Raw genomic sequence first — 460,004 nt, forward strand, 5'->3', positions numbered from 1 at the left:
TGAGCACCGCGGCACGTGATGGTGCGCAGTTCTCCGGCAGCGCCCTCGACGACCGTGTGCGTTCCCTGCTGGCAACCGGACCGACGCAGAAAGCCGAGCCCAGGATCGAGAAGGCGCCTTCCCTGGAAAGCGGTCCTACGACTGTCTCCCCCAAGAGCAGCCCGGACGCATCCGTACCCGGCTGCATCCGGCAGGGGACAGGACGGACCGACACACCGATCGCCGTCGAGCAGGGGACGTACGAAGGCATGAGCGCTTATCTCGTGCTCATGGCACACCCCAAGGACAGCACTCGGGTCGAGGCGTACGTCATCGACGCGGCCTGCGTCGACCGCCCGGCCGTGCCCACGGGCGAACTCCTTCTCAAGCAGTCCTTCCCTCGTCCCTGAGATCCTCCGAGATGTCGCCGGTGCCGCTCCGGTTCCACGGGAATGCACGCCCCGTAGGATCCGTTGGGTGGGGTGAGAGTCCATGAACCCGCCCCGTAGGCAGTAGGCAGTCTGCAGAGACGAGGAAGAAACCCGTGAGCGACGTCCGTAATGTGATCATCATCGGCTCCGGGCCCGCGGGCTATACAGCCGCGCTCTACACCGCGCGAGCCTCGCTTCAGCCGCTGGTGTTCGAGGGCGCAGTCACCGCCGGCGGTGCGCTGATGAACACGACCGATGTGGAGAACTTCCCGGGTTTCCGCGACGGCATCATGGGGCCTGACCTCATGGACAACATGCGGGCCCAGGCAGAGCGTTTCGGCGCCGAACTCGTCCCCGACGACATCGTGTCGGTCGACCTCACGGGCGACATCAAGACCGTGACCGACACCGCCGGAACCGTGCACCGCGCCAAGGCCGTGATCGTCACCACCGGATCGCAGCACCGCAAGCTCGGACTGCCCAACGAGGATGCGCTGTCCGGCCGCGGGGTCTCCTGGTGCGCGACCTGTGACGGCTTCTTCTTCAAGGACCAGGACATCGCCGTCGTCGGCGGTGGCGACACCGCGATGGAGGAGGCCACCTTCCTCTCCCGCTTCGCCAAGTCCGTCACGATCATCCACCGCCGCGACACGCTGCGGGCCTCCAAGGCCATGCAGGAGCGTGCCTTCGCCGACCCGAAGATCTCCTTTGCCTGGAACAGCGAGGTCGCGGAGATCCATGGCGACCCGAAGCTCTCGGGTCTGACCCTGAACAACACGAAGACGGCCGAGAAGTCCCCGCTTGCGGTGACCGGCCTCTTCATCGCGGTGGGCCACGACCCCCGGACCGAGCTGTTCAAGGGCCAGCTCGAGCTGGACGGCGAGGGCTACCTCAAGGTCGATGCCCCTTCGACCCGCACCAACCTCACCGGTGTCTTCGCCGCCGGTGACGTCGTCGACCACACCTACCGTCAGGCGATCACTGCCGCGGGCACCGGCTGCGCTGCCGCTCTGGACGCCGAGCGCTTCCTCGCCGCGCTCTCGGACAGCGAGAAGGCTGCCGAGCCCGAGAAGACCCCCGTGGTCTGACCCCCGGATCCCACTCCCTCACACCCCGCAGAAAGTTAGGAGGCCGCCGTGGCCGGCGCCCTGAAGAACGTGACTGACGACTCCTTCGAGGAGGACGTCCTCAAGAGCGACAAGCCCGTACTGGTGGACTTCTGGGCCGCCTGGTGCGGTCCCTGCCGCCAGATCGCGCCGTCTCTCGAGGCCATCGCGGCCGAGCACGGCGACAAGATCCAGGTCGTGAAGCTCAACATCGACGAGAACCCGGCCACCGCAGCCAAGTACGGCGTCATGTCGATCCCGACGCTGAACGTCTACCAGAACGGTGAGGTCGCCAAGACCATCGTCGGTGCCAAGCCGAAGGCCGCGATCGTGCGCGACCTCGAGGGCTTCATCGGAGAGTAGGCACGGCTCCACCGTTTCACGTGAAACACGAATGGGCCCGTCCCCCGAGGGGGCGGGCCCATTCGTCTGCCTGGCCCTTCGTCGACCGGTGCCTCTGCGTCGTCCGGTCCCTTCCTCTGCCGGGTCAGAGCGGCCGCAGCGCCGGTTCCTTCTGCACAGCTCCCAGAAGTCGGTCCAGCGCGAGCTCCACATCCTCTTTCCAGGAGAGCGTCGTCCGCAGCTCCAACCGCAGACGCGGATACGTCGGGTGCGGTCGTACGGTCTTGAAGCCGACCGCGAGAAGATGGTCGGCCGGCAGCACGCAGGCCGGCTCCTTCCACCGGGCGTCGCCGAATGCCTCGATGGCACGGAACCCCCGGCGCAGCAGATCCTTGGCGACCGTCTGCACAATGACCCGGCCGAGCCCCTGCCCCTGATAGCCGGGCATGACCCACGCGGTCATCAACTGCACCGCGTCCGCTGACACGGGACTGGTGGGAAAGGCCATGGAACGGGGCACGTAGGCCGGCGGAGCGTAGAGGACGAAGCCGACAGGAACGTCGTCGACGTAGACCACCCGCCCGCAGGAGCCCCACTCGAGGAGCACGGCCGAGATCCATGCCTCCTTCTCGAGCTCGGGTGTTCCGGCCTTTACCGCGGCCTCACCGCTGACCGGGTCGAGTTCCCAGAAGACGCACGCCCGACAGCGCTTGGGAAGGTCCGAAAGGTTGTCCAGCGTGAGCGGTACGAGCCGACGCCCCATGGAGGCCGTTCCTCTCTTCCCTCGTCTGCCGCGCTGCGGGCGACCGCCAGCGCGCTCCTCTCGAGGAGCAGGCTGCTGACGAAGCCGCCCACCGCCCCGAGCCCGAGGCCTGCTGTCACCAGTTGGCCGCAGCTCACCGATCGCATGACCGTCGCCTTCTCTCCGAAGTGGCTCAAGGTGGATGCGTTCATACCAGAACGCATCGTATCCACCCAGCCCCGGCATGGATACCGCACCACGGCAAAGGGCGGGTGGTGTTCCGAAGTCCGGAACACCACCCGCCCTGTCGACAGCGACGAACGAAAACTCAGACGTCCTCGTCCTCTGCAGGGTCCTCGCCGAGGCCCTTCTCCAGAACACGCCCCTCACCGGGTGCCAGGGTGCCGAGAATGCGCTCGAGATCATCCATAGAGGCGAACTCGACGACGATCTTTCCCTTCTTCTGGCCCAGGTCGACCTTCACGCGCGTCTCGAAACGGTCGGAGAGCCGCGAGGCAAGATCCGAAAGCGCCGGGGACAGCCGGGTGCCGGCTCGGGGACCCTTCGGCTTGGGCGCGCTCTCGGGGTTCGAATTGAGCAGCGTCACGATCTCCTCGACCGCCCGGACCGACAGGCCTTCCGCGACGATCCGGTGCGCCAGCCGATCCTGCTCCTCCGAGTCGTCGACGGAGAGCAGAGCACGAGCATGACCGGCAGAGAGCACGCCCGCGGCAACCCGGCGCTGAACCGGAGGGGAAAGCCGCAGTAGCCGAAGCGTGTTGGACACCTGGGGACGAGAACGGCCGATCCGGTCGGCCAGTTGGTCGTGCGTGCAGTTGAAGTCCTTGAGCAGCTGGTCGTAGGCGGCCGCCTCTTCCAGCGGATTCAACTGGGCCCGGTGCAGATTCTCCAGGAGAGCGTCCAGCAGCAGCTTCTCGTCGTCGGTGTCCCGGACGATCGCGGGGATCCGCTCGAGTCCCGCCTCCCGGCACGCGCGCCAACGACGCTCGCCCATGATGAGTTCGTAGCGTTCCGGCGCCAGTTGACGGACGACGACCGGCTGGAGAAGTCCCACTTCCTTGATGGAGGTGACGAGTTCCGCCAGGGCGTCCTCGTCGAAGACCTCACGCGGCTGGCGCGGGTTCGGGCTGATCGCATCGAGTGGCACCTCGGCGAAGTGGGCGCCTGCCGGGGCGCTCACCTGTGCCGAAGCAGCCTCCCCCTCTGGTGAGGGGCTGGTTGCCTCGGGCGCGGCTGCTGCGGCCGGCAGCGTGGCGACCTTGGCCGCCGCCACCCCCCTCTCCGCAGTCAGCACGGGAGACACACCCGGAGAGGTCGACGCTCCCTGGGAGTTCGGCTGCTTCTCCTGCGGAGCGGCAGGAATCAGCGCACCGAGCCCACGCCCCAATCCTCTACGTCGCTCGCTCACTGGATCCCCTCCGACACGTTCTGCTGGCTGTTCCGACCCGTGTGGGCATGCTGCGGGTCGTAGCGGACACCGACCCCACGCAGAGCGATCTCACGGGCTGCTTCGAGATACGACAGGGAGCCACTGGACCCTGGATCATAGGTCAGTACCGTCTGCCCGTAGCTCGGCGCCTCCGAAATACGCACCGAGCGCGGGATGCTCGTGCGCAGGACCTCCTCGCCGAAGTGGCTGCGCACCTCCTCCGCCACCTGCGAGGCGAGCCTGGTCCTGCCGTCGTACATGGTGAGCAGGATGGTGGAGACATGCAGCGTGGGGTTGAGGTGGCCACGCACCAGGTCCACGTTACGCAGCAGCTGACCGAGCCCTTCCAGCGCGTAGTACTCGCACTGGATGGGGATCAGTACCTCCGCACCGGCCACGAGGGCATTGACCGTCAGCAGGCCCAGCGACGGGGGACAGTCGATGAGGATGTAGTCCAGCGGCTGCTCGTAGGCCTGGATGGCCCGCTGCAGTCTGCTCTCCCGCGCCACCAGCGACACCAGCTCGATCTCCGCACCGGCGAGATCGATGGTGGCGGGGGCGCAGAAGAGTCCTTCGACGTCCGGGACCGGCTGGACCACTTCGGAGAGAGGCTTGCTCTCCACCAGGACGTCGTAGATCGAGGGAACTTCGGCATGGTGATCGATCCCCAAAGCCGTGGACGCGTTGCCCTGCGGATCCAGATCAATCACCAGCACACGCGCGCCGTGCAACGCGAGCGAAGCGGCGAGGTTGACCGTGGTGGTGGTCTTTCCCACGCCGCCCTTCTGGTTGGCGACGACCATGACGCGTGTCTGCTCAGGTCGGGGCAGGCCCTCACCGGCACGCCCCAGCGCCTCCACGGCCAGCTGAGCAGCACGACCGATGGGAGTGTCGTCCATGGGGGGCGGTGTTTCACGTGAAACATCCTCCCCCGCGGACTCGGTACGGGGACCGGGGACCGGATCGGTCATCGGTCCCGCGATGTTGGCGTCGGACCGCAAGGATTCACTCTCCTCGACATCAGGCTCGCAATGAACAGAGCGTGCCATGCTTTCGGGGTCGTGAACCAGCGAGGCCCGTGGTTCTGTGGAGGAATCCACGCCTGTGGACAATTCCGTAGCCCGCAAGAGGGGCTTGCGGCCCTTCGACGGGGCGGCCGCACGGCCGCGGCTGATAATTCCCTGCAGCAGTGAGCGACGTTTCACGTGAAACACGATGCACAAGCCGCATGACCAGACCGGGACGACACTCCGAAATCAGGACGTATGGCTACGTGTATGGCTCAGCGGCGACGGCGGGTCCGACTCGTCCGAGCCGCCTTGGCGCGCTTTGCGGCGAACCTCACACCACCCGGGCTCTCCCCGACCTCGACCCGTACGACAGTGGTCAGCGGATCGACGAGCCCTTCTCCGACCTGAAGGACCGAGGTCTCCACCACACCCAACTTGCTGAGGGCGGCCCTGGCTCCTTGGATCTCCTCCTCTGCCGTGTCGCCCTTGAGCGCCAGCATCTCGCCGTAAGGCCGAAGCAGGGGGACACCCCAGCCGGCCAGCCGGTCCAGCGGGGCCACTGCTCGTGCGGTCACCACGTGCACCGGCGACAGCTTCCCGAGGACCTCCTCGGCCCGGCCCCGCACCACCGTCACATGGTCCAGACCCAGCAGCTCCACCACTTCCTGAAGAAAGTTCGTCCGGCGCAGCAGCGGTTCCAGCAGAGTGATCTTCAGGTCGGGCCGGACCAGGGCCAAGGGGATACCGGGAAGCCCGGCACCGGAGCCGACGTCGCAGACCGTGACACCCTCCGGCACCACTTCGGAGAGGACGGCACAGTTCAGCAGATGCCTCTCCCACAGTCTCGGTACTTCACGCGGCCCGATCAGACCGCGCTTGACCCCGGCGTCCGCGAGCAGCTCCGCGTACCGCACGGCCGCCGGAAAGTACTCACCGAATACCCTCCTCGCCGCCTCGGGCGCCTGGGGAAGCTGTGCTGCCTCCGTCACGAGGACCGTCCTTCCGTACCGCACTGCCGCAATGTGGACTGCGGTGGCTGACTAACAGGCTGACAAAGATCGGCCCCGCCTGCGAACAGACGGGGCCGACAGAACAAAGTGGTCAGGCAGGGAGCACGACGACGAAGCGCTGAGGCTCCTCGCCCTCGGACTCGCTGCGCAGACCCGCCGCCGCGACGGCGTCGTGGACGACCTTGCGCTCGAAGGGCGTCATCGGGTCGAGCTTCACCGGCTCACCGGTGCTCTTCACCTCGGCCGCCGCCTTGGCACCCAGCTCGGCGAGCTCGGTGCGCTTCTTCGCCCGGAACCCCGCGATGTCGAGCATCAGCCGGCAGCGGTCACCCGTTTCCCGGTGCACGGCGAGACGTGTCAGCTCCTGCAGCGCCTCGAGCACCTCACCGTCCCTGCCCACAAGCTTCTGCAGGTCCCGGCTGGCCGTGTCGCTGATGATGGAGACCGCGGCCCGGTCGGCCTCGACGTCCATGTCGATGTCACCGTCGAGGTCGGCGATGTCCAGCAGGCCCTCGAGGTAATCTGCCGCGATCTCCCCTTCCTGCTCGAGGCGGGTCAGGGTGTCGCCACCCTCTGCGGCAGCGGAGATGGTGCCTTCCGTCACGGATGGACTCCTTCTTACTTCTTGGACGACGGGTGCTTGGGCCGCTGCGGGCCCTTGCGCTGTCCCGGCTTGGGCTGGCGTGAGGAACCGGCGGCCTTGCCACCGCCCGTGTTCGGCTTGGCATCACCCTGCGTGGAGCCTGCCCTGGCACGCCCCGCGGCGGGCTTGTCCTTCTCCAGGGACGGCTTCGACGCGGAGCCGGTGCCGCCGGCGGGCTTGTCCGCACCGGTCTGGGTCGTTGCGGCCTGGCGCTTCGCCTTGGTCTGGCGCTTGGGCTGCTGGCGCTTCTGGGCGGCGCCGCCTTCGGCCTCCGCCACGGCGGTGTCGCTCTTGATCACGGTGCCGTCCGCCTGGGCGACGAGGCCGGCCTTGGCGAGACCGGTGATGAACCGGCGCTCGTTGTCGTTGCGGTCCGTGCCCTTGGCCACGATCGCCTGGACGACGGTGCGCTTGCGCCGCGAACGGACCTCACTGTGAGAGGTGACGCTCTTGAGCAGACGCTGCAGGTACTGGTCCTGAGCCTTGCTGCCCGGAGTCGGGTTCTGGTTGATCACGTACATCTGCTGGCCCATGGTCCACACGTTGGTGGTCAGCCAGTAGACGAGGACACCGACGGGGAAGTTGATGCCCATCACGGCGAAGATGACCGGGAAGATGTACATCAGCATCTTCTGCTGCTGCATGTACGGGGTCTTGACCGTGAGGTCGACGTTCTTCTGCATCAGCTGGCGCTGCGTGTAGAACTGCGACGCCGACATCAGGACGATCATGATCGCGGTGACGATGCGCACGTCGGTCAGCGAGGCGTAGAGCGCCTCCACCTTCGCCGGGTCGTCCATGAACTTGGCCGCGATGGGAGCACCGAAGATGTGCGCCTCGCGCGCACTGTTCACGAGGTTCTCGTTGAGCACCCCGATCTCGTCACCCGAGGCGATCTTGCTGAGCACGTGGTACAGCGCGAAGAAGAACGGCGACTGCGCAAGGATCGGAAGGCACGAGGAGAGCGGGTTGGTACCCGTCTCCTTGTACAGCTTCATCATCTCTTCGGACTGACGCTGTCGGTCGTTCTTGTAGCGCTCCTGGATCGCCTTCATCTTCGGCTGGAGCGCCTGCATGTTCCGGGTCGACTTGATCTGCTTCACGAAGAGCGGGATCAGACAGATCCGGATCAGCACCACCAGAGACACGATGGACAGTCCCCAGGCCCATCCCGTGTCAGGGCCGAAGATCGCCCCGTAGAGACTGTGGAACTGAACGATGATCCACGAGACAGGCGTGGTGATAAAACTGAACAGACTGGCAATCGTGTCCACTAATCAGGCTCCTTGAGCATTGGGCGAGGTCTCTGCGGCCGTGCCCTGGGATGCGGAGGCCGGTCCCGGGGCAGGCAGATCAACGGCGGAGTCCCCGCCCTTGCTGTCGCCGCGCAAGGCGTTGCGCAGCATTTCGTGCCACCGCGGGCGCTTGCGCTCGGGCACGTAGTCCACGCCGCCCGGCGACCACGGGTTGCACCGCAGGATGCGCCAGGCGGTCAGCACTGTGCCCTTGACCGCGCCGTGCCGGTCGATGGCCGTGTATCCGTAGTGGGAGCACGACGGGTAGTACCTGCAGACGGGCCCCAGCAGCGGGCTGATCGTCCACTGATAGATCTTGATCAGAGCCAGCAGCGGGTACTTCATCGCGCGCCCCCTCCCAGCAGCCGCTGGAGAGCGGCGTCCAGGTCTCGGGCCAGCTGAGCATGTTCGGCGTCGCCCGCGCCGGGCAGCGCCCGTACGACCACCAGGCTACCGGGGGGCAGCGCGGAGAGCCGATCGCGCATGAGATGGCGCAGTCTCCGCTTGACCTTGTTGCGGACGACGGCGCCGCCCACAGCCTTGCTCACGACGAAACCCGCACACGTCGGGGAGGCGCTCTCCCCAGGCGCGTGCGGGTCCGTTGTGCCGCTGCGAAGGTGGACGACAAGAAGCGGGCGGCCTGCCCTGCGTCCTCGTCGTACCGCAGTCGCGAAGTCCTCGCGCCGCCTCAGCCGGTTCTCGGTAGGCAGCACGTCATGCCCTGTACGCGATCAGGCGGACAGGTTGGCGCGACCCTTGCCACGACGGTTCGCCAGGATGGCGCGACCGGCACGGGTACGCATGCGCAGGCGGAAACCGTGGGTCTTCGCGCGACGACGGTTGTTCGGCTGGAAGGTGCGCTTGCTCACTCGGGGGCTCCAGAAATGATTCGTAGATGGCGGGACATCGCCTGGCTGTCACCGTGCGCCCACGAGTAGCTCGCGATTACGCCCGAGTGCACCGCTTCACAACCACAGATCGTGATCTTTGCCCATCGGAGGCAGGCGGCAGCAGCCATCGACAACTCGACCTGGTCACGGTACGCGGGGCCGCGCCATCCGGTCAAACCGGTCCTGGGCCGTGGTCCACTGTGCACAGGCTGTGGACAACAACTTGAACCACGCGGGTCGCCCTGACTACCGTGACTGAACTCGGATTCTTTTCCTGCCTGTCTTCCCATCCCGTCCCGAGAACCACACATTCGTGGGACCTGTGAGAGAGCGTGCCTTGTGGCTGACGTACCTGCCGATCTTGCCGCAGTGTGGCCACGAGTGCTCGAGCATCTCCTCGACGAGGGCCAGCAGGGCGTCGAGCCGAAGGACAAACAGTGGATCGAGCGCTGTCAGCCGCTCGCCCTGGTCGCCGACACCGCCCTGCTCGCCGTCCCCAACGAATGGGGCAAGAGGGTCCTCGAGGGCCGGCTGGCACCGCTCATCAGCGAGACGCTCAGCCGGGAGTGCGGCCGGCCGATCCGCATCGCGATCACCGTCGACGACTCCGTCGGCGACGGACCCGCCCCGCAGTCGCCGCCCCAGCAGCAGCCCAGGTACCCGGGACCGCAGCACGACGAGCACCGGCAGGGCGACCCCTATGACACGTACGGGCACCGCCCCGGCTCCGACGACGGCCTGCCGACGGCAAGGCCCGCCTATCCCGAGTACCAGCAGCGCCCCGAGCCCGGGGCCTGGCCGCGTACCCAGGAGGACCTGTCGTGGCAGCAGCCGCGCCTCGGCGGCTTCCAGGACCGGGACCCCTATGCCTCTCCCCCGCAGCAGCACGACTACCGGTCTCCGCAGCCGCCGGAACGCCGGCAGTACGAATCCCGCCCGGAGCGTCGCCCCCTGCCCGAGCCGCAGGCCCCGCACCGCGGCGGCCCCTCGGGAGCACCGGGCCCGCTGGGCGCTCAGCCCGCGCCGGCGCCGGGTCCCGGCGAGCCGCATGCCCGTCTCAATCCGAAGTACCTCTTCGACACCTTCGTGATCGGCGCCTCCAACCGCTTCGCACACGCCGCGGCCGTGGCGGTCGCGGAGGCCCCCGCCAAGGCGTACAACCCCCTTTTCATCTACGGGGAGTCGGGCCTCGGCAAGACCCACCTGCTGCACGCGATCGGGCACTACGCCCGCAGTCTCTATCCGGGGACCCGGGTGCGGTACGTGAGCTCGGAGGAGTTCACCAACGAGTTCATCAACTCGATCCGGGACGGCAAGGGCGACACCTTCCGCAAGCGCTACCGGGACGTGGACATCCTTCTCGTCGACGACATCCAGTTCCTGGCGAGCAAGGAGTCGACGCAGGAGGAGTTCTTCCACACCTTCAACACCCTCCACAACGCCAACAAGCAGATCGTCCTGTCCTCCGACCGGCCGCCCAAGCAGCTCATGACGCTGGAGGACCGGCTCCGCAACCGCTTCGAGTGGGGTCTGACGACGGACGTGCAGCCACCGGAGCTGGAGACGCGTATCGCGATCCTCCGGAAGAAGGCCGTCCAGGAGCAGCTCAACGCCCCTCCGGAGGTCCTGGAGTTCATCGCCTCCCGGATCTCGCGCAACATCCGGGAGCTCGAGGGCGCGCTGATCCGTGTGACGGCGTTCGCGTCCCTCAACCGGCAGCCCGTGGACCTCGGACTCACCGAGATCGTCCTGAAGGACCTGATCCCCGGTGGGGAGGACGCCGCGCCGGAGATCACGGCGAGCGCCATCATGGCGGCCACCGCCGACTACTTCGGTCTCACGGTGGAGGACCTCTGCGGCTCGTCCCGCAGCCGGGTCCTGGTGACGGCCAGGCAGATCGCCATGTATCTGTGCCGGGAGCTGACCGACCTGTCGCTGCCGAAGATCGGTGCGCAGTTCGGCGGCCGTGACCACACGACGGTGATGCACGCGGACCGGAAGATCCGTGCGCTGATGGCCGAGCGGCGCTCCATCTACAACCAGGTCACCGAGCTCACCAACCGCATCAAGAACGGCTGACGGGGCCGGCCGTCACAGCCTTCGAGGGCGCCCCGGGACACGTTCCGGGGCGCCCTCGGCCGTTTCCCCGCGCAGGCTGTGTTCGAATGCGAGTGGCCGTCGAGCGGTTCTCCACAGATGTGGGAAGGATCTTCCTTCCACAGCCTGGGGACCGTGAAGTTGTCCAGAATCGGTCCACAGGCGCACCGGTGGACAGGCGGTCGCCCCAGGTCAGTGCCTTGGGGAATTGTGGCCAACCGGACTCCACAGCCTGTGGACACGGAAACCGTCCACAGGCTGTGATCAACGTTGTCCACCGGCGGCCCACAGGCAGCGGCCCATTGCCCACAGCTTCTCCACACCCCTGTCCACTGTTCGGCAACGAAACACGCCCGCTCACCGCGTCGAGTGAAAGCCGTCACACCAAGGAGCTCGGTTGGCCTGTGGGGAACATGGGTAAAGCTGGGGACGGCACTGGGGAGAAGTGCCCCCTGGCTGTGCATCGGGTGTGCAGAACTTTCCGGCGTCCACAGAAACCTCGGGTTGTCCACGGGCACCACCCACAGGCGCGGTGGACAAAAAAGTGGGTCTGACCTGCGTGGACGACGTTATCCACGGTTTCCACAGGCCCTACTACTACTCCCACTCAGAGTTAGCCCGGAATTCGCCTCGAAGAGGGCCCTGTGCACAACTCGAGCCCGGACCGCCGGGTGCCGCTCGGAGCGACTTGACCCCGACCCGCACCGGCTGTCGGCGCGGTACGTCAGACTGGTCTCCGGCATCAAGCCGACGACGAAGTCCAGCAGGGCGGCAACAGCAGGAGGCGGTTCGGGTGAAGATCCGGGTGGAGCGCGATGTACTCGCGGAGGCGGTGGCCTGGGTGGCCCGCAGCCTCCCGGCCCGCCCGCCGGCGCCCGTTCTCGCGGGCCTTCTCCTGAAGGCGGAGGACGGCGCGGTCAGCTTCTCGAGCTTCGACTACGAGGTCTCGGCGCGAGTCTCGGTGGAGGCAGAGGTCGACGAGGACGGCACCGTCCTGGTCTCCGGCCGTCTGCTCGCCGACATCTGCCGCGCCCTGCCCAACCGGCCGGTCGAGATTTCCACAGACGGTGTACGGGCGACCGTGGTCTGCGGCTCCTCCCGGTTCACCCTCCACACCCTGCCTGTGGAGGAGTACCCGGCCCTGCCGCAGATGCCGACCGCCACCGGCACCGTGCCCGGCGAGGTCTTCGCCTCCGCTGCGGCGCAGGTCGCCATCGCCGCCGGCCGCGACGACACCCTCCCGGTGCTGACCGGTGTGCGGATCGAGATCGAGGGCGACACCGTCACCCTCGCCTCGACCGACCGCTACCGCTTCGCGGTCCGCGAGTTCCTCTGGAAGCCCGAGAACCCGGACGCCTCCGCTGTCGCCCTGGTGCCCGCCAAGACGCTGCTGGACACCGCCAAGGCGCTCACCAGCGGTGACACGGTCACCCTGGCCCTGTCCGGCTCCGGCGCCGGTGAGGGTCTGATCGGCTTCGAGGGCGCCGGCCGGCGGACCACGACGCGCCTGCTCGAGGGCGACCTGCCCAAATACCGCACCCTGTTCCCGACGGAGTTCAACTCGGTGGCCGTCATCGAGACCGCGCCGTTCGTCGAGGCCGTCAAGCGTGTGGCCCTCGTCGCCGAGCGGAACACCCCGGTGCGGCTCAGCTTCGAGCAGGGCGTGCTGATCCTCGAGGCCGGTTCCAGCGACGACGCACAGGCTGTGGAGCGGGTGGACGCGCAGCTGGAAGGTGACGACATCTCGATCGCCTTCAACCCGACGTTCCTGCTGGACGGCCTGAGTGCGATCGACTCGCCCGTCGCCCAGCTGTCGTTCACCACCTCCACCAAGCCGGCGCTGCTGAGCGGCAGGCCCGCCGTGGACGCGGAGGCGGACGAGGCCTACAAGTACCTGATCATGCCGGTGAGGCTGAGCGGCTGAGCAGCGGCTTGTGAGCGCGTGACCCCACAGGTGTGCACCCGTGCCCGGGCGTAGGCTCGGACACGGGTAGGTACTGCACACAACGATTGAGGAATCATCTGATGGAGCTCGGTCTCGTCGGTCTCGGCAAGATGGGCGGCAACATGCGCGAGCGCATCCGCCGCGCCGGCCACACCGTCGTCGGTTACGACCGCAACCCGGACCTCGCTGATGTCCACAGCCTTGAGGAGCTTGTGGGCAAGCTCAAGGGCCCGCGGGTCGTCTGGGTCATGGTCCCGGCCGGTGCCGCGACGCAGTCCACGATCGACGAGCTGGCCGAGCTGCTCTCCCCGGGCGACGTGGTCGTCGACGGCGGCAACTCCCGTTGGACCGACGACGAGAAGCACGCCGTCGAGCTGGGCCTCAAGGACATCGGCTTCGTCGACTGCGGCGTCTCCGGTGGCGTGTGGGGCCTGGAGAACGGCTACGCCCTGATGTACGGCGGCACCGCGGAGAACGTCGCCAAGGTCCAGCCGATCTTCGACGCTCTCAAGCCCGAGGGCGAGTTCGGGTCGGTCCACGCGGGCAAGGTGGGCGCCGGCCACTTCGCGAAGATGGTCCACAACGGCATCGAGTACGCGATGATGCAGGCCTACGCCGAGGGCTGGGAGCTCCTGGAGAAGGTCGACTCGGTCACCGATGTGCGCGAGGTCTTCCGGTCCTGGCAGGAGGGCACGGTCATCCGTTCCTGGCTGCTCGACCTCGCGGTCAACGCGCTGGACGAGGACGAGCACCTGGAGCAACTGCGCGGTTATGCACAGGACTCCGGTGAGGGCCGGTGGACCGTGGAGGCCGCCATCGACAACGCCGTCCCGCTGCCCGCGATCACCGCGTCGCTGTTCGCACGTTTCGCGTCCCGCCAGGACGACTCCCCGCAGATGAAGATGATCGCGGCGCTGCGCAACCAGTTCGGCGGGCACGCGGTGGAGAGCAAGAAGTAGTCAGAAGGCTGTGCACCGCGGTGCACAGCCATGCCGGGGGAAGGTCGGCGCACACCATGCACGTCACGCATCTGTCGCTGGCCGACTTCCGCTCGTACGCCCGGGTCGAGGTCCCTCTCGATCCGGGCGTCACCGCTTTCGTGGGGGCGAACGGGCAGGGCAAGACGAATCTCGTCGAGGCCGTGGGCTATCTCGCCACCCTGGCCAGCCATCGTGTCTCCTCGGACGCGCCGCTGGTGCGGATGGGGGCCGACCGGGCGGTGATCCGGGCCGCCGTCACCCAGGGCGAACGCTCGCAGCTGGTCGAGCTCGAGCTGAACCCGGGCAAGGCGAACCGGGCGCGGATCAACAGGTCCTCGCAGGTCAGACCCCGTGACGTGCTGGGCATAGTGCGCACCGTGCTCTTCGCCCCGGAGGACCTGGCGCTGGTGAAGGGCGACCCCGGCGAACGCAGGCGCTTTCTGGACGAGCTCGTCACGGCGCGCTCGCCGCGGATGGCGGGCGTGCGCTCGGACTACGAGCGGGTGCTCAAGCAGCGGAACACGCTGCTCAAGTCGGCGGCGATGGCCCGGCGGCACGGAGGCCGCGGCATGGACCTCTCGACGCTCGACGTCTGGGACCAGCACCTGGCGCGCGCGGGTGCCGAGGTGACCGCCCAGCGGCTGGACCTGATCGCCGCCCTGCAGCCCCTGGCCGACAAGGCGTACGAGGCGCTCGCGCCGGGAGGCGGGCCGGTTCAGCTGGAGTACCGTTCCTCCGCCGGACCGGCGGGGGAGACGCACAGCCGCGAGTCGCTGTTCGAGCAGCTGAAAGCGGCGCTGGCCGAGGTGCGCAAGCAGGAGATCGAACGAGGAGTGACCCTCGTCGGCCCGCACCGTGACGAGCTGGTCCTGAAGCTCGGGCAGCTGCCCGCCAAGGGATACGCGAGCCACGGCGAGTCCTGGTCGTACGCGCTGGCGCTTCGGCTGGCCTCCTACGATCTGCTGCGGGCCGAGGGCAACGAGCCCGTGCTCGTCCTCGACGACGTCTTCGCCGAGCTGGACGCCCGGCGACGGGAGCGGCTGGCCGAGCTGGTGGCCCCCGGGGAGCAGGTGCTGGTGACCGCGGCGGTCGACGACGACGTACCCGCCGTGCTGGCGGGGGCGCGGTACGAGGTCTCCGGCGGATCGGTGGAGCGGGTATGACCGGCGAGGGTGCGCAGCGGCCGGCCGGGCCGCAGGGCGAGGCAGCCTCCGAGGCGTCGGGTGTGGACCTGGCGCGCGTGGCGCTGCGTGCCGCGAAGGAGCAGGCCAAGGCCAGGGGCGCGGCGGCGCAGCAGAAGAAGCAGGCCAGACGCGGCGGCGGGCTGCGCTCCGGGGCGAGGGCGGACGGACGCGATCCGCTGCCCCTGGGGGCGGCGATCAACCGGTTGATCACCGAGCGGGGCTGGGAGACACCGGCCGCCGTCGGCGGGGTGATGGGCCGCTGGCCGCAGATCGTGGGCGAGGATCTGGCCAATCACTGCGTCCCGCTGCGGTACGACGAGGCCCCGGACGAGCGGCTGCTCACCGTGCAGTGCGACTCGACGGCGTGGGCGACGCAGCTGCGACTGCTGGCCCCACGGCTGGTGGCCCGGCTCAACGAGGACCTCGGGCACGGAACCGTCCGCGCGATCAAGGTGCTGGGCCCCGGGGGGCCGCAGCGCAGGTTCGGTCCCCTGCGGGCACCGGGCAGCACCGGTCCGGGCGACACCTACGGCTGAGGAGCGGACCGCTTTCTGCGATGTCCGTAACAGGAGGATCTGCGTTCCCCGTAACGGGAGGAACCGGACGGGACTGCTGAGGTGTCCCTCACCGTAGCGAGAGGTTGACAGGCCGAAGCGCTCAAAGCCGGTGTGAGCCTCTTGGAGCCCCTTCCCGGATATGGGGAGTCGGACGGTGTTGGTTCAGGGCGCCACAGGCGGACTCAGCTACCGGCAAACCCCCATGAGTGTCAGCGATACCGGTAGACTGGTGGACAGTCCCGCTTCTGTTGCGGGACACGTCGATTAGATGCCGAACGACGCAGCCGCTCCCCGCTTGGCCGGTGGACGGCTCGTGCTGTGCCAGAAAGGGCGCTTCGTGGCCGATTCCGGCAACCCCAACGAGAACACCCCGTCCACCCCTGCCGGTGGGAACGGCGAGGTCACGGCCTCGTACGATGCCAGCGCGATCACCGTCCTCGAGGGTCTGGACGCGGTCCGCAAGCGGCCCGGCATGTACATCGGCTCGACCGGTGAGCGCGGCCTGCACCACCTCGTACAAGAAGTCGTCGACAACTCCGTCGACGAGGCCATGGCCGGGCACGCCGACAGCATCGACGTCACGATCCTCGCCGACGGCGGCGTACGCGTCGTCGACAACGGCCGTGGCATCCCGGTGGGCATCCACCCCGTCGAGAAGAAGCCGGCCGTCGAGGTCGTGCTCACCGTCCTGCACGCGGGCGGCAAGTTCGGCGGCGGCGGCTATGCCGTCTCCGGCGGTCTGCACGGGGTCGGTGTCTCCGTGGTGAACGCGCTGTCCTACAAGCTCGCCGTAGAGATCAGGACGGACGGCTACCGCTGGACGCAGGAGTACAAGTCGGGCGTCCCCACCGCGCCGCTGGAGCGGCACGAGGCCACCATCGAGACCGGCACCTCTGTCACGTTCTGGGCGGACCCCGACGTCTTCGAGACCACGGACTACTCGTTCGAGACGCTCTCGCGCCGCTTCCAGGAGATGGCGTTCCTCAACAAGGGCCTGACCCTGACGCTGACCGACGAGCGCGAGTCGGCCAAGGCCACCGCCGGTGCGGACACGGGCGAGGAGCCGGAGGACATCGAGGAGCCGGCGCGTACGGTCAAGTACCACTACGAGGGCGGCATCGTCGACTTCGTGAAGTACCTGAACTCCCGCAAGGGCGAGCTCATCCACCCCACGGTCATCGACATCGAGTCCGAGGACAAGGAGCGGATGCTCTCCGTCGAGATCGCCATGCAGTGGAACTCGCAGTACACCGAGGGCGTGTACTCCTTCGCGAACACCATCCACACGCACGAGGGCGGTACGCACGAAGAGGGCTTCCGCTCCGCGCTGACGGGCCTGGTGAACCGGTACGCGCGCGAGAAGAAGCTGCTGCGCGAGAAGGACGACAACCTCTCGGGCGAGGACATCCGCGAGGGTCTCACCGCGATCATCTCGGTCAAGCTGGGCGAGCCGCAGTTCGAGGGCCAGACGAAGACCAAGCTGGGCAACACGGAGGCGAAGACCTTCGTGCAGAAGGTCGTCCACGAGACCCTCACGGACTGGTTCGACCGCAATCCGAACGAGGCCGCGGACATCATCCGCAAGGGCATCCAGGCGCAGACGGCGCGCGTCGCGGCCCGCAAGGCCCGTGACCTGACGCGGCGCAAGGGCCTGCTGGAGTCGGCCTCGCTGCCGGGCAAGCTGAGCGACTGTCAGTCGAACGACCCGACGAAGTGCGAGATCTTCATCGTCGAGGGTGACTCGGCCGGCGGCTCGGCCAAGTCCGGCCGCAACCCGATGTACCAGGCCATCCTGCCGATCCGCGGCAAGATCCTGAACGTCGAGAAGGCGCGGATCGACAAGATCCTCCAGAACACCGAGGTGCAGGCGCTGATCTCGGCCTTCGGCACCGGTGTCCACGAGGACTTCGACATCGAGAAGCTCCGCTATCACAAGATCATTCTGATGGCGGACGCCGACGTCGACGGTCAGCACATCAACACCCTGCTGCTCACGTTCCTGTTCCGCTTCATGCGGCCGCTGGTCGAGGCGGGCCACGTCTTCCTCTCTCGCCCGCCGCTGTACAAGATCAAGTGGGGTCGCGACGACTTCGAGTACGCCTACTCGGACCGCGAGCGCGACGCACTGGTGGACCTCGGCAAGCGGGGCGGCAAGCGGATCAGGGAAGACTCGATCCAGCGCTTCAAGGGCCTCGGCGAGATGAACGCCGAGGAGCTGCGCATCACCACCATGGACCAGGACCACCGAGTGCTCGGCCAGGTCACGCTGGACGACGCGGCCCAGGCCGACGACCTGTTCTCGGTGCTGATGGGTGAGGACGTGGAGGCGCGGCGCTCGTTCATCCAGCGCAACGCCAAGGACGTTCGTTTCCTCGACATCTGAGTCGGTCTCAGCTGACCGCACGAAAGGACTGAAGACCAGCAATGGCCGACGAGAACACGACAGTGACGCCCGAAGAGGAGCCCATCGTTCCGGGCGTGGGCATGCGTGTGGAGCCCGTGGGGCTCGAGACCGAGATGCAGCGTTCGTATCTCGACTACGCGATGTCCGTCATCGTCTCGCGTGCGCTGCCCGACGTGCGGGACGGCCTCAAGCCCGTCCACCGCCGCGTGCTGTACGCGATGTACGACGGCGGATACCGGCCCGAGAAGGGCTTCTACAAGTGCGCCCGCGTCGTCGGCGACGTCATGGGCACCTACCACCCGCACGGTGACACCTCGATCTACGACGCCCTGGTCCGCCTGGCCCAGCACTGGTCGATGCGCATGCCGCTGGTGGACTCCAACGGCAACTTCGGTTCTCCGGGCAACGACCCGGCCGCCGCCATGCGGTACACCGAGTGCAAGATGATGCCGCTGGCCATGGAGATGCTCCGGGACATCGACGAGGAGACCGTCGACTTCCAGGACAACTACGACGGCCGCAACCAGGAGCCGACGGTCCTGCCGGCGCGCTTCCCGAACCTGCTGATCAACGGCAGCGCCGGTATCGCCGTCGGTATGGCCACCAACATCCCGCCGCACAACCTCCGCGAGGTCGCGGCCGGCGCGCAGTGGGCGCTGGAGCACCCCGAGGCCTCGCACGAGGAGCTGCTCGAGGCGCTGATCGAGCGGATCAAGGGCCCGGACTTCCCGACCGGCGCGCTGGTGGTGGGCCGCAAGGGCATCGAGGAGGCGTACCGCACCGGTCGCGGCTCCATCACGATGCGGGCGGTCGTCGAGGTCGAGGAGATCCAGAACCGCCAGTGCCTGGTGGTCACGGAGCTGCCCTACCAGGTGAACCCGGACAACCTCGCGCAGAAGATCGCCGACCTGGTGAAGGACGGCAAGATCGGCGGCATCGCCGACGTCCGTGACGAGACGAGTTCGCGCACCGGCCAGCGTCTGGTGATCGTGCTGAAGCGCGACGCCGTCGCCAAGGTCGTGCTGAACAACCTGTACAAGCACACCGACCTGCAGACGAACTTCGGCGCCAACATGCTGGCGCTCGTCGACGGAGTGCCGCGCACCCTGTCGCTGGACGCGTTCATCCGCCACTGGGTGACGCACCAGATCGAGGTCATCGTCCGGCGCACCAGGTTCCGGCTGCGCAAGGCGGAGGAGCGGGCGCACATCCTGCGCGGTCTGCTCAAGGCGCTGGACGCGATCGACGAGGTCATCGCGCTGATCCGGCGCAGCGACACGGTCGACGTCGCCCGAGAGGGCCTGATGGGCCTGCTCGAGATCGACGAGATCCAGGCCAACGCCATCCTCGAGATGCAGCTGCGCCGGCTGGCCGCCCTGGAGCGCCAGAAGATCGTGCAGGAGCACGACGAACTCCAGGCGAAGATCAACGAGTACAACGCGATCCTCGCCTCGCCCGAGAAGCAGCGCGGGATCGTCAGCGAGGAACTGGCCGCGCTCGTCGAGAAGTACGGCGACGACCGGCGCTCCAAGCTGGTGCCCTTCGACGGTGACATGTCCATCGAGGACCTGATCGCCGAGGAGGACATCGTCGTCACGATCACGCGTGGCGGCTATGTGAAGCGCACGAAGACCGACGACTACCGCTCCCAGAAGCGCGGCGGCAAGGGTGTGCGCGGCACGAAGCTGAAGGAAGACGACATCGTCGACCACTTCTTCGTCTCCACCACCCACCACTGGCTGCTGTTCTTCACCAACAAGGGCCGGGTCTACCGGGCCAAGGCGTACGAGCTCCCCGACGCCGGCCGCGATGCGCGCGGTCAGCACGTCGCCAACCTGCTCGCCTTCCAGCCGGACGAGCAGATCGCCGAGATCCTGGCGATCCGCGACTACGAGGCAGTGCCGTACCTGGTCCTCGCCACCAAGGGCGGTCTGGTGAAGAAGACGCCCCTGAAGGACTACGACTCCCCCCGTTCCGGCGGCGTCATCGCGATCAACCTCCGGGAGACGGAGAGTGGCGAGGACGACGAACTGATCGGCGCGGAGCTCGTGTCCGCACAGGACGATCTGCTGCTCATCAGCAAGAAGGCACAGTCCATCCGCTTCACCGCGACGGACGACGCGCTGCGCCCGATGGGACGTGCGACATCCGGCGTCAAGGGGATGAGTTTCCGCGAGGGCGACGAACTGCTCTCGATGAATGTCGTCCGGCCCGGTACGTTCGTGTTCACTGCCACAGACGGCGGGTACGCGAAGCGGACCGCTGTCGACGAGTACCGCGTCCAGGGCCGCGGCGGTCTGGGTATCAAGGCCGCCAAGATCGTGGAGGACCGTGGGTCCCTCGTCGGGGCGCTGGTGGTCGAGGAGACCGACGAGATCCTCGCCATCACCCTTGGCGGCGGTGTGATTCGTACGCGAGTCAACGAAGTCAGGGAGACGGGCCGTGACACCATGGGCGTCCAACTGATCAACCTGGGCAAGCGCGATGCCGTCGTCGGCATCGCTCGTAACGCCGAGGCCGGTCGTGAGGCCGAAGAGGTCGAAGGGACCGAGGAGGCCGACGCAGTGCCGGCCGAGGCGGCAGCCGAGGGCACACAGTCCTCGGCCGGGGAGCACGAGGAGTAGAGCGTGAGTGGAGCCACGGGCGCCGGATCGACCGCAGCCGGAGCGAACGGTGCCCGTGGCCCTGCCACGGACTCCCAGGGGGCCACAGTGACGGACACCCGGGGGCAGCAGCCCCCGTACCAGATGTACGGCGGCGACCAGCCTGCCCCGCAGCAGGTCGGCCAGCCGTACCACCCTCCGCAGGCGTATCCCTCGCCTGGCGGGACTCAGGGCGGACAGCAGCGGACCGGCCAGGAAGCGGGCGCGGCGGTGCGCCGGCCCCGCACAGGGGCCCGTACGACGCCGCGTACGCGCAAGGCACGGCTTCGGGTGGCCAAGGCCGACCCGTGGTCCGTGATGAAGGTCAGCTTCCTGCTGTCCATCGCGCTGGGCGTGTGCACGGTGGTCGCCGCCGCCGTGCTGTGGATGGTCATGGACGCGATGGGCGTCTTCTCGACCGTCGGCGGAACGATCAGCGAGGCGACCGGCTCGAACGAGGGCAACGGCTTCGATCTCCAGTCGTTCCTCTCGCTGCCGCGGGTGCTCATCTTCACCTCGGTCATCGCGGTGATCGATGTGGTGCTGGCCACAGCGCTGGCAACGCTCGGAGCCTTCATCTACAACCTCTCCGCCGGTTTTGTGGGCGGTGTCGAGCTCACGCTCGCCGAGGACGAGTAGCGCCGCGGAGGGATCTCGAGGATTCCGATTTTGGCGCTGCACCGCGGGTGCGCTAATCTTCAGAGGTCAGCGCGCAGCGCGGAGGGGCTATAGCTCAGTTGGTTAGAGCGCATCCCTGATAAGGATGAGGCCACAGGTTCAAATCCTGTTAGCCCCACAGTGACGTCAGGCCCGGCCGGAGATTCTCCGGCCGGGCCTGACGCTTTTGTCGGCCACCGGAGTTGGCGCGTGGCACGAGGCGGGTGCCGCTGGATGTAGGTCACCGATCGGTATCGGTCGGTGTGTATAGTCGGGCGCCAGAAGTCCTCATACGTCAAGGAAAGACGAGGTCGCGCGGTGAAGAAGCTCCTCCTGGTCGCACTGGCCGCCATCGGCGGGCTCCTCGTGTACCGCCAGATCCAGGCGGATCGCGCCGAGCAGGATCTGTGGACGGAGGCGACCGACTCCGTGCCCGCAGGTTCGGGTGTGTGAGACGCAGCGTTTCTTGGACATGGGCCCCGGTCGCGGAAGCGGCCGGGGCTCTGTGCTGTCCAGGGGCAGGGCTGTGTTCGCTTCAGTGAATCATTTGCTTGCTGAAGCAAATATCCCAGGGGTTCGGTGCGCGCCGCTGAAGGGGGGCAGCGTCGCGTGGCGGACAAGGAGGGCGATTCGCCCGCGCGCGCAGACAGCGGTGGGGCGGCCGGGGCAGGATGGCACAGGGCCCTCCGGCTACCCGGCGGACTCGTCGACCACAAGGAGAAGCGCGTGAAGAGGCAGCGCGGCAGGGGCCGGGTGGCGCTGGCCGCAGTGGCGGCGGCGTGCGCGGTGGCCACGCTGCCGGGGCAGTCGTGGGCGGCCGGCGAGCCCAGTCCGTACGTCTTCGACAGTGAGGCGAAGCCGGTACAGGGCACCCCGGTCAACATCAACGGCCCGGAGCTGACAGCCGGTTCGGTGTACAGGGATGCCATCGAGCCGGGTGAGAAGCGCTACTACCGCATCGACCTGGACGACAAGTCCAACGCCTATGTGTCCGCCGTGGCCGTCCCCAAGCTGGGGACGACGGTCGGTTACCCGGACAAGCTCGAGGTGGGCATCGAGGACAACTCGGGGTCGGAGTGCAGTGGCGGCGAGGCCGAGTTCGGTTCCGCGTCCTATGCCCGGCCGGTGGCCGACTACGCGAGTCGGCGGATCGAGAAGGACGACAGCACGTGCCAGCAGGCGGGTGCGTACTACGTCGTGCTGGAGCGGTCCGGCGACGACAAGTCCACGCCCGAGCCCTGGGACGTGGAGCTCCGTTTCGCCGTCGAGCCGGGGCTGAAGACGGCCGGACCCACGGAGGCTCCCGAGGACTGGCCCTCAGCCTCGCCGCCGGCGCCCGCCGGGGGGTCGCAGAAGCGTCACGGCGGCACCAGCTTCCACGACTCCACGGGCCTCGGCCAGGGGGAGTGGCAGGACAGCATCAAGCCCGGCGAGACGCTCTTCTACCGGGTGCCGGTCGACTGGGGGCAGCAGCTCTTCGTCGGAGCCGACCTCGCCAACAGCCCGAACGCCGAGGGGGCGAAGAGCGTCAGCAACGCCGTGGTGCTCGCGCTCCACAACCCGGCGAGGGGCTTCGTCGCCGACGAGTCGAGCATGTACTACGACGGCAAGCAGAAGACGGTCTCGCTGGACCCGCTGCCGCCCGTGGTGTACGAGAACCGCTACGACTCCGACAACTCGACGTCCGCGATGAGGTTCGCCGGCTGGTACTACCTCTCCGTCACGCTGAACCCGGAGATCGCTGAGGAGTACGGCAAGAGCGCGGTACCGCTGACGCTGCGGGTGAACGTCAAGGGCGAGCCGCAGGCGGCCCCCGCCTACGCCGGCCCGGCCGGCGACTTCACGGTCACCGAGGACGACCGGGAAGCGGCGGAGAGCGGCGAGAAGGCCGAGGCGGCGGCGACGAGCGACACGATGATGGTCGTCGCCGTCGGGGGGATCGGCACGGGGACGATCCTCGTGCTCGGGCTCGGTGTCTGGACGCTGCTCGCCCGGCGCGGTACGCCGCAGAACGCGGAACCGGCATCCTTCTCCGTGCCGGGACAGGCCGGCCCGCAGGGCCCGTCGGGACAGGACGCTGCTCAGGTGTACGGGCAGGGATACGGCCAGGGTTACGGGTACGGGCAGCACCGGCCCCCGCAGGGGCAGTAACGGCCGAGCCGTAGGGATGTGGGCGGGCTCAGACCCGGGTCAGCGCCCAGATCCCCACCGCGAAGCACAGAACAGCGACGAGCAGTACCGGGACCGCGACCTTCGGGGGCGGTCCCGGCCGCTTTGCGGCGCCCGGCCGTGGAACCTGAGGGCTCTGAGCGGTGTACGTATGAGTGGAAGGCCCGCCGAACGGAGGCGGAGCCTGCTGGATCTGCTGGGTCTGCAGGGGGGAGACCACATGCGCGGCGACAGGAGCGGTGGCGGGAGCGGCAGGGGCGACCTGAGCCGGGCTCGGTGCGGAGTCGCCCACGACCGGCATGGCGGCCGGCGGCTGGGCCTGAGGCTGGGGCTGCGGATGAGGCTGGGCACTGTGCGGCGGCCGGGTGGGCGGCTGCTGAGGTGGTGGGGCCAGGTGGAAGCTGCCTGTCTCCGACGGGGGAGCGGTCTGCTGCACCGGTGCGGCGGCCTGGCCGGGAGTCGGCTGCGAGGCGGCTTCCGGCCCGTTCGGGCCGAAGCCCGCGGGAAGCGGACCGAGTTGGTCGAAGACCTCGACGGGCTCCTCGCCCGGCGCCGGCTCGGGAAGCAGCTCCAGGGCCGTCGTGAGGGTTTTACGCGCCCCTGTGGCGCTGCGGAACCGCGCCTGCGGGTCCGGCTGCAGCAGCCCCGCGATCACCTGCCAGAGCGGCTCCGGAATTCCCTGGGGGGCGCTCGGTGTGCCGTGCTCGGCGAAGTGCTCGACCAGGGCCTGCGAGTCCGGCTTCCTGCCCTGCAGCAGATACAGGGCGACCAGGCCCACCGCGAACAGGTCCGCGGTGAAGTCCGGCTCGGCGCCCAGCATCTGCTCCGGCGCGAAGTAACCGGGCGTACCCACCACATAGTTGGTCTCGGTCAGCCGGGGCTCACCCTTGCGCATGGAGATCCCGAAGTCGGAGACGCGCAGGTGTGGCCGCCCCTTCCCCGTCGCCTCCATCAGGATGTTGGCCGGCTTGATGTCGCGGTGCACGACCCCCTCCGCGTGCACCGCCGCGAGTCCGGACAGCAGCTGATCGAGCAAGGTGCACACGAACCGCACCGGCAGCGGCCCGTAGTCACCGATGACATGAGCCAGGGAGCCGCCGCTCACCAAGTCCATGGTGAACAGCACCTTGTCGTCGTCCGCGGCCCAACTGGCCGGAGCGAGGACATGGGGATGATCGATCCGGAGCGCCTGCTCCCGTACGAAACGGAGCAGGGTGTGCGCATCGCTCTGCTGCAGCACCTTCGCCGCCACGTACCGGCGACGGCGGTGGTCCCAGGCACGCCACACCGCGCCGACGCCACCGCGTCCGATCGGGTCGATCAGCTCGTACCGACCAGCGAAGACCTCACCCATTGTGCTGCGCCAGCTCCCCGGTTCCTCGTGGTGGCGACCAACCGCCTCGTTCAGCTCTGGTGCGACTCGAAGTGGGAGACCGCGTCGGCGGTACGCCCTGCGCCGTACACCCGGAGGAACTCTGCCAGCTCCGGATGGGTCGGGGCGAGGGAGTCCGCCGCGTCGATGATGTCTCCGGCCGCCGCGACCGAACGGAGGAGGGACTGGATCTCACGCACCACGCGGCGGACCGTCGGCCCTCCCGAGGTGCCGGACGACTGGTTGGTGGCGGTGAGGACGGAGCCTCCCTGGGACTTCTTGATCTCGTCCATCCGGGCAGTCGCCTCCACGGCGCTCACGCTGCCGTCTGCCACCTGGCCGGCCAATTCCTGCAGCGCCTGGACGCGTTGGACCACCGCGGGATTGCCGATCTTGGCGCGCTGACCGCTCATCAGCTGGGACAGCATGGGGGCGGAGAGCCCGAGGACACCTGCCAGCCGGGCCTGATTGAGCCCCAGGTCGTCGATGAGGCGACGGAAGAGAGCGCCGAGCGGCTCCCCGTACCAGCTGCGCTGCAGTTCTCTGGCTCTTGCGGTCGTCTCCTGCTGCGCTGCGTCCATGAGCGTCTCCCCATCGCTTCCCCAAGCGGCTTCGCTGTCGCGAACCTTGTGGTGCATCTTACGGAGCGTGGTCGGTGACGGGGAGTCCCGGCCGGAAGCCCAATGTTTTTGCAGGATCATGGGGGTGACCCGGTACTCTGGTCCACGGCGGTTGCCGGGGCGTTGCTCTCCTCGGGTGTTCCGCTGTTTCCGGGGCCTTAGCTCAGTTGGTAGAGCGCTGTCTTTGCATGGCAGATGTCAGGGGTTCGACTCCCCTAGGCTCCACATCAGAAGAGGTCCCCCACCGGGAAGCCGGTCGGGGGGCCTCTTCGTTTTGCACGGCCGGGCCCTCGTCGCCCCCTAGCGGCGTGCAGCGGATCTGTCGAATCGGCCACCGGCGCTGCCGCCTGTCTCCGGCGTTGCGCCATGGAGGCGCTTCGGTTCGCTGCCGAGCCGGCGACCAGGCCGGGCCGGGGTCCGTAAATGCCGGCCACCACGGGCCGCTTTCCTGCCCTGACCTGCGCGATCGCCGAAGTGTACGGAGAACGGTGAGGCCCTGGACGCGCTGCGGCAGGCCCGCAACTCGGGGCTCCGGCACGGCGGGCTGGACCATCCGGGTGGTGTTCATCAGAAGAACTGCGCAGCGGCGGCGTCGCTCCCCCACTTCTCGGGATGCGTACAGATCATGAGGAAGGTATGTAAAACGCTCAACCCGAAAGCGAGGGGTCATGGCCGCCTGCAAGGTCAGGAATCTGTGGGACGCGTTCATCACGGCGTTCTTTGCTCTGCTTGCCTCGGTGGGGCTCACCACCACCACCACCGGCGCCGCTGCCGCAGCGGCTCAGCCCGTCGCGCAGTCGGCGGACGAACCGGCCGACACCATCCGCCCCCAGGCGCGGCGCGCGACCGTGCCGGCCCAGAGCAGGCGAACGGCCACCCGGCCGGCGCCGACAGCACGGGAGCGGTCACTGCCACCGACGATGAAGCAGCGCATCAGCGCCGAGGCACACGGCTCGTCGCCCTCCGTGCGACACCTGCCCGCTGTCGACACGAGCGGCGCCGATCTGGCCAGGAGCCTCGCAGCGACTCTGGGCGCGGCCGCTTCCGCCGGTACGCCGTCGGCCTCCGCCGCTGATCCAGCCGTCACCGAGTCTGCTCGGACGGCCGAGCCTGCTGCGCCCGCCGCCTCGGCCGGATCTGCCGGATCTGCAGCGTCTGCCACTCCCGCCACCTCTGCGGCCCCTCCCGCGTCTGCCACCCCCTCCGCAGGAACGGTGGACGGCGGTTCCGGCGGGGGCTCGTCGGCCGGTGGTCCGGCTGCCGCGGCCGACGCGACCGGTTCACCGTCGGCCGTGCCCGCTGCCGAAGCTCCGGCAACCGACCCGGCCCACTCGCCGGCGGCGGGCGCCGCGGTCGTCACGGGTTCGGACGCGGCCCCGGCCGACGCTGCCGCCGAGGACTCGACGGCCGCGGGTTCCGGCGTCGTCGTTCCGGCCGACTTCCGGGCCGCGCAGGCCGCTCGCAGCGCGCACGACGCGCGCATCGCGGAGGAGATCCGCGCCGAGCAGGAGATCCGCGCCGCGCTCACCGCGCTCGTCGCAGCATGAGGCGCCGGGAGCCTTCTCCACTCCCGGCGCCCGAAGTCCGAAGGACCGCGGACCGTCAGCGACGGTCGTTCTGGTCTCCAGTCCCTGCCTCGTCCTGCTTCACCTGCACCTCGGGGTCCAGCCCGGCCTGCGTACTGCCGTCGACCGACGTCAGCGGGGCACGGTCGGCAACCTCCGTCGCGGCGGGCGGCTCCACCAGCCAGTCGGGGTTGGCCTGCTTGTCCCACCACTTCCATGCGGCGAAAGCACCGCCGGCCAGCACACCGAGGACCGCGAGGCCCTTGGTGAGACGTCCGGCCCGGGACCGCCGCTCGTGCTTCCTCACCAGCTTCTGGATCTCCTTGGCCGTCACCTGTCCGCGCAGCGCGGCCAGAGCGGCAGCCGAACGGGCCGCAGCCTCCTCCCGCACAGGCTGAGCAGCGGCCATCGCGTGCTCGACGCGCGGGACTGTGTAGTCGGCCGCCTGCCGGGCGGCCCTCCTGGCCTGCACCTTGGCGCGGCGCGCGGCCACATCGACTTTGGGCGGCACGTGTGGTGCGACACGGCTGCCGTACTGAACACGGGCCGCTGCAGCGGCTTGGGAAACCTTCGGCGCGAGCCGTACGCGGGCCTCGTGCGCATAATGCGCGGCCTGGTCCTTGGCCGTGCCGGCGTAGGGCGCCACCACGTCCGCGGCGTGCAGCACGCTGTCCTTCGCCGTACCGGTCGCGGCGCGCACGCTGTCCATGCGGGTCACGGGATCCTCCTCCTCGGTGGCGTACTGAGGGTGACTGGAGTTTGTCCCCGGTCGGGGCACTGTTTCCGCTTATCCACCCGGCTCGAAATCATGCCCGTTGAACGCCGCCCCGGCATGTGGGGCGGGCATCCGGGTCATGCCGGGAGCTTGTGGACGACGATGCCACTGTTCGGTACGGAACGCGCCGGTGCGACGACGACCTGGCTGCTTCTGTCCGTACGGAGGTCCTTCCGTGCGAGGATCGTGGGACGTCAGAGACGACTTACGGAAGGCAGACCGTGGCCGAGCAGCTTTACGCCACCCTGAAGACCAACCAAGGCGACATCGAGATCCGGCTTCTGCCGAACCACGCGCCCAAGACGGTCAAGAACTTCGTCGAACTCGCACAGGGTGAGCGCGAGTGGATCCACCCGGCAACCGGAAAGAAGTCCACGGACAGGCTGTACGACGGCACGGTCTTCCACCGTGTGATCAGCGGCTTCATGATCCAGGGCGGTGACCCGCTGGGCAACGGTACGGGCGGCCCCGGCTACGAGTTCGAGGACGAGTTCCACCCGGACCTGGCCTTCGACAAGCCGTATCTGCTGGCCATGGCCAACGCCGGCCCCGGTACGAACGGTTCGCAGTTCTTCATCACCGTGTCCCCGACCGCCTGGCTGACGCGCAAGCACACCATCTTCGGTGAGGTCAGCAGCGAGGCCGGCAAGAAGGTCGTGGACGCGATCGTGGGCACCCCGACCAACCCGCGCACCGACCGCCCGGTCAACGACGTCGTGATCGAGTCGGTCGTCGTCGAGACGCGCTGAGGCCGTCGCCGCGCCGCAGCCCGCGGGCGCCGGCTTTCCCACGGGAACCTTTTCGCCCCGCTCGTCCGTAAGGATGGGCGGGGCGAAGTTCGCGAGCCCGGATCGATGCCCAGATTGATGAGGTGAGCTCATGGAGCAGGCACCAGGCGGTCCGCAGGAGCCGCAGGACTCCCACAGCCTGCCCAGCTGCTACCGCCATCCAGGCCGGGAGACGGGCATCAGCTGCACCCGCTGCGAGCGCCCGATCTGTACCGACTGCATGGTCGAGGCGTCGGTCGGCTTCCACTGCCCGGAGTGTGTCCGCACGGGTTCCGGTACGGGGCACCGTCCGAACGCGAGCCGGCCCCGCACGATCGCGGGAGGCGCCGTCGCGGCCGACCCGCATCTGGTGACGAAGGTTTTGATCGGCATCAATCTGGCGGTTTTCCTGGCCGCCCGGATCGTTGGCGACCGGCTCCTGGACCCGCTCGTGCTCGTGGGGCAGTGGCCGCCGCCCCCGTACATCGCGACCGAAGGCGTTGCGGAGGGGGAGGCGTATCGGCTGCTGACCTCGATGTTCCTGCACTGGGAGATCTGGCACGTCTTCTTCAACCTGCTGCTGCTGTGGTGGCTCGGCGGGCCGCTGGAGCAGGCTCTGGGCCGGGTGCGCTATCTGGCGCTGTACCTGGTCTCCGGACTTGCCGGAAGCGCGCTGACCTATCTGATCGCTGCCCCCGAGCATGCCTCACTCGGTGCCTCCGGCGCGATCTACGGCCTGCTCGGTGCCACCGTGGTCCTGATGCGCCGGCTCAGCTACGATCTGCGGCCGATCATGGTGCTCATCGCCATCAACCTGGTGATCACGTTCTTCTGGGAGAACATCGCCTGGCAGGCGCACATCGGAGGGCTGATCGCGGGAGTCGTGATCGCCTACGGTCTGGTCCACGCCCCGTCCGGCAAGCGCCGCAACGCCGTCCAGTTCGCCACGTGTGGGCTGGTCCTGCTCGCGTCCGTCGTCGCTGTCGTCGCCAGGACCGCCTCGATCACCTGACCGTATGGCTATGAAGGCCGAGCTTTCCCCAGAGTTGTCCACAGTGTGTGGCGGATCTTGTGCGTCGCGTGGGGAACAAGCGTGCCCCTCGTCGCTGAGCTGGGGTTTCCCAGGAACGACAAGGGGCGGATCGCTTCACCGACATGGCCGACGCAGTCACATCGGCGTCAACGGCCCGAAGGTTATCCACAGATCGTCTGACCTTTTCCCCGGCCTGTGGAAAACGGTGTGGACAACCTGGGGCCCCGGGCTCAGAGAGCCGAATGCGCCGCAGCTGCCGCCACTACTTCCACTGGGTCGAGACGCCGAAGCCCGCGGCGATGAAGCCGAAGCCGGCGACGATGTTCCAGTTGCCGAAGCTCTTGATCGGCAGTTCGCCCTCCGTCACATAGAAGAGGACGATCCAGGCGAGCCCGATGAGGAACAGCGCGAGCATCACCGGCGCGACCCAGCTGCGGTTGGTGAGCTTTATGCTGGCCGCCTTCGCGGCCGGAGGCGGCGTGAAGTCGGCCTTCTTGCGGATACGTGACTTCGGCACGAGGGACTCTCCTGTCGATGCGCTGCGTTACCGCGCAGGGAACTGTGGCTGGCGCCGGGGCCGGAGCCAGGGGGGCCACTGCTGCCCCCGGGCGTCCGTTAGCGTAGTGCTTCCGCGGTGCCGAAGGAGATAAGGGTACGTTGAGCAATTCTGCCGACTCCCCGCAAGGCCCCGTTCGCCGCTTCTCATGGCGACCGGTCCGGCTGCTGACGGCTGCCGTTTTCGCCCTCGCGGGACTGATCTTCGTGACCAGCTTCAACACTGCCAAGGGTACAGATCTGCGCACGGACGACTCCCTGCTGAGGCTGTCCGACCTGATCCGACAGCGCAGCGACAAGAACGGTGAGCTCGAGGAGTCCACCTCGGCCGTGCGCAGCGACGTGGACACCCTGGCGCAGCGCGACGACGGCCTCACACGGGCCGAGGACGCGAAGCTGAAGGCGCTGCAGCAGTCCGCCGGCACCGACCCGCTGGCGGGCAGCGCCCTGACCGTGACGCTCGACGACGCCCCGCCGAACGCCCGGGCCGCGCCCGGCTACCCGGAGCCGCAGGCCAACGACCTGGTCATCCACCAGCAGGACCTCCAGGCCGTCGTCAACGCGCTGTGGCAGGGCGGCGCCGAGGGCATCCGGGTCATGGACCAGCGGCTGATCTCCACCAGCGCCGTACGGTGTGTCGGCAACACGCTGATCCTCCAGGGCCGTGTCTACTCACCGCCCTACAAGGTCACCGCCGTCGGCGACCAGGAGAAGCTCAAGAAGGCCCTCGCCGACTCCCCCGCCATCCAGAACTACCAGCTGTACGTCGAGGCGTACGGGCTCGGCTGGCAGGTGGACGAGAACGAGTCGGTGACTCTTCCCGGCTACTCGGGCACAGTGGATCTCCAGTACGCGCAACCCGTCGGGTAAGGCCTGTGGCGCTTGGGGGAGCCGGTGTCGTTCTCGGTACGTGTGCTCGTCAGGACCTTCAGTGAACTGTGCATCACCATCGGCACCCTGATCGTCCTCTTCGTCGTCCATCTGCTCTTCTGGACCGGGATCGAGGCCGACCGCGCCACCGGCCGCGAGATCGACCGCCTGGAGGCCGGCTGGGCGACGGACCCGGAAGCCGGTACGCCGGGCCCCGGCGGCGGGAGCCCGGAGCCCGTGCCGGTGACGTACGAACCCGGCGAGCCCTTAGCGGTCATGTACATCCCCCGGTTCGGTGCCGACTGGGACTGGCCCGTCCTCCAGGGCACCGGCACCGGCGTGCTCAAGAAGGGGCTGGGGCACTACGCCTCCACGGGCACTCTCGGGGCGAAGGGCAACTTCGCGGTCGCCGGGCACCGCCGCACCCACGGAGACCCCTTCAAGGACTTCCCGAGGCTGCGCCCCGGTGACGCGGTGGTGCTCACGGACGGGACGACCTGGTTCACCTACCGCATCGCGAACAAGCCGTACCGAACCGTCCCGAGCGATGTAGGCGTCATCGAGCCGGTGCCCCGGCCGTTGAGGGAGGAAGCAGCCGTTTTCGACGAGCCCGGGCGTTATCTGACGCTGACCACCTGCGAGCCGGAGTGGGGCAGCAGCCACCGTCTGATCGTCTGGGCACACCTCGACGCGACCCGGCCTGTGACCGACGGCAAACCACCAGCTTTGCGCAGCTGACCCACGGGCCCCTGCTGCCCTTTAGTCTGGTCCCGTACCGAACGGAAAGGGACGGCATGTACGGCTGGATCTGGCGGCATCTGCCGGGCAACGTATGGGTGCGGGCGGTCATCTCGCTCGTGCTCGTCCTCGCGGTCGTCTACGTGCTGTTCCAGTACGTCTTCCCCTGGGCGGAGCCACTGCTCCCGTTCGGCGACGTGACGGTCGACGGGGGAGAGGGAGGGACCCGGTGAGCGCACGCATTCTGGTCGTCGACAACTACGACAGCTTCGTCTTCAACCTCGTCCAGTACCTGTACCAGCTGGGCGCCGAGTGCGAGGTCGTGCGCAACGACGAGGTGGGCCTGGAGCACGCCCAGGACGGATTCGACGGCGTGCTGCTGTCGCCCGGCCCCGGCGCTCCCGAAGAGGCCGGTGTCTGCGTCGACATGGTGCGGCACTGCGCCGCCACCGGTGTGCCCGTCTTCGGGGTCTGCCTCGGCATGCAGTCGATGGCCGTCGCCTACGGCGGTGTGGTGGACCGGGCGCCCGAGCTGCTGCACGGCAAGACCTCGCCGGTCACCCACGAGGGCACGGGGGTCTTCGCCGGCCTGCCGTCGCCCTTCACCGCCACGCGCTACCACTCGCTGGCGGCCGAGCCGGCGCAGTTCCCGGCGGAGCTGGAGGTGACGGCGCGCACCGCGGACGGCATCATCATGGGGCTGCGCCACCGTGAACTGCCGGTCGAGGGAGTGCAGTTCCACCCCGAGTCGGTTCTGACGGAGCACGGCCATCGGATGCTCGCCAACTGGCTGGAGCAGTGCGGCGACGCCGGAGCGGTCGGGCGTTCGGCAGGGCTCGCACCGGTGGTGGGCAAGGCTCTGGCGTGAGCGCCGTGCGCCCGGGGCACGAGCACGGTCACGAGGACGAGCACGGCTACGGGTACGGGCCGCAGGGGCAGGGCGAGCTGGCGTACGACCCGTTGACGGATCCCGTTCCTCCCGGCGGGCACGGATCGCCGTGGTTCCGGGACACGGCCGTCCCGGCGTCCGACGCGCAGCAGTATCAGCCGCAGTCGCCGCAGCCGGCGCCATCGCCGCAGGCGTCGCAGCAGGAATGGCAGGGCGGCCGGTACCCCGTGAACGAGGCGGAGGGGTACGGGCGCGACTGGTATGCGGCCGGGCAGGGGGCCGTGCCCGCACAGGCCCCTGCACCGCAGCCGGAGCAGCTGCCCGACCCCGATCCCGAGCAGGTACGCGCCTCCCAGCCGGAGGGTCTGCGGACGCCCGTGTCCGATCCGATCCTCGTGTCCCACGACGAGACGGTGGCCCTGCGCACGTCCGACACCCGCCGTGCCGCGGAGACACCTCCGGGACCGGGCCGGGCGGAGCGGCGCAGGGCGGCCAAGGGACGGGGCCGTAAGCGTCCTGCCACGCGACCCGTGGAGCCGTCGGCGGAGTCGGCGGAATCGGCGGAGCCGGAAGGGAGACCGCTCAGCCGCGTCGAGGCCCGGCGGGCGGCACGTGCGGCCAAGGACAGCCCGACGGTCATCGCCAGCCGTGCCATCGGTGAACTGTTCATCACCTTCGGTGTCCTGATGCTGCTGTTCGTCACCTACCAGCTGTGGTGGACGAATGTGCTCGCGGGCCAGCAGGCCGACAGGGCGACCGACCAGATCCAGGAGAACTGGGCGAAGGGCCGCAAGCCTGACGCCTTCGAGCCCGGCCAGGGCTTCGCCATCATGTACATCCCCAAGCTGGACGTCGTGGTGCCGATCGCCGAGGGCATCGACAAGCACAAGGTGCTCGACCGGGGCATGGTCGGCCACTACGGCGAGGGACAGCTGAAGACGGCGATGCCCGAGGACAAGTCGGGCAACTTCGCGGTCGCGGGCCACCGCAACACCCACGGCGAACCGTTCCGGTACATCAACCGGTTGGAGCCGGGAGACCCGATCGTCGTCGAGACCCAGGACACGTACTACACGTACGAGATGGCGAGCATCCTTCCGCAGACCCCGCCGTCGAACGTGAGTGTGATCAGTCCCGTACCGGAGCAGTCCGGGTTCACCAAGCCCGGCAGATACATCACTTTGACGACGTGCACCCCCGAATTCAAGAGTACGTACCGCATGATCGTGTGGGGGAAGATGGTCGACGAACGGCCGCGCAGCAAGGGCAAACCGGACGCACTCGTCGGCTGAGACGCCGAGACACTTCAAGACAGGGAACAGGTGCAGTGGCACGTGCACGAGGCCGGATCGCCGGCGCCATCAGTGTCTTCGGGGAGCTGCTGATCACCGCGGGTGTGGTGCTCGGGCTCTTCGTCGTCTACTCGCTGTGGTGGACGAATGTCCTCGCCGACCGTGAAGCCTCCAGGCAGGGCGACCGCATCCGCGAGAACTGGGCGAACGGTGGTCCCGAGAGACCTGCGGAGAAGAAGGAACTGGACCTGGGGGACGGCATCGGCTTCCTCCACGTACCCGCGATGGGCGACGACGAGGTGCTGGTGAAGAAGGGCACCGACACCGAGGAGCTCAACGACGGGATCGCCGGCTACTACACCGAGCCGATCAAGTCGGCCCTCCCCTGGGACGACAAGGGCAACTTCACGCTGGCCGCGCACCGGGACGGGCACGGAGCCAAGTTCCACAACATCCACAAGCTCCAGAACGGCGATCCGATCGTCTTCGAGACGAAGGACACCTGGTACGTCTACAAGGTCTACAAGACGCTGCCGAAGACCTCGAAGTACAACGTGAACGTCCTGCAGCCGGTTCCCAAGGAGTCCGGGAAGACGAAGCCCGGCCGGTACATCACGCTGACGACCTGCACGCCGATCTACACCTCCAACTACCGGTACATCGTCTGGGGCGAGCTGGAGCGCACCGAGAAGGTCGACGACGCGCGCACGCCCCCGGCGGAGCTGCGCTAGCCGGCGTCCGGCTCCGGAACGGCCTGAGCCCCGGCACCTGGAAGGTGCCGGGGCTCAGTGCTGCGTGCTGCGTGGGGCGGAGCTCAGTCGCCCTCTCCGCCGCCGAAGAGGCCGCCGTTGTTGCCGCCACCGTTGCCGTTGCCGTTGCCGCCCCCACCGATGGTCGTGAGGACGATGGGGGTGGTGGCCGGGTCGACGGGCGTGCCCGGAGCCGGGTTGGACTTCGTCACAAAGGCGTTGTCGTCCGGGGAGCTGCCCGGCTCGAACTGGATGTTGGTGAAGCCGGCCTGCTGGAGCATCTGCTTGGCCTGGCCGACTGTCCTGCCCACGATTCCCGGAACCGGGACCTGGGTCTGGGCCGGGCCCTTGGAGACCTGGAGGGTGACCTTGGAGCCCTTGGGGTGCTTGCCGGCCGGCGGGTCCTGGCTGATGATCTCGCCCAGCGGCCTGTCCGAGTCGACGTCCACCCGGTTCACCTGGAAGCCGAGCAGCTGCAGCTGGCTCGTCACCGGGTCGATCTGCTGGCCGACGACGTTCGGCAGGTCCTGCTTGGCCTGCTTGGCGACGGTGAGGGTGACCGTGGTTCCGGCCTCTGCCATGGAGCGGCCCGGGGGATCCTGTTCGAGGACCGTGCCGGGGTCCTCCTCGGAGGACTCGATCTCCTTGATCTCGACCTTGAACTTCTCGTCCTTGAGGATCTCGGTCGCCTGCTCACGGTCCATGTCGAGAACAGTGGGGACCTTGACCTTCGGCGCGCCCTCGGAGACGACGACCTGAATGGTGTCGCCCTCGTTCATCTGGGCCGGGGGCTCCGGGTCCTGGGAGCAGATCTTGCCCTTCGGCTGGTCGCAGCGCTCCGTGCCGGACTGGGTGACCTGCACATTGGCGTTCCTGGCTGCGTCCTGCGCTTCCTTGAGCGTGGAGCCGACGAGCTGCGGAACGGCCACCTTGCCGCCGCCGTCGCTGGTGTCGAAGATCGACTTGCCGATCAGCACCGCGCCGACGAGCACCAGGATGCCCGCGAGCACCAGCAGGATGGTCGAGGTGTTGGACTTCTTCTGGCGTCTGCGGCCCTGACGGTCGTCGTAGCCGTCGTAGCCGCCGTCGTCCGGGTTCATGGGGGGCAGCATCGACGTCTGGCCGGCCGGGTCGGCCTGGCGCAGTGCCGTGGTCGGCTGGTCGTTCGGGCCGTAGCCGCCGCCGTAGCCGCCAACGCCCATCGCCGCCGTGGCGGCGACCGGCTGGCCGTCGAGGCACGCCTCGATGTCCGCGCGCATCTCGTCGGCGGACTGGTAGCGGTAGTCCGGGTCCTTCACCAGTGCCTTCAACACGATCGCGTCCATCTCGGGCGTGATCTCGGGGTCGAAGTTGCTGGGCGGCTGCGGCTCTTCCCGTACGTGCTGGTAGGCCACGGCCACCGGGGAGTCGCCCACGAAGGGGGGACGGACGGTGAGGAGCTCGTAGAGCAGGCAACCGGTCGAGTAAAGGTCCGAGCGGGCGTCGACCTGCTCTCCCTTCGCCTGCTCCGGCGAGAGGTACTGGGCGGTGCCGATGACGGCCGCGGTCTGCGTCATGGTCATGCCGGAGTCGCCCATGGCCCGGGCGATGCCGAAGTCCATGACCTTGACCTGACCGGTCCTGGTCAGCATGACGTTGGCCGGCTTGATGTCGCGGTGGACGATGCCGGCGCGGTGCGAGTACTCCAGCGCCTGCAGGATGCCCACGGTCATCTCGAGCGTGCGCTCCGGCAGCAGCTTGCGGCCGGAGTGAAGCAGCTCACGGAGTGTGGACCCGTCCACGTACTCCATGACGATGTACGGGATCGAGACCCCGTCGACATAGTCCTCACCGGTGTCGTAGACCGCGACGATCGCCGGGTGGTTGAGCGAGGCGGCGGACTGGGCCTCACGGCGGAACCGGGCCTGGAAGGACGGGTCGCGGGCGAGGTCGGCCCGCAGCGTCTTCACGGCGACAGTGCGGCCGAGCCGGGTGTCGTGGGCGAGGTAGACCTCGGCCATGCCACCACGGCCGAGCACCGAGCCCAGTTCATACCGGCCGCCGAGGCGACGCGGCTCTTCCATAACTGTTCCAGCCCTCTCCGTCAGTCCCGACCGCACCCGTGTGTGGTCCTCCGGTGTGCTGTTTCGCGCAAAGGCTACCGGGCACGCCGTACTTGATCCGCCCGCAATCGGCAGCTGATACCCGACCGGTATCGCAATGTGCAGGTATGAAGGTCGGGAGTGATCCTCGTCACTGGTTGTCGCCCAGTACTGCCTGCATCACAGCCCTGGCGATCGGCGCGGCGAGACCGCCGCCGGAGATGTCGTCACGGCGTGCGTTGCTGTCCTCGACCACGACCGCGACGGCGACCGGTGATCCGTTGTCGTCCTTGGCGTACGAGATGAACCAGGCGTAGGGGTTCTTGCTGTTGTTCTCGCCGTGCTGGGCGGTACCGGTCTTTCCGCCGACCTTGACGCCGTCGATGGCCGCGTTGCCGCCGGTGCCCCTCTCGACGACGTTCTCCATCATTTGCTGGAGCAGCTGGGCGTTCTCCGCGGAGATCGGCCGGCTCATCTCCTCCGGGTCGTTCTGCTGGATGACGTCCAGGTCCGGGGAGACAAGCTTGTCGACCATGTACGGCTTCATCAGCTTGCCGTCGTTGGCGATCGCCGCCGTGACCATCGCCATCTGGAGCGGGGTGGCGGCGGTGTTGAACTGGCCGATGGACGACTGCGCGTTGCCGTCGCGGCTCATCGTCTTGTCGTAGACCGAGGCGGCGGCGCGGACCGGAGTGTCGATCTCCGGGTCGTTGAAGCCGAACCTCTCCGACATCTCGACCATTTTGTCGCGGGTCACGTCATCGCCGAGCTTGGCGAAGACGGAGTTGCAGGAAACCTCCATGGCCCTGTTCAGGGTGGCGTTCTCGCAGCCGTCGGCGTGGTTGACCATCGGCGTACGGGTGCCGGGGAGGATGTACGGCTCGGGGGTGTCGGTCGGATCGTTGATGTCCTTGACCGCGCCGTACTCGAGCGCGGCGGCGGCGGTGACGACCTTGAATGTGGAGCCGGGCGGGTACGTCTCGCGCAGCGCGCGGTTCAGCATCGGCTTGTCGGGGTCCTTCGTCAGCGACGTCCACGCCTCGCCGTCCTTCTTCAGGCGGCCCGCGAAGGAGGAGGGGTCGTACGACGGGGTGGAGGCGAGGGCGAGGATCTTGCCCGTCTTCGGGTCGATCGCCGCGACGGCGCCCTTCTTCTCGCCGAGACCCTCGTAGGCGGCCTTCTGCGCCTTGCCGTTGAGGGTGGTGAGGACGTTGCCGCCCTTCTTCTCGTCGCCGGTGAACATCGCCATCGTGCGGTCGAAGAAGAGCTGGTCCGAGTTGCCGCTGAGGATGCCGTCCTCGAGCTTCTCAAGCTGGTTGGCGCCGAAGACCTGCGAGGCGTAACCGGTCACCGGGGCCCACATGGGCCCGTTGGTGTAGGTCCGCTTGTACTTGTAGTACGTGTCGTCCGTCACGGTGGAGCCGGTGATCGCCTTGCCGTCGACGATGATGTTGCCGCGCTCGTGGGCGTAACGCTCGATCTCGACGCGTTTGTTCTTCTTGTGCGTGTTCAGCTCGTCGGCCCGGACGTACTGGAGCCAGTTGTCCCTGATCATCAGGGCGAGGACCAGGATTCCGCAGAAGATCGCGATCCGGCGCAGGGGCTTGTTCACGGTCGGACCACCTGGGTCATCTCGGCGTCGGGGGACGGGGCGGGCGCGGGCGCGGGACGGCGCGCGGTGTCGCTGATACGGATCAGAATGCCGATCAGGGCCCAGTTGGCGATGACGGACGAACCACCGGCCGCGAGGAACGGCATCGTCATACCGGTCAGCGGGATGAGGCCCATCACACCGCCGGCCACGACGAACACCTGGAGGGCGAACGCGCCGGACAGGCCGATCGCCAGCAGCTTCCCGAACGGGTCGCGTGCCGCGAGGGCAGTGCGTACACCGCGCTCGATGATCAGGCCGTACAGCAGCAGGAAGGCCATCACGCCGGCCAGCCCGAGCTCCTCGCCGACGGTGGCGAAGATGAAGTCGGAGTTGGCGGCGAACTGAATGAGGTCGGAGTTGCCCTGGCCCCAGCCGGTGCCGAGTGTGCCGCCGGCGCCGAACGACATCAGCACCTGGGTCATCTGGTCGCAGGCGAAGGCCATGTTGGTGCCCGGCTCCGCAGTCTCCAGGCACTGGAACGGGTCGAGCCAGGCGGCCACACGGGACTGGACGTGGCTCGCGAACTGGGAGACGACGACCGCGCCGGCCATGGACATCAGCAGACCCATGACGATCCAGCTGGTCCGCTCGGTGGCCACGTAGAGCATGACCACGAACATGCCGAAGAAGAGCAGCGACGTACCGAGGTCGTTCTCGAAGATCAGGATGAGCAGGCTCATCGCCCAGATCATCAGGATCGGACCGAGGTCGCGGCCGCGCGGCAGGTACAGGCCCATGAACCGGCGGCTGGCGAGCGCGAGAGCGTCCCGCTTCACCATCAGGTAGCCGGAGAAGAAGACCGCGATCACGATCTTCGCGAACTCGCCGGGCTGGATGGAGAATCCGGCGACCCGGATCCAGATCTTGGCGCCGAAGATCGGCACGCCGAGTCCGGGGACCAGCGGCAGCAGCAGCAGGACGATGGACGCCGCCATCGAGATGTAGGTGAACCGCTGAAGGATGCGGTGGTCCTTCAGGACCAGCAGCACACCCACGAACAGCGCGATGCCGAGGGCCGAGTACATCAGCTGGTTCGTCGCCTGCGGGGAGAAGTCGCTGCGCGCCAGCAGCCGCGGCGACTGGTCGAGCCGCCAGATGAGCACCAGGCCGAGCCCGTTCAGCAGGGTCGCCAGCGGCAGCAGCAGCGGGTCCGCGTACTTGGCGAATCTGCGCACCACGAGGTGGGCCACGCCGGCGAGCAGGCCGAGACCGATGCCGTAGCCGAGAACGCCCGCGGGAAGTTCGCCGTCCAGGGCGAGGCCCACGTTGATGTAGGCGAACACCGGGATGGCCACGGCGAAAGCGAGGAGCATCAGCTCCGTGTTCCGCCGGCTCGGCGCGTCGATCGCGCCGATCGTGGTCGTGTTGGTGACAACGCTCATGGTGGAGAAGGCCCCCTACGGACGATTACTGCTTGCCGCAGTTCGAGGCCAGCTTCTGCTCCTCCTCCGAGAGGGTGGGACCCGGGGAGGGAGAGGCTGCGGTCGGCTTGGTCTTCGCGTCCTGGGTGGTGGGCGTCCCGACGGTGTCGCCGGACTGGCCCTCTCCCGGAGGCGGGCTGCTCGCGCGGTCGGCCGCATCGCGGCGCTGCTCGTCCTTCTTGCAGGCCGCTGCCTGCTTGGCGAGCTCCTCGACCTTCGCGCGGGCGGTGGTGAGGCTGTCCTCGGTGATCGTCGCCTCGACCTGCTTGCGCTGGTAGGGCGGTAGGTACTTGAGTTCGATCTCGGGGTGGTCCTTCTCGACCTCCGAGAGCGAGACCCAGGCGAGATCCTGGCTGATGCCGCGGTACAGGGCCACGTGCTCGCCCTTGGTGCCGACGTAGTACTGGGTCTGTGTCCAGCGGTAACCGCCGTACAGACCGCCGCCCACGACGGCCAGCGCGAGAACGATGTACAGCGAGCGCTTCAGCCATCTGCGGCCGCCGCCCCGCTTGGCGAAGTCGTCGTCGGTGTAGGCGCCGAAGCTGCCCTCGGGCGGCATCCCGCCGTACGCTCCGGCGTCGCCGGAACCGGGCGGGCCGAAGCTGCCGCCCGGCGCCTTCGGCGCGGAGGCGCGTCCCAGCCCGGCGGCACGGCCGGCCGGGGTCTGCATGGCGCCGCCGTCGTTCAGCTGGTGCTGGTTCTCGGCGACCGCGCCGACGACGACCGGGGTGTCGCTGAGCGAGGCGGCCAGGGTGTCGCCCGCATCGGTGTCGAGGACGTCGGCGACGATGCAGGTGATGTTGTCGGGGCCGCCGCCGCGCAGGGCGAGCTGGATCAGGTCCTGCACGGTCTCCTGCGGGCCCTGGTAGCTGGCGAGCGTCTCCTCCATCGTCTGGTGGGAGACGACGCCGGACAGGCCGTCGGAGCAGATCAGGTAGCGGTCACCGGCGCGGACCTCGCGGATGGAGAGGTCGGGCTCCACATGGTCGCCGCTGCCCAGCGCCCGCATCAGCAGCGAGCGCTGCGGGTGGGTGGTGGCCTCCTCCTCGGTGATCCGGCCCTCGTCGACGAGCCGCTGCACCCAGGTGTGGTCCTGCGTGATCTGGGTCAGCACGCCGTCGCGGAGCAGGTACGCACGGGAGTCGCCGACGTGCACCAGGCCGAGCCGCTGCCCCGTCCACAGGAGGGCCGTGAGCGTGGTGCCCATGCCCTCGAGCTGTGGGTCCTCCTCGACCATCATCCGGAGCTGGTCGTTGGCGCGCTGCACGGCGGTGCCGAGCGAGGTGAGGATGTCGGAGCCGGGCACGTCGTCGTCGAGCGTGACGAGCGTGGAGATGACCTCGGAGGAAGCGACCTCGCCGGCCGCCTGACCGCCCATGCCGTCGGCGATGGCCAGCAGACGGGGCCCGGCGTAACCGGAGTCCTCGTTGCCTTCGCGGATCATGCCCTTGTGCGATCCGGCGGCGAAACGCAGAGAAAGACTCATGCGGACCTCACCCGTCGGCTCGCCGGGCGACTGTCGCGCCAGCCGGTCTCGAGCCACACTGCCCACCCTCCGGTCGGGAGCAGCCCGTGCAGGTCACCGGTGGGGACCGCTGCGGCTCGCTCGCTCCGCTCGCTCATTGTCGTACTACTTCCGCAGCTCGATGACGGTCTTGCCGATGCGGATCGGCGCGCCCAGCGGAATCGGTGTCGGGGTGGTGAGCCGGGTCCGGTCGAGATATGTGCCGTTGGTGGACCCGAGATCCTCGACGATCCACTGGCCGTCACGGTCCGGGTAGATCCTGGCATGCCTGCTGGACGCGTAGTCGTCGTCCAGCACGATCGTGGAGTCGTGCGCCCGGCCCAGGGTGATGGTCTGCCCCTGGAGAGCGACGGTGGTACCCGTGAGTGTGCCCTCGGACACGACCAGCTTCGTCGGTGCCCCCCGCCGCTGGCGGCCGCCGGTCTGTTGCCGCTGCTGCGGCGGTGCGGCGTTCTGGCGCTGCTGCTGGGCACGCTGGTCGGCGCCGCGGCGCGAACCGCGCTGCGTCACCCGCGTACCGAACAGATCGCTGCGGATGACCTGGACGGCCACGATGACGAACAGCCACAGAACAGCCAGGAAACCTAGCCGCATGACCGTCAGGGTCAGCTCTGACATTGCCCCCGCTTCACCCTTCGGCTTGCCGGTAAACGATGGTGGTGCTGCCCACGACGATCCGCGAGCCGTCGCGGAGCGTAGCGCGGGTGGTGTGCTGCCCGTCTACCACGATGCCGTTGGTAGACCCGAGATCCTGGATCGTCGAGGGCGTTCCGGTCCGGATCTCACAGTGCCGGCGCGATACGCCGGGGTCGTCGATCCGCACATCGGCGTCGGTGCTGCGTCCCAGCACCAGCGTCGGGCGGGAGATCTGATGGCGTGTGCCGTTGATCTCGATCCAGCGTCGTACTTGTGCGTTCGGCACGGCACCCGGGCCGGGCGCTCGCTGGCCGGCCGCGGGACCGGGACGCGGGCCCGCGGGCATGCCGGGAGGCGGCGTGGCCGGCATCGGAGGTGCGCCGGGGGCACCCGCGCCATAGGCGGGCGGCGGGTAGCCGTAACCGCCCCGGGCGCCGGCCTGGGCGGCGTCGCCCCCGAAGGGCTGGCCTCCGGGGGACTGTGACGTACTTGACGCCAGCGTGCGGCTGCGCACCCGGTAGAGACCGGTGTCGAGGTCGTCGGCCTTCTCCAGGTGGACCTTGATCGGCCCCATGAACGTGTAGCGCTGCTGCTTGGCGTAGTCACGGACCAGGCCGGACAGTTCGTCGCCGAGCTGGCCCGAGTACGGGCTCAGACGCTCGAAGTCGGGCGTGCTGAGCTCCACGATGAAGTCGTTGGGGACGACGGTCCGCTCGCGGTTCCAGATCGTCGCGTTGTTGTCGCACTCCCGCTGGAGGGCGCCCGCGATCTCGACAGGCTGGACCTCGGACTTGAACACCTTGGCGAAGGTGCCGTTGACCAGGCCTTCGAGACGCTGCTCGAAACGCTTCAGGACTCCCATGGGGCACCTCCTCCGTCGTTGTCGCCCTGGTACTGCTCACTGATCGTATCCACGCGTCGGGAAATCGGCTGGTTCCCCTTGTCTGCCCCGTCGATGAGTGTCACCTCTCACACCGGATCGTAGAGGGGGCCTCCTGACAGTGTCCCGCACCCGGGATGCATACAGGAGGAGTGGGGGACGCCGCCCTGCGTTCCCCGGCCACTCGCTTCGTTCCTTGTTCCTCGGTCGCAGTGTCCAAACAAACGGATGTGAATCCACCCTGTGCAGCGTGCTAATCTTCTGCATGTCGCCAGGGGGTCGCACCGAACAGGTGAGGCACTCGACGACAACACCCAATGCGCGGGTGGCGGAATAGGCAGACGCGCTGGATTCAGGTTCCAGTGCCCGCAAGGGCGTGGGGGTTCAACTCCCCCCTCGCGCACAGAGGAGAAGGGTCTCCACCGGACGAAAGTCCTGGTGGGGGCCCTTTTCTCGTGTCCGTCTCACGTCGGGCGCGTCATGTCTGGCGCTTCGTCTCCGGGCTTCGCGTCCGACGGTTTGTTTCCGGGGCTCGTGTCCGGGCGCGGTGCGCCCTGCTCGTCATGTTTCACGTGGAACACAGCGGCCGCCGATGCCCGGCGGGTTCGGCGCTCGGAGTCCGGCGCTCAGGGCTCGGATCCGGCCTGGTCGCCGCGGCCTGCAGGGGTTTTCCACAGGGGGAGACGGCTGTCCGGGCCCGACGGTACGGTCATGGCTCGTGACGGTGACGGCGTACGTCGCCGGGGGAGGCGCGGGCATGAGTGAGATCAGGGCGTTGGTCCCGGAGCAGCGGCCGGATTCCGCCATGGACGGGCCGCCCCTCGGGGCAGCCGGAACCGGCTCCGTCGGCGGACTCAGCGCCGGCTCCGGGGATGGGCGGCGCATTCCTGTGGTGCACGGCTTCGCACGCCGTACGGCGGCCGCGGGCGGTGAGGAGTCGCCGAAGGGCTTGGGCAAGGCGCTGCGGGACCGGGTGCCCCGCTCGTCGCACGATGTGATGCTGCCGACGCCGGGGCGGCCCGACGCAGTGCAGGCGGTCGAGGAGTCCAGCCGCGGTCGTGTGCCGGAACTCACCCCGATACGGGTGGGGAGAATGGCGGCATCCCCGTTCGCCTTCCTGCGGGGCGCTGCCGGACTGATGGGTCACGATCTGGTGGGCACGCCTGTCACCGGTATCGGCGCACAGATCTGCGGCGACGCCCACGCGGCGAACTTCGGGCTGTACGGGGACGCCAGAGGCCGTCTGGTGATGGACCTCAACGACTTCGACGAAACCGTCGTCGGCCCGTGGGAGTGGGACCTCAAGCGCCTCGCGGTGTCCCTGGTGCTGGCGGGCCGGGTGGCAGGCGCCGACGAGGACGTCTGCCGAGCGGCGGCCTTCGACACCGTGGGCGCCTACCGCCGCACCATGCGGCTGCTGGCCAAGCTGCCGGCGCTCGACGCGTGGAACGCGATCGCGGACGAGGAACTCGTCTCGCACACGGACGCCCGGGATCTGCTGGGAACGCTGGAACGGGTCGCCGCGAAGGCCCGCAACAACACCAGCGCACGCTTCGCGGCCAAGGCCACGGAGGCCGTGGGCGGTGGCGAGAGCGGTACGGAGGGTGCCGCCGGGCGCCGATTCGTGGACGCCCCACCGGTGCTGCGACGAGTGCCGGACGCGGAGGCCGCGGCCGTCGCCGCCTCGCTCGGGGAGTACCTGACCACGGTCGGGGAGGACCGCCTTCCGCTGCTCGCCCGTTACGCGATACATGACGTCGCCTTCCGGGTGGTGGGTACCGGAAGCGTCGGCACCCGGTCGTACGTGGTGCTGCTGCTGGATCACCGCGGCGATCCGCTGGTGCTGCAGGTGAAGGAGGCACGTGCCTCGGCGCTTCTTCCGTATCTGGAGTCCGTCGGTTTCCCCGCGCCGGAGCCGGTGCACGAGGGGCGCCGGGTGGTACGGGGCCAGAAGCGGATGCAGGTCGTCAGCGACAGCCTGCTGGGCTGGACGACCGTGGAGGGCCGCCCGTTCCAGGTGCGGCAGTTCAGGAACCGCAAGGGCAGTGTCGATCCCGCGGCCCTCACGCCCGACCAGCTCGACGACTACGGCCGGATGACGGGTGCCCTGCTCGCCCGCGCCCACGCCCACAGCGCGGACCCGCGGCTGCTCGCCGGGTACTGCGGCAAGAACGAGGAGCTGGACGAGGCGGTGGCGGCGTTCGCGGTCCTGTACGCGGACCGTACGGAGGCCGACCACGCGGATCTGCTGACGGCCGTCAAGAGCGGCCGGACAGCCGCTGAGCTGGGGGTGTGACAGGGCCCCCGGGCGCGCCCGTAGGCTGGAGCGGTGACTCAGGATGCCGCCGGGGGGCCGACGACCCAGAACGACGAAGAGCAGGCTGCCCGACAGGCCGCGCTCCATGACGAGCAGGACCGGCCGGAGGCCCGGCTGGCCAAGGCGGTGGGGGCGGCCGAGCACGCGCTGATCGAGTTCGAGATCGCGGTCGAGACGTTCCGGGTGGAAGTGGAGAACTTCTCCAGGCTGCACCACCAGAAGCTCGGACCGATGTACGCGCGGCTGGACGAGCTCGACGCGCGGATCGCGGAAGCGCGGGCGGCGCGCAGCGGCGACCCGGAGGATCTGCGCAAGGCGCAGGAGGCGCGGGACCTGGTGCTTCCGATGCCCGGAGTGGACGAGCTGTTCCACGACTGGATCGACTCCGACGGTCTCTCCCCCGAGGCTGCCGCGATGCTCACCGACCAGCCCGTGCAGGCTCCGAAGCGGGTCCGGCCGAGCGACGAGGCACGCAAGCTCTACCGCGAACTGGTCCGCAAGTCCCACCCGGACCTGGCCCAGGACGAGATCGAGCGGGCCCGGCGTGACGAGTTCATCGCGCGGGTCAACGCCGCATACGGGCTCGGCGACGAGGCACAGCTGAGGAAGCTGGCCGAGGAGTGGGCCGCCGGGCCCGTGCCGGCCGCGCCCCGGCCCAGCGAGCGTGACGAGCTCTATGCCCGGCTGGAGTGGCTGGCGCAGCGCAAGGAGCTGCTGGCAGTGGTCGCCCGGGAGCTGGAGGAGAGCGCCATCGGGGCGATGCTGCGGATGGCGCCGGACGACCCGGACCGGCTGCTGGAGGAGATCGCCGAGCAACTGCTGGCGCAGGTGGCCGAGCGCGAGGCGGAACTGACCGCACTGGTGCAGTAGGTTTCCTGTGGCCCTCGGCGGGCTCGACCCGGGACCGGAACCGGCACCGGGACGGCTGTGGCACCGAGGCCCCTATATGTACGAGAGAAGGCATCACCCATGAACTTCGCCCCGTTGCCCTCCGTGAACGTCGCGGAGGTGCCGGCCGACGGCCTTGTGCTGGACGTTCGGGAGCCCGACGAGTGGGCGGCCGGGCATGTCGAGGGCGCGCTGCACGTCCCGATGAGCGACTTCGTTGCCCGCTTCGGCGAGGTGACCGAGGCGCTGGCCGACGGACGGCGCGCCTTTGTGATGTGCCGGGTCGGTGGGCGCTCCGCGCAGGTCACCCAGTACCTGGTGCAGCAGGGGATCGACGCGGTGAACATCGACGGCGGCATGCTCGCCTGGGAAGGGGCGGGACGCCCCATGGTCACCGAGAACGGCAGCCCCGCCTTCGTGCTCTGACCCTGCGTACGCCGACTCGGACGGGGCCGGCCCCGTGACGCGGGGCTAACCGAGCGGATGGGCGGCGAGCAGATCGCCCAGCGCCTCCTCGTGGGCGGCCGCGGGACCGAGCGAGAGCTCGAACTGCTTGGCCCAGGCGTGGTAGCGGTGGAGTGGGTAGTCGACGTCCGCGCCGAAACCGCCGTGCAGATGCTGAGCGGTCTGCACGACGCGCCGTACCCCCTCCGACGCCCAGATCTTGGCCACCGCGATGTCGCCCGCCGGTGGCAGCGCCCCGCCGGAGCCGGTGCCGATGCGCCAGGCGGCCTGCCAGAGAGTGGCCTCCATGGCCCGCAGGTCGATGTACCGGTCGGCGGCCTGGACGGCCACGGCCTGGAACGTGGCCACCGGGAAGCCGAACTGTTCCCGCTTGCCGGTGTACTCGCCGGTCATGGCCAGCACTCGCTCGCCCAGGCCCAGTGCCAGCGCACAGGTGCCCGTGGCAAGCAGCCCGCGCAGCCACTCCCAGGCCTGCGCGTCGTCGATCAGGTCCTGGTCCTCGATCCGTACCGCCTCGAGCCGGACCTCCGCCAGGCGCTCGCCGCTCGTGGAGACCTGCTCGGCGAGAGTGAGACCGTCGTGGGCCCGCGGTACGAGGGCGAGGACCGCCCTGCCGTCTGCCGTGTGGGCGGGCACGGCGATACGGTCCGCGCACTGTCCCCAGGGCACGGCCGTCTGGACTCCGTCGAGGACCCAGCCGACCGCTGAGGCGGCGGGGCGGTGCGCGGTGACGGCGATCTCGGCCGGACCGTGGCCGGTGCGGCCGTTGGCCGCTGCCGTGAGCACCACGTCGCCACGGCCGGCCCCAGGGATGATCTCGCTGCGGAGGCCGGCGCTGCCGTAGCGCGCCACTGTCATCGCGACCGCGCTGGTCTCCAGCAGTGGCACGCGTGCCAGCACCTTGGCCGACTCGCGCAGCACCAGGCAGAGGGCGATGGGGTCGAGTCCGGCTCCGCCGTGCTCCTCGGGCAGCACGAGACTCAGCAGGTCGGAGTCGGCGAGCCGGGCCCACAGGCTGCGGTCGAAGTCGTCCGCGACCGCACCCGCGGTCATCGCGGGACTCGGTACCGCGTCGGGCGCCACGGCAGAGAAGACCGCCTTGGCCGCCTCCACGGCTGCCAGGTGCTCCTCGGTGAAGGTGAAGTCCACTGCCCGCTCCCTCCGCGCCACGGCCGTACCTGACGGGTCGTCAAGATAGGTCAGGCCGGGCGGGAAGGGAATGCTCGTGGAGCATGGACCGTCCGGTCGGCGACCTTGAGGCCAGCGGCCAGTGGCCGGCATCAGCGGTCAGTGGTCAGCAGTCAGCGGTCGAAGTCCAACTCCACCTCGGTGGTGGCCGGGTGGGACTGACAGGCCAGGACGTAGCCGGCGTCCGTCTCCTCCGGCTCGAGTGCGAAGTTCCGGTCCATGCGGACCTCACCCGACACCAGGAACGCCCTGCATGTGCCGCACACCCCGCCCTTGCAGGCGTAGGGCGCGTCGGCCCGGCTGCGCAGCACCGTCTCCAGCAGTGATTCCCCTTCCTGGACCGGCCACGTGCCAGACCGGCCGTCGAGGGTCGCGGTGAGGGTGGCGTGAGCCTGCGCGGCGACGGCGGTGGCGAGGGGCGCCGAGCCGTCGTCGACGTGGAAGATCTCCTGGTGGATGCGGCCGCGGTCCACGCCGAGTCCGCGCAACGCACGCTCGGCGGCCTGGACGAGGCCGAACGGCCCGCAGAGGAACCAGCCGTCCACCTCCGGCACGGGAAGCAGCGCCGGCAAAAGGCCGGTGAGGCGCTCCTGGTCCAGACGGCCCGACGGGAGTCCCGCCTGCTGCTCCTCGCGGGAGAGCACGGTGACCAGCTGGAAGCGGTCGGGGTAGCGGTCCTTGAGGTCCGCCACCTCGTCGAGGAACATCGTGGAGGCAGCCGTGCGGTCGCTGCGGATCAGGCAGAACCGGGCCTCCGGCTCCCTCGCCAGCAGTGTCGCGGCCATGGACAGCACGGGCGTGATGCCGCTGCCGCCCACCACGGCGGCGAAGTGACCCGGCCTCGGCGGGAAGAGGAACCGGCCGGCCGGATGCATCACCTCGACGGTGTCTCCGACGGACAGCTCCTTGAGGGCGTACGTCGAGAAATCGCCGCCGTCGACCAGTCGGATACCGACACGCAGCACCGGAACGTCGCCGTCCTGAGCGGCCGGGGTGCAGATCGAGTACGTGCGGCGGGTCTCCACGCCGTCCACGAGCCGGCGCAGCGCGACATGCTGGCCGGGTGTGTGGCGGAAGGTCTCGCGCAGCTCGGCGGGCACGTCGAAGGTGACGGCCACCGAGTCGTCCGTGAGCCGTTCGACCGCGCTGACCCGGAGCGGATGGAACATCTACAACTCCTTGAAGTGGTCGAAAGGTTCGCGACAGGAGACACACCTGCGCAGGGCCTTGCAGGCCGTGGAGGAGAACCTGCTCAGCAGCTCCGTGTCGGTCGAGCCGCAGTTCGGGCAGCGCACGGAGAGCGTGAGCGGCACCGGCTCGTCGGCCGCGTGATGACGAGGCGGCGCTATGCCGAACTCGCTCAGCTTCCGGCGGCCTTCGGCGCTGATGTCGTCCGTCGACCAGGCCGGTGCGAGAACCTTGACGACCGAGACGGCCGCCATCCCGTGGTCGTGCAGCACCCGCTCGATGTCGGAGGTCATGGCCTCGATGGCCGGGCAGCCCGTGTACGTCGGCGTGAGCCGGACTTCGACGCTGGAGGGCCCGAGCAGACGCACGCCGCGGATGACGCCGAGCTCCTCGAGCGTCAGCACCGGCAGCTCAGGGTCGGGGACCGAGCCCGCCAGCCTGCGCAGCTCCGCCTCCAGGCCCGTATCGGCCGTGGCCGCGGGCGCAGCGTGGTCCTCAGGCCCGGTCCGGGGTGCAGCCTGGTCCTGTGGCCCGGTCCGGGGTGCAGCCTCGGCCTCGGCCCGGGTGTGGGACCGCCTCTTTCCTGCCGTTCCCGTCACCATGACGCTCCCGGGTGGCTTCGGTGCAGATGCTGCATCTCGGCGAGCATGCGTCCGAACGACTCGGTGTGGAGCCCTTGACGCCCCGCTCCCGCGGACCAGGCGCCCGTGCGCGCACCGGACGGGACGGTCAGCGTGGCGCGCTCCAGAACCGCCGTGACCCGCTCCAGCCAGAGTGCTTCCAGTGCCTCGAGATCCACCTCGAGCCCGTCCACCGGCTGGAACATCTCGCCCGTGAACCGCCACAGCGCGTCGCACGCACGCTGCATCCGCGCGTGGCTCTCCGCCGTGCCGTCGCCGAGCCTGGCGATCCAGTGCTCCGCGTGGTCCTGGTGGTACGCGACTTCCTTGACGGCCTTGGCGGCGAGCCCGGCGAACGGGCCGTCACCGGCGGCCAGCTGCCCGTACAGCAGGTGCTGGTGGACGGAGAAGTAGAACTGGCGCGCGATGGTGTGCGCGAAGTCGCCGTTCGGCTGCTCGACCAGCTGGAGGTTCCGGAACGAGCGCTCCTCGCGGAGGAAGGCCAGCTCGTCCTCGTCACCGACGAGGGAGAGGAGCACGCGCGCCTGTCCCAGCAGATCGAGCGCGATGTTGGCGAGGGCCACCTCCTCCTCCAGTACCGGTGCGTGCCCGGCCCACGCCCCCAGCCGGTGGGAGAGCACGAGTGCGTCGTCGCCGAGAGCCAGCGCCGCCGACTCGGGCACCGTGGGGGCGACAACCGTGCCCGAGGCCGCCGGCGAGGGCTGCTCTGTCGTCCGTGCCGTGCCTGCCGTGGCTGCCGGGGCGGCCGGGGCGGCCGGGGCTGCCGTGCCTGCCGGGGCGGCCGGGGCGGCCGTGGGCGTCGAGGACGACGTGGCGGGCGTGGTGGGCGTCGTGGTCACAGGTGCTTCACCCCTTCCGGGATCTCGTAGAACGTGGGGTGCCGGTAGGGCTTGTCGGCGGCCGGCTCGAAGAACGGGTCCTTCTCGTCCGGTGAGGAGGCGGTGATCGCGGTGGAGGGCACGACCCAGATCGAGACGCCCTCGCTGCGCCGGGTGTACAGGTCGCGGGCGTTGCGGAGGGCCATTTCCGCGTCAGGTGCGTGCAGGCTCCCTGCGTGCGTGTGGGACAGCCCGCGGCGCGAACGCACGAAGACCTCCCACAGCGGCCATTCGGTCGAGCTGCTCATGCCGTCGCCTCCACGGACTCGGTGTGCTGTGCTGCCTGGTGCTTGTCCGCGTACGCGGCGGCGGCTTCCCTGACCCAGGCTCCCTCTTCGTGAGCCCGTCGGCGCTGGTTGATCCGCTGTTCGTTGCAGGGGCCGTTGCCCTTGAGGACGTCCTGGAACTCGGCCCAGTCGATGGCGCCGAAGTCGTGGTGGCCGCGCTCCTCGTTCCACCGCAGATCCGGGTCCGGGAGGGTGAGACCCAGGGATTCGGCCTGGGGGACACAGATGTCGACGAAGCGCTGCCGCAACTCGTCGTTCGAGTGGCGCTTGATCTTCCAGGCCATGGACTGCGCGGAGTGTGCCGATGCGTCGTCCGGCGGGCCGAACATCATCAGCGAGGGCCACCACCAGCGGTCCACCGCGTCCTGGGCCATCGCATGCTGCTCGGGCGTCCCCTTGGCCAGGGTGAGCAGCAGCTCGTAACCCTGGCGCTGGTGGAAGGACTCCTCCTTGCAGACCCGGACCATCGCCCGGGCGTACGGCCCGTACGAGCAGCGGCAGAGCGGCACCTGGTTGGTGATCGCCGCCCCGTCGACGAGCCAGCCGATCGCGCCGACGTCGGCCCAGGTCAGCGTCGGGTAGTTGAAGATCGAGGAGTACTTCTGGCGGCCCGAGTGCAGCTTGTCGAGCAGCTCGTCGCGGCTGGTGCCGAGCGTCTCGGCGGCGCTGTACAGATACAGGCCGTGGCCGGCTTCGTCCTGGACCTTGGCCATCAGGATCGCCTTGCGGCGCAGCGACGGCGCGCGCGTGATCCAGTTCGCCTCCGGCTGCATGCCGATGATTTCCGAGTGCGCGTGCTGCGCCATCTGGCGGACCAACGACGCCCGGTACGCGTCCGGCATCCAGTCGCGCGGTTCGATGCGCTCGTCGGCGGCCACGGCAGCGTCGAACGCCGCCTGGTACCCATCCGCAGTCACTGCCGTCATCCGGACTCCCCTACCGACCGATCGTTCGGTTCATCGGCTTCAATGGTCGGTCGGCGGGCCGTAGGGTGTCAACCCTGTGGATAACCGAGGGGACCGGCGCGATCGGGGCGGGGGATGGATTTCTACGAGGACGAGGAAAGCAAGGGGGCAGGAAAAGTGAGCTCCGGGCTGCCTCTGCCCCGCCGTACCGGGCAGCAGCAGAGCGACTCGTCCGCCAGTCGTGAGGCCGGGGCACCGGGCCGGCTCGACGAGCCCCGTCCCGGCGACGGTGACGGGACCGGGACCGGCAGCGACAGCGTTCCCGGCCCCCGTCAGGCATCGGAGTCCACAGCTCCCGCCGGTCCTTCCGAGCCCTCCGTACGTCCCGGTCTCCCGGCCCTCGTCGCGGCCCCAGGACCCGAGGAGGCCCCTCCCGGGCCCCCTGAGCAACTCCCGCCTGCCGAGCCGCCCGCCCCCGACGAAGCCTCCGCCGCGCCTCCCGGCGGCATGGCGGGTCTGTCCCTCCCCTACCAGGCCGCGGCCGCCGTGTCGCTCGCGCTGATAGCCGCCCTCGCCTGCGTCCACCTGGCCATGGTGTTCCTCCACGTCGCCCCCTCCAACACGGTGACCAAGCAGCACGGCGAAGCGGTCGACGGCTGGGTCTACCCGGAGTTCGAGCAGAACTGGAAGCTCTTCGCCCCCAATCCGCTCCAGCAGAACATCGCGATACAGGCGCGGGCCCAGTACACCGCCCGGGACGGCAGCCGCCAGGTCAGCGACTGGGTCGACTTCTCCGCGGAGGACGGTGAACAGATCCGTCACAACCTTCTCCCGAGCCACCTCCAGCAGAACCAGCTCCGCCGGGCATGGGACTTCTACGTCGGCTCGCACGACACCGAGAACAAACCCGACGGCCTGCGCGGCCGGCTCTCGGAGAGCTACATGCGCCGCATCGTGATGCTCCGCCTCGACCCCCACGACCTCGGCGGCCCCGTCGAGCGCATCCAGCTCCGTGCGTCGACCCGTGCCATCGAGGCCCCGGACTGGAGCGACGAGAAGATCGACACGCGCACCGTCCACCGGGAGCTCCCGTGGTGGACCGTCACCGCGGCGGATCTGCCGGGCGGGGTCGGCAACGACAGGACAGAGGCGGCCCGGTGAAGCCCGACCAGGACCGCAGGGTCGCCCGCGCCGTCCAGCTCGTCACGTCCACGGCCCTCGGGCCGTACCAGAGCGCCATCGTCCGGATCGGCTTCGGGGCGACCTGGCTGCTGTTCCTGCTGCGCGAACTGCCCCACCGGCACGATCTCTACGGACCGGACGGTCCGTGGAGCTGGGAGATGGGCCAGCAGCTGATCGCCGGAAACAAGGCGTTCACCGTGCTCCTGTGGTCGGACGGCGCCCTGTGGTTCGAGTTCGTCTACGGCGTCTGCGTGCTCTCCAGCCTGCTGATGATGCTCGGCTGGCGTACCCGCGCCGTGTCGGTGCTCTTCATGGTCGGCGTCCTGTCGTTGCAGAACCGCTCGATCTTCGTCGGGGACGGCGGCGACAACGTCGTCCACCTCATGGCCATCTACCTGGTGCTGACGCGCTGCGCGCAGGTGTGGTCCCTCGACGCCCGGCGGGCGACACGCAAGCCGGGGCCCGACCGGACCGGCCCCGTGCTCTGGACGGTCCTCGGCACGGTGCTCCTCACGGGCACGTTCGTGGAGCGGGGCGGCGGGGACACGTGGATCCTCGTCCTGTTCTGGGGCCTGTGGGCGGCTCAAGGCCTGTGGTGGGTGGTGGACCGCTTCGCGCCCGGCAGCGAGCCGCGCACTCTGCTCGACGTCCTGGCGAACCTGACCCACAACGCCGCCCTCGTCGTGATCATGGCCGAGGTCTGCCTGATCTACGCGACCGCCGGCTGGTACAAGATCCAGGGGTCGCGCTGGCAGGACGGCACGGCGCTGTACTACCCGCTCAAGCTGGACTACTTCACCCCGTGGCCGGAGCTCTCCGGGATCCTGGCCTCCGGCGGTGTGATGGTCATGCTGCTGACCTACGGCACGGTCGCCGTGCAGGTGGCGTTCCCCTTCACGCTCTTCAACAGGCGGGTCAAGAACGTCCTGCTGGTGGTCATGATGCTCGAGCACGCGGCCATCGCGGTGCTCCTGGGGCTGCCGTTCTTCTCGATGGCGATGATCGCGGCCGACGCCGTGTTCCTGCCGACAGGGTTCCTGGTGGCCCTGGGCGCGCTGGTCGCCCGCGGACGGGACCGGCTGCTGCGGGGGAAGGGGCGCCCGCAGCCGGTGCCGCAGGGGAGTGACGAGCCGACCCGTACGCTCGTCGGGTGAGCACCACCGAAGAACCGCTTCGCGAGGAACCGATTCAGTACGACGAGGGATACGCCCCCGAGGTCGGCGTCGGCCCGCACCCGTTGCCCTGGCCCGAGGACGAGCGGTACGACCGGGAACTGCTGGCCATGGGCGACCGGCGGAACGTCGTGGACCGCTACCGGTACTGGACGCGCGAGGCGATCGTCGCCGACCTGGACACGCACAGGCACGGCTTCCACGTGGCCGTGGAGAACTGGGGCCACGATTTCAACATCGGTTCGGTGGTGCGCACGGCCAACGCGTTTCTGGCGAAGGAGATCCACATTGTCGGGCGCCGGCGCTGGAACCGGCGCGGCGCCATGGTCACCGACAGGTACCAGCATGTGCGGCACCACCCGGACACGGCCTCGCTGACCGAATGGGCGGCGGCGGAGGAGCTGCCGATCATCGGGATCGACAATCTGCCGGGGGCCGTGCCGCTCGAGCGGACGGAGCTGCCTCGCCACTGTGTGCTTCTCTTCGGGCAGGAGGGCCCCGGGCTCACCGATGAGGCTCGCAAGCACGCCGCCATGGTCTGCTCGATCGCTCAGTTCGGTTCGACGCGGTCGATCAACGCGGGCGCGGCGGCGGCCATCGCGATGCACGCGTGGGTGCAGCGGTACGCCGATGTGCCGGCTCCGGGAGTGTGACCCCGCCGAGGTGCTCCGCCGCGGCCGCTGAGCCGGTCCGCAGGGGCCCGTCCGCGCGACGCCGGTCCGCACGGGCCGGTCCGTGGGCCAGCCGTCGAGTCGTCGGCCGAGCCGGCCTGCGGGCCGGTCCGTAGTGGCCTGCGGGCCGGTCCGTGGCGGTCTGCGGGCAGAAACCGCCCCGGTGCCTGCCGGAGCGGACGGCAGGGGCGGGCGCGGGCCCTGTACGAAGCCCGGCCCCGCGCCCGCCCCCGCGCGTCATGCCTGGCGGCGGACCTCCACCACGCGGAAGCGGTTGGAGACGAAGGCGCCGTCGCACAGCGCCGCGTTCGCCGCGGGGTTGCCGCCGGAGCCGTGGAAGTCGGAGAACGCGGCGGTCTGGTTGACGTACACCCCGCCGGTCAGGTTCAGCGAGAGCTGCGCCGACTCCTCCAGGCAGACGTCCTCGATCGCGCGCTCCGTCTCCTCGGAGGTGGTGTAGGCGCCGACCGTCATCGCGCCCTTCTCCCTGACGGTGCGGCGCAGAAGCTCCAGCGCGTCGGCCGTCGAGTCGACGGCCACCACGAACGACACCGGTCCGAAGCACTCCGAGAGGTACGCGGGCTCGGAGTCCGTGGAGTCCCAGTACTTGCGGGCGCCGTCGAGCTTCACGATCACCGGGGTCCGTACCGTCGCGCCGGGGAAGTCCGGGTTGGTGACCTCACGGGACTCCAGCGCGACCTCGCCCAGCTCCGACGCGGCGTCCAGCCGTGCCTTCACATCGGGGTTGACCAGGGCTCCCAGCAGGGCGTTCGCCCGCGCGTCGTCGCCGAGCAGGCCGCCCACGGCCGCGGCCAGGTCGGCGGCCACCTCGTCATAGCTCTTGGGGCCGGACTCGGTGGTGATGCCGTCCCTGGGGATCAGCACGTTCTGCGGTGTGGTGCACATCTGGCCGCTGTACAGGGAGAGCGAGAAGGCCAGGTTGGAGAGCATTCCCTTGTAGTCGTCGGTGGAGTCGACCACGACCGTGTTGACGCCGGCCTTTTCCGTGTACACCTGTGCCTGGCGGGCGTTGGTCTCCAGCCAGTCGCCGAAGGCGGTGGAACCCGTGTAATCGATGATCTTGATCTCGGGCCGTGTCGCCAGGGTCTTCGCGATGCCCTCGCCCGGGTTCTCGGCGGCGAGGCAGACGAGGTTCGGGTCGAAGCCGGCCTCGGTGAGCACCTCGCGGGCCACCTTCACGGTGAGGGCCAGCGGGAGCACGGCGCGGGGGTGCGGCTTCACCAGGACCGGGTTGCCCGTGGCCAGGGAGGCGAAGAGGCCCGGGTAGCCGTTCCACGTCGGGAACGTGTTGCAGCCGATGACGAGCGCGATGCCGCGGCCCGCGGTGGTGAACGTCTTCCGCAGCTCCAGCGGGTCGCGCTTGCCCTGCGGCTTGGACCAGTCCACGGCGGCGGAGGGGGTGCGGGTCTGCTCCGCGTACGCGTACGCCACGGCCTCCAGGCCGCGGTCCTGGGCGTGCGGGCCGCCGGCCTGGAACGCCATCAGGAACGCCTGCCCGCTGGTGTGCATCACCGCGTGCGCGAACTCGTGGGTACGGGCGCTGATGCGGGCCAGGATCTCCAGGCAGACCAGCGCGCGCGTCTCGGGGCCGGCCTCGCGCCAGGCGCCCATGCCGGCACGCATGGCCGGCAGCAGGACGTCCAGGTCCGGGTGCGGGTACTCGATGCCCAGCTCCGGTCCGTACGGAGAAACCTCGCCGCCGGTCCACCCGTCGGTGCCCGGCTGGTCCAGGTCGAAGCGGGAGCCGCGGAGCGCCTCGAAGGCCGCGAGGCCGTCGGCGGGCGCGCTCTCGCCGTAGGCCTTGGGGTGCTCGGGGTGGGGAGACCAGTACGCGCGCGTGCGGATCGCCTCGAGGGCCTGGTCGAGCGTGGGCCGGTGGGTCTCGGTCAGCTGCATGCGGACCAACTCCTCGTCGAGCTGGGCAGGGGAGGATGACAGAGTTAGAGTAACCGAACGATCGGTCGGTACAAGGGGGCCTGTCGAAGCTGTGGACAACTCATCGGAGAGGATCGCCTCCATGACCGCCATCGACTCCACGACCGCGATCGACGTGAGCCGCACCGTCGGCGTCGTCGGCACCGGAACCATGGGCCAGGGGATCGCACAGGTCGCCCTCGTCGCAGGCCATCCCGTCCGGCTCCACGACGCCGTACCCGGAAGGGCCGGGGAGGCCGCGGCGGCGATCGGCGCACGCCTGGACCGGCTCGTCGAGAAGGGACGGATGGCTCCCGCGGACCGCGACGCCGCCCGCGGCAGGCTCCTTCCGGCCGCCGACCTCGCCGAGCTCGCCGACGCGGCGCTCGTCGTCGAGGCCGTCCTGGAACAGCTCCCGGTCAAGCAGGAACTGTTCACGGAGCTGGAGAAGATCGTCGCCGACGACTGCCTGCTCGCCACGAACACCTCCTCGCTGTCCGTGACGGCCGTCGCGGGGGCCCTGCGCAACCCCGGCCGCTTCGTCGGCCTGCACTTCTTCAACCCGGCCCCGCTCCTGCCCCTGGTGGAGGTCGTCAGCGGCCACGCCACGGACGACGCAGCGGCCGAGCGGGCCCACGCGACGGCTCTGGCCTGGGGGAAGACGCCGGTGCGCTGCGCCGACACCCCCGGATTCATCGTCAACCGCGTCGCGCGCCCCTTCTACGCGGAGGCGTTCGCCGTCCATGAGGAGCGCGGCGCCGACCCCGCCACGATCGACGCGGTCCTGCGGGAGTGCGGCGGGTTCCGGATGGGAGCCTTCGAACTGACCGATCTGATCGGCCAGGACGTCAACGAGGCGGTCACCCGGTCCGTCTGGGAGTCGTACTTCCACAGCCCGAAGTTCACACCGTCGCTCGCCCAGCGCCGCCTCGTCGAGTCGGGCCGGCACGGCCGGAAGACGGGCCACGGCTGGTTCTCTTACGAGGACGCCGTCGAGAGCCCGCGTCCGGGTACCCGGCCGGACGCCGCCGCGCCGGACAGGGTCGTGGTGCAGGGCGACCTCGGCCCCGCGGAGCCCCTGGTCGGGCTCATCAAGCGGGCCGGGATCACGGTGGTCCGTGAGGAGGGTGACGGTTCCATAGCCCTGCCCGGCGGCGCCGAACTGGGGCTGGTGGACGGCGAGACCGCGTTCGAGTTCGACGACGGGATCATCTACTTCGATCTCGCCCTCGACTACGAGAAGGCGACCCGCATCGCGCTGTCCACGTCGGACAGCACGCTCAGGACGATGCCCGGCGCAGTCGACGAAGCCGTCGGCCTCTTCCAGGCACTCGGCAAGGACGTGTCGCTGATCGGCGACGTACCCGGCATGATCGTCGCCCGTACGGTGGCGATGCTGGCCGACTTCGCGGCTGACGCGGTCGACCGCGGCGTCGCCTCGGGCGAGGACATCGACACCGCGATGAAGCTGGGCGTCAACTACCCGGCCGGACCGTTGGAGTGGGGCGGGAAACTGGGCTTCGGGTGGGTCTGCGCGCTCCTGGAGGCCCTTCACCAGCGCTACCCCACGGGCCGGTACGCGCCGTCACTGGCGACCGCCCGCCGTGCCCGTGCGTACGACGAGGCGGAGGGCCGATGACCACGGCCAGGCGGGACACCTACACCCCGGAGACCCTGCTGACCGTCGCCGTGCGGATCTTCAACGAGCGCGGCTACGACGGCACTTCCATGGAGCACCTGTCGAAGGCGGCCGGGATCTCCAAGTCCTCGATCTACCACCATGTGACCGGCAAGGAGGAGTTGCTGCGCCGGGCCGTCAGCCGGGCGCTGGACTCCTTGTTCGCCGTCCTCGACGAGAGCGGCGCACAGCGGGGCCGCGCCATCGAGCGGGTGGAGTACGTCACGCGGCGCACGGTCGAGGTCCTGATGGACGAACTGCCGTACGTCACGCTGCTGCTGAGGGTGCGGGGCAACACGAAGACCGAGCGGTGGGCGCTGGAGCGCCGCCGCGAGTTCGACCAGCGGGTCGCGGACCTGCTGAAGGCGGCCGCCGCGGACGGCGATCTGCGGGCCGACGTCGACATCCGGCTGGCGACGCGGCTGCTCTTCGGCATGGTGAACTCGCTGGTCGAGTGGTACCGCCCGCAGCCGGGCGGCAGCCACGACGGTGACCAGCTGGCGGAGACCGTGGTGCGGCTCGCCTTCGACGGGCTGCGTACGGATTCCTGACGCCGCCCGGGCACCGGGGGCGGACCAGGTGTTCGCCGGTGGGGGCCTTCTGGAGCGGGTCGCTTCCGGCCGTCGCGTGCCCGCGTCCGGCGGCCGTGGCCTGCCCGCGCTCGAAGACGGCCGGTCCGTGCCGGGTCCGGACGGTCGGAGACGGTGCGCGTGCCGGATCAGGGCAGGCGGGAACGGCTAAGGCGTGTCCGTGTCGTGCCCTGCGCCCGGGCTGCCGGCCTGGCCCGGTGCGGGGTCGAGGTCCGTCTCCTCGAACACCAGCAGCGTCCGCGTCGACAGCACCTCCGGGATGGACTGCAGCTTGGTCAGGACGAGTTCGCGCAGCGTGCGGTTGTCGGGCGTGTGCACCAGCAGCAGCACGTCGAAGTCACCGCTGACGAGCGCGATGTGAGCGGCGCCGGGGAGCGCCTGCAGTTGTTCCCGCACCGTGCGCCAGGAGTTCTGCACGATCTTGAGGGTGATGTAGGCGGAGGCGCCCTGGCCTGCCCGCTCGTGGTTCACCCGCGCGCTGAAGCCCCTGATCACCCCGTCGTCGATCAGCCGGTTGATCCGCGCGTACGCATTGGCACGGGAGACGTGCACCCGCTCGGCGACCGAGCGTATGGAGGCACGTCCGTCCGCCTGGAGCATGCGCAGTATGTCGCGGTCGATCGCGTCCAGCGGGCGCGGCACAGGCGTCTGTCCCGCGCGGTCCCCACCGTCGGCCATTTGTTCAGTTGCCATGTCCCCCCGCCTTCCTAGCATGGACGACCTGTCTCCATCTCATGCTGTGGAGAACCGTTTGTCCACAGGCTGCCCGTGCCTGTAGCCAAAATGCGCCCACGACCGAACAATCGGTAGGTGAGGCACGCCACACCCGCGCGCCTTCGACCCGTTTCTTCATCGCTTTCGTCGTCGCTCCCACGAGGAGGTGCTCGCGTTGAGAAAGAGCAGCATGACGGTCCAGGAGCTGCCCGGTTCCGCTGCCGCCGCCTACCGGCCCACACCGCCCCCGGCGTGGCAGCCCCGCACCGATCCCACGCCGCTGCTCCCCGACCCGGAGCCGTACCGGGTCCTCGGTACCGAGGCCGCTGCCTCGGCCGACCCCGAGCTGCTGCTCCGGCTCTACGCGGAGCTGGTGCGCGGACGGCGGTACAACGCGCAGGCCACCGCCCTCACCAAGCAGGGCCGGCTCGCGGTCTACCCGTCGAGCACCGGTCAGGAGGCGTGCGAGGTGGGCGCCGCCCTGGCGCTCGAGGAGCGGGACTGGCTCTTCCCGAGCTACCGCGACACCCTCGCCGCCGTCGCACGCGGCCTGGACCCCGTTCAGGCTCTGACCCTGCTGCGCGGCGACTGGCACACCGGTTACGACCCGCACGAGCACCGTGTCGCGCCGCTGTGCACCCCGCTGGCCACCCAGCTGCCCCACGCCGTGGGTCTGGCACACGCCGCCCGTCTCAAGGGCGACGACGTCGTGGCGCTCGCCATGATCGGCGACGGCGGCACCAGTGAGGGCGACTTCCACGAGGCGCTGAACTTCGCCGCCGTGTGGAACGCTCCGGTGGTCTTCCTCGTGCAGAACAACGGCTTCGCGATCTCCGTCCCGCTGGCCAAGCAGACCGCCGCGCCGTCCCTGGCCCACAAGGCCGTCGGATACGGCATGCCGGGCCGGCTCGTGGACGGCAACGACGCGGTCGCGGTCCACGAGGTGCTCGGCGAGGCCGTCGCCCGTGCCCGCCGCGGCGGTGGCCCCACCCTGATCGAGGCGGTCACGTACCGCATGGACGCCCATACGAACGCGGACGACGCCACCCGCTACCGCGCGGACAGCGAGGTCGAGACCTGGCGCGCACACGACCCGATCCAGCTCCTGGAACGGGAGCTGACGCAGCGCGGTCTGCTCGACGACGCAGGCAGGCAGGCCGCCGCCCAGACGGCGGAGACGATGGCGGCGGAGCTGCGCGAGCGGATGAACGCAGACCCCGTTCTCGACCCCATGGATCTGTTCGAGCACGTGTACGCCCAGCAGACCGCACAGCTGCGTGAGCAGGCGGCGCTGCTGCGGGCGGAGCTGGACGCTGAGGAAGAGGCACGATGACCACGGCCGCGGTGAAGCCCGCAACCATGGCCCAGGCCCTGCAGCGCGCGATGCGCGACGCCATGGCCGAGGACCCGACCGTCCACGTCATGGGCGAGGACGTCGGCACGCTCGGCGGCGTCTTCCGGGTCACGGACGGGCTCGCGAAGGAATTCGGCGAGGACCGCTGCACGGACACCCCGCTGGCCGAGGCAGGCATTCTCGGCACGGCCGTCGGCATGGCGATGTACGGTCTGCGGCCGGTCGTGGAGATGCAGTTCGACGCCTTCGCGTACCCGGCGTTCGAGCAGCTGATCAGCCACGTCGCCCGGATGCGCAACCGCACCAAGGGCGGCATGGCCATGCCGATCACCGTGCGGGTGCCCTACGGCGGCGGCATCGGCGGGGTCGAGCACCACAGCGACTCCTCCGAGGCGTACTACATGGCCACCCCGGGACTGCACGTCGTCACGCCAGCCACGGTCGAGGACGCGTACGGCCTGCTCCGCGCCTCCATCGCCTCCGACGACCCGGTCGTCTTCCTCGAACCCAAGCGGCTGTACTGGTCCAAGTCGGAGTGGTCCCCCGAGGCACCCGCCGCGGTGGAGCCGATCGGCCGGGCCGTGGTGCGCCGCTCCGGGCGCAGCGCCACGCTCATCACCTACGGCCCTTCCGTGCCGGTGTGCATGGAGGCGGCACAGGCCGCCGAGGCGGAGGGCTGGGACCTGGAGGTCGTCGACCTGCGCTCGCTGGTGCCGTTCGACGACGAGACGGTCTGCGCGTCGGTACGGCGCACCGGCCGCGCGGTCGTCGTGCACGAGTCCACCGGCTTCGGCGGCCCCGGAGGGGAGATCGCCGCGCGCGTGACCGAGCGCTGCTTCCACCACCTGGAGGCGCCGGTGCTCCGGGTGGCGGGCTTCGACATCCCGTACCCGCCGCCGATGCTCGAGCGGCATCATCTGCCGGGAGTGGACCGCGTGCTGGACGCGGTGGCGCGACTGCAGTGGGAGACGGAGGGCTGATGGCTCAGGTGCTGGAATTCAAGCTTCCCGACCTCGGCGAAGGTCTGACCGAGGCCGAGATCGTCCGCTGGCTGGTCTCCGTCGGCGACGTGGTGGCGATCGACCAGCCCGTCGTCGAGGTCGAGACGGCCAAGGCCATGGTGGAGGTCCCCTGCCCCTACGGCGGCGTGGTGACCGCACGCTTCGGCGAAGAGGGCACGGAACTGCCCGTCGGCGCACCGCTGATCACGGTCGCGGTCGGTGCCGCGGAGGCGGCCGGGGCGGACGCCTCCACGTCCTCCGGCGGTGGCGCGGCGTCACCCGCGAAGCCGGACGCCTCGGCGTCCTCCGGCGGCTCCGCCGAGTCCTCGGGCAACGTCCTGGTCGGTTACGGGACCGGCGCGCCCGCGGCGCGACGGCGACGTATCCGCCCGGCGCCGAGCGCCCCGGCGGCCACGCCGGCGCCGACCGCCGCGGCGGCCTCCGGCAGGGCCCGGGCCGGCCGGGCGGGCCGGTCCTCGGGAGGCCCGACCGCCCCGGTCACCGCTGCGAACGGCACTTCCCCCGCTGCGAACGGCACCTCCGCCGCCGCACAGACCCCCGCGACCGGCGCCGCGACCGCGGGGCACAGCGGTCCCGTGGCCGTCATCTCACCGCTCGTGCGCAAGCTGGCACGCGAGCACGGAGTGGATCTCCGGGCACTGACCGGCTCGGGCCCTGACGGCCTGATCCTCCGGGCCGACGTCGAGCGCGCCCTGCACGCTCCCGAGACGCCGATCACCGAGGCGCCCGCCACGGCGGCCCCGGCTCCGGCCGCGCCGCGGGCCGAGCGTGTCCCGCTGCGCGGGGTGCGTGGAGCGGTGGCCGACAAGCTGTCCCGCAGCCGCCGCGAGATCCCGGACGCGACCTGCTGGGTCGACGCCGACGCGACCGAACTGATGGCCGCCAGGGCGGCGATGAACGCCGCGGGCGGACCGAAGATCTCGCTGCTCGCGCTTCTCGCCCGCATCTGCACGGCCGCGCTCGAGCGCCACCCGGAGCTCAATTCCACGGTGGAGACGGAGGCCCGGGAGATCGTGCGGCTGCCGGCTGTGCATCTCGGGTTCGCCGCCCAGACCGACCGCGGCCTGGTCGTGCCGGTCGTGAAGGACGCCCACAACCGTTCGGCGGAGTCCCTGACCGCGGAGTTCGCGAGGCTCACGGAGGCCGCCCGCCAAGGGGCGCTCACTCCGGCCGAGCTGACGGGCGGCACCTTCACGCTCAACAACTACGGCGTGTTCGGCGTCGACGGCTCCACGCCGATCATCAACCACCCCGAGGCGGCGATGCTCGGGGTCGGCCGGATCATTCCGAAGCCATGGGTGCATCAGGGCGAACTGGCCGTCCGGCAGGTCGTCCAGCTCTCCCTCACCTTCGACCACCGGGTGTGCGACGGCGGCACCGCGGGAGGTTTCCTGAGGTACGTGGCCGACTGTGTGGAGCACCCCTCGGTGCTGCTCCGCACTCTGTAGGGACCGGGCCGGGATACGGCAGGCGCGAGGCCGAAAGGGGCCAGGAAGACCCCCGGCAACCGCCGAGCAGACGGCCCAGCAGGCTGAAGAGAAGACTGTAGAGAAGACTGAAGAAGGGCAACGGGAAGGCAACAGAAGGGCAGCGGAGAGGCAGAGGGAAGCCAGAAGCGGCAGAGAGATCGAACCGGGGCTCCCCGCCCACCCGTCCGCGGACCATACTTCAGGCATGACCGCGACTACCGCGTACGACGCCATCGTCCTCGCCGGGGGTGCCGCGAAACGGTTGGGCGGCGCCGACAAGCCGGCGCTCAGCGTGGGCGGGCGGCCCCTGCTCGACCGAGTGCTGGCCGCCTGCCGTGGCGCCGGGCGCACCGTGGTCGTCGGCGGGCGCCGGCCCACCGCGCGCCCCGTCGTGTGGGTGCGCGAGGAGCCCTCGGGCGGCGGCCCCCTGGCCGCCCTCGACGCGGGGGTCCGGCACACCGGCGCCGAGACCCTCCTCGTCCTGTCGGCCGATCTTCCGTTCCTGGGGGAGAGGACGGTGCGGCAGCTGGTCGGCTCCCTTGCCGAGCGGGACAGCGAAGCGGCCGTTCTGACCGATGCCGACGGCCGCGACCAGCCTCTGGTCGCGGCCTACCGTGCCGAACCCCTCCGCCGTGAACTCGCTCTTCTCGCGGCCGAGTACGGGAGCCTTTCCGGGCTCCCGCTGCGTCTGCTGACCGGGGAACTCGACCTGGCCCGGATCGAGACCGACCCGCTCGCCTCCTTCGACTGCGACACCTGGGAGGACATCTCCACGGCCCGGGCCCGTATCAGGGAGCATGGGAACGTGCTGGACGAATGGATCACCGCAGTAAAGGACGAACTCGGCATCGAGCTGGATGTCGACACTCATGTCCTGCTCGACCTCGCCCGCGATGCCGCGCACGGCGTCGCGCGCCCCGCCGCACCGCTCACCACCTTCCTGGTCGGGTACGCGGCGGCCAATGCCGAGGGCGGGCCCGACGCCGTAGCGGAGGCCGCCCGTAAGGCGGCCGCCCTGGCCGCCCGCTGGGCGGACGAGGCCGCCGAGGCGAAGGGCGAGGCAGGTACGGCGGATGCGGCCGGCCGCCCGGCCGACGCCGCGCCGGGCGCGGGTGCCGGGGACGCCGCAGGATGACCGGTCACGACCGGGAGGCCACGGCAGCCTCCGGCAGCGAACGGGACCAGGCGGCGCCTGCCGGACCGACACCGCCCGCCGGGGGTGAGCTGGACGGTGTCGACGAAGCGCTCGCCCTGGTCGGCCCGAGGCCCCAGGGTGCCGCGGCCTCGTACACGCCCGCTGAAGGCTCCGCCACACGCCGGCACCGTGCTGCCCCTTGGCCCGAGGCCCGGGCGGTGGCCGCCCGTGTCGGGCGTACCGCGCCGCCGCGTACCCGCCGCGTACCTCTGGGGGAGGCCGTCGGGCAGGTGCTCGCCGAGCCGCTCACCGCCCTGTGCGACCTCCCCTCGTTCGACACCTCCGCCATGGACGGCTGGGCCGTCGCGGGCCCCGGTCCGTGGGCTGTGGAGGACGAAGCCTCGATTCTCGCCGGACACGGCGACAGCGGGCCCCTGCCCGACGGCACGGCGGTACGGATCGCCACCGGCGCCCGTGTCCCGCCGGAGACCACCGCCGTGATCCGCAGCGAACACGGCCGCGTCGACACGGCCGGGCGCCAGCTCCATGCCGACCGTGAGGTCGTCCCCGGGCAGGACATCCGACCGCGCGGCCAGGAGTGCCGTTCCGGGGAGCGACTGCTGCCCGCCTCGACCCTGGTCACCCCACCGGTGCTCGGGCTCGCCGCTGCCGCCGGGTACGACGAGCTGGTCACCTTCACCCGGCCGCGGGTGGAAGTCCTGGTGCTGGGCGACGAACTGCTCACCTCGTCGCTCCCCCGCGACGGTCTGATCCGTGACGCCCTCGGTCCGATGATCGGCCCCTGGCTGCGGGCACTCGGGGCGGAGGTGCTGGCCACGCGCCGTCTGGGGGACGACGCCGAAGCGCTCCACCGAGCCGTCACCACCTCCGATGCGGATCTCGTGATCACCACGGGCGGTACCGCGGCCGGCCCCGTCGACCATGTCCATCCGGTCCTGCGGAAGGCGGGGGCGGAGCTGCTCGTGGACCAGGTCGCCGTACGGCCGGGCCACCCGATGCTGTTGGCCCGGCTCGCGTCCGGACGGCATCTGGTGGGGCTGCCGGGCAATCCCCTCGCCGCCGTCTCGGGTCTCCTCACACTGGCCGAGCCCCTGCTGCGCGGCCTCGCGGGCCGGCCGGCCCCGGACCCGTACCGCGCGCCGGTACGGGGCGAGGTGCACGGCCACCCGCACGACACCCGGCTGGTCCCGTTCGTGCATCGCGACGGGCGACTGGAGCCCTTGCACTACAACGGACCGGCGATGCTGCGCGGTACAGCGGCGGCCGACGGGCTCGCCGTCGTACCGCCGGGCGGTGCCCGTCCCGGCGACGAACTGGAGGTCCTCGACCTGCCCTGGGCGACCTGGTCGCCGTGGACGCCTTCCGATGAGGCAGGAGGGTGTTTCACATGAAACTTCCCGGTCACGACGCCATGGCCCGGCACGCCGACGAGCATCTCGTCTCCGGCCGGGTGAAGCTCCCCCGCCGGATCGTCGAGCAGCCGCTGCGCCAGGTGAGCAAGCGGCTGCTGATGGCGCTGACGGTGCTCTGCATCACCGTGATGATCGTCTATACCGACCGCGCGGGCTACTCCGACAACGCAGACGGGTCCGTCGACTTTCTCGACGCCTTCTACTACGCGACCGTCACGCTCTCCACCACCGGCTACGGCGACATCGTCCCTGCCACCGACGGCGCGCGGCTCACCAACGTGCTGCTGATCACGCCGTTGCGCGTGCTCTTCCTCATCATCCTGGTCGGCACCACTCTCGAGGTCCTCACCGAGCGCACCCGGGAGGAGTGGCGGCTGAACCGCTGGAGGTCCAACTTGCGCGACCACACCGTCATCGTCGGCTTCGGTACGAAGGGGCGATCGGCGATGCAGACACTCTGTGCGACAGGGCTGCGGAAGGACCAGATCGTCGTCGTCGATCCGAGCTCCAAGGTGATCGACACCGCCAACGCGGAGGGGTTCGTCGGCGTTGTCGGCGACGCGACCCGCAGCGACGTCCTGCTTCGGGCGGAGCTGCAGAAGGCCCGTCAGATCGTCGTCGCGCCGCAGCGGGACGACACGGCGGTGCTGGTGACACTGACCGCCCGTCAGCTCAACCGCGGCGCGAAGATCGTCGCCGCCGTCCGTGAGGAGGAGAACGCTCCCCTGCTGCGTCAGTCCGGTGCGGACGCCGTGATCACCAGCTCCGGCGCAGCGGGCCGGTTGCTCGGCCTGTCCGTGCTCAGCCCCAGTGCGGGCACGGTCATGGAGGACCTGATCCAGCAGGGCAGCGGTCTGGATCTGATCGAACGGCCGGTGATAAAGGCGGAGGTCGGCCGTAGCGTCCGGGAGACGGAGGACCTGGTGGTCTCCGTGTTGCGCGGCCACCGGTTGCTCGGATACGACGATCCGGCCGCCAGCCCGCTGCAGCTCACGGACCGGCTGATCACCATCGTGCGGGCGGAGAACGGCACGTCCCCCAGTTCCTCGGAGTAGCCTCGCGGCCATGCATGCGATCACGATTCCCGAGCCCGGTGGTCCGGAGGCACTGGTCTGGGCCGAGGTGCCCGATCCGGTGCCCGGCGAGGGCGAAGTCCTCGTCGACGTCGTCGCGAGCGCGGTGAACCGCGCCGATCTGCTCCAGCGTCAGGGCTTCTACGACCCCCCGCCCGGCTCGTCCCCCTATCCGGGCCTCGAGTGTTCGGGACGGATCTCGGCGCTCGGGCCCGGCGTGTCCGGCTGGGCCGTCGGTGACGAGGTGTGCGCGCTGCTGGGAGGCGGCGGGTATGCGGAGAAAGTGGCCGTTCCCGCAGGGCAGTTGCTGCCCGTTCCGGAGGGCCTCGATCTGACGGCGGCCGCCGCGCTGCCCGAGGTGACGGCGACGGTGTGGTCGAACGTGTTCATGATCGCCCATCTGCGTCCGGGCGAGACCCTGCTGATCCATGGCGGCGCGAGCGGGATCGGCACCATGGCCATCCAGCTGGCGAAGGCCGTGGGCGCCCGGGTGGCCGTGACCGCGGGCGGGCCCGGCAAGCTCGAGCGCTGCGCCGAACTGGGCGCGGACATCCTGATCGACTACCGCGAACAGGACTTCGTCGAGGAGATCGAGAAGGCCACCGGCGGCGCCGGCGCGGACGTGATCCTCGACATCGTCGGCGCCAAGTACCTGGACCGCAACGTGAAGGCGCTCGCGGTCAACGGCCGCCTCGCCGTCATCGGCCTCCAGGGCGGTGTGAAGGGCGAGTTGAACCTCGGGGCCCTCCTCCGCAAGCGGGCGGCCGTCACCGCCACCTCGCTCCGGGGCCGGCCGCTCGGCGAGAAGGCCGCGATCGTGGCCGCCGTGCGCGAGCATGTCTGGCCGCTGATCGGCGGCGGCCGGGTGCGAGCGGTCGTGGACCGTACGGTCCCGCTCGCGGACGCGGCAGAGGGGCATCGTGCCCTGGAGTCGGGCACACATGTGGGCAAGGTCGTGCTCCTCGCTCCTGACGCGGCCTGAACCGGGCCTCGCCGCCTGTCCGTACGCGTGAGGGCCCGGCCCACCGAGACGGTGAGCCGGGCCCTCACGCATGCCGCAGGCCGGTCACGCACGCTGTGGGCACTCACGCGTGCCACGGGCCTTCAGGGGGCGGCCGTACGGCTACAGGTACGGTCCGGAGCGGATCGCGCCGTGCTGGCCGCCTTCTTCCTCGTCGTGCGCGGCACCGGGCGGCAGAGCGCGCCGCATCTGTTCCAACTGCGCGCGCGCGGCCATCTGCTGGGCGAACAGCGCCGTCTGGATCCCGTGGAAGAGACCCTCGAGCCAGCCGACCAGCTGCGCCTGCGCGATGCGCAGTTCGGCCTCGGACGGGATGGCGTCGTCGGTGAAGGGCAGGGAGAGGCGCTCCAGTTCCTCGACGAGCTCAGGGGCGAGTCCGTCCTCGAGCTCCTTGACCGAGCCTGCGTGGATCTCCTTGAGCCGCACCCGGCTCGCCTCGTCCAGAGGTGCCGCCCTGACCTCCTCCAACAGCTGCTTGATCATGCTGCCGATGCGCATGACCTTCGCAGGCTGTTCGACCATTTCCGTCACCGGGACCTCGCGCGACTCGTCGTCACTGTCACCGCCGCTGAGGGCCATGCCGTCCTGTCCCACGACGAGGACGTGGGGGCTCTCCTGCGACCGTTCATTCCTCGGCATCTCCATGCCGCCCATTCTCTCGTACATGTGCGTCACCACACGGTGTGCCCCCGTAGGAAGGTGATCCACCCTCCTACGGGGGCACAAAACCGCTGGACATCGACCGGTCCGGCGATGTTTACCCGCCGGATCGCCGACTTCGCGCGGTCACGGCGGTCGGTGTCGCGCGGTCACGCCCCGGCGCGTGCGATCACGCCCCGCCATGCCCCGCCACGCCCGGTCACGTCGCCTCGCGCCGGGCGAGGGCTCCCCGGGAGCGGGTGACCAGGGCCGCGAGCAGTGCGGCGCCCACCGGAACGGCGACGAGCAGTGCGGCCAGCGTCGACCAGGGCACGACGATCGGCACGTACGGCACGGAGCCCATCCCGCCCCAGCCCTCGTCGAGCGCCTTCTCGTACCAGCCCAGCTGCTCACGCCTCTCCGTGAGCCGCAGCCCGATCGCCGGCAGCACGCCGGCCGCCGAACCGAGGACCACACCCATCGCGGCCACCACCCCGCACTGGAAGCCGCTCAGCGTCCTGCGGACCCGGGGCGGGGCTCCGACGGCGGCCAGGGTCTTCAGGTCGGCCTCCGCGTCCGCCTGGGCGAGGCCGGTGGCGATTCCCGCCGCCCCGATGGTGATCAGCCCGGCGAACACGGTCAGCGCCAGCAGGATGATGCTGCTCTCGCTGGTGTAGCCCTCCTCGATGTGCAGCTCGACCTCTGTGCCCGTCTTGTCCAGCTCGCCGTCGAGCCGCTGACGCTGCTCGGTGCTCGGCATCGTGTCGGTCGTGTAGTACGCGCCCATCGGTGCCGTGGTGAGGCCCGCCGCCTTGGCCGCGGACGGCGAGAGCAGCATGGGCATGCCGTACGACTCGGTCGCGTCGGGCATCCGGTGGGCGGTGAAGCTCTTGATCTCGCCCGGGATCTTCTTGCCCTTCTCCATGGCCCGGTCGGCGGCTTCCGGGTCGGTGACCAGACGGATGTCGATCTCGCCCTTGGTGTTGACGTTGCGCTTGTCGAAGGACACGACCTGCCCGGCGGCCAGGGCCTTCTCGGCGGCCGGGTCGTCGATACCGAGGACCTTGAGCAGTTTGGCGTCGCCGATCATCAGGCCGCCGTCGGCGTAGACGCCGCCGCCGTGGCCCTGCTCGCAACGCCAGTCGTCGGCCAGCTTGCGCCGTTCCGCCTTGGTGAACTTCTCCGCGGGATCCTGGTCCGGGTGTGCCGGGTCCCAGGCCCACAGAGGGCACTCGTTCGCCTTGGGCACGACGACGTCGTAGCGGCCGCAGCCCTTGCCGCTGTCGTAGGGCGAGCAGCTCGCCTTGCCGACGACCACGCGTTCCACGTCCGCCCGTACGTCCACGGGCAGCAGCTTCTGCACGGTCTCCCGGACAGCGGGCACGTCCCGGCCGCCGCCCTCGTGGATCACCATGGAGACCGCCCCGTGGGGCAGCTGGGCCCGGTACTCGGCCTCGGCCTGTGCGTCCATGCTCGCGGCGTAGGTGGCGACGGCCACCGTTCCCGCGACCGCGGCCAGCACTGCGGCCACCGCGGGCGCCGTGCGCCCCCGGTTGCGTACGGCGTCGCGCAGCGCGAGCCGGGGGGAGAGCGGCAGGATCCGTCCGATCCGGCCGAACAGGCCCACCAGGGCGGGAGTCAGCGCGACGACGCCCAGCTCCGCCAGGGCGCTGCCGCCGGCGACGACGGCGAACTGGTCCGTCATCGTCGACCCGTACAGTGCGATCGCCGCACCGAGGGTCACCGCGATCAGGCCGATGACGGGCAGGACCCGGCTGCTGCGGCGCACCCCGCGACGGCCGGTGAGCGAGGCCAGGACGGTCTGCCGCGACGAGGTGATGGCGGGCACGATCGCGGCCAGAAGACCCGTGAGAACGGCGACCAGCGCGATGCCGAACAGCTCCAGCGGCCGTACGTCGAAGTGGCCGAAGCGCTTGCCCATGTACTCCTCGAGCACGGGCTGCAGCAGATACGTGAGGGCCAGGCCGAGGACCGTGCCGACCACCGCGGCGGCGACGCCGATCACCAGACCGCCGCCGAGGACGATCGCCCGGATGTGCCGCCGGTCGCCGCCGTTGGCACCGACCAGACCCAGCTGGCGGCGCGAGCGACGGGCACCCACGGCGAAGGCGGGGCCGGCGAGCAGGCAGATCTCCAGCATCGCGAGGCCGACGACGGTACCGATCGCGGCGAGCGCGGCGGCCTTGGCGGCCGTGCTCTGCTCGTAGTTGCCCCAGCCTTCCTGCTGGTAGAGCGGCACCTCGGAGTCGGCCGGCGGATCGAGGGCCACGGCCCTCGAATTCACCTTCACACCCTTTGCGTTGATCTCCTTGACCATGTTCCACGTGAAACCACCGGGAACGGTCGCCAGGATCGTCTTCGAGGGCGACGTGCCGGAGAAGCCGGCCGCCTGCAGCGCCTTGTCGAGCGGCGCGAGCATCGCTCCGGGCAGAGCGTTGACCTGGTCCCGGTCCAGATCGTCCGGAAGCTCGTACGAGCCGACGATGCGGTACTCGCGGTCGAAGCCGCGCGCGGTGAGCGCGGAGCCCACCTTCAGGCCGCTGCTCTCGAGGAAGTGCGTGGTCGCGGCCACCTCGCCGGGCTTCTGCGGCAGCCGGCCGTCGACGACGTGCAGGATGCCCTCGGCCATCGGGTCGGAGGCCTTGAGCTCACGGATCTCGGTGTGCAGGAGCCCGTGCTTCGTGCGGAGCTTCGCGGAACCGGTGGCGTCCGTCAGCGTCTTGGCACCCGCGGGCAGGGCCTTGGTGACGTCGGTCTTTCCCTCCGGCCACGGTTCGTCGGAGAAGTCGCCGACCGGGCTGTAGTTCTGCCCGTCCGGCGACTGCATGATCGGCATACCGCCCATGCCGGGGTCGGAGAGGCTGCCGTCGGCGGCGCCGAGGGAACGCTCGAGGCTCTGCTCGGTCGAGAGCTCGGCACTGCGCACGGTGAGGTCCGCGGCGCTCACGCCGAGGATGGGCAGGGCGATCATGGCCAGGACGAGGAAGCTGCGTCCCTTGGAGCGCCAGGCGTCGCGGCGCGCGATGCGGATCGCGGCACGCCAGGAGTGGTACCAGGTCATCACAGTTCGGCCGCCTGGCCGGAGAGCAGTGAGTCCGCCTGGCTGCGGACGGTCTGGTCGACGACCGCGCCGTCGCGCAGGAACACCACGCGGTCGGCCCAGGCGGCGAAGCGCGGCTCGTGGGTGACGAGGATGCCCGCGGCACCGGCGTCGCAGCGCGACCGCAGCAGGGCGAGTACGGACTCGCCGGTCTCGGAGTCCAGGGCGCCGGTCGGTTCGTCGGCGAGGACGAGGCGGCGGTCGCCAACGAGGGCGCGGGCGATGGCCACCCGCTGCTGCTGACCGCCGGACATCTCGTCGGGGAAGCGGTCGGCGAGGTGGCCGAGGTCCATCTCCTCGAGGGCGGTGACGGCTTCGCCGCGGGCCTTGCGGGTGGAGACGCCGTCGAGTTCGCGCGGCAGGGCCACGTTCTCCGCCGCGGTGAGGGCGGGGATGAGGTTGTAGTCCTGGAAGACGTAGCCGATGCTGCGGCGGCGCAGCGCGGCGAGCGTCTTGCGGTCGGCGGTCGTGATGTCGGTGTTCTCGACGATCACCCGCCCCGAGGTCGGGGTGTCGAGACCGCCCGCGATGGTGAGCAGCGTGGACTTGCCCGACCCGGACGGGCCCATGACGGCGACGAGTTCACCGGGGAAGACGTCGAGGTTGATGCCGCGCAGGGCGTGCACCTCGGTCGCGCCGCTGCCATGGACACGGGTCAGTTGCTGGAGTTGCAGAACGGGTGGTTGTGACTTCTGGGGCTGCTGAGCCTTCTGTGAAACCTGTTCGGACACGGGTGGGTCCCCCCTTGGACGGACGCGTACACACGAGCGGGTGTACGGAGAGGTGAGCGGTCGGCCGTGCGGGCCGATGCGGATGGGGAGCTCGCCGCGCCGGCCCGGTGGCCGGTACGTGCGAGCGGTGAGTGCGGTGGAGCGGGCCGGTACGGCGCCGGGGCGCGACCGGTGGATCGGGGCCGCCGGGCTCGTGCGTGGGCGCGGCCGGCGGCTCGGGGCCGCCGGGCTCGTGCGTGGGCGCGGCCGGCGGCTCGGGGACGGTGGGATGGGTCTAGTCGGCGCCCGTGGTCCGCCTGCCTGCGGCGGCCGTGTGCGCCTGGGTGGCCGGGGGGTCCGGCACGGCCGCGCCGGTTCCGGTCCCGGCCGTGCCGGTCTCACGTCCGGCCGCGCCGGCGGCCGAGAGCCGGATGAGCCGGACCTCGCAGTGGTCGAGCCAGCGGGCCTCCGCCTCGGTCTGGAAGATCAGCTGTTCCAGCACGAGCAGCCATGCGACGTCGTCCCGCTCCTGAGAGCCCCCGCTCTCGATGGCGGCGAGAGCCTGGGCCTTGAGGCGGGTGTAGTCCTGCATCGCGTTCACCGTGTGGTGGCGCTGGGACTGGATGACGGCGCGGATGTCCACCCCGGGGGCGCCGACCGCCATCGCGAGCTTGATGGCCAGTTCGTCACGGGGCGGGCTGCTGCGGTCCACCGGGGTCTCGAACCAGCTCCGGAGTTCGGAGCGGCCCGCGTCCGTGATGACGTACAGCGCGTGTCCCGCCTCGTCCTCGCCGCTCTGCGCGACCATGCCGTCGCGCTCCAGGCGGTTCAGGGTCGTGTAGACCTGACCCACGTTCAGGGGCCACGTGGCGCCCGTGCGGGATTCGAACTCCGAGCGGAGCTGGGACCCGTAGCGGGGGCCGTGTTCGAGCAGGGCGAGGAGCCCGTGGCGAATGGACATACTCAGTATGTATACCGAGTATGCCGACGGCGGCAACCGTCGAGGGTGGGAGACGGGGCGTCCGTCCTGAGACGGACGCGGCGCTCAGCGGCGCCGCAGTCGCACGCCGAGGAAGCCGATGCCGAGGCCCATCAGGGCCATCCCGACACCCAGCGAGAGCGGCGAGACCGGCTCGGTGACGGGGGCGGGCGCCCCCTGCGGTGCCTGGTGGCGGGCGGCGGCGGGCTCGCTCCGGTGCGGCTCCGGTGTCGGTGTGATCCACGCGTCGGCGGGAGCCTCCGACTCGGGTGCCCCGTCCTCCTGAGGGAGGACGTCCGCCGAGGGCTCTTCCGTGCGGGTCGGGTCCCCCTGGGCGGGCCGGGACGGGGACACGGGCCGCGTGGACTTCGAAGGCGTGGCACTCGCCGACGCCGAGGTCGCTGCGGCCGGTGTGCGCGAGGGACTCGCCGACGGGCTCGCGCTGGTACTCGGCGACGGCGTCACCTGCCGCCCGGGACGCGGGCGTCCCGCACCGGCCTCCCGTCCCGCGAGCGAGGCCGAGGCCGTGGGCTTCGGTGACTGCTCGGGTGCCTTGGGCTCCTCGGCGCGGGCGACCGGCGCGGTCGCCAGCAGCACAAGCGCGGCAACAGTGATCGCGCAGCGAGTGTGCAGTCCTGGAGTCACCGGATGACCCCTCCCCGTGCCGAGTCGTCGTCGCCGACATATCGGACTCAGGTTCACATGACGGGGTGTCTCCGGCATCCCGGGCGGCCGTATCCGACCGCCGGACGCAGCACGACGGCCCGGCACGCGACGCGCGTACCGGGCCGTTCGCGGCGATGACCGCCGCCGAGGGTGCTCGGGCGGACTACTCCGGATAGCCGGTGGAGATCTCAAGGGTGAAGTTGGCTTCGTCCGGGTCGACCTCCGTGCCGGCGAGCGGGAACTGCGAGATCACGATGCCGTCGCCCCACTGGGCGTTCGGCGTCTCCTTCTCGTTGATCTTCCAGCCGGCGGCCTGGATGCAGGCCTTGACGGAGAGGATGTCCTTGTAGGCGAAGTTCGGCGCATCGACCTTCGACGGGTCGTTGTAGCTCTCGCGCGCGTCCGAGCACTCCGTGGTCTTCATGGTCCGGTTGCGCTCCGGCCCCTTGTAACCCGCCTTCTGCGACTCGCTCGTCGTCGGGTCGCCGCCGGCTTCCGTGCCCGGGTCCTTGTCGTCCCCGTTCAGCGCGATCGCCGTGACCAGACCGCCGATGGCCAGCAGCGCCACCGCGATCGCGCCCACGAGAACCGGCATGTTCCGCTTGCCGCCGCCACTGCCGCCCGAAGGCGCCTGCTGCGGCGAGAGGGTGTACGGCGGCGGGGTGGAGGCGACCGGAGCCGGCGACTGGTACGCGGGCGCCGGCGTCGGGTAGCCGTAGTGCGGCGCGGGGGTCGGTGCCGGGGCCGGCGTGGGCGGGCCGTACGGACCGGGCTGGTACGGCGTCTGGACGCCGCTCTGCGGCGCCGGGGCCGACTGGTCCAGCGGCGGGAAGACGGCGGAACCGACGCCGGCCCCGCTGCTCGCCGGCGCACCACCGATGATCACCGGAGCGCCCGTCTGCCCGGCGCCCGCGACACGCGCGCACTCGTCGCGCATCGCCGCCGCGCTGGGAAACCGCTCGTTCGGGTTCTTCTTCAGCGCCCGTGCCACGAGCGCGTCCATCGCAGGGGTGATGGAGCGGTTGACGGTGGACGGTGCGACCGGCTCCTCCTGCACATGCGCGTACGCGATCGCCAGCGGCGAGTCCGCGTCGAACGGCAGCCGCCCGGTCAGCAGCTGGAAGAGCATGATGCCGACCGAGTACAGGTCGGAACGGGCGTCCACACCGCGCCCCAGCGCCTGCTCGGGCGACAGGTACTGCGGGGTGCCGACCACCATGCCGGTCTGCGTCATCGAGGTGACGCCCGACTGCATGGCACGGGCGATGCCGAAGTCCATCACCTTGACGACGCCGCGCCTGGTCATCATCACGTTGCCGGGCTTGATGTCGCGGTGGACCAGACCCATCTCGTGGCTGGTCTCCAGCGCGGCGAGCACGTCGGCGGTGACCTTGAGCGCCTTGTCGGCCGGCATCGCGCCGTACTGCTGGATGTCCGCGGCCAGCACGGAGCCCAGCGGCTGCCCCTCCACGTACTCCATGACGATGTACGGCATCAGGGCGCCGTCCAGCTCGTCCTCACCCGTGTCGAAGACGGACACGATGTTGGTGTGGGAGAGCTTGGCCACGGCCTGCGCCTCGCGGCGGAACCGCTCACGGAAGGACTGCTCGCGCCCCAGCTCCGTATGGAGCGTCTTGATGGCGACCTGGCGGTCCAGCGCCGAGTCGTAAGCCAGATAGACGGAGGCCATACCGCCTTCGCCGAGCAGATCGCGAAGCTGATACCGGCCGCCCGCCACGGAACCACCCGCATAGCGGCCCTGCGCGCCGTCCTGGCTCATGACTGTGCATCCCCCTCGGCGCGGTGGCCCGACGGCCCGGCCCGCGATGGTTCGCGTTGCTGGCGATCCCTGTCTCGAAGGATCGAGAAACCTGGACCGTGATCCCGTATTTACGGGGCAAGTCTGCCGCAGGGGTCCGACACGTCAAGCCAGGTGCCCGTTCCGTGACCGTACGCACAACAAGCGTCTCGGAAGCGTTACAGGAACCGGATGGAATTTGCGCCGCCCCACGTGCGGCAGGTTTGATGGCCGGTCTCTCTCGGATCCGGCCTGCCGCGCCAAGGCTGTAGCGTGACGTGGCACAGCACCACGAGCAATGGCACCCCGCAAGCGCACCAGGCACGCGGACAGATACGACGGCGAGGACTGATGGCACCCGAACCCGGAGCAGACGGCAGCGGAGTGCCGGATTCTGCGGACGCCTGGGGTGTCGGCGGACTGGTCGGCGACGGCCGCTACCGCCTGACGCACCGTCTCGGCCGCGGCGGAATGGCGGAGGTGTTCGCGGCGGAGGACGTACGCCTCGGCCGCACGGTCGCCGTCAAACTGCTGCGCGCCGATCTCGCGGAGGACCCGGTCTCCAAGGCCCGCTTCACACGCGAGGCCCAGTCGGTTGCCGGCCTCAACCACCACTCGGTGGTGGCGGTCTACGACTCCGGCGAGGACGTCGTGGGCAGCCAGACCGTCCCCTACATCGTGATGGAGCTCGTCGAGGGCCGCACGATCCGCGATCTGCTCCTCAACGCCGAGGCGCCGCCGCCCGAGCAGGCCTTGATCATCGTCTCGGGCGTCCTCGAGGCGCTCGCGTACTCGCACCAGCACGGCATCGTGCACCGCGACATCAAGCCCGCCAATGTCATCATCACCGACTCCGGTGCGGTCAAGGTGATGGACTTCGGCATCGCGCGCGCCCTGCACGGCGCGCAGTCGACGATGACCCAGACCGGCATGGTCATGGGCACGCCGCAGTACCTCTCTCCCGAGCAGGCCCTCGGCAAGGCCGTCGACCACCGTTCCGACCTGTACGCGACGGGCTGCCTGTTGTACGAACTGCTCGCCCTGCGGCCGCCGTTCACCGGTGAGACGCCGCTGTCCGTCGTCTACCAGCACGTGCAGGACATCCCGGTGCCGCCGTCGGACGTCTCGGACACCGTGCCGCCCGAGCTCGACGGTCTGGTCATGCGCTCGCTCGCGAAGGACCCGGACGACCGGTTCCAGAGCGCCGAGGAGATGCGCGGACTGGTGCAGTACGCGCTGCAGATGCTGCAGCAGCAGGGCAGCCACAACGGCGGCTGGAACACCGGCCCGGTCCATCTGTACGAGGGCGGGACCGCCGCGACCAGGGGAATGAGCGGCCCGACTGTCGCCCACCCCGGGCACGGCGAGACCTCGCAGGGCCCGATCCTCCCGCCGGTGAACCCGAACGACGGGGGCTACGACGGCGGTTACGGAAGCGGACCCCACGGCAACGGCCGGGGTGGTCGGGGCAAGGTGTGGCTGCTCGCCGCCCTCGCCGTGGTCGCGGTCGTGGCCGGTATCGCCTTCGCGCTCAACAAGGCGAACGACCCCGGCGGCACCAGCCCGGGTGACGGCAAGACGGTCTCGGAGTCGCCGAGTACGACGCCGGAGGAGACCCCGACGCCGACGGACGAGGAGACCGAGCAGTCGGAGGAGCCGGACACGTCGACCGGTGGCAACCAGTGGCCGAGCTGGACCCCGTCGGACCAGCCGTCGTACACGCCGAGCACGCCGCAGACGCCGTCCGACGACCCGACGGCCTCCCAGTCGCCGGGGGACCCGACCGAGGACCCCACGGGCGACCCGACCGGGGACCCGACGGGCGACCCGAGCGGGGACCCGACAGGGCCCACCGGTGACCCGACGGGCAATACGGGCGGCGAACCCGACGACGAGTGACGCGCGGGGTACGTGGCGGCCGTCGGAGTCCGGCGCACGCCTCGCGTCGTCCGGACCCCGGCGCGTGCCCCGCGCCGCTGGAACCCGGGCGCACGCCTCACTCCGTGAACGCCTCGCACACCGCCTCGTACTCCTTCGTCCACCAGACCGCCAGGGCCGACACCGCGGGAAACTGCGGGTCGGCCCTTCGGTCGTGCAGCTGATAGCGCCAGCGCAGTATCCAGAAGTCGTTGAGCCGCTCCCACCACACCCGGTGCACGGCGGACCGCAGTTCGGCCGCGTCGGCGCCCGCCGCGCGCCGGTAGGCCCGCGCGTACGCACGCACCTTGGGGAGCTCCAGCCGCCCGCCCGGCGTGATGAAGAAGATCGCCGCCGCCCGCACCGCCTCCTCCGCCCGCGGCTGGACCCCCAGCCGGTCCCAGTCGACGATCGCGGCCGGCTCCGCCCCGCGGTAGAGCAGGTTCAGCGGATGGAAGTCGCCGTGCACCCAGCCGCCCGCACCGCCCGGCGGGGGCCTGCGGGCGGCCTGGCGTTCGAGCAGGGCGCGCCGTTGCAGGAGGCGGTGTTCCGCGAGGGTGTCGAAGGAGTCGCGCGGCCGGGCGGACCGGGTCAGTTGCAGCAGCTCCTCGATGAGGGTGAACGTCTCGTCGGGGTCGGCGCTGACGTGTTCGGTGGTCCCGTCCGCGCCGGTGTCCATGACCTGGGCCAGGCAGGTGTGGACGAGCCCCAGGAGTGATCCGAGCCGCCGGGACTGGTCCGTGCTGAGCTGGGCGCCGTTCCGGTGGCGGCCCTCGACCCACGGGTGCAGGGCGTAGCAGTGGCCGCCGATCACGGCGACCGTGGCGCCCTGGCCGTCCTCCAGCGGCGGGGCGACGGGCACATCGAGTGCCTGGAGCCGCCTGGTCGCCCGGTGCTGGCGGGTGATGGCCTCGTGGTCGCCGTCGAGATGGTGCTTGAGGAAGTACGCCCCGCGGGTGGTGGAGAGGCGGTAGCCGCGGTTGAGGAGCCCCTGGGTGACGGGCTTGCAGGAGAGGGGTTCGCCCGGGTTCTCGTAGCGGCGCAGCAGCGCGGTGAGGGGCGGAGCGGTATCAGATGAGCGCGGCACCCGCCAGATGTTAGATCACGGAATGTGCCGCTCCGACTGCTCCTGCTCGGGGGCCAGGAAGGGCATGGCGCGGAAACTGGCGGCCGGCCGGCCGTACGGGACGCGGTCCGGCAATCAGACGGCGTGGAGTTCCTCCGAGGACATGACGTCCACCCTGCGTGACCGACGACTCCGCTGTGTAGGTCACCGGCCCTCAACCAGCGGGACCAAGGTCCCGGAACCGGGTGTGACGCCGTTGGCCCGAACGAGTGATGGCAGGTGTCCCCGCCTGCTGACGCGGGCAGCGGTGACCGGCGCTGTACGACGACCTCCGCCGCCCCGGTCTCAGTTGTGCCGGCGCTCCGCCTGCATCCTCGCCGCGGAACGCGGCCGCCTGCGCACGGCGCTCCATGCCCAGCTTGGACAGCAGGCTGGAGACGTAGTTCTTGATCGTCTTCTCGGCCGGACGGAGCCGCTCACCGATGGCACGGTTGGTGAGCCCCTCGCCGATCAGGTCCAGGATCCTGCGCTCCTGGCCGGTGAGGTTTTCCAGCCGGGCATCTCCGCTCGGCCTGCCCCCGTCGCGCAGCCGCTCCAGGACCCCGGCCGTCGCCACCGGGTCGAGCAGTGAGTTTCCGGCCGCGACGTCCCGCACCGCCGCCAGGAGTTCGTTGCCGCGGATCGCCTTCAGTACATATCCGGAGGCCCCGGCCGTGATCGCGTCGAAGAGAGCTCGTCGTCGGCGAACGAGGTGAGCATCAGGCACTTGATGTTCTCGTTGCGCGAACGGACTTCGCGGCAGACCTCGACGCCGTTCCCGTCCGGCAGACGCACGTCGAGCACGGCGACATCGGGGTCCGTCGCAGGGATTCTGACCAGGGCGTCTTCCGCCGTACCCGCCTCGCCGACCACCTCGATGTCGGGCTCCGCCGCGAGAAGTTCATGAACGCCACGCCGGACGACTTCGTGGTCGTCGAGAAGGAATACCATGATTTTTCACGTTTCGCGCACAAACGCAGTCTCACATATTGAGTCTTCCCGTGCCGGGGGTGGCCGGGATAACGTGCCCGTGTTCCGGCGGCCTGCAGGGCTGTGACCAGTGGTTGTTCCCCTATTTCTCGATTTACTTGGAAATCCAAGCAAAATCGCAGGTCAAGTGGGGTTTCGCAGTAATGCTGCCCACTGGGTAACGTGCCTGTGACAGGACGTTCGCCGGGGCACCTGTCACGCCCGACCTCCGGCCTTGCCGCACACACCCCGTGCGCGGGCCGGGACGCGGGCGAGCCGCACTGGCTTTCCGGCGGACCCCGGGGGCCGGACCGACGGAGGAGCACGCACGTGACCGTGGAGAGCACTGCTGCCGCGCGTAAACCGCGACGCGCCAGTAAGCGCGCCAGCGCCGCCAAGAAGCCACAGAGTTCCGAGCCCCAGCTCGTACAACTGCTGACGCCCGAGGGCGAGCGCGTCCAGCACCCCGAGTACGACATCGACCTGAACGCCGACGAGCTGCGCGGGCTGTACCGGGACATGGTCCTGACCCGCCGCTTCGACGCGGAGGCCACCGCGCTGCAGCGTCAGGGCGAGCTGGGCCTGTGGGCGTCGCTGCTGGGCCAGGAGGCCGCACAGATCGGCTCGGGACGCGCCCTGCGCGACGACGACTACGTCTTCCCGACGTACCGCGAGCACGGCGTCGCCTGGTGCCGCGGGGTCGACCCGACGAATCTGCTGGGCATGTTCCGGGGCGTGAACCACGGTGGCTGGGACCCGACCACCAACAACTTCCACCTGTACACGATCGTCATCGGCTCGCAGACGCTGCACGCCACCGGCTACGCCATGGGCGTCGCCAAGGACGGTGCCGACTCGGCCGTGATCGCGTACTTCGGCGACGGTGCCTCGAGCCAGGGCGACGTGGCCGAATCGTTCACGTTCTCCGCGGTCTACAACGCGCCGGTCGTGTTCTTCTGCCAGAACAACCAGTGGGCGATCTCCGAGCCCACCGAGAAGCAGACCCGCGTCCCGCTGTACCAGCGGGCGCAGGGCTACGGCTTCCCCGGCGTCCGCGTCGACGGCAACGACGTGCTGGCCTGCCTGGCCGTGACCCGCTCCGCCCTGGAGCGGGCCCGCCGCGGCGAGGGCCCGACGCTCGTCGAGGCCTTCACGTACCGGATGGGCGCGCACACCACGTCCGACGACCCGAGCAAGTACCGGCACGACGACGAGCGGGCGGCCTGGGAGGCCAAGGACCCGATCCTGCGGCTGCGTACCCACCTCGAGGCCGAGGGCCACGCCGACGAGGCGTTCTTCACCGCCCTCGACGAGGAGAGCGACGTGCTCGCCAAGCGGGTGCGCGAGGCCGTTCGTGCCATGCCCGACCCGGACGACATGGCCATGTTCGACCACACCTACGCCGACGGTCACTCCCTCGTCGACGAGGAGCGGGCGCAGTTCGCCGCGTACCAGGCATCGTTCGCCGAGGAGGGCAAGTAAGCCATGGCTGTACAGAAGCTTCCCCTCGCGAAGGCGCTCAACGAGTCGCTCCGCAAGGCCCTCGAGACCGACCCCAAGGTCCTGATCATGGGTGAGGACGTCGGCAAGCTCGGCGGCGTCTTCCGAATCACCGACGGCCTGCAGAAGGACTTCGGCGAGGACCGGGTCATCGACACCCCGCTCGCCGAGTCCGGCATCGTCGGCACCGCGATCGGTCTCGCCCTGCGCGGCTACCGCCCCGTGGTCGAGATCCAGTTCGATGGCTTCGTCTTCCCCGCGTACGACCAGATCGTCACCCAGCTCGCCAAGATGCACGCCCGCGCGCTCGGCAAGATCAAGCTGCCGGTCGTCATCCGCATCCCCTACGGCGGCGGCATCGGCGCCGTCGAGCACCACTCGGAGTCCCCGGAGGCGCTCTTCGCGCACGTCGCCGGCCTCAAGGTGGTCTCTCCGTCGAACCCCTCCGACGGTTACTGGATGCTCCAGCAGGCGATCCAGAGCGACGACCCGGTGATCTTCTTCGAGCCGAAGCGCCGCTACTGGGACAAGGGCGAGGTCGACACCGAGGCCATCCCCGACCCGCTGCACGGCGCGCGCGTCGCCCTGGCCGGCTCCGACATCACGCTGGCCGCCTACGGTCCGATGGTGAAGGTCTGCCTCGAGGCGGCCGCCGCCGCGGCCGAGGAGGGCAAGTCGGTGGAGGTCGTCGACCTGCGCTCGATGTCCCCGATCGACTTCGACGCCGTCCAGGCGTCCGTCGAGAGGACCGGCCGGCTGGTCGTGGTCCACGAGGCCCCCGTCTTCTACGGCTCCGGCGCGGAGATCGCCGCTCGCATCACCGAGCGGTGCTTCTACCACCTGGAGGCCCCGGTGCTGAGGGTCGGCGGCTTCCACGCCCCGTACCCGCCGGCACGGCTCGAGGAGGAGTACCTTCCGGGTCTGGACCGGGTGCTGGACGCCGTCGACCGCTCGCTCGCGTACTGAGGAGTGCCGTGACCATGACGCAAGACACTTCGCTCCGCTTCCGCGAGTTCAAGATGCCCGACGTGGGCGAGGGACTCACCGAGGCCGAGATTCTCAAGTGGTACGTCCAGCCGGGCGACACCGTCACCGACGGCCAGGTCGTCTGTGAGGTCGAGACGGCGAAGGCGGCCGTCGAGCTGCCGATCCCGTACGACGGCGTGGTGCACGAGCTGCGCTTCGCCGAGGGCACCACCGTCGACGTCGGCACGTCGATCATCACGGTCGACGTGGCGCCGGGCAGCGGCGACGCGGCCCCGGCCGAGGCCGCTGCGGTGCCCGCCGCCCAGACCGAGGCGTCGCCCGTGGCGGAGGCCACCGCCGAGGCCGCGGAGGAGGCCAAGCCGCAGGGCCGCCAGCCCGTCCTCGTCGGCTACGGCGTCGCCGAGTCGTCCACGAAGCGCAGGCCCCGCAAGCAGACGGCGGCTCCCGAGCAGGCCGAGGCGGCCGCCGCGATCCAGGCGGAGATGAACGGCCACGGCGCGCCGACGGCGCCGCGTCCGCTCGCCAAGCCCCCGGTGCGCAAGCTCGCCAAGGACCTCGGCATCGACCTGGCGACGGTCACCCCGACCGGCCCCGACGGCGTCATCACCCGCGAGGACGTCCACGCGGCTGCCGCGCCGGCGCCCGCTCCGGCTGCCGTCACCCCCGAGCCGGCCCCGGCCCAGGCCGCCCCCGCGCCCGTCGCGGCGGGTGCGCGCGAGACCCGTGTGCCGATCAAGGGCGTACGGAAGGCGACCGCGGCCGCGATGGTCGGCAGCGCGTTCACCGCGCCGCACGTCACGGAGTTCGTGACCATCGACGTCACGCGCACCATGAAGCTCGTCGAGGAGCTCAAGACCGACAAGGACATGGCGGGGCTCCGGGTCAACCCGCTGCTGCTCATCGCCAAGGCCCTGCTGGTCGCGATCAAGCGGAACCCGGAGGTCAACGCGGCCTGGGACGAGGCCGCCCAGGAGATCGTGCAGAAGCACTACGTCAACCTGGGCATCGCGGCGGCCACGCCGCGGGGTCTGATCGTCCCCAACATCAAGGACGCGCACGACAAGACCCTGCCGCAACTGGCGGAGTCCCTGGGCGAGCTGGTCGCCACGGCGCGTGAGGGGAAGACCACCCCGGCGGCGATGCAGGGCGGCACGGTAACCATCACCAACGTCGGCGTTTTCGGCGTCGACACCGGCACGCCGATCCTGAACCCCGGCGAGTCGGCCATCCTCGCGGTCGGTGCGATCAAGCTCCAGCCGTGGGTCCACAAGGGCAAGGTCAAGCCCCGTCAGGTCACCACCCTGGCGCTCTCCTTCGACCACCGCCTGGTCGACGGCGAGCTCGGCTCCAAGGTCCTCGCGGACATCGCGGCGATCCTGGAGAACCCGAAGCGGCTCATCACCTGGGCCTGATGCTCTGTTCCACGTGAAACGCCCGACCGGGGTCGCCCCGGCCGGGCGTTTGCGTACCCGTCAGCCCCGCGCCGGCCCAGGCGGTTCGGTGACCGTGCGGACCGCCACGCAATGTGCGCAGTCGCGCAGTGCGTGAACCGCGGCGACCGCACAGAGCCGGGTGCGGCTGATGCCACCCATCTTGGCGCGCATCCTGGCGATGTGGAACTTGACCGTGCGTTCGGTGATGCGCAGTTCGCGCGCCGCAGCCCGGTCGTCGACCGCGTCGCGCAGCGCGAACAGCACGTCGTTTGCTCGCCGGCATCTGTCTGGTGATCGGTGCGGTGGGGATCGCCAACACCACCCCGGTCGCCGTCCTGGAGCGCACCGGGGAGATCGGGCTGCGCCGCTCGCTGGGCGCCAGGGGCCGCCACATCACCGCTCAGTCCCTCGCCGGGTCCGGTGCGCTCGGCCTGCTCGGCGGTCCGGTCGGCACATCGATCGGCACCATCACCGTGGTCCTCGTGTCCTACGTGAGGGAGTGGACTCCGGTCGTGCACCCGGGGACCGTGGCCGCCGCCCCGGCCGTCGGACTGGTGACAGGGCTGCTCGCGGGGCCGTACCCGGCCTGGCGGGCTTCCCGGATCCAGCCCGTGGAGGCGCTGCGGCGTTGAACCGGGGCGGAATGTGCGGCGGGGACGCATAAGCCCCGCCCGATTCCAGCAATGAATTCTGTCGGTTCGTCAAGTGTGTTTTCGGCGCCGCGACGCACATCGCACAGGTGCAGCACCTCATCGCGGGCGCGGCCGGTATCGCCGCCGAGGCGCAGAAGAACGCCGCCGAGGCGGCTCGTGTCGCGGCCCTCGCCCGCAAGGCGGCCGAGGAGGCCGCCGACTGGGCGGCGAAGGCCCAGGAGTCGGCCGAACAGGCCGCGCAGTACGCCGAGGACGCCGCCGCGTCGGCCACCGAGGCCGAGGCGTCGGCCGCGCGTGCCGCCGAGTCGGCGCGGGTCGCGCGCGAGGCCGAGGCGGACGCACACCGGGCGGCCCGTGCGGCCACCGCGTCCGCGGCGCGCGCCGAGGACTCCGTGGCGTGGGCGCGTGGTTCCGCCGACGCGGCGTGGATCGCGGCCGCACAGGCACGGGCGTCGGAGCTCGCGGCGGGCAAGAGCAGGGACGCGGCGGAGGCCGCGGCGCTGGACGCCGCCGAGATCGCCGCCAAGAAGCTGGAGGACGAGCTCAAGGCGTGGCGCGAGCAGAAGAAGAAGGAGGCAGCGGCGTCCGGTGACCCGGACGGCAGCGGCCCGATCCCTCCGCTCGACGACTCGAAGCCTTCGTGCGCCCTGTTCCCGGTGACCTGGAACACCTGCTCCACGCTGCCGCACTACTACGGGAAGATCGACTACCCCGCCGGTTACCGCCTGGACGACAAGAAGTTCCTCGAGGAGGTCGCCAAGCTGAGCCCGTACGACATCGGCGACATGTGGATGAGCGGCATCGGGCAGTTCTTCCCGCACCTCGTCTTCGGGCCGGGCTCCAAGATGGTCCGGATGATCGCTGCCTCTCCGCACAACAAGAACCTGGAGAGGGACATCGCCTACAAGGTCAGAGGAGACATGTACAGCTCCTACGGTCCCTCCTCCAAGTGGCACCCGGCGCACCGCAGTGCCGAGTCCGTGAAGGACATCCTCGGCCTGCTGTCCGGTGGACGCGTGGGCAGTGGTGAGTTCGAGACCGTCGTGGGATCGTGGACCGAGTCGTACCAGATCCTGAAGGTGAACGAAGAGGCCCGCACGGTCACGATCAACTTCAAGGCGACGAACAACACCGACTGGCGTTCGTTCTGCCACGACTACGCCTGCCCGGGCACGAACACGTCGCGAGGCGTGGGCGCGGGCATCAGGCAGGACTTCTACTGGACCAAGGTCATTTCCTGGGACCACCTTTCCTAGGCAGGCCGGAAGCGGGGTGCGGGCGCCCGGTGCGCCCGCCCCCGCGACCGCTGAGCAAGGGGTGACATGGAAACGCTCGGATCGCTCTTCGTGCTGCTGCTGGTCGGCGGCGTCCTCATGGCGCTGATGGCCGTGGTGCTCGTGTCGGTCTGCGTCGGGCGGTGGCGCAAGCGCGCCATCGCGGACATGGAACGGCAGGAGACGCACACGGCGTTCGGCGACGGTTCGAGGTGACCGGTTCGCCGCAGGCCTGAGCCGCACCTCTGGTCCGGTCCAAAGCCGCGTCCGCATCGCGGACGCGGCTTTCTGGTTGAACTCTGTTGTATCTATGCTGTGTGCATGCCCGCCGCCACCGTGAAGCAGCCCCCTGCCGCAGAACGCGTCTACACACACATCAAGCAGGCCGTCCTCGACCGCCGCTACGAGGGCGGAACGCTGCTCACCGAAGGCGAACTCGCCGAAGCCGTGGGCGTGTCCCGCACCCCCGTACGGGAAGCGCTGCTCAAGCTCGAGGTGGAAGGGCTCATCAAGCTCTACCCGAAGAAGGGCGCGCTGGTCCTCGCCGTCTCCGCGCAGGAGATCCGGGACGTGGTCGAGACCCGTCTGCTGGTCGAGGAGTTCGCGGTGCGCAAGGCGGTGCCGGCGCCCGCCGCGCTCGTCGCACGCCTTGAGGAACTGCTGGCCGAACAGCGGCGCCACGCCGACGCCGGCGACCTCGCCTCGTTCGCCGTCAGCGACCGCTGCTTCCACGCCGAGATCGTCAAGCACGCCGGCAACGAGATCCTCTCCCGGCTCTACGACCAACTCCGCGACCGCCAGCTCCGGATGGGCGTCGCGATGATGCAGGCCCTCCCCGACCGGGTCTCGCGCAACTACGAGGAGCACTCCGAGATCCTGGACCGGATCAAGGCGGGCGACGCGGAGGGCGCGGCCGGTTGCGTACGGGGACACCTCGGCCGGGTCGAGGTGCTCGTCCGGGGTGAGGGCCGGTGAGCGCGACCCCGGCGGTGTCCCTGCCCGGTGATCCACCCGGCGGCCGGCGTGCCGCCGCCGTGTGGGGCATCGGCGTGGCCGTCTACTTCGTCGCGGTCATCTTCCGCACCAGCCTCGGCGTCGCCGGACTCGACGCCGCCGACCGCTTCGGCGTCAACGCCTCCGCCCTGTCCACCTTCTCCATCCTCCAACTGCTGGTCTACGCGGGCATGCAGATACCCGTCGGCCTGATGGTCGACCGGATGGGCACCAAGAAGGTGCTCACCATCGGCGTGGTGCTCTTCACCGTCGGCCAGCTCGGCTTCGCCCTCTCGCCGACGTACGGAACGGCGCTCGCGTCCCGCGCGCTGCTCGGCTGCGGCGACGCGATGACCTTCATCAGCGTGCTGCGGCTCGGATCACGCTGGTTCCCCGCCCGGCGCGGACCGCTCATCGGGCAGGTCGCCGCGCTCTTCGGCATGGCCGGCAACCTCGTCTCCACCCTGGTCATCGCCCGCATGCTGCACGGCATGGGCTGGACGGCCACCTTCGCGGGCAGCGCGGCGGCCGGAGTGCTGGTGCTGGTGCTGCTCTCGCTCTTCCTCTCCGACCACCCCGAGGGTCACGAGCCTCCGCCCGCCCGGCACGCGGGCCCCGCCTTCGTACGGAAGCAGATCGCCGAATCGTGGCGGGAGCCCGGTACCCGGCTCGGCATGTGGGTCCATTTCACGACCCAGTTCCCCGGCATGGTGTTCCTGCTGCTGTGGGGCATGCCGTTCCTGGTGGAGTCCCAGGGCCTCTCCCGCGAGGCCGCCGGCGGCCTGCTGACACTGGTGGTGCTCTCCAACATGCTGGTGGGGCTCGTGTACGGGCAGGTCATCGCCCGGCACCATGCCGCACGGGTGCCGCTGGCGCTCGGTACGGTCGGCGCCACCGCGACCCTGTGGGCGGCCACCATCGCCTACCCGGGCGGCCCGGCTCCCCTGTGGCTGCTGATCACACTCTGCGCGGTGCTCGGCGCCTGCGGACCCGCGTCGATGATCGGGTTCGACTTCGCCCGCCCGGCCAACCCGCCGGAGCGGCAGGGAACGGCGTCCGGGATCGTCAACATGGGCGGGTTCGTCGCCTCGATGACAACGTTGCTCGCAGTGGGCGTCCTGCTGGACGCGACCGGCGACAACTACCGGATCGCCTTCTCATCGGTGTTCGTGCTGGAGGCGCTCGGAGTCGCCCAGATTCTGCGACTGCGCGGGCGCACCGCACGGCGCGAGCGCGAACGCCTGGTGGCGAGCCGGGTGGAGGCGGTGCACGTTCCGGCGTGACGGCGGGTCGTCACGGGGCGCGGCGCACGCGGCGGTCGTCACGGGGCGCACGGCGCGCACACGGTGACGGCCCGCCCGGGCTCACGGCTCCACGGGCTGGCCGCCCCTCGCGGCTACGGCGTGACGGCGAAGGCCCGCAGGATCGCCCCGGCCAGCTCCTGGTCCCCGTCCACCTTGATCCGGTCGGGGACCGCGGTGGCCCGCACACGTCCGCAGGCCAGCCGGTAGTAGGTCTCCCAGTCCATGCCGATGGTCGCCAGCGGACCGAGTGACGGGGAACCGTCGATCGTCCCACGGCCGTCGGGGTCCACCCGCACGGTCCGCAGGAACTCGATCGGCCCGTGCACATCGATGACCACGGCCGAATTCGCGGGAGCCCCCGCCTCCTTGGCGACGACCTTGGGCAGACCCTGCAGGAGGACGTCCCGCGCGACGTACGCGCCGGGAGAGTCGAGATGGCCCGGCTTGTTCAACGCGCACCGCAGGTCCTGCTCGTGCACCCAGGTGTCGAACGCGCGCATGCGGTAGGCGAGTTCGAGCGTCTGCTCGGCGCCGAGCGGTGCGCGGACCAGGGTGTCGGGACTGCGGTTCTCGTTGCGCAGCTGCCGCGCCCGGCGAATCATCGTGTACTCGAGTTCGGAGGTAATCTCCGGCGCCGTGTGGTGCCGGCGCACATCGACCTGCATCTCCATGTAGCGGGCGAAATCGCTTTGCACATGGTAGAGATCACGGGGCAGCGAGTGGATGGGGCGGGGGTCCCCGAGCATCTCGCACTCCAGGCCGATGACGTGCGAGACGATGTCCCGTACCGACCAGCCCGGGCACGGCGTGGCGCGGTTCCAGTCGCCCTCGGCGATCGGCCCGACCAACTCGGCTATCGCTTCGACGGCATGGGTCCAGGCATCGGCGTAGTTCTGCAGGCTGGGATGGACGGTCACGGGACCCCTCGGCGGTCGTACGCGGACAAACTGGACTGGCAGCGCTGCGGGGGTCCGGGGGTGGCCCCCGGATGAGCACAGTACGCTGCCGGAAGGCACCCCGGCAGTGCTTTCGTGTGACGATCGTAGGCCCGTGTTGACGGCTCGAATGCCAGGACGGTGGTAGTGTGCGCGCCTCGCTCATCCAGATTGCGGTAGACCCGGACGAATCGGTCGATTCCCGTAGACGGCGTGCGGCCTCACTGGTGCGGGAACAGGCAGACTCCGAACTGGTGATCCTCCCTGAACTGTGGCCCGTCGGAGCCTTCGCCTACCAGCGGTTCGAGCAGGAGGCCGAGTCTCCCTCCGGCCCCACGTACGAAGCCATGGCCAAGGCCGCGAGCGACGCGGGCGTGTGGCTCCACGCCGGCTCCGTCGTCGAGAAGGCCGCCGACGGCACCCTCTACAACACCGCCCTCGTCATCTCCCCCACGGGCGAGCTCGCCGCCTCCTACCGGAAGATCCACCGTTTCGGCTTCGACAAGGGCGAGGCCGTGATGATGGGCGCGGGCGAGGAGCTCGTGACGGTGCCCGTTCCGGGAGGTCTCACCCTCGGCCTCGCCACCTGCTACGACCTCCGCTTCCCCGAACTGTTCCGGGGCCTGACGGACGCCGGTGCCCAGGCGCTCGTGGTGCCGGCGGGCTGGCCCGCCCGCCGCCGGGACCACTGGACGCTGCTGGCCCGCGCCCGTGCCGTCGAGAACCAGGCGTACGTCCTCGCCTGCGGCACCGCCGGCACCCACGCCGGCGTCGAGCAGGCCGGCCACAGCATCGTGGTCGACCCCTGGGGCGAGGTGCTCGCGGAGGCCGGCCCGGACGAGGAAGTGCTCACCGTCGACCTCGACCCGGCCAAGGTCACGAGGACGCGCGAGGTCTTCCCGGCGCTCAAGGACCGCCGCCTGGGCCTGCCCACCCCGAACCCCCTGCACTGACCCGAGCCGGCGCGGCCGGTTCCGGCCGCTGGGTCCGGCCCCGCGCCGGGCCCGGGCCTCAGCCGTCCTCCCGTTCCTTCTCCGCCATCCGGATCACGCATACGGCCACCGCGATCAGCAGCGCCGCGTCCGCGTCCTCCCGTACGACGTCCACCCCGTAGGTGTCCCGCAGGGTCAGCCACCGCCGGGAGATGTGCGCCAGCAGCTCCCCCTCGTACTCGACCGCGAACTCCCGGTCCAGGATCCGGCCGCTGACATCCAGCTCCGTCCCCTCCATGAGCGTCACCCGGTAGTGGTTGCGCAGCAGCGACAGCCGCTTCCTGCGCACCGTGGCGAGCGCGTCCCCGTCGCGCTCGATCGTCATCGCGTCCCGGAGGCTGAACATTTTTTGGCGCAGCGTGATCAGCACCCGCCCGTCCGGATCCTTGAGCTCCAGCGTGTCCCGCAGCCGCAGCGCCTTCCCGTCGACGAGGAAGGCGTGGCGACCGTGCTCGTCGTCGATCCAGTAGTCGTCGCCGATCGCGAAGATCTTGTCCCGCACCAGGTATTTCATGGCGGAATGCGTACCCCGGCGGGTGCTGTTGGATGGGGGTATGGCTACACGTGCACGCGTTCGGGCCCCCGAGCTGATCGGCAAGGGCGGATGGATCAATACCGGCGGGAAGGATCTGAAGCTCGCGGACCTCCGAGGTCGAACATTGATCTTGGATTTTTGGACATTTTGCTGCATCAACTGTCTGCATGTGCTCGACGAGCTGCGCGAGCTCGAGGAGAAGCACCGCGACACCGTGGTGATCATCGGCGTCCATTCGCCGAAGTTCGTGCACGAGGCCGACCATCAGGCCGTCGTCGACGCCGTCGAGCGGTACCAGGTCCATCACCCCGTCCTCGACGATCCCGAGCTCGTCACCTGGAAGCAGTACGCGGTGCGGGCGTGGCCGACGCTCGTCGTCATCGACCCCGAGGGGTACGTCGTCGCCCAGCACGCGGGCGAGGGACATGCGCACGCCATCGAGAAGCTCGTCGAGGAGCTGGAGGCCGAGCACGCGGCGAAGGGGACGCTGCGGCGCGGTGACGGGCCGTACGTGGCGCCCGAGCCCGTCGCCACCGATCTGCGCTTCCCCGGCAAGGCGCTGCGGCTGCCCTCCGGGAACTTCCTCGTCTCGGACTCCACCCGGCACCAGCTCGTCGAGCTGGCGGCGGACGGCGAGAGCGTCGTCCGGCGCATCGGCGACGGCGAGTTCAACGAGCCGCAGGGGCTCGCCCTGCTGCCCGACGGCCGGGTCGCCGTCGCCGACACCGTCAACCACGCCGTGCGCGCGTACGACCCGCGTACGGGCGCGATCGAGCTGCTGGCCGGGACCGGGAAGCAGTGGTGGCAGGGATCGCCCACCGCCGGGCCCGCGCGGGAGGTGGCGCTCTCCTCACCGTGGGACGTGGCCTGGTGGGGCGACCGGCTGTGGATCGCGATGGCGGGCGTGCACCAGCTGTGGACGTACGACCCCGAGGCGGGGACGGTCCAGGTCGCGGCGGGCACCACCAACGAGGGGCTGGTCGACGGCCCCGCGGCCGAGGCGTGGTTCGCGCAGCCGTCCGGGCTGGCGGCGACGGAGGACCGGCTGTGGATCGCCGACTCCGAGACGTCCGCGCTGCGCTGGATCGACCGCGATCTGGTCGTCCACACCGCCGTCGGCACCGGACTCTTCGACTTCGGTCACCGTGACGGAGAGGCCGGGCAGGCGCTGCTCCAGCATCCGCTGGGCGTCACCGCGCTGCCCGACGGGTCCGTCGCGGTCTCGGACACGTACAACCACGCCCTGCGCCGCTTCGACCCGGCGACCGGCGAAGTGACGACCCTGGCCACGGATCTGCGGGAGCCGAGTGACGCGGTGCTCGACGGCGAGGAGATCGTCGTCGTGGAGTCGGCGCGGCACCGGCTGACCCGGCTGCGGCTGCCCGAGGAGGCGGTACGCGTCGAGGCCGTGGCCCACCGCACGCAGCGCGCCGCCACTGATGTGGCGGCCGGCGCGCTGCGGCTGGACGTGGTCTTCGAGGCCCCGGCGGGGCAGAAGCTGGACACCCGCTACGGCCCCTCGACCCGGCTGCTGGTGTCGTCGACGCCGCCGGAGCTGCTGCGCGGGGGCGCGGGCGCGGGCACGGATCTGTCGCGTGAGCTGGAGATCGACGGGGCGGTCGGGGAGGGCGTGCTGCACGTCTCCGCGATGGCGGCGTCCTGCGACGACGACCCGGACAACGAGTACCCGGCCTGCCATGTCCACCAGCAGGACTGGGGAGTTCCGGTACGGGTCGCCGAGGGCGGCGCGGCCCGGCTGCCGCTGGTGCTGGCGGGTATGGACCGGGACCGGTAGGCGGGCGCCGGGGCGGTCAGCGGGCGCCGGCCGCCTCGGTGAGGCCCTTCATCAGGTCTTCCTTGGTCATGCAGGGCTGGAGCTCGACGTGTGCGCCGAGCTCGTTGAAGAACGGTTCGAGGATGACCGGCAGCTGGGCGCTGTCCTGCATGTCGAAGACGATGACGCAGGCGCGGCCGCCGGCGTGCGGGCTGAAGTAGACGGCCTCCGGCTGCAGCCGCTCCAGGATCCGGCCCCAGAGTTGCTGGGCCTTTCCCGTGTCGGTCACCTGGTTGGCTTTGTTCGTGTCCATGACGGCCCGCAGCATCATGCTCATGGCGGTCGCTCCGTTCGTGTCGTGCCGGGTGGTCCCCCTTGACGTCCCCAGCGGCGACCGCGCCCGGGCGGCGGCAACATTTCCTGCGCCGCCCCGGTCGGACGGGCCCGCCGCGCTCAGCCCTCCAGGAAGGCGACGAGCGCGTTCGCGAGCAGATAGGGGTCGTCGGCGCCGCAGAGCTCGCGGGCGCTGTGCATCGACAGGATCGCGACGCCGATGTCGACGGTGTGGATGCCGTGGCGGGCGGCGGTGATCGGTCCGATGGTCGTGCCGCACGGCATCGCGTTGTTCGACACGAACGTCTGCCACGGCACGCCGGCCTTCTCGCAGGCCGCGGCGAAATGGGCCCGGCCCTGGCCGTCGGTGGCGTACCGCTGGTTGACGTTGACCTTGAGGATGGGGCCGCCGTTGGCGCGCGGGTGGTGCGTCGGGTCGTGCCGCTCGCCGTAGTTGGGGTGCACGGCGTGGCCGGTGTCGGAGGAGAGGCAGACGGTGCCGGCGAAGGCGCGGGCCCGGTCCTCGTAGCCGCCGCCGCGGGCGAACACCGAGCGCTCCAGCACTGAGCCGAGCAGCGGGCCGTCGGCGCCGGTGTCCGACTGGGAGCCGTTCTCCTCGTGGTCGAAGGCGGCGAGTACGGGGATGTACGCCAGGTCGGAGGAGGCGGAGACCGCCGCCAGCGCGGCCGTGCCGGCGTGGACGGAGATGAGGTTGTCCATCCGGGGACCGGCGACGAGCTCCCGGTCGCGTCCCAGGTAGGCGGGCGGCTCGATCGAGTGGGGCATCAGGTCCCAGCCGGTGACCTCGCCCTCCGCGAGACCGGTCTCCTGCTCGAGGAAGCGGATCAGGTCGCCTTCCTCGACGTCGCCGAGTCCCCAGATCGGCTGCATGTGGCGCTGCCGGTCGAGCTTGAGCCCGTCGGTGTTGACGGAGCGGTCGAGGTGGACGGCGAGCTGCGGTACGCGCAGCAGCGCCCGGTCGACGTTGACCAGCCGGTGGGTGCCGTCGCGCAGGGTGAGCCGGCCCGCGAGTCCGAGGTCGCGGTCGAGCCAGGTGTTGAGCAGGGTCCCGCCGTAGACCTCGACGGCGATCTGCCGCCAGCCGTGGGCGCCGGTGTCCGGCAGGGGCTTGACGCGCAGGTTCGGCGAGTCGGTGTGGGCCCCGACGATACGGAAGGGGGTGTGGGCCGAGACGCCCTCGGGCACGTACCAGGCGATGAGCGCGCCGCCGCGCTGTACGTACTTTCCGCCGGTGGTGCCGTCCCAGGCGTCCGTCTCCAGCACTTCCCGGAAGCCGGCCTTCTCGAGCCGCTCGGCTGCTGCGGCGACTGCGTGGTACGGCGTGGGTGCGGCCGTGAGGAAGGCCATGAGGTCATCGGTGTGGCCGCGATCGAAGCGGGCAGGTTCGCTGCTCATGAAGTTCACCTTAACGAGGCGCACCGCCGGGCCCCATGCCGGTTCACGGAGTCCGGGACGACGGCCCGACGCCGTTCTGCTACAGGTGGTCGAACTCGGTCAGGTCGATGTCGATGTCGTACGGAAGGGGGAGCTCGACCCGGTCGTGGTGCACCCCTGTGGACACGTACGCCTTTGTCACCGGGTCGTAGTCGTAGGTGCAGACGATGGGGCGGTCGTGGTCGCCGGCCATCTCGACCCGTCAGAAGTGCGGGATCCTGGCGGCGGCGTACTTGTGCGGCTTGGTGTCGCGGTCGCGTTCCTCGGAGTCCGGCGAGACGACCTCGACGGCGAGGAGGACGTCCGCGGCTTCGTAGCGGGTCTGGCGGCGACCGGTCTCTCCTTCGGCCTTGATGACGACCAGGTCCGGTTCCGGGGCGTTGCGCGGGCCGAGGACGACGGCCATTTCGCGGCGCACCCTGAGGTGCTCGGGAAGGCTGAGGCGCAGACCCTTTTCCAGCAGGAACATCACCAGCGAGTGAAAAGCGCGCTGCGGCCTCACGAAGACCAGGCTCCCGTCGATCAACTCTGTGTGCGGCGGGAGGTCGAGCGTGAAGTAGTCGTCCACGGTGTAGCCGTCCACGGGGGGCATCGGCCACTTGGGACCGTCCGGCTGCCGGTGCTCGGTCCAGCTGTCGGTGCCTTCCGGCTTCCGCTGCTGCGAATCGGGCGGTGCTTCGGCGGTCATGGTTCCTCCCACTGGGCGGGATTCTCGGCCTGTACGACAGGCTACCCAGCGCGAACGACGGTGCCGCCACCCGAACGAGTCGGGCGGCGGCACCGTCTTGATGGGCGGCGAAGGCTAGAACGCGGCCTCGTCCAGGTCCATCAGCGAACCGTCGACCGTCTCGGCGAGCGCGCGCTCGACGGAGACGCCCGGCAGGACGTTGGCGGCGAAGAACTTCGCGGCCGCGATCTTGCCCTGGTAGAAGGGCACGTCCTTGGCGGAGGCGGTCTCCAGCTTCTCGGCGGCGACGGCCGCGCCGCGGAGCAGCAGGTAGGCGACGACCACGTCTCCGGAGGCCATCAGCAGGCGGGTGGTGTTGAGGCCCACCTTGTAGATGTTCTTGACGTCCTCGCCGGTGGCGATGAGGTCGTTGGTCATGGTGCCGACGATGGCCTCGAGGTCCACGGCGGCCTTGGCGAGCGCGTCGCGGGCGCCGGACAGCTCCTCGCCGCCGGTGCCGACCGCGAGGAACTTCTTGATCTCCTCGGAGAGGGTGTTCAGCGCCTGGCCCTGGTCGCGGACGATCTTCCGGAAGAAGTAGTCCTGGCCCTGGATGGCGGTGGTGCCCTCGTAGAGGGTGTCGATCTTGGCGTCGCGGATGTACTGCTCGATCGGGTACTCCTGCAGGTAGCCCGAGCCGCCGAAGGTCTGCAGCGACTGGGCCAGCTGCTCGTACGACCTCTCGGAGCCGTAGCCCTTGACGATCGGCAGCAGCAGGTCGTTCAGCGCGACGAGTGCCTTGGCGTCCTCGCCCGCGGCCTCCTTGACGGCGATCTCGTCCTGGATGGACGCGGTGTACAGCACCAGGGCGCGCATGCCCTCGGCGTACGCCTTCTGCGTCATCAGGGAGCGGCGCACGTCGGGGTGGTGCGTGATGGTGACCTTGGGGGCGGTCTTGTCCGCGAAGTTCTTCAGGTCGGGGCCCTGGACGCGCTCCTTGGCGTACTCCAGCGCGTTCAGGTAGCCGGTGGAGAGGGTGGCGATGGCCTTCGTGCCGACCATCATCCGCGCGAACTCGATGATCATGAACATCTGGCGGATGCCGTCGTGCTTGTCGCCGATCAGCCAGCCCTTGGCGGGGTGCTGGTCGCCGAAGGTCATCTCGCAGGTGTTGGAGGCCTTGAGGCCCATCTTGTGCTCGACGTTCGTCGCGTAGACGCCGTTGCGCTCGCCCAGCTCGCCGGTCTCCCAGTCGAAGTGGTACTTGGGCACGAGGAAGAGGGAGAGGCCCTTGGTGCCGGGGCCGTGGCCCTCGGGGCGCGCCAGCACGTAGTGGAGGATGTTCTCCTCCATGTCGTGCTCACCGGAGGTGATGAAGCGCTTCACGCCCTCGATGTGCCAGGAGCCGTCGTCCTGCTGGACCGCCTTGGTGCGGCCGGCGCCGACGTCCGAGCCGGCGTCCGGCTCGGTGAGGACCATGGTGGAGCCCCAGCGCTTCTCGACGGCTATCTCGGCGACCTTCTTCTGCGCCTCGTTGCCCTCCTGGAAGAGGATGCCGGCGAAGGCGGGGCCGGAGGAGTACATCCACACGGCCGGGTTCGAGCCGAGCAGCAGCTCCGCGTAGGACCAGATCAGGGAGCGGGGCGAGGTGGTGCCGCCGATCTCCTCGGGCAGGCCCAGGCGCCAGTACTCGGAGTCCATGAAGGCCTTGTAGCTCTTCTTGAAGCTCTCGGGGACCGGCGCGGTGTTGGTCGCGGGGTCGAACACCGGCGGGTTGCGGTCGGCGTCGGCGAACGACTCGGCGAGCTCGTTCTCCGCGAGGCGGGCGATCTCCTCGAGGATGGACTTGGCGGTGTCGACGTCCATCTCCGCGAACGGGCCGGTGCCGTACAGCTTGTCGCGCCCGAGGACCTCGAAGAGGTTGAACTCGATGTCGCGGAGATTCGACTTGTAGTGCCCCATGGCGACGGCTCCGTAAAGATCGGAAATCGGATTTCTCATCCACTTACCAGCAAGTAGCTCCGATGATGCTACCCGTCGGTAATAAGATGCAACCCTGTCCGGCCGTCTGTGACAAGACTCGCGCGGAAACTGGTGCCGGCGGCCGCCCCCGGGACACCGGGGGACTCATGGGGAGCGTGTGGCGGCATCCGCCCGGACGTCCGCCCGTCGAACGTGCGGCCGGGATGCGGGCGGTGGCCCCGCCGGGTGCGCGCGTTCAGTACTCTTGCGGGCATGTACGGCTACGACCAGGCCCCGGGCGCCCAGCAGCAGTACGTGCCCCAGCAGCCCTCCTACGGAGAGCAGCCGCTGTACCCCGAGCCGTCGCCTCCGTCCCTGGCCGACGCGGTGCGGGCCTTCACGACGGGGTCGATGTCGGCCGAGGACTTCCAGCAGATCTTCGCGACGTCGAAGGTCTACTGCCCCCGCGGCGACAACCCGGGCTTCCTGGCGCTGCACAACACCCAGCAGCCGGTCATCCCGATGTTCACCACGCTCAAGGAACTGCGCAGGTACGCGGGCAAGGAGTCCAAGTACTTCGTCATCACCGGCGCCGAGGTGATCGACCTGCTGCCGACCGGGTACGGCTTCGTGCTCGACATGGAGGGGGACCACCGGATGGTCTTCGACGCGAAGGCGGTCGAGCAGATGGTCGACTTCGCGATGCGTCGGATGTACGGCTAGGCCACCGACGCCGCGCGGCCGCAGGCCGGCGCCGCGGTTCTGGAGCGCCCGGAAGGAATTCCTTCCGGGCGTTCGTCGTTCCGGGTGGTGAGAAGTTCATTGTTCAACTAAAGTCGTCGAACAAGGAGGTCCGCCATGCCCGCAGTGACTGTCGAGAACCCGATCACCCTGCCGCGCGTCGCCGCGCCCGCCGAGGCCGTTCCGCGGCCCGTGCTCGCCGTGACCACGGCGCCGAGCGGTTTCGAAGGGGAGGGATTCCCGGTGCGCCGGGCGTTCGCCGGCATCAACTATCAGTACCTCGACCCGTTCATCATGATGGACCAGATGGGCGAGGTGGAGTACGCCGCAGGAGAGCCGAAGGGCACGCCCTGGCACCCGCACCGGGGCTTCGAGACGGTCACCTACCTGATCGACGGCACCTTCGTGCACCAGGACAGCAACGGCGGCGGCGGGACCATCCAGAACGGCGACACCCAGTGGATGACAGCCGGCAGCGGGCTGTTGCACATCGAGGCTCCGCCGGAGTCCCTGGTCATGTCCGGCGGGCTGTTCCACGGGCTCCAGCTGTGGGTGAACCTCCCCGCGAGCGACAAGATGATGAACCCGCGCTACCAGGACATCCGCGGCGGCCATGTGCGGCTGCTGACCTCCCCGGACGGCGGCGCGCTGCTGCGGGTGATCGCCGGTGAGCTGGACGGCCACGAGGGCCCGGGTATCACGCACACGCCGATCACGATGATCCACGCCACCCTGGCGCCTGGCGCCGGGATCACCCTGCCGTGGCGCGAGGACTTCAACGGTCTGGCCTACGTCCTCGCGGGCCGCGGCACGGTCGGCCAGGAGCTGCGTCCGGTGCGGACCGGGCAGACGGCCGTCTTCGGCGACGGCGGTTCGCTGACCGTCAGGGCGGACGAGGAGCAGGACTCCAACACGCCCGATCTGGAGATCGTGCTCCTCGGCGGCCGTCCGATCCGTGAGCCGATGGCGCACTACGGACCGTTCGTGATGAACACCCAGGCGGAGCTGAAGCAGGCCTTCGAGGACTTCCAGAAGGGCCTGCTCGGTACCGTCCCCGCGGTCCACGGCATGTAGCAGGCACTCCTCGCCCGGCGCCCCGTCACCTCGTGACGGGGCGTCACCCGTGCGGACCGGGTGGGCGGGACGGGTACGGGCGGCCGTGGTCGGGTGGGGCTGTGCCCCCGTCGAAGCCGCTGCTGCCCGAACCCGTGAAGCGTCTCTGCGCCTGGTGCGTCGTCGCGCTGCTCGTCACGGCGGTCGTGGTCGTCGGCGCCTGGTTGGTCGTCAGGTTCCGTACCGCCGTGACGCCCGTACTCCTCGCGCTGCTCGGGGCGGCGCTGCTCGGGCCGCTGAACCGGCGGCTGCTGCTGATGAAGGTGCAGCGTTCCCTGGCCGCCGCGCTGACCTGCGCCGGCGTGGTCGCCGTCGTCGGCGGGGCGGTCTACATCATCGTCAGCGCGCTCGTCGAGACCGGCGACCAGATCATCGACTCCCTGCGGCGGGCCGCGACCGACCTGTCCCGGCACTTCGGAGCCGCCGGGACCTCCCTCGACGACCTCGCCTCCAACGCCAGGGAAATGCTGGGCAAGTTCGGCGGAACGGCCGCCTCCGGGGTGATCTCGGGGCTGGGTGTGGTGAGCGAGATGATCGCGACGGCCGTGCTGGCCCTGCTGCTGATCTTCTTCTTCCTGCGGGACTCCGACCGGGCAGTCGAAGCGCTGCGCTCCTTCGCGCCCGGTCACGGCGGCGAACTGGCGGAGGCGATCGCCCGCCGTGCCTTCTGCGGTGTCCAGGGCTTCATGCGCGGGACGACGTTCATCGCGCTGATCGACGCGGCCTGCATCACGATCGGGCTGCTGATCCTCCGGGTGCCCGGCGCGATCGGGCTCGGGGCGCTCGTCTTCGTCGGCGCGTACATCCCCTACCTGGGGGCGTTCGTCTCCGGCGCGGTCGCCGTCCTCGTCGCCCTCGCCGACCGGGGGTTCGTCATCGCGCTGTGGGCGCTCGCGGTGGTGCTGGCGGTACAGATGCTGGAGGGGCACGTGCTCCAGCCGATGATCCAGAGCCGTACGGTCCACATGCATCCGGCGGTGGTGCTGCTGGCGATCGCGGCGGGGGCGGGCCTCGCGGGCATCCTCGGGATGCTGCTCGCCGTGCCGGTCACCGCCGCCGCGTTCGGCGTCGTCCGCGAGCTGCGGGCCCGCTACGGCCCGGCCGGCACACCGGGAGCTTCCGGCTCGGCCGGCACGCCGGGCTCGTAGAGCTCGAACCAGATCGACTTGCCCTCGCCCCTCGGGTCCACGCCCCAGTTGTCCGCCAGCATCTCCGTCAGCAGCAGCCCGCGCCCCGAGGAGGCCATCTCACCCGGCCGGCGCCGGTGCGGCAGCTCGTCGCTGGCGTCGGTGACCTCCACCCGCAGATGCCGTCGTGCGTCGCCGTGCACCACCTCGGCCATGATCAGTGCGTCGCCGTCGGTGTGCACGAGCACATTGGTGACCATCTCCGAGACCATCAGGACCGCGGAGTCGATCTGCTCGGTGTCCCGCCAGTCGTGGAGCAGCTCACGCAGATGCTGCCGGGCGGCCGCGATCCGTTCCGGCTGCGCCTGGGCGACGGTCATCGCCGTACGACGCGGAGCCCGCCGGGAGGGCCGCCCTTCCCGGCACAGCAGCACCAGTGCGATGTCGTCCTCGCGCCGGTCGGCGAGCGGCCCGGTCGTGTAGTGCGAGGACGGGCCGTGCACTGCTTGGACGAGGCCGTCCGCGAGATCCTCCAGCGACTCGCCGATGTGCTCCTCCAGAACGCCGCGCAGTCTGGCCCAGCCGGTGTCGAGGTCGTGGCCACCGGTCTCCAGGAGACCGTCGGTGCAGATCATCAGCGTCTCGCCCGGCTCCAGGACGAATCTGGTCGTCGGATAGTCGGAGTCCGGGTCGATGCCCAGCGGCAGCCCGCCCTCGGTCGGGCGCAGCAGCACCGTGCCGTCGGAGGTCCGCACGGCGGGCTCGCAGTGCCCGGCGCGGGCGATCTCGACGAGGCCGGTGGCCGGGTCCACCTCCAGGTAGAGGCACGTCGCGAAACGGGGGCTGGAGTAGTCCCCCTCCGCGTAGGTGTCGGTGATGCCGTGCAGGAAGCGGGAGGCGCGCGAGAGGACCGCGTCCGGCCGGTGTCCCTCGGAGGCGTAGGCGCGCAGGGCGATACGCAGCTGCCCCATGAGTCCCGCGGCCCGTACGTCGTGCCCCTGGACGTCTCCGATGACCAGGGCCGTACGGCCGGACGGCAGGGGGATCACGTCGTACCAGTCGCCGCCGACCTGGAGCCCGCCACCGGTCGGCACGTACCGTGCGGCGACCGCCATGCCGGGGATCTCCGGGCCGAGCTGGGGCATCATCGAGCGCTGCAGGCCGAGGGAGAGTTCCCGTTCGGTCTCCGCGACGCCGGCGCGGGCCAGCGCCTGGGCGAGCATCCGGGCGACCGTGGTGAGCACCGAGCGTTCGTCGGGGGTGAAGGCCACCGGGTGGCGGAAGGCCGCCATCCAGGCGCCCATGGTCCGGCCTGCGACGATCAGGGGCAGGAACGCCCACGACTGGCGGCCGAAGCGCTGGGCGAGCGGCCAGGTGACGGGGTAGCGGCGGCGGTACTCGCCGGGGGTCGGCAGATAGACGGCCCGCCCGCTGCGCACCACGTCGGCGGCCGGGTAGCCGGTGTCCAGCGGCAGGTCCGTGAACGGCTGCTCGTCGTCCGCGCTGTGCCCGTGGTGGCCGACGATCGTCAGATGGTCACCGGCCACTCCGAAGACCGCCAGGCCGTCCGGGGAGAAACCGGGCATCGACAGGGACGAGGCGACCCGCAGCACCTCTGCCGTGGAGCGGGCCTCCGCGAGGGCCCGGCCCGCGTCCAGCAGGAACGCCTCACGGTGGCGTCGCCAGTCGCCGGTGATCGGCGTCTGCGCGGCCGTCGTGCCGGGCTGCGGCTCCGCGACCTCCTGGAGGGTGCCGAACAGCAGATAGCCGTCGCCCTCCGCCCGGGCCCTGGTGCGGCTGCGGACGGTGCGCAGCACCCGGCCGGTGTCGTCCACCACGCGGAGCCGCGCCTCGGCGAGCGTGCCTTCGGCGACGGCGAGGGAGATGACGCCGTTGATCTCGCTCCAGTCGACGGGGTGGAAGCGGGAGCGCACGACGGACGCGGTGATGTCGCCGGCTTCGGGAGCCAGCTCGATCAGCCGGGCGGCCTCGGCGTCGAGCGCGACCGACCCGGATCTGGTGTCCCATCGCCACACACCGGTCGCGATGGCGGCCAGGACGTCCTCCGTGCGCATTGCCTCACTTTATTCCGATCATCACGATTGAGACGCGGCAGGACGCCGCCGGGGGAGGGTGTCGCGTCTATGTCAATGGGCCGGACGGGGGCCGGGCGGTAACCTTGCAAAGGTTGTGCCCACCCAAACGCTAAGACTGGATGAACGACGATGCATCGGTACAGGTCCCACACCTGCGGCGAGCTCCGCGCCTCTGACGTCGGAGCCGACGTCCGGCTGAGCGGCTGGCTGCACAATCGGCGCGACCTGGGCGGCATCCTCTTCATCGATCTGCGCGACCACTACGGCATCACGCAGCTCGTCGCCCGGCCCGGCACCAAGGCCGCGGAGGTCCTCGACAAGCTGACGAAGGAGACCGTCGTCCGCGTCGACGGCAAGGTCGTCTCCCGCGGCGCGGAGAACGTCAACCCCGAGCTGCCCACCGGCGAGATCGAGGTCGAGGCCGCCGAGGTCGAGGTCCTGGGCGCCGCCAAGCAGATCCCGTTCACCATCAACGCCGACGACGGCGTGAACGAGGAGCGCCGCCTGGAGTACCGCTTCCTCGACCTGCGCCGCGAGCGCATGCACCGCAACATCATGCTGCGCACCGCCGTCATCTCCGCCATCCGGCAGAAGATGACCGCGCTCGGCTTCAACGAGATGGCGACCCCGATCCTCGCCGCGACCTCCCCCGAGGGCGCCCGCGACTTCGTCGTGCCGTCCCGTCTCAACCCGGGGAAGTTCTACGCGCTGCCGCAGGCCCCGCAGCAGTTCAAGCAGCTGCTGATGATCTCCGGCTTCGACCGCTACTTCCAGATCGCGCCGTGCTTCCGCGACGAGGACGCCCGTGCCGACCGCTCGCCCGGTGAGTTCTACCAGCTCGACGTCGAGATGAGCTTCGTCGAGCAGGAGGACGTCTTCCAGCCGATCGAGAAGCTGATGACCGAGCTCTTCGAGGAGTTCGGCGGCGGCCGCCACGTCACCTCCCCGTTCCCGCGGATCCCGTTCCGCGAGGCGATGCTGAAGTACGGCTCCGACAAGCCGGATCTGCGCGCCAAGCTGGAGCTCGTCGACATCTCCGACGTGTTCGAGGCCTCCGAGTTCAAGGCGTTCGCCGGCAAGCACGTCCGTGCGCTCGCCGTGCCGGACACCGCCGGCCAGACCCGCAAGTTCTTCGACGGCCTCGGCGACTACGCCGTCGAGCAGGGCGCCAAGGGCCTCGCCTGGGTGCGCGTCGGTGACGACGGCGCCCTGACCGGCCCCATTGCCAAGTTCCTCACCGAGGAGAACGTCAAGGTCCTCACCGAGCGCCTGGCCCTCGCGCCCGGCCACGCGGTCTTCTTCGGCGCGGGCGACTTCGACGAGGTCTCGAAGATCATGGGCGCGGTCCGCGTCGAGGCCGCCAAGCGCGCCGGCCACTTCGAGGAGAACGTCTTCCGCTTCTGCTGGATCGTCGACTTCCCGATGTACGAGAAGGACGAGGAGACCGGAAAGATCGACTTCTCGCACAACCCGTTCTCGATGCCGCAGGGCGGCCTGGAGGCCCTGGAGACCCAGGACCCGCTGGACATCCTCGGCTGGCAGTACGACATCGTCTGCAACGGCGTCGAGCTCTCCTCCGGTGCGATCCGGAACCACGAGCCCGAGATCATGTTCAAGGCGTTCGAGATCGCGGGCTACTCCCGCGAGACCGTCGAGCAGGAGTTCGCCGGCATGCTCCGCGCCTTCGAGTACGGCGCCCCGCCGCACGGCGGCATCGCCCCCGGCGTCGACCGCATCGTGATGCTCCTGGCCGACGAGCCGAACATCCGCGAGACGATCGCCTTCCCGCTCAACGGCAACGCCCAGGACCTGCTGATGGGCGCGCCCAGCGAACTGGACGAGGCCCGTCTGCGCGAGCTGAACCTCCAGCTGCGCAAGCCGGTCGCCAAGTCCGGCGAGTGACGCCGGCACGACGACGTACGACGACGGCCTGTACGACCCGGTGGGGTCGTACAGGCCGTCGTCGCAGGCGTACCGGGGCAGGCGCCGCGGGAACACCGCGTCGCGTGAACGCCGGGCCGCGACGCCCGGCCGCGGCCGGACCGCCGTGCGGTGCGCCGCACGGCGGACGCGAGCCCGCCGGTGGCGGCGCTCAGGCGCTCGCGCCGGGCGCCGGCGGGACGCGACCGGGCCGGCCGCCGGAACGGCGGAGGGCCGGGGAACGGCGAAGGGCCCGGAACCATTGGTTCCGGGCCCTTCGCCTCGCGCCTCGTGCGGTGCCGGGCGCGCTCGCTCGCGCTAGTCCTTCTTCGGCTCCTCCAGACGCGGGAACAGCACCGCGCCCTTCGTCACCGTCGACCCGGCGGGCAGCTTGCCCCACGCGCCGGCCTCCTGGACCTTCTGGTCCGCGAGGGCGCCCAGCGGGGCCTCGGCGCCGAGGGAGTCCCACAGCTTCTGGGACGTCTCCGGCATGACCGGGTTCAGCAGGACCGCCATCGCGCGCAGGGACTCCGCCGCCGTGTACAGGATCGTCGCCAGGCGGGCCTTGCCCTCCGGGGAGTCGTCCTTGGCGACCTTCCACGGCTCCTGCTCCGTGATGTAGCCGTTGACCTGCTTCACGAACTCGAAGACGCTCAGGATGCCGCCCTGGAAGTCCAGCTCCTCGCCGATCTTCCGGTCCGCCTCCGTGACGGCCTTCGCCAGACCGTCCTGGACCGCCTTCTCCGCCTCGCCCGCGGCCGTGGCCTCGGGCAGCGCACCGCCGAAGTACTTGCCGACCATCGCCGCGACGCGCGAGGCCAGGTTGCCGTAGTCGTTGGCGAGCTCGGACGTGTACCGGGCGGTGAAGTCCTCCCAGGAGAACGAGCCGTCCTGGCCGAACGCGATCGCGCGCAGGAAGTACCAGCGGTACGCGTCCACACCGAAGTGCGAGGTCAGGTCCTGCGGCTTGATGCCGGTCAGGTTGGACTTCGACATCTTCTCGCCGCCGACCATCAGCCAGCCGTTGGCGGCCACCTTGCCGGGCACCGGCAGGCCCTGCGCCATCAGCATCGCGGGCCAGATGATGGCGTGGAAACGCAGGATGTCCTTGCCGACGAGGTGCACGTTCGCCGGGAAGGTCTCGTCGAACTTGCTCTGGTTGGCGCCGTAGCCGACCGCCGTCGCGTAGTTGAGCAGCGCGTCGACCCACACGTAGATGACGTGCTTCTCGTCCCACGGCACCGGGACGCCCCAGTCGAAGGTCGACCGCGAGATGGACAGGTCCTGCAGGCCCTGCTTGACGAAGTTCACGACCTCGTTGCGGGCGGACTCGGGCTGGATGAAGCCCGGGTTCGCGGCGTAGAAGTCGAGCAGCTTCGGGCCGTACTCGGAGAGCTTGAAGAAGTAGTTCTCCTCCTTGAGGATCTCCACCGGCTTCTTGTGGATCGGGCACAGCTCGGTGCCGTCCTCGGCCTCGATGAGGTCGCCGGGGAGCTTGTACTCCTCGCAGCCCACGCAGTACGGGCCCTCGTACCCGCCCTTGTAGATCTCGCCCTTGTCGTACAGGTCCTGCACGAACTCCTGCACCCGGTCCGTGTGCCGCTTCTCCGTGGTGCGGATGAAGTCGTCGTTCCCGATGTTCAGGTGCTCCCAGAGGGGCTTCCAGGCCTCCTCCACGAGCTTGTCGCACCACTCCTGGGGCGTGACGCCGTTCGCCTCCGCGGTGCGCATGATCTTCTGACCGTGCTCGTCCGTGCCGGTGAGGTACCACACCTTCTCGCCACGCTGACGGTGCCAGCGCGTGAGCACGTCGCCTGCGACGGTCGTATAGGCGTGGCCCAGGTGAGGAGCGTCGTTGACGTAGTAAATGGGGGTCGAGACGTAATACGCCTTCGCCCCCTGCTTCTCGGATCCAGTGGCCGCCATGGTCGAAATCCTATCGGGCCCACGAAGATCGACTCACACGCGTTCGCCGGGCGTGCGTGGATGTGCCCGGATGCGCACAGGTGCCCGGGCGCTTGTGCGCGCCCGGGCAACTGCGGGGTCCTACGGGGACGGGCTACGGGCGCCAGGTCCCGAGGATGCCCTCGAACAGCTCCGTGTGCCCGAGCTCCAGAGGCGCGGGGCCGGCGTTGAAGTACGCGGCGTTGTCCACCTGGAGCTTGCGGAGGTAGTCGAAGGCCTTGGCGTCCTGCTCGCCGAACGCCACGAACTGCCAGAACACCGGCTTGCCGGCGGCCGCCGCGAGGGCGGCGTTGGCAGCGGTCCTCGACTCGGGGGCGCCGTCGGTCTGGAAGATCACGAACGCGGGGAGCCCGGTGCTCTTCTTGGCGTGCAGGGCGAGGACCTCCTCGATCGCGAGGTGGTAGTTCGTACGCCCCATACGTCCGAGCCCGGCGTGCAGCTCGTCGACGCGGCCCTCGTGGGCGTCGAGGGTGAGTGTGCCGGTGCCGTCGATCTCCGTCGAGAAGAACACGACGTCGACGGTCGCGTCCGCGTCGAGATGCGCGGCGAGCGCGAGCGCCTGCTCGCCGAGGCGCTGGGCGCTGCCGTCCTTGAAGTACGGGCGCATCGAACCGGACCGGTCGAGCACCAGGTACACATGGGCGCGCGCCCCGGTGAGCTGCGCCTTCTCGAGCGCGGCGCCGGCGGCCTCGTACGCCTCCACGATCCGCGGCGCCCGCGCCTTGACCGGCCCCGCCTCATTGACAGCCGCGCCGCCACCGACGACGGGTGCGTCGTCGGCGGGCGCGTCGGCGACGTCCGCGACAGGGGCGTCGGCCTGGGGTGCGGCGTCCGCAATCGGTGCGTCCGTTTCGGAGGCGGCGTCGGCGACGGCCGCGTCGGCCTCGGGGGCGTCGTCTGCGACGGGCGCCTCGGCCTCGGGGGCGTCGTCTGCGACGGGCGCCTCGGCCTCGGGAGCGGCGTCCGCGATCGGTGCGTCGGCTGCTGCGGCGTCGTCGGTGACAGGCTCTTCGGCCTTGGGGGCGGCGTCGGCGGCGGGCGCCTGGGCCTGGGGGGCGTCGTCCGCGTCAGGTTCGTCCGTTTCGGGGGCGTCTTCAGCGACGGGCGCGTCGGTCGCTGCCGCGTCGTCCGCGACGGGCGCCTCAGTCTCCGGGGCGGCGCTGTCTTCCGCAGCGGGGGCGTCCGCCGCGGGTTCGTTGTTCTGCGGCTCGGGGGCGTCGGCCTGCGGCTGCTCGGCGTCAGCCTCGACGGGCGCGTCGGCCTCGGGCGCGGCGTCCGCGATCGGTGCGTCCGTTTCGGGGGCGGCGTCGGCGGCGGGCGCGTCGTCCGCGAGAGGGGCGGCGTTCGCCTCCTCCTCCGCGGCGCTGTCTTCCGCAGCAGGGGCGTCCGCCGCGGGTTCGTTGTTCTGTGGCTCGGGGGCGTCGGCCTGCGGCTGTTCGGGGTCAGCCTCGGCCTCGGGGGCGTCGGCCGGGGCCGGGGCCGTGGTGGCGTCCGCCGCGGAAGAGCCGGACGTGAGGCGGTCGGCCTGGGCCGGGACCCGGCGCGGGGTCGGGTTGTCGAAGGCAGCGGTGACCAGGTCCGACACCCGCTCCGAGGGCGCCTGCGACGGGACCGTCGTGGACGACCCCGTAGAGGCCTTGGCCGACGCCGCGGCCCCCACAGACGCGGACGCGGACTCGGACGCGGACGTGGTGGACGACGTGTCCGTGGCCGGTTCCGTGCGCTCGGTCTGGGCGGGAACGGAGGCTGCCGCCGACTCGTTACGCTCAGCACGGTCGCGTCCGAACACCTTGCGCAGCAAGCTCCGAATACTCATGGGCGAGGCCTTTCGCATGAGTTGGGTGCGGTGAGTGTCCGCTCCTGCCCGGGCAACGCAGGCCAGGGCGGACACGTAAGGTTAGCGGCCGCCCCGCCCGCTCTCGGGGAGGGCACCCCAAAGCGTCGTACGCACACCCCGACCGCGCCCCGTCCGCGCCGCATTCATCCGTCGTTCATCTCGCGTCCGCCGCTGTGCACATGTCCGCGCTTAACGTCATGGCCGGAATCATTCCGACACCATGTCGGCGCAGGCTGCGCCGAAGGAGGACGAAGTGCGCAAACTGCTGCCGCTGTTGAACATGGCCCCGCACGCGGGCGGACGTTCTGCCCTCACCTGCCGCTACCGCTGTGGCGACGCCTGCTTCCACGAGGTGCCCAACACCACCGACAACGAGTACGTCGGTGACGTCATAGCGAGCGCTCTGTCGCGCCGTTCGATGATGCGTGCCGCCGCGGTCGTGACCGTGGCCGCCGCGGCCGGCGGCGCGGCCGTCGTACAGGGGGCGACCCCCGCCGCAGCCAAGGGCCACGGACACGGCCACGCGCCCGGCCGCCCCGGCAGGGCCGACGGCGCCCGTGGTCTGCGCTTCGCCCCCGTCGCGCCCAACACGGACGACAAGGTCACCGTCCCCGAGGGCTACGCCCAGAGCATCGTGATCCGCTGGGGTGAGCCCATCCTCCGCGGCGCGCCCGCCTTCGACCCGGACAGGCAGTCGGCGAAGGCGCAGGCCGGCCAGTTCGGCTACAACAACGACTTCCTCAGCCTGCTCCCGCTGCGCGGCGAGCACGGCCGCCAGGTGCTCGTGGCGAACCACGAGTACACGGACGAGGTCCTGATGTTCAAGGGCTACGACTCCGAGAACCCGACCCGCGAGCAGGTCGAGATCGCCTGGGCCGCTCACGGTCTGTCCGTCGTCGTGGTCCAGGAGGAGCACCGCTCCGGCAAGCTCTCCCCCGTGACCCGCCACCCGCTCAACCGCCGTCTCACGGCGACGAGCGAGTTCGAGCTCACCGGCCCGGCCGCGGGCTCCGAGCTGCTGCGTACCAGCGCCGACCGTTTTGGCCGGACCGTGCTCGGCACGCTCAACAACTGCGCCGGCGGCACCACCCCGTGGGGCACGATCCTGTCGGGCGAGGAGAACTTCAACCAGTACTTCGCGAACGGCTCGAGCGCCACGGACAAGCGCTACGGCGTCGGCTCGGGCGCCACCGAGCGCAAGTGGGAGCGTTTCGACAGGCGTTTCGACCTGAAGCAGGAGCCGAACGAGGTCCACCGCCACGGCTGGGTCGTCGAGCTCGACCCGTACGACCCCGACTCCATGCCCGCCAAGCGCACCGCGCTGGGCCGGTTCAAGCACGAGGCGGCGCAGCCCCGGCTCACCGACGACGGCCGCCCGGTCGTCTACATGGGCGACGACGAGCGCTTCGACTACTTCTACAAGTTCGTCTCCTCGAAGCGGATGAAGAAGGGCAGCAGCCGCGCCGCGCGCGAGCACAACCGCACGCTCCTCGACGAGGGCACCCTGTACGTCGCCAAGCTCACCGGTGACTCCCCGGGCGAGATCGACGGCACCGGCAAGCTTCCGAACGACGGCGAGTTCGACGGTTCCGGCGTGTGGATCCCGCTGGCGACGGGCGACGTGTCGCACGTGCCCGGCATGACCGCCGAGGAGGTGTACGTCTTCACCCGCCTGGCGGGCGACAAGGTCGGCGCGACGAAGATGGACCGCCCGGAGGACGTCGAGCCGAGCCCCCGCACCGGCCGGGTCTACGTCGCCCTCACCAACAACTCCAAGCGCGGCACGGACGGCAACCCCGGCGTGGACGAGGCCAACCCGCGCAACAGCAACAAGCACGGCCAGGTGCTGGAGCTGGCCGAGCACTGGGACGACCCGACGTCCGACGGTTTCGCGTGGCGCCTGTTCCTGGTCGCCGGTGACCCGGACGACCCGGCCACCTACTACGCGGGCTACCCGAAGGACAAGGTCAGCCCCATCTCCTGCCCCGACAACATCGCGTTCGACCCGTACGGCAACCTGTGGCTGTCCACGGACGGCAACGCCCTCGGCAACCACGACGGCCTGTTCGGCGTCGCGACCCACGGCGAGCGCCGCGGTGAGCTGAAGCAGTTCCTGACCGTGCCGACCGGCGCGGAGACCTGCGGTCCGATCATCCAGGACCGCCGTGTCCTGGTGGCCGTGCAGCACCCGGGCGAGGTCGACGGCGCGTCGGCCGAGAAGCCCGCGAGCGCCTGGCCCGACGGACCGGGCAAGCCGGTCCGCCCGTCGGTCGTCGCCGTCTACCGCAAGGACGGCCGCGACATCGGCGCGTGAGTCACCCGTTCACGGGGTGGCGCCCGTCTGCGCGCGCCACCTCGTGAACTGCTCGGCGGCGTCTCCCGTGTACGCCCACGGGAGATGCGCCGCACGGCGGCCCAGCAGCCGGAACAGTCCGCCGGCCTCCAGCCGCAGTCCCGCGTGACAGGCCGCGTGGACGAGGTAGTTGAGCTCGCCGACCTCCTGCGGTGCGACCGGCCCGTCCGTACGCCACAATATCCACCGCTCCCAGGTGCGGCGGATCTCCGTGACCGCCAGTTCGTGCTTCCAGTGCTGGTCGAAACCGCGCACCACCCGGCCCTGTGCCGCGTCGGAGACGTACCGGTACTCCTCGGCACGGGCGATCTGCACCAGTACCGGCAGCGGCGACCCGGGCGGTGAGGCCCCGGCCGCGTTCCGCGCGAAGTCGTACATCCTGCCGTGCGTGCCGTGCCAGCGAGCCGAGTGGTAGCGCAGCAGCTGCACATGCCCCTCGACGTTGTACGGGTCGCGCCGGCGCATCTCGTCCCACCATCCCCGCAGTTCCCGCCGGGGCACCCCGTCCTCGTACAGACGGGCCACCGTCAGCAGCGACACCCACGGCATCGGGTCGTCGGGACGGGCGTCGGCGGCGGCGAGGCAGGCCGTCACGGCGGCGTCGAGCCGCGCCCGGTCGGTGCCGGCGCCGCGGCCCGCGGCGATCGCCCGCTGGAAGACGCGCACCACCTCCGTCGCCGCGCTCAGGACTGCCGCGTCCGCGCCGGACGGCTCCGCCGCGCGCCAGCTCTCGGCAGCGGAGGAGCCGGCCGCGGCGTGGGCGAGCAGCCGGATCCGGTGGGTGCGCAGTGGCCAGTCGTCGGCTGTGTCGCGCAGCAGGTCGCGGACGCCCTGCCACCTGCCGATGACGATGTCGTGCAAGGCGTCGGCCAGCGGCCGGTCCCCGAAGGCGGGATCGAAGTCGGGTATGAAACGGCGGCGTACGGCCATGTGCGGCACTTCCCTCGACGGTGCAAGCGTGCGACTGGCGTTCGGAGGTGGCCGGCGTACGGGGCCGGTCGGCCGGCGGGGGGCGTGGATCGTGGGGGTGACGTTCAGAAATCCGTGGCCAGTGCCTTGTCCGTGTAGTCCCCGCCGTGCGGGTCGCGGTCCGGGGCGCCGCCGGGGGCGAGCGCCCGGGCCGCGTCCAGCCTGGCCGGCCGGTAGTACGTACTGCCGCGCCGCCAGTGGACGACCATCGGTACGACGCCGGCGGCGAGACCGCCGAGACCGATCGCGATCGACGCGCCGCTCAGCTCACCGAGCGACTCGAAGAAGATCCACAGCATGAACAGGGCGCCGGCCAGCGGCCACGCGCCGCCGAGCACGAAGTCCCGTACGGAGCGCAGCAGCGTCCTGCGGTACGCGACGACGGCGGCGATCCCGGCGAGCCCGTAGTAGAAGGCGATCTGGAGCCCTATGGCGGAGACCGCCGCGGCGACGACGTCCCCGACCGAACCGAACGCCGTGGACCCCACGAACAGGGCGAGCGCGACGCCACCGACCACCGTGACGGCCACCCACGGTGTCTTCCAGCGACGGTGGACCAGGCCCAGCGCGGCGGGCATCGTACGGTCGCGGCCCATCGCGAACAGCGAGCGGGTGACCTGGATCAGCGTGGTCTCCAACGTGGCGACGGTCGACAGCAGCACCGCCACGACGAGCAGTTTGCCGCCGACGCCGGGCCAGACGGCCGCCCCCAGCACGGCCAGCACGTCCGCTCCGGCCGCCTGGATCTCCCCGGACGTCAGGACGATGTTGACGGCGATCGTGAACGCCTCGAACAGCAGGAGGACGACAGCGACACCGATGAGCGCGCCGAGCCCGGCCGTGCGCCGGCTGTCGCGGGTCTCCTCACTGAGGTTGCTGGTGACGTCCCAGCCCCAGAAGTAGAAGGTGGCGATCAGCGCCCCGGAGGCGAAGCCGGCCGTCCCCTCGAAGTGGGAGAAGCCGAACCACGACCAGTCGAACGCGGCGGCGGCTCCCTCGTGCAGCAGAGCGGCTCCGACGAAGACCAGCAGGATCACCATCTCCACGCCCGACATCAGGAGTTGGGCATGCACCGTCAGCCGCGCCCCGCCCAGCACGACGAGAAGCATCGCGAGGAACCAGCCTGCCCCGACGGCCGTCGCGAGGGCCGTGTTCCCGGCGAGCGCCGGATCGAAGAGCGCCAGCGTCATCGCGCCCGCCGGCAGCGACCCCGCGACCATGAAGAGCGTCGTGGAGACCACCAGCGCCCACCCGGAGAGAAAACCGAGGAACGGGTGGAGGGTGCGCCCGACCCAGGAGTACGCGGCGCCCGCGTTGACGTCGATGCGGCCCAGCCTGCCGAAGGCCAGGACGATGCCGAGCATGGGGATCGCGCAGTACAGCAGCGCCGCGGGGCCCGCGAGTCCGACCGTGGCGACGAGCACGGCCGTGGTGGCCGCGATCGAATAGGCAGGGGCGCTGCCCGCCACGGCCATGACGGCGGTGTCGAAGGTCCCGAGGACACCTGGCCGAAGCCCTCTGCCGGAGCTGCTGCGCATGGAAGTCTCCGAATGCCCTTGCGCCCGGCGGGCGCTGACGGCACATCACGACATCAAAAAGGGGTTGCCTGACTGCGGAGGGAGCGCCTCCGTCGTAGGGGATCGTGCGCATCGTAGTCGGATGTGTGCGCTCCGGTGAGGGGAGGGTGCCGCCCCACCCGCGCCCGGCCGTGCGGGGCCGTTCGCGGGCGCCGGGTCGTAGAGTCGGAGGCATGGCTGCAGAGGGAGCGTCCGCGTCAGGCGAGCAGACCGTACGGGTCGACGTCTGGATCTGGTCCGCACGGCTCACCAAGACCCGCTCGCAGGCCTCCGCGGCCTGCCGCGCGGGCCACGTCCGTGTCAACGGTGACCGCGTCAAACCCGCCCAGTCGCTGCGCGTGGGTGACCAGGTGCGCATCTTCCACGCGGGGCGTGAGCGCATCGTGGTCGTCTCGAAGATCCTGCGGAAGCGGGTCGGCCCGCCGGTCGCGGTACAGGCGTACGTGGACAACAGCCCGCCGCCCCCGCCGAAGGAGTTCACGGCCCCCGCGGCGGTACGGGACCGGGGCGCCGGCCGCCCGACGAAGCGCGACCGACGCGAGCTGGAACGCCTTCACGGCGGACGTCCGAAGCCCTGATCCGGGCGTGCCCCGGCCGACGGCCGGGCTCAGCGGTCCGGGGAAGGGGACGCGATGGCTCGTGCCGCTCTGACCTCCTGGCGCAGGGGGGCCAGCACGCCCTCCTCGTCGCCCGGCAGGTCCGCCCGTACCTCGACGAGGACCTCGCTCGAGCGCAGCCCGTCCGCCAGTTCGCGCAACTGCCGCTCGATACCGGCGACCTCGGCCGGGCCGGGAGGCTCGGCTCCGTGGTCGACCCGGACCCGGGCCGCCGTCGTCGCGTCCACGATCCGCTCGACGGCCACGACCAGCGGCCACCAGGCCGCGGCCCGTCTGCCGGTCGGCGGCGGTTCCGTCAGGGCGCGCTGGAACTCCGAGCGCACCGAGGACAGGTCCCGGTAGATCCGCCGCCGGGCATGCGCCCGTTCCGCCTGCTCCGGGCCGCCGAACGCGCACGCCACATAGCGGGCCGTGTCCTCGACGCACTGCGCGAGCCGGTCCCCGATCCGCGTGTGCCAGCTCTCCGGCCACAGCAGGTAGCCGGCGACCAGGGCGATCGCGCACCCGAGGAGACTGTCCACCAGACGCGGGAGCACCAGATGGAAGCCCTGGTGGTTGAGGATGTCGGAGAGCGTCAGGATCACCGGGGTGATCGCCGCGGTCTGGAAGGCGTAGCCCTTCACGGAGAACGCCGGAATGAGCGCGGCGAGCACCATCATCACCGGCACGTCCCACCAGCCGCGTTCGACGGCCGCCAGCACGGCGGCCGCCACCAGCAGGCCCGCCGCCGTGCCGAACGCCCGCAGCACCGCGCGGGAGAACACCGAACCGAAGTCCGGCTTGAGGACGAACGTGACGGTGAGGGCCACCCAGTAGGAACGTGTCACCGGAACGAGGGAGACCAGTGTCTGCGCCAGCCCGATGCAGAGCGCGAGCCGCAGCCCGTAACGCCACGACGGCTCCGACAGCAGCATGGTGCGGACCGCGCGCCGTGCCCGGACGCCGAGCGAGGCGGGCCGGCCGAGCCGGTCGTCCATGACCGCGGGGTCGGGGCCCTTGCCATGGACGACCGCCGACGCGTGGCGAACAGCGCTGTTCACGGCGCGGTCGGCAGGGCCCTCGGGGATGGGGAGGTTGAGTTCGGGGGCACTGCCACGGCGCCGCTCCACCGACGTGGCCAGCTCGCGCACGGCGGAGGCGATCTCCGGCCGGCGCGAGGCACGCCCGTACAGATGGGCGGCGGCGGCCGCCTCGACCAGCGGGACGACCACGTTGAGCTGGGCGAGCAGCTGCACCAAGGGGCTGCGGCGCCCGTGGTCGCGGGCCCGCCGGGCGAGGATCAGGTCGTACGAGGTGTTGAGCGACCGGGTGACCTCCTGCCGGCGCGCGTCGTAGTCGGTGGTGCCCGCCGCGGCCAGCAGCTCGGCGACACTGCGGTACGTCTCGACGACCGCCGACTGCTCCGGTACCCGCGCCCGCCAGGGCCAGCCGAGCAGGGTGAGGAAGAGGACGAACAGTCCGCCCAGCGAGAGCAGCAGCGGGGCGTGCCACCAGGGGCCGGGCATCGGCAGCCCCGCTCCGACCACGGCGTTCAGCAGGAGCAGGAGCCCGGACACGGAGGCCACCGCACCGATCGAGGAGATCATGCCGGACACCAGCGCGACGAGGGTGAGCGCACCGACCGCGGCCCAGCCCTCGCCGTACACCAGTGTGCCCAGCGTGACGCCGATCGCGCCGAACAGCTGCGGCACGGCGATGTTCAGCAGACGCATCCGGTAGGCGTCGGCGGTGTCACCGATGACGCCGGACAGGGCGCCCATCGAGACGAGTGCCCCATACTCGGGGCGTCCGGCGGCGAGCCCCACGGCCAGCGGCGCGGCCAGGGCGACGGCCGCACGGCCGACGGCGGCCTTGGGGACGGGCGCCGGCGCGGGCCGCAGGCCGTGCGTCAGCCAGCCCGGCGGCGTCAGGCGTCCCGTGTGTCCCCCGGTTCGGCCCTCGCGTCGTCCCATGGCATCAAGAGACCCCGTACGGACCATGGGGCGCAAGCCCCCGCCGCGGCCGGCCCGGTGCGGGCCCCGTCCTGCTCAGCTGCGGTAGTTCTCCACCTCGTCCGCGGGCCGTTCCTTCACCGTGCCGGGGTCCTCGCCGAACTCGGCCTTGGCGCGGCGCCGCCGCAGCACGTCCCAGCACTGGTCGAGCTGGATCTCCAGCTCGCGCAGCCGGGCCTGCTCGTCGGGGTCGAGGCCCTGCCGGCCGGTGGAGCGGTCCCGCAGGGCGCGCTCCTCGGCGACGAGGTTGCCGATGTTGTCGATGATCTGTTCGTCGACCTTCGCGTTGCTCTGCTCATGGTCCATGGCGTCCGCTCCGTGACGGTAGGTCGTGCTCGGTGCCGCGTGCTCACCGGCGGTTCCTGCGGTTCCTGCTGTGCGTGCGCCGCGCGGTGCGGTGTGCGCGGTGCTCAGTGCTCTCGGCTCGACTCTCGCGCGCGCGGGCCGTCAGCGCACATCGTGCAGTTCCAGCTCCACGAGCAGCGACCGGTGGTCGGTGTTGGGAAGGTCCAGGAAGCGGGCCTCGCGTACCGAGAAGTCCTCGCTGACCAGCACATGGTCGATCTGGGTGCCCAGCGGCCCGCTCAGGCCGGCCGGCCAGGACGGCGTGCGGGCCGCCCCGGCGAGGGTGGCGCTGTCGCTCAGCCGTCCTGCCCGCAGGATGCGGCGGAAGGCCACGTGGTCCTGGCCCGCGTTGAAGTCGCCGGCGACGATGCTCGGACCGTCTTTCGCACCGGCCGCGTGGTCCCGCAGCAGGCCCAGCTCACGGCGCCAGTCGTCCACGGCGTCCGGTACGGGCGGGAGGGGGTGGGCGAGCTGGACGGTGACCCGGTGCCCGGCGACGTCGACGACGGCCCCCGGCATGGCCAGCGCGCCCTCGACCCCCGGGGCGGGTCGCAGCGGATGCCTGCTGAGGGTCGCGGAGCCGGACGCCGCGCTGCCGGCGACGACGTTGCGGTACGGGTAGTCGGTGCGCGGCACGTCCGACGCGAGCGTGCCGGCGCAGGCCCGGTCGCACTCCTGCACGAACACCAGGTCGGGCCGGTCCCGGCGGACCGTCTCCACCAGCGCGTCCGTCGCCTGCCCGAACTCGACGTTCGACGTCAGTACCGTGAGCCGGGCGACGACCGGGCCCGGCGGTTCGTCCGTCAGGCCGGTGTCGTACGGCCTGACGAACCACCCGATGAGGGCGAGCACCGCGACCGCCCAGCCGGCGAGCAAGCGCCGCCGCGCCAGGAGGCGACCAGCAGGGCGAGGGCCGCGGGCAGCAGCAGCCACGGCAGGAAGGCCAGCAGCTGCGGTACGGGCGTGACACCGTCCGTGTCCGCGGCGCGGCACGCGGCGACGGCGGTCGGCACCACGAGCAGCAGCACGGCGAGCGGGCCGCCGCCGCGCCGGGCCCGGTCCGTCGTCTCCGGGGTCGCCCCGCCCCCACCGGCCTCCACGTGTGCCCTCTCCGTCCGTCCGTACCCCGAGCCTGTCCTCCCTGTGAGGAGTGAGACGCGGACCGGGGCGGATCCGTTGCGAGCGGCGCGGACGGGGCCGACGGCGCCGTGGCGGTGGCGCGGCGGCCCGGCCGGGAGGGAACCGTCCCCAGGACTTGCCCGCGGCGGCGTGCTGGTGTGCCCTGAAGAGGGGGCGCGGGGGGACAGGGAAGGAGTTCTCTGCCATGGCCGCACACGCAGCGATGCCGCACCGGCGGCGCCGGGCCCACGAGCCCCGGCACCACACCCCTCTCGCCTGGGCACTTCCCGTCGCCTTCGGTCTGACCTTCGGCATCTGGGCCGCCGTCATCAAGCGCGTCGAGGAGGGCGGGGTCGCGACCGGCGGCCAGTGGGTCCTCGGCGTGGTCACCGCGGTGGTCCTCGCGGCGCTCGCCTTCGGGCTGGGCCGCATCCAGCAGCGGCTGCCGCGTGAACTGCGCGCGCTGGCGTACGGGGCGCTGACGGCCGTGACCATCGGCTTCCTGACCAGCCTGGGCGGAGGGAGCGTGCTGAGAGCCGCGGGGATCGGGGTCGCGGTGGGCGCGGGTGTGGGCGCCGCGCTCTTCTACTTCTACTACACGCGGGAGTGACGCCGGCGGCTGTCCGACCGATTACTTCGGGTTACTTCGGGCATCGGATCGCGTCTGCACCGAACGGACGGCGAGAAGGAACCGAGGGACGGACGAACGGACGATGAGTACAGATCTGGCAATGTACAACCGCAAGTGACGCCGCAGCCGCCCGAAACGGTGCCCCCGGAATTTCCGGGGGCACCGTCGCTTGACCTTCCCTCCGGGGGAAAGCCCAGCATCGACCGTGCCGGGCGAGCGCCCGGCCGAGGAAGAAGAGAAGCCGGGGGATCCATGGACCTGCTGACCATCGGGGCGTTCGCCCGTGTCTCCCGGCTGTCGGCGAAGGCACTGCGCCGCTACGACGAACTGGGCCTGCTGCGCCCCGCCCGCACCGACCCCTTCACCGGCTACCGGTACTACGACGAGGCGCAGTCCGAACGCGCCCGGCTGGTGGCATGGCTGCGGCGGATCGGCATGCCGCTGGCCCGCATCCGCGGGGTCTGCGACCTCGCCGAGGCGGACGCCCCGGCGGCGGCCCGGGAGATCCGGGCGTACTGGGCCCGGGTGGAGGCGGAGACCTCCGCGCGCAGGGACCTGGCGGACTTCCTCGTGGACCAGCTCTCCGGGAAGGACACCCGACCGATGCCCCAGCTCACCACTCCCCTGGCGATCCGCTACGCCGCCTGCTCGGACCGCGGACTCGTCAGGGACTCCAACCAGGACGTGGCCTACGCCGGATCACGGTTGCTCGCCGTCGCCGACGGGTTCGGCACCGACGGCGGACGGGCCGGCTCCGGTGCGGTCGACGCGCTCAGGGCCCTCGAGACCGAGGTGGCGGAGGTGGCGGAGGCACCCGGGAGCGCGGGCGCGGCCCCGCCTCGCGCCGGTGACCTGCTCAACGCCCTCGAGGACGCCGTCCAGCAGGCCAACGCCGCGGTCCGCGGCCTCGACGGCTCCGGTACGACGCTGACCGCGATGGTGTGGACCGGATCGCGGCTGGCGCTCGTCCACATCGGGGACAGCCGCGCGTACCTGCTGCGCGACGGGCGGTTCTTCCGGATCACGCACGACCACACGGTGGTCCAGTCGATGATCGACGAAGGCCGCCTCGACGCGGAGGAGGCGGCCTCCCACCCCCAGCGGTCCATGTTGCTGCGGGCCCTGGACGGCAGCGAGGAGCCCGTGCGGCCGGATCTGCGGCTGCACGAGGCGAGGCCGGGCGACCGGTACCTGCTCTGCTCAGACGGGCTGTCGGTGGCCGTGCCGCACGCGGACATCAGGCGGACCGTCGAGTCCGTCGCCGAGCCGGACGACGCGGTCGCCCGGCTGATCGGGCTCGCCCACGACGCCGGTGCCCCCGACAACGTCGCCTGTGTGGTGGCGGACGTGGTCGAGGGCGTGGTCGAGGGGCCCGCCTGACCGGGCCGACTGGGTCGCGCGGCGGGGACTGAGGTCAGGCGGGCCCGCCGCGCACCACGACGACCGGGCACGGAGCGTGCTGGGTCAGGTGCAGGCCGACGGAGCCGAGCAGGGTCGCCTTGAAGCCGCTGTAGCCGCGATCGCCCACCACCAGCAGCGACGCGCCCTCGGACCGGTCCATCAGGGCCTGCGCCGGGTTGCCGATGAGGACCGTGCGGGTCACGGCGGCGGCCTCGTCGCCGAGCGTCTGCTCCAGGGTCTCGTCGAGCACCTGGGCCGCCAGCTTCTGCGGGTCGAAGTCGGCCGGGGTGGCGGCGACCAGGGTGGTCCAGCCGGCGGCCGGGTACTCCCAGCTGATGACGGCCTCCAGGGAGTCCCCGGTCAGCCCGGCCTGCCGTACCGCCCAGCGCAGGGCTCTGATCGACGGCTCCGAGCCGTCCACGCCGACGACGATCCTGCCTGCGGCTGCCTTGTCCGCCATGCCCGCCACCTCCGTAGCAGTAGCTCACTGCAAGCCTACGTAAAACTACGCAAACAGGTCCGCGGTGGCCGTGTCCCGGCGAGGCTCGTCTGTGGTCCGCCGGGCCATCAGCGCCGCGAGCTCGCTGCCCGCGCGGGCGATGCGGTCGGGCAGGGCGGCCGTCATCGAGTCGCCCGTACCGCCCCAGTCCTCCGACGCCGCGTACACGGCAGTCGGCACGACGAGGGCCCGCAGGTGGGCGAAGAGCGGCCGCAGGGCGTGCTCCAGCACTGGGGGGCACCCCCAGGCCCCCAGGCCTGGGGGAGAGTGCCGGGCGGTTCCGCCGGTCGCCGCGATCAGCACCGGCTTGCCGGTGAGCGCGTCGGGCTCGATCAGGTCGAAGAACGACTTGAACAGTCCGCTGTACGAGGCGTGAACACGGGCGTCACGGCTATCAGCCTGTCGGCACCCGGTGGTGGGGGCGGGGGGCGGGGGCCAGAAGATGTTGTTTTGACATCCTCCCCCTCGAAAGACTCCGTTCGGGAATCTCATGCGAGGGGGATTCCAATTCCAGTGGATTGAGGTTCACGGGCGCTCGAGCGGCCGGTGGCCACTGTCACCCCTCCGGCACCGGCTGTACGCCGGGGGCGGGGGATGCCGCCCTGTCCTGCCGCGACGTTGCATGACGCGTTCTCATCGGCGTTGCAGGTGAAGCCGCAGGACACGCAGACGAACTCGGCTTGGCTCTTGCGCGAGTTCTTCTCGATCCATCCGCAGGCGCTGCACCGCAGAGATGTGTAGGGGGCGGGTACGGCCTCGACCCGGCCGGGAGCCTTCTCCTCGGTACGCCGACGGAGCAGGCCCCAGCCGTGGGCGAGGACCGCCCGGTTCAGTCCGGCCTTCTGCCTGACCTGCTTGCCGGGCTGCTCGACCGTTCCCTTGGCGGAGGCGGTCATGTTCTTGATGTTCAGTTTCTCGAACCGCACGAGGTCGCAGGTGCGGGCGAGGATCGTCGAGGTCTTCTCGCACCAGTCCTTGCGCCGGTCGGCCTCACGCGCCTTGAGCTTGGCAACCTTGGCGTACCCGGCCCTCTTGCGGTCGCTGCCCTTGGGGGCGCGGGCTGCGCGGCGCTGGTGCTTGCGGATCTGTGCCCACTCCTTGGTGGTGAGCTGCGGGCAGTTCAGTTTCCGTCCGTCGGAGAGGGCTGCGGTGATCTTCACACCGCGGTCGATGCCGATTACCTTGCCCGTGCCGGGGGCCTCGATGGCATCGGGGATCACCGCGAACGCGATGTGCCACTGGTTGTTGCGGAAGGTGACCCGGAAGGTCTTCGCTGCGGGGAGTTCGGCGCGACACAGCCGGAAACGGACCCAGCCGCAGCCGGGAACCTTCACCTGTGCCCACCGCCGGTTCAGCTTGCGAACCACAACGGAACGGCCGTGAACCTGCCTGCCGGTCTTCGCGTTCAGCTTCGGCGAACCGTCCGGCCGGAACTCCGGAACGCGGTCGGTGCCGATGACGCGGAAGCCCTCATGCCGGTACTTCTTCCGCCAGGTCGGCTCCCCGAACCCGGAGACGAACCTGGCCGTCTTGGCCTTTGCGAAGTCCTTCAAGGCCTGCTGCTGCACATCCGCGTTCCCAGCGGCGAGCCATGCGTTGTCACGGCGCGCCTCGGTGAGTTGCCTGCACTGCTCCGCGAACCCTGGGCCGGATTTCCGGCCCGGCCTCCAGTGCGCGTGCTGCTCGACGGCCAGGTTCCACACGTACCGGGCGTGCGCGCAGTGTTCGAGCATGACGCCCGCCTGCCCACCCGTCGGATACATACAGAAACGTGACATGCCGCCAACGTAGCCACAAAGTCCTATTGCCCTCCCCGCATCCAACCAGGCTCACCCGAACGAGTGGCCGACCATCCAGGCCGCGGTTTCCCCGGCTCCGGGGGAGAGTCGCGCTCAGCCCGACCCCGTGGCTCCCGGGAAGAGCTGGCGGAAGGCGTCCGCCGACTCGGAGCCGGAGCGGCCGAAGGGCGCGTCGAAGTCCCACACCAGGAAGAGCAGGAAGGCGATCAGCGCGCTGAAGAGCCCGGCGAGCAGCAGTTCACGGAACGAGCGGCCGATCTGCATGGTGAAGATCAGCCCGATCGTCACGACGGCCCCGCTGATCAGCCCGAACCACACGATGCCCGGCAGCGTCTCGCCGGCGCCCGCCGCCCGGGCGTTGCGCGCGTCCTCCGCCGCGGCCACCTGGTCGAGCATCGGTTGGTAGGCCTGCGCCTCCAACTCGTTCTTCGGCTCGCGCTCGGCGATGTCGGACCGCACCGCCGCGAGCAGCTCCGTCCCGCGCGACGACAGCTCCTGGTGCTCGACCATCCGCGGCCACTCCGCCTCGACGACCTCCGAGACGTAGGTGTCGATGTCCGCCCGGAGCCGGTCACGGAAGTCGGCCGGGTAGACCTGGACCCGCTGGGTGACCTCGTGCAGCGCCTGCGCCTCCGCGCGTACGGCGTCCTGTGCCGCCCCGCGCGCCTCCCACACGCCGGCGATCGCGAGGCCGAGCACGATCGCGTACACGACGCCGACCATCATCACCATGTACTCGAGCACGTCCGGTGTCTTCGGCGCCTCCCGGTCGTCGAGGCCGGCCGCAGCCGTGGCGCCCCGCGGGGCGCGCTGGCTGAGGACCGTGACGACGAGGACGACGGCGCAGGCGGCCGCCATCACGACGGCGAGGACCAGCCATTCGGACATGAGGGTCTCCGGTGGTGTGGGGAGTGGTCGGGCTGTTGCGTGGCGGGGCGTGTTCAGGCGCGGCCGCGCCGGCCGGCGGACTGCGAACGGGGGCGCAGCAGGGCCGCGGCGAGCACGGCCGGGATGGTGGTGACGAGCATCAGGACCGTGAGCGGCGTCCCCGTGTGCCCGGGCGCGCGGGTCGGGGGCCGGTACGTGCGGATGGCGACGGCCTCCGCACGCGTCGGCGGCGGAACCGCGGCGGGCGGCGCGGGGGCCGCCGGCTCGGGGGGTGCCGGCTCCGGGGCCGCCGGGGGCGGGGCCGGTGGGCCGGCCTGCGCGGCGGGCGGTGACGGCGGCGCGCCGGAGGGCGAGGGCGTGGGCGACGGCGAGGGCGGCGCCGGGGTGGTGGGGTCCGGGGGTGACGGCTCCGGTGGCGGTGGCTCCGGCGACGGCGGGGTGGGCGGCGCGGGAGGGGTCGGAGTGGGCGGGGGAGGCGTCGGCGTGGGCTTCGGCGTGCAGTGCCCGAGGCCGATCGTCACGGAGACCGTGCCGAAGACCAGGCCCGGCACCGTCGCCGACACCGACAGGACGAGCGCCGGCCGACTCCGCCCCGGCCCCGGCTCCTGTCCGGACGCGCCGACCGGCGCTGCCCCCGTCGCGGCGACCGCCACTTCGGCGGACGCGGCGACCGGCGTTCCCGCAGGCGCCACGACCGCTGCTTCCGCCCTCCCCGGTCCGTCTGCCTCCCCGGACGAGGGGGCCACGACGCCCGCCCCCTGTGCTCCGAGAACCGCCGCGACACCCAGTGCGCTCACGTGCTGCCATCCCGCCACGGCGCCAAGGTAGAGGTCGGGAACGCAGTCGTATGACCAGAATCACCCGTATGGCTGATCAGTCCATTTGTACGCCTGGCACCGGCTGTGGCGCGGATCATTTTGCACTTTGTTGCACAAGGGTCGTCCGGCCCGCTAGAACTTCAGTCGACACCCCGTGCGAGGAGGCACCGATGACGACGAGTACGAGCACCACCACGGCCGGGCCGGCGCCGTACCCGCATCTGCTGAGCCCGCTCGACCTCGGGTTCACCACGCTGCCGAACCGGGTACTGATGGGCTCCATGCACGTCGGCCTCGAAGAGGCCGAGCGCGGGTTCGAGCGGATGGCCGCCTTCTACGCGGAGCGCGCCCGCGGCGGCGTCGGCCTCATCGTCACCGGCGGCATCGCCCCCAACGACCGCGGCCGCCCCTACGAGGGCGGGGCCCGGCTCACGACCGAGGACGAGGCCGCGCAGCACCGGGTCGTCACCGACGCCGTGCACGCCGAGGGCGGCCGGATCGCCATGCAGATCCTCCACTTCGGCCGGTACGCGTACCACCAGGACCTCGTCGCCCCCAGCGCGATCCAGGCCCCCATCAGCCCCTTCGTCCCGCACGCCCTGACCGACGCCGAGATCGAGGAGACGATCGGGGACTTCGTCCGCGCGGCCGTCCTCGCCAGGTCGGCCGGATACGACGGCGTCGAGATCATGGGCTCCGAGGGCTACTTCATCAACGAGTTCATCGCGAGCGCCACCAATCACCGCACCGACCGCTGGGGCGGCAGCTACGAGAACCGCACCCGGCTGCCCCTGGAGATCGTCCGCCGCACCCGCGAGGCGGTCGGAGAAGACTTCATCCTGATCTACCGGCTCTCCATGCTGGACCTGGTGCCCGGCGGCTCCTCCCTCGAAGAGGTCGTCACGCTCGCCAAGGGGATCGAGGCGGCCGGGGCCACGATCATCAACACCGGCATCGGCTGGCACGAGGCCCGTATCCCCACCATCGCGACGTCCGTGCCGCGCGGCGCGTACACCTGGGTCACCAAGAAGCTGATGGGCGCCGTCTCGGTGCCGCTGGTGACCAGCAACCGCATCAACACGCCCGAGGTCGCCGAGCAGGTCCTCGCCGACGGCCGCGCCGACATGGTCTCGATGGCCCGCCCGTTCCTCGCCGACCCCGAGTTCGTGGCCAAGGCACGGGCCGGCCGCCCCGACACCATCAACACCTGCATCGGCTGCAACCAGGCCTGCCTGGACCACACCTTCAGCCTCAAGATCACCTCCTGCCTGGTCAACCCGCGTGCCTGCCACGAGACCGAGCTCGTCCTCGCGCCCACCCGGCTGAAAAAGCGCGTCGCGATCGTCGGCGCCGGGCCGGCCGGGCTCGCCTGCGCGGTCTCCGCTGCCGGACGCGGCCACGACGTGACGCTGTTCGACGCCGCCGACGAGGTCGGCGGCCAGCTGAACATCGCCAAGCGCATCCCGGGCAAGGAGGAGTTCGACGAGACGCTGCGCTACTACCGCACGCAGCTGAAGGAGCACGGCGTCCGGGTCCGCCTCGGCGTCCGCGTCACCGCCGACGACCTGCCGGCCGCCGACTTCGACGAGGTTGTCGTCGCCACCGGTGTCACGCCCCGGACCCCCGAGATCGACGGCGTCGACCACCCCAGCGTCGTCAGCTACCTCGACGTGCTGCGCGACGGCGCGCCCGTCGGCGAGCGGGTGGCCGTCATCGGCGCCGGCGGCATCGGCTTCGACGTCGCCGAGTTCCTCACCGACGGCGGCGAGGGCGCGAGCCTGGACCCGTCGACGTACTTCCGTCAGTGGGGCGTCGACATGGACTACGCGGGGCCCGGCGGGCTGACGAAGCCCGAGCGCCCGGCTCCGCCGCGCGCCGTGCACCTGCTCCAGCGCAAGACCAGCAAGGTCGGCGCCGGGCTCGGGAAGACGACGGGCTGGATCCACCGCACGGAGCTCAAGCACCGCGGGGTGACGATGACGGCGGGAGCCACGTACGACCGGATCGACGACGAGGGCCTGCACCTCACCGTCGACGGCACGGCGTCCGTCCTGCCCGTCGACACGGTGGTGCTCTGCACCGGCCAGGAGCCGCAGCGTTCGCTGTACGAGGAGTTGACCGAGGCGGGCCGTACGGTCCATCTGATCGGCGGCGCGGACGTGGCCGCGGAGCTGGACGCGAAGCGCGCCATCGACCAGGGCACCCGGCTGGCGGCTGCCTTGTGAGCACCCCGGGGCGCCTGTGATCGCGAGGCCGGGCCGGGAGGGCGACGCGACCGCGTCGCCCTCCCGGCCGTTTCCCGTCCGGTCATGACCCGGTCATACCCGTGGCATACCATGCGCACGACATTCATAAGAATTATGTAAGAGGACGTACCTGCCATGGCTCTGCGCACCCTGTCCCGTCCCCTGCGCGGCATGTCCGCCGTCGTCGCCCTGCTCGCGGTCGGCGCGGTGGGGTGCTCGGAAGCCATCGAGAGCGCCAAGGACGGCGTGAAGAAGGCGGCTCGCCAGCAATCGGTGTTCTCGCTCGCCATCGGTGACTGCTACAACCCGAACACCAAGGCGACCGAGGGCGAGACGTTCGCCATCGAGGTGGTGCCGTGCGCCGAGCCCCACCAGGGCCAGGTCGTCGGCGAGTTCAAGCTCGACGAGGGCAAGGCGTTCCCCGGCAACGAGGCGATCTGGGCGATCGCCGACGAGCGGTGCCCGGTCGAGGCGCAGAAGTTCGCCCCGGACACCTGGGCGCTCCCTGCGGGTGTCGACATCCTCCACTACACCCCGACCCAGGAGAGCTGGTCGACCGGCGACCGCGCCGTGAGCTGCACCTACACCAAGGAGAAAGGCACGTTCAGCGGCTCCCTGAAGGCCGGTGGCGATGTCTCGAAGCCCGGCCAGGCCGAGTACCTCAAGGGCGCCAACGCCGTGTACGACGCCCTGTGGACGACCCAGCCCGAGGCGGAGACCGTCGACGACGACCTCGACGGCTACAAGGCTCAGGCCAAGGCCGTCGCCGCCGCCCTCGACACGCACCTCGAGGGCCTCGAGGGCATCGACGGCACGGAGACGGGCAAGCTCCGCGCCCAGCTGGTGAAGACCGCCGACCAGTGGAAGAAGGCCGCGACGGCCGCCGACGTGGACGCGTTCTACGCCGCCTACGACCCGGCCTTCACCGGTCTCGACCCGAAGAAGACGGTCGCTGCCCGCAAGGAACTGGGCCTGGCGACCACCGTCCCGGCCGACGAGGCCGAGGTCTGGGCGAGCTGACGCCGCCGGGGGCGTCGGGGGGCCTGACGGCCCAGAGGCAGGCCGACCTCCCCCCCGGCGCGTGCGGGGCCGTGTCCGCCGGGGCACCGGCCCCGCCGCACGGCCCCGCGCGAGCCGGAGCCAGGGGCACTCCCCGCGTCGGACGGGTCCTACGATGCGGCCATGTCCCTGCCCCACGCGATCCTCACGGCCCTTCTCGAGAAACCCTCGTCGGGCCTGGAGCTGACCCGCCGTTTCGACAAGTCGATCGGCTACTTCTGGTCGGCCACCCACCAGCAGATCTACCGCGAACTGGGCAAGCTCGAGCAGGCCGGGCACATCCGGGCCCTGCCCTCCGAGCAGCCGACGCGAGGGCAGAAGAAGGACTACGAGGTACTGCCCGCGGGCCGGGAGGAACTGGCGGCCTGGGTCACCCGCCCCGAGGATCCCCGGCAGATCCGCGACCCGCTGCTGCTGCGGCTGCGCGCGGCAGCGGTGGTCGGCGGCGCGGACATGGAGGCGGAGCTCGTACGCCATCTGGAGCTGCACCGCACCCAGTTGGCCGGATACCTGGCGATCGAGGAACGCGACTTCCCGCCGGAGCGCCGGGTCAGCAGGGAGGACCGGCTGCGCCATGTGGTGCTGCGGGGCGGCATCGAGCTGGAGACGTTCTGGACGAAGTGGCTGACGGACACGCTCTTTGAGCTCACGGCCCCGGCCCTCGACCTCGCCGGCGAGCAGACCCCCGCCCCGGGGCCGCCCCCGGGCCCCGCCACGCACCCGGATGCGCCAGGTGAGCCGTCCCGGGATGCGTGATCTGACGACCCGTGAGACCGTCGCCGCGTGACGGACTTCTTGATCGCGGTCGTCTGCGTGGCCGCTCTCATCCTGTTGCTGAAATCCGCCGTGGGCTTCGCCCGGGCCGCCGGCGCCGACCCCTCCGCGGAGGCCCGCTCCGTGACGTCGGCCCTCTACGGCTGCGGAGTCGCCGTGCTGGCCCTCGGCCTCTTCATCACGCTCACCTGACCCCGGCCGGCCCCGCCCGCGGGCTCTACGCCCGGGGCACCTGAAGCAGCCCGCCGTACTCGTAGAGGCCCTTGCCGTCCTTCTTGCCCTTGGAGGCACCGAGGTAGGGCGCGAGGTCCGCGTGCACCGGGGCGAGCGGCGGCTGGTCGGGATCGGGCCGCCAGTGGGCCAGATCGACCAGTCCCGGTTCCACCGGCACCAGCCCCTCCACCAGCGCGTCGACCTCGGCCGGGGTCCGCGTCTGCCACGGGATGCCGCGCGACGCGATGTGCGCGGTCATCTCGGCCCCGCGGACCGGATCGTCGCAGACGACGTGCGAGAAGCCGACGCAGCTGCCCGGCGCCGCCCGGTCGACGACCGTACGCAGGATCCGGCGCGGTTCGTCGGCGTCGACGAGGTGGTGTCCCACGGAGAGGAACAGCACCGCCACCGGTTCGCGGAAGTCGATCAGACGGCGCACGTCGGGATGGTCCATCACCGACCGCTGGTCCCGCATGTCGGCGGTGATGACGGTGGTCGTCGCGTTGTCGGCGAGCAGCGCATGCCCGTGCGCGAGCACGATCGGGTCGATGTCCACGTACACGACACGGGCGTCCGGCGCGAAGCGCTGAGCCACCTGGTGGACGTTGTTGTCGGTGGGCAGCCCGCAGCCCATGTCGAGGAACTGACGGATCCCCATCTCCTGCGCCAGATGGCGCACCGCCCGGAAGAGGAACTGCCGGTTCTGTCGGGCGATGTCCACGCACTCCGGGAAGTCCGGCAGCGTGGCGAGACAGAAGGCCCGGTCGACCTCGTAGTTGTCCTTGCCGCCCAGCATCCATCCGTAGGCCCGGGCGGAAGTCGGCACGTCGTACGGTATCGAGACCTCGTCGGGCCGGTTCTCATCGCTCACAGCGTGCTCTCCGCCTCTTCCGGATGTCGGTGTGCCGGGCCACGTCGTGGCGACACTACTTCGCCCGGAAGGACGTCCGACCGTATCCGGCCAGCCGGCGGTGACCGGCGCACCGGGTCCCCTGCACCAGCAGGGGACCGACGGCGGTTTCGCGCTGCGGTTCGTCCGAGACGGATGTGCAGGGCCGCACAGAGAGGGAGGCTCAGTACCCGTCCAGCGCGGAGGGGATCCGCTTCGTCTCAGCACCTACCCTGATGTCCGTACCGCCGAGCAGCGTGTTCGTGGCACGGAGCGATGCCTTCTCGCCGCTCAGCCGGTTCAGCAGAGCCTTGACCTGTCCTTCCCAGGTCTTGTGCGCGGCTTTGAGCGCACCCGACGTCACCCAGCCCTCGCCGTCCTTGGGAGCGAAGGCTTTGACGACGGCGCCGGTTGACTCCTCTGCGACGTCTCCTGCCCTGCGCGTGTCGGGTTCGATGTACTTCTCGATGGAGTCCGCGGCCTTCTTCTTCTGCGCCGGAGAGGAAGCCAGGTAGGGGCCGTGAAAGTTGCCGTTGCCGCCCGGATCCGTCGGAACCTGGTTCAGTCGCATCTCCACCGGCACTCCTGGCATTCCGTGTGCGTCGGTTTCATTCATCGCGTACCGCCCCCTCAGTCGCAGTTCAGTGCCGTGCGTGCCGCTTCGCTGAATGCCTTGGCCAGCCCAGCGGTGTCCGGCAGGCCCGTCCCAGCGAGGTCATTCTTTTCGACGTACCGGTAGTCGAAGGCGAAGACGGTCTCCTTACCGCCGCAGACCGAACGGGAGAAGTCTCTGCTCCCGAGCGGCTTCACCAGTGGCGGATCGCTCACAATCGCCAGACGAGCGAAGGGCCCTTCCTCGTCTCCCTCAAAGGTGAGATCGCAGTACAGGCCGTCACGCAGAGAACCGGTCATCTGATTCATCACCCGCTCGCCCTTGGGGCCCTTTACCGCCTTGAGCCGGAAGCCGGGGACCCCGCAGAGGTTGGCGAGGTCCGCCGCCTCCTCCGCGGAGGGTGAGAGATGGCGCGTCGGCTCATTGTGGCCGGGTGCGGAGCAGTCGGCTGATCCGGAGGAGATCGCCTTCGAGGCGGAGATCAGCAGGCGACCCATGCCTTCGGAGTCTCCTCCCGAATCGCCGGTCGTGATCGCAGCACGCACCACGGGCTGTGGACCCTTCTCGCTTGCGGTGTCCACACAGGACGGTGGAAGCAGCGCCCAGCCGGAGTAGTCGTCGTACGCGCCGTGTGTCCCGCCGGTCATGACGTGCCGTGTCCCCGAGATGTCCCAGGCGCCCAGTTCGAAGGGGAAAGCGGCATCCTCGGACACGGTCCGAAGGCTGAGTTGTCTACTCCCGCCCGGCAGCCAGCTCTCCTGCCGGATCGTGCATGTGGTGTCGGAGTCCTCGGACGCCGATACGCGACCAGGACCGCCGCCCAGGGCCGCGGACGCCTCGTCCGGCGTCACCCAGCCGTGGCAGATCCGTTCCGGCGTCAGGATGTTCGTGTTGAAGAACGCGAACGTTCCGGCGAGTACGGCCATCACGGCCACCGTCCCCGCGATCAGGTACCGACGTCGCGACGGCCTCGGAGGAGGGGTCGCGCCATCCATAGGGTCGGTGCTTTCCACGTGTGTCACTCCCACCCGAGATAGACGGCAGCGTCCCCACGCGACGTTCCGTAGGAGACTTTCGCTTCGTCTCTCATGGCCTGCCAGGCCACCCAGTTCGGATCGTTCTTCTTGTTCTCCTCGTCGTGGATGTCCACGCCTCGGTCCTCCGCCCAGCGGTCGATCATGTCGTACGTACCGTTGATGCCGGCCGCGTAGTGATCCGAGTTCTTCTCCTGAGCCTGCGAACTGGCCGTGTCGGCCACATCCTTCGACCATTCGTATGTCGCCGCGTCCACAAGCCGCTGGGCTGTGTCGCCGAGTACGGGCAGTCCCGTGATGGGCGCGCCGATCCCGTGGTATGCGTATTTGGCCATGTCGTTGGCGGCGCCGATCTTGCCGTCGCGTTCGTCCAGAATCACATCGGTGCCGATCGAGTTCATCGCTCCCGTCACAGCGCCGAGGTCGTGCGCCGGGTTCTTCCAGGCGTCGTTGCCCGGCCCGCCTGATTCGGGTGCTTGCGTCAACTGGTCCAAGGCGTAGAGCCGCTGGGTGTCCTGGAGCAGGGCGTATGTCTGGTCGTCGGACGACACGCCACGCATCACCCGCATCAGGCTGTCCTTGCCGACGGTGATGCCGGCATCCTCGCCGTTCTGCCAGATCTTGTCCTTGCCCTCGGGGCTGCCGTACTTGGTGCCGTTCTCGGCGAGGATGCTGTGGTTGTCCTGGGCGTAGTCGGCAATCGCGTGGCCGAGCGGCTTGTGCAGGTTGGCGTGGATCGACTCTCCGCCCGCGCCGTCGTCGAGGATGCCGATCGTTCGCTGCATGACCCGGGCCTGCTCGGCCGTGTGCGGGCCCGGCTTGCCGCCCGACTCGCCCTCGCGCAGTGGCTCATGGCCGGTCGTCGCCGCTTCGAGGGCCAGACCGAGTCCCAACCGGCTGGTCGGATCGTCGAGGGTGGTGACGGAGATGCCGGTAATGGTGTTCTTCGGCCATTCGCGTGCGTCGTCTCCGCTGCCGAGCAGATAGTCGAGGTGGTTGTTGCCGACATGGTTCGGGGGCTTGCCATTGCCGTCCGGGTCGAAGAAGGCCGTAGCGGCGTCCGGGTTCCTGCTCATCAGACCGAGGACACCGTCCACCGCGTCCGTTTCGATGCCCTTGTGGCCCGGGCCCCACATGGTGAAAATCCCCGGGTGGTCCTTCTCGGCCTTGATGGTCTGATCGCCGAGGTCGTAGAGGAACTGGTCGTCGAAGTCGGTGTTCGCGTGCTGCATCAGGCTGACGTAGGCCTGGTAGCCGTACAGCGGGTTGGTGTTCGGACCGAAGTTCTTCGTCCCCTCCTTCTTCATCTCGTCCGTCCACTCCTTGTAGAACGCACCGTCCTTGCTCGCCAGCCAGGCGTTGAACTTGTCGGAACCGGGCGGCATGTCCTTCACACTGCCGGGCACGGCTGTCGCCGTTGCCACGCTGTTGGCCAGATGCTTCTGCATCTCCGCCAGTTGCAGTTTCTCCGAGCCCTCGGCGCCGGAGAACCGTTCATTGAGCTCATTGCCCAGCTTGATCGTGGACTCCGGCCCGAGATCGTCCAGCAGCAGCCGGCTGAACGCCTTGTCGTCGTGATTGTCGCGCAGCGCCCGCCGCAGTTCCTCGAGCTCCTTGGCCGAGACCTTCGCCATCGGCGACCCGCTTGGCGACGTCCTTGACCGCTTCTGCCTCGTATGCCTCGACGTCGCCCTTCGCGCCGGCGTTGAAGCCGCCCGGCATCCCGTGGAGGAGATCACTGTCCTTGACGACTGCGTCCAGGGCGATCTTGCACGTCGTCCTTGTAGCGCTGCTCCACATGGTCGAAGAATTCCTTCGCCATGTCGTCCCACTTCTTGGCCGCAGTCGTGAGCGTCGACAGGTCGGTGGTCATCACTTCGTGGTAGCTCGGCACGTCCGCTTCCCCCGGTGGCGTCGATCAGGACAACTGTCCGCGATGCTATCGCCGACGGTTTGACGCGCTCCAAGTCCCCTGTCCGTGCGGGCGCTGGGGCGGAACACAGGACGGCGACGGCCGGAGCGCCCGCGGTGGGCATTTCCCACTGCCGTCGCCCGATGTGAGCCGGAGGCCGCCGTGGCCGGAGGGTCAGGGGCCCGGGGCCGGGGGTGTGCGGCTCACCGTTCGGCCCAGTGCGCTCGCGGTCCGGGCGAACGCCGCCGCGTCCAGGACGGCGGCGCCGCCGTGGTCGTTGTTGAAGTAGACGTACACGTCGTCCTCGTCCGGCCAGGTGCCGGCGATGCGGCCGGTCCAGGAGCGCAGGGCCCTGCGGCCGTAGCGCGGTACCGGACGGGCGATGCCGGCGTGGAAGCGTACGTAGCCCCATGACGCCGTCCGCCACAGCGGTGTGACCGGTCGCGAGGCCCGGTCGGCCCAGCACAGGGCGGCGTCGTGCCGCTCCAGCACCGCGCGCAGCCGGGCCTGTCGAAGCTCGGCGACGCGATGGCCTCCATCAGGAGCATGGGCGAGATCCAGGTTCCGCCGCTGCCCGAGGGTGCGTTCGCCGTTCTCTCGCGCACTGTCACGCTCCCCGAGGGCACGCCGATCCCTGCGGGCGCGGTCGACCTCGGGGACGGCATGGTCCAGCTCCCGCGGCGCGGGGAGGTCCCGGCCGGCGCGGTGGCGGTGCCGGAAGGCACCGTCAAGATCCCGGCCGGCGCGACAGCACTGCCGCCAGGCACGGCGCCGCTGCCCGGGGGAGGCCAGGGACTTCTACTACAACGCCCAGGGCGACCTGTTCGGCCCCGACGGCACCCTCCTGCGGTGACCGGCTGGCGCGATCGGCGCGAGAGTGAGACCTGAAACGGCTAGGAGTACAGTCCTTAGGGCTGTACTCCTAAGGAGGTTGCATGCAACGTCGATCTCGGCCCGGTAAGCCTCCCCATGTCTTCGACCGCAGCCCCGAGTGGGACGGCCTTGCAGCCTTTGCGGAGCGCCCGCTGCCGCATGCCATGCTCGGGATCGTCAGTGGTAGGCGCCGCATGGGGAAGACCTATCTCCTGCGCGCGCTGGTCGAGCAGTACGGGGGCTTCTACTTCGGGGCCACGGCCGCGACGGAGACCGAGTCGCTGCGCCAGTTCGCTGCTGCGCTCGCAGAACACGTGGGGTCTCCGGTCGCTTTCTCCTTCGCCACGTGGGACGACGCGGTGTCCTACCTGTTCGGGCTTGCCGCGCCACGAGACGGGCAGATGCCGCTGCTTGTGGTCATCGACGAGTTCCCCTATCTGGCGAAGACCGCTCCCGAGCTGCCGTCCCTGATCCAGCGGGAGATCGACCGCTTCCAGGTCGAGGAGAGCCGTATGCGGCTGCTCCTGTGCGGTTCCGCGATGTCCGTCATGGGCGGTCTGCTGGCGAGCACCGCGCCCTTGCGTGGACGGGCGCAACTGGAGCTTGTCGTACGCCCCTTCGGGTACCGGGCGGCTGCCGAGTTCTGGGGTGTCGCGAGCAGTCCGGCTCTTGCGGCACAGCTCCACGCCGTGGTCGGCGGCACGCCGGCATACCGGCGGCAGTTCCTGGCGGACGATGTTCCCGGCAGTCCGGAGGAGTTCGACGACTGGCTCTGCCGTACGGTTCTGTCGCCCCGCAGCCCTCTCTTCCGCGAGGCCCGTTATCTGCTCGCCGAGGAGGCGGACATCCGGGACACCGCGCTGTACCACTCGGTCCTGGCCGCGGTTGCGCAGGGCAACAGCACCCGGGGCGGGATCGCCGGGTACATCGGCCGCAAGTCCGTGGACATCTCACACCCCCTGAATGTTCTGGACGACAGTCATCTGCTGGTGCGGGAAGCCGATGTGTTCAGGGCCGGGAAGTCGCAGTACCGCATCACCGAACCGCTGATCAACTTCTACGAGGCCGTGATGCGGCCGTCCTGGGCGCGGCTGGAGAGCGGGCAGGCAGTGGACGTCTGGGCGCAGTCGGCGGAGCGTTTCGCGGCGCAGGTGGCCGGGCCGCACTTCGAGGCGATGTGCCGGGAGTACGTGCTCGGGTCCGGGCGGGCTCTCGTCGGCTCGGCGCTCGGGCAGGTTGGCAGTGGGGTCGTGACCGACCAGGCGGCACGGCGGCAGATCGAGATCGACGTGGCGGTCGTCGAACCGGGGTCGGGCGGCAGCAGCTCGGCGGTGCACCTGCTCGGGGAAGCGAAGTGGGGCACGGTCATGGGCCTGAGCCACCTGGAGCGGCTCGCCCGTGCGCGGGAGCTTCTCGCCGGGCGTGGGCTGGACACCACCGGATGCGCGCTTGTCTGTTTCAGCGGCGTGGGGTTCAGCGAGGCTCTGCGCGTCGACGCGGCGCGGCGTGGTGACGTACGGCTCGTCGGCCTTGACGAGCTCTACGGCTGAACGGCACCTGGAAGCGTGGCGCAGGATCAGACGCCGGTCACGGCACGTGCGGGCGGCAGTGGTTCCGGAGCGTCCCGGCGCAGGCCTCAGTCGTGGGGGCGGGGCCGACCGGCCTGACGGTCCCCGTCGGTCCCGTCTGCTCGCCCGTGGCCGGTCAGGCGGATGCGGAGCCGGCGGGAGAGGGCTGTGGCCGCCGCGGTGAGGAAGACGAAGCTGTAGAGGATCTGCAGGATCGCCACCACGCGGGCGCTCTGGCCCTTCGGGGCGATGTCGCCGTAGCCGACCGTCGCCAGGGTGACGACGGTGAAGTACAGAGCGTCGATACGGGTGTTCAGGCCGGTGAACTGGCCGGGTTCCCTGCCCAGGGCGTGATAGGCGCCGGAGAAGACGAGCACCGAGAGGCACATCAGCAACGGGAGGGCGATACCGGGCCGGGTGCCGGGGCGTTCCGTGAGGACGTCCCTGACGTGGAAGAGCAGCAGCACGGCGATCGACACCAGGGCGAGGGCGAAGAGGGTCCAGCTGACGCCGGGACGGTCGGGACCCAGCTCCTCCAATGGCAGTAGGAAGTACGCGGCCGTCATGAGGACGCCCGCCCCCACAGCGACCAGCCGCAGCGGTGTCCGCCCCGGGGGCTGCGGCCCCTGCGGCCGGTGCGGTGTGCGGTCGTCCGCCATGCGTGTGCCTCCCGCCCGGTGCCGTGCGCCGCGGGCGTGGCCGCCGCCCGTCGTCGCTCACGATCGGCCGGGCCCCGGGCCGCTGCCACCGGAGGCGGCCGAACGGCGCACTCTCCGGGCGGGGTACGGCGGGAACGCGGGCCGGACCGAGGGGGTTCCGGGCCGTGGCCGGAGGGTCAGGGGCCCGGGGCCGGGGGTGTGCGGCTCACCGTTCGGCCCAGTGCGCTCGCGGTCCGGGCGAACGCCGCCGCGTCCAGGACGGCGGCGCCGCCGTGGTCGTTGTTGAAGTAGACGTACACGTCGTCCTCGTCCGGCCAGGTGCCGGCGATGCGGCCGGTCCAGGAGCGCAGGGCCCTGCGGCCGTAGCGCGGTACCGGACGGGCGATGCCGGCGTGGAAGCGTACGTAGCCCCATGACGCCGTCCGCCACAGCGGTGTGACCGGTCGCGAGGCCCGGTCGGCCCAGCACAGGGCGGCGTCGTGCCGCTCCAGCACCGCGCGCAGCCGGGCCTGTGCCTGCCACCAGGACGCGTGCCGCAGCTCGACGGCCACGCGGACCGTGCCGGGGAAGCAGGCCAGGGTGGCCTCCAGGGCGCCGACGTCCTCACGGAAGTTCGGCGGCAGCTGGAGCAGCACGGGCCCCATCCGGTCACCGAGCCCCGCCGTGCGGTCCATCAGACGGTGTACCGGCTCCTCCGGGTCGCGCAGTCGCTTGAGATGCGTCAGGAAGCGGCTGGCCTTGACCGCCATGACGAAGCCGTCCGGGGTGCGCTGCCGCCAGGAGGCGAAGATCTCCGTGGTGGGGAGCCGGTAGAAGGCGTTGTTGTTCTCCACGGTGGCGAACCGCCGGGCGTACTCCTCCAGCCACAGCCGCTGCGAGAGGCCGGGCGGATAGAGAATGCCGCGCCAGTCCTTGTACTGCCATCCGGACGTTCCGACCAACAGGGGCATGGACGGATCCCTGCCCGCACACGGCGTCGGCCTATCGCCTTCCGGCGCCCGGCACCCCGGACGCGGACCGGTCGCGGGCCTCTCCTGTTACCTGCGGACACATCTTTCCCCGCCGATCCCGCTGCTCCACTATGGGGCCTGTTTCCTGCCGGTAACACCGGATCTTCTCCGCTGGCCCGACGGGCGGTTCTGCCACGTCGCAACTGAATGGGGAGTCAACAGGGTGTCCAAGCTCCGACACGTCGCTCCGGATCACGCGGACGAGAACCCTGGCCTCGCCGCCCTGTCCGACGCCGATCTGACCGAACGCATCCGCGCCGGAGCCCCGTCCGCGCATCCCGCCACGCAGGAGCTCAGGCGCCGCCACATGCCGGCGCTCCGCACGTACGCCATGCTCTGCGCCCGCAGCACCCTCGCCGGCAACCAGCTGGCGGCGCAGGCGTTCGACCTCGCCACGCAGGAGGCGTGCCGGGGCATCGGCCCCCGGGGCAGCTGGGGCCACCACCTGCTGATGACGCTTCAGCGCATCGGACTCAGGTGGGCCACCGGCAGCCGCCGGGCCAGGCTCGAGCCCGGCTTCGCGGCGTGGCTCGACGACAACACCGACCGGGCCGCGCCGGGCCCGCCCGACCCGCCGGGGCCCCGGCTCGCGGCGGCGTCCCCGATGCTCACCGGCTTCTACGGGCTGCCGGAACAGACGAGGGGCGTCCTCTGGTACGCGACGGTGGACGAGGAGCCGGACACCACGGTCGGCACCTTCGTCGGCGTCCCCCCGGGGACGGTCCCGGACTTGCGGCTCAAGGGCCAGGACGCCCTGCGCAGGGCCTGGATCCAGGCATACCTCGAGCACGGGGGCGACAAGAGGTGCCAGGGATTCCGCCGCATCATCGACGCCGCGTCCCGGCCCGACGACGGGCGGCGCAGCAACGACCTGACGCTTCATCTGGGGGAGTGCACCCGCTGCGCCCGGCTCATGGGCGAGCTGAGGCGAATGTCCGACACCCCCCGCGCCGTGCTCGCCGAGGGCCTGCTCGGCTGGGGCGGAGCGGCCTACGCGGCCGGCGGTCCCGTACGGGCGCGGCACACGCCGGACTCCCCGATCGAGCGGTGGGAGAACCGGGCCGCCCTGCCCGCGCCCACCGGTTCCCCGCGCCGCCGCGACAGGGCGGTGCGCGGCGGCGCGAGGCGGCCCTCCCTGCTCACCGCCCTCGCCGCGGTGGCGGCCGTGGCCGTTGCCGCCGGCACCTGGGCCGCGACCGCGTCCGACGACTCCGACCGGGAGCGGGACCGTGGCCGGGCCCGTGCGGAGGAGCCCTCGCGCTGGGAGGCGCGCCCGCCCGCCGTGCTGCCGACCTCCGCGCCTTCGGCGACCGCCACCGCGAAACCCTCGAAGAAGCCCTCGGCCTCACCGAGCGCCGCCACCTCTGCCCCCAGGACGAGCGCACCCGCTCCCGAGCCCCCGCCGCCCGCTCCTTCGAAGAGCGGCCCGCCCCCGCCGGTGCCCATCGCCGTGGGCAGCGGCTGGGCCCAGGTGGTCAACGCGGACTCCGGGCTGTGCCTGGACGTCGAGGACGGTGTCATGGCGGACCGCACCGACGTCCTGACCGTTCCCTGCGACGGCACGCCCACCCAGCGGTGGAGACTCGAACCCGTCGGCCTGCTGCGCAACAGCGCCGATCCCGAGTACTGCCTGGACTCGCGCGGCGCCACGGACCGCGGCGTCGGCATCTGGTCCTGCGACTCCGTCGAGGGCGGGAACGGCATCAACCTCCTCTTCCTCGTCGACTCCGGGGGAGCGGTCCGCCCCCGGATCGCCCCGGACTTCGCCCTCGAACCTCTCGGCGGCTCCGGCGGCACCCTCGACTTCGACCCGGCGGACGCGGACCGCGACCAGCGCTGGATCGCGCGGTCCTGAACCGCGCGCCACCGGCCGGAGTGTTCCGCCGGGCTCCGCGCCGTCAGGTCGTGGAGCAGGGCGTGCCGTTCATCGTGGCCGCGCGGCAGGCGGTCAACCGCTGGATCCGCACGAGCGGCGTGTACGACCCGGTCGTCGACTTCGGCCGGGCCCTGCGCGACCCGGCCGACCCGCAGCGACTTCTCCCGCGCTACGACAGCGGCGACCACCTCCACCCGAACGACGCCGGAGCCGAGGCGATGGCCGCCGCCGTCCCCCTTCACGTGCTGCGCTGACCACCTGCCGCGCCGGCCGGCGGTCCGCCCGACACGTGGCTGTCCGGCCGTCAGCCGGGGAGTTCGGTGCGCTCCCACCATTCGTAGACGGGCAGCGTGCCGTCGGCGGTCTCCTGCTGCCGCGTCGTCACCTTGAAGTGCTCGTACCCGCCGCGGAACAGGATCTTGATGTCCGCTCCTGCCGCGGTGACCGGGACGATCCGCTCGGGGAGATCGCCGGGGCCGCCTTCCAGGACTGCTTTCGTCGCGTTGTCGCTCATGCTCGGAAAGTCTCACGGGAGGGCGGCCGGGCCCGTTCGTGACGCGCCGGAAGAGCCCCGGCCGAACCGGGCACGACCCCGAACCGGGCACGACCCCGGACCGGCCGTGCCGGGCGGCCCGGAAGCCCTCCCGGCAAGGTTGCCTCCCGCTACTCGGTCCCGGCGTCGGCGAGGGCCGCCAGGTAGCGCTCGGCGTCCAGCGCCGCGGCGCAGCCGGTGCCGGCGGCCGTGATCGCCTGGCGGTAGGTGTGGTCGACCACGTCGCCGGCGGCGAAGACGCCGGCGACGTTCGTGCGCGTGGAGGGGGCGTCGACGAGCAGGTAGCCGTCGTCGTCGAGGTCCAGCTGGCCCTTCACGAGGTCGGTGCGCGGGTCGTGCCCGATGGCGACGAACAGGCCGGTGGCGGGCAGCTCGGAGACGGCGCCGGTGACGGTGTCGCGCAGGCTCAGGCCGGCGAGCCTGCCGTCCTGTTCGCGGATGCCGGCGACCTCGCTGTTCCACGCGAAGGTGATCTTCGGGTCGGCGAAGGCACGCTCCTGCATCGCCTTCGAGGCGCGCAGTGTGTCGCGGCGGTGGACGATCGTGACGGACCTGGCGAAGCGGGAGAGGAACGTCGCCTCCTCCATCGCCGTGTCGCCTCCGCCGACCACGACGATGTCCTGGTCACGGAAGAAGAAGCCGTCGCAGGTCGCGCAGTACGAGACGCCGCGGCCGGAAAGTTCGTCCTCGTGCTCCAGACCGAGCCTGCGGTGCTGCGAACCGGTCGCCACGATCACGGCCCTGGCGCGGTGGACCGTGCCGGCGGTGTCGGTGACCGTCTTGACGTCCTCGCTGAAGTCGACGGCGACGATGTCGTCCGGGATCAGCTCGGCGCCGAAGCGCTCCGCCTGGGCCCGCATGTTGTCCATCAGGTCCGGGCCCATGATCCCGTCACGGAATCCCGGGAAGTTCTCGACCTCGGTGGTCTGGATCAGCGCGCCTCCGGCTGTCACCGACCCTTCGAAGACCAGCGGCTTCAGCGAGGCGCGCGCCGTGTACAGCGCGGCCGTGTAGCCGGCCGGGCCGGAGCCGATGACGATGACGTTGCGGATCTCGTTCTCGGCGGTGACTTCGGTCTCGGCGGTCACTTCGCAGCCTCCGGGGCGATCTCTTCGACGAGTCCTTCGACGAGCTTCCTGATCTCGTCGCGGATGGGGCGTACGGCCGCGACGCCCTGGCCGGCCGGGTCGTCCAGCTTCCAATCCAGGTAGCGCTTGCCGGGAAAGACGGGGCAGGTGTCGCCGCAGCCCATGGTGATGCAGACGTCCGAGGCCTTCACGGCGTCGACGGTCAGGATCTTCGGGGTCTCGGCGGACATGTCGATGCCCACCTCGCGCATCGCCTCGACGGCCGCCGGGTTCACGGAGTCGGCGGGGGCGGAGCCGGCCGAGCGGACCTCGACACGTTCCCCGGCCAGGTGGGTCAGCCACGCGGCGGCCATCTGGGAGCGGCCGGCGTTGTGGACACAGACGAACAGCACGGACGGCTTGTCGGACATCGAGATCTCTCTTGCTCCGCTTCGAGGTCGGACCCGATTGGCATCAGCATCCGGTGGTGTCAGCCACCACTGATGTGAGAGTATCAGTACATGATGACGTCAGTCGACACTGAACTGATCCGGGTTCTGGGCGACCCGCTCAGGCTCCGGATCGTGACCCTGCTCGCCCGCGAGACGCTGTGCACCAGTCACCTCGTCGAGGAGACGGGTGCGCGGCAGACCAACCTCTCCAACCACCTGAGAGTGCTGCGGGAGGCCGGGATCGTCGAGACCGAGCCGTGTGGCCGCTTCACCTACTACAAGCTGCGGCCCGACGTCATCGCGCAGCTTGCCGACCAGTTCGCCGCGCTGGCCGCCACCGCGCGCACCGCCGCAGAGAACAAGAGGGCCTGTCCGTGACCCGCACCGAAGCACCCGCGACCACCGCCGCAGAAGAATCGTCGGTCGTCGCGAAGCTCTCGACGCTCGACCGCTTCCTCGCCGTCTGGATCCTGATCGCCATGGGGCTCGGCCTCGGGCTCGGCCGGCTGATCCCCGGCCTGAACGACGCTCTCGCGCGCGTCGAGATCGGCGGCATCTCGCTGCCGATCGCCGTCGGTCTGCTGATCATGATGTACCCGGTGCTGGCCAAGGTCCGCTACGACAGACTCGACGCCGTCACCGGTGACCGCAGGCTCATGGTCTCCTCGCTGGTCGTCAACTGGGTCCTCGGGCCGGCGGTGATGTTCGCGCTGGCCTGGATCTTCCTGCCGGACCTGCCCGAGTACCGGACCGGCCTGATCATCGTCGGTCTCGCCCGCTGCATCGCCATGGTCATCATCTGGAACGACCTGGCCTGCGGCGACCGTGAGGCCGCCGCCGTCCTGGTCGCGCTCAACAGCGTCTTCCAGGTGATCATGTTCGGCGTCCTCGGCTGGTTCTACCTGGACCTGCTGCCCGGCTGGCTCGGCCTCGGAGAGGGCGAATCGCTGGACATCTCCATGTGGAAGATCGCCCTCAACGTCGTCATCTTCCTCGGCGTCCCGCTCCTCGCCGGCTTCCTCACCCGCCGCATCGGTGAGCGGAAGCTGGGCCGTGAGTCCTACGAGCGGCAGTTCCTGCCGAAGATCGGCCCCTGGGCGCTCTACGGACTGCTGTTCACGATCGTCATCCTCTTCGCGCTGCAAGGGAAGACGATCACCTCGCAGCCGCTCGACGTCGCCCGCATCGCCGTGCCGCTGCTGGTCTACTTCGCGGTCATGTGGTTCGGCACCTTCCTGCTCGGCAAGGTGATCGGCCTGAACTACGAGCGCACGACCACGCTGGCGTTCACCGCCGCGGGCAACAACTTCGAGCTCGCGATCGCCGTCGCCATCGCCACCTTCGGGGTGACCAGCGGCCAGGCCCTGTCCGGCGTCGTCGGCCCGCTTATCGAGGTCCCGGTGCTGGTCGCCCTCGTGTACGTCTCGCTCGCCTGGCGGCGGAAGTTCGCCACGTCGTGAGACCCGACACGGACGTGGTGGTGATCGGCGGCGGCCAGTCCGGGCTCGCCGCCGGTTACCACCTGCGCCGTCTCGGCGTGGACTTCGTCGTCCTCGACGCACAGTCCGCGCCGGGCGGCGCCTGGCAGCACACCTGGGACTCGCTGCGTCTGTTCTCCCCGGCCGCGTACTCGTCCCTGCCCGGCCGCCTGATGCCGCCCCAGCCGGGGGAGGCGTACCCGGACGCGCCGCACGTCGTGGACTACCTCGCCGACTACGAGAAGCGGTACGAACTCCCGGTCGTGCGTGGCGAGTCCGTCCGGGCCGTCCGCCCCGACGGGCGGTTCCTCCGTGTCGAGACCGACGCGGGCGCCTGGCGCGCGCGGGCGGTCGTCAGCGCCACCGGCAGCTGGTCACGCCCCTTCGTGCCCGCCCTGCCGGGCGCGCAAGCGTTCCGCGGCCGCCTGCTGCACACCGTGGACTACCGGGGCGCGTCCGCATTCGCGGGGCAGCGCGTGATCGTCGTCGGCGGCGGGAACTCCGGCGCCCAGATCGCCGCGGACCTGGCGTACGACACCGACCTCACCTGGGCCACCCGGCGCGAGCCCCGCTTCCTGGCGGACGACATCGACGGACGCGTCCTGTTCGACGTGGCCACCGCCCGCCGCCGTGCCCTGGACGAGGGCAGGACCGACAGCGGGGGTGTCGCCTCGCTCGGCGACATCGTCGCCGTACCGCCCGTGCGGGAGGCGCGCGACGCGGGGCTGCTGAAGGCGTCCCCGATGTTCGCGCGCCTCACCGCGACCGGTGTCGCGTGGGCGGACGGCACGACGGCCGAGGCCGACGCGGTGATCTGGTGCACGGGCTTCCGTCCCGCCCTGTCCCACCTCGCGCCTCTGGGGCTGCGCGGGCTCCGCGGGCACATCCCGACCACCGGCACCCGTGCCGTCGGCGAGCCCCGTCTCCACCTGTTCGGCTACGGCGACTGGACGGGTCCCGCGTCCGCGACCCTCATCGGAGTCGGGCGTCCCGCCCGCGACGCGGCCCGGGAGATCGCCGCCCTGCTTCAGGAGAGTTGACGGGGCCAGATCCCGCACCTGCCGCGCGGTGAAGGGCAAGAGCAGGGGCGTGAAGGGCGGAGGCAGGAGCGAGGCGCGGTCACGTCCGCGTGGTGAGCATCCGTCCCATGGCGGCGAGCACCGACGGCTCGACCCGGTAGAACACCCAGGTGCCGCGGCGTTCCGAGGTGAGGAGTCCCGCGTCCTTCAGCTTCTTCAGATGGTGGGAGACCGTCGGCTGGGAGACACCGACGTCGGAGATGTCGCAGACGCACGCCTCTCCGCCCTCGTGCGAGGCGACGGCGGAGAACAGGCGCAGCCGCACCGGGTCCCCCAGTGCCTTGAACATGGCCGCCGTGCGCTCGGCCTCCTCGGCGGTCAGCGGGCGCTCGGTCAGCGGCGGGCAGCACGGAACGACCTCGGGTTCCAGCAGCGGCAACACTTCGGCGTTCGACATGCTTCTATGTTGACATACGTCGAATCACTTCGGGCGGCTCAGGAGGCGGGCCACCCGCGCGGCATCGCGCCCGACTCCGCGGACGGAGGCCGAGGAGAGGCTGCGCTGCCATTCCAGGCCCACGAAGCCGAGCCCCGGCCGGTCTGCGGCCACTCCGTCGCGATGCCTGGGGTGACCGTCCGCGTCCAGCACGCCCAGAGGGTTCAGGTAGCCGAGGTCCGGGCGGTATCCGGTCGCCAGCAGGATGGCGTCGACGCGTTCGGACGTCCCGTCGGCCCAGGTGACGCGGTCGTCGCCGACGTCCGTGAACAGCGGCCTGCGGTCGGGGGCCCCGGCCGCCAGTGCCGACCGGTAGCGGCCGTCGTCGATCACCGGCTGGGCCGGCGGCGTCCGCAGAAAGCCTCCGACGGGGGCGGTGTCGAGCCCCGTCACCGTCAACCACCAGTGCAGGTCGCGCCCGAGTGGACGCCGGCGGGTCAGCTTCACCGGCCGCCGCGTGGCCAGTGTGACGTCGGCGTGCGCTGCCAGCTCGGCGCCTATCTGGACGGCCGAGTTGCCCGCGCCGACGACGACGACCCGCTGTCCCTTGAACGGCTCCGGATTCCGGTACTCACTCGCGTGCAGCAGGCGGCCGGTGAAGGAGGCGAGCCCGGGAAGGCCGGGCCGGTACGGATTGCCGTAGCCACCCGTGGCCGCGATCACCGTGGTCGCCGTGAGCGGGCGCCCGCCCTCCACCCGGATCGAGAACGCGCCGTCGTCGCTCGGGCGGACCGCCTCGACCCGCTGGCCCGTGCGGATGTCGGCATCCAGCCGCTTCGCGAACCGGCGCAGGTGCTCGACGACCTCGTCGCGGTGCGGGTAGCGGTCGCCGTCGCCGTCGAACGGCATGCCGGGCAGTCCGCTGTACCGGGCCGGCGAGAACAGAGTCAGGCTGTCGTAGTAGCGCGGCCACGAGCCGACCGGCTCGTCGGACGCCTCCAGTACGACCGGCCTGCGTCCCTCGCGTATGAAGGCGTGCGCGGCCGCCAGTCCGGACTGGCCGCCTCCGACGACGGCCACGTCCACGTGCTCAGCACTCATTCCGTACCCTCACGGTTCGATCGGTGTCTATGTTGACGCTTATCGAATCAGGTGCCATCCTGATTGTGCAAGCATCGACATACGTCGAACCAAGGAGTCGCAGTGAACGCGTCCGCAACCCCAGAGCCGCCTGTCGTAGTGATCGGAGCCGGTCCCGTCGGGCTCGCCGCCGCGGCCCACCTGATCGAACGCGGGATCGAGCCGCTGGTCCTCGAGGCCGGCCCGGTCGCCGGCCACGCCGTCCGCTCGTGGTCGCACGTCCGCCTCTTCTCGACGTGGGCCGAACTCGTCGACCCGGCGGCCGAGAAGCTGCTCGCCCCGACCGGCTGGACCGCCCCCGACGGCGGCACCTACCCCACCGGCGGCGACTGGGCCGAGCGGTACCTCCGGCCACTGGCCGGCGTCCTCGGCGACAAGGTCCGCACCGACGCCCGCGTCACCGGCGTCTCCCGCCTCGGCCGTGACCGCGTCGTCGACGCGGACCGCGAGCAGCAGCGCTTCACCGTGCATGTGACGTACGGCGACGGAACCGAGTCACGCCTCCTGGCGCGGGCCGTCGTCGACGCGTCCGGCACCTGGTCCACGCCCGCCCCGATCGGCGGCGACGGCCTGCCGGCCATCGGCGAACGCGCGGCCGCCGACCACGTCTCCTACCGCGTCCCCGACCTCAAGGACCCTGACGTACGGGCCCGTTACGCGGGCAGGCGCACCGCGGTCATCGGCTCCGGCGCCTCCGCCTTCACCGCCCTCGCGTACCTCGCGGACCTGGCCGAGGAGGCCCCCGGCACCCACGCCGTGTGGATCCTGCGCCGGGGCATCAGCGGCTCCACCTTCGGCGGGGGCGAGGCCGACCAGCTCCCCGCCCGCGGCGCACTCGGCCTCGCGGCCAAGGCGGCCGTCGACAACGGCCGCGCCGACGCCGTCACCGGCTTCCGCACCACGGCCGTCGAGGAGGCGGGGGAGCAGCTGGTGCTCGTGGCCGAGGACGGCCGGCGGCTCGACCCCGTCGACGAGGTCATCGCCCTCACCGGCTTCCGCCCCGACCTCACCTTCCTCGACGAACTGCGCCTCGGCCTCGACGAGCGCCTGCAGGCCCCCGTCGCGCTCGCCCCGCTCATCGACCCCAACCAGCACTCCTGCGGCACCGTCTACCCCCATGGGGTCAACGAGCTCTCCCACCCGGAGAAGGACGTCTACCTGGTCGGCATGAAGTCCTACGGCCGCGCCCCGACCTTCCTCGCGATGACCGGCTACGAGCAGGTCCGCTCGATCGCGGCGGCGATCGCCGGGGATCGCGAGGCGGCCGAACGCGTCGAACTCACCCTCCCCGAGACCGGGGTCTGCGGCGGCGCCGGCCTCTTCGACACCCCGGACACGCAGGACACCGCCCAGCCGGCCGACGGCGGCGGCTGCTGCTCGGCCCCCGTCACCGTCCAGATCGGCGCGCCGGCAGCGTCCGCATCCGGCGGCGGCTGCTGAGCGGCTCGAGCTGCCGAGTTGCCGAGTTGCCGAGCCGGGTTGCGGAAGAACCGCCGACTTGCCGGACTGCTGAACCACTGAACCACTGAACTGCTGACGTGAGCGGATGCCGCGACCGGCCCCAGGGGGCGGTCGCGGCGTCGCCGCGTGCGGTGGCAGGGCGTGCGGAAGAGCAACACGGCGCCGCCCAAGGCATGGGGCGGCGGCGTCAACCACCGGCCTCCTCCTCGGCCTCCATGAGCCGGATTCCCTGATGCGTCAGGGAGACCGTCGCGGGCGTGTGGTGCGTCGTCCATTCGACCAGGAGCATTCCCTCGTCAGCCAGGTAGGTGCACGCCGTGGCCAGGTCCGGCTCCGGGACGCCGACGCCGTCGCGGAGCTCGGCCCCGGTGACACCCGGGCGGTTGGCCTCCATGGCGGCGTAGAGAGTCCTCATGATCCGCATCCGGTATTCCTGTCGCTCGCGCAGTGTCGCCATGGAACCACTCCTCCTTCCGGCACCGCCGCGGTGTGAAGCGCACGGTTCACGGTGAGGGTGGGGGCGGGGCCGGTGAGCGCCCGGACGGCTGCCGGCCCTTCCGTCCCCGTCGGCGGATTCCCGGCACGGCGTCGCTGTAGTGGAACGTCGCGATGCGCTGCGCGTGCCGGACGTTGAGCGTATGGATCACCAGCATTCCCATGGCGATCATCACGACGATCACGGACACGGTGACGACGGTCTCCACGATCCTCACCCCACTCGGGCGGAACTGGGCAGTGCGGCCGGGCCCGGAGTCCCGGCGAGCCGGATCCACCGCGACCCGGCTGATCCGGCTGACCCGGCCCGTGTCCAGCACGGCGGCCGGGGCAGGGAGTTCACGGTCATGACTGGACCCGTCTCGGGTTTGTCCTGGACATCCCGGCGCAGCTCCTCGCCGGGAACGACGCCGACAGGAGAACCGGCGTGCGAAACGCCCCGGCCATTTCAGCCTACTCCGGTCGAAGACCGCGCAGAGCGTACGCAGGCGGACTCTCCGTCGGTGGTCCCGCCGGACGCCACGGGCCCCCGCCGCTCTCGCTCGGAACGTATTTCCTCGGTGCCGGTCGTGCCAAGCGTGCCGGTAGGGGTCACTGGGAGTTGTCGCGCCCTTCGGCTGCCGCGCGGCGGAACTCCGCGTTGATGCGCTGGGCTTCTTCGAGCTGGTCCTCGAGGATGACGATGCGGCAGGCGGCCTCGACCGGCATCCCTTGATCGACGAGCTCGCGGGCGCGGGCGGCGATCCGGAGCTGGTAGCGGGAGTACCGCCGGTGCCCGCCCTCGGAGCGGAGCGGGGTGATGAGGCGGGCCTCACCGATGGCGCGGAGGAATCCGGGGGTGGTGCCGAGCATCTCGGCGGCACGTCCCATGGTGTACGCGGGGTAGTCGTCGTCGTCCAGGCGACCGTTGAGCGGAGTGTCTGCTGTCATTCTCACCTCGTTGAGCAACGCGTCGAGGGGCCCCGTGCCGTACAGCACCAAGGCCCCGGGGGAAATTCAACACCATCCGCCGGCTCTGCCGCGGTGCCGTGCCGACCTGCTGTATCCGTCGCCCCGCCCGGAAGAGGACGGGAGTCAACCGCGTGACGGCCGGCGTCTGCCGTGACGGGCACGGATTTCGGGCCGCTGTGGCCGAGGCCGTCCGCGGGCAGCGACGACCGGAGACCGCGGTCACCCCGCTCCGGTGACGGGGCGGCCTCGAAGGAAGCGCCGCTGTGTCCGCCCCTGTGCCCGCTGTGCCCCGCGCGGGCGGCCCGTGGGCGAATAGAATCCGCTCTCATGTCGAATGCTGACGAACTCCTCGTTGACATCGCCGCCATGGTGGAGTCCGAGCAGAGCAATCAGATGTCCCTGACCGTGGTCATCGGCGGGGCCGTCATCACCGGACGGCTGGCACCCGAAGCCGTGTGGCGGCAGCGCGTGTCGGAGGTCCTGAGGGACTCGGACCGCCTTCGCCCGTTCTCAGGCGTCTTCTCCGCCGAGCAGGCCGAAGGCCGGCCCGACCGGGGCGAGCCGCCCACGCATCTGCACTTCCACGTCGCCCGGATCCTGCAGGGCAGCGTCGGTATCCCCGAGACGGGTGGCATGTACCGCGTCGCGATCAAGGACGTGAGCGGCTGGACCGCCGGCGACTTCAGCTACTCCGACCACTGAGGCACGTTCACCGGGCCGGACGGGCGGGGCCCGGCCGGCCCGGTCCGTGCCGTCGTACCGACCGGAGGCCGAACCCGACATGGGCACGGCCGACGTGCCGGCCGTGCCCATGTCGCTGTCGTGTGCCGCCGCCCGTGCCGGCCTGCGCCGTCGGTCAGACGACTGCGGACGTGCCGAGCAGGGCCGACGCTTCCTCGAACGGAGACAGGACGCGCGCGGGCGTCGCCGCGGGCCGGGCACGGCACGTGAAGCCCAGGCGTGCCATGGCCCTGGCGACTTCGCCGGCGGTGAAGTCACGACGGTCCTGCCGGGTGATGACTTCCCCCACCTGCATCACGGGGTAGTGGCGGCGGCCGATGATCACGGAGTCACCCGTGACGGGCTCGGGCTTGACGCCCTTCATCGAGGCCAGCACCCCGCTCTTGGTCAGGTCGAACGGGAAACGGGCGATGACGCAGCGCATGGTGCCTCACAGGGAGTGGGAGAAGGTTCCGACCGGCCATCGGGCCGGGCCCGAGTGATCGCGTACGTTCTAGGCCGCCGCGCCGAGGGCGGGCTGCTGCTGGGCCGTGCGTCGCGCCGCCTGGCCGGTGCGACCGGTCCTGGAGTTACGGCCGCGGCGACCGCGGGAGGCGGAGGCGCTGCGCTTGGGGCGCTCGGGCGCCGGTGCCGCGATGACGACCGGGACGCCCGACGGGGTCCGCGCGCCGGTGATGCGGCTCAGTTCGGTCTCGCCGGCGCGGACCTGCGTGGTGTGCGGGCGGATCCCGGCATCGGACATGAGACGGGTCATGTCCCGGCGCTGGTCGGGCGTCACCAGGGTGACGACGCGGCCGGACTCGCCGGCGCGCGCCGTGCGGCCCCCTCGGTGGATGTAGTCCTTGTGGTCACTGGGCGGATCCACGTTGACGACGAGGTCGAGGTTGTCGATGTGGATGCCGCGTGCCGCGACGTTCGTCGCCACCAGGACGGTCACATCGCCCGTCTTGAACTGGGCGAGGGTCCGGTTGCGCTGCGGCTGCGACTTTCCGCCGTGCAGGGCGGCGGCCCGTACGCCGTTGTTCAGCAGATGGCCGGTGAGCTTGTCGACGGCGTGCTTGGTGTCCAGGAACATGATCACCCGGCCCTCGCGCGCGGCGATCTCGGTCGTGGCCCGGTGCTTGTCCGCACCGTGCACATGGAGGACGTGGTGCTCCATCGTGGTGACCGCGCCCGCGGACGGGTCGACGGAGTGGACCACCGGGTCGGTCAGGTACCGGCGGACCAGCAGGTCGACGTTGCGGTCCAGGGTGGCCGAGAACAGCATCCGCTGCCCGCCGGTGCGTACCTGGTCCAGCAGGGCCGTGACCTGCGGCATGAAGCCCATGTCGGCCATCTGGTCGGCCTCGTCGAGGACCGTGATGTCGACCTGGTCGAGGCGGCAGTCGCCCCGTTCGATGAGGTCCTTCAGCCGGCCCGGCGTCGCGACGACGACCTCGGCCCCGCCCCGCAGCGCACCGGCCTGCTTGCCGATCGACATCCCGCCGACAACCGTGGTCAGCCGCAACCGCACGGAGCGGGCGTACGGAGTGAGCGCGTCGGTGACCTGCTGCGCCAGCTCCCGGGTGGGCACCAGTACCAGGGCCAGCGGCTGCCGCGGCTCGGCCCGCCGGCCTGCCGTACGGGCCAGCAGCGCCAGTCCGAAGGCGAGCGTCTTGCCCGATCCGGTGCGCCCGCGGCCGAGTACGTCACGTACGGCGAGGGAGTTCGGCAGCGTCGCCGCCTGGATCGGGAACGGTACGGTCACGCCTTCGGCGGCGAGCGCGGCCAGCAACGGCCGCGGCATGTCGAGATCGGCGAACGCCTCGACGGCGGGAAGCGCGGGTGTGATCGTCACCGGCAGGGCGAACTCGCCCTGTGGCGCGGCGGGACGGCGCCCGTGGCCGCCGGAACGGCCGCCCTTTCCGGAGTAGGAACCGGCAGCGCGGGTGCGCGTGCCGGTGCTGCTGCGGGTGAAACGGCTGTTCGTACGTGTGCGGTTCATGCAGAACCTTCCTCGAAGCGGCGCGATCAAGGAATTCCTGCAGAATGAACGGCACAGAGAATCGCAAGAACGGGCCAGAATGCGACAGCTGATCCGGCCGGCGGATGACGCCCAGGCCGAGGCGCTGAAAATGGGTGGCGCGGTCCGGTGCGGAGGCACCGGCGCGTCGTGCACGGGGAGCTCCGGTCGGACTCTTTCGGTCCGGAACTTCGAGTGGAGCGTCCCGCGTAGGGCCCAGAACTGGTTCGGTTCTCGGCGACATGCAGCCGGGGAAATCATCACGGCGTGACAAAGGGGCTGTGCCCCCAAGTGCAACGAGCTGGGGCCCGCACCCAAGGTGCGGGCCCCAGCTCGGACTGTGCGCTCAGCGTCAGGCGGGAACGATGTTCTCCGCCGTCGGGCCCTTCTGGCCCTGCGCGATGTCGAAGCTCACCTTCTGGCCTTCGAGCAGCTCGCGGAAGCCCTGGGCGGCGATGTTCGAGTAGTGGGCGAACACGTCGGCGCCGCCACCGTCCTGCTCGATGAAGCCGAATCCCTTTTCCGCGTTGAACCACTTCACGGTGCCAGTAGCCATATGTTGAATCTCCTTCGGGGCAGTGCATTCGGATTCCGCACTGTGCGGAATCCGCGTCGCCGCGATGATTGCCCTGCCCGGGAAACTACCGGAAATACAAAAGCACTCCCGCTGGCACCGAAGCCGGTGAGGGTGCTTGAAGTTCTGGGAACCACAACTGCAACTGGTGTCGACAGTAGCACGCTGAGTTCCGCCGTGCGCGCCGAATGATTACGCTCCGCCTGTTGCCTCAGAAAAGCTCATCAGGGGTCGTGTCGATTTCTCATTTCGCGGACACAGATATTGACCCCTCCGGAGTGGAGCGTCCGCGCCGGCAGGTTCGATGGCGGTCTATGTTGACGCATGTCGAATCAGGTGCCAGGCTGATCGGACAAGGACGTCGACGGAGCCGAGGCGCAAGTGACGCACGCCCCCGTGCACCAGGGTCCGGCGGAGGCGAAGCACCGGTCCCGGCCCAGGGGCGTCCTGCCCGCCCTGTGCGCCACCCAGATCACCGGTTGGGGCATCGTCTACTACGCGTTCCCGGTCCTGCTGCCACACATCACCGCCGACACAGGCTGGTCCGCCGGAACGACGACGGGTGCCTTCTCCCTCGCCCTGCTGGTCTCGGCGGCGGCCGGGATTCCGGTGGGCCGCATCCTGGACCGCCGCGGCCCGCACGCCGTCATGACGGGCGGCTCCCTTCTCGCGGTGCTCGCCCTGTCGGCGATCGCTGCCGCCCCGAACCTCGCCGTGTTCTTCGCCGCGTGGACGGCGGCGGGTGCGGCGATGGCCGCCACCTTCTACCAGCCGGCCTTCGCTGCCGTGCCCCTCCCCCAGACTCCGTCCGGGGTGCCCCCACGTGGGGCGCCGACCGCGTCCGCGCGCTCACCGTCATCACCTTGGCCGGCGGCCTGGCCAGCACTGTCTTCGCGCCGCTCACGGCAGCGCTTGCCGAGCACCTGACCTGGCGCGCCACCTACGCCGTACTGGCCGGCATCCTCGCCCTCGTCACCGTCCCGGCCCACGCCCTCGCTCTGCGCGCCCCATGGCCGGCGGCCCCCGCGGACGACCGCCGGCGAGCTGCCGCGCCGGCGTCGGGCGACGTCACCCGCACCCGCCCCTTCGTCCTCCTCGCCGCGGCCTTCACCCTCTCCGGTTTCGCGATGCACGCGGTCGTCTTCGGCCTCGTCCCTCTGCTGACCGAAACGCGGCGCGAGCGCGACAACCGCCGCCTGGGCCCTGGGACTCGGCGGCGCCGGACAGGCCCTCGGACGGACGCTCTACGCCACCCTGGCCCGCCGGACAGGCGTCACGACCCGCACCACGCTCCTCATCTCAGCGGGCGGCGCCACTACGGCCGCCTTCGCCCTGGTGCCCGGACCGCTCCCGCTGCTCGTCGTCATCGCCGTCCTCGCCGGCGTCGTCCGCGGCAACCTCACCCTCCTCCAGGCCACCGCCGTCTCCGACCGCTGGGGCACCCGCCACTACGCCCGGCTCTCCGCCCTCCTCGCGGCCCCGGCCACACTCGCCGCCGCCCTCGCACCCTGGGCCGGCGCCGCCCTGGCGTCCGCGCTGGGGATCCAGAGCGGACTGTTCGTCGTGCTCGCCCTGGTCTCGGCCCTCGCCGCGGCCCTCGGGGCCTGTACCCGGAACCGCGCGCCCACAGCAGGAGTTGAGCCCGGACAGGCGGCCGGGAGACCGCGGCCGCGGCGGGACTCGGCATCAGGCACGGGGCGCCACCCTGTCCGCGCAAGGCGTTCCTCACGACCAGGGCGAGGACGGCCCCCCGTTCGCCCAGTGGCTACGCGGCATCCGCCCGATGCGACGTCGTGCGCCGACCGCAGCGGCTACGGCCGGTCAGATCTTCTTGATCTCCCAGAAGCGGAAGACGGTCGACTCGTCCAGGGTCCACTCCAGGCCCGTGATGTCGCCGTAGGCCACCGCGTACTGCTTGCCCTGCCAGAGCGGCAGGATCGGCAGTTCCGCCGCGACCAGGTCCTGCAGTTCCCCGTACTGCTGCTCGGTGGCGGCCCGGTCGGCGACGGCGGCGGTCCGGGGGAGGATCGAGCCGGTGATCCGCTCGTTCCGGTAGTGGTTGCCGAGGACGTTGTCCTCGCCGAAGAAGGGCTGCGTGAAGTTGTCGGGGTCGGGGAAGTCGGGGACCCAGCCCTTCACGTAGACGCCGTACTTCCCGGCCGCGATGTCCTTCTCGTACTGCTCGAATCCGACCGACTTGACGGTCGCATCGAACAGACCGCTCTCGTTGAGCTGCTGGGCGATCGCCTTGAACTCCTGGTCGGTGGCGGGGCCGTAGCGGCTCGGCGTGGACCACAGAGTGAGCTTCACCTTGTCGTGGATGCCGGCGGTGCGCAGTGCCTCCTTCGCCCGCTGCGGCTGCGGAGTGCCTCCGTACAGGTCGAAATAGGCGGTGTTGTGGCCGGTGATGCCGGCCGGGATGATCGAGTACAGCGGGGTCGCCGTGGACTGGTACACGTCCCGGACCAGGGCGTCGCGGTCGATGAGATACGCGATGGCCTTGCGTACGCCGAGCTTGCCGACGACCGGGTCGTTGAGGTTGAAGACCAGGTGCTGCACCTCCGCACTGGTGCCCTCGACGACCTCGATCCCCTGGGCGTCGGCCGACGCCGAGCCCTGCAGATCGGATATGTCGTCCGCGGGCAGTCCTCGGTAGGCGATGTCGATCCGCCCCTCGCCGAGCGCCGTTGCCAGCGCCTTCTGGTCGCTGTGGAAGAGCTTGAGGGTGATGCCCGAGTTCTGCGCCTCGGCGGTGCCCCGGTAGCTGGGGTTGAGCGAGAAGACCGCCTCGTCCTCGCCGTACGAGTCGAGCTTGTACGGCCCCGAGCCGATTGCTTTGCCGTCGGTGCGCAGCGCGTCGGCCTCGTACTCGCGGTGGTCGACGATGGAGCCGGCGCCCGAGGCGATCTTGCTCGGGAAGGTGGCGTCGGGGACCTTGAGCCGGAAGACGACCGTCTCCTCGTCCGGCGTCTCGATCCTGTCGATGGTGGAGAGCAGAGGCATCGGCCCCGCGTCGCTGGCGATCTTCCGCACGCGCTCGAAGGAGAACTTCACATCCTTCGACGTCAGACTGTTGCCGTTGCTGAAGGTCAGACCGTCGCGCAGTGTGCAGCGGTAGACCGTGCTGCCACCCTCGTCGAAGGTGCAGCTCTCGGCCGCCTCCGGCTTCGGGGTGGAGCTGCCCTTGGGGAAGCTGAGCAGCGACTGGAAGACGTTGTTGAACAGCAGCCAGGAGCCGGGGTCGTAGCCTGCCGCCGGATCAGTGGCGAGGATCTCGTCCGACATTCCTATGACCAGCGAGTCGCTGTCGTCGGAACCGGCACCGCCCTCCTGGTTGCCGCAGCCGCTCAACAGGCCGGCCGCCAGTCCCGCCGCGAGTGGGATGGTCAGCCACTTGTTACGTGCCTTCACAGAACCGTGCCTCTGAATTCTCTTGTGCCATAGGGCGGCGATGTGCGACGTGCCCCGCCGAATGCTACAAGTCGGGCAGTTCCCCTGCCGAACCCCCATAGTCGTACGTCCGCGCCGGCGTCGAGCGCCCATTCGCCGCCGCTGGCGCCATCGCGGGAGGCGACGTACCACTCGTCCGCGACCAGGCGGATCGCGTCCGGCAGCGCGGTGTCCGCGACCTCGGCGAACCTGCGGCCCAGCGCTCACAGCTCCGGCTGCACTTTCCCGCGCACCGGCACGCCGCGTCGGCGCGGAGGTCGTCCACCCCGACGACACAGAGCCGACGCCGGGCTGCCGCTCCACCGGCAGGTCGGTTGTCGGCCGCCGGCCGGCCGTGCGATGACGACCTGGACCGGCTGCGGCGGTCGGACCGGCGAGGTACAGGCAGGCGCGGATCCTCAGTCGGTCCAGACGACCGGGCTGTCGCTGTACGCGTCGCCCTCGTCGAACGAGGCGGCGGTGACGGGCGAGCCCTTCGTGGCGCTGAGCGCGCAGGTCTCGTACGACGCGCCCTTGGTGGTGAACTCGCTGGGGGCGGTCTCGTTGTCGCACTTGCCCGGGATATCGCTGATCAGTACGACGCCCGTGCCGCTGCCGCCCTCCAGCACACCGTCCAGCTTCAGCGACGCGTACGGCAGGTCGGTGCCGCCGACGTTCTCCACCTTCATCTTGATGAAGTAGGGCGTCAGTCCCTTTGCCTTCTCGCCGAAGGCGGCCATGTCGGCTGCCGCGCCCTTCTCGATCGCCGTGACGGTCACGGCGACGGTGCCCTTCTTCTTCCTCGTGTACTCGAACGGCAGGACAGCCCTGTCGCCAACCTTGAGCTTCGTGCCCGGCGCAGTGACGTCACCCTCGACAGGAGCGGCACTGTCGCCGTCGCCGTCACCGCCGGCAGCCGCGTTCTCACTGCTCGGCTCGGACGTGGCCGGGGTCGACGCCACCGGCGAGTCCTGCGCCACCGGCCCTCTTCGCCGCTGCCGCAGGCCGAGAGCCCGAGCGTCATGCTGACCAGAGCAGCCGCGAACACGATACGTCCCTTGTGCACTATTACCCGGCCGCGCCCCCGCTCATCTGCCCCTGGAGTACGCCATGCCCTACGGCTCCCGCCCCAGCTATGTCTCTGACATGCTGCTCCCCCCGTTCGAGCGAGAGCCCGGAAACGTTTGAATTGCCGCTTCGAACGACGTGGGCTTCTCTTGTAATGGACCGCAATAGCGTTCGAGTGGGAGGTGGCCGATGTACAACATGTGCACCGGGCACGTAGCGTCGGAGGTCGGCACCGGCCTTCTGTGGCATGCGGACGAAGGCAGCGGCAACGCCTTGTGCGCTCGGATTTTCAACGCGGCCCAGACAGCGGACGGTATGTGCGACCGTGAGGACTACTGCCGCTGCTGCATGAACGCCGTGGCCGGGACAGTTCGCCCTTCTCGCATTTCTCCGGTTGGGGATCCACGTACTCCGGTCGTGGGAAGTGACCCCCATGGTTGATGACACCTCCCCGGAGTTGAACCGGCACCGGCCACGTCTGGTCGCCCGCTGGCGCGAATCGGCAAACCAGCACCTCACACCCACGAAGAGATCGCTGCTCGTGACATGGATCGCGTTCGGCGTCACCTGGGGAACCGTGCGGACCATCACCCACGGCATCCGCGGCGGATGGCTGCCCTTGGGGAACATCTCCGCCGGCGGCCAGCATCTGCACCACTACAACATCGGCATCGGCACCCTCGCCGGCATCGGGATCATCGCCGTGCGCGGCGACGAACGCGCCGTCGGCCACCCCGCTGTCGCCGCCGCCTACGGCGCAGGAACCGCACTTATCGCCGATGAATTCGCCCTGCTCCTCGACCTGCAGGACGTCTACTGGGCCAAGCAAGGACGCCTCAGCGTGGACGTCTCCCTCGGCATCCTCTCCGCACTCGGCGCCTACCTGACCGCCATACCGTTCTGGCACGAATGCGCCCGGGTGACCCGCCACCACATAGCCTCCACCGCCAATCGGCAGCTGACTCGGGGTCGCCCAACAGATTCCGGTTGGCGGAGGCATTGACGACGCATCCGAGCGTCCGGGGATGATTCTCGCCCTCTGCCCGGATCATGTCGGCGAAAGGCAGTTGGCCCGTGAGCGGACGATGTAGGGGCGCCGCTCGGGCAGCATCTTCTCGTACCGCGCGACGTCGGATTCACTGTTCTCGAGCGCCTGGTCGCTGTCACCATGCTCCCTGGCGAAGCAGCTCAGGCTGGGCCGCGGAGATCAGTGTCACGGGGTCTGCCTCGCCCAGTACACGCGCGCAGCGCTCCAGAACACGAGCGAACAGTTGCCCAGTCTCCGGTCGCCACTACGGAACTGACAAAGCGCGAGGTCGTGTTCGGCGCAGGGCCGACACCGCCTCGGGTTCGGCCCTGAAGGCCAGATCCCACGGCTTCATCGACATGCACTCTTGCAGAGTCGGCTTGCGAGAACAGCTTGTCTTGGTTCAAGTCCTCGCACAGCAACGGCGCGGGCGGCGAATGCCTGGAGGGCGCGCACGACGGCACTTCCGTACGAGATTTTAAGCGGTCCGAGGGGCTTCGCCTTGGCGATATCAGGTGCGGCATGGTCCTGGTTCGTGGCGAGTGCCCTTACGCGCGTGGCGCACCGCTCGGGCACGACTCAGGGAGCGTGACCGGAAGGCCGATCCTCTTCATGGCGCTCTGGTACTCGGCCACGCCCGGCAGTTGCTGGGTGGCGGCGGACCAGATCATCGTGGTGCAGGTGCGGGTGTCGCAGTTGCCGCCGAAGGTCAGGTAGTTCTCACTCTCCACCGACTTGCACTGGCAAAGGGCCCGTTGGGGGTTCTGCGGGTCGATCTGGCAGACCACGTCGAGACAGTTGCCCCATTGCCCTCGATCGGGACAAGTCATGGTGTGCGTACTGCTGCTGGTGTTCTGCACCGAGAACGTGGAGAACACTCTGTCGCCGACCGGCGCGCGCTCGGCGCACGAGGTGAGGCCGACGGAGTAGCCGTCCTGGACCTCGCAGCGGCAGATGACGATGCCCGGATCGGTGGACGACGGCTCGCAGGCGGCCGAGGTGCACAGCGCGTAGCGCTGGTCGCACAACCAGGCGTCGCCCTCCTTCACCTCTTTCGGCCGCCTGGATGCGGTGGGGCTGGCGCTGCCTCCGGACGGGGCCGCACCAGTGACGTTGCGGGTCGCCGCGCACGCCGAAGCGAAGGCGGGAACCAGCGTGGCCGAGGCGAAAAGCACGGCCCGCCGGGCGATGGTCGACCTGCCCCGCGGCTTCAGGGCCTTGGCGAGCAGATCGCCGATCCCGGTCGCGCCGAGCGCGGGCGCGGCCACGACGATCCCCTCGGCGTCGATCAGTACGGCGCTCGGTGTCGCCGTGACTCCGTAGGCCGCGAGCACTCGCCGGTCGGGGTCCGCCAGTTGCCGACTCGGGCCGGGCCCAAAGTCGCCTGCGGCGAGCGGGGCCTCCGAGGCCCCGCCCCCGTTCACGACGGCGATGGTCAGGTCATCGCTGTGACGGGCCTGCCACTGGGTCACCTGGGGAAGCAGTGCGGTGCAGGCACCGCATGCGCGGTCGCTGAAGATGAGCAAGAGCGGCCGGCCCGCGGCGAGCAAGTGCTCGGGCGTCCATGTCCGACCCGCCTCGTCCCGCAGCGAGAAGTCGGGGGCGGGCATGCCTGGCCGTACCTTCTGGCTTCGTTCCGTCCGCAGGCCGACCAGCGCGGCGGTTACACCGGTCCACGCCCGTCCAGCCGATACAGCCCAGGCTCCTGACGCGATGACCGCCGCGATCGCGAAGAACCAGGCGAAGTGACCGTCCGCGGCGACGAATCCCGCGAGGGTTGCGAGGAGACCGTTGCGGGCTACGGTCGACCACCCGACCGGGGCAGCGTTCAGCCCGCCGAAACAGTGGCAGGCGGGAGTCCGCCCGCGTGAGACGTTCAGAGCGACGGCGGCGCTGAAGACCATCAGCAGTCCTAGGGCCGCCAGGGCACCTCCGCGATCCCACCGGGGTACGGCCAAGGCCACGGCGACGGCCGCCTCGCACGCCACAACCAGCCATCCCAGAAGCGGCGCAACCCGGGTCGGCACACCGAAGTCGGTGATCGCCCTACGCAGCCCGCCGCGATCGGTCAGCTTGGCGACCGCGGCAACTCCGAAGACGGCGGCCAGCGCCATCGCTGCCATCCGGTCCATATCCAGACTCACTACCGCTCGCCCCGCATCGATCTCCGCACCTTCGACATGGGGACACTGGGCCGCCCAGCGGATCGCCACGTGACGCGACGCCCGCGACTCACTCCTACCGGCCCTCGTGCGGGAACAAGCCTCGAACCTTCCAACAGCACTCGGTTGGCCCCTCGACACCGGCCGGTAAGCTTTCAGCAGCCCGGGCCAGTGAGGCCTTCAACACCGGCCAGGAATTCCACACGGGACGCGCGGCCCAGGAGGAGCCGGCCAATTACGGCGCCTGGCCGTTCATCGCCCGCAACCTGATCGACCACTTGGACCTGGCGGTCGGCGAGGACGTCACGGCCCGCGAACGCCTGCGCCGCATCTCACGCCGCACTTGGCGTCCCCGGCGGTGGGCTCGGCGAAGCGGCACCAGGCCGAGCAGGAGCAATCGGTGCGGGAGGTCTTCGAGGCCTGAGCCTCGGAACCTTCCGGCGGTTCGGAGCGGTGAGGCAGTACCGCTCTGGCCGCTGGACGGCCTCCTACCTCGACCCTGCTGGGAGAGGCGTCGGGCACCGGACACCTTCGACACCAAGTCCGATGCCGAGGTGCCGCTCTCACAGGTTGAGGCTGATCTCACCCGCGGTGACTGGCGGGACCCGGATGCCGGCGCGGTCAACTTCAACGAGTACGCGTTGAAGTGGGTCACTGAGAGGGGCGTCCTGCCCACCACGGATGAGCTGTATCGGCGGCTGCTTCGGCTGCACATCCTCCCGACGTTGGGCACGTACGACCTGGACCAGATCACCCCGCCTCGCGTGCGCGAGGGCCGAACGGATCGCCGCTACCGGCGCTGCCACCACGGTCGCCAAGGCGTACCGACTGCTGAAGGCCATCCTCGAAACCGCGGCCGGTGGTCCTGCCGGCGCGTCCCACGATTTCGCCGACGCCTACGTCGTCAGAAGACCGCTGCGGCGCGCCCAGGGGCGCGACTGATCCGACGAGCAGTACCAGCGCAAGGAGCAGTCCGCCCACGGGCTCACGCCACCGAATGGGTCACCGTACCGCTGTAGAGCCCGCCGACGGCGTCCTGCGGGATCCTGATCTCGAGGGTGGGTTCCAGCTCGCGCTGTTGTTTCCGCTGCCAGAGGTCTTGGAGAACGCGGTGCGTGGCTGCTCCAGGCTGACCCGGTCGTCACGTGTGGGCTGGCCGGGCACGAAGGTGCCGTTGCCGATGGTGGCGGTCGCCGGCCCGGACCAGTAGTTCACCAGGTTGGGCACGATGACCTCGTTGGGCGCGTCGGTTCCGGTGTCGAACTGCGTCGCGACCAACCGACACGGCGTACAAGTGCTGTCCGCTCTCACGGACAGAGCCACTCAACAGGTGGGGGAACAACCCGGAGCTGTTCACACCAGACACGTGAGGTGTCAACGGTACGTTGAGGAAGGGCGTGTCACGCCTCTTCCAAAGCTTCCCCGAACTCGCGCAGCGCTTTGCCGTGGCGGCTGCGGGCCAATTCGTGCCCGACAGCTATGGCGAGCGCAAGCGGCCATTCGATGAGGTCGAGCGCCGTGAGGAAGCCGAGGCCCGCTAGGAATGCGAGCTGGTCCCTGGGTGGCAGTTCGAGTCGCAGGTCACCCATGCGGACGGTCACCGAATTACCCGAGACGACGTGTTCAGCTGCAGCGCGGGGCCCGCGGGGCCTCGTGATCGGAACCGGCGTACTGGAAGGCACGGTGTCGGGGTCTGTCCTGCTTGCTTGCGCGGTCATGTCTTATTCCGTTTCATCGGCCGGCGCCGGGCATCCGCTCGATGTCTCTCTACCACGCTAGCTCCATACGGTCTGGTGCCCCAGTTTGGAAGACGCCGTATGCGGATGGCTGCTGAGCTGCGGCGTCGCTGACCTGCGGATGAGTGGCACTGGTACTCCTGTTCCCCGTGGTTCGCCACCCTTCCCCGGCAGGTCGGGCACGTGACGGGCACGAGTCAGTGGCGGTACCTGGCCTGGTCTCCCTCGACGTGGAGGAGCCGACCGGGCCGAGCCATAGCGGGCTACCGTCCACGGCATCTGGTGTGCTCGCTCTAGCCGCGCGGCCGGCGGAGCCGGGGCCCGGAGCGCGGGGCGGAGACAGGAGCGTCGGGGCCCGGCGCTGGAGCCGGGGCCGCGCGCGGCGAGCGGAGCGAGCCGCCTTGATGAAGTAGAGAAAATCTCGCCTGGTACGCCGAGAAGCAGCCGGACGGCCTCCTGTTTGTGGGGGGAGCGGGGCAAGCCCTTCCGGCGCTCCACGTTCGGGCGGAAGTGGCGGAAAGCTCGCGCGGCGGTTGGACTCCCGGAGAACTTCCGCTTCTACGACCTTCGTCACACCGGTCACACGCTCTCGACGCAGTCGGGTGCCACGCTCAGGACACGATGGTCCGCGCCGGGCAGTCCTCCGAGCGGGCCGTGCTGATCTATCAGCACTCGAACCTGGAACGTCAGCGTGAGGTGGCCGACGGGATCGATGCCCGTGTCCGCGCCGAGCGTGAGAAGGCCGACAGCGTGCCCGATGATCAGGCATCGGGCACGGAACGGGCACGCGAAGCCTGATCCGGTCCAGACAACAAAGAAGCCCCGGGCCGCTGGCCTGGGGCTTTCTGCTGGAGCGGGTGACGGGAATCGAACCCGCGCTCTGAGCTTGGGAATCACCCGGCACTTCAGCGACAGCCTGTCGCCTGACCTGCGGAATTGTTGCGATGAGCGCGGTTCTCGGTCACGTGGCGGGCGACCGCGTATGACCGCTGTTCACCGCCTCGTACGGCACATAGTGGCACGCCGGTCGATGAAAGAGCGGAGTGGAGCCGGGCGAGGGCTTCTGCTGCCTCGGCGCCGTTGGCACGCCGGCTCCTGCCCGGCCCGGTTCGCAGATGCAGCTTGCTCTGCGAAGTCGTCAGTCCGGGGGCGGGTCCGGTGTTCGCCATGCCTCAGCTTCAGGCGGCGTCGGGGACTCTTGTCCGCGCCGCGTGCGGGTGCTGCTCGCGCCATCGGGCGTAGACCGGGACGGTGGCGCAGGTCTTCAGGTAGCCGGTGGCGACGGCGCGCAGGAGGGTGTCGCCGTGTGGGGCGAGAGGGCCGTCACGGCGCCAGGCAAGAATGTGGCGGTACCAGAGGGGGTTGCCGGCCAGGGGACGGACGACGACGCCGGGCGGTGGCAGGAAGGTGGCCTGGCAGAGGCTGACGGCCAGACCGGCGCGGACCAGTTCGATCAGTTGGCGCCCCTCGGCCTCGTATGGGGTCGAGGGGCGGCGTCCGGCGAGCGCGCAGACGGAGGTCCAGTACTCGCGGGTGCGGTCACCGTCTGGCCGGGGCACCGCCCAGTCGTGCTCGGCCAGTTCGGCGATGGATACGGGGTGATCAGCCCTCGTTCCCCCGACCAGTGTGTGGGCTGCCGGAAGCAGGGCGAAGACCGGTTCGGTGACCAGCGGGGCGAAGACCACCCCGTCACGTGGCGTGAGCTCCTGCTCCGGGTGGTCGCCGAGGACCGCTGCCTCCAGACGGCCTGCGGCCAGCTCGTCGAGGAGGGTGACGGGGGAGTACTGGCAGCGTGACGTCAGCTCGGCACCGGGCAGCGACTCCCTTACGGCCAGGATGAGATGGCCGAGCAGGGGGGCGCCGACGGAGCCCACGCGGATGCGACAGGGGGACGTCAGGTCGTGAGCCGCGCGGGCGGTGTCCGCGAGCAGTTCGTCAATGCCCGGCAGGATGGAGCGGGCCTTGGCCAGCACCAGCTCGCCGAAAGGTGTGGGTAGCGCCCCCGCCGGCCGCCGTTCGAACAGGACACCGCCGAGCATGGCCTCGATGCGGCGCAGTTGTGCGCTCAGCCCGGGCTGCGTCATGCGCAGCGAGGCGGCGGCCCGGGTGAGGCTGCCGGCCTCGGCGATCGCGCACACCAGACGCAGGTGCCGTACCTCCAGATCCATGGCGCGGATGTTATGGAGGAACGACAGCTTTCGGTCAGGGGCTGTCCTCCCTCAATCCTGTGTGAAATGTCACATGTTATTGGCCTGCGCTCATGACATCCACAGCATCGGTCACATTCCTGAGACGCCCGCAGACACGGCCGTGCCCCCGACTCCTCGTGCAGGAGCCGGGGGGCACGGCCGCTCAGGCCGCCTCGGGGAAGTGACAGGCGACCTCCCGTGCCTCGCCCGGTGCGGCGATTCGCAGGAGCGGTGCCTCGCTGCGGCACAGGTCCCGGGCCTTGGGGCAGCGCGGGTGGAAGGTGCAGCCGGGCGGGGGCGCGGCCGGGCTCGGCGGGTCGCCCAGGAGCGTGATGCGCTCGCGGGTCCGTTCGGCGGCGGGGTCGGGCAGGGGGACGGCGGAGAGCAGGGCGCGCGTGTAGGGGTGGGCGGGGGCCGCGTAGACCCGCTCCTTGTCGCCGATCTCGACGATGCGGCCCAGATACATGACGGCGACGCGGTCGCAGACCCGCTTGACCACGGACAGGTCGTGGGCGATGAAGAGGTAGGCCAGGCCGAGTTCCCGCTGGAGACGCTCCATCAGGTTGACGATCTGAGCCTGGACGGACACGTCGAGCGCGGAGACGGGTTCGTCGGCGATGACAAGCCGGGGCCCGGTGGCCAGCGCGCGGGCGATGCCGATGCGCTGGGCCTGGCCGCCGGAGAACTCGTGCGGATAGCGGTCGATGTGCTCCGGGATGAGACCGACCAGATCCATCAGCTCGACGGCGCGCTGCCGCGCCTCAGCCGCCGAACTGCCCTGCACCATCAGCGGATCGGAGATAATCCTCGCCACGGTCTGCCGCGGGTTGAGCGAGGAGTGCGGGTCCTGGAAGACCATCTGCAGCTCGCGTCGCAGGGGCTTGAGTTCGCGCTGCGAGAGGTGGCTGATGTCCAGGCCGTTGTACGAGATGGTGCCGGCGGTCGGTTCGAGGAGCCGCACGATCATGCGGCCGGTGGTGGACTTGCCGCAGCCGGACTCTCCGACCAGGCCGAGCGTCTCCCCGGCGGCCAGGTCGAAGCCGATGCCGTCGACGGCCCGCACGGGCGCGGTCCCGCGCCGCTTGGCCGGGAAGGCCATCGACACGTCCCGAAGGGACAGAAGCGGTCGCGACGTCGTGCTCGTCGTGCTCGTCATGGGGTCGCGCCTTCGTACGAGGGGAGGTGGCAGGCGGCCGGATGGCCGGCCGGTCCGCCGAGCAGGGGTTGTTCGGTCTCGCAGCGCAGCCGCTCGCCCGCCGAAGCGGCTGCAGCCCGGTCGCAGCGGGGTGCGAACGCGCAACCGGGGGCGGGGGTGAGCAGCGACGGGGGGCTGCCGAGGATCGCCCGGAGCGGGGCGTCGTCGGTGTCGTCGAGACGGGGCAGGGAGTCGAGCAGGCCCCGGGTGTACGGATGGGCGGGGGTAGCGAACAGAGCGTCCACGGATGCCTCTTCGACCGCACGGCCTCCGTACATCACCAGGACTTCGTGGGCCACCCGGGCCACCACCCCCAGATCGTGGGTGATCAGGACGACGGCGAGGCCGCGTTCTCGCTGGAGGCGGGCGATCAGCTCCAGTATCTGTGCCTGCACGGTGACGTCCAGTGCGGTGGTCGGTTCATCGGCGATGAGCAGCTCGGGTTCACAGGCCAGCGCCATCGCGATCATCACGCGCTGCCGCATTCCGCCGGAGAACTGGTGCGGGTACTCGTCCACCCGGCGCTCCGGCTCGGGGATGCCGACCTCGGCGAGCATCTCCACGGCCCGCCGCCGGGCCACGGCGCGCCGGGAGCCGAAGTGGACGCGGTGGTGCTCGGCGATCTGCTCGCCGACCGGGTAGTACGGGTGGAGGCTGGAGAGCGGATCCTGGAAGATCATGGCCATCCGGCGGCCGCGCAGCCGGCCGAGTTCGCGTTCCGTCAGGCCCGTCAGCTCCTGTCCGTCGAGACGGATGGAGCCGGTGACCTCGGCCGTGGTGTGCAGTCCCATGACGGCCATGGAGGTGACTGACTTGCCGGAGCCGGACTCCCCGACGATGCCGAGGGTGCGACCGCGGTGGACGTCGAAGCTGAGCGCGTCCACCGCCCGGACCGGCCCGTTCCTGGTGGCGAATCGGACAGTCAGGTCGCTCACGGACAGAAGGGGCTGGCGCCCCTGGGGCGGTATGGAGTGGCGGCTGGTCATCGAAGCCTCACCCTCGGGTCGACAACGGCGTACAGGAGATCGACGGCCAGGTTGGCGACGACGATGAAGGTGGCGGCGAGCAGGGTGACGCCGAGGATGACCGGCTGGTCGCCGGTGGACAGGGCGCCGTAGAAGAGCCGTCCGATGCCCGGCAGACCGAAGATGGACTCGGTGATGACGGCGCCCGCGAGCAGTCCGCCCAGGTCCATGCCGAAGATGGTCAGGATCGGGGTCATGCCCGCCCGCATCCCGTGCTTCACGACGACCGTGCGCCGTGGGAGTCCCTTGGCGCGGGCCGTGCGGATGAAGGGTTCCGCCATCGTCTCGATCATCGAGCTCCGGCTCTGGCGCGCGTACATGGCCGCGTACAGGATGGCGAGCGCCAGCCACGGCAGCAGCAGGTTCGCTGCCCAGCCGACGGGGTCGGAGCCGAACGCCACGTACTGGGGATACGGCAGCAGGCCCGCCACCCGGATGAGGCCGTAGATCAGCATCATCGAGGTGAAGTAGACCGGCACCGAGGCGGCGCCGACGGCGCCGACCATCAGGGCGCGGTCGACGAGGGTGTCCTTGTGCAGGGCGGCGGTCACTCCCGCGGTCAGCCCGAGGAGCAGCCAGAGCGCCGCGGCGCCGACGGCGAGTGAGGCGGAGACCGGCAGCCGGTCCATGAGCAGGTCCCACACGCCCTGGCTGTTCTCGTAGGAGTAGCCCAGACAAGGGAAGTCGCAGTGCAGGGCGTACGTGCCGCTGCCCATGGTGCGCCCGGTGAAGATGCCGGTGACGAAGTCCGCGAACTGCCGCCACAGCGGCTGATCCAGGCCCATGCGGGCGCGGATCGCCTCCAGCCGTTCGGCGCTGCACGCCTTGCCGCAGGCAGCCGCCGCCGGGTCGGAGGGCAGGACGTAGAAGATGGTGAAGGTGACGGCGCCGATGGCGATCAGCACGCCGATCACGCCGAGCAGTCGTCGGCCCAGGTAGAGGATCACGAGCGGCTGCCCCTCGGGTCGAGGACGTCCCGCAGCGCGTCTCCGAGCAGCGTGAACGCCAGCACAGTCAGGAAGAGGCAGGCGCTTGGGATGACGAAGTACATGGGGTCCGTGTCGTAGAAGGCGACGCTCTCGGCGATCATCTGGCCCCAGGAGGGGGTGGGCGGTCGCACCCCGACGCCGAGGTAGCTCAGCGCGGCCTCGGTGGCGATCATGCCGGGGATGATCAGAGTGGTGTACGCGATGACGGGCCCGGCGACGCCGGGCAGGATGTCGCGGGTGAGGATCCGCCAGGGTCCGGAGCCGCCGACGCGGGCGGCGTCGACGTACTCCCGGTGCTTGAGTGAGAGCGTCTGTCCGCGCACGACACGGGCGATGCCGGGCCAGCCGAAGAGGCCGATGACCGCGGTCATCAGAAGGATCCGGTTGACGTCACGGGCCACGGACATCATCGCGATCATGAAGATGAGGGAGGGGAAGGACATGGTCAGGTCCATGATCCGGCTGAGTACGGCGTCGGTGCGGCCGCCGAAGTAGCCGGCCGCGATCCCGGCGGCGGTGCCCGCGACCACGACGATGGCGGTCGCGGCGAAGGCGATGAGGAGGGAGACCTGGGCGCCGTGCACGACCCGGGCGAACAGGTCGCGGCCGGTGACGGGTTCGACGCCCAGCCAGTGGTCGGCGGAGATTCCGCCGAACGGCCCGATCGGCAGGCCGCCGAGGTAGGGGTCGACGGCCGTCTTGTCGAACTCGTCGGGGGACCAGCCGCCCAGGCTGCCGAGCAGGGGAGCGGCGGCCGCCATCACGGCGAAGAGGGTGACGATGACGAGGGAGACCCTGACGGAGGGGCGGCGGAGCAGCTCCGCGCGGGCCAGCTGCCAGGGGCCGCTGCCCGCCTGCGGAGCCACCGGTGTCTTCGCCGGCTTCTTCACCGGTGCCTTCGCCGGTGTCCTTGCCTGAGTGGTCATGACGCGACGGCCCCTCAGCCCTGGCTCTTCGAAGGGTTCTTGAGCCCGACCGTCGCGTAGTCGATCTGGCCCCCGAAGGAGGTGTGGCCGAAGGCGCCGGCGATGTTGGTGCCGACCAGCAGAGGCATGCGCTCGATGACGGCGGGCGCCGTCGGCGCCTTGGCGAGGATCTCCGCGTCCAGCTGCTGCCAGGCCGTGTTGGCCTGTGCGGCGTCGGTCATGGCGGCGATTTCGTCCATCCGCTTCATCGTGGCCTGGTCGCGGAAGAGCGAGTGGTTGCCGGAGTTGCCCTTCTTCTTGATGTAACGGCCGTCGAAGACGAAGGGCAGGAAGGTGGAGCCGGACGGGTAGTCCGGGCACCAGCCGGTGTAGACGAGGTCGGTGCGGTTCTCGGTGTCGCCGATGGTGTCGTAGAAGGCGGACGGGTCGACGGTCTCGATGGTGACCTTGATCCCGGCGCGGCCGAGGGAGTGCTGGACCGCCTCCGCGACTCCCTTGTCTCCGTTGGAGACGGTGATGCTGGTGGCGAAGCCGTCCGGCTTGCCCGCCTCCTTCAGGAGTTGCTTCGCCTTCTCCACGTCACCGGACACCGGGATCCTGAGGGTGTCGGGCTGCTTGCCGCCGAACAGCGGCCCCGGCATGTGGGCGGTGGCCACGTCGTTGAGGGCCGGCCCGCCCGAGGCGGTCATGACGGCCTCACGGTCCAGGGCGTACTGCACGGCCTGGCGGACCTTGACGTCGTCGAAGGGGGCACGCCCCGTGTGCATCTGCACCATCTCGGTGCAGTTGGTGGACTCGGCGAGCAGCCGGGTCCTGACGTCGGCCTTGGTGAGCACCTTGGGGGTGGACTCGGGGCGCAGCTTGCCCCAGGAGACGGCGGAGGCGTCCGTGCCCTGGGAGGCGATCAGCCGGTCGTCGATCTGGTTGGGCTTGAGCCCCATCGTCACGACCACCTTGTCCGGGTACGCCTTGCGCACCGTGTCGGTCGCCGGGTCCCAGTGGGTGTTGCGGACCAGTACGAGCTGCTTGTCGCGGGCGTACGACTCGATCTTGTACGGGCCCGAGGAGAAGGGCCGGTTGTCGTACTGGGGCCCCTTGTCCTGCTTCTGCGGCACCGGGGCGAAGGTCGGCAGGACGGTCGCGTAGGGGAACTCGGCGAAGGGCTTGCGCAGTTCGAAGACGATCGTGTGGTCGTCCGGGGTCGTGATGGAGTCGAGGTGCCTGCCCTGGGCCGGGCCCTGATAGCCCTCGGCGCCGGCGAGGTAGCGGGCCGCGTAGTCGGGGCCGCCGGGCAGGTCCGGGGAGAAGGACCGCTCCACGTTGTACTTGATGTCCCCGGCCGTGATCGGGGTCCCGTCCTCGTACTTCAACCCCTTCTTGAGCTTGAAGGTCCAGGTCTTGGCGCCGTTGGTGGCGGTGCCGAGGTCCTCGGCGAGGTCGGGGACCAGCTCGCCGCCCTTCGCGCCGGGCTTCGCCTCGTACGTCACGAGGGTGCGGTAGAGGAGGCGGGTGCCGAAGTCCATGTCGCCCATCACCCAGTTGCGGGCCGGGTCGAGGTGGGTGAAGTCCTGGTTGGACAGCACGGTCAGCGTGCCGCCCTGGACGGGGGTGCCTCCCACCACCGTGCCGATGTTGGCCGTCACGGGGTTCTTGCCGTCTCCGTCGCGGCTGCCGCCGGAATGCTTGCCGGTGGAACAGCCGGCCGCACCGAGGGCGAGGGTCGTCACCAGGGCGGTGGCGACAGCGAGAAGGGTGCGCTTGTTCATCAGTGTCACTCCATGAATGGCCGAACAGTCGTTCGAGGCGACTGGAATGTGACCCGTAACATAGTAATGTGAAATTGTACTGGGCAACCCCTCGGCGCCTCCGTTATCGAGCCGTGTCCGAGGCGGGGTCGTTGTCGGCCGGAGTGGTCGCCGAGGGGCTTGGCAAGCAGAGTGCAATGTGAAATGTTACTGCCGTGCTCAAGGGAAACACGTCGGACGTCATCGTCGTCGGGGCGGGTGTGGTCGGCGCTGCCTGCGCCTACTACACGGCTCAGGCCGGCCTCACTGTCACCGTGATCGACCGAGGTCCCGTCGCGGGTGGCACCACGGGTGCGGGTGAGGGAAACCTCCTGGTCTCGGACAAGGAGCCCGGGACCGAACTCGAACTCGCCCTGCTCTCGGTCCGGTTGTGGCGAGAGCTGCATGAGGGGATCGCTTCCGCGGTCGAATACGAGGCGAAGGGGGGACTCGTGGTCGCCTCCGCCGAGTCCGGCATGGCGGCGCTGCGCGCCTTCGCGGCCGGACAGCGCGCGGCGGGCGTCGCGGCCGAGGAGGTTCCGGCGGACGGGCTGGGCGAGTTGGAGCCCCACCTCGCCCCCGGTCTGGCGGGCGGCTTCCACTATCCGCAGGACGCCCAGGTGCAGCCCGCGCTGGCGGCCGCTCATCTGCTGCGGGCGGCGGGGGAGCGGGTGCGGCTGCGGCTGGGCGAGGAGGTCACCGGCCTGCTCACCGGGGCGGACGGCGAGGTCCGGGGCGTCCGGACCGCGAAGGGGGAGGTTCATGCCCCGTACGTGGTCAACGCCGCCGGGACCTGGGGCGGCGACCTCGCCCGGCTCGCCGGGGTGGAACTGCCCGTCCTGCCCCGGCGGGGCTTCGTCCTGGTCACCGAGCCGCTGCCGCGCGTGGTGCGGCACAAGGTGTACGCCGCCGACTACGTGGCGGACGTCGCCAGTGGCTCGGCGGCGTTGCAGACGTCCGCCGTGGTGGAGGGGACCCCGGCGGGCCCGGTCCTGGTCGGTGCCAGCCGGGAGCGGGTGGGATTCGACCGATCGCTGTCGACCGAGGTGCTCCGGCGCCTGGCGCTCGGGGCCGCGGCCCTGTTCCCGGTGCTGGCCGGAGTACGGGTGATGCGGACGTACGCGGGTTTCCGGCCGTACCTGCCGGACCACCTCCCCGCGATCGGCCCCGACCCGCGCGTGCCCGGGCTGCTGCACGCCTGCGGCCACGAGGGCGCGGGTATCGGGCTCGCCCCGGCCACCGGCCTCGTCGTCGCACGGTGCCTGACCGGTGGCGAACCACCCGTCGGCCTCGCCCCGCTCGACCCGGCCCGGTTCGGGCCGGCGCCGCCCCGAGCCGTCTGATGCCCCGGCACCCACCACTTGAGACCCGTACAAGACGAGACCCGCTGGGAGAAAGGAGGCCCGCCGTGGCCCGAACCCCCGCCGAACTGGTCGGCGCGCAGCCTGATCCGCCCTTCGAGATCACCCTGGACGGGCGGCCGGTACCCGCCCTGCCCGGGCAGTCCGTCGCCGCCGCGCTGTGGTCGGCGGGCATCCTCGCCTGGCGCACCACCCGCGTGGGCGGCCGGCCGCGCGGCGCCTTCTGCGGCATCGGGCAGTGCTACGACTGCCTCGCCACCGTCAACGGAACGCCCAACCGCAGGGCCTGCCTGGTCCCGGCCCGCCCCGGCGACGCGATCAGCACCCAGGAAGGACACGGTCGTGCCGAACTCAGTGTCTGAACCGTACGATCTCGTGGTCGTCGGCGCGGGGGCGGCCGGGCTGTCCGGGGCCGTCACCGCCTCGGAATCCGGCCTGTCGGTCGCTCTGCTGGACGCCTCCGAGCACCTCGGCGGACAGTTCTACCGGCACCCCGCCGCCGCCCTCGGAGCCGTACGCCCCGAGGCCCTGCACCACGACTGGTCGGTCTTCGCCGATCTGCGCCGCAGACTCGAATCGAGCGGCGTCAGTCGCCTTGCCGGGCACCACGTCTGGTCGGTGACCAGGGACGACGACTGCTGGGCGGTGCACGCCGTGACCGGGGCGGACGGCGACCAGGAGCGGCCCGTACGCGTACGGGCCCGGGCGCTGCTCCTCGCGACGGGAGCGTACGAACGTCAACTTCCCTTCCCCGGCTGGACCCTTCCTGGTGTGGTGGGGGCCGGAGGCGCGCAGGCGATGCTCAAGTCCGGGCTCGTGCTGCCCGGCAAGAAGGTCGTCGTCGCAGGGAGCGGCCCCCTGCTCCTCGCGGTCGCCGCCTCGCTCGCCGCCGCCGGGGCCCGCGTCCCAGCCGTGGTTGAGGCGTCCGGCTATCTGCGATACGCCCGCCATCCCCGGGCGCTCGCCGCCAACCCGCACAAGCTGGTCGAGGCGGTGGTGCACGGCGGAGCGATGCTGAGGCACCGGGTGCGGCCGCTGCTGCGCAGTGCCGTCACGCACGTGCACGGTGCCGAGCGCGTGGAGGCCGTGACCGTCGCCCGGCTCGACCGTGACTGGCGGGCCGTGCCCGGCTCGGAGCGGCGGATCGAGTGCGACGCCCTCGCTGTGGGACACGGCCTCGCCCCCCAGATCGAACTCGCCACGGCACTCGGATGCGCCACCCGCCGCACCGTGGACGCCACCGCCGCCCTCGTCCTGGACGGACTCCAGGAGACGACGGTGCCCGGCGTCTGGTCGGCGGGGGAGACCGGCGGCGTCGGCGGCTCCCGACTGGCCATCGCCGAAGGCGAATTGGCGGCGCTTTCGATCGCCGCCCGGCTGACCGGGCGGAGCGAGCTCCCCCGAGGGCGGCACGCGGGGAGGCTGCGCCGCCGGCGCGACCGTATGCGCGCCTTCGCCGACGCCCTGGCCGCCGCCCACGCGCCCGGACCGGGCTGGCCGCAGTGGCTTCCCGACGACACGGACGTGTGCCGCTGCGAGGAGGTCACCGCCGGGCGTGTCCGTGAGGCGGTCACCGATCTCGGCGCCGGCGACGCACGGACCGTCAAACTCCTGACCAGGGCGGGTATGGGGTGGTGCCAGGGCCGGATGTGCGGTGCGGCCGTGGCCTGCCTCGCGGCGGGCGGCGGCGAGGTGCCGCCACCCGCCGAACGGCGCCCGTTCGCCGTTCCCGTCCCGCTCGGAGCGCTCGCCGGGCTCGACCCGGCCACCGCTCCCTCCGACCCGACCGACGACTGACCGCGTACATGCGCCAGTCCGGGCGTACCACACCGCTAAGTAAAATGTCACACTTCGTGGAAGGTTCTGACATGAGCGCCACCACTTGGAACTCCGCCCGCCCCTGGCGAGGCATCATGGTCGCCACCGCACTTCCCCTGCGCGCGGACCTCTCCGTCGACTACGACGCATACGCCGAGCACGTCGCCTGGCTGATCGCGAACGGCTGCGACGGCGTGGTCCCCAACGGCTCGCTCGGCGAGTACCAGACGCTGACCGACGAGGAGCGCGCCCGCGTCGTCGAGGTCGCCGTGGCGGCCGCGGGCGACGGGGCCCGGGTCATGCCCGGCGTCGCCGCCTACGGCAGCGCCGAGTCACGCCGCTGGGCCGAGCAGGCCGCCGAGGCGGGATGCGGCTCCGTGCTGCTCCTGCCGCCCAACGCCTACCGGGCCGACGAGGAGGCCGTACGCGCCCACTACGCCGAGGTCGCCGAGGCGGGTGTCCCGGTCGTCGCGTACAACAACCCGATCGACACCAAGGTCGACCTCGCCCCGGCGCTGCTCGCCGGGCTCCACCAGGACGGGAACATCGTCGCGGTCAAGGAGTTCACCGGCGATGTGCGCAGGGCGTACGAGATCGCCGAACTCGCCCCGGAGCTCGACCTGCTGATCGGCGCGGACGACGTCCTGCTCGAACTCGCCGTCGCCGGCGCGGTCGGCTGGATCGCGGGATACCCCAACGCCTTCCCCGCCACCTGCGCCGCCCTCTACCACGCCGCGGTCGCCGGCGACCTGGGGACCGCCGTCCCACTCTACAAGTCGCTGCACTCGCTGCTGCGCTGGGACTCCAAGACCGAGTTCGTCCAGTCCATCAAGCTGTCCATGGACATCGCCGGACGCCACGGCGGCCCGGTCCGCCCGCCGCGCGCCGCGCTGACGGGTCCGGTCGAGGCCGGTGTACGAGAGGCTACCGAGAAGGCCATCGCCGACGGCCACCACTGACCCCACGCCCTGGAGCCGTTAGAGGAGCCGCTATGCGCACCCGCCATGTCTTCCACGCAGTCGACTCGCACACCGAGGGCATGCCCACCCGCGTGATCACTGGTGGCGTTGGAGTCATCCCCGGCGCCACCATGGCCGAGCGGCGGCTGCACTTCATCGAACACCTGGACCATCTCCGTACGCTGCTGATGTACGAGCCGCGTGGGCACGCCGCGATGAGCGGCGCGATCCTCCAGCCTCCCACCCGCCCCGACGCCGACTACGGCGTGCTGTTCATCGAGGTCTCCGGGCTCCTGCCGATGTGCGGGCACGGCACCATCGGGGTGGCCACCGTGCTGGTCGAGACCGGGATGGTCCCGGTCGCCGAACCGGTGACCACCGTGCGTCTGGACACGCCCGCGGGCCTGGTCAGTGTGGATGTACGCGTCGAGGACGGCGCGGCGAAGTCGGTCACCCTGACCAACGTGCCCGCGTTCTGCGCGGGGCTAGGACTCAAGGCCGAAGTCCCCGGGTACGGGACGGTCGGCTACGACCTGGCATTCGGCGGGAACTTCTACGCGTTCGTGGAACTCGACGTGCTGGGGCTGCCGTTCGAGCGCGCCCGCAAGGACGACCTGCTGGCCGCCGGGCTGGCGGTCATGGACGCGATCAACCGGTCGCCGAACCGGCCGGTCCACCCTGAGCGCCCGGAGATCGCCGGGGTCAAGCACGTCTACCTCGCCGCCCCCGGATCGGACGCCCGCCGCTCGCGGCACGCGATGGCCATCCACCCGGGCTGGTTCGACCGTTCGCCGTGCGGTACGGGCACCTCGGCCCGGATGGCCCAGCTGCACGCCCGCGGCGAACTCCCGCTGAACCGGGACTTCGTCAACGAGTCGTTCATCGGTACGGAGTTCACCGGCCGCCTCGTCGCGGAGACGGAGGTCGGCGGGGTGCCCGCCGTCGTCCCCGCCATCACCGGCCGCGCCTGGATCACGGGCACCGCCCAGTACTTCCTGGACCCCGACGACCCCTTCCCCGGAGGCTTCCTCCTGTGACCGCCCACGCAGCCACCCTCACCTCCCGCAGCCCGGCCGACCCTTCCGACATACTCGTACAGATCCCCGCTCCCAGCGCCTTCGCCGCGGTGGACGCCGTGGACCGGGCACGGGCCGCACAACCGGACTGGCAGGCCGGCGGGGGGGCCGCCCGGTCGGCGGCGCTCACGGCGGTCGCCGACGCCGTCGAGGCCGCGGCCGACGAACTGACCGCGCTCGCCGTACGCGAGGTGGGCAAGCCGCTCACCGAGGCCCGCGCCGAGGTCGCCCGTACCGCCGCGATCTGGCGGTACTACGCCCAGGCCCCCTACGAGCCGACCGGCGCCGTCCACGAAGCGGCCGCCGGAGCGGGGCTGCTGCTGAGCCGGCGCCTTCCGCACGGGGTGGCCGGGCTGATCACCCCGTGGAACTTCCCGCTCGCCATCCCCAGCTGGAAGGCCGCACCCGCCCTCGCGGTCGGCAACACGGTCGTCCTCAAGCCCGCACCCGAGGCGACCGCCTGTGCACAGCGCCTCGCGGAGATCGTCCAGCGGGCGCTGCCCGCCGGGGTGTTCGGCGTCGTACCGGGCGGCGCCGTCGAAGGCAACGCGATCGTCTCCGCCGCCGACGTCATCTCCTTCACCGGCTCGACCGCCGTCGGTCAGGCGGTCGCGCGCGCCGCCACCGGGCGGGGCGTCCCGGTCCAGGCCGAAATGGGCGGCCTCAACGCCGCCATCGTCCTTCCGGACGCCCACATCGAGCAGGCGGCGGCCCACATCGCCGCCGCGATCTCCGGATACGCGGGCCAGAAGTGCACCGCCACCAGCCGCGTCATCGCGGTCGGCACCGCCCTCGACCCGCTGCGCGAGGCGCTGGCCGAGGCGCTGCGGGCCGTGCCGGTAGGTGATCCGGCCGACGCCGCGACCGTGTGCGGGCCACTCATCAGCGAGCACGCCCGCGGCCAGGTCCTGGACGCCTCACACGGGCTGCGTGCGCTCGTCGGCGGGACCGCTCCGCACGCCCCGCACGGTCCCGGCTGGTACGCGGCCCCGACCCTGGTCGAGGAGGTGCCGCCGGGACACCGGCTGCTGCGCGAGGAGGTCTTCGGCCCTGTCGCCGCCCTGCTGCCGGCCGACGACCTCGCCCATGCTGTACGGATCGCCAACTCCGTTCCGTACGGCCTGGTCACCTCCGTCCACACCGCCGATCTGAACACGGCCCTGTCCGGGCTCGACCGGCTGGACACCGGCATGATCCGGATCAACGCCCCGTCCAGCGGGGTCGACTTCCACCTGCCGTTCGGTGGCACCAAGGCGTCCAGCCACGGCCCGCGCGAGCAGGGCCGCGCCGCCCTGGAGTTCTACACCTCCAGCCGCACCTACACCCTGTCACCAGCGGGAACAATGTGACATTGTATCTTAGAGGTCCTGTTCGGCACGAAGAGAACACCAGAGGACTCCATGGGCCATCTGATCCGCCGCGACCTCGGCGCCACTCGTGAGCGGCTGCGCGACCAGGTGGCCCATGCCTTGCGCGCTGCCCTGATCTCCGGCGAACTGCGGCCGAGGCAGGTGTATTCGGCACCGGTGCTTGCCGAGAACTTCGGGATCTCGGCGACGCCGGTGCGCGAGGCGATGCTCGACCTCGCCCGGGAGGGTCTGGTCGAGCCGGTCCGCAACAAGGGCTTCCGGGTCACCGAGGTCGACGAGCGCGACCTGGACCAGTGCGCCGAGATCCGGTCCCTGATCGAGGTGCCCACGGTCGGCCGGGTCACCCGCACCGCCGCCCGCGCCGACCTGGAGGCGCTGCGCCCGGTCGCCGAGGAGATCGTGCGCGCCGCTCGTGAACACGACCTGATCGGCTACCTCGAGGCGGATCGCCGCTTCCACCTCTCCCTGCTCGCCCTGGCGGGAAACGACCGGCTGGTCGAGGTTGTCGGCGACCTGCGCAAGCGCTCCCGCCTGTACGGCCTGACGGCCCTGGACGAGCGCGATCAGCTGCTGCCCTCTGCCGAGGAGCACCTGGAACTGCTGGACCTGATGCTCGCGGGTGACGCGAAGGGGGCGGAGGAGTGCATGGCCAAGCACCTCCGTCATGTCCGCTCGCTGTGGGCCGAGGCCGAACGGTGAGAAGGGGCGCTCCATAACGCGGAGTTATGGAGGTCCGAGGGCTCCTCGCGGGCCGCCGGCCGCAGCATGCTGTCTGTGAAATGTCACACAGCACAGAGCCGCTCGGCGTGAAGGGGATCCATGAACCCTGCGTACACGACCACCGACCACGTCTTCACCGTTCCCCTGGACCATGCGGCCCCGCACGGTCCGACCATCGAGGTCTTCGCTCGCGAGGTCGTCGAGCCCGGCCGGGCGAACGAGCGCCTGCCCTGGCTGCTCTACCTTCAGGGCGGCCCGGGCGGCAAGTCCCCCCGCCCGTCGGCCGGTTCGTCCGGCTGGCTCCCTCAGGCGCTCAAGACGCACCGGGTGCTCCTCCTCGACCAGCGCGGCACCGGCCGTTCCACCCCGGTGACCGCCCGAGTGGCCGCCCGCTGTACCTCCCCCGGCCGACTCGCCGACCACCTGGGCCACTTCCGCGCCGACGCCATCGTCGCGGACGCCGAGCTGATCCGCCGCGAGCTTTGCGGTGACCAACCCTGGGAGACGCTGGGCCAGAGCTACGGCGGCTTCATCACCCTCACCTACCTGTCCCAGGCACCCGAGGGGCTCAAGGCGTGCTACGTGACCGGAGGTCTGCCCGGCCTCACCGCGACTGCCGACGACGTGTACGCCCGCACCTACCCGAGGGTGCGGGACCGCGTCCTCGACTTCTACGGGCGCCATCCGGGCGACGAGCCCCTCGTTCGCAAGATCGCCGACCTCCTCACCGCCGGTGACGTGCGGCTGCCCGACGGGGACCGTCTCACCGTCCGCCGCCTGCGCACCCTCGGCCTCGCACTCGGCATGGGCGACGGCTTCGAGCGGATCCACTGGCTCCTCGACGAGGCCCTGGACGCGGAGGGCGAGCTGACCGACACGTTCTTGCAGCAGGTGATGGTCCTGACCGGCTTCACCGACAACCCGCTCTTCGCCGTCATGCAGGAGACGCTCTACGGCCAGGGCGCGGGGCCCACCGGCTGGGCGGCGTTCCGGGCGCTCGCCGGCCGGCCCGAGTTCGCCGAGGACGCGGACCCCCTCCTGCTGACCGGAGAGATGATCCACCCCTGGATGTTCCGCGAGATCAGGGGTCTGCGCCCCTTCGCGGACGCCGCCGACCTGCTGGCCGAACGCACCGACTGGCCACCGCTGTACGACCCCGCCCGCCTCGCCGCCAACGAGGTCCCGCTCGCGGCGGTCGTCTACCACGACGACATGTACGTGGACGCTGGTCTCTCCCTGCGTACTGCGCGCGAGGTCGGCGCCACCCGCGTCTGGGTCACCAACGAATGGGAGCACGACGGGGTCGCCGCCTCCGGCGGGCGTGTGCTCACCCGTCTGATGGACCTGGCCGCAGGCCGGGCATAGCCCGCGCCCTCCTTCCTCTCTTCTTCCTCTTCACCCTCAGGAGAGTCATGCCCGCTCTGCCGACCCGGCTGTCCCACCTCGCTCCGGCGCTCGTTCTCGTCCCGCAGCTTGCCCTCGCCGCTCCTGCCGCGGCGACCGCGGGCACGCCGTCCGGCTCGCCCGCCCGCCCCGCTTCCGCATCCGCCTGTGCGCTGGAAGGCAAGACCGGCTGGACCGACGAAGGCCATGACACGGACCGGAACCAGTTCCAGCCGTCCACCGGAACCCGACACGTCCTGACGCTGTTCGTGGACTTCCCGGACGCGCCGGCCACCGGTTCCACCGAGTCGTACGAGTCCCAACTCGCCCCGGCTGCCGCTTGGTTGAAGCGAGCCAGCTACGGGCGCCTCCAGATGGAGAACACCGCACTGCGCCGCTGGATCCGCATGCCCGCCGACTCCACCTCGTACGGTTTCGAGCGCGGCCTCACCTTCGAGACCCACGAGAAGTACGTACGCGACGCGATCCGCGCCGCCGACCCCTACGCCGACTTCGCCCGCTACGACATGATCTACGTCGTTCCCACCAAGACGGCCGCCGCCATTCCCTTCTCCCCGACCTACCTCTACGACCCGGCCACGCCCGGGATCACCGCCGACGGCAAGCGCCTGAAGTGGGCCGTCACCTTCGGCCAGGACATGTGGCGCTGGGGCCACAAGGTCGCCGCCCACGAGACCGGCCACACCTTCGGCCTCCCCGACCTGTACTCCTTCACCGGGGACACCCACCAGTACGTCGGCGGCTGGGACGTCATGGGCAACATCGCCGGACCCGCCCCGCAGTACCTCGGCTGGCACTCCTGGAAGCTCGGCTGGACCCGCGACCACCAGGTCGCCTGCCTGTCCGCGCCCGGACACCGCACGGTCCGCCTGACCCCGGTGGAGCGCCCCGGCGGCACCAAGATCGCCGTACTGCGCACCGGCGGGACGACGGCGTACGTCGTGGAGTCCCGCCGTGCCCAGGGCAACGACCGAGCCGCCTGCTCGACCGGCGTCCTCGTCTACAAGGTCGACTCCGCGACGCAGACCGGAGAGGGCCCGGTGAGGGTGGTGAACGCGAACCCGGCCTCCACACCGCCCGCTGGCTGCACCCAGCAGGACATGGCCGCATTCGCACCCGGCCAGAACTTCACCGACCCGGACACCGGCACGCGCATCGCCGTCCTCGCGGGCGGCCCGGCCGGGGACACCGTTCGGATCAACAAGCGATGACCAGGGGTCCGTCTCGGTCTCGCTCCCCGAGTGGAGGTCAGCCGTTCCTCTGCCCTTCGGTGGAGGGTGGTTATCCGCGAGTGGGAAGGGCCATGCACGGGTGGGGCCGACAGTCGGGGGTATGCCGTCCAGTGCTCCGCCAGCCTTCGCACACCGTCCGGCCGCTCGGGGCCCCTATGCAGAGCCCGGAGAGCCGAGGGCATCTTCCTGGTCTGGGCCGGAGGAAGTCCGACGGCATCGCCGATACCGACGTACGAGACGGCGTTGCCGTGGGGAGGGCGCGGGATTTTCCCGGCGCTGGCCCTGGTGACCGGCATTCGGCGAGATGGCCAACCCGCCGGGCCGCCCGCCTGAACATGCTTTAGGCGATCCAGGCGCAGTAGCCGAGAGAGGAGTTGCCGACCGCAGTCCGTCGCCGGCTGCTGGAGCGTACCGGCATCTCGGGCCCGGCTGCCCGCCGAATCTCGGCGGGCAGCCCCGGAGGCATCTCGGGCTATGCCGTCACCACTTGTAGGTCCAGACGGTGTCGTTGTACGCGTCGGAGCTGTTCACGTGGATCCGGATACGGGCGGTGTCGTCCTGGAACGTCTGGCCGGGTTTCCAGGTCTGCATGTCCAGCGTGGTGCAGTTCCCGGTGGGTGCGGCGGCTCTGGGGTTGCTCACCACGCGGATCGGCCCGTTGCCGCTGGCGACCGAGGTGTCGACCTTGTAGATCAGTACGCCGGTGGCGCAGGCGCCCGAGTCGTTGTCGGCGGCCTTGCGGGACTCGGCGACGTAGGCGGTGGTGGCGCTGGTCTTGATCACTGCCAGCTTGTAGCCGTTACCCCCGTACTCCACTCCGTTCAGGGTGGTGGAGTAGGTGTTGTTCGTGGACAGGCAGGAGACCTGGCTGTCGGTGATCCAGCCGAGCTTCCACGCGTGCCAGCCGAGGAACTGCGGGGCCGGGCCGCTGATCTTGCCCATGAGGTCCCAGCCGCCGACGTACCGGTGCTGTTCGCCGTCGAAGGCGTAGAGGTCGGGGAGGCCGAAGGTGTGGCCGGTCTCGTGGTTGGCGACCTTGTAGCCCCAGTGCCACATGTCCTGTCCGAAGGTCACCGCCCACTTGATCGCCACCCAGGCGTTCGTCGTCCTGTTCCAGACCCAGGTCGGGTTGGCGGGGTTCTGGACCCAGGTGGGGGTGTGAGTGATCGCGGCCGCGGTGCTGGTCGGCACGATGTAGAACGTGTCGTAGTTGGTGAGGTTGACGCCTGCGTTGGCGGCGCCGGCGAGCGCGTCCTTCACATACGTCCGGTGCGTGTCCCAGGAGAACCCGCGCTCCCAGTTGTAGTCGGTAGAGCTCTTCGGCATGCGCACCCAGTTGGCGTATGGGGCCCGCATGTTCAGCCAGACCTTGCCGTTGGACGCCTTCCACATCCAGTCGGCGGCGCCCGATATCTGGTTGTAGTAAGGCGTGAGAGGCAGGGACGTCCCGGCGGCGTCGGGGAAGTCCACGTAGATCACGCCCACGCGCTTGGTGCCCTCCGGCTTCTGGAACCGGTTGTAGTCGGTCTGCTGGCCCTCGTCGGTGTAGCCGGTCGTCCCCTGGAGCGCACACGTCGAGGTGCTCCCGTTGTACGCATGGGCGGGGCCGGCAGGGACGACGACCAGGGCGAGCAGAGCGAGCATGGCGGACAGGACGAGGAGGGGCGCTGCGCGGAAAGTACGCCACGCCCCAGGTGAAAAGCCCATGTTGTGCCTCCGGGGGGAAGTGATCCGGGCAGTGGGGCCCGGGTGGCTGCGACCGGGTCGGTCGGTGCTTCAACAGGGATGGCCGCCTGTTCGCAGCCCTCTATGGGTGATGTAGGCATGACAGACATGCCGGGCATGTCGTCGCGACCATGAGATCGCATCGGCTTCCGGAGCTTCACGCCGGATCACCCGCGATCGCGGACCGTGCCCGTCCGTCAGGGGTGGGCACCTCCCGAAACGGCCACTGAGCAGGACCCGCTGGTGGATACGTTGGGGACAGCATGCGGATGCGGTACTGACACCGGAAGCTCTTGATTGCCCATAACGTCGCGCTATGGGCTCGTCGTTCGGCTCGGCTCCTACGCCGCATCCGGCCGGTCTCCCCGGTCAGGGCGGCTCGTCTCGCCTTCGTACGCCCATGTCAGCGGATGTCGCGGATTCGATATCCGCTGACCAGTGCGGCATGCTCAAGGCTGAGACGGTCGGCAGGTAGGAGCTCGGTGAGACCTGGAGCCGGTCGGCGTCACCAGCATCGCGGCGATGACGGGAGTGAAGCGGCCGAAGACGGCCCCTTTCGTGCACCCCTGCCGATCGGCGTACGCGCCGATCAGCGGGACTCCGATCAACCGGCCGCGCACCGACCAGTACGGCGAGCGCGTACCGGCCGACAGGTCCCACGCGGACTTCGGCCCTTCGGAGGCGCGCCGTCCCGCAAGAGGACTAGACAACAAACAAGGCCCAGGTCATTGACCTGGGCCTTCGTCATGGAGCGGGTGACGGGAATCGAACCCGCGCTCTGAGCTTGGGAATCACTGGCTCGAACGACCTGACTTCTGCTCTGACCTGCGGAAAGAGCCGTTTGGCTCGCCAGGGAGGGACGGCAGACTCACCGGTGTTGACCGTGGCTCCCCGCTCGTTCTGGCACGCATCTGGCACGGCCTGCAGCGTGTGGCCGGATTGCGACGCTGGACCGTGCCGGTTCTGTACTGACGGGTGGGATGCCACTAAAGTGACACGACCTCATAGCTTCTACGGAGAAGGGGAGGAGGAATGCCGTGCTGAATTACATGAACAGCTGGAACACGGGGTGCCCCGCACCGGGCCGCGTGAGCCGTAAGTGGCGGGAAGCTGCTGGAAGGGCCGGATCCTTCGTCTTCTCCGCTCCAGGGAACATTTTCCAATCGTTGTGACTCATCCAGTGCGCGCCCGGCCCGCGTGCGGGGAGGCGAGCGCGATGTTCCTCGAATTCCTTCAAGCCCTCGGTACGTTTCTTGGCGGCCTCGGCGCCCTCATCGCGGGCACTGCCCAACTCCTTGCGTTCTTAAAGAAGAAGGGCGAGGAGAGGGAGGCTGCTGGTCACGGCGGCGACGAGCCGAGTGTCCGGATGATTCCCCCGGGGCTGGTCGCGTGCCCGGTCGCAGCAGCCTGACGCTGCTCTTCGAAGGATGCCGCCTCGAAGAACGCATCCTCTGCCGGTCGGCCGTCCCGTTTCGGGGTCCAATGATTGCGGTGGGATGTGAACAAACGGAGGGGACGCCAGGACCGCCCCTCCGTTTGTTCGTGGTGCCGACCATCAGCGGCATGCACATCCGAACACCCGCTGCAGGAGTTCGCTCCGGTTGCCGTTGCACCTGGACGCGCCACGGGTAGCGGAGCCGCTGACAGCCGCTCAACGCTATTGCTGTCCGACGTCGTTGATGTCAGCAGTAGATGTCAGGGTGCGCCCCTTGATGCGTACTACCGGCGTTGCGGTCGCTGAGGTCATCCGGCCGGTCAACCCGACTGTGAGGGTCAACTACGGTCGGTGACGGTTGGCGCCGGTGCTGTACCACAGTGTCCCCCTAACTGAACTGCGGTGGGCCGATGACTGTCTGGCCAACCTGCTTGGCCAGCCACGATGCATGCCGATCTTCGTACCCGTCACCGCCTCTGCGGCGGACGTGGACAAGGACGGTGTGCTCGTTGGACCACCCGTCCAGATACCGGGTGGCGGCGTTGAACAGCACAGTGACTTCGGCATGCTCGAAATCCGCATACAGACCATGCTCCGGAACTTCCGGCCACCCCAGGCCCTCCCAGCGGATCTCTGCCACGAACTTGCTGGCGACCGCTGCGAAGGTGTCCTCAATGCTTCCTACGGCCTGATCCAGCATCGAAGCCCACAGCGGCAGATGTGTGGACATGAAGGCGGCGTCCGTGGACAGCTGAGAAGCGTGAACCCCACTGTGCAGTCTAGTTGGGTCACTTTGATCCCGGACCCAGTCATCGACGTCTTCTTTCCTGAACCACGCGTCAGGCATGGCGCTCAGGACATCTAGGACGTCCTTGACTCTGGGGAGTTCGACATCCACGCATACGCTCGCGTGCTCCTGATCACCCACAGCGAGCAACTGACGCGCCACGAGCAGCGCGAGTGCGGGATCTGGAGTGTGGAAGACGGGATACGCGACGTCAACGGACATGCGTGCACCCTGCCACAACGATCAGCAGTCGAAGATCTATTTTTCTGTGGGTACGAGAGGACGCTTCCCACGAGGTCGGTGGAGTCTCAATGACTGAGTCAAGCATCGTCGGCCAGGCGTGGAGCACTTGTTTGGAAGACGCCGTATGCGGGTGGCCGCTGGACTGCGAAGTCGTTGACCTGGGGTGTAGTGCTTGCCTCGCCCTGGTTCCCCGTGGTTCCCCGCTCAGCACCGGCTGATCGGGCACGCATGAGGCACGCACGCTGTGGTCGGCCGGAGCGACCTACTCGTACATCGCGGCGGCCCGCAGAGCGTTGCCGATGAACTCCCAGTCCGGTCCGGGTGGCTCCTCGCCCTGAGAGCGGTGGTAACCCGCTGAATCGTTGATCCATGCGGCCATGGACTCGAGGTAGCGCTCCAGGCTCGGGTTCTCCCAGCCGTCGCCGTTGGCGAGCAGATCCTCGCGCAGCTGGTGGATGTGGTGGATCAGGGCCTCTCGGGAGGTGACTGGCGCGTCTGATCCATACGTGGGCTGAGGCATGGCCGCACCGTACAGCGAGGTCGGTGTAGCGGCTTTGGGCAGGAGCTGCCATGGGGCGAGAGATCGGGGCCCGTAAGCTTCCCGCGACTCGGGCAGTCTCTGGACCTGCCCGCAATAGCCCGATGCGGGCCCTGATCTTCGAGGCTCGCCCCATGGTGGCTGGCTAACTGGCTGTTTTCCTTCCGCTCGCGTGGTCGGTGGGGTTCGAACAGGGGCCTGGTACGGGTGAGTCTGCCGGTGCGGACGCATGGAAGAAGGGCCTCTTGGTAGCTCGCGGATGTCGAGTCCAGCGAGAGCCAAGAGGCCCTGTTGTCGAAGTGTCGCGTGGTCACCGTTGCCGCGTCCAGTCCGTCCACTCCTGGGTGTGACTGCCTCGCCCACAGGTTCGGGAACGCAGCCGACCAGCCGGAGCGCCGGACCCGGTACGGCTCGGACATGAGCGATGCCGAGTGGGCCGTGGTGCGTGACTTGCTACCGGTTCCGGGATGGCTGGCCGGCCGGGGCGGGCGGGCGGAAGGCTACTGCCACCGGCAGATGCTGGACCAATGCTGCGAAGTCAAGGCTCAGTTGATGTTGTCAACACCTCCGGAAGAGGGATCTTGTACGTACTCGGTGCCGTGCGGATGAGTCGGCCGTTGCGTGCCCAGTAGCAGAGCTGTGCGTTGAAGCCGCTGAGCACGCGTCCGGTGATGGTGAGGCCAAGGTTTCCTGCGATGTCGCGGGCGTGCATGGCCTGGTTGGAGTTCTCCGCCAGGATCCTGCAGACCTGCCCCCAGCGGCCGGTGGTGGCCCGGTCCGGGGCATGCGCGGTGGGGAGAGCCTGTGGATGCACGGTGATCACGACGGCTGTGATCGGCGTGCTGTTTCGAGGTCGCTCGTCGCGGTTCCAGATGGCATAGCGGGACGTTCCGCACTTGACGATGCGGGCGGACAGCCGCATCCGGCGCTGGGGCAGCAACGCCCGCAGGACACGGGTGCCGATATGTCTGACCAGGTCGGAGTGTCCGCTCGGAGCTGCGGCTGTGGTCGTCCCAGCGGCGCTGACGACCGTGTCGCGCGCGGCCTCCAGGGCGACGGTGAAGCCGGCCCGGTCGGGATCGCAGAGGGGCACTGTCTCCACCGCGGTCACCATCATCGACCGCAGGGCCTGGTAGATGGTCAGGAGTCCCCACATCTCCACTGGCAGCAAAGGCCGGATTTCTGCCCACTCTGCGCCCGTCATGTCCGACGGATACCGGCGCACCCGGTCCGGATGATCGGCCGCGTTGCCGTACACGTGCGCGAGGCAATCGCACGACACGGCGGGCGAGTTGAAGTGAACGGGCTCGGGCGCGTACAACAACGACAACAGGGCCGCCGGGAACCGCTCGGAATGGGGTCGCACCCCCGAGCTACCAGGAGGCCCTGCCTTCATGCGCGTAAGGGCGGAAGATCACCCGACCAGGAACTCCGTTCGACTCACATGTTCCAAGATCGGTTGAGATTCGGCTTCTGATCCTGGTCATTGGATTGAGGGCTTGTCAGTGCGGTTCTTGGGGCGCTTGTTCGGGCGGTAGCTGGGGCCGTTCATGATGACTCGATGGCTGGTGTTGATCAGCCGGTCCAAGAGCGACTCGGCGACGACGGGGTCAGGGAAGAGGGGATACCAGTCGCTGGGCGCCCGGTGACTGGTGATGATCAAAGACCTTCCCCTGCCGTGCAGAGGTTCGACGTGACCGTCCGCTTCCGTCCGGGCGGCCCGGCCGTCGCCGGCGAGTGGACCAGCGGTGAGACGGCGGACAGGAAGTTCCGCTCCTGGATCGGGATGTACGGCGATCACGCCACCGTGGTCATCGCCCTTACCGAGCATGAGCGGCAGCGCCGCGGGCGCCCCTCCGCGTCGCTCAGCGGGCGTGGAGCATGTAGGTGTTCTCCAGCTCGTCCTGGACGACGGTGGCCTTCTTGTCGACCGTCCGCACATGCATGTCCTGATCGGGGGTGTGGGTGCGGAACCGCCAGCCCTTCGGGAGCTGCAGCCGGTCGCCGAGGGAGGCCAGGGAGTCCATGCTCTGGCTGTCGTCCACGGTGTGCGAGTACGCCTGCAGGACGTACGTCCGGCCTTCGGCGTCGGTCAGCGCATACGCGGGCCTGCCGGCCTTCAGGACGTACTCGGTGTCCCGGTCCACCGTAGTGGCCACGTAGTGCTTCTTACCCGGCCCCGCGGTGACGTCGACGTCCGGCGGGATGCGGACCTCGGCCGCCCAGCGGGCCTCCAGGCCGTCGAACTTCTCGACGTCGCCCCAGGCGTACGTGGTGACCTCGTCGATCGTCCAGAACCGGGGCCCGTTCAGGAACACGGCGGGGACGCCGAACTCCGCCGCCAGAGCGCCCGCATCCAGCGCGTTCCACTTGTCGAGGGGGCAGTCGTTGAGGCCGTAGGTGGTGTAGACGGCCGCCTTGAGACCGCCGCGCTCATCCGGCGAGATGAGCAGGACCTCGCCGTAGCGCTCGTCACGCATACCGCTCTGGTGCCGGGACGGCTTCGCCGGGTCGGACATGGCTCCTCCTTGTCACGGCCCGTCGCCCACGGCTGCGGGAGCCGGGCTGCGGGCCGGGGCCCGCCCGCAGGCGGGCCAGGGTCGTGACGCGCGTCGTCCACTTCATCCAGGTCAGCACACCCGGGGCGTTGCCGCACGCCGTAGATGAACCACACTGTCTCGCCATGCTCACCCGCGGCGGCGTACGACACCTGCAAATCTGGCTTCGTTTCCCAGCCGGTGCTGCTCCTGTGTCATCTGCAGGACGTACTCAGCCGGGCGGGCTCAGGCGTACGACCCTGTCGCCGCGGGCGACGACGGCTTCGAGTTCTCGGATTCCTTGCCGGATCGGCGCGCTCTCCCCGATGCCGCGATCACGAGGCCTTCGGCAGCGATCCCGCTGCAGTTGCTGCTCGGTGACGCCAGCGGCCTGGGCGTCGAACAGGCGGGCCGCGTACTGGGCGATGCCGGTCGATGTCGCCCCTGCTTCCTGGCCCGATCGCGCACACGGGGCTGGCAAGTCCTTGCGGACGTCGGCTTCGAGGCGGGCGGCGAGCTCCTGGCGGGGCGGCGGATCTGGCCGGTGAGGTAGCGCTCCACGGTGCGCTGGGAAACGCCCAGGCGTGCTGCGACGACGCGGGTGGAGCCGCGCTCGTGCTTGACGAGGAACCGCATCTGGGCACCGTCGGATTTCGGGATCGGGCGGGTGGACACGCGCCCGGCGGCACGGTTGAGGCTGTCTGCGATGACCCCCACGAAAGAGCCTCCGTTCCTGGTGATCTTCTACCGGCGTCTGCGGGCCAACCTCTCCAGAGGGTGACCGCGGACATCAAGGGCAGGGCCCTGAAGCGCTGGGGGTCGCCGAACAGCCGATCACACCGTCAGTTGAGAACCTGCACCTCTCGGACGTCGACTGTGAAGGGCAAGGGCGCCAAGCGGACCGACTTCCGCAAGAACTGCCAGCTCGGTTTGAACGTGTACGCCCCGCAGGGCTTCACCTATGCCATCGCCAAGGCCGACTATCGCGGCTTCGCCAGCCCGCAGAACGGCGCGAGCGCCACGCAGCGGGCCAGCTACTACTTCCAGGGCATGTCCCGGACGCCGTACCGCAGCCACCGGTTCCACGGCCCGCTCCAGGACAACTGGCAGGTCTCCGACACATCTGCCATCCACGCCCTCGTCCTGCGGTGAGGAGCGGAACTTCGACATCAACACCGCGCTACTCGTGAACGGAGGACGCGCCGACACGACCAACACCACCAGGTTCATGGCGATGGACTCGACAGACGGCAGCCTCACGACCAAGTACCACTTCGCCTGGAAGAAGTGCCCGGTGCGCTGACGCCCGCGTAGCCGGCCCGGCGCCCGACGTGTCGGCCGCCGGGCCGCCGATCCGCGCCCCTTGGACGACCGTCGTCGTCCCGCTGGCGGCGCTTGTGGCAGGAGCCACCGTCCCAAAGGATCCTGCGAAGCCTCGCCAGGCGCCACCGTGACTGAATCAGCGCTCCCGGCAGGGCACGTCCCGGTACCGCCAGCACACCAAGTCCCTGCACTGACCCGGGCAACACCCAGGTCAGTGCACGAGATAGAGGGTGAGGGCTCCACCTGACTCGGAGATGCTGGCGACATGAGCATGACCACGGGCAGTGGCGTACGCGCCGGTGCCGCCGGTGATGGCGAGCTCGAAGTCGCTGGGCGGGCCGCCGACAGGGGTGGTCTGCAGGTGCTGCCACGTCACCTGCCCCCGGGGAAGGCTGAAAGTGCCTGTGCAGTGAGTGGTTTGCGCTGCCACTCGGGTGCACACTGCTCCCTCGGTGCCATAGCCGACACCTCCGCGAAAGAGGTTCGCGGTGATGATGATCTGATCACCGACCCCGCGTCCAGGTGTCCCGTTGTCGACCACCGTGGTTCCTGTACCCGTAGACGTCAGGCTGATGACTTCCTTGCGCTTGACGTCCATGCCCCAGTCCACGGGGTACGGCTTATGGGACGCAGAGGCGGAACCGGCGAGAGTCGCGAGCGACAACGCCGTTGCTGCCACCACGCTCCACTTCGAAATGGATTGCATTCTTCCTCGCCTGATGATCGCGGGCTCCTTGGGTGCGCCCGCCCAAGAATTCTCATTGTGCGATGGAGCGTCAATTCTCAAACTCATCAAAAGTGCCTGGTTCATCCGTCCGGCGGCATCTCCCCCAACACACCCAGACCGACCACGCCCAATGGCCCCGGCCGAGAAGGTCCGAGACCTTGCCGTGTGAGGTTCCCCCGTTGCGCGAGAAATGCTGATCAGCCTGTCAGTGAGGTTGACGGGGTTTCAGGTTCGTCGGTTCGGCCGTCACCTGCTCGGCGTAGTGTTTCTCCTCGAATTCGAAGGAAGCCGAGCCGTTCCTGGATGCGGCGGGACCAGCCCTGCCGGCCTGAACTTCAAGGAGTACGCGCTCCAGTGGGTCGAGAAACGCGGCCTGTCCGCGACAACCGATGAGCTGTACCGCCGACTCCTGCGGCTGCATCTGCTGCCCACCTTCGAGGGCCTGGACCTCGACGACATCACCGCGCCTCGCGTCCGTACCTGGCGGGCCGAGCGGCTGGCGTCCACCGGGGCCGCCACGACCGTGTCCAAGTCGTACCGGCTCCTCAAGGCCATCATGGAGACTGCCGTCGATGACGAGCTGATCCGCCGCAATCCCTGCCGCATCAAGGGTGCTGGTAAGGAGTCGTCCGCAGAACGGCAGATCGCCACCGTCGACCAGGTCGATGCGCTCGCCGACGCCCTCGGTCCTCGCTGGCGGCTGATGGTCTACCTCGGTGCGTACGGTCCGATGCGGCCGGAGGAGCAAGCCGAGCTGCGGCGCAAGGATGTCGACCTGGACGCGATGACCGTCCGCGTGCGCATGGCCGCGCCCGAGCTGACGACCGGCCACCGCGCCCTTGGCGACACCAAGTCGGAGGCGGGCAAGCGGCTCGTGGTTCTGCCGGCCTTTCTGCGGACTGACCTTCGTCGGCATCTCGACTGGTACGCGGAGAAGGGGCCGGACGGACTTCTGTTCGTGGGGGAGAAGGGCAAGCCGTTCCGGCGTTCCACCTTCGGGAGGAAGTGGCGTCGTGGCCGCGCCCTCGTCGGCATGCCGGACGGCTTCCGCTTCTACGATCTTCGTCACACCGGGCACACCCTCGCGACCCGGTCCGGAGCCTCGCTCAAGGACACGATGGTCCGCGCCGGGCAGTCCTCGGAGAAGGCCGCGCTGATCTATCAGCACTCCGACTTGGACCGGCAGCAGGAAGTTGCAAGCGGGCTGGATCAGCTGGTGCGGGCCGCCCGCCAGAAGGGCACGGAGAAGCCTTCTGGTGCGGATCTGGTGCAAGGCGCTTAGCGCGGTCTGGACAACAAAGAAGCCCCGGGCCGCTGGCCTGGGGCTTTCTGCTGGAGCGGGTGACGGGAATCGAACCCGCGCTCTGAGCTTGGGAAGCTCATGTTCTACCATTAAACTACACCCGCGCGGCGGACCGGTGATCGGTGCCGCATCGTCGCACACTCTACCCCATCGCTCGCCCCATGGTGTATTTCGCCGCGGGGCGTTCGTGGTTTCCGCGGTGCGGACGCCGCTGCGGGGCGCGGGAGTTGGGGCGTACGGTGGAGGGGCGGAGTGCCGCGTGCGGCGGTGTCCGAGGTATCCCCTAATGTGACCTTCGTCCGCATTCGCTGGGGAAGGGGCCCGATGGACTTGATGGAGCGCACCGTCGTCCGCTGTGCCGAGGGGCACGTGTTCAGTACCGCTTCGTTTCCGATGCAGCAGCTCGGCACCGACCGGATCGGTCCCGGGCGGCTCATCCGGTGTCCGCGGTGTGCGCGGCTGAGGAGCGCCGTGCCCGTGGCTCAGGGGCGGCAGCACAAGCAGTAAGGGTGGAGCGAGCGCGCGGGCAGGTGTCCGATTGGGGACGGCCCGCGCGCTCTGCGTATCCTCGGGACGTGCTTCTCTCAGACAAGGACATCCGGGCCGAGATCGCCGCCGGGCGCGTGCGTATCGACCCTTACGACGAATCCATGGTGCAGCCCTCGAGCATCGATGTGCGGCTGGACCGCTACTTCCGGGTGTTCGAGAATCACCGCTATCCGCACATCGACCCTGCCGTCGAGCAGAGCGATCTGACCCGGCTCGTCGAGCCGGAGGGCGACGAGGCGTTCATCCTCCACCCCGGCGAGTTCGTGCTGGCGTCGACCTATGAGGTCATCTCGCTGCCGGACGACCTCGCCTCGCGGCTGGAGGGCAAGTCCAGCCTCGGGCGGCTCGGGCTCGTGACGCACTCGACGGCCGGCTTCATCGACCCCGGGTTCTCCGGGCACGTCACGCTCGAGCTGTCGAATCTCGCCACGCTGCCGATCAAGCTCTGGCCGGGCATGAAGATCGGGCAGCTGTGCATGTTCCGGCTCAGCTCGCCCGCGGAGGAGCCGTACGGCAGCGAGCGCTACGGCTCCCGCTACCAGGGGCAGCGCGGGCCCACGGCCTCCCGGTCGTATCTCAATTTCCATCGGACGCAGGTGTGAGGACCGGAGCAGCGGCATGAGTGACGTACGCGAGAACCTGACCTACGAGAAGTTCGGCAGCGCGATCCGTGAGCTGGCGCAGACGATCGCCGACGACGGGTACGAGCCCGACGTCGTGCTGTCCATCGCGCGCGGCGGGGTGTTCGTGGCCGGCGGGCTGGCGTACGCGCTGGACTGCAAGAACATCCACCTGGTGAACGTGGAGTTCTACACCGGCGTCGGAACCACGCTGGAGATGCCGGTCATGCTGGCGCCCGTGCCCAACGTCATCGACTTCTCCAACAAGAAGGTCCTCATCGCGGACGACGTCGCCGACACCGGCAAGACGCTCAAGCTCGTCCACGACTTCTGCCTCGACCATGTGGCGGAGGTGCGGTCCGCGGTGATCTATGAGAAGTCGCACTCGCTCGTGAAGTGCGAGTACGTGTGGAAGCGCACCGACGACTGGATCAACTTCCCCTGGAGCGTGGAGAAGCCCGTCGTGCGGCGGAGCGGTCAGGTGCTGGACGCCTGACGCCGGGACACCCCGCACGCACGGCACAAGCGGCACACAGGTGATAAGCGAAGGCCCCGCCGGACCGGGTTCAGGTCGGCGGGGCCTTCGCGGGTGTACGGGGCTCAGATCGTGCCGAGCTTGATGATCGACAGGAGCGCGATCAGCTGGATCGCCGACGCGCCCAGCGCCTTCGGCCACGGCAGGTCGTGCGACTTGCTCACCATCGTCGTGAACAGCGCGCCCGCCGCCAGCCAGGTCACCCAACCGAGCAGCTGCACCAGGGAGTTCTCGCCGCCGAGGAACATGGCGAAGATGAGGCGCGGCGCGTCCGTGACGGACATGATCAGCATGGAGAGGCCCACGGTGGGCTGCCACGCGCCGTTGCCGCCGAGCTGGCGGGCCAGGGTGTGGGTCACGGCGCCGAGGACCAGGCCGCTGACGACGAACGCGGCGCCGGTGATCAGGACGTACGGAATCGCGTTCGCGAGCGTCGCGTTGATGACCTCGTCACGGGGCTCGTCGAAGCCGAAGATCGCGAGCATGCCGTAGAGCAGGGTGACGACCAGCGCCGGGATCCAGACCGCGTAGTCGCGCATCTGGAGGAACGTCGGCCCGGGCCGGAGCACTATGCCGCTCAGCAGCTGCTTCCAGTGCAGGCGCGGGCCCGTGGGGGCGGCAGGCGCGGCACCCGCGTGGTAGGTCGCGCCCTCGCCGTAGGGGTCGTCGTGCACGCTGAACATCTGCGTGTGGCCGGGGTTGTTGGCCGCGTACGGGTCCTGGGCCGCGCCGTACTGGGGGTGCGGGTCGCCGAAGTACTCCGGCTCGCCGTAGCCCCCGCCGCCCTGGGGCGCGCCGCCGGCCCGGGGCCACTGCTGCTGATGCGTGTACGGCGGCGCAGGGGCCTGACCGCCGCCCGTGTAGGGCGGCGGCGCCTGCTGCGCCTGCTGTCGTTGCGGGGTGCGGTTGTCCCGGCCGCGTCCGATCCTGAATCCAGCCACGTCATCGAACGTACCTGGTCCGGCGGGGCAGGGTGGCGGTGGACCGGAAACGCGAGGGGGTTTGCGGCCGACCTGTGACATCCCCTAAGGGGACCCTGAGGGCCCGCCCCCCGAGACCGGACCCCTGCCGAGAGGTGGGAAGTCCGGTCCGGCCGGAGCCCGCAGCCCCTGTCGCGGGTGTCCGCCGCCCGGGCGCCGAAACGCGAACGGCCGGTCCTGCCCCCGAGGCAGGTCCGGCCGTCGCTGTTCTCCCGTGGAGAGATCTCTCCCGTGGAGTCCTGCTCCTGTGGAGACGGTTACTTCACCGGCTCCGGTTCCGGTGCACCCTCCGGCTCCGCCTCCGAGGCGGGGTCGGCCGGCGGGGTCTTGACCGAGTCGAGCAGCAGCTGCGCGACGTCGACGACCTGGAGGGACTCCTTCGCCTTGCCGTCGTTCTTCTTGCCGTTGACCGAGTCGGTGAGCATGACCAGGCAGAACGGGCAGGCCGTGGAGACGATGTCCGGGTTGAGGGACAGCGCCTCGTCGACGCGCTCGGTGTTGATGCGCTTGCCGATCCGCTCCTCCATCCACATCCGCGCGCCGCCGGCGCCGCAGCAGAAGCCGCGTTCCTTGTGGCGGTGCATCTCCTGCTGGCGCAGGCCGGGGACGGCCGACATGATCTCGCGCGGGGGCGTGTAGACCTTGTTGTGGCGGCCCAGGTAGCACGGGTCGTGGTAGGTGATCAGTCCGTCGACCGGGGTGACGGGCAGGAGCTTGCCCTCGTCGATGAGGTGCTGCAGCAGCTGCGTGTGGTGGATGACCTCGAACTCGCCGCCCAGCTGCGGGTACTCGTTCGCGATCGTGTTGAAGCAGTGCGGGCAGGTGGCGACGATCTTCTTCGCCGACTTCGGCTTCTTCGTCTCCGGGTCGTCGTCGTCCTCGCCGAAGGCCATGTTCAGCATGGCCACGTTCTCCTGGCCGAGCTGCTGGAACAGCGGCTCGTTGCCCAGGCGCCGCGGCGAGTCACCGGTGCACTTCTCGTCGCCGCCCATGATCGCGAACTTGACGCCCGCGATGTGCAGCAGCTCGGCGAAGGCCTTGGTGGTCTTCTTGGCGCGGTCCTCGAGGGCGCCGGCGCAGCCGACCCAGTACAGGTAGTCGACCTCGCTGAGGTCCTCGACGTCCTTGCCGACGATCGGGACGTCGAAGTCGACCTCCTTGGTCCACTCGACGCGCTGCTTCTTCGCCAGGCCCCAGGGGTTGCCCTTCTTCTCCAGGTTCTTGAGCATCGTGCCCGCCTCCGACGGGAACGAGGACTCGATCATGACCTGGTAGCGGCGCATGTCGACGATGTGGTCGATGTGCTCGATGTCGACCGGGCACTGCTCGACGCAGGCGCCGCAGGTGGTGCAGGACCACAGGACGTCGGGGTCGATGACGCCGTTCTCCTCGAGCGTCCCGATCAGCGGGCGCTCGGCCTCCGCCAGCGCGGACGCGGGCACGTCCTTCAGCTGCTCGGCGGATGCCTTCTCCTCGCCCTCCATGGTCTTGCCGCCGCCGGCCAGCAGGTACGGGGCCTTGGCGTGCGCGTGGTCGCGCAGCGACATGATCAGCAGCTTGGGGGAGAGCGGCTTGCCGGTGTTCCAGGCGGGGCACTGCGACTGGCAGCGGCCGCACTCGGTGCAGGTGGAGAAGTCGAGAATGCCCTTCCAGGAGAACTGCTCGACCTGGGAGACACCGAAGGTGTCGTCCTCGCCCGGGTCCTCCCAGTCGATCTCCTTGCCGCCGGACGTCATCGGCTTCAGCTCGCCGAGGGCGGACTCGCCGGTCGCGTTGCGCTTGAACCAGATGTTCGGGAAGGCGAGGAAGCGGTGCCAGGCCACGCCCATGTTGGTGTTGAGGGCGACGGTGATCATCCAGATCAGCGAGGTGCCGATCTTGATCATCGCGACGAAGTAGATCAGCGTCTGCAGGGTCGGCACGCTCAGGCCGTCGAAGGCGAGCACCAGCGGGTACGAGACGAAGTACGCGGCCTCGTAGCCCTCGACGTGGTGGATCGCGCCCTCGAGCCCGCGCAGGGCGAGGATCGCGAGTCCGATGGTGAGGATGATGTACTCGACGAAGTACGCCTGCCACGCCTTGGAGCCGGCGAAGCGGGACTTGCGGCCGGCCCGCGAGGGCAGGTTCATCAGGCGGATCGCCATCAGGACGACGATGCCCACGACGGTCATCAGGCCGATGAACTCGATGTACATCTCGAACGGCAGGAAGCCGCCGAGGACCGGCAGCGTCCAGTCGGCCCGGAACAGCTGTCCGTACGCCTGAGCCAGCGTGGGCGGCAGCGTCAGGAAGCCGATCGCGACGAACCAGTGCGCGAAGCCGACGATGCCCCAGCGGTTCATCCGCGTGTGGCCGAGGAACTCCTTGGCCAGGGTGATCGTGCGCGCCTGCCAGTTGTCGGTGCGGCTGCCCGCAGGCACCGGCTGCCCGAGCTTGACGAACCGGTAGATCTGCGCGACCGCTCGGGAGATGAGCGCAACGCCGACCACGGTCAGGGTCAGCGACACAATGATCGCGGCGAGTTGCATTTCGGGGCTCCTCGGGCCTGCGAGGGTGGGTGATCCAGCACTACTACTAAGCGGTAACTTATTCAGTCCGAGCTGAGACTACCCACTTATTCCGCCGCACTGTAGCCGCGCACGCGGTGATCTGTGTCGCTCAGGCAACCCTGACCGGGGTCACCGGTGCGGCGTGGACCTCGGTGCGTCCGGCGACCGCCACGGGCACCGTGCGGGCCAGGATCGCCAGGTCGAGTCCCAGCCAGTGCTGCTCCACATAATGCAGGTCGAGCACGGTCATTTCCTCCCAGGGCAGCTCGGAGCGCCCGCTGACCTGCCAGAGACCGGTCATTCCGGGGCGTACCGCGAGCCGGACGCGCTCCGGCCCGACGCCCTCGCGCACGGCGTCGGGGGTCAGCGGATGCGGCCCGACCAGGGACATCTCCCCGCGTACGACGTTGAGGAGCTGGGGGAGGCGGTCCAGGAAGTGGCGGCGCAGCGCCCTGCCCACCGGTGTGACGGCCTTTGGGTGCCCGGTGCGGAACGTGAGCATCGTGAACGTGCGCCCGCCGAGGCCCGCCCGTTCGCGGCGCCGCAGCACGGGGCCGGGTGATGTCGCCGCCACGGCCGCTGCGGCGATCAGCAGGAGTGGCGAGAGTGCCAGGAGGAGGAGCAGGGCGCCCGTCAGGTCGACGGCTCTCTTCGCGGGCATGGGTGGCGTGACCTCCTTCGTCCGGGCGCATCACCAATGACAGATGTTGACCACTTTCTCCAGATGTGACTCTTCCAGAGGGCCTGCCCGGGGAGCCGCTGCGCCACGCGCACGAGGAAGAACTGCATGTAAGGGCGGGATAAAAGTTGAGTGGCCCCGACTCAGCTCTGTTGACGCCGGGAGACGGGTGAGGCATCCTTGAGCCAGTTCCACTCAAGTCAGTCGTTGGAGGAATCGAAAATGGCACGTGCGGTCGGCATCGACCTGGGCACGACTAACTCCGTCGTCAGCGTTCTGGAGGGCGGCGAGCCCACCGTCATCACCAACGCCGAGGGCGCCAGGACCACGCCGTCCGTCGTCGCCTTCGCGAAGAACGGTGAGGTGCTGGTCGGCGAGGTGGCCAAGCGTCAGGCGGTCACGAACGTCGATCGGACCATCCGGTCCGTCAAGCGTCACATGGGCACGGACTGGAAGATCGAGCTCGACGGGAAGAACTTCAACCCGCAGCAGATGAGCGCGTTCATCCTGCAGAAGCTGAAGCGCGACGCGGAGTCCTACCTGGGCGAGAAGGTCACCGACGCGGTGATCACCGTCCCGGCGTACTTCAACGACTCGGAGCGCCAGGCCACCAAGGAGGCCGGTGAGATCGCCGGTCTGAACGTACTGCGCATCGTCAACGAGCCCACCGCGGCCGCCCTGGCCTATGGCCTCGACAAGGACGACCAGACGATCCTCGTCTTCGACCTCGGTGGCGGCACCTTCGACGTCTCGCTGCTGGAGATCGGCGACGGCGTCGTTGAGGTGAAGGCCACCAACGGTGACAACCACCTCGGTGGTGACGACTGGGACCAGCGCGTCGTCGACTATCTGGTCAAGCAGTTCCAGTCCGGGCACGGCGTCGACCTGTCCAAGGACAAGATGGCTCTCCAGCGTCTGCGCGAGGCCGCGGAGAAGGCGAAGATCGAGCTGTCGTCGTCCACCGAGACGTCGATCAACCTGCCCTACATCACGGCCTCCGCCGAGGGCCCGCTGCACCTGGACGAGAAACTCACCCGCGCCCAGTTCCAGCAGCTGACGTCGGACCTGCTCGAGCGCTGCAAGACCCCGTTCCACAACGTCATCAAGGACGCCGGCATCCAGCTGTCCGAGATCGACCACGTGGTCCTGGTCGGCGGCTCGACCCGTATGCCCGCCGTAGCAGAGCTCGTCAAGGACCTCACCGGCGGCAAGGACGCCAACAAGGGTGTGAACCCGGACGAGGTCGTCGCCATCGGAGCCTCGCTGCAGGCCGGTGTCCTCAAGGGTGAGGTCAAGGACGTCCTGCTCCTCGACGTGACCCCGCTGTCCCTCGGTATCGAGACCAAGGGCGGCATTATGACCAAGCTCATCGAGCGCAACACCACGATCCCGACCAAGCGGTCCGAGATCTTCACCACGGCCGAGGACAACCAGCCGTCCGTGCAGATCCAGGTCTACCAGGGCGAGCGCGAGATCGCGGCGTACAACAAGAAGCTCGGGATGTTCGAGCTGACCGGTCTGCCGCCGGCGCCCCGCGGCGTCCCGCAGATCGAGGTCTCCTTCGACATCGACGCCAACGGCATCATGCACGTGACCGCGAAGGACCTGGGCACGGGCAAGGAGCAGAAGATGACCGTCACCGGCGGCTCCTCGCTGCCGAAGGACGAGGTCGACCGCATGCGCCAGGAGGCCGAGCAGTACGCGGACGAGGACCACCGCCGCCGCGAGGCCGCCGAGTCCCGAAACCAGGGCGAGCAGCTCGTCTACCAGACCGAGAAGTTCCTCAAGGACAACGAGGACAAGGTCCCCGGCGAGGTGAAGACGGAGGTGGAGACCGCCCTCACCGAGCTGAAGGAGAAGCTCAAGGGCGACGACACCGCCGAGATCCGCACGGCCACGGAGAAGGTCGCCGCGGTCAGCCAGAAGCTCGGCCAGGCGATGTACGCCAACGCCGCGCCCGAGGGTGCCGCCGCCGAGGACCAGGCCGGCGCCGCCGCGGACGACGACGTCGTCGACGCCGAGATCGTGGACGAGGACAAGTCGAAGAAGGACGGTGCCGCGTGACGGAGGAGACCCCGGGCTTCGAGGAGAAGCCTGACGTCCCCTCCGGCGCCACCCCTGACGACGCCGCCGAGACCGCCGAGACCTCCGAGCAGGAGGCCCCGGCGGCCCCGGAAGGGGACGCAGCACAGACCGTCGGCCTGACGGCACAGCTGGACCAGGTCCGTACCGCCCTGAACGAGCGGACGGCCGACCTCCAGCGGCTCCAGGCCGAGTACCAGAACTACCGCCGGCGCGTGGAGCGCGACAGGATCACGGTCAAGGAGATCGCCACGGCGTCGCTCCTGTCCGAGCTGCTGCCCGTGCTCGACGACATCGGCCGCGCCCGGGAACACGGGGAGCTCGTGGGCGGGTTCAAGTCGGTGGCCGAGTCTCTCGAGACGGCCGCCGCCAAGATGGGCCTGCAGCAGTTCGGTAAGGAGGGCGAGCCCTTCGACCCGACGATCCACGAAGCCCTGATGCACTCGTACGCGCCTGACGTCACAGAGACGACATGCGTTGCGATCCTGCAGCCTGGGTACCGCATCGGCGAGCGCACGATCCGCCCGGCGCGGGTCGCGGTCGCCGAGCCCCAGCCGGGAGCGGCGCCCGCGGCGCAGAAGGAAGAGAAGCCGGCCGACGAGGAGAGCGGTGGGCCCGAGGAGGGCACGCAGCCTGCGGGCTGACGCAGGAAACGTCCGGAAGGAGGGACGTCGATGAGCACGAAGGACTTCGTCGAGAAGGACTACTACAAGGTTCTCGGCGTCCCCAAGGACGCCACAGAGGCCGAGATCAAGAAGGCGTACCGGAAGCTCGCCCGCGAGTTCCACCCGGACGCCAACAAGGGCGACGCCAAGGCCGAGGAGCGCTTCAAGGAGATCTCCGAGGCCAACGACATCCTCGGCGACCCCAAGCGGCGCAAGGACTACGACGACGCCCGCGCCCTGTTCGGGAACGGCGGCTTCAGATCACCTGGCGCCGGCGGTCCCGGCGGCACCTTCAACTTCGACCTGGGTGACCTCTTCGGAGGTCCCCAGGGCGGGGGCCAGGGTGGCGCGGGCGGCTTCGGCGGCGGCCTCGGGGACGTGTTCGGCGGCCTGTTCAACCGGGGCGCCGGCGCGGGCACGCGGACCCAGCCGCGCCGCGGCCAGGACATCGAGTCCGAGGTGACGCTCAGCTTCACCGAGGCGGTCGACGGGGCGACGGTCCCGCTGCGGATGTCCAGCTCCGCCGCGTGCAAGGCGTGTTCGGGCACCGGCGACAAGAACGGCACGCCCCGGGTGTGCCCCACCTGCGTCGGTACCGGCCAGGTCTCGCGCGGGGGCAGCGGCTCCTTCTCGCTGACCGACCCCTGTGTGGACTGCAAGGGCCGGGGCCTGATCGCCGAGACCCCCTGCGACGTCTGCAAGGGCAGCGGCCGGGCCCGCAGCTCCCGCACCATGCAGGTGCGCATCCCGGCGGGCGTCTCCGACGGGCAGCGCATCCGGCTGCGCGGCAAGGGCGCCCCGGGCGAGCGCGGCGGCCCGGCCGGTGATCTGTACGTGGTCGTGCATGTCGACGCCCACCCGGTGTTCGGCCGCAGGGACGACAACCTCACCGTGACGGTGCCCGTCACCTACGCGGAGGCGACGCTCGGCGGCGAGGTCAAGGTGCCCACGCTGGGCGGTCCGCCGGTGACGCTGAAACTGCCGCCAGGCACTCCCAACGGCCGCACCATGCGCGCCCGCGGCAAGGGCGCGGTCCGCAAGGACGGCACCCGCGGGGACCTGCTGGTCACCGTCGAGGTCGCCGTACCCCGGGAGCTCAGCGACAAGGCGAAGGAAGCGCTGGAGGCCTACCGCGAAGCCACCGCGGACCAGGATCCGCGGGCGGAGTTGTTCCAGGCCGCGAAGGGAGCTTGATATGGACCGGTCGGGGCGCAGCCGTAACCCCTACGAACTGACCGACGAGTCGCCGGTGTACGTCATCTCGGTCGCCGCACAGCTGTCGGGACTGCATCCGCAGACCCTGCGGCAGTACGACCGGCTGGGACTCGTCTCCCCCGACCGCACGGCCGGCCGGGGCCGGCGCTACTCGGCCCGCGACATCGAGCTGCTGCGCACCGTGCAGCAGCTGTCGCAGGACGAGGGGATCAACCTCGCCGGCATCAAGCGGATCATCGAACTGGAGAACCAGGTCGCGGCTCTCCAGCAGCGGGTCGCCGAACTGTCGGCGGCCGTGGACGGCGCCGCGGCCGCGATGCGGCAGCGCGAGGCCCAGGTGCACGCCTCGTACCGGCGCGACCTCGTGCCGTACCAGGACGTGCAGCAGGCGAGCGCGCTGGTCGTGTGGCGGCCCAAGCGCGCCGACTGACCACCGGAACGTTACGGCGGCGGGCCGGGGGAGCAGGTGCTCTCCCGGCCCGCCGCCGTACGTCCGTGGCCCCCGGGCCGGCTGTCTACGGGACGGCCGCGGCGACCGCGTCGACGGCCGTCGTCCACAGCGGCTGCGCACCGGTCCCGAAGGCCGCGGCCGGCGCGTAGGCCACGGCGGCGTCCGCCGGCTCCGCCCCGGTCCCCTCACGCCACTCGGCGATCACCAGGCCGTCGCCGTCGCTCGAGAAGTCCCCGGGGCGAGCGCGGTCCCTGGTGAACCGGCTGCCCGGGATCGAGTCCGGCTGGCGACGGTAGAACCTCCCCGCGTACGTCACGTCCATCCGGTACGAGCTGCGGCTCAGCCGGCCCTTGCCCGGCTTCAGTTCCACCGGTTCGCCGCCGACAGTCGTCGTCAGGTGCCGCGGGGCGCGGGTGCCGAGGCCGAGGGCGATGTGGTCGTCCTTCAGTGTGCCCGCAGCCTGCTCCGGGCCGGCTCGCGCCGCCCACGGCGCCCGCCGGCCGCGCGCGGCCGGGAGGAGCCGGAACAGGCGCGGCACGGCCGCCGGCGGCGTCACAGGGTGCCGGCGTCGTCCCCCAGGATGCCGGACTGGGCGATGAGATAGCCGAGTTGGGCGCGGCTCCCGCTGCCCAGGGTGGCGTTCAGCTTCGCGATGTGGGCGCGGCAGGTGCGTACGTTCATGCCCAGGCGGCGGGCGATGGAGTCGTCGACGTGGCCCTCGACGAGGAGCTTGGCGATGGAGCGCTGGACGCTGGTGATGCCGTCCAGCTCGGGCGCGTAGGACAGTTGCTCCTCCCACGGCGTGGCGTGGAGCCAGAACTGCTCGAAGACGCCCACGAGATAGCGCACCAGCCCTTCGTGGCGCAGTTCCAGCGCGACCTGCCGGTCGCTGCGGGCGGGCACGAACGCCACCTTGCGGTCGACGATGATGAGGCGGTCGATGATCTCCTCGAGGGTGCGCACCTCGACGCCGTAGGGGCTGACACGTTCGACGTACGCAAGCGTGGACGGGTGGTGGCGCGCGGTGTGCTGGTACAGCGTGCGCATCTTTACGCCGTTCTTGAGCAGCGGTTCCGCGCGGCGCAGACCGTGCTCCAGGGTGTCCGGACGGCGTCCGCTGCCGGGCTGGACCGTGAGCAGTTCCTCGGAGCACTCCGCGGTGACACGGTCGAGAGCTGCGTTGATGATGCCGAGACCCTCGAGCACGGTGATCGCGTGTCTGGTCGACAGGTCCTGCGCCGTCATGGTCATGAACGGCTCGAATGTGCCGGCGATCGACATGGCGAGCTGGCGGCGTTCCTGGATCTCCCGCTCGATGGGGTATATCAGCTGGTTGAGTGCGAGCGACGGTGGAACGGGGCGGAGCCACTGGGCGTCGTCGGGATCGGGACGCAGCAGGGACAGATCGACGAGGCAGGGTGCGTCCGCCGCCTCCGCCCGGGAGACCTGGCCGCTGCGCAGAGCCGTTGCGTAGAGATTCTTCCCTGCTTCGCACAGTTCGGCACCACTGTGCTTATGCCCGACATTGTCCTGGTTCGAAGACATTTGACACCCCCTCAGGGTCCTGAATTACAGGAACATGATGCCTGTGGTCGCTGGTGGAAGCATTCGGCGTGAGACATGGTCTTAGACGCGGGGGGAGGGTATTGAACAGAATGGGGTGGAGATCCTCCATGAACAGGACGGTTCGCATACTTTGCGCACTTGCTGCCGGGGCAGCCGCGTTCAGCGTGGCTGTGATCAGCGGCGAGCCGACTTGGGAGTCCGAGCCGGCGCACGCGGTCGTCGCGGGTGAGCCGACATGGGAGTCCGAGCCGGCCCACGCGGTCGTCGCGGGTGAGCCCACGTGGGAGTCCGGGCAGGGGGGCGTGGTGATCGCGGGCACGGACGAACTCACATGGGAGATCGCTCCCGTGGACGCGGATCCGGGCGCATGACCATCCCTCCGGACGATCGTGTCTTCCGGCGCGAGATGGCGACGGCCTATCGGTCCGGGTGGCATTTCATCGACCTCGTCACGGCGATTCCGCATCGTGGCGACTCGTTGATGGTCACCCTGTTCGGTGAGCCGATCGTCGTCGCCCGCGAGGAGGACGAGGATGTCCGCGCCTACCGCTGTCTGCGCCGGCCGCGAGGGGCTCCGCAGCCCGTCCGCTGTGCCATCCGGTACGGCATGATTTTTGTCAATCTCGACCAGCGTGACCACCAGCTGGCCGAGCCGGACACCACCGCCACCCCCCGCAGTGCCTGAGCGATTCCCCCGTCGTTTCAGATCGCTCAGGTGCTTCCCCCACACAGCGGCGCCATCGTGGACCTGAAACACGATGGCGCCGTTGTGCTGCCCGGAACGTGTTTCCCGGGCCCGGCCGGCTATGCCCGGCCCATCGCGCGGGTCAGCGCGATCTCGATGACCACCCGGTCCGGATTGGGCGCCGGGGTGCGTCCGTACCGCTCCGCGTAGCGCGCCACCGCGTCCTCCACGACCTCCGCCTCCGTGCGGATCGTCGCGACGCCCTCCAGGGTCGCCCAGCGGCCCTTGTCCACCTGGCAGACCGCCACCCGCGCCCCCTGGGGGTCCGCGGCCAGGATGTTGGCGACCTTGCGGCTGTGCTTGTTGGTGATCACCCGGGCCGTGCCGCGCTCCCCGTCCTCGGGTGCGTAGGTGACCCCGACCGCGACCACGTGCGGAGTGCCGTCCGGACGGGGCGTCGTCAGGGTGCACATGTGACGGTCGCGCCAGAAGCTGAGGTAGGACGCGTCGGGGTTGCGTGGATCGATGGCCATGGGGCGGAACCTACCTGGGCGGCCTCCTGCCCTGTTCCGCAGCACCCTGAGTGGAATAGACTCAACTTTGTGCACGTTGACTGGGTCAGCATTGAGGATTCGGTACGGACGGGCACGAAGAAGTCCCTCAGCAAGGAGGAGAGAGCGAACGTGGACGCGGAGCTGACCAACAAGAGCCGGGACGCGATCAACGCCGCCACCAGCCGGGCCGTCTCCGACGGACACCCGGACCTGACGGCGGCGCATCTGCTGCTCGCCCTGCTCGAGGGGCAGGACAACGAGAACATCATCGACCTGCTGGCGGCCGTCGAGGCCGACCAGGCCGCCGTGCGCTCCGGGGCCGAGCGCGTCCTCGCGTCGCTGCCCAGCGTCACCGGCTCCACCGTGGCCCCGCCGCAGCCAGGCCGTGAGCTGCTCGCCGTGATCGCGGACGCCTCGCAGCGGGCGAAGGAGCTCGGGGACGACTATCTGTCCACGGAGCACCTGCTCATCGGGATCGCCGCCAAGGGCGGCGCCGCCGGTGAGGTGCTGGACAAGCAGGGCGCGAGTGCCAAGAAGCTGCTGGACGCGTTCGAGAAGGCAAGGGGAGGGCGCCGGGTGACCACACCCGACCCGGAGGGTCAGTACAAGGCGCTGGAGAAGTTCGGTACGGACTTCACGGCCGCCGCCCGCGAGGGCAAGCTCGACCCGGTCATCGGCCGGGACCAGGAGATCCGCCGCGTCGTGCAGGTGCTGTCGCGGCGCACGAAGAACAACCCGGTGCTCATCGGTGAGCCGGGCGTCGGCAAGACCGCCGTCGTCGAGGGCCTTGCCCAGCGCATCGTGAAGGGCGACGTCCCGGAGTCGCTGCGCAACAAGCGGCTGGTCGCGCTCGACCTCGGCGCGATGGTCGCGGGCGCCAAGTACCGCGGTGAGTTCGAGGAGCGCCTCAAGACCGTCCTGTCCGAGATCAAGGCCAGCGACGGCCAGATCATCACCTTCATCGACGAGCTGCACACCGTCGTCGGCGCGGGCGCCGGCGGCGACTCGTCCATGGACGCCGGCAACATGCTCAAGCCGATGCTCGCCCGCGGCGAGCTGCGGATGGTCGGTGCGACGACCCTCGACGAGTACCGGGAGCGCATCGAGAAGGACGCCGCCCTCGAGCGGCGCTTCCAGCAGGTGCTGGTGGCGGAACCGACCGTCGAGGACACGATCGCGATCCTGCGCGGACTCAAGGGCCGCTACGAGGCCCACCACAAGGTCCAGATCAACGACAGCGCGCTCGTCGCCGCCGCCACCCTCTCCGACCGGTACATCACCTCCCGCTTCCTGCCCGACAAGGCCATCGACCTCGTCGACGAGTCCGCGTCCCGGCTGCGCATGGAGATCGACTCCTCGCCCGTCGAGATCGACGAGCTGCAGCGCGCCGTCGACCGGCTGCGGATGGAGGAGCTGGCGCTGGGGAACGAGTCCGACCCCGCTTCCCAGGAGCGACTGCAGAAGCTGCGCCGCGACCTCGCCGACAAGGAGGAGGAGCTGCGCGGTCTCACCGCCCGCTGGGAGAAGGAGAAGCAGGGCCTCAACCGCGTCGGTGAGCTGAAGGAACGCCTCGACGACCTGCGCGGCCAGGCCGAACGGGCCCAGCGCGACGGTGACTTCGACACCGCGTCCAAGCTGCTGTACGGGGAGATCCCCGGCCTGGAGCGGGAGCTGGAGGAGGCCGCGCAGGCCGAGGCCGAGCAGGAGGCGGCCAAGGACACGATGGTCAAGGAGGAGGTCGGCCCCGACGACATCGCCGATGTGGTGGGCTCCTGGACCGGCATTCCGGCCGGGCGTCTCCTCGAGGGCGAGACGCAGAAGCTGCTGCGCATGGAGCAGGAGCTGGGCCGGCGGCTGATCGGCCAGACCGAGGCCGTGCAGGCCGTCTCCGACGCCGTGCGCAGGACCCGGGCCGGGATCGCCGACCCGGACCGGCCCACCGGCTCGTTCCTCTTCCTCGGCCCGACCGGTGTCGGCAAGACCGAGCTGGCGAAGGCGCTGGCGGACTTCCTCTTCGACGACGAGCGGGCGATGGTCCGCATCGACATGTCGGAGTACGGCGAGAAGCACAGCGTCGCCCGCCTCGTCGGTGCGCCCCCCGGCTACGTCGGCTACGAGGAGGGCGGCCAGCTCACGGAGGCCGTGCGGCGACGCCCGTACAGCGTGGTGCTGCTGGACGAGGTGGAGAAGGCCCACCCCGAGGTCTTCGACATCCTGCTCCAGGTCCTCGACGACGGGCGGCTGACCGACGGACAGGGCCGGACGGTGGACTTCCGCAACACCATCCTGATCCTGACGTCCAACCTGGGCTCCCAGTTCCTGATGGATCCGCTGACCGGCGAGGAGGAGAAGAAGCAGAAGGTCCTGGAGACCGTACGGGCGTCCTTCAAGCCGGAGTTCCTCAACCGGCTCGACGACCTGGTGGTCTTCTCCGCCCTGTCCAAAAACGAGCTGGCGCACATCGCGGAGCTGCAGATCGGCCGGCTGGCGCGGCGTCTGGCGGACCGCAGGCTGACGCTCGACGTCACGCCGGAGGCACTCGCCTGGCTCGCCGACGAGGGCAACGACCCGGCGTACGGCGCGCGTCCGCTGCGCCGGCTCATCCAGACGGCGATCGGCGACCGCCTCGCCAAGGAGATCCTGGCGGGCGAGGTGAAGGACGGCGACACCGTACGGGTCGACCGTTTCGAGGACGGCCTGATCGTCGGCGCGGCGCAGTAGCGCCAGGCACGCCGCCCCGGGACCGGTGCCGGGCCCGGGGCGGCCGCTGGGACCGTGGGCGCGAAGACGGACGGTGGCGCTGCCGGCGTTCTCGTCCGTCGCAGTCAGGCCGACCGTGGCCGCCTCCGCCCGCGCGGTCGCGGTGGGCCCGCAGGCCGGGGCTCACCGCCGTCACGCGGCGGAGCCGGCCGGGCCGCCCGGGGCGCCGTACGGGACGTCCGGGTACTCCGTCGCGGGATCTTGTCAGCCCGCAGCGGATCGCGGGCGGCGGGGCTTGCCACCCCCCGCCGGGCATGGGGGAGGATGGCGGCATCCGTACGAAGGGAAACACCCGGTGACCATCGACCCGTCCTCGATTCCGAATTTCGGGGGACAGCCCAAGCCCCAGCAGGCCGCAGGACCGGCGGGCCCCGTCGTTCCCGACCAGGATCTCGTCAAGCAGCTCCTCGACCAGATGGAGCTGAAGTACGTCGTCGACGACGAGGGTGACCTCGCGGCGCCGTGGGAGGACTTCCGCACGTACTTCATGTTCCGCGGCGAGAACGAGCAGCAGGTGTTCTCGGTGCGGACGTTCTACGACCGTCCGCACGCGGTCACGGAGAAGGCCAAGATCCTCGACGCGATCGACGACTGGAACCGCCGCACGCTGTGGCCGAAGGTCTACACGCACCTGCACGAGGAGGAGGGTGCCGACCTGCCGACGATCCGCCTCATCGGTGAGGCCCAGATGCTCATCGGCACGGGCGTGAGCCTCGAGCACTTCGTGTCCTCCACCGTCAGCTGGGTGCGCGCCTCGATCGAGTTCGACAAGTGGCTCGCGGAGCAGTTCGGCCTGGCCGTCAAGGAGGAGGAGAAGCCCGCCGACGAGGCCTGACGCGTCGGCTCGGCGACACGGCCCGGCCGGCCCACGATCCTGGTGATCGCGAGCCGGCCGGGCCGCCTGGTTGCCGGGGCCCGCTCAGAGGGCCAGGGACTTCAGGCGGGCCACCGCCTCCTCGAGGACGTCGGTCCTCTTGCAGAACGCAAAGCGCACGAAGGGCGCGCCCGCCTCGCGGTGGTCGTAGAAGACCGCGTTCGGGACGGCGACCACACCGCAGCGCTCGGGCAGCGCGCGGCAGAACGCGAAGCCGTCCGACTCGCCCAGGGGCCGGATGTCGGTGGTGACGAAGTACGTGCCCGCCGGGCGGTGCACCGCGAAACCGGCGGCGCCCAGCCCCTCGCTCAGCAGGTCGCGCTTGGCCCGCAGACCGTCGCGGAGGCCCTCGAAGTACGTGTCCGGCAGCCGCAGCGCCTCGGCCACCGCGTACTGGAACGGGCCCGCGGAGACATACGTCAGGAACTGCTTCGCCGAGCGGACCGCCGTGATCAGCTCCGGTGCCGCGGTCACCCACCCGACCTTCCAGCCGGTGAAGGAGAACGTCTTTCCGGCGCTCGAAATCGTCACCGTGCGTTCGTGCATCCCCGGGAACGACGCCAGCGGCACATGCTCGCCGTCGAAGACCAGATGCTCGTACACCTCGTCGGTGACCACCAGGAGGTCGCGTTCGACGGCGAGCGCCGCGATCTGGGAGAGCTCCTCGCGGGACAGGACCGTGCCGGTGGGGTTGTGCGGGGTGTTGATCAGCAGCAGCCGGGTGCGCCCCGTGACGGCGTCGCGCAGCTCGTCGAGGTCGAGACGGAAACCCTCCTCGTGCGGCCGCAGCGTCACCGGCACCCGCACCCCGCCCGCCATCGCGACGCACGCCGCGTACGAGTCGTAGTACGGCTCCAGGGCGATGACCTCGTCGCCCGGCTCCACGAGCGCCAGCAGGGCGGCCGCGATCGCCTCAGTGGCGCCCGCCGTGACCAGGACCTCGGTGTCGGGGTCGTGGACGAGGCCGTGGAAACGCCGCTGGTGCTCCGCGATCGCTTGACGCAGCTCCGGGACGCCCGGACCGGGCGGGTACTGGTTGCCGCGCCCGTCCCGCAGGGCCCGTACGGCCGCTTCTCTGACCTCCTCGGGGCCGTCGGTGTCGGGGAAGCCCTGGCCGAGGTTGATCGCGCCGGTGCGCAGGGCCAGCGCCGACATCTCGGCGAAGATCGTGGTGCCGAACTCCGCCAGCCTGCGGTTGAGCAGCGGTCGTGGTCCCTCGTCGCGTGCCGTCCAGTCCGTCGTCATGGCGGCCATCCTGCGCGGAACCTCTGGAGTTGCTCAAGTCTGCTTTGGCTCCGCGCGGCGGAGGGCATCCCTGAGCCACGCAGACATGCGTCACGTGGTCACCGGAAGCGGTCGCGCCGCGTCGCGGGGGTCTCTCCCCAGAGCCTTCGGCCTGGGATGTGCCCCCACCGGGGGAACGAGAAGGACGGTGGGAAAGATGGCGGTTTTCGGGTTCGTACTGATCGGACTGCTGGTCGTCGTGGTCTTCGCGGTGGCGAGGACGGGCGGGGGCGGCAGGAGCCGACGGCGCGGCGGGGCGGCCGGGTCGGGCGGGTCGGGCGGCGGCTGGTGGGCCGCGGGTGACGCGAGCGGGTCGTCGTGCGGGGGGTCGTCGTCCAGCAGCAGCAGCTCCTCCTGCGGTGGCGGCGGCGGATGCGGCGGAGGCAGCTGACACGGGGCAGCCGGTCCGTGAATGTGCCCGGCGGGTGTGACGGCAGAAAGCCCAACACCCGCCGGGCACCTTTCAGTTGTGAGAATGTCCGGCCGGTGTGTTGACTTCGGCCTACTGTTTCCGTTGAACAGTTGAACCGCACAGCCCCCGAGGGGATGGAAACCACGTCAAGTTGGGTAAAAACGCTGTGGACGTCACCCGCTTCGTGATTTTCTCGCAGTCGGAACCTGTTGGATTCATCAAAGCCATCGGACCTCACGTGGACCGGAGCAGGCCACCCCCCGCACGCCCGGCGTTCCCTGCCGGGAGCACCCAGGTCCACGCGTCCACCCCGCCGAAGCGCGCTTGCGGAGCCGACCCATGCTCACGACCATCGATACCCCCTACACCGACACCCGCGCCGACGACCTCGCCTGGGCCCTCGGCCGGGAACGGCTGCCCGCCCTGGCCGTGCTCGACCTCGAACTGACCGGAGCACACGTGCAGTTGCGGCTCCTGGGCGCGTCTCACCAGGTGCTGCTCGAGGAGGATCGGGTCACTTGTTCGGAGACCGTCGCCTGCATCCCCGGCAGCAGCACCCCACTGCCGCTGGGTGTGGCGAAGCGGCTCGGCGACTGGGAGTACGAGTTCGCCGCGCGTGTCGAGACGCTCTCGCAGCGCTCGTTCGCGGGCCGGGCCCAGGAACTCCTGGCCCTGGTGGCCGATCATCCGCACGGGCTCGCCGGCACGTTCCCCGGCTCCCCGCACGCGTTCACCGCGATGGTGGCGCAGAGCGAAGAGGGCCAGGTCCGGTGGCGGACCTGGCACGCGTACCCCCAGGAGGGCCGGCTCGTCGTCACCCGTACGCGTGTCGGTGCCATGCTCCACGCGTCCCAGGGCGTGCCCTCCCGACGCCGTGTGGAGTGCGATCCCGGGCGGGACAGTGAGCGCCACCCGGCCCCGTCCGCCCCGTAGTTGACGCGTGGTGGCAATCGGTGCGCGGCCTGTGACGTACCGTGTCCGACGTGATGGACCGGCAGCAGACCTCGCCGCCCCAGGGCATGGTGCTGCTGCCCGTGCGCCCCGAGGCCGGCCGCCGTCTCGTGCTGGTCACCGTCTTCGTCTGCGCCGCCTGCGGCCTGGTCTACGAGCTCGAACTCGTCGCCCTCGCCACGTATCTGCTCGGGGACTCGGTCACCCAGGCGTCCGTCGTCCTGTCGTTGATGGTCTTCGCGATGGGTGTCGGATCGCTCCTCGCCAAGCGGCTGCGCTGCCGTGCGGCCGTCGGCTTCGGGCTGCTCGAAGCGGCGCTGGCGCTGGTCGGTGGCCTGTCGGCCATGGCGCTGTACGCGTCGTTCGCCTGGTTCGGCGACTCCGTGGTCGCCCTGGTGGTCTTCAGTTTGACCATCGGGGTGCTGATCGGAGCGGAGATACCGCTGCTGATGTCGCTGATCCAGCGCATCTCACGACGGGACGCGGACGGCACGGTCGCCGACCTGTTCGCCGCGGACTACGTGGGGGCGCTCGTCGGCGGGCTGGCGTTCCCCTTCCTGCTGCTGCCGTGGCTCGGCGAGCTCACGGGCGCGCTGGGGACCGGCGCGGTCAACGCAGTGGCCGGCGGGACGCTGGTGCTGTGGCTGTTCCGGGCTGACCTGACACCCCGCTGGCGGGCCCGGCTGCTCATGGTCAACGCGCTGGTACTGGCGCTGCTCGCGGGCGCCACCGTCATGGTCGACGACTTCGAGGAGGCCGCACGCCGGGCGGTGTACGGGCCCGAGGTGCGGGTCGCCGTGCGCACCGGCGTCCAGGAGGTCGTGCTCACCGGAGCACCCTCCACGCCGCCGGACCTCTTCCTGAACGGGCGGCTCAAGGTCCGGGGACACGACGAACACCGCTACCACGAAGCACTCGTCCATCCCGCCATGCACGGGCCCCACGAACGTGTCCTGATCCTGGGCGGCGGCGACGGTCTGGCGGCACGCGAGGTGCTGCGCCACCCGGACGTCCGTGCCCTGACGGTCGTGGAACTCGATCCCGAGGTGATCCGGCTGGCGCGCAGCGACCCGGGCCTCACCGCGCTGAACGACCATGCGTACCACGACCCGCGGGTCCGGGTCGTCACGGCGGACGCCTTCGCGTGGCTGCGTCAGCACCACGAGAAGTACGACGTGATCGTCTCCGACCTGCCCGACCCGGGCATCACCGCGAGCACCAAGCTCTACTCCCTGGAGTTCTACGGCCTCGCCCGGCGCGCGCTGGCGGACGGCGGGCGGCTCGTGGTCCACGCCGGGCCGACGGCACGGCCGCGTACGTACTGGACGGTCGACGCGACACTGCGCGCCGCCGGGTTCGGTACGGCCGCGTACCGCGTGCGGTGCGCCGAGCCGGGGGCGGCGAGCGGACCCGAGCGGTTCCGGGCCACCGACCGCGGGACCACCGACTGGGGGTTGCTGCTCGCCGCCGAGGGCCGCACACCGCGGCTCGGCATCGGCCCGGACGCGCCGCCACTGCGCTCGGAGACGCAGGACACGCTCGCCCAGGAAGCGTCCGCCGCCGAACGCACCCGGCTCCCGGACCTGCCACCGTCGACACTGGTCCACCCCCGTTACACGCCCTGACGGGCCGCGCGCGCGACGGGCACGCGTCGAAAGGCAGACGCGGCGGGCCGTGCTGAGTAGGCTCGGCTCCCATGGAGCATGAGGTGTTCGTTCCGGTACCGGCTGAGACCCTCCGACAGGCGCTGAGGGACCCCGCCCGGGTCGCCCGCTGCGTTCCTGGGCTCCAACAGGACGCGGACGAGTCGGCCGGCCCCCTCGCCGGACGGCTCAAGGTCAGAGTCGCCGGCCACACCATCACCTACCGCGGTGCCCTGCGTGTCACGGAGCAGGGTGACGAGCGCGGAGGCGCCTTCGCGGTGGAGGGCGAGGGGACGGAGGCCCGCGGCGGCGGCTCCGTGAAGCTGACGCTGACGATCCGTCCGGCGCCGACCGACGGCGGAACGACGGTGACGTTCTCCGGTTCGTCGCACGCGGAGGGCCGGCTGGCAGAGCTCGCAGCCGGCGCGAAGATTTCGGCCGCCCACCGGCTGCTCGATCGTTTCGCGGAGGCCCTGGCCGCGGCCGCCTTCGAGGAGCCCCGGCCCGCGCGGCACGCCGAAGGCGCGGGGGAGGCGGGTCCGGCCGCGGCCGCGCAGGCGAGTGCCGCCGACGACGGAGCGCCAAAGGACGGGAGCGGCCCGCAGGACGCGGCGGCCGGTAAGGACAAGGGCGAAGGTGAGGGCGCGGAGGCGGGTGCGGACGGCGCCGCCGACGACCGGGCGCAGCCGGCCGAACGCGCCGCGGAGGGTACTGGGGGCACGGAGGACACGGACGATGCGGCGGCCGTCTCCGAGCCCGACGCCGTCTCCGAGTCCGACGCCGTCTCGGAGTCCGACGCCGCCGGGGCGTCCGTCTTCGAGACGCCCGTGCCTCTGCCCTCGCTCGGTCCCGACGCCGACGACCAGTTCGACGACCTGGACGATCTGGACGCAGTGGAGGACATCGACGGCATCGAGGATCTCGACGACCTCTCCGGCCTGCCCGACGCCGCGCCCGCTGAGGCCGCCCACGCGCGGCGCACCATGATCGGCCGGAGCGCCGAGGAGGTCGATCACGCCCCGCCGCGCGGGCGTTACGCGCCGACCCCCGCGCCCGACGCCGGCTCCGCCGGTGCGACTCTGCGGTGGCTCGCGCCGGCGGCGGCTCTCGCCCTGGCATCGGCGGTCGTGGTCGGCAGGGCACTGCGCCGCCGTAGGTGACACGCCGTAATGTCGGGGTGTGAGTAGCGAAAAGAGCATCCGGCTGGCCGCCGGTGACGTCGAGTTGACCGTGAATCCTGCGATCGGCTGCCGCATCGAGGGACTGCGCATCGCAGGCACCGAGCTGCTGCGCCAGGGCGAGCGGTACGGCTCGTTCCCGATGGTGCCGTGGTGCGGCCGCACGCGGGACGGTGAGTTCAGCAACGGCGGTGTGCACCACCGGCTGCCGCTCAACGCGCCGCCGCACGCCATTCACGGCACCGGCCGGGACGCCGCCTGGCGTACCGCGCGGGCCGGGGACAGCGAGGCGGACTTCTACTACGACCTGGCGGACCCGTGGCCGTACAGCGGGCGTGTCACGCAGACGTTCGCGCTGTCCGGCGACTCGCTGACCATCCGGATGGGTGTGGAGACGTACGGGACGTCGTTCCCGGCGCAGGCCGGCTGGCACCCCTGGTTCCTGCGCAACCTCGGGAGCGGCGGCCAGGACGTGCGGATCGGCTTCACCCCGAAGTGGCAGGAGGAGCGCGGTGCGGACCACCTGCCGACCGGCAAGCGCATCACCCCGCTTCCCGGGCCCTGGGACGACTGCTTCGGTATGCCCGACGGGGTCGATGTGACGCTGACCTGGCCGGATGAGCTGGAGCTGACGGTCAAGAGCCCGGCGGAGTGGGTCGTGGTCTACGACGAGCAGCCGGAGACCGTCTGTGTGGAGCCCCAGTCGGGGCCGCCGAACGGCCTCAACACCGATCCCTGGTTCGTCACCCCGATCGAGCCGCTGGAGATCACGACGACCTGGAGCTGGCGGCGGCTGTGAGCGCTGCGGCGGCTTTAAGCTCTTGGGCATGACTGACGTACGTGCTGAGCTGCTTCAGCAGATCAAGGACAAGGCCGTGGTGCACGGCAAGGTGACCCTCTCCTCGGGCATCGAGGCCGACTGGTACATCGACCTGCGCCGGATCACGCTGGACGGCGAGGCCGCGCCGATGGTCGGTCAGGTGATGCTCGACGCCACCGCCGACCTCGACTACGACTGCGTGGGCGGGCTGACGCTGGGCGCCGACCCGGTGGCGACGGCGATGCTGCACGCCTCGGCCGCCCGTGGTGAGCGGCTGGACGCGTATGTCGTCCGCAAGGCCGGCAAGGCGCACGGCATGCAGCGCCGGATCGAGGGCACGGACGTCAAGGGCCGGCGCTGCCTCGTGGTCGAGGACGTGTCCACCACCGGCGGCTCCCCGCTGACCGCCGTCGAGGCGGTCAGGGAGGCCGGCGGCGAGGTCGTCGCCGTCGCCGTCATCGTGGAGCGCGGTGCCGCCCCCAAGATCGCGGAGGCGGGCCTTCCGTACGTCAACGCCTACTCGCTCGAGGATCTCGGTCTGGCCTGATCATGGCCTGACCTGGGGGTACGTCGAGGGGCGCGCTGTTTCACGTGAAACAGCGCGCCCTTGTCGCATACAGGCAGCACAGGCATGCTGGTGCCGGGACGGGAGTCTGGAAAGATAGGCCGCGACGATGACGTCGCCCAAGGTCAGGGCCCAGCACCACATACCCGCACATCACAAGGAGCGGACATATGCCCATCGCGACTCCCGAGGTCTACGCCGAGATGCTCGACCGGGCGAAGGCAGGCAAGTTTGCCTACCCGGCCATCAACGTGACCTCGTCCCAGACCCTGCACGCTGCACTGCGTGGCTTCGCGGAGGCCGAGAGCGACGGCATCATCCAGATTTCCACCGGCGGTGCCGAGTTCCTGGGTGGCCAGCACAGCAAGGACATGGTCACCGGCGCCGTCGCCCTGGCCGAGTTCGCGCACATCGTCGCGGCCAAGTACGACATCACCGTCGCCCTGCACACGGACCACTGCCCGAAGGACAAGCTGGACGGCTACGTACGTCCGCTGCTCGACATCTCCGCCGAGCGCGTGAAGGCCGGCCGCAACCCGCTGTTCCAGTCCCACATGTGGGACGGTTCGGCCGAGACCCTCGCCGACAACCTGACCATCGGCCAGGAGCTGCTGGCCCAGGCCGCCGCCGCCAAGATCATCCTCGAGGTCGAGATCACCCCGACCGGCGGCGAGGAGGACGGCGTCTCCCACGAGATCAACGACGAGCTGTACACCACCGTCGACGACGCGCTGCGCACCGCCGAGGCCCTCGGCCTGGGCGAGAAGGGCCGCTACCTGCTGGCCGCCTCCTTCGGCAACGTGCACGGCGTCTACAAGCCGGGCAACGTCGTGCTCCGCCCCGAGCTGCTGAAGGACCTCCAGGCCGGTGTCGCCGCCAAGTACGGCAAGGCGGACCCGTTCGACTTCGTCTTCCACGGCGGCTCCGGCTCGACCGCCGAGGAGATCTCCACCGCGCTGGAGAACGGCGTCGTGAAGATGAACCTCGACACCGACACTCAGTACGCGTTCACCCGCCCCGTCGCGGACCACATGTTCAAGAACTACGACGGTGTCCTGAAGGTCGACGGCGAGGTCGGCTCCAAGAAGACCTACGACCCGCGCACCTGGGGCAAGCTGGCCGAGGCCGGCATGGCCACCCGTGTCGCCGAGGCCTGCGCGGCCCTCCGCTCCACCGGCACCAGGATCAAGTAGGCATCTGCCGTCACCACGGGCCCGGCACCCCTTCGCGGGGCGCCGGGCCCGTGGTGTATCCGCTCCGGGGAGGGACCGACATGACCTTCGACTTCGATGCCGTCGTCGACCGGCGAGGCACCTGGTGCGTGCAGTGGGACGGGGTCGCCGACCGGTTCGGCGTCGACGGACTGCTGCCCTTCACCATCTCCGACATGGACTTCCCGTCCCCGCCCGCGGTCCTGGACGCGCTCAGGGACCGGATCGCGCACGGTGTCCTCGGCTACACGGACTGGCGGCACGAGGACTTCCTCTCGGCGATCCGCGACTGGTTCGCTCTGCGGTACGGCACCGCCGTCGACACCGACCGCGTCGTCTACGCGCCCTCCGTGCTGGGCCAGCTCTCCCAGCTGCTGCGGATGTGGACCGGGCCGGGCGAGGGCGTGGTCGTCCACGCCCCCACGTACGACGGTTTCATCAAGGCGATCACCGGCCTCGGGCGTGAGCTGCGCGTGGTGCCCGTCGGGGACGACGAGGCGCTGGAACGGCAGCTCGCCAGGCCCGACAGCAAGGTCCTGGTGCTCTGCTCCCCGCACAACCCCACCGGACGGGTGTGGACCCACGAGGAGCTGACGAGGACCGCCGAGCTGGCCGCGCGCTACGGCGTCGCCGTCGTCAGCGACGAGATCCACGCCGACTTCGTGCACGGCGACGGCGTGCACCTGCCCTGGACGCGCTACGGCACCGGCCGCTGGGCGCTGATCACCTCCGGCACCAAGGCGTTCAACTTCCCCGCGCTGACCGGCTCGTACGGCATCATCGGCGACGCCGACGACCACGCCCAGTTCCTGCGCCGGATGCAGACCGGGGAGGGGCTGGCCTCTCCCGCCGTGCTGTCACTGACCGCCCACATCGCCGCATACCGCGAGGGCGGGCCGTGGCTGGACGCGCTCAAGACCTATGTGGCCGGCAACCTGGGGATGCTCGCCGACCGGCTCGATGCGGCGTTCCCGCAGCTCGGCTGGGAGCCGCCGCAGGCCGGCTACCTCGCCTGGATCGACCTGAGGCCGCTCGGCGTGGGCTCACGCATCGACGACACCGCCCTCCAGCGGGAGCTGGTCCACCGGGAGAAGGTCGCCGTCATGCCGGGCACGACATACGGCTGCGAGGGGTTCGTCCGGCTGAACGCCGGCTGCCCCCGCAGCAAGGCGGAACGCGGGGCCGACGCGTTGATCCGGGCCCTTCGCCGACTCGTCTGACCCGGCCACGGCTGGGATGATCCCGGGTATGGACACCCGCCCCGGGGACATCAGACTGTCGTCGGCCACCGGCCGCTGGGTGATGCTGACGACCGTCCTCGGCTCCGGGATGGCGCTGCTCGACTCGACCGTCGTCAACGTCGCACTGCCCCGTATCGGCGCGGACCTCGATGCCGACCTGGCCGTCCTCCAGTGGACGGTCAACGCGTACATGCTGACGCTGGCGGCGCTGATCCTGCTCGGCGGGGCGCTCGGCGACCGCTACGGACGCCGCCGGATCTTCGTCCTCGGCGTGGTCTGGTTCGCCGTCGGCTCCCTGCTGTGCGGGATCGCGCCGAACGGAGGCGTGCTCGTCGCCGCCCGCGCGCTCCAGGGCATCGGCGGCGCCCTGCTCACCCCGGGATCGCTGGCGCTGATCCAGGCGAGCTTCCACCCGGACGACCGTTCCCGCGCGGTGGGCCTGTGGTCCGGGCTCGGCGGCGTCGGCGCGGCGATCGGGCCGTTCGTCGGCGGCTGGCTCGTCGACGGCCCCGGCTGGCGGTGGGTGTTCCTGCTCAATGTGCCGCTCGCCGTGCTGTGCGTGCCCGTGGCGCTGCGGCACGTGCCGGAGTCCCGCGACGCCAGGGCCACCGGCCGCTTCGACGTGCTCGGCGCGCTGCTGTGCGCCGTGGCACTGGGTCTCGTGACGTACGCGCTGATCGCCGAGGCCGTGTGGGCCGGGATCGTGGGCGTGGTGACGGGGGCGGCCTTCGTCCTGCGGGAACGGCGGACGCCCGAGCCGATGCTGCCCCTGTCGATCTTCGCGTCACGCCGGTTCACCGCCGTGAACGTGGTGACGCTCTGCGTGTACGCCGCGTTCGGCGGGTTCTTCTTCCTGATCGTGCTCCAGCTCCAGGTGGTGGCCGACTACTCGGCCCTCGCCGCCGGCACGGCGCTGCTGCCCACCACCGTGCTGATGCTGCTGCTGTCCGCGCGCTCCGGCGCACTGGGCGACCGCATCGGCCCCCGCATCCCGCTCACGGTCGGGCCGCTGCTCTGCGCGGCCGGGACGATGCTGACGCTGCGGATCGGCGAGGGCGCCTCCTACGTCACCGACGTGCTGCCCGCGATGCTGGTCATGGGCCTCGGCATGGTCACGCTCGTGGCGCCGCTGACCGCGACCGTGCTGGCGTCCGTGGAGACCGGCCGGGCGGGCATCGCCAGCGGCATCAACAACGCGGCGGCCCGCGCGGCCGGCCTGATCGCGGTGGCCGCGCTGCCCCTGCTGGCGGGCATGGGACCGGAGTCGTACCGCTCGGCGGCGGAGTTCGGGGAGACGTTCCGGCGGGCGATCCCGATGTGTGCGGGGGTGCTGGTGGCCGGAGCGCTCATCGCCTGGTGGACGGTACGGGTGCCGCCGGAGGAGGCCGCGGTCTGCCACCCCGAGTGCAAGGTCAACTGTGGTGTCGCGGCACCGCCGCTGGAACCGCCGGGCGCCGGGAAGACGCGTGGGGCCGGCGGCCCCGGAACCTCTCCCGACCTGTGAGACTGGGGACCATGTCGATCCACGAGAACCTGCTCGGGGGCCCGCCCCCGACCCACCTGCCCGACGAGCCCGGCCCGCGCGAGCTGCTGGCCGGCGGCACCGCCGCCGCCGACGTCGCCGCCCAGTACCCGACCAGCTCGCTCGCCTGGGCGCAGCTCGCCGACGACGCCTTCGAGAACGGCCGCGTCGTCGAGTCGTACGCCTACGCCCGCACCGGCTACCACCGCGGCCTCGACGCGCTGCGCCGCAACGGCTGGAAGGGCCACGGCCCGGTGCCGTGGGAGCACGAGCCCAACCGCGGCTTCCTGCGCGCGCTGAACGCGCTGGCGCGCGCGGCGGGCGCGATCGGCGAGAAGGAGGAGCACGAGCGCTGCACGACCTTCCTGCGCGACTCCTCCGAGACCGCGGCGGAGACGCTGCGCTGACCCGACCGTGGGGCCGGGCCCGGCGGGCGCAGGTGCAGGCCTGCGCCCGCCGGGTGGCATGCCGCAGGTGCAGGCCTGCACCCGCCGGGGCGGCGTGCCGCCGGCTGCACCGGCCGTGAGCCGGGCCTCCGGGCCCGGGACACCCGCCGTGAACGGGGGTGCGGCCCTGCGGCACCGTGCCGCAACCGTGCCGTCGCCGAGGGCCGGGGCCCGCGGCCCGGACGACCGGGGGCGCAGGTCAGCAGCCCGGTACGATCCCACGTCGTACTGCTCTTTCGCGTCTTTCGCGCATTCACAGCCGGTGCAGAGGCCCCCACACACCCTCTCCCCCCAAACGCCGGCCGGACACAGGGGGAGAGGTCTGTCGTGGGCCAGCGTGCCGCCGCCCGCCAGGGACGCAGCCGCAGACGGAGCCGTCGGAGTACGGGTCGGCGCCGTCCGACCGGACCGATAGTCCTGCTGGGCATCTGTCTTGCCCTCATGTCCGTGGGCGCGGGAGCCGCGCTCGCACACTGGCGCGGGGCCCCGCCCGCCGGGACCGCGGCCGGCGCTCCCGAGCCCGAGGTCTCGCCACTGACGTCCGCCGACGCGGGCGGCTCACCGCCGCCGTCGGAGAGTCCCAGGAGCTCGGCGAAGCCGAAGCCCGAGCCCGAGCCGTCACCGTCCCCCTCCCCGTCGAAGAGCAGGACGCCGGTCGTCCCCGCCTCCGGCCCCGGGACGTTCACCGTGGCGCAGGCCGGCGGCGAGGCGACCGGCGGTAGCGGCACGCTGCGCCGCTACCGGGTCGAGGTCGAGGACGGCATCGACGTCTCCGCACGGCAGGCCGCCGCCGAGATCCAGCAGATCCTCGCCCACCCGCGCGGCTGGCCGCAGGCGGCCGGGGCCGCTTCCAGCTCGTCTCGTCGGACGCCGACTTCGTGATCAGGATCGCGACCCCCGCCACCGCGGACAAGCTCTGCCTCGCCGTGGGTCTCGACACCGGCGGTGAACTGAACTGCGAGACCGTCGAGGATGTCGTGGTGAACCTGAAGCGCCGGCTGCTCGGCTCGCCCACCTTCGCCGGGACGCCCGCCGAGTACCGTCATCTGATCATCAACGACGAGGTCGGTCACGAGATCGGCATCCGGCAGCACCTGGGCTGCCCGGGCCCCGGCCGGCCCGCGCCGGTGATGATGCAGCAGATCAAGGGCCTGAACGGATGCGTCTCCAACGCCTGGCCGTACGACGACGAGGGGACCTATCTCACCGGTCCGCCCGCATGAACTTCTGTTTATGATGCCGGTGGGGACCGGGGCCCACACCGGAACAGGAAGGGGCGGACCGCTACCCGGATCGTCGAGGAGACAGCGATGTCACATGACGCCGCCCCGAATCTGGACTTCGCGGGCACCACGCCGTACGAGGACTACGTCCAGGCGGACGTCCTCACCCACCTCCAGCATCCGCGGTCGGACGACCCCGGCGAGATGGTCTTCCTGGTCACCACCCAGGTCATGGAGCTGTGGTTCACCGTCGTCGTCCACGAGTGGGAGACCGCCGCACGCGCCCTGCGCGAGGACCGGATCCCCGTTGCGATGGACGCGCTGAAGCGGTCACTGCGCGAGCTGGAGGCGCTCAACGCCTCGTGGAAGCCGATCGCCAACCTGACGCCCGCGCAGTTCAACGCCTACCGTGACGCCCTCGGCGAGGGCTCCGGCTTCCAGTCCGCGATGTACCGGCGGATGGAGTTCCTGCTCGGCGACAAGTCCGCGTCCATGCTCGTACCGCACCGTGGCGCCGCGCGCGTCCACGCAGAGCTGGAGAAGGCGCTGCACGAGCCGAGCCTCTACGACGAGGTGCTGCGGCTCCTCGCACGGCGTGGGTACGCGGTGCCGGCCGAGGTGCTGGAGCGGGACCTGTCGCAGAAGTACGAACCGTCGGAGGCGGTCGAGCAGGTCTGGGCCGAGGTGTACTCGGGCGACCAGGAGACCGAACTCGTACGGCTCGGCGAGGCGCTCACCGACGTCGGCGAGCTCGTGTGGCGATGGCGCAACGACCACCTCGTGGCGACCCGGCGGGCCATGGGCTCCAAGGTCGGCACCGGCGGCTCCGCCGGTGTGGCCTGGCTCGAGAAGCGCGCCGGGAAGAACGTCTTCCCCGAGCTGTGGACGGCGCGCAGCCATGTCTGAGTCCCTGGCCCGGAAGGCCGCGGCGCTCGACGCCGCAGACGAACTCGCCGGTGCGCGAAAGCTGTTCACCCTCGACGACACGGTCTACCTCGACGGCAACTCGCTCGGCGCGCTGCCCGCGCACGTCCCCGAGCGGGTCGCCGACGTCGTGAACCGCCAGTGGGGGCAGCTGCGCATCCGCTCCTGGACCGAGGGCGACTGGTGGACCGCGCCCGAGCGGATCGGCGACCGGATAGCGCCCCTGGTGGGCGCGGCGACCGGGCAGATCGTGGTCGGCGACTCCACCAGCGTCAACGTCTTCAAGGCCGTCGTCGGTGCGGTACGGCTCGTCGACGACCCTGCCCGTACGGACATCCTGGTCGACGCGACGACGTTCCCCACCGACGGGTACATCGCGTCCTCCGCCGCCCGGATGACCGGTCACCGGATCGTGCCCGTCGACCCGTCGGACCTCGCGTCGGCGCTCGGCCCGGCCACGGCCGTGGTGCTCCTCAACCACGTCGACTACCGCTCCGGCCGGCTCCACGACCTGCCCGGTCTCACGGCGGCGATCCAGGACACGGGCGCCCTCGCGGTCTGGGACCTGTGCCACAGCGCGGGCGCGCTGCCGGTCGGTCTCGACGCGCACGGCGTCGACCTCGCCGTCGGCTGCACCTACAAGTACCTGAACGGCGGGCCCGGTTCGCCCGCGTACCTGTACGTCGCCGAGCGGCATCAGGCGTCCTTCGACTCGCCCCTGCCCGGGTGGACGTCGCACGCCGACCCGTTCGCGATGACACCAGGCTACGAGGCGGCCGCCGGGTCGACCCGCGGCCGGGTCGGCACGCCCGACATCCTGTCCATGCTCGCCCTCGAGGCGGCGCTGGACGTCTGGGACGGGATCGCGATCGAGGCCGTGCGGGCCAAGAGCCTGGCGCTGACGGACTTCTTCCTGGAGTGCGTCGAGGCGTACGTCCCGGCGGGCCGGGTCACGTCCCTGACCCCGGCGGACCACGCCGCCCGCGGCAGCCAGGTCGCCCTGCGGTGCGGGGACGCGCCGCGGGTCATGGAGGAGCTCATCGCCCGGGGCGTCGTGGGGGACCTGCGGCGGCCGGACGTGCTGCGGTTCGGATTCACGCCGCTGTACGTGGGGTTCGCGGACACGGAACGCGCGGCGCGGGTCCTGGCGGACGTGCTGTAGCCCTGCGGGTCCGGGCCGGGCCGGGCCGGCCCGGACCGCTGCGCGGAGCCGTTCCCCACCCCGCCCCTTCCCGAACCGGGGGCTCCGTCCCCGGACCCCCGCGCCTCAATCGCCGGCGAGGCTGGAGAATCCAGCCCGCCCGGCGATTGAGGGCCCGCGCGAAGCGCGGTACGGGGTCCGGGGCTTGCCCCGGAACGGCCGGGCCCGCCGCCTCGCGGTCCGGGCTGGTAGCGTCCGCGCTGGTCAGGTGGAACAGGCCACCACCGCGGGACTGTTGGAGCAGCGCATGCCGGACCCCGTCGCCCGTGACGCCGCCGAGGAAGCGTCGGCGATGTCGCATCCCGCCGTCGCGCCGGACGCATCCGCCGCGTACGGGGAGCACCCCGACCAGGTCGTCGACTTCTACGCGCCCCAAAGCGCGCACGCCACCGTGCCGCTGGTGGTCGTGCTGCACGGCGGGGCGTGGCGGGCGCCGTACGACCGGCGGCATGTGACGCCGTTCGCCGACTTCCTGGCGCGCCGCGGCCTGGCCGTCGCCAACGTCGAGTACCGGCGCGGCCGGGACATCCCGCAGCAGCGCGGCGAGGCGGGCCCGGTCGCCGGGCGGTGGCCGGAGACGTTCGACGACGTGGCCGCCGCGCTCGACGCGCTGCCGGACCTGGTGCGCGAGGCGCTGCCGCAGGCGGACCCGCGGCGGATCGTGGTGACCGGGCACTCCGCGGGCGGCCATCTCGCGCTGTGGGCGGCCGCCCGGCACGTGCTGCCGGCCGGCTCGCCGTGGCGGCTGGCCGCGCCGCCCCCGCTGCGCGGCGTCGTCGCGCTCGCGCCGGTCGCGGACTTCGGCGTGGCGGTGGAGCTCGGCGTGTGCGGCGGCGCGGTGCGGCAACTGCTGGGCGGTGAGGCGCAGTACGAGGAGCGGGCCGCGCACGCCGACCCGGCCGCGTTGCTGCCGACGGGCATCGCCACGGCCGTGGTGCAGGGCCGTACGGACATCGTCGTGCCGCAGGCGGTCGCGGAGGCGTACGTCGACGCTGCCGCGAAGGCGGGCGAGACGGTCGGGTGGACGCTGCTGGAGGACGTCGGGCACTTCCCGCTGATCGACCCGGCGGCTGACGCCTGCGCGGTGGTCGCGGAGGAGATCGCCCAACTCGCCTGGTGACGACCGGGGATCGCGGACAAAAGCTGACCGCAAGGCTTCGTACGTTCTTCCCATGACGAATCTCGTGACCGGAGCAACCGGAACCGTCGGCCGCCAGGTGGTGGCGGAGCTTCTGCGCCGTGGACAGTCCGTCCGCGCCCTGACCCGCGACCCCGCGAAGGCCGACTTCCCCGAAGGCGTCGAGGTCGTGCGGGGCGACCTCACCGACGCCGAGAGCCTGGCCCCCGCCCTGGAGGGCGTCACCGGCCTGCACCTGATCACCTTCGGTGGTCCGTATTTCGCCCCGCTGGAGACGGGGCCGCGCATCACCGCGCTGGCGAAGGCCGCCGGCGTGCGACGTGTCACCGTGCTGCACGGCGGCGGCCCGAGCCAGCTCGAGGACGCGGTCCGCGAGAGCGACCTCGCCTGGACGGTGCTGATGCCGGTCGAGTTCATGGCGAACGCCCTCGAGTGGGCGGACGCGATCCGCGCCGACGGCGAGGTGCGTGAGCCGTTCGCGGGCCGGCTGAGTGCCATGGTGCACGAGGCCGACATCGGCGCCGTCGCGGCCGTCGCCCTGACCGAGGACGGGCACGGCGGGCAGGAGTACGTGATCACGGGCCCGCAGGTGCTGACCCTTGAGGACAAGGTCGCCGCGCTGTCCGCCGCCCGGGGCCGGAAGATCCGGCTCGTCGAACTGAGCGAGCAGCAGGCGGTCGAGCAGTGGAGGGCCGCGGGGCAGCCGGAGGACGTCATCGGCTTCCTGCTGGAGGCGTACGGCAACACCCCGCCCGTCGGCCGTACCGTCGTCGACACCGTGGAGAAGGTCACCGGCCGGCCGGCCCGGACCTTCGCCGAGTGGGCCGAGGAGCACGCGGACGCGTTCCGGGCCTGACGCGGACGGGACGCGGTACCGGTACGGGTACGGGCACGTTCCTCGGGAGGCGGCCCTGCCCGTACCCGTCATAGCTGAGAGCCAGGCGGCGGTCTTCGCCCACGAGCCGGGTCCGGTGTGTCCCGCCGGCTACTGAAACCCCGGGCCCCACCAGGTAGTACTCAAGGCGGAGGCCCCAGGATCCGCAGTGATGCTGACGACCGGGGCCCTGCCGCCCGCTTACCTTCATTACGTGACCCAGAAGACCCGCAGCCCCGAATACGACCTGGCCCAAGGAGCACTCAGCGGCCTCCGCCAGGACCTCTTCCACGACGCGTTCGCCTACGGGCCGCTGCCGCCGCTGAGCGCCGAAGGGCCGCTGGTCCGCCGGCTGCCGGGCGAGCGGATACGCCGGGGCGCGGTGTGGCTGCCGCACGCCGTGGTGCTGTTCCTCGCCCTGTGCACCCTGCTGCTCGCCTACGCCGACGACGAGGGCGGCCTCGCCTTCGTCATCGGCGGCTTCGTCCCCGCGGTGGCGGTCGCGATGACCCTGGTCAGGCCCGTGGGCGCCTGGTGGGTGTCGATCGCGAGCACTCCCTTCGTGGCGGTGCTGGGCTCCTGGGACGACTGGCCCTGGGCGCCCGCCGGGTTCCTGTCCCACCTGACCGTGCTGGTCGTCGTGGCCCTGCGGACCCGCCCCCGGACGGCCGCCTGGATGTGGCTGATCACCGCGGCGTACGGGATGTTCGCCGACACCGTGATCAGCCGCGGCTACGGCCCCGGCGCCGCGCCCATGCTGTTCACCTCCGCGGTCCTGCTGCTCATGGTGAGCATGATCCTGGTCCGGCGTGAGGCGAAGCAGGAGGTCGCAGCCCAGCAGACGGTCACCGCCACCGAACGCGACCGGCGCACCCTGCTGGAGGAGCGCACGACCATCGCACGCGAACTGCACGACGTGGTCGCCCACCACATGTCGGTCGTCGCCATCCAGGCGGAGGCCGCGCCCTACCGGGTGGAGAACCCGCCGGAGGAACTGGAGAAGGCGTTCGCCACGATCCGGGAGAACGCGGTGGCCGCGCTGACCGAGCTGCGCCGCATCCTCGGCGTCGTACGCGCGGAGGACTACCAGGCGCCCGACGCCCCGCAGCCGGTCCTCGCCGACCTCGACCATCTGCTGTCCAACGTCCGCGAGGCAGGTCTCGAGACCGAGAAGACGATCACCGGCGCGGTGCGTGAACTGCCGCAGGGCGTGGAGCTGTCCGCGTACCGGATCATCCAGGAGGCGCTCAGCAACGCGCTGCGCCACGCGCCGGGCTCCGCCGCCAAGGTCGAGATCTCGTACGTGCTCGGCGGCCTGGGGCTGCGGATCGTCAACACCGCACCTCAGGGGCTGGTCAAACCGTCGCCCGGCGCGGGTCACGGCATCACGGGGATGCGGGAGCGTGTGACGATGCTGAACGGCGACATGACCGCCGAGCCGACGGAGGACGGCGGGTACGCGGTCACCGCGTTCATCCCCGTCGCCGCCCCCACCGCCGCCGCCGAGGAGACGTCATGACGATCCGGGTCCTCATCGTCGACGACCAGATAATGGTCCGCGAGGGTTTCTCCGTCCTGCTGAACGCCATGCCCGACATCGAGGTCATCGGCGAGGCGGTCAACGGCCGCGAGGCCGTCACCAAGGTCGCCGAGCTCGCGCCCGACGTCGTCCTGATGGACATCCGCATGCCGGAGCTGAACGGCATCGAGGCGACCCGCGAGATCGTCGCCGCGCACGCCGAGTCGAAGGTGCTGGTGCTCACCACCTTCGACCTGGACGAGTACGTGTACCAGGCGCTGCGCGCGGGGGCCTCCGGGTTCCTGCTGAAGGACGCCTCCGCCCGGCAGCTCGCCGACGGGGTACGGGTGGTCGCGGCCGGCGAGGCGCTGCTCGCGCCCACGGTCACCCGCCGCCTGATCACCGAGTTCTCCAAGCTCTCCGACACCCCGCGCCCCGCCGCGATGACGCAGGTCGCCGATCTGACGGAGCGCGAGACGGAGGTCCTGGTCCTGATCGCGCAGGGCCTGTCGAACGCGGAGATCGCCTCGCACCTGGTGGTTGCGGAGTCGACCATCAAGACGCATGTCAGCCGGGTCCTGGTGAAGCTCGGTCTCCGCGACCGGACGCAGGCGGCGGTGTTCGCGTACGAGGCGAGGCTGGTCACACCCGGGTAGCGGGGGCTAGCGTCCGGACATGGACGCTTCGGCCGACGTGCCCTTCGAACCCTGGTCGCCCTCGTTCGTCGCCGACCCGTACCCGGCCTTCGCCGAGCTGCGGGCGCGGGGGCGGGTGCACTGGTACGAGCCGACGCGGCAGTTCCTCGTACCCCACCACGCGGACGTGTCGGCGCTGCTGCGGGACCGGCGGCTGGGGCGGACGTATCTGCACCGCTTCACCCACGAGGAGTTCGGCCGCACTCCGCCGCCCGCCGCGCACGAGCCGTTCCACACCCTCAACGACCACGGGCTGCTGGATCTGGAGGCCCCCGACCACACCCGGATCCGCCGCCTGGTGACGAAGGCGTTCACCCCGCGGACCGTGCAGGCGCTCGAACCGGTCGTGCGGCGGCTGGCGGCCGGCCTGGTCGCCGACTTCAAGAAGGCGGGCGGAGGCGACCTCCTCGCGGAGGTGGCCGAGCCCCTGCCGGTGGCCGTGATCGCGGAGATGCTGGGCATCCCGGAGGCCGACCGCCCGCTGCTGCGGCCCTGGTCCGCGGACATCTGCGGCATGTACGAGCTGAACCCGCCGCAGGAGACGGCGGCGCGGGCGGTACGGGCGTCCCTCGAATTCAGCGCGTATCTGAGGGAGTTGATCGCGGTACGGCGTGCGGATCCGGGCGAGGACCTCATCTCCGCGCTGATCGCCGCGCACGAGGAAGGTGACCGGCTCAGCGAGCAGGAGATGATCTCCACGTGCGTGCTGCTGCTGAACGCGGGGCACGAGGCGACGGTCAACACCACGGCGGGCGGATGGTGGACGCTCTTCCGCCACCCCGAGCAGCTGGCCGCGCTGAGGGCGGACCACTCGCTGCTGTCCACAGCTGTGGAAGAACTCATGCGGTACGACACCCCGCTCCAGCTCTTCGAGCGCTGGGTGCTCGACGACATCGAGATCGACGGCACGGTCGTACCGCGCGGCTCCGAACTGGCCCTCCTCTTCGGCTCCGCGAACCGCGACGGCACCCGCTTCGACCGCCCCGACACCCTCGACATCACCCGGCAGGACAACCCGCACGTGAGCTTCGGTGCGGGCATCCACTACTGCCTGGGCGCGCCGCTGGCCCGCATCGAACTGGCGGCGTCCTTCGGCGAGCTGCTGCGGGAGGCACCGGGGATGCGGCTGCTGGAGGAACCGCGGTGGAAGCGGGGCTTCGTCATCCGGGGGCTGGAGGAGCTCCGCGTCGAGCTGTGACGGGCGTCGCGGCACGGCGGGAGCGGGGCCTGTCCCCCTACCCGCCCCTTCCCGAAACCGGGCTCCGCCCGGACCCGTTTCCGGGGGCTCCGCCCCCGGGCCCCCGCGCCTCAAACGCCGTCGGGGCTGGAACTTGCCGGTCTCTGGGTGCGGCGGGACTGAATTTCGCGGAGCGAAATCAGCCCGTCCGGCGTTTGAGGACACCGCGCGGAGCGCGGTACCGGGGTCCGGGGCTTGCCCCCGATTCGGGAAGGGGCGGGTAGGAGAAAGGCCCGCCGCAGGCGCCACCCGCCCGCGCCCGCAACGCACCGCGCCTGACGCCCCCGCGCCCGCAACGCACCGCGCCTGACGCACCCGCACCCGCAACGCCCCCGCGCCCGCGCCCGCAACGCACCGCGCCTGACGCACCCGCACCCGCAACGCCCCCGCGCCCGCGCCCGCAACGCACCGCGCCTGACGCACCCGCACCCGCAACGCCCCCGCGCCCGCGCCCGCAACGCACCGCGCCTGACGCACCCGCACCCGCAACGCCCCCGCGCCCGCGCCCGCAACGCACCGCGCCTGACGCACCCGCACCCGCAACGCCCCCGCGCCCGCGCCCGCAACGCACCGCGCCTGACGCACCCGCACCCGCAACGCCCCCGCGCCCGCGCCCGCAACGCACCGCGCCTGACGCACCCGCACCCGCAACGCCCCCGCGCCCGCAACGCACCGCGCCCGCCCGCTACTTCGTCTCCAGGTCCCGACTTCGGAACCCCTCCAGGCCGACCCACACCAGCCCCGCCGCCAGCAGCGTCAGGACCGCCATCGGCGTCCAGCTCATCTCCGCCGCCGGCAGCTGCGGCACATGCCCGAACGGCGAGATGTTGTTCATCCAAGCGGGGAACTGCAGCAGCCGCCCCAGGTACCCGACCACGAACGCGTACACCGGCACGATCCACGCCGCCGCACTCGCCCGCGGGAACCAGCCGAAGAGCACCACCGCGACCCCGACCGTGACCCACAGGGCCGGCGCGTACGCCAGGGCCGCGCCCAGCAGTGCGAGGAACAGTCCGCCGTCGGAGGCCGAGGCCGCCCCGGAGAGACCGAAACCGAGCCCTGCCAGCACCAGCAGTGCCGTGCCGCCGGTCATGGCCACGGCCAGGTGGCTGCCCACCCACCGGGTGCGGGACAGACCCGTCGCGAGCAGCGGCTCCGCCCGGCCCCCGGTCTCCTCGGACCGTGGCCGCAGCGCCGCCATCACGACGTACACCGACGCCACCACCGCGATGATGATCATCACCATCGAGGCGAACGACTCCGCCATCGTGGCGCCGCCGATCTCCTCCAGCGCCTCCTGGATCTGGTCGATGTTCTTCAGCATGTCCTCGGCGTCGCCGAGGATCGACCCGTACATCGCGCCCATCAGGAAGAGCCCGGCGCCGAAGCCGATGAGCATGCCGCGGTGCAGCCGCAGGGCGAAGCCCAGCGGACGGCTCAGGGCGTCGGACGCCACCGGGCTGCCGAGCCGCGAGGCGCGCAGGCCCGCGCCGACGTCCCGCCGGGTCGACAGGACGAAGCCCGCGGCGGCGCAGAGCCCGGCGAGCAGCAGGCACAGCAGCAGCGGCCACCAGCGGTTGTCGACGTAGGCGTACGTGCGTTGCGCCCAGCCGATCGGGGACAGCCAGGACAGCGCGTCGTTGCCGCCCGCGTCGCCGGCGGCGCGCAGCACATAGGCGATGCCGATGACGGCAAGCGCCATGCCGGAAGCGCCACGGGTGTGCGCGGTGATCTGCAAGGTGACGGCGGCGACGGCGGCGAAGGTCAGGCCCACGGCCGCGTGGGCGAAGCCGTAGAGCAGCGAGCCGCCGCCGTCGATGCCGTCGATGCCCAGTCCGCCGAGGCCGACGGCCAGCAGCAGGGCGAGCACGACGTTGGCGACGGCCGCGACGGTCAGCGCGGCCGCCAGGTGGGCGTGCCGTCCGACGGCGGCGGAGCGCACCAGTTCGGCGCGGCCCGTCTCCTCCTCGTCGCGGGTGTGCCGGGCGACGATCAGGACGCTCATCAGCGCGACCATGACGGCCATGAAGCCGAGCATCTGGTGGCCCAGCATGGCGCCGAAGTTGTAGTCGTCCAGATAGTGCCGGGGGCCGGTCATGGCGAGCCCGGCCGGGCTGTCCATGGTGGTGACGACCGAGGCGCGGTCCTCGGGATCGGCGTACAGCGTCTTGTAGTTGTTCGCCGTGGAGACCGTGCCGAGGAACAGCGCGACGATCCAGACGGGGAGCCGGACGCGGTCCCTGCGCAGGTCGAAACGGATCAGTGTGCCGGTTCCGGCCAGCGCGCCGCCGCCCGTGCGGGACCCGGCGGGTGCGGGTGCCTTGGTCGCGGTGGCGGTGCTCATCGGGTGCCTCCGTCGGCGGCGGCGCCCGTGCGTCCGTTGCCGGCGAGCTCGTCGCCGTAGTGCCGCAGCATCAGCTCTTCGAGCGTCGGCGGGTGGCTGATGAGGCTGCGGACGCCGAACTCGGAGAGCCGGCGGATCGCCCCGTCGAGCTGGTCGCCGTCCACGGCGAACCGCACCCGGCCGTCGTCGGTCCGTACCTCGTGGACGCCGGGCAGTCCGTCCAGTCCGGTGACCGGGCGGGTGGTCTCCGCCTCGACGGTCGTACGGGTGAGGTGCCGCATCTCGATCAGCGTCCCGGACTGCACGACCCGGCCGAGCCGGATGATGCTGACCCGGTCGGCGAGCTTCTCGACCTGGGCCAGGATGTGGCTGGACAGCAGGACGGTCTTGCCCGCGGCCTTCGCCTCCGTGATGACGTCCTGGAAGACGACCTCCATCAGCGGGTCGAGTCCGGCGGTCGGCTCGTCGAGGAGCAGCAGCTCCGCGTCGGACGCGAGGGCGGCGACGATGGCGACCTTCTGCCGGTTGCCCTTGGAGTAGGCCCGGCCCTTCTTGGTCGGGTCGAGGTCGAAGCGCTCGACGAGTTCGTCGCGGCGCCGCTTGTCGATGCCGCCGCGCAGCCGGGAGAGCAGGTCGATGGCCTCGCCGCCGGTGAGGCTCGGCCACAGTTCGACGTCACCGGGGACGTAGGCGAGGCGCCGGTGCAGTTCGACGGCGTCGTGCCAGGGATCCTTGCCGAGCAGCTGAGCCGCGCCCGAGTCGGCGCGCAGCAGCCCGAGCAGGACGCGGATCGTGGTCGACTTCCCGGCGCCGTTGGGCCCGAGGAAGCCGTGGACCTCACCGGCCCGGACCGTGAGGTCGAGACCGTCCAGCGCACGTGTCCGCCCGAACGACTTGTGGAGTCCGGAGACGGTGATTGCCTTCGTCATGTTTCAGAACGTACGCTCACTTCACAAATTTGTGAAGTTAGGAAGCGTATAAACTGGAGACGGAGCCGTGAACAGGGGAGATGATCCGGTGGTGACTGAACAGGCCGCGCCAGCGCAGCAGCCGCGTGACGAGGACGCGGTGTCGGCCTTCGTGGAGCGTTTCGCCGCCCAGCTCGTGGAGGCGGGCATGCCCCGGATGCCGTCCCGGGTCTTCGCCGCCCTCCTGGCTTCCGACGCCGGCGTCATGACCTCGGCGGAGCTGGGCGACGCGCTCCAGGTCAGCCCCGCCGCCGTGTCCGGCGCGATCCGCTATCTCGCCCAGGTCAACATGGTCACCCGCGAACGGGAGCCGGGCTCGCGCCGCGAGCGCTACCGCGTGCACAGCAACCAGTGGTACGAGGCGCTGACCAACCGCGACCAGATCCTCAAGCGCTGGGAGGGCACCCTGCGCGACGGCGTGGCGAGCCTCGGCCCCGAGACGGGGGCCGGCCGCAGGATGTCCGAGACGCTGGAGTTCTTCCAGTTCCTCGAGAAGGAGCTCGCATCCCTCATGGAACGCTGGCGCGAACACCGCGACCGCCTCTACGGCGACTCCTGACCCACCCCCGCCGACCCCACTGCCGGCCAGGGTGCACCCCGCAGATCGGCCCGGCCCGCCCAAGGGCCCCGCTCATCGTTTCGTGAGGTCGACAACCCGTGCCGCCGGAGGCACCGGCTCAGCCGGGCGACGACGGCGCGTCCACCAGCGGATCGCGCCGCCGATCAGTGAGACGGGAACGAGCACGAGGCCCGTCAGTCCCGCGGCCTCGACCACGTGGTTGGCGCGAGTGCCTTCCCAGTCGGCGTTGTAGAGGTCGCCCTTCCAGGGGCCGTACGACACGACGAAGCCCGTCTCCCAGTCGTCCAGCAGTGGACCGCGGTCCGGATCGCAGTGGTACGGGCCGGTCCGCTCGTGCCCGTCGAACGGGTCGGTCCAGCGGACGACGCAGTGGCCGTCGGCCTCCTCGCTCAGCACGGTGAGGTCGATCTGCGGATCACCGGCCGATGCCTCCGTGCCGGCGATGCCGAGTCCGAGGCAGAGCAGCGCCGCCGCCAGTGTCCAGCGGAACGCCCCACGTTCACTGCGGACCTTTCCGGTGGTGGGAGCCGCGGAGCCGGCGCCCGCGTGCTGCGGCTGCCGCGGTCTCCGGCGGCCCGCGAGCCCCAGCGCCTCGGCCTGCCGGACGAGGCAGGCGGGTTCGTTTCCCGCGGACGGGCTTGGCCCAGATCAGATGCTCGCCCCCGGGCGGGGCGAGGACACCGGCCCGGCCCGGTTCGCCGGCCCACCAGAGCTCACCCGCAGGGCCCGGATCGGCCAGTCCGTACCGCTGCTGCACGGCGACGACCTTGAGGGGCCACCGGTTGCCGCTGACCGGGTCGGTCAGCACGACGGTCGCAGCGTGCAGCGAACGCGGCACGGCGACGGCGGAGCAGGCCTGCCAAGGGCGGGAGGCGAGTGTGCGGCGCATCCTCCGCGAGAGGACCAGGGCGCCGAAGCCCACGGGGCACATCACGATGGCCACGCCCACCGCTCCGACGGCCAGGTCCTCGGCCGGCCCCTCCGGTGCGCCGGGCCCGAAGCCCAGGCCCAGCACGAGCAGGGCCGTGCTGGCGAGCGCCCATATGCCGGCCCGCTTCCGGTAGTCGTGCCAGGCGACCTCGGTCGCGATCAGGTCCGTCGCGACCCGTCTGCGGGTCCCGCTCACCGCACCTCCCCGTTCGTCGCGAGGAGACTATGCCACCGGCAGCGTCAGTCCCCAGGCCCCCGCGCGCACCGTCCACGTACGGGTACGGACCGGGCCCGTGACGTGTGCGTCCGCGCGGTAGCGGAAGTCCGGGCCGGAGACCGTGACCGACCGGGCGGTGGCGCGCAGCGGCTCCTGCTCCGTCCCGTGCCGTACGACGACCTCCGCGCTGCCGCCGAGCCCGGCGTGCACGGTCACGTCCTCCACCGGCCGGTCGAGGTCGGTCAGCAGGACGCCGTCCGCCTCGACCCGTAGCCGGTGCGTCCGGGCCGGAGCGGCCGCGGGGGCGGGGCGCACGAGCGTGCGGACCAGGGACCGGGCCGTCGTCCACACCGACACCGCCTCCGCCCGCGGGGCCCTGCGCGCCGCCGGGATCGTCAGGTCGCCCAGCACCACCCCGTCGCTCTCGTCCACCAGCAGGTCCAGCCGACGCGGGCTGCCGTCCAGCACGGCCCTGGCCGCCGCGACCGCCCCGGCGGGCACGCCGAGCGAGTGGGCGAGCCTCACCGAGGCGCCCACCGGGACCAGCGCGAGCACCCCGTCGCCCAGCCAGCGGTCACGGTGCAGCAGGGACACCGCGCGCAGCAGCGCCCGGTCGTCCCCCACCACCACCGGCCTGCGAGAACCCCTCCTGGCCAGGGCCCGGGCGAACTCCTCCGGACCCTGCGGGAAACAGATTTTCGCCTCCGACCCGCCGCACAGCACATCTTTCGCGATGCGCACGGACTCGCCGTCCAATCGGCGGGCGACCGGGTCGATGACCACCAGCAGCTGGTCGTGAGCCGACACCTCGGTCCTTCCTCGGGTAGCATCTTTGTGCAAGAGCCCCTTGCGCTATTGCGCCAGGGGCTTCGTCTATTCCGGGGCAACCTGTCCCAGGACTCAGGCACGGCTCCAGCCCCCTGACCTTGGTCTTGCCCCGCCCGGAAGGGGTGTACGCCTGTGCCCGCACTTGTGCTGCTCGGTGCTCAGTGGGGTGACGAAGGCAAGGGAAAGGCCACCGACCTGCTCGGTGGATCAGTCGACTATGTAGTGCGTTACCAGGGTGGCAACAACGCCGGCCACACGGTCGTCGTCGGCGACCAGAAGTATGCGCTGCATCTCCTCCCTTCCGGAATCCTCTCGCCCGGATGTACTCCGGTCATCGGTAACGGCGTCGTCGTGGACCCGGCGGTTCTGCTCTCCGAGCTGAGCGGGCTGAACGACCGCGGCGTGGACACGTCGAAGCTTCTGATCAGCGGAAACGCCCATCTGATCACCCCGTACAACGTCACCGTCGACAAGGTGACGGAACGGTTCCTGGGCAAGCGCAAGATCGGCACCACCGGCCGCGGCATCGGCCCGACGTACGCCGACAAGATCAACCGGGTCGGCATCCGCGTCCAGGACCTCTACGACGAGTCGATCCTGATGCAGAAGGTCGAGGCGGCCCTCGACACCAAGAACCAGCTCCTCACCAAGGTCTTCAACCGCCGCGCGATCGAGGCGGAGAAGATCGTCGAGGAGATGCTCCAGTACGCGGAGCAGATCCGGCCGTACGTCGCGGACACCACGCTGATCCTGAACAACGCCGTCGACGAGGGCAAGGTCGTCCTCTTCGAGGGCGGCCAGGGCACGCTCCTCGATGTCGACCACGGAACGTACCCGTTCGTGACGTCGAGCAACCCGACCGCGGGCGGCGCCTGCACCGGCGCCGGTGTGGGTCCGACGAAGATCAGCCGGGTCATCGGCATCCTCAAGGCGTACACCACGCGCGTCGGCGCGGGCCCGTTCCCGACGGAACTGTTCGACGAGGACGGCGAGGCGCTGCGCCGCATCGGCGGCGAGCGCGGTGTCACCACCGGCCGTGACCGCCGCTGCGGCTGGTTCGACGCGGTCATCGCCCGTTACGCGACCCGCGTCAACGGCCTGACCGACTTCTTCCTCACCAAGCTGGACGTGCTCACCGGCTGGGAGCAGATCCCGGTCTGCGTCGCCTACGAGATCGACGGCAAGCGCGTCGAGGAGCTGCCGTACTCGCAGACCGACTTCCACCACGCGAAGCCGGTGTACGAGATGCTGCCGGGCTGGTCCGAGGACATCACCAAGGCGAAGACCTTCGCCGATCTGCCGAAGAACGCGCAGGCGTACGTGAAGGCGCTGGAGGACATGTCCGGCGCCCCGATCTCGGCCATCGGCGTCGGCCCCGGCCGGACCGAGACGATCGAGATCAACTCGTTCCTGTGACCTGAACGTTTGCGTGGCCGGTGAGCGCTCGGCTCACCGGCCACGCGCGCGTGCGGGCGGCGAGTGGCCGAAGTGCTGTGCCGCGCCGCGGGAAAAGCCGTGATCAAGCCGAACTTGAGCCGAACTTCGCGGAAATGTCCTCCGCCGAGCGGAGGGTTCAGCGTCGCGAGAAGAGGCCGGACTCGCGGTAACAGGCCCCAACTGCCTGCTGATACCAGGTACTTGACCCCCGTCGTCGGCTGGTGGCGTTGACGTGGAGATTCGGCCATGGAATGGTGAGCGCGACAAGTCGGGGGGCAACAGTCGAAGTTCACGTACGCACCCTGCCTTGCCTTTGCAGGAATGAGCATCACGCGGGTGATCTCCGTCGCGTGAACCGTGACGGAATCCACCGCCACACTCATTGGGGATTCACCGGAGGCAAGGTGTTTGGCATAAACCTGCCACATCTCGCCGCTGATGTGAGGCTGAAGTGAGACGGGGATATGCTATTCACCATTCTTGGACCGCTCACGGTTCGGGGAGGCGCTGAGATCTGCTCGGGCATCCGCCGCGCGATTCTCACCGCTTTTCTCCTGCGGACCGGACAACCCATCGGGGTCACCGGACTTGCGGACCTGTTGTGGGACGAGCCACCGACCTCCGCCACGGCAAATATCCGCAGCCATCTCACGGGCCTGCGACGTGACCTCGACGAAGCCGAACCGGGCCTGAGCGGAAGGCTGAAGACCTACCGCGGCGTCCAGAGCGGCTACGGTCTCCAGATTCTCCCCGACGAATTCGACGTACCGAAATTCACCCTGGGAGCACGAAAGGGCCGGACCCTTCTCCTGCGGGGCGACGTCGAACCCGCCATCGCCGAACTCGAACAGGCCGTGGCCCTGTGGCGGGGCACGTTCGGGCAGGACCTGCCCTCGACACGATGGTTCGACGCCCATGTCACCGGCCTGAACAACGCCCGGTTCGACGCGTACCAGGACCTTTTCACCGCCTGCGTCCTCGCCGGCCGCACCGGGGCGCTCTCCTACCGGATCGAGAGCGTTCTCGCCGAGGCGCCCTACCGGCAGCGCCTGTGGGAACTCCTGGCCGCGGTCCACTGCATCGACGGCGACGCCGCCGGCGCCCTGTGCGTGATCAAGCGCTGCCAGGCGATGTTCGCCGACGACCTGGGCCTCGACCTGCCGCCCCATGTCGACGCCATGCGGGACGCCGCTCTCAGATGGGACCGCGACCAGGCCATGCGCCTCGTCGCGGGGCACCTGCTGTCGGCCGGCAGCGGTGGCCGACAGGGCATCACGGTCCCTCTGCAGGGACGTTCCTAGCGGGCAGCGGCCCCGGAGCAAGGGCGCCCCGTGGACGGAGGCGCCCTTCGGGTACGACGCCCTCACACGTCCCGGCGCCGTACCGCCAGATACCCCGCGGTCACCGAGACGGCGGTCCACGCCACCAGCACCGCCATGCCGCTCCAGGCGGTGAGCACGGTGTTGTCCGGCTGCTCCCTGAACAGGACGATCCCGCCCGCCACGTCCGGCAGGAACTGCGCAGCCTTCCGGACGCCGGGAATGTTGTTGAGGATCGTCGAGATCATGAAGAAGAGCGGCAGCAGGATGCTCATGGTGAGCGCGGAGCTGCGCAGCACGGTCGCGAGCCCCATCGAGAACAGACAGAGCAGCGTCGTGTAGAGCACCGCTCCGGCCATCCCCCTCAGCACCCCGTCGTCCAGGAGGGAGACGCTCTGCGGACCGCCCATCGCCATCTGAGTGGTGAAGAAGCTGACGCCCACGACGACGACGGAGGCGGCACACGCGGTCGCACCACCGGTGAGCAGCTTCGCCCCGTAGAAGACACCGCGTCTCGGCACGGCGGCGAGCGAGCTGCGGATCGTCCCCGTCGAGAACTCGCTGGTCACGATGAGCACGCCGAACACGACGAGCGCGGTCAGCCCGAGCCGGAGCCCGCTGAAGCCGGTGGAGACGGGATCGAACCCCGCCTTGGCCTCCGCGCTCATGTCCCCGTACGCGCCCCTCATGAAGTACCCCGTGAGCAGGGCGACGGCCACGCTCAGCAGGAGATAGGCGGCGAGGCTCCACACGGTGGACCGCAGGGTCCGGATCTTCGTCCACTCGAAGGTCATGGCCGCACTGGTGTCCGCCATCGTCACCGCACCTCCTGCTTCGCCCGGTAGTCCACCGCGTCGGCCGTCAGCCCCATGAACGCCTCCTCCAGAGAAGCAACTTGGGGACTGATCTCGTACACCGTCACCTGGTTGGCGGCGATCAGGGAGCCGACCGTCTCCAGGGTCGTGCCGACGGCCTCGATCACTCCCTCGGGCCCGTCGTCCGCCCGGATGCCCCCGGCGGCCAGCACATCGCGCATCCGCTCCGGTTCAGGGGTGCGGATCAGGATGTACGAGCGGGAGTTGCGGGCCACGAAGTCCTCCACGGACGTGTCCGCGAGCAGCCGCCCGCGCCCGATCACGATGAGGTGATCGGCGGTCAGCGCCATCTCGCTCATCAGATGGCTGGAGACGAAGACCGTGCGGCCCTCGCCCGCCAGATGCCTCATCAGGCCGCGGATCCACAGGATCCCTTCGGGGTCGAGGCCGTTGACCGGCTCGTCGAGCAGCAGCACCTGCGCGTCGCCCAGCAGCGCGGCGGCGACGCCGGCGCGCTGCGCCATCCCGAGCGAGAGACCCTTGGCCCGCTTGTGTGCCACGTCGGCCAGTCCGACGGTCTCGAGGACCTCGCCGACCCGCTCGTCGGGAATGCGGTTGCTGCGGGCCAGTCCCAGCAGATGCCCGTGGACCGTACGCCCGCCGTGCATCGCCCGGGCTTCCAGGAGCGCACCGACCGTGCACAGGGGGCGGGACAGTTCGTCGTAGCGTCTGCCCCCGATGAGGGCCCGGCCGGAGGTGGGCCGGTCCAGACCGAGCAGGGCGCGCATCGTGGTGGACTTCCCGGCTCCGTTGGGGCCGAGGAAGCCGGTGACCCGGCCCGGCTCGACGCGGAAGGAGAGGCCGTCGAGCGCGAGGGTCGAGCCGTAGCGTTTGGTCAGTTGCTGTACCTCGATCACGAGGGCACTCCGTTCAGGATCTTCAGCAGATCCCGGGCAGCGGCCTGAGGGCCGTGCACCAGCCCGACACCGGTGGCGTTCAGCACCACCTCGTCGACACCGGCGGCCCGGTACTCGTCCAGCCTCTTGTGGATCTCCTCCTCGGTCCCGTACAGGAACACGCCGCCGTCGACGAGCTTGACGGCGTCCTCGGGGCTCGGCTCGCCGGACACCGCGATTCCGGCCTTGCGCAGGGTGTCCTGGTAGTGCGGGAGCTGGATGTGGGAACCGCAGGCGGCGGCCGCCAGGTCGGTGACACTGCGGTCCGGTCCGGACAGCGCGACGGGCACGATGGCCGTGATCCTCGCCGGATCGTCCAGCGTGCGGTCGGCGCTGCGGACGGCCGGGATCAGGGTGTCGCCCACGTACTGCGCCGACCCCATCCAGGTGATGGCCACATCGGCGACCTCTCCGGCCAGGACCGCCATCTTCTCCCGCAGCACGCCCAGTCCCACGGACACCGGCGGCGCGGGGGACCGGATCAGCTTCGCGGAGACCGTGTGGTGCGTCCCGTCGACGTCGACCTGGTTCCCGGCCAGCAGACCGCGCACGATCTCCACGTACTCCCGGGACGCGCGCAGCTGGCTCGCGTACGGCCGGCCCATGACGCCCGCCTGGAGGGACAGCGATCCGGGGCCGAATCCGGCGACGACCGGATGCCCGGTCGCCAGAGCCACCGAGCGGGCCTCGACGGCGGCCTGGTAGGGGGAGCGGAACGGCATCAGGGAGACGCCGAATCCGGCGGGCACCCTGATGCCGATGCCGGCGAGCCAGCTGACCAGGTGGTGGGACTCCAGGACCATGCCCTGGCCCTGCCACAGACGTTCGGCCGCGGTCCACTTCACCAGGTTCGCGAACGGCACCACCTGCTCGGGCCGGGTGGGGCCGAAGGGCAGCAGAATGGAGTACCGCACTCAGCGCCCCTGCTTGCGCGACTTGACGTACAGGGCGGCCGAGACGGCCGCGCCTGCCACGGCGGCGAAAACGGCGCCTCCGTAGTTCTCCTGAGTGATGCTCACGGCCGCGATCACCACACCGATGACGACCGGCATGCTGTGGCCGAGGCTGCTCTTGCTGTTCATGGTTCTCCTGTTGACTGGCTGTCAGTCGGATACGGGGCCGGTGAGCGCGACGGGTACGGGAAAGGCGCCGTGGCCGGTGGCGGCGGCGTGCAGCATGATGTCGGTGTCGCCGATGCCGGCCCAGCCGAACATGTAGCCCAGCAGCGACGTCCGGCCGACGGAACCGGTGTGGAAACCGTTCTTGCGGATCGCGGTCATCACGCGTTCCTGGTGGTCGGCCGCCCGTTCGAGCAGCGACTCCTCCCCGAGGATGCGGCCCGCGGCGATCAGCGACTGGATCACACCGCTGCTGCCGTGGCAGACCGACAAATCCACGGGCCGGTCGGCGGGAAGCCGCGTCGCCCTGTCAGTCAGGTCCGCCAGCCGCCGGCCGGTCAGCAGGTCCTGCCGCCCGGCCGAGACGAGGATCTCCGCCGTCGTCAGCAGCAGCCCTGCGGCGCCGTTGCACCAGCCCGTCACCGGCGGCTCGTCGTCCTCGGCCAGCCGGCCGGCCAGCCAGTCCGCGGCCGCGTTCGCCGGGCCCGCGTCACCGAGGACCCGCCCGATACGGGCGGCGGCCCACCGCATTCCGAGGTCGCCGTGCGCCACGTCGTACCAGTGCGCCGATCTGGATACGCCGGTGTGGCCGAGGACCAGGTCGTGCAGGCGTGTCAGCCGTTCCTGTCCGACGAGGGGGCTCTCGCCCGCCTCGAGCCGGGACAGCAGGACCATCAGCAGACCGGCGGGGCCGTTGGCCAGGTCGGTCTCCAGCGTGCCGGCCGCCGCCCCTTCGTCGATCTTGTCCAGCACCCGGCCCAGCCAGGTCCGGTCCACCCGGTCCGGGCGGGTGAGCACCAGGGACGCGGCCCCGGTGAAGACGCCTTCCGGCACCTGGAGCAGTACGTCGCCGTACGCCTCGAGGAGCGTGTCGAAGCCGCGGTCCGCGCCGAGGTGGGCGCCTCGGACGCCGGGGTCGTGGCGTGCCGCGTTCTCCAGGAACGTGACGATGCCGCCGACGTCGTGGAACGAGATGAAGTTGCCGGGGGTGAGGGTGGGTGCGCTCCGGTCGGGGCCGATGCCGCACACCCAGCCGGTCTCCGGCCCGTCCGGTCCGTCGTAGGACACGCCGAGGGACGCGATGGTGCGGGCGATGCCCGCCCACCACTCCCGTGGACGGGCCTCGTCGAGAGTCCGGGCGAACACACTGCTCGTGGACAGCCCGCCCGGCCGGTCGCCGGCCACCTCGCCGAAGCACTCCTCCATCAGGAAGTGGTGGAAGAGGTCGCTCCGGCGGGCGTTGAGCGCGAGGCCGCTGCGCGCGAAGTCGAGGGGCGACGCCGTGTGCACGGCCGGGAAGCCGGACCTGGGTGTGCCCAGTTCGGTGGAACCGGCCCTGGCGATGAAGTAGGGCACGTTGCCGGTGTTCAGCGAGGCCCGCTCCTCGGCACCGACATACGCGGCGGCCTCGGGGCTGAGATAGTCCGGGTAGTGCCCGAGGAGCCGGAAGATCCGCTCGGCCTCCGTGGCCCGGCCCAGGTAGTCCGGGTGCGTGGCGGCGTCCAGGAACCGGGTGTAGACCATCGTGGAGCGGATCAGACAGCGGACGGGCATGTCCGGGTAGCTGTCGAGCACCTTGGAGACGGCGTCGCCCCGGACCGCTCCGAGGGCGTCGGTGTATCCGGCGAGGATCTCCTGGAAGTGGTCGATCGGTGACAGCGCCGTGTCGCCGAGCCGGGGCACGTTGTTCTTGTGCCGGTAGGTGACGTTCTCCCACTGGACGCAGATGCCGTCCGACTCCCCGTCGCGGACCACCGGCCGTCGCATCTTCGACGTCTGGTCCCGGTCGATGCCGACGCCCGCCATGATCAGGTCGATGGGCGAGTTCGGATTGGCCATCGGGACGAGCATCGTCGAGGCGACCGACAGCTTCAGCTGGTTGATCAGCACATGGGGCAGCGAGTCGTTCCGCACCCCCGGGTTGGGCCGGATCATGGTCTCCGTGTCGATCACACACGGGTGTTCGCCGCCGGCCAGCAGGTTCTCCTCGTGGAGGTCCGACGCCCCGATCGAGCCGAACAGCGCGCACAGGGCGCCGATCCGGTAGAAGTAGCGGGCGGGCTGATCCGGGGCCGTCATCGGCCGGGGCGTGACGAACTGCTGCCATCCGTGCGAGCCGACCGTGACGGACGCCGGTACGCACTCCTGGAGCGAGTACCGCAGATGCCCCTCCGCCGCGGTGTAGAGGTCGGACACGAACCGGTCCGAGACCAGGGCCCGCGGCTTGAAGACGACCTTAATGCCGCCACCCAGCCGCACGCCCACGACCTGCCGGTTGTCGTTGTGCAGGTCCGCGCCCGTGGCGAAGAGCGACACGACGGGATCGTCGTCGGTGGGCAGCAGCCCGGCCCGGTGCAGGGCCGTGCGGTCCTGGGCGTAGGCGGTGAACAGATCGGCGTAGGCGTCGAGCGAGTTGCGCAGGACCGTCTCGAGGCGTTCTTGGAGCACGGGGTACGCGTCGAGGACGCGCCGGCTGTTCTTCGGGTCCTCCAGATGCCCCCGGAACCTCTGGAGTGCCTGGTCGCCGTCGGAGGTCATGGGCAGGCCGTGCCGTTCCCTGAAGGCGTGGAACTCACCGATCAGCGTCCGGAAGGAGTGGCTCTCGACCGTGGTGGCGAGTTCCTCCCACACCTGGTGGAGCAGCGACTCGGTGTGCTCCGGCGCCGACGCTTCGGCGACCGGGCCGCGCAGTCGCGCGGCGACCGTGGCGAGCGGGACCAGATGGACATAGAAGGGGAGGAACGCCTTGATGGATACGCCGGGTTCGGTCATGCGTGCTCGCCTCCGACGAGAAGGTCCATGGTCTTGTCCGCGTAGAGGTCGGTGTAGACGGAGCCGCCGTCGAGCAGCTCCTCGTGCGTTCCCTGTTCGACGACGCGCCCGTCTGCGAACACGTAGATGTGGTCCGCCGACCGGATCGTCGCCAGCCGGTGGGCGATGATCACCTGCGTGGCGCCGATGTCCCGGATGATCTGGTTGACGCGGCGCTCGTTGACGGTGTCGAGGGACGCGGTCGCCTCGTCCATCACCAGGATCCTGGGGCGCTGCAGCAGAGCCCGGACGATCGCGAGACGCTGGCGCTGACCGCCGGAGAAGTTCGCGCCCATCTCCGACACCAGGGTCTTGAGACCCATGGGAAGGTCGTCGAGGAAGTCGAGGATGCCGACGCTGTCGCAGTACTCGCGCACCTGCTCCAGCGAGATGTCCTGGCCGAGCGTCAGGTTCTCCAGGATGGTGCGGTTGTGCAGATGGACTTCCTGCGGGATGTAGCCGATGGTGCGGCGCAGCGCGTTCCTGTCGTACTCGTTCATGTCGACGCCGCCGAACCGCACACTGCCGGCGGTGGGTTCGTAGAGTCCGCAGATGATCCGCCCCAGGGTGCTCTTGCCCGAGCCGGACGGGCCGACGAGCGCAACCTTCGATCCGGCGGGGATGTCCAGCGACACGTCCCGCACGACGAGTTCGCTGTGCTTCGTGTACCGGAAGCTGACGTCCTGCAGACGGATCGACGTAGACGGGAGCTCCTTACGGCTGCCGCCGAGCGACTCTGGGGACGCGTTCGCGATGTCGTTGAGGCGGGCCATGTACCGGGAGGCCTCGTTGAACTCGGTGTAGGTCTGGAACACCGACGTCGCCAGCGCGAAGTACGTCGCGGACACGGCCTGGACGGCGATCGCCGCGCCGAGGGAGATCACGCCGTGGCTCACGAAGTACAGGCTGGTCAGCAGCAGGACGATCGGGCCGAACATCTGCGTCGTCGTCGTCACGCCGCCGATGCGCCCCTGCTGGAGCCGCATCCGCGTCTGCATCGCTTCGAGCGACTTGGCGTAGGTCGTCGTCCAGCCGTCGATGAACTCGTCCGCGTAACCGCCCATTTTGATGGTGGGGATCGACACGATGGCGTCGAGCTGGGTGGACTGGCTCTTGGACAGATGGGCGATCTCGGCGTCGACGGCTTCCAGGACCCGTACGCGGGTCCTCATCAGGTACGCGGCGTTCAGCAGGAACAGGCCGGCTGCCACGGTGCCCAGCCGCCACTCGGTGACGAACAGGTACACGGTGACGCACACGAGGGTGCCGACGTCCAGGATGCCCTGGGCGACGCGTGAGGACAGCAGGTCACGGATCGAGTTCACGCTGTTGAGGCGGAACAGAAGCTCACCGGGTTGTCGTGTGGTGAAGAACCGGTACGGCAGGGCCAGCAGCCTGGTGAACGTATGGGTCATCAGGTGCCGGCCGAGCAGGGCGACCAGCGACGACAGGGCCATGACCCTGACGAGGTGGATCGCGAGGTACCCGGCGGCCACCGCCACGATCATCGCGATGGCCAGGGACAGGTCGTCCAGGCCACGCCAGCCGGCGGACCGGTCGACGGCCCACTCGGTGAGCATCGGGATGCCCAGCACGGCCGCGTACCCGCTGAGGGACAGCAGCGCCACCAGCGCGATCCGCTGCCGGGACCCTTCCGCGAACAACGGGATGCTGCGCCACTCGGCCAGCGGCTTCGAGCGGGTCTTCTCGAACGTCGGACCCGGCTCGGCGACCAGCGCGATGTTGCTGAAGCCGGCCTCCAGTTCGGCGCGGCTGATACGGCGGCGGCCCACGGCCGGGTCCATGACGACCGCGGTCCGCCCGTCGAACCGCTCCAGTACGAGGAAGTGGTAGTCCTCCCAGTAGAGGATCACGGGACAGGTGAACTTCTCCAGCGCGGTGACGTCCCTGATGCGGTACGGCTTCACGTCCATGCCGCGGGAGGTCAGGAACTGGGCGAGCTGGCTCGCGGACAGTCCGTCGCGCCCCGCGTCCATGGCGTCCCGGGCGGTGGAGATGTCCTCCGCGCGTCCGTAGTAGCGCAGCAGCGACACACAGGAGCAGAGGCCGCACTCGGTCTGGGTGACCTGGGTGACGGTCGGCAGACGGCGCGCCATCTATCGGCCCTCCCCGGTGAGGAGGACCGGGGAGACCCGCCGGGCCGGGTCCAGGCGGTTGACCAGGTGCAGTACGACTCCGGCGGTGCCGACCATGAGGCTGCTGGTGTGGGCGTAGCGGCTTCTGGCGTCGCCGAGCTTGCGGAGGAAGACGTCCGGCTGGAGCCACTTCCGTTCGATGCCGGTGATCTCGGCGCGCAGCGGGGTTTCGCCGGCGCCGGCGAGGGCGGTCAGCGCGTCGTGATTGCCGAGGTCGCCGTGGCACCAGGTGAGGTTGCGGCCGAAACCGAGCTCGATGATGTTGCCCACGGCCCGGTCCCGCAGCTGTGCCACGGCGTCGTCGCCGCATACGGCGTGGTAGGCGGACAGGGCGAGGGCGATACCGGTGGAGCCGTGGCACCAGCCGGTCGAGAAGGACTGTGGCGTGGCGGCGTTGGAGGACCAGTTGCCCGCGTCGGCGTCGTGGAAGCCGTGGAGCCGCTCCGCCAGGCCCGCCGTTGCGGACTCGACGACCGCACGCCGGCCGGAGGGGAGATGCGGATGGGCCCGGCACAGCGCGTGCAGGACTCCGCTGACGCCGTGTGCGAAGCCGGACTGCGTCAGGACGGACCGGGCGCCGTTCCCGCCGCGGTGCAGGGCGTCCACCAGCAGCTCGGTCAGCGTCTCGACCGACTCGGCGGCGTGCGGCCCGCCGATCGCCGTCACGCACGACAGCACACCCGCGACGCCACCGATGACGTCCAGGGGCAGCCGGTCGCGGGGCACGTCGCCGATCTGGCCGAGGAGCAGTGGCAGTGCGTCCTGGGCGGCACGGGTCCAGCCCTCCTCACCGAGGATCCGGCCCGCCGCCGAGAGCGCGAACAGGATTCCGGCCATGCCCGTGTAGCCGCCGTAACCGGCCTGCTGGATGCTGCGGGTCTCGTACCGCTTGGTGCTGAGGATGTCCGCGGTGGTCGAGAAGATCTGCGCGGACAGGTCACGGTACCGGCGCTCGTCCAGCAGGCGCCCGGCGGCGGCCAGCGCCAGGGCGGGGCCGCTGCGCCCGGTGTAGAGGTCGTACCCCAGGACACCGGGCGGCCACGGCCGGTTGGCCTCCGCGGAGGCGAGCGGGCCGATCCAGGTACGGGGCAGATGCGCGAACCGGTCGGGGCGCGAGGTGGCGACGAGCTGGTCGGACAGGCGGGCCACCAGCCTGATCAGCGCGTCGTCCTCCTCCTGGGCGGCCGGTCCCGCCGCTGGGTCGGCCGCCGTGCCGCCGGCGGGGGCGAGGTGGTTGTCGGGGAACCGGGAGGCGAAGGCCGAGTACAGCAGCCTGAGCTCCTCCCCGAGCTCGAACTCGTTCATACGGGCGGCCTTGGCGAGGGCCAGGTCGAGCGGTGACACGCCGAAGTCAGCGCCGACCTCGTTGCCTTCCCCGTCGGTAAGCGCGGTGCCGGTGCCGGCGACGGTGAAGTAGGGGACGTCCCGCTCGGCGAGCTGCCGCATCTCGGACCGGATGATCTGGCGGTCGGACGTCTTGCTGGCGATCGCGATGCGCTTCAGCAGGGCCAGGTAGGGAGCGGTGCCGTCGAGGGCGCCGGGGCCGGCCGTCATCCGCAGCGTCTGGCCGTACAGCGCGGTCGGGTTGTGGACGTACCGGACGCGGATGCCGGCGGCCGTCTTGCGCAGCAGACCGGTCCAGGTGTCCGGGTCGGCCATCACGGCACGGAAGACCCTGGTGAAGCCTTCGGCCATCTGCCGGCCCAGGTCGTGGGTCGCGTCCTCGGTCAGGGCGCCGACGACGGTCTTGCGTTCCGCGGCCGCCGCCGGCCGCAGCGCCAGGCTGACCCGGTCGGTGAACGGAGCGTCGAACTGCATGGACTTGAACGGCGAGTTGCCCCTGCCCTGATCACCGAGGAACCCGAGGTCGATGTGTCCGGCGTCGTCGCCCTTCCCGGCCATGACGAGGGGGAGGATGCCGATCCCGTAGATCGACTGGGCGATCGTCGCGTACGCGTTGCCGGGTGCCTCCGGCGTGGGGCCGGTGTGGATCCGCTCGGGGTGCAGGATCGTTTCCAGGTCGATGGGGAGCGGCCCGCGCCGGGTCGGCAGGATGTTCTCGAAGTGCATGTCCCGCGCGTTGAGCAGATAGAGCACGGCGGCCAGTTCGCCGCTGGCGCGCATGAACTCGGCGGACATGTCCGAGACGTCCTCGGCCTCGACGAACTCCACGTACCCGTACCGGTCGCGTTCGAGGACGCCGGCCGCGACCAGGCCCGTGTCCAGAAGGGCGTTGAGCTCCTGGGCGATGGTGACGTAGGCGGCCTCGCAGGACACGTCCCGGGGCTTGTACACCAGGCGCTTCCCGGAACCGAAGGTGAGGACCGACACGCTGCGGCCGTGGTTGTGCGTGTCGCCCTCGGACCGGCCCAGGGACACCAGCGGGTCGCTGGTGCCGATGCCGAACCTGTCCGCGATGGCCGGGCGGTCGGCGGTCAGACGGGTGCAGAGCTCAGCGAAGGCGGCCTGCTCGTTGCCGAGCACCAGGCGGGTGACGTCCCGCAGGACCGGGAAGGACAGGCCGCTCGCGGCCTCGAAGGACGTCCGCACCGACTGCTGGACGAAGTACCGGTAGCGGGCCTCGGGCGTCTCCCCGTCGAGGAGGCCGCTCTCCCGTGCGTGGTTGACGGCGGCGACCAGCGGGCGGGTGTACACCTCGCGAAGACGGACCTCGGCGCGCTCGAGCAGTTCGACGAGGGCGGCGGCGGGCTCGGCGAAGAGGTGCGGAAAGGCGTCGATCGGGTCCGCGTCCGCGACCGCGGCGGCGACGCTCCTGACGACGTGCTGGAACGGATACTCCTCCGGGCGGCTCAGCCACTCCTGAACCGCGGCACGGGTACCGGCGTCCGAGACGCGTGCGCCCGGTGTGTCCTCGCTCCTGCCGGCTTCGAGGACAGCGGTGATCTCGTCGTCGAACCGTGCCAGTGGTGCGATGGTTTCTTCGACTTCGGCGCTGTCGAACTCTGGGTAGTACTCGGCAGGAGATATCACTTCTTGCAACTCCGTCTTCGCGCGATGTCGAGAAACGAGAAATGAACGCGGATTGGAAGCCGGGCGTGTGAACGACCGGATTCCAATCCGGCTCATCGTGCTACTGGCTCACCGAAATCGATGCAGCAGAATTCAGCACGCGCTGGTGCACTTGGTGGTCGGGCACATGGCCGCGGAGACCAGGGTGACCGTGGCGATGCACCACGCGGCCGTGCCGCCGTAGGTGTCCGCCTCGCTCAGCTCGATGAGCTCGGCCTCGTCGTAGCCGCCGAGTATGTCGTTGTTGTTCTGCATGATGATCTCTCCTTCTTCGGGTGATGCGAGGTCAGTTGCAGTTGGGCTGGCATTCCTTGGTGAGGGTGCACCAGCCGCCCTGGTTGCCCAGCCAGTCGGACAGGGAGAAGGTGTTCGTGGTGCAGGCGCCGTAGGCAACGCCGTCGAAGTCCTGCTCCTGGATCTCTTCGAGCAGGGAAAGGTCACCCTTGTACATAGAGCTCTCCTTTGTGTTGTGGATGGCGGGGCGCAGATTCTTATTCCGGCCGTCCGGCCCCGTGCGCCATCCTCCGCTCCGCTCATTCGCGTGGAGTACGGCGCGATCACAGGAATGCGTACACGCTTCGCATATGCCGGGCACATGGGCGCCGGCCGCGCGCCGGCCGGCCGGGACGGCCGAGATCGACTCGTGTGCGCGCGGCGTCCGAGGGACACTGGAGACCCCCCGAGGGGCAGATCCGCGGCGAGGGCCGAGCGCCTTCGCGGCGGATGCGCGTTCAGGGCTACTCGCTGCGCTGCGTGCCACTCGTGACCGCGCCCTGAACGGCCATGAGGCCCGCTCCGTGGCTTCCAACCGTAAGATGATCCGAATTCGGAACAGCCCGGCGCAGGCTCAGACTTCCACGGTGAAGCCGTTCGACCACACCTGCATCGTCTGGACCATGGTGTCCCATGCACCGGTGAGGAGTAGCAGGCCGGTCGCAATCATCATCACACCGCCGATACGCATGACCCACACGTACCGCTGCTGATCCAGGTGAAGGCTCCGAGCGCCTTGCGGAAGGCGACGGCCGCCAGGATGAACGGCAGTCCGAGTCCGAGGCAGTAGGCCACGGTGAGCAGGGCTCCGCGGCCTGCGCTGGCTTCGTTCGCGGCGAGGAAGGTGACGGCGGAGAGCGTGGGCCCGATGCAGGGTGTCCAGCCGATGCCGAACAGGGCACCGAGGAGGGGTGCGCCGACGAGGCCGGACACGGGGCGTTTACGGATGCGGAACTCGCGCTGGGTCAGCCAGGGCATCAGGCCCATGAAGAAGATGCCCAGGAGGATCATCAGCACGCCGAGGATGTTGGTCAGGATGACCCGGTGCGCTTGGAGGGTGGATCCGAAATAGCCGAAGAGAGCTCCCCCGGAGACGAACACAGCAGTGAAGCCGAGGACGAAGAGGGAGGCGCCGGCCACCATCCGGCCGCGACGGGCGTCCGCCAAGTCGGTACCGGTGACACCGGTGACGTAGGAGAGGTAGCCGGGTACGAGGGGCAGGACGCACGGCGAGAAGAAGGACACAAGGCCGGCGAGGACTGCGATAGGCAGCGCGAGCAGGAGGGCCCCGCCTACGACGGTGTCGTAGGTTCCGTTGGCCGCAGCAAGGACGTACATGAGATCACTTCTCCGCAACCAGCGGGGCGATCAGGTTGCGAAGGTCTTCCTCGTTGAGGGCCTTCAGAGCGCGGGCTGCGATCTTCCCGTCCCGGTCGAGCACGATGGTGGAGGGGATGGTCTGCGGGCTGAGGCTGCCCTTGGGGAAGCCGTTCAGGACCAGCTTTCCGATCGGATCGTGGAAGCTGGGGTACTCATGCCGTAGTCCTTGTCGAAGGCGATCGCAGGTCCGCGTTCGGAGTCGCGTGTGTTGATTCCGACGAACTGCACGCCTTCGGCTTCGGCCCCCTTGGCAACCTTTGCGATGGAGGGGGCTTCGGCACGGCACGGCGGACACCACGAGCCCCACACGTTCATCACGACGACCTTGCCCTTTAGGCCTGCTATGTCGAGCTGTTTCCCGTCGAGCGTCTCGCCCTTCAGTCCGTTCGGGAATTGCCGATCTCGCTTGGGTACCGTGGAGATCCCGCCGTTGCCGGCGATGTAGTTCGTCTGACCACCACCCCCGGATGTGCCGCCCTCACCACACACGGACAGGACGAGCGTGCCCACGGTGACCAGCGTGGTCAAAAGGGCGGCACGGGAAAAACGGCACAGGCTCATGTGAAGAGCTTTGCATGAGCCGAACGGCGGCTTCGACGGCCCCCCTGCATGCGCTGCCAGACCGTCGGCGTGTACTGAAACCTTCGCGCCCCCACGAGAGTTCCGCGACGAGCCGGGCTGCCAACACCGGCGAGACGGGGACCACAGCCACTGCCCACGTGGGGCTCCGCGTACGCAGGGAACCCATACAGGCGTCCCGTTGGGACCCCGGACAGCAGCAGCCGCAGGGTATTTGACATGTACTCAAGTCCAATTCCAGTAATGATCTTGATTTCGTTGTTGACCAGCAACGACCCAATCTGAAGGGGGAACATGAAGACCTCTAGGCGCAAGCATGCGGCGGTCGTGCTCGCAACTGCCGCCATCATGACCGGCGGAGCCATGACCATCGGCGCAGGCACCGCTTCAGCGGCCGGCCCGTCCGTTCGGTTCTGGGCCAGTGGGCAGCAGAGTGATGGGTCGCGATCCATAGGTATAGACGTCAATGGTCGCCTCGCCGGCCAGGCGTACTGGAAGGCGAATGGGGACACGCTCGAAGTGGTCGATCCCACGCCGGACGGATAGGGAGTCTCCGCCTATCTGGGCGGCTCCGACATCGGCGTACGGGAGGCAACGACGCGCGGGCACGACTCCCCGTACACGGACAGGGCTGGCGGGAACCTTCCCGAGGACAAGAAGTACACGTTCTGGGCTTGCGTGGGCAAGGGCGCCTGGCAGCGGTGCTCTCCGGTCTGCAACGTCACGTCGTAGCCACGAAGTTGTCGCTGCTGGGCTTGTAACACAGAACGGCAGCGCGACGGGTGGTTCGATCGGCTGATTCACCCGTCGCACGCGGCAGGGGATGTCACCCGTGCCGACCTCGAGGGCAAGGGTCGCCCGGCTGCATCTGCGCGAGGGGTGAGGACCGGGCCGCTCACCTGCGGAAGTACTCCGCGGGCTCGCCGTCCGTGCTCATCCCGTACATGAGGAGGCGCTCCTTGCCCTCGAAGCGGTCGACGCGCAGGTTCTGCGAGGAGCCGGACGAGGAGCACTCGGGGTCGGAGCCCGTCTCCAGGACGGGCGGCCCCAGGATCACCAGGTCGCCGACGCCGCCGAGCACTGCGGTGCTCTCGCAGTGCACCAGGTCACCGGTTTCCTCGCCGGTCTCGTCGTCGGTGCGCGGGTAGTTCTCCGTGAAGCGTACGAGCGGGGCGCCGACCGGGCCCTGGGTGACCGTCATCCCGAAGGAACGGGGGTCTTCGTAGTCCGGTGGCGCGTCGACGATGTCGAACCTCTGCTGCCAGTGGCCGACGAAGGCGGGCGGTACGGCCTCGGGTCCGCTCTTCGACCGGTGGAACGTGGCGCTGACTTCTCCCGACGTCCACTGCAGCACGTCCGGCGACCGCACGGCCAGGGTCTGGTGCGCCGCGGGCGTGCAGCGTTTCTCGGGCACGCTGGTGGTGACGTCGCTCTCGCCGAACACGATCCTGTCGGCATCCGCGGAGACGAGCGTGGAGCGTCCCATGCACAGCCGCTCGCCGGAGACATGCACGTACACGCCGGTCTTCTCACCGGCCCGGCCCTGGGTGATCTCGATGCGTCCGGTCTCGTACGGCGCGTCGGCGCTGCCCCGCAGGACGCCCTCCCAGGCGCCGAGGAAGTCGTCGGGCACGGAGCCGTCGGAGCCGTCGGACGCTCCGGCCGGCGAGCCGGTCGCGCCGGGCGTCCCCTTGGTGTTGTCCGTCCCGCCGCCGTCCCGCACGGTCAGGGCGGCGAAGGTGCCGGCGGCGATGAGGACGGCGGCCACGCAGACGGCGGCAAGCGCCGTGCGCCGACGTCTGCGCGGGGCAGCCGGGACAGCGGCGACAGGCGTCGGAGGAGTGGGGTCACCGTCCGCGTCGAGCAGCCGGGCCGCGTGCCGGCCGAGCCCGGCCAGCAGTCCTGCCGGCAGCCACGGTTCATCGGGCAGCGTCACGTTCGCCAGCTCGGCGGAGGTCGGCCGCGCGGCCGGGTCCTTCTCCAGGCACCCGCGTACGAGCGACTCCAGCTCGGGCGGCAGCCCCGCCAGGTCCGGCTCCTCGTGCGCGATACGGAACAGGACCGCGTGCACCCCGCTGTCGGCGGACCCGAACGGCGGGCGCCCGGTCGCCGCGTAGGCGAGGACGGCGCCCATGCAGAAGATGTCGGAGGCCGGCGTGAGCCGCTCGCCGCGCACCTGTTCGGGCGACATGAAGCCGGGCGAGCCGACGACCGCGCCGGTCGTGGTCAGCCCTCCGTCGGTGACGGTGTCCACGGCGCGGGCGATCCCGAAGTCGATGATGCGGGGGCCGTCGACGGTGAGCAGGATGTTGGACGGCTTCAGGTCCCGGTGCAGCAGCCCGGCGGCGTGGACGTGCCCGAGCGCGTCCGCCAGTCCGGCGGCCAGCGCGCGCACCGAGTGCGCAGGGAGCGGCCCGTACTGGTCGACGACCACGCTGCGCAGCGACGGCCCGGGGACGTACCCGATGGCGACCCATGGCGACTCGGCGGCAGTGTCGGACGCGATGACGGGCGTGGTCCCGGACCCCCCGACCCGCTCCAGCGCCTCCACCTCACGTGTGAACCGGCGGCGGAACTCGTCCTGCGCGGCGAGTTCGGGCCGTACGAGTTTGACGGCGACCGTGCGCCCGCCGGCGGACCTGGCGAGATACACCCGGCCCATCCCGCCCACACCGAGCCGCCCGAGCAGCCGGAAGGGGCCGATCTGCTGCGGGTCTTCGGGCATCAAGGCATCCACGCCCGGATCCTCGCACACCGGGACGGCCACGGTCCGGCCCCTCAGTACCTGCCGTTGAACACCCCGGCCGGGCGGCACGTACTGAACGCGGGGGCCTCGGTGCGTGAGGCCCCCGCCAACGGTGAAGCCGTTCCGTCACGACCATGGGGCCGCGGATGATGCACACACGTCGGAGGCGCGTACGACGAAAGCTCCAGCGGACGGTCCGGCTGGCCGCCGCCGTCGGGCTGCTCAGCGGCGTCCTGATGGTCTCCGGCGCCGTGGCGGGCGAGCCCCCGCCCGCCGGCGGGGGGACGCCGGCCCAGGCGGACCCGGCCGCGGACGTCGTCTCGCGGCTCGGGCCGTCCCGGACCGCCGGCAGCTGGACCGGTGCCGACGGGCGGACGGTCGTCGCCGTCACCGATCAGGACGCCGCGGAAGAGGCGCGGCGGGCGGGCGCGGAGGCGAAGGTCGTGGAGCACAGCATGGAGCACCTCCGCTCGGCCACCGAGGCGCTGCGCTCGGCCCCTCGCGTGACGGGCACGGCCTGGTCGGTCGACTACGCGGACAACAGCATCACCGTGCGGGCCGACTCCACCGTCTCGGCCGAGGACTGGTCGCAACTGGCCGGTCTCGCCGAGCGGATCGGCGGCTTCGTCCGCATGGAACGGACCTCCGGCGCCTTCACCACCCGGGTCAACGGCGGCACCCCTGTCTTCGGCGACCAGCGGCGGTGCTCCGCGGGCTTCAATGTCACCAACGGACGGGACACCTTCATCCTGACGGCCGGGCACTGCGGCCCACGGGACACCACCTGGTTCCGGGACCGCGCCGGCGACGAACTCGTCGGCACCACCACCGCGTCCAGCTTCCCCGGTGACGACTACTCCCTGGTGCGCTACGAGGATGTCACCACCCTCGACCGCACCAACGTGGTGAGCATCGGCGACGGCAGGGGCGTACGGATCGTCGGCGCCGGCGAGGCGGCCGTCGGGCAGCGGGTGTTCCGCAGCGGCAGCACAACCGGCTTCCGTTCCGGGGAGGTGACCGCCGTCGACGCGACGGTGAACTACCCGGAGGGCACCGTCACCGGACTGATCGAGACCACCGTCTGCGCCGAGCCCGGCGACAGCGGCGGCCCGCTCTTCTCCGAAGGGCTGGCGCTCGGCGTCACCTCCGGCGGCGACGGGGACTGCGTCACCGGCGGCACGACCTACTTCCAGCCGGTGACCACGGCCATGGAGAGCCTCGGGGTGAACCTGACGGGCGGTCCTCCCGGACCCGGCGACGCAGACGCGAACGGGGAGGGCGGGGCCGGTGCGCCGCCCGTACCCGCGCCGCCGGTGCCGCCGGCGCGGCCGGAGGAGGGCATCGCCTCGCGTACGGTCACCGCGATCGTCGACTTCGGCGACCCCGCTCTGGGCGCGGGTCTCATCGGGGTCAGCCTGACGGGACTGCTGGCGGCGCGCCGGCTGGTGTCGGCGCAGGAACGCAGGGAGTACCGCAGCTTCCACAACGCCAGCTGGGGCTGACCCGCCCTGTCCGGGGTGTGCCTCAGCCGGTTCTGGTGTAGGTGAGCGGCTCGCCGCCGGAGCCGACGAGTTCGCGGACGATGGTGGTGTCGTTCGGCATGTTCAGCCGGCTCCACTGTCCCGGGGCGCAGGACACCCGGTCCCCGAACGTCACGGCGGTCGGGTCGAGTTCCAGCGGCGGGCCGGAGGCGCGGAGCCTGGCGGACCAGCGGCAGTCGTAGTTGGGGCCGGTGCCGGTCAGGGTCATCACCTGTTCGCCCCTGACGCCCTGAGAGATCGTCATGATCCGGGTGTTGGCGCCGTCCGCGGTGTCGAACGACGCGCGCCATGTGCCGATGTACTCCTGCGGCACGTCCCCGGCGACCGGTGCGGTCGAAGGCGTGTCGCCCGGCGTCGGCGTGGAGTTGCCGGTGGGCGTCTCGGAGGAGGGGGCGGGCGTCTCGGGGCCCGGTTTCGGGTCCGCGGCCGCGCCTCTGTGCTCGTCCTTGGACATCAGTGCGTACACGGAGCCGCCCGCACCGAGCGCGACGACCAGGGCGACGGCGACCAGCGCCAGCGTCCCGCCGCGCGAGCGGCCCGCGCCAGGGGCCGCGGGGCCGTGTCCGGCGGGGGCGTACGGGGCCGGGTGGTACGGCTGCGGATATCCGTACGCCTGTCCGTGCTGCGGGGGAGGGCCGGGCACGGGCCCGTGCGTGGACGGTGGCGTGAAGGCGGGCGGCGGCGCCGGTGCGGGCGTCGGTGCGGGTTCCGGGCGAGGGGGAGCCGTCATCGTCGGCGGCTGCACCGGAGTCCGGGGCGGGGACGGGGGCGGCGTGGCGGGTTGCGGCGCCGGCTGCGGCTGCGGCGTACGGGGCTGGGCCTCCACGTCCAGCAACTGCACGGCATGACGGCCCAGTTGCGCGATGAGCGCACCCGGCAGCCACGGCTCACCGTCCGTGTCGGCGGTGGTCCGCTCCAGCACCTGCGCGAGCGCCGGCCGTGCCTCCGGCTCCTTGTGCAGGCAGTCGCGGACCAGGTCGAGCAGGCCGGCAGGGACCCCGGCAAGGTCCGGTTCCTCCTGCGCTATGCGGAACATCTGCGCGTGCCCGCCGCTGTCCGCCGAACCGAACGGGAGCCGGCCGGTCGCCGCGTAGGCGAGGACCGACCCCAGGCAGAAGACGTCGCACGCCGGGGCGACCCGGTCACCGCGCACCTGTTCCGGAGCCATGAAGCCGGGGGAGCCGACGACCGCGCCGGTCGTGGTCAGCCCTCCGTCGGTGACGGTCTCCAGGGCGCGGGCGATACCGAAGTCGATGACGCGGGGCCCGTCGATGGTGAGCAGGATGTTCGACGGCTTGAGGTCACGGTGGATCAGACCTGCCGCGTGGATGTCCGTCAGGGCGTGGGCCAGCCCGGAGGCCAGCAGACGGACGCTGCGCTCGGGCAGCGGGCCGTGCTCGCCGGAGACGACCGCGTGCAGCGAGGGCCCGGCTATGTACCCGGTGGCGACCCACGGGATCGGAGCCTCGGTGTCCGCGTCGAGCACGGGAGCGGTCCACTGCCCGCCGACGCGCAGCGCCGACCGGACCTCGAGGCGGAAGCGGCTGCGGAACTCCTCCCGCTCCGCCAGTTCCTGGCGTACGAGCTTCACCGCCACCGTCCGTCCGCGGTCGGAGCGGGCGAGGTACACCTGACCCATGCCGCCCGCGCCGAGCCGGGCCAGGATCCGGTACTCGCCGATGCTCTGCGGATCCCCTGGTGCCAGCTGCTCCATCGCCGCGCGGCCCTTCCCCCGTACGAAACCCCGACGGACCGAGGATAGTGGGCCGGTCGGCGGCCACACAGGTCAGGATCCGAGCCCCTGAACGCCCACGGCAGGCGCGTGAACCCGGCTCCGTTCCCCGGTCGTACGCGAGGAGACTGCCGTGGAACTCACATCGGTTCCCGAGGTCACTCGTCGCCCGGTGACCCGGCCGTTCGCTCCCGGCGCTCCGAGTGGCCCGCGTCCTCCGCCTCGATCGCGTCCATCGCCTTCGAGAGCTGCTCCAGCACCCGTACGGTCTCCGCGAACTGCTCGGGCCCGAGCGCGTCCAGCAGCCGGTTCGCCAGCCGTGCGTGCCCCGGGTCGATCTGCCGGACCGCCGCACGGCCCTCGTCCGTCGCATGCAGCAGCTTCGCGCGCCGGTGGGCCGGGTTGGGGCGGTACTCCGCCAGTCCCTGCTCCACCAGCACGTCGGCGATGCGCTGCACGCTCTGCCGGGTGATGCCCATGGTGCGGGCGACCTGTGCGACGGACTGAGGCTCCCGCAGCACCGCACCGACGACCTGCCAGCGGGCCGCGGTCAGCCCGGCCTCGCGGGCCAGCCCGTCGGACACGGTGATGAACTGCCCGTTCAGCCGGAAGACGCCGAGGGCCGTGCGGGTCAGCAGTTCCCGGGGACGGTGCGGTTCCCGGGGACGGTGCGGTTCCCGGGGGTGGTGCGCGGGCCTCATGCGTTCAGTACCTCGAAGGCCGCCGGGTCCGAATCGTGGAACAGCCGGTACCAGGCGTCCAGCTTCTCGCCCTCGTAGACACCGAGGCGGGAGAAGACCTCGCGGGCGAAGGCGACCGGCTCCGTCGGGCCGGCGGTGATCAGGTCGCCGTCGGTGACGGCGTCCGCGTCGACGTAGTGCTCGCCGCCCTTGTAGCCGGTGGCGTCCAGGTAGAACGGGACGGCACTGGTGTGGGCGCGGTCGTCGAGCAGGCCCTCCCGCGCGAGGCCCGCGGTCGCGCCGCAGATCGCGGCGACAGGCACGCCCGTGTCGAGGAACGCGCGCGCCGCGGCGGCGAAGGGGGCGAGGTCGTCGCCCGTGTCCCACAGGGACGCCCCGGTGAGGATCAGCAGTGCGCTGTCCGCCGGATCGAGGTCGGCGAGCGCGAGGTCGGGCTGGATGCGGACGCCGCCCATGGTGGTGACGGGGTCGGTCGTCGGGCCGACCGTCCGCACGGTGAAGCCGTTCTGGGTGAGGTGAGCGGTGGTGTGGCCCGTCTCCCAGTCGGCATAGGTGTCGTACACGGCCAGATGAACGGTCCTGCGGGTCATGATGCCCTCCTTCGAATGACAGTAGACTGTCATATGGACAGCATGCTGTCAATGCTCGGTGGTCCCCCGGGCAGCGCGACACCCTGCCCAGATAAGCGACGGAGGGCATACAAGGTGGCCATGTCGTCGCCCGTCTGCGCGTCCTTACGCTGGTCGGCATGACCCCTCATGCCGACCCTCGTGCCGCCTTTCTTGCCGACCCTCAGGCCGGCGCCGCCGTGAAGGCCGCCGACCGCGCCCATGTGTTCCACTCCTGGTCCGCCCAGGGCCTGATCGACCCGCTCGCCGTCGCCGGCGCAGAGGGGTCCTACTTCTGGGACTACGACGGGAACCGCTACCTGGACTTCACCAGCGGGCTGGTCTACACCAACATCGGCTATCAGCACCCGAAGGTCGTCGCCGCGATCCAGGAGCAGGCCGGGAAGCTGGCCACCTTCGCGCCCGCGTTCGCCGTGGAGCCGCGGTCCGAGGCCGCCCGGCTGATCGCCGAGCGGACCCCTGGCGACCTGGACAAGATCTTCTTCACCAACGGCGGCGCGGAGGCCGTCGAGAACGCCGTCCGCATGGCCCGGCTGCACACGGGCCGGACGAAGGTGCTCTCCGCCTACCGCTCATACCACGGCGGTACGGCCACCGCGATCAACATCACCGGCGACCCGCGCCGCTGGGCCAGCGACAGCGGCACGGCGGGCGTCGTGCACTTCTGGGCGCCGTTCCTGTACCGGTCGCCGTTCTACTCCACGACGGAGTCCGAGGAGTGCGCCCGAGCCCTGACCCACCTCGAGGACACCATCGCCTTCGAGGGCCCCGGCACGATCGCGGCAATCATCCTCGAGACGATCCCCGGCACGGCCGGCATCATGATGCCGCCGCCCGGCTATCTCGCGGGCGTCCGCGAGATCTGCGACCGGTACGGCATCGTCTTCGTCCTCGACGAGGTCATGGCCGGCTTCGGCCGTACGGGCACCTGGTTCGCCGCCGAGCACTTCGGCGTGGTGCCGGACCTGATCACCTTCGCCAAGGGCGTCAACTCGGGATACGTACCGCTGGGCGGCGTCGCGATCTCCGCCGAGATCGCCGCCACCTTCGACAAGCGGCCCTACCCGGGCGGGCTCACCTACTCGGGCCACCCGCTGGCGTGCGCGGCGGCCGTCGCCACGATCCAGGTCATGGAGGAGGAAAAGGTCGTCGAGAACGCGGCCGCGATCGGCGAGAACGTGCTCGGCCCCGGACTGCGGGAACTGGCGGAACGCCACCCGTCGGTCGGCGAGGTGCGCGGCACGGGCGTCTTCTGGGCCCTCGAACTGGTCCGCGACCGCGAGACCCGCGAGCCGCTGGTGCCGTACAACGCGACGGGCGAGGCGAACGCGGCGATGGCGGCGTTCGGCGCGGCCTGCAAGAAGAACGGCCTCTGGCCCTTCGTCAACATGAACCGCACGCATGCGGTGCCGGCGTGCAACGTGAGCGAGGCGGAGGCGAAGGAGGGTCTGGCGGCGCTGGACGCGGCGCTGTCCACCGCGGACGAGTGGGTGGCGTAGCCACCGACGGTTCCCCACCCCACCCCACCCCTTCCCGTAACCGGGGGCTCCGCCCCCGGAGCCCGTTTCGGGGCTCCGCCCCGGGCCCCGGTACCGCACTCCGCGCGATGGCCTCAATCGCCGGCCGGGCTGGAAATGCCGCTACGCGGCACCCAGCCCGCCGGCGGGAGCGAATCCAGCCTCGCTGGGGTACGCCCCCTACGCCTGGCGGCGTGGGCGGTGCCCCCATCCACGGCCGCCAGGCCGTAGGGGGGAGTTTGAGGCGCGGGGTTCGGGGCGGAGCCCCGACGGGGTGGCGAGTTCCAGCTCGCCGGCGTTTGAGGCACGGGGGTACCGGGGGCGGAGCCCCCGCAACCGCCGCGCGGAGCGCGGTGCCGGGTCCGGGCGGAGCCCGGTTCGGGAAGGGGCGGGGTGGGGAAAGGGCCCCGCGCAGCGGCCCCCACCCCCCTCACCCCACCCCCGGCTCCACCTCCAGGAACCGCCGCTTCCGCGGCCCCCGGTACAGCAGCGCCTCCCAGCCCAGCCCCGTCAGCACCTCGGCGCATGCCTTGAGCCGGGTCTCCTCCTCCTGGGCCGCGCCGCCGCCCGGTGGGCCGAGCCACTCCACGTACACCGTCCGGGGGCGCTCACCGGGCCGTACGCGGTAGCCCGTGGCCGTGCGCCGGGCCGCATGATCCGCCTGACCCGCCTGACCCGCCTGACCCGCCTGACCCGCCTGACCCGCGTCGTCCGCGGCAACCGCGGCCACCGCCGACGGCGGGAACCCGGACGCCTCCAGCGCCAGCGACACCGCCCGCACGGCTCGGTTCAGCTCCCATGGCGCCGGCATCCCCTCGCCGCCTGTCGCGTTCGTCACCCGGCGGATCCGCAGCAGCCCCTCGAACGCCGTCCGCACCTCCGCGTCCCTGCCCGGCCCCGTCACCTGGGGCCCGTCGCCGGTGGCCGGCTCGAACACCTCGTCCACCCGGGCATCGCCTCCCCTCACGGTCAGACCGTACGCCGCGCACTGGCCGCATCACCCCTGGCCTATCGTGTCCGGGACCGAAGGCGAAGGAGAAGGCCACGATGCCCGGCTACGGGAGCGGCAGCGGTGGCGGGAACGGCGGCACGAGCGCCGTCACCCGCAACACCCTGCGGCAGCAGATCGCCGATGCGCTCCGTGACGAGGTGCTCGCGGGCCGTATGCAGCCGGGGCAGGAGTTCACCGTCAAGGAGATCGCCGAGCAGTACGGCGTCTCGGCGACGCCCGTCCGCGAGGCACTCGTCGATCTGTCGGCCCAGGGACTGCTCGACTCCGACCAGCACCGCGGTTTCAAGGTGCACCAGTTCTCCGTGGACGACTACCGGACCATGGTCGAGACCCGGTCGATGGTCGTCGACGCCATCTTCGGCCGCCTCGCCGAGCACCGGCCCTGCCCGCCGGCCCCGCAGGCGCTGCTGTCCGTCCACCGCCGGGCCGAGGAGGCGTCGCGGGCGGCGCGCACGGGCGACCTGGACATCCTCATCGGCTACGACCTGCGTTTCTGGCGGGAGCTCGCCGCGCTCGCGGCCAACCGCTATCTCTGCGACTTCCTGCACCGGCTGCGCGTGCAGGCATGGGTGTTCGCCGTGCCGTTCCTGCGCGCCGACCCGGAGCTCTCCGAGTGGCTGTGGAGTGGGCACCAGGACGTCGTCGACGCGGTGAACAGGGGTGATACGGCCTGCCTGCGCGCCGTGATCAGTGCGTACAACGACCACGCGCTGGCGTGGGCGGACCGGTTGGAGCGACGCGCCCGGCCGGAGCGACCGGACCACCGTGGCGAGGACAGGCCCGGCGAGGACAGACCCCGCCAGGGCAGAACCGGCCAGGACAGACCCGGCCAGGACAGATGGGACCGGCGGGGGCGGCAAGAGCGGTGAGCGTGGACCTGAGCGTCGTCGTCCCGGCGTACAACGAAGAGGCGCGGCTGCGGCCGACACTGGACGCCATCTGCGCGTATCTGCGCGCGGAACCGGACCGCTGGGGCGAGTGGGAGCTGATCGTCGTCGACGACGGGTCGACCGACGCCACCGCGAAGATCGCGCAGGAGGCCGCGTCGGAGGAGCCGCGGATCCAGCTCGTGTCGAGCGGGACGAACCGCGGCAAGGGCAGCGCCCTGCGCCTCGGCGTCCTCGCCTCCTACGGCCGGCGGGTACTGATCACGGACGCCGACCTGGCAACTCCCGTCGAGGAGTTGGACCGGCTGGAGGCGGAGCTGGAGAGCGGCGGCGCCGCCGCGATCGGCTCGCGCGCCCACCCCGACGCGCAGATCGGGGTGCACCAGCGACGCGTGCGGGAGTGGCTCGGCCGGATGGGCAACCGCCTGATACGAGCGGTCGCCGTCCCGGGCATCCGGGACACGCAGTGCGGTTTCAAACTCTTCGACGGTGACAAGGCGCGAGCCGCCTTCGCCGATTCCCGGCTGGACGGCTGGGCCATCGACGTCGAGGTGCTTCGGTTCTTCCGGTGCCAACGCTGGTCCGTGACCGAGGTCCCGGTCCGCTGGTCGCACGTCGCCGGCTCCAAGGTCAAACCCGCCGACTACGTCTTGGTGCTGCTGGAGCTGCTGCGGCTGCGGGCCCGCGCCGTGCGCCGAGTGGACCTGGCCGTCACCGGGCTGTTCCTCGTCGCGTCCGTACTGCTCTACAAGGGGCTGTGGACGGACCTGGACCGCGCGTACATCCGGGACGCCGGCCAGGACCAGAACCAGTGGGAGTGGTTCTTCGCCGTCACCGCCGACAACGTCGTCCATCTGCGCAATCCGCTCTTCACGACCCTCCAGAACAACCCCGAGGGCGTGAACCTGATGGCGAACACGGTGATGCTCGGCCTGTCCGTGCCCTTCACCCCCGTCACGCTCGCCTTCGGCCCGACCGTCACCTGGGCGCTCGTCCTCACCCTGGGGCTCGCCGCGACCGCGACCGCCTGGTACCTGCTGATCGCCCGGTGGCTGGTGACGAACCGGTGGGCGGCGGCGCTCGGCGGGGCCTTCGCCGCGTTCGCGCCCCCGATGATGTCGCACGGCAACGCGCACCCGAACTTCCTCGTCCTGTTCATGATTCCGGTGATCGTCGACCGGGTGCTGCGGCTGTGCGAGGGGACCGCCGTCCGGCGGGACGGGATACTGCTGGGCCTGTTCGCCACGTACCAGATCTTCCTCGGCGAGGAGGCGCTGCTGCTCGCCGCGATGGGCATGGTGCTCTTCGCCCTCTCGTACGCGCTCGCCGACCGTGACGCGGCCAGGGCCGCGTGGCGGCCGCTGCTGCGCGGCACGGGCATCGCGCTGCTGGTGTGTCTGCCGCTGGTGGCGTTCCCGCTGGGCTGGCAGTTCTTCGGGCCGCAGAGCTACAAGAGCGTGCTGCACGGCGACAACGCCGGCAACAGCCCGCTGGCCTTCCTGCAGTTCTCCGGCCGGGCGCTGATGGGCTCCGACGCCGGCGCCGACCCCCTGGCGATGAACCGCACCGAGCAGAACGCCTTCTTCGGCTGGCCGCTGATCGCGCTGGCCTTCGCGATCGTGATCCGCCTGTGGCGGCTGCCGCTGGTCAAGGCGCTCACCTTCACGGCGGTCGCCGCGGCGTTCCTCTCCCTCGGGCCGAAGTTCCGCATCCCGTACACGGACATCGTGCTGACCGGCCCGTGGCGGGCGCTGGCGCACCAGCCGTTGTTCGAGTCGGTCATCGAGTCGAGGGTCGCGATGATCTGCGCGCCCGTCCTCGGGATGCTGCTGGCGCTGACGGCTCAGCGGCTCGCCGCCTGGCGGCCGCTGCTGCGCGGGCTGGGCTTCGCCGCGCTGGCGGCGGCCCTGGTTCCGGTGCTGCCGACGCCGTACCCGGTGCGCGAGCGGCCCGAGATACCCGGCTTCATCGCCCAGGGCACGTACAAGAAGTACCTCGCGGAGGGCGAGTCCCTGGTCACCGTGCCGCTGCCGAACCCGGGCAGCGCGGAGGCCCTGCACTGGCAGTCGGCGACGGGACTCGGTTTCCGGGTGGCGGGCGGCTACTTCAACGGTCCGTGGGGCCCGGACCGCATCGGCATCTACGGCGCGACCCCGCGCCACACCTCCAACCTGCTGGGCGAAGTCCGCAACTCCGGCCAGGTCCCGGTCATCGGACCCAACTGGCAGGCCCAGGCGCGCCACGACCTCGAGGCGTGGCACGCGGGCGTGGTGGTGCTGGCGCCGCAGTACAACGAGGGGCCGCTGTACGAGACGGTGGAGAAACTCCTGGGCCGGCCGGGGGAGAGGGTGGCCGGGGTGTGGGTATGGGACGTGGGAGCGGAGTGACAAGGAGGTACCGGACCGTACGAAACCGTGCCGAACGGTCCCTTCGCGCACCGTCCCCGTCGCACTACGCTGCTGTGACCATCGTCCTTCTTCACGCTTCCTCCGCCTCCGGCCCGCCGGCCCCCGGCCCCTGCGGCCGTCCGACCCTCAACCGCACCACCCGTGCCCGAACTGCTGAGAGCGAGCCCTCCCTTGGCCTGTGACCTGTGGCTGGTCCCCCTCGTCGACGTGCTGTGCCACAGCCCCGACAATCCCTTCGCCGAAGAGATCGCGTCCTACGACACGGCACTGACCGGCGCGGGCCTGCCGACGGTGCCCGTCTTCGCCTACATGCCGGGCCTGTCGGGCGACGTCGCCCCGGTCGCCGGGTTCGACTACGACGCGCTGCACTTCCTGCGCCGTGCCTACCTGCTGCAGCTGTGCGGGCTCGCGGTGACGCCGGTGGACGAACTGGGCGGCGACTACGAACAGTTGCTGGAGATGTTCGAGTCGACGGCACAGCAGTCGCATCTGGTGTGGCACTACGACCACGCCGGCGCCTATGTGCCGGTCGACTTCCCGGCCCCGCTGTTCAACGACGAACTCCTCGAGGGCGGCGGCCCCTTGGGCTCCACCCAGGGGCTGCTGCGCGAACTGGAGTACGTGGCCCCGTCCATCGGCATCGACCCGGCCAACCCCCCGGCCGCGCCGGAACCCCCGGACCGCCCGACGGCCCTCGAGGAGCCGGCGGGCCCGATCCCGTACGACGACAGTCCCTTCGCCCGCGAACGCCACGTCTGGCTGGGCCTGCACGCCGCGGCGACCCGGAGCCTCGGCCAGGGCTCGATGATCATCTTCAGCTGACCTGCGCGTATCCGTGCGCGGTTCGGGACATCAAGACGCCGGACAGGTGCCCGACGACTGTCGGTCACCTTCCGGGTCGTACCGGGCATGCCGTAGAAGGGCACCTCCGCCGGCCTTCCGCCCGGACGGACGGATACGTCCCCATCGCGCGGTCAGTTCACGCTGCAGGAAACGCCGTTGTGCACTTTATGTGCACCCCTGGAAGGAGTATCCGGCAATGCGACATGATAGATTCTCTTCTTGAAACGGGGGTCCGTTCTTGCATTGCCGAGAACGGGGTTGGTAGAGCAATGCGTTCCATGCGTAGCTATTTCTGGCGGGCATGGGGTGTGCTTTGTGCTGCCTGCTGATCAATCCCCCGCATTACGGGAGGACAGATCCAAATTGAAGCTGCTTCACAAGCGTACTGCGAAAGCTGTCGGCGTCGTTCTCGGCGCGGCAGTCGTCACCCTGACCACGGCGACGAGCTCATTCGCGGCCAGCAGTACGCATGCGTACACCACTGACGACAATCCTGGTGGCCACGCCTGGCTCAGGAGCGACGGCGAGCGATTCTACGTCGCCGACAACGACTCGGACGGATATCGTGCGTCGGGTTACCTCCGCTTCGGAGGCAACACTTACCGTCTGGACGATGCAAACGGTGCCAGCACTCCGTCCAGTGCAGGGTGGGTGAGCAAGGACTTCTCCATAGCGGAGGGTGCCTCGTTCAGCATCCGTGTCTGCCTGCGTGACGGCTACTCCGGGGCTGCCCAGTTCTGCAGTTCATGGAAGTACGGCACGGCGTAGCATTTCTGATTCTGTGTGGGGCGGTTCGGCGGAGAAGCCTTCGTTGCCGCAATAAATAGAACCTGGCGCCGTGCGGGTTCTGGCAATATCGACTCCGGACGCCCGGACACCCTGCGGGGCCTTGCACCAGACCAGTGCAAGGCCCCGCATTCGGCTTCTCCCGGCCTCGGCCGCTGCGGGCAGCCGGGCCCAGGGGCCGCATCCCCGCTGTGCTGAACCGCCCGGCCACACCCGTGTGATGTGCGGGAACCGCCACCAGGGCGCTCGCCCGTCAGCGCGGCGACTCCGGGGGCCGTTGGCGCGGCATGTTGGGGCGGGTGGTCGGGGGGAGGGGGAAGCGGCCCTGGATGACGCCCGGGGCGGGGTGGGGGTCCGGGGGCCGGCGCGGGGGTGAGGAGGGCAGGCGCAGCGGGGCCGGGCCGGGGCGGAAGTCGGTCATCCAGTCGGAGGTCTCGGAGCGGACCAGGTCGGCGATGTCCTCGGAGAAGCGGCGCAGCACGCCCAGGCAGCGCTCGGCCGCCTCGCTCGCCGTGCCTTCCGCCGGGCCGAGGATCTCGCGGACGCTCTCCGAGGCCCAGTCGTACTGGAGTTCCTGAAGGCGGCGCTGTACCGCCTGCGCGGTGGCCACGTCCCGCATCCAGCCGGACGTCAGGCCGAAGTACCGGTCGCAGGCGAGGCAGGCGGCGGCCAGGAGCAGGGAGAGGTAGCCCCAGGGGGCGGCCCCGGAGACCGCCTGCGTCAGGTCCAGGAGGGGGAGGGACGCGCCGGCCAGCGTGCCGAGGGCCGTGCCCAGGCGCAGTGTGCGCGCGGCCCGGCGTTTGAGGACCCGGTCCGCCAGATACCAGTCCGCCGTCCGCAGCGCGTCGGACTCGACCCAGCGGTAGAGCTCGTCCAGTCGGGCCGCGGGCTCGCCCCAGTCCCCGAGAGGGAACGTCCGTCCCGTCAGGTCACTCGGCGGCGCCTCGCCACCCTCCCCGTGGGCCGGCCCCCCGGGCTGCATCTCCGGCTGGCTCACCGGTGCACTCCTCTGCGCTCTGCTGACGATCAGGCTGACGACCAGGACTGACTATCAGGTCCGAAAAGGTGCTGAAAAGGTGCTGACGTTACACCGCGTGACGTACGTGGCGCGCGTGCGTTCTGATGCGGCGCAGGCCCTTCATACCGCCGAATGGTGGGCTGTGGGCCACGGATCCCGGTATTTCCGCCCGCACGGCGGCTCTGGTCAGGTATTGGAGCGTCGATCAGCCCCGTACCGCTCACTCGAAAGAGTTGCCCCACGCAGGGTGGGGCGGCCGGCTGGGTGAGCACGTAGGCTCGGGGAGTACCGAAAAGTACAGCGCGTTCAGTCGTCGATGTAGCCAGGAGTGACCGTGATCCCCGGTGGTGGCCAGCCCAATATGCAGCAGCTGCTTCAGCAGGCGCAGAAGATGCAGCAGGACCTGGCGCAGGCCCAGGAGGAGCTTGCGCAGACCGAGGTCGAGGGCCAGGCGGGCGGCGGGCTCGTGAAGGCCACCGTCACGGGCTCCGGTGAGCTGCGGAACCTCGTCATCGACCCGAAGGCCGTGGACCCGGAGGACACCGAGACGCTGGCGGACCTCGTCGTCGCCGCGGTGCAGGCCGCGAACGAGAACGCCCAGCAGCTTCAGCAGGACAAGCTCGGGCCGCTGGCGCAGGGCCTCGGCGGCATGCCGGGCATGCCGTTCTGACCCGGATCTCCCCGGCTTCCCCCAGATCTCCCCGGCTTCCACCCCGGTCCTCCGGGCTTCGGCCTTCTGAGGACCCCCGGCAGCAACTACCGTAAGCAGCAAGCACTCCAGGAGAGGCGTTCCGTTGTACGAAGGCGTGGTTCAGGACCTCATCGACGAACTGGGCAGGCTGCCCGGCGTCGGTCCCAAGAGCGCGCAGCGGATCGCCTTCCACATCCTCCAGGCCGAGCCGACCGATGTCCGCCGCCTCGCGCACGCCCTGCTCGAGGTGAAGGACAAGGTGCGTTTCTGCGCCGTGTGCGGCAACGTCGCCCAGCAGGAGCAGTGCAACATCTGCCGCGACCCGCGCCGGGACCCGACGGTCGTCTGTGTCGTCGAGGAGCCGAAGGACGTCGTCGCGATCGAGCGGACTCGGGAGTTCCGCGGCCGGTACCACGTCCTCGGCGGCGCCATCAGCCCCATCGAGGGCGTGGGCCCCGACGACCTGCGCATCCGTGAGCTGCTGGCCCGCCTCGCGGACGGCACGGTCACCGAGCTGATCCTGGCCACGGACCCCAATCTGGAGGGCGAGGCGACGGCCACGTACCTCGCGAGGATGATCAAACCGATGGGTTTGAAGGTCACGCGGCTGGCCAGCGGACTCCCTGTAGGGGGAGACTTGGAATACGCCGACGAGGTCACGCTCGGCCGTGCCTTCGAGGGGAGACGACTGCTCGATGTCTGACGTCATGCTGCACGCCGTAGGACAGGATCCCGACAGCTTCGCGGTCCAGATCGCCGACTCGATCGAATCGTTCATCGTCGCGACCACCGAGGTCGCCAAGGGCGACGAGCCCGACAGCGCGATCCCGTTCCTGCTGCTCGAGGTCTCCCAGCTGCTGCTGACCGGCGGCCGCCTCGGCGCGCACGAGGACATCGTCCCGGACGAGCGGTACGAGCCCGACACCGGACCCGACCTGGACGTCGACGAACTGCGCATGCGTTTCGCGACCATGCTCGAGCCGATCGACGTCTTCTCCGAGGTCTTCGACCCGTACGAGCCCCGCAAGGCGCCCGTACCGTCGCGGATCTCCGACAGCCTCGCCGACATCATCATGGACCTGCGCCACGGCCTCGCCCACTACCGTGCGGGCCGCACCACCGAAGCGCTGTGGTGGTGGCAGTTCTCGTACTTCTCCAACTGGGGCCCGACCGCCTCCGCGACCCTGCGCGCCCTCCAGTCCCTGGTCGCCCACGTCCGCCTCGACCAGCCCCTCGCGGAACTGGACGGCCTCGACACCGACGAGGACCTCACCGAGGACGCGCTGGCCGAGGAGGCCGGCAAGGTCATGGTCCAGGAGATCGCCGCTCCGCTGGGGCTGCGGCGGGCTCGCTGACCTTCCCGTGAGGCCGTGGCACAACCGGTATTTCCGCGTGTCCTGACCGCTTCCCCGTGCTGCTAGGTTCGGCCGCCGGCCGACGAAACAGCGGGGGAGCGGACACAGTGGCGACGCAGGCATGGACGGGCATACGCGCCCGGGCGGCGGGCATGGCGGGGCTCACGGCGGCCGCACTCCTGGTCGGCGGGTGCGGCCCGCGGGACGACGGCGCGGCGGCGGCGCCTGCAGCGACGGCATCCCCGTCACCGTCCACTTCGACGTCTGCGTCCCCGTCCCCGGCCCCGACTGCGTCCGCTTCGTCCCCGGCCGCATCGCCGAAGGCCACCGCCGCGTCGGCGAAGCCCGCCGCACCCCGGACGCCCGCCGCGCCGCCCGTCACCACGCGGCCACCGAGGCCGACCACCGTGTCGATGTACGCGTCGGCCACCGCCGGCCCCCTGAGCCTGGTGCGCGGCGGGGCGGCCCGGGAGTTCACGGTCACGGTGAACAACGGCAACACCCGCGCCTACAGTGCCCTGCGCGTCGTCTTCCAGATGGAGATGATGATCGGCGACGAGGGCGCCACCCCGCCGCAGAACGGCTTCACCCTGGAACGCCGCGACCCCGCCTCCGGCACGTGGAAGACGGTCGAACTGCGCGTCGCCAACGATGTCCAGCCGCACTTCCTGTTCAGCGGCGGGACCCCGCTGGCCGAGGAAGCGGCCCGTACGGAGCGCTACCGCATCCGCGCCGGGAAGACCGGGCCGACCGGCTCCACGGCCCTGATGATCCGCCTCGTCGACACGACCGCGCCCGACGACGCGGCCTACGAGCGGGGCGTCCCGGCGGCCACGTCGCTGATGGTCACGGCCCGCCGCGACTGACCCCGGTCCGTGTGAGCCGGCCCACATCCTCGCGTACCCCGGTGACCCTTGGGCAGTAGCCAACCCGAACGGCCGCGGGCGCCCTCCGGGACGTCCGGATGATCACTGGGTGAGCGGGACATCTCACCATGTGACACAAAAGGGGCGATCCGCGGCTGCTCGATAAAATAAGCCGACCGCAGTAGTGACTGCAGAAGACCGAGCGAGGAGCGCACGTGGGCCTTGTCGTGCAGAAGTACGGAGGCTCCTCCGTAGCCGATGCCGAAGGCATCAAGCGGGTCGCCAAGCGAATCGTCGATGCCAAGAAGGACGGCCACCAGGTGGTCGTCGTGGTGTCGGCGATGGGTGACACGACGGACGAGCTGATCGATCTCGCCGAGCAGGTATCCCCGATCCCTGCCGGGCGTGAGTTCGACATGCTGCTGACCGCGGGAGAGCGGATCTCCATGGCCCTGCTGGCCATGGCGATCAAAAACCTGGGCCACGAGGCCCAGTCGTTCACCGGCAGCCAGGCAGGCGTCATCACCGACTCGGTCCACAACAAAGCGCGCATCATCGATGTGACGCCGGGCCGGATCCGCACGGCGCTCGACGAGGGCAACATCGCCATCGTCGCCGGGTTCCAGGGTGTGTCCCAGGACAAGAAGGACATCACCACCCTCGGGCGTGGCGGGTCCGACACCACGGCGGTGGCGCTGGCCGCCGCACTGGACGCCGAGGTCTGCGAGATCTACACCGACGTCGACGGCGTCTTCACCGCCGACCCGCGGGTCGTGAAGAAGGCCCGGAAGATCGACTGGATCTCCTCCGAGGACATGCTGGAGCTCGCCGCCTCCGGCTCCAAGGTGCTGCTCCACCGCTGTGTGGAGTACGCACGCCGATACAACATCCCGATCCACGTCCGCTCGTCCTTCTCGGGACTGCGCGGCACCTGGGTCAGCAACGAACCGCGAGGGGATCAGAAGGTGGAGCACGCCATCATCTCGGGAGTCGCCCACGACGTCTCCGAGGCCAAGGTCACGGTTGTCGGCGTTCCCGACAAGCCCGGTGAGGCAGCCGCCATCTTCCGCGCGATCGCCGACGCCGAGATCAACATCGACATGGTCGTGCAGAACGTCTCCGCGGCCACCACCGCCCTGACCGACATCTCCTTCACGCTGCCCAAGACGGACGGCGCCAAGGCGATGGCCGCTCTGGAGAAGCAGAAGTCCGCCATCGGCTTCGACTCGCTGCGCTACGACGACCAGATCGGCAAGATCTCCCTGGTCGGCGCCGGTATGAAGACCAACCCGGGCGTCACCGCCTCGTTCTTCGAGGCGCTGTCCGACGCGGGCGTGAACATCGAGCTGATCTCGACCTCCGAGATCCGCATCTCGGTCGTCACCCGTGCCGACGACGTCAACGAGGCGGTGCGCGCCGTGCACAGCGCCTTCGGGCTCGACTCCGACTCCGACGAGGCTGTCGTCTACGGAGGCACCGGCCGATGACCCGCCTGCACGGAGGCGTGCGGCGATGACCCGCAAGCCGGCGCTCGCGGTCGTCGGAGCGACCGGAGCCGTCGGTGCGGTGATGCTCCAGATCCTGTCCCAGCACGAGGACGTCTGGGGCGAGATCAGACTCGCCGCCTCCCCGCGCTCGGCCGGCCGCAAGCTGGCCGTGCGCGGGGAGGAGTGCGAGGTTCTGCAGCTCGGCGAGGGCCTCTTCGACGGCATCGACGTGGCGATCTTCCTGGCGCCGGGCGAGGTGTCCGAGCGTTGGGCGCCCATGGCCGTCGCCAAGGGGGCCGTGGTCGTGGACGCGTCCCCGGCTTTCCGGATGGACGCCGAAGTCCCGCTGGTCGTCCCCGAGGTCAACCCCCATGCCGTGCGGGTGCGCCCGCGCGGCATCGTCGCGAGCCCGCACGACACGACGCTCGCCATGCTCCCGGCGGTCGGCGCGCTGCACGGTGAGTTCGGCCTGCAGGAACTGGTCGTCTCGTCGTACCAGGCAGTCAGCGGCGCGGGCCGTGAGGCCGTGGCCTCGCTGCGGGCGCAGCTGTCGATGGTCGCCGGTACGGAGCTGGGTGCCGGACCCGGAGACGTACGGCGTGCGGTGGGCGACGACCTGGGGCCGTTCCCGGCGCCGCTGGCGCTCAACGTGGTGCCCTGGGCGGGGACGGTCGCCGACGACGGCTGGTCCTCCGAGGAACTGGGGCTGCGGGCGGAGACCCGCAAGATCCTCGGCCTGCCGACTCTGAAGGTGACCGCGACCTGTGTACGGGTGCCGGTGCTGACGACCCATTCGCTGTCGGTGCACGCGCGCTTCGAGAAGGAGATCACCGTGGAGCGGGCGCACGAGGTCCTCGCGACCTCGCCCGGCGTCGTGCTCTACGACAACCCGGAGGCGGGGGACTTCCCCACACCCGCGGACGTGGTGGGAACCGACCCGACCTGGGTGGGTCGTGTGCGGCGTTCCCCGGACGACGCCTGCGGGCTCGAACTGTTCGTCTGCGGCGACAACCTCCGCAAGGGCGCGGCTCTCAACTCCGCGCAGATCGCCGAGGCGGTGGCCGCCGAATTCGTGTAAGACCGTCCCCGTCGTGCCGGGTCCTGCGTGGCGGGCCTTCGTGCCTGGTTCTGCGGGGCGCGGCGTGGGGGCGCGGCGGCGTGGTGTGGGGGGGCGAGAACGGGGCGCGGCGGCGCGCGAACGGGGTGCGAACAGGGCGCGCGGACGGTGGCTCAGGGGCGGGCGGCGGTGGGACTGTCGGTGGCGTCTCGTAATCTCGTGGTCCCAGCAGTTAATACAACGTGATTCAGCCCCTGTTCTTTGTAGGATCTGTGAACGCCCTGTGGGGAGAACCATGGTCTGTACCACTTGAACTGGGGCGTCGGCTTGTTCGAGTATGCGATTCCTCCTTGCTGCAACCGGTGGTCGGGCGGGAGCGTCTTTGCGGGCACCTCGGCACGGTGCCCCAAAAAACGGGGCATTGGGGAAGATCGGTGCGCATGCGGGTATTCGGTTCGCCGTCGAAAGCGGTGGCGTGCGCGTACAACCCTGGCGGGGGGCAGCGTGTCCAACAGGCGTGGCAGAGGTTCTCGACATCGCAAGGGTGGCCCCGGTCCGTGGCGCTTCGGTGCGCCCGCGCCGCAGGCCCCGCCCGGCCGGCGGCATGCCGGTGATCGCCCCCATGCCTGCTTCGCGCACCACGCGCATGCCGTCCCAGCGGCAGGGTTCTGACGACACCATGGCCACGGGCACCACCGTCGACCTGCTCACCGAGACCTACCGCGCCCACTACCGCTCGCTGCTGGGCCTTGCCGCGCTGCTCCTCGACGACACGGCGTCGTGCGAGGACGTGGTCCAGGAGGCGTTCATCCGGGTCCACTCGGCGCGGAATCGCGTGCGGGACCCGGAGAAGACCCTCGCCTACCTGCGGCAGACCGTGGTCAACCTCTCCCGTTCCGCGCTGCGCAGGCGCATCCTCGGCCTCAAGCTGCTCTCCAAGCCGATGCCGGACATGGCGAGCGCGGAGGAAGGCGCGTACGACCAGCTGGAGCGGGACGCGCTCATCAAGGCGATGCGGGGGCTGCAGCGGCGCCAGCGGGAGGTGCTGGTGCTGCGATACTTCGCAGACATGACGGAGGCTCAGGTGGCCGAGACCCTGGGGGTGTCCCTCGGCTCGGTCAAGGCGTACGGCTCGCGGGGCATTGCGGCGCTCCGCGTCGCCATGGAGGCCACGAAATGAGCAGCCGCGAACACGACTCCGAACATTTCGAGCGCTCAGGGCATTCCGAGCATTCCGAGAATTCAGGGCATTCCGAGTATTACGGGCCGGACGGGCCGTCCGACCAGCGGAGTGGGAACGAGACTGTGAACAACGGGCCGGCCGACGGGCCGATGGAGCTTCCGATCAGCGGCATCGGATCGGACGAGGACGCACTGCGACGCCTGCTGCACGGCGCCGTCCAGGACATCCAGCCCTCCGCCGACGCACTTGACCATCTGCGCCGGGCGGTCCCCGCACGACGGGCCCGCAAGCGGCAGGCCCTGGTCGGCATGGCAGCCGCGGCCCTGCTGATCGGCACCGCCGTCCCCGCCTTCGTCCACGTGGCGAACTCGGGAAGCGGCGACAGTGCCAACCCCGTCAATGCCGGACACGACCAGCAGGCGCAGGGCGGCACGGGCAACGACCCGGGCGTCACCGGTGGCGACAACGGCGTCAAGGGGCCCACTCAGGGCTCCGGGGACGCGGTCGTACCGGGCGCGAGCACCGGACCCGACCGGTCGGCGGACGTGCCGACCGGAGGATCGGACGGCGCTTCGGGAGCGGTCCAGACCCCTGAGACGCAGGCGGCCTGCGAGCCCGGGCAGCTGGTGGTCTCCACGGAGCTGGGCGCGCCGGAGGCCGACGGCAAGGCGTACGGAAGCTTCCGCATCACCAACGTCTCGGGCACCGACTGCTCTGCCGGGGGCTCCACCGTCGGCTTCCAGGCGCTGGGTGCCGCCGATCCGGCCCGGATCGGTGTGGCGCGCCACACCGCGGGTGACGGGGCGAGCGGCCTGCCCGACCCGACGGCGACCGAGACCGACGTGGTCGTCGCGACCGCTGGCAAGGCGTACGAGGTGAAGTTCGCGTGGGTGCCGTCCGACACCTGCCCGACCGAGGGCTCCTCTCCCGCACCCTCTCCCTCCGGTGGTGAAACCTCGGGCGGCGCCACCGGGGCCGGCGGGAGCACCGGTGGTGCCGGTGGCCAGGGCGGCGCCGATACGTCCGAGGGGAGCGCCACCGAGCCCCAGCTGCTGCACGAGGGCGGTACGAAGGACGGCAGCGTGACGGTCACGTACGCGACGCTGGGCGGCACGGTCACCGGCCAGACGAACGTCCCCGACGCCTGCGCCGGCACGATCTACTACACGGGCGTGCTCGCGGGCCAGTGACGCGACGCGCGCCGTCGAGGTGCGCCGCGGGCCCGGTGGGGCGACGCCGCGCCGGTGTCGCGACGCGGGGGCCGTCGAGGCGTGCCGGAGGTCGGGCAGCTCGGGAGCCTCGGGCTCAGGCGGTCTCGGGCTCGAGCCCCAGGGCGCGGTCCTTGGCCGCTTCCGCCTCCCGGCGGACCAGGCGGAACCACATGAAGAGCACGAAACCGGCGAAGACGAACCACTCGCCCGTGTAGCCGAGGTTCTGGAACGCCTTGAGGTCCAGGCCGCTGTTCTCCGGGGCCGCGGCCGGCACGGCCGTCAGGCCGCTGTCCGCCTTCGACAGCGTGACCCAAGCGTCGTAGACGTCGTCCGGAACCAGGTTCACCAGCGACGCCGCGCTGATCATGCCCAGCTGCCCGCTCGGCAGACCGCCCGCCGTGTGCACCCCGTCCGTACCCGTGGACTCGGATGCCTGCAGCGCTCCCGTGACCGTCACGTCACCGGCCGGGGCGGCCGGCGCCCGGCCGCCCTCGGGCATCCAGCCGCGGACCACGGGCAGCACGCGCCCGCCGTCCGTCCGCAGCAGTGTCAGCACGTACGAGCCGCGCTTCCCGTCGAGTTCACGCTGCGGGACCACGAACTGCTCGCCGTACCGGCCGGAAGCCGTCGCCAGCCGACCGGACGTCTCCTTGTCGACGGGCAGCAGCTCCTCGAGCGGTACCGCCTCCTGCTGCTCCTCACCCGGCTTGTGTTCCGCCTCACGGTGGGAGTCGACGCGGTCCTCGAACCTGCCCAACTGCCACGAACCCATGAAGACGCAGAACGGGATCGCCAGCAGGACGAAGACGTTGATCCCCCACCAGCGGGGCGTCAGCAGGAATCGGTACACCCCTCCACGGTACGGAACGCGTCAGCCGTTCCGTGTGCCGGGGCAGCCCCGACGGCCGACAGCAGCCGCGGGGCGTACTCCGGGTGACAGCGGTGACACGGTCCTCCGGCGACAGCGGTGGTGCGGTCCTCGGGGCGGCAGTGGCGGCGCGTGCTCCGGCCGGGCAAGCGGCGCCGTCGCTCACGGCTGCACGGCGGCTCCCTTCAGACACCGGTCGGCGAAGTCGATCTCGAGGCGCACCTGCTTGATGCGTTCCTCCACCACCAGGGAGCCGTGACCCGCGTCGTACCGGTACACCTCGTGGACCGCGCCGCGTGACGCGAGCCGGTCGACGTAGTTGTCGATCTGCCTTATCGGGCAGCGCGGGTCGTTGACTCCGGCCGAGATGTAGACGGGGGCCCGCACCGCGTCGACATACGTCAGGGGGGACGACGCCTCCCAGCGCTCCGGGACCTCCTCCGGGGTGCCGCCGAACAGCGTGCGGTCGAGTGCCTTCAGGTTCTCCATCTCGTCGTGGTACGCCGTGACGTAGTCGGCGACCGGTACGGCGGCGATGCCGACGGCCCAGTCGCGCGGCTGCGTGCCGAGGCCCAGCAGGGTCAGATAACCGCCCCAGGACCCGCCCGCCAGGACCAGCTTCGCCGGGTCGGCGAGCCCGGAGGAGACCGCCCACTCGCGGACGGCCGAGATGTCCTCCAGCTCGATCAGGCCGACACGGTGCTTGAGCGCGTCCGTCCACTCGCGGCCGTAGCCCGTCGAGCCCCGGTAGTTGACGCGGACGACCGCGTAACCATGGTCGAGCCAGGCCGCCGGGCCGGCGGCGAAGGCGTCGCTGTCGTGCCAGGTCGGGCCGCCGTGGATCTCGAAGACCGTCGGCAGCGGGCCGCCGGCGCCAGCGGGCTTCTGCACCAGGGCGTGGATACGGCCGCCGGGGCCCTCCACCCAGACGTCCTCGACCGGCACAGAGGCGGGGGCCTTCAGGCCCGGAGGGTCGAGGACGACACCGCCGGCGGTGGACCGGACGCGGGGCGGCTGGGCCGCGGACGACCACAGGTACTCGACGCTGCCGTCCGGGCGGGCCGTCGCGCCGGAGACCGAACCGGCCGGTGTGTCGATCCGGGTCAGTGCGCGGGTCGCCAGGTCGTACCGCCACAGCTCGCCGCGTGCCTCGAAGCTGTGCGCGATCAGCAGTGCGGAGCCGTCCGGATACCACTCGGCGTTCACATCACCCGGCAGCTCGATGCCGAGGTCGCTCTCCTCGCCGGAGGCGACGTCCCAGATCATCGGCTCCCAGCGGCCGCGCCGCTGATGCCCGACGAGCAGGCGGGTGTCACCGGCGACCGGGGCGAAACCGAGGACCTCCAGGCCGAGCTCCACCGTGCCGCCCGCCGTGTCGTCCAGCTCGGCCACGGTCGTGCCGTCGAGACGGGTCACCCGCAGGGCGGAGTGCATGGCGTCCCCGTGCTCGGTGTGCTCGATCGCGAGCAGCGATCCGTCGTGCGAGAGGTCGCCCACCCCGGCCGACTCCCGGTGCCGGTAGATCTCGACGGGCGCCGCGCCCGCCCGTACGACATGGATCGTCGTGCCGTCCTCGTCGGTGGAGCGGCCGACGACGGCGGTGGTGCCGTCCCGGCCGATGGCGAGGCCGGCCGGATACGAGGGCTCGAGACCCGGCGCGGCGGGCACGTCGTCGCCGCCGTGGAACGACTGCCGTATCCAGATGCCGAACTCGTCGCCGTCGGTGTCCGAGAACCACCAGACGGCCTCGCCGTCGGGTGTGAGTATCCCGTCCGTCGTGCCGTTCGGACGGTCGGTGACCTGGCGCTGGGCGCCCGTCGCCCGGTCCCACGCGTACAGCTCGTACGTCCCCGTCGCGTTCGACACGAAGAGGGAACGGTCCGGGGCGTCCTCCGCCCAGTCGGGCAGGGAGACCCGCGGCGCCCGGAAGCGCTTCTCCCAGTCGGGCATGTCGGCCGTGCCGGCCACGGTGTGTGCGTCGTTCATGCCCTCCATGAAAGCGGATCGCGCCCACATCCTCCGCAGCCTGTGGACAACTTACCCACAGGCCCGCCCACGGGTCCGTTTCACCGTCCGTTCACTGTCCGCCCGCTGGTCCGCCCGCAGGCCCCCGGACCGCCCACGGGCCTGTCCGTAGCCTCCGTCCCGTTTGCCCTCACGCCTCGTGATCCGACGCCGTCCCGCCGTCCGCCTCGGCCGGCCCCGCGCCGTCCCGCCCCCCGACGGCCGGCGCCGCGAGCGTGGGCGCCGCGTGGCGGCCCGACGGGCGGGCCACCAGATAGCGGGGGTCGGCCGCCCGTGTGATCGCGGACTCGACCGCCGCCACCCGGTCGGCGAGCAGCCCGAGCGCCGCGACCGCCCGCGTCAGCGGGTCCCCGTCCGGGCCGCCGAGGGCCCGGGCGCGTACGTAGCGCGTCTTGATCTCCTCCCAGCGGGACGCCTGCTCCGCCGTCAGCGTGCCGCGCAGCTCGGCCAGCTTGAGCAGGGCCGCCTCCGCGCCGTTCGTCAGGGTCTGGGCCTCCCCGGCGTAGTGGTCCTCGATCACGGACGCGAGTTCGGCGTCGTTCATCACGGGGCTGATCCGTTCCACGATCTTGTTCATGTTGCGGTAGGAGCCCTGGAGCCGGAACGGCGGTTCTGAGCGAGTCTCGTCGCTGCTCGCCGCAGAGGCGATGTACGCGGCGTTCACGGCGAGGACCGTGCGCCTGGCGGTCAGCAGATGCCGCATGACCGCCAGGATCTGCTCCAGCTCTGCCGGTGCGTAGGCGTGCTGAAGCCGGTCCGCCTGCGCGGTCGGGTCGCCGGCGGCGAGCCGGACCAGCAGGTCCAGATCCGCCCGCTCCCGGCCGGACAGCGGCGCGAGCAGCGGATGCGACGTGAGCGCGTTCTCGACGAAGCTCATCGCGAACACGTCGTCCTTGCCGGTCAGCACGTCGCCCAGGTTCCACACGTCGGCACGGTTCGCGAGCATGTCGGGGATCCGGAACCGCTGCCCCGACTCCGTGTACGGGTTGCCCGCCATGCACACCGCGAAGCGCTTGCCCCGCAGGTCGTACGTGCGCGTCCCGCCCCGCCACACCCCCTCCATACGGCGCTGCGCGTCGCACAGCGAGATGAACTTCTGCAGCAGCTCCGGGGACGTGTGCTGGATGTCGTCCAGGTACAGCAGGACGTTGCTCCCCGCCTCCAGCGCGAAGTTGATCTTGTCGACCTCCTGGCGGGCGGTCGCGTTCGGTGCCTCCTCCGGGTCGAGCGAGGTCACCGCGTGCCCCAGCGCCGGGCCGCTGACCTTGACCAGGAGCAGACCGAGCCGGTCGGCGACATACTCCATGAGCGTCGTCTTGCCGTAGCCGGGCGGGGAGACCAGCAGGAGCAGGCCGTTGCTGTCGGTGCGCCGGGACTCGCCGACCGTGCCGAGCTGCTTGGCCAGGTTGTCGCCGATGAGGGGCAGGTACACCTCGTCGATGAGCCGGTTGCGGACAAACGCCGGCATCACCCGGGGCCGGTGCTCGTCGAGCCGCAGCCGCTCGCGCTCGGTCGCGGCCAGAGCGGTCCGGCGCTGCTGGTACGCCCGGAAGCCGGGGGCCACGTCGTCGCGGAAGTGCCGTGTCCGGTTCAGGAGTTCGTCGATGCGGACCGTCATCGTCCGCCGCTCGACGCGCGGGTGGCTCCCGAGCAGACCCTCGACCTGCTCGCTCAGCGGCGCCCCGCACTCGTACCGTACGAGGTCCGGGCACAGCTCCACCGCGACGGCCTCCGCGAGGTCGGTGTCGTCCGCACCGGTCGCCTCCGTGTAGGCGCACAGCCAGTTCTCGACGACCTGGCGGCGGGCCGCCAGGTCGTCGCCGAGCGCGGCCAGGTCGTCCTCGTACGCCGAAGTGCCGACCGCACCACGGAACTTGTCCAGCAGCGTGCGGGCCGAGGCACTCGTGGCGAAGCCCTCGGGGCCGCAGGTCAGCTCCTCGAAGAGGTACTCCGCGGCGAGCGCGTCCCCGATCTCCCGCGCCATCTCGGCCCGGAACGTGGCGATCGCCGGCGCCAGACCGAACGTCTCGCGCGCCCGCGCCAGCGACACCGCACGCCGCGTCCACGCCGAGCGCCGGGACTCGTCCGTGCCGTGCGCCCAGAAGAGCTGGGCCGCGGCCCGCGCCTGCGGCGGGTAACGCAGCAGACCGGCCTGCTCGTGCAACCGCAGCAGCGCTCCGAGGATCAGGGTCGCGTCGTGGTCGTGGACGCCCCGCTCGTGGCCCTCGTCGTACGCCGCCTCCGCCGACCTGCGCACGAGGTCGGCGAGGTCGGCGAGATCGGCGTCGGCCAGCGCCTCGGCGCCGTGCTCGTCGAGGAGCCGGGCGGCCAGATGCTCGGCGCGGTACACCGACGCGTTCTCCGACGGCAGCGACTGCTCCCAGTACGGCCGGGTCTGAGCGAAGCCGGGCGCCGTCGCGTCGGTGACCGGCGAACGGTAGTCCGTGCCGGTCAGCGCGAACGCGAGACCGTCACCCTGCGGCACGAGCGTCAGCTCGAACGGCTGGCTGTTCACCGCGAACCGGTGCCGGCCGAACCGGATCGCCGAGCCGCCGTCCGCATACAGGTCGGTCCGGTCGCGCAGCGCCCGTGCCGCCTCCTGGCGAGCCGCCTTCAGCCGGCCCTCCAGCTCCTCCGCCCTGACCTCGTCGCCCAGTTCGCGCAGCTCCTCGGCGGTGCGGCGGACCTTGGCGACCATCGGGTCGGAGGCGAAGTAGGTGTTGATCTCGCCCGTGTCGGCGAGCGTGGCGACCCGGCGGGAGACCGTCTCCAGCACGCGTACGGCCGATCCCGCCAGCCGCTCGGCACGCCGCGCCCGCGCGTCCTGAAGCGTCTGGCGGCGGGACGCGAACGCGTCGTACACCTCAGTGCGCTTCGCGCCCAGCTCGGCGAGGAAGTCGTCGGACTCGGCGAACCGCGACTCCAGGTTCTCCAGCCGCAGCAGCAGCGCCGCGAGCTGCTCGTCGCACGCCTGCGGATCCGAGGCGGCGGCGAGAGCGCCGGTCACCGCCTGCCCGAGCAGCGCCAGTTCGGCGGCGAACTCCGCCTCGCCCTCGTGGGCGAGGAGCTCCTCGCGGCGGGCGTCGAGCGTGGCCCGGGCGCGGTTGACGCCGCCGAGGACCTCGGCGATCCGCTCGAGGATCGACGTACGGACCACCGCGTCACCGATGTCCAGCCCGGCGACCACCTCGGTCACCGTACGCAGCCCTTCCGCCTGCCCGTCGAGCTGCTCGCCGACCGGTGCGGCCTCGGCGACGGTCGCGATCGCCCCGGCCCGGCCGGTCAGCTCCTCGATGTCCGCGTGGTAGTCCTCGAACGCGTCCGCACGCTCGAGGAACGCCACGGCACGCTGCGCGAACGAGGCGATGTCGGCGTCGGTGTCCGCGGCGAGCGCGTCGATCCGGTCCGTGTCCGCGTACCGGAGTTCCTTGAGAGTGATCAGCTCACCCTGGGCGCGGCGCAGTCCCGTGAGCCCGTCGACCCATCCGCCCGCGCCGCGCGGTGTCTCGCCGCGCAGCCGGCGCACCTGTGCGGCGATCCGCCCCGCGGCCTCCTCCAGCGCGCGTGCGGCCTGCGCCGTCAGCTCCCTCACGGTCTCGAACTCGCCGACGACCTGCTCGGCGGTCGCCCGCATGCCGGCGAGCGGCGTGGCGAGGTCGCCGAACTCGGGGTCGTTCAGCCAGTGGTACGCGTCGGCGGTCCGGGTGCAGGAGGCGAGCAGCGCCTCGTAGACACCGGTCGTGGGACCGGCCTGCGTCTCGGTGACGGCGCGGGCGAGCGACAGGCAGTCGGAGATCCCGCGCACCAGGTCGGCGTTGCCGACGACGGCCAGCGGGCCCTGCCCGGCGGGGCGGGCGGCGGCGTACGTGTCGGAGACGAACGGCGACTGCCAGCGCTGCACCGGGTGGACCCTGGCGGGCTCCACGCCGTCGGCGCGCAGGACCAGCAGTGTGCCGTCCTCGAACACGGCGTAGCCCTGGCAGTTCAAGGGCGTGGCGACCGTCTTGCGGATCACGTTGTACGGCAGCAGGAGACTGCGGCCCTCCACCCGCCCGTGGAAGGCGAACATCACGTCCTCGCCGTTCGGCGACCGTACCGTCCGCTCGTACTCCAGCGAACCGATCAGCCCGGCGTCGACGTCGAAGGTACGGGCGGTCCCGGTCGCGGCGAGGTAGTAGCCGCCGGGGAAGACGATGCCCTGGTCCTCCGGCAGCCGGCGGCAGGCCTGGCCGATGCCGTCGAGCCGGACCACGGTCTTGGTGATCGTGTTGTGGACCAGGTACCGGTACGCCTCCTCCTTGTACGGGCGGACGCGCAGCAGAACCAGCGGTCCGACGCGGGCGTGCTCGATCTCGGCGTCCGCCAGCGACTGCAGCGGCTCGTCGACGGGCTCCGAGTGGATGCCCTCGCCGGTCTCTGTGTCGTCGTCCGTCTTCACGGTGAGGGTGCCGCCGACGGTCGCGACGAAGACCTCGCCGCCGACGGACACGTGCGGGTGCCGGCCGAGGACGTGGTCGTCGCGGGTCGTGGGCGTCCACTCGAACTCGTGCGACGCGGGGAAGACATGGTCGCGCTCGCCCCGCGCGTCCAGGAACTCGGCGCTTCCGTCGGGAGTCATCGCCCAGCGCAGGACCCGGATGTCGGTGGGCTTGTCGCCGGTGCGGAAGACGGCCAGCAGCCGGCCGCCGGTGCGGCGGAGCTGAAGCAGCCGGGCGCCCTGGTAGTAGCGGTACAGGGCCTCGAACTCCCGCAGGAAGGCCGGGTCGTCGAGGAGGCCGGGCACCGCGTCGTCGGGAAGCCGGCTCAGGTCGCGGTCGTGCAGGGCGAAGACATCGCCGACCGAGGTCTGCGGGTTCACCCCGAGGACGACGTTGTAGCCGAAGAGCAGGCTCTCGCCGACGGCGACGATGTCGCGCGGCACGCTGTTGTTCTCGGTCCGGAGGTGCTCCGTGCCGGCGAGCCGCAGCTCCGTCGAGCCGAAGGTGGCGATACGGCGGGTGTTGAGGTCGTCGGCACGCCGGGCGAGCTCGGCCGCCTGGGCGGCGAGCCGGTCACGCAGCACCTCGTACGTCCCGGAGTCCATCGTTCCGGAGTCCGTCCTCGCGGAGCCGGCGGAACTTGCGCTTCCGGAGCCCTTCGCACCGGCTCCCTGCGCCCCTGCTGTCTGCGTCCCGGAGCTCGCGGGCCGGCTGTCCGTCGGCCGGGAGCCCGCGGAACCAGGATCAGCCGGCGGGTTGCCGCCGGGAGAGGTCACCCCGAGGGCCGGTCCGTCGTTGACGGGCACGGCGGTGGTGGGCGTGGTCATGTGCGTGCTCGCTTCCTGCGATGAAGTCCGTTCCCGGGGCGGGACCGGTGCTGCTGACCCCGTCCGGCAGCACCGGTCCCGCCCCGGAGATTCAGGCGGCCGGGTGGGCCGAGCCGTTGAGCGACGCCGCAGGGGCGGCGCCGCCCTGCGATGCCGTGGCCGCCGGGGCCGTGAGCGACCCGATCGGCGTGTCGGCGAGGCCCAGCCGGTCGGCAGCCTCCAGCAGCTGCTGCAGCTGTCCGCTCTGCGCGCCGCCGATCCCTGACTTCATCAGCCTCATCAGCAGCGCCGACACCGTCAGGTTCTGCACATCACCGGTCGACACCGAACCGAGGACCGACGTCAGGTCGTCCGTGAAGCTCGACGTACCGTCCAGCCACGGCTTCGCCAGCGTCTGCGCGGTCTGCGAGTGCTGCACGAACGAGTCCACGCCCTTGCCGAGCGAGATCGACGACATGAGCCGGTCGAAGAACACGGACTCCCCGCCGACGATGCTGATGTCGGCGCTCTCGAGACCCGTGGCGAGCACCGTCGCCTGCGCCTCGGCCACCTGCCGCTGGACGTCGAGGCCCGCCAGCCGGATGTCCTTCTCCGCCTCCAGGCGCAGCCGGTACTCCTCGTGCCCGCGCGACGCCTCGTCCAGCGCTGCCATCGCCGCGGCCTTCTCCGTCAGACCCGCGGCCTCGGCCTTCAGCTTGTCGCCGATGGCCGCCGCGTCCGCGGCGCCCTTGGCCCGTACGCCTTCGGCCTCCGCGAGCAGACGTGCCTGCGCCGCCTGGGCCTCCGCACGGCCGGCCTTCTCGATCGCGTCGGCCTCCTTCTCACGCACCTGGACCGCCGCGAGACCCTCTGCCGCCGCCTCGGCCTGAATGCCCTCGGCCAGCCGCAGCTTCGCGCGGGCGTCGAGGTCCGCGGACTTCACACGCGCCTCCGCGAGCGTGACCTCCTCGGCCGCACGGTGCACGGCGGCCTGCTCGGCCGCCTCCGCGGCCTTGATGTCCTTGACCAGCCTCTCCTGGGCCTCGGCCTCGGCCGCGATGACGACCGCCTGCCGCTCGCGCTCCGCCTCCTCCACGGCGCGCAGCCGCTTGATCGACTCCTCCTGCTCGGCGACCGTACGGTCCACGGCGACCCGCTCGCGCACGACCTCCGCGATCTCCCGCTTCTCCGCCTCGACCTCCTTGTCGGCGGCGATCCGCGTCAGCGCGGTCTCCCGCTCGCGCGCGATGACCTCGAGCAGCCGGTCCTTCTCGATGCGCTCGCTCTCGATGGCGATCACGCGCTCGCGGTTCTTCTCCGCGACGGCCACCTCACGCGCCTGGTTCTCGCGCTGGACGCCGAGCTGCTCCTCGGTCCGCAGGAACGCGCTCTGCGCCCGCAGCCGCTCCTCCTCCATCACCCGGGCGGTCTCCGCCTCCTCACGGGCCCGTACGGTCTCGATCTCGCGGCGCTGCTTGATCTCGGCGTCGGCCTGCCGGCGTTCCAGCTCCAGGATGGCCTCGCGGGCGTCGACGTTCTGCCGCGTGATCTCCTTCTCCTCGGTGCGCTGGAACTCGTTGGTGCGCACATGCTCGACGGACGTCATCTCGGTGATCTTCCGGATGCCCTGCGCGTCGAGGACGTTGGACGGGTCGAGCTGGGAGAGCGGCGTCTGCTCCAGGTAGTCGATCGCCGCGTCCTCGAGGCTGTAGCCGTTGAGGTCGGTGCCGATGAGCTGGATGATCCGGTCCCGCAGCTCGTCGCGCTTGGTGTAGAGGTCGGTGAAGTCCATCTGCTTGCCGACCGTCTTGAGCGCCTCGGAGAACTTGGCGTTGAACAGGTCCTGCAGCGTCTCCTTGTCGCTGGCCCGGGCGGTGCCGATGGCCTGGGCGACCTTGATGACGTCCTCGACGGTCTTGTTGACTCGGACGAAGAACGAGATCCGGATGTCGGCGCGGATGTTGTCGCGGCAGATCAGCCCGTCGCGGCCGGTCCGCGTGATGTCGATGGTCTTCACCGAGATGTCCATGGTCTCGGCCTTGTGCAGGACGGGCAGCACGACCTGACCGGTGAAGGTGACGTCGACCTTCCGCATCTTGGAGACGATGAGGGCCTTGCCCTGCTCGACCTTGCGGAACAGTCTCGTGACGATCAGCAACAGACCTACGGCGATGAGCAGTACGGCGGCGATGAGCACGCCGATGCCCGTGGTGATGGCATCCATGAGGAATCCCTCGGGGTGAGAGGTGAAGAACGAGCGGCGAGAAGGGCTGCCGGTACGGGCTGCCGGTGCGGGGTGCTGGTACGGAGTTCCGGGCCGGCGGGCGTCGGGCCGACGGGGTTCGGGCGGGCGGGGTTCGGGCGGGTGCAGCGGGCTCCGGCGTTGCCTCGGGCGGCGCTCGGGCGGCGCTCAGGCCGTGCGCAGGCGGCGCTCGGTCAGCAGCGTCAGGCTGCGTTCGAGGAGCCGCCGCCGGGTAGTTCACCGATCGCGGTGAACGGCGCGACCCAGAAGAACTCACCGGCTTCGTCGTACTCGTAGAGCAGCCCTGTGGACCCGGCGGCGAGAGACTCCTCGCCCTTGGCCTCCAGTTGTCTGACCTGTACGACGGCGGTGGAGCCGTCCCTCGCCCTGACCTCCGCCTGGCCGAATCGCGCATCCACCCGCCCCGTGCGGACGGTGCACGTCATTCCGACGAAGTCCTGCCGGGACGGCACCCGTTCCTCGGGGAACAGTTTCGCCAGCGCGCGGGCCAGCCGTCGGGTGACCACCCAGGCGACGACCACGGCAGCGGCGAGGACGGCGCAGGCGAGGACGGCGTACGGGATGCCGGCCAGGCCGGAACGGCGCAGCAGCACCGAGCCGGCGAGACTCGTGAACCACGCGGTCACGATCAGCAGCGACGCGGCGACGGCGACCGGCACTCCACCGAGTCCCGAAGCCCCGATGCCGGACGGCTCGACGTCGCCGTCGAACGAGTCGTGATCGGCGACACCGAGCAGCACCAGGACCCAGAAGACGACGACCACGGCGAGAGCGGCGCTGAACAGGACGGTGGGAAAGGCGAAGGCGGTCGACAGGAACTCGTTCACCGTTTCGACCCCCGTCTCCCTCACCGTGCCATGACCGGCCCATTGCCGAGCAGCAGCATCCGGAACATCCGTGCTGCCGACTGGACCCATCGTGGCAGCGAGGACGGTGCAGTCGCATTGCCGGGTTCCGGCAATCTTTACGGGGCGTTGATGCCGGATCTGCGGCCGCGTGACGCAGCCGGGGGCCGATCGGTTCCGGGGGGAAGGCGGTGAATGCGCGGGGCGGCGGGAGGCGCGTCGTGGCCCGTGGTCGGTGGACAAACAGGCGGCGCAGGGGCTGCTCGCAGGCTGGGAGCCCGGTTCGGGCATGCCTCTGGTGGGGCCGCCGGGGGCGCGGTCCCGAGCCCGGTCGGGAGGCTGGTCGGGAGGGCGGTCGGAATGGCGTCGCCAGGGGGTGGGGAGGGCGTCGCCAGGGCGGCTGTGAGGCCGGTCGCGAAGCCGTTCAAGTCCTGGCCGGCAGCCCGGCCGCGAGACCTCGGAACGACCGGCGGCAGTCAGTGATGCACCTGGTGCCCGGTCCGTGGCACGGACCGGGCACCAGAACCGGCGTTCGTCAGATGTTGACGCCGAAGTCCTGCGCGATGCCACGCAGTCCGGAGGCGTAACCCTGGCCGACGGCGCGGAACTTCCACTCCGCGCCGTTGCGGTACAGCTCGCCGAAGACCATCGCGGTCTCCGTCGAGGCGTCCTCGCTCAGGTCGTAGCGCGCGAGCTCGTTGTTGTCGGCCTGGTTGACCACGCGGATGAACGCGTTGCGCACCTGGCCGAACGACTGGCCGCGGCTCTCGCCCTCGTGGATCGAGACCGGGAAGACGATCTTGTCGACCTCGGCGGCCACACCGGCCAGGTTGACCTTGATCTGCTCGTCGTCGCCCTCGCCCTCACCGGTGAGGTTGTCACCGGTGTGCTCGACGGAGCCGTCGGGGCTCTTGAGGTTGTTGAAGAACACGAAGTGCTGGTCGGTCAGGACCTTCCCGTTCGCGTCCACCAGCAGGGCGCTGGCGTCCAGGTCGAAGTCGGTCCCGGTGGTGCTGCGGACGTCCCACCCGAGGCCCACGACGACCGCGGTCAGTCCCGGGGCCTCCTTGCTGAGCGAGACGTTGCCGCCCTTGGAAAGGCTGACACCCATGGAAATCCCCTGCGCAATCCGGCGCGGGCCGCGCCATTTGACGATTCCTTTGCCCAACCGGACAACGACGGACCCCCCGCTTCGGTTCCCCGCCCGCCGGATCACCCGCCGGATCACCCGCCGGATCGCCCCCAGGGCCTTCGCTCCGGGCCGCCGTTCTCGTCGACGAAGAAGCTGTCGTGCTTGACGAGGAACTCGGCGAACTGCTCGCCGCCCTTCGCCGCCAGCTCCGCGACCCTCTCGAAGTACTCCTCCCGCGGTGCGCCGGGGGAGAAGAGCATCAGCATGGAGGCGGGGTCGTCGGACTCGTTCCGGAAGGCGTGCAACCCGCCGACCGGTACGTAGAGAAAGTCGCCCTGCCGCCCCGTGACCCACCGGTCCCCGTCGTAGAGGCGGACCTCCCCGGACAGGATGAAGAACGACTCGGAGATCGACCGGTGGAAGTGGGTGCTCGGACCAGGTGACCGAGGCCCCATGTCGACGCGGTAGAGCCCGAATTCACCGCCGGTGGAGGCGTGCGTCGCCAGGTAGTGCGTTCGGTTCCCGGAGGGCGAACTCAGCTCCGGCTCGGTGTCGGCCGGCCTGAAGGCCGCACTGACCCGGCCGTTCTCCCCGAGGTATCGGGGTTCGGGGTAGGACATCGGGTGCTCCCTTCGCTGCGGAACACTCAGCCTGGTGGCCCGCCCCGGACGCGGTCATCGCCCATCGGACCGAACCACCGGCCCCGGGAACGACACCGCCCCTGACCCGGAGACCTGGGCCCAGGGACCGAGCGCCGGCGGTCCGGGGGCTCGGCGCGGACGTGTGGGCACCTCGGGAACGGTCAGACCCTGTCGAGCGGCCGGTGCGGCTCGTCCGGCAGACGCACCGTGATCATGTCGCCGGGCCGTACGGCGCCACCCTCGACGACGACGCTCATGATGCCGGCCTTGCGTACGACGTTCCCGGCCTCGTCCCGGCCGACGACCTGCTTCAGCAGCCCGGCCCGGAACTCCTCGATCTGCAGACAGGGATTGCGCAGGCCCGTGACCTCCACAACCGCCTCGTCGCCGATGTGCAGCCGTGTCCCGACGGGCAGACCCAGCAGGTCGATGCCGCGGGTCGTGATGTTCTCCCCGAGGTTGCCGGCCTGCACGTCGAAACCTTCCCGGGCGACCTCTGCGAAGAGCTCCTCGTGCATCAGATGCACCTGACGCAGATTCGGCTGCGTCGGGTCCTGGGCCACCCGCGAACGGTGCTTGACCGTGACACCCGCGTGCACGTCCCCTTCCACGCCGAGCCCGGCGAGCAGCGTGATGCGCTCGCGGTTGCCCTTGGTGAACGAGTACTCCCCATTGCTGCTGACCGCCGTCACTGTCCCGCTCACCGCGGAACCCCCCTTCTCGTCGGCAGCGATGCCCTATGACCTCAGGGCCTCTCATGGGAAAGGCCGGATCTGGTCCTTCCCGCCACGAGGCGGGCTAACATACATACATGCATGTACGTAATGAGTCGAAGCCGGACCGGCCGTCCGGACGAGGGTCGGCCGGCCCGTCCCGCTCCAGCCAGGCCGACCGCAGAGCTCGCACCCGCGCCGCACTGCTGGAGTCCGCCGCACGGGGCCTGTCCCGGTACGGCTACGGCAACCTCAGACTGGAGCAGGTGGCCGGCGAGGCCGGATACACCCGCGGCGCCCTGTACCACCAGTTCAAGGACAAGCAGGACCTGACCCTGGCCGCCCTCGAGTGGATCCTCGACACCTGGGAGCGCGAGGTGGGGCGCCTCGTCGACCAGGAGTCAGAGCCTGTTGCGGCGCTGAGGGCCATGGCGCGGGGGCACGCCGTTTTCTGCCGACGTGACGTCGCCCGCATGGCGATCGCCCTGCGGCTGGAGTTCGCGGGGCAGGACCACCCCGTCGGGAACGCCGTGGAGAGCAGCTACGAAGAACTCGTCACGCTCTGCGCCCGGCTCATCGATGCGGGCCGCGCGACGCGATCGATCCCGCCCGGGCCACCCGCCCGCACCATGGCGCTGGCCTTCGTCGGCGCCCTCGAAGGAACCGTCGTGGCCCTGGTGGGCCAGGCCCCGCACGGCGAGGTCCTCGCCGAACGGGCCGCCGTAGGCGTGCTCGGTCTCACCCCCGAGGCCCCCGGCCGGGCAGAGGGCCAACGATGAGCACCCCGAAGCCCGCCCGTACGACACCTGGTCCATGCATCAGCGCGACGGGCTGAAGCTTCGCGCCCGAGGAGCCAGTGAGATGCGGATGTCACCCGGAACCAACCGCCCCGGCCGTCGAGAGGAAGCCACCGTGAAAGCAAGCGCCTTGACCGTCCGTCAACAGCACGACATGCCTGAGGCGATCCGCGCTCTCAGCCCGATCACCGACCCCGACTACGTCGACCTCTTCACCCTCACCACGGACGATGCCGCACGCAGGTCACCGGAGCAGTGGGCCCGGGCGGCCTTGGAAGACGTCGCGGGCCTGAAGGGGCAAGTGATCTGGCGGGTGCTTCTCGGCCTGCGCCTGCAGCGCCGGTCGTCACCGGGCCACGTGGCCGGATGGAGGGTCGCCGACCGCGGTGACCGATGGATCAGCCTCGAGGCCCGGTCCTGGATGCTGACCGGCAACCTCGTCCTGCACGTCGACGACGGGCAGGTGTCCTTGGCCACCTTCATCCGCTACGACCGGCCGACGGCGGCAAAAATCTGGCCACCACTGTCCGCCGTGCACCGCCGACTGGCGCCCGACCTGCTGCGCGACGCACACAGGGTCCAGCGACCCGGCCTGCACTGACGCACCGGTCCCTTGACCGGTGCGGGGGCATCGGCTTACCCGGGCGCCCGCTGGTTGAGAGCGTCGCTGGGAGCCGCATCCCGGATTCGGTTCCTGAAACGAGCCCGCACAACACGGGTCAGGCCCGGTGCTGATCTCTCAGCACCGGGCCTGACGTGGTTTTCAGCTGTCGGGGTGGCGGGATTTGAACCCACGACCTCTTCGTCCCGAATGAGGATCGGGAGCGATCGGCACCTGTCCATTTGTCATTGCCACAGGTCAGGGCGTTGGGTTGGGTGGGTCTCGGGTGGTGCTGGGAGGACTCGGGAAGCGGGTCGGCTCCCAAATGGCTCCCAGCGGCTGGGCTTCCACGGAGTACAGGGTGTCGTTCGTTACCGGAGGGGGCGGCGACCGCTGCGCTGGGACCAGCGCACGGCGATGAGGCCCAGCGCAGCCACAAAGACCACGATGCCGATGATCAACAAGTAACCCAACCCTTCTGCGGCCACTCCGATGATTCCCAGCACGACGGCAGCCAGAACGAGAAACAGCAAGAGGGCCATGACGTGTGCGCCTCCTTGGGTGGCCGAGCGCGGGAGATCAGTGGCGCGCGAGTTGCCGCTCGCCGCCTGCGCCCGTCTGGTGGGGCATGTCGTAGTGCTGGAAGATCGCTTCCTCTGACACGGCGGGCAGGATGTCGTCCAGGCCGACCGGGGGGTAGGAGACCTTGACGTAGCCTGACCCGAGGATCGCCTCGTCGAGGGCTACGAACGCCAGGTGGTGGCGGGTGGGGAGTCCGGTGCGGACCGTGGCCATGGCCGGTTCGTCGGTGGTGGTGTCGACGTAGACCGCTTCGAGTACGCCGATCTTGTGGCCCTTCGGGTCGTCGACACTGCGGTTGCGCCACTCGCGGATATCGGCTGCACGGATCATGGCCTGCCTCCTGAGCCGTCGATCCGGGCCGGTGCGAGCCGTCCCCTTGCGGAAAGCCGCCGCCCGCTGAGCCCGGTAGCCGTTTGTTCTTCCAGGTTATCCGGGAATCTCTGCGTCGCGTCCTCGCGCGGTGACGGTATCGACCGTGGTAGTCGACAGGCATGCCGATGAAGCCTTCCGATGCCGCGGACCGTTCGTCTTGGTTCGGGCGTTTTCGCCGCGTGATCAGCCGTTCGCCAGTCGGGCGCGGATGGCGGCGGAGCAGGGATATTGAGCTGTGGTCGCGTTCGCTGGGCTTTGCGGCGCTGGGGTTGCTCACGCTGGTGCCACTCCTGATCATCGTCTCCTCCGCCGATCCCGAGCACGGGCGGGGGTTCGCGCAGTGGCTGGGGGAAGGGCTTGGTGTGTCTACGGCCTCCAGGCAGCAGGTCGAGCAGCTGTTCATCCGGCCCGGCCAGGCCCTGCGGACCACGACCGCGTTCGGTATCGCCGCTCTCGCCGTGTTCGGCCTGGCCTTCGGGGCGGCGGTGCAGACCGGCTACGAGAAGGTCTGGGACCTGTCGCCGGCCCGCTGGTGGGCCAGGTGGCGGCATGTGGTGTGGCTCGGCATCCTCACCGGATACCTCTTCATCTCCGCCACCACCACGCTGCGCCGCGAACCCCTGGCAGGTGGGGCCGTGGCCTCGCTGAGCGCCGCGCTGTTCCTCTGGTGGTCCCAGCACCTGCTGCTCGGCGGGAGGATCCGCTGGCGTGCCCTGTTGCCCGGCGCCGTGGCCACGGTCATAGGGCTGCTCGGCCTGAGGGTCTTCTCCAGGCTCGTCTTCTCGCCGTTGATCGCATCCAACGCCTTCACCTACGGACCTGTCGGAACCGTGCTCGTCATCCAGTCCTGGCTGGTCGGTGTGGGTGTCGTCGTCTTCGGCGGGGCACTGGTCGGCCGACTGCTCTACGAGGAACTCCCACGCATGGCACACGCACTGAAACGGAGCAGGTGAGATGGGGCCCGGCAACTGGTCAGATGCCTTGGATACTGGGTCCCGGCCGTTGCTCGCGCGGTCCATGGCCCGGTTGCAGGTGCACGGGCGCGTGTTGGTACGAGTCGAGTCGATGGTCCGTACGCGAGGCCGCTGATGGAAACTGGCTGGTCATCTGTGGTGAGTGGTACGGCGGCGGCGCGGCGGGAAGCGGCCGCGGCCACCGTCGCGGTGGTCCCGCCCCTCGCCGGTGGTCGACGACTCGGACCGGTCCGGTCCCACCGGGGGCTGTGGCATGCCGCGGCCGCGGCGGCCGGGCAGGGGGGCGCTGTACCGGTGCACGGCGATTCTGTCGGCGTGCTGGATGTTGAGCCGATGGATCACGTATGCCGCCGCTGCGATGAGAACCACGAAGGCGGCGGCTGTCAGGAAGACGTTCATGGCGGCCACCCTCACATCCCGACGATCAGCCGGCTGGCCCGGCCGGACGGACCGGTCTGCTCCGGAACGGCCGCGGACACCGCGGAGGCGCCGCCCTCGTACTCCCATGACTCGTCCGGGCCCAGTGGCTCGTCGGTCGCGGAGACGCCGTGCCGGGCCTCGTCCGCGGCAATGAGCGCGCTCGCGGTCAGTGGCGGGCCGTCGCAGTCGGACGCGGCAGCCAACAGCCTGGCCGCCGACTCCGCCCCGGTCTCGGGCGGGATGACCAGCAGGTCCCAGCGGCTGGTGCCGTAGGAGAGCAGCAGCAGCTTGTGCGGGTCGATTTCCGGGGTGAACCAGCCGACCTTGACGATGTGGCCGTCCACGGGAACCTTGCGGGGGATGACCGGCCAGTACACCGGGTTGACGGCGATGCGGGTGATGCGGCCCCCCAAGGGGTCCAACACGTCGGTGAGTGCCGGCAGTTCGCTCAGCAGATCCCGGGAGCGGGGCCACCAGGCACCGTCCAGGAGTCCGCGGGAGGTGCCGTCGGTCTTCAAAGCGAGACGCGCGGCCGGGGCTGCGACGGACTCGTGGTGCGGCGGGGATGGGCGCAAGGTCGCCGACATCATGCGGACCCGTCTCCGGGCCGTCTCTGCGGCGGCCCGGGATTCATCTTTCGCCGAGAACGACCCGGCGTGGAAGCCGGTGTGCGAAATGCCCTCGGTAATGTCCATATTACTCCGCGCTCCGCCGCAGCGCGGAGTAGTGGCCGCCTAGATGTGGAGCAGTCGCTGGGTGATCTCCCGGTACTGCCTCAGCGCGTGCCGGAGTTCGTCGGACTGCGTTCCGGGATCCCGGTCCTGCCAGCCGGCGCGCAGGACACGCCGCCGCTCCGCGAGGGCGTTCAGGAGCTGGGCGGTGGCTTCGTCGTAGGCGCTCTCGGCCTCTTCCAGCGCTTCGCGCGGAGTGTCGGCGAAGGTGTTGAGGGCGTGCCGGAGGCGCAGGACGATCTCGTCACTTTCGGCCGACGGGAGCAGCGGCTCCGGGCCCAGGGGACGGCGCTCGGCAGGGCCCTGGGTCTGGCCCGCGGGCTGCTGGGCGCGTGTCTGGTCGTACATCATCGGGTCCGCTTCTGTCCCGCCCGAAGGCGCTCTTGGTCTTCTCGACGGCCTGTTCCAGGCTTCCGGAGACCGGTCGATCCTCCCCCGGCGCTGCGGTCACCTGTTGCGGGTGACCCGGCCGAGCTCTCCCGCGACCCTGCCGTTCATCGTCTGCGCCTTGTTCCTGATGGCCCGTGAAACGGTCATGGCCGGCCTCGCTGTTGTCCGGCAGGTGAGTTCCCGCGGGGTCTGGGCGAGGCGGGAAGGCGGAATGCTTCGCCGTGTGTTCCGGAGTGGCATGGCCCTGCACCGTGCTGCCAGTCAACGTCCGGCAACGGTCGGTGTCAACGCGGTGGCCACGCGATCCGGCCCGCCTCGTCTCGGAACGTGCGGGAGTACGGGGGAGGAGAAGCGAGGGCTCGTCGTGTGCAGGTGTCCGAACCGGCCCCGTCCTCGCGACTCCCATCACACGGATGCTCTTCTTCAATCCGACCGAGGAAGCCGCGAACCGCTCATGGCGGCCGCGGCAAGTGGTCACGTCTGATCCGGCCCACCACGGACTGCCCGGCGAATCAGCAGGGCACCGACGGCCAGGGCGGCGACGACGACCGTCACATCCCCACCACCAGTCGGCCGGGCCGGCCGGTGGTGGTTTCGTACGACGAGGAAGTTACGCCGGCCTGTTCCGCCGTCACGAGGGCGGTCGCGGTCATCGGCGGGCAGGGTCCGCGCGCGGCGGCCATCAGCCGGGCGGCCGAGGGGGGCGCCGATCTCCGGGGGTATCACCAGGAGGTCACAGCGGCCCGCCGTACAGGACAGCAGCACGATCTTGTGCGGATCCTGCTCCGACGTGAACCAACCGACCTGCACCACATGGTCGTTGGCGAAGATCTTACGCGGGAGGATCGGCCAGTGGCGGGGGTTGACGGTGATATGGGTGATCCGTCCCCTCAGCGGAACGAGCACGTCCGCCAAGGCAAGGAGTTCGTGTGTCAGGTCACGTGAACGGGGCCACCAGGCGCCGTCCAGTTCGGCGTGCCCTGGTGAAGGGCTCTCGGGTTTCAGGGCGAGGCGCGCGGTCGGGGCTCCGAAGGAACGGCCCGTAGCGGGGGATGAGAGGTGGTCGCTGACATCGCGCGAACCCGTCTCCGGACCTGTGCGCGCGGGCAGCCGCCCGGTGTCGTTGCTCACCAGGAACGAAACCGGCATCTGAGCCGGTGTGCGAAGCGCTCCCGATGAATTCACGCTACTCCCCGAAGAAGCCGAACGGACCGCTCCTGGACGCCGGTTCACTTCCGTCGGCGGTCGTCCTCCGAGGAGCGGCTGGTCTCACCGCCGCTGGTTGCCGTGCTCGCGGGTGTGGAAGAGGGCGCCGAGTTCCCCGTCACCGTCAGCGAACCGTCCGGCGGCGAACCCGATGGCACCCGGTCTGCCACCAGCAAGGACGCGCCGAGCCGCCGAAGTATCCGGCGAAGCCAGCGTCATCCCGGTGAACAGGCAACCGCGGCCGTACTCATCGCGCGCTCCTTGCTCGCTTCGGCTCCGGCAAGCGGTTACTCGAGCCGCCGCTCTGGTTGTTCCTCGTCCTCGTCGAGCAATGCCGCCGACCGCGGTGTTGACCTCGACAACTTCCAGACCGGTCATCCGATCGATGGCAGCGATCACGTTCTCTCTGACGTCGCCCGCGACTTCGATGATGGTGACGCCGTCGACCGCGGTCTGTACCTCGCCGACCTCAACCTTCACCCCGCTGGTGGGAGACTTCCCGCCGACACCGGGCATACGCTCTCGGGATCATCGGGCGAGCGCGGCGGGAAGAGTGCGGGGGTGCCGCACGGAAACGATCCGGGGCTGCGTGGCCGTACAACGATCGCCGACGGTGCGGTGGCGAAGATCGCCGGGATCGCGGCCCGGGATGTGCCGGACGTCCACGATGGGCGGTGGGTTCGCCCGTGGCATGGGGGCGATGCGTATCCGTCATCTTCGGTCACCGCTTTCCGACGCAACAGGCAGCCTGTCGTCCCCCTTCCTTCACGCCAACGGCGAGTGCCCGAAGTCGCTCAGGCACGTGGCATGTGAGCGATGTCGGGCATTGCACCAGGAGACGGTGGTGGTACCCGACGGAGAAGGGCAGGCCTGATGGCCGGTCGGACCGCCCTACCGGACGCGGGGCCTGCGGCTGCGCCCCATCCGCGTTCTGAGGAAGCAAGATCGGCGATGAGCACCATCACCCCGATGATCAGCAGGTAGAGCGTGCCCCTGGCGAGCGCACCGATGACGCCGAGCGCAACCGCCACGATGAGCAGCAGAAGAAGCAGCACCACGTCAGCCTCCCGGCATCAGCGGGCCAGTCGCTGTCCGCCGTCCACGTAGACGGCGTGCTCATCTCTCGGCCCTTCGGGTCAACGACGTCGCAGCTGCGTCACTCGCGGAGATCGGCCGAGTGGATCACACGTTCTCCCTGTGGCATGTGCCGGTGACGCAACGGCCCCGGCGTATACACACCGGGGCCGCCCTTCCGGGTCGTTGCACGTGAGAGTGCACCGGCCCACTCGCCAGGGTATGCCCGGGACGCCATTTCAGTCATATGGGAGGACAAGGCCGTCATGTGACCGGCCGGAGCCCTGAGGACGGCCTGTGCCGTATCAGTCACTGTCCTTTTCCTCGGTCTCCATGAGCTGGATCCCCTTGTGCGTCAGTGTCACCATCGCGGGTGAGTTCCCTCGCGCCCAGTCGACCTGAATCAGTCCCTCGGCCGCCAAGTACGTGCAGGCGGCGGCCAGGTCCTCCTCGGGCATGGCTAGGTCCTCGCGCAGCTGCGCCCCGGTGAGGCCGAGGAGGCGATTGCCTTCGACGGCCTCGTACAGGGTCTTCATGATCGCCTCGCGGTAACGCTGCCGCTCGTGCAGTGTCGCCATGGTCGCCTGCCTCTCGTGCCGTCACCCGACGGAAACCCGTACGTCCGGGGCGGTACCCTCCTTCCCCCGCTGAGGGCCATCTCCTCAGATTTCGTCCGGTTGTTTGTGATCGTCCCGGGAGGACTGGCTGGTCACCAGCCAGGAGCGCACCGGCTCCGCCATGCACGTGGTGTCCACGGTGAGGTGGAGACGCGTTCCGCCGTCAGCGCCTGCGGGGTAGCTGCGCGCTTCGGTGGCGGCGAAACAACGGCGGAGAATCTCCGCGATATGGCGAGCCGCCTTCGGGTTCGCGGCGACGATACGAACCTCCGCGTGCCCGGCCAACGGCAGTTCCGGTGACTTCATGGTGACCCCCCTTGCTCATTCAGGACGACCTGCATCAGGGGCAACGTGTCGGTGCATGTGACGGCCGTCGCGCATACCCATGCCCGGCACCGTCCAGGAGACCCGGAACCGAGTCGGCCGGGGCCAGGGAACAGCCGGGCCGACGCCGAAGGCAGGCGCTCTTTGACGATCGTAGGTTCGATGGTCGCGGTCATGATGCGGACCTGTCCCCGGGCCTCCTCTTGGAGGCTGCTGTTGTTGCTCGCCGGGAGCGGCACCGACGTGGCGGCCGGCATGCGGAGTGCTCCCGGTCCTTTCACTCTACGCCGCTCCGAGGGCCCGGTACGTGCTCGTGAGCAGGCATTTTATCGAGAGACCACGAGTCCGGCACCGCCGGCGAGCGCAGCCGGTACGGCGGCGCACGACTTACGGTTGGAGGAGGAGGTCCCGCTTTCGGCGGCTACACCGAATCCCGCAGACAGGCAGACGCACCATGACCGAATCCGACATCCCTCGCGCTCCCGGGCTGCTGCCGGACGCGATCCACCAGGCCGCGAAACCCGGGACAGTTCTTCTGCGGCTGGAGACGACACCATCCCGGGAAGGCAATCTCGACGGCGCGTGGTGGCCGCGTTCCCGCGCTATCGGCGCGGAGTTGCCGGACCTCATCCACGTGCTTACCGGGCACATCGGCCCCATCACGCGCGTCGGCCTGGACGCCACCGCATGGGATGAACTTCCCACGCGCCTGGTCATCGACGACCAGGTCGTCCATATCGACTCCTTCCCGGTCGGTGATGACACCGTCCTGATCACGCGGGGCGACCAGGACCACTTTTCCCTTCTCGTGGTCCCGCCGCACGCCGCACCCGATACCGCCCGTGCCGCGATGGCCGGCGCCGTCAAGGCCGGCAACGTCACCCATGCCGCACAGATCCTCATCGACATCGGCACCCATCAGGCACATCCGATCCCTGCGGAGGACCCTCGGACCGGCGAGGAACGCCACGAGGCTGAGGAATGACGTCTGGAAGTCCGGGCGCCCGTCGGGCTGTCTTTGCCAAGCGGGCGCCGTGGCTCCCGAGATGGGGCCGTACAGCAAATCAGGCTCGGTACTGATCTCTCAGTACCGAGCCTGATTTGCTGTTTCAGCTGTCGGGGTGGCGGGATTTGAACCCACGACCTCTTCGTCCCGAACGAAGCGCGCTGCCAAGCTGCGCTACACCCCGATGTCGCCGGTGTCCCGGCGACATCGATTACTTTAGCCCACCCGCGGCCGGAGACGAAATCCGGTTTCTACCGGCCCCGGACCTGACTCCGCAGCGCCCCGGACCCGCCCGCAGTCGCACCAGCGGCGGGTTCAGTCGCGTGGGGTCAGGGTCAGGAGGGTCGCCTCAGGGGGGCAGGCGAAGCGGACCGGGGTGTAGCGGTTCGTGCCGCAGCCCGCGGAGACGTGGAGGTAGGAGACGTTCCCCTCGGCCCGGTGGGTGGAGAGTCCCTTGACCCGGTCCGTGTCCAGGTCGCAGTTGGTGACCAGGGCGCCGTAGAAGGGGATGCACAGCTGGCCGCCGTGGGTGTGGCCGGCGAGGATCAGGGGGTAGCCGTCGGCGGTGAACGCGTCGAGGCTGCGCAGGTAGGGGGCGTGGACGACGGCCAGGGAGAGGTCCGCGTCCTTCTCGGGGCCGCCGAGGACCTTGTCGTACCGGTCACGTTTGATGTGCGGGTCGTCGAGGCCGGTGAACGCGATCTCGTAGCCGTCGAGCTTCAGCCGGCCGCGGGTGTTCGTCAGGTCCAGCCATCCGGCGGAGTCGAAGGCGTCCCGCATGCCTTCCCACGGGTTGTGGACGGCGCCGACGGCCGGGGCGTTGCCGTTGAGGCCGTGGCGGCCCTGCACCTTCTCGAGGAGGTAGCGGGCGGGGTTGCGGAGCTTCGGCCCGTAGTAGTCGTTGGAGCCGAAGACGTAGACACCGGGGAACTCCATCAGCGGGCCCAGGGCGTCCAGGACCTCCGGCACGCCCTCCGGGTCGGAGAGGTTGTCGCCCGTGTTGACGACGACGTCCGGGCGCAGGCCGGCCAGCGACTGGAGCCAGGAACGTTTCTTTCGCTGGCCGCTCACCATGTGGATGTCGGAGACCTGCAGCACACGCAGCGGCCGCATCCCGCGCGGCAGCACCGGCACCGTCACCCGTCGCAGCCGGTACGAACGGGCCTCGATGCCTGCGGCGTAGACGAGGCCGGCGGCTCCGGCCGCCGTGATTCCTGCGGTGATCTTCAGGGGGAGCCCGTAGCGTGCGCGCATGTGTCCATCGTCGCAGACCTGTCAGGAGCGGGAAGTCGGCGGGAGTGCTTCCGCCGGCGCGCTGTGAACCGGCCGGCGGACCGGCAGCGCGAAGAGAAGCCCCAGCGCGATCCAGACGTAGGTGTTGCCGCCGAGGAATCCGTCGAGGCCGGACGAGTCCTTGCTCCACAGCCAGACGATGCTGCTGCACAGGACGACCGGCAGTGCGACCGCCCAGGTCAGCAGCCTGCGGCGGTCCGGCCCCTCGGGCTCGCGGAGCGCGGCGCCGGCGAGCACCACGAGGGCCGGCAGCAGCCAGACCAGGTGGTGCACCCAGGTGACCGGGCTGATCAGGCAGGCGAGGACGCCGGTCAGCGCGAATCCCGCCGCGTGGTCACCGGCCGCGGTCGCCCGGCGGACCCGCACGGCCCATATCGCCAGCAGGACGATGACGCCGGCCGCCCAGATCCCTCGGCTGGGTTCGTACGGCTCCGACAGCCGGGCCAGCAGCCCCTGCCAGGACTGGTTGGAGACGTACGCGAGCTCGCCGACCCTGTCGGTGTCCCACAGCGCCTCTGTCCAGTAGACCCGTGAGGCGTCCGGCGCGATCCAGGCGGCCAGACCCGTGGCGCCGAGCGCGACGGCGGTGGCCGTCGCGGCGGCCCGTGGGCGGCCGGTGAGCAGCAGATGGCCGATGAAGACGGCGGGCGTGAGCTTGATCGCGGCGGCGAGACCGATGCCGACGCCCGCGTACCGGGAAGCCCGGCCCTTGGCCGGCAGCCGGGCGTCCGCGAGGACGAGCGCCAGCAGCAGCAGATTGACCTGCCCGAAGCTGACCGTGTCGCGGACCGGTTCGAGGAGCGCGAAGGCGCATCCGACCAGGGCCAGGGCGTACCAGGGTGTCCAGCCCTGCCGCCGGACGACCGGGCCGGCGGTCCAGCGCAGGATCAGGGCTGCCGCGGCGGCGTTGAACAGCACGCTGAACGCGACGGCACTCTGCCAGTCGATCAGCCGCATCGGCAGCATGCACAGGGCGGCGAACGGCGGATAGGTGAAGCCGTAGTGGCTGCCCGGCACGACGTAGTCGTAGATGGCGCCGCCGCCGGCCCAGTGGTGCACGGTGCCGAAGTAGACACCGAGGTCGAACCAGCCGCGGTGCAGCGGCACCGTCGCGAGGAAGAGCACGACGGCAGTCGCCAGCGCGGCGACCACGAGCGCCCGGCCGCGGGTGGTCGTGGGCCGCCGCCACGTGGCGCCCGTCGTCTCCAGCTGTGTCATGCCGTACTCCCGACCGGGCGGTGTGCGAAGCGATGGGTTGCCCACAGAGCCGCCACCGCGAGCAGTCCGCCGCTGACGGCGAGCGCCAACTGCGTGGTGTCGGGGGCGAATCCGCTGGGCAGTACGGCCAGGGCGAGCAGCCCGCTGGCCGCGGCGACCGTACGGCGCAGCGATCTGCCCGGGCCGGCGGCGGCGATCAGGAACAGTCCCCACAGCGGGTACCAGGGGCGGATCGCCGGTCCGAGCAGCGCCACCGCCGTCAGGCTGAGCCCGAGTGCGTGCACCGGACGCAGCAGGTGATGACGGCGCCAGGCGAGCAGTACGGCGAGGGCGGTCGCGGCGAGTCCGAGCAGATGCCACGCCGGGGTCGCGAGGTGGGCGGCCGCCGTGAGCGGGTCGCCGGCACTGCTCAGCAGGGCGGTGGTCAGTCGGCCGAGAGTGGAGGTCAGGGACCAGTTCTCGGGGGATACGGGTGTGTCGAGCGCCGCCAGCCATCCGTATCCGGTACCCACCACCGCAGTGGTCACCGCGGTGGTGGCGGCACAGACACAGAGGACCCCGAGAACGGCGAACGCGGTGGCCGCCCGGGCCGAGCGGGCCGGTCGTGACTGCCCGCGCCGCAGCAGGGCGGCTGCTCGCAGTAGCCGTATCAGGGGTGTTTGCCGCCCCTGCGGTACGGCGGCTGCTCGCGACGGCCGCGGCGCCGAGCGTGCCTGCCTCGCCCACAACACGACGACGGCGACGAGCCCCAGCGCCGCGGGTGCCTTCACCAAGGCCGCCAGGGTGATCAGCGCGACGGCCGGGACCGGCCTGCGGCCGAGTGCCGCGACGAGGCCCACGCCCAGCAGCCCCAGCATGATCGCGTCGTTGTGCGCGCCGCTGACCAGGTGCAGCAGCACCAGAGGATTGAGCGCGCCGAGCCACAGCGCCACGGACGGGTCCGTGCCGCAGTGCAGGGCCAGCCGGGGCAGGCAGAGCGCCATGGACGCCACGCCGAGCAGCGCCACCAGGCGCATGCCGAGCACTCCGGTGGCGACCTGGTCCGGGGAGAACGAGGTCAGGTCGGGCGAGTGCGCCACCGCCGAGGCCAGGGCCAGGAAGACCGGGCCGTACGGGGCGGGCGTGTCCCGCCACAGGGGCGCGACCTCCGCCGTGAGCGGTCCGCCCAGGTGGGACGGGCCGTGGACGTACACGTCGAGCCGCGCGTCGACCATCGCGCCCTGCGCCAGGTAGCTGTAGACGTCACGGCTGAACAAGGGCGGTGCCACCACGAGCGGCGCCGCCCAGAGCACGAGTGTCATCAGCAGTTCGTGGCGTCCGGGCGGGCAGGCGCCGCGCACCGCTCTGCCCACCAGCGCCCAGGCAGCTATCAGGACGACGAGGCCGAAGTACGCGCCGACGAGCCCGAGCGCGGCGCGTCCGGAGCCCGGGGCGAGCATCTCCCGTACGGGTAGAGCCCCGGCGCTCACGCCCCCTGCCGCCAGGGCCGTCGAGCCGGTGAGTCCGAGCAGTTGGCAGTGGCGGAAGCCGACGGCCCGGCCGAGGACTCGCTCGATTGCCCGGTCGACGGCCCGGCCGGCACTCCGGCCGGCAGTCCCGGCGGCACTCCAGCGGCCAGAACAGCTGGTGGACCGGTCGGCGAAGGGGCGGAGGGATGGCACCCGCGCAGGCTGTCAACAGTGGGTGTACGGCAGGCGTCACCCCGGTCGCCCACGGGGAGCGGTGGTGTGTAGGTGACCTTACGGCGCCGGGCCCGGCCCCGCCTGTCGCCGCCGTGCAGGTGGCCGTCCGGCCCGGCCGCCTCTCCGGCACGTGCCGCACGCCCCGCCTACCGGCCGGCCCACCGGCCACGTGGCTTTGCCGCGCCCCGGCCCGTGTGCCGCGCCCGCGCCCCGGCCGGCCGCCGCGCCCCGCCCCGGCCCCGCCGCCGCGTCCCACCCCGCCCCCGCCGCGGCTGACCCGCCCCGCCCCGCGCGTTCCGCCACGCGGCTCCGCCGCGAAATGCGCGGGCGCGTGTCGCCGCGCACCTGCCACACTTGGCCGCATGACCACGCTCAAGTCCAAGCTGCAGGAAGACCTCACCGCGGCGATCAGGGCGCGCGACGAACTGCGCTCCTCCACGCTCCGGCTCACCCTCGCCGCGATCACCAAGGAGGAGGTCTCGGGCACGAGTGCCCGTGAACTCTCCGACGACGAGGTGCAGAAGGTGATCGCCAAGGAGGCGAAGAAGCGCCGCGAGGCCGCTGACGCGTTCGCCCAGGGCGGTCGCACCGAGCAGGCCGAGCGGGAGAAGGCCGAGGGCGTGATCCTCGACGCCTATCTGCCGCAGCAGCTGACGGACGACGAGCTGCGCCGAATCGTGGCCCAGGCGGTCGAGGAGGCCAGGTCCGCGGGCGCCGAAGGGCCGCGTGCGATGGGCGCCGTCATGAAGATCGTGAGCCCGAAGGTGGCCGGCCGCGCCGAGGGCGGCCGGGTGGCCGCCGTGGTGAAGCAGCTGCTCGCGGGCTGACGCCCGGACGCAGAAGGGGCGCCCCCGGTCCGTCAGGACCGGGGGCGCCCCCTTCTCATGGCCACACCCGCTACGGCCAGTTGCCGCCGTTGGCACCGCCGTTGCCCTGACCGCGGTTGTTGCCGCCGCCGATCAGGTCCGGCGGGATGGAGATGCCGGGCCACGGGTCCTCGTCGCCGGGCTTGTCGTCGCCGGGCTTCTTCTTGTCCTTGTCCTTGTCTTTGTCCTTCGGCGGGTCCGGGATGTGCACGGTGTTGAACGGCGGGGCGGGCTGGCCCACCAGCGCCCCCGACACGGCGTCCTTCCAGATGGGACCCGGGACGCCACCGCCGAAGACCTTCGGGTGGTACTGGCCGCCGATGGTGATGTTCACCATCTCCACCTGCTGGCTGGCGCTGCCCACCCAGACCGCGCCGGACATGTTCGGGGTGTAGCCCACGAACCAGGCGTTCTTCCGGAAGTCGGTCGTACCCGTCTTGCCCGCGTTGTCCCGGCTCTGGAGGCCGGCCTGCCGGCCCGTACCGGAGTCGACCACTCCGCGCAGCAGGGTGTTGATCGTGTCGGCGGTCTTCTCCGACATCGCCCTGGAGCACTCGGTCTGCGGAACCTCCAGGCTCTTGCCGTCCGCAGTCGTGATCGACTCGATCGCCGTCGGCGTGCAGTAGGTACCGCGGTTGGCGAACGTCGCATAGGCGTTGGCCATGTTGAGCGGCGAGACACCGGTGGAGCCGAGAGTGAGTGCCGAGGGCAGTTCGGGCATCTTGTCACCGTTGCCCTGCACCACGCCCAGCTTGCCGGTCATCTCGAGGATCGGGCACATCCCGATCTCGCCGATCATCTGCACGAAGTAGGTGTTGACCGAAAGCGCCATGGCTTCCTTGAGCGGGTACGGTCCGACCTCGGACTCGTTCTCGTTCTCCAGGGTCTGCTTTCCGCCCGGATTGACCCAGGGCTTACCACTGCAGGTCGAGATCGATTCCGGGTACGGCATCTTGTACGGCGACGGGTACACCTGCGTCGCCGGCTTGCCCTGCTCCAGGGCGGCCGCGGCGAGGAACGGCTTGAAGGTCGAGCCGACGGGGAAACCGTAGTTCGAGCCACCCATACCGTGGTTGACCGAGTAGTTGATCTGCGTCTCGTTCTTGCCGAAGCCGTACGGCTTGGACTGGCCCATCGCCACGATCTTGCCGGTCCCGGGCTGGACCAGCGTCACCGCGGTGGCGACCTTGTCGGTCTGGTAGACGTGGTCCTTTATCGACTGCTGCACGGCCTTCTGGGCCTGCGGGTTCAGCGTGGTCTTGATCGTCAGACCGCCCCGGTTCCAGATCTTGAGCCGGTCCTTCCTGGTCTTCCCGAAGACCGGGTCGGCCAGGAACGCCTTGCGCACGTAGTCGCAGAAGAAGCCGGCGCCGTCGACGGCGGTGATGCAGCCGTTCTTGGGCCGGCTGACCTTCAACTCGATCGGAGCGGCCTTGGCCTTGTCCGCCTCGGCCTGCGAGATGTCGCCGACGTCGGCCATGCGCTGCAGCACGATATTGCGGCGCTTGGTCGCCTCCTCCGAGTCGTTGACCGGATCGAAGCGGCTGGGCGACTGGACGACGCCGGCGAGCAGCGCGGCCTCCTCCAGCTTCAGGTCCTTGGCGTGCTTGGAGAAGTAGCGCTGGGACGCGGCCTCGATGCCGTACGCCTGCTGGCCGAAGAACGTGATGTTGAGGTAGTTCTCGAGGATCTTCTTCTTGCCGAGCTCCTCCTCGACCTGGATCGCGTACTTGAGCTCGCGGATCTTGCGGCCGAGGGTCTGCTGGGTGGCCTGGGCGACCTTGTCCGGGTCGTCGCCTGCCTCTTCGACGAAGACGTTCTTCACATACTGCTGGGTGAGCGTGGAGGCGCCCTCCGAGACGCCGCCCGACTGCGCGTTCTTGTTCAGCGCACGCAGCACGCCCTTGAGGTCGATCGCGCCGTGCTCGTAGAAGCGGGCGTCCTCGATCGCGACGATCGCCTTCTGCATGTAGGGCGAGATCTCCTCGAGGGGCACCACGGTGCGGTCACGGGAGTAGACCACGGCGATCTTCCCGCCCTCGGAGTCGAGGATCGTGGTGCGCTGACTCAGCGGCGGGGTCTTGAGGTTGGCGGGGATGGTGTCGAACCCCTCGACGGTCCCCTTGGCCGCGAGTCCCAGCGCTCCCACTGCGGGCAGGGCGATGCCTGCCAGCACGGCTCCGGAGAGCACACTGACACCGAGGAACTTGGCGGCCTGCTGGATCCCGGTCAGACCGCCGCCCGAGCGCTTGTTTGGCATGAGGGCAGCCTACGTTCTCATTTGCCGGACAGGCGTAAAGGCATTGGCCTAAGCTGCTCACAACTGTCACAGCAGTGCGGTTCTGCATCAAGTGCTTGACATGACTTCCGCTGTACCCGAATCCGGCGAAGTTGTGTCCGCGAGCCGTGTCCGAATGCGGCGCATGTGTGCCGATGTGCCCCTTGTAAGTCAACTGAATTACCCGGCTTTGTCGGCTTTCTTCGCTATGTCCCCAGGTCACTCCCCTGGGTGATCTGCCGCGTACGCATAGTCCGTTCGGGCCATTCAAGATTGGGCCCCAAGGGGGTGTTGCGCTGTGCCCACCTTCCGTAACGTCCTCAACTGGCAGCGGTGAATATGCCGCTGCCGCCGTGGGGGAGCCTCGATTCGGGAGAGGACGGCGCCGGCATGGGCTGGGTAACCGACTGGAGTGCGCAGGCAGCCTGCCGCACTACGGATCCGGATGAACTGTTCGTTCAAGGGGCAGCGCAGAACAGGGCCAAGGCGGTGTGCACGGGATGCCCGGTGCGTACCGAGTGCCTGGCCGACGCGCTCGACAACCGCGTCGAATTCGGCGTGTGGGGCGGAATGACCGAACGGGAGCGACGCGCACTGCTGCGCAGGCGCCCCACGGTCACTTCGTGGCGGCGACTGCTCGAGACCGCACGCACGGAATACGAGCGCAGCGCGGGGATCCTTCCCGTCGCCCTCGACGACGACGAGACGTACGAGGCGTACGCGGCGGTCGGGTAGCCGTCGCCCGGACACACCTGCGCCCGGGCGCCTTCGGTGCCGGCCGTGACGGACCGACCGCTAGGGCGTGCGCCCCAGGTGGGTGAGGCACGCCTGACGCCGGGCCGTGCCCGCACGGGCGCCGACACCCGGAGCGCGCCGGACGGCGGTGCGTCGGATGGCCTGCGTCGGCGCGACAGCCGGCACAGGACCAGGGTCGGCGTGCCTGTCCGTGCGCTGCCGTCGGCTCCCTCGTCGCGTGCGCACGAGCCGGGACGGCGTCCCGCGCCCGTGGCCCCGGTAGCCGTCGCACGCCGCCGCGTACCGAGCCCTGCGCAGCCTCCGCGTGCCCGCCGTGTACGCGTGTGCCTACGCCGCCCCCGCCGGGGTGCTCCCACCCGTCGCAAGGCGGTCACCGATGGCGCGCAGGCCGGCGAGGTCGTGCACATCGCCGGGAAACGCAGGTACCTCGGCCACCGCCACCTCCGGGTGGAGCGCGGTGAAACGGTCACGGGTGCGCTGCTCGCGAGCGAGCACCTGCATCCGTTCGGCATGCAGGCGCAGCAGACCCGCAGTCATCTGCTCGGTGGTCTGCTCCGTGGCCTGGTCTGTGGTCCGTTCCAGGGAGTTCTTCGGTTCTGCGGGTGATTCGGGAACTTCCGGTGGGGCTTTTGATGCGCCGGGGGCCGACGTGCCGGCTTCCGGTGGAGCTTCGGGGGAGCGGCCCGCGGACGGTGATTCGGGAGAGACGGCCGCGGCGTCACGAACTCGAGTCTTCCCGGGCCCCTGATCCACAATGCCGGCCTCGTCAAGATTTTCCGCCGCCGCCAGGGCCCGCTCCGCGGAGAGCCGTGCCGCCCCGCTGCCGTGCACCCGGTTGAGGACCAGTCCGGCGAGCGGCATGTCCTCGGCCGCCAGTCGTTCCACGAAGTACGCGGCCTCCCGCAGCGCGTCGCGCTCGGGCGCCGCAACCACCAAGAACGCCGTCCCCGGGGCCTGCAGCAGCCGGTACGTCGCGTCCGCCCGCATACGGAACCCGCCGAACATGGTGTCCATCGCGGCCACGAACGTCTGCACGTCCCGCAGCAGTTGACCTCCGAGCACCTTGCCCAGCGTGCCCGTCATCATCGACATGCCGACGTTGAGGAACTTCATCCCCGCCCGGCCGCCCACCTTCGCCGGGGCCATCAGCAGTTTGATGAACTTGCCGTCCAGGAACGACCCCAGGCGCTTCGGCGCATCCAGGAAGTCCAGCGCCGAACGGGAGGGCGGGGTGTCGACGATGATCAGGTCCCACTCGTCGCGCGCCCGCAGCTGGCCCAGCTTCTCCATGGCCATGTACTCCTGCGTGCCGGCGAAACCGGCGGACAGGGACTGGTAGAAGGGGTTCTCCAGGATGGCGCGGGCCCGCTCCGCGTCCGCGTGCGCCTCGACGATCTCGTCGAACGTCCGCTTCATGTCGAGCATCATGGCGTGCAGTTCGCCGGCCGGCCGCACGCCATCGTCCCTGCCTGCGTCGCTTCCCGTCGCCCCTCCCCGATCCTCGATGCCCTTGACCCTGCGGGGAGTGTTGTCGAGTGAGTCGATGCCCATGGACTGCGCCAGCCGCCGGGCCGGGTCGATGGTGAGGACGACCACCTTGCGGCCGCGCTCGGCCGCCCGGACGCCGAGGGCCGCCGCCGTCGTCGTCTTGCCGACGCCCCCGGCACCGCAGCACACGATGATGCGTGTCGCCGGGTCGTCGATGAGCGGGTCGACCTCGAGCCGGGCCGACGGTTCCAGAGTCATGAGCCCGCCCCTTGCTTGCGCAGTTCCCTCGCCAGTTGGTAGAGGCCGGACAGATCGACGCCCTCGCTCAGCACGGGGAGTTCGTACGCGCCCAGCTCCAGGGTGTTCAGTGTCCTGCGCTGCTCGCGTTCCAGTTCCACGCGCTGCGCGTGCTCGGCCGCCTGCTCCAGCAGCGGCGTGACGAGTGTCGCGGCACCCGGCACACCGGCCGCCGTGAGCGCCTCGGTGACGGCGCCGCGCCGGCCGTTCGCCGCCTCGCGCACCGCGTCCTCGTCGAGGAGGTGCGGACGGACCATGTTCACGATGACCTGACCCACCGGCAGTTCGGCGGCGCGCAGTTCGGCGACGCCGTCCGCGGTCTCCTGCACCGGCATCTCTTCAAGGAGGGTCACCAGGTGGACAGCCGTCTCGGGGGACTTGAGGACCCGCATCACAGCCTGCGCCTGATTGTGTATCGGGCCGATCCGCGCCAGGCCCGCCACCTCGTCGTTGACGTTCAGGAAGCGGGTGATGCGGCCGGTGGGCGGGGCGTCCATGACCACGTAGTCGTAGACGTACCGCCCCTGTCTGTCCCGGCGGCGGACCGCCTCGCAGGCCTTGCCGGTCAGCAGCACGTCGCGGACGCCCGGGGCAATCGTCGTCGCGAAGTCGATCGCGCCGATCTTCTTCAGCGCGCGGCCCGCGCCGCCGAGTTTGTAGAACATCTGGAGGTAGTCGAGGAGGGCGCGCTCGGCGTCGATGGCCAGCGCGAACACCTCGCCCCCGCCGGAGGAGACGGCGATCTTGCGCTCCTCATAGGGAAGAGCCTCCGTCTCGAACAGCTGGGCGATGCCCTGCCTGCCCTCGACCTCGACGAGAAGAGTCCGCTTTCCCTCGGTCGCGAGGGCGAGCGCGAGGGCGGCGGCAACCGTGGTCTTACCGGTCCCGCCCTTGCCGCTGACGACCTGGAGCCTGCTCACGTATGCGAGCCTAACCAGTGGTGCCCCGCCGTACGCACGAGGCTGCCTGCGGCTTGCGTCACGCAACCGTCGGGCTGCGTCACGGACCATGCCGGGGGTGCGGCTACAGTCGGCTCCATGACCAAGTGGGAATACGCGACCGTGCCCCTTCTCGTGCACGCGACGAAGCAGATTCTGGACACCTGGGGTGAGGACGGCTGGGAGCTGGTCCAGGTCGTGCCCGGGCCCAACAACCCCGAGCAGCTCGTGGCCTACCTGAAGCGGGAGAAGTCCTCGTGAGCGGCGTCGTCGACGCCCGGCTCGCCGAGCTCGGACTGAAGCTGCCGGAGGTCGTGCCGCCGCTGGCCGCGTACCAGCCGGCGGTGGTCTCCGGAGCGTACGTCTACACCGCGGGCCAGCTCCCGATGGTGGAGGGCAAGCTTCCGGTGACCGGCAAGGTCGGGGCCGAGGTCACCCCCGAGGAGGCCAAGGAGCTTGCCCGCACCTGTGCGTTGAACGCCCTGGCGGCCGTGAAGTCGGTCGTCGGTGATCTGGACCGCATCGCGCGTGTGGTGAAGGTCGTCGGCTTCGTGGCGTCCGCCGCCGACTTCACCGGCCAGCCCGCCGTCCTCAACGGCGCCAGCGAGCTGCTCGGCGAGCTGCTCGGCGACAAGGGAGTCCACGCGCGCAGCGCGGTCGGTGTCGCGGTGCTGCCGCTGGACGCCCCGGTCGAGGTCGAGATCCAGGTGGAGCTCGTCCAGGACGGCTGCTGACAGAACGGCTCCTCAGTACGAGGACGGCCCCGTGCCCGCCGCCCCGGCGGGTACGGGGCCGTCGCCATACCCCGGGTCGGCCGGGCCCGTGGGCTCGGCCGACCCGCGGTACGCCGGGCCCGTGGGCTCGGCGGGGACGCCCCGACACCGCTGTCGTCGGCAGGTGCCCGCACCACGGGGCCGGCCGTCCCGTGCCGGGAAGGAGGCTCTCGAACATCGGCGCGGAAGCGCATAGCATCCGGCCATGTCCAATGGTCAGTGGTACCCGCCGGAATGGCCCGACCGCATCCGCGCCCTCGCGAGCGGTGAGCTCACTGCCGTGGCCCCCAAGCGGGCCGCCACGGTCATGCTGCTGCGCGACACGGCCGACGGCACCGCTGTCCACATGCTCCGCCGCCGCACCTCCATGGCCTTCGCCGGAGGGGCGTACGCCTACCCGGGCGGCGGTGTGGACCCCCGCGACGACCGCCCGGTGCGCTGGGCCGGCCCCTCCCTGGGGGTCTGGGCGGAGCGCCTCGGGGCGGACGACACCGCCTCCGCCCAGGCCATCGTGTGCGCGGCGGTCCGCGAGACGTTCGAGGAAGCGGGCGTCCTGCTGGCCGGGCCCACCCACGACACGGTCGTCGGCGACACGACGGGCGACGACTGGGAGGCGGACCGGCAGGCACTGGTCGACCGTGGCCTGTCGTTCGCGGACTTCCTGGACCGCAGGGGGCTGGTGCTCCGCTCCGACCTGCTGGGCGCTTGGGCGCGCTGGATCACGCCGGAGTTCGAGCCCCGCCGGTACGACACCTGGTTCTTCGTGGCCGCGCTCCCCGAGGGACAGCGCACCCGCAACGCCTCCACGGAGGCGGAGAGCACCGTCTGGATCAGCCCCTCGCAGGCCACGGCCGGATACGACAAGGGCGACCTGCTGATGATGCCGCCGACCATCGCGACGCTCCGCACGCTCGAGCCGTACGGCACGGCCGCGCAGGCCCTGGAGGCGGCGGCGGACCAGGACCTCGCCCCGGTGCTGGCCCAGGCCCGGCTGGAGGGCGGGGAGGTCGTCCTGAGCTGGCCGGGGCACGACGAGTTCACCAAGCACGTGCCCACCGGAGGCCCGCGATGACCGACGCCGGCACTCTGCCGGGACAGCCCCGCGGCGGTGTGCTGTCGGGGCCGGCCACCACCCGTGCCGTGAACGTCCTCGCCCCGAACCCGTCCGCGATGACCCTCGACGGCACCAACACCTGGATCGTCTCCGAGCCGGGCTCCGGACTCGCGGTCGTCGTCGACCCGGGCCCGCTCGACGAGGGCCATCTGCGGGCCGTCATCGACACTGCCGAACGTGCGGGCAAGCGGATCGCCCTCACCCTGCTCACCCACGGCCACCCCGACCACGCCGAAGGGGCCTCGCGCTTCGCGGAACTGACCCGTACGAACGTCCGGGCCCTGGACCCGGCGCTGCGGCTCGGCGACGAAGGGCTCGCCCCCGGCGATGTGATCACCACGGGCGGGCTGGAGATGCGGGTCGTCCCCACGCCCGGCCACACCGGGGACTCGCTCAGCTTCCATCTGCCGGCCGACCGGGCCGTGCTCACCGGAGACACGGTCCTCGGACGCGGCACGACCGTCGTCGCCCACCCCGACGGCCGGCTCGGCGACTACCTCGACTCGCTGCGGCGCCTGCGCTCGCTCACCGTCGACGACGGCATCCGCACCGTGCTGCCCGGTCACGGCCCCGTGCTGGACGACGCCCAGGGCGCCGTCGAGTTCTACCTCGCGCACCGCGCGAGCCGCCTCGCACAGGTGGAGACGGCGGTCGAGAACGGCTGCACCACGCCCTTCGAGGTCGTGGCGCAGGTGTACGCGGGGGTGGACAGGTCCCTGTGGCCGGCCGCGGAGCTGTCTGTGCGGGCACAGCTCGAATACCTGCGCGACCACGGACTCATCGGGCCCGGCTAGCGGCGTGCCGCTCCGGCAGCCACGGACGCGTCCGAGCGCGAAGGGGCCGCCCGCATCATGCGGGCGGCCCCTTCGCGTCGAACAGGGTGTGTCTGGGCCGGTGACGTCAGCGCGAACGCTTGGCCAGGCGCTCCACGTCGAGCAGGATCACCGCACGGGCCTCCAGGCGGAGCCAGCCCCGCTGTGCGAAGTCGGCCAGCGCCTTGTTCACGGTCTCGCGGGAGGCACCGACCAGCTGGGCCAGCTCTTCCTGGGTGAGGTCGTGGACGACGTGGATGCCCTCCTCCGACTGCACGCCGAAACGGCGCGACAGGTCGAGGAGCGCCCGGGCGACACGGCCCGGCACGTCGGAGAAGACCAGGTCGGACATCTGGTCGTTGGTCTTGCGGAGCCGGCGGGCGACCGCGCGCAGCAGCGCCGTGGCCACCTCGGGCCGGACGTTCAGCCAGGGCTGGAGGTCACCGTGGCCGAGACCGAGGAGCTTGACCTCGGTCAGCGCGGTGGCGGTCGCGGTGCGCGGGCCCGGGTCGAAGAGGGACAGCTCGCCGATCAGCTCGCCGGGGCCGAGGACCGCGAGCATGTTCTCGCGGCCGTCGGGGGAGGTGCGGTGGAGCTTGACCTTGCCTTCGGTGACCACGTAGAGGCGGTCGCCCGGTTCGCCCTCGTGGAAGAGCGCGTCGCCGCGGGCGAGCGTCGCTTCACTCATCGAGGCGCGGAGCTCCGCGGCCTGCTCGTCATCGAGCGCCGCGAAGAGCGGGGCGCGCCGCAGAACGTCGTCCACGAGTTCTCTCCTTGTCGACCTGCTCAGGGGACGTTGGTCCCATGATGCCGGACTGTGCTGTGCCGGCCCGGGGACACTGTGCCCCCATGGGGCTCACCAGGGCACGCGCCCTGGTGGTAAACAATCGTGCGATCAGTCACAACAAGTTTGACGTACTGACGCGTCTCTCCCTACGGCAGGGGCCCGATCGGGTCCTGATTACGGGCGACCGGGGCGGATGTCGGTGGGGGCCTTTAGGCTGGCCGGGTGTCCAATTCGCCGGTGAGAGCACAGGCCGAGGGGGCTGGGAGCGTGTCCGGTAAGGAGAATTCCGCTGTGGGCGAACAGTCGTCGCCGACTCGGGGCAAAAGGGGTAAAACGCCCAAACCGGAAACGCGTCTGGCCATGGTCCGGCGCGCCCGCCGCATCAACCGCGAGCTCGCCGAGGTGTACCCGTACGCGCATCCGGAGCTCGACTTCGAGAACGCCTTCCAGCTGCTGATAGCGACGGTTCTGTCCGCGCAGACCACCGACCTCCGGGTCAACCAGACGACGCCCGCCCTGTTCGCCAAGTACCCCACCCCCGAGGACCTGGCGGCGGCGGATCCCGAGGCGGTCGAGGAGATCATCCGCCCGACGGGGTTCTTCCGCGCCAAGACCAAGTCGATCATGGGGCTGTCCGCCGCCCTCCGGGACGACTTCGGCGGCGAGGTCCCCGGCCGGCTGGAGGACCTGGTCGGTCTGCCCGGCGTGGGCCGCAAGACGGCGTTCGTCGTCCTCGGCAACGCGTTCGGCGTGCCCGGCATCACCGTGGACACCCACTTCATGCGGCTGGCACGGCGCTGGAAGTGGACCGACCAGGACGACCCCGTGAAGATCGAGGCAGAGATCGCCACGATCTTCCCGAAGAGTGAGTGGACCATGCTCTCCCACCGGGTGATTTTCCACGGCCGCCGCATCTGCCACGCCCGCAGGCCGGCCTGCGGTGCCTGCCCGATCACGCACCTCTGCCCTGCGTACGGGGAGGGCGAGACCGACCCGGAGAAGGCCAGGAAGCTTCTGAAGTACGAGAAGGGCGGCCAGCCGGGCCAGCGGCTCAAGCCACCCCCGGACTACCCGGGCAAACCGGCCCCGGCACTGGGCGCGATCGGGTGACCGAGCCGCGTGCGGAACGATCGAGGCCCCTTATGACGTTGTGCGTGGGGGGGTGCCGATGACACGTACGGGAGAAGCGACGTACCAGCGATACGAACAGCACGGCGACGGCGAGGTGGTCGTCGACGGTGACGTTGTCGTCACCACCGAAGGGCTGCCCGAGTGGCTCGACCCCGTGGTGCGTGCCGCCGAAACCGTGGAGCCGCACCAGCTCAGCCGCTTTCTGCCGCCCGAGAGCGGACACGGCCGCCAGTCCGCCGTCCTGGTTCTCTTCGGGGAGGGCGCCAAGGGGCCCGAACTGCTGCTCATGGAACGCGCGGGCACCCTGCGCTCGCATGCGGGACAGCCTTCCTTCCCCGGAGGCGCGCTCGACCCCGAGGACGGCGACCCGGCGACGACCGGCCCGCTGCGGGCGGCGCTGCGCGAGGCCCGGGAGGAGACCGGGCTGGACCCGGCGGGAGTCCAGACGTTCGGCGTGCTGCCCAAGCTCTACATCCCGGTGAGCAGTTTCGTCGTGACGCCCGTACTGGGATGGTGGCGCGACCCCAGCCCGGTCGGAGCGGTCGACCCCGCCGAGACCGCACGGGTCTTCACCGTGCCCGTGGCAGACCTCACGGACCCGGCGAACCGTGCGACGGCCGTGCACCCTCGCGGCCACGCCGGGCCGGCGTTCACCGTCGAAGGCGCTCTGGTCTGGGGGTTCACGGCCGGTGTGATCGACCGGATCCTGCACTTCGCGGGCTGGGAGCGACCATGGGACCGCGCCAAGCAGGTCCCGCTGGACTGGCACGCATGACAGGCTGACCCAGTGATGCCCTCCCGGCGGGGGCGTGACATCAGAACGCGGCGACGCGCCGTGGCCCCACCCCAGCCGGACAGAGCACCGGCGACGACACTGCGAGGCAAATGACGGTGAACGTGCTGGACATCCTGCTGCTGGTCGCCGCCGTGTGGTTCGCGATCGTCGGCTACCGCCAGGGCTTCGTCGTCGGCATCCTGTCGGTGATCGGCTTCCTCGGCGGCGGACTCGTCGCGGTCTACCTGCTTCCGGTGATCTGGGACGCGCTCACCGACGACTCGGAAGTGTCCACCACGGCCGCGATAGTCGCGGTCGTCATCGTGATCGTCTGTGCCTCTGTCGGCCAGGCGTTCACGACCCATCTCGGCAACAAACTGCGCAGGTTCATCACCTGGTCGCCCGCCCGTGCGCTGGACGCCACCGGCGGCGCGCTCGTCAATGTCGTCGCGATGCTGCTGGTCGCCTGGCTGATCGGTTCGGCGCTCGCCGGCACCTCCCTGCCCACCCTGGGCAAGGAGGTGCGCAGTTCGAAGGTGCTGCTCGGCGTGTCCCGGGTGATGCCCGATCAGGCCAACACCTGGTTCACGGACTTCTCCTCCGTGCTCGCCCAGAACGGCTTCCCCCAGGTCTTCAGCCCGTTCGCCAACGAGCCCATCACCGAGGTGCAGGCGCCGGACCCGGCGCTCGTCGGCAGCCCCGTCGCCGAGCGCGCCAAGCAGTCCATCGTCAAGGTCGTCGGTACGGCCCCGAGCTGCGGCAAGGTCCTCGAAGGCACGGGCTTCGTCTTCGACGAGCGCCGTGTGATGACCAACGCTCATGTCGTCGGCGGTGTCGATGAACCGACGGTGCAGATAGGCGGCGAAGGCCGACTCTACGACGCCAAGGTCGTCCTCTACGACTGGCAGCGCGACATCGCCGTCCTGGACGTCCCGGACCTCCAGGCGCGCCCGCTCGAGTTCACCGACTTCGAGGAGGGCGACGCCGAGAGCGGCGACAGCGCCATCGTCGCCGGCTTCCCGGAGAACGGCTCGTACGACGTGCGTTCCGCCCGCGTCCGCGGACGGATCAACGCCAACGGCCCCGACATCTACCACCGGGGCACCGTCCGCCGCGACGTCTACTCGCTGTTCGCGACCGTGCGCCAGGGCAACTCCGGCGGCCCGCTGCTCACCACGGACGGCAAGGTCTACGGAGTCATCTTCGCCAGGTCCCTGGACGACGCGGACACCGGATACGCCCTGACGGCGGACGAGATCCGCCAGGACATCGAGCTCGGCCGCAGCGCCAACCAGCAAGTGGACAGCCAGGGCTGCGCGCTGTAGCGGCGCGGTGGCGCAGGGTCAGTCCCTGGGGTGATGCCGCAGGCGCGCCGACACCCAGCGCGCGCGGCGCCTCAGGATGCGCGGAATCCCCATTCCCATCCCCTGCCCCGGATGCTCATGGTCTTCGCTCGGAAGGCCACCTGTCTCGTGGATGATCGGCCCACTGGCCGAGCGGCGGTTGCGTGCTGCGTCACCGTAGTCGTGCGTCCAGCCCATACCCGGACGTGTGCCCGTGCCTCATGGTCGGTAACCGTGCCGGGGACGGCCAATTGGCTTATGCGCCAGGCATTTGGCTGTTCGTAGGACAACCGTTCCTCCGGCGTTCTTCCGGTGGGTGAAATCCCCCGGGGCCTACCGGTCGGGCTCGGGGTCCTTGAGCCAGTTGATCAGCTCGTTCGAGAAGGCCACCGGGTCCTCCTCGTGGGGGAAGTGTCCGAGGCCGTCGAACAGCCGCCACCGGTACGGCGCTTCGACGTACTCGCCCGAACCGGCCGCACTGCGCGTCCGCATCGCCGGATCGAGTGAGCCGTGCAGATGCAGTGTAGGGACCCGCACCGGGCGCTTCATCCGGCGGTTGAACTGGATCCCGTCCGGACGGGCGAGCGACCGCACCATCCAGCGGTAGGGCTCGATCGAACAGTGCGCGGTCGAAGGGATGCACATCGCCCGCCGGTAGACCTCGACGGCCTCCTCGTCGAGCGGCTGCGGTCCGGACCAGCTCTCGATCAGCTCGCCCACCAAGGCCGCGTCGTCCGCGACCAGTTGCCGCTCCGGCAGCCAGGGCCGCTGGAAACCCCACACGTGGGAGCCGGCGCGGCTCTGTGCGAAGTCCGACAGCATCGCGGCCCGCCAGCGCCGCGGGTGCGGCATCGACGACACCGCCAGCCGGCGCACCAGCTTGGGCCGCATCACGGCCGCCGTCCACGCCAGGTATCCACCCAGATCGTGCCCGACCAGGGCGGCGTCGGGCTCACCCAGCGACCGCACGACACCGGTGATGTCGAGCGCCAGGTTGGCCGGGTCGTATCCCCGCGGCGTACGGTCGCTGCCGCCCACGCCGCGCAGGTCCATGGCCACGGCTCTGAAGCCGGCGTCGGCGAGCGCCGTCAGCTGATGCCGCCAGGTCCACCAGAACTGCGGGAAGCCGTGCAGCAGCATCACCAACGGTCCGTCGCCCATCTCGGCGATGTGGAAGCGGGCGCCGTTGGCCGCCACGTCGCGGTGGGTCCAGGGACCGTCGATGCGTACGGGGCTGCCGGGAGCGCCGAGGCTGCCGGGGGCGGAATCAGGGACCGTCATGCGATGAGCGTGCCACAACCCGGGCGGCGGTGTTCGCCACGCCCGGGCCCGGGGTCACGCCGAAACCTTGTCCGATACCCGGTCCGACACCGTGCTGTCCGAGGGCTTGGCCAGTACCACGCCGCGCGGATGCGGCTTGGCGTTACCGAGCAGGGCGGCGGACTCCTTGGCCGACGCGACGGCCTTCTGAGGCCCCTTGCCCTTCTTCGCCTTCTTGAGGAAGACCATGCCGATCAGGCCGAACAACGCGGCGACGACGACGTTCACCGCGAACGACAGCAGGAAGCACAACGCCAGATTCCAGCCGGTCCAGGTCCTGAAGCCGTAGGCGAGGGCGAAACTCAGCATGGGCAGCGAGAAGAGCAGCAGGACACCGGCTACGAGCAGGACCACCCCGCCGATCCCGGCCTTCTTGGCGTCCTGGCGCAACTGGGCCTTGGCCAGCGCGATCTCGTCGTGCATTAGCGCGGACATCTCGGCGGTCGCCGAGGCGACCAGCTGGCCGAGGCTGCGGTCGGCACCTGCAGCGTTGGCTGTGGTGTTGCCGGGATCGCTCATCGCTGACTCCCTCTCCTCTTCCACGGGTCCGGTGTTCGTACGGTCCGATGTCAGATCATGCCGGACGGTCGCCGTTGTCGCTCGACACCGCGGCCGCTTCCGCCTTTCTGCGGTGTTCCGCTGCCTTCTTCTCGTAGATCGCGGCCATCCGCAGGTGGTACGCGGGGTCTTCCTCCTCGTAGATGTCCGGGATCCCGGACATGTCCTCGTCGCGCTCCTCCTCGGCCGCCAGCGCCTGGTAGGTGCGTACCCGCATCTTCAGCAGGATCGAGGCGAAGATCGCGGCGATCAGCGAGCCGAACAGCACCGCGGCCTTGACCTCGTCCGTCAGCGTCGCGTTGCCGGTGAAGGCGAGCTCGCCGATGAGCAGCGAGACGGTGAAGCCGATGCCGGCGAGCGTGGCGAGCGCCAGAACGTCGGGCCAGGCCAGGTCCTCGTTGAGCTCCGCCTTGGTGAAGCGCGCTGCCAGCCAGGTGCCGCCGAAGATGCCGAGCGCCTTGCCGACCACCAGACCGAGGACGACGCCGAGGGTCTCGGGCTTGGTGAACACGTGGGTGAGCGAGTCACCGGTGACGGCCACCCCGGCCGAGAACAGCGCGAACAGCGGTACGGCGAAGCCGGCGGAGAGGGGGCGGACGAGATGCTCGATGTGCTCGCCCGGTGAGTACTCCTCGCCCTCGCGGCGGGCGCAGCGCAGCATCAGGCCCATCGCGACACCGGCGATGGTGGCGTGGACACCGCTGTTGTACATCAGGCCCCAGATGACCACCGCGAGGGGCACGTACACGTACCAACCGCGGACGCCCTTGCGCAGCAGCAGCCAGAACACGGCCAGACCGACGAAGGCTCCGCCGAGGGCCATGAAGTTCAGGTCGCTCGTGAAGAAGACCGCGATGATCAGGATCGCGAAGAGATCGTCGACGACGGCCAGCGTCAGCAGGAAGGCGCGAAGCGCCGACGGCAGCGATGTTCCGATGACGGCGAGCACGGCCAGCGCGAACGCGATGTCGGTGGCGGTCGGTACGGCCCAGCCGTCGGTGGAGCCCCCGCCGACCAAGGTGACCACCAGGTAGACGAGCGCCGGCATCACCATGCCGCAGAGCGCGGCGATCACGGGAAGGGCGGCCGCCTTGCGGTCGCTCAGTTCACCGGCGACCAGTTCTCGCTTGAGTTCTATGCCCGCGACGAAGAAGAAGATGGCGAGCAGTCCGTCGGCGGCCCAGTGCTGGATCGACAGATCGAGGTGGAGCGAGGCGGGGCCTATATGGAAGTCGCGTACGGAGGCGTAGCTGTCTCCGAGGGGCGAATTCGCCCAGATCAGCGCCACGACCGCCGCGAGCAGGAGCAGCATGCCGCCCACGGTCTCGGTACGCAGGGCTTCGGCGACGTAGTTCCGCTCGGGAAGGGACAGGCGGCCGAGGAACTTGCGGTCGGTACTGGGCGGAACCACGGGACGAAACCTCCGGTCGGGGGCAGCACAACAAGCTTGCCGACCAGACTTCCCGGCGCACCTTGGATCTACGTCACCTTGCTGACGCGCTCTTCACTCTACCCAAGCCCGCTCGGTCACGGTGGGTGAGCGGGCAGTGGGCATGCGCAGGCCCCGGCGCGGCGTGCCGGGGCCTGCGCTCGGTGGTTACCCTTGGTCACTCCTCGCTGGGTGCGCTGGGCAGCTTCGACTGGATGAGGTCCATCACCGAGGAGTCCGTCAACGTGGTGACGTCTCCCAGCTGGCGGTTCTCCGCCACGTCGCGCAGCAGCCGGCGCATGATCTTGCCGGAGCGGGTCTTCGGCAGCTCGGCCACCGGGAGGATCCGCTTCGGCTTCGCGATCGGCCCCAGCGTCGCGCCGACGTGGTTGCGCAGGTCGTTCACGAGGCTGTCGTCCTCGCTCGCCGTCCCGCGCAGGATCACGAAGGCGACGATGGCCTGTCCGGTGGTTTCATCCGTCGCGCCCACCACCGCGGCCTCCGCGACCTTCGGGTGCGAGACCAGCGCCGACTCGACTTCGGTGGTCGAGATGTTGTGACCGGAGACGAGCATCACGTCGTCGACCCGGCCGAGCAGCCAGATGTCGCCGTCGTCGTCCTTCTTGGCACCGTCACCGGCGAAGTACTTGCCCTCGAAACGCGACCAGTACGTGTCGAGGAAGCGCTGGTCGTCGCCCCAGATGGTGCGCAGCATCGACGGCCACGGCTCGGTGAGGACCAGATAGCCGCCGCCCCCGTTGGGCACCTCGTTCGCCTCGTCGTCCACGACGGTGGCCGAGATGCCGGGGAGGGGGCGCTGCGCGGAGCCCGGCTTGGCGGCGGTGACACCCGGCAGCGGCGAGATCATCATGGCGCCGGTCTCCGTCTGCCACCAGGTGTCGACGACCGGGGTCTTGCCCGCGCCGATGTTCTCCCGGTACCAGATCCACGCCTCCGGGTTGATCGGCTCACCGACCGACCCGAGGACCCGCAGGCTGCTCAGGTCGAACTTGGCGGGGATGTCGTCGCCCCACTTCATGAACGTACGGATCGCGGTGGGCGCGGTGTAGAGGATCGTGACGCCGTACTTCTGGACGATCTCCCAGAAGCGGCCCTGGTGCGGGGTGTCCGGGGTGCCCTCGTACATCACCTGTGTCGCGCCGTTGGCCAGGGGGCCGTACACGATGTACGAGTGGCCGGTCACCCAGCCGATGTCGGCCGTGCACCAGTAGACGTCCGACTCGGGCTTGAGGTCGAACACGGCGTGGTGGGTGTACGCCGTCTGGGTGAGGTAGCCGCCGGACGTGTGCAGGATGCCCTTCGGCTTACCCGTCGTGCCCGAGGTGTAGAGGATGAAGAGCGGGTGCTCGGCGTCGAAGGCCTCGGGGGTGTGCTCCGGGGACTGGCGGCCGACGATGTCGTGCCACCAGACGTCGCGCCCCTCGGTGAAGGCCGTCTCCTGACCCGTGCGCTGCACGACGAGCACGTGCTCGACCTGCGGGCAGCGGGACACAGCCTCGTCGATCGCGGGCTTGAGCGCGCTCGGCTTGCCGCGGCGGTAACCGCCGTCGGAGGTGATGACGAGCTTGGCGTCGGCGTCCTGGATACGGGAGGCCACCGCGTCCGCGGAGAACCCGCCGAAGACCACGGAGTGTGCGGCGCCGATCCGGGCGCAGGCCAGCATCGCGACGGCGGCCTCGGGGATCATCGGCAGATACACGGCGACCCGGTCGCCCTTGCGGACACCGAGTTCGAGCAGGGCGTTGGCGGCCCTGGAGACCTCGTCCTTGAGCTCCGCGTAGGTGATGGCACGGCCGTCGCCCGGCTCGCCCTCGAAGTGGATGGCGACACGGTCGCCATGGCCTGCCTCGACATGGCGGTCCACGCAGTTGTACGCCACGTTCAGCTTGCCGTCGGCGAACCACTTCGCGAAGGGCGGGTTGGTCCAGTCGAGGGTCTCGGTCGGTTCGGTGGCCCAACTGAGCCGACGCGCCTGCTCGGCCCAGAAGCCAAGCCTGTCCGCCGCGGCCTGCTCGTACGCCTCCGCCGTCACGTTGGCGTTCGCCGCCAGCTCGGCCGGCGGGGCGAACCGCCGCTCTTCCTTAAGAAGGTTGGCCAGGCTTTCGTTGCTCACGACATCTCCCTTTCCCAGGGCGTCTTCCGTGCGTATGTGTCCCAAGCCATAGCTCATCAGCCAGCGGGCCGAGTGACAAGGGCCTTCCGGATATTGGTTTAGACCTGTGGGCGCCCTCGTCCCCGGGCGGTGGGGACGAGGGGCCACACGTTCTCACGGACGCGGGGTGCGGGTGGTTCAGCCACACTTCCCGGGCGGGCCGGGCGGACGGCCCGCCGCCACGGATCAGACCCGGGACTTCTCCAGTGCCGAGGGGGTCGGAGCCACCTTGTCGAAGACCTCCTCGATCTCGTGCTCCGCAGTGCTGGTGAGGAGGTATGCCTGCGCCTCGCCGACGTGGAAATACATCCCGTGGAGTTGGAGGGACCCCTCCGCGAGCCGCCGTGCCACCGACTCATGGGCCCGCAGGTGCTCCAGCTGCTGGACCACATTGGTCAGGCACAGTTGCTCCACCGCGTCGGTCGGCAGACGGCCGGAGATCCTGGCCCAGGCGCGGTGGCGGTTCTCCATCCGCCGCAGGCTGGGGCGGGCGTGCCGCAGCCAGCGGGCGAGCGGTGTGCGGGTACCGTCCGGCGGGCTGTTCAGCAGCGCCTGTATCGCCCCGCAACCCGAGTGCCCGCAGACGGTGATCGAGTCCACCCCGAGGATGTCGACCGCGTACTCGATCGCGGCCGCGACGGAGTCGTCCGCACTCTCCTCACCGGGCGGTGGCACGAGATTGCCGACGTTGCGCACGGTGAACAGGTCGCCAGGACCACTTGCCGTGATCATGCTGGTCACCAGGCGGGAGTCCGCACAGGTGATGAAGAGCTGCGACGGACGCTGGCCCTCGCGCGCCAGCCGCGCCAGCTCGTCGCGTACCAGTGGAGCGGTGTTGCGCTGGAAGGAGCTGAGCCCGCTGGCGAGATGATGCGCCTCCGTGTCGCCAGGCCGCTCGTCGCAGTGATGGTTGCGCCAAGGCGTCCACGGCCGGCAGCAGCCGTGGGTCTCGTCGGCGGGCTCGCTGATCCGGCCCCCGGCCCGGCCGGTCACCTCCACCTTGCCGCCCTGCGCGGTGTGCGCGGTCTGCCAGTCGTGCAGGGCCTCGTACGCCGCGTGGTCCATGAAGGAACCGTCCAGCTCGACCGCGCACGGCGCTCCCGGCGGGACCTGGCTCAGCACTCTGCTCAGTCTGGGTACGGCCAGGAAGGTCAGCTGACCCCGGGCGCGGACCCTGTGGACGCCGTCCTGCTCCTCCACCGTGATCCGGGTCCGCGTCAGCCGGTGCAGCGCGACCGCCACGGCCACCGCGATGCCGATGACGACGCCCTCCAGCACGCCGGTGAGGACGACCGCGCCCAGCGTGGCCGCGTAGACGAGCACCTCACGGTTCTTCCTGACGCTGCGCAGATGGGTGATGTTGACCATCTGCACGCCCACGACCATGACCAGCGCCGCCAGCGCGGCCAGCGGGATCAGATCGAGCACCGGGACCAGCAGCAGGGCCGCGACCACGATCCACAGCCCGTGCAGCATGGTGGAGTGACGGCTGACCGCGCCCGCGGCCACATTGGCCGAGCTGCGCACGGCGACGCCAGTGATCGGCAGTCCTCCGAGTGCGCCGGAGACGACGTTCGCGGCGCCCTGACCGGCGAGTTCGCGGTCGAGATCGGCGCGGGGAAGGCGGACGCGCGGCTTCTTGCGGGCGGCGGCCAGCTTGTCGATGGCGACCGCCGACAACAGCGACTCCACGCTCGCGACGAGCGTGATGGTGAGAACCGCGGCGAGCAGGCCGAGGACCGGCCCCTCGGGGACCTCGGGCAACGCGTGCGAACGCCACGACGGCAGGTCGACACGCGGTTGGTGCAGGTCCGCGAGCGTCGCGAGCGCGGTGGCCGCGGCCACCGCGGCAAGGGCGGCCGGGACGATCCGGACGATCCTGCCGGCACGGCCGGGGACGCGTGGCCAGATCAACAGCACGGCGACGGTCAGGATGCTGACGGAGAGAGCGGCCGGATGCAGGTCGCTCAACCGGGCGGGCAGAGCGACCACGTTGCTCACGGCAGAGCTCTGCGGCATACCGCCGAGGACGATGTGGAGTTGGGCGAGGGCGATCGTGACGCCGATCCCTGCCAGCATGCCGTGCACGATCGCCGGACTGACGGCAAGGGCGGAGCGGGCGACCCGCAGGGCGGCCAGGGCCAGCTGGCACAACCCGGCGAGGACGGTGATCGCGCAGGTGGTGCGCCAGCCATAATGCTGGATCAATTCCGCGGTCACCACGGTCAGTCCGGCAGCGGGGCCGCTGACCTGGAGTGGCGATCCGCCGAGCCGGCCGGCGACGATGCCGCCCACAGCAGCTGCGACGAGACCGGCCTGGAGCGGTGCGCCGGTGGCCAGGGCGATGCCGAGGGACAGTGGCAGCGCGATCAGAAAGACGGCGATCGACGCGGAGAAATCGGCGCCCCGGACGGGGAAGCGGCGGCCGTCGGACGGCGGGCCGTGCGGACGCTGGAAACGTGATGCGCGGGACAGCCGGCCCGGCCGGGCGGGGTGGTGCTTCGAGGACTTTTCTGGCTGGTGAGAAGGATCGTCGGTGCGGGTGGGGACGCAGGACATGGTTCCCGTCTCCTCCGGGGCAGCGCGGTCGCGGAAATGGGGGGCGCGGCCGTGGGTCACGGCATGCAGCGGCGGGATGCTTAAACGTTCAGTAAATGGATCGTAATGCAGAGTAAAGACTCCGGCATTATTTTCGAGGCAAATAGGGCAGTCTCTCACTCAATCTGGTGATTAGTCATTTCATCGCGGCTCGTCGCCCGTTCTCTCTCGCCTTCGCGATGCGACTTTGACGGCTCCGCATGCACCGTCGTCAGACAGTCGTATTGGCACAGGAATGAGGTGGGCGGATGTTGGCCGCCACGAAGAGACTCGTCGTCGTCGGCACGGTCGCCACGGCGCTGATCGCAGGTCTCGCCGGGTGCTCCGGGCCCGGCGGCAGCGAGACGCCAGGTGGCCCGGCCGCCAAGGAAGGCGCCGCGGGGGGCAAGGAAGGCGTCGCGGCCCCCAAGAGTGCCGTACGGCTCATCGGCGACGGGTCAACCGCCTTCACGGGCGCGCAGCCCGGCCTGCTCGAGCCGAAACGGCTGAAGCCCGGGCAGAAGCCGCCGCAGTTCGTCGTCTTCTCCTGGGACGGCGCCGGTGAGGACAGCCAGAAACTGTTCTCCCACTTCCGCGAAGTCGGCAAGAAGTACGACGCGACGATGACCTACTTCCTCAGCGGCGTCTATCTCCTGCCCGAGGAGAAGCGGGCGATGTACCACCCGCCGCAGCATGCGGCCGGCCGCTCCGACATCGGCTTCAACGACATCGAGGGAGTCAGGGACACCGTCCGTGAGCTCCGTGCCGCCTGGCTGGAGGGAAACGAGGTGGGCACGCACTTCAACGGCCACTTCTGCGGCAAGGACGGCGGGGTCGGCACCTGGTCCGTCGAGGAGTGGAAGAGCGAGATCAGCCAGGCCAAGTCGTTCGTCAAGAACTGGAAGACGAACGCGGGCCTGGCCTCCATGGAGCCGCTCCCCTTCGACTACGACAAGGAACTCATCGGCGCCCGCACGCCGTGCCTGGAGGGACGCAAGAACTTCATGCGGGCCGCGAGCGAGCTTGGCTTCCGCTACGACACCAGCGGCGTCAACAACCAGGTCTGGCCGGAGAAGGAACTCGGCCTGTGGGACCTCTCGCTCCAACTGGTCCCCGTCCCCGGGCGCGCCTTCGAAACGCTGTCGATGGACTACAACTTCATGGTCAACCAGTCCGGCACCGTCAAGGGCGACCCCTCGAAGCACGAGTACTGGGGCAACCAGATGCGCGACGGCCTCATCCAGGCCTTCCAACGGTCCTACGAGGGCAATCGCGCGCCGCTGATCATCGGCAACCACTTCGAGTCCTGGAACGGCGGCACATACATGCGCGCCATCGAGGAGACGATCGCGACGGTGTGCGTGCAGAGGGAGGTGGAGTGCGTGTCCTTCCGCCAGCTGGTCGACTGGCTGGACGCGCAGGACCCGAAGGTTCTCGAAAAGCTGCGCGGTCTCGAGGTCGGCGAGGCGCCCAAGGGCGGCTGGAAGCAGTTCCTGACCACGCCCGTGGCGCCGGCGGCGCCGCCGGCCGAGAAGCCCGAGAAGTAGGCCGGGGAGAAGGCGGCGCAGAAGCACTGAGCGCGCCGGAGGCGCCGGCGCACCTCGAAGGTGTTGCGTGGGGTGGTCCTCGCCCCGTGAGCCCCACGGGGCGAGGACCACCCGCACGTCAGCCGGGCTGTGGCACCAGGGCGGGTTCACCGAGCACGAAGGCCGGGTCCACCTGCGCCGCCAGGTCGGCGCCGGTCCTGGCGTTTCCCCAGCTCTCCGCGTTCTTCAGATGGAAGTGCACCATCTGCCGGGTGTAGCGCTCCCAGTCGCGGGCGGCGTACGAATCCTCCGCCGCGTTCTGCAGTGTCTGCAGCGCCATGCGGTTGTCCGCCTCCAGGAGCTCGAAGCGGAGCGGACGGCCCTTCTCCATGGCGCGCACCCAGTCCGAGTGCCCCAGGGTGACGAGCAGGTCGTCGCCCACCTCCCCGCGGAGGAACTCGACGTCGTCCGGGCTCTGCACCTTGTTGCCCACGACCTTCACCGCGACGTCGAAGTCGCGGGCGTACTCCTTGTACTGGCGGTAGACGGAGACGCCCTTCAAGGTCGGTTCGGCCACCAGGAACGTCATGTCGAAGCGGGTGAACATCCCGGAGGCGAAGGAGTCGGAGCCTGCGGTCATGTCGACCACCACGTACTCCTCGGCGCCGTCGACGAGGTGGTTCAGACAGAGCTCGACCGCCCCGACCTTGGAGTGGTAGCAGGAGACACCGAGGTCGGACTCAGTGAAGGGGCCGGTGGCCATCAACCTGACGTCACCGTCGTCGAGCCGGACCGTGCGGGCGCAGGCCTCGTACACGGGGTTGTCCTCGGTGACGCGGAGCAGGCGTGACCCCTCGCCGGGAGGGGTCGTCTTGATCATCGTCTCGGCCGAGGCGATGCGGGGATTGGAACCGCGCAGATAGTCCTTGATGAGCGGCAGATGCGCGCCCATCGAGGGCAGCTCGGCCGCTTCCGCCTCGCTGAGGCCGAGGGCGGCGCCGAGGTGCTGGTTGATGTCGGCGTCCACCGCGACCACAGGGGCCTCGTTGGCGGCCAGGTGGCGGATGAAGAGCGATGACAGCGTCGTCTTGCCGCTGCCGCCCTTCCCTACGAAAGCGATCTTCATGTTCACCTAGCGTAGTGGAGTAATGGCGAGCTGTGGCTACGCGGGGTGAGGAAGGCCACTCGAAGTGGGGAGTGCCCCCTGTGGCGCGTAGCCTCGCTACTTATGAGTACGAACGCCTCGTCGGCCGATCCCCTCGCCGTCCTCGGCGCCTTGCCGGGCGTCGCCGACTCCGTGGACTCCGTGCGCAAGGCTGTCGACCGGGTCTACGGGCACCGGGTCATGCGCCGGCGCAGCAACGAGATCACCTCGGAGGCGGCACTGCGTGGAGCCCGCGGCTCCGCCGCCCTGTCCGGGGCGGACTGGGCGCTGGAGGAGGTCCGCAGGCGCACCGACTTCGGCAGTGAGCCCGAAGCGCGTACGGTCGGTGCCGCCCTGCGACTCACCGCGGAAGCGGGCCAACTCCTCTCCATCTGGCGACAGTCGCCCCTCCGCGTGCTGGCCCGGCTGCACCTGGTCGCAGCGAGCGGCGCGGGCGACGACGACACCGTCGGGCGCCCCCGCCTTCCCGGCGAGAGCGTGGACGAGCCGCTGATCGGGGCGCCGTTGCCGGACGTGGCCGAGCTGACGGGCCGGCTGGACGGTCTGGCGCAGCTGATCATCACGGGCACCGGCGCCCCCGCCCTGGTGACCGCCGCCGTGGTGCACGGCGAGTTGCTGGCGCTGCGCCCGTTCGGCTCGTGCAACGGGCTGGTCGCGCGGGCGGCGGAGCGGATCGTGCTCGTCGGCAGCGGGCTGGACCCGAAGGCGATCTGCCCGGCGGAGGTCGGCCACGCCGAACAGGGCAGGGCGGCGTACGTCGCGGCGTTCGAGGCGTACCTGACCGGTACGCCGGAGGGGATGGCCGCGTGGATCGCGCACTGCGGCCGCGCGGTGGAGCTGGGAGTCAGGGAGTCGACCGCGGTGTGCGAGGCGCTTCAGCGGGGCGCGGCCTGAGGCCCGCGCCCGGCGGCGAAGTCCCGTACACAGGGTTGCGGCGGTACCGGTTCCGGTACCGCCGCTGGCATGAGCGCCGAGTTACCATGCGTCCTCGATGTGTTGCCCATCAGGTCGGGAACTTTGCCCGTCACCTGGTGCGGCTGGCCCGTAATCGACGGGTCGACGTCGCGTGGGTGCTCGGTTTTCATGCACCGGTCCGTGGGGCCTTTGTGCGTTAAAGGTGATCCTTTCGGATGTGCCTCGGTCTCGCGGGCCGTTAACTCCTTTGTACTACTGCGGCCAGGTATGGGAAAGCCCTGCCCGTGCTTCTTTACTTTTAGCTTCAAATACGGGCGAACCTCCAGCCCGCTCGCGCCCCGGACCTCGGCGGAATCGGTCAGAGGGCGGCGGCCTGTGCCGCGGCCTGCGCTGCCATCGTGCGCCTGCGGCTCGTGTACCAGACGAGTCCCGCCGTGGCCGCCGCCGCTCCGACGGCCGCCATCGCCATCAGCGCGGGCCGCGGTGTCATGGAGAAGGCCGGCAGCCGCTGCTTCAGCCGCACCGGCCGGTGGAAGTCGAGGATCGGCCAGTCCCGCACGGCCGCCTCGCGGCGCAGCCCGCGCCCCGGGTTCACCGCGTACGGGTGCCCGACCGCGGCGAGCATCGGAACGTCGGTGACCGAGTCGCTGTACGCGTAGCAGCGAGCCAGGTCGTACCCCTCCGACTCGGCGAGCTCCCTGACGGCCTCCGCCTTGGTCGGCCCGTACGCGTAGTACTCCACCTCGCCGGTGAAGCAGCCGTCGTCGCCGACCACCATGCGCGTGGCCACGACCCGGTCCGCCCCGAGCAGCTCGCCGATGGGCTCCACGACCTCGGCACCGGAGGTGGAGACGATGACCACGTCACGGCCGGCGGCGTGATGCTCCTCGATCAGGGAAGCGGCTTCGTCGTAGATGATCGGGTCGATGAGATCGTGCAGCGTCTCGGCGACGATCTCCTTCACCTGCCGGACGTTCCAGCCCTTGCAGAGTGCGGAGAGGTACGCGCGCATCCGCTCCATCTGGTCGTGATCCGCACCGCCGGCGAGGAAAACGAACTGTGCATATGCGGTACGCAGTACGGCGCGACGGTTGATCAGCCCGCCTTGGTAGAAGGACTTGCTGAAGGTCAGTGTCGAAGACTTCGCAATGACCGTCTTGTCCAGGTCGAAGAAGGCAGCTGTGCGCGGCAAGGAGTGGTTTTCCACGAGCTGAGCATATGTGCCCGCCATTCGGCGTACGCCTGGGCCTGTGGGTTTGCCTGAGAAGGCTCTCGGGTACACCATGGAAGTCACGGATCGTTCGCGACCGTGCTAACCCGGTCCGGCTCCTCCCCCCCGAGTCGGCCGGAGAAGACGACCCCCGCTCTCCCCCCCGGCGGGGGTCGTCGCATGTCCGGGCACGTTTTCGCCCCTTCGGGCCGGCCCGCAACCACTCCGGCGGCTCGCCTTCGTGCCTTGGTGTCACCGGACGGCCCACCCCCGGATATCTCACTCTGTGTAGCGGATGGGCTGCGCTCCGGCAGGTCTTCAGGAAGGTCTTCCTGAGCCCTTCCCGGCGTCGTCCATGAGGTGACGCGCACTCACCGGTATGAGCTACGGGGATATTCACAAGTGGCTAGTTGTCCACAGTTTTTCAGCAAGATCCACACGATTTCTCACTGCGTTGCACGGTGATTCCACCCGCGTAACTCGCGGGCTGAAGGAATCACGGATCTCGATGCGATGCGAGATCGCAGAGGGAAGGGGTGGAGATCGTGGCCGGATCCATCACATCGGACCGCTCGCGCGCCGCGGAGGAGCGGCCGGGCGGACCCCTGATCGTCACCGAGGACCTGGAGCTGCTCGACGATCTGCTGCGGCTGTGCGCGGCGGCCGGTGCCGAGCCCGAGGTGCACCACTCACTGCCGGAGCGGAACGGCGGATGGGAGGACGCGCCACTCGTCCTCGTCGGCGACGACGCCGCCGCACGCTGCCGTGGGGCCGCACGCAGGCGCGGGGTGCTGCTCGTCGGCCGTGACCAGGACGACCCGGACGTATGGCGGCGGGCCGTGGAGATCGGAGCCGACTGCGTACTGCGGCTGCCCGATGCAGAGAGCTGGCTCGTCGACCGTATCGCCGACGTCGTCGAGGGGGTCGGACGGCAGGCGCTGACCGTCGGAGTGATCGGCGGACGCGGCGGGGCCGGCGCCTCGACGCTCGCCACCGCGCTCGCGGTGACGGCGGCTCGCAGCGGCCGTCGCACGATGCTCGTCGACGGAGATCCGCTCGGCGGAGGTCTCGACGTGCTGCTCGGTGGCGAACACACAGAAGGCAGACGATGGCCGGATTTCGCCGCGTCGAAGGGCCGCGTCGCCGGTGGGGCACTGGAGGAGTCGCTCCCCGAGCTGCACGCCCTGCGCGTACTCAGCTGGGACCGCGGTGATTCCGTGATCATCCCTCCTGAGGCCATGAGGTCGGTCCTGGCAGCCGCCCGCCGCCGTGGCGGAGCAGTGGTCGTCGACCTGCCGCGCCGCGTCGACGAAGGCGTGGCGGAAGCGCTGGCACAACTGGACCTCGGCCTGCTCGTCGTCCCCGGCGAGCTGCGCGCCGTCGCGGCCGCCAACCGGGTCGCCTCGGTCGTCGGCATGGTCCTTCCCGACCTGCGGGTGGTGGCGCGCGGACCGTACGCGCCGGGGCTGGACGAGCAGTGGGTGGCGAACGCCCTCGGGCTGCCGCTCGCCGGTGAACTCCCGGCAGAGCCCGGACTGACCGCCGCGCAGAGCGGCGGAGCTCCGCCGGGCGGCAACAGCCGCGGACCGCTGGCCAGGTTCTGCACGGCCTTCTGGGACCGCGCGCTGGCCCGGGAGGGAGTCGCATGAGCTCCGGACTGCTGGAGGCGGTACGGCAGCGGCTGGCGGAGAGCGGTGCGGAGCCAACCCCGGCCCGGGTGGCTGCCGCGCTCCGGGCGCAGGGGCGGCTGCTCGGCGACGCCGAAGTGCTCGGCGGCACGGAGAAGCTGCGCTGCGAACTGGTGGGCACAGGGCCGTTGGAACCATTGCTCGCCGATCCGTCGGTCACCGACGTGCTGGTCTCCTCGCACGACCGCGTGTGGGTGGACCGGGGCAGAGGGCTGGAGCTCACCGAGGTGACGTTCACGGACGCGGCGTCGGTCCGCAGACTGGCCCAGCGGCTTGCGGCAGTGGCCGAGCGGAGACTGGACGACGCCCGCCCGTGGGTGGACGCCCGCCTGCCGGACGGGACACGAATGCACGCCGTGATCCCTCCGGTCGCCGTCGGCTCGACGTGCCTTTCGCTGCGGGTCGTGCGGCCCCGCGCCTTCTCCGTGGAGGAGCTGGTCGCGGCGGGAACGGTACCGCCGGGCGGGGACAGGCTGCTGCGGTCACTGGTCGAGGCCCGGCTGTCGTTCCTGATCAGCGGCGGCACGGGCTCCGGGAAGACGACTCTGCTGAGCAGCCTGCTGGGGATGGTGGGAGAGCGGGAACGCATCGTGCTGGCCGAGGACTCCGCAGAACTCCGGCCCGAGCATCCGCATGTCGTGCGACTGGAGTCGCGGTCGGCCAACCAGGAGGGCGCCGGGCGGGTGACACTCCGGGATCTGGTCAGGCAGGCGCTGCGGATGCGCCCCGACCGGCTGGTGGTGGGGGAGGTGCGCGGGGCGGAGGTCACCGAACTCCTCGCTGCTCTCAACACCGGCCATGAAGGCGGCTGCGGCACGGTGCACGCCAACGCGGCAGCGGACGTGCCGGCCCGGCTCGAGGCACTGGGCACCGCGGCAGGGCTCGACCGGGCCGCGCTGCACAGCCAGCTGGCAGCGGCTCTCTCGGTGGTGATCCACCTCGTGCGGGACAGGGCAGGCCGGCGGCGGCTGGCCGAGATCCATGTGCTGGAGCGTGATGCGGCGGGACTGGTGGTGACGGTGCCCGCGCTGAGGTGGGGCAACGGCGCGTTCGTGGCCGAGGCCGGGTGGGGGCGGTTGCGGGCGCTGGTCGGTGATGCGCTGTGAAGCCCGTGCATGCGCTGTGTGCGGCGGCGCTGTGCCTGGCCGGGGCCGCCTGGCTCATGGCCGGCCATGAGCGGGGACTGCGCAGGGCGCGGCTGCTGTTCGCGGACGCGGGTGCGGTGGCGTTGCCCCCGTGGTGGTCGTGGGCGCGGCTGCTGCCCCTGATCAGGCTGCGGAGGGAGTGGCTGTGCCTGCCGGCCGCTCTGACGGTGGCCCTTGTGGCCGCGTCACCGCTGCCGCTGGCTCTGGGAGCCGTAGCCGTGCCGCTGGTGCGGCGGTGGCTGCGCGCCAGGGAACACAGGAGGGACAGCGACCGGCGGGCCCGGGGAGTCATCGACCTGTGCGGCGCGACTGCGGGCGAGTTGCGGGCCGGGATGCAGCCCGCGCAGGCACTGCTGTTCGCCGCAGCGGCGACGGACGTGCTCGGCCGCGAGGAGGCCGCGGTGCTGGCAGCGGCCCGGTTCGGTGGTGACGTACCCGGGGCGCTGCGCACGGCGGCACGACAGCCCGGGGCGGAGGGGCTGGCCGGAATGGCGGCCTGCTGGCGGGTGGCCGTGGACAGCGGCGCGGGTCTGGCCGCCGGGCTGGACCGCCTGGAAGCGGCCCTGCGGGCCGAGAGCGACCAACGTGAGGACTTGGCGGCCCAGTTGGCGGGTGCCTGGTCGACCATCGCCCTGCTTGCACTGCTTCCGGCTGCGGGCCTGGCCATGGGATGGGCGCTCGGGGCGGACCCGCTGTCCGTGCTGTTCCACACACCGGCGGGCATCGCGTGCCTCGTGATCGGCGGGCTGCTCGAGACAGCGGGGCTGTGCTGGGCCGGCCGGATCGTGCGTGCCGGGGAGAAGGCGTGAACGGTGAAGTTGTGCACAGGCTGGGGACAGTTGTGGCGGTCCTGTCCGCGCTGGCCTGTCTGGTCTCGCTGATGACGGCGAAGCGGCGGGAGAGCAGGGCAAGGAAAAGGACTCGGGCTCTCCTTCGTATCGGCCCGAAACCCCGGTGCTGGCAAGTGGACTTATGGCGATGGGGCAGGAGATGGGCAGCCCCTCTGGGCGTGGCCGCTCTCGGCTGCGCCCTGATCGGCGGGCTTGCGGGCGGCGCCGCGGGGATCGTCGCGGCCTTCTGGGTGCGTCGACGGCAGCGTAGCCGTGACCCGGAGAAGGGTCCCGATGCCGGAGAGGCCGGTGAAGACGGGGAGGCGGCGCGACAACTGCCGCTGGCAGCCGACCTGCTGGCCGCGTGCATCTCGGCGGGAGCAGGCCCGCGCGAGGCCGCGGAGGCGGTCGGGGAGTCACTGGGCGGCCCTGTCGGCGGGCGCCTCGCGCGCACCGCGGCGCAACTGCGGCTCGGGGCCGAACCGGCGCCCGCATGGCGGTGGTTCGGCGGGACACCGGGCGCGGAGCCGCTGGCCCGCTGCCTGGAGCGGGCGGACTCCACCGGAGCACCCGCCGCGGAGCCGGTGTCGCGGCTGGCGGAGAGATTCCGTGCGGAGCGGGCCCGTGCCGTGTCGCGCCGGGGCCGCAGGGCGCAGGTGCTGATCACCGCACCGGTGGGTCTGTGCTTCCTGCCCGCGTTCCTCGCGGTCGGCGTGGCGCCGGTGGTGATCGGCCTGGCGGGCGGACTCCTGCACGGCAACTGAAGCTCCCACCGGACCGGCAACTGCCGGAAACGCACCAATCGGACAGACGACAACTTCGACAGACGGAGGTATGGCATGTGGAAAGCAATGCGTGGCCGGCTGAAGGCGCTGCGGCGCAGGATGCGTACCGACGGTGGAATGACGACGTCCGAGTACGCGATGGGAACGATCGCCGCGTGCGCCTTCGCGGCGGTGCTCTACAAGATCGTCACCAGCGGGACCGTATCGGGAGCGCTCGAAGCGGTGATCGGAAAGGCGCTCGATGCGCAGTTCTGAGGCGTCGCGTGCCGCCGGTGCCCGGGACAGGGGCTCCGTGACGGCGGAAGCGGCAGTGGCTGTGCCGGCCCTGGTGGTGTTCGCCATGGCCCTCGTCTGGGCGCTGACGGCCGCTGCGGCACAGATCCAGTGCGTGGACGCCGCCCGGGCCGGCGCTCGGGCAGCGGCACGGTCGGAGCCGAGGGCGGCCGCCCTCGCCGCCGCCCGGTCGGCGGCGCCGAAGGGCTCCGCGGTCACGCTGACCCGGAGCGGCGACCTGTGGCGCGTGCGCGTCGAGTCGGACACGCCGGGTCCGGGTGCGCTGGCCCTGACACTGAGCGCCGAGGCCGTGGCGTCGGCCGAGGACGCCGTCGGACGGGGAGCCGGCGCCGCCGGGCCCGCGGCGGTCGTCCGCCGGGACGCCGGGCGGGAAGCCCACGCCTCCGGAGGACGGGAGCGCCCCGCGACACGCACGGGTACGGCGGACACCGTGGCGGTGGTGCGGTGAGCGGAGGAGGCGGCGTGAACGGTGGCGGGGCTGTGGGCGAAGGCGGTGCTGTGGACAGCCGTGGCGCCGTGGAGGGAGGAGGTGGTGCTGTGGGCCGGGACCGTGGCTCGGCGACCGTGTGGGTGGCGACGGCGACCACCGTGCTGTGCGCAGTCTTCGCGATCGTGCTGGTGATGGGCCAGGCCGTGGTGGCACGTCACCGGGCGGGGGCTGCCGCCGACCTGGCGGCGCTCGCCGCGGCCGACCACGCCCTGAGCGGCACGGCCGACGCCTGCGCGAGGGCGGACCGGGTGGCCAGGGCCCAGGGCGCGGAAGTGGTGCGGTGCGCCGTGACGGGCGAGGTCGCGGACGTGACGGCGCTGGCGCGGTTCGGACCGTACGCCCCGGCGGTCAGGGCGCGGGCGGGGCCGCCGGGGCTTCCGGAGACGGTGCTTCGGGGGCCGGGTTCTGCTGAGCCGGGGCCGCCGGGGCGCCAGCAGACGGCGCTTCCGGAGCCGGGGCCGTTCGCAGGAGCTCCGTGAGCAGCCGCACCGCGCCCCGCTTGTGCAGCGGATCGTTGCCGTTGCCGCACTTGGGCGACTGGATGCAGGAAGGGCAGCCCGCCTCGCACTCGCACGAGGCGATCGCCTCCCGGGTGGCGGTGAGCCACTCCCTGGCCGTGTGGAAGGCCCGCTCGGCGAAACCCGCCCCGCCCGGATGCCCGTCGTACACGAAGACCGTCGGCAGCAGCGTGTCGGGATGGAGCGGTACGGACACGCCGCCGATGTCCCAGCGGTCGCACGTGGCGAACAGCGGCAGCATCCCGATGGAGGCGTGCTCGGCGGCGTGCAGAGCGCCGCCGAGCTGCTCCGGGCCGATCCGGGCGGCGTCCAGCTGGTCCTCGGTGACCGTCCACCACACGGCCCGTGTCCGCAGCGTCCGGGGCGGCAGATCGAGCTTGGACTCACCGAGGACTTCGCCGGTGATGAGCCGGCGCCGCAGGAAGGAGACAACCTGGTTGGTGACCTCCACCGAGCCGTAGCAGAGGCGCCCGTCGCCCCACGGGAGTTCGATGTCGGTCTCGAGCACCGAGATGGCGGTGGTGTCGCGGGCGGTGGTCGAGTACGGCGGGCTCGCCTCCGAGACCAGGGCGACGGAGTCGTCCAGGTCGAGCCGATCGACCAGGTACGTACGGCCCTGGTGAAGGTGGACGGCGCCGTCGTGGACCGCGGTGTGGGCGGCCCCCTCGTCGACCGTGCCGAGCAGCCGGCCGGTGGAGGCCTCGACGATCTGCACGGGGCGGCCGCCCTCGCCCCGGATGTCGGTGAGGTCGGCGGCCCGCTCGCGGCGGGTCCAGTGCCAGCCGGACGCACGCCGCCGCAGCAGCCTCGCCGCCTCGAGCTGGGGCATGAGATCGGCCGTGGCGGGCCCGAAGAGGTCGAGATCGGCGTCGGTCAGCGGCAGCTCCGCGGCAGCCGCGCACAGATGCGGTGCGAGCACGTAGGGATTGTCGGGGTCGAGGACCGTGGATTCCACCGGACGGTCGAACAGCGCCTCGGGATGGTGGACGAGGAAGGTGTCCAGCGGATCGTCGCGGGCCACCAGAACGGCGAGGGCACCCTGGCCCGACCGGCCGGCCCGGCCCGCCTGCTGCCACAGGGAGGCCCGTGTGCCGGGGTATCCGGCGATGACGACGGCGTCCAGGCCGGCGATGTCGACACCGAGTTCCAGCGCTGTGGTGGCCGCCAGGCCCAGGAGCTCACCGGAGTGCAGGGCGCGTTCGAGGGCGCGGCGTTCCTCGGGGAGGTAGCCACCTCGGTAGGCCGCGACACGCCCGGGCAGTGAGCGGTCCACCTCGGCGAGGCGTTCCTTGGCGATCACGGAGATCAGTTCGGCACCGCGGCGGGAGCGTACGAAGGCCACGCTGCGTACGCCGTGCACCGTCAGGTCGGTCAGGAGGTCGGCGGTCTCCGCGGTCGCCGTGCGGCGCACCGGTGCGCCCTTCTCCCCGTGGAGCTCGGTCAGGGGCGGTTCCCACAGGGCGAAGACGAGCTCGCCACGCGGTGAGGCGTCGTCGGCGACCTCCCGCACGGGCAGACCCGTGAGCCGGCCCGCCGCGACCGCCGGTTCCGCCGACGTGGCCGAGGCGAGCAGGAAGACCGGGTCCGCGCCGTAGCGGGCACACAGGCGGCGCAGCCGCCGCAGGACCTGCGCGACGTGGGAGCCGAAGACGCCGCGGTAGGTGTGGCACTCGTCGATCACGACGTAGCGCAGCGAGCGCAGGAACGAGGACCAGCGGGGATGGGAGGGAAGTATGCCGCGGTGCAGCATGTCCGGGTTGGTGAGGACGTAATTGGCGTACTGACGCACCCATTCGCGTTCCTCTACCGGCGTGTCGCCGTCATAGACGGCGGGCCGGATCCGGTTGCCGAGCGGTGCGGCGAGTTCCTTCACCGCACGCCGCTGGTCGGCGGCGAGGGCCTTGGTGGGCGCCAGGTACAGGGCGGTGGTGCCGCGGCCGTTGGGGGCCTCGGCACCGTCGAGCAGCGTGCTGAGCACCGGCGCCAGATACGCCAGCGACTTGCCGGAGGCGGTGCCGGTCGCGATGACCACGGACTCGCCGTCCAGGGCGTACTCGGCGGCGGTCGCCTGGTGAGCCCAGGGGTGCTCGATCCCGGCGCGCTGGACGGCGCTGATCACTTCCGCCCGGATGCGGTCCGGCCAGACGGCATGCCTGCCCGGTCGAGGGGGCAGGTGCTCCGTATGAGTGATGCGCGCAGCCCGGCTCGCACCTGCGGTGAGCCGGTCGAGGACCGAGCTGGGGGAGGGGCGGGTCGCCCCGCTCCCGGGCGGTCGACTGGGACGGTGATTCTTGGCCATCGGCACCGAGTGTGTCACTGGCGTGACGGACAATGGTCCCAAGGCGTCGTGCATGGCTGCTGGTAAGTGATTGAATGCCATCGCGGCTGGCGACCGTCTTCCGGCTCCGTCGGGGAGACTTGAAGGGCGGCCGCTCGATAGCAAGGTGCTGGAGGATCCGTGGACCTGTCCCTGTCGACTCGCAATGTGTCCGGACCTGGTGGCGACCGTACGGTCGTCGAGGTCGGTGGCGAGATTGATGTGTATACCGCGCCCAAGCTGCGCGAGCAGTTGGTCGAGTTGGTGAACGACGGCAGCTACCACCTGGTTGTCGACATGGAGGGCGTGGACTTCCTCGACTCCACCGGCCTCGGCGTGCTCGTGGGCGGGCTCAAGCGTGTGCGTGCGCACGAGGGCTCCCTGCGCCTGGTCTGCAACCAGGAGCGCATTCTCAAGATCTTCCGGATCACGGGTCTGACCAAGGTGTTCCCGATTCACACCACGGTCGACGAAGCAGTCGCCGCGACCGACTGACGGTCGGCCGGAGACTGCCGGAAGCAAGGAGGGGCCCCGGGCATCCAGCCCGGGCCCCTGAGAGGCACGCCCGTACGCCCGAGGGGGACTGCATGGCCACAGTCGAGCTTCGCTTCAGCGCCCAGCCCGAGCACGTCAGGACGGCTCGCCTGGTGGCCGCTGCCGTGGCTCGCCGTGCCGGGGTCGAGGAGGCGGTGCTGGACGAGGTCCGGCTCGCCGTCGGAGAGGCCTGCAGCCGTGCTGTCGGGCTGCACCGCAGCCACGGCATCACCGCGCCCGTACGGGTGATCCTGGCCGAGGAGGAGAAGACCTTCTCCATCGAGGTCGGTGACGAGGTGCCGGCCTCGGGCGCCGGTTCCACGGCCGTCTCCGCCGACGGCGTGAGCGCCGACGCGGAGAGCGTGGAGGCCGCGGAGGGCGAGGACGAGATGGGCCTCGCCGTCATCAGCGGTCTCGTGGACGACGTGGAGGTCTCCACCACGGAGGACGGTGGCGTCATCCGTATGAGCTGGCCGGCCGCGTCTGTCGTGGCCGCCCCCTGAGGCGTCGCCGCCCTCCCTTTGAGGCGTGGCCCCTGAGGGGCCCCTGCGGAGTGGCCTCGTGAGACATGGCCAGCCGTTGAAGCATGGCCGCACCTGCGACGTGGCCCTCTGAGGCATGGCCCCGTCCAGGGTGGTCTCGTGACGCGTGGCCTCCCCGCGGCATGGCCGCTCCCGAGGTGTGGCCCCTGAGGCGCGGCGCGCCCCCTGAGGCGTGACTCGCCCCCCAAGGCATGACGAGCCTCCGGCGGACCGCGTCGGATCGGACAGTCTCGTGTCCGGAAGGCGGACGGCACGAGCTGTGCCGCCGCTGATGTCGATCTTTTGTCAGCTGATCGTTCCGGATGATTTTCGTCGAAAGAGGCCCTGCTGAGCAGGGCCTCTTTCCTATTTTCTAGATCATCCATCCGGCGTCAATGCTTTTGCCCCGTTACCACTTTCGGGGTCGATTTCGGCGGCCGATCATTTGCTGAGTAGCAAGTCAAGGTCAATTACATTTATCGCGCCCTGTTTTGATCAGGTTCCGCTCCCTACAATCCGTCCACATCTTGAGCTCTGAACGTCAAGGAGGACGAATGGCGGGGCTCTTCAACCCACACCTGATCGATCACCCCACTTCTCTCTCAGCCGCGGTACTCACGAATGACAACCGACTGATCGTTATTGTGATCGCGGTCGTCGCCCTGGCGGCGCTCGTCGTCGCCCAGCTCCTGGTCCGCCAGGTGCTCGCCGCGGGCGAGGGCACCGAATCAATGAAGAAGATCGCGGCCGCAGTGCAGGAAGGCGCGAATGCCTATCTGGCGCGCCAGCTGCGCACCCTCGGCATCTTCGCCGTCGTGGTGTTCTTCCTGTTGATGTTGCTCCCGGCCGACGACTGGTCGCAGCGGGCCGGGCGTTCCCTGTTCTTCCTGGTGGGTGCGCTTTTCTCGGCAGCCACCGGATACATCGGGATGCGCCTTGCGGTCCGGGCCAATGTGCGCGTCGCCGCTGCCGCGCGCGAAGCGACTCCGGCGGAAGGCGAGCCGGAAAAGGATCTGACGGCCGTCGCGCACAAGGCCATGAAGATCGCTTTCCGTACGGGAGGCGTGGTCGGCATGTTCACGGTGGGCCTCGGCCTGCTCGGTGCCTCCTGCGTCGTACTCGTCTACGCGGCCGACGCGCCGAAGGTGCTCGAAGGTTTCGGCCTCGGCGCCGCGCTCATCGCCATGTTCATGCGTGTCGGCGGCGGCATCTTCACCAAGGCGGCCGACGTCGGCGCCGACCTCGTCGGAAAGGTCGAACAGGGCATTCCCGAGGACGACCCGCGCAACGCGGCCACCATCGCCGACAACGTGGGCGACAACGTCGGCGACTGCGCGGGCATGGCGGCCGACCTCTTCGAGTCCTACGCCGTCACACTCGTCGCTGCCCTCATCCTCGGCATGGCGGCGTTCGGCGACGCCGGCCTCGCCTTCCCGCTCATCGTCCCGGCGATCGGCGTGGTCACCGCGATGATCGGCATCTTCGCGGTCGCCCCGCGGCGCGCCGACCGCAGCGGGATGACGGCGATCAACCGCGGCTTCTTCATCTCCGCGCTGATCTCGCTCGCCCTGGTGGCAGTGGCCGCCTTCGTCTACCTGCCCGGTTCGTACGCGGAGCTGGACGGAGTGGGTGACGCCGCGGTCCGGGCGCACGACGGGGACCCGCGGGTGCTGGCACTCATCGCCGTCGCGATCGGCATTGTCCTGGCGGCGCTGATCCAGCAGCTGACCGGGTACTTCACGGAGACGAACCGGCGCCCCGTGCGGGACATCGGCAAGTCGTCGCTGACCGGCCCCGCCACCGTGGTCCTGGCCGGCATCTCCATCGGCCTCGAATCGGCTGTCTACACCGCCCTGTTGATCGGCCTCGGCGTGTACGGGGCCTTCCTGCTCGGCGGTACGTCGATCATGCTCGCGCTGTTCGCGGTGGCGCTGGCCGGCACCGGTCTGCTCACCACCGTCGGTGTGATCGTGGCCATGGACACCTTCGGCCCGGTCTCCGACAACGCGCAGGGCATCGCCGAGATGTCCGGTGACGTCACCGGCGCCGGAGCCCAGGTCCTGACCGACCTGGACGCGGTGGGCAACACCACCAAGGCCATCACCAAGGGCATCGCGATCGCCACGGCCGTGCTCGCGGCCGCAGCGCTCTTCGGCTCGTACCGCGACGCCATCGCGACGGCGGCCTCGGACGTGGGCGAAAAGCTGGGCGACAGCGCGCCGATGAACCTGGTGATGGACATCTCGCAGCCCAACAACCTGGTTGGTCTGGTCCTCGGCGCGGCGGTCGTCTTCCTCTTCTCCGGCCTTGCCATCAACGCCGTCTCCCGCTCCGCGGGGGCCGTGGTCTACGAGGTGCGGCGGCAGTTCCGCGAGCACCCCGGGATCATGGACTACACGGAGAAGCCGGAGTACGGGCGCGTCGTCGACATCTGCACCAAGGACGCGCTGCGCGAGCTGACCACACCCGGTCTGCTCGCGGTGATGACCCCCATCGCGGTCGGTTTCTCGCTCGGGGTGGGCGCCCTCGGGTCGTTCCTCGCCGGTGCCATCGGTACGGGCACCCTGATGGCCGTCTTCCTCGCCAACTCCGGTGGCGCGTGGGACAACGCCAAGAAACTCGTCGAGGACGGACACCACGGAGGCAAGGGAAGCGAGGCGCATGCCGCGACGGTCATCGGCGACACGGTGGGTGACCCGTTCAAGGACACCGCTGGCCCGGCGATCAACCCCTTGCTGAAGGTGATGAACCTGGTGGCGCTGCTCATCGCGCCCGCGGTGATCCAGTTCAGCTACGGGGACGACGCCAACGCCGGTGTACGTGCCGTGGTCGCGGTGCTGGCGATCCTGATCATCGTCGGTTCCGTGTACATCTCGAAGCGGCGAGGCATCGCCGTCGGCGACGAGGGCGGTGCTGCGGAGCGCAGCGCGAAGAAACCCGGTGCGGCGGTGGTTTCCTGACGCATGGTCAACGGACGGGCGGGCGGTGCGGCTTGAGGAGCCGCACCGCCCGCCCGTCCGTGTTCCGGGGGGTGCGGGTGAGGCTTGTCTCCCTTGGTGCAAATGGCTTCAATAGGGTCTTAACCGGGCGCACGACACGCGGTTGTCGCCCAGTTGGCGTGTATGTTCCGGGGCCGAGAGGCCTTGGAAGGGACCGATCCGGTGAACAAGAAGCTTGCAGCCGCACTGTCCAGCGGTGCGGTACTGGTACTCACGCTGTCGGGCTGCGGCGACGACGGCGAGGAAAAGGTGAACGCCTGGGCGAAGGAGGTCTGCGACCAGGCGCAGCCGCAGATCAAGAAGAGGGCCGACGCCCAGCAGGCCATCATCTCCACGGCCGCCGACGGCAAACCGGCCGACATCCAGGCAGCCGACTCCAAGGCGTTCGCGGACATCGCGGCGGCGGACAAGGCGCTCGCCAAGGCGATCAGGGACGCCGGAGCGCCTCCCGTCGAGAACGGCGAGAAACTCCAGCAGGACGCGGTGAAGGAACTCGACGCCACCGCCGGCGCCTACCTCGACCTGAAGAAGAAGGTCGACGACCTCGACCCGAAAAACCAGCAGAAGTTCGCCGACGGTCTGCAGACCGTCGCGGACGGGCTGAAGAAGATCGAGCGCATGGACCAGGCGGCACTGGCGAAGCTCCAGTCGGGCGAACTGGGCAACGCCATGGCGAAGCAGCCCGGCTGCCAGCGGGCCAAGACGTCCAGCCCCGCCGGCGGCACCTCCGCGTCGCCCGGCGACGCGTAGACCGGCAACGCGTAGACCGGCTAGGCGCAGACGAGGTCCGGAACCGGCGACGCGCGGACCGGTGACGCGCGGACCGGTGACGCGCGGACCGGTGACGCGCGGGTCCGGTCCCGAGCCGACGGGAGCGGACGCCGTCCGTGAACGGCCGCGCCGTACCGCGCCCGCAATCGCCGGGCCGTGCGGCGGTTGTCGTTGGTGGCGGCCACAATGGGCGGGTGAGTACGACCAGCCTCCCCGTGCCCGACCACTCGTCCCGGCTCCGCGAAGCGCTTCTCGCCGCAGCCTTCACCGCCGACGGGCTGCTCGACCTGCTCGGCGCCCCCGCCTACGCGGCGCTCGCCCGCAGCGAGACCGTGCCCGCCCTGCGCGCCACCCGTGGGACCGGCGCCCTGGAGACCCTCACTCGGCTGTTCCTGCTCCAGTGCGCCGTACCGCACGAGAGGGCGCGTGCCGCGCTGCCCCTCGAGGAGTGCCTCGCCGACGGCTGGGTGGTGCGCGACGGCGACGAGATCCGGGCCGCGGTGGACGTCCGGCCGTACGGCGGGCCTGAGGGGCAGGACTGGTTCATCGTCTCCGACCTCGGCTGCGCGGTCGGCGGTGCGGGGGGCGCCGGCGGCCAGGGCGAGGGGGTGGTCCTCGGGGTCGGCGGCGCGTCGACCACGCTCGCCGGCATCACCGTCCGTAGGCCCGTGGCCTCCGCGCTGGACCTGGGCACCGGCTCCGGTATCCAGGCGCTGCACGCCGCCCAGCACGCGACCCGGGTGACGGCCACCGATCTGAACCCTCGCGCACTGGTCTTCACCCGCCTCACGCTCGCCCTGTCCGGCGCGATGGAGGCCGACCTGCGTGAGGGCTCGCTGTTCGAGCCCGTCGGCTCGGACACGTACGACCTGATCGTGTCCAACCCGCCGTTCGTCATCTCCCCCGGTGCCCGGCTGACCTACCGGGACGGCGGGATGGGCGGGGACGACCTGTGCCGCACCCTTGTGTCGCAGGCGGGGGACAGGCTCAACGACGGCGGATACGCCCAGTTCCTGGCCAACTGGCAGCACGTTGAAGGGGAGGACTGGCAGGAACGGCTGCGCTCCTGGGTGCCGCGTGGCTGTGACGCCTGGATCGTGCAGCGCGAGGTGCAGGACGTGACGCAGTACGCCGAGCTGTGGCTGCGGGACAGCGGGGATCATCGCGCCGATCCCGCACGGTACGCGGCGCGTTACGACGCATGGCTCGACGAGTTCGAGGCGCGGAAGACGAACGCGGTCGGCTTCGGCTGGATCACCCTCAGGAAGTCCGGTTCCGAGCGCCCCTCGATCGTCACGGAGGAGTGGGCGCATCCGGTCGAACAGCCCCTCGGGAACAGCGTGCGCGCACACTTCGACCGGCAGGAGTATCTGCGTGCGCGTGACGACGCGGCGCTGCTCGCGGACCATTTCGTGCTGGCCCCCGAGGTCATGCAGGAGCAGGTCGGACTGCCGGGCGCCGAGGACCCGGAGCACGTGGTGCTGCGCCAGAACCGCGGTATGCGGCGCGCCACCAAGGTCGACACGGTCGGCGCCGGTTTCGCCGGGGCGTGCGACGGCAGCCTGAGCGCCGGGCAGATCCTCGACGCCATCGCGCAGCTGCTCGGGGAGGACCCTGTCCGGCTGCGTGACCGCACGCCGCAGGCTCTGCGGCTGCTGATCGACGAGGGCTTCCTGGAACCGGCCGCCCGCTGACGGGCGCGCCGGGCGCGTGCCGGGGTGGAATGTCTGCCCGCCCCGGGCGCCACGCCGACGATCGGCTGACGCCCACCGTTGGGCGACCACGCTGCCGGGTGCGCGGCCCGGGTGGTGCGCCCCGCTGACGTGGTCGGGCTTCGCCCCGGTGCGCGGCTCGGGTGCGGCCGCGCTTGGAGCGCCCGCCCCGGTGCACCGCTTCGGCGGGTGCGCCCGCCGCCGTCCCTACCCAGGGTGGACCGCTCTGGCCGGTGCCCGGCCCGACTGTGTCACGCTGGGGTGTCTGCCCCTGGTGTACCGCGTCGGCGGGTGCGCCCGCCGCTCCCCGTCCCCCGCCCCGGTGGTGCGCGCCGGCGGGCGTCGCCCCGGTGGCCACACTGCCGGGTGCCCGGCCCCGCCCAAGTGCGCTGCGCCGGCGGCCCGCCCCGCCCGCGGTCACAGCCCCGGCGGGTGCCCCGCCCCCAAAGGCCACCCGCCGACGTGGGCCCGCCCCCCGGGGGCCCGGCCGCCGCGCCGGCCGGGCCCCCGCCCCCTGGGGCGCAGCCCTGGGGCGCCGCCCCATGCCTCCGGCCCCGCCCTGTCCCCCACCCACCACTGGCTGGAATCGGCGGGGAAATCCGGCCAAGGTTCGTTTTGCGGCCGCATTTCCTGTGACGTCGACCGCGACCGGGCGGGTGAACCCCACGCGCCGTTCACCCGCAATTCGTGCCTGCGATGCCCAGAGGTGCCAGCCTCGCCCTGTAGGGATCTCGGCATCAGGGAAGGACCGGGTAGAGGCATGGAGAGCGGGCCAGCGATCTTCGCCGGGACGGCGTTCGCCCTGTTCGGGACCGGACTGCTGCTGTGGACCGGGACGCGGCTGGCGCACCGCAGGCCCGTCGCGCACGGCGTGACCGCGGCCACGGCCGGCACCTTCGGGATGCTGTTCGGTGCGGCCTTCCTCACTCTCGCCGTGTGGTGCTTCAGCCGCCTCTGAGGCGACGCCCGGGATACGACGTGCCGGGTCCGGGCGGCATGAATGGCTGGACTCGGGTTACCGTTCGAGTGGCCGTTGCGGGCTTTTGCCGTTTGACACGGGGGCGGGTTGTACCGTCACACTCCGCAGCGACAGCCGCGCCACAGCAGCGCAGCAAGGCATGAGTACCGCGTGCCGCAGTGCTGTGAGCGCCCATCGAGCGTCGACCGGAGAGAAGAGCGAAGTTGTCCCCGACCAGCGAGACCGCACAGGGCGGCCGCCGACTCGTGATCGTCGAGTCGCCTGCCAAGGCGAAGACGATCAAGGGCTATCTCGGCCCCGGCTATGTCGTCGAGGCGAGCGTCGGGCACATCCGCGACCTGCCGAACGGCGCCGCCGAGGTGCCGGACAAGTACACCGGTGAGGTGCGGCGCCTCGGCGTCGACGTCGAACACGACTTCCAGCCGATCTATGTCGTCAACGCCGACAAGAAGGCCCAGGTCAGGAAGCTCAAGGAGCAGCTCGCCGAATCCGACGAGCTCTACCTCGCCACCGATGAGGACCGCGAGGGCGAAGCCATCGCGTGGCACCTCCTCGAGGTGCTCAAGCCCAAGGTCCCCGTCCACCGCATGGTCTTCCACGAGATCACCAAGGACGCCATCCGGGACGCCGTCGCCAACCCGCGCGAGCTCAACAAGCGCATGGTCGACGCCCAGGAGACCCGCCGTATCCTCGACCGTCTCTACGGCTACGAGGTCTCGCCGGTCCTGTGGAAGAAGGTCATGCCGCGGCTGTCCGCCGGCCGTGTGCAGTCCGTCGCGACCCGTCTCGTCGTCGAGCGTGAGCGTGAGCGCATCGCGTTCCGCTCCGCCGAGTACTGGGACCTGACCGGCACGTTCTCCACCGGCCGCGCCGGTGACGTCTCCGACCCGTCCACGCTCACCGCCCGCCTGAACACCGTCGACGGACGGCGTGTGGCGCAGGGCCGCGACTTCGGCTCGGACGGCCTCCTCAAGTCCGATCAGGTGCTCCACCTCGACGAGGCGAACGCCCGGGCGCTGGCCGCCGCGCTGGAGGGCGCGTCGTTCGCCGTCCGCTCGGTCGAGTCCAAGCCGTACCGCCGCTCGCCGTACGCGCCGTTCCGTACGACGACGATGCAGCAGGAGGCCTCCCGGAAGCTGGGCTTCGGGGCCAAGGCCACCATGCAGGTCGCGCAGAAGCTGTACGAGAACGGCTTCATCACCTATATGCGTACGGACTCCACGACCCTCTCCGACACGGCGGTCTCCGCGGCCCGTGCGCAGGTCACACAGCTGTACGGCGCCGACTACCTGCCGGAGAAGCCGCGCGTGTACGCCGGCAAGGTCAAGAACGCGCAGGAGGCGCACGAGGCGATCCGTCCCTCCGGCGATCGCTTCCGCACGCCTGCGGAGACCGGGCTGACCGGCGACCAGTTCAAGCTCTACGAGCTGATCTGGAAGCGGACCGTGGCCTCCCAGATGAAGGACGCGACCGGTAACTCCGTCACCGTGAAGATCGGCGGCCGGGCGTCCGACGGCCGTGACGCCGAGTTCACCGCGTCCGGCAAGACCATCACGTTCCACGGCTTCATGAAGGCCTACGTCGAGGGCGCCGACGACCCGAACGCGGAGCTCGACGACCGTGAGCGGCGTCTGCCGCAGGTCGCCGAGGGCGACGCCCTGTCCTCCGAGGAGATCTCGGTCGACGGCCACGCCACCAAGCCGCCGGCCCGCTACACCGAGGCCTCGCTGGTCAAGGAGCTGGAAGAGCGCGAGATCGGCCGTCCGTCGACGTACGCCTCGATCATCGGCACGATCCTCGACCGCGGATACGTCTTCAAGAAGGGGACGGCCCTCGTCCCCTCGTTCCTTTCCTTCGCCGTGGTCAACCTGCTGGAGAAGCACTTCGGCCGGCTCGTCGACTACGACTTCACCGCGAGGATGGAGGACGACCTCGACCGCATCGCGCGGGGCGAGGCGCAGGCCGTGCCGTGGCTGAAGCGCTTCTACTTCGGTGAGGGCGACGCGGCCGGCGCCGCCTCCGAGGCGGGCAACGGCGACGGCGACCACCTCGGCGGCCTCAAGGAACTGGTCACCGACCTCGGCGCGATCGACGCCCGGGAGATCTCCAGCTTCCCCGTCGGCAACGACATCAAGCTGCGGGTCGGCCGCTACGGGCCGTACGTCGAGCGCGGTGAGAAGGAGGCCGAGGGCCACCAGCGCGCCGACGTCCCCGACGATCTCGCACCCGACGAGCTCACCGTGGAGTACGCGGAGGAGCTGCTCGCCAAGCCGAGCGGCGACTTCGAGCTGGGCACCGACCCGGTCAGCGGGCACCAGATCGTCGCGAAGGACGGGCGTTACGGCCCGTACGTCACGGAGATCCTTCCCGAGGGCACCCCGAAGACGGGCAAGAACGCGGTCAAGCCGCGTACGGCCTCACTCTTCAAGACCATGTCCCTGGACACGGTCACCCTCGACGACGCGCTGAAGCTGATGTCCCTGCCGCGCGTGGTCGGCACCGACGCCGAAGGCGTCGAGATCACCGCGCAGAACGGACGCTACGGCCCCTACCTGAAGAAGGGCACCGACTCGCGCTCCCTGGAGAACGAGGAGCAGCTCTTCTCCATCACGCTGGACGAGGCCCTGGCGATCTACGCGCAGCCCAAGCAGCGTGGCCGCGCCGCCGCCAAGCCGCCGCTGAAGGAACTGGGCACCGACCCGGTGAGCGAGCGTCCGGTGGTCGTCAAGGACGGCCGCTTCGGCCCGTACGTGACGGACGGCGAGACGAACGCCACGCTGAGGACCGGCGACAGCGTCGAGGACATCACACCGGAGCGCGGCTACGAGCTGCTCGCCGAGAAGCGCGCCAAGGGCCCCGCCAAGAAGAAGACGGCGGCCAAGAAGGCACCGGCGAAGAAGACGGCGGCCAAGAAGACGGCGGCGAAGAAGACCGCCGCCAAGAAGACGACCACCGCGAAGAAGACGACAGCCAAGAAGACCACCGCGAAGACAGCGGCCAGGAAGACGGCCGCGCCGACGGAGGAGTAGGCCCTACGGGGGACGGCCGCGCCGGGCGAGGCCTTGCAAGGGGCTGCCCGCGTACGGGCGAGGCCTTCCAGGGGACGACCGCGTACGGGCGCCGCGCGGCAGGGGAACTTCACACCCTTGCCACAAAGCGCCCGTATGTTCGGACACCGCTCCGGGGAGCACGCGGGTCCGGATAGGCTGGCCGAATGACGCGAGCCGAGCAGCCAGCCGATCAGCAGGCGGTCAAGAACACCGCTTCAGAGACTGCCTCAGACGCATCGGATTCCGACACACTCGCCACGGACTCACGAGAACGGGCCGTGCGCTCCCTCCTGCGCCACCCGCCGCTGAGGCGGCTGTGGAACGCGCAGGTGGTCAGTGGTGTCGCGGACGCACTCGCCGTTCTCGTCCTTCTGCTGCTGACCCTCCAGGCGGCGGTGGCGTCGGGCGCCTTCGGGAGCGGATACCGCGGGGCGGCTTTCGCGGTCGCCGCGGTGCTCGGTGCCCGGGTGCTGTCGACGCTGCTCTTCGGAGCCGTACTGCTCGGTCCGATGACCTCGCTCACGGCAGCCGGGGGCCCGTTCGACCGGCGCTGGACCATGATCGGGGCCGACGGACTGCGCCTGGCGCTGCTCGTCGTCGCACCGCTGTGGATCGACTGGGTCCCCGACAAGGCACTCGCGATCCTTCTCGTCACGGTCTTCCTGACCGGTGTCGCGGAGCGGTTCTGGACCGTGGCCCGTGAAGGTGCCGCACCGTCGCTGCTGCCCGCCCCGCCGGCGGAGGGCGCGGCGGTCCGGCCGCTGCCCGACCACCTCGACGCGCTGCGCAGGCTGTGGCTGCGCACCGGCTTCGCGGTCATCCCCGTCGCGGCTGCGGCGCTGCTGGCCGTCACCCTGATCGGCAACCTGCTGGGCACCGGCATCGACTGGTTCACCGCGCACCAGGCAGCTCTCGGGGCGTATCTCGCGGCGGGCCTCTTCGCGGCGTCCGTGTCGGTCCTGTACTTCGTCGAGCTGCCCGGCGTCCAGACACCCCGGCCGCGTTCACCGCTGGAGGGCCTGCGCAGGCCGTCCGCGGGCGACGGCGCGGACAAGGGCCGCTCCGGCGGCATACCGCTGTTCGTGGTCGCCTGCGCCTCGGTCACCGGAGCCATCGCTTCCGCGGCCGCCGTCGCCGTACTGCACGCCGTCGACCTCGGCGGCGGGCCCGTCACTTTCGCGCTGCTGATCCTCGCGCTGATCGGCGGCACCGGCGCCGGTATCCGCGGGGCCGGCGCCGTACTGCCCGCGCTGTCCCGCCGCAGGCTGCTGCCCCTCGCCATCGCCGTGACCGGCGTCGCGCTGCTCGCGCTGGGCCTGGTGCCGGACACCGCGACCGGGCTGTTCCTCGCCGCGGTCGCAGGCTTCTGCGCGGGCGTCGCCGCGAACACCGGGCACGTCCTCATCGACCAGGAGACGGAGGAGTTCCGGAGGTCCCGGCTCACCTCCCACCTGCAGGCGGTCGTCCGCGTCGTCATCGCGCTCGCCGCCGTCGCCGCTCCCCTGCTCGCCGCCGCGATCGGCCCCCACCGGCTGGCAGGAGGGGACTTCGTCTTCGCACATGGCGGGGCGGCGTTCACGCTGATGCTCGTCGGTGCTCTGCTGCTGCCCGTCGCGGCGATCGTGCTCGCCAAGACCGACGACCGGTCCGGTGTGCCGCTGCGCCGCGACCTCCGTGACGCCGTGCGGGGCGGGGCCGACCCCGCCCAGGCCCCCGCGGCGAGCGGGTTCTTCATCGCCGTCGAGGGCGGCGACGGCGCCGGCAAGTCCACCCAGGTCGAGGCCCTCGCCGAGTGGATCCGCGCCAAGGGCCACGAAGTGGTCGTCACCCGTGAGCCCGGCGCGACCCCGGTCGGCAAGCGGCTGCGCTCCATCCTGCTCGACGTCTCGAGCGCCGGACTGTCCAACCGCGCGGAGGCGCTGCTGTACGCGGCCGACCGCGCGGAGCACGTCGACTCGGTGATCCGCCCGGCCCTCGATCGGGGCGCGGTCGTCATCTCCGACCGTTACATCGATTCGTCCGTGGCCTACCAGGGCGCGGGCCGGGACCTGTCGCCGACCGAGATCGCCCGGATCTCACGCTGGGCGACGGGCGGCCTCGTACCGAACCTGACCGTCCTGCTCGACGTCTCGCCCGAGGCCGCGAGGGAGCGCTTCACTGAGGCGCCGGACCGTCTCGAGTCGGAGCCCGCCGAGTTCCACCAGCGGGTGCGCTCCGGCTTCCTGACACTGGCCGCGGCCGACCCGGGCCGCTATCTGGTCGTCGACGCGGGCCAGGAGCCCGAGTCGGTCACCACCGTCGTACGGCACCGGCTCGACCAGCTGCTGCCCCTGTCCGAGGCCGAGATCGAGGCCCGGGAAGAGGCGCGCAAGGCGGCCGAGGAGGAAGCCCGCCGCAAGGCCGAGGAAGAGGCCGCCCGCAAGGCCGAGGAGGAGCGCCTCGAACGCGAGCGGCAGGAACAGCTCGCCAGGCTCCGCGCCGAGGAGGAGGAGCGCAAGCGCCGCGAGCTGGAGGAGGCGCGGCAGCGCGAGGCGGAGCGGCAGGCGGAGGAGGCCCGGCAGCGGGCGGAGGACGCCCGTCGCCGTGCCGAGGCGGAGCGGCTGCGCCGGGAAGCCGAGGAGAAGGCCCGCCAGGCGGAGCAGGAGCGCCTGCGCAAGCAGGCCGAGGAAGAGGCCCGGCTGCGCAAGGAGGCCGAGGAGCGTCGCCTGGAGAAGCAGCGCAAGGCCGAGGAGGCGCTGCTGCGGGCGGAGGAGGCCCGCCGGGTGGCGGAGGCCGCCGCCGCGTCCGCCTCGGAGATCACGGTGCCGACTCCGGTCGTCAGGCCGGACGAGGTGACGCAGGAGGTCCCGATGCCGGGCGGGTCGCACGACGCGACGAGCGAGCTGCCGAAGGTCCCGGACGAGGACGAGGCGGAGACGACCATGCTGCCGCCCGTGCGTGAGGAGCGTGCGGCGGACGAGACGGCGGTCCTGCCGCCCGTGCGTGAGGAGCGTGCGGCGGACGAGACGGCGGTCCTGCCGCCCGTACGGGACGCCGGGCCGGCCGACCGCGTGCCGCGGGGCATCTTCCGTGACGAGCGTGAGGAGCCGCACGGCGAGAGCGGGAACGAGCGCACCACCGAACTTCCGCAGGTGGACCCCTCGTCGGAGCCCCCGCGCCGTCGTTCCGACTGGGCGGAGGAGACGCCGCTCGACGACCTGCCGACGCTTGCGGACGAACTCCTCGGCCCGCACGAGGACGACGAGGACAACGGCGGCCGCGGGCGCCGGGGCAGGCGCGGCTGACCAGCCGCTCCGGATCACCGGACACCGCGGAAGAGGACCGGGCCGGTCGGCCCGGTCCTCTTCCGTCAGCGAGGCCTGTTCCCCGGTGCGCGGGTGGACGGCGCTGTCGGTGCTCTCCGCCACAATGGGAGACCGCAGCAGGAAAGGCGGTGACGGCACATGGCCGTGTGGGACGACGTGGTCGGCCAAGAGCGTGTCCAGGAGCAGCTCTCCGCCGCCGCGCGCGACGCCGACAGGCATGTCACCGCCCACTCGGCGGGCGAACCGGTTCCCGCCGCGTCCAAGATGACGCACGCATGGCTGCTCACCGGCCCTCCCGGCTCCGGGCGCTCCACCGCCGCCCGGGCGTTCGCCGCAGCGCTGCAGTGCACCAGTCCCGACCGTGCCCTCGGCGGCGCACCGGGCTGCGGCTTCTGTGACGGATGCCACACCACCTTCGTCGGGACGCACGCCGACGTCGAGGTGATCCGCACCGACCTGCTCTCCATCGGCGTCGGCCAGACCCGTGAGCTCGTCCGCCGCGCCCAGCTCTCGCCGGCCGGCGGCCGCTGGCAGGTGATCATCCTGGAGGACGCCGACCGCCTCACAGAGGGCGCGGGGAACGTTCTGCTGAAGGCGGTCGAGGAGCCCGCGCCCCGTACCGTCTGGCTTCTGTGCGCGCCGTCCATCGAGGACGTGCTGCCCACCATCCGCTCGCGCTGCCGTCACCTCACCCTGCGTACGCCACCGGTCGCCGCCGTGGCCGACGTGCTGATCAGAAGAGACGGCATCGAGCCGGACGTCGCGGCGGCCGCGGCCCGCGCGACACAGGGCCACATCGGCCGTGCCCGTCGGCTCGCCACCGACGAGCGGGCCCGTGCGCGCCGCACCGCGGTGCTCAAGCTGCCCCTGCGGGTGGAGGACATCGGCGGCTGTCTCAGGGCCGCCCAGGAGCTCATCGACGCGGCCGCGGAGGACGCCAAGCAGGTCGCGGAGGAGATCGACGTCAAGGAGACCGAGGACCTCAAGGCCGCGCTGGGCGCGCAGGCAGGCGGCCGGATGCCGCGCGGGACGGCGGGCGCGATGAAGGAGCTCGAGGACCGGCAGAAGCGCCGCAAGACCCGTACCCAGCGCGACAGCCTCGACCTGGCGCTGACCGACCTCACCAGCTTCTACCGGGACGTACTGGCGCTCCAGATGGGGTCGCGGGTGGAGCTGGCCAACGGCGACGTACGGGACTGCCTCGACCGCGTCGCCCGGAGCTCCACACCGGAGCGCACGCTGCGGCGGATAGAGGCGGTGGTCGCGTGCCGTGAGGCACTGGAGCGCAACGTGGCACCGCTGCTGGCCGTCGAGGCGATGGCGGTCTCCCTGCGGGCGGGCTGACGGGGTCTGCAACCTGCGTCGGGCCTGCGCGGGCGTGGGGCCGCCGACCCCCTGACCTGTGCGGTCATCGGACCGCCGGCTGCGCGCCCGCCCGAGCACGCACCCGGCTGCGCTCGGTCGACGGGCCGGTCCGCGCGAGCCGGGACCGGCATCGGCCGCCCGCTGGCATTACGCTCCGTTGGATGGACACCAGGCGCCTGCTCCGCACCTCCGCCCTTCCGCTGGCCGCAGTCGGCCTCCTCGTCTCCGGCTGCACGCCAGGCAGCCCGTCGGCGGGGGAGCGTGACGCACCAGGAGCGGCCGGGGCGGCGCCCTCCGCGGCCCTCGAGCCGTACTACGGACAGAAGCTGGCCTGGCGCGAGTGCGGCGTGCCCGACTTCGAGTGCGCCACGATGAAGGCCCCGCTGGACTACGCGAAGCCGGAGGGCGAGTCGATCAAGCTCGCCGTCTCCCGGATCAAGGCCACCGGGCCGGGCGAGCGGCTCGGCTCCCTGCTCGTGAATCCGGGCGGACCCGGCGGTTCGGCCGTCGGATACCTCCAGGCATACGCCGGCATCGGCTACCCGGCCCCGGTCCGCGCCCGTTACGACATGGTGGCCGTCGACCCCCGTGGTGTCGCCCGCAGCGAGCCCGTCGAGTGTCTGACCGGCCCGGAGATGGACGCGTACACCCAGGTCGACCAGACGCCGGACGACACGGCGGAGGCCGGAAAGCTGGAGCAGGCGTACAAGAACTTCGCCGCCGGCTGCGAGAAGCTGTCCGGCAAGGTCCTGCCCCATGTCTCGACCACGGAGGCCGCCCGTGACATGGATGTCCTGCGCGCGGTACTGGGCGACGAGAAGCTGAACTACGTCGGCGCCTCGTACGGCACCTTCCTCGGCGCCACCTACGCCGAGCTGTTTCCCGACCGGACGGGCCGGCTGGTGCTCGACGGGGCGATGGACCCGGCGCTCCCGGCACGCGAGCTGAACCGCGACCAGACGGCCGGCTTCGAGACTGCCTTCAAGGCCTTCGCCGCCGACTGCGTGAAGCAGGCGGACTGCCCCCTGGGCCGGACGTCCGTCGCCGACGCGAGCGCCCGGCTCAAGGACTTCTTCGCGAAGCTCGACGCGTCGCCCGTGCCGACCGGTGAGGACCGCCCGCTCGGTGAGTCGCTGGCCACCACCGGCGTGATCGCCGCGATGTACGACGACGGCGCGTGGCCCCAGCTGCGCTCCGCGCTCGCGGCCGCACAGGACGGCGACGGCGCCCCGCTGCTGGCCATGGCCGACAGCTACTACGAGCGCGAGGCGGACGGCTCGTACGCCAACCTGATGTTCGCCAACGCGGCTGTGAACTGCCTGGACCTCCCGGCCGCCTTCGACGGCGCCCAGGAAGTGCGCGCCGCGCTGCCCGAGTTCGAGAAGGCGTCCCCGGTCTTCGGCCGCGGCTTCGCCTGGGCCTCCCTGAACTGCGGCTTCTGGCCCACCCCGGCCACCGGCAAGCCCCACGCCATCGAGGCGAAGGGCGCGGCCCCGATCGTGGTCGTCGGCACCACCCGCGACCCCGCGACCCCGTACAAGTGGGCCCGGAGCCTCGCCGACCAGCTGTCGTCCGGCCGGCTCCTGACGTACGACGGCGACGGCCACACCGCCTACGGCCGCGGCAGCGACTGCATCGACACGGCGATCAACACCTACCTCCTGGAGGGCAAGGCCCCGGAGGACGGCAAGCGCTGCTGACACGGTCACAGCAGGTGACCTGGGGGGTGGTCCGGGGCACCCCCCAGAACCCTGTAGACTTGGCGCCGCTGCTGATGAGAGCGTGTCCCGCGAGGACGCGTACATCCGCAGCCTGCCGCCTTAGCTCAGTTGGCCAGAGCAACGCACTCGTAATGCGTAGGTCTCGGGTTCGAATCCCGAAGGCGGCTCACAAAAGCCCAGTTCAGAGGCTCCAAGGCCCTTCGCGAGAGATCGCGGAGGGCCTTTTGTGTGCCTGATGGGAACACTCTGGGAACATTCGATGCGTGGTGTATCCGTTTATATGCCGTTTCGCCCTGAGTGGCACGTTTGCGCTGGCCGATGATCTGGGTGTCGCGGGGCCGAAGCCGACGCAGCGCAGCAGTGAAGGCGCCGTTGAGTCCGGTGGCATCGGCGAGATCTGTCATCATGCGGGATCCAGCGTGGCCCCATGTCCCTCGGTAGGGATCCGCAAGTCTGGGACGCGACCCCGTGAGCCAGAGCGACTTGCCTGACGGCGAAAACGGGAAAGCACGCTCCATGCAGAGGAGTTCTCTCCAAGGTCGCCCGAGGTCGATGCGACCGCCTCGGACGTGTCGGCCGCCCTCCACGCGCTCCGAAACGCCACTGGAGACCGGATCCGCTGGGCCTCCCAGTCGCGCCAGTGCGCCCCGGTCAGGGGTGACGCGCGCCTTCTGCCGGGCCACGCCGAGGGCGGCGGACGGTTGCTCGCCACCGACGGTATCCAGCAGGACGTCGATACCGTCGGGTGCTGCCTTGGCGAGATGTGCAGGGATGGGCCCCTTCCCCCGGAGTACAGCCGCGTCGCATCCCAATGTGGAGGCGGGCTGGTCGGCCGTATGGGTGCCTACTGGTGACGAGGGGTGTGGTGAAAGGTAGACAAGGGGCAGAAGCGACTACTCGGGCACATGAAAGGTGAAGGGCATGGCGAAATACCTCTTCAAGGCCAAGTTGAACGCCGACGGACTGAAGGGCCTGCTCGACGAGGGCGGTACCGCGCGTCGCGAGGTCGTAGATCGCATGGTGCAGAGCATTGGAGGTCAACTTGAGTCGATGTACTGGGCCTTCGGCGACGACGACGTCTACGTCACTGTGGACCTGCCGGGCAATGCCTCCGCCGCGGCCATGGGCCTGGTGGTGTCGGCGGCCGGTGGTGTGCGTACGAGCACGGTCGTCCTGCTGTCGCCCGGCGAGATCGACGAGGCGGTCCGTCAGAAGGTGGAGTACCGCGCGCCCGGCGCATGACGCCACCGCTGCCGGCTGCCCGGTGTCGGAAACGGCCCGCGCCCCTGGTTGCCGTGTTCGCCCCTGTCCGGTTGGTGGAGTTGGTGCGTCGCTGGCACCGTCGGATTATGTACATGCATTTCTAAAAGGGGATTAAATGTCTGCGATCAAAGAAACGTCGACATCTCCTGTCGCCCCGAAGACGTCTTCCTCCAACGTGACCGATTCCTCGTACCTCCCCGAGTGGCAGGAGAGTGCCATGTCGGTACGCCCCGTGGGAGACGCTCCTCTGGCCGTGGGTTCGAGAGTCGTGGTGACCCGGCGGATCGGTCGCCGGGACATCCCGATCACCTCGGAGTGACCGAGCTGGATCCGCCGAGGAGTTGGCGGGTCGACGGCATCGACGGTCCCATCCGGAGGGCACGTGAAAGGGACGATCGAGCCGCTCGGCGACGGTGAACGGTCGCGCCTGATGATCTCCCCCCGACCTCGAGGCGCATGAGATCGGCAAGGTGCTCGTTCCGCTCGTCGTCCGTCCGCATGTGCGGAAGGAGATGCCGAGGAACGAGCAAATGCTGAAGAGACTGCTCGAGGGGAGTGCGTGAACCGGGCGTCGCTCTCTGGCTGCCGACCCGGCCTCGCTCCCAAGGGGCGGGCGGACGGGCTTACGCTTGCGGTCCCTGTTCGCCGCCCGGGAGCAGTACCCGCCGGACCGGCCTAGCCTGGAGGAATGGGCGGTGACCTCGTCACGCTGTTCCTGGTCGGCGATGTGATGCTCGGCCGCGGAGTCGACCAGATCCTTCCGCACCCCGGCGATCCGAAGCTGCCGGAGTCGTACATCAAGGACGCTCGCGCCTATGCGGAGCTGGCCGAGGCGGCGAACGGCACGATTCCCCATCCGGTCGACTTCCCCTGGCCCTGGGGCGACGCGCTGGACGTGCTCGCCGCGGCGGCGCCCGACGCCCGGATCCTTAACCTGGAGACCGCCGTCACGCAGAACGACGAGATCGCACCCGACAAAGAGATCCATTACCGGATGCACCCGGCCAACCTGCCCGGCCTGGCCGCCGCCCGTCCGCATGTCTGCGCCCTGGCCAACAACCATGTGCTGGACTACGGCCGCCGCGGGCTGCAAGAGACCCTCGACGCCCTGGCGGACGCGGGTCCTCGCTCGGCAGGGGCGGGTCGGGACGCCGACGAGGCCCGGCGTCCCGCGATCGTCCCCGTCGCCGACGGCCGGCGCGTCCTGGTCTTCTCCGTGGGGATGGCCTCCAGCGGCATACCCGGCAGCTGGGCCGCCACGGCCCAGCGCAGTGGGGTCGACTTCGTCGCCGAGCCGTCGGACGCCGCCGCGGCCGGGATCGCCGCCCGGCTGCGTCCAGCCAAGCGGCCGGGCGCGACATCGTGGTCGTCTCGGTCCACTGGGGCTCCAACTGGGGCTACCTCATCCCGCGTGACCAGGTCCGCTTTCGGCCATGCGCTCATCGACGGCGGCGCGGACGTCGTGCACGGGCACTCCTCGCACCATCCGCGGCCGTTGGAGTCGTACCGGGGAAAGCTCATCACCCATGGCTGCGGCGACCTGATCAACGACTACGAAGGCATCGGCGGCCGCGAGGAGTACCGGGATGACCTCCGGCTGCTGTACTTCGTCACCGTGGACCAGGACGACGGCAGGTTCCACGACGTGCGCATCGCGCCGATGCGGTCCCGGCGGATGCGGCTGGAGCGCGCGACGGTCGAGGACTCGCGGTGGGTGCAGGACGTCTGGGCCGGATCAGCCGGGCCTACGGCTCACGCGTCGAACGGAACCCGGACAACACCCTCACCGTCCGGCCGTCCCAGGGGCCGCAGGCGTGAGCGGGACCATGCACCCGACGGGGAGCGTGGACCGCTCGGCGACGCATACGCCCGGCGCGCCGTTGACGCGTGCCGTGGACTCACCCGGCTCCGGGCCTCTGGACCGTCTCGGCAACGGCCGGCCGGTGGGCACAACGGACAGTCGGGACTCGAGGACCTCACCTCACCCGGGAGGCGACCATGTACTTCACAGACCGAACCGACGCGGGCCGGCGGCTCGCCGCCCGGCTGCACCACCTCAAGAGCCAGGACCTGGTGGTCGTGGGACTTCCTCGCGGCGGAGTCCCGGTCGCTGCGCAGGTTGCTGAGGCCCTCGGCGCTCCGCTCGACGTCTGCCTCGTACGCAAGCTGGGGGTGCCCTTCCAGCCGGAACTGGCCATGGGCGCCATCGGCGAGGAAGGCGTGCGCGTCATCCATGAAGCAGTGGTGCGGGCGACGGGCGTGACCGGCCGTGATCTGGCGGCGGTGGAGGAACACGAGCGCGGCGTCCTGGAGCAGCGCGCCCGCCGCTATCGGGGCGAGCGGCAGCCGGCCCGGTACGAGGGACGGACGGTTCTGGTGGTGGACGACGGTCTGGCGACCGGCTCCACGGCACTGGCGGCCTGCCGGATTGCGCGCGCCCGCGGCGCGTCGCGGATCGTGCTGGCGGTTCCCGTGGCGCCGCACGACTGGTCGGCCCGCCTCGGAGGCGAGGCGGACGAAGGCGTCTGTCTGCACACCCCCCGGCAGTTCCACGCGATCGGTGAGTTCTACGCGGACTTCGGGCAGACGAGCGACGAGGAGGTCATCGCCTGCCTGGAGCACAACCGCGCGGCGCACGCCACGTCCGACGCGCCGCCGGCCGCGGGCAGCGCCTCCCCGGAGCACGATTCCCTGCCCTATGACAGGTCGGTCCGGATACCGGCCGCAGGCGCCGCGCTCGACGGGCGGCTGACGGTACCCCGCGGCGCCCCCGGGGTCGTCCTCTTCGCCCACGGCAGCGGCAGCAGCAGAAAGAGCCCGCGCAACCGCTTCGTCGCCACCGGGCTGAACCGCGCCGGTCTGGGCACTCTTCTGTTCGATCTGCTCACCGAGGCCGAGGCGGTGAACCGGGACAACCTGTTCGACACGGCGCTGCTCGCCCGCCGCCTGACCCAGGCGACCGAATGGCTGCGTGAGCAGCCCGACACCCAGGGCATGGAGTTCGGTTACTTCGGTGCCAGCACAGGCGCCGCCGCCGCGCTGTGGGCCGCGGCGGAGCCCGCCGCGGACGTCACGGCAGTCGTCTCCCGCGGAGGCAGGCCGGACCTGGCCGGCCCCCGGCTGCCGGAGGTGAAGGCTCCGACGCTGCTCATCGTCGGGGGCCGCGACCACCTGGTGCTGGACCTCAACCGGCAGGCCGCGGCGCGCCTGAGCTGCGAGCATCAGCTGGCCATCGTCCCCGGTGCCACTCATCTCTTCGAGGAACCCGGCACCCTGGAATCGGTCACCGAGCTGGCCACGGACTGGTTCAGCAGGCACCTGGCCTAGTGCTTCGTTTCCTCTGCCGATCTTGCCTGGTACAAGGAGCCGGACCGGGTGCGACTGCGCACACCGAGGGCGAGGCTACCTGGCATTCCAGACCGAGCCGGCGTACGTGACACTTCGGCTGCCACCTGACCATCGCACCGAGCAGCCCGCGGTAGAAGGCCACCGGTGGGTGTCAGGCGCGTCGACCGGGATGCCCGTCACGAGACCCTGATCAAGGCCCCGCATTTCTCGGCTGCCGCTACGCTGTTGTCACGCGGCTGACCTGCGATAACGGTCATTGACTCCGTCCCGGGTGAAGGGGGCCGGACGCCTCTCTCATCCCAATGCCGGTGCGAAGCTCCCCGGATCGGTTCCCCACTCCCACAGCAACGCTGCCGTTCACCACGGTTCTGGGGCCGCAGCACGGAACCGATGGGAACCTCATGGGAACGGAAGGATCACGCACGATGCAGCAAGACCGGGTAGGACCTAGAACCGGCACGGTGTCTTCCCTGGCTTCGGCAGCACGGTCTCCAGGGAGCCTGCCTTGGAGCGACCACCCCTTGAAGTGCCGGTGCGGCGGGCGACCGGCCTCGCCGGCGGCGATGGCGGAACGCGTCGATCGTGTCTGTGAAGGCCCGTCAGGCCCCTCGTACGTGGCTCTGGGCCGTGCGAATTCGCCGACCGCGAGAGCGGCTCGTACGGAATGCTGCACGCGTGATCGAGCGAGAAGCCGCCGTCCGGGCCGTCGAGGAACAGCTGGAGCGCGACTATCAGCAGTGGCGGGCTGTGAATGTGGACGCGATGCAGATGGCTGTGGTCCGTATTGAGGAGCACGAGCTGGTGTGGATCGTCTCCTGGTAGTCCGAGGAGTTCGCACGCACTCGGAACTTGGAGCACATGCTGATCGGCCATGGGCCGTACCTGGTCGATCGCGTCGACGGGGGACTGCACCAGATCGGCGTCGTTTCGGCGGTAACCGGAGAATGGGAGACCGACTACCGAGCCCGGATACGTGGGCTGCCGGTACGCACCGCAGTGGACGATCTGCACGACGCGCTGCGCGAAGTCGCCACTGTGCGCGGACGCATGCACGCTGTGCGGATACTGCGCCAGAGGCTGCCCGTGCTCTCGCCTTCGGAAGCCATCGAATATGTGAGCGCGTTGCTGGCCGGTGATGCACCCGCGTGCCTCGTGGCCGTCGCCACCAAGGAACTTGTGGAGCCTCTCAACCCGGTGCTTGCTGTGAAGACCATTCTGAGCGGGGAGGCGATCCGAGCCGGTCAGAGACCCGACGGATGACCGGAAAGCCGGCCGGTATGCCGATCACGCATCGGGTCCCGTTCCTCGGGCGTGGAGAGGAACACGTCGGCACCACTGTCGTAGGGGTGACGGATGCGCTGCGTCCGGGTGCCAGTGATGAGGACTCCCGCCACATGTCGTCGGCGATGTCTCGGAGCGACTCGTCGATACGGCCACGCCGCCAGGGCCGCCGGACAATGGTGTACTCGTCGGCGACGCGGTGCGCGTGGGCGGGTGGCCAGGTCGTCCGTCTTCGAGCGCCACACCCGGGGACCCGGCCTGTGCGGCGTCCGGCCCGCCGACGACCATCACGAGCGGGCCCTGTGTCGGCCTGCGGGCGGCTTGCCGGAGTTCGCCGCCCGCAGGGGCCGAGGATTCCGCCGAACTGATCGACCGGGCCTTCGCCGAGATCGCCCCGGCGCTGGACGCGCAGCGCGCCACGGCGAGCGAACGCTCCTTACGGCGTCGGCGCGGCTGACCGCTCGTCAGCGCAGGGTCGCCGTGAAGGTGCGGCCGTAGGCGTGGTGTGTCGTGATGTCGAGGCGGGTGCCGCCGGGGACGCGGCGGACGTGGACGGCGTCGTCGGCGGAGACGGTGCGCAGGGTCCGGCCGTGGAGGGTGAGCGAGACGGTGCGGCGCATCGTCGTCGGGTCGGAGACCGCGATCGCGACGGTGCCGTCGGCCGCGCGGCGGAGCAGTACGGACGCCGGGCCGTCGATCGCGAGGCGCTCGGCGTGGTGGATGCCGGGGGCGAAGGTGTTGGCGGCGACGATGCCCAGGTCGGTGTGCCTGACCGCCTGGAGGCGGACCGTGTTGGCCAGCACGGAGAGCGGGCCGCGGGCGTAGGACGCCAACTGCCGCTCGGTGGCGTTGGGGACGAGGGCGTGGGCCATGGCGGCGGGCCGTGAGCCGGCTTCCTGGTCGTAGGAGAGGGTGAACACCTGTTTCGTGACCGCCGTGTCCGGGTTGGACAGCCGGACGACGCGGCGGCTGCGGGTGACCGTGCCGAGCGCGGCGGTCGGCAGGGGGCCGGACAGGAAGACGTACCCGACCGCTGTCCTCTGGTCGGCGTCGGCGTAGCGCAGCCAGGCCAGCGGGGCGGTGCCCGTGCCGTGCCGGGGCGTTCCGTCGCGGAGCGCGCCGGTGAGGGTGACCGGGGCGCCGGGCGCCGCGATGCGGCTGTCGACGCTGGTGGTCACCGCCCGGTCCGCCTGACCGGACACCCCGGCGGCGAGGACGACGATCTCGTCGTCGAGCATGAACCACGACTTCGTCGCACGGGCGGCCTGGTAGGCGACGAAGTCGTCGGGGAGTTCACCGGCCTGCCGTGCCGCGTAAGCGGCGTCGTCGGACAGGACGAGCCCGGCCGCTCCGTACGCGCCGAGGCGGGCGCCGCCGGAGTACGGGTCGGTGCCGCGGGGGAAGTAGACGTAGGTGTTCTGCGACTCGGAGGACGACGTGAAGCCGCGCTCCGGGTTGTCGTACCAGAGAGTGCCGTAGAGCTCGGGGACGGTGCGGCGGTTCTCCACCGGGGCGGTGACGCCGGCCAGGCGGTACGGCGGGACAGCGGTGAAGTAGTCGACGCCGAACGCCTGTCGCTGGTCCTGGCCGGCGAGGTAGAGGTAATGGGCGCCGTCGCCCTGGAACCACGGCATCAGGTTCTCGCCGCTCATGTACTCGTACTTGCTGATCCGGTCCGAACTGCGGGCCAGCGCGAAGGAGTAGCCGGGCCGCCGGTGGACGGTTCTGTCCATCGCGTTGAACGCGGTGTGGGAGGCGGCGGGCCCGAGGTCCTCGGCCGGGACCGGGGAGTCGAGGATGTCGGCGTAGCGGGCGATGCTCACGGGCGAGACGAACGAGACCGGGTCGAGGCTCGCCCGCGAGGTCTGCCGGACGTACTTGACGTAGCCGGCGAGGGCCCCGGCGTCGCCGTCGGCGGCGTACCCGGAGATGTCGACCACGGCCTCCACGACGGCGGCGACGTCCGCGTACCCGGTGCCGGTCCGGGAGACGGCGCGGCCCTTGACGATCTCCATCATCCAGCCCTCGAAGATCAGCGGGGCGAAACCGTCGGCCACCCAGCCCTGTACGACGCCGACGAGATCTCCCACGGGTACGTAGGCCGTGCCGTCGAGGACCTTGACGGTCTGGACGATGCGTGTGAGCAGGCCCTTGCCGTACGAGCCGGTGTAGGCGACGGACGCGTGCTGAACGAAGGAACCGTCCGCGTAGAAGCCGTCGGTGACGCCGTGGCGCAGGTCGTACGGGTCGATCCGCGCGAAGACGGTGAGCTGGTCGGCGACGGCCTTCCTGATCCTGGCGTCGTCATCGAGGACGGCGCCCTGAAGGATCCGGTTCGTCGTGATGTCGGCGAGGTTGGCGCCGGTGTGGAAGCGCGAGTCGAGGTCGACGTCGCCGTCCTTGCCGTTGCGGAGGTACCCGTCCATGGAAGCGACGAAGGCCTCGGTGAGGCCCGGCCGGTACGCAGCGAGTTCGTCCTGGAGGAGGACGAGGGTCCGGGTCGCATGGGTGGAGATGCCGATCTCCCAGTGGAACCAGTTGCCGTAATAGCCCTTCGACTGGTCGCCGTAGTACTCGGCATGGAGGCGCGCCAGTCCGTCGATGACCCGCCGCTGGACGGCCCGGTCGCCGTGGAGTCCGGCGTCGGTGGAACCGGGGACACGGGTGGCGAGGGCGATCTCGTACAGATACTGGAACGACCGGCTCAGATTGGGGTCGCTGGTTCCCAGCGGAACGCCCCTGAACAGTTCACCCTGCCCGGCGCCCTCCAGCGCGGCGAGCCGGGACCGGGCCGTCCGGACCATGGCAGCGACCTTCGGGGCGACCTCGGGGCGCACGTTGGCCTCTGCGGTGCCGGCGAAGACGGCGACCGTGTTGCGGAGCAACGTGGCACGGTCGGCGGACGTCCGCGCCGACTCGGCCGTGCCGGACCGGGGCGCGGCCGCGGCGCGCAGGGGCTGTGCCACGGCAAGCAGTGTCGCCGCGGGGATCACGGACAGCACGGAACGACGCGAGAACTCCACCTGTACGCTCCAAGATTCGGCCGGAAAGCGCTTGCAGTCAGCCAAGCAACGGTGTCTCGCCGATGTCAACGGCCCGGCCGCAGTCATCGCGCGGTAGTCGTGCCGGACATCCGCCGGACACCGGCCGGCCGTGGCCGTCGTCGTGGCACGCTGGAGGCATGGCCGGCAACCCGCCGATCGTCGTGCACCGGATCTCGCCCTCGGGCGGGCGCCGGGTGACCGTGCGCGGGCGGATCATGGGGCTCGCGCACTCCGACGACGACGTGCTGGACCTGGTCGCACGAGCGGGGATCAGGGGCGGACGGGAGCTCCTCACGGATCCCGCCCTCGTCGAATGGGCCAGCGGACGGCCGCACCGGTACCAGCCGCTCGGGCTGCTGCCGTGACGACGAGGTGCGGTGACGGCGAGGTGTCGTGGCCGGGGCGAAGAAATCAGGAGCCGTTGTCAGAGGGGCCGGTTGACGTCGGGCCCATGACGATCCCAGCCGACAGCCATCACGTCATCCAGGTCCGCGACGCGCGGGAGAACGACCTCGCTGATGTGTCGCTGCTCACCGCACGTCATCTGCGGAAGTACGTCGGCGCCTGAGGCCGACCGGGACCACCGGGCCGCCCACCCGGACCGGCCACCGTGGGCCGGACCGCCGGTCGGACCGGTCCGGGAAGTCGGTTGAAACATTACGGGGACGCTGCCGCGTCAATGAGGTGAAGGGGTCGTCGGCACGCACGGGGAGAGTGAACAAGGGATGAGAGCGTCCCGCACCGAGGAGTACCGAGAGTTCGCGGCGAACCGCGCCGCGCACCTCTACCGCTCCGCCTGCCTCCTGACCAGCGGGGACACCCACCTCGCGGAGGACCTGGTGCAGGAGACGCTCGGCCGGATGTACGTGTTGTGGGGCCGTGTCTCCCGGATCGACAATCCGGCGGCATACGCCCAGACCGTTCTCGTCCGCGCGTTCCTCACCCAACGGCGCCGCCGCTCCGCTTCGGAACGCCCCGTCGGCGAACTGCCCGACTCCGCACTGCTCGACGGCGACGACCCCGAGCTGCGCCTCGCGCTCCTCGGAGCGCTCGGCCGGCTCTCGCCGAAGGACAGGGCGGTCGTCGTTCTGCGGTACTGGGAGGACCGCAGCATCGAGGAGACCGCCGACGCGATGAACGTCAGCTCGGCGGCCGTGCGCACCAGAGCCGTGCGCGCGCTCGCCAGACTCCGCGACCAACTGGGCGGCAGTCTGGTGGAGTTCGCGGCACGCTAGCGCACCGGCCGCACGCGGCCCGGACGGGCTCGAACACTTCTTTTCCGTATGTTGCGACCAGAGAGTGTGGTTCCCCATGCCTTTTGAGGACGAGCTCGGTGAGGCGATGCGCCGCACCGGGGACACCTTCCGGCCCTCCGACCGGCCGGGGCTGGTGGACGGCGGGATGACCCGCGGGCGCCGCCGGCTGGCCCGCCGACGGGCAGTCGCCGTGACCGGCAGTGTCCTGGCCCTGGCCACGGTGGGGGTGGCGGGCGGATACGCGACCGGCTCGCTCGGACCGGACGACGGCAAGGCGTCGGCCGCGGCTCCGGCCACGCCGACGGCTCCGGAATCGGTGGCGGCAGGCAATGTCACCGAGGAACAGATGATCGAGACCTTCAAGGGCCTTCTCCCCGAGGGAAGGACCACCCGCGAGGAAGGCAGCGGCACCACCGAGGCACCCGAGCGCCCCGACGGCCCAAAGGGACCTTTGCAGGGCCCCCATGTCTCCCTGGTCTTCGACGACGGCGGCGGCGCGGCGGCCATAAGCCTCGGCGTGAGCGTCGTCGATCCGGCGGGCAAGAGCGCCGCGGATGCCGTGACCTGCCCGTCGCAGGCGTTCGTGCAGCACTACGCGTGCACGGAGGAGACGCTGTCCGACGGCTCCCGGTACATGCTGTTCCAGGGCTACGAGTACCCGGACCGGCGTGAGGACACCAAGTTGTGGCGGGCCACGCTGATCACGTCCGAGGGCGTGATGGTCGACGCGAGCGAGTGGAACGCGCCCGCGCAGAGGGGGGTCGAGGTCAGCCGGCCGGCCCCGCCGCTGACGGCGGCACAGATGAAGGCGCTGGTGACCGATCAGGCGTGGCGCACGATCGGTGCGCAGCTCGGCGAACCCCTCAAGGAGAGTCCCGAGCCCGGCCAGTCCGCAGGCGCCCCGGTGAACAAGGTCCTCGCGTCGCTGCTCCCCGCGGACCTGAAGATCGTCGACCAGCAGGGCGACCCCGGATACGGGTTCGTCGTGGCCGACGACGGCCGGGGTGCGAGCTTCATCCAGGTGAACGCCCAGACCGGTATGCAGGACGTCTTCACCGGCGACGCCACCACTCTCCCCGACGGCACCAAGGTCATGGTGAAGAAGGAGAACAACCCCGACGACAAGGGAGGTTCCGGTGCCGTCGGCTGGACGGTGGACACCCTGCGCCCCGACGGCTTCCGGGTCGTGATGATGGCCTTCAACGCGCCGGGCCAGGGACAGGACGCCAGCCGCGCGGAGCCGGTGCTGACGATCGAGCAGATGAGGGCCATCGTCCTCGACGAGAAGTGGCGCGCGGCGGCCGGACGACCGGCGACGGAAGCGGCCGGGCCGCTCACTTCGCGTCCGAGTAGCGCTCCACCACCGCGATCGTGAACGGGAACCGCACCGGCGTCTCCCCGAAGGCGATCCGCCCGGCCAGCTCACCGGCCGAGCGGATCGCCTCGGCCACGTCCTCGGCCTCCTCGGCGGGACAGTGCACGATCACCTCGTCGTGCTGGAAGAACACCAGCTCCGCCCGCATCTCCGCCGTGGCCCGCCGCAGCGCCGCCAGCATCAGCAGCGCCCAGTCGGCGGCGCTGCCCTGCACCACGAAGTTCCGGGTGAAACGGCCCCGGGCCCTCGCGTTCGCCGACGCGTAGCCAGGTGTGAACCCGGACTCGTGGGTTGCCGACTCCATGGGCTCCTGGGGGAGGCCCGCCTCGTCGTCCTCGCCCGCCCCGACGGCCCGGGGGCTGGTGCGCCCCAGCCAGGTCCGTACGAGCCTGCCTTCCTCGCCCGCCCTGGCCGCGTCGTCCACATAGGCCACCGCGCGGGGGAACCTGCGGCGGAGCGCCGCCAGGTTCTTCAGGCCGTCGCCCGACGTCTGGCCGTAGACGGCGCCGAGCAGCGCCAGTTTGGCGTGGGCGCGGTCGCCGGAGAAAGCGCGGTCCGACAGGGCGGTGTAGAGGTCGCCGTCGTGTCCCGCGACCTCCATCAGACCGTGGTCCCGCGAGATCGCCGCGAGCACCCGCGGCTCCATCTGATCGGCGTCGGCCACGACGAGACGCCAGCCGTCGTCCGCGACGACGGCACGCCGGATCACCTTCGGGATCTGCAGGGCACCGCCGCCGTTGGTCGTCCAGCGGCCGGAGACCGTACCGCCCGGCAGGTACTCGGGCCGGAAACGGCCGTCGCGCACCCAGTTCTGGAGCCAGCCCCAGCCGTGCGCCGTCCAGATCCGGTACAGCTTCTTGTACTCGATCAGCGGGTCGACGGCCGGGTGGTCGATCTCCGCGAGCTCCCAGCGCCGGGTCGAGCGCACCTTGATGCCGGCCTGGGCGAACGCCTTGATCACGTCCGCCGGCAGGTCCGGCCGCACCCGCCGGCCGAAGGCCGCCGACACCTCGTCCGCGAGCTCCGCCAGCCGACGCGGCTCGCCCCCGCCCGCGTACCGCTCGCCGAGCAGTTCGTGCAGCACCTCGCGGTGCACATCGGCGCGCCACGGGAGTCCCGAGCGGCTCATCTCCGCCGCCACCAGCATGCCCGCCGACTCGGCGGCCGTCAGCAGCCGCATCCGTTCCGGGTGCTCTGCGGCCGAGTGTCTTCGTTGCTGGTCGGCGTAGACCTCGAGCAGTGCCTCCAGCGGCACTGCGACCGGCTGCGGCTCGAACAGGGAGGACTGGGAGCCGGGCTCGGCCGCACGGGAGGGCGGGTCGGGCGGCATGGGCGCGTTGCGCAGGCGCGCCCAGGCGGCCGCCGCCGAGCGCGGCTCGCCGAGCCGCCCCTCGTGGCCCAGCAGCAGGAGCTCGGCGCTCTCGATGTCGTAGCACCGCTCGACGCGGACGCCGGCAGCCAGCAGCCGGGGACAGACCTCCGCGGTGGACCGCCACACCCACCGCTCGACCTCCGGCCGGCTTCGGACCGCCTCGACGAGGTCGGGCTCCTCAAGGACCGGCCCCGCGGGCAGGCCGTCAGGGCCGAGGGGGACGAGCCGAGCTCCCTCCCCTTCGGCCGCCGCCAGAGCCCACCGTCCGCCCATGGGTTCGAGTGTGGCAGCAGGGTCGGACAATGCCGCCGCCGTCCGGCCGGGAGCCGGTCATCACCGGGTGAGGCTCCGGACGGCGCGGGCCGGGTTGCCGACGGCGAGCACTCCGGCCGGCAGGTCCCTGACGACGACCGATCCCGCGCCCACGACCGTGTTCTCGCCGATCGTGACCCCGGGGCAGACGATCACGCCGCCGCCGAGCCATACGTTGTCGCCGATCGTGATCGGCGACGCCTTCTCCCAGCCCGCGCGGCGACGCTCCGCGTCCATGTCGTGCGCCGGGGTCAGGAGTTGGACACCGGGGCCGATCTGCACGTCGGACCCGACGGTGATGGGAGCGGCGTCGAGGAAGACCGCTTGGAAGTTGATGAACGTACGGTCCCCGATGGTGATGTAGCGCCCGTAGTCGCAGTGGAACGGCGGCCGGATGCGCACGTCCTTGCCGAGCGAGCCGATCAGTTCACCGAGGATCGCCGTCCGCTCGGCGGGGTCGGCGCCGCTGTACGTGTTGTACGCGGCGCAGAGTTCGGCGCGGCGCAGCGTGTCCGCGCTCAGCTCTTCGTCGTCCGGGAGGTACCAATCGCCCGCCAGCATCCGGTTCTTGTTCTCGCCCATGGATGGCCCTTCCTCGATCCCCGCTGCTTCCCCCTCAGTAGGATCGATCCTGCTACGCCGCCGACGACGGTGGCGGGTTCATGGACAGGGCGGGGCAGTTCGGTGCGCGGTGCGGTGCGAGGACGGGTGCGGGGCGCGGCTCTCGGGGTGGTGGCGGCAGTGCTGGTCACGGCGGTGACGACCGGCTGTTCGGCGGAAACGACGCCGTCCCCGGCGAAGAAGGCCGGCGGGACGGCGGTTCCGCAGGACGAGACCGCCGGGGAGGACAAGGCCCCGGCCGGGGGCGGCCCGGTCGGAGCCGCCGGCTCGCCGTGCCCCATGCCGGTCACCTTCGACCTCGCGGCGCACTGGAAGCCGAAGGCCGTCGAGACCGCTGCCGTGGACGACGAGTTCGCCGGTCTCCTCGAACGGGGCCCGGTCGCCCTCGTGTGCGAGATCGATGCGAAGCCCGCCGGGAACATCGGCTTCATCCGGGTGTGGGCCGGTGCCGACGCCGGCGGCGACACCCGCAAGGCGCTGGAGGCGTTCGTCGAGGCCGGCACCGAGCGCCGCAGCAAGGTGGCGTACACCGCGACCGGGGCCGGCACGTTCGAGGCGACCGAGGTCACTTACGTCGTCACCGGCGAGCTCCTCGACGAGCCGAAGCCAGAGCGTGCCTTCGCCGTGGCCACACCGAAGGGCGTGGTGGTCGTCGACCTCGGCGGGCTGGACGCCGAGGAGCACGAGCAGATGCTCCCGGCGTACGAACTGGCCAAGAAGACCCTGCGCAGCTCCTGACCGAGCGGCTCCTGACCGGGCGTCTCCCGTCCGCCGGCCTGCGGCCCACCGCCGCTCACTTCGTCCGCCGGCAGCCGGCCGTCGCCGCGAGGACGGCGATCGCCGCACACGCGCCGAGTGCCGTCCCGGCGATCGCCCACGGCACCACCACCGTCACGGGTGCCGAGAGCGCGGCGAGCGCCGCACCCAGCCCCGCCAGGTTCACCGCCGTGACCGCGGCGCCCAGCACCGCGCCCACGGCCACCGCGAGCAGCGCCTCACCCGCGACCACCCGCAGCACCTGGGCGCGGGTCGCGCCCGCGAGGCGCAGCGCGGTCAGTTCGCCGGCCCGCGCCGAGGTGGCCATCAGCAGCGTTCCCGCGAGGGCGATCGCCGTGTACACCAGGGCGATCCCGAGGACGACGAGGAGCCCCAGGCGGGTCTGCGGGCTGGTGCGGGGATGGGTCGCCGCGGCCCACTCGGCCACTGTGCGGACCGTTCCGCCTGTGGCATGCCGCAGTTCGGCGGCGACGGCGTCGAGGGACACGCCGGCTCCGGCGCGTACGTCGATCCTGTCCACCGGGGCGGCGGGCGCGTTGGCGGCTGTGACGAACGCGCCGTTCGAGCCCGTCCCGGTCGCCACCACGGCTGCGACGCGCAACCGGGCAGGGCGGCCGTCACCCAGCCACACGTCGACGGTCCCGCCGGCCTCGACGTCCTTCCACTCCTCGCTGACGACGATCGAACGGTCGTCGAGGTCGCGCAGTTCACCCGCCGTGACCGGCAGTCGCGCCAGCTCGGCGAAGGCCGCCGGGTCGGTCACCGCACGCGCCTCGAAGCCGACGAGTGCCGTGCCGTTGTCCTCCCGTACGAACACGGCGGTGGACGCGGACGGCGACACGGTCGCCCCACGCAACTCCGGTGCGGGTGCGGACTCGGACGGGGAGACGGTCGCGCTCCGCAACTCCAACTCGGGCGCCGCGTCTCCCGCTGCCGGCGGCCGCAACCGGTCGCCGGTGACGACCAGTTGTGCCGCCGTCGCCTCCCGCGCCTCGGCCGCCCGGGCCCCCGTCACCGACTCGGCGGACCCGATCAGTGACCCGGCGAGCGCCACCGTGACGAGCACGGGCGCGGCGACGGCGGCCGTACGGCGTACGGACGCGACCGTGTTCTCCCGTACGAGCATCCCGGTCGCCCCCGGGAGCGGCAGCAGCCTCGCGACGCGCCGCACGAGCAGGGGGGCCAGCAGCGCGGCGGCCGTGATCAGCAGCATCGGCCGGGTGGTGTACGTCTTGCGCTTCAGCAGTTCGGCCGGGTCGGTGGCGAGCCCCCAGAGCAGCAGTCCGGCACCGGCGGCCGCGAGGGCGAGCCCGGTCAGCAGCCTGCCGCGCGGCAGTACGTCGGTGTCCACGTCCGCCTCGCGCAGCGCCTCCGCCGGGCCGACGCGCCCCGCCCGGCGCGAGGCCGCCCAGGCCCCGGCCGACGCCACCACCAGCCCCGTCCAGAAAGCCACATGGAACGGCCAGGTCACGCCGGCGCGGATGGTGAACCAGGCGGGTGCCACGCCCCCGTCGACCAGTGCCCGGGCCAGCACGGGCGCGCCGCGGGCGCCGAGCGCGCAGCCCGCGGCGGAGGCGAGCGCCCCGACGGCCAGCGCCTCGGTCAGCAGCAGTCGCCGGAGCTGACCGGGCGTCGCCCCCGCTGTGCGCAGCAGTCCGAACTCGCGCCGCCGCAGGGCGACCGCGAAAGCGAATGTCGAGGCGACGACGAAGACCGAGACGAAGGCGGACACCCCGCCGGCCGTGCCGAGCAGCGAGTTCACCGTGACGAGAGCCTGCGCGTCGCGTTCGGGCCCGGGATCGGCCCGGCGCCGGTCGTCCCGGGTGAGGACCTGCGCACGGAGGCCCACCACGTCGCGCACCGCGTCGGCGGCGGCGTCGACGCCGACGGCGTCCCGGCCGCCGCGCAGCGCCACGGGGCCGAGCCGCCGGAGTTCCCGTATCAATGCGGTGTCCACAGGGTGTGGATGAGCGAGCGGCTTCGACACCTCCGCGGTCCCAGGGCCCCGCCGGACCTTCACCGTGAGTCTGTCCTGCCCCATGACGACCACCGGTGACGCGGCGAACCGCTTCGGCGCGCGCCGCGGCGCGTCGAACGTCGAGGCCAGCCCGAGCCCCACGGCCGTGAGCAGCCCGACGCCGAGCGCGAGCGCGACGAAACTCGCGACGAACGTGGTCCGGCGCGCCCACAGCGAGGCGACGGCGACGGTCAGCACGGAACGGCCTCCAGATCCGCGAGACGTGCCGCGACCTGCTCCGCCGTGGGCGCGGTGAGCTCGCCGCCGACGCGTCCGTCGACCAGGAGGACGACCCGGTCGGAGAACGACGCGGCCACCGGATCGTGGGTGACCATCACGATCGTCTGCCCCTCCTGGTCCACCAGCGCCCTGAGCAGCCCGAGCACCTCACGGCTGGTGACGGTGTCGAGTGCGCCGGTCGGCTCGTCGGCGAACAGCACGGCCGGCCGGGTGATCAGGGCGCGGGCGAGCGCCACCCGCTGCTGCTGCCCGCCCGACATCCGCCCCGGCCGGTGACCGGCCCGCGCCTCCAGACCGACCCGGGCGAGCGCCGCGCGCACCTCGGTACGGGACGGCCGCCGGCCGGCCAGCCGCAACGGCAGCGCGACGTTCTGGGCGGCGGTCAGCGACGGCAGGAGGTTGTACGACTGGAACACGAACCCGATCCGCTCGCGGCGCAGGAGCGTCAGCCGCCGTTCGCTCAGCCCCGCGAGCGGGATGCCGTCGATCTCCACCGCTCCGGAGGTGGGCCGGTCCAGTCCGGCCGCGCACTGGAGGAGGGTGGACTTGCCGGAACCTGAGGGCCCCATGACGGCGGTGAAGGAACCGGTGGCGAAGTCGAGGTCGACGCCGTCGAGAGCGGCCACGTCCCGGTGGACGCGGCGAAGAGCGGTGAGCCGTACGGCCGTTGTGGTCATGGTTCCAGGCTTCCGCTCCCGGGCGGCTTGATCACGACCACTGGGGGGTGTCCCGGGGGTATGGCCTGCCCTACCCCCAGGGCGCCCGGGGGCCGTGCGGACCTCGCGCATGCGACCATCCGAGGTATGAGTACGGTCGAGAAGGCGCTGGCGGCGGCGCTGTACGCGGAGAGCGACGAGGCGCTCGACACCGGTGCCTCCCTGCTCGCCGCCGACCCGTCCGCCGACGACGAGCTCCGCCTGCGCGGCGAGCGGTTCGTACGGCGGGCCTGGGAGGGCGGCTGGCAGCCGGCCGACGTCCTGCGGCTGGTCCGCCGCGACCTCGGCCAGGCACACGAACGGCTGGCCGCCGGCCTGATCACGGCGGAGACGAAGCGCTACGGCTCCCGGCTGGCCCCCCGTTTCCGGGCGCAGCTCGCCGAGCTCGAAGGTCCGCAGCCGCCGAGGCAGGACCGTTTCACTCATGCCACGGCCCTGCTGGAGCTGTACCGCCTGCTCTCCCGCCTCCCCGCGATCGAACCGGTCGGCCCCGTCCCTGGCGAGCCGCTGTCCGCGGTGCGCGCGGCACCGCACGAGCCGCGCATGATCGGCCGGATCCGGGCGCTGCTGGCGAAGGCGGAGGCCACCGGTTATCCGGAGGAGGCCGAGGCGCTCACCGCCAAGGCGCAGGAACTCATGGCGCGCCACAGCGTCGACGAGGCGCTGCTCTCCGCCCGCACGCACAGCCCGGACGCCCCGTCGGCGTGCCGGATCGGTGTGGAGGCCCCGTACGAGACGGCGAAGGCGGTCCTGCTCGACGCGGTGGCCGGCGCGAACCGCTGCCGTGCGGTGTGGAACAGCTCGTTCGCCTTCTCGACCGTCGTCGGTTTCGAGAGCGACCTCGACTCCGTCGAGCTGCTCCACACCTCACTGCTCGTCCAGGGTGCGACGGCCCTGGCCAAGGCGGAGTCCGCGCAGCGCGCGGGCGGGCGCCGGCGGACGAAGACGTTCCGGCAGTCGTTCTGGACGGCGTACGCGAGCCGGCTGGGCGAGCACCTCGCGGCGGTGGCCGACGACGTGGTCACGGCCGACCTGCTGCCGGTCCTGGCCTCCCGGGACGTGGCCGTGACCGCCCATGCCGACCGGATGTTCCCCGAGACCACCACGACCCGCGTGCGCGGCGTGACCGACCTCGACGGCTGGCACGACGGCCGTGCCGCGGCCGACCGGGCGGAACGACGGGGACCCACCCCGTCGGGAGGCGGCCTCGCGCGGCGGCGCCGTCCGTAGCGGGGGACCGACCGGGCCCGCCCCGGCCGGGGCGGCGCGTCGGTAGCGGGGTGCGGCGGACCTGCCCGGCCCGCGGGCCGCACCGTCGGCAGGCGGCCTCGCGTGGCGGCCCGCTAGGCAGAGTGGGAGCGGCGGCACTCGCCCCTCCGTGGCGGCTCGCGGGCGGCCCAGTCGGAAGCGGGGCGCCCGGCGGGCGGTGCGGCCGGGCACGCACCGCCGCGTCCGGTGGCGGCCGGGCGGCGAGTCGGCGAGTCGGCGGAGCGGGACCGACGGGGACCCACCCCGTCGGGAGGCGGCCTCGCGCGGCGGCGCCGTCCGTAGCGGGGGAGCGACCGGGCCCGCCCCGGCCGGGGCGGCCTCGCGCGGCGGCCTCGTCGGTAGAGCGGGAGCGGCAGGCCTGCACGCCCCCGCCCGCACCGTCGGTGAAATGTCCGTGAAGGCCGTTACGCTCGCCCCATGAGCTGGCTCCGGGCGCTGAAGGAGACCGCCCGTTCGGGCCTGAAGATCGAGCGGCAGCGGCTGGAGCCCCTGGTCGCGGTCCGTGGTGCCGCCGGGCTCGCGCTCGTCGTCGGGGCCGCGCTCGTGTTCTTCGGGCCGGCCGTCGCGGTCAGTTCCGCCTTCGGGGCGTTCCAGGCGGCGATCGCCACCTTCCAGCGAAGCTGGCGGCCGCGGCCCGTTCTGGCGCTCGTCTCCGGGGCGACGCTCGCCGTCTCCACCTTCCTCGGCTACCTCACGGGCACCCACATCGCCCTGTTCGTGGCGCTGCTGACGCTGTGGACCTTCCTGGCCGGCCTGGCCTGGACCCTCGGACCGACCGTCGGGATCATCGCCGCCTCCAACGTCGCCATCATGCTGGTGACGGTCACCCTGCCCACCTCGGTCGCCGCCGCGGCAGGACACGCCGCCATGATCGCCGTCGGCGGGATCGTGCAGGCCCTCCTCATCGTGGTCTTTCCCGTACGCCGCTGGGGCGCGCAGCGCGACGCGCTGGCCGACGCGCTCGCCGCCGAGGCCGACTACGCGCGCAGGCTGCGGCGCGACCCGACCGCGTCGTTCGACCCGGCGCCGCTGATGCACGCCCGCAGTGCCGCGGCCGTCACCCCGAGGGAGGCCAGACGCAGGCCGGCCGAGTTGCACGGCACCCGGGGGGTCGCGGAACGCATCAGGCCCGTGCTCGCCTCGCTCGCCGACCCGGCCGTCGGCGTCCCCGCCGAGGGGCCGGCCCGCGACCGGGTGCGTGAACTCCTCGACGCAGCGGGCACCGTGCTCGACACCGCCGCGCACGCCGTGCGCCACGGGGAGGCGGTACGGGTACCGGCGGCCGCGGCCGCCGCCCTGCGGACGCCCGACACCGGCGCCGTCCTCTCGGGGCCGGCCCGCCGCGCCGCCCTGCGGCTGACCGTGCTGCTCGACGACGTCGTGGCCACGGCCCGCGGAGCGGGTACCTCGGACACCTCGGAGTCCGGCCACCGCACCCGGCAGGGGCTGCTGCGGCTGCTTCCCGGTGCGCTGCGTGCCGTACGGGGCGAGCTGCGCCCCGGCTCGCCGGTCCTGCGGCACGCGATCCGCTCCTCGGCCGTCGTGGCCGCCGGCTATCTGCTCGGCACGGTGCTCCCGTTCGGTCACGGCTACTGGGCGCCGCTGACGGCGGTCATGGTCATGCGCCCCGACTTCTCGCAGACGTACGGCCGTTCCGTCGCCCGGCTGTGCGGCACCCTCGTCGGGGTGGCCGTGGCGACCGCGGTGGTGCAGGCGGCCGATCCAGGCACCTATGTGAGTGCCGGCATCGCCGTCGTGTGCGCCTTCGGCATGTTTCTCGTGATGCGGACCGGTTACGCCGCGGCCAGCGTCTTCATCTCGGCGTATGTGGTCTTCCTCCTCGGCACCGGTGGCGAGGACTGGGCCCAGACCGTGCCCCAGCGGGTGCTGCTCACCCTCCTCGGCGGGCTGCTCGCGATGCTCGCCTACGCCGTGTACCCGGCGTGGGAGACCCCCCGGCTGCACCACCGTCTCGCGGACTGGCTGCTCGCCGACGGCCGTTACGCCGCGGCCGTCCTCGACCGCTACGCGGACCCCGCCGACACGGCCGACGTCCGCCGGGCGCTGCTCGCCTCACGCGACGCCCGTATCGCCTGGCGGGAGGCCCTGAAGAAGGCGCGGCACGAACCGGTGCGCTCGCGGGTGCTGTCCCGCGACACGGCGGACGCGGCGGGCCGCGCGCTCGCCCAGGCGGGCAGGGTCGCCATGCTCATCGAGGCGCATCTGCCGGAGTACGGCTCGCGCCGCGACACCGAGCCGGTCCCGGCAGCCGCCGCGCTGGCCGAGGTGCTGCGGCACGCCACCCAGGACGCCGCGGAGGCGGTACGCGCGCACCGGGTGCCGGACTGGGGATCCCTCCACGAGGTGGTGGACCGGTGGGGTACGAAGGAAACGACCGACGCGGTGCTGCGGGGCGGCGCCGTTCAACTGCTGGCCGCGCTGGACGCGCTGGCGGAAGCCCTCGCGGCCGCCCCGGGACGCCGGCGGGCCGCGGACCCGTGAGGGATCCGCGGCCCGGTGACGTGACGGGACGTCAGGTACGGCGGGTGGCCGTCAGGGGATCTGGAACTCCGTCGGCAGACCGGTCGGCAGGCCGTCGGGGAGCTCACCCTGGTCGATCTTCTTCAGGGTGTCCTTCTTACCGGCGTCCCAGGAGATGACCAGGGTCGTGCCGTCGTTGGACTCGACCGCGCCCGTCGTGCGGTCGGTGTTCCCGTCCGCGCACTTCAGCGACAGCATCTGCTTGCCCATGTCCTGCACCTCGCCGGTGCAGGTGTGTCCCTCCGCGACAAGCGTCGCCGTGCCCTGCTGGACGCTGAGCGCGACGGGGCCGGTGCTTCCGGTCGTGTCGGCCCAAGTGCCCTCGATGTCACGGCTCCTGCTCTCGCCGCCGCCGGTGTCGCCGCCGGTCTCCGTGGGAGAGGCCGAGGCCGCGGTGTCCTTGCCCGCGTCGTCGCTCTCGCCGCTGCCGCATCCGGTGAGCGCGAGGGCGGCGACGAGGCCCGCCGCGGCGGCCGTGGTCCGTACGAGCTTTCGCATGTGGTCGGTCCCCCTGATCGGTGCCAAGACCGCGCCAAGTTACCAGGAGGACTTGCGGACTCCGGGGAGGAATCCGGCATGGGCCTGCTCACGCACCCGCACCCTGGACAGCCCGAACTTCCGCAGGTGCCCGCGCGGCCGGCCGTCCACGCCGTCCCTGTTGCGGACGCGCGTCGGGCTCGCGTCACGCGGCTGACGGCGCAACTCCGCCTGCGCGGCCTGCCGGTCGGCCTCGCTCGTGCCCGGCATGCGCAGGATCTCCTTCAACTCCGCCCGCCGCGCGGCGTACCGCTCGACGACCTTCTTGCGGTGCTCGTTGCGTGCGACCTTGCTCTTCTTCGCCATCAGACCTTCACCCCCCGGGCACGGATGCGGGCCACCGCGGCTTCGACGCCGATGACGTCGATGGTCTTGACCGCCCGCGCGCTGAGCGTGAGGCGCACATGGCGGCCCTCGCTCGGGAGCCAGTACCGCTTGCGCTGGATGTTGGGGTCGAAGCGGCGGGACGTGCGCCGGTGGGAGTGGGAGATCCGATTGCCGAACCCGGGGACGGCCCCGGTCAGCATGCAGTGCGCGGACATGTGGTGATGCACCTCTCGTCGAGCAGGTTGGTAATGGAAATCATTTCCATTTATTCTAGCAACATGGCTCGCAACGACATCCGACCGGTCATCAAGCTCCGCTCCACCGCGGGCACCGGCTACACCTACGTGACCCGCAAGAACCGCCGTAACGACCCCGACCGGCTGACCCTGCGCAAGTACGACCCGGTCGCCGGCCGCCACGTGGACTTCCGAGAGGAGCGCTGACCGATGAAGCCGGACATCCACCCCCCGTACGGGCCGGTCGTCTTCCGTGACAAGGCCGCCGGCTTCGCCTTCCTCACCCGCTCGACCGCCACCAGTGACAGGACGGTCGACTGGGAGGACGGCAACACCTACCCGGTCATCGACGTGGAGATCTCGTCGGCGAGCCACCCCTTCTACACGGGCACGGCACGTGTCCTCGACACCGCCGGACGCGTCGAGCGCTTCGAGCGGCGTTACGGGCGTCACGGAGGCCGGGGGTGACGCTGCCCGTCGTGCTCGTCGGCGGACTGCACGCCGATGCCCGCCGGGCCACCGTGGAGCGGCTGCTGTCCACGGTGCCCGGCAGTGTCGCCCTCCATCACGACCTCGCGACGGCCGGGCTCGGCACGGTCGTCCGCACCGTCCGTGACACGCACGGCGTCCGCGACACCGGTGAGACGCCCCTCGTCAACGACTGCGCCTGCTGTGCGCTCCGTGAGGACCTGGTGCCCGAACTGGCCCGGCTCGCCGACGACGGCGCGACCCGCCTCGCGATCGTCGAACTGTGGGACTCCGTCGAGCCCAAGGCCATGGCGGAGGTCGTCGCCGCGCACGGCGGCGAACGCCTCGTGGTGACCTCGGTGATGACGGCCGTCGACCCCGCGCTGCTGCTGCCGTACCTCGGCAACGGTGACGACCTGTCGGAAGCGGGCCTGGCCGCGGCCGCCTCCGACCGTCGCACGATCGCCGACACCTGGGCGCGCCAGCTGGAGTACGCCCCGGTCCTCGCGGTCGTCGATGACGGCGAGGCCGACGAGGAGGACCGTGCGCTGCTGACCCAGCTGCACCCGACCGCCCGCCGCATCCCCGTGGACAGCGACGAGCTGGCCGCCGCGGCGGTCGGCGGGTTCGACGTGGAGGCGGCCGCGGCCGCGCAGCACCCGGCGTGCGCACTGCTGCCGCAGGAGGCGGACGACCACGGGGTCGCCACCTATGTGTGGCACCGCAGCCGCCCCTTCCACCCCGAGCGGCTCTACCAGGCACTGGAGGACCTCACCTGCGCCGCCGCCCGCAGCCGTGGCCGGTTCTGGCTCGCCGACCGGCCGGACACCCTGCTCGCCTGGGACGCGGCCGGAGGGGCGCTCTGTGTGGAGAGCGCGGGCCCCTGGCTCGCCTCGCTGCCGGACGCCGCGTGGGAGATGGTTCCGCCGGTGCGCAGGGCGGCCGCCGCGCTGGACTGGCACCCCGAGCACGGCGACTGCTGCCAGCACCTGGTGTTCACCTCACCGGGTCTCGACCGGGACGGACTCGAACAGCTCCTCGAGTCCTGCCTGCTGACCGATGCCGAGTACGCCGCGGGCCGGGAGGCCTGGAAGCGGCTGCCGCCCGCCTTCGACTCCCTCCTGGAGGTCTGACATGCCACCCCGCCGCTCCGACGCGCGCAAGCCGCTCACGCCCCGTCCGAATCCGCTGGACCGGGCGGGCATCACGTACATCGACTACAAGGACACCGATCTGCTGCGGAAGTTCATCTCGGACCGCGGGAAGATCCGCAGCCGCAGGGTGACCAAGGTGAGCGCCCAGCAGCAGCGCCAACTGGCCCGTGCCATCAAGAACGCCCGGGAGATGGCGCTGCTGCCGTACTCCTCCTCCGCTTCGGGCCGCTGAACGGGCGGGGCCGGATCCGACGGGTCGGGGATGGCACCGATCGCCGGGGGCAGACGTCTCTATGTCCGAGAGCTTCGGCTGTAACCGCGGGACCACCCCGCGTGCACGTGCATCTGCATATGCATCCGCGTCATGCATCTGCATATGAACGCAGCTATGATCCCGGATAGTTGACGTTTGTACCTTGCACCCCGGGAGCGACTTGTGCACCACGTGTACAACGGCATGGCGGCCACGGAGCTTCATGGGGTCGTCTGGCAGAAGAGCAGGCACAGCAACTCGCAGGGCTCGTGCGTGGAGTTCGCCAGACTGCCGGGCGGCGACGTTGCCATGCGCAATTCGCGGCACCCCGACGGGCCCGCGCTCGTCTACACGCCCGCCGAGATAGAGGCGCTGCTTCTCGGCGTCAAGGACGGCGAGTTCGACCACCTCGTCGCGGGAGCCTGACCGCTCGACCGCGACGGGCGCACCGTGGAGCGCAACGACGGATGCCGGGCCGGGGGAGTCCCCCGGCCCGGCATCCGTCTGCAGAGACGTCCTAACCCAGACGGAACAGCGCCCAGACCACCTTGCCGTGCAGGGATCCGGCGAGCGGGTGCCAGCCCCAGCCGTCGCTGAACGAGTCGACGAGGAACAGTCCGCGGCCGGACTCGGCGGAGAAGTCCTCGTCCGCCTTGCGTGACCGGGGGCCGTCATGGCTCGGGTCGCGCACCGCGCACACCAGGCGGCCGGTCCACCGCATCAGGTGCAGCCGTACCGCCCCTTCCCTGGTCGGCTCGCGCGACGGGCTCTCGGCCGGCAGCGCGTGCCGCAGGGCGTTGGTCACCAACTCGGAGACGACCAGCGCGACATCGTCGAACCGCTCGTCCAGATCCCACTGACCCAGCGTGCTCCTGGTGAACCGGCGGGCGCCGCGGACCGCCTCGAAGCGGGCGGGAAGGTTGCACGATGCCGTACTGGACACAGCCGCGGGGTCGATTGGAGGAAGCCCCTGCCTTAACGGCTCGAGCATGGTCGATCCATTCGGTCCCATGCGAGGCACTCCCGGGAATCGCGGCTGTGACGCTACAACACGAACGAGCACGCAGGTGCGCGGCCACCATGGTTCCCAATGCGAAGGGCAGATGCAAGGGCAGATGCACGTGCACGCGCCGGACCTGTCCGGCCCCGTGCCGTTTGTTGCTCATTTCTTCCGTGTATTTCTTGCGCTTCCCCGCCCCCGGCCTTTCCATTTCCGTAACCGGATGAGTACGCGCTGAAGCGTTTTGGTGGCACAATCCGGCTCTTGGGGCCCGGGGGGAGCCCCCGGCAGCATCGGGACGAGTGCACAGAGCGAAGCGCAAAAGGGATTGGGGAGGGTCGGAGTCGTGGCGGCAGGCGAGGCCGAGTGGTCCTGGGGACAAACCCGCACCGAGGGTCCGGGCGGAGGTTCGGTGGTGCGGCGCATCCTGCTGGGTTCACAGCTCAGAAGGCTGAGGGAGTCGCGGGGCATCACGCGAGAGGCGGCCGGCTACTCGATCCGTGCGTCCGAATCCAAGATCAGCCGTATGGAGTTGGGCCGGGTGAGCTTCAAGGCGCGCGACGTCGAGGATCTGCTGACCCTCTACGGCGTGGCCGACGACGGTGAGCGCGCCGCACTACTCGGACTCGCCAAGGAGGCCAATGTCACCGGCTGGTGGCACAGCTTCGGCGACGTGCTGCCCGGCTGGTTCCAGACATACATCGGCCTCGAGGGCGCCGCCTCGCTGATCCGCATCTACGAGGTGCAGTTCGTGCACGGGCTCCTGCAGACCGAGTCGTACGCGCACGCCGTCGTCGCCCGCGGAATGCCCGACGCCCCGCCGGCCGAGATCGACCGCCGGGTCGCGCTGCGCCTGGAGCGGCAGAAGACCCTCGTTTCCGAACGCGCTCCGCAACTGCACGTCGTACTGGACGAGGCGGCCCTGCGCCGCCCGTACGGCGACCGGGCGGTGATGCAGGCCCAGCTGCGTCATCTGATCGAGGTCTCCGAGCACCCCAACATCAGGATCCAGGTGATGCCGTTCAGCTTCGGCGGGCACGCCGGTGAGAGCGGCACCTTCACCATGCTGCGCTTCCCGGAGTCGGACCTCTCCGACATCGTCTATCTGGAACAGCTGACCAGCGCGCTGTACGTGGACAAGCGCGAAGAGGTCGCCCAGTACGAGCGGGTGATGGAGCGGCTCGCACAGGACAGTCCGGATCCGGCCGAGACCCGTGATCTTCTTCGGGGGCTCCTTCAACTCATCTGAAACATAAGTACGATGACGCCACATCAGCCTTCCGCGCCCGTGCCTCTGGAGTAAGGGATCACATGGCCTTCTTCACCGATCTGGCCCAGCAGTACATAGACGGCGAGTGGAGGCCCGGCAGCGGCTCCTGGGACATCATCGACTTCAATCCGTACGACGGTGAGAAGCTCGCGTCGATCCCCGTGGCCACGGCCGACGAGGTGGATCTGGCCTACCGGGCGGCGGAGCGCGCGCAGCGGGAGTGGGCCGGGATCAACCCGTACGCCCGCCGGACGGTCTTCGAGCGGGCCCTGCGGATCATCGAGGACCGTGAGGAGGAGATCGCGGAGACGATCGTCGCCGAGCTCGGCGGCACGCGTCTCAAGGCGGCCTTCGAACTCCACCTCGCCAAGGAGTTCCTGCGCGAGGCGGTGAATCTGTCGCTGCGGCCCGAGGGCCGCATCCTGCCCTCGCCGGTGGACGGCAAGGAGAACCGCGTCTACCGCGTCCCGGTCGGTGTCGTCGGCGTCATCAGCCCCTTCAACTTCCCCTTCCTGCTGTCGATCAAGTCGGTCGCCCCGGCGCTGGCCCTCGGCAACGCCGTCGTCCTCAAGCCGCACCAGAACACTCCGATCTGCGGCGGCTCGCTGGTGGCCAAGGTCTTCGAGGACGCGGGGCTGCCGGCCGGGCTGCTGAACGTCGTGATCACGGACATAGCCGAGATAGGCGATGCGCTCATCGCGCACCCGGTCCCCAAGACGATCTCCTTCACCGGCTCGGACAAGGTCGGCCGCCACGTCGCCACGGTCTGCGCCGCCAACTTCAAGCACGCCGTCCTCGAACTCGGCGGCAACAGCGCGCTGATCGTGCTCGACGACGCCGACATCGACTACGCGGTGGACGCCGCGGTCTTCAGCCGTTACGTCCACCAGGGCCAGGTCTGCATGGCGGCCAACCGCATCCTGGTGGACCGCTCGGTCGAGAAGGAGTTCACCGAGAAGTTCGTCGCCAAGGTGCGCACCCTCAAGGTCGGCGACCCCGCCGACCCGGCCACCCACATCGGGCCGCTCATCAACTCCTCCCAGGCGGACGCGGTCTCCTCGCTGGTCGACCAGACCGTCGAGGCCGGCGCGACGGCCCTGCTGCACGGCACCGCCGAGGGCAACCTGGTCTCCCCGTCGGTACTGACGGGGCTCCCCGCCGACTCGCCGGTCCTGTCCCAGGAGATCTTCGGCCCGGTGGCGCTGATCATCCCCTTCGACGGCGAGGACGAGGCGGTCAGGATCGCCAACGACACCCCGTACGGGCTGAGCGGCGCCGTGCACACCGGTGATGTGGAGCGCGGCGTGCGGCTCGCCATGCGGGTGGACACCGGCATGATCCACATCAATGACGGCACCGTCCACGACGAGCCGATCGTGCCCTTCGGCGGGGAGAAGCGGTCCGGTCTCGGCCGGCTGAACGGCGACTCGATGCTCGACGCGTTCACCACCCAGAAGTGGATCTCGGTGCAGTACGGCCGCTCGCGTTTCCCGTTCTGAGAAATCCTTCCGACGCCCGGGCCCTTGCGGACAGAACCTGACCGCAAGGGCCCGTGGCTTGTGAGTAGTCGGCAGGAGGGCGGACGGCTCCCTCCCGGGCATCACGAACCGAAGGCGGACACCATGGTCACTCACGTTCCCGCAGAGGCTCACGGCGACGAGCGCGGCGCGCTCCTCTCCTTCGTCGAGGCGCAGCGCGGCGCGATCCGGCGCTCGGTCCTCGGGCTGACCGAGGAGCAGGCGGCGAGCCGGCCGAGCACCAGCGAGCTGTCGCTGTCCGGGCTGCTCAAGCATGTGGCCGAAGTGGAGCTGACCTGGCTGCGGATGGCGCAGCAGCGGCTGGGGGCACCTCCCAGCGGCAGCGCTGGGGGAGAGAAGCAGCGCACCGAGGAGACCTGGGGTGACGGTTTCCGGCTCGTCGGCGACGAGACGGTCCCCGGGATGCTGGCCTTCTGGGACTCGGTCGCCAAGGAGACCGAGGCGTTCGTCCGCACGGTGCCGAGCCTGGACGACACCTTCCCGCTGCCCCCGGCGCCCTGGTTCCCCAAGGACGGCCGGGTCTCGATGCGCTGGCTGATGATGCACCTCGTCGAGGAGATCGCCCGGCACGCGGGCCACGCGGACATCATCCGCGAGTCCCTGGACGGCAAGGGTGCCTTCGACCTGATCGCCCTGGAGAGCGGCCGGAGCGGCGACAGCGGCTGACGGGGCCGGGGCCCCGGTCCGGGCCGGGTGCGGGCCGGCCGGGGCGAGGCCTCGGGAGTGGAGGCCCGGTCCGGGCCGGCCGGGGCGGATGGCCCGGGCCCGGTCCGGAGACCTGCCTCATGCCCGCAGCTCGGCCAGCCGGGCCAGGGCGTCCTGTGCGGCGTCCCGCTCCCCGGCGCCGAGCCGCAGCGCCGCCGCCTGCTCGAGCAGCCGGCGGGCGAGGGGTTCGTCGCCGAGCCGCCGAGCGACGTCGGCGCGCAGGACCAGCAGCCTCAGGTGCTGCACGGCGGTGGGGCGCTCGCCCTCCTGCGCCAGCGCGTGGTCGACGATCCTGGCCGCGCCCGGAAGATCCTGCTTGGAGTCGGCGAACAGATCGGCCAGATGCAGTGCGCGGGCGAACGTCTCCCTGGGCACCGGCCGCAGGCTCGGGTCGTCGCTGACCGGCCGGCCGACCCGGATGGTGTTGCCGCCCGGGTCGGTCATCAGGAACTGCCGCATCCCGTACGACATGTCCTTCAGCGGGCCGATGCGCGGCAGCCCCCGGGTGGGGATCCGGCCGTAGGCCGCCTTGAGCCCGGCGCGGAACGTCGCGTGGAGGGCGTCGACGTCGTCGGTGACGACATAGCAGCCGGAATAGGACTCCGCCGGGTCGTACTGTTTCATGCCGAAGAACTGCAGCTGCACGGGGCCGCGCTCGACCACCGCGTAGGGGTAGGGGCTGCGCTGTACGAAAGTCGTCCCGAAACCCAGAGCGGTGTAGAAATCGACCACCGGCTGGATCGTCCGGCAGGGCAGGAGCGGGATGGTCCTCTCGGTCATGACGAATACTCTAGTCAAAGTTGAATAGAAGGGAAGCCGGGTGATGTCTGCCATCCGCCTGCTGGTCCTGGGCGCCGTGCGCCAGCACGGCCGGGCCCACGGTTACCAGGTACGCAACGACCTGGAGTACTGGGGAGCCCACGAGTGGTCGAACGCCAAGCCCGGCTCGATCTACCACGCGCTCAAACAGATGGCGAAGCAGGGACTGCTGCACGCGCACGAGGTCGCGCCCTCCACGGCCGGCGGCCCGCCGCGTACCGAGTACGAGATCACGGAGAAGGGCACCGAGGCGTACTTCGAGCTGCTGCGCGAGTCGCTGACCGCATACGACGAGAAGATGGACGTGCTCTCCGCGGCCGTCGGCTTCGTCGTCGACCTGCCGCGGGCGGAAGCCGTCGAGCTGCTCGAGCAGCGGGTGCGCGGCATCGAGCAGTGGCGCGCCTCGGTCACCGAGTACTACACGCCGGAGGAAGGGCCCGAGTCGCTCGGGCACATCGGCGAGATCATGAATATGTGGGTCTCGTCCGCGGACTGGGGCGCCGAGTGGACCCGTGGCCTGATCCGGCGGATCGAGGCCGGGGCGTACACCTTCGCGGGCGAGGGCGAGCCGTTCGTCGGGGTGCTCGCGGAAGGCGAGGAGAACCCGTACGCGACGGGTGAGCCGCACGAGGGGGACACCCGCTGAGCGGCGTGGACCGGCTGGTCGCTCGGCGTCAGTGGTGGAACGGCGTGGCCGGTTCCCGCTCCGCGCTCGCCGGGTGCGCCTGGCGCCGCAGATCCGGCAGCAGCATGCGCAGATCCTCAAGCAGCAGCGCCGCCAGGTCCGCCGAGAACCCGTTGCGGCAGACGATCCGCAGCACCGAGAGATCCTCCCGGTTGGCCGGGAAGGTGTACGCCGGCACCAGCCACCCCTTCTCCCGCAGCCGCCGGGACACGTCGAAGACGTCGAACGACGTCACCCCGGGCGCGGTCGTGAACGCGAAGACGGGCAGTTGGTCCCCACGGGTCAGCAGCCGGAAGTCGCCCAGCGCCCCGATCCGCTCGGCGAGCCCCGTCGCGACGTCCCGTGCCGTCTGCTGGACGGCGCGGTAGCCCAGCCGCCCGAGCCGCAGGAAGGTGTAGTACTGCGCCACCACCTGCGCGCCGGGGCGGGAGAAGTTGAGGGCGAAGGTCGGCATGTCACCGCCCAGGTAGTTCACCCGGAACACGAGTTCCTCGGGGAGCGCCTCCTGCGAACGCCACAGCGCCCAGCCCACGCCCGGGTAGACCAGCCCGTACTTGTGCCCGGAGGTGTTGATCGAGGACACCCGCGGCAGCCGGAAGTCCCAGACCAGCTCCTCGTCGAGGAATGGGGCGACCATCGCGCCCGACGCGCCGTCGACATGGACGGGGATGTCGAGACCCGTGCGCTTCTGGAGGGCGTCCAGCGCGGCACAGACCTCGCCCACCGGCTCGTACGAACCGTCGAAGGTCGAGCCGAGCACCGCCACCACACCGATGGTGTTCTCGTCGCACAGCTCGGCCGCGGCCTGCGGATCGAGGTGGAAGCGGTCGCCCTCCATCGGCACGAGCCGCGCCTCGACCTCCCAGAAGTTGCAGAACTTGTCCCAGCACACCTGCACATTGACGCCCATGACCAGATTGGGGCGGGCCCCGCCCCGGTACCGGTCGGCGTTCCGGTTCGTCCAGCGGCGCTTGAGCGCCATCCCGGCGAGCATGCACGCCTCGCTCGACCCGGTCGTCGAGCAGCCGACCGCGGCGGTGGGGTCCGGCGCGTGCCACAGGTCGGCGAGCATGGCCACACAGCGCCGCTCCAGCTCGGCCGTACGCGGGTACTCGTCCTTGTCGATCATGTTCTTGTCGCGGCACTCCGCCATCAGATCCGTCGCCTGCCCCTCCATCCAGGTGGTGACGAATGTGGCGAGGTTGAGCCGGGAGTTGCCGTCGAGCATCAGCTCGTCGTGCACCAGCTGATACGCGGTGGGAGGCGGCATGGGGCCGTCCGGGAGCCGGTGCGTGGGCGGGGCCGACGTCATCCGGCCGACCGGGTCGGCGAGGCCGAAGAAGGGGTTGACCGACAGCCTGCGCTGCTCCGGCTCGTGGTCCTCGGTACCGGTGGTGCCCTGGTGGAGTGCCATAGGTCTCAGGCTGATACGGGCTTGCACCTCACGCAACGTGAGGCAGCACGCTGGGTTCGTCACGGAAACGAAGGAGTGAAGGCGATGAGCTGGTCCGTGGGACAGGTCGCCCGATTCGCCGGAGTCACGGTGCGCACCCTGCACCACTACGACGAGATCGGACTGCTGCGCCCGAGCGGGCGGAGCGGATCGGGGCACCGGCGGTACGACGACGCCGACCTCGACCGGCTCCAGCAGATCCTGTTCTACCGGGAGCTCGGCTTTCCCCTCGAAGAGGTGGCGGCACTCCTGGACGACCCTGACGTGGACCCGCGGGCCCACCTGGCGCGGCAGCACGAGCTGCTCTCCGCCCGGATCACCAAGCTGCAGGAGATGGCCGCCGCCGTGGAGCGAGCCATGGAGGCGAAGAAGATGGGCATCAACCTCACGCCCGAGGAGAAGTTCGAGGTCTTCGGTGACTTCGACCCCGACGAGTACGCGGAGGAGACCGAGCGGCGCTGGGGCGGCACCGACGCCTACGAGGAGTCCCGGCGCCGTGCGGCGTCGTACACGAAGGAGGACTGGCAGCGCATCCAGCGCGAGGCCGACGAGATCACCCGCCGCTTCGTCGCGCTGATGGAGGCCGGTGAGGAGCCGGAGTCCGAGGCCGCGATGGACGCGGCGGAGGAGCACCGCCAGTGGCTCAGCCGCAACCACTACGACTGCACGTACGAGATCCACACCGGCCTCGCCGAGATGTACGTCGCGGACGAGCGGTTCACCCGCAACATCGACCAGGCGAGGCCGGGCCTCGCGGCCTACGAGCGGGAGGCGATCCTCGCGAACGCGGTCCGGCACCTCTGAGCCGGGCCCGCGGGCGGGCCCCGGGGCCCGCCCGCGGGCCCCGTGGCGGCACGAGCGGGCCCACGGGGAGCCTGGGCCCGCCCGGGTGCCGGCGCGACGGGTGAGGCCCACGGTGCGAAACGGCCCCGTGGCCCTGCGTCCGCGGGCATCGCGCGCGCGGACGGTGGAACGCGGCGCCTTCCGCAGGCGTTGATAGCTTTGGGCAGCCGTCCCCATGCCGATGACTATCACCCACAGGAGCCCGGACCTCGTGAACACCCTTGCGCTCGGACCGAGCTGGCTCGACCCGGACTACCTGATCACCACCTTCGGACTGATCGGCGTGCTGGTCATCGTCTTCGCCGAGTCCGGTCTGCTGATCGGGTTCTTCCTCCCCGGCGACTCGCTGCTGTTCACCACGGGGCTCCTGGTGACCACCGACGTGATCAAGCAGCCGCTGTGGCTGGTCTGCACCCTCGTGGTGCTCGCCGCGGTCATCGGTGACCAGGTCGGCTACCTCTTCGGCCGCAAGGTCGGCCCCGCCCTCTTCAAGCGCCCCGACTCCAGACTCTTCAAGCAGGAGAACGTGGAGAAGGCGCACGAGTTCTTCGAGAAGTACGGCCCCAAGTCGCTGGTGCTGGCCCGCTTCGTGCCCATCGTGCGCACGTTCACGCCGATCATCGCCGGTGTGAGCCGGATGAACTACCGCTCCTTCGTCACGTTCAACATCATCGGCGGTGTCCTGTGGGGAGCCGGCGTCACCCTGCTCGGCGCCGCGCTCGGCAAGGTCGACTTCGTCCACAAGAACATCGAGGCGATCCTGATCCTGATCGTCCTGATCTCGGTCCTCCCGATCGTCGTCGAGTTCCTGCGGGCCCGCTCCAAGAACAAGAAGGCGGCCGCCGCGTCCGCCGCCGCCGACACCGAGATCCCGCCGTCGTCCCCGCGCGGCGGCCGTCACGCCAAGCGCTGACGTACCTGCGGCCGGTGCCCCGGCTCCCTGCCCCCGTCTCGCCTCCGATCGCAGAAGGCTCCGGTCCTGACCTGTCGCTCGGGCCCCAGTGAACCTCTTCCGCCCCCCACACCGACTGTCCCGGTGACACATGAAGCGGGACAGTCGGGACAGGGGGGTGCGGTGAGCGGCGACAGGCCACACGACGCGCTGCTGGTGGTGCGCTGCCGGCTCGGGGAGCGGGAAGCCCTCCGTGAGCTGGTGTGCGAGTGGCACGCCCCCGTTCGGCGCTACCTGCTGGGCATGGTCGGCTCACCCGGCCTCGCGGACGACCTCGCCCAGGAGACGTGGGTCGCCGTGATGCGCGGGCTGCCGCGGCTGCGGCAGCCGGAGCGGTTCGCCCCGTGGCTGTTCACCATCGCCCGGCGGGCAGTCGCCGATCACTTGCGGCAGGCGTACCGGGCCCCGGAAACGTCCATGGAGGACGCGGGCGCCGTCGTCGATGACGGCGACGCCCTCGGTGGCGTGCTGACCACGATGCAGATCGAGGCCGGCCTCACCGGACTGCCGCCCCTGGAACGCGAGGCGTTGATCCTCTTCCACCTCCAGGATCTGCCTCTGGCCGTCTGCGCCGAGGTGCTCGGCGTACCGCCCGGCACGGTGAAGAGCAGGTTGTACCGTGCGCGCCGCATGCTGCGGAGCATCCTTGTCGAGAGGGGATACGAGGCATGAGAGAGCACGACCCCGCCCCTCGGCGGGGCGTCCCCGAGGAACTGGAGCGCGCGCTGGCCGCGGAGGTCTCGCTGGGCTCCCGAATGCGCCATGTGGCGGTGGGACTGGCGGGAGGGTGCGGGGCGGCACTGATCGCGGTGCTGTGGGCCACCGAGCCGCACCCGCTTCCGGTACGCACCCGGGCCGCCTTCGCCGGACTGATCGCCGTCGGGCTGGCCTGGGCCGCCTTCGCCGGCTGGATCCTGAGCAGGCGCAAACCGCTCTTCGCCCGGGACCGGGTGCTGGGGGCCCGGCTCGCGCTCGCGGTCACCGTGGTGACCGGCGCCGCGGGGACGGCCCTGGCGGCGGCACGCGCCACCACCGCCGGGGCCCTGGCGACCGCCCTTGCGGGTGTCGCCCTCATCGGGGCCGCGGCACTCGTCCTGGTCCGGGCGCACTCCCACCGCCGCGAGCTGCTGCGGCTGCGGGACGCCCTGCGCCAGAACGCCCCGCAACCTCCGAGCGCACCCGGTCCGGCATCGAGATCGTCGAGGAGGTCGCCTTGAACAACAACATTCCGCCTGTCGGCCCGTTGGCCCTTGCTCTCCGCCTCCGCGGCGTCGGCCGGCGCACTCTCTTTCTGGTAGCGGCACTGGCGGGCTCGGCCCTGTTGATCGGGGTCGGACTCGTGCTGACCTGAGCGGCCGGCCGGCTCGCGCACCGGCAGCCGGACTGCCTCAGCCGCCGGCTGAGGGACACCGCAGTGGCGGTCGGCTAGAAGCCGCGCGTCCGCTTGGCCGCGCGGCGTCCGCCCGGCGTCTCCGCGCCCGGCAGCGCCCCGGTGACACCCGGGACCCGCAGGAACAGCCGGGCGATCTCACCACCCAGGTTCACCCCGATCGCGATGGCCAGCGCCAGGGCGGCCGCCTTGCTCAACGACGTCAGACCGTCGTTGGTGTTGCCGCGGGCGATTTCCAGCAGACCGAAGTACGTCGCACTACCGGGCAGCAGTGGGCCGATGGCTGCCGTCACGTACGGCAGCGCGGAGGCGAACCGGTACCGCGAGAGCATGTGCCCGAACAGTCCCACCAGACCCGCCGCGGCCGCCGTCGCGGCGACCGGGGAGACCCTGCCGACGTCCGCGAGCGCACCGTAGACGACCCAGGCCACGCCGCCGTTGAAGGTGACCAGCGCGACCGTGCTGCGCTCCTGCTGGAGCATCACGGCGAAGCACAGCGACAGCCCCATCGCTGCCAGCGTCTGTGGGACCGGCCGCGGCACACTGTGGATCGCCGTCTCCGGACTGAGCCCCGCGTCCAGCACGATGCCCAGATAGAGCACCGACAGCACGCCCACCACGATGGCCACCACGAGGTAGCCGACCTCGAGCAGACGCGCGGCCGCCGTGATGTAGAAACCGGTCAGCCCGTCCTGCACCCCGGCGACCAGCGCCCGCCCCGGGATCAGCGCGAACAGCCCACCGGTGATCACCGCGGAGGCCCGCAGCTCCAGTGGCGAGAGCGACAGCGCCACGCCCATGGCCGCCGACGGCATCGCCGCCGCCACGAACTGGTAGAACTCCGGCAGCCCGCGCCCCGCGCACAGCCAGGCCAGGCGGTCGCCGAGCATCGCACTGACCGCGGCGGCGAGGAACACCACCACGTCACCACCGACCAGCACCGACGCCGACCCGGCCAGCAGCCCGCCGGCCAGCGTGAGCGCCCACCCGGGATAGGGGTGACGGTTACGGCGGATCTCGGCCAGCCGCCGGTACGCCTCCTCCAGCGAGACGTCCGACTCCTCGACGCTGATGTCGTGGACCAGCCGGTACACCGCCGCCAGCCGCGTGTAGTCGGTACCGCGCCGCCGCACGGTCCGGCTGGCGGTCACCGGGTCGTCGACCAGCGACGGCTGGTAGCTGACCGACAGGAGGGTGAAGGTGACCGTCGGCTCGCAGCGGTCCAGCCCGTACGAACGGGAGATGGCGAACATCGCCGCCTCGACGTCCTCCGCCCCCTCACCGCCCGCCAGCAGCAGCTCCCCGATACGCAGGGTCAGGTCGAGCACGCGGGGCACGGCCGGACCGGCCTCGTCGTGCCGCTGCGGCGTCTCCGGCACCGGCCGCTCGCCCACCGGCATCTTCAGCATGGCGCGCATCCGGTCCTGCCAAGGCGCGTCCTTGGTGATCCGCAGGGCGGGAATGCCGTGCGCCGGGGTGAAGGCCGGCGGCGAAGTGCGCGCGCTGTAGGTGCGCGGCGGCGCGAACGCGGAGCCCTCCGGCTCGGCGGGCGGCTCGGGCGCCAGGCCCTGAGGAACAGCGAACTCTGAGCTCGGGTGGTCCTCCTCGGGCGCTTCCGGCTGCTCCATCCCCGCCGGAGGGGTGAACGCACTGTGCGCCTCGTCGGACTGAGGTTTCCGGTCTTCCGGCCCCTCGGGCTCCGCCACCACTCGTCGTCCTCGCTCTCCCTTGCGTACCGTCCCTCGGTCGGCGCTTCTGCCCAGTATGGGCACGCTCATGAGGAGACATGCGACCGCGGGCGGGACACCGGAGGTGTCCCGCCCGCGGCGGAGTGTTCAGTGGTACGGCGTCAGTGCGCGCCGCCCTGCGCCTCGAGGCGCTTGAAGGAGGCCTCGATCTCGGCCTCGGCCTCGGCACGGCCGACCCAGTCGGCGCCCTCGACGGACTTGCCGGGCTCCAGGTCCTTGTAGACCTCGAAGAAGTGCTGGATCTCGAGGCGGTCGAACTCGGACACGTGGTGGATGTCCCGCAGGTGCTCCACACGCGGGTCGGACGCGGGCACGCACAGCAGCTTGTCGTCGCCGCCGGCCTCGTCGGTCATGCGGAACATGCCGATGGCGCGGCACTTGATGAGGCAGCCCGGGAAGGTCGGCTCGTCAAGGATGACCAGCGCGTCCAGCGGGTCGCCGTCCTCGCCGAGGGTGTTCTCGACGAAGCCGTAGTCGGCCGGGTAGCTGGTCGAGGTGAAGAGTCGACGGTCCAGGCGGATCCGACCGGTCTCATGGTCCACCTCGTACTTGTTCCGCGAACCCTTCGGGATCTCGATGGTGACGTCGAACTCCACGGGTGGCTCCTCCATGATCAAACACATAGCAAGACGCTGTACTGGTGATTAAGTGTCCCTCACGCACATGAGTGATCGCGAAAGGGGCTGGTGCGAGGTGCCGATGGTCAGGACGTGGCAGCTTGCAGCAGGTGCTGCCGTGGTCGGCCTCACCCTCGCCGCCGGGGCGGTGGCCGCGGCGGGGCCTTGGGACTCGGGTCAGCGTAAGGCCGAGAGGGACCGCGTGGTTGCCCACAGCCCCGCGGGTGGTGCACATCACGAACCGTCCGCCCCGAAGCGGCCCGCCCCCGCGCCCAGCGCGGTTCCCGTCCTCACGGCCCTGGGCGGCCCGCGGACCGTGACCGCGAAGGAACCGGCCGCACCCGGCGGCCTGCCGGAGATCCTCGGCCCGCTGCTCGCCGACCCCGGCCTCGGCCCGGCGCCCGCCGCCTGCGTCATCGACCTCACCACCGGCGAGCGGCTGTACGGCGAGCGGGCCGAGACCCCCATGGTCCCCGCGTCCACCGTCAAGATCGCCACGGCCGCCGCCGCGCTCACCGCGCTCGGGCCCCACCACCGCATCCCCACCACGGTCGTCGCGGTTCCGGGCGCCGGGAGGATCACGCTCGTCGGCGGCGGTGACGCCACCCTCGACCGCGCACGCCTCGGCGAACTGGCCGAGCGGACCGCACGGGCCCTGCGGGAGAACCGGCCCGCCGCCGACGACGGCGAACCGGCCGCCGAGGACGTGCAGTCCGCCACGAAGATCCGGCTCCAGTACGACGCCTCCCTCTACCAGGGCCCCGCCCAGCACCCCGTCGGCCCCAACGGCAACATCGCCCCCGTCAGCGCCCTCATGGTCGGGCAGGGCCGCCTCGACGAGCGCACCACCGGGGCGGCCACCCGCAGCGCCGACCCGGCGGGCGAAGCCGCCCGCGTCTTCGGACAGCTGCTCGCCGAACGCGGAGTCCGCACCGGCACGCCCGTCCCCGGCCGGGCCGCCGCGGACGCCGTGCCCCTCGCCCAGGTGCTCTCCCGGCCCCTGTCGTCGGTCGTCGAGCGGATGCTCACCACCAGCGACAACGACATCGCCGAGGCCCTCGCCCGGCAGACCGCCCTGGCCACCGGCGAGAAGGCGTCCTTCGCGGGCGCGGAACGCGCCGTCACCCGGCAGCTGAAGCGGCTCCAGCTGCCGCTGACCGGCACCCGGTTCGCCGACGGCAGCGGCCTGAACCGCCGCGACAGGGTGTCCGCCGCGCTGCTCACCAGCCTCCTGGCCCGCGCCGCCGACGCCGCCCACCCCGAACTGCGGCCGATCCTCACCGGACTCCCCGTCGCCGGCTTCAGCGGAACCCTCGAACACCGCTGGTCCGACACCTCCGCCGGCACCGGCCTGGTCCGCGCCAAGACAGGCACCCTCACCGGCATCAACGCCCTGGCCGGGACCGTCGTTGCCCCGGGCGGCCGACTCCTCGGCTTCGCGTTCCTGGCCTCCGGAACACCCTCCCCGTACGACGCACAGCCCGCCCTCGACCGCCTGGCGGGCGCCCTCGTGTCCTGAGCCGCCCGGTCGGGGCCGCCGGCCACCGGGCGGACCGGCGGCCGGCAACACCTCTCCGCACCCGCGGTCGAGAACGTACGGTTGACGCATGACGAGCATCGGTGGTGCCGAGATGGTCGACTGGAACCTCGCCGTGGCGACCGCGACCCGCTTCGTGCGGCCCGGTCCCGAGGTGAGCCGGGACGAGGCGCGCGCGGTCGTCGCAGAACTGCGCCGGCATGCCAAGGCCTCGGAGGAACACGTCCGGGAGTACACCCGGATGATTCCGGCAGGCGCGGTGCCACGGGACACGCCCGTCCTCGTCGTGGACCGCGCCGGCTGGGTCAAGGCGAACGTCGCAGGCTTCCGCGAACTGCTCCGGCCCCTGCTGGACAAGATGCAGGAACGCCGCCCCGGCGGCCCCGGCGGCGCCGTGCTCGGGGCCGTCGGCGGCAAGGTGACCGGCGTCGAGCTGGGAATGCTGCTGTCCTTCCTGGCGTCCCGAGTCCTGGGCCAGTACGAGACCTTCGCCCCGGCCGCCCGGGACCTGCCCGCCGGCGACCCGGCCGACATCGACGGCAACGGCGGCGGACGGCTGCTGCTGGTCGCCCCCAACGTCGTCCACGTCGAACGGGAACTCGAGGTCGATCCGCACGACTTCCGGCTCTGGGTCTGCCTCCACGAGGAGACCCACCGCACCCAGTTCACCGGCGTGCCGTGGCTGCGCGACCACCTCCAGAGCGAGATCCAGTCGTTCCTCAGCGAGACCGACACGGACCCGATGACCGTGCTCGAGCGGCTCCGTGAGGCCGCCCAGTCGCTCGCCGGGGCACGTCCGGAGGGCGAACAGGACGAGGGCGGCCACTCGATCGTCGAGATCGTGCAGACCCCCGCCCAGCGCGAGATCCTCGGCCGGCTGACCGCGGTGATGTCCCTGCTCGAAGGCCACGCCGACTTCGTCATGGACGGCGTAGGCCCCGCGGTCGTGCCGTCGGTCGCGGAGATCCGGGAGAAGTTCCAGCAGCGCAGGGCGCGGGGGGCCGGCCGGCTCGATCTGGCCCTGCGCAAGCTGCTCGGCCTCGACGCCAAGCTGCGCCAGTACCGCGACGGCGAGCGCTTCGTACGCGCCGTGGTCGAGGAGGTCGGCATGGACGGCTTCAACCGGGTCTGGACCTCGCCGAACACGCTCCCCACCAAGGCGGAGATCGCCAAACCGGCGGACTGGGTCGCGAGGGTGCACCGGAAGGGGGAGGGCGCACCGTAGAGGAGAACTGCGAAATGCGGACGTGTGGCGGCAGAAGGAAGCCCCATCAATCACCCGTCCGAGGGACCGTGGGCTGTGGATAGGCGTGCAATGCTCGGGTATTGGCTCGGTTCTGTCACCATCGACGCACTCTGAGTGACTGCTCTTGGAGTGGCGATCTTCGTCCTCTGGCCGTTCCTGATCGTCCCGACTCGACCGAGACACCCTCCCCCTCCCGAACCGTTCACGAAGGGCACCGGACATGGGTCCCCATCCTGCGGTCGCGGCGATACGCCTGGCGGTCCGCCGCGTACTCCACGACGTACTCACCGATCACACGGAACAGGCAGCCCGCTTCGCGCACTCCGCCCCGGGCCCGGCTCCCGCGGGCGAACCGCCGCTCGTCCTCGTGGCGTGCTCCGGCGGAGCCGACTCCATGGCGCTCGCCTCCGCTCTCGCCTTCGAGGCCCGCAAACTGTCCGTCCGCGCCGGCGGCATCACCGTCGACCACGGCCTGCAGGACGGCTCCGCCGGGCGCGCCGACGAGGTCGCCGCACGCCTCACCGCCCTCGGACTGGACCCCGTCGAGACCGTGGCCGTCCAGGTCGGCCGCGAAGGCGGCCCCGAGGCCGCGGCCCGCGACGCCCGGTACGCGGCACTCGACGAGGCCGCGGAGCGCCACGGCGCAGCCGCCGTGCTGCTCGGACACACCCGCGACGACCAGGCGGAGACCGTCCTCCTCGGACTCGCCCGCGGCTCCGGCATCCGCTCGCTGTCCGGGATGGCCGCCGTCTCGGGGCCCGCAGGCCGCTACCGCCGCCCCTTCCTGCAGATCGACCGGCAGACCGCCCGCAAGGCCTGCATGGTCCAGGCGCTGCCCGTCTGGGACGACCCGCACAACGCCGACCCCGCGTACACCCGCTCCCGCCTGCGCCACGAAGGCCTCCCCGCCCTGGAGAAGGCGCTCGGCAAAGGCGTCGTCGAAGCCCTCGCCCGCACCGCCCAGCTCTCCCGCGACGACGCCGACGCCCTCGACAGCTGGGCCGCCGACGCGGACGCCTCCGTACGCGACGAGAGCGGCATGCTGGACTGCGCCAAGCTCTACGTTTTGCCCCCCGCCGTCCGGCGCAGGGTCCTGCGCCGCGCCGTGATCAGGGCCGGTGCGCCCGCCGGGTCGCTCTTCGCCCGGCACGTCGAAGAGGTCGACCGGCTCATCACCGGATGGCGCGGTCAGGGGGCCATCAACCTGCCCGGCCGGGTCCAGGCACGACGCCAGGGTGGCAGACTGGTCATTCGGCAAGGCTGAACCGCCGAGAGAAAGCGACGCGGGTGAACGAGAAGGACATGGGCACCGACCTTCAGTCGGTGCTCATCACCAAGGAAGAGATCGACGCGAAGCTCATCGAGCTGGCCGCGAAGATCGACGCAGAGTACGCGGGCAAGGACCTGCTCATCGTCGGAGTCCTCAAGGGCGCGGTGATGGTGATGGCGGACCTGGCGCGCGCGCTGTCCTCTCCCGTCACGATGGACTGGATGGCCGTGTCCTCGTACGGCGCGGGCACCCAGTCGTCAGGTGTGGTGCGCATCCTCAAGGACCTGGACACCGACATCAAGGGCAAGCACGTCCTGATCGTCGAGGACATCATCGACTCGGGACTCACCCTGTCGTGGCTCCTGTCCAACCTGGGCTCCCGCGAGCCGGCCTCACTCGAGGTCTGCACGCTGCTGCGGAAGCCCGACGCGGCCAAGGTCGCGATCGACGTGAAGTGGATCGGCTTCGACATCCCGAACGAGTTCGTCGTCGGCTACGGCCTCGACTACGCGGAGAAGTACCGGAACCTTCCGTTCGTGGGCACACTGGCCCCACACGTCTACGGAGGCTGAAGCACCGGCCCGCCGGGGAACCAAGCCCGCCTTTCCGCCGTTGGAGCAAGGGAAGGCGGTCGCCGGTGGCCATGCTGAGGTACCGTCCGAAGAACAGTTGTCTTTTCTCACAGCAGCATTTACCTACGGGCAGGAGGGACGGGGCGACACCGCCCCGTATGGATGGACGTGAAGCGATACTTCCGTGGGCCGGTCATGTGGATCGTGCTGGCCGTCCTCGCCGTGGTCGTGCTGATGCAGGTTGTCGGCTCGTCCGGCGGCTACAAGACGGTTGACACCGGCGAGGTCGTCCAGGCGATCGAAAAAGACCAGGTCAAGCAGGCAAAACTGACCACTGGTGACGAGCAGATCATCAAGATCGAGCTCAAGGAGGGCCAGAAGGTCGACAACAGCAGCAAGGTCCAGGCCAGCTACATCGGCACCCAGGGTGCCGACCTGGCCGACACGCTGCAGGACAAGTTCGAGGCCGGTGCGATCGAGGACGGCTACACGGTCTCGCCGTCGAAGCAGAGCCCGTTCGTCTCGGTTCTGCTCTCCCTGTTGCCCTTCGTACTGATCGTCGTGGTCTTCCTCTTCCTGATGAACCAGATGCAGGGCGGCGGCTCCCGTGTCATGAACTTCGGGAAGTCCAAGGCCAAGCTGATCACCAAGGACACCCCGAAGACGACGTTCTCGGACGTGGCGGGGTCCGACGAGGCCGTCGAGGAGCTCCACGAGATCAAGGAGTTCCTCCAGGAGCCGGCCAAGTTCCAGGCCGTCGGCGCCAAGATCCCGAAGGGCGTGCTGCTCTACGGCCCGCCCGGTACGGGCAAGACGCTGCTCGCCCGCGCCGTCGCCGGCGAGGCGGGCGTGCCGTTCTACTCGATCTCCGGTTCCGACTTCGTCGAGATGTTCGTCGGTGTCGGTGCCTCCCGGGTCCGTGACCTCTTCGAGCAGGCCAAGGCGAATGCCCCGGCGATCGTCTTCGTCGACGAGATCGACGCCGTCGGCCGGCACCGTGGTGCGGGTCTGGGCGGTGGCCACGACGAGCGCGAGCAGACGCTGAACCAGCTGCTCGTCGAGATGGACGGCTTCGACGTGAAGGGCGGCGTCATCCTGATCGCCGCCACCAACCGGCCCGACATCCTCGACCCGGCGCTGCTGCGCCCCGGCCGCTTCGACCGGCAGATCGCCGTCGACCGCCCGGACATGCAGGGCCGTCTGGAGATCCTCAAGGTCCACCAGAAGGGCAAGCCGGTCGCCCCGGACGTCGACCTGGGTGCCGTCGCCCGGCGCACCCCCGGCTTCACCGGCGCCGACCTGTCGAACGTGCTGAACGAGGCCGCGCTCCTCACCGCGCGCAGCGACCGGAAGCTGATCGACAACCACTCCCTGGACGAGGCGATCGACCGCGTCGTGGCCGGCCCGCAGAAGCGGACCCGGATCATGTCCGACAAGGAAAAGAAGATCACCGCGTACCACGAGGGCGGTCACGCCCTGGTCGCGGCGGCTTCACCCAACTCCGACCCGGTCCACAAGATCACCATCCTGTCCCGCGGCCGGGCCCTCGGCTACACGATGGTGCTCCCGGACGAGGACAAGTACTCGACCACGCGCAACGAAATGCTCGACCAGCTCGCGTACATGCTGGGCGGGCGCGCGGCCGAGGAACTGGTCTTCCACGACCCGACCACGGGCGCGGCGAACGACATCGAGAAGGCCACCGCCACGGCACGCGCGATGGTCACCCAGTACGGCATGACCGAGCGGCTGGGCGCGATCAAGTTCGGCGGTGACAACACCGAGCCGTTCCTGGGCCGCGAGATGTCGCACCCGCGCGACTACTCGGAAGAGGTCGCGGCGCTGGTCGACGAGGAGGTCAAGAAGCTCATCGAGACCGCGCACAACGAGGCGTGGGAGATCCTCGTCGAGAACCGCGACGTCCTCGACAACCTGGTCCTCCAGCTTCTGGAGAAGGAGACCCTCGGCAAGGAGGAGATCGCCGAGATCTTCGCGCCGATCGTGAAGCGCCCGGCCCGCCCGGCGTGGACCGGCTCCTCGCGGCGTACGCCCTCCACGCGTCCGCCGGTGCTCTCGCCCAAGGAGCTGGCCCTGACCAACGGCGCCGCCAACGGTGCGGCCTCGACGGCGGCTGCGGTGACCGATGTCACCAAGGCCCCCGCGGAGCCGGTCCCCGAGGAGCGTCCGGAAGCCTGACCAGGCAATATGCCGCAGCGGGGTGTCCCGCCCCGGAATGAACGCCGCGTCTCCCAGGTTCTAGCCTGGGAGATGCGGCGTTTTCGCGCCACGTCGGAGCAGAGGAACGAGGCAGCAAAGATGACCGACCCGGTGACGCTGGACAGCGAAGGCTTCATCGCCGAGTTCGATGAGAAGCGGGCGGAGAACGCCGTCCGTGAGCTGCTCATCGCGGTCGGCGAGGACCCGGACCGCGAAGGACTGCGCGAGACGCCGGCGCGGGTGGCGCGGGCGTACAGGGAGCTTCTCGCCGGGATGCGACAAGAGCCCGAGGAGGTCCTGACGACAACGTTCGACCTCGGGCACGATGAGATGGTGCTGGTCAAGGACATCGAACTGGTCAGCTTTTGCGAGCATCACCTGCTCCCGTTCCACGGCGTGGCACATGTGGGGTACATCCCGGCGGAGTCCGGAAAGATCACTGGCCTGTCGAAGTTGGCGCGCCTCGTGGATGTCTACGCCCGTCGGCCGCAGGTCCAGGAAAGACTGACCACGCAGATTGCCGACTCGCTCATGAAGATCCTGGAGGCCCGCGGGGCGATCGTTGTCATCGAGGCGGAGCACATGTGCATGTCGGTGCGGGGCATCCGCAAGCCGGGTGCCAAGACCACCACGTCGGCGGTCCGAGGACAGCTGCGGGACGCCACCACGCGCGCAGAGGCGATGAGCCTGATAGTGGCGCGATAGCCGGAACTGTCCGTGGTCGTCGATACGCTGAGGGTTGTGGACCCTTGACGGCACGCGGACGGCGGAGAGGGCCGCTGGACCCACATCCGAGCCTTCTCGTCAACGGTCACCTGGCGCGGGCGCCCTGGTGAGCGCACGGCCCGGACTCAGAGTGCCCGGGCCGTGCCGCCGCCGTTCTCGTCGTCGCCGTCCTCGGGGAGCTTGCAGACCCGCTCGAGGAAGATCGCCGCCGCGATGACCGCGATGCCGGCCACCACCGCGAACCCGGCGTAGATCGCCTGGTCGCGGCGGGCGGGGACGTCGAGCGAGCCCAGCAGGAACACCCCCGTACCGCCGTACATGCCGCTCACCAGCGCCGCCACCAGCGCGCTGGCCTGGCCGAAGACCACCGCACGCGCGGCCATCAGCGGCTCGACGCCCTTGGCGCCCGGGCGGCGCTCGCGCTGGGCGCGCAGGCGGGCCCGGATCGAGAGCGCGGTCGCGGCGAGAACGGCCGCGATGGCCGCCAGCACGATCGGCGCGGCCAGCGGCACGCTCGGCAGCGTGCCCAGTGAGTCCCACAGGCGGGCGCCGCCCCAGGACAGCACCCCTGCCGCGGCGAAGAGACCGGCCAGCACACCGAGCCGTAGTTGCTTCACCGAGTAAGCCGCCCTTCGCCTGTCACTCTCGCCTGTCGTTCCCGGCGTCACGACCGCCGTGCGCGACCGTCGTCCGGTACGAGCCTAACGACTACTCGGGCAGGCGCAGTTCCAGGTCACCACGCGGCTGGACACCGGCGACGCCCACACCGGCCAGCAGCTCGGCCACCGCGCCGCGGCCCGGCAGCTGCGCCTCGGGCTGCACGTCGTGCCACGGGGCGAGGACGAACGCGCGCTGGTGCGCGCGGGGGTGCGGCAGCGTGAGCTCGGGGTCGTCCGACACCACGTCCGCGTACGCGACGATGTCGACGTCGATGGTGCGCGGACCCCAGCGTTCCTCGCGGACGCGTTCGAAGGCTTCCTCGATGGCCTGGCCGCGCTCGAGGAGGGAGGACGGCGGAAGCGTCGTCCTGATCACGACCACCGCGTTGAAGTACGACGGCTGGCTGCCGGGGTCGACACCCCATGGCTCCGTCTCGTAGACGGGGGAGACGGCCTTCACCCGCAGACCGGGGGTGTCCTCGAGCGCGTCGATGGCGCCCTGCAGGGTCTCCAGCCGGTTGCCGAGGTTGGAGCCGAGGGAGATCACGGCGTCCTTGGGGTTGGACAGAGTGACGTCGGCGGCATCGACCTGCTCCGTGACGGAGGACGGCACCGGCTGCACGGTCGGGTCGCTTGCTGCCTGGTTCATACTCGGCTCCGGGTGATCGTGATGGTGACGTCGTCGAAGGGCACCGTGATCGGGGCGTCCGGCTTGTGCACCACCACCTCGACCTCCTCGACGGTGTCGTGTTTGAGGCACACCTGGGCGATCCGCTCCGCCAGCGTCTCGATCAGGTCGACCGGTTCGCCCTCGACGACGGCGACGACCTCCTCCGCCACCACGCCGTAGTGGACGGTCTTCGACAGGTCGTCGTCGGCCGCCGCGGGGCGGGTGTCCAGGCCGAGCACCAGATCGACGATGAAGGTCTGGCCCTCGTCTCGCTCCTTGGGGAAGACGCCGTGGTGCCCGCGAGCCTTGAGGCCGCGCAGCGCGACACGATCCACGCGAATCACTCCTGCTTCTGTAGGTCCTCGGGCACGTGGCCACATGCGGATGGCGTGGTGCCCGCGTTCGAATCTACCTGCGCGCACCGACATGACGTGCCCACGGGGGCCGAGGGCGGCTCACGTGGGACTGGTAGCCGCGTATACCCAGGGAGAGGCGGCGGCGAACCCCTCTGCTGGGCCCTTACCCACTTACGAGGGGCTGTTCTCGTCCTCTTCGCCGTCCGTTTCCGTCAGAACGGGCGATCCGTGGTGCGACCAGACCTTCCAGCCGTCGGGTGTGCGGCGGAACACATTGGTGGCGACCACGAGCTGTCCGACGAGCGGCCCCAGCTCGCCGCCTTCCTCCGCGGGTCCGCCGCTGAGGATGTTCTCCGTACAGGTGACCAGTGCCGTGTCACCGGCCACGCTCACCTTCACGTCGGTGAGGAAGAACTGGATGTATTCCGTGTTCGCCATGATCAGCGCGTAGGAGCGGAGAACCTCGCCGCGGCCCGTCAGGACCGGCCAGCCGGGGTGGATGCATGAGATGTCGTCGTCCAGCCAGAGGTCGGAGAGCTCGTCGAAGTCGCCGCGTTCCATCGTCTCGTAGAAGGCCGTGTTGGCCTGCTCCACAAGCTCCGTGTCGGTCAGGCTCACCGGGCGCCCTCGACGGCTCGCGCGACCCGTACGGCGTCGGCCGTGGCCCGTACCTCGTGCACCCGGACCGCCCAGGCGCCCTCGTGGGCGGAGATGGCCGAGACCGCGGCGGTGGCGGCGTCCCGTTCACGGGCGGGCGGAGGAGCGCCGTCCCTGGCCAGTACGCGGCCCAGGAAGCGCTTGCGGGAGGCGGCCACGAGCACGGGCCGGCCGAGGGCGCGCAGCTCGGCGATGTGGGCGACGAGGGCCAGGTCGTGCTCGGCCTGCTTGGCGAAGCCGAGGCCCGGGTCGATCACGATGCGCTCGGGCGCGACGCCGCCCTCGACGACGGCCTCCATACGGGCGCGCAGCTCCGCGACGACCTCCGCGACCACGTCCTGGTAGACGGCGCGGCTGTTCATGTCCTCGCTGAAGCCGCGCCAGTGCATCACCACGAACGGGGAGCCCGTCGCTGCCACGACCGGGACCATCCGGGGGTCGGCGAGGCCGCCGCTGACGTCGTTGACGAGTACCGCGCCCGCCGCGACCGCCTGCTCGGCGACGCCGGAGCGCATGGTGTCGACGGAGACGGTGACGCCTTCGGAGGCGAGTCCCCGCACGACGGGGACGACCCGGCGGAGTTCCTCGTCCTCGTCGACCCGGCTGGCGCCGGGCCGGGTGGACTCGCCGCCGACGTCGATCAGGTCGGCGCCCTGGGCGACCAGGTCGAGACCGCGCTTGATCGCGGCCGTGGTGTCGAACCAGCGGCCGCCGTCGGAGAAGGAGTCCGGCGTCACATTGACGACTCCCATGACCGCACAGCGATCCCACTCGGGCAGGCCGTCGGCCGTGCCCCGTCCGCGCAACGTACTCATGGCCCCACCCTAGGGCTTGTACGGACCCGGGCAGGGCCCGCCCGGCGTGCGGGCGCTACGCCGCGCGGGGCTCGTGGGTCTCCGGCCGACGGGCCAGGTGGGCGCAGGGCCGGGGAGCGCGTGGGGCGCGGCGGCGGGCGAAGGGCCGGGGCAGCGAGAGGTTGACGAAACCCTCGGCCTGCATCGCGGCGAAGCCGATACGGGGCAGATCGCGGGTGTGGGGGAACACGACGAAACGCGGCTCCCAGCGTGGCCGGAACTTGGCGTTGAACTTGTACAGGGATTCGATCTGGAACCAGCGGGAGAGGAACACGAGCAGCCCGCGCCACATCCGCAGCACCGGGCCCGCGCCGATCTTCTCGCCCCGGGCCAGCGCGGAGCGGAACATCGCGAAGTTGAGGGAGACCCGCTCGACGCCGAGGGCGGGCGCGGCCTGGAGAGCGGCGACGATCAGCAGTTCGTTCATGCCGGGGTCGGCGGACCGGTCACGGCGCATCAGCTCCAGCGACATGCCGTCCGTGCCCCAGGGGACGAAGTGGATGACGGCCCTCAGATCGCCGTACGGGGACGTTCCCGTACCGTCGTCGTCCTTGTGCGCGGTGGCGATCACGGCGTCGCCGTCGGCGGGGTCGCCGATGCGGCCCAGTGCCATGGAGAACCCGCGCTCGGTGTCGGTGCCCCGCCAGTCGGCTGCGGCGCGGCGGATCTGCCGGATCTCGTCGTCGGTGAGGTCACGGGCGCGGCGTACGCGGGTGCGGTAGCCGCCCCGTTCGATGCGCTTCACCATCTGGCGCACGTTCCGCATCGCGCGCCCGGCCAGGGAGAAATCCGCGACGTCCACCACCGCCTCGTCGCCGAGTTCCAGACAGTCGAGCCCGGTCTCGCGGGTCCAGACCTCGCCGCCGGTCTCGGAGCAGCCCATCACCGCCGGCGTCCAGGAGTGCGCCTTCGCCTCGTCCATGAAGCGTTCGATGGCGCCGGGCCAGGCCTCGACGTCGCCGACGGGGTCACCGCTCGCGAGCATCACGCCGGAGACGACGCGGTAGCAGACGGCGGCCTTGCCGCTGGGGGAGAAGACGACGCCCTTGTCGCGGCGGAGGGCGAAGTGGCCGAGCGAGTCGCGGCCGCCGTGGACGGCGAGCAGGTCGCGCAGCCGGCGCTCGTCGTCGTGCGTGAGGCGGGCGGCCGGGTGTTCGGGACGGAAGGCGAGGTAGACGGTGGTGACGGCGGTCAGCAGACCGAGCGCGCCGAGGCAGTAGGCGACCGTCCAGGAGACGCCCTCGGAGTACCTGAGGGGGCCCTCGAAGCCGAACAGCCCGTAGATGACGTGCTCCAGGCGGTCGGTGAGCCCGGGGTTGCCGACGGTCCGGCCGGGGTGGGCGCTGACGATCACCAGGCCGAGGGCCAGCGAACCGGCGCTCATCAGGACGAAGTTGGCGAGGGCACGCCAGCGGCTGCGCGGGTCGGGCAGCGCGGCGAACTCGCCGCGGTGGCGCAGCAGCAGCACCAGCAGTGTGAGGGAGAGCAGCACGCCGACGACGGAGTGGCGGTAGACGAACTGCGCGACGGCTCCGGCGGGCAGCAGCAGGACCGCAGCCCGCCAGGCACGGCGCTTGTGGCGTTTGATCCCGTGGGCGAGCAGGAGCAGCAGCATGCCCGCGCTCAGGGAGAGGGCGGCGGCGAACGGGCCGGTGGCGCCGGGCAGCACCTCGGCGATCGTGTGCATCCGGCTGTGCCGGAAGCGGGGGAAGATCCCGGCCGCGATGTCGATCAGCCCGACGACCGTGCAGGCCGTGCCGACGAGGGCCGGGACGGCCTCGGGCCGTGGTCCGCGCAGCATGCGGCGTACCCGATCCGGAACCGATCGTGATGTGTCCCCATCTACCGTTGCAGACATCGCTTCCCGTGATTTCCCGTGATTGCGGATGATATTCCGTGCCAAGGCCACAGGTCGGTCGGCCCGGGTGATTCGCGCCCTCTAGGACGGGACTTCGGGGAGGGGGGTTCATCCGCATCCGGAAATTCGTTCAGGGGAAGGCACCTCCGTTCATGGGTCTGACCAGCAACAAAGTCCTGGCCCTGGCGGTGGCGGCGGCAGTGCTGCTGTTCGCCGCCACCGTGTGGCTGTGGCCGCGACTGGCACGGCGCGGTGCGCGTGCGGTGGCCGGCAGGGTCGGTCTGCTGCTCGCCACCCAGCTGTCGCTGTTCGCAGCCGTGGGCCTCGCGGCCAACAACTCCTTCCTCTTCTACGGCTCCTGGGCCGACCTCTTCGGGCAGCAGCAGGACATGGGTGTGGTCGTGGACCATTCGGCGGGCACCCACGTAAAGGTGGTTTCGAAGCGGAAGCCGGAGGGCGTGCCGGGAAGCGGGCGGCCGTCGGCGAGCGGCCAGATCCACAAAGTGGTGGTGTCCGGGGAACGTTCGGGGATCGACAGCCCGGCGTATGTCTATCTGCCGCCTGAGTACTTCCGTACGGAACACCGGGACCGGGAATTTCCGGCCGCCGTCGTGCTGACCGGATATCCGGGGACGGCGGAGAACCTGCTCAAGGGTCTGAGATATCCGCGGACCGCTTTCGAGCAGGCCCGGGAGGGGCGGACGCAGCCGATGGTCCTGGTGATGCTGCGGCCGACGGTCGCGCCGCCGCGGGACACCGAGTGTGTGGACGTCCCCGGCGGCCCCAGGGCCGAGACGTTCTTCGCCGAGGACCTGCCGAAGGCCGTGTCCGAGACCTACCGGGTGGGTTCGCACCCGCGCAACTGGGGCATCATCGGCAACTCCACGGGCGGTTACTGCGCGCTGAAGATCGCGCTGCACCATCCGGAGCGGTTCTCGGCGGGCGTCGGGCTGTCCGCGTACTACAAGGCGGCGGAGGATCCGACGACCGGAGACCTCTTCCACGGCGACGACCGGGAGCGCCGGCGGGCGGATCTGCTGTGGAGCCTGGACCATCTGCCGCAGGGCAGGTCGTCGTTCCTCGTCACCACGTCCCGGCAGGGCGAGGGGAACCTCACGGGGACGCGGGCCTTCGTCAGCAAGGTGAAGGCGCCGGCGCGGGTGTCGTCCATCGTGCTGGACAGCGGCGGGCACAACTTCAACACCTGGCGGCGTGAGATCCCGCCCGCCCTGGAGTGGCTCGGCAGCCGGCTCAGCCCTTCGTGACGCCGGGCCTCTCGACGCCGGGGTTCTCGACGCCGGGGGACGGCGTGGCGCCGGGCTGCCTGTCTCCGTGCTTCCTGACGCCGGGCCTCTTGTCGCCGGCCGCGGGCGGGACCGTCGCGATGGTCTCCAGGGCGACCTCGGCCCGGGCGATGTCCTGCGCGTCGGCGTCGATCGAGCGGCGCAGCGCTTCGTGCAGCCGGGCCGGGGTGAGGACGCCGAGGAACCGGCCCCGTTCCTCCTTGTCGATCACCGCGATCCAGCCCGCGTCGTGCTGGAGCATCGTGGAGAATGCCTGCTTGAGCGAGGCGCCGACCGGCAGCCAGGCCTCCATCCGGCGGGCGTGGTCGCGCACGGAGCCGTGCTGCCGGGCGTGCTCGGCGGAGATCCAGCCGTGCAGGTTGTCGTCGCCGTCCAGGACGACGGCCCAGCGGGCTCCGAGGTCGCGGGGGAGCGGGTCGTCGAGGTGGACGACCGGCGGCTGCTCCAGGTCGGCCGGTTCGATGGGGGTCACGGACAGCCGCTTGAGTCCGCGGTCGGCACCGACGAAGTCGGCCACGTAGGGAGTGGCCGGGGCGCCGAGGACGGCGGCGGGGGCGTCGAACTGCTCGATCCTGCCCTGCCCGTAGACGGCTATACGGTCCCCGAGGCGAACGGCCTCCTCGATGTCGTGGGTGACGAACAGGACCGTCTTGCGTACCTGCGACTGGAGCTTCAGGAACTCGTTCTGCAGATGCTCGCGCACGACCGGGTCGACCGCGCCGAACGGCTCGTCCATCAGCAGCACCGGAGGGTCGGCCGCGAGCGCCCGGGCCACGCCGACACGCTGGCGCTGGCCGCCGGAGAGCTGCTCGGGGTAGCGGTCGCCGTACACGGACGGGTCGAGGCCGACCAGGTCGAGCAGTTCGGCGGCGCGGGCACGGGCCTTGGCCCTTTTGACGCCGAGGAGGTGGGGGACGGTCGCGGTGTTCTCCAGGACCGTCTTGTGCGGGAAGAGGCCGACCTGCTGGATCACGTAGCCGATGCGACGGCGCAACTCGACCGGGTCGCTCTCCGCGATGTCCCGGCCGTCGACGAGTATCCGGCCGCCGGTCGGTTCGATGAGCCGGTTGACCATCTTCATGGTGGTGGTCTTGCCGCAGCCGGACGGTCCGACGAGCGTGACCAGTTCACCCTCCGCGACCTCGAAGGAGAGGTCGTCCACGGCCGTGGTGCCGTCGGGGTACCTCTTGGTGACGTGCTCGAATCGGATCATGACTCCCCATTGTGCCCGGCTGCGGTGTGACAACCATGGTGCTGCAACGCGGTGGTCCTGGGGGACTGTCAGTGGCCGGGGATAGGGTCGCGGACGTCACAGAATGGGCGCGGCACGACGGGGGAGGTGTGAGTCGATGAGTACGGGGTGGGAGAGCGCGGAGCGGGCGGCGCAGAGCTGTCTCGCGGCGAACGAATGGATCTGCGGCGAGTATCTGCGCACGCGCAGCGAGGAGTTGACCGACGCGACCCTCCAGCATGTGTGGATCACCGTCGTATCGGTGCTGATCGGGCTGGCGGTCGCCTTCCCGCTGGCCCTGCTGGCCCGTGCCGGGCCGCGGTTCGCCGGTCCCGTGCTGGGGCTCACCACTCTGCTCTACACGATCCCGTCGCTGGCCATGTTCTCGCTGCTGCTGCCGTTCTTCGGGCTGTCGGCGGCGCTGGTGGTCACCGGGCTGGTGCTCTACTCCCTCACCATCCTCGTGCGGAACATCATGGCCGGCCTCGACGCGGTACCGGCCGAGACGCGTGAGGCGGCCCGCGGCATGGGCTACGGCCCCGCGAGGATGCTGTGGGAGGTGGAGCTCCCGCTCGCGCTGCCCGCCTTGATGGCGGGCACTCGGATCGCGACCGTGTCGACGGTCGCGCTGACGACGGTGGGCGCGCTCGTCGGCAAGGGCGGCCTCGGCAATCTCATCGACGACGGCGTGCAGACCACGTTCAAGGCCCAGGTGCTGACGGCCTCCGTGCTGTGCGTCCTGCTGGCGGCCGTCGCCGATCTGCTGCTCCTCGCCGCCCAGCGGCTGCTCACCCCCTGGACCCGGATACGCGCGGCGGAGGCGAAGCCCTGATGGACGCGGTCACGGGTGCGTGGACCTGGCTCACCACCGGCGCCAACTGGTCGGGCGAGTCGGGCGCCTGGCACCGGCTCGTCGAGCATCTGTACGTCAGCGGGGCCGCGCTCGTCCTGGCCTGTGCGATCGCGCTGCCGGTCGCCCTGTGGCTCGGGCACATGGGCAGGGGCGGCGCCCTCGCGGTCAACATCTCCAACGCCGGCCGGGCCGTTCCCGTCTTCGCCGTCCTCGCCCTGTTCATGCTCACGCCGCTGCGCAGCGCCGGATATGTGCCGACGATCATCGCGCTGGTGCTGTTCGCGGTGCCGCCGCTGCTGACCAACGCGTACGTGGGCATGCGCGAGGTGGACCGGGCCGTGGTGGAGGCCGCCAGGGGCATGGGCATGTCGGGCGGCCAGGTCTTCCTGCGGGTCGAGCTGCCCCTCGCGTACCCGCTGCTGATGACCGGCCTGCGGTCCGCCGCCGTCCAGGTGGTGGCGACGGCCACGATCGCCTCGATGGTCGGACAGGGCGGCCTCGGCCGCATCATCACCGCCGGGTTCAACACCTACGACACACCGCAGGTGGTCGCGGGAGCCCTGCTCGCGGCGCTGCTGGCCCTGCTGGTGGAAGGGGTGCTGGTGGCCGCCGACCGGCTGCTGAGCCCCCTGCGCAAGTCCGTGCCGTCGTCCGGCTGACGGCACCTCGTCCCTTGTCCCATTCGCAACTCTTCCATGTCGCTGGACGGAGAACCTGATGACCAAGACCTCGCGCATCGCGGGTGCGGTGCTCGCCGTGGTGACCCTGACGGGTTCCCTCGCCGGGTGCGGCGGCGAATCCCTCGAGCAGGAGAAGGACAGCGGCGCGTCGGAGGGCGGGTCCGGCAAGAAGGGCACGCTCGTCGTCGGTGCCGCCACGTTCACGGAGTCCAAGGTGCTCGCCGAGCTGTACGCGCAGCTGCTGGGCGACGCCGGATACAAGACCTCGATCACCACGGTGAAGAACCGTGAGCTGTACGAACCGTCCCTGGAGAAGGGCGAGATCGACGTCGTACCGGAATACGCGGCGACGCTCGCCGAATTCCTCAACGCCAAGGTGAACGGGCCGAAGGCCCCCGAGGAGAAGCCCGTCGCGTCGGGTGATGTCGCCGCGACGGTGAAGGCGCTCACCGGGCTCGCGGAGCCCCGCGGACTGAAGGTGCTGCCCGCCGGGGAGGCCGTCGATCAGAACGCCTTCGCCGTCTCGGAGGAATTCGCGGAGAAGAACAAGCTCAAGACCCTTTCGGATCTTGGTGGTTCGAAGCTGAGGGTGAAGATCGCGGCCGGTGACGAGTGCGAGGTGCGGCCCTTCTGCGCACCGGGTCTGAAGAAGACCTACGGCATCGACGTGGCGGGCATCGACCCCAAGGGTGTCGGCACTCCGCAGGCCAAGCAGTCCGTCAAGGACGGTGAGAACGAGATGGTCCTCACCTACACCACCGACGGCACGCTCGCGGGCTACGGACTGGTGGTCCTGGAGGACGACAAGAAGCTGCAGAACGCGGACAACGTCCTTCCGGTCGTCAATGCGAAGGACGCCGGCAGTCAGGAGATCGCCGATGTCCTCGCGAAGCTCACCAAGGCGCTGACCACGGAGGATCTCGCCGAGATGAACCGCAAGGTGGACGGGGAACGCGCCAAGCCCAAGGACGTCGCGAAGGCATATCTGGAGTCGGAAGGGCTTCTGAGGAAGTAACCGGCGGGCGGCCCGGCGTTCTCGCCAAGAGATTTGCCGGGCCGACACCCCATTCACGCGCTACGCACGGTAAATTTCGGGCCATGCCACGAGGACGCCACCGCCATTCCCCTCCCCTGCACAAGCTGCTGCCTCCTTCGGCAGTCGCCGCAGCGTCGGTTCTGTGCGCCTTGGGCGCGTGGTTCGTCGGCAACGCTGTCGTGCTGCGCGTGCTCGTCGCCGCAGCGGCCGCCGCCGCCGTCACCGGCGCCGTACTCATGCGCAGTTGGGACCGCGAGGCCGGCCGCAAGGTCGCCGAGCTGACGCGTGGTCGCGCCGGCGACCAGTGGAAGGCGGAGGAGCGGATCGCCGAGCTCGAGGCGGACGTGGAGGAGTCCCGCGAGCTGCGCCTCAAGCTCGACGCGAAGCTCCGCGCCAAGCGGATCGAGCTCGCCGCGCTGCGCAACGAGCACGCGTCGCTGCTGCGGCGCTACGCCACCGCCGAGACGGAGCGGGCCAGCGCCCTGGAGGGCCGCAGGCAGCTCGCGATCGAGGGCGCCGCACCGGCGAGGGAGCTGCTGCCCGCCGGATCCACGCCGACGCCGGCGACGTTTCTGCGCGCCGCCAAGGCGCTGGAGGAGCTGTCGCGCAACGCCGCGGCCCAGGAGGCCGGGCGCATCGCCGAGGAAGCCCGTCGCCGGGACATCGCGGAGCGCGCCCAGGAGGCGGACGAGCCGCAGGGGAAGCACGCGGCGGGCGGCGCGGCCGAGCAGCGTGTGCGCCCGCCGTCCGACCTTCCTGCCCGTCCCGTCCCGGCCGCTGCGGCGATCGCGCCTTACGGTGCCCGGCGGTCCCGGGTGAAGCGGCCCGAGGGCGGCTTCGACTTCTTCGGCACGGCGGGCGGCACTGCCGCCGGCACCGCGGCCGGCACCGCGGCCGGCACCGATGCCCCGACGGCCGGCACCGGCGGCAGCGAGGCCACCGCGGCGGGAACCGGTTCCATGAGGGCGATCGAGGCACCCGGCACCAAGAGGGCGATCGAGGCCGTGCAGCACGAGGACCTCGCCGACGTGGTGGGCGAGGAGGCCCTCGCCGCGCAGCGCGTGATCGGCCCCCGCGCGGTCGGCAAGGTCATCGATCTGACCGCGCACGACGAGACGGAGCAGCTGGACGTCGCCGAGCTGCGCAACGCGGTGTCGTAGAGCCGGCGCACCGGAGCAGGGGCTCTCCGCAGCCGCGGAGCGGCCGGGTCGTGCCGGCCGCGCCCCCTGGGTTCCGTCGTGCCCCGCCGAGGTGCGCCGGGGGTTGCTCCGTGCCGTCGAGCGGCCGGTCCGCGTGCGCGCCGCCGCGTGTTCGCCGGTCTCATGAGGGGCCGGCCGGCGTCGGTGCCGTACAGCGCCCGACGCCTCGCCCTGCCGGTGGTCCGGCCTACTTGTCGATGTCGCCGACGACGAAGAACAGCGACCCGAGGATAGCGACCATGTCGGCGACCAGCGTCCCCGGCAGCAGCACGGTCAGCGCCTGGATGTTGTTGTACGACGCCGAGCGGAGCTTGAGCCGGTACGGCGTCTTCTCGCCCTTGGAGACCAGGTAGTAGCCGTTGATGCCGAGCGGGTTCTCGGTCCAGGCGTAGGTGTGGCCCTCGGGGGCCTTGAGGACCTTCGGCAGCCGCTGGTTGATCGGACCGGGCGGCAGCTCCGCGATGCGGTCGAGGCAGGCGTCCGCCAGCTCCAGCGCGTTGTGCGTCTGGTCCAGCAGCACCTCGAAGCGGGCCAGGCAGTCGCCCTCCTGCCGGGTCACCACCTTGAGGGTGTCCCGCAGCTCCCCGTACGCGAGGTAGGGCTCGTCACGGCGCAGGTCGAAGTCGACGCCGGAGGCGCGGGCGATGGGGCCGCTGACCCCGTACGCGTGGACGGCCTCCGGGGAGAGCACGCCCACGTCCCGGGTCCGGCCACGGAAGATCTCGTTGCCGAGGACGAGGCGGTCGTACACGTCCATCCGCGAACGGACGTCGGCGATCACCCGGCGTGCCCGGCCCAGCCAGCCGGCGGGGAGGTCCTCCTTGAGGCCGCCCACCCGGTTGAACATGTAGTGCATCCGGCCGCCGGAGATCTCCTCCATCACCGTCTGCAGCTCCTCGCGCTCCCGGAACGCGTGGAAGACGGGGGTGATCCCGCCCAGCTCCAGCGGGTAGGAGCCGAGGAACATCAGGTGGTTGAGGACCCGGTTCAGCTCGGCGAGGAGCGTACGGCACCACACCGCGCGCTCCGGTACCTCCATGCCGAGCATCCGCTCGACGGCCATGACGACACCGAGCTCGTTGGAGAACGCGGAGAGCCAGTCGTGCCGGTTCGCCAGCACCACGATCTGCCGGTAGTCACGGGCCTCGAAAAGCTTCTCCGCGCCGCGGTGCATGTACCCGACGACGGGCTCCGCCTGCCGGATGCGCTCGCCGTCCAGCACCAGGCGGAGACGGAGCACACCGTGCGTGGAGGGGTGCTGGGGTCCGATGTTGAGCACCATGTCGGTGCTCTCCGCCGCGCCGCCGATGCCGACCGTCGTCTCCGTCATGCGCCCAGTCTCTCAGAGCCGGTCACACCCGTTGCATGAGCCAGGTGAAGTCCCCCAGGCCGCCCCGGGCGGTCAGTTCCGCCGCCTCACCGGCCCGGGCGAGCGCGCGGACGTAGCCCGCAGGGTCGGACGACGCCAGGGCGAGCGGCGGCCGCTCCCCGCTCACGCCCAGCCGTCGCAGCGCCTCCCGCTGGCTCACCAGCTCGGCCCCGGGCCCGGCGCACGCGTCGAGCGCCACATGGGCCGTGAGGTCGCAGCTCCCGTCGGGCACGGGGCGTACCTCGTGGCCGTCGCGGAAGCCCGTCAGCGTCCCGTACGGCGGGCGGGCGCCGACTGTGTGCGCGTAGTCGACGGCGACGGCGAGGCCCGCGCCCAGGGCGCCCACCGCCGCCCGCCACGCCTCGTCCCTGGGCGCGCCGATCTCGGCGCGGGTGCCGGGTCCGGTCAGCGGCCACCAGCGGGCGAGCCATGCGGCGTCCGCGCCGTTGACCTTCTCGCCGAGGCGTTCCTCGCCGTCCTCGCGGACCAGCACGCGGCGGACCTCACCGTCCGCGTCGGCCTCGGCCACGTCGACGGGGACGTTGTCGAGCCATTCGTTCGCGAACAGCAGCCCGCCGAGTCCCGTGGGGATCTCGGCGGTCCACTCGATGCGCGGGTCGAGGCCCGCCGGCCGGTCCGCCCGTTCGACGCCGTAGGCGCGGACCGGATACCCCGGCGGCAGGGCGGCGAGGACACCCGTCAGCAGCTCGCCCCGGCCCGCCCCGACGTCGATCAGGGCCGGCTCGTCGAGCCCCAGCGACTGTGCGGTGCGGGTCAGCAGCCGGGCGACGGCGGCGGCGAACAACGGCGAGGCGTGGACCGAGGTACGGAAATGCCCGGCCGGTCCCTCCGGCCGCAGATAGAACCCCCGGGGCCCGTACAGCGCGGCCTCCGCGGCGGCCCGCCAGCCGCGCCACCCGCCCGTCTCATACGTCACGGGCACCAGTCTCCACCTTGCGGAGTACGCCTCCGCCCATCGGATCGCCCCTCCGGTTGACCCCTGCACCTATCCGGCTTCCCTACTCTGGGTTACGTGCAGCGCCTCTACGACTTCATCCGCAGACACCCGACGGGCATCGACACCTTCTGGGCTGTCATGCTCCTCGGGTTCTCCTCGTTGTGGGTGGTCCAGGAGCCGGAGGGGGCCGCGGACACGCTGGCCGCCGTGGTCGTCGTGCTGGCCCTGTGCCTGGTGGTGGCGCTGCGCCGCCGGATGCCCGAGCACATGGTGGTCCTGACCGCGGTGGTCGGGGTCGGCCAGCTCGTGTTCGACGTCCACGTGAACCCGGCGGACTTCGCGATGCTGGTCATCATCTACACCGTCGCGTCGACGGGCGGGCCGCGGTGGGCGTCCCGGCTGGCCCTGACCGGTGGTCTGCTCGCCGCCTCGCTGTCGCAGATCCGCTGGCCCTCGGAGGGGGAGTCGACCCTCAGCAGGGTCTTCATCACCGTGATCATGAGCCTGCCGTTCGTGCTGGCCTGGGTGCTCGGCGACTCGATACGCACCCGGCGCGCCTACTTCGACCAGCTGGAGGAGCGCGCCACCCGGCTCGAGAAGGAACGCGAGGCGCAGGCCAAGGTCGCGGTGGCGGCCGAGCGGGCCAGGATCGCCCGCGAACTGCACGACGTTGTCGCCCACAACGTGTCCGTCATGGTCGTGCAGGCCGACGGCGCCGCCTACGTCCTGGACGCCGCACCCGACCAGGCCAAACAAGCCCTGGAGACCATCTCGGGCACCGGCCGCCAGGCGCTCGCCGAGATGCGCCGCCTGCTCGGCGTGCTGCGCACCGGCGACGGACCGGAGAGCGGCGAGTACGTGCCCCAGCCCGACGTGCAGCAGATCGAGGACCTGGTCGAGCATGTGCGCGGCGCGGGCCTGACCGTGGACTTCAAGATCGAGGGAACGCCCCGGCCGCTCCCGAGCGGTGTGGAGCTCACCGCCTACCGGATCGTGCAGGAAGCGCTCACCAACACCCGTAAGCACGGCGGTCCGGAGGCCGGCGCCAGCGTCCGCCTCGTGTACTTCGACGACGGCCTCGGGCTGCTCGTCGAGGACGACGGCCGGGGCTCCTCGCACGAGCTGTACGAGGACGGGGGCGCGGACGGGCGCGGCCACGGTCTCATCGGGATGCGCGAACGCGTCGGTATGGTCGGCGGCACGCTGGACGCCGGGCCGCGGCCGGGCGGAGGCTTCCGGATCAGCGCACTGCTGCCCCTCAAGCCCGCCCACTAGAGCCACCAGAGCACCAGAGCCACCAGACACCTAGGGACGGAACCCACATGTCCATCCGCGTGATGCTCGTCGACGACCAGGTGCTGCTGCGCACCGGCTTCCGCATGGTCCTCGCCGCCCAGCCCGACATGGACGTCGTCGCCGAGGCGGGGGACGGCGCGGAGGCGATCGAGACCCTGCGGTCCACGGCCGTGGACGTGGTGCTCATGGACGTCCGCATGCCGCGGCTGGACGGGGTGGAGGCGACACGGCGCATCTGCGAGGAGCCCGGCGCCCCGAAGGTGCTGATCCTGACCACCTTCGACCTCGACGAGTACGCCTTCTCCGGGCTGAAGGCCGGCGCCAGCGGCTTCATGCTGAAGGACGTGCCGCCCGCCGAACTGCTCGGCGCGATCCGCTCAGTGCACAGCGGCGACGCGGTCGTGGCGCCGTCGACCACGCGGCGGCTGCTGGACCGCTTCTCCCCCTTGCTGCCGAGCGCGGGCCCGGAACCCCGCCGGAAGGAGCTGGAGAAGCTCACCGAGCGGGAGCGCGAGGTGATGCTGCTCGTCGCCCAGGGACTGTCGAACGGCGAGATCGCGGCCCGGCTGGTCCTCTCCGAGGCAACGGTCAAGACGCACGTCGGCCGCATCCTCACCAAGCTCGGCCTGCGCGACCGCGTGCAGGTGGTGGTGCTCGCCTACGAGACCGGCCTGGTCCGGGCGGGCGGCGGCAACGGCTGAGCCCGGGCAGCCGGGCGGCAGCCGCTCGGTCAGCGCAGCACCGTCTCCAGGAAGTCGCTCCCGAGACGTGCGACGGCGGCCACGTCCAGCTGGTGGAGCACGTAGCGGCCGCGCCGGCGGGTCGAGATCAGCTCCGCCTTCTTCAGCACGGCCAGGTGACGGGAGACCTCAGGCGCGGTGATGCCGAGGGCGTCGGCGAGCTCGCTCGTCGTGTACGTGGCCCGGCCGAGGTTGCGGCACATCCGCATCCGCATGGGATGGGCGAGGGCGTCCATGCGCCGCTTCAGCAGCTCGACGGAGGCGGCGCCCGGCAGTTCCGGCGCGCCGATCGGGTACTGGATCACCGGCTGCCATCCCGGCGCGTGCACCACCATCAGATGGGGCCAGCCGAAACTGGACGGCAGCAGCGTGAGCCCGGCGCCGACCGCGGGGTCGGTGGCGGTGGTCCGTCCGTCCGCCAGCTTGTCGGCGCTGATCCTGGTGCCGCCCTCGTCGAGCGTCAGCGCCGGGGAGACGGCGCGCAGCGCCTCCGTGAGGCCCTTGCGGCGCAGCAGTTCGCTCTTGTGGCGGGCGTCGGCGGCGAGCTGCACCGACACACGCCGCCAGGTGTCGGCGAAGAAGGCTTCCTCGCAGTCCTCGAAGAGCCGCCGCAGCCACGCGCGCACGGACGCCGGATCGGTCAGCAGCCGCCGGGTGAAGTCGAGCTGGCGCGGCCCGCGGTTGGCCGCCAGGTCGAGCGCGTGCTCGCGCCGGGCGGGGTCGACGAGCGGGGAGGGGGCGCCGGCCGAGTACGTCGTGGCGCAGGTGAACTCCAGCGCGGAGGACACGAACCGCTCGTCGTTGAGCCGGTCGAGCAGGTCGAGCTCTTCCTTGAGGCTCGTGACGCCGACACGTCGCGGGTCCACCGGCAGTCCGGCGAACGGGATGAAGATGTCGGAGAACGTCGACCGCCACAGGAAGTCCGCCTCGTGCAGCCGGTCGGCGAGGTCGGGCTTGAGCCCGGCGGCCGTCGCCGTCGCCCAGCCGTGCAGCCCGGGGTGGTGCCCCGGCTCGTGCAGGGCATGGAGGGCCACGCCCAGCTCGGCGAGGGGGGATATGTCGAAGACGATGCGTTCCGGGGGTAGCCCCGTGATGTCGATGCTCACGCTCACTCCTCCATGGTGAGGGCGGCGTGGACCGGCACGACCACGTTTGACGTGCCTCGTCAATCGACGCGACGCGGGCCGCGCGGCGGGCGCAGCGTGAGGTCATGAACGCGATGCAGCAGCACATGATCGACGTGTACCGGGCCGCGCAGAGGGGCGAGACGCCACCGCCGCGCCCGGGCGACCTGGACGTCCGGACGGTCCGCGAGGCCTGGACGTACCGCCGCTTCCGCGCCGTGCTCGCGGGCCGCCCCGGCGACGGGCCCGCGGCGGCGCCCGGAAACTAGTTCCCGGGCGCGGCGGGCGCGGGCAGGTACAGGCGGCGTACGAACTCCGAGGCCGCCGCGGCCACGTCCTGCTCCGTCCACTCCAGCCCTTCGGCCGAGACTGTCACCTCCGTGACCGAGACGCCCGGCGGGCAGCCCTCCGAGAACCACCGCCGGAAGAGCGTCACGCCCGTCTCCTCCGACTGCGTGACCGCCGCCTCGTTCAGCAGGTCGGTCCCGTACGGCAGCCACACCTGGAACTGGTGCGTGTGCGGAACGGGCGGGTTGACGCGGGACCAGGGCACGCCGGAGTCGCGGAACGCACCGGTCAGCGCGGCCGCGACGACCTTCGCGTGGGCCACGTACGACGGCAGCCGCGGCAGCTCCCGCTCGAGACCGACCAGCGCCGACAGCGCCGCCGGGTACTGCTGGAACAGCAGCCCCCCGTACCGGTGCCGCCAGGCCCGCGCCTCGTCGATCAGCGCGGCCGGGCCGGCCAGCACCGCGCCGGAGATGCCGTCCAGGGACTTGTAGAACGACACGTACACGCTGTCCGCCAGCGAGGCGATCTCGTCGAGCGGACGGCCGAAGTGCGGGGCGCACTCCCACAGACGCGCGCCGTCGAAGTGCACCACCGCGTCACGTTCCCGCGCGGCGTCCACCACGGCCACCAGCTCGTCCCAGGCAGGCAGCACGAAACCGGCGTCCCGCAGGGGCAGCTCCAGCATCAGGGTGCCGAACGGCTCGTCGCAGTCGCGGACCTCGTCGGCCGTGGGCAGCCGCGGCGCGGTGGTCGGATGGACCGTGCGCAGGCCGCTCACCACGGAGAACGCGGAGCGTTCATGGACCTCCGGATGCGCCTGCGGATGCAGGGCGACCATGGCGTTCCCGGTGCGCCCGGCCCAGCACCGCATGGCCACCTGCTGCGCCATCGTCCCGGTCGGGAAGAATGCCGCGGCGGGGAACCCGAGCAGCGCGGCCGTCCGCCGCTCCAGCTCCTCGACGACCCCGCTGCCGTACACGTCGGTCCAGTCGTCCAGGTCGTACACCTCGCCCGCGGCCGCGGCCAGTGCCGCGAGGCGCTCCCCGATCCGCCGGTCGGCGGAGGCCCGCGCCAGCACGCGGTGCGACGCGCGCCACGCGGCGAGCCGTCGCTTTCTCCGGTCCCCTTCGTCCGCGCCCGGCTCGTCCGCGACGTGCTCGTCCATCTCCGGCCGGCTTTCGTCCAGCTCGCTTCCGTCCGGCGCGCTTCCGTCCCGCTCGCGCGTGTGCTGTTCGCTCGTTCCGCTCTTGTCCGTCACGGTCCGATCATCGCCCACAGCCTGTGGACAACCGCGGGGGTGCCGGAAACGCTGGCGTAGCATCGTGACGAGAAATCGTCCGGTACCCCCGCGGACTGGAACGGAAGGCACCGCCGCGTGAATGCCACAGCACCACAGGACCCGCTCGACCCGCGTGACCGTCCTGCCCGTCTGACCGTCGGAGTGGTCGGAGCGGGCCGGGTAGGACCCGCCCTTGCCGCGTCCCTGCAGCTCGCAGGACACCGGCCGGTCGCCGCGTCCGGAGTGTCCGACCAGTCCGTCCGCCGGGCCGCCGCCATGCTCCCCGACGTGCCCCTGGTACGGCCCGCCGATGTGCTCGCCCGCGCCGAGCTGGTGCTGTTGACCGTGCCCGACGACGCGCTGCCCGGCCTGGTCGAGGGCCTCGTCGAGACCGGTGCCGTACGGCCCGGACAGCTGCTCGTCCACACATCGGGCCGGTACGGCACCAAGGTGCTCGAACCCGCCCTGCGAGCCGGGGCGCTGCCGCTGGCCCTGCACCCCGCGATGACGTTCACCGGCACCTCGGTGGACGTGCAGCGGCTGGCCGGCTGCTCCTTCGGCGTGACGGCCCCCGAGGAGCTGCGGCTTGCCGCGGAGGCGCTGGTCATCGAGATGGGCGGCGAGCCCGAGTGGATCGAGGAGCGGAACCGCCCGCTCTACCACGCTGCCCTCGCCCTCGGCGCCAACCACCTCGTCACCCTCGTCGCCCAGTCCATGGAGTTGCTGCGCGCGGCGGGCGTCGCCGCCCCCGACCGGATGCTGGGCCCCCTCCTCGGCGCCGCCCTGGACAACGCCCTGCGCTCCGGCGACGCCGCCCTGACCGGGCCGGTCGCCCGCGGCGACGCCGGCACCGTCGCCGCCCATGTGGCCGAACTGCGCAAGCACGCACCCGCCGCCGTCGCCGGCTATCTCGCGATGGCGCGTACGACCGCCGACCGCGCCCTCGCGCACGGCATGCTGAAACCGGAGCTCGCGGAGGACCTGCTGGGCGTACTGGCCGAGGGAGACCTGTGATGAGCCGCCACGTGGAACTCGTACCGACCCGCGAGGACCTGCGGAACATCGTCGGACAGCGCGCCGTGCCCGGCCGTACCGCCGTCGTCATGACGATGGGAGCCCTGCACGAGGGCCACGCCACCCTGATCCGCGCCGCCCGGGAACGGGTCGGCCGCACGGGCCTCGTGATCGTCACCCTCTTCGTCAACCCGCTCCAGTTCGGCGCCGGCGAGGACCTGGACCGCTACCCGCGCACGCTCGACGCCGACCTCAGGACGGCCGACGAGGCAGGCGCCGACGTGGTGTTCGCGCCGTCCGTCGACGAGGTCTACCCCGGCGGCGAGCCGCAGGTCCGCATCACCGCCGGGCCCATGGGCGAGCGGCTCGAAGGCAGGACACGGCCCGGCCACTTCGACGGCATGCTGACCGTCGTCGCCAAACTGCTGCATCTCACCGGCCCGGACGTGGCGCTGTTCGGGCAGAAGGACGCCCAGCAGCTCGCCCTGATCCGCCGGATGGTCCGCGACCTGAACTTCCCCGTGGAGATCGTGGGCGTGCCCACGGTCCGCGAGGAGGACGGCCTCGCGCTCTCCAGCCGCAACCGCTACCTGTCCCCGGCCGAGCGGCACACCGCGCTCGCCCTCTCCGAGGCCCTGTTCGCGGCCCGCGACCGGCTCGCCGCCCAGCAGGCGCTGCACGCCAGGGCGGAGGCCGTACCGGCCGCGCCCGCCCGCGCCGCCGCGCTGTCCGCGCTGGGCGAGGCCCGCGCCGCGGCGGACGCGCACGCGGTCGCCCAGGCATGGCCCGCGATCGGCGCCGACGCGGTCCGCGCGGCCGCCCGGGCCGTACTGGACGAGGCCGCGCAGGCGAACCCGCCGCTGGTCCTGGACTACGTGGCCCTCGTCGACCCGGCCACCTTCGACGAGGTGGCGGACGACCACCGGGGCGAGGCGGTCCTGGCGGTCGCCGCGAAGGTCGGCTCGACCCGTCTCATCGACAACATCCCTCTCGACTTCGGGACCGCGCATCCCGGTGTCGCACCGGCCGCACAGCCGGCATCGACCGCCGGAGCCGCCCCGCCCGCATCGACCGCACACACCGAATCGACCGACGGAGCCGCCACGTGACCGGAATACGGCTGACTGCCCCCGCCCCCGGCTGGGCCGTCGAGGCAGACGTCGTCGTGGTCGGTTCCGGCGTCGCCGGCCTCACCGCGGCGCTGCGCTGCGCCGCGAGCGGCCTGGACACGGTCGTCGTGACCAAGGCCCGCCTCGACGACGGGTCCACCCGCTGGGCGCAGGGCGGCATCGCCGCGGCGCTCGGCGAGGGCGACACACCCGAGCAGCACCTGGACGACACCCTGGTCGCGGGCGCGGGTCTGTGCGACGAGGCGGCGGTGCGGGCCCTCGTCACCGAGGGCCCCGACGCCGTGCGCCGACTGATCGCCACCGGCGCGCTGTTCGACACCGACCCGGCGTCCGGCGAGATCGAACTGACCCGGGAGGGCGGCCACCACCGGCGCCGCATCGCGCACGCCGGCGGCGACGCGACCGGCGCGGAGATCTCCCGTGCCCTCGTCGACGCGGTCCGCGATCAGGGCCTGCGCACCGTCGAGAACGCCCTGGTCCTGGACCTGCTCACCGATGCCGACGGCCGCACCGCGGGCATCACCCTGCACGTGATGGGCGAAGGCCAGCACGACGGCGTCGGCGCGGTCCACGCCCCCACGGTGGTGCTGGCCACCGGTGGCATGGGCCAGATCTTCTCCGCGACCACCAACCCGGCCGTCTCCACCGGCGACGGTGTCGCTCTCGCCCTGCGCGCCGGCGCCGAGGTCTCCGACATCGAGTTCGTCCAGTTCCACCCGACCGTGCTCTTCCTCGGCGTGGACAGCGAGGGCCAGCAGCCGCTGGTCTCCGAGGCGGTACGCGGCGAGGGCGCCCACCTCGTCGACGCGGCCGGCACCCGTTTCATGGTCGGACAGCACGAGCTGGCCGAGCTCGCCCCCCGTGACATCGTCGCCAAGGGCATCATGCGCCGTATGCAGGAGCAGGGCGCCGCCCACATGTTCCTGGACGCCCGCCACTTCGGTGCCGAGATGTGGGAACAGCGCTTCCCCACCATCCTCGCCGCCTGCCGCGCCCACAGCTTCGACCCGGTGACCGAGCCGATCCCCGTCGCACCGGCCGCCCACTACGCGTCCGGCGGCGTACGGACCGACCTGCACGGCCGCACCACCGTGCCGGGCCTGTACGCGTGCGGCGAGGTCGCCTGCACCGGCGTCCACGGCGCGAACCGGCTGGCCTCGAACTCGCTGCTCGAAGGGCTCGTCTTCGCCGAGCGCATCGCCGCCGACATCGCCGACCGGCGCCCCTGGCCCACGGTCGCGCCCGCCGCGCCCCCGGAGCCGTCCCTGCTGCCGCTGATCGCGCCGGAGCAGCGTGCGGAGATCCAGCGGATCATGTCGCACGGCGCGGGTGTCCTCCGCTCCGCCGAGTCCCTCGCCGCCGCGGCAGCCTCGCTCGAAGCGGTGTACGCGAACGCCGTGCAGGACCGGGAGGGCTCCGGCAAGACCGCGGAACCGGGCGTCGAGTCGTGGGAGACCTCGAACCTGCTCTGTGTCGCCCGGGTGCTGACCGCCGCCGCGCTGGAGCGTGAGGAGACCCGCGGGTGCCACTGGCGGGAGGACCGGCCCGAGCGGGACGACGCCGAGTGGCGCCGCCATCTCGTCGTACGGATCGAGCCCGACCGCCGCCTCGTCGTCAGCCGCACCGGCAGCACCGCCTTCCCGCCCATCGATATCTTGTCCGTCCCCGACGCCCCCAGGGAGCCGTAACCGTGAGCACGCCCGATGAACGTCCGAGCCCCGTGGACGTACCGCTGATCCAGATCGGCGCCCCGGCCGGCGGTGGCTGCGGAGACGACTGCGGCTGCGCCGAAGAGGCGTACGAGTGCGGTCTCGACCCCGCCCTCGCCACGCTCCTCGCCGAGGCCGGGCTCGACCCCGTCCAGGTCGAGGACATCGCGCACCTCGCCATCGAGGAGGACCTCGACGGCGGTGTCGACGTGACCAGCGTGGCGACCGTCCCGCAGGACGCCGTCGCCACCGGCGACTTCACCGCCCGCGAGAACGGCACCGTCGCCGGTCTGCGGGTCGCGGAGGCGATCCTGTCGATCGTCTGCACGAGCGAGTTCGAGGTGGAGCGGCACGTCGAGGACGGCGACCGCATCGAGGCGGGCCAGCAACTGCTCTCCGTCACCGCCGGCACCCGTGACCTGCTCACCGGCGAACGCAGCGCCCTCAACATCCTCTGTCGGCTCTCCGGCATCGCGACCGCCACGCGCGCCTGGGCCGACGTCCTCGAGGGCACCGGGGCGAAGGTCCGCGACACCCGCAAGACCACGCCCGGCCTGCGGGCCCTGGAGAAGTACGCGGTGCGCTGCGGCGGCGGCGTCAACCACCGCATGTCGCTGTCCGACGCGGCCCTGGTCAAGGACAACCACGTGATCGCGGCGGGCGGGGTGGCCGAGGCGTTCAAGGCCGTCCGGGACCGCTTCCCCGACCTGCCGATCGAGGTCGAGGTCGACACCCTCCAGCAGGTCCGCGAGGTCCTGGACGCGGGGGCCGACCTGATCCTGCTCGACAACTTCACCCCGGCCGAGACCGCGGAGGCCGTCACGCTCGTCGCCGGCCGCGCGATGCTCGAGTCCTCCGGCCGTCTCGCGCTCGACAACGCCCGCGCGTACGCCGAGACGGGCGTCGACTACCTCGCCGTGGGCGCGCTCACCCACTCCTCCCCGATCCTCGACATCGGCCTCGACCTCCGCGAGGTCGAAGGCTGATGCTGCTCACCATCGACGTCGGCAACACCCACACCGTCCTGGGTCTCTTCGACGGCGAGGAGATCGTCGAGCACTGGCGCATCTCCACCGACTCGCGCCGCACCGCGGACGAGCTGGCCGTCCTGTTGCAGGGCCTGATGGGCATGCACCCGCTGCTCGGCGAGGAACTCGGCGACGGCATCGAGGGCATCGCGATCTGCTCCACGGTCCCCTCCGTGCTGCACGAGCTCCGCGAGGTCACCCGCCGCTACTACGGCGACGTCCCGGCCGTCCTCGTCGAACCCGGCATCAAGACCGGCGTGCCGATCCTGATGGACAACCCCAAGGAGGTCGGCGCGGACCGCATCATCAACGCGGTCGCCGCGGTCGATCTGTACGGGGGACCGGCGATCGTCGTCGACTTCGGCACCGCCACGACGTTCGACGCGGTCAGCGCGCGCGGCGAGTACGCGGGCGGTGTGATCGCCCCCGGCATCGAGATCTCCGTCGAAGCCCTCGGCGTCAAGGGCGCCCAGCTGCGCAAGATCGAGCTCGCCCGGCCGCGGAGCGTGATCGGCAAGAACACCGTCGAGGCGATGCAGTCCGGCATCGTCTACGGCTTCGCCGGCCAGGTGGACGGCGTGGTCCAGCGCATGAAGCGCGAGCTGACCGAGGACCCGGACGACGTGACGGTGATCGCGACGGGCGGTCTGGCGCCGATGGTGCTCGGCGAGGCGGCGGCGATCGACGAGCACGAGCCGTGGCTGACGCTGATCGGGCTCCGCCTGGTGTACGAGCGCAACGTCTCCCGCCTCTGACGCCTCCCGACGTCGCCCCACGGGGCCGCGGCGTGCCCTGCGGCCCCAGGCCCCGGCCCTCGGAGGGGCCCGGTCCTCGGGCGGGCCCGGTCCCGTGGGCCTCTCGGGCATGGCCCAGTTCGTGTTCGCGTGGCGTCCGGGTGCCGCTCCGGGGTTCGGGGCGGAGCCCCGACGGGACCGGCGAGTTCCAGCCCCGCCGGCGTTTGAGGCGCGGGGGTGCGGGGGCGGAGCCCCCGGAGGTGGGGCCCGGGGCCTGCCCCGGTTCCGGGAAGGGGCGGGGAGGGGGAAAGGCTCCGACGCCTGACGGCCACCCCGCCCCACCCGCCCGGCAGGGGCGACACGCCACCGCCGAGACGCTAAGCGGATTTTGGACAAATGGGGCGTATTGTCGGGACATGCCCACGCCATACGGATCCCGTGGCGGCATGGCGTTCGGTGCGGACGAGCTGCGTGTGCTCCGACGCGCCCTTGCCGTCGCCCTTCACCCCGTCCCCCTGGCCGACGACGACGTCCGCGAGTGCTTGCAGCTGGCCGACTCCGTGGACGAGGCGGTTCGCGAGGCAGGCCGGCTGCGTGCGTTCCTCCTCGCCGAGCTCGCCCGCTACCGTGACGCCCTGCCCGGTGCGGCCACCGGCTACCTGGAGCTGCTCCAGGACGCCCTTGCCGCCGGCTACGACCCCCGACCGGACGATCTGGCGGCTCTGCGCGCCCTGCGCGGCAATCCGGCCGCCGCGGCCGTGCTGCGCCGCTGCCAGGCGTTGGTGGAGCAGTCGGTGCGCAGCCGGCTCGCGGGGCGGGCCATCCCCGTTCCTGCACCCGCCCAGGCGCCGACGCCCGAGGCCGCACCCCGCCGCGCCCGGCTGCTCGCGCTTCCCGGCGGCCGTGCCGCCGACGCGCCGAAGCCCGCGCCGAAGCCCAAGCCCGAGCCGCAGCCGAAACCGGACGAGCGCCCGGTGCCGAAGCCCTCGGAAGTGTTCCCGCCACGCCGTAAGCCCGTGCCCCCGCCGGAGCAGTGGGCCGTCGGCTAGTTACCCTGGACGGCATGGACTACGTTTCCGCGCTTGTTCCCCCCGTGGTGATGGCCGTCTTCTTCGTCGGCCTGGTCGTGACGATCGTCAAGAGCCAGGGCGGCCCGAACAAGGCCAAGGAGGACGCCGCCGTGGACGCGGCGCTGGCCCGTGCGGAGTCCGGCCCCCAGGCCGGGCGCGACAACTGACCGCCGTCCCCGACGGCGTGGGACGTACGGCGGAATCCCCGCCGTACGTCCTTTTTGTTACGTCAATAGTCGTTTGATCGCCGATCTCCCACTATGGTGGCGATGTGCCCCGCCAATTGGGAGAGCTCGAAGACGCCGTCATGACACGGATCTGGCAATGGAACCGGCCGGTGACGGTCAGGGAAGTCCTGGAAGACCTGCAGCAGGAACGGTCCATCGCCTACACCACCGTCATGACGGTAATGGACAATCTCCATCAGAAGGGCTGGGTCCGCAGGGAAGTCGAGGGCCGGGCCTATCGATATACGGCGGTCTCCACCCGTGCCGCGTACTCGGCCGCACTGATGAACGAAGCCTGGTCCAAGAGTGACAACCCCGCGGCGGCCCTTGTCGCCTTCTTCGGCATGATGTCCCCGGAGCAGCGCGAGGCGTTGCAAGCCGCTGTGCGCCTGGTTCAGGGCAGCGGGCCCGGCGAGGACCCGGGGGCGGCGGAGCGATAGCGTCGGGCCATGCCTTATGCCGCAGCAAATGCCTTCACCGTCCGGCGGGCGAGGACGGGTGATGTGCCGGACGTCCGCCGGCTCGTGGATCCGTACGTCGGCGAAGGCATCCTGCTCGACAAAGCGACGGTGACCCTTTACGAAGCCATCCAGGAGTTCTGGGTCGCCGAACGCGACGAGGACGGCCTGGTTGTCGGGTGCGGCGCCCTCCACGTCATGTGGGAGGACCTCGCGGAAGTGCGCACTCTCGCCGTGGACCCCGCCTTCAAGGGGCACGGCATCGGGCACCTGGTTCTCGAGAAGCTCGTGGCCACGGCACGCAGGCTGGGTGTGCGCAGGGTTTTCTGCCTCACCTTCGAAGTGGACTTCTTCTCCCGGCACGGCTTCGTCGAGATCGGAGAGACTCAGACACCGGTGGACACCGATGTCTACGCGGAGCTGCTGCGTTCCTATGACGAGGGCGTCGCCGAGTTCCTCGGGCTCGAACGAGTGAAGCCGAACACCTTGGGCAACAGCCGGATGCTTCTGCACCTGTGATCGCCGCAAGCGCCCGATCCCTATGTCCGAATCGCGCACGTTTCCCGTGTTCTCGCGGTTCTGAACCTCTGTCGAGGGTTTGTGTTTTCCAGGGAAAAGCGGTTTCCTTTCCGCGTACTGCATTTTCGATGAAAGGAAATCCGGTGGCACAGAAGGTTCAGGTCCTTCTTGTCGACGACCTCGACGGCGGCGAGGCGGACGAGACGGTGACGTTCGCTCTGGACGGCAAGACCTATGAGATCGACCTCACCACCGCCAATGCGGACAAGCTCCGGACCCTGCTCGAGCCTTACGCGAAGAGCGGCCGGCGCACCGGTGGCCGGGCCTCGACCGGCCGGGGCAAGGGCCGCGCGGCGGCGGGCGGCAACAAGGACACCGCCGAAATCCGCGCCTGGGCGAAGGCGAACGGCTTTGAAGTCAATGACCGGGGCCGTGTCCCCGCGACGGTCCGTGAGGCTTACGAGAAGGCCAACGGCTGACCTCGCGTCTTTCGCGCATTCGTACGCGCCGTACGTGTCAGCCGGGCGCGGTGGCACTCCGTGGCCGCCGTGTCCACGAGCCGTACGAGATCGGGGGCACCCCCACTGTCCCCGAGTCCGGTGAGAGCCGGCAGCTGTAAGCGCCCTGCCACAGGGGGCCGCAGCCACACAGCGGCTCCCTGGGGGGCGCAGCGCCCGGGCGGCGGCGGGGCGGTCATCGCTCCGCCCGTGCCGAGGGCGGTCAGGTCGAGATCGACTCCGCGCCATTCCAGCCAGTCGAGCAGCCCTGGCAGCTCCTCCGCGCTTCCCGCGGCCACCAGCAGCCGCACTCTCGGCCCGTCGAGGGCCACGGGCCCGGTACGGGCCCCGCGGCGCAGCACCGCCGTCCCGGCGTCCGCCGGCAGCTCCAGCACGTCGAAGCGGGCCCCGGTCGCCAGCCGCACCGGACTGCCGTCCGTCGCGTCCCAGCCGAACTCCCTGCGGTACCACTGCGCGGCGCAGCCCTCGGAGGGCGCGCGGGGGGACGGCACGGTGAAGGACATGCCACGGGAACTCCGAATCCGCTCGGTGGGTTACGGAGGGTGTGGTTTCCGTTGCGGCGGGTAACGAAATCGGGGGCGTGCGAACGGGTCGAACGGCGCAAGGTTGTTCGCCCGTAGCTGAGGGACGGGGGGCCTGCCGCATGGAGTGTCAGTGCCGGCGGGTAAGACATCCCTAGTGGGGAGGGGCGACACGCTCGCAGGTCAGTCTCACGTTCGCCATCGGCGTAGTGGTGGTGGGGGTAACTGCCTGGCCTGCGGGAACATCGTCTCGCACCATCGGGTTGGAGCAGTTGTCGGCGTTCAGGGGTCAGGAGGCCACAGACGGGTGTCGGCAGTTGGAATGAGCGGTCCCCGCTTGCGGGACTAAGCTGCGGAAGGACAGGGAGGGGACCGACCCCTTACTGCCTGACCGCTCTGAGGAGCGATTAACGATGTTCGAGAGGTTCACCGACCGCGCGCGGCGGGTTGTCGTCCTGGCTCAGGAAGAAGCCCGGATGCTCAACCACAACTACATCGGCACCGAGCACATCCTCCTGGGCCTTATCCACGAGGGTGAGGGTGTCGCCGCTAAGGCCCTGGAGAGCCTCGGGATTTCGCTCGAGGCGGTCCGCCAGCAGGTGGAGGAGATCATCGGCCAGGGCCAGCAGGCCCCGTCCGGGCACATCCCCTTCACGCCCCGTGCCAAGAAGGTCCTGGAGCTGTCGCTCCGCGAGGCGCTTCAGCTGGGCCACAACTACATCGGCACCGAGCACATCCTGCTCGGCCTGATCCGCGAGGGCGAGGGCGTCGCCGCCCAGGTCCTCGTGAAGCTGGGCGCCGATCTCAACCGGGTGCGGCAGCAGGTCATCCAGCTGCTCTCCGGATACCAGGGCAAGGAAGCCGCCACGGCAGGCGGCCCGGCCGAGGGCACGCCCTCGACCTCCCTCGTCCTCGACCAGTTCGGCCGGAACCTCACCCAGGCCGCTCGTGAGTCCAAGCTCGACCCGGTCATCGGGCGCGAGAAGGAGATCGAGCGGGTCATGCAGGTGCTGTCCCGCCGCACCAAGAACAACCCGGTCCTCATCGGCGAGCCCGGCGTCGGCAAGACGGCGGTCGTCGAGGGCCTGGCGCAGGCCATCGTCAAGGGCGAGGTGCCCGAGACCCTCAAGGACAAGCACCTCTACACCCTCGACCTCGGCGCGCTGGTCGCCGGCTCCCGCTACCGCGGTGACTTCGAGGAGCGCCTGAAGAAGGTCCTCAAGGAGATCCGCACCCGCGGCGACATCATCCTGTTCATCGACGAGCTCCACACCCTGGTGGGTGCGGGCGCCGCCGAGGGCGCGATCGACGCCGCGAGCATCCTCAAGCCCATGCTGGCGCGAGGCGAGCTGCAGACGATCGGTGCCACCACGCTCGACGAGTACCGCAAGCACCTGGAGAAGGATGCCGCGCTCGAGCGCCGCTTCCAGCCCATCCAGGTCGCGGAGCCGTCGCTGCCGCACACCATCGAGATCCTCAAGGGCCTGCGCGACCGCTACGAGGCCCACCACCGGGTCTCCATCACGGACGAGGCGCTGGTCCAGGCCGCCACCCTGGCCGACCGGTACATCTCGGACCGCTTCCTGCCGGACAAGGCGATCGACCTGATCGACGAGGCCGGATCCCGGATGCGCATCCGCCGGATGACCGCGCCGCCGGACCTGCGCGAGTTCGACGAGAAGATCGCCGGTGTCCGCCGTGACAAGGAGTCCGCGATCGACTCCCAGGACTTCGAGAAGGCGGCCTCTCTCCGCGACAAGGAGAAGCAGCTGCTGGCGGCGAAGGCCAAGCGGGAGAAGGAGTGGAAGGCCGGCGACATGGACGTCGTCGCCGAGGTCGACGGCGAGCTGATCGCCGAGGTCCTCGCGACCGCCACTGGCATCCCGGTCTTCAAGCTGACCGAGGAGGAGTCCTCGCGTCTGCTGCGCATGGAGGACGAGCTCCACAAGCGCGTCATCGGGCAGAAGGACGCCATCAAGGCCCTCTCGCAGGCCATCCGCCGTACGCGAGCCGGTCTGAAGGACCCGAAGCGCCCCGGTGGCTCGTTCATCTTCGCCGGCCCGTCCGGTGTCGGTAAGACCGAGCTCTCCAAGACGCTCGCCGAATTCCTCTTCGGCGACGAGGACGCGCTGATCTCCCTCGACATGTCGGAGTTCAGCGAGAAGCACACGGTTTCCCGTCTCTTCGGTTCGCCCCCCGGATACGTGGGCTACGAAGAGGGCGGACAGCTCACCGAGAAGGTGCGCCGCAAGCCGTTCTCCGTCGTCCTCTTCGACGAGGTCGAGAAGGCCCACCCCGATATCTTCAATTCCCTTCTGCAGATCCTGGAGGACGGTCGTCTGACCGACTCCCAGGGCCGCGTCGTGGACTTCAAGAACACGGTCATCATCATGACGACCAACCTCGGGACCCGGGACATCTCCAAGGGCTTCAACCTGGGCTTCGCCGCCCAAGGCGACGTCAAGACCGGATACGAGCGGATGAAGGCGAAGGTCAACGACGAGCTGAAGCAGCACTTCCGGCCGGAGTTCCTCAACCGTGTCGACGACACGGTCGTCTTCCACCAGCTCACCGAGGAAGACATCATCCAGATCGTCGACCTCATGATCGCCAAGGTGGACGAGCGCCTCAAGGACCGTGACATGGGCATCGAGCTCAGCTCCACGGCCAAGTCGCTCCTCGCGAAGAAGGGCTACGACCCGGTCCTGGGCGCCCGGCCGCTGCGCCGTACGATCCAGCGCGAGATCGAGGACATCCTGTCGGAGAAGATCCTCTTCGGCGAGCTGCGCCCCGGTCACATCGTGGTCGTGGACAGCGAGGGCGAGGGTGAGGAGAAGAAGTTCACCTTCCGCGGCGAGGAGAAGTCGGCTCTGCCGGACGTCCCGCCGATCGAGCAGGCGGCCGGCGGCAGCGGACCGAACCTGTCGAAGGACGCGTGACGGCCCTGCGGGCCGAGTGATGTGACGGGGCCGGCCCCGGACCCATGAGGGGATGCCGTTGGCTAATCCGGGGCCGGGCGTGACGTCGGCCTTCAAAACCTGGTTGTGGTCTTGAAGGCCGACGTTGTCGTTTGGGGAGGGTGTCGATGTCGATGCAGCCGGAGGAGCCGGGGGATGTTCCGGCGGAGACGGTGCGGGTGGCTCGGGCGGCATTCCCGAAGGGGAGTCTGGCGATCCGGCTCCGGGACGAGCTGGGGGTGCTGTTCACCGATGAGCAGTTCGCCGGTCTGTTCCCGGCCCGGGGGAAGCCCGCGGTGTCGCCGGGCCGGCTGGCGCTGGTGTCGGTGCTCCAGTTCGCCGAGGGCCTGCCCGACCGGCAGGCGGCCTTGGCGGTGCGGGCCCGGATCGATTGGAAGTACGCCCTGGGCCTGGAACTGACCGATGCGGGGTTCGACTACTCCGTGCTGTGCGAGTTCCGTGCCCGGCTGGTCGAGGCCGAGGCCGGGCAAATGGTCTTCGACCGGGTCCTGGACGCCGCCCGGCAGGCGGGTGTGCTGAAGCCGCCGGGGCGAGCGCGGACGGACTCCACGCATGTGCTGGCCGCGATCCGGTCGCTGAACCGGCTGGAGTTCGTCATCGAGACACTGCGGGCGGCGCTCAACGCGGTCGCGGCAGCCGCCCCTGAGTGGCTGACCGGCCATGCCGATCCGGCATGGTTCGACCGGTATGCCGCCCGGCCGGAGGACTACTGGCTGCCCTCGGGCCGCGGCAGGCGCACTGAGCTGGCGGAACAGACCGGCCGGGACGGAATGCGCCTGCTCACCAACGTGCACGCCGCTCACGCGCCCTGCTGGCTGCGCGAGCTGCCCGCCGTCCAGATTCTGCGTCGCGCGTGGGTGCAGCAGTACGCGGTCGACATGGAGGGCGAGGTGAGGTGGCGGGACCCAAAAGAGTGCCCGCCGGGCGCTTTGCGCCTGGTCAGTCCCTATGACACCGAGGCCCGCGCGAGCGTGAAGCGCGACATCAAATGGGACGGGTTCAAAGTCCATCTCACCGAGACCTGCGACCCGGACACTGTTCACCTGATCACGAACGTGCTGACCAGCGACGCCACCGTCCCCGACATCAAGGCCACCGACACCGTCCACGACAGTCTCGCCGACAAAGACCTGTTGCCCGGCGAACACCTGCTGGACGCGGGCTACCTCGACGGTCCCCGCATCGTCACCGCCCAGACCCGGCACGACGTCACCCTGACCGGCCCCATCGCAGGCAACACCACCGCCCAGGCCGCCGGACCCTACGGGCAGGATGCGTTCACCGTGGACTGGGACAACAAGACCGTGACCTGCCCGAACGGCATGACCACCAGCCAGTGGCGTGACGCGCTCTCGCACCGCGGCACCCCTGTCATCCGGATCCAGTTCTCACCCAAGGACTGCCGCTCCTGCCCCTCCCGGCCCCAGTGCATCAACTCAACCACCCGGCCCCACCGGGAGATCACGCTCCGGCCCCGCGCCGAACACGAAGCAATCCGGCAGGCCCGCGCCGCAGAGGGAACCCCCGAGTGGCGGGAACGCTACGCGGCCCGCAACGGCATCGAGGGCACCATCTCCCACGCCGTCCGAGTCACCGGCCTGCGCCAATGCCGCTACCACGGGCTCGCCAAGACCCGGCTCCAGCACCAACTCACCGCGACCGCGATCAACCTCGCACGCATGGACGCCTGGAGCACCAACAGGCCCCGAGCCCGAACCCGCACCTCCCACCTGACAGCACTTCGCCCCGCCGAGCACAAGCTCAACGGGGCGAATTAGCCAACGGCATCCCCATGAGGGTCCGGGGCCGGCCCCTTTCTGCGCTACCGGGACCGTGCCGCCGAGGCAGCGCACGCCCGCGCCGCGGTGGTCCCGGCACCCGGCCGCCCGGCGGCCGGGCGGCCGGGCCGCCGCCCACGGGAGAACCGGTCGGCGGCCGGGCCGGAGGGGACGCCGGCTCGGCTCAGCAGAGGGCCGGCTTCCGCCAGGAGCATTCGAGGCCGGTCTCCGGCTCCGCCGTCCGGGCGCGGGGCGCCACCTGCGTGATGCTGCCCTTCGCCGTGTCGGAGGAGGCCAGCAGGACGACCACCGCGTCCTCGATGCTCTTCACCGACGACGCCAGGTAGTTGTTGAGGACCACGCTGTAGACGAGTTCACGGCCGCCGGCGTCCGTGACGTAACCGGACAGGGCGGACGCGCCCGTGAGGGAGCCGGTCTTGCCGACCGCGTTGAGGGCTGCCGGGGTGCCGCACATACGGGAGCGCAGCGTGCCGCCGACGGCACGGTCCGGGGCGCAGGCGACCGGGAGTGACGCGTACCAGTCGGCGAACCACGGTGCGTCGCGCACCGAGAGCATCAGAGTCGCCAGTTCCTCGGCGGGGAACGCGTTCATCCGGGACAGTCCCGAGCCGTCGGTCTGGCGGATCGTGGACGTGGTGACTCCCTCCTTCTCCAGCCGCGCGGCGATCGCGGCGAGCCCTGCGTCCCACGTGCCCCGGCCGGCGACCTCGCGGCCCATGGCCTTGGTGAACGCTTCGGCGTGCATGTTGTTCGAGAGCTTCATGAAGGGGTGCATCAGCTCCCTGAGAGGCATGGAGCGGTGCGAGGCGAGCGTGCGGGCGCCGGGCGGGGTCGGACGGCCCAGCCTGGGGCTGCCGGCGACCCGTACGCCGTGGTCGGCCAGTGCGTCGGCGAACACGGCGGCCGCGTAGCCCGTCGGTTCCCAGACCGCGATCCACTCCTTGGCGGTGGCCGCGCCGACGGGCACGGCGCCGCTGACCGTGAGCGTGTTGCTGCCGTGCTCACGCGAGACGGACAGGGTGTCCGGCCCGTCCTGCGCGACCGTGGTGGCCGTGACGTCGAGGCGGACGTAGTCGGTGGGCGGGGTCACTCTCACCTTGGGGCGGGCACCGGGCCGTGTCCCCGGGGTCACCTCGACGACGACGGTGCCCGCGTCGTAGTCGGTGTCGGGCGCGAGGGTGAGTGCCGAGATCTGCGCGGAGTAGTAGGCGGACTCGTCGTCGGCCGCCCAGGAACGCCCGAGGCGCTGGTCGTCGAAGTGCGTGTCGTCGGCCACGAGGCGGCCGGTGACGCGTTCGACGCCTGACGCGGCGATGTCGGCGGCGAGCCGCTCGTAGTCGGACGCGAGCAGGGTGGGGTCGCCGCTGCCGCGCAGATACAGGTCGCCGACGAGGGTGGAGCCCATGCGGCGTCCGGTGGTCAGCACGTCGGTGGTGAAGCGGTGGTCCGGGCCGAGGACGGCCATGGCGGCGGCCGAGGTGGCGAGCTTGGTGTTGGAGGCGGGCATCAGCCGGTCCCCGCTGTCGCGCTGGTAGAGGCGTTCGCCGGTGGCGGCGTCGGCGACCACGACGCTCACCGCCCCGCCGTCCATGCGCGGGTCGGCGAGGATCTTGTCGAGGGCGCCCTTGAGGCCGGTGTCGGAGGGGCCTGCCCCGGCGGGCGGGCTCCAGGTGAGCATGCAGACGAGCCCGACGACGAGGGGCCAGGTCCAGGCGCGGTGCAGCGCGCGGCGGCGTACACGAACCAGGGGTCTACTCATGCCGAGGAGGATCCCGGAAGCGGCACCTTCCCGGAAGGACGCGCGGCGGGCTTTTCGGGCGATGCCCGGCGGCCATTCATGTGGCCCCGGTCACCGTAAAACCCCCATTCGAGAGGGGAAACAGCTCTTTCCGGACAGCCGGGACGAGTGGCCTGAGTCACGATTTCAGGGCTCTTCGAAGGGTCGCTCCGTGACAAGGCGCACAGGCGATTTGGGGCCTACTAGGTGGGTTAGTGATTGGTTTATCCGTTTTGCCCTATTGGGTGGAGGTGGTGGACCCGGGGCCTTCGGCCTCCTCCGTCTCCGGGTGGGGCGGGGAGGCGTCGCTCCCGCCGTGCCATGGCCCCGAAGTGGGGTTAAACCGTTCCGAGTGGGGCATAAGTGATCCCATTTTGAAGCGGTCGGGAAGGTTCGGACGGGCGTCAAGAGCCGTATTTCCGCCCCCTTTGCTACGACCTGATGTCGTAGATGGGGGGTTTGAGGTGACTTGGGAGCGCGGGTTACCAATGTGGAGCCAGCCCGGTGCGAGCGTGCCGGGTCCATTCATGCCCGGAGGTTCTCCCGTATGTCGAAGCGCACCATGATCCACCAGCTCCGCCCGTCCGTGCTCCGTGCCCGTGGTGCTGTCGTGGCCGCCGGAATGGGTGCCGTGATGGTCGTCGGAGCCGGTGCGGGTGTCGCCTCCGCCGACGCGGGCAAGGCGGCCAAGCCTGCCGTCGTGGACGCCGCTTCCGCCGTCGCCGCCCAGGCCGACGCCCAGGCGGCGGCCGCGAAGGCCAAGGCCGTCAAGAAGACCGCGAAGAAGCCCGCGAAGAAGGCCCCGGCCTGGGTCAAGCCCGTCAGCAAGTACACGCTGACCGCGAGCTTCGCGCAGGGCGGCGCCATGTGGTCCGCCAAGCACTCGGGCCAGGACTTCGCCGTGCCGATCGGCACCCCGGTCAAGGCCGCCAGCGCCGGCACCGTCGTCAAGGCCGGCCCGAACGGTGGCGGCGACGGCCCCGCGTACGGCAACGCCGTCGTGATCAAGCACAACAACGGCAAGTACTCGCAGTACGCGCACCTGTCGAAGATCAACGTCAACATCGGCTCGAAGGTGAAGGCCGGCCAGACCATCGCGAAGTCCGGCAACACCGGCAACTCGTCCGGCCCGCACCTGCACTTCGAGATCCGTACGACCCCGAACTACGGCTCGGCGCTGAACCCGATGGCGTTCCTGCGCTCCGCCGGCGTCAACCTCTGACGTACGCCTGAGTCACCCCCTCCGGCTTGACGGCCCCGCCCACCCGGGCGGGGCCTCAGCCGTTCCTGCCCCCTCGGCTCCCCCAGCCTCCGGCGTCCCGCCACAGGCCGCGCCTCGGCCCCGGCCCCGCCACAGGCCCGCCCCGCCACAGCCGCGTCGCGCCACAGGTCCCGGCCGTCTCGCGCCCCGGGCTCTCAGGCCCGTCCGCGAGAGCGCTTCGGCCTCTTCGCCTTCTGTTCGGCCCGCGGCTGGAGCACCGGGAAGCTCCCGGTGTTCGTCGGTGCGTGCTCCGGCAGCCAGAGCACCGCGATGGCCCCGCCGGAGTCCCCCAGCGGAGTCGCGCCCTCCGGCGCGGCGTTGCGGAACGTCAGCCGCGCCCCGAGCACCCGGGCCTGGCCAGCCGCGATCGTCAGCCCCAGACCGTGCCCCGTGGCCGCCCGGTCGCTGACACCCGTGCGGAACCGGCTCGGCCCCTCCCGCAGCAGTGCCTCGGGGAACCCGGGACCGTGGTCGCGTACCCGCAGCACACGACCCTCCACGGTGACCTCGATCGGGCCCTTGCCGTACTTGGCGGCGTTGGTGAGCAGATTGCCCAGGATGCGCTCCAGCCGCCGCGGGTCGGTGTTGACCCAGGAGCTGTGCACCACCCGGACCTCCGCGTCCGGATGGAAGACCGCCACCCGGCGCCCGACGAACTCGCCCAGCTGGATCTCCTGCAGCTCGGCCCGCTCGGAGGCGCTGTCCAGCCTGGCCACCTCCAGCACGTCCTCCACCAGCGTCCGCATGGCCTGCGCCCGGTCCCGCACCAGCTCGGTGGGCCGGCCCGGCGGCAGCAGCTCGGCCGCCGTGAGCAGGCCCGTGACGGGCGTGCGCAGCTCGTGCGCGATGTCCGCGGTGACGCGCCGCTCGGCCTCGATGCGCTCGTTCAGCGCGTCGGTGAGCGCGTCGACGGCCCGGGCCAGGTCGTCGGTCTCGTCGCGGACGACGCCGCCGACCGCCTCCCGCACCCGCACCTCGTGATTGCCCTCCGCCACCCGGCCCGCCGCGGCAGCGGCCTTGCGCAGCCGGCGCGAGAGCTGCCCGCCGATCAGCACGCCGAGCGCGGAACCGCCCAGCACGACGGAGAGGGAGCCGATGACCAGGGCCCGGTCAAGGTCCTGCATGATGACGGCGCTGCGCCCGGCGAACGAGCTGTGCAGGGAGAGCACGTCGCCGCCCGCCAGGGGGACGGCGGCCCAGATCTCCGGCGTTCCGTCGTGGCCATCCTCGACGTACGACCCGCGCCGCTTCTCCCGCATCAGACGCTTCAGCTCGTCGGGCAGCGCGGGATCGTTGATCTTGCTGTTGAAGCGCGGGTCCTTGTTCTTCGACGTCTCGTACCAGCGCTGGGCGAGCAGTACCCGGTCCATCTGCACGTCGCGGGCGTTGTCGAGCATGGATACCCGGGCCGCGTTGTGCACCACGAGGCTGAGCGCGGCGGCGATCAGCGCGCCGACGGCCGCGATCGCGATGCTGATCTTCCACCGGACGCCGGTGCGCAGGACAAGACGTCTCATGCCGTGGGCCTCACGCCTTGAGCTTGTAGCCGAAGCCCCGGACCGTCTCGATCCGGTCCTGGCCGATCTTCGTCCGCAGCCGCTGCACATGGACGTCGACGACCCGGGTGTCGCCGCCCCAGCCGTAGTCCCACACCCGCTCCAGCAGCTTGTCGCGGGAGAGCACGGTGCCGGGAGCGCCGGAGAACTCCAGCAGCAGCCTCATCTCGGTCGGCGTCAGCGACACCGGCCGGCCCGCCCTGAGCACCTCCATGCCCTCGGTGTCGACCGTCAGGTCGCCGAAGGTGAGCGCCCCGCCCTGTTCCTGCCGTCCCGGCCCGGTCGTGTCGCCCGCCGCGCCGCTCGCGTGCCCGAAGCGGCGCAGCACGGCGCGGATGCGGGCGACGAGCACGGCACCGTCGAAGGGCTTGGTGACGTAGTCGTCCGCGCCGGCCTCCAGGCCGAGCACCACGTCGATCGAGTCGGCGCGCGCGGACAGCATGATCACGGGAACCGTCGACTCGTCACGGATACGGCGGCACAGGCTCACCCCGTCGAGCCCCGGCACCATCACGTCCAGCAGCGCGATGTCCGGCCGGTCAGCGCGGAACGCCTCCAGGCCCTGCAGGCCGTCGGGCACCGCGGTGACCGCGAAGCCGTCCCGTTCCAGCGCGAGCTGGGTGGCCTCGCGGATGACATCGTCGTCCTCGACGAACAGGACATGCGTCTCGGCCATCCGGCTGCTCTCCCCGTTCTCTCAGTTCTCTTCCGGCGCGGGCGCCTCCGTGGCGACCACCTCGCCGTCGCCGACCGCCCGGCTGAATTCGTTGCGCACCCAGAACTCCCGGGTGAACTTGCCGTCCGACCAGCGGTAGGTGCTCACTTCCTCGCCCGACGGCTCCGCGACCGGGTCGTGCCTGGTGTACACCTGCTTGGTCACCACCAGGTCCCCCCGGTCGACCGCCGCGTAGACCGCCGGTTCCTCCACGGCGAAGACGTTCTCGTACGCCTTGTCGTCCTTCTCCCGATACACATACGTGCCCATGCCGACCGCGTCACCGCAGGTCAGGACATTGATGACGACGTCCGGCGTGTCATTTCCGGTGAGCTGCGCGTACGAGGTGTCGACCGGGTACGAGTCCTTGGCACAGGGCCGCAGATCGGCCTTGACCCGTGGGCTGACCTTCGGGTCGGCCAGCAGGAGCTCGACCGCGTCCACCCGCTTCGTGAAGTGCCCCGGGCTGCCGGACGGTACCGGGGAAGGGGTCGCCTTGCTCGCGGCCTCCGAGGGCGCGGCGCCCTCGTCCTGCACCCCGGTGCCCCCGGTGGAACAGCCGGCCGCGAGCAGGACGACAGCGACGAGCCCGGCCGTCGCCGTGCCGCCCGCCGCCATGGTCCTGCTGCTGCCCTTGCCTTTCAGGCCGCGCACCGCTCCTGCTCCCGTCCGTCACATCCGTGGGCCCGCCGCGTCGCGTCGCGCTCCAGGGCGCGGGCGTCGAGGTTCCGTGCCTCGAGTTCCTGACGGAGCCGGGCCAGGGCCCGGTGCAGCGTGCTCTTCACCGTACCGGCCGACATGCCGAGCGCGGCGGCGGTCTCCTCGGTGCTCATCTGCTCCCAGTGCCGCAGCACGACGACGCTGCGCTGCTTGGGCGCCAGCACCTTGAGCACGTCCATCAGGAGGGCACGGTCGGCGCGCTGCTCGCTGCCGTCGTCGATGCTCGCGTCGGGCAGCTGCTCGGTCGGGACCTCCTCGAGCTTGCGGGCCCGCCACCACTCGGTCCGCGTGTTGATCATCACGCGGCGGAGGTAGGCGTCCGCGAGCGACTTGTCCGCGATTCCGTCCCAGCGGCCGTAGGTGCGGACCAGGGCGGTCTGGAGCAGGTCCTGCGCGTCGATCGGGTCGGGGACGAGGCGCCGGGCGCTGCGCAGCAGCGCCTCCTGCCGGGTGCGTACGTACTCCTCGAATTCGAGCACCTCGCCGTGCGCCATTCCAACCGCCTCCGTCCCCGTGAAACCCCGTGTGTCCTTGCGTCACAAGAACCTACGGAGCTGTTGTCACGGCGCTGTGCGGAGCAGCCGTCGGACGGCGCACGGCCGTCCATCGGTTGTGTAACAGCGGATGTTTCAAGTGGGGCGGGAGTGGGGTAGAGCTTTTGGCTCCTTCGCGACTGCGGCCCGCGTCCTCGCCCTGCGCCCTTCCCGCAGGCACTGCGGTCGGGTCGGGTCGGGTCAGGTCAGCGGCAGGCGGTAGTAGCCGTTCTCCAGCGGCTCGACCAGTCCGTCGGAGACCAGCCCGTCCAACGCCCGGCCGCGCTGCACCGGCTCGTGCCAGACGGCGTCCAGCGCCGCCTGCGGCACCGGGTTCGCCGCCTCGCGCAGCACCGCCAGCAGCTTGCCCCGGACCTGGCGGTCCGTGCCGGCGTACGTCTGCCCCCGGCGGGCGGGCCCTTCGTGTGCCGGCTTGCCCGCCAGCCGCCAGGCGCACCGGTCCGCGATCGGGCAGCGGGCACAGTCCTCGTTCCTGGCCGTGCACACCAGCGCGCCCAGCTCCATCGAGGCCGCGGCCCAGCGCGCCGCCGTCCGCTCCTCCTCCGGGAGCAGCAGACGCGCGAGCTTCCGCTCGGCCGCGGTCGTCGCGTTCGGCGGGTACTGGATGCCGGTCGCGGCACGGGCGAACACCCGGCGCACGTTGGTGTCCAGGACGGCGTGCCGCTGCCCGTACGCGAACGAGGCCACGGCCGCCGCGGTGTACTCGCCGATGCCCGGCAGCGCGAGCAGCTGCGAGTGCTCGGTCGGGACCTCGCCGCCGTGCCGCTCCGTTATCGCCTGCGCGGCGCCGTGGAGGCGCAGGGCGCGACGCGGATAGCCGAGCCGGCCCCAGGCGCGGACGGCCTCGCCGGGCGCCTCCCGCGCGAGATCGGCGGGGCGCGGCCAGCGGGCCAGCCACTGCTCGTACACGGGCAGCACCCGGTTCACCGGGGTCTGCTGGAGCATGAACTCGCTCACCATCACGCCCCACGCGCCCGCCTCGGGGCGACGCCAGGGCAGGTCGCGGGCGTGCTCGTCGAACCAGGCGATGACGGGGGCATGGAGCGAGACGGGATCGAGGACGTCGGACGTCTGGGTTACGTGAGTGACAGTCATGGCACCCCGATCCTGGCACGTCCACCGTTGCCTGTGCGGCATCCGCCTGCCGACCACGGCCGGGGGCGTGTCTTCGGGGCGGGTGCCGGGGAGCGGTGGCGTGGGCGTCCGCGGCGGGGCCGGCCCCTTCCGGAACCGGAGCCGGTGCTCCGCCGCGGGTCCCGCGCGGACCGGGCCCCCGGTTGTCAGGCGCGCGGCTCGTACGCGCGGCGCTCCGACGTCACCCCCGGCGCCGTCACTCCCGGTCCGGCGAACCAGGCCACCAGCGGCGTACGGCTCGTCCGCATGGTGTCCAGCAGCGAGCCCGCCGGCCGGACCAGCACCAGCATGACCGCCGTCGCGACGACCGCGCCGATCACCAGACCCGTCAGCACGTCATGCGGATAGTGGACGCCCACGAACACCCGGGAGAAGGCCATCAGGAGCGCCATCGGCACGGTGAGCAGCGCGATCCGCGGCCAGGCGAGCGCCAGCGCGATCGCCGCCGCGCCCGCGATCGCCGCGTGGTTGCTCGGGAAGGACCAGTCGCCCGTCGGCGGGCACGGCACCAGCGACGCCGCCGCGTCCGCGACCGTGCGGCACGGGCGTTCCTCGTCCACCACGGACTTGAGCGATTCGCTGACGACGTAGCCGACGGCCGTCGCCAGCGGAGCGAGCACCGCGAGGGCGACGGCCCGCGTGTCGCCGGTACGCGACCGCCACCAGGCCACGACGAACAGCGCCCCGAAGAGCAGGAGCCCGGCCTCCGTCCACAGTTCGGCGAGATGCTGCACCCAGGAAGGAGTGGTGTGGGCGAAGTCGATGATGTCCCGGTAGAGATCGCGGGTGATGCTGCTGTCCATGGACACGGACCGTACCTTCTCGGCGGGGACGGTCACCCGCCGAGATCGTCAGGGGCCGCCCCTGACGAAAGTAACGGCCTTGCGGGCCACGGCCCGTGATGATGATCAGCAGAGTTTGGAAGTACGGCGGCGGGTGGGGCGGGAGTTGGCCCGGATCTCTCGTAGAGTTTGGGCCGTGGGATCTCTGCGCAATCCGATCGGGCCGCTCCCCTCCTCCATCTACTGGCGACGGAGGGCAGTCGCGGCGTCACTGGTCGCGCTCTTCGCGGTGCTGATCGCGTGGGCCGTCAGTTCGGCGGGAGGCAGCGGCGGGACGGACGACAAGGGCGCCGGCGGCACGACTCCGGCTTCCACGATCACACCCGGCCCCGACCAGTCCGGTCCCGCGATCAGCGAGCAGCCCGGCGGGCGCGACGAGTCGGGCGCGGGCGGGGACGACGGCGAGAGCGGTTCCGGAGGTCCGGGCGGTTCGGGCGGCAGCTCGGGCGACGTTTCCGACGGGGCGACGGACGGCACCAACGGCGGTTCCGCGAGCGGCGGTTCAGGCAGCGGAGGCACCACGGCCGGCGGCACGTCGAGCGGTGGCACAGCAGGCCGGCCCGTCCCGGCCGGCTCGACACTCCCCGACTGCGCCCCCGGATCACTCAAGTTGACGCTGCGCAGCGCCAAGGTGGCCTACGAGCCGGGCGAGAAGCCGGTGTTCCGGCTCGTCGTCACCAACTCCTCCGCGACGACCTGCAAGGCGGACTTCGGCCCCCGGTCCGCGGTGTTCACGGTCACCGATTCCGAGGACGAGACCGTGTGGTCCACCAAGGACTGCCCGCGTCGGGCCGGAAGCCGGGTGCTCCAGGTCCCGGCACGCTCGACGATCACCCACGCCGTGGAGTGGGACCGCGAGCGGAGCGCGCCGCAGTGCGCCACGCCGAAGGGCGGTGCGGTCGGGGCGGGCACCTACCTGGTGGAGGCCACTTTCCCCGGTGCGACGGTGCTGCCGGCTTCCTTCCGCCTCGAGAAGGGCTGAGCACGGACCGGGCCTCGCGGAGCGCTCACCGGCGCGCCGGAGGACCCGGAGGACTCACACGTACCGCTCGAGGATCGAGGACTCCGCGAGCCGCGACAGACCCTCCCGCACGCTGCGTGCCCGCGCCTCGCCGACGCCGTCGACCGCCTGCAGATCGTCGACGCTGGCCGCGAGCAGCTTCTGCAGGCCGCCGAAGTGCTCGACGAGCCGCTCGATGATGGCGCCGGGCAGCCGCGGAACCTTCGCCAGCAGCCGGTAACCACGCGGGGAGACCGCGGAGTCGAGAGTCTCCGGAGAGCCGCTGTACCCCAGGGCCCGCGCGACGGTGGGCAGTTCGAGCAGCTCGGCGTGGCTGAGGGCGTCGAGCTCCGCGAGTGCCTCCTCGACGGTGCGGGCGCGTTTCGCTGTCGGCTCCGGCACGTAGTCCCGTACGACCAGCTCGCGCTCGGGCTCCACGCCCGCGATGAGCTCGTCGAGCTGAAGGGCCAGCAGACGGCCGTCCGTGCCCAACTCGACCACGTATTCGGCGATCTCGGTCGCGATCCGGCGCACCATCTCCAGGCGCTGCGCGACCGCCGTGACGTCCCGGACCGTGACGAGGTCCTCGATCTCGAGGGCGGAGAGCGTGCCCGCGACCTCGTCGAGACGGAGCTTGTACCGCTCGAGGGTGGCCAGGGCCTGGTTGGCGCGGGACAGGATCGCCGCCGACTCCTCCAGGACCCGGCGCTCCCCGTCCACGTACAGCGCGATCAGACGCATCGACTGCGACACGGACACCACCGGGAAGCCGCACTGGCGGGATACCCGGTCGGCGGTGCGGTGGCGGGTGCCCGTCTCCTCCGTGGGGATCGACGCGTCGGGGACCAGCTGCACCCCGGCCCGATGGATCTTGGAGATGTCCTTGTCGAGGATGAGCGCGCCGTCCAGCTTGCACAGCTCGCGCAGCCGGGTGGCGGTGAACTCCACGTCCAGCACGAAACCGCCGGTGCACATCGACTCGACGGTCTTGTCCATGCCGAGAACGATCAGGCCTCCGGTGTTGCCGCGGAGGATGCGCTCCAGGCCGTCGCGCAGGGCGGTGCCCGGGGCGACGGCGCTCAGGGCGGCGCGGATCAGCGCTTCGTTGCCGGAGCCTCCGCCGGACTTTCCGGGTGCTGATGCCCCGTCCTTGGCTGCCACTGCACTCCTCCGGCTCGTACGGGTGGGCGAGACCAGGGCAAAGTCTACCGGCGAGCCTCCTCCTCCCGTGGGGCCTGTGCCCGCTCTCTGCGCGAGGCGCCGCCCGAGCCCCCCTGACGGCCCCTCGGCAGCACCCTGAGCGCCTCTCCCACATCCGCGACCTCGGTGACCCTCATACCGGGCGGGATCTTCCCCGGATCGCAGGGGACCAGGGCCTGTGTGAAGCCCAGCCGGTGCGCCTCCGCCAGTCTGCGCTGGACGCCCGTGACCCTTCTGACCTCGCCCGCGAGGCCGACCTCGCCGATCGCGACCAGGTTCTTCGGCAGCGGGGTGTCGCTCGCGGCCGACGCGAGGGCGAGCGCGATCGCCAGGTCCGCGGCCGGCTCCGAGAGCTTCACCCCGCCGACGGTGGCGCTGTAGATGTCCCGCTTGCCGAGCGCGCTGATCCGGCCCCGCTGTTCGAGGACGGCCAGCATCATCGACACCCGCGAGGTCTCCAGACCTGACGTGGTGCGCCGGGGGGAGGGGATCTGGGAGTCGACGGTCAGCGCCTGCACCTCGGCGACCAGCGGGCGGCGGCCCTCGAGGGTCACCGTCAGGCAGGTGCCGGGAACCGGCTCGTCGCGGCGGGTCAGGAACAGGCCGGACGGGTCGGCGAGGCCGGTGATGCCTTCGTCGTGCAGTTCGAAGCAGCCGACCTCGTCGGTCGCGCCGTACCGGTTCTTCACACCGCGGACCAGACGCAGCCGGGCATGGCGGTCTCCTTCGAAGGAGAGCACGACGTCCACCAGGTGCTCGAGCAGCCGGGGGCCCGCGATCGCGCCGTCCTTGGTGACGTGGCCCACGAGCAGCGTCGACATGCCGCGCTCCTTGGAGGCGCGGATCAGCGCGCCCGCGACCTCTCTCACCTGCGCCATGCCGCCGGGGGCGCCGTCGATCTCGGGGGACGCCACCGTCTGCACCGAGTCCAGGATCAGCAGGGACGGCTTGACCGCGTCGAGGTGGCCCAGCACGGCCGACAGGTCGGTCTCGGCCGCCAGGTAGAGGTGGTCGTGCAGCGCCTTGATCCGGTCGGCGCGCATCCTGACCTGGCTCGCGGACTCCTCGCCCGTCACATAGAGAGTGCGGTGCTCGTCGCTCGCCGCCTTCGCCGCGACGTCGAGCAGCAGCGTCGACTTGCCGACACCCGGTTCACCCGCGAGCAGCACGACGGCACCGGGGACCAGACCGCCGCCGAGCACCCGGTCCAGTTCGTCGACACCGGTGGAGCGGGCGGTCGCCTGCCGGCCGTCGACCTGGCCGATCGGCAGGGCGGCCGTGGAGACCCGGCCGGCGGCCGTGGTGCGGACGGCGGGCGCGCCGTACTCCTCGACCGTGCCCCAGGCCTGGCACTCGGGGCAGCGGCCGAGCCACTTGACGGTCGTCCAGCCGCACTCGGTGCAGCGGTAGGACGGCCGGTCCTTCGCGGTTTTGGTACGGGCAGCCATGCGCAAACCGTAACCGGCACCACCGACAGTGCGTTCGTTCCGCCGGAAGGGGGACCACGTTCGGCAGGGCATTCGGGCCGGAATGCGGTGTCCCTGTCCCCCTTCGAGGGGCTTGTTCACCCGTAGGGATTAAAAGTGTTCAAGTGGTGCGAACAGGCTGTGCTCGTGCCCCTACGGTCACGGAGTGACGAGCAGCAGGCTGGAGCCCCCTACCCACACCACCGGTGCACACCGGGCGCACCGACGCGCCCCCCGTACGAACCCCGGTCGCCCGCCCACTCGTTACGAGCCGTACCTGGACGGCCTGTTCACCTACTGCCTGTCCGTGCTCTGCGACCACGACGCGGCCACGGCGGTCCTTGGTGACGTGCTCGCCATCGCCGAACGCCAGCACGGGCGCTGCCCGGCCGGCACGGCCGAGCGGAAGGCCTGGATGTACGCGCTCGCGCGGTGGGCATGTCTGCGCCGGCTGACCGAACAGCGGCGCAGGCGCCAGGGCGCGCACACCGGGCGGCCCGCCGCCCCGGCGGAGCCCGCGCCCCGCGCGGCGCCGGAGACCGCGCAGCGCCGACGCGCCGAACTGGCCCGGCTGGCCTGGCCGGAGGCCGCCGGCACCACACCCGAGCAGCGCGAGGCCCTCGAACTCGCCGTGCGGCACGGGCTCACCGCGGGCCAGGTCGCCGCCGTCCTCGGAGCCGAGCCGGCGGCCACGCGGGAACTCCTCGCGGCGGCGGCCTGCGAGGTCGAACGGACCCGCGCCGCGCTCGCCGTCGTCGAGACGGGCAACTGCCCGGCCGTCGGCCGGCTCACGGGCGACAACCGCGTCCTGCTCTCGTCGGCGCTGCGCCAGGAACTCGTGCGGCACGTCGACGACTGCCCGCGCTGCCGGCGCGCGGCGGAACGCGCCGGCGCGGGAGGGCCGTGGCCCGGCTCCGCCGTCACCCCGGCCACGCTGCCGCTGGTCGAGGCACCGCGGTCGGCGGCGTACCTGGCGATGCTGCAGGTGCCGCGGGCGCGGGCGGGCGGGCCGCGCTTCGGGCCCGGCGGCTTCCCCCTGGACCCCAAGGACCACGCGGCCCGGCGCGACCGGCTGCGCGCCCGGGCCGTCACGACCACGGTCGTGGCCACGGTCGTGGCGGCGCCGGTGCTCGCCCTGTGGGCCGCGTACCGGGGCGCGCCGCTGACCGGGGAGGCGCGCGGGCCCTCGGCCAGCGCGGACGAGCGCGCGGACGGCGGGTCGGCGGCCGACCCCTACGACCACTACGAGAACGCGGGCAACGCGAGCGCGACACCGGACCCCCGGTTCAGTGCGAACCGGCGTTCGCCGGACGTCTCGGTCGAGGTCGTCAGCACGGACGGGCTCGTGTCGCCGTCCACTCCCGGGCAGAACGGCCCCGGCCGGATCACGGTCGAGGCCGAACCGGCCGGCGACAGCACGCGCATCACGCTCAGGGCATCGGGCGGAGCGCCGGTGAGCTGGGCGGCGTGGACGGACGCGAGCTGGCTCCATCTGAGCCAGTCGTCCGGCACGCTGGACCCCGGCGAAACGATCACCCTGTACGTGATCGTCGACCACTCGCGCGAGCCGGCCGGGCCGTGGGTGGCGCGGGTGGGCGTCGATCCGTCGCGCGCGGTGGTGTCGATCCGGGGTCACGGGAACGCGGCGACTACGCCGCCGTCGTCCTCGCCGGCCCCGGATCCGGATCCGACGCCGCCGTCGAGTCCGCCGCCGTCGTCCTCCGACCCGGATCCGGATCCGACGCCGCCGTCGAGCCCGCCGCCCTCCTCCTCCGACCCGTCCCCGTCCCCGTCGGACCCGACCCCACCCTCGGACCCGGCGACGCCGCCGTCGGACTGACGCGGGGCCGTTTCCTCCCACCCCGCCCCTTCCCGTAACCGGGGGCTCCGCCTCCGGACCCCCGCGCCTCAATCGCCAGCGGGCCTGGAACTGCCGGTCTCGTCGGGGTTGCGCCCGGAACCCTGCGCCTCAAGCCGGCGGGGCTGCTGTGTGGGGGTACGCCCCCTACGCCTGGAGGCGTGGGAGGTGCCCCCACCCACGGCCGCCGGGCCGTAGGGGGAGATTGAGGCCACCGCGCGGAGCGCGGTTCGGGAAGGGGCGGGGAGGGGAACAGCCCGCCGCAGGCGCCCCCGCCCGCACAGCGCCCCCTCACCCCCGGCGCAACCCGCGCCGCGCTCAGGCGCCCAAGTCCGCCGGGTGGGGCGCGACCAGGGGCAGCGTGGACGAGAGCCGCGCCTCGCACAGGCCGGCGAGGACGTCGTACGCCGCCTTGCCCATCATTTCCGTCAGCTCCGGGCGGTACGTGACGTACACCGGGTCACCGGCGCCGTGCGCCGAGGTCGCCGAGGTGCACCACCAGTGCAGGTCGTGGCCGCCGGGGCCCCACCCGCGGCGGTCGTACTCGCCGATGGAGATCTGGAGCACACGGGTGTCGTCGGGCCGGTCGATCCAGTCGTACGTGCGCCGCACCGGCAGCTGCCAGCACACGTCCGGCTTGGTCTCCAGCGGCTCGCGGCCCTCCCGCAGCGCCAGGATGTGCAGCGCGCAGCCCGCGCCGCCCGCGAATCCCGGACGGTTCTGGAAGATGCACGAGCCCTCCCAGCGCCGGGTCTGACGCTCGCCGTCGTCCTCGTCCTCCTGCACCCAGCCCGTGCCGGTGCCGACGTCGTGGAACTGCCACAGCTCCGGTGTGAGACGGGCCACGTGCTCGGCGACGCGCTGCTCGTCCTCCTCGTCGGAGAAGTGCGCCCCCAGCGTGCAGCAGCCGTCGTCCGCGCGCCCCGCCTGAATGCCCTGGCAGCCGCTGCCGAAGATGCACGTCCAGCGCGAGGTCAGCCAGGTCAGGTCGCAGCGGAAGACCTGCTCGTCGTCCTCCGGATCGGGGAACTCCACCCAGGCGCGGGCGAAGTCCAGGCCCTTCTCGTCTGCTTCGATCTTCGTCAACGGGTTGGCTTTGCCCGGCTTCGCCTTTTTCGTCTTTGGCACAGGTCCAGCGTATGCGCGCGGCCGCAGTAGCGTTCCGTTCATGAGACTCGGAGTCCTCGACGTCGGTTCGAACACGGTTCACCTGCTGGCGGTGGATGCCCACCCCGGCGCGCGGCCCCTGCCTGCCCACTCCCACAAGGCGGAACTGCGCCTCGCGGAACTGATCGACGAGCAGGGGGCGATAGGCGCCGCCGGTGTGGACCGTCTCGTCGACACCATCGCCGACGCACTCCAGGCCGCCGAGGACAAGGGCTGCGAGGAGGTCCTCTCCTTCGCGACCTCCGCCGTGCGCGAGGCCACCAACGCCGACGCCGTGCTGGCCCGCGTCAAGGACGAGACCGGTGTGGTGCTCACGGTGCTCAGCGGCGAGGAGGAGGCCCGCCTCACGTTCCTCGCCGCCCGTCGCTGGTTCGGCTGGTCGGCCGGGAAGCTCCTCGTCCTCGACATCGGCGGCGGCTCCCTGGAGATCGCGTACGGCATGGACGAGGAGCCCGACAAGGCCGTGTCGCTGCCGCTCGGCGCCGGGCGGCTCACCGCCTCGATGCTGCCGGGCGACCCGCCGGACATACGCGACGTGAAGGCGCTGCGCCGCCATGTGCGGGCGGAGATCGCCCGTACGGTCGGGGAGTTCAGCCGCTTCGGAAAGCCCGATCACATCGTGGCGACGTCGAAGACCTTCAAGCAGCTCGCCCGTATCGCGGGCGCGGCGCGCTCGGCGGAGGGGCTGTACGTGCAGCGTGATCTGAGTCGCAGTTCGCTGGAGGAGTGGGTGCCGAAGCTGGCCGGCATGACCGCCGAGCAGCGTGCCGGGCTGCCCGGCGTGTCCGAGGGCCGGGCCCGCCAGATACTCGCAGGAGCCCTGGTCGCGGAGGGTGCGATGGACCTCTTCGGCGTGGAGGAACTGGAGATCTGTCCGTGGGCGCTGCGCGAGGGGCTCATCCTGCGCCGTCTCGATCACCTCCCTACCGGCTAGTTCTGCCCCGTACCCTGTCTCCGTGGCAGAACCAGTCGTGCGTATCCCGGATGCGAAGGTTGTCCTGTCGACGGCTTCCGTCTATCCGGAGTCGACGGCGACAGCCTTCGAGGTCGCCGCCCGCCTCGGCTACGACGGTGTCGAGGTCATGGTGTGGACCGACCCGGTCAGTCAGGACATCGAGGCGCTGCGCCGGCTCTCCGACTATCACCGGATGCCCGTCCACGCGATCCACGCGCCGTGCCTGCTGATCACCCAGCGGGTGTGGTCCACCGATCCGTGGGTCAAGCTCCAGCGGGCACAGGCCGCGGCGGAGAAGCTCGGGGCGTCGACGGTGGTCGTGCACCCGCCGTTCCGCTGGCAGCGCCAGTACGCCCGCGACTTCGTCCGCGGGATCTGGCGGATGGCGGACGAGACGGACGTGCGCTTCGCCGTGGAGAACATGTACCCGTGGCGCTACCGGGACCGCGAGATACTGGCGTACGCCCCGGACTGGGACGTCACCAAGGACGACTACCGCCACTTCACGATCGACCTCTCGCACACCGCGACGTCCCGCACCGACACCATGGCGATGGTCGACCGCATGGGCGACCGGCTGGGGCACGTGCACCTCGCCGACGGCAAGGGGTCCGCGAAGGACGAGCACCTGGTGCCGGGCCGCGGTGACCAGCCGTGCGCCGAGCTGCTGGAGCGGCTGGCGCGTACCGGCTTCGACGGCCATGTCGTCATCGAGGTCAACACGCGGCGTGCCATGTCCGCCGCCGAACGCGAGGCCGACCTCGCGGAGGCGCTGGCCTTCACCCGGCTGCATCTGGCGTCGGCCAGCCGCATCTCATGACGCAGGAGCGCAGAGGGCGCGGCCGTCCGGCCCGCAGGGCGGCGGACGAGGGGCCGGGGGCGCGGGAGCGCATCCTGCAGGCGGCCCGGGACGAGTTCGCGGAGCGCGGCTACGACAAGACGACGATGCGCGGCATCGCCAGGGCGGCCGGGGTGGACGCGGCGCTGGTCCACCACTACTTCGGCACCAAGGACGACGTCTTCGCGGCGGCCATCGAGGTCTCCTTCGAGCCCGCGATGGTCGTTCCGCAGATCCTGGGGCAGGGCCCGGCCGGCATCGGCGAGCGCCTGGCCCGCTTCTTCATCGGCGTCTGGGAGAACCCGGCCACCCGCGCCCCGCTGCTGGCGATCATCCGCTCGGCACTGACGCACGAGGCGGCGGCCAAGGTGCTGCGGGGGTTCGTACTGCGGCGCCTGCTGGAGCGGGTGGCCGGGGAGCTGGACGTACCCGATCCGCGGTTCCGGGCGGAGCTCGCCGCCTCGCACATGGTGGGCATCGCGATCCTGCGGTACGTGATCCGCGTGGAGCCGCTGGCGACCGCCGATCCGGAGGAGATCATCCGGATCGTGGCACCCACGCTGCAGCGCTACCTCACGGAGTCCGACCCGGACAGTCCCGCCACGTCAGGCGGGGCGGGGACCGGAAGCTGAGCCGGGCGTCCCGTATTACGGACAAGCTGTCCAGATCTTGGAGTGGCGGCGTACGCTCGAGACAGACTCATCTGTCCTCAGGACACCTAAGGAGCGAGCGACGATGCCCGAGCTGAGGTCCCGCACTGTCACCCACGGCCGCAATATGGCGGGCGCCCGCGCCCTTATGCGGGCCTCCGGTGTACCGGGCGCGGACATCGGGCGGAAGCCGATCATCGCCGTCGCCAACTCATTCACCGAGTTCGTGCCGGGCCACACCCACCTGGCACCGGTCGGCCGGATCGTCTCCGAGGCGATCACGGAGGCGGGCGGCATCGCGCGCGAGTTCAACACGATCGCTGTCGACGACGGCATCGCGATGGGCCACGGCGGCATGCTCTACTCGCTGCCGTCGCGCGACCTGATCGCCGACTCCGTCGAGTACATGGTCGAGGCGCACTGCGCGGACGCGCTGATCTGCATCTCCAACTGCGACAAGATCACCCCGGGCATGCTGATGGCCGCCCTGCGCCTCGACATCCCGACCGTCTTCGTCTCCGGCGGCCCGATGGAGTCCGGCCGGGCGACACTCGTCGACGGCACGGTCCGCACGCTCGACCTCGTCGACGCGATCTCGGACGCGGTCAACGACAAGATCTCGGACGAGGACATCCTCCGTATCGAGGAGAACGCCTGCCCGACCTGCGGTTCCTGTTCGGGCATGTTCACCGCCAACTCGATGAACTGCCTGACCGAGGCCATCGGTCTCTCGCTGCCGGGCAACGGCTCCGTCCTCGCCACCCACACCGCCCGCAAGGCGCTGTACGAGAACGCCGCCGCGACGGTCGTCGACATCACCAGGCGGTACTACGAGCAGGGTGACGAGAGCGTCCTGCCGCGCAACGTCGCCACCTTCGCGGCCTTCGAGAACGCCATGGCCCTCGACATCGCCATGGGCGGCTCGACGAACACGATCCTGCACCTGCTGGCCGCCGCCCAGGAGGCGGGCGTCGAGTTCGGCCTCGACGCGATCGACGCCGTCTCGCGCCGGGTGCCCTGCCTGGCGAAGGTCGCCCCGAACGTCGCCAAGGACCGCACGTACTACATGGAGGACGTCCACCGCGCCGGCGGCATCCCCGCCCTGCTGGGCGAGCTCCACCGCGCCGGGCTGCTGAACGAGGACGTGCACTCCGTGCACAGCCCCACCCTCGCGGACTGGCTCAAGAACTGGGACGTGCGCGGCGGCTCGCCGTCCGCCGAGGCCGTCGAACTGTGGCACGCGGCGCCCGGCTGCGTCCGCTCCGCCACCGCCTTCTCCCAGTCCAAGCGCTGGGAGGCCCTGGACGTGGACGCCGAGAACGGCTGCATCCGCTCCGCGGAGCACGCGTACTCCAAGGACGGCGGCCTCGCGGTCCTGCGCGGCAACCTCGCCGTCGACGGTTGCGTCGTGAAGACCGCCGGTGTCGACGAGTCCATCTGGACCTTCGAGGGCCCGGCCGTCGTCTGCGAGTCCCAGGAGGAGGCCGTCGACAAGATCCTCCGCAAGGAGATCACCCACGGCGACGTCGTCGTCATCCGCTACGAGGGCCCCAAGGGCGGCCCCGGCATGCAGGAGATGCTCTACCCGACGTCCTTCCTCAAGGGCCGCGGCCTCGGCAAAACCTGTGCCCTGGTCACCGACGGACGCTTCTCCGGCGGCACGTCCGGTCTGTCGATCGGCCACGCCTCCCCGGAGGCGGCCTCGGGCGGCACGATCGCGCTCGTCGAGGACGGCGACCGCGTCCGTATCGACATCCCGGGCCGCACCATCGAGCTCCTCGTCGACGACGCCACGCTGGCCTCCCGCCGCGAGGCCCTCGGCGGCGTGTACGCCCCGAAGTCGCGCGAGCGGAAGGTGTCCGCCGCGCTGCGCGCCTACGCGGCGATGGCGACGAGCGCCGACAAGGGCGCGGTCAGGGACGTGTCCAAGCTGGGCTGATTCGACCGCCTGCTCGTGGACCCGGTGCGCTCACCAGCGCGCCGGGTCCTTCGCGTCCACGGCGAAGACGGAGCCGTCGGGGGCGGTCGCGTACACCCTGCCGCCGAGGACGACCGGCGCGGGCAGCAGGGACGCGTAGGTGGAACCGTCGTCGGCCATCCGCAGCCCCGTCTGTCCCACGACCCTGCCGAGCTTCGCGTCCACGGCGAGCAGACGCCCGTCGGCGGCGGACAGGAAGACCGCGCCCGCGCCCGCGACCGGTCGCGACAGATGGGCGACCCCGGTCTCCAGCCGCCACAGCTCGGCGTCCTGCGCGCTGCCGGCCGGCCGGGCGGTGTCGACGGCTGTGAGCGAACCGCCGGCAGCGGCGATGTAGACCACCTGCCCCGAGACCGTGGCCTGGGCCTGATCGGCCGGCACAGTCAGCGGGACCCGCCGCACCGGGCGGCCGTGGGTCGTGGTGTCGAGCGTCACGACCGCACGCGTGAAGCCGTCGGTGCCGGCCGAGAGCAGATACAGCGAGCCGTCCCAGAGCTCCACCGGCGTCAGCGAACCGGCCAGCCGTGTGCTCCAGAGCAGCTCACCGCCCCTCGGGTCGACGGCGCTGATCCGGGTCGACGTCCCGTCGGGCGACGGGGCGGCGGCGATCGCGGGTCCGTCGCCGCCCGGGTGGGAGACCCAGTGGGCACCGGGACCGCCGTGCCGCTTGCGCCACCGCTCCTCGCCCGTCGCCGCGTCGACGGCGCGGACCAGCCCGGCGTCGTTCACCAGCAGGACCGTGTCACCGACGGTGAGGACCGTCGCGTATGCGGGGACGTCCAGGTCCCAGCGCGGCTCGCCCGTCCTGGGGTCGAGCGCTTCGTAGTGGCCGGCGCCGGGTGTCACCACATGCAGCAGCCCGCCGGCCAGCTGGGGCGCCAGGCCCTCGTCGCTCTGCCCGGAGGCGCCCGCGGGCGCCGCGTCGCCTGCGTCGGCGGACCAGACAGGACTGCCGTCGGCCGGGTTCAGCCGGGCGGCCTTCATACCGGGGGCGGTGCAGTAGAGGGCCTCCTCGCCGCCGGCCGAGCACACCGGGGTGGCGTCCGCGGCCCCGTCCTCCAGGGCTACGCTCCACGGGCGGAAGCCCGGTTCCGTACGGGGTGCCACGGGGGCGCCGTCGTCCGCGGCCGCGCTGATGGCGACGGCACCGGCCGACGCCAGGACGGTGAACGCGGCGGCGGCGAGTGCCCAGCGGGAGCGGCGGCCGCGCCGGCGGGGCGGCGCATCGGCGGTCGCCGGGTCCACGTCGGATGCCGCAGCGGCTGCGTGCCCGGACTTCGGAGCTTGCAGGGGCTTCGGAGCGTGCCCGGGTTCCGGCTCTTGCCCGGGATCCGGCTCGGGCGCGGGTTTCCCGGTGGTGCCCGGAAACCCGCGCTGTGCCGGTATGTAGGCCTGGGTGTCGTACGCGGAGGAGGGCGAGGTCGCGCGCAGCGCGACCATCAGCTCGTACGGTGTCGGCCGGGCCTGCGGGTCCTTCGCGAGGCAGCGCGCCAGCAGCGGGACGAGGTCCTCCGGCACGCCCGAGAGGTCCGGCTCGTTGTGGACCACCTGGTACGCCACTATGTACGGGCTGTCCGAGTCGAACGGGCCGCGCCCGGTCGCCGCGTGCACCAGCACCGCTCCGAGCGCGAAGACGTCCGCCTCCGGCCCCACCTCGCGGGGCCGCTGGAACTGCTCGGGCGCCATGAACGGCGGCGTGCCGATCAGCTTTCCGGTCTCCGTGCGCAGATCGCTGTCGACGGGACGCGAGATGCCGAAGTCGATGACTTTCGGCCCGTCTTTCGCCAGAAGTACATTGCTCGGTTTGAGATCCCTGTGCACGACTCCGGCGCGGTGGATGTCGCGCAGCGCCTCTGCGAGGCCCGCACCCGCCCTGCGGAGTCCGTCCGGATCAAGCGGGCCGTTCCGCTTCACCCGTTCCGCGAGGGTGGGGCCTTCGATGAAGAGGGTGGCCATCCAGGGCCGGTCGGCGCCCGGGTCCGCGTCGACGACCGGCGCGGTGAACGCGCCGCTGACCCGGCGAGCCGCGGCCACCTCCTGCCGGAAACGCGCTCGGAACTCCGTGTCCGAGGCGTGCTCTGCGTGGATGACCTTGACGGCGAGCCGCAGCCCGGAGGCCGAGGTGGCGAGGTGGACGACCCCCATGCCTCCGTTGCCCAGGCATGCTTCGAGTCGGTACTGGCCCGCAAATTCCGGATGCTCCGCTTCCGGGAATGGCCCGGTGCTGCGCAGCGGTGGCATCTCCCACCCCCGTCTGATGGTGCGCACGCGCGACGCTCGGAGCCTAGTCGATGATGCGTGCGATCCAGCCATGGCTTGCTAGCCTGCGCGCGGCGCCACGCCACTCATCCACGTCAACGGGGGGAAGTCCGATGGCTCTTGAAGAGGCCCAGAACGCACCGGTCCGGAACGCAGACGCTCCGGGCGCAGAGATCCGGAACGCGGCGGCCGACGCCGACGCGACCGAGGCAGGCACCGAATCGATCGGGACCATGGCGGCCAAGCGCTACCCGGTCGCGCCCGGGGTCCGCCTCAACGTACGGTCCGGCCCCGGTACCAACTACCGGCTGGTCAAGATCCTCCCGTACGGCGCGACCGTGCCGATCAACTGCCAGAAGGCCGGGGAGACCATCACCGGCCCGTACGGCACCACCAACCTCTGGGACAACATCGCCAACGGCCAGTTCGTCTCGGACGCGTACGTGTACACGGGCAGCGACGGCTATGTAGCCCCGCGCTGCTCCTGACCCGGCGCAGAGGCAACGGGGATAATCGACCCCGTGAGCGAGCACACCGAGAACACCACGACGAGCGGCGGCGGCCCGGAGCCCGAGCCCATCCGTTTCTTCGGCACGACCTGGGTCGGCCACGACGGGGGATACGGGCTGCGCCGGGCCGGCGTCGCCGTCGGTTCGCTGGTGACCGCCTTCGCGGGGGCCCTGGTCCTGCGTTTCGCCTACCAGGGCCTTGCGATCGCCGAGGTCGGCAGCTTTGTGAACGCCCTTGTCGTCGTCATGTTCGCCGTGTGCAGCGCCATCGCGTTCCGCAAGACGTGGGAGGGCTTCTCGCGCCGCCCTGACGGCTCGTCGGCCGAGGACTCCCTGCGCAGCCTGAAGATGATCGGCTTCATCGGCTCGCTCATCGCGTACTCCTTGCGCTGCCTCGTCGAGGCTCCGGGGGAGCGGCTGCGCCGCACCGAGTACGAGACCGCTCTGGCGCAGTACGAGAAGCGCCGCGGCACCCGCTCCGGCAAATCCGCCGCCCGCAAGTCGAAGGGCGGCAGGCCCAAGCGCACCTGACCGCGCTGCCGGCGAACCGCCACAGGAAGCCGCCGCAGACCACGCCGGACGGCACCGGACCGCATCGAGACCCCATCAGACCGCACCGGACCGCGCCCGGTCACGCCCCGAGGGGTGTGACCGGGCGCGCTGCTTGACGGGTCCGTACGCCGGGAGCATTATTCATCACATGATGAATTCTTCCGGGATCGCCGTCCTCGCCCGCGGCCTCACCGTCGTACGGGGGGACCGCACCGTCCTGCGCGGCATCGACTTCACCGTCCTCCTGGGACGCATCACGGGCCTCCTCGGCCCGTCGGGCTGCGGGAAGTCGACCCTGATGCGCGCCGTCGTCGGCACCCAGGCCAAGGTGAGCGGCACCCTGGAGGTGCTCGGCCGGTCCGCCGGTGCCGCCGAGCTCCGCGCGCGCATCGGCTACGTCACCCAGGCGCCGTCCGTCTACGACGACCTCACCGTCCGCCAGAACCTCGAGTACTTCGCCTCGGTCCTCCTGCCGGGACACCGGAGCCGCGACGCCCGCCACGAGTACGTCACCCGAGCCATCGAGGACGTCGACCTGGCCTCGCACGCGGACTCACTCGCCGGCCGGCTCTCCGGCGGTCAGCGCAGCCGCGTCTCGCTCGCCGTCGCCCTGCTCGGCACACCCGAAGTGCTCGTCCTCGACGAACCCACCGTCGGCCTCGACCCCGTCCTCCGCCGTGACCTCTGGGACCTCTTCCACCGCCTCGCCGACGAACGCGGCGCGACGATCCTCGTCTCCTCCCACGTCATGGACGAGGCCGAACGCTGCCACCGCCTCCTCCTCATGCGCGACGGCACGATCCTCGCCGAGGACGCACCCGGCGACCTGCGTACCCGCACCCGCTCGGAAACGGTCGAACAGGCCTTCCTCCACCTGGTCGACCAGGCCAAAGCCCTCGAGGAGAACGCCCGATGAACCCCTCCCGCACTCTCGCCACCGCCGCGCGTGTCCTGCGGCAGCTCCGGCACGACCCGAGGTCCATCGCCCTGATGATCCTCGTGCCGTGCGTGATGCTGTTCCTCCTGCGGTTCGTGTTCGACGGCAGCCCAGCGACCTTCGACTCCATCGGCGCGTCGCTGCTCGGCATCTTCCCGCTGATCACGATGTTCCTGGTGACCTCCATCGCCACCCTGCGGGAACGCACCTCCGGCACCCTGGAACGGCTCCTCGCCATGCCGCTCGGCAAGGCCGAACTGATCGCCGGCTACGCGCTCGCCTTCGGACTCGTCGCCGTCGTCCAGTCGTTCCTCGCCACCGGCCTCGCCCTGTGGGGCCTGGGCCTCGACATCACCGGCTCGGCCTGGCTGCTGCTCCTGGTCGCACTCCTCGACGCACTGCTGGGCACAGCGCTCGGACTCTTCGTCTCCGCCTTCGCCGCCTCCGAGTTCCAGGCGGTCCAGTTCATGCCGGCCGTGATCTTCCCCCAGCTGCTGCTGTGCGGCCTGTTCACCCCCCGGGACAAGATGCAGCCGGTACTCGAGGCGATCTCCGACGTGCTGCCCATGTCCTACGCCGTCGACGCCATGAACGAGGTTCTCCGCAATGCCGATGTCACCGGCGAATTCGTCCGCGACGTCCTGGTCGTCGCGGCCTGCGCGCTGTTCGTCCTTACCCTGGGGGCGGCCACCCTGCGCCGCCGCACCGCCTGAGCCGGTCCACCTCGCCCGCCACGGACGCTCGCTCCCGGTCCGCCACGGACGCTCACGCGCCCGTCCGACACTCGGACCACACAGGCACGTCACCGCATCCGGTGACAGGATGTGCGCACGTGTCCCCACCGGCGAGGTGAACTTCAGCCATGACCCAGACAGTCGCAGTCCTCGGTACCGGCAAGATCGGCGAAGCCCTGCTCAGCGGCATGATCCGCGCCGGCTGGCACGCCGCGGACCTGCTGGTCACCACCCGCCGCACCGAGCGCGCCGACGAACTGCAGGGCCGCTACGGCGTCGACTCCGTCAGCAACGCAGAGGCCGCCAAGCGCGCCGACACCCTGATCCTCGCCGTGAAGCCGCAGGACATGGGCAAGCTCCTGGACGAACTCGCCCCGCACCTCACCGCCGACCGCCTCGTCATCAGCGCGGCTGCCGGTATCACCACCTCCTTCATCGAGGAGCGCCTCGCCCCGGGCACCCCCGTCGTCCGTGTCATGCCGAACACCCCCGTGCTCGTCGACGAAGGCATGTCGGTGATCTCCGCCGGCAGCCACGCCACCGGCGAGCACATCGTCCACGCAGAGGAGATCTTCGGCGGCGTCGGCAAGACCCTCCGCGTCCCCGAATCCCAGCAGGACGCGGCCACCGCACTCTCCGGCTCCGGCCCGGCGTACTTCTACTTCCTCGTCGAGGCCATGACCGACGCAGGCATCCTCCTCGGCCTTCCTCGCGCCCAGGCGCACGACCTGATCGTCCAGGCCGCCATCGGCGCCGCCGTCATGCTCCGCGACAGCGGCGAACACCCTGTGAAACTCCGTGAAGCAGTCACCTCCCCCGCCGGCACCACCATCAGCGCCATCCGAGAACTCGAGAACCACGGCGTACGCGCCGCCTTGATCGCCGCCCTCGAAGCGGCCCGCGACCGAAGCCGCGAACTCGCCTCCGGCAACGGCTGACCGGCCCGCCCCGCCACGGCCCGGTCAGCCTGCCCGCATCCTGCCCGCATCCCGCCCTGTCCGCCGTCACACGGCAGGCAGCAGTCCGATCGCCCGATAGGCGGCGTCCACCGTCGGACGGGCCATCTCCCTGGCCCGCTCGGCCCCCTTCCTCAGCACTGCGTCGATGTGTCCCGGATCAGCCGCGAGCTCCGCATGCCGCTCCCTGATCGGCCTCAGCAGCTCCAGCACGGCCTCGGCCGTGTCCTTCTTCAAGGCCCCGTACGACTCATATACACCGGCCAGCTCCTTCGGGTTCCCTCCCGTGCAGGCAGAGAGGATCTCCAGCAGATTCGCGACGCCGGGCCGGGAGTCGGGGTCGTACTCGACGTCCTGTCCGCTGTCCGTGACCGCGCGCATGATCTTCTTGTGCACCACGTCGGGCTCGTCGAGCAGATAGATGATTCCGGCACCCGACGCATGGGACTTCCCCATCTTCGACGTGGGGTCCTGCAGATCCATGACCCGGGCCGCCACCGTGGGATGCGTGGCCCGGGGAACGGTGAACGTGTGCCCGTAGCGCTGGTTGAACCGCACGGCCAGGTCGCGCGCCAGCTCCACGTGCTGGGTCTGGTCCTCGCCGACCGGCACCTCGTCGGTGCCGTACGCGAGGATGTCCGCGGCCATCAGCACCGGATACGTCAGCAGCGACAGCCGCACGCTCTGTCCCGCGGCACGCGCCTGACCGCCCTTCTCCTTGTACTGGATCACGCGCCGCAGTTCGCCGTCGGTCGCCGTGCATTCGAGGATGTACGAGAGCCGGGCGTGCTCGTCCACATGGCTCTGGACGAAGAGCGTGCACACGTCCGGGTCCAGACCCGCCGCCAGCATCAGCGTCGCCGCCTGCCTGCTCAGCCGCCGGACGCGAGCAGGATCGTGCTCAACCGTGAGGGCGTGCAGATCCACCACGCTGAACAGCGCGTCCGCCTGGTGCTGATCGACCTCGACCCACCTGTGCAGAGCCCCGAGGTGGTTCCCGAGAGTCAGATGCCCCGTCGGCTTGACGCCGCTGAAGATCCGTTTCATTCCGTACTCCGTCTCCTGGTCGGAGCCGCCGCGCCCAGCGGCCGGACCCCCGGAGGGAGATACGCGAACGGCCGCCGAAGCGGCGGCCGTGGGTGCATGCGTAGGCGCCGGCCGCCGTCAGGCGGCCCACCACTGAAGGAAGCACGTACGCGATGTCATGCGCCCAAGACTACTGCCTGGGGGCGGGTTGACATCAAGTACCGGCGTCCGTAGTGTTCTCCGGGTTGCCCGACGTGAGCACCGACTCCGGTCGGCCCCGGGCGGCCATTCCGCAAGACCCACTTCGACCGAGCGGCATTCCGTGTCGCCCGTTCTTCCGTGCGCTTTTGCGAAATGAAGAATCCACGTTCGAAAGGACGCCGGCCCCGATTAGCTTCGCGGCGGAGGATTCGCTAAAGTCTCACTCGTCGGAACGGCCCAACAGCCCGAAAGACAATTCCCGCTGACTGGGAGTCAGGCCCGAAAGAGTCTGATAGAGTCGGAACCGCCGGAAAGCCGAAAGGCCGGAAAGCACCGAGGAAATCGGATCGAAAAGATCTGATAGAGTCGGAAGCGCAAGACCGAAGGGAAGCGCCCGGAGGAAAGCCTCAGAGGAATCTGAGGTGAGTACAAAGGAAGCGTCCGTTCCTTGAGAACTCAACAGTGTGCCAAAAATCAACGCCAGATATGTTGATACCCCGCCCATCTTCGGATGGTCGAGGTTCCTTTGAAAAAGTCCGTCCCGCTTGCGGGGCGGCAATCACAGCGAGGACGCTGTGAACGACCGGTCCTATTCCGACCGGTTGTTCCGCTCTTCGGATGTGCACCCGATCACGGGTAAACATTCATGGAGAGTTTGATCCTGGCTCAGGACGAACGCTGGCGGCGTGCTTAACACATGCAAGTCGAACGATGAACCTCCTTCGGGAGGGGATTAGTGGCGAACGGGTGAGTAACACGTGGGCAATCTGCCCTTCACTCTGGGACAAGCCCTGGAAACGGGGTCTAATACCGGATAACACTGCGGATCGCATGGTCTGCGGTTGAAAGCTCCGGCGGTGAAGGATGAGCCCGCGGCCTATCAGCTTGTTGGTGGGGTGATGGCCTACCAAGGCGACGACGGGTAGCCGGCCTGAGAGGGCGACCGGCCACACTGGGACTGAGACACGGCCCAGACTCCTACGGGAGGCAGCAGTGGGGAATATTGCACAATGGGCGAAAGCCTGATGCAGCGACGCCGCGTGAGGGATGACGGCCTTCGGGTTGTAAACCTCTTTCAGCAGGGAAGAAGCGAAAGTGACGGTACCTGCAGAAGAAGCGCCGGCTAACTACGTGCCAGCAGCCGCGGTAATACGTAGGGCGCAAGCGTTGTCCGGAATTATTGGGCGTAAAGAGCTCGTAGGCGGCTTGTCGCGTCGGATGTGAAAGCCCGGGGCTTAACCCCGGGTCTGCATTCGATACGGGCAGGCTAGAGTGTGGTAGGGGAGATCGGAATTCCTGGTGTAGCGGTGAAATGCGCAGATATCAGGAGGAACACCGGTGGCGAAGGCGGATCTCTGGGCCATTACTGACGCTGAGGAGCGAAAGCGTGGGGAGCGAACAGGATTAGATACCCTGGTAGTCCACGCCGTAAACGTTGGGAACTAGGTGTTGGCGACATTCCACGTCGTCGGTGCCGCAGCTAACGCATTAAGTTCCCCGCCTGGGGAGTACGGCCGCAAGGCTAAAACTCAAAGGAATTGACGGGGGCCCGCACAAGCAGCGGAGCATGTGGCTTAATTCGACGCAACGCGAAGAACCTTACCAAGGCTTGACATATACCGGAAAGCATCAGAGATGGTGCCCCCCTTGTGGTCGGTATACAGGTGGTGCATGGCTGTCGTCAGCTCGTGTCGTGAGATGTTGGGTTAAGTCCCGCAACGAGCGCAACCCTTGTTCTGTGTTGCCAGCATGCCCTTCGGGGTGATGGGGACTCACAGGAGACTGCCGGGGTCAACTCGGAGGAAGGTGGGGACGACGTCAAGTCATCATGCCCCTTATGTCTTGGGCTGCACACGTGCTACAATGGCCGGTACAAAGAGCTGCGAAGCCGCGAGGCGGAGCGAATCTCAAAAAGCCGGTCTCAGTTCGGATTGGGGTCTGCAACTCGACCCCATGAAGTCGGAGTTGCTAGTAATCGCAGATCAGCATTGCTGCGGTGAATACGTTCCCGGGCCTTGTACACACCGCCCGTCACGTCACGAAAGTCGGTAACACCCGAAGCCGGTGGCCCAACCCCTTGTGGGAGGGAGCTGTCGAAGGTGGGACTGGCGATTGGGACGAAGTCGTAACAAGGTAGCCGTACCGGAAGGTGCGGCTGGATCACCTCCTTTCTAAGGAGCACATGGCCGACTGCGAGCGAATGACTCGCACGGTTGCTCATGGGTGGAACGTTGATTATTCGGCAGGGACTTGCTCGCCTGCTGCTTCCAGTACTGCTCTTCGGAGCGTGGAACGAGGCGGCTGGTGGGAGATTCTGCCGGGCACACTGTTGGGTGTCTGAGGGTGCGAGCGTTGCTCGTCCTTCGGGATGCCGGCCCCAGTGAACTCGTCGCGGTTGCGGCGGGGTGGTGGGTGGCTGGTCGTTGCTTGAGAACTACACAGTGGACGCGAGCATCTGTGGCCAAGTTTTTAAGGGCGCACGGTGGATGCCTTGGCACCAGGAACCGATGAAGGACGTGGGAGGCCACGATAGTCCCCGGGGAGTCGTCAACCAGGCTTTGATCCGGGGGTTTCCGAATGGGGAAACCCGGCAGTCGTCATGGGCTGTCACCCGCTGCTGAACACATAGGCAGTGTGGAGGGAACGAGGGGAAGTGAAACATCTCAGTACCCTCAGGAAGAGAAAACAACCGTGATTCCGGGAGTAGTGGCGAGCGAAACCGGATGAGGCCAAACCGTATGCGTGTGATACCCGGCAGGGGTTGCGCATACGGGGTTGTGGGATCTCTCTTTCATTGTCTGCCGGCAATGAGACGAGTCAGAAACCGTTGATGTAGGCGAAGGACATGCGAAAGGTCCGGCGTAGAGGGTAAGACCCCCGTAGCTGAAACATCAGCGGCTCGTTTGAGAGACACCCAAGTAGCACGGGGCCCGAGAAATCCCGTGTGAATCTGGCGGGACCACCCGTTAAGCCTAAATATTCCCTGGTGACCGATAGCGGATAGTACCGTGAGGGAATGGTGAAAAGTACCGCGGGAGCGGAGTGAAATAGTACCTGAAACCGTGTGCCTACAAGCCGTGGGAGCGTCGCTGTATGTGCTTGCACATGCAGTCGTGACTGCGTGCCTTTTGAAGAATGAGCCTGCGAGTTAGCGGTGTGTAGCGAGGTTAACCCGTGTGGGGAAGCCGTAGCGAAAGCGAGTCCGAACAGGGCGTTTGAGTTGCACGCTCTAGACCCGAAGCGGAGTGATCTAGCCATGGGCAGGTTGAAGCGGAGGTAAGACTTCGTGGAGGACCGAACCCACCAGGGTTGAAAACCTGGGGGATGACCTGTGGTTAGGGGTGAAAGGCCAATCAAACTCCGTGATAGCTGGTTCTCCCCGAAATGCATTTAGGTGCAGCGTCGTGTGTTTCTTGCCGGAGGTAGAGCACTGGATAGGCGATGGGCCCTACCGGGTTACTGACCTTAGCCAAACTCCGAATGCCGGTAAGTGAGAGCGCGGCAGTGAGACTGTGGGGGATAAGCTCCATGGTCGAGAGGGAAACAGCCCAGAGCATCGACTAAGGCCCCTAAGCGTACGCTAAGTGGGAAAGGATGTGGAGTCGCAGAGACAACCAGGAGGTTGGCTTAGAAGCAGCCACCCTTGAAAGAGTGCGTAATAGCTCACTGGTCAAGTGATTCCGCGCCGACAATGTAGCGGGGCTCAAGCGTACCGCCGAAGTCGTGTCATTCCAGCATGAGGGCCAACGCCCGCTGGGATGGGTAGGGGAGCGTCGTGTGCCGGGTGAAGCAGCCGCGGAAGCGAGTTGTGGACGGTTCACGAGTGAGAATGCAGGCATGAGTAGCGATACACACGTGAGAAACGTGTGCGCCGATTGACTAAGGGTTCCTGGGTCAAGCTGATCTGCCCAGGGTAAGTCGGGACCTAAGGCGAGGCCGACAGGCGTAGTCGATGGACAACCGGTTGATATTCCGGTACCCGCTTTGAAACGCCCAATATCGAATCAGGCGATGCTAAGTCCGTGAAGCCGCCGGCTGAGTCTTCGGACGAGGTCGGAGTGGTGGAGCCGACGAACCAGACTTGTAGTAGGTAAGCGATGGGGTGACGCAGGAAGGTAGTCCAGCCCGGGCGGTGGTTGTCCCGGGGTAAGGGTGTAGGCCGTGTGATAGGCAAATCCGTCACACATTGAGGCTGAGACCTGATGCCGAGCCGATTGTGGTGAAGTGGATGATCCTATGCTGTCGAGAAAAGCCTCTAGCGAGTTTCATGGCGGCCCGTACCCTAAACCGACTCAGGTGGTCAGGTAGAGAATACCGAGGCGTTCGGGTGAACTATGGTTAAGGAACTCGGCAAAATGCCCCCGTAACTTCGGGAGAAGGGGGGCCATTCCTGGTGATAGCACTTGCTGCTTGAGCTGGGGGTGGCCGCAGAGACCAGCGAGAAGCGACTGTTTACTAAAAACACAGGTCCGTGCGAAGCCGTAAGGCGATGTATACGGACTGACGCCTGCCCGGTGCTGGAACGTTAAGGGGACCGGTTAGCTCCATTTCGGTGGGGCGAAGCTGAGAACTTAAGCGCCAGTAAACGGCGGTGGTAACTATAACCATCCTAAGGTAGCGAAATTCCTTGTCGGGTAAGTTCCGACCTGCACGAATGGCGTAACGACTTCTCGACTGTCTCAACCATAGGCCCGGTGAAATTGCACTACGAGTAAAGATGCTCGTTTCGCGCAGCAGGACGGAAAGACCCCGGGACCTTTACTACAGTTTGATATTGGTGTTCGGTTCGGCTTGTGTAGGATAGGTGGGAGACTGTGAAGCTTGGACGCCAGTTCAGGTGGAGTCGTCGTTGAAATACCACTCTGGTCGTGCTGGATGTCTAACCTGGGTCCGTGATCCGGATCAGGGACAGTGTCTGATGGGTAGTTTAACTGGGGCGGTTGCCTCCCAAAGGGTAACGGAGGCGCCCAAAGGTTCCCTCAGCCTGGTTGGCAATCAGGTGTTGAGTGTAAGTGCACAAGGGAGCTTGACTGTGAGACCGACGGGTCGAGCAGGGACGAAAGTCGGGACTAGTGATCCGGCGGTGGCTTGTGGAAGCGCCGTCGCTCAACGGATAAAAGGTACCCCGGGGATAACAGGCTGATCTTCCCCAAGAGTCCATATCGACGGGATGGTTTGGCACCTCGATGTCGGCTCGTCGCATCCTGGGGCTGGAGTCGGTCCCAAGGGTTGGGCTGTTCGCCCATTAAAGCGGTACGCGAGCTGGGTTTAGAACGTCGTGAGACAGTTCGGTCCCTATCCGCTGTGCGCGTAGGAGTCTTGAGAAGGGCTGTCCCTAGTACGAGAGGACCGGGACGGACGAACCTCTGGTGTGCCAGTTGTCCTGCCAAGGGCATGGCTGGTTGGCTACGTTCGGAAAGGATAACCGCTGAAAGCATCTAAGCGGGAAGCCTGCTTCGAGATGAGGACTCCCACCTCCTTGAGAGGGTAAGGCTCCCAGTAGACGACTGGGTTGATAGGCCGGATATGGAAGCCCTGTAAGGGGTGGAGTTGACCGGTACTAATAGGCCGAGGGCTTGTCCTCAGTTGCTCGCGTCCACTGTGTTAGTTCTGAAGTAACGAACTCGCCCGACCCCTGTTGCGGGGTTGCCGGCTGGTAGTTCGAACATCTTCATAGTGTTTCGGTGGTCATTGCGTTAGGGAAACGCCCGGTTACATTCCGAACCCGGAAGCTAAGCCTTTCAGCGCCGATGGTACTGCAGGGGGGACCCTGTGGGAGAGTAGGACGCCGCCGAACAATCTTTGTGGGGAAGCCCCGCACCCTTGTGGTGCGGGGCTTTTCCGCGTTCAAGGCCCGGCAGGCACCGGGCAGGACCCTGCCGCTCGATTAGGGTCGTCGGCATGCGCTACGACCTCGTCATCTTCGACAACGACGGTGTGCTCGTCGACAGCGAGCCCATCTCGAACACCATCCTGGCCGGCTATCTCAGTGAACTCGGCCACCCCACCACGTACGAGGACTCACTGCGCGACTACATGGGCGCCGCCGTGCACCGCGTCCACGACCTCATACGCGAGCGGACCGGGCAGGCGCTGCCCGCGGACTTCGACGACACCCTGCATGCCCGGGTGTTCGCCGCCTTCGAGCGAGAGCTGACGCCCGTCGACGGAGTGACCGAGGTGTTGGAGAAGCTCCAGGCCGATGCCGTGCCGTACTGCGTCGCGTCCTCCGGCAGTCACGAGCGCATCCGCGTCGGTCATCGCAGGACTGGCCTGGACCGGTGGTTCACGGACGACATCGTCTTCAGCGCCCAGGACGTGGGCAAGGGCAAGCCGGCGCCTGATCTCTTCCTCCACGCCGCCGAGCGGATGGGGGTGGCGCCCGGGCGGTGCGTCGTCGTGGAGGACAGCCGTCTCGGTGTGCAGGCGGCCCTGGCGGCGGGGATGGACGTGTACGGCTTCACGGCCATGACCGCCGAGGCGGAACTCCGGGGCGCCAACGGCTGGTTCGGTGCGATGGAGGAGCTGCCCGCACTGCTCGTGTGAGCCGTTCGCGAGCTGCTCGAACTGCTTGCGTGATCCGCCTACCGCTGAGTAGGGCCCGGGCATACGCTGTGCGGCCATGACAGATCCGCGGTTGCGCCACGGACGCGCCTCTCTGGCGTTCAGCTTCTTCTCCCAGGGCGTCGCGTTCGCGCTGCTGGTGACCCGTATCCCCGCCATCCAGGACCGGTACGGGATATCCGACGCCTTGCTGCCACTGTTCCTTGCGGCCGTGCCGGTCCTCGCCGGGGTGGGGAGTGTGCTGACCGGGCGCGTCGTGCGGCGGGTCGCCGTGAGTACGGTGCTGCGCTGGGCGCAGCCCGTGGTGCTGCTGTCCCTGCTCGGCGTCGCCGCCGGCGACCGGCTGTGGCAGGTGGCCGTCGCCCTGGCGGTGTTCGGGCTGGCCGTCGGAGCGCTCGACGCGTCGATGAACATGCTCGGCGTCGGTTTGCAACGGGCCTACGGCCGAAGCATCATGCTCGGCTTCCATGCCGCGTACAGCCTCGGCGGCATCGTCGGCGCCTCGCTCGCCTGGGCCGGGGCGCACTGGGACCTCACGCTGGTCGTGTCGTACCTGCCAGTGGTCCTGGTGCTCGTGCCGGCGGTGGCGGCGGCGAGCCGTTGGTACGCCGACGAGCAGCGCTGCGCTGCCCAGGTGGTCGACGGGGACCCACAGGCGCAGCCGGCCGGGAGCCCTGCCGCGTTCCGGCTGCTGCTGCCGCTGTGCCTGGTGATGACGTTCGCGTACATCGGGGACTCGACCGTCTCCAACTGGAGCGCCAAGTATCTGCAGGACGTGCTCGGGAGTTCGGAGGAGCTCGCGACCGTCCCCTACAACGCCTACATGGTGACCACCCTGGTGGGGCGGGCCGTCGGGGACCTCGGGGTGCGTCGCTTCGGGGCGGTGGCGGTCGTCAGGTGCGGGGCGGTGCTGGCGGCGGCGGGGTTCGCCGTGGTGGCCGGCGCTCCTGGTGCTTGGGTCGGCATGCTCGGGTTCACGGTGTTGGGGCTGGGGTTGTGCGTGATCGTGCCGCAGACGTTCGCGGCGGCGGGCCGGCTGTTCCCGGCCGGGAGCGGCA

At 70.6% G+C, this 460,004-nt stretch carries 406 protein-coding genes, 6 tRNA genes, 3 rRNA genes and 18 pseudogenes (2 of these 433 cut by a window edge); 239 read left to right on the forward strand and 194 right to left on the reverse strand.

What is annotated here, in order from left to right:
* The 3 genes from OGH68_RS18580 to trxA all read left to right on the forward strand — a co-directional run.
* A protein-coding gene (locus OGH68_RS18580; RefSeq protein ID WP_264245421.1) for a hypothetical protein crosses the window boundary here: on the forward strand, positions 1-389 show its 3' end. 520 nt of this gene lie to the left of the window's left edge; only the last 389 of its 909 coding nucleotides appear in the window; its start codon lies off the left edge, out of view; it ends in the stop codon at positions 387-389.
* A 134-nt stretch (positions 390-523) separates the two neighbouring features.
* Positions 524-1,498, forward strand: a complete 975-nt coding sequence (gene trxB, locus OGH68_RS18585; protein ID WP_264245422.1) for a thioredoxin-disulfide reductase — start codon at positions 524-526, stop codon at positions 1,496-1,498.
* Positions 1,499-1,546: 48 nt separating this feature from the next.
* A complete protein-coding gene (gene trxA, locus OGH68_RS18590; RefSeq protein ID WP_264245425.1) occupies positions 1,547-1,879 on the forward strand; it encodes a thioredoxin in 333 nt (110 codons plus the stop codon).
* Positions 1,880-2,003: 124 nt separating this feature from the next.
* Here the strand turns inward: trxA and OGH68_RS18595 are convergent, their stop codons facing one another.
* The 9 genes from OGH68_RS18595 to rpmH all read right to left on the reverse strand — a co-directional run bounded on the left by OGH68_RS18595 (position 2,004) and on the right by rpmH (position 8,877).
* Entirely contained in the window at positions 2,004-2,621 is a 618-nt protein-coding gene (locus OGH68_RS18595) for a GNAT family N-acetyltransferase (RefSeq protein WP_264245427.1), read from the reverse strand.
* A 307-nt stretch (positions 2,622-2,928) separates the two neighbouring features.
* On the reverse strand, positions 2,929-4,029 hold the full coding sequence (locus tag OGH68_RS18600; RefSeq protein ID WP_264245429.1) for a ParB/RepB/Spo0J family partition protein: 1,101 nt from the start codon (positions 4,027-4,029) through the stop codon (positions 2,929-2,931).
* On the reverse strand, positions 4,026-5,099 hold the full coding sequence (locus OGH68_RS18605) for a ParA family protein (protein ID WP_319020217.1): 1,074 nt from the start codon (positions 5,097-5,099) through the stop codon (positions 4,026-4,028). Before OGH68_RS18605 ends, OGH68_RS18600 begins: the two co-directional genes overlap by 4 nt.
* Positions 5,100-5,332: 233 nt before the next feature.
* Positions 5,333-6,049 carry a 16S rRNA (guanine(527)-N(7))-methyltransferase RsmG gene (rsmG, locus tag OGH68_RS18610; RefSeq protein ID WP_264245431.1) on the reverse strand — a complete coding sequence of 239 codons (717 nt, stop codon included), beginning with the start codon at positions 6,047-6,049 and terminating at the stop codon, positions 5,333-5,335.
* Between the two features lie 112 nt (positions 6,050-6,161).
* Positions 6,162-6,674 (reverse strand): protein jag, encoded by a 513-nt coding sequence (locus tag OGH68_RS18615; protein WP_264245433.1) that lies wholly within the window; start codon positions 6,672-6,674, stop codon positions 6,162-6,164.
* 14 nt (positions 6,675-6,688) lie between these two features.
* Positions 6,689-7,987, reverse strand: coding sequence for a membrane protein insertase YidC (gene yidC / locus OGH68_RS18620; RefSeq protein ID WP_264245435.1), 1,299 nt, complete (start codon positions 7,985-7,987; stop codon positions 6,689-6,691).
* A 3-nt stretch (positions 7,988-7,990) separates the two neighbouring features.
* Positions 7,991-8,353 (reverse strand): membrane protein insertion efficiency factor YidD, encoded by a 363-nt coding sequence (yidD, locus tag OGH68_RS18625; protein ID WP_264245436.1) that lies wholly within the window; start codon positions 8,351-8,353, stop codon positions 7,991-7,993.
* Positions 8,350-8,721: a ribonuclease P protein component gene (rnpA, locus tag OGH68_RS18630; RefSeq protein ID WP_264245437.1), complete on the reverse strand. Its 372-nt coding sequence runs from the start codon at positions 8,719-8,721 to the stop codon at positions 8,350-8,352. Before rnpA ends, yidD begins: the two co-directional genes overlap by 4 nt.
* A gap of 18 nt (positions 8,722-8,739) precedes the next feature.
* Positions 8,740-8,877 carry a 50S ribosomal protein L34 gene (rpmH, locus tag OGH68_RS18635; RefSeq protein WP_014047156.1) on the reverse strand — a complete coding sequence of 46 codons (138 nt, stop codon included), beginning with the start codon at positions 8,875-8,877 and terminating at the stop codon, positions 8,740-8,742.
* A 360-nt stretch (positions 8,878-9,237) separates the two neighbouring features.
* On the opposite strand from rpmH, the gene dnaA reads away from it, so the two are divergent.
* The 11 genes from dnaA to OGH68_RS18690 all read left to right on the forward strand — a co-directional run bounded on the left by dnaA (position 9,238) and on the right by OGH68_RS18690 (position 23,515).
* Complete coding sequence (dnaA, locus tag OGH68_RS18640) at positions 9,238-10,977, forward strand: chromosomal replication initiator protein DnaA (RefSeq protein WP_264245439.1); 1,740 nt, start codon at positions 9,238-9,240, stop codon at positions 10,975-10,977.
* 811 nt (positions 10,978-11,788) lie between these two features.
* Positions 11,789-12,919 (forward strand): DNA polymerase III subunit beta, encoded by a 1,131-nt coding sequence (gene dnaN / locus OGH68_RS18645; RefSeq protein WP_005314958.1) that lies wholly within the window; start codon positions 11,789-11,791, stop codon positions 12,917-12,919.
* 101 nt (positions 12,920-13,020) lie between these two features.
* Positions 13,021-13,899 carry a phosphogluconate dehydrogenase (NAD(+)-dependent, decarboxylating) gene (gnd, locus tag OGH68_RS18650; RefSeq protein WP_264245440.1) on the forward strand — a complete coding sequence of 293 codons (879 nt, stop codon included), beginning with the start codon at positions 13,021-13,023 and terminating at the stop codon, positions 13,897-13,899.
* Positions 13,900-13,955: 56 nt separating this feature from the next.
* On the forward strand, positions 13,956-15,083 hold the full coding sequence (gene recF, locus OGH68_RS18655) for a DNA replication/repair protein RecF (protein ID WP_264245442.1): 1,128 nt from the start codon (positions 13,956-13,958) through the stop codon (positions 15,081-15,083).
* A complete protein-coding gene (locus OGH68_RS18660) occupies positions 15,080-15,640 on the forward strand; it encodes a DUF721 domain-containing protein (RefSeq protein WP_264245443.1) in 561 nt (186 codons plus the stop codon). Before recF ends, OGH68_RS18660 begins: the two co-directional genes overlap by 4 nt.
* 334 nt (positions 15,641-15,974) lie before the next feature.
* A complete protein-coding gene (gene gyrB, locus OGH68_RS18665; protein WP_264250158.1) occupies positions 15,975-18,044 on the forward strand; it encodes a DNA topoisomerase (ATP-hydrolyzing) subunit B in 2,070 nt (689 codons plus the stop codon).
* Positions 18,045-18,085: 41 nt separating this feature from the next.
* Entirely contained in the window at positions 18,086-20,689 is a 2,604-nt protein-coding gene (gene gyrA, locus OGH68_RS18670; protein ID WP_264245445.1) for a DNA gyrase subunit A, read from the forward strand.
* Positions 20,690-20,776: 87 nt separating this feature from the next.
* Positions 20,777-21,346, forward strand: coding sequence for a DUF3566 domain-containing protein (locus OGH68_RS18675; RefSeq protein ID WP_264245447.1), 570 nt, complete (start codon positions 20,777-20,779; stop codon positions 21,344-21,346).
* Between the two features lie 83 nt (positions 21,347-21,429).
* Positions 21,430-21,503, forward strand: a tRNA-Ile gene (locus OGH68_RS18680).
* A gap of 179 nt (positions 21,504-21,682) precedes the next feature.
* Complete coding sequence (locus tag OGH68_RS18685) at positions 21,683-21,817, forward strand: DLW-39 family protein (protein WP_003958712.1); 135 nt, start codon at positions 21,683-21,685, stop codon at positions 21,815-21,817.
* A gap of 273 nt (positions 21,818-22,090) precedes the next feature.
* Positions 22,091-23,515 (forward strand): hypothetical protein, encoded by a 1,425-nt coding sequence (locus OGH68_RS18690; protein ID WP_264245450.1) that lies wholly within the window; start codon positions 22,091-22,093, stop codon positions 23,513-23,515.
* Between the two features lie 28 nt (positions 23,516-23,543).
* On the opposite strand, the gene OGH68_RS18695 is transcribed toward OGH68_RS18690, so the two are convergent.
* Both OGH68_RS18695 and OGH68_RS18700 read right to left on the reverse strand, forming a co-directional pair.
* Positions 23,544-24,887, reverse strand: a complete 1,344-nt coding sequence (locus tag OGH68_RS18695) for a serine/threonine-protein kinase (protein WP_264245451.1) — start codon at positions 24,885-24,887, stop codon at positions 23,544-23,546.
* Positions 24,888-24,937: 50 nt separating this feature from the next.
* Complete coding sequence (locus OGH68_RS18700; RefSeq protein ID WP_264245453.1) at positions 24,938-25,486, reverse strand: helix-turn-helix domain-containing protein; 549 nt, start codon at positions 25,484-25,486, stop codon at positions 24,938-24,940.
* Between the two features lie 191 nt (positions 25,487-25,677).
* On the opposite strand from OGH68_RS18700, the gene OGH68_RS18705 reads away from it, so the two are divergent.
* Together OGH68_RS18705 and OGH68_RS36165 are read left to right on the forward strand one after the other, a co-directional pair.
* A tRNA-Ala gene (locus tag OGH68_RS18705) sits at positions 25,678-25,750 on the forward strand.
* A 443-nt stretch (positions 25,751-26,193) separates the two neighbouring features.
* Entirely contained in the window at positions 26,194-27,072 is an 879-nt protein-coding gene (locus OGH68_RS36165; RefSeq protein ID WP_319020218.1) for a DUF6344 domain-containing protein, read from the forward strand.
* Positions 27,073-27,127: 55 nt separating this feature from the next.
* Here the strand turns inward: OGH68_RS36165 and OGH68_RS18715 are convergent, their stop codons facing one another.
* Positions 27,128-27,808: a DUF5324 family protein gene (locus tag OGH68_RS18715; protein ID WP_264245454.1), complete on the reverse strand. Its 681-nt coding sequence runs from the start codon at positions 27,806-27,808 to the stop codon at positions 27,128-27,130.
* Positions 27,809-28,086: 278 nt separating this feature from the next.
* Between OGH68_RS18715 and OGH68_RS18720 the strand changes: the two genes are divergently transcribed.
* Positions 28,087-28,614, forward strand: a complete 528-nt coding sequence (locus OGH68_RS18720; RefSeq protein ID WP_264245455.1) for a peptidylprolyl isomerase — start codon at positions 28,087-28,089, stop codon at positions 28,612-28,614.
* A 130-nt stretch (positions 28,615-28,744) separates the two neighbouring features.
* Positions 28,745-29,644 (forward strand): rhomboid family intramembrane serine protease, encoded by a 900-nt coding sequence (locus OGH68_RS18725; RefSeq protein WP_264245457.1) that lies wholly within the window; start codon positions 28,745-28,747, stop codon positions 29,642-29,644.
* Between the two features lie 283 nt (positions 29,645-29,927).
* Here OGH68_RS18725 and crgA read toward each other — a convergent pair whose 3' ends face one another.
* Positions 29,928-30,182 (reverse strand): cell division protein CrgA, encoded by a 255-nt coding sequence (gene crgA / locus OGH68_RS18730; protein ID WP_264245460.1) that lies wholly within the window; start codon positions 30,180-30,182, stop codon positions 29,928-29,930.
* A 140-nt stretch (positions 30,183-30,322) separates the two neighbouring features.
* Between crgA and OGH68_RS18735 the strand changes: the two genes are divergently transcribed.
* Genes OGH68_RS18735 through OGH68_RS18760 form a run of 6 tightly spaced genes read left to right on the forward strand, consistent with a single transcriptional unit; the run spans position 30,323 to position 34,740 of the window.
* Positions 30,323-31,090, forward strand: a complete 768-nt coding sequence (locus OGH68_RS18735; RefSeq protein ID WP_264245462.1) for a DUF881 domain-containing protein — start codon at positions 30,323-30,325, stop codon at positions 31,088-31,090.
* 24 nt (positions 31,091-31,114) lie between these two features.
* A complete protein-coding gene (locus OGH68_RS18740) occupies positions 31,115-31,828 on the forward strand; it encodes a class E sortase (RefSeq protein WP_264245464.1) in 714 nt (237 codons plus the stop codon).
* 56 nt (positions 31,829-31,884) lie between these two features.
* Positions 31,885-32,061 (forward strand): hypothetical protein, encoded by a 177-nt coding sequence (locus tag OGH68_RS18745; protein WP_264245465.1) that lies wholly within the window; start codon positions 31,885-31,887, stop codon positions 32,059-32,061.
* Positions 32,058-32,696 carry an aminodeoxychorismate/anthranilate synthase component II gene (locus tag OGH68_RS18750; protein WP_264245468.1) on the forward strand — a complete coding sequence of 213 codons (639 nt, stop codon included), beginning with the start codon at positions 32,058-32,060 and terminating at the stop codon, positions 32,694-32,696. Before OGH68_RS18745 ends, OGH68_RS18750 begins: the two co-directional genes overlap by 4 nt.
* Complete coding sequence (locus OGH68_RS18755; RefSeq protein WP_413471001.1) at positions 32,693-34,009, forward strand: class E sortase; 1,317 nt, start codon at positions 32,693-32,695, stop codon at positions 34,007-34,009. The genes OGH68_RS18750 and OGH68_RS18755 overlap by 4 nt, the downstream gene beginning before the upstream one ends.
* 35 nt (positions 34,010-34,044) lie before the next feature.
* Positions 34,045-34,740 carry a class E sortase gene (locus OGH68_RS18760; RefSeq protein ID WP_264245470.1) on the forward strand — a complete coding sequence of 232 codons (696 nt, stop codon included), beginning with the start codon at positions 34,045-34,047 and terminating at the stop codon, positions 34,738-34,740.
* 83 nt (positions 34,741-34,823) lie between these two features.
* Here the strand turns inward: OGH68_RS18760 and pknB are convergent, their stop codons facing one another.
* The 6 genes from pknB to OGH68_RS18790 form a co-directional block, all read right to left on the reverse strand.
* Entirely contained in the window at positions 34,824-36,821 is a 1,998-nt protein-coding gene (gene pknB / locus OGH68_RS18765) for a Stk1 family PASTA domain-containing Ser/Thr kinase (RefSeq protein ID WP_264245471.1), read from the reverse strand.
* A gap of 169 nt (positions 36,822-36,990) precedes the next feature.
* Complete coding sequence (locus OGH68_RS18770; RefSeq protein WP_264245474.1) at positions 36,991-38,451, reverse strand: peptidoglycan D,D-transpeptidase FtsI family protein; 1,461 nt, start codon at positions 38,449-38,451, stop codon at positions 36,991-36,993.
* Entirely contained in the window at positions 38,448-39,875 is a 1,428-nt protein-coding gene (locus OGH68_RS18775; RefSeq protein WP_264245476.1) for an FtsW/RodA/SpoVE family cell cycle protein, read from the reverse strand. The genes OGH68_RS18770 and OGH68_RS18775 overlap by 4 nt, the downstream gene beginning before the upstream one ends.
* Before the next feature lie 25 nt (positions 39,876-39,900).
* Positions 39,901-41,400, reverse strand: a complete 1,500-nt coding sequence (locus tag OGH68_RS18780) for a Stp1/IreP family PP2C-type Ser/Thr phosphatase (protein ID WP_264245479.1) — start codon at positions 41,398-41,400, stop codon at positions 39,901-39,903.
* Positions 41,401-41,544: 144 nt separating this feature from the next.
* Positions 41,545-42,057, reverse strand: coding sequence for an FHA domain-containing protein (locus tag OGH68_RS18785; protein ID WP_264245480.1), 513 nt, complete (start codon positions 42,055-42,057; stop codon positions 41,545-41,547).
* Between the two features lie 10 nt (positions 42,058-42,067).
* Entirely contained in the window at positions 42,068-42,937 is an 870-nt protein-coding gene (locus OGH68_RS18790) for an FhaA domain-containing protein (RefSeq protein WP_264245481.1), read from the reverse strand.
* 337 nt (positions 42,938-43,274) lie between these two features.
* Here OGH68_RS18790 and OGH68_RS18795 point away from each other — a divergent pair.
* The 4 genes from OGH68_RS18795 (at position 43,275) to OGH68_RS18810 (ending at position 46,586) form a co-directional block, all read left to right on the forward strand.
* Positions 43,275-43,358 (forward strand) — tRNA-Leu (locus OGH68_RS18795).
* Between the two features lie 354 nt (positions 43,359-43,712).
* The gene (locus OGH68_RS18800) at positions 43,713-45,251 is read left to right on the forward strand and encodes a DUF2252 domain-containing protein (RefSeq protein ID WP_413471002.1); all 1,539 of its coding nucleotides are present in this window, start codon (positions 43,713-43,715) and stop codon (positions 45,249-45,251) included.
* Positions 45,252-45,284: 33 nt separating this feature from the next.
* A complete protein-coding gene (locus OGH68_RS18805; protein WP_264245482.1) occupies positions 45,285-46,142 on the forward strand; it encodes a hypothetical protein in 858 nt (285 codons plus the stop codon).
* Between the two features lie 99 nt (positions 46,143-46,241).
* Positions 46,242-46,586 (forward strand): rhodanese-like domain-containing protein, encoded by a 345-nt coding sequence (locus OGH68_RS18810; RefSeq protein WP_264245483.1) that lies wholly within the window; start codon positions 46,242-46,244, stop codon positions 46,584-46,586.
* Positions 46,587-46,631: 45 nt separating this feature from the next.
* On the opposite strand, the gene OGH68_RS18815 is transcribed toward OGH68_RS18810, so the two are convergent.
* The 6 genes from OGH68_RS18815 to paaA form a co-directional block, all read right to left on the reverse strand.
* Positions 46,632-47,774, reverse strand: a complete 1,143-nt coding sequence (locus OGH68_RS18815; RefSeq protein WP_264245486.1) for an acyl-CoA dehydrogenase family protein — start codon at positions 47,772-47,774, stop codon at positions 46,632-46,634.
* 152 nt (positions 47,775-47,926) lie between these two features.
* Complete coding sequence (locus OGH68_RS18820) at positions 47,927-48,982, reverse strand: 2Fe-2S iron-sulfur cluster-binding protein (RefSeq protein ID WP_264245487.1); 1,056 nt, start codon at positions 48,980-48,982, stop codon at positions 47,927-47,929.
* Complete coding sequence (gene paaD, locus OGH68_RS18825; protein ID WP_264250162.1) at positions 48,983-49,459, reverse strand: 1,2-phenylacetyl-CoA epoxidase subunit PaaD; 477 nt, start codon at positions 49,457-49,459, stop codon at positions 48,983-48,985.
* 137 nt (positions 49,460-49,596) lie between these two features.
* On the reverse strand, positions 49,597-50,304 hold the full coding sequence (paaC, locus tag OGH68_RS18830; RefSeq protein ID WP_264250163.1) for a 1,2-phenylacetyl-CoA epoxidase subunit PaaC: 708 nt from the start codon (positions 50,302-50,304) through the stop codon (positions 49,597-49,599).
* 173 nt (positions 50,305-50,477) lie between these two features.
* Positions 50,478-50,768 carry a 1,2-phenylacetyl-CoA epoxidase subunit PaaB gene (gene paaB, locus OGH68_RS18835; protein WP_264245489.1) on the reverse strand — a complete coding sequence of 97 codons (291 nt, stop codon included), beginning with the start codon at positions 50,766-50,768 and terminating at the stop codon, positions 50,478-50,480.
* Positions 50,765-51,733 carry a 1,2-phenylacetyl-CoA epoxidase subunit PaaA gene (gene paaA / locus OGH68_RS18840; protein ID WP_264245491.1) on the reverse strand — a complete coding sequence of 323 codons (969 nt, stop codon included), beginning with the start codon at positions 51,731-51,733 and terminating at the stop codon, positions 50,765-50,767. Before paaA ends, paaB begins: the two co-directional genes overlap by 4 nt.
* 114 nt (positions 51,734-51,847) lie before the next feature.
* Between paaA and OGH68_RS18845 the strand changes: the two genes are divergently transcribed.
* From OGH68_RS18845 to OGH68_RS18855, 3 genes are read left to right on the forward strand one after another with little or no spacing between them, the layout of a single operon-like run.
* Positions 51,848-52,873, forward strand: a complete 1,026-nt coding sequence (locus OGH68_RS18845; RefSeq protein WP_413471003.1) for a DUF5819 family protein — start codon at positions 51,848-51,850, stop codon at positions 52,871-52,873.
* On the forward strand, positions 52,870-54,048 hold the full coding sequence (locus OGH68_RS18850) for an HTTM domain-containing protein (RefSeq protein WP_264245495.1): 1,179 nt from the start codon (positions 52,870-52,872) through the stop codon (positions 54,046-54,048). The genes OGH68_RS18845 and OGH68_RS18850 overlap by 4 nt, the downstream gene beginning before the upstream one ends.
* Complete coding sequence (locus OGH68_RS18855) at positions 54,045-54,719, forward strand: TrmH family RNA methyltransferase (protein WP_264245496.1); 675 nt, start codon at positions 54,045-54,047, stop codon at positions 54,717-54,719. The genes OGH68_RS18850 and OGH68_RS18855 overlap by 4 nt, the downstream gene beginning before the upstream one ends.
* A 255-nt stretch (positions 54,720-54,974) precedes the next feature.
* Here OGH68_RS18855 and paaN read toward each other — a convergent pair whose 3' ends face one another.
* Positions 54,975-56,654, reverse strand: coding sequence for a phenylacetic acid degradation protein PaaN (gene paaN / locus OGH68_RS18860; protein WP_264245498.1), 1,680 nt, complete (start codon positions 56,652-56,654; stop codon positions 54,975-54,977).
* A 121-nt stretch (positions 56,655-56,775) separates the two neighbouring features.
* Here paaN and OGH68_RS18865 point away from each other — a divergent pair, with 121 nt between their 5' ends.
* Together OGH68_RS18865 and OGH68_RS18870 are read left to right on the forward strand one after the other, a co-directional pair.
* On the forward strand, positions 56,776-58,311 hold the full coding sequence (locus OGH68_RS18865; RefSeq protein ID WP_264245500.1) for a 3-hydroxyacyl-CoA dehydrogenase: 1,536 nt from the start codon (positions 56,776-56,778) through the stop codon (positions 58,309-58,311).
* Complete coding sequence (locus OGH68_RS18870; RefSeq protein WP_264245502.1) at positions 58,308-58,901, forward strand: TetR/AcrR family transcriptional regulator; 594 nt, start codon at positions 58,308-58,310, stop codon at positions 58,899-58,901. The genes OGH68_RS18865 and OGH68_RS18870 overlap by 4 nt, the downstream gene beginning before the upstream one ends.
* 186 nt (positions 58,902-59,087) lie before the next feature.
* Here OGH68_RS18870 and OGH68_RS18875 read toward each other — a convergent pair whose 3' ends face one another.
* The gene (locus OGH68_RS18875) at positions 59,088-59,618 is read right to left on the reverse strand and encodes an Lrp/AsnC family transcriptional regulator (protein ID WP_264250164.1); all 531 of its coding nucleotides are present in this window, start codon (positions 59,616-59,618) and stop codon (positions 59,088-59,090) included.
* 226 nt (positions 59,619-59,844) lie between these two features.
* Here OGH68_RS18875 and pdhA (OGH68_RS18880) point away from each other — a divergent pair, with 226 nt between their 5' ends.
* The 7 genes from pdhA (OGH68_RS18880) (at position 59,845) to OGH68_RS18910 (ending at position 68,122) form a co-directional block, all read left to right on the forward strand.
* Positions 59,845-60,987, forward strand: a complete 1,143-nt coding sequence (pdhA, locus tag OGH68_RS18880; RefSeq protein WP_264250165.1) for a pyruvate dehydrogenase (acetyl-transferring) E1 component subunit alpha — start codon at positions 59,845-59,847, stop codon at positions 60,985-60,987.
* A complete protein-coding gene (locus tag OGH68_RS18885; RefSeq protein WP_264245504.1) occupies positions 60,984-61,988 on the forward strand; it encodes an alpha-ketoacid dehydrogenase subunit beta in 1,005 nt (334 codons plus the stop codon). The genes pdhA (OGH68_RS18880) and OGH68_RS18885 overlap by 4 nt, the downstream gene beginning before the upstream one ends.
* A complete protein-coding gene (locus OGH68_RS18890; RefSeq protein WP_264245505.1) occupies positions 61,988-63,478 on the forward strand; it encodes a dihydrolipoamide acetyltransferase family protein in 1,491 nt (496 codons plus the stop codon). The genes OGH68_RS18885 and OGH68_RS18890 overlap by 1 nt, the downstream gene beginning before the upstream one ends.
* Before the next feature lie 226 nt (positions 63,479-63,704).
* Positions 63,705-64,634 (forward strand): molybdenum cofactor guanylyltransferase, encoded by a 930-nt coding sequence (locus OGH68_RS18895; protein WP_264245506.1) that lies wholly within the window; start codon positions 63,705-63,707, stop codon positions 64,632-64,634.
* Entirely contained in the window at positions 64,631-66,046 is a 1,416-nt protein-coding gene (locus tag OGH68_RS18900; RefSeq protein ID WP_264245508.1) for a molybdopterin molybdotransferase MoeA, read from the forward strand. Before OGH68_RS18895 ends, OGH68_RS18900 begins: the two co-directional genes overlap by 4 nt.
* The gene (locus tag OGH68_RS18905; protein ID WP_264245511.1) at positions 66,043-67,122 is read left to right on the forward strand and encodes a potassium channel family protein; all 1,080 of its coding nucleotides are present in this window, start codon (positions 66,043-66,045) and stop codon (positions 67,120-67,122) included. The genes OGH68_RS18900 and OGH68_RS18905 overlap by 4 nt, the downstream gene beginning before the upstream one ends.
* Before the next feature lie 10 nt (positions 67,123-67,132).
* On the forward strand, positions 67,133-68,122 hold the full coding sequence (locus OGH68_RS18910; RefSeq protein ID WP_264245513.1) for an NAD(P)H-quinone oxidoreductase: 990 nt from the start codon (positions 67,133-67,135) through the stop codon (positions 68,120-68,122).
* 141 nt (positions 68,123-68,263) lie between these two features.
* Here the strand turns inward: OGH68_RS18910 and OGH68_RS18915 are convergent, their stop codons facing one another.
* The 5 genes from OGH68_RS18915 to OGH68_RS18935 all read right to left on the reverse strand — a co-directional run bounded on the left by OGH68_RS18915 (position 68,264) and on the right by OGH68_RS18935 (position 73,964).
* On the reverse strand, positions 68,264-68,806 hold the full coding sequence (locus tag OGH68_RS18915; protein ID WP_319020219.1) for a bacterial proteasome activator family protein: 543 nt from the start codon (positions 68,804-68,806) through the stop codon (positions 68,264-68,266).
* A 214-nt stretch (positions 68,807-69,020) separates the two neighbouring features.
* Positions 69,021-71,885 (reverse strand): ABC transporter permease, encoded by a 2,865-nt coding sequence (locus tag OGH68_RS18920; RefSeq protein ID WP_264245516.1) that lies wholly within the window; start codon positions 71,883-71,885, stop codon positions 69,021-69,023.
* A complete protein-coding gene (locus tag OGH68_RS18925; RefSeq protein ID WP_264245518.1) occupies positions 71,882-72,652 on the reverse strand; it encodes an ABC transporter ATP-binding protein in 771 nt (256 codons plus the stop codon). The genes OGH68_RS18920 and OGH68_RS18925 overlap by 4 nt, the downstream gene beginning before the upstream one ends.
* A 274-nt stretch (positions 72,653-72,926) precedes the next feature.
* Entirely contained in the window at positions 72,927-73,592 is a 666-nt protein-coding gene (locus tag OGH68_RS18930; protein ID WP_264245520.1) for a PadR family transcriptional regulator, read from the reverse strand.
* A gap of 84 nt (positions 73,593-73,676) precedes the next feature.
* Entirely contained in the window at positions 73,677-73,964 is a 288-nt protein-coding gene (locus OGH68_RS18935) for a hypothetical protein (RefSeq protein WP_264245523.1), read from the reverse strand.
* A gap of 7 nt (positions 73,965-73,971) precedes the next feature.
* On the opposite strand from OGH68_RS18935, the gene OGH68_RS18940 reads away from it, so the two are divergent.
* Positions 73,972-74,262 carry a hypothetical protein gene (locus tag OGH68_RS18940; protein WP_264245524.1) on the forward strand — a complete coding sequence of 97 codons (291 nt, stop codon included), beginning with the start codon at positions 73,972-73,974 and terminating at the stop codon, positions 74,260-74,262.
* 177 nt (positions 74,263-74,439) lie between these two features.
* Here OGH68_RS18940 and OGH68_RS18945 read toward each other — a convergent pair whose 3' ends face one another.
* Positions 74,440-76,056, reverse strand: coding sequence for a protein kinase domain-containing protein (locus OGH68_RS18945; RefSeq protein WP_264245525.1), 1,617 nt, complete (start codon positions 76,054-76,056; stop codon positions 74,440-74,442).
* Between the two features lie 369 nt (positions 76,057-76,425).
* Between OGH68_RS18945 and OGH68_RS18950 the strand changes: the two genes are divergently transcribed.
* Positions 76,426-77,973, forward strand: a complete 1,548-nt coding sequence (locus OGH68_RS18950; protein WP_264245528.1) for a protein kinase domain-containing protein — start codon at positions 76,426-76,428, stop codon at positions 77,971-77,973.
* A gap of 97 nt (positions 77,974-78,070) precedes the next feature.
* Here OGH68_RS18950 and OGH68_RS18955 read toward each other — a convergent pair whose 3' ends face one another.
* Both OGH68_RS18955 and OGH68_RS18960 read right to left on the reverse strand, forming a co-directional pair.
* Entirely contained in the window at positions 78,071-79,078 is a 1,008-nt protein-coding gene (locus OGH68_RS18955; protein WP_264245529.1) for a phosphotransferase, read from the reverse strand.
* 324 nt (positions 79,079-79,402) lie between these two features.
* Positions 79,403-80,047: pseudogene (locus tag OGH68_RS18960) on the reverse strand (response regulator).
* A gap of 348 nt (positions 80,048-80,395) precedes the next feature.
* Here OGH68_RS18960 and pdhA (OGH68_RS18965) point away from each other — a divergent pair.
* Genes pdhA (OGH68_RS18965) through OGH68_RS18975 form a run of 3 tightly spaced genes read left to right on the forward strand, consistent with a single transcriptional unit; the run spans position 80,396 to position 83,964 of the window.
* Positions 80,396-81,547, forward strand: a complete 1,152-nt coding sequence (pdhA, locus tag OGH68_RS18965) for a pyruvate dehydrogenase (acetyl-transferring) E1 component subunit alpha (RefSeq protein WP_264245532.1) — start codon at positions 80,396-80,398, stop codon at positions 81,545-81,547.
* A 3-nt stretch (positions 81,548-81,550) separates the two neighbouring features.
* Positions 81,551-82,531, forward strand: a complete 981-nt coding sequence (locus OGH68_RS18970) for an alpha-ketoacid dehydrogenase subunit beta (protein WP_264245534.1) — start codon at positions 81,551-81,553, stop codon at positions 82,529-82,531.
* A gap of 14 nt (positions 82,532-82,545) precedes the next feature.
* Positions 82,546-83,964 (forward strand): dihydrolipoamide acetyltransferase family protein, encoded by a 1,419-nt coding sequence (locus tag OGH68_RS18975; protein WP_264245536.1) that lies wholly within the window; start codon positions 82,546-82,548, stop codon positions 83,962-83,964.
* 60 nt (positions 83,965-84,024) lie between these two features.
* Here the strand turns inward: OGH68_RS18975 and OGH68_RS18980 are convergent, their stop codons facing one another.
* Entirely contained in the window at positions 84,025-84,249 is a 225-nt protein-coding gene (locus OGH68_RS18980; RefSeq protein WP_264245538.1) for a LuxR family transcriptional regulator, read from the reverse strand.
* A 5-nt stretch (positions 84,250-84,254) separates the two neighbouring features.
* Between OGH68_RS18980 and OGH68_RS18985 the strand changes: the two are divergent.
* From OGH68_RS18985 to OGH68_RS19005, 5 genes and pseudogenes are all read left to right on the forward strand, one after another.
* A pseudogene (locus OGH68_RS18985) lies at positions 84,255-84,617 on the forward strand (ABC transporter permease); the annotation flags it as partial.
* Between the two features lie 107 nt (positions 84,618-84,724).
* Positions 84,725-85,894 (forward strand): hypothetical protein, encoded by a 1,170-nt coding sequence (locus OGH68_RS18990; protein ID WP_264245541.1) that lies wholly within the window; start codon positions 84,725-84,727, stop codon positions 85,892-85,894.
* A gap of 66 nt (positions 85,895-85,960) precedes the next feature.
* Complete coding sequence (locus OGH68_RS18995) at positions 85,961-86,128, forward strand: hypothetical protein (protein ID WP_264245543.1); 168 nt, start codon at positions 85,961-85,963, stop codon at positions 86,126-86,128.
* 105 nt (positions 86,129-86,233) lie between these two features.
* Entirely contained in the window at positions 86,234-86,887 is a 654-nt protein-coding gene (locus tag OGH68_RS19000; RefSeq protein WP_264245546.1) for a GntR family transcriptional regulator, read from the forward strand.
* The gene (locus OGH68_RS19005) at positions 86,884-88,188 is read left to right on the forward strand and encodes an MFS transporter (protein ID WP_264245548.1); all 1,305 of its coding nucleotides are present in this window, start codon (positions 86,884-86,886) and stop codon (positions 88,186-88,188) included. Before OGH68_RS19000 ends, OGH68_RS19005 begins: the two co-directional genes overlap by 4 nt.
* Positions 88,189-88,301: 113 nt before the next feature.
* Here the strand turns inward: OGH68_RS19005 and OGH68_RS19010 are convergent, their stop codons facing one another.
* A complete protein-coding gene (locus OGH68_RS19010) occupies positions 88,302-89,126 on the reverse strand; it encodes a maleylpyruvate isomerase family mycothiol-dependent enzyme (RefSeq protein WP_264245550.1) in 825 nt (274 codons plus the stop codon).
* A 167-nt stretch (positions 89,127-89,293) separates the two neighbouring features.
* Here OGH68_RS19010 and OGH68_RS19015 point away from each other — a divergent pair, with 167 nt between their 5' ends.
* Positions 89,294-90,097, forward strand: coding sequence for a carbon-nitrogen family hydrolase (locus OGH68_RS19015; RefSeq protein ID WP_264245551.1), 804 nt, complete (start codon positions 89,294-89,296; stop codon positions 90,095-90,097).
* A 58-nt stretch (positions 90,098-90,155) separates the two neighbouring features.
* Here OGH68_RS19015 and OGH68_RS19020 read toward each other — a convergent pair whose 3' ends face one another.
* The gene (locus tag OGH68_RS19020) at positions 90,156-90,650 is read right to left on the reverse strand and encodes an LURP-one-related/scramblase family protein (RefSeq protein ID WP_264245553.1); all 495 of its coding nucleotides are present in this window, start codon (positions 90,648-90,650) and stop codon (positions 90,156-90,158) included.
* 40 nt (positions 90,651-90,690) lie between these two features.
* On the opposite strand from OGH68_RS19020, the gene OGH68_RS19025 reads away from it, so the two are divergent.
* Positions 90,691-92,466 (forward strand): NHL domain-containing thioredoxin family protein, encoded by a 1,776-nt coding sequence (locus OGH68_RS19025; RefSeq protein WP_264245555.1) that lies wholly within the window; start codon positions 90,691-90,693, stop codon positions 92,464-92,466.
* A 16-nt stretch (positions 92,467-92,482) separates the two neighbouring features.
* Here OGH68_RS19025 and OGH68_RS19030 read toward each other — a convergent pair whose 3' ends face one another.
* The 4 genes and pseudogenes from OGH68_RS19030 to OGH68_RS19045 all read right to left on the reverse strand — a co-directional run bounded on the left by OGH68_RS19030 (position 92,483) and on the right by OGH68_RS19045 (position 96,862).
* Positions 92,483-92,782 carry a DUF3303 family protein gene (locus OGH68_RS19030; RefSeq protein ID WP_319020220.1) on the reverse strand — a complete coding sequence of 100 codons (300 nt, stop codon included), beginning with the start codon at positions 92,780-92,782 and terminating at the stop codon, positions 92,483-92,485.
* A 116-nt stretch (positions 92,783-92,898) separates the two neighbouring features.
* The gene (locus OGH68_RS19035) at positions 92,899-94,194 is read right to left on the reverse strand and encodes a M18 family aminopeptidase (RefSeq protein ID WP_264245558.1); all 1,296 of its coding nucleotides are present in this window, start codon (positions 94,192-94,194) and stop codon (positions 92,899-92,901) included.
* 79 nt (positions 94,195-94,273) lie between these two features.
* A pseudogene (locus OGH68_RS19040) lies at positions 94,274-94,933 on the reverse strand (Uma2 family endonuclease).
* Positions 94,934-95,035: 102 nt separating this feature from the next.
* Complete coding sequence (locus OGH68_RS19045; RefSeq protein ID WP_264245560.1) at positions 95,036-96,862, reverse strand: acyl-CoA dehydrogenase; 1,827 nt, start codon at positions 96,860-96,862, stop codon at positions 95,036-95,038.
* Between the two features lie 273 nt (positions 96,863-97,135).
* Between OGH68_RS19045 and OGH68_RS19050 the strand changes: the two genes are divergently transcribed.
* The 3 genes from OGH68_RS19050 (at position 97,136) to OGH68_RS19060 (ending at position 99,864) form a co-directional block, all read left to right on the forward strand.
* Positions 97,136-97,585, forward strand: coding sequence for an SseB family protein (locus tag OGH68_RS19050; protein WP_264245562.1), 450 nt, complete (start codon positions 97,136-97,138; stop codon positions 97,583-97,585).
* Positions 97,586-97,720: 135 nt separating this feature from the next.
* Positions 97,721-98,677 (forward strand): pirin family protein, encoded by a 957-nt coding sequence (locus tag OGH68_RS19055; RefSeq protein ID WP_264245565.1) that lies wholly within the window; start codon positions 97,721-97,723, stop codon positions 98,675-98,677.
* 101 nt (positions 98,678-98,778) lie between these two features.
* On the forward strand, positions 98,779-99,864 hold the full coding sequence (locus tag OGH68_RS19060) for an AI-2E family transporter (RefSeq protein ID WP_264245567.1): 1,086 nt from the start codon (positions 98,779-98,781) through the stop codon (positions 99,862-99,864).
* Here OGH68_RS19060 and OGH68_RS19065 read toward each other — a convergent pair.
* A complete protein-coding gene (locus tag OGH68_RS19065; protein ID WP_264245568.1) occupies positions 99,807-101,918 on the reverse strand; it encodes a SpoIIE family protein phosphatase in 2,112 nt (703 codons plus the stop codon). The genes OGH68_RS19060 and OGH68_RS19065 overlap by 58 nt on opposite strands.
* A gap of 150 nt (positions 101,919-102,068) precedes the next feature.
* Here OGH68_RS19065 and aspS point away from each other — a divergent pair, with 150 nt between their 5' ends.
* Positions 102,069-103,841, forward strand: a complete 1,773-nt coding sequence (gene aspS, locus OGH68_RS19070; protein ID WP_264245570.1) for an aspartate--tRNA ligase — start codon at positions 102,069-102,071, stop codon at positions 103,839-103,841.
* 336 nt (positions 103,842-104,177) lie between these two features.
* Here aspS and metG read toward each other — a convergent pair whose 3' ends face one another.
* Together metG and OGH68_RS19080 are read right to left on the reverse strand one after the other, a co-directional pair.
* Positions 104,178-105,785 (reverse strand): methionine--tRNA ligase, encoded by a 1,608-nt coding sequence (metG, locus tag OGH68_RS19075; protein WP_264245573.1) that lies wholly within the window; start codon positions 105,783-105,785, stop codon positions 104,178-104,180.
* 133 nt (positions 105,786-105,918) lie between these two features.
* On the reverse strand, positions 105,919-107,640 hold the full coding sequence (locus OGH68_RS19080) for a VWA domain-containing protein (protein ID WP_264245575.1): 1,722 nt from the start codon (positions 107,638-107,640) through the stop codon (positions 105,919-105,921).
* 274 nt (positions 107,641-107,914) lie between these two features.
* Between OGH68_RS19080 and OGH68_RS19085 the strand changes: the two genes are divergently transcribed.
* Positions 107,915-109,975 (forward strand): PhoX family protein, encoded by a 2,061-nt coding sequence (locus OGH68_RS19085; RefSeq protein ID WP_264245577.1) that lies wholly within the window; start codon positions 107,915-107,917, stop codon positions 109,973-109,975.
* A gap of 9 nt (positions 109,976-109,984) precedes the next feature.
* Here the strand turns inward: OGH68_RS19085 and OGH68_RS19090 are convergent, their stop codons facing one another.
* Complete coding sequence (locus tag OGH68_RS19090; RefSeq protein ID WP_264245579.1) at positions 109,985-110,944, reverse strand: hypothetical protein; 960 nt, start codon at positions 110,942-110,944, stop codon at positions 109,985-109,987.
* 104 nt (positions 110,945-111,048) lie between these two features.
* Positions 111,049-112,521, reverse strand: coding sequence for an APC family permease (locus tag OGH68_RS19095; RefSeq protein WP_264245581.1), 1,473 nt, complete (start codon positions 112,519-112,521; stop codon positions 111,049-111,051).
* A gap of 212 nt (positions 112,522-112,733) precedes the next feature.
* Between OGH68_RS19095 and OGH68_RS19100 the strand changes: the two genes are divergently transcribed.
* Entirely contained in the window at positions 112,734-113,138 is a 405-nt protein-coding gene (locus tag OGH68_RS19100; protein ID WP_264245583.1) for an RNA-binding S4 domain-containing protein, read from the forward strand.
* A 29-nt stretch (positions 113,139-113,167) separates the two neighbouring features.
* Here OGH68_RS19100 and OGH68_RS19105 read toward each other — a convergent pair whose 3' ends face one another.
* From OGH68_RS19105 to OGH68_RS36170, 4 genes are all read right to left on the reverse strand, one after another.
* Positions 113,168-115,129, reverse strand: a complete 1,962-nt coding sequence (locus tag OGH68_RS19105) for an FUSC family protein (protein WP_264245585.1) — start codon at positions 115,127-115,129, stop codon at positions 113,168-113,170.
* Between the two features lie 75 nt (positions 115,130-115,204).
* A complete protein-coding gene (locus OGH68_RS19110) occupies positions 115,205-115,474 on the reverse strand; it encodes a DUF2630 family protein (protein ID WP_264245586.1) in 270 nt (89 codons plus the stop codon).
* Between the two features lie 141 nt (positions 115,475-115,615).
* Complete coding sequence (locus OGH68_RS19115; protein WP_319020221.1) at positions 115,616-116,365, reverse strand: endonuclease/exonuclease/phosphatase family protein; 750 nt, start codon at positions 116,363-116,365, stop codon at positions 115,616-115,618.
* Positions 116,317-116,613, reverse strand: coding sequence for a hypothetical protein (locus tag OGH68_RS36170; RefSeq protein WP_319020222.1), 297 nt, complete (start codon positions 116,611-116,613; stop codon positions 116,317-116,319). The genes OGH68_RS19115 and OGH68_RS36170 overlap by 49 nt, the downstream gene beginning before the upstream one ends.
* 224 nt (positions 116,614-116,837) lie before the next feature.
* Here OGH68_RS36170 and OGH68_RS19120 point away from each other — a divergent pair, with 224 nt between their 5' ends.
* Both OGH68_RS19120 and OGH68_RS19125 read left to right on the forward strand, forming a co-directional pair.
* Entirely contained in the window at positions 116,838-117,242 is a 405-nt protein-coding gene (locus tag OGH68_RS19120) for a hypothetical protein (protein ID WP_264245589.1), read from the forward strand.
* Between the two features lie 273 nt (positions 117,243-117,515).
* Entirely contained in the window at positions 117,516-118,643 is a 1,128-nt protein-coding gene (locus tag OGH68_RS19125) for a MerR family transcriptional regulator (protein ID WP_264245591.1), read from the forward strand.
* A 34-nt stretch (positions 118,644-118,677) separates the two neighbouring features.
* On the opposite strand, the gene OGH68_RS19130 is transcribed toward OGH68_RS19125, so the two are convergent.
* The 5 genes and pseudogenes from OGH68_RS19130 to OGH68_RS19150 all read right to left on the reverse strand — a co-directional run bounded on the left by OGH68_RS19130 (position 118,678) and on the right by OGH68_RS19150 (position 122,665).
* Positions 118,678-119,124: a universal stress protein gene (locus OGH68_RS19130; protein WP_264245594.1), complete on the reverse strand. Its 447-nt coding sequence runs from the start codon at positions 119,122-119,124 to the stop codon at positions 118,678-118,680.
* Between the two features lie 45 nt (positions 119,125-119,169).
* Positions 119,170-119,570: pseudogene (locus tag OGH68_RS19135) on the reverse strand (NAD(P)H-dependent oxidoreductase); the annotation flags it as partial.
* An 81-nt stretch (positions 119,571-119,651) separates the two neighbouring features.
* The gene (locus OGH68_RS19140) at positions 119,652-120,941 is read right to left on the reverse strand and encodes an RNA-guided endonuclease InsQ/TnpB family protein (protein WP_264245597.1); all 1,290 of its coding nucleotides are present in this window, start codon (positions 120,939-120,941) and stop codon (positions 119,652-119,654) included.
* A 114-nt stretch (positions 120,942-121,055) separates the two neighbouring features.
* Positions 121,056-121,850 (reverse strand): DUF4239 domain-containing protein, encoded by a 795-nt coding sequence (locus OGH68_RS19145; RefSeq protein WP_264245598.1) that lies wholly within the window; start codon positions 121,848-121,850, stop codon positions 121,056-121,058.
* 53 nt (positions 121,851-121,903) lie between these two features.
* Entirely contained in the window at positions 121,904-122,665 is a 762-nt protein-coding gene (locus OGH68_RS19150; RefSeq protein WP_264245600.1) for a hypothetical protein, read from the reverse strand.
* Between the two features lie 173 nt (positions 122,666-122,838).
* On the opposite strand from OGH68_RS19150, the gene OGH68_RS19155 reads away from it, so the two are divergent.
* From OGH68_RS19155 to OGH68_RS19170, 4 genes are all read left to right on the forward strand, one after another.
* Positions 122,839-124,893 carry an NADPH-dependent 2,4-dienoyl-CoA reductase gene (locus OGH68_RS19155; protein WP_264245601.1) on the forward strand — a complete coding sequence of 685 codons (2,055 nt, stop codon included), beginning with the start codon at positions 122,839-122,841 and terminating at the stop codon, positions 124,891-124,893.
* Positions 124,894-125,049: 156 nt separating this feature from the next.
* Positions 125,050-125,934, forward strand: coding sequence for a septum formation family protein (locus OGH68_RS19160; protein ID WP_264245603.1), 885 nt, complete (start codon positions 125,050-125,052; stop codon positions 125,932-125,934).
* A 162-nt stretch (positions 125,935-126,096) separates the two neighbouring features.
* Positions 126,097-126,729, forward strand: a complete 633-nt coding sequence (locus OGH68_RS19165; protein WP_264245604.1) for a PadR family transcriptional regulator — start codon at positions 126,097-126,099, stop codon at positions 126,727-126,729.
* 27 nt (positions 126,730-126,756) lie between these two features.
* A complete protein-coding gene (locus tag OGH68_RS19170; RefSeq protein WP_264245606.1) occupies positions 126,757-126,939 on the forward strand; it encodes a hypothetical protein in 183 nt (60 codons plus the stop codon).
* A gap of 25 nt (positions 126,940-126,964) precedes the next feature.
* On the opposite strand, the gene OGH68_RS19175 is transcribed toward OGH68_RS19170, so the two are convergent.
* From OGH68_RS19175 to OGH68_RS19200, 6 genes and pseudogenes are all read right to left on the reverse strand, one after another.
* A complete protein-coding gene (locus OGH68_RS19175) occupies positions 126,965-127,831 on the reverse strand; it encodes an SAM-dependent methyltransferase (RefSeq protein ID WP_264245608.1) in 867 nt (288 codons plus the stop codon).
* Between the two features lie 202 nt (positions 127,832-128,033).
* Positions 128,034-128,420 carry a hypothetical protein gene (locus tag OGH68_RS19180; RefSeq protein WP_264250168.1) on the reverse strand — a complete coding sequence of 129 codons (387 nt, stop codon included), beginning with the start codon at positions 128,418-128,420 and terminating at the stop codon, positions 128,034-128,036.
* Positions 128,421-128,479: 59 nt separating this feature from the next.
* Positions 128,480-129,388: a hypothetical protein gene (locus OGH68_RS19185; RefSeq protein ID WP_264245609.1), complete on the reverse strand. Its 909-nt coding sequence runs from the start codon at positions 129,386-129,388 to the stop codon at positions 128,480-128,482.
* 92 nt (positions 129,389-129,480) lie between these two features.
* Positions 129,481-131,130, reverse strand: a complete 1,650-nt coding sequence (locus OGH68_RS19190) for a hypothetical protein (RefSeq protein WP_264245612.1) — start codon at positions 131,128-131,130, stop codon at positions 129,481-129,483.
* 101 nt (positions 131,131-131,231) lie between these two features.
* The gene (locus tag OGH68_RS19195; protein ID WP_264245614.1) at positions 131,232-131,369 is read right to left on the reverse strand and encodes a hypothetical protein; all 138 of its coding nucleotides are present in this window, start codon (positions 131,367-131,369) and stop codon (positions 131,232-131,234) included.
* Positions 131,370-131,582: 213 nt separating this feature from the next.
* Positions 131,583-131,909: pseudogene (locus OGH68_RS19200) on the reverse strand (DUF72 domain-containing protein); the annotation flags it as partial.
* Here OGH68_RS19200 and OGH68_RS19205 point away from each other — a divergent pair.
* Together OGH68_RS19205 and OGH68_RS19210 are read left to right on the forward strand one after the other, a co-directional pair.
* Positions 131,886-132,296, forward strand: coding sequence for a hypothetical protein (locus tag OGH68_RS19205; RefSeq protein ID WP_264245616.1), 411 nt, complete (start codon positions 131,886-131,888; stop codon positions 132,294-132,296). The pseudogene OGH68_RS19200 and the gene OGH68_RS19205 overlap by 24 nt on opposite strands.
* 47 nt (positions 132,297-132,343) lie before the next feature.
* Entirely contained in the window at positions 132,344-133,831 is a 1,488-nt protein-coding gene (locus OGH68_RS19210) for an AAA family ATPase (RefSeq protein WP_264245618.1), read from the forward strand.
* Positions 133,832-133,917: 86 nt separating this feature from the next.
* Here the strand turns inward: OGH68_RS19210 and OGH68_RS19215 are convergent, their stop codons facing one another.
* Together OGH68_RS19215 and OGH68_RS19220 are read right to left on the reverse strand one after the other, a co-directional pair.
* A complete protein-coding gene (locus OGH68_RS19215) occupies positions 133,918-134,508 on the reverse strand; it encodes an ion channel (protein ID WP_413471004.1) in 591 nt (196 codons plus the stop codon).
* A gap of 176 nt (positions 134,509-134,684) precedes the next feature.
* A complete protein-coding gene (locus OGH68_RS19220) occupies positions 134,685-135,458 on the reverse strand; it encodes a DUF72 domain-containing protein (RefSeq protein ID WP_264245620.1) in 774 nt (257 codons plus the stop codon).
* 223 nt (positions 135,459-135,681) lie between these two features.
* On the opposite strand from OGH68_RS19220, the gene OGH68_RS19225 reads away from it, so the two are divergent.
* Together OGH68_RS19225 and OGH68_RS19230 are read left to right on the forward strand one after the other, a co-directional pair.
* Positions 135,682-137,373, forward strand: a complete 1,692-nt coding sequence (locus OGH68_RS19225; RefSeq protein ID WP_264245622.1) for an RICIN domain-containing protein — start codon at positions 135,682-135,684, stop codon at positions 137,371-137,373.
* Positions 137,374-137,453: 80 nt separating this feature from the next.
* Positions 137,454-137,648, forward strand: a pseudogene (locus OGH68_RS19230) (SGNH/GDSL hydrolase family protein); the annotation flags it as partial.
* Between the two features lie 50 nt (positions 137,649-137,698).
* On the opposite strand, the gene OGH68_RS19235 reads toward OGH68_RS19230, so the two are convergent.
* From OGH68_RS19235 to OGH68_RS19245, 3 genes are all read right to left on the reverse strand, one after another.
* Positions 137,699-137,908: a DUF5988 family protein gene (locus tag OGH68_RS19235; RefSeq protein ID WP_264245624.1), complete on the reverse strand. Its 210-nt coding sequence runs from the start codon at positions 137,906-137,908 to the stop codon at positions 137,699-137,701.
* Positions 137,909-138,057: 149 nt separating this feature from the next.
* Positions 138,058-139,035 carry a thioredoxin-disulfide reductase gene (gene trxB, locus OGH68_RS19240; RefSeq protein ID WP_264245626.1) on the reverse strand — a complete coding sequence of 326 codons (978 nt, stop codon included), beginning with the start codon at positions 139,033-139,035 and terminating at the stop codon, positions 138,058-138,060.
* Positions 139,032-139,445 carry an arsenate reductase ArsC gene (locus OGH68_RS19245; protein WP_264245628.1) on the reverse strand — a complete coding sequence of 138 codons (414 nt, stop codon included), beginning with the start codon at positions 139,443-139,445 and terminating at the stop codon, positions 139,032-139,034. The genes trxB (OGH68_RS19240) and OGH68_RS19245 overlap by 4 nt, the downstream gene beginning before the upstream one ends.
* A 90-nt stretch (positions 139,446-139,535) precedes the next feature.
* Here OGH68_RS19245 and OGH68_RS19250 point away from each other — a divergent pair, with 90 nt between their 5' ends.
* From OGH68_RS19250 to OGH68_RS19260, 3 genes are read left to right on the forward strand one after another with little or no spacing between them, the layout of a single operon-like run.
* Complete coding sequence (locus tag OGH68_RS19250) at positions 139,536-139,844, forward strand: ArsR/SmtB family transcription factor (protein ID WP_264245630.1); 309 nt, start codon at positions 139,536-139,538, stop codon at positions 139,842-139,844.
* Positions 139,841-140,926, forward strand: a complete 1,086-nt coding sequence (gene arsB, locus OGH68_RS19255) for an ACR3 family arsenite efflux transporter (RefSeq protein WP_264245633.1) — start codon at positions 139,841-139,843, stop codon at positions 140,924-140,926. Before OGH68_RS19250 ends, arsB begins: the two co-directional genes overlap by 4 nt.
* Entirely contained in the window at positions 140,923-141,984 is a 1,062-nt protein-coding gene (locus tag OGH68_RS19260; protein WP_264245635.1) for an ArsO family NAD(P)H-dependent flavin-containing monooxygenase, read from the forward strand. Before arsB ends, OGH68_RS19260 begins: the two co-directional genes overlap by 4 nt.
* Positions 141,985-142,063: 79 nt before the next feature.
* Here the strand turns inward: OGH68_RS19260 and OGH68_RS19265 are convergent, their stop codons facing one another.
* Together OGH68_RS19265 and OGH68_RS19270 are read right to left on the reverse strand one after the other, a co-directional pair.
* A complete protein-coding gene (locus OGH68_RS19265) occupies positions 142,064-142,420 on the reverse strand; it encodes an ArsR/SmtB family transcription factor (protein ID WP_264245637.1) in 357 nt (118 codons plus the stop codon).
* Positions 142,421-142,444: 24 nt separating this feature from the next.
* Entirely contained in the window at positions 142,445-143,500 is a 1,056-nt protein-coding gene (locus OGH68_RS19270) for a flavin-containing monooxygenase (protein ID WP_264245640.1), read from the reverse strand.
* Positions 143,501-143,602: 102 nt separating this feature from the next.
* Between OGH68_RS19270 and OGH68_RS19275 the strand changes: the two genes are divergently transcribed.
* Positions 143,603-144,979, forward strand: coding sequence for an NAD(P)-binding domain-containing protein (locus OGH68_RS19275; RefSeq protein ID WP_264245642.1), 1,377 nt, complete (start codon positions 143,603-143,605; stop codon positions 144,977-144,979).
* A 208-nt stretch (positions 144,980-145,187) separates the two neighbouring features.
* Here the strand turns inward: OGH68_RS19275 and OGH68_RS19280 are convergent, their stop codons facing one another.
* From OGH68_RS19280 to OGH68_RS19290, 3 genes are all read right to left on the reverse strand, one after another.
* Complete coding sequence (locus tag OGH68_RS19280) at positions 145,188-145,457, reverse strand: hypothetical protein (protein ID WP_264245644.1); 270 nt, start codon at positions 145,455-145,457, stop codon at positions 145,188-145,190.
* A gap of 46 nt (positions 145,458-145,503) precedes the next feature.
* A complete protein-coding gene (locus tag OGH68_RS19285) occupies positions 145,504-145,704 on the reverse strand; it encodes a hypothetical protein (RefSeq protein ID WP_264245646.1) in 201 nt (66 codons plus the stop codon).
* Positions 145,705-146,086: 382 nt separating this feature from the next.
* Entirely contained in the window at positions 146,087-146,425 is a 339-nt protein-coding gene (locus tag OGH68_RS19290) for a helix-turn-helix domain-containing protein (RefSeq protein ID WP_264245648.1), read from the reverse strand.
* Positions 146,426-146,773: 348 nt separating this feature from the next.
* On the opposite strand from OGH68_RS19290, the gene OGH68_RS19295 reads away from it, so the two are divergent.
* Positions 146,774-147,148 (forward strand): hypothetical protein, encoded by a 375-nt coding sequence (locus OGH68_RS19295; RefSeq protein WP_264245650.1) that lies wholly within the window; start codon positions 146,774-146,776, stop codon positions 147,146-147,148.
* A gap of 154 nt (positions 147,149-147,302) precedes the next feature.
* Here OGH68_RS19295 and OGH68_RS19300 read toward each other — a convergent pair whose 3' ends face one another.
* From OGH68_RS19300 to OGH68_RS19310, 3 genes are all read right to left on the reverse strand, one after another.
* Positions 147,303-147,611 (reverse strand): SCO5918 family protein, encoded by a 309-nt coding sequence (locus OGH68_RS19300; RefSeq protein WP_264245652.1) that lies wholly within the window; start codon positions 147,609-147,611, stop codon positions 147,303-147,305.
* Positions 147,612-147,680: 69 nt separating this feature from the next.
* Positions 147,681-149,171 carry a DEAD/DEAH box helicase gene (locus tag OGH68_RS19305; RefSeq protein WP_264245654.1) on the reverse strand — a complete coding sequence of 497 codons (1,491 nt, stop codon included), beginning with the start codon at positions 149,169-149,171 and terminating at the stop codon, positions 147,681-147,683.
* Positions 149,172-149,541: 370 nt separating this feature from the next.
* Positions 149,542-149,745, reverse strand: a complete 204-nt coding sequence (locus OGH68_RS19310; protein WP_004986771.1) for a cold-shock protein — start codon at positions 149,743-149,745, stop codon at positions 149,542-149,544.
* Between the two features lie 399 nt (positions 149,746-150,144).
* Between OGH68_RS19310 and OGH68_RS19315 the strand changes: the two are divergent.
* A pseudogene (locus tag OGH68_RS19315) lies at positions 150,145-151,386 on the forward strand (MFS transporter); the annotation flags it as partial.
* A 198-nt stretch (positions 151,387-151,584) separates the two neighbouring features.
* Here the strand turns inward: OGH68_RS19315 and OGH68_RS19320 are convergent.
* Positions 151,585-153,174 (reverse strand): ABC transporter substrate-binding protein, encoded by a 1,590-nt coding sequence (locus tag OGH68_RS19320; RefSeq protein WP_264245657.1) that lies wholly within the window; start codon positions 153,172-153,174, stop codon positions 151,585-151,587.
* A 437-nt stretch (positions 153,175-153,611) separates the two neighbouring features.
* Positions 153,612-154,261 (reverse strand): annotated as a pseudogene (locus tag OGH68_RS19325) (hypothetical protein).
* A 432-nt stretch (positions 154,262-154,693) separates the two neighbouring features.
* On the opposite strand from OGH68_RS19325, the gene OGH68_RS19330 reads away from it, so the two are divergent.
* Positions 154,694-155,263: a hypothetical protein gene (locus OGH68_RS19330; RefSeq protein WP_264245659.1), complete on the forward strand. Its 570-nt coding sequence runs from the start codon at positions 154,694-154,696 to the stop codon at positions 155,261-155,263.
* Positions 155,264-155,680: 417 nt separating this feature from the next.
* Positions 155,681-155,770: pseudogene (locus OGH68_RS36470) on the forward strand (DUF397 domain-containing protein); the annotation flags it as partial.
* 65 nt (positions 155,771-155,835) lie between these two features.
* Here OGH68_RS36470 and OGH68_RS19340 read toward each other — a convergent pair.
* A complete protein-coding gene (locus OGH68_RS19340; protein ID WP_264245662.1) occupies positions 155,836-157,419 on the reverse strand; it encodes a MauE/DoxX family redox-associated membrane protein in 1,584 nt (527 codons plus the stop codon).
* A 245-nt stretch (positions 157,420-157,664) separates the two neighbouring features.
* Between OGH68_RS19340 and OGH68_RS19345 the strand changes: the two are divergent.
* Both OGH68_RS19345 and OGH68_RS19350 read left to right on the forward strand, forming a co-directional pair.
* Positions 157,665-157,873: pseudogene (locus OGH68_RS19345) on the forward strand (hypothetical protein); the annotation flags it as partial.
* Positions 157,870-158,304, forward strand: a pseudogene (locus OGH68_RS19350) (site-specific integrase); the annotation flags it as partial. The pseudogenes OGH68_RS19345 and OGH68_RS19350, both read left to right, overlap by 4 nt.
* Before the next feature lie 147 nt (positions 158,305-158,451).
* Here the strand turns inward: OGH68_RS19350 and OGH68_RS19355 are convergent.
* Both OGH68_RS19355 and OGH68_RS19360 read right to left on the reverse strand, forming a co-directional pair.
* Complete coding sequence (locus OGH68_RS19355) at positions 158,452-158,727, reverse strand: hypothetical protein (protein WP_264245664.1); 276 nt, start codon at positions 158,725-158,727, stop codon at positions 158,452-158,454.
* 122 nt (positions 158,728-158,849) lie between these two features.
* The gene (locus OGH68_RS19360) at positions 158,850-159,050 is read right to left on the reverse strand and encodes a hypothetical protein (RefSeq protein ID WP_264245667.1); all 201 of its coding nucleotides are present in this window, start codon (positions 159,048-159,050) and stop codon (positions 158,850-158,852) included.
* Between the two features lie 546 nt (positions 159,051-159,596).
* Here OGH68_RS19360 and OGH68_RS19365 point away from each other — a divergent pair.
* Positions 159,597-159,983: pseudogene (locus OGH68_RS19365) on the forward strand (tyrosine-type recombinase/integrase); the annotation flags it as partial.
* 380 nt (positions 159,984-160,363) lie between these two features.
* Here OGH68_RS19365 and OGH68_RS19370 read toward each other — a convergent pair.
* The 6 genes from OGH68_RS19370 to OGH68_RS19395 form a co-directional block, all read right to left on the reverse strand.
* Positions 160,364-161,353, reverse strand: coding sequence for a LysR family transcriptional regulator (locus tag OGH68_RS19370; protein WP_264245669.1), 990 nt, complete (start codon positions 161,351-161,353; stop codon positions 160,364-160,366).
* Between the two features lie 184 nt (positions 161,354-161,537).
* Entirely contained in the window at positions 161,538-162,530 is a 993-nt protein-coding gene (locus OGH68_RS19375) for an ABC transporter ATP-binding protein (protein ID WP_264245670.1), read from the reverse strand.
* Positions 162,527-163,555: an ABC transporter ATP-binding protein gene (locus OGH68_RS19380; protein WP_264245672.1), complete on the reverse strand. Its 1,029-nt coding sequence runs from the start codon at positions 163,553-163,555 to the stop codon at positions 162,527-162,529. Before OGH68_RS19380 ends, OGH68_RS19375 begins: the two co-directional genes overlap by 4 nt.
* Positions 163,552-164,541 carry an ABC transporter permease gene (locus OGH68_RS19385; protein WP_264245674.1) on the reverse strand — a complete coding sequence of 330 codons (990 nt, stop codon included), beginning with the start codon at positions 164,539-164,541 and terminating at the stop codon, positions 163,552-163,554. The genes OGH68_RS19380 and OGH68_RS19385 overlap by 4 nt, the downstream gene beginning before the upstream one ends.
* A complete protein-coding gene (locus OGH68_RS19390; RefSeq protein WP_264245676.1) occupies positions 164,538-165,509 on the reverse strand; it encodes an ABC transporter permease in 972 nt (323 codons plus the stop codon). Before OGH68_RS19390 ends, OGH68_RS19385 begins: the two co-directional genes overlap by 4 nt.
* Positions 165,510-165,523: 14 nt before the next feature.
* Positions 165,524-167,275, reverse strand: a complete 1,752-nt coding sequence (locus OGH68_RS19395) for an ABC transporter substrate-binding protein (protein WP_264245677.1) — start codon at positions 167,273-167,275, stop codon at positions 165,524-165,526.
* 194 nt (positions 167,276-167,469) lie between these two features.
* Here OGH68_RS19395 and OGH68_RS19400 point away from each other — a divergent pair, with 194 nt between their 5' ends.
* The 9 genes from OGH68_RS19400 (at position 167,470) to OGH68_RS19440 (ending at position 177,212) form a co-directional block, all read left to right on the forward strand.
* Positions 167,470-168,636 carry an NAD(P)/FAD-dependent oxidoreductase gene (locus tag OGH68_RS19400; protein ID WP_264245679.1) on the forward strand — a complete coding sequence of 389 codons (1,167 nt, stop codon included), beginning with the start codon at positions 167,470-167,472 and terminating at the stop codon, positions 168,634-168,636.
* 65 nt (positions 168,637-168,701) lie between these two features.
* A complete protein-coding gene (locus OGH68_RS19405) occupies positions 168,702-169,016 on the forward strand; it encodes a (2Fe-2S)-binding protein (protein ID WP_264245681.1) in 315 nt (104 codons plus the stop codon).
* The gene (locus OGH68_RS19410; protein WP_264245683.1) at positions 168,997-170,451 is read left to right on the forward strand and encodes an NAD(P)/FAD-dependent oxidoreductase; all 1,455 of its coding nucleotides are present in this window, start codon (positions 168,997-168,999) and stop codon (positions 170,449-170,451) included. Before OGH68_RS19405 ends, OGH68_RS19410 begins: the two co-directional genes overlap by 20 nt.
* Positions 170,452-170,522: 71 nt before the next feature.
* The gene (locus OGH68_RS19415; RefSeq protein ID WP_264245684.1) at positions 170,523-171,431 is read left to right on the forward strand and encodes a dihydrodipicolinate synthase family protein; all 909 of its coding nucleotides are present in this window, start codon (positions 170,523-170,525) and stop codon (positions 171,429-171,431) included.
* Positions 171,432-171,463: 32 nt separating this feature from the next.
* Entirely contained in the window at positions 171,464-172,468 is a 1,005-nt protein-coding gene (locus tag OGH68_RS19420) for a proline racemase family protein (RefSeq protein ID WP_264245685.1), read from the forward strand.
* Complete coding sequence (locus OGH68_RS19425; protein ID WP_264245686.1) at positions 172,465-173,856, forward strand: aldehyde dehydrogenase family protein; 1,392 nt, start codon at positions 172,465-172,467, stop codon at positions 173,854-173,856. Before OGH68_RS19420 ends, OGH68_RS19425 begins: the two co-directional genes overlap by 4 nt.
* A 51-nt stretch (positions 173,857-173,907) precedes the next feature.
* Entirely contained in the window at positions 173,908-174,576 is a 669-nt protein-coding gene (locus tag OGH68_RS19430; protein WP_264245687.1) for a GntR family transcriptional regulator, read from the forward strand.
* Positions 174,577-174,696: 120 nt separating this feature from the next.
* Positions 174,697-175,962, forward strand: coding sequence for an alpha/beta hydrolase (locus OGH68_RS19435; RefSeq protein WP_264245689.1), 1,266 nt, complete (start codon positions 174,697-174,699; stop codon positions 175,960-175,962).
* Between the two features lie 47 nt (positions 175,963-176,009).
* Positions 176,010-177,212: a M6 family metalloprotease domain-containing protein gene (locus OGH68_RS19440; protein ID WP_264245690.1), complete on the forward strand. Its 1,203-nt coding sequence runs from the start codon at positions 176,010-176,012 to the stop codon at positions 177,210-177,212.
* A 501-nt stretch (positions 177,213-177,713) separates the two neighbouring features.
* Here OGH68_RS19440 and OGH68_RS19445 read toward each other — a convergent pair.
* Positions 177,714-178,940 (reverse strand): M6 family metalloprotease domain-containing protein, encoded by a 1,227-nt coding sequence (locus tag OGH68_RS19445; RefSeq protein ID WP_264245692.1) that lies wholly within the window; start codon positions 178,938-178,940, stop codon positions 177,714-177,716.
* A gap of 1,234 nt (positions 178,941-180,174) precedes the next feature.
* Here OGH68_RS19445 and OGH68_RS19450 point away from each other — a divergent pair.
* Positions 180,175-180,369, forward strand: coding sequence for a hypothetical protein (locus OGH68_RS19450; protein ID WP_264245694.1), 195 nt, complete (start codon positions 180,175-180,177; stop codon positions 180,367-180,369).
* A gap of 412 nt (positions 180,370-180,781) precedes the next feature.
* On the opposite strand, the gene OGH68_RS19455 is transcribed toward OGH68_RS19450, so the two are convergent.
* The 5 genes from OGH68_RS19455 to OGH68_RS19475 all read right to left on the reverse strand — a co-directional run bounded on the left by OGH68_RS19455 (position 180,782) and on the right by OGH68_RS19475 (position 184,480).
* Positions 180,782-181,402 (reverse strand): hypothetical protein, encoded by a 621-nt coding sequence (locus OGH68_RS19455; RefSeq protein ID WP_264245696.1) that lies wholly within the window; start codon positions 181,400-181,402, stop codon positions 180,782-180,784.
* A 283-nt stretch (positions 181,403-181,685) separates the two neighbouring features.
* Positions 181,686-181,943: a hypothetical protein gene (locus tag OGH68_RS19460; RefSeq protein WP_100106974.1), complete on the reverse strand. Its 258-nt coding sequence runs from the start codon at positions 181,941-181,943 to the stop codon at positions 181,686-181,688.
* A gap of 556 nt (positions 181,944-182,499) precedes the next feature.
* Positions 182,500-183,165, reverse strand: a complete 666-nt coding sequence (locus tag OGH68_RS19465) for a hypothetical protein (protein ID WP_264245698.1) — start codon at positions 183,163-183,165, stop codon at positions 182,500-182,502.
* Positions 183,166-183,444: 279 nt separating this feature from the next.
* Positions 183,445-183,903: an ATP-binding protein gene (locus OGH68_RS36175; protein WP_319020223.1), complete on the reverse strand. Its 459-nt coding sequence runs from the start codon at positions 183,901-183,903 to the stop codon at positions 183,445-183,447.
* Positions 183,827-184,480 (reverse strand): hypothetical protein, encoded by a 654-nt coding sequence (locus tag OGH68_RS19475; protein ID WP_264245700.1) that lies wholly within the window; start codon positions 184,478-184,480, stop codon positions 183,827-183,829. The genes OGH68_RS36175 and OGH68_RS19475 overlap by 77 nt, the downstream gene beginning before the upstream one ends.
* Positions 184,481-184,933: 453 nt before the next feature.
* On the opposite strand from OGH68_RS19475, the pseudogene OGH68_RS19480 reads away from it, so the two are divergent.
* Positions 184,934-185,801 (forward strand): annotated as a pseudogene (locus tag OGH68_RS19480) (DUF4360 domain-containing protein).
* 231 nt (positions 185,802-186,032) lie between these two features.
* Here OGH68_RS19480 and OGH68_RS19485 read toward each other — a convergent pair.
* Positions 186,033-186,419, reverse strand: a complete 387-nt coding sequence (locus OGH68_RS19485; protein ID WP_264245702.1) for a hypothetical protein — start codon at positions 186,417-186,419, stop codon at positions 186,033-186,035.
* Positions 186,420-186,810: 391 nt separating this feature from the next.
* On the opposite strand from OGH68_RS19485, the gene OGH68_RS19490 reads away from it, so the two are divergent.
* Positions 186,811-187,830, forward strand: a complete 1,020-nt coding sequence (locus OGH68_RS19490) for a tyrosine-type recombinase/integrase (RefSeq protein WP_264245705.1) — start codon at positions 186,811-186,813, stop codon at positions 187,828-187,830.
* Between the two features lie 51 nt (positions 187,831-187,881).
* Here OGH68_RS19490 and OGH68_RS19495 read toward each other — a convergent pair.
* A tRNA-Gly gene (locus OGH68_RS19495) sits at positions 187,882-187,955 on the reverse strand.
* Between the two features lie 220 nt (positions 187,956-188,175).
* Here OGH68_RS19495 and OGH68_RS19500 point away from each other — a divergent pair.
* The 3 genes from OGH68_RS19500 to OGH68_RS19510 all read left to right on the forward strand — a co-directional run bounded on the left by OGH68_RS19500 (position 188,176) and on the right by OGH68_RS19510 (position 189,516).
* Positions 188,176-188,358, forward strand: a complete 183-nt coding sequence (locus OGH68_RS19500) for a hypothetical protein (RefSeq protein WP_264245707.1) — start codon at positions 188,176-188,178, stop codon at positions 188,356-188,358.
* 68 nt (positions 188,359-188,426) lie between these two features.
* Entirely contained in the window at positions 188,427-189,002 is a 576-nt protein-coding gene (dcd, locus tag OGH68_RS19505; protein WP_264245709.1) for a dCTP deaminase, read from the forward strand.
* A 16-nt stretch (positions 189,003-189,018) separates the two neighbouring features.
* Complete coding sequence (locus tag OGH68_RS19510; protein ID WP_264245712.1) at positions 189,019-189,516, forward strand: phosphoribosyltransferase; 498 nt, start codon at positions 189,019-189,021, stop codon at positions 189,514-189,516.
* Positions 189,517-189,620: 104 nt separating this feature from the next.
* Here the strand turns inward: OGH68_RS19510 and OGH68_RS19515 are convergent, their stop codons facing one another.
* The 3 genes from OGH68_RS19515 to OGH68_RS19525 all read right to left on the reverse strand — a co-directional run bounded on the left by OGH68_RS19515 (position 189,621) and on the right by OGH68_RS19525 (position 193,745).
* Positions 189,621-190,496 carry a Yip1 family protein gene (locus OGH68_RS19515; RefSeq protein WP_264245714.1) on the reverse strand — a complete coding sequence of 292 codons (876 nt, stop codon included), beginning with the start codon at positions 190,494-190,496 and terminating at the stop codon, positions 189,621-189,623.
* A gap of 296 nt (positions 190,497-190,792) precedes the next feature.
* Entirely contained in the window at positions 190,793-193,063 is a 2,271-nt protein-coding gene (locus OGH68_RS19520; RefSeq protein WP_264245716.1) for a (Fe-S)-binding protein, read from the reverse strand.
* Between the two features lie 130 nt (positions 193,064-193,193).
* Positions 193,194-193,745, reverse strand: coding sequence for a sugar transferase (locus OGH68_RS19525; protein ID WP_264245719.1), 552 nt, complete (start codon positions 193,743-193,745; stop codon positions 193,194-193,196).
* Between the two features lie 240 nt (positions 193,746-193,985).
* On the opposite strand from OGH68_RS19525, the gene dnaK reads away from it, so the two are divergent.
* Genes dnaK through OGH68_RS19545 form a run of 4 tightly spaced genes read left to right on the forward strand, consistent with a single transcriptional unit; the run spans position 193,986 to position 198,155 of the window.
* Complete coding sequence (dnaK, locus tag OGH68_RS19530; RefSeq protein ID WP_264245720.1) at positions 193,986-195,827, forward strand: molecular chaperone DnaK; 1,842 nt, start codon at positions 193,986-193,988, stop codon at positions 195,825-195,827.
* Positions 195,824-196,489 (forward strand): nucleotide exchange factor GrpE, encoded by a 666-nt coding sequence (gene grpE / locus OGH68_RS19535; RefSeq protein WP_264245723.1) that lies wholly within the window; start codon positions 195,824-195,826, stop codon positions 196,487-196,489. Before dnaK ends, grpE begins: the two co-directional genes overlap by 4 nt.
* Before the next feature lie 30 nt (positions 196,490-196,519).
* Positions 196,520-197,704 (forward strand): molecular chaperone DnaJ, encoded by a 1,185-nt coding sequence (gene dnaJ / locus OGH68_RS19540; protein WP_264245725.1) that lies wholly within the window; start codon positions 196,520-196,522, stop codon positions 197,702-197,704.
* 1 nt (position 197,705) lies between these two features.
* On the forward strand, positions 197,706-198,155 hold the full coding sequence (locus OGH68_RS19545; protein ID WP_264245727.1) for a heat shock protein transcriptional repressor HspR: 450 nt from the start codon (positions 197,706-197,708) through the stop codon (positions 198,153-198,155).
* 85 nt (positions 198,156-198,240) lie between these two features.
* Here the strand turns inward: OGH68_RS19545 and OGH68_RS19550 are convergent, their stop codons facing one another.
* Together OGH68_RS19550 and OGH68_RS19555 are read right to left on the reverse strand one after the other, a co-directional pair.
* On the reverse strand, positions 198,241-198,714 hold the full coding sequence (locus OGH68_RS19550) for a hypothetical protein (protein WP_264245729.1): 474 nt from the start codon (positions 198,712-198,714) through the stop codon (positions 198,241-198,243).
* Between the two features lie 14 nt (positions 198,715-198,728).
* On the reverse strand, positions 198,729-199,721 hold the full coding sequence (locus OGH68_RS19555) for a helix-turn-helix transcriptional regulator (protein ID WP_264245730.1): 993 nt from the start codon (positions 199,719-199,721) through the stop codon (positions 198,729-198,731).
* A 185-nt stretch (positions 199,722-199,906) separates the two neighbouring features.
* Here OGH68_RS19555 and OGH68_RS19560 point away from each other — a divergent pair, with 185 nt between their 5' ends.
* Positions 199,907-200,113: a hypothetical protein gene (locus OGH68_RS19560; RefSeq protein WP_264245731.1), complete on the forward strand. Its 207-nt coding sequence runs from the start codon at positions 199,907-199,909 to the stop codon at positions 200,111-200,113.
* On the forward strand, positions 200,110-200,427 hold the full coding sequence (locus tag OGH68_RS19565; protein WP_100108277.1) for a (2Fe-2S)-binding protein: 318 nt from the start codon (positions 200,110-200,112) through the stop codon (positions 200,425-200,427). The genes OGH68_RS19560 and OGH68_RS19565 overlap by 4 nt, the downstream gene beginning before the upstream one ends.
* A 119-nt stretch (positions 200,428-200,546) precedes the next feature.
* Here OGH68_RS19565 and OGH68_RS19570 read toward each other — a convergent pair whose 3' ends face one another.
* A complete protein-coding gene (locus tag OGH68_RS19570; protein WP_264245733.1) occupies positions 200,547-200,960 on the reverse strand; it encodes a pyridoxamine 5'-phosphate oxidase family protein in 414 nt (137 codons plus the stop codon).
* Between the two features lie 150 nt (positions 200,961-201,110).
* On the opposite strand from OGH68_RS19570, the gene clpB reads away from it, so the two are divergent.
* Both clpB and OGH68_RS19580 read left to right on the forward strand, forming a co-directional pair.
* Positions 201,111-203,702 (forward strand): ATP-dependent chaperone ClpB, encoded by a 2,592-nt coding sequence (clpB, locus tag OGH68_RS19575; protein ID WP_264250171.1) that lies wholly within the window; start codon positions 201,111-201,113, stop codon positions 203,700-203,702.
* Between the two features lie 334 nt (positions 203,703-204,036).
* On the forward strand, positions 204,037-204,576 hold the full coding sequence (locus tag OGH68_RS19580; RefSeq protein ID WP_264245735.1) for a YbjN domain-containing protein: 540 nt from the start codon (positions 204,037-204,039) through the stop codon (positions 204,574-204,576).
* Between the two features lie 84 nt (positions 204,577-204,660).
* Here the strand turns inward: OGH68_RS19580 and OGH68_RS19585 are convergent, their stop codons facing one another.
* Positions 204,661-205,869, reverse strand: coding sequence for a pyridoxal phosphate-dependent aminotransferase (locus OGH68_RS19585; RefSeq protein ID WP_413471005.1), 1,209 nt, complete (start codon positions 205,867-205,869; stop codon positions 204,661-204,663).
* 187 nt (positions 205,870-206,056) lie between these two features.
* On the opposite strand from OGH68_RS19585, the gene OGH68_RS19590 reads away from it, so the two are divergent.
* From OGH68_RS19590 to OGH68_RS19675, 19 genes are all read left to right on the forward strand, one after another.
* The gene (locus OGH68_RS19590) at positions 206,057-206,290 is read left to right on the forward strand and encodes a hypothetical protein (protein WP_264245739.1); all 234 of its coding nucleotides are present in this window, start codon (positions 206,057-206,059) and stop codon (positions 206,288-206,290) included.
* A gap of 360 nt (positions 206,291-206,650) precedes the next feature.
* Entirely contained in the window at positions 206,651-207,244 is a 594-nt protein-coding gene (locus OGH68_RS19595) for a DUF2617 family protein (RefSeq protein ID WP_264245743.1), read from the forward strand.
* 53 nt (positions 207,245-207,297) lie between these two features.
* Positions 207,298-208,887, forward strand: a complete 1,590-nt coding sequence (locus tag OGH68_RS19600) for a polyamine aminopropyltransferase (RefSeq protein ID WP_264250172.1) — start codon at positions 207,298-207,300, stop codon at positions 208,885-208,887.
* Between the two features lie 71 nt (positions 208,888-208,958).
* Positions 208,959-210,065: an SRPBCC family protein gene (locus tag OGH68_RS19605; protein ID WP_264245748.1), complete on the forward strand. Its 1,107-nt coding sequence runs from the start codon at positions 208,959-208,961 to the stop codon at positions 210,063-210,065.
* A 19-nt stretch (positions 210,066-210,084) separates the two neighbouring features.
* Entirely contained in the window at positions 210,085-210,882 is a 798-nt protein-coding gene (locus OGH68_RS19610; protein ID WP_264245749.1) for an aldose 1-epimerase, read from the forward strand.
* 28 nt (positions 210,883-210,910) lie between these two features.
* On the forward strand, positions 210,911-211,450 hold the full coding sequence (gene pyrE / locus OGH68_RS19615) for an orotate phosphoribosyltransferase (protein WP_264245750.1): 540 nt from the start codon (positions 210,911-210,913) through the stop codon (positions 211,448-211,450).
* A 188-nt stretch (positions 211,451-211,638) separates the two neighbouring features.
* The gene (gene fbaA / locus OGH68_RS19620; protein WP_264245751.1) at positions 211,639-212,661 is read left to right on the forward strand and encodes a class II fructose-bisphosphate aldolase; all 1,023 of its coding nucleotides are present in this window, start codon (positions 211,639-211,641) and stop codon (positions 212,659-212,661) included.
* An 80-nt stretch (positions 212,662-212,741) separates the two neighbouring features.
* Complete coding sequence (locus tag OGH68_RS19625) at positions 212,742-213,899, forward strand: MalY/PatB family protein (protein WP_264245752.1); 1,158 nt, start codon at positions 212,742-212,744, stop codon at positions 213,897-213,899.
* A gap of 28 nt (positions 213,900-213,927) precedes the next feature.
* Positions 213,928-215,424 (forward strand): MFS transporter, encoded by a 1,497-nt coding sequence (locus OGH68_RS19630; protein ID WP_264245753.1) that lies wholly within the window; start codon positions 213,928-213,930, stop codon positions 215,422-215,424.
* Positions 215,425-215,435: 11 nt separating this feature from the next.
* Positions 215,436-215,849, forward strand: a complete 414-nt coding sequence (locus OGH68_RS19635; protein WP_264245754.1) for a DUF3151 domain-containing protein — start codon at positions 215,436-215,438, stop codon at positions 215,847-215,849.
* Positions 215,850-216,329: 480 nt separating this feature from the next.
* On the forward strand, positions 216,330-216,770 hold the full coding sequence (locus OGH68_RS36180; RefSeq protein ID WP_319020224.1) for a hypothetical protein: 441 nt from the start codon (positions 216,330-216,332) through the stop codon (positions 216,768-216,770).
* Positions 216,767-217,111 carry a DUF3152 domain-containing protein gene (locus tag OGH68_RS36185; RefSeq protein ID WP_319020225.1) on the forward strand — a complete coding sequence of 115 codons (345 nt, stop codon included), beginning with the start codon at positions 216,767-216,769 and terminating at the stop codon, positions 217,109-217,111. The genes OGH68_RS36180 and OGH68_RS36185 overlap by 4 nt, the downstream gene beginning before the upstream one ends.
* A gap of 87 nt (positions 217,112-217,198) precedes the next feature.
* Positions 217,199-218,017, forward strand: coding sequence for a tryptophan 2,3-dioxygenase family protein (locus OGH68_RS19645; protein WP_264245756.1), 819 nt, complete (start codon positions 217,199-217,201; stop codon positions 218,015-218,017).
* Positions 218,010-219,197: a kynureninase gene (gene kynU, locus OGH68_RS19650; RefSeq protein ID WP_264245757.1), complete on the forward strand. Its 1,188-nt coding sequence runs from the start codon at positions 218,010-218,012 to the stop codon at positions 219,195-219,197. The genes OGH68_RS19645 and kynU overlap by 8 nt, the downstream gene beginning before the upstream one ends.
* A 286-nt stretch (positions 219,198-219,483) precedes the next feature.
* A complete protein-coding gene (locus OGH68_RS19655; RefSeq protein WP_264250174.1) occupies positions 219,484-220,356 on the forward strand; it encodes an alpha/beta hydrolase in 873 nt (290 codons plus the stop codon).
* A gap of 52 nt (positions 220,357-220,408) precedes the next feature.
* Positions 220,409-221,230, forward strand: a complete 822-nt coding sequence (locus OGH68_RS19660) for an NAD(P)H-binding protein (protein WP_264245758.1) — start codon at positions 220,409-220,411, stop codon at positions 221,228-221,230.
* 190 nt (positions 221,231-221,420) lie between these two features.
* Positions 221,421-222,767, forward strand: a complete 1,347-nt coding sequence (locus OGH68_RS19665) for a sensor histidine kinase (protein WP_264245760.1) — start codon at positions 221,421-221,423, stop codon at positions 222,765-222,767.
* Positions 222,764-223,423 carry a response regulator gene (locus tag OGH68_RS19670; RefSeq protein ID WP_264245761.1) on the forward strand — a complete coding sequence of 220 codons (660 nt, stop codon included), beginning with the start codon at positions 222,764-222,766 and terminating at the stop codon, positions 223,421-223,423. Before OGH68_RS19665 ends, OGH68_RS19670 begins: the two co-directional genes overlap by 4 nt.
* Before the next feature lie 19 nt (positions 223,424-223,442).
* Entirely contained in the window at positions 223,443-224,660 is a 1,218-nt protein-coding gene (locus tag OGH68_RS19675) for a cytochrome P450 (RefSeq protein WP_264245762.1), read from the forward strand.
* A 724-nt stretch (positions 224,661-225,384) separates the two neighbouring features.
* On the opposite strand, the gene OGH68_RS19680 is transcribed toward OGH68_RS19675, so the two are convergent.
* Both OGH68_RS19680 and OGH68_RS19685 read right to left on the reverse strand, forming a co-directional pair.
* The gene (locus OGH68_RS19680; RefSeq protein WP_264245763.1) at positions 225,385-227,043 is read right to left on the reverse strand and encodes an ABC transporter permease; all 1,659 of its coding nucleotides are present in this window, start codon (positions 227,041-227,043) and stop codon (positions 225,385-225,387) included.
* Positions 227,040-227,972 (reverse strand): ABC transporter ATP-binding protein, encoded by a 933-nt coding sequence (locus OGH68_RS19685; RefSeq protein WP_264245764.1) that lies wholly within the window; start codon positions 227,970-227,972, stop codon positions 227,040-227,042. The genes OGH68_RS19680 and OGH68_RS19685 overlap by 4 nt, the downstream gene beginning before the upstream one ends.
* A gap of 88 nt (positions 227,973-228,060) precedes the next feature.
* On the opposite strand from OGH68_RS19685, the gene OGH68_RS19690 reads away from it, so the two are divergent.
* A complete protein-coding gene (locus OGH68_RS19690) occupies positions 228,061-228,570 on the forward strand; it encodes a GbsR/MarR family transcriptional regulator (protein ID WP_413471006.1) in 510 nt (169 codons plus the stop codon).
* 72 nt (positions 228,571-228,642) lie between these two features.
* Here OGH68_RS19690 and OGH68_RS19695 read toward each other — a convergent pair whose 3' ends face one another.
* From OGH68_RS19695 to OGH68_RS19705, 3 genes are all read right to left on the reverse strand, one after another.
* Positions 228,643-228,987: a hypothetical protein gene (locus tag OGH68_RS19695; protein ID WP_264245766.1), complete on the reverse strand. Its 345-nt coding sequence runs from the start codon at positions 228,985-228,987 to the stop codon at positions 228,643-228,645.
* A gap of 103 nt (positions 228,988-229,090) precedes the next feature.
* Positions 229,091-229,717 carry a hypothetical protein gene (locus tag OGH68_RS19700; protein ID WP_264245768.1) on the reverse strand — a complete coding sequence of 209 codons (627 nt, stop codon included), beginning with the start codon at positions 229,715-229,717 and terminating at the stop codon, positions 229,091-229,093.
* Between the two features lie 27 nt (positions 229,718-229,744).
* Positions 229,745-230,545 carry a diacylglycerol kinase gene (locus OGH68_RS19705; protein ID WP_264245771.1) on the reverse strand — a complete coding sequence of 267 codons (801 nt, stop codon included), beginning with the start codon at positions 230,543-230,545 and terminating at the stop codon, positions 229,745-229,747.
* Positions 230,546-230,698: 153 nt separating this feature from the next.
* Here OGH68_RS19705 and OGH68_RS19710 point away from each other — a divergent pair, with 153 nt between their 5' ends.
* Together OGH68_RS19710 and OGH68_RS19715 are read left to right on the forward strand one after the other, a co-directional pair.
* Positions 230,699-231,982 (forward strand): adenylosuccinate synthase, encoded by a 1,284-nt coding sequence (locus OGH68_RS19710; RefSeq protein WP_264245773.1) that lies wholly within the window; start codon positions 230,699-230,701, stop codon positions 231,980-231,982.
* 620 nt (positions 231,983-232,602) lie between these two features.
* Complete coding sequence (locus OGH68_RS19715; RefSeq protein WP_264245776.1) at positions 232,603-233,304, forward strand: AfsR/SARP family transcriptional regulator; 702 nt, start codon at positions 232,603-232,605, stop codon at positions 233,302-233,304.
* A 62-nt stretch (positions 233,305-233,366) separates the two neighbouring features.
* Here the strand turns inward: OGH68_RS19715 and OGH68_RS19720 are convergent, their stop codons facing one another.
* From OGH68_RS19720 to OGH68_RS19775, 12 genes and pseudogenes are all read right to left on the reverse strand, one after another.
* The gene (locus OGH68_RS19720; protein ID WP_264245777.1) at positions 233,367-234,137 is read right to left on the reverse strand and encodes an ABC transporter permease; all 771 of its coding nucleotides are present in this window, start codon (positions 234,135-234,137) and stop codon (positions 233,367-233,369) included.
* A 2-nt stretch (positions 234,138-234,139) separates the two neighbouring features.
* Positions 234,140-235,054 carry an ATP-binding cassette domain-containing protein gene (locus tag OGH68_RS19725; protein ID WP_264245780.1) on the reverse strand — a complete coding sequence of 305 codons (915 nt, stop codon included), beginning with the start codon at positions 235,052-235,054 and terminating at the stop codon, positions 234,140-234,142.
* Positions 235,051-236,007: an LLM class flavin-dependent oxidoreductase gene (locus OGH68_RS19730; RefSeq protein WP_264245782.1), complete on the reverse strand. Its 957-nt coding sequence runs from the start codon at positions 236,005-236,007 to the stop codon at positions 235,051-235,053. The genes OGH68_RS19725 and OGH68_RS19730 overlap by 4 nt, the downstream gene beginning before the upstream one ends.
* Positions 236,008-236,175 carry a hypothetical protein gene (locus OGH68_RS19735; protein ID WP_264245785.1) on the reverse strand — a complete coding sequence of 56 codons (168 nt, stop codon included), beginning with the start codon at positions 236,173-236,175 and terminating at the stop codon, positions 236,008-236,010. It lies immediately after the preceding gene.
* Positions 236,176-236,196: 21 nt separating this feature from the next.
* Entirely contained in the window at positions 236,197-238,983 is a 2,787-nt protein-coding gene (lanM, locus tag OGH68_RS19740) for a type 2 lanthipeptide synthetase LanM (protein WP_264245787.1), read from the reverse strand.
* Entirely contained in the window at positions 238,980-241,139 is a 2,160-nt protein-coding gene (locus tag OGH68_RS19745) for a peptidase domain-containing ABC transporter (RefSeq protein WP_264245790.1), read from the reverse strand. The genes lanM and OGH68_RS19745 overlap by 4 nt, the downstream gene beginning before the upstream one ends.
* A complete protein-coding gene (locus OGH68_RS19750) occupies positions 241,140-244,169 on the reverse strand; it encodes a type 2 lanthipeptide synthetase LanM family protein (RefSeq protein WP_264245792.1) in 3,030 nt (1,009 codons plus the stop codon).
* 132 nt (positions 244,170-244,301) lie between these two features.
* Positions 244,302-244,463, reverse strand: a complete 162-nt coding sequence (locus OGH68_RS19755; protein ID WP_264245794.1) for a class II lanthipeptide, LchA2/BrtA2 family — start codon at positions 244,461-244,463, stop codon at positions 244,302-244,304.
* 31 nt (positions 244,464-244,494) lie between these two features.
* The gene (locus tag OGH68_RS19760; protein WP_264245796.1) at positions 244,495-244,659 is read right to left on the reverse strand and encodes a plantaricin C family lantibiotic; all 165 of its coding nucleotides are present in this window, start codon (positions 244,657-244,659) and stop codon (positions 244,495-244,497) included.
* Between the two features lie 396 nt (positions 244,660-245,055).
* A pseudogene (locus OGH68_RS19765) lies at positions 245,056-245,819 on the reverse strand (cytochrome c biogenesis CcdA family protein).
* Between the two features lie 4 nt (positions 245,820-245,823).
* Positions 245,824-246,422, reverse strand: a pseudogene (locus OGH68_RS19770) (TlpA family protein disulfide reductase).
* A gap of 913 nt (positions 246,423-247,335) precedes the next feature.
* Positions 247,336-249,177 carry a serine/threonine-protein kinase gene (locus tag OGH68_RS19775; RefSeq protein WP_264245798.1) on the reverse strand — a complete coding sequence of 614 codons (1,842 nt, stop codon included), beginning with the start codon at positions 249,175-249,177 and terminating at the stop codon, positions 247,336-247,338.
* A 155-nt stretch (positions 249,178-249,332) separates the two neighbouring features.
* On the opposite strand from OGH68_RS19775, the gene OGH68_RS19780 reads away from it, so the two are divergent.
* Complete coding sequence (locus OGH68_RS19780) at positions 249,333-250,688, forward strand: S1 family peptidase (protein WP_264245800.1); 1,356 nt, start codon at positions 249,333-249,335, stop codon at positions 250,686-250,688.
* 22 nt (positions 250,689-250,710) lie between these two features.
* Here OGH68_RS19780 and OGH68_RS19785 read toward each other — a convergent pair whose 3' ends face one another.
* From OGH68_RS19785 to OGH68_RS19795, 3 genes are all read right to left on the reverse strand, one after another.
* Positions 250,711-252,441 carry a protein kinase domain-containing protein gene (locus OGH68_RS19785; RefSeq protein WP_264245801.1) on the reverse strand — a complete coding sequence of 577 codons (1,731 nt, stop codon included), beginning with the start codon at positions 252,439-252,441 and terminating at the stop codon, positions 250,711-250,713.
* 176 nt (positions 252,442-252,617) lie between these two features.
* Positions 252,618-253,160 carry a MarR family winged helix-turn-helix transcriptional regulator gene (locus tag OGH68_RS19790; RefSeq protein ID WP_264245803.1) on the reverse strand — a complete coding sequence of 181 codons (543 nt, stop codon included), beginning with the start codon at positions 253,158-253,160 and terminating at the stop codon, positions 252,618-252,620.
* The gene (locus tag OGH68_RS19795) at positions 253,157-253,750 is read right to left on the reverse strand and encodes a DJ-1/PfpI family protein (protein ID WP_264245806.1); all 594 of its coding nucleotides are present in this window, start codon (positions 253,748-253,750) and stop codon (positions 253,157-253,159) included. The genes OGH68_RS19790 and OGH68_RS19795 overlap by 4 nt, the downstream gene beginning before the upstream one ends.
* Before the next feature lie 158 nt (positions 253,751-253,908).
* On the opposite strand from OGH68_RS19795, the gene OGH68_RS19800 reads away from it, so the two are divergent.
* Positions 253,909-255,288, forward strand: coding sequence for an aspartate aminotransferase family protein (locus OGH68_RS19800; RefSeq protein ID WP_264245807.1), 1,380 nt, complete (start codon positions 253,909-253,911; stop codon positions 255,286-255,288).
* 448 nt (positions 255,289-255,736) lie between these two features.
* On the opposite strand, the gene OGH68_RS19805 is transcribed toward OGH68_RS19800, so the two are convergent.
* Positions 255,737-256,279 (reverse strand): hypothetical protein, encoded by a 543-nt coding sequence (locus OGH68_RS19805; protein ID WP_413471116.1) that lies wholly within the window; start codon positions 256,277-256,279, stop codon positions 255,737-255,739.
* A gap of 74 nt (positions 256,280-256,353) precedes the next feature.
* Here OGH68_RS19805 and OGH68_RS19810 point away from each other — a divergent pair, with 74 nt between their 5' ends.
* From OGH68_RS19810 to OGH68_RS19825, 4 genes are all read left to right on the forward strand, one after another.
* Entirely contained in the window at positions 256,354-257,187 is an 834-nt protein-coding gene (locus OGH68_RS19810) for a GntR family transcriptional regulator (RefSeq protein WP_264245810.1), read from the forward strand.
* Positions 257,157-259,592 carry a dolichyl-phosphate beta-glucosyltransferase gene (locus OGH68_RS19815; RefSeq protein WP_264245812.1) on the forward strand — a complete coding sequence of 812 codons (2,436 nt, stop codon included), beginning with the start codon at positions 257,157-257,159 and terminating at the stop codon, positions 259,590-259,592. The genes OGH68_RS19810 and OGH68_RS19815 overlap by 31 nt, the downstream gene beginning before the upstream one ends.
* A 192-nt stretch (positions 259,593-259,784) precedes the next feature.
* On the forward strand, positions 259,785-260,435 hold the full coding sequence (locus OGH68_RS19820) for a hypothetical protein (protein WP_264245813.1): 651 nt from the start codon (positions 259,785-259,787) through the stop codon (positions 260,433-260,435).
* A gap of 384 nt (positions 260,436-260,819) precedes the next feature.
* Entirely contained in the window at positions 260,820-261,224 is a 405-nt protein-coding gene (locus OGH68_RS19825; RefSeq protein WP_264245815.1) for a hypothetical protein, read from the forward strand.
* A 271-nt stretch (positions 261,225-261,495) separates the two neighbouring features.
* On the opposite strand, the gene OGH68_RS19830 is transcribed toward OGH68_RS19825, so the two are convergent.
* Positions 261,496-262,239, reverse strand: a complete 744-nt coding sequence (locus tag OGH68_RS19830) for an SLATT domain-containing protein (protein WP_413471007.1) — start codon at positions 262,237-262,239, stop codon at positions 261,496-261,498.
* A gap of 355 nt (positions 262,240-262,594) precedes the next feature.
* Here OGH68_RS19830 and OGH68_RS19835 point away from each other — a divergent pair, with 355 nt between their 5' ends.
* The 8 genes from OGH68_RS19835 (at position 262,595) to OGH68_RS19870 (ending at position 270,089) form a co-directional block, all read left to right on the forward strand.
* Positions 262,595-262,930, forward strand: a complete 336-nt coding sequence (locus OGH68_RS19835) for a YbaB/EbfC family nucleoid-associated protein (RefSeq protein WP_264250179.1) — start codon at positions 262,595-262,597, stop codon at positions 262,928-262,930.
* 124 nt (positions 262,931-263,054) lie between these two features.
* Positions 263,055-263,654 (forward strand): recombination mediator RecR, encoded by a 600-nt coding sequence (gene recR, locus OGH68_RS19840; protein WP_264245817.1) that lies wholly within the window; start codon positions 263,055-263,057, stop codon positions 263,652-263,654.
* On the forward strand, positions 263,647-264,306 hold the full coding sequence (locus tag OGH68_RS19845) for a DUF5063 domain-containing protein (RefSeq protein WP_264245820.1): 660 nt from the start codon (positions 263,647-263,649) through the stop codon (positions 264,304-264,306). Before recR ends, OGH68_RS19845 begins: the two co-directional genes overlap by 8 nt.
* Before the next feature lie 407 nt (positions 264,307-264,713).
* Positions 264,714-265,172, forward strand: a complete 459-nt coding sequence (locus OGH68_RS19850; RefSeq protein WP_264245822.1) for a hypothetical protein — start codon at positions 264,714-264,716, stop codon at positions 265,170-265,172.
* 215 nt (positions 265,173-265,387) lie between these two features.
* On the forward strand, positions 265,388-266,659 hold the full coding sequence (locus OGH68_RS19855; RefSeq protein WP_264245824.1) for an aspartate kinase: 1,272 nt from the start codon (positions 265,388-265,390) through the stop codon (positions 266,657-266,659).
* Positions 266,660-266,684: 25 nt separating this feature from the next.
* Complete coding sequence (locus tag OGH68_RS19860; RefSeq protein ID WP_264245825.1) at positions 266,685-267,737, forward strand: aspartate-semialdehyde dehydrogenase; 1,053 nt, start codon at positions 266,685-266,687, stop codon at positions 267,735-267,737.
* A gap of 496 nt (positions 267,738-268,233) precedes the next feature.
* On the forward strand, positions 268,234-268,896 hold the full coding sequence (locus OGH68_RS19865) for a SigE family RNA polymerase sigma factor (protein ID WP_264245827.1): 663 nt from the start codon (positions 268,234-268,236) through the stop codon (positions 268,894-268,896).
* A 125-nt stretch (positions 268,897-269,021) separates the two neighbouring features.
* Positions 269,022-270,089 carry a hypothetical protein gene (locus tag OGH68_RS19870; protein ID WP_264245831.1) on the forward strand — a complete coding sequence of 356 codons (1,068 nt, stop codon included), beginning with the start codon at positions 269,022-269,024 and terminating at the stop codon, positions 270,087-270,089.
* A 115-nt stretch (positions 270,090-270,204) separates the two neighbouring features.
* Here the strand turns inward: OGH68_RS19870 and OGH68_RS19875 are convergent, their stop codons facing one another.
* The 8 genes from OGH68_RS19875 to OGH68_RS19910 form a co-directional block, all read right to left on the reverse strand.
* Entirely contained in the window at positions 270,205-270,960 is a 756-nt protein-coding gene (locus OGH68_RS19875; protein WP_264245834.1) for an SURF1 family protein, read from the reverse strand.
* A 180-nt stretch (positions 270,961-271,140) separates the two neighbouring features.
* Positions 271,141-272,973 (reverse strand): prolyl oligopeptidase family serine peptidase, encoded by a 1,833-nt coding sequence (locus OGH68_RS19880; RefSeq protein WP_413471117.1) that lies wholly within the window; start codon positions 272,971-272,973, stop codon positions 271,141-271,143.
* Between the two features lie 160 nt (positions 272,974-273,133).
* Entirely contained in the window at positions 273,134-278,086 is a 4,953-nt protein-coding gene (locus OGH68_RS19885) for a DNA repair ATPase (RefSeq protein ID WP_264245839.1), read from the reverse strand.
* A 313-nt stretch (positions 278,087-278,399) separates the two neighbouring features.
* Positions 278,400-280,511, reverse strand: a complete 2,112-nt coding sequence (locus OGH68_RS19890) for an SPFH domain-containing protein (RefSeq protein WP_264245840.1) — start codon at positions 280,509-280,511, stop codon at positions 278,400-278,402.
* 221 nt (positions 280,512-280,732) lie between these two features.
* The gene (locus OGH68_RS19895) at positions 280,733-281,377 is read right to left on the reverse strand and encodes a hypothetical protein (protein ID WP_264250180.1); all 645 of its coding nucleotides are present in this window, start codon (positions 281,375-281,377) and stop codon (positions 280,733-280,735) included.
* A 553-nt stretch (positions 281,378-281,930) separates the two neighbouring features.
* Positions 281,931-282,506, reverse strand: coding sequence for a TerD family protein (locus OGH68_RS19900; protein ID WP_264245843.1), 576 nt, complete (start codon positions 282,504-282,506; stop codon positions 281,931-281,933).
* 113 nt (positions 282,507-282,619) lie between these two features.
* The gene (locus OGH68_RS19905) at positions 282,620-283,147 is read right to left on the reverse strand and encodes a cupin domain-containing protein (RefSeq protein ID WP_264245846.1); all 528 of its coding nucleotides are present in this window, start codon (positions 283,145-283,147) and stop codon (positions 282,620-282,622) included.
* A 182-nt stretch (positions 283,148-283,329) separates the two neighbouring features.
* The gene (locus tag OGH68_RS19910) at positions 283,330-283,860 is read right to left on the reverse strand and encodes an MOSC domain-containing protein (RefSeq protein ID WP_264250182.1); all 531 of its coding nucleotides are present in this window, start codon (positions 283,858-283,860) and stop codon (positions 283,330-283,332) included.
* Between the two features lie 119 nt (positions 283,861-283,979).
* On the opposite strand from OGH68_RS19910, the gene OGH68_RS19915 reads away from it, so the two are divergent.
* Together OGH68_RS19915 and OGH68_RS19920 are read left to right on the forward strand one after the other, a co-directional pair.
* Positions 283,980-284,660 (forward strand): TetR/AcrR family transcriptional regulator, encoded by a 681-nt coding sequence (locus OGH68_RS19915; protein WP_264245848.1) that lies wholly within the window; start codon positions 283,980-283,982, stop codon positions 284,658-284,660.
* A 172-nt stretch (positions 284,661-284,832) separates the two neighbouring features.
* Positions 284,833-285,279, forward strand: coding sequence for a hypothetical protein (locus tag OGH68_RS19920; protein ID WP_264245850.1), 447 nt, complete (start codon positions 284,833-284,835; stop codon positions 285,277-285,279).
* Positions 285,280-285,650: 371 nt separating this feature from the next.
* Here the strand turns inward: OGH68_RS19920 and OGH68_RS19925 are convergent, their stop codons facing one another.
* On the reverse strand, positions 285,651-285,821 hold the full coding sequence (locus OGH68_RS19925; protein WP_264245852.1) for a hypothetical protein: 171 nt from the start codon (positions 285,819-285,821) through the stop codon (positions 285,651-285,653).
* A gap of 37 nt (positions 285,822-285,858) precedes the next feature.
* Entirely contained in the window at positions 285,859-286,191 is a 333-nt protein-coding gene (locus OGH68_RS19930) for a PRC-barrel domain containing protein (RefSeq protein ID WP_264245854.1), read from the reverse strand.
* 161 nt (positions 286,192-286,352) lie between these two features.
* Between OGH68_RS19930 and OGH68_RS19935 the strand changes: the two genes are divergently transcribed.
* Entirely contained in the window at positions 286,353-287,186 is an 834-nt protein-coding gene (locus OGH68_RS19935) for a YihY/virulence factor BrkB family protein (protein ID WP_264245855.1), read from the forward strand.
* A gap of 150 nt (positions 287,187-287,336) precedes the next feature.
* Here the strand turns inward: OGH68_RS19935 and OGH68_RS19940 are convergent, their stop codons facing one another.
* From OGH68_RS19940 to OGH68_RS19975, 7 genes and pseudogenes are all read right to left on the reverse strand, one after another.
* Positions 287,337-287,606 (reverse strand): hypothetical protein, encoded by a 270-nt coding sequence (locus OGH68_RS19940; RefSeq protein ID WP_264245856.1) that lies wholly within the window; start codon positions 287,604-287,606, stop codon positions 287,337-287,339.
* Positions 287,607-287,617: 11 nt separating this feature from the next.
* On the reverse strand, positions 287,618-288,322 hold the full coding sequence (locus tag OGH68_RS19945) for a DUF5994 family protein (RefSeq protein ID WP_264245857.1): 705 nt from the start codon (positions 288,320-288,322) through the stop codon (positions 287,618-287,620).
* 39 nt (positions 288,323-288,361) lie between these two features.
* Complete coding sequence (locus OGH68_RS19950; RefSeq protein ID WP_264245860.1) at positions 288,362-288,709, reverse strand: hypothetical protein; 348 nt, start codon at positions 288,707-288,709, stop codon at positions 288,362-288,364.
* 513 nt (positions 288,710-289,222) lie between these two features.
* On the reverse strand, positions 289,223-289,897 hold the full coding sequence (locus OGH68_RS19955; protein WP_413471008.1) for a DUF5994 family protein: 675 nt from the start codon (positions 289,895-289,897) through the stop codon (positions 289,223-289,225).
* Between the two features lie 344 nt (positions 289,898-290,241).
* Positions 290,242-290,479: pseudogene (locus OGH68_RS19960) on the reverse strand (Asp23/Gls24 family envelope stress response protein); the annotation flags it as partial.
* A gap of 854 nt (positions 290,480-291,333) precedes the next feature.
* Positions 291,334-291,606: a hypothetical protein gene (locus OGH68_RS19970; RefSeq protein WP_264245862.1), complete on the reverse strand. Its 273-nt coding sequence runs from the start codon at positions 291,604-291,606 to the stop codon at positions 291,334-291,336.
* Between the two features lie 84 nt (positions 291,607-291,690).
* On the reverse strand, positions 291,691-291,951 hold the full coding sequence (locus OGH68_RS19975; RefSeq protein WP_264245863.1) for a hypothetical protein: 261 nt from the start codon (positions 291,949-291,951) through the stop codon (positions 291,691-291,693).
* Positions 291,952-292,423: 472 nt separating this feature from the next.
* Between OGH68_RS19975 and OGH68_RS19980 the strand changes: the two genes are divergently transcribed.
* The gene (locus OGH68_RS19980) at positions 292,424-292,954 is read left to right on the forward strand and encodes a DUF5994 family protein (RefSeq protein ID WP_264245864.1); all 531 of its coding nucleotides are present in this window, start codon (positions 292,424-292,426) and stop codon (positions 292,952-292,954) included.
* A 131-nt stretch (positions 292,955-293,085) separates the two neighbouring features.
* On the opposite strand, the gene OGH68_RS19985 is transcribed toward OGH68_RS19980, so the two are convergent.
* The 4 genes from OGH68_RS19985 to mptB all read right to left on the reverse strand — a co-directional run bounded on the left by OGH68_RS19985 (position 293,086) and on the right by mptB (position 297,042).
* Positions 293,086-293,159, reverse strand: a tRNA-Pro gene (locus OGH68_RS19985).
* A 131-nt stretch (positions 293,160-293,290) separates the two neighbouring features.
* Complete coding sequence (locus OGH68_RS19990; RefSeq protein WP_264245866.1) at positions 293,291-294,229, reverse strand: metallophosphoesterase; 939 nt, start codon at positions 294,227-294,229, stop codon at positions 293,291-293,293.
* A 21-nt stretch (positions 294,230-294,250) separates the two neighbouring features.
* Positions 294,251-295,486 (reverse strand): glycosyltransferase 87 family protein, encoded by a 1,236-nt coding sequence (locus tag OGH68_RS19995; protein WP_264245868.1) that lies wholly within the window; start codon positions 295,484-295,486, stop codon positions 294,251-294,253.
* Positions 295,483-297,042 (reverse strand): polyprenol phosphomannose-dependent alpha 1,6 mannosyltransferase MptB, encoded by a 1,560-nt coding sequence (mptB, locus tag OGH68_RS20000; protein WP_264250184.1) that lies wholly within the window; start codon positions 297,040-297,042, stop codon positions 295,483-295,485. Before mptB ends, OGH68_RS19995 begins: the two co-directional genes overlap by 4 nt.
* Before the next feature lie 488 nt (positions 297,043-297,530).
* Here mptB and OGH68_RS20005 point away from each other — a divergent pair, with 488 nt between their 5' ends.
* Entirely contained in the window at positions 297,531-297,995 is a 465-nt protein-coding gene (locus tag OGH68_RS20005; RefSeq protein WP_264245870.1) for a GatB/YqeY domain-containing protein, read from the forward strand.
* A gap of 70 nt (positions 297,996-298,065) precedes the next feature.
* On the opposite strand, the gene OGH68_RS20010 is transcribed toward OGH68_RS20005, so the two are convergent.
* Entirely contained in the window at positions 298,066-300,294 is a 2,229-nt protein-coding gene (locus OGH68_RS20010; protein WP_264245872.1) for a transglycosylase domain-containing protein, read from the reverse strand.
* A 408-nt stretch (positions 300,295-300,702) separates the two neighbouring features.
* On the opposite strand from OGH68_RS20010, the gene OGH68_RS20015 reads away from it, so the two are divergent.
* Positions 300,703-301,047, forward strand: coding sequence for a WhiB family transcriptional regulator (locus tag OGH68_RS20015; protein ID WP_050791514.1), 345 nt, complete (start codon positions 300,703-300,705; stop codon positions 301,045-301,047).
* A gap of 348 nt (positions 301,048-301,395) precedes the next feature.
* Here the strand turns inward: OGH68_RS20015 and OGH68_RS20020 are convergent, their stop codons facing one another.
* Together OGH68_RS20020 and OGH68_RS20025 are read right to left on the reverse strand one after the other, a co-directional pair.
* Positions 301,396-302,814, reverse strand: coding sequence for an ArsA family ATPase (locus tag OGH68_RS20020; RefSeq protein ID WP_264245875.1), 1,419 nt, complete (start codon positions 302,812-302,814; stop codon positions 301,396-301,398).
* The gene (locus OGH68_RS20025) at positions 302,811-303,773 is read right to left on the reverse strand and encodes an ArsA family ATPase (RefSeq protein WP_264245876.1); all 963 of its coding nucleotides are present in this window, start codon (positions 303,771-303,773) and stop codon (positions 302,811-302,813) included. Before OGH68_RS20025 ends, OGH68_RS20020 begins: the two co-directional genes overlap by 4 nt.
* A gap of 117 nt (positions 303,774-303,890) precedes the next feature.
* Between OGH68_RS20025 and OGH68_RS20030 the strand changes: the two genes are divergently transcribed.
* The 4 genes from OGH68_RS20030 (at position 303,891) to OGH68_RS20045 (ending at position 306,472) form a co-directional block, all read left to right on the forward strand.
* On the forward strand, positions 303,891-304,052 hold the full coding sequence (locus tag OGH68_RS20030; RefSeq protein WP_005314434.1) for a DUF4177 domain-containing protein: 162 nt from the start codon (positions 303,891-303,893) through the stop codon (positions 304,050-304,052).
* Positions 304,049-304,525, forward strand: a complete 477-nt coding sequence (locus OGH68_RS20035) for a RidA family protein (protein ID WP_264245878.1) — start codon at positions 304,049-304,051, stop codon at positions 304,523-304,525. Before OGH68_RS20030 ends, OGH68_RS20035 begins: the two co-directional genes overlap by 4 nt.
* A 244-nt stretch (positions 304,526-304,769) precedes the next feature.
* A complete protein-coding gene (locus OGH68_RS20040) occupies positions 304,770-305,636 on the forward strand; it encodes an NUDIX hydrolase (RefSeq protein ID WP_264245880.1) in 867 nt (288 codons plus the stop codon).
* Positions 305,633-306,472: an MBL fold metallo-hydrolase gene (locus OGH68_RS20045; protein WP_264245882.1), complete on the forward strand. Its 840-nt coding sequence runs from the start codon at positions 305,633-305,635 to the stop codon at positions 306,470-306,472. The genes OGH68_RS20040 and OGH68_RS20045 overlap by 4 nt, the downstream gene beginning before the upstream one ends.
* Before the next feature lie 106 nt (positions 306,473-306,578).
* On the opposite strand, the gene OGH68_RS20050 is transcribed toward OGH68_RS20045, so the two are convergent.
* On the reverse strand, positions 306,579-307,253 hold the full coding sequence (locus OGH68_RS20050; protein ID WP_005314425.1) for a Crp/Fnr family transcriptional regulator: 675 nt from the start codon (positions 307,251-307,253) through the stop codon (positions 306,579-306,581).
* A 291-nt stretch (positions 307,254-307,544) separates the two neighbouring features.
* Between OGH68_RS20050 and nth the strand changes: the two genes are divergently transcribed.
* The 3 genes from nth to OGH68_RS20065 all read left to right on the forward strand — a co-directional run bounded on the left by nth (position 307,545) and on the right by OGH68_RS20065 (position 310,508).
* On the forward strand, positions 307,545-308,387 hold the full coding sequence (nth, locus tag OGH68_RS20055; protein WP_413471009.1) for an endonuclease III: 843 nt from the start codon (positions 307,545-307,547) through the stop codon (positions 308,385-308,387).
* A gap of 58 nt (positions 308,388-308,445) precedes the next feature.
* A complete protein-coding gene (locus OGH68_RS20060; RefSeq protein ID WP_264245887.1) occupies positions 308,446-309,183 on the forward strand; it encodes an NUDIX hydrolase in 738 nt (245 codons plus the stop codon).
* Between the two features lie 116 nt (positions 309,184-309,299).
* The gene (locus OGH68_RS20065; RefSeq protein ID WP_264250185.1) at positions 309,300-310,508 is read left to right on the forward strand and encodes a MarP family serine protease; all 1,209 of its coding nucleotides are present in this window, start codon (positions 309,300-309,302) and stop codon (positions 310,506-310,508) included.
* Between the two features lie 18 nt (positions 310,509-310,526).
* Here the strand turns inward: OGH68_RS20065 and OGH68_RS20070 are convergent, their stop codons facing one another.
* The 6 genes from OGH68_RS20070 to OGH68_RS20095 form a co-directional block, all read right to left on the reverse strand.
* Entirely contained in the window at positions 310,527-310,724 is a 198-nt protein-coding gene (locus tag OGH68_RS20070; protein ID WP_264245889.1) for a hypothetical protein, read from the reverse strand.
* Positions 310,725-310,859: 135 nt separating this feature from the next.
* Positions 310,860-311,807: an alpha/beta fold hydrolase gene (locus tag OGH68_RS20075; protein ID WP_264245891.1), complete on the reverse strand. Its 948-nt coding sequence runs from the start codon at positions 311,805-311,807 to the stop codon at positions 310,860-310,862.
* Positions 311,808-311,861: 54 nt separating this feature from the next.
* On the reverse strand, positions 311,862-312,365 hold the full coding sequence (locus OGH68_RS20080) for a phage holin family protein (protein ID WP_264245893.1): 504 nt from the start codon (positions 312,363-312,365) through the stop codon (positions 311,862-311,864).
* Positions 312,366-312,420: 55 nt separating this feature from the next.
* A complete protein-coding gene (gene nhaA / locus OGH68_RS20085) occupies positions 312,421-313,815 on the reverse strand; it encodes a Na+/H+ antiporter NhaA (protein WP_264245895.1) in 1,395 nt (464 codons plus the stop codon).
* Positions 313,816-314,011: 196 nt separating this feature from the next.
* Positions 314,012-315,967 carry an acetate--CoA ligase gene (gene acs / locus OGH68_RS20090; protein ID WP_264245897.1) on the reverse strand — a complete coding sequence of 652 codons (1,956 nt, stop codon included), beginning with the start codon at positions 315,965-315,967 and terminating at the stop codon, positions 314,012-314,014.
* A gap of 225 nt (positions 315,968-316,192) precedes the next feature.
* Positions 316,193-318,565, reverse strand: a complete 2,373-nt coding sequence (locus OGH68_RS20095; RefSeq protein ID WP_264245899.1) for a bifunctional SulP family inorganic anion transporter/carbonic anhydrase — start codon at positions 318,563-318,565, stop codon at positions 316,193-316,195.
* Between the two features lie 287 nt (positions 318,566-318,852).
* Between OGH68_RS20095 and OGH68_RS20100 the strand changes: the two genes are divergently transcribed.
* Positions 318,853-320,130, forward strand: a complete 1,278-nt coding sequence (locus OGH68_RS20100) for a hypothetical protein (protein ID WP_264245902.1) — start codon at positions 318,853-318,855, stop codon at positions 320,128-320,130.
* A 118-nt stretch (positions 320,131-320,248) separates the two neighbouring features.
* Here the strand turns inward: OGH68_RS20100 and OGH68_RS20105 are convergent, their stop codons facing one another.
* On the reverse strand, positions 320,249-321,235 hold the full coding sequence (locus tag OGH68_RS20105) for an ATP-binding protein (protein ID WP_264245904.1): 987 nt from the start codon (positions 321,233-321,235) through the stop codon (positions 320,249-320,251).
* 102 nt (positions 321,236-321,337) lie between these two features.
* Here OGH68_RS20105 and OGH68_RS20110 point away from each other — a divergent pair, with 102 nt between their 5' ends.
* Positions 321,338-322,168 carry an oxidoreductase gene (locus OGH68_RS20110; RefSeq protein WP_264245906.1) on the forward strand — a complete coding sequence of 277 codons (831 nt, stop codon included), beginning with the start codon at positions 321,338-321,340 and terminating at the stop codon, positions 322,166-322,168.
* 379 nt (positions 322,169-322,547) lie between these two features.
* Here OGH68_RS20110 and OGH68_RS20115 read toward each other — a convergent pair whose 3' ends face one another.
* Positions 322,548-323,420, reverse strand: coding sequence for an HAD family hydrolase (locus OGH68_RS20115; protein WP_264245909.1), 873 nt, complete (start codon positions 323,418-323,420; stop codon positions 322,548-322,550).
* A 524-nt stretch (positions 323,421-323,944) separates the two neighbouring features.
* On the opposite strand from OGH68_RS20115, the gene ssd reads away from it, so the two are divergent.
* From ssd to OGH68_RS20150, 7 genes and pseudogenes are all read left to right on the forward strand, one after another.
* A complete protein-coding gene (gene ssd / locus OGH68_RS20120) occupies positions 323,945-325,048 on the forward strand; it encodes a septum site-determining protein Ssd (protein WP_264245911.1) in 1,104 nt (367 codons plus the stop codon).
* A complete protein-coding gene (locus OGH68_RS20125) occupies positions 325,045-326,193 on the forward strand; it encodes a TadA family conjugal transfer-associated ATPase (protein ID WP_264245913.1) in 1,149 nt (382 codons plus the stop codon). The genes ssd and OGH68_RS20125 overlap by 4 nt, the downstream gene beginning before the upstream one ends.
* Before the next feature lie 56 nt (positions 326,194-326,249).
* Positions 326,250-327,041, forward strand: coding sequence for a type II secretion system F family protein (locus tag OGH68_RS20130; protein WP_413471118.1), 792 nt, complete (start codon positions 326,250-326,252; stop codon positions 327,039-327,041).
* Positions 327,042-327,241: 200 nt separating this feature from the next.
* The gene (locus OGH68_RS20135; protein ID WP_413471010.1) at positions 327,242-327,826 is read left to right on the forward strand and encodes a type II secretion system F family protein; all 585 of its coding nucleotides are present in this window, start codon (positions 327,242-327,244) and stop codon (positions 327,824-327,826) included.
* 75 nt (positions 327,827-327,901) lie between these two features.
* Positions 327,902-328,102, forward strand: coding sequence for a DUF4244 domain-containing protein (locus OGH68_RS20140; RefSeq protein WP_264245917.1), 201 nt, complete (start codon positions 327,902-327,904; stop codon positions 328,100-328,102).
* Entirely contained in the window at positions 328,089-328,589 is a 501-nt protein-coding gene (locus tag OGH68_RS20145) for a TadE family type IV pilus minor pilin (protein WP_264245918.1), read from the forward strand. Before OGH68_RS20140 ends, OGH68_RS20145 begins: the two co-directional genes overlap by 14 nt.
* Positions 328,590-328,705: 116 nt before the next feature.
* Positions 328,706-328,939: pseudogene (locus OGH68_RS20150) on the forward strand (Rv3654c family TadE-like protein); the annotation flags it as partial.
* A gap of 40 nt (positions 328,940-328,979) precedes the next feature.
* Here OGH68_RS20150 and OGH68_RS20155 read toward each other — a convergent pair.
* Positions 328,980-331,529, reverse strand: a complete 2,550-nt coding sequence (locus tag OGH68_RS20155) for a DEAD/DEAH box helicase (protein WP_264245920.1) — start codon at positions 331,527-331,529, stop codon at positions 328,980-328,982.
* 78 nt (positions 331,530-331,607) lie between these two features.
* On the opposite strand from OGH68_RS20155, the gene OGH68_RS20160 reads away from it, so the two are divergent.
* The 17 genes and pseudogenes from OGH68_RS20160 to OGH68_RS20235 all read left to right on the forward strand — a co-directional run bounded on the left by OGH68_RS20160 (position 331,608) and on the right by OGH68_RS20235 (position 354,294).
* Complete coding sequence (locus tag OGH68_RS20160) at positions 331,608-331,961, forward strand: STAS domain-containing protein (protein ID WP_003967428.1); 354 nt, start codon at positions 331,608-331,610, stop codon at positions 331,959-331,961.
* A gap of 92 nt (positions 331,962-332,053) precedes the next feature.
* Complete coding sequence (locus OGH68_RS20165; protein WP_264245921.1) at positions 332,054-332,503, forward strand: ATP-binding protein; 450 nt, start codon at positions 332,054-332,056, stop codon at positions 332,501-332,503.
* A 572-nt stretch (positions 332,504-333,075) separates the two neighbouring features.
* Positions 333,076-335,481, forward strand: a complete 2,406-nt coding sequence (locus tag OGH68_RS20170; protein WP_264245925.1) for a sodium-translocating pyrophosphatase — start codon at positions 333,076-333,078, stop codon at positions 335,479-335,481.
* A 201-nt stretch (positions 335,482-335,682) separates the two neighbouring features.
* Positions 335,683-336,270 (forward strand): small secreted protein, encoded by a 588-nt coding sequence (locus OGH68_RS20175; RefSeq protein ID WP_264245926.1) that lies wholly within the window; start codon positions 335,683-335,685, stop codon positions 336,268-336,270.
* A gap of 215 nt (positions 336,271-336,485) precedes the next feature.
* Positions 336,486-337,985 carry a methyltransferase gene (locus tag OGH68_RS20180; protein ID WP_264245928.1) on the forward strand — a complete coding sequence of 500 codons (1,500 nt, stop codon included), beginning with the start codon at positions 336,486-336,488 and terminating at the stop codon, positions 337,983-337,985.
* 778 nt (positions 337,986-338,763) lie between these two features.
* Positions 338,764-338,961 carry a hypothetical protein gene (locus tag OGH68_RS20185; protein WP_264245929.1) on the forward strand — a complete coding sequence of 66 codons (198 nt, stop codon included), beginning with the start codon at positions 338,764-338,766 and terminating at the stop codon, positions 338,959-338,961.
* Positions 338,962-339,185: 224 nt separating this feature from the next.
* The gene (gene topA, locus OGH68_RS20190; RefSeq protein ID WP_264245932.1) at positions 339,186-342,011 is read left to right on the forward strand and encodes a type I DNA topoisomerase; all 2,826 of its coding nucleotides are present in this window, start codon (positions 339,186-339,188) and stop codon (positions 342,009-342,011) included.
* A 185-nt stretch (positions 342,012-342,196) separates the two neighbouring features.
* Positions 342,197-345,316, forward strand: a complete 3,120-nt coding sequence (gene tmk / locus OGH68_RS20195; RefSeq protein ID WP_264245933.1) for a dTMP kinase — start codon at positions 342,197-342,199, stop codon at positions 345,314-345,316.
* 159 nt (positions 345,317-345,475) lie between these two features.
* Positions 345,476-346,681 carry a DNA polymerase III subunit delta' gene (locus OGH68_RS20200; protein ID WP_264245938.1) on the forward strand — a complete coding sequence of 402 codons (1,206 nt, stop codon included), beginning with the start codon at positions 345,476-345,478 and terminating at the stop codon, positions 346,679-346,681.
* A gap of 182 nt (positions 346,682-346,863) precedes the next feature.
* Positions 346,864-348,402, forward strand: coding sequence for an alpha/beta hydrolase (locus OGH68_RS20205; RefSeq protein WP_264245941.1), 1,539 nt, complete (start codon positions 346,864-346,866; stop codon positions 348,400-348,402).
* A gap of 114 nt (positions 348,403-348,516) precedes the next feature.
* Positions 348,517-348,590: transfer RNA gene (locus OGH68_RS20210), tRNA-Thr, on the forward strand.
* A 754-nt stretch (positions 348,591-349,344) separates the two neighbouring features.
* Positions 349,345-349,665, forward strand: a complete 321-nt coding sequence (locus OGH68_RS20215) for a GYD domain-containing protein (protein WP_264245943.1) — start codon at positions 349,345-349,347, stop codon at positions 349,663-349,665.
* 136 nt (positions 349,666-349,801) lie between these two features.
* Positions 349,802-350,005 (forward strand): hypothetical protein, encoded by a 204-nt coding sequence (locus OGH68_RS36190; RefSeq protein WP_319020229.1) that lies wholly within the window; start codon positions 349,802-349,804, stop codon positions 350,003-350,005.
* Between the two features lie 411 nt (positions 350,006-350,416).
* A pseudogene (locus tag OGH68_RS20225) lies at positions 350,417-351,181 on the forward strand (CapA family protein); the annotation flags it as partial.
* Positions 351,182-351,684: 503 nt separating this feature from the next.
* Positions 351,685-353,013 (forward strand): phosphoribosyltransferase family protein, encoded by a 1,329-nt coding sequence (locus OGH68_RS20230; RefSeq protein WP_264245944.1) that lies wholly within the window; start codon positions 351,685-351,687, stop codon positions 353,011-353,013.
* Between the two features lie 696 nt (positions 353,014-353,709).
* Positions 353,710-353,856 carry a hypothetical protein gene (locus OGH68_RS36195; protein ID WP_319020230.1) on the forward strand — a complete coding sequence of 49 codons (147 nt, stop codon included), beginning with the start codon at positions 353,710-353,712 and terminating at the stop codon, positions 353,854-353,856.
* 36 nt (positions 353,857-353,892) lie between these two features.
* A complete protein-coding gene (locus tag OGH68_RS20235; protein WP_319020231.1) occupies positions 353,893-354,294 on the forward strand; it encodes a hypothetical protein in 402 nt (133 codons plus the stop codon).
* Positions 354,295-354,779: 485 nt separating this feature from the next.
* On the opposite strand, the gene OGH68_RS20240 is transcribed toward OGH68_RS20235, so the two are convergent.
* The gene (locus tag OGH68_RS20240) at positions 354,780-357,338 is read right to left on the reverse strand and encodes a polysaccharide lyase family 8 super-sandwich domain-containing protein (RefSeq protein ID WP_264245946.1); all 2,559 of its coding nucleotides are present in this window, start codon (positions 357,336-357,338) and stop codon (positions 354,780-354,782) included.
* Positions 357,339-357,496: 158 nt separating this feature from the next.
* On the opposite strand from OGH68_RS20240, the gene OGH68_RS20245 reads away from it, so the two are divergent.
* From OGH68_RS20245 to OGH68_RS20255, 3 genes are all read left to right on the forward strand, one after another.
* Entirely contained in the window at positions 357,497-357,724 is a 228-nt protein-coding gene (locus tag OGH68_RS20245) for a hypothetical protein (protein WP_264245949.1), read from the forward strand.
* Between the two features lie 360 nt (positions 357,725-358,084).
* Complete coding sequence (locus tag OGH68_RS20250) at positions 358,085-358,594, forward strand: SigE family RNA polymerase sigma factor (protein ID WP_264245951.1); 510 nt, start codon at positions 358,085-358,087, stop codon at positions 358,592-358,594.
* 76 nt (positions 358,595-358,670) lie between these two features.
* Complete coding sequence (locus OGH68_RS20255; protein ID WP_264245953.1) at positions 358,671-359,990, forward strand: hypothetical protein; 1,320 nt, start codon at positions 358,671-358,673, stop codon at positions 359,988-359,990.
* On the opposite strand, the gene OGH68_RS20260 is transcribed toward OGH68_RS20255, so the two are convergent.
* Together OGH68_RS20260 and OGH68_RS20265 are read right to left on the reverse strand one after the other, a co-directional pair.
* Complete coding sequence (locus OGH68_RS20260) at positions 359,950-361,635, reverse strand: bifunctional 3'-5' exonuclease/DNA polymerase (protein ID WP_264245955.1); 1,686 nt, start codon at positions 361,633-361,635, stop codon at positions 359,950-359,952. The genes OGH68_RS20255 and OGH68_RS20260 overlap by 41 nt on opposite strands.
* 60 nt (positions 361,636-361,695) lie before the next feature.
* Positions 361,696-362,256: a sugar O-acetyltransferase gene (locus OGH68_RS20265; RefSeq protein WP_264245956.1), complete on the reverse strand. Its 561-nt coding sequence runs from the start codon at positions 362,254-362,256 to the stop codon at positions 361,696-361,698.
* A gap of 126 nt (positions 362,257-362,382) precedes the next feature.
* On the opposite strand from OGH68_RS20265, the gene OGH68_RS20270 reads away from it, so the two are divergent.
* Positions 362,383-363,033, forward strand: a complete 651-nt coding sequence (locus OGH68_RS20270; protein WP_264245958.1) for a lipoprotein — start codon at positions 362,383-362,385, stop codon at positions 363,031-363,033.
* Between the two features lie 55 nt (positions 363,034-363,088).
* On the opposite strand, the gene OGH68_RS20275 is transcribed toward OGH68_RS20270, so the two are convergent.
* Positions 363,089-365,287 carry an ABC transporter permease gene (locus OGH68_RS20275; protein ID WP_264245961.1) on the reverse strand — a complete coding sequence of 733 codons (2,199 nt, stop codon included), beginning with the start codon at positions 365,285-365,287 and terminating at the stop codon, positions 363,089-363,091.
* On the reverse strand, positions 365,281-366,006 hold the full coding sequence (locus OGH68_RS20280) for an ABC transporter ATP-binding protein (protein WP_264245963.1): 726 nt from the start codon (positions 366,004-366,006) through the stop codon (positions 365,281-365,283). Before OGH68_RS20280 ends, OGH68_RS20275 begins: the two co-directional genes overlap by 7 nt.
* 126 nt (positions 366,007-366,132) lie before the next feature.
* On the opposite strand from OGH68_RS20280, the gene OGH68_RS20285 reads away from it, so the two are divergent.
* Positions 366,133-367,275, forward strand: coding sequence for a DUF2786 domain-containing protein (locus tag OGH68_RS20285; protein WP_264245964.1), 1,143 nt, complete (start codon positions 366,133-366,135; stop codon positions 367,273-367,275).
* Between the two features lie 456 nt (positions 367,276-367,731).
* Positions 367,732-369,816 carry an FUSC family protein gene (locus OGH68_RS20290; protein WP_264245967.1) on the forward strand — a complete coding sequence of 695 codons (2,085 nt, stop codon included), beginning with the start codon at positions 367,732-367,734 and terminating at the stop codon, positions 369,814-369,816.
* A 51-nt stretch (positions 369,817-369,867) separates the two neighbouring features.
* Here the strand turns inward: OGH68_RS20290 and OGH68_RS20295 are convergent, their stop codons facing one another.
* The 3 genes from OGH68_RS20295 to rpmB are packed head-to-tail and all read right to left on the reverse strand — an operon-like array spanning position 369,868 to position 370,934.
* Positions 369,868-370,353, reverse strand: a complete 486-nt coding sequence (locus tag OGH68_RS20295) for a hypothetical protein (protein ID WP_264245969.1) — start codon at positions 370,351-370,353, stop codon at positions 369,868-369,870.
* 39 nt (positions 370,354-370,392) lie between these two features.
* Positions 370,393-370,698, reverse strand: coding sequence for a 30S ribosomal protein S14 (gene rpsN / locus OGH68_RS20300; protein WP_264245971.1), 306 nt, complete (start codon positions 370,696-370,698; stop codon positions 370,393-370,395).
* Entirely contained in the window at positions 370,698-370,934 is a 237-nt protein-coding gene (gene rpmB / locus OGH68_RS20305; protein WP_264245973.1) for a 50S ribosomal protein L28, read from the reverse strand. Before rpmB ends, rpsN begins: the two co-directional genes overlap by 1 nt.
* 63 nt (positions 370,935-370,997) lie before the next feature.
* Between rpmB and rpmG the strand changes: the two genes are divergently transcribed.
* The 5 genes from rpmG (at position 370,998) to OGH68_RS20330 (ending at position 373,256) form a co-directional block, all read left to right on the forward strand.
* Complete coding sequence (rpmG, locus tag OGH68_RS20310) at positions 370,998-371,162, forward strand: 50S ribosomal protein L33 (protein ID WP_005314221.1); 165 nt, start codon at positions 370,998-371,000, stop codon at positions 371,160-371,162.
* A 3-nt stretch (positions 371,163-371,165) separates the two neighbouring features.
* Complete coding sequence (locus OGH68_RS20315; protein ID WP_264245975.1) at positions 371,166-371,423, forward strand: type B 50S ribosomal protein L31; 258 nt, start codon at positions 371,166-371,168, stop codon at positions 371,421-371,423.
* Positions 371,420-372,556: a CobW family GTP-binding protein gene (locus OGH68_RS20320; RefSeq protein WP_264245977.1), complete on the forward strand. Its 1,137-nt coding sequence runs from the start codon at positions 371,420-371,422 to the stop codon at positions 372,554-372,556. The genes OGH68_RS20315 and OGH68_RS20320 overlap by 4 nt, the downstream gene beginning before the upstream one ends.
* Before the next feature lies 1 nt (position 372,557).
* Positions 372,558-372,809: a 30S ribosomal protein S18 gene (rpsR, locus tag OGH68_RS20325; RefSeq protein ID WP_264245978.1), complete on the forward strand. Its 252-nt coding sequence runs from the start codon at positions 372,558-372,560 to the stop codon at positions 372,807-372,809.
* Between the two features lie 204 nt (positions 372,810-373,013).
* Entirely contained in the window at positions 373,014-373,256 is a 243-nt protein-coding gene (locus OGH68_RS20330; RefSeq protein WP_264245980.1) for a DUF397 domain-containing protein, read from the forward strand.
* Between the two features lie 91 nt (positions 373,257-373,347).
* On the opposite strand, the gene OGH68_RS20335 is transcribed toward OGH68_RS20330, so the two are convergent.
* Positions 373,348-373,842: an ATP-binding protein gene (locus OGH68_RS20335; protein WP_264245983.1), complete on the reverse strand. Its 495-nt coding sequence runs from the start codon at positions 373,840-373,842 to the stop codon at positions 373,348-373,350.
* A 334-nt stretch (positions 373,843-374,176) separates the two neighbouring features.
* Between OGH68_RS20335 and OGH68_RS20340 the strand changes: the two genes are divergently transcribed.
* The 3 genes from OGH68_RS20340 to OGH68_RS20350 all read left to right on the forward strand — a co-directional run bounded on the left by OGH68_RS20340 (position 374,177) and on the right by OGH68_RS20350 (position 377,304).
* Positions 374,177-375,079, forward strand: coding sequence for a helix-turn-helix domain-containing protein (locus tag OGH68_RS20340; RefSeq protein ID WP_264245984.1), 903 nt, complete (start codon positions 374,177-374,179; stop codon positions 375,077-375,079).
* A 62-nt stretch (positions 375,080-375,141) separates the two neighbouring features.
* Positions 375,142-376,599 (forward strand): aldehyde dehydrogenase family protein, encoded by a 1,458-nt coding sequence (locus OGH68_RS20345; protein ID WP_264245986.1) that lies wholly within the window; start codon positions 375,142-375,144, stop codon positions 376,597-376,599.
* A 123-nt stretch (positions 376,600-376,722) separates the two neighbouring features.
* The gene (locus OGH68_RS20350) at positions 376,723-377,304 is read left to right on the forward strand and encodes a DinB family protein (RefSeq protein WP_264245988.1); all 582 of its coding nucleotides are present in this window, start codon (positions 376,723-376,725) and stop codon (positions 377,302-377,304) included.
* Positions 377,305-377,421: 117 nt separating this feature from the next.
* On the opposite strand, the gene OGH68_RS20355 is transcribed toward OGH68_RS20350, so the two are convergent.
* Positions 377,422-378,123 (reverse strand): bleomycin resistance protein, encoded by a 702-nt coding sequence (locus tag OGH68_RS20355; RefSeq protein WP_264245990.1) that lies wholly within the window; start codon positions 378,121-378,123, stop codon positions 377,422-377,424.
* Positions 378,124-378,166: 43 nt separating this feature from the next.
* Here OGH68_RS20355 and OGH68_RS20360 point away from each other — a divergent pair, with 43 nt between their 5' ends.
* The gene (locus OGH68_RS20360; protein WP_264245993.1) at positions 378,167-378,808 is read left to right on the forward strand and encodes a PadR family transcriptional regulator; all 642 of its coding nucleotides are present in this window, start codon (positions 378,167-378,169) and stop codon (positions 378,806-378,808) included.
* Between the two features lie 28 nt (positions 378,809-378,836).
* On the opposite strand, the gene OGH68_RS20365 is transcribed toward OGH68_RS20360, so the two are convergent.
* Complete coding sequence (locus OGH68_RS20365) at positions 378,837-380,261, reverse strand: glutamate decarboxylase (RefSeq protein ID WP_264245996.1); 1,425 nt, start codon at positions 380,259-380,261, stop codon at positions 378,837-378,839.
* A gap of 84 nt (positions 380,262-380,345) precedes the next feature.
* On the opposite strand from OGH68_RS20365, the gene OGH68_RS20370 reads away from it, so the two are divergent.
* The 4 genes from OGH68_RS20370 to OGH68_RS20385 all read left to right on the forward strand — a co-directional run bounded on the left by OGH68_RS20370 (position 380,346) and on the right by OGH68_RS20385 (position 383,312).
* Positions 380,346-381,104: a MerR family transcriptional regulator gene (locus tag OGH68_RS20370; protein ID WP_264245998.1), complete on the forward strand. Its 759-nt coding sequence runs from the start codon at positions 380,346-380,348 to the stop codon at positions 381,102-381,104.
* 250 nt (positions 381,105-381,354) lie between these two features.
* Positions 381,355-382,056, forward strand: a complete 702-nt coding sequence (locus OGH68_RS20375) for a DedA family protein (protein WP_264246000.1) — start codon at positions 381,355-381,357, stop codon at positions 382,054-382,056.
* 162 nt (positions 382,057-382,218) lie between these two features.
* Positions 382,219-382,767: an RNA polymerase sigma factor gene (locus tag OGH68_RS20380; RefSeq protein WP_264246003.1), complete on the forward strand. Its 549-nt coding sequence runs from the start codon at positions 382,219-382,221 to the stop codon at positions 382,765-382,767.
* Positions 382,764-383,312, forward strand: a complete 549-nt coding sequence (locus OGH68_RS20385; protein WP_264246005.1) for a transmembrane transport protein — start codon at positions 382,764-382,766, stop codon at positions 383,310-383,312. The genes OGH68_RS20380 and OGH68_RS20385 overlap by 4 nt, the downstream gene beginning before the upstream one ends.
* 208 nt (positions 383,313-383,520) lie before the next feature.
* Here OGH68_RS20385 and OGH68_RS20390 read toward each other — a convergent pair whose 3' ends face one another.
* Both OGH68_RS20390 and OGH68_RS20395 read right to left on the reverse strand, forming a co-directional pair.
* On the reverse strand, positions 383,521-385,194 hold the full coding sequence (locus tag OGH68_RS20390; protein ID WP_264246007.1) for a threonine/serine ThrE exporter family protein: 1,674 nt from the start codon (positions 385,192-385,194) through the stop codon (positions 383,521-383,523).
* A gap of 140 nt (positions 385,195-385,334) precedes the next feature.
* Positions 385,335-385,829 (reverse strand): inorganic diphosphatase, encoded by a 495-nt coding sequence (locus tag OGH68_RS20395; protein WP_005314187.1) that lies wholly within the window; start codon positions 385,827-385,829, stop codon positions 385,335-385,337.
* A 67-nt stretch (positions 385,830-385,896) separates the two neighbouring features.
* On the opposite strand from OGH68_RS20395, the gene dacB (OGH68_RS20400) reads away from it, so the two are divergent.
* The 6 genes from dacB (OGH68_RS20400) to folE all read left to right on the forward strand — a co-directional run bounded on the left by dacB (OGH68_RS20400) (position 385,897) and on the right by folE (position 393,397).
* Complete coding sequence (gene dacB / locus OGH68_RS20400) at positions 385,897-387,369, forward strand: D-alanyl-D-alanine carboxypeptidase/D-alanyl-D-alanine-endopeptidase (protein ID WP_264246010.1); 1,473 nt, start codon at positions 385,897-385,899, stop codon at positions 387,367-387,369.
* An 88-nt stretch (positions 387,370-387,457) separates the two neighbouring features.
* A complete protein-coding gene (locus OGH68_RS20405) occupies positions 387,458-388,612 on the forward strand; it encodes a zinc-dependent metalloprotease (RefSeq protein ID WP_264246011.1) in 1,155 nt (384 codons plus the stop codon).
* A gap of 241 nt (positions 388,613-388,853) precedes the next feature.
* Entirely contained in the window at positions 388,854-389,897 is a 1,044-nt protein-coding gene (tilS, locus tag OGH68_RS20410; RefSeq protein ID WP_264246013.1) for a tRNA lysidine(34) synthetase TilS, read from the forward strand.
* Positions 389,898-389,935: 38 nt separating this feature from the next.
* On the forward strand, positions 389,936-390,475 hold the full coding sequence (gene hpt / locus OGH68_RS20415; RefSeq protein ID WP_264250189.1) for a hypoxanthine phosphoribosyltransferase: 540 nt from the start codon (positions 389,936-389,938) through the stop codon (positions 390,473-390,475).
* Between the two features lie 162 nt (positions 390,476-390,637).
* A complete protein-coding gene (gene ftsH, locus OGH68_RS20420; protein ID WP_264246015.1) occupies positions 390,638-392,671 on the forward strand; it encodes an ATP-dependent zinc metalloprotease FtsH in 2,034 nt (677 codons plus the stop codon).
* Positions 392,672-392,791: 120 nt separating this feature from the next.
* Positions 392,792-393,397 carry a GTP cyclohydrolase I FolE gene (folE, locus tag OGH68_RS20425; RefSeq protein ID WP_264246016.1) on the forward strand — a complete coding sequence of 202 codons (606 nt, stop codon included), beginning with the start codon at positions 392,792-392,794 and terminating at the stop codon, positions 393,395-393,397.
* Between the two features lie 146 nt (positions 393,398-393,543).
* On the opposite strand, the gene OGH68_RS20430 is transcribed toward folE, so the two are convergent.
* The 6 genes from OGH68_RS20430 to OGH68_RS20455 form a co-directional block, all read right to left on the reverse strand.
* Positions 393,544-394,035, reverse strand: coding sequence for a DUF3180 domain-containing protein (locus OGH68_RS20430; RefSeq protein ID WP_264246018.1), 492 nt, complete (start codon positions 394,033-394,035; stop codon positions 393,544-393,546).
* Positions 394,036-394,126: 91 nt separating this feature from the next.
* Entirely contained in the window at positions 394,127-394,726 is a 600-nt protein-coding gene (gene folK / locus OGH68_RS20435; protein WP_264246021.1) for a 2-amino-4-hydroxy-6-hydroxymethyldihydropteridine diphosphokinase, read from the reverse strand.
* The gene (folB, locus tag OGH68_RS20440; RefSeq protein ID WP_413471011.1) at positions 394,723-395,082 is read right to left on the reverse strand and encodes a dihydroneopterin aldolase; all 360 of its coding nucleotides are present in this window, start codon (positions 395,080-395,082) and stop codon (positions 394,723-394,725) included. Before folB ends, folK begins: the two co-directional genes overlap by 4 nt.
* A 192-nt stretch (positions 395,083-395,274) precedes the next feature.
* The gene (locus tag OGH68_RS20445) at positions 395,275-395,721 is read right to left on the reverse strand and encodes a nuclear transport factor 2 family protein (protein WP_264246025.1); all 447 of its coding nucleotides are present in this window, start codon (positions 395,719-395,721) and stop codon (positions 395,275-395,277) included.
* Positions 395,718-396,575: a dihydropteroate synthase gene (gene folP / locus OGH68_RS20450; RefSeq protein ID WP_264246027.1), complete on the reverse strand. Its 858-nt coding sequence runs from the start codon at positions 396,573-396,575 to the stop codon at positions 395,718-395,720. The genes OGH68_RS20445 and folP overlap by 4 nt, the downstream gene beginning before the upstream one ends.
* A 55-nt stretch (positions 396,576-396,630) precedes the next feature.
* A complete protein-coding gene (locus OGH68_RS20455) occupies positions 396,631-398,472 on the reverse strand; it encodes a phosphatidylglycerol lysyltransferase domain-containing protein (protein ID WP_264246029.1) in 1,842 nt (613 codons plus the stop codon).
* Positions 398,473-398,624: 152 nt separating this feature from the next.
* Here OGH68_RS20455 and OGH68_RS20460 point away from each other — a divergent pair, with 152 nt between their 5' ends.
* Complete coding sequence (locus OGH68_RS20460; protein ID WP_264246031.1) at positions 398,625-399,737, forward strand: alpha/beta hydrolase; 1,113 nt, start codon at positions 398,625-398,627, stop codon at positions 399,735-399,737.
* On the opposite strand, the gene OGH68_RS20465 is transcribed toward OGH68_RS20460, so the two are convergent.
* Positions 399,724-400,989: an ABC transporter ATP-binding protein gene (locus tag OGH68_RS20465; RefSeq protein ID WP_264246032.1), complete on the reverse strand. Its 1,266-nt coding sequence runs from the start codon at positions 400,987-400,989 to the stop codon at positions 399,724-399,726. The two genes, OGH68_RS20460 and OGH68_RS20465, sit on opposite strands and share 14 nt — an antisense overlap.
* 136 nt (positions 400,990-401,125) lie before the next feature.
* Between OGH68_RS20465 and OGH68_RS20470 the strand changes: the two genes are divergently transcribed.
* From OGH68_RS20470 to OGH68_RS20485, 4 genes are all read left to right on the forward strand, one after another.
* The gene (locus tag OGH68_RS20470) at positions 401,126-401,839 is read left to right on the forward strand and encodes an ABC transporter permease (protein WP_264246033.1); all 714 of its coding nucleotides are present in this window, start codon (positions 401,126-401,128) and stop codon (positions 401,837-401,839) included.
* Complete coding sequence (locus OGH68_RS20475; protein WP_264246034.1) at positions 401,839-402,519, forward strand: ABC transporter permease; 681 nt, start codon at positions 401,839-401,841, stop codon at positions 402,517-402,519. Before OGH68_RS20470 ends, OGH68_RS20475 begins: the two co-directional genes overlap by 1 nt.
* A 58-nt stretch (positions 402,520-402,577) precedes the next feature.
* Positions 402,578-403,555 (forward strand): ABC transporter substrate-binding protein, encoded by a 978-nt coding sequence (locus OGH68_RS20480; protein ID WP_264246035.1) that lies wholly within the window; start codon positions 402,578-402,580, stop codon positions 403,553-403,555.
* An 83-nt stretch (positions 403,556-403,638) separates the two neighbouring features.
* Entirely contained in the window at positions 403,639-404,736 is a 1,098-nt protein-coding gene (locus OGH68_RS20485) for a hypothetical protein (protein ID WP_264246037.1), read from the forward strand.
* 226 nt (positions 404,737-404,962) lie between these two features.
* On the opposite strand, the gene OGH68_RS20490 is transcribed toward OGH68_RS20485, so the two are convergent.
* The gene (locus OGH68_RS20490; RefSeq protein ID WP_264246039.1) at positions 404,963-406,105 is read right to left on the reverse strand and encodes an NADH-quinone oxidoreductase subunit D; all 1,143 of its coding nucleotides are present in this window, start codon (positions 406,103-406,105) and stop codon (positions 404,963-404,965) included.
* A 22-nt stretch (positions 406,106-406,127) separates the two neighbouring features.
* Complete coding sequence (locus OGH68_RS20495) at positions 406,128-407,090, reverse strand: SAM-dependent methyltransferase (RefSeq protein WP_264250191.1); 963 nt, start codon at positions 407,088-407,090, stop codon at positions 406,128-406,130.
* An 87-nt stretch (positions 407,091-407,177) separates the two neighbouring features.
* Between OGH68_RS20495 and OGH68_RS20500 the strand changes: the two genes are divergently transcribed.
* Together OGH68_RS20500 and OGH68_RS20505 are read left to right on the forward strand one after the other, a co-directional pair.
* Positions 407,178-408,377 carry a sensor histidine kinase gene (locus OGH68_RS20500; protein ID WP_264246042.1) on the forward strand — a complete coding sequence of 400 codons (1,200 nt, stop codon included), beginning with the start codon at positions 407,178-407,180 and terminating at the stop codon, positions 408,375-408,377.
* A 47-nt stretch (positions 408,378-408,424) separates the two neighbouring features.
* A complete protein-coding gene (locus OGH68_RS20505) occupies positions 408,425-409,099 on the forward strand; it encodes a response regulator (protein ID WP_264246044.1) in 675 nt (224 codons plus the stop codon).
* A gap of 29 nt (positions 409,100-409,128) precedes the next feature.
* On the opposite strand, the gene OGH68_RS20510 is transcribed toward OGH68_RS20505, so the two are convergent.
* The gene (locus tag OGH68_RS20510) at positions 409,129-410,244 is read right to left on the reverse strand and encodes a DUF5937 family protein (RefSeq protein ID WP_264246047.1); all 1,116 of its coding nucleotides are present in this window, start codon (positions 410,242-410,244) and stop codon (positions 409,129-409,131) included.
* 104 nt (positions 410,245-410,348) lie between these two features.
* Between OGH68_RS20510 and OGH68_RS20515 the strand changes: the two genes are divergently transcribed.
* Positions 410,349-410,531 carry a hypothetical protein gene (locus OGH68_RS20515; protein ID WP_264246049.1) on the forward strand — a complete coding sequence of 61 codons (183 nt, stop codon included), beginning with the start codon at positions 410,349-410,351 and terminating at the stop codon, positions 410,529-410,531.
* Here the strand turns inward: OGH68_RS20515 and OGH68_RS20520 are convergent.
* Entirely contained in the window at positions 410,528-411,718 is a 1,191-nt protein-coding gene (locus tag OGH68_RS20520) for a threonine aldolase family protein (protein ID WP_264250192.1), read from the reverse strand. The two genes, OGH68_RS20515 and OGH68_RS20520, sit on opposite strands and share 4 nt — an antisense overlap.
* A 210-nt stretch (positions 411,719-411,928) precedes the next feature.
* Between OGH68_RS20520 and OGH68_RS20525 the strand changes: the two genes are divergently transcribed.
* The 10 genes from OGH68_RS20525 to OGH68_RS20570 all read left to right on the forward strand — a co-directional run bounded on the left by OGH68_RS20525 (position 411,929) and on the right by OGH68_RS20570 (position 420,200).
* Positions 411,929-412,846: a Rossmann-like and DUF2520 domain-containing protein gene (locus tag OGH68_RS20525; RefSeq protein ID WP_264246051.1), complete on the forward strand. Its 918-nt coding sequence runs from the start codon at positions 411,929-411,931 to the stop codon at positions 412,844-412,846.
* The gene (panC, locus tag OGH68_RS20530) at positions 412,846-413,955 is read left to right on the forward strand and encodes a pantoate--beta-alanine ligase (protein ID WP_264246053.1); all 1,110 of its coding nucleotides are present in this window, start codon (positions 412,846-412,848) and stop codon (positions 413,953-413,955) included. The genes OGH68_RS20525 and panC overlap by 1 nt, the downstream gene beginning before the upstream one ends.
* Positions 413,952-415,664, forward strand: coding sequence for an L-aspartate oxidase (locus OGH68_RS20535; protein WP_264246055.1), 1,713 nt, complete (start codon positions 413,952-413,954; stop codon positions 415,662-415,664). Before panC ends, OGH68_RS20535 begins: the two co-directional genes overlap by 4 nt.
* Positions 415,665-415,666: 2 nt before the next feature.
* Positions 415,667-416,671, forward strand: a complete 1,005-nt coding sequence (nadC, locus tag OGH68_RS20540; RefSeq protein WP_264246057.1) for a carboxylating nicotinate-nucleotide diphosphorylase — start codon at positions 415,667-415,669, stop codon at positions 416,669-416,671.
* On the forward strand, positions 416,671-417,468 hold the full coding sequence (locus OGH68_RS20545) for a type III pantothenate kinase (protein WP_264246058.1): 798 nt from the start codon (positions 416,671-416,673) through the stop codon (positions 417,466-417,468). Before nadC ends, OGH68_RS20545 begins: the two co-directional genes overlap by 1 nt.
* A gap of 425 nt (positions 417,469-417,893) precedes the next feature.
* The gene (locus tag OGH68_RS20550; protein ID WP_264250193.1) at positions 417,894-418,496 is read left to right on the forward strand and encodes a hypothetical protein; all 603 of its coding nucleotides are present in this window, start codon (positions 417,894-417,896) and stop codon (positions 418,494-418,496) included.
* A gap of 14 nt (positions 418,497-418,510) precedes the next feature.
* The gene (locus tag OGH68_RS20555) at positions 418,511-418,684 is read left to right on the forward strand and encodes a hypothetical protein (protein ID WP_264246059.1); all 174 of its coding nucleotides are present in this window, start codon (positions 418,511-418,513) and stop codon (positions 418,682-418,684) included.
* A 104-nt stretch (positions 418,685-418,788) separates the two neighbouring features.
* Positions 418,789-419,184 (forward strand): BlaI/MecI/CopY family transcriptional regulator, encoded by a 396-nt coding sequence (locus OGH68_RS20560; protein ID WP_264246060.1) that lies wholly within the window; start codon positions 418,789-418,791, stop codon positions 419,182-419,184.
* 9 nt (positions 419,185-419,193) lie between these two features.
* Positions 419,194-419,721, forward strand: coding sequence for an amino-acid N-acetyltransferase (locus OGH68_RS20565; RefSeq protein WP_264246062.1), 528 nt, complete (start codon positions 419,194-419,196; stop codon positions 419,719-419,721).
* 143 nt (positions 419,722-419,864) lie between these two features.
* Positions 419,865-420,200, forward strand: coding sequence for a histone-like nucleoid-structuring protein Lsr2 (locus tag OGH68_RS20570; protein WP_264246064.1), 336 nt, complete (start codon positions 419,865-419,867; stop codon positions 420,198-420,200).
* On the opposite strand, the gene OGH68_RS20575 is transcribed toward OGH68_RS20570, so the two are convergent.
* A complete protein-coding gene (locus tag OGH68_RS20575; protein ID WP_264246067.1) occupies positions 420,179-420,742 on the reverse strand; it encodes an SCO3374 family protein in 564 nt (187 codons plus the stop codon). The genes OGH68_RS20570 and OGH68_RS20575 overlap by 22 nt on opposite strands.
* Positions 420,743-421,173: 431 nt before the next feature.
* Between OGH68_RS20575 and OGH68_RS20580 the strand changes: the two genes are divergently transcribed.
* Together OGH68_RS20580 and OGH68_RS20585 are read left to right on the forward strand one after the other, a co-directional pair.
* The gene (locus tag OGH68_RS20580; RefSeq protein ID WP_264246069.1) at positions 421,174-423,699 is read left to right on the forward strand and encodes an ATP-dependent Clp protease ATP-binding subunit; all 2,526 of its coding nucleotides are present in this window, start codon (positions 421,174-421,176) and stop codon (positions 423,697-423,699) included.
* A gap of 146 nt (positions 423,700-423,845) precedes the next feature.
* Positions 423,846-425,516 carry an IS1182 family transposase gene (locus OGH68_RS20585; protein ID WP_264243054.1) on the forward strand — a complete coding sequence of 557 codons (1,671 nt, stop codon included), beginning with the start codon at positions 423,846-423,848 and terminating at the stop codon, positions 425,514-425,516.
* Between the two features lie 184 nt (positions 425,517-425,700).
* Here the strand turns inward: OGH68_RS20585 and dacB (OGH68_RS20590) are convergent, their stop codons facing one another.
* Positions 425,701-427,296, reverse strand: coding sequence for a D-alanyl-D-alanine carboxypeptidase/D-alanyl-D-alanine-endopeptidase (gene dacB, locus OGH68_RS20590; RefSeq protein ID WP_264246071.1), 1,596 nt, complete (start codon positions 427,294-427,296; stop codon positions 425,701-425,703).
* A gap of 565 nt (positions 427,297-427,861) precedes the next feature.
* On the opposite strand from dacB (OGH68_RS20590), the gene OGH68_RS20595 reads away from it, so the two are divergent.
* On the forward strand, positions 427,862-428,536 hold the full coding sequence (locus OGH68_RS20595) for a M23 family metallopeptidase (protein WP_264246072.1): 675 nt from the start codon (positions 427,862-427,864) through the stop codon (positions 428,534-428,536).
* Between the two features lie 194 nt (positions 428,537-428,730).
* Here the strand turns inward: OGH68_RS20595 and cseC are convergent, their stop codons facing one another.
* The 6 genes from cseC to OGH68_RS20625 form a co-directional block, all read right to left on the reverse strand.
* Positions 428,731-430,092, reverse strand: a complete 1,362-nt coding sequence (gene cseC / locus OGH68_RS20600; protein WP_264246073.1) for a two-component system sensor histidine kinase CseC — start codon at positions 430,090-430,092, stop codon at positions 428,731-428,733.
* A gap of 10 nt (positions 430,093-430,102) precedes the next feature.
* Positions 430,103-430,807: a two-component system response regulator CseB gene (gene cseB / locus OGH68_RS20605; protein WP_264246075.1), complete on the reverse strand. Its 705-nt coding sequence runs from the start codon at positions 430,805-430,807 to the stop codon at positions 430,103-430,105.
* Between the two features lie 21 nt (positions 430,808-430,828).
* Positions 430,829-431,500, reverse strand: coding sequence for a hypothetical protein (locus OGH68_RS20610; RefSeq protein ID WP_264246077.1), 672 nt, complete (start codon positions 431,498-431,500; stop codon positions 430,829-430,831).
* A complete protein-coding gene (locus OGH68_RS20615; RefSeq protein WP_264246080.1) occupies positions 431,488-432,060 on the reverse strand; it encodes a SigE family RNA polymerase sigma factor in 573 nt (190 codons plus the stop codon). The genes OGH68_RS20610 and OGH68_RS20615 overlap by 13 nt, the downstream gene beginning before the upstream one ends.
* Before the next feature lie 240 nt (positions 432,061-432,300).
* Positions 432,301-433,215, reverse strand: coding sequence for an A/G-specific adenine glycosylase (locus tag OGH68_RS20620; RefSeq protein WP_264246081.1), 915 nt, complete (start codon positions 433,213-433,215; stop codon positions 432,301-432,303).
* 185 nt (positions 433,216-433,400) lie between these two features.
* Entirely contained in the window at positions 433,401-434,057 is a 657-nt protein-coding gene (locus tag OGH68_RS20625) for a phosphatase PAP2 family protein (RefSeq protein WP_264246083.1), read from the reverse strand.
* A 175-nt stretch (positions 434,058-434,232) separates the two neighbouring features.
* Between OGH68_RS20625 and OGH68_RS20630 the strand changes: the two genes are divergently transcribed.
* Positions 434,233-435,078 carry a hypothetical protein gene (locus OGH68_RS20630; protein ID WP_264246086.1) on the forward strand — a complete coding sequence of 282 codons (846 nt, stop codon included), beginning with the start codon at positions 434,233-434,235 and terminating at the stop codon, positions 435,076-435,078.
* 54 nt (positions 435,079-435,132) lie between these two features.
* Here the strand turns inward: OGH68_RS20630 and disA are convergent, their stop codons facing one another.
* Positions 435,133-436,257 carry a DNA integrity scanning diadenylate cyclase DisA gene (disA, locus tag OGH68_RS20635; RefSeq protein ID WP_264246088.1) on the reverse strand — a complete coding sequence of 375 codons (1,125 nt, stop codon included), beginning with the start codon at positions 436,255-436,257 and terminating at the stop codon, positions 435,133-435,135.
* 44 nt (positions 436,258-436,301) lie between these two features.
* Positions 436,302-437,744: a DNA repair protein RadA gene (gene radA, locus OGH68_RS20640; RefSeq protein WP_264246091.1), complete on the reverse strand. Its 1,443-nt coding sequence runs from the start codon at positions 437,742-437,744 to the stop codon at positions 436,302-436,304.
* Positions 437,745-437,928: 184 nt separating this feature from the next.
* Between radA and OGH68_RS20645 the strand changes: the two genes are divergently transcribed.
* Entirely contained in the window at positions 437,929-439,602 is a 1,674-nt protein-coding gene (locus tag OGH68_RS20645) for a BACON domain-containing protein (protein WP_264246093.1), read from the forward strand.
* Between the two features lie 336 nt (positions 439,603-439,938).
* Here the strand turns inward: OGH68_RS20645 and OGH68_RS20650 are convergent, their stop codons facing one another.
* Entirely contained in the window at positions 439,939-440,748 is an 810-nt protein-coding gene (locus OGH68_RS20650; protein ID WP_264246094.1) for a hypothetical protein, read from the reverse strand.
* A gap of 40 nt (positions 440,749-440,788) precedes the next feature.
* Between OGH68_RS20650 and OGH68_RS20655 the strand changes: the two genes are divergently transcribed.
* The 4 genes from OGH68_RS20655 (at position 440,789) to ilvD (ending at position 445,169) form a co-directional block, all read left to right on the forward strand.
* Positions 440,789-441,721 (forward strand): Ppx/GppA phosphatase family protein, encoded by a 933-nt coding sequence (locus OGH68_RS20655; RefSeq protein WP_264246096.1) that lies wholly within the window; start codon positions 440,789-440,791, stop codon positions 441,719-441,721.
* A gap of 22 nt (positions 441,722-441,743) precedes the next feature.
* Complete coding sequence (locus tag OGH68_RS20660; RefSeq protein ID WP_264246099.1) at positions 441,744-442,562, forward strand: sugar phosphate isomerase/epimerase family protein; 819 nt, start codon at positions 441,744-441,746, stop codon at positions 442,560-442,562.
* A complete protein-coding gene (locus OGH68_RS20665) occupies positions 442,559-443,212 on the forward strand; it encodes a TetR family transcriptional regulator (protein WP_264246100.1) in 654 nt (217 codons plus the stop codon). Before OGH68_RS20660 ends, OGH68_RS20665 begins: the two co-directional genes overlap by 4 nt.
* A 103-nt stretch (positions 443,213-443,315) precedes the next feature.
* Entirely contained in the window at positions 443,316-445,169 is a 1,854-nt protein-coding gene (ilvD, locus tag OGH68_RS20670) for a dihydroxy-acid dehydratase (protein ID WP_264246103.1), read from the forward strand.
* Between the two features lie 30 nt (positions 445,170-445,199).
* On the opposite strand, the gene OGH68_RS20675 is transcribed toward ilvD, so the two are convergent.
* The gene (locus tag OGH68_RS20675) at positions 445,200-447,449 is read right to left on the reverse strand and encodes a protein kinase domain-containing protein (RefSeq protein ID WP_264250194.1); all 2,250 of its coding nucleotides are present in this window, start codon (positions 447,447-447,449) and stop codon (positions 445,200-445,202) included.
* A gap of 131 nt (positions 447,450-447,580) precedes the next feature.
* On the opposite strand from OGH68_RS20675, the gene OGH68_RS20680 reads away from it, so the two are divergent.
* The 5 genes from OGH68_RS20680 to proC all read left to right on the forward strand — a co-directional run bounded on the left by OGH68_RS20680 (position 447,581) and on the right by proC (position 451,137).
* The gene (locus OGH68_RS20680) at positions 447,581-447,955 is read left to right on the forward strand and encodes a peptidase (RefSeq protein WP_264246105.1); all 375 of its coding nucleotides are present in this window, start codon (positions 447,581-447,583) and stop codon (positions 447,953-447,955) included.
* A 33-nt stretch (positions 447,956-447,988) separates the two neighbouring features.
* Complete coding sequence (locus tag OGH68_RS20685) at positions 447,989-448,507, forward strand: hypothetical protein (protein WP_264246107.1); 519 nt, start codon at positions 447,989-447,991, stop codon at positions 448,505-448,507.
* Positions 448,508-448,676: 169 nt separating this feature from the next.
* Entirely contained in the window at positions 448,677-449,444 is a 768-nt protein-coding gene (locus OGH68_RS20690; protein WP_264246109.1) for an ABC transporter ATP-binding protein, read from the forward strand.
* Complete coding sequence (locus tag OGH68_RS20695) at positions 449,441-450,178, forward strand: ABC transporter permease (protein ID WP_264246111.1); 738 nt, start codon at positions 449,441-449,443, stop codon at positions 450,176-450,178. The genes OGH68_RS20690 and OGH68_RS20695 overlap by 4 nt, the downstream gene beginning before the upstream one ends.
* Positions 450,179-450,327: 149 nt before the next feature.
* The gene (gene proC, locus OGH68_RS20700; RefSeq protein WP_264246114.1) at positions 450,328-451,137 is read left to right on the forward strand and encodes a pyrroline-5-carboxylate reductase; all 810 of its coding nucleotides are present in this window, start codon (positions 450,328-450,330) and stop codon (positions 451,135-451,137) included.
* Positions 451,138-451,203: 66 nt separating this feature from the next.
* Here the strand turns inward: proC and trpS are convergent, their stop codons facing one another.
* Entirely contained in the window at positions 451,204-452,202 is a 999-nt protein-coding gene (gene trpS, locus OGH68_RS20705; protein ID WP_264246116.1) for a tryptophan--tRNA ligase, read from the reverse strand.
* 823 nt (positions 452,203-453,025) lie between these two features.
* Here trpS and OGH68_RS20710 point away from each other — a divergent pair.
* The 5 genes from OGH68_RS20710 to OGH68_RS20730 all read left to right on the forward strand — a co-directional run.
* A 16S ribosomal RNA gene (locus OGH68_RS20710) occupies positions 453,026-454,553 on the forward strand.
* A gap of 288 nt (positions 454,554-454,841) precedes the next feature.
* A 23S ribosomal RNA gene (locus OGH68_RS20715) occupies positions 454,842-457,966 on the forward strand.
* A 96-nt stretch (positions 457,967-458,062) separates the two neighbouring features.
* Positions 458,063-458,179: ribosomal RNA gene (gene rrf, locus OGH68_RS20720) — 5S ribosomal RNA — on the forward strand.
* Together the 16S, 23S and 5S rRNA genes form the textbook arrangement of a ribosomal RNA operon.
* Positions 458,180-458,283: 104 nt before the next feature.
* Entirely contained in the window at positions 458,284-458,928 is a 645-nt protein-coding gene (locus tag OGH68_RS20725; protein ID WP_264246119.1) for an HAD family hydrolase, read from the forward strand.
* A 76-nt stretch (positions 458,929-459,004) separates the two neighbouring features.
* Positions 459,005-460,004, forward strand: partial view of an MFS transporter gene (locus OGH68_RS20730; protein WP_264246121.1) — the 5' portion only. It continues 239 nt past the right edge of the window; only the first 1,000 of its 1,239 coding nucleotides appear in the window; its start codon is at positions 459,005-459,007; its stop codon lies off the right edge, out of view.

It is taken from the genome of Streptomyces peucetius (assembly GCF_025854275.1).
In the GTDB taxonomy this organism is placed as follows: domain Bacteria; phylum Actinomycetota; class Actinomycetes; order Streptomycetales; family Streptomycetaceae; genus Streptomyces; species Streptomyces peucetius_A.

Bases quoted from the DNA above. Each gene is read 5' to 3' on its own strand.
- OGH68_RS18595 (WP_264245427.1), bottom strand. From the start codon at position 2,621: ATGGGGCGTCGGCTCGTACCGCTCACGCTGGACAACCTTTCGGACCTT.
- OGH68_RS18605 (WP_319020217.1), bottom strand. From the start codon at position 5,099: ATGGCACGCTCTGTTCATTGCGAGCCTGATGTCGAGGAGAGTGAATCC.
- yidD (WP_264245436.1), bottom strand. From the start codon at position 8,353: ATGAAGTACCCGCTGCTGGCTCTGATCAAGATCTATCAGTGGACGATC.
- gnd (WP_264245440.1), top strand. From the start codon at position 13,021: ATGGAGCTCGGTCTCGTCGGTCTCGGCAAGATGGGCGGCAACATGCGC.
- recF (WP_264245442.1), top strand. From the start codon at position 13,956: ATGCACGTCACGCATCTGTCGCTGGCCGACTTCCGCTCGTACGCCCGG.
- OGH68_RS18660 (WP_264245443.1), top strand. From the start codon at position 15,080: ATGACCGGCGAGGGTGCGCAGCGGCCGGCCGGGCCGCAGGGCGAGGCA.
- gyrA (WP_264245445.1), top strand. From the start codon at position 18,086: ATGGCCGACGAGAACACGACAGTGACGCCCGAAGAGGAGCCCATCGTT.
- OGH68_RS18695 (WP_264245451.1), bottom strand. From the start codon at position 24,887: ATGGGTGAGGTCTTCGCTGGTCGGTACGAGCTGATCGACCCGATCGGA.
- OGH68_RS18700 (WP_264245453.1), bottom strand. From the start codon at position 25,486: ATGGACGCAGCGCAGCAGGAGACGACCGCAAGAGCCAGAGAACTGCAG.
- OGH68_RS36165 (WP_319020218.1), top strand. From the start codon at position 26,194: ATGGCCGCCTGCAAGGTCAGGAATCTGTGGGACGCGTTCATCACGGCG.
- OGH68_RS18725 (WP_264245457.1), top strand. From the start codon at position 28,745: ATGGAGCAGGCACCAGGCGGTCCGCAGGAGCCGCAGGACTCCCACAGC.
- OGH68_RS18745 (WP_264245465.1), top strand. From the start codon at position 31,885: ATGTACGGCTGGATCTGGCGGCATCTGCCGGGCAACGTATGGGTGCGG.
- pknB (WP_264245471.1), bottom strand. From the start codon at position 36,821: ATGGAAGAGCCGCGTCGCCTCGGCGGCCGGTATGAACTGGGCTCGGTG.
- OGH68_RS18775 (WP_264245476.1), bottom strand. From the start codon at position 39,875: ATGAGCGTTGTCACCAACACGACCACGATCGGCGCGATCGACGCGCCG.
- OGH68_RS18780 (WP_264245479.1), bottom strand. From the start codon at position 41,400: ATGAGTCTTTCTCTGCGTTTCGCCGCCGGATCGCACAAGGGCATGATC.
- OGH68_RS18785 (WP_264245480.1), bottom strand. From the start codon at position 42,057: ATGTCAGAGCTGACCCTGACGGTCATGCGGCTAGGTTTCCTGGCTGTT.
- OGH68_RS18790 (WP_264245481.1), bottom strand. From the start codon at position 42,937: ATGGGAGTCCTGAAGCGTTTCGAGCAGCGTCTCGAAGGCCTGGTCAAC.
- OGH68_RS18800 (WP_413471002.1), top strand. From the start codon at position 43,713: ATGAGTGAGATCAGGGCGTTGGTCCCGGAGCAGCGGCCGGATTCCGCC.
- OGH68_RS18810 (WP_264245483.1), top strand. From the start codon at position 46,242: ATGAACTTCGCCCCGTTGCCCTCCGTGAACGTCGCGGAGGTGCCGGCC.
- OGH68_RS18820 (WP_264245487.1), bottom strand. From the start codon at position 48,982: ATGTTCCATCCGCTCCGGGTCAGCGCGGTCGAACGGCTCACGGACGAC.
- paaB (WP_264245489.1), bottom strand. From the start codon at position 50,768: ATGAGCAGCTCGACCGAATGGCCGCTGTGGGAGGTCTTCGTGCGTTCG.
- paaA (WP_264245491.1), bottom strand. From the start codon at position 51,733: ATGACGGCAGTGACTGCGGATGGGTACCAGGCGGCGTTCGACGCTGCC.
- OGH68_RS18845 (WP_413471003.1), top strand. From the start codon at position 51,848: ATGGATTTCTACGAGGACGAGGAAAGCAAGGGGGCAGGAAAAGTGAGC.
- paaN (WP_264245498.1), bottom strand. From the start codon at position 56,654: ATGCAGCTGACCGAGACCCACCGGCCCACGCTCGACCAGGCCCTCGAG.
- OGH68_RS18865 (WP_264245500.1), top strand. From the start codon at position 56,776: ATGACCGCCATCGACTCCACGACCGCGATCGACGTGAGCCGCACCGTC.
- OGH68_RS18870 (WP_264245502.1), top strand. From the start codon at position 58,308: ATGACCACGGCCAGGCGGGACACCTACACCCCGGAGACCCTGCTGACC.
- OGH68_RS18875 (WP_264250164.1), bottom strand. From the start codon at position 59,618: ATGGCCGACGGTGGGGACCGCGCGGGACAGACGCCTGTGCCGCGCCCG.
- pdhA (WP_264250165.1), top strand. From the start codon at position 59,845: ATGACGGTCCAGGAGCTGCCCGGTTCCGCTGCCGCCGCCTACCGGCCC.
- OGH68_RS18885 (WP_264245504.1), top strand. From the start codon at position 60,984: ATGACCACGGCCGCGGTGAAGCCCGCAACCATGGCCCAGGCCCTGCAG.
- OGH68_RS18890 (WP_264245505.1), top strand. From the start codon at position 61,988: ATGGCTCAGGTGCTGGAATTCAAGCTTCCCGACCTCGGCGAAGGTCTG.
- OGH68_RS18895 (WP_264245506.1), top strand. From the start codon at position 63,705: ATGACCGCGACTACCGCGTACGACGCCATCGTCCTCGCCGGGGGTGCC.
- OGH68_RS18900 (WP_264245508.1), top strand. From the start codon at position 64,631: ATGACCGGTCACGACCGGGAGGCCACGGCAGCCTCCGGCAGCGAACGG.
- OGH68_RS18905 (WP_264245511.1), top strand. From the start codon at position 66,043: ATGAAACTTCCCGGTCACGACGCCATGGCCCGGCACGCCGACGAGCAT.
- OGH68_RS18910 (WP_264245513.1), top strand. From the start codon at position 67,133: ATGCATGCGATCACGATTCCCGAGCCCGGTGGTCCGGAGGCACTGGTC.
- OGH68_RS18915 (WP_319020219.1), bottom strand. From the start codon at position 68,806: ATGGAGATGCCGAGGAATGAACGGTCGCAGGAGAGCCCCCACGTCCTC.
- OGH68_RS18930 (WP_264245520.1), bottom strand. From the start codon at position 73,592: ATGTCCATTCGCCACGGGCTCCTCGCCCTGCTCGAACACGGCCCCCGC.
- OGH68_RS18945 (WP_264245525.1), bottom strand. From the start codon at position 76,056: ATGAGCCAGGACGGCGCGCAGGGCCGCTATGCGGGTGGTTCCGTGGCG.
- OGH68_RS18950 (WP_264245528.1), top strand. From the start codon at position 76,426: ATGGCACCCGAACCCGGAGCAGACGGCAGCGGAGTGCCGGATTCTGCG.
- OGH68_RS18970 (WP_264245534.1), top strand. From the start codon at position 81,551: ATGGCTGTACAGAAGCTTCCCCTCGCGAAGGCGCTCAACGAGTCGCTC.
- OGH68_RS18975 (WP_264245536.1), top strand. From the start codon at position 82,546: ATGACGCAAGACACTTCGCTCCGCTTCCGCGAGTTCAAGATGCCCGAC.
- OGH68_RS18995 (WP_264245543.1), top strand. From the start codon at position 85,961: ATGGAAACGCTCGGATCGCTCTTCGTGCTGCTGCTGGTCGGCGGCGTC.
- OGH68_RS19000 (WP_264245546.1), top strand. From the start codon at position 86,234: ATGCCCGCCGCCACCGTGAAGCAGCCCCCTGCCGCAGAACGCGTCTAC.
- OGH68_RS19020 (WP_264245553.1), bottom strand. From the start codon at position 90,650: ATGAAATACCTGGTGCGGGACAAGATCTTCGCGATCGGCGACGACTAC.
- OGH68_RS19025 (WP_264245555.1), top strand. From the start codon at position 90,691: ATGGCTACACGTGCACGCGTTCGGGCCCCCGAGCTGATCGGCAAGGGC.
- OGH68_RS19030 (WP_319020220.1), bottom strand. From the start codon at position 92,782: ATGAGCATGATGCTGCGGGCCGTCATGGACACGAACAAAGCCAACCAG.
- OGH68_RS19035 (WP_264245558.1), bottom strand. From the start codon at position 94,194: ATGAGCAGCGAACCTGCCCGCTTCGATCGCGGCCACACCGATGACCTC.
- OGH68_RS19045 (WP_264245560.1), bottom strand. From the start codon at position 96,862: ATGGGGCACTACAAGTCGAATCTCCGCGACATCGAGTTCAACCTCTTC.
- OGH68_RS19050 (WP_264245562.1), top strand. From the start codon at position 97,136: ATGTACGGCTACGACCAGGCCCCGGGCGCCCAGCAGCAGTACGTGCCC.
- OGH68_RS19055 (WP_264245565.1), top strand. From the start codon at position 97,721: ATGCCCGCAGTGACTGTCGAGAACCCGATCACCCTGCCGCGCGTCGCC.
- OGH68_RS19065 (WP_264245568.1), bottom strand. From the start codon at position 101,918: ATGCGCACGGAGGACGTCCTGGCCGCCATCGCGACCGGTGTGTGGCGA.
- aspS (WP_264245570.1), top strand. From the start codon at position 102,069: ATGCATCGGTACAGGTCCCACACCTGCGGCGAGCTCCGCGCCTCTGAC.
- metG (WP_264245573.1), bottom strand. From the start codon at position 105,785: ATGGCGGCCACTGGATCCGAGAAGCAGGGGGCGAAGGCGTATTACGTC.
- OGH68_RS19080 (WP_264245575.1), bottom strand. From the start codon at position 107,640: ATGAGTATTCGGAGCTTGCTGCGCAAGGTGTTCGGACGCGACCGTGCT.
- OGH68_RS19090 (WP_264245579.1), bottom strand. From the start codon at position 110,944: ATGGCCGTACGCCGCCGTTTCATACCCGACTTCGATCCCGCCTTCGGG.
- OGH68_RS19095 (WP_264245581.1), bottom strand. From the start codon at position 112,521: ATGCGCAGCAGCTCCGGCAGAGGGCTTCGGCCAGGTGTCCTCGGGACC.
- OGH68_RS19100 (WP_264245583.1), top strand. From the start codon at position 112,734: ATGGCTGCAGAGGGAGCGTCCGCGTCAGGCGAGCAGACCGTACGGGTC.
- OGH68_RS19105 (WP_264245585.1), bottom strand. From the start codon at position 115,129: ATGGGACGACGCGAGGGCCGAACCGGGGGACACACGGGACGCCTGACG.
- OGH68_RS19110 (WP_264245586.1), bottom strand. From the start codon at position 115,474: ATGGACCATGAGCAGAGCAACGCGAAGGTCGACGAACAGATCATCGAC.
- OGH68_RS19120 (WP_264245589.1), top strand. From the start codon at position 116,838: ATGGCCGCACACGCAGCGATGCCGCACCGGCGGCGCCGGGCCCACGAG.
- OGH68_RS19125 (WP_264245591.1), top strand. From the start codon at position 117,516: ATGGACCTGCTGACCATCGGGGCGTTCGCCCGTGTCTCCCGGCTGTCG.
- OGH68_RS19130 (WP_264245594.1), bottom strand. From the start codon at position 119,124: ATGGCGGACAAGGCAGCCGCAGGCAGGATCGTCGTCGGCGTGGACGGC.
- OGH68_RS19140 (WP_264245597.1), bottom strand. From the start codon at position 120,941: ATGTCACGTTTCTGTATGTATCCGACGGGTGGGCAGGCGGGCGTCATG.
- OGH68_RS19145 (WP_264245598.1), bottom strand. From the start codon at position 121,850: ATGTCCGAATGGCTGGTCCTCGCCGTCGTGATGGCGGCCGCCTGCGCC.
- OGH68_RS19155 (WP_264245601.1), top strand. From the start codon at position 122,839: ATGACGACGAGTACGAGCACCACCACGGCCGGGCCGGCGCCGTACCCG.
- OGH68_RS19160 (WP_264245603.1), top strand. From the start codon at position 125,050: ATGGCTCTGCGCACCCTGTCCCGTCCCCTGCGCGGCATGTCCGCCGTC.
- OGH68_RS19165 (WP_264245604.1), top strand. From the start codon at position 126,097: ATGTCCCTGCCCCACGCGATCCTCACGGCCCTTCTCGAGAAACCCTCG.
- OGH68_RS19180 (WP_264250168.1), bottom strand. From the start codon at position 128,420: ATGCGACTGAACCAGGTTCCGACGGATCCGGGCGGCAACGGCAACTTT.
- OGH68_RS19185 (WP_264245609.1), bottom strand. From the start codon at position 129,388: ATGGCCGTACTCGCCGGAACGTTCGCGTTCTTCAACACGAACATCCTG.
- OGH68_RS19190 (WP_264245612.1), bottom strand. From the start codon at position 131,130: ATGGCGAAGGTCTCGGCCAAGGAGCTCGAGGAACTGCGGCGGGCGCTG.
- OGH68_RS19195 (WP_264245614.1), bottom strand. From the start codon at position 131,369: ATGACCACCGACCTGTCGACGCTCACGACTGCGGCCAAGAAGTGGGAC.
- OGH68_RS19210 (WP_264245618.1), top strand. From the start codon at position 132,344: ATGCAACGTCGATCTCGGCCCGGTAAGCCTCCCCATGTCTTCGACCGC.
- OGH68_RS19215 (WP_413471004.1), bottom strand. From the start codon at position 134,508: ATGGCGGACGACCGCACACCGCACCGGCCGCAGGGGCCGCAGCCCCCG.
- OGH68_RS19220 (WP_264245620.1), bottom strand. From the start codon at position 135,458: ATGCCCCTGTTGGTCGGAACGTCCGGATGGCAGTACAAGGACTGGCGC.
- OGH68_RS19235 (WP_264245624.1), bottom strand. From the start codon at position 137,908: ATGAGCGACAACGCGACGAAAGCAGTCCTGGAAGGCGGCCCCGGCGAT.
- OGH68_RS19245 (WP_264245628.1), bottom strand. From the start codon at position 139,445: ATGTCCGACAAGCCGTCCGTGCTGTTCGTCTGTGTCCACAACGCCGGC.
- OGH68_RS19250 (WP_264245630.1), top strand. From the start codon at position 139,536: ATGATGACGTCAGTCGACACTGAACTGATCCGGGTTCTGGGCGACCCG.
- OGH68_RS19265 (WP_264245637.1), bottom strand. From the start codon at position 142,420: ATGTCGAACGCCGAAGTGTTGCCGCTGCTGGAACCCGAGGTCGTTCCG.
- OGH68_RS19270 (WP_264245640.1), bottom strand. From the start codon at position 143,500: ATGAGTGCTGAGCACGTGGACGTGGCCGTCGTCGGAGGCGGCCAGTCC.
- OGH68_RS19280 (WP_264245644.1), bottom strand. From the start codon at position 145,457: ATGGCGACACTGCGCGAGCGACAGGAATACCGGATGCGGATCATGAGG.
- OGH68_RS19290 (WP_264245648.1), bottom strand. From the start codon at position 146,425: ATGACAGCAGACACTCCGCTCAACGGTCGCCTGGACGACGACGACTAC.
- OGH68_RS19295 (WP_264245650.1), top strand. From the start codon at position 146,774: ATGTCGAATGCTGACGAACTCCTCGTTGACATCGCCGCCATGGTGGAG.
- OGH68_RS19300 (WP_264245652.1), bottom strand. From the start codon at position 147,611: ATGCGCTGCGTCATCGCCCGTTTCCCGTTCGACCTGACCAAGAGCGGG.
- OGH68_RS19305 (WP_264245654.1), bottom strand. From the start codon at position 149,171: ATGAACCGCACACGTACGAACAGCCGTTTCACCCGCAGCAGCACCGGC.
- OGH68_RS19310 (WP_004986771.1), bottom strand. From the start codon at position 149,745: ATGGCTACTGGCACCGTGAAGTGGTTCAACGCGGAAAAGGGATTCGGC.
- OGH68_RS19330 (WP_264245659.1), top strand. From the start codon at position 154,694: ATGGTTGATGACACCTCCCCGGAGTTGAACCGGCACCGGCCACGTCTG.
- OGH68_RS19340 (WP_264245662.1), bottom strand. From the start codon at position 157,419: ATGGACCGGATGGCAGCGATGGCGCTGGCCGCCGTCTTCGGAGTTGCC.
- OGH68_RS19370 (WP_264245669.1), bottom strand. From the start codon at position 161,353: ATGGATCTGGAGGTACGGCACCTGCGTCTGGTGTGCGCGATCGCCGAG.
- OGH68_RS19375 (WP_264245670.1), bottom strand. From the start codon at position 162,530: ATGACGAGCACGACGAGCACGACGTCGCGACCGCTTCTGTCCCTTCGG.
- OGH68_RS19380 (WP_264245672.1), bottom strand. From the start codon at position 163,555: ATGACCAGCCGCCACTCCATACCGCCCCAGGGGCGCCAGCCCCTTCTG.
- OGH68_RS19390 (WP_264245676.1), bottom strand. From the start codon at position 165,509: ATGACCACTCAGGCAAGGACACCGGCGAAGGCACCGGTGAAGAAGCCG.
- OGH68_RS19395 (WP_264245677.1), bottom strand. From the start codon at position 167,275: ATGAACAAGCGCACCCTTCTCGCTGTCGCCACCGCCCTGGTGACGACC.
- OGH68_RS19415 (WP_264245684.1), top strand. From the start codon at position 170,523: ATGAGCGCCACCACTTGGAACTCCGCCCGCCCCTGGCGAGGCATCATG.
- OGH68_RS19420 (WP_264245685.1), top strand. From the start codon at position 171,464: ATGCGCACCCGCCATGTCTTCCACGCAGTCGACTCGCACACCGAGGGC.
- OGH68_RS19430 (WP_264245687.1), top strand. From the start codon at position 173,908: ATGGGCCATCTGATCCGCCGCGACCTCGGCGCCACTCGTGAGCGGCTG.
- OGH68_RS19435 (WP_264245689.1), top strand. From the start codon at position 174,697: ATGAACCCTGCGTACACGACCACCGACCACGTCTTCACCGTTCCCCTG.
- OGH68_RS19440 (WP_264245690.1), top strand. From the start codon at position 176,010: ATGCCCGCTCTGCCGACCCGGCTGTCCCACCTCGCTCCGGCGCTCGTT.
- OGH68_RS19445 (WP_264245692.1), bottom strand. From the start codon at position 178,940: ATGGGCTTTTCACCTGGGGCGTGGCGTACTTTCCGCGCAGCGCCCCTC.
- OGH68_RS19450 (WP_264245694.1), top strand. From the start codon at position 180,175: ATGTTCCTCGAATTCCTTCAAGCCCTCGGTACGTTTCTTGGCGGCCTC.
- OGH68_RS19455 (WP_264245696.1), bottom strand. From the start codon at position 181,402: ATGTCCGTTGACGTCGCGTATCCCGTCTTCCACACTCCAGATCCCGCA.
- OGH68_RS19460 (WP_100106974.1), bottom strand. From the start codon at position 181,943: ATGCCTCAGCCCACGTATGGATCAGACGCGCCAGTCACCTCCCGAGAG.
- OGH68_RS19465 (WP_264245698.1), bottom strand. From the start codon at position 183,165: ATGACGGGCGCAGAGTGGGCAGAAATCCGGCCTTTGCTGCCAGTGGAG.
- OGH68_RS36175 (WP_319020223.1), bottom strand. From the start codon at position 183,903: ATGTGCGGACGGTCGACAAGAAGGCCACCGTCGTCCAGGACGAGCTGG.
- OGH68_RS19475 (WP_264245700.1), bottom strand. From the start codon at position 184,480: ATGTCCGACCCGGCGAAGCCGTCCCGGCACCAGAGCGGTATGCGTGAC.
- OGH68_RS19485 (WP_264245702.1), bottom strand. From the start codon at position 186,419: ATGGACGTCAAGCGCAAGGAAGTCATCAGCCTGACGTCTACGGGTACA.
- OGH68_RS19500 (WP_264245707.1), top strand. From the start codon at position 188,176: ATGGACTTGATGGAGCGCACCGTCGTCCGCTGTGCCGAGGGGCACGTG.
- OGH68_RS19510 (WP_264245712.1), top strand. From the start codon at position 189,019: ATGAGTGACGTACGCGAGAACCTGACCTACGAGAAGTTCGGCAGCGCG.
- OGH68_RS19520 (WP_264245716.1), bottom strand. From the start codon at position 193,063: ATGCAACTCGCCGCGATCATTGTGTCGCTGACCCTGACCGTGGTCGGC.
- OGH68_RS19525 (WP_264245719.1), bottom strand. From the start codon at position 193,745: ATGCCCGCGAAGAGAGCCGTCGACCTGACGGGCGCCCTGCTCCTCCTC.
- dnaK (WP_264245720.1), top strand. From the start codon at position 193,986: ATGGCACGTGCGGTCGGCATCGACCTGGGCACGACTAACTCCGTCGTC.
- dnaJ (WP_264245725.1), top strand. From the start codon at position 196,520: ATGAGCACGAAGGACTTCGTCGAGAAGGACTACTACAAGGTTCTCGGC.
- OGH68_RS19545 (WP_264245727.1), top strand. From the start codon at position 197,706: ATGGACCGGTCGGGGCGCAGCCGTAACCCCTACGAACTGACCGACGAG.
- OGH68_RS19555 (WP_264245730.1), bottom strand. From the start codon at position 199,721: ATGTCTTCGAACCAGGACAATGTCGGGCATAAGCACAGTGGTGCCGAA.
- OGH68_RS19565 (WP_100108277.1), top strand. From the start codon at position 200,110: ATGACCATCCCTCCGGACGATCGTGTCTTCCGGCGCGAGATGGCGACG.
- OGH68_RS19570 (WP_264245733.1), bottom strand. From the start codon at position 200,960: ATGGCCATCGATCCACGCAACCCCGACGCGTCCTACCTCAGCTTCTGG.
- OGH68_RS19585 (WP_413471005.1), bottom strand. From the start codon at position 205,869: ATGGCCGCCATGACGACGGACTGGACGGCACGCGACGAGGGACCACGA.
- OGH68_RS19590 (WP_264245739.1), top strand. From the start codon at position 206,057: ATGGCGGTTTTCGGGTTCGTACTGATCGGACTGCTGGTCGTCGTGGTC.
- OGH68_RS19595 (WP_264245743.1), top strand. From the start codon at position 206,651: ATGCTCACGACCATCGATACCCCCTACACCGACACCCGCGCCGACGAC.
- OGH68_RS19600 (WP_264250172.1), top strand. From the start codon at position 207,298: ATGGACCGGCAGCAGACCTCGCCGCCCCAGGGCATGGTGCTGCTGCCC.
- OGH68_RS19605 (WP_264245748.1), top strand. From the start codon at position 208,959: ATGGAGCATGAGGTGTTCGTTCCGGTACCGGCTGAGACCCTCCGACAG.
- pyrE (WP_264245750.1), top strand. From the start codon at position 210,911: ATGACTGACGTACGTGCTGAGCTGCTTCAGCAGATCAAGGACAAGGCC.
- fbaA (WP_264245751.1), top strand. From the start codon at position 211,639: ATGCCCATCGCGACTCCCGAGGTCTACGCCGAGATGCTCGACCGGGCG.
- OGH68_RS19625 (WP_264245752.1), top strand. From the start codon at position 212,742: ATGACCTTCGACTTCGATGCCGTCGTCGACCGGCGAGGCACCTGGTGC.
- OGH68_RS19630 (WP_264245753.1), top strand. From the start codon at position 213,928: ATGGACACCCGCCCCGGGGACATCAGACTGTCGTCGGCCACCGGCCGC.
- OGH68_RS19635 (WP_264245754.1), top strand. From the start codon at position 215,436: ATGTCGATCCACGAGAACCTGCTCGGGGGCCCGCCCCCGACCCACCTG.
- OGH68_RS36180 (WP_319020224.1), top strand. From the start codon at position 216,330: ATGTCCGTGGGCGCGGGAGCCGCGCTCGCACACTGGCGCGGGGCCCCG.
- OGH68_RS19645 (WP_264245756.1), top strand. From the start codon at position 217,199: ATGTCACATGACGCCGCCCCGAATCTGGACTTCGCGGGCACCACGCCG.
- kynU (WP_264245757.1), top strand. From the start codon at position 218,010: ATGTCTGAGTCCCTGGCCCGGAAGGCCGCGGCGCTCGACGCCGCAGAC.
- OGH68_RS19655 (WP_264250174.1), top strand. From the start codon at position 219,484: ATGCCGGACCCCGTCGCCCGTGACGCCGCCGAGGAAGCGTCGGCGATG.
- OGH68_RS19660 (WP_264245758.1), top strand. From the start codon at position 220,409: ATGACGAATCTCGTGACCGGAGCAACCGGAACCGTCGGCCGCCAGGTG.
- OGH68_RS19665 (WP_264245760.1), top strand. From the start codon at position 221,421: ATGCTGACGACCGGGGCCCTGCCGCCCGCTTACCTTCATTACGTGACC.
- OGH68_RS19670 (WP_264245761.1), top strand. From the start codon at position 222,764: ATGACGATCCGGGTCCTCATCGTCGACGACCAGATAATGGTCCGCGAG.
- OGH68_RS19675 (WP_264245762.1), top strand. From the start codon at position 223,443: ATGGACGCTTCGGCCGACGTGCCCTTCGAACCCTGGTCGCCCTCGTTC.
- OGH68_RS19680 (WP_264245763.1), bottom strand. From the start codon at position 227,043: ATGAGCACCGCCACCGCGACCAAGGCACCCGCACCCGCCGGGTCCCGC.
- OGH68_RS19685 (WP_264245764.1), bottom strand. From the start codon at position 227,972: ATGACGAAGGCAATCACCGTCTCCGGACTCCACAAGTCGTTCGGGCGG.
- OGH68_RS19720 (WP_264245777.1), bottom strand. From the start codon at position 234,137: ATGGCGGACACCAGTGCGGCCATGACCTTCGAGTGGACGAAGATCCGG.
- OGH68_RS19735 (WP_264245785.1), bottom strand. From the start codon at position 236,175: ATGAACAGCAAGAGCAGCCTCGGCCACAGCATGCCGGTCGTCATCGGT.
- lanM (WP_264245787.1), bottom strand. From the start codon at position 238,983: ATGACCGAACCCGGCGTATCCATCAAGGCGTTCCTCCCCTTCTATGTC.
- OGH68_RS19745 (WP_264245790.1), bottom strand. From the start codon at position 241,139: ATGGCGCGCCGTCTGCCGACCGTCACCCAGGTCACCCAGACCGAGTGC.
- OGH68_RS19755 (WP_264245794.1), bottom strand. From the start codon at position 244,463: ATGCAGAACAACAACGACATACTCGGCGGCTACGACGAGGCCGAGCTC.
- OGH68_RS19760 (WP_264245796.1), bottom strand. From the start codon at position 244,659: ATGTACAAGGGTGACCTTTCCCTGCTCGAAGAGATCCAGGAGCAGGAC.
- OGH68_RS19780 (WP_264245800.1), top strand. From the start codon at position 249,333: ATGATGCACACACGTCGGAGGCGCGTACGACGAAAGCTCCAGCGGACG.
- OGH68_RS19785 (WP_264245801.1), bottom strand. From the start codon at position 252,441: ATGGAGCAGCTGGCACCAGGGGATCCGCAGAGCATCGGCGAGTACCGG.
- OGH68_RS19790 (WP_264245803.1), bottom strand. From the start codon at position 253,160: ATGAGGCCCGCGCACCACCCCCGGGAACCGCACCGTCCCCGGGAACCG.
- OGH68_RS19795 (WP_264245806.1), bottom strand. From the start codon at position 253,750: ATGACCCGCAGGACCGTTCATCTGGCCGTGTACGACACCTATGCCGAC.
- OGH68_RS19800 (WP_264245807.1), top strand. From the start codon at position 253,909: ATGACCCCTCATGCCGACCCTCGTGCCGCCTTTCTTGCCGACCCTCAG.
- OGH68_RS19810 (WP_264245810.1), top strand. From the start codon at position 256,354: ATGCCCGGCTACGGGAGCGGCAGCGGTGGCGGGAACGGCGGCACGAGC.
- OGH68_RS19815 (WP_264245812.1), top strand. From the start codon at position 257,157: ATGGGACCGGCGGGGGCGGCAAGAGCGGTGAGCGTGGACCTGAGCGTC.
- OGH68_RS19845 (WP_264245820.1), top strand. From the start codon at position 263,647: ATGTCTGACGTCATGCTGCACGCCGTAGGACAGGATCCCGACAGCTTC.
- OGH68_RS19860 (WP_264245825.1), top strand. From the start codon at position 266,685: ATGACCCGCAAGCCGGCGCTCGCGGTCGTCGGAGCGACCGGAGCCGTC.
- OGH68_RS19880 (WP_413471117.1), bottom strand. From the start codon at position 272,973: ATGGAGGGCATGAACGACGCACACACCGTGGCCGGCACGGCCGACATG.
- OGH68_RS19885 (WP_264245839.1), bottom strand. From the start codon at position 278,086: ATGGACTCCGGGACGTACGAGGTGCTGCGTGACCGGCTCGCCGCCCAG.
- OGH68_RS19890 (WP_264245840.1), bottom strand. From the start codon at position 280,511: ATGGATGCCATCACCACGGGCATCGGCGTGCTCATCGCCGCCGTACTG.
- OGH68_RS19900 (WP_264245843.1), bottom strand. From the start codon at position 282,506: ATGGGTGTCAGCCTTTCCAAGGGCGGCAACGTCTCGCTCAGCAAGGAG.
- OGH68_RS19905 (WP_264245846.1), bottom strand. From the start codon at position 283,147: ATGTCCTACCCCGAACCCCGATACCTCGGGGAGAACGGCCGGGTCAGT.
- OGH68_RS19915 (WP_264245848.1), top strand. From the start codon at position 283,980: ATGCATGTACGTAATGAGTCGAAGCCGGACCGGCCGTCCGGACGAGGG.
- OGH68_RS19920 (WP_264245850.1), top strand. From the start codon at position 284,833: ATGCCTGAGGCGATCCGCGCTCTCAGCCCGATCACCGACCCCGACTAC.
- OGH68_RS19925 (WP_264245852.1), bottom strand. From the start codon at position 285,821: ATGGCCCTCTTGCTGTTTCTCGTTCTGGCTGCCGTCGTGCTGGGAATC.
- OGH68_RS19930 (WP_264245854.1), bottom strand. From the start codon at position 286,191: ATGATCCGTGCAGCCGATATCCGCGAGTGGCGCAACCGCAGTGTCGAC.
- OGH68_RS19935 (WP_264245855.1), top strand. From the start codon at position 286,353: ATGCCGATGAAGCCTTCCGATGCCGCGGACCGTTCGTCTTGGTTCGGG.
- OGH68_RS19940 (WP_264245856.1), bottom strand. From the start codon at position 287,606: ATGAACGTCTTCCTGACAGCCGCCGCCTTCGTGGTTCTCATCGCAGCG.
- OGH68_RS19945 (WP_264245857.1), bottom strand. From the start codon at position 288,322: ATGGACATTACCGAGGGCATTTCGCACACCGGCTTCCACGCCGGGTCG.
- OGH68_RS19950 (WP_264245860.1), bottom strand. From the start codon at position 288,709: ATGATGTACGACCAGACACGCGCCCAGCAGCCCGCGGGCCAGACCCAG.
- OGH68_RS19955 (WP_413471008.1), bottom strand. From the start codon at position 289,897: ATGCCGGTTTCGTTCCTGGTGAGCAACGACACCGGGCGGCTGCCCGCG.
- OGH68_RS19970 (WP_264245862.1), bottom strand. From the start codon at position 291,606: ATGGCGACACTGCACGAGCGGCAGCGTTACCGCGAGGCGATCATGAAG.
- OGH68_RS19975 (WP_264245863.1), bottom strand. From the start codon at position 291,951: ATGAAGTCACCGGAACTGCCGTTGGCCGGGCACGCGGAGGTTCGTATC.
- OGH68_RS19980 (WP_264245864.1), top strand. From the start codon at position 292,424: ATGACCGAATCCGACATCCCTCGCGCTCCCGGGCTGCTGCCGGACGCG.
- OGH68_RS19990 (WP_264245866.1), bottom strand. From the start codon at position 294,229: ATGCGCGCACGCTACGGGCTCCCCCTGAAGATCACCGCAGGAATCACG.
- OGH68_RS19995 (WP_264245868.1), bottom strand. From the start codon at position 295,486: ATGACACAGCTGGAGACGACGGGCGCCACGTGGCGGCGGCCCACGACC.
- OGH68_RS20005 (WP_264245870.1), top strand. From the start codon at position 297,531: ATGACCACGCTCAAGTCCAAGCTGCAGGAAGACCTCACCGCGGCGATC.
- OGH68_RS20010 (WP_264245872.1), bottom strand. From the start codon at position 300,294: ATGCCAAACAAGCGCTCGGGCGGCGGTCTGACCGGGATCCAGCAGGCC.
- OGH68_RS20015 (WP_050791514.1), top strand. From the start codon at position 300,703: ATGGGCTGGGTAACCGACTGGAGTGCGCAGGCAGCCTGCCGCACTACG.
- OGH68_RS20020 (WP_264245875.1), bottom strand. From the start codon at position 302,814: ATGACTCTGGAACCGTCGGCCCGGCTCGAGGTCGACCCGCTCATCGAC.
- OGH68_RS20030 (WP_005314434.1), top strand. From the start codon at position 303,891: ATGACCAAGTGGGAATACGCGACCGTGCCCCTTCTCGTGCACGCGACG.
- OGH68_RS20040 (WP_264245880.1), top strand. From the start codon at position 304,770: ATGTCCAATGGTCAGTGGTACCCGCCGGAATGGCCCGACCGCATCCGC.
- OGH68_RS20045 (WP_264245882.1), top strand. From the start codon at position 305,633: ATGACCGACGCCGGCACTCTGCCGGGACAGCCCCGCGGCGGTGTGCTG.
- OGH68_RS20060 (WP_264245887.1), top strand. From the start codon at position 308,446: ATGACACGTACGGGAGAAGCGACGTACCAGCGATACGAACAGCACGGC.
- OGH68_RS20070 (WP_264245889.1), bottom strand. From the start codon at position 310,724: ATGGGCTGGACGCACGACTACGGTGACGCAGCACGCAACCGCCGCTCG.
- OGH68_RS20075 (WP_264245891.1), bottom strand. From the start codon at position 311,807: ATGACGGTCCCTGATTCCGCCCCCGGCAGCCTCGGCGCTCCCGGCAGC.
- OGH68_RS20080 (WP_264245893.1), bottom strand. From the start codon at position 312,365: ATGAGCGATCCCGGCAACACCACAGCCAACGCTGCAGGTGCCGACCGC.
- OGH68_RS20095 (WP_264245899.1), bottom strand. From the start codon at position 318,565: ATGTCCTGCGTCCCCACCCGCACCGACGATCCTTCTCACCAGCCAGAA.
- OGH68_RS20100 (WP_264245902.1), top strand. From the start codon at position 318,853: ATGTTGGCCGCCACGAAGAGACTCGTCGTCGTCGGCACGGTCGCCACG.
- OGH68_RS20105 (WP_264245904.1), bottom strand. From the start codon at position 321,235: ATGAAGATCGCTTTCGTAGGGAAGGGCGGCAGCGGCAAGACGACGCTG.
- OGH68_RS20110 (WP_264245906.1), top strand. From the start codon at position 321,338: ATGAGTACGAACGCCTCGTCGGCCGATCCCCTCGCCGTCCTCGGCGCC.
- OGH68_RS20115 (WP_264245909.1), bottom strand. From the start codon at position 323,420: ATGGCGGGCACATATGCTCAGCTCGTGGAAAACCACTCCTTGCCGCGC.
- OGH68_RS20125 (WP_264245913.1), top strand. From the start codon at position 325,045: ATGAGCTCCGGACTGCTGGAGGCGGTACGGCAGCGGCTGGCGGAGAGC.
- OGH68_RS20130 (WP_413471118.1), top strand. From the start codon at position 326,250: ATGGCCGGCCATGAGCGGGGACTGCGCAGGGCGCGGCTGCTGTTCGCG.
- OGH68_RS20140 (WP_264245917.1), top strand. From the start codon at position 327,902: ATGTGGAAAGCAATGCGTGGCCGGCTGAAGGCGCTGCGGCGCAGGATG.
- OGH68_RS20145 (WP_264245918.1), top strand. From the start codon at position 328,089: ATGCGCAGTTCTGAGGCGTCGCGTGCCGCCGGTGCCCGGGACAGGGGC.
- OGH68_RS20155 (WP_264245920.1), bottom strand. From the start codon at position 331,529: ATGGCATTCAATCACTTACCAGCAGCCATGCACGACGCCTTGGGACCA.
- OGH68_RS20165 (WP_264245921.1), top strand. From the start codon at position 332,054: ATGGCCACAGTCGAGCTTCGCTTCAGCGCCCAGCCCGAGCACGTCAGG.
- OGH68_RS20170 (WP_264245925.1), top strand. From the start codon at position 333,076: ATGGCGGGGCTCTTCAACCCACACCTGATCGATCACCCCACTTCTCTC.
- OGH68_RS20185 (WP_264245929.1), top strand. From the start codon at position 338,764: ATGGAGAGCGGGCCAGCGATCTTCGCCGGGACGGCGTTCGCCCTGTTC.
- tmk (WP_264245933.1), top strand. From the start codon at position 342,197: ATGACGCGAGCCGAGCAGCCAGCCGATCAGCAGGCGGTCAAGAACACC.
- OGH68_RS20200 (WP_264245938.1), top strand. From the start codon at position 345,476: ATGGCCGTGTGGGACGACGTGGTCGGCCAAGAGCGTGTCCAGGAGCAG.
- OGH68_RS20205 (WP_264245941.1), top strand. From the start codon at position 346,864: ATGGACACCAGGCGCCTGCTCCGCACCTCCGCCCTTCCGCTGGCCGCA.
- OGH68_RS20215 (WP_264245943.1), top strand. From the start codon at position 349,345: ATGGCGAAATACCTCTTCAAGGCCAAGTTGAACGCCGACGGACTGAAG.
- OGH68_RS36190 (WP_319020229.1), top strand. From the start codon at position 349,802: ATGTCTGCGATCAAAGAAACGTCGACATCTCCTGTCGCCCCGAAGACG.
- OGH68_RS20230 (WP_264245944.1), top strand. From the start codon at position 351,685: ATGTACTTCACAGACCGAACCGACGCGGGCCGGCGGCTCGCCGCCCGG.
- OGH68_RS20235 (WP_319020231.1), top strand. From the start codon at position 353,893: ATGCTGATCGGCCATGGGCCGTACCTGGTCGATCGCGTCGACGGGGGA.
- OGH68_RS20245 (WP_264245949.1), top strand. From the start codon at position 357,497: ATGGCCGGCAACCCGCCGATCGTCGTGCACCGGATCTCGCCCTCGGGC.
- OGH68_RS20250 (WP_264245951.1), top strand. From the start codon at position 358,085: ATGAGAGCGTCCCGCACCGAGGAGTACCGAGAGTTCGCGGCGAACCGC.
- OGH68_RS20255 (WP_264245953.1), top strand. From the start codon at position 358,671: ATGCCTTTTGAGGACGAGCTCGGTGAGGCGATGCGCCGCACCGGGGAC.
- OGH68_RS20260 (WP_264245955.1), bottom strand. From the start codon at position 361,635: ATGGGCGGACGGTGGGCTCTGGCGGCGGCCGAAGGGGAGGGAGCTCGG.
- OGH68_RS20265 (WP_264245956.1), bottom strand. From the start codon at position 362,256: ATGGGCGAGAACAAGAACCGGATGCTGGCGGGCGATTGGTACCTCCCG.
- OGH68_RS20280 (WP_264245963.1), bottom strand. From the start codon at position 366,006: ATGACCACAACGGCCGTACGGCTCACCGCTCTTCGCCGCGTCCACCGG.
- OGH68_RS20285 (WP_264245964.1), top strand. From the start codon at position 366,133: ATGAGTACGGTCGAGAAGGCGCTGGCGGCGGCGCTGTACGCGGAGAGC.
- OGH68_RS20290 (WP_264245967.1), top strand. From the start codon at position 367,732: ATGAGCTGGCTCCGGGCGCTGAAGGAGACCGCCCGTTCGGGCCTGAAG.
- OGH68_RS20295 (WP_264245969.1), bottom strand. From the start codon at position 370,353: ATGCGAAAGCTCGTACGGACCACGGCCGCCGCGGCGGGCCTCGTCGCC.
- rpsN (WP_264245971.1), bottom strand. From the start codon at position 370,698: ATGGCGAAGAAGAGCAAGGTCGCACGCAACGAGCACCGCAAGAAGGTC.
- rpmB (WP_264245973.1), bottom strand. From the start codon at position 370,934: ATGTCCGCGCACTGCATGCTGACCGGGGCCGTCCCCGGGTTCGGCAAT.
- rpmG (WP_005314221.1), top strand. From the start codon at position 370,998: ATGGCTCGCAACGACATCCGACCGGTCATCAAGCTCCGCTCCACCGCG.
- OGH68_RS20315 (WP_264245975.1), top strand. From the start codon at position 371,166: ATGAAGCCGGACATCCACCCCCCGTACGGGCCGGTCGTCTTCCGTGAC.
- rpsR (WP_264245978.1), top strand. From the start codon at position 372,558: ATGCCACCCCGCCGCTCCGACGCGCGCAAGCCGCTCACGCCCCGTCCG.
- OGH68_RS20335 (WP_264245983.1), bottom strand. From the start codon at position 373,842: ATGGGACCGAATGGATCGACCATGCTCGAGCCGTTAAGGCAGGGGCTT.
- OGH68_RS20345 (WP_264245986.1), top strand. From the start codon at position 375,142: ATGGCCTTCTTCACCGATCTGGCCCAGCAGTACATAGACGGCGAGTGG.
- OGH68_RS20350 (WP_264245988.1), top strand. From the start codon at position 376,723: ATGGTCACTCACGTTCCCGCAGAGGCTCACGGCGACGAGCGCGGCGCG.
- OGH68_RS20355 (WP_264245990.1), bottom strand. From the start codon at position 378,123: ATGACCGAGAGGACCATCCCGCTCCTGCCCTGCCGGACGATCCAGCCG.
- OGH68_RS20360 (WP_264245993.1), top strand. From the start codon at position 378,167: ATGTCTGCCATCCGCCTGCTGGTCCTGGGCGCCGTGCGCCAGCACGGC.
- OGH68_RS20365 (WP_264245996.1), bottom strand. From the start codon at position 380,261: ATGGCACTCCACCAGGGCACCACCGGTACCGAGGACCACGAGCCGGAG.
- OGH68_RS20370 (WP_264245998.1), top strand. From the start codon at position 380,346: ATGAGCTGGTCCGTGGGACAGGTCGCCCGATTCGCCGGAGTCACGGTG.
- OGH68_RS20385 (WP_264246005.1), top strand. From the start codon at position 382,764: ATGAGAGAGCACGACCCCGCCCCTCGGCGGGGCGTCCCCGAGGAACTG.
- dacB (WP_264246010.1), top strand. From the start codon at position 385,897: ATGAGTGATCGCGAAAGGGGCTGGTGCGAGGTGCCGATGGTCAGGACG.
- OGH68_RS20405 (WP_264246011.1), top strand. From the start codon at position 387,458: ATGACGAGCATCGGTGGTGCCGAGATGGTCGACTGGAACCTCGCCGTG.
- tilS (WP_264246013.1), top strand. From the start codon at position 388,854: ATGGGTCCCCATCCTGCGGTCGCGGCGATACGCCTGGCGGTCCGCCGC.
- hpt (WP_264250189.1), top strand. From the start codon at position 389,936: ATGGGCACCGACCTTCAGTCGGTGCTCATCACCAAGGAAGAGATCGAC.
- ftsH (WP_264246015.1), top strand. From the start codon at position 390,638: ATGGACGTGAAGCGATACTTCCGTGGGCCGGTCATGTGGATCGTGCTG.
- folE (WP_264246016.1), top strand. From the start codon at position 392,792: ATGACCGACCCGGTGACGCTGGACAGCGAAGGCTTCATCGCCGAGTTC.
- folK (WP_264246021.1), bottom strand. From the start codon at position 394,726: ATGAACCAGGCAGCAAGCGACCCGACCGTGCAGCCGGTGCCGTCCTCC.
- folP (WP_264246027.1), bottom strand. From the start codon at position 396,575: ATGAGTACGTTGCGCGGACGGGGCACGGCCGACGGCCTGCCCGAGTGG.
- OGH68_RS20455 (WP_264246029.1), bottom strand. From the start codon at position 398,472: ATGTCTGCAACGGTAGATGGGGACACATCACGATCGGTTCCGGATCGG.
- OGH68_RS20460 (WP_264246031.1), top strand. From the start codon at position 398,625: ATGGGTCTGACCAGCAACAAAGTCCTGGCCCTGGCGGTGGCGGCGGCA.
- OGH68_RS20465 (WP_264246032.1), bottom strand. From the start codon at position 400,989: ATGATCCGATTCGAGCACGTCACCAAGAGGTACCCCGACGGCACCACG.
- OGH68_RS20470 (WP_264246033.1), top strand. From the start codon at position 401,126: ATGAGTACGGGGTGGGAGAGCGCGGAGCGGGCGGCGCAGAGCTGTCTC.
- OGH68_RS20475 (WP_264246034.1), top strand. From the start codon at position 401,839: ATGGACGCGGTCACGGGTGCGTGGACCTGGCTCACCACCGGCGCCAAC.
- OGH68_RS20480 (WP_264246035.1), top strand. From the start codon at position 402,578: ATGACCAAGACCTCGCGCATCGCGGGTGCGGTGCTCGCCGTGGTGACC.
- OGH68_RS20485 (WP_264246037.1), top strand. From the start codon at position 403,639: ATGCCACGAGGACGCCACCGCCATTCCCCTCCCCTGCACAAGCTGCTG.
- OGH68_RS20490 (WP_264246039.1), bottom strand. From the start codon at position 406,105: ATGACGGAGACGACGGTCGGCATCGGCGGCGCGGCGGAGAGCACCGAC.
- OGH68_RS20505 (WP_264246044.1), top strand. From the start codon at position 408,425: ATGTCCATCCGCGTGATGCTCGTCGACGACCAGGTGCTGCTGCGCACC.
- OGH68_RS20515 (WP_264246049.1), top strand. From the start codon at position 410,349: ATGAACGCGATGCAGCAGCACATGATCGACGTGTACCGGGCCGCGCAG.
- OGH68_RS20520 (WP_264250192.1), bottom strand. From the start codon at position 411,718: ATGGACGAGCACGTCGCGGACGAGCCGGGCGCGGACGAAGGGGACCGG.
- panC (WP_264246053.1), top strand. From the start codon at position 412,846: ATGAGCCGCCACGTGGAACTCGTACCGACCCGCGAGGACCTGCGGAAC.
- OGH68_RS20545 (WP_264246058.1), top strand. From the start codon at position 416,671: ATGCTGCTCACCATCGACGTCGGCAACACCCACACCGTCCTGGGTCTC.
- OGH68_RS20550 (WP_264250193.1), top strand. From the start codon at position 417,894: ATGGCGTTCGGTGCGGACGAGCTGCGTGTGCTCCGACGCGCCCTTGCC.
- OGH68_RS20555 (WP_264246059.1), top strand. From the start codon at position 418,511: ATGGACTACGTTTCCGCGCTTGTTCCCCCCGTGGTGATGGCCGTCTTC.
- OGH68_RS20565 (WP_264246062.1), top strand. From the start codon at position 419,194: ATGCCTTATGCCGCAGCAAATGCCTTCACCGTCCGGCGGGCGAGGACG.
- OGH68_RS20575 (WP_264246067.1), bottom strand. From the start codon at position 420,742: ATGTCCTTCACCGTGCCGTCCCCCCGCGCGCCCTCCGAGGGCTGCGCC.
- OGH68_RS20580 (WP_264246069.1), top strand. From the start codon at position 421,174: ATGTTCGAGAGGTTCACCGACCGCGCGCGGCGGGTTGTCGTCCTGGCT.
- OGH68_RS20585 (WP_264243054.1), top strand. From the start codon at position 423,846: ATGTCGATGCAGCCGGAGGAGCCGGGGGATGTTCCGGCGGAGACGGTG.
- dacB (WP_264246071.1), bottom strand. From the start codon at position 427,296: ATGAGTAGACCCCTGGTTCGTGTACGCCGCCGCGCGCTGCACCGCGCC.
- OGH68_RS20595 (WP_264246072.1), top strand. From the start codon at position 427,862: ATGTCGAAGCGCACCATGATCCACCAGCTCCGCCCGTCCGTGCTCCGT.
- cseC (WP_264246073.1), bottom strand. From the start codon at position 430,092: ATGAGACGTCTTGTCCTGCGCACCGGCGTCCGGTGGAAGATCAGCATC.
- cseB (WP_264246075.1), bottom strand. From the start codon at position 430,807: ATGGCCGAGACGCATGTCCTGTTCGTCGAGGACGACGATGTCATCCGC.
- OGH68_RS20615 (WP_264246080.1), bottom strand. From the start codon at position 432,060: ATGGCGCACGGCGAGGTGCTCGAATTCGAGGAGTACGTACGCACCCGG.
- OGH68_RS20620 (WP_264246081.1), bottom strand. From the start codon at position 433,215: ATGACTGTCACTCACGTAACCCAGACGTCCGACGTCCTCGATCCCGTC.
- OGH68_RS20625 (WP_264246083.1), bottom strand. From the start codon at position 434,057: ATGGACAGCAGCATCACCCGCGATCTCTACCGGGACATCATCGACTTC.
- radA (WP_264246091.1), bottom strand. From the start codon at position 437,744: ATGGCTGCCCGTACCAAAACCGCGAAGGACCGGCCGTCCTACCGCTGC.
- OGH68_RS20655 (WP_264246096.1), top strand. From the start codon at position 440,789: ATGAGACTCGGAGTCCTCGACGTCGGTTCGAACACGGTTCACCTGCTG.
- OGH68_RS20665 (WP_264246100.1), top strand. From the start codon at position 442,559: ATGACGCAGGAGCGCAGAGGGCGCGGCCGTCCGGCCCGCAGGGCGGCG.
- ilvD (WP_264246103.1), top strand. From the start codon at position 443,316: ATGCCCGAGCTGAGGTCCCGCACTGTCACCCACGGCCGCAATATGGCG.
- OGH68_RS20675 (WP_264250194.1), bottom strand. From the start codon at position 447,449: ATGCCACCGCTGCGCAGCACCGGGCCATTCCCGGAAGCGGAGCATCCG.
- OGH68_RS20680 (WP_264246105.1), top strand. From the start codon at position 447,581: ATGGCTCTTGAAGAGGCCCAGAACGCACCGGTCCGGAACGCAGACGCT.
- OGH68_RS20690 (WP_264246109.1), top strand. From the start codon at position 448,677: ATGATGAATTCTTCCGGGATCGCCGTCCTCGCCCGCGGCCTCACCGTC.
- OGH68_RS20695 (WP_264246111.1), top strand. From the start codon at position 449,441: ATGAACCCCTCCCGCACTCTCGCCACCGCCGCGCGTGTCCTGCGGCAG.
- proC (WP_264246114.1), top strand. From the start codon at position 450,328: ATGACCCAGACAGTCGCAGTCCTCGGTACCGGCAAGATCGGCGAAGCC.
- trpS (WP_264246116.1), bottom strand. From the start codon at position 452,202: ATGAAACGGATCTTCAGCGGCGTCAAGCCGACGGGGCATCTGACTCTC.
- OGH68_RS20725 (WP_264246119.1), top strand. From the start codon at position 458,284: ATGCGCTACGACCTCGTCATCTTCGACAACGACGGTGTGCTCGTCGAC.